The organism is Janthinobacterium sp. HH102, from assembly GCF_001758625.2.
Lineage (GTDB): Bacteria > Pseudomonadota > Gammaproteobacteria > Burkholderiales > Burkholderiaceae_D > Janthinobacterium.
Window position 1 is genome coordinate 5,650,660 of the sequence record NZ_CP062062.1, and the last position, 457,419, is coordinate 6,108,078.

General features: G+C 63.9%; 420 protein-coding genes, 4 tRNA genes and 1 pseudogene (2 of these 425 cut by a window edge). 181 read left to right on the top strand and 244 right to left on the bottom strand.

The window, feature by feature from the left end; all coding sequences use genetic code 11:
• Positions 1-443: the 3' portion of a response regulator gene (locus JAB4_RS25720; RefSeq protein ID WP_070223047.1), read on the top strand. It extends 142 nt beyond the left edge of the window; the window shows 443 of its 585 coding nt (coding positions 143-585); its start codon lies beyond the left edge, outside the window; its stop codon occupies positions 441-443.
• Positions 444-547: 104 nt separating this feature from the next.
• Here JAB4_RS25720 and JAB4_RS25725 read toward each other — a convergent pair whose 3' ends face one another.
• Complete coding sequence (locus tag JAB4_RS25725) at positions 548-1,375, bottom strand: siderophore-interacting protein (RefSeq protein ID WP_070223045.1); 828 nt, start codon at positions 1,373-1,375, stop codon at positions 548-550.
• Positions 1,376-1,397: 22 nt separating this feature from the next.
• Positions 1,398-2,045 carry a PadR family transcriptional regulator gene (locus tag JAB4_RS25730; RefSeq protein ID WP_070223043.1) on the bottom strand — a complete coding sequence of 216 codons (648 nt, stop codon included), beginning with the start codon at positions 2,043-2,045 and terminating at the stop codon, positions 1,398-1,400.
• A 146-nt stretch (positions 2,046-2,191) separates the two neighbouring features.
• Here JAB4_RS25730 and JAB4_RS25735 point away from each other — a divergent pair, with 146 nt between their 5' ends.
• The gene (locus JAB4_RS25735; RefSeq protein ID WP_175444797.1) at positions 2,192-2,536 is read left to right on the top strand and encodes a DUF3052 family protein; all 345 of its coding nucleotides are present in this window, start codon (positions 2,192-2,194) and stop codon (positions 2,534-2,536) included.
• Between the two features lie 7 nt (positions 2,537-2,543).
• Here JAB4_RS25735 and queG read toward each other — a convergent pair whose 3' ends face one another.
• Positions 2,544-3,635 carry a tRNA epoxyqueuosine(34) reductase QueG gene (gene queG, locus JAB4_RS25740; RefSeq protein WP_070223039.1) on the bottom strand — a complete coding sequence of 364 codons (1,092 nt, stop codon included), beginning with the start codon at positions 3,633-3,635 and terminating at the stop codon, positions 2,544-2,546.
• A 78-nt stretch (positions 3,636-3,713) separates the two neighbouring features.
• On the opposite strand from queG, the gene tsaE reads away from it, so the two are divergent.
• Genes tsaE through JAB4_RS25755 form a run of 3 tightly spaced genes read left to right on the top strand, consistent with a single transcriptional unit; the run spans position 3,714 to position 6,414 of the window.
• Positions 3,714-4,202: a tRNA (adenosine(37)-N6)-threonylcarbamoyltransferase complex ATPase subunit type 1 TsaE gene (tsaE, locus tag JAB4_RS25745; protein WP_070223037.1), complete on the top strand. Its 489-nt coding sequence runs from the start codon at positions 3,714-3,716 to the stop codon at positions 4,200-4,202.
• Positions 4,166-5,563, top strand: coding sequence for an N-acetylmuramoyl-L-alanine amidase (locus tag JAB4_RS25750; protein ID WP_070223035.1), 1,398 nt, complete (start codon positions 4,166-4,168; stop codon positions 5,561-5,563). Before tsaE ends, JAB4_RS25750 begins: the two co-directional genes overlap by 37 nt.
• 14 nt (positions 5,564-5,577) lie before the next feature.
• Positions 5,578-6,414 carry a D-hexose-6-phosphate mutarotase gene (locus JAB4_RS25755; RefSeq protein ID WP_070223033.1) on the top strand — a complete coding sequence of 279 codons (837 nt, stop codon included), beginning with the start codon at positions 5,578-5,580 and terminating at the stop codon, positions 6,412-6,414.
• Positions 6,415-6,512: 98 nt separating this feature from the next.
• On the opposite strand, the gene JAB4_RS25760 is transcribed toward JAB4_RS25755, so the two are convergent.
• Positions 6,513-7,544, bottom strand: a complete 1,032-nt coding sequence (locus JAB4_RS25760) for a carbonic anhydrase family protein (protein ID WP_070223031.1) — start codon at positions 7,542-7,544, stop codon at positions 6,513-6,515.
• A gap of 157 nt (positions 7,545-7,701) precedes the next feature.
• Positions 7,702-8,352, bottom strand: a complete 651-nt coding sequence (locus JAB4_RS25765) for a VTT domain-containing protein (protein WP_070223029.1) — start codon at positions 8,350-8,352, stop codon at positions 7,702-7,704.
• A gap of 248 nt (positions 8,353-8,600) precedes the next feature.
• Between JAB4_RS25765 and JAB4_RS25770 the strand changes: the two genes are divergently transcribed.
• The 12 genes from JAB4_RS25770 to JAB4_RS25825 all read left to right on the top strand — a co-directional run bounded on the left by JAB4_RS25770 (position 8,601) and on the right by JAB4_RS25825 (position 23,549).
• Positions 8,601-9,539: a peptidylprolyl isomerase gene (locus tag JAB4_RS25770; RefSeq protein ID WP_070223027.1), complete on the top strand. Its 939-nt coding sequence runs from the start codon at positions 8,601-8,603 to the stop codon at positions 9,537-9,539.
• A gap of 143 nt (positions 9,540-9,682) precedes the next feature.
• Positions 9,683-11,596 carry a DNA mismatch repair endonuclease MutL gene (gene mutL / locus JAB4_RS25775; protein WP_070223025.1) on the top strand — a complete coding sequence of 638 codons (1,914 nt, stop codon included), beginning with the start codon at positions 9,683-9,685 and terminating at the stop codon, positions 11,594-11,596.
• 99 nt (positions 11,597-11,695) lie between these two features.
• Positions 11,696-12,643: a tRNA (adenosine(37)-N6)-dimethylallyltransferase MiaA gene (gene miaA, locus JAB4_RS25780; RefSeq protein ID WP_070223023.1), complete on the top strand. Its 948-nt coding sequence runs from the start codon at positions 11,696-11,698 to the stop codon at positions 12,641-12,643.
• Between the two features lie 227 nt (positions 12,644-12,870).
• A tRNA-Met gene (locus JAB4_RS25785) sits at positions 12,871-12,947 on the top strand.
• Between the two features lie 59 nt (positions 12,948-13,006).
• A tRNA-Met gene (locus JAB4_RS25790) sits at positions 13,007-13,083 on the top strand.
• A 180-nt stretch (positions 13,084-13,263) separates the two neighbouring features.
• Positions 13,264-13,791, top strand: coding sequence for a sigma-70 family RNA polymerase sigma factor (locus JAB4_RS25795; RefSeq protein ID WP_070223020.1), 528 nt, complete (start codon positions 13,264-13,266; stop codon positions 13,789-13,791).
• Positions 13,788-14,792 (top strand): FecR domain-containing protein, encoded by a 1,005-nt coding sequence (locus JAB4_RS25800; RefSeq protein WP_070300266.1) that lies wholly within the window; start codon positions 13,788-13,790, stop codon positions 14,790-14,792. Before JAB4_RS25795 ends, JAB4_RS25800 begins: the two co-directional genes overlap by 4 nt.
• A gap of 73 nt (positions 14,793-14,865) precedes the next feature.
• Positions 14,866-17,340 (top strand): TonB-dependent receptor, encoded by a 2,475-nt coding sequence (locus tag JAB4_RS25805; protein WP_083287337.1) that lies wholly within the window; start codon positions 14,866-14,868, stop codon positions 17,338-17,340.
• A 162-nt stretch (positions 17,341-17,502) separates the two neighbouring features.
• A complete protein-coding gene (locus tag JAB4_RS25810) occupies positions 17,503-18,522 on the top strand; it encodes a LacI family DNA-binding transcriptional regulator (protein WP_070220789.1) in 1,020 nt (339 codons plus the stop codon).
• A gap of 240 nt (positions 18,523-18,762) precedes the next feature.
• Complete coding sequence (locus JAB4_RS25815; protein WP_070220788.1) at positions 18,763-20,163, top strand: alkaline phosphatase family protein; 1,401 nt, start codon at positions 18,763-18,765, stop codon at positions 20,161-20,163.
• Between the two features lie 80 nt (positions 20,164-20,243).
• Positions 20,244-21,866 carry a histidine-type phosphatase gene (locus JAB4_RS25820; RefSeq protein WP_070220787.1) on the top strand — a complete coding sequence of 541 codons (1,623 nt, stop codon included), beginning with the start codon at positions 20,244-20,246 and terminating at the stop codon, positions 21,864-21,866.
• Positions 21,867-21,962: 96 nt separating this feature from the next.
• Positions 21,963-23,549, top strand: coding sequence for a histidine-type phosphatase (locus JAB4_RS25825; RefSeq protein WP_070220786.1), 1,587 nt, complete (start codon positions 21,963-21,965; stop codon positions 23,547-23,549).
• A gap of 30 nt (positions 23,550-23,579) precedes the next feature.
• Here JAB4_RS25825 and JAB4_RS25830 read toward each other — a convergent pair whose 3' ends face one another.
• From JAB4_RS25830 to JAB4_RS25915, 18 genes are all read right to left on the bottom strand, one after another.
• Positions 23,580-25,079 carry a CoA-acylating methylmalonate-semialdehyde dehydrogenase gene (locus JAB4_RS25830; protein WP_070308501.1) on the bottom strand — a complete coding sequence of 500 codons (1,500 nt, stop codon included), beginning with the start codon at positions 25,077-25,079 and terminating at the stop codon, positions 23,580-23,582.
• A gap of 14 nt (positions 25,080-25,093) precedes the next feature.
• Entirely contained in the window at positions 25,094-25,891 is a 798-nt protein-coding gene (gene iolB / locus JAB4_RS25835) for a 5-deoxy-glucuronate isomerase (protein ID WP_070308503.1), read from the bottom strand.
• On the bottom strand, positions 25,888-26,802 hold the full coding sequence (gene iolE / locus JAB4_RS25840; protein WP_070220965.1) for a myo-inosose-2 dehydratase: 915 nt from the start codon (positions 26,800-26,802) through the stop codon (positions 25,888-25,890). Before iolE ends, iolB begins: the two co-directional genes overlap by 4 nt.
• Position 26,803: 1 nt before the next feature.
• Positions 26,804-28,645: a 3D-(3,5/4)-trihydroxycyclohexane-1,2-dione acylhydrolase (decyclizing) gene (gene iolD, locus JAB4_RS25845; protein ID WP_070220967.1), complete on the bottom strand. Its 1,842-nt coding sequence runs from the start codon at positions 28,643-28,645 to the stop codon at positions 26,804-26,806.
• The gene (iolC, locus tag JAB4_RS25850; protein WP_070220969.1) at positions 28,642-30,588 is read right to left on the bottom strand and encodes a 5-dehydro-2-deoxygluconokinase; all 1,947 of its coding nucleotides are present in this window, start codon (positions 30,586-30,588) and stop codon (positions 28,642-28,644) included. Before iolC ends, iolD begins: the two co-directional genes overlap by 4 nt.
• Positions 30,589-30,600: 12 nt before the next feature.
• Positions 30,601-31,590 (bottom strand): inositol 2-dehydrogenase, encoded by a 990-nt coding sequence (gene iolG / locus JAB4_RS25855; RefSeq protein WP_083287338.1) that lies wholly within the window; start codon positions 31,588-31,590, stop codon positions 30,601-30,603.
• A gap of 70 nt (positions 31,591-31,660) precedes the next feature.
• Positions 31,661-32,761, bottom strand: a complete 1,101-nt coding sequence (locus tag JAB4_RS25860) for a porin (protein ID WP_083287339.1) — start codon at positions 32,759-32,761, stop codon at positions 31,661-31,663.
• Between the two features lie 110 nt (positions 32,762-32,871).
• On the bottom strand, positions 32,872-33,702 hold the full coding sequence (locus tag JAB4_RS25865; protein WP_217494574.1) for an inositol monophosphatase: 831 nt from the start codon (positions 33,700-33,702) through the stop codon (positions 32,872-32,874).
• The gene (locus JAB4_RS25870) at positions 33,699-34,784 is read right to left on the bottom strand and encodes an ABC transporter ATP-binding protein (protein ID WP_070220974.1); all 1,086 of its coding nucleotides are present in this window, start codon (positions 34,782-34,784) and stop codon (positions 33,699-33,701) included. Before JAB4_RS25870 ends, JAB4_RS25865 begins: the two co-directional genes overlap by 4 nt.
• Entirely contained in the window at positions 34,781-36,955 is a 2,175-nt protein-coding gene (locus JAB4_RS25875; RefSeq protein WP_227742040.1) for an iron ABC transporter permease, read from the bottom strand. Before JAB4_RS25875 ends, JAB4_RS25870 begins: the two co-directional genes overlap by 4 nt.
• A 203-nt stretch (positions 36,956-37,158) precedes the next feature.
• Positions 37,159-38,178, bottom strand: coding sequence for an ABC transporter substrate-binding protein (locus JAB4_RS25880; protein ID WP_099410802.1), 1,020 nt, complete (start codon positions 38,176-38,178; stop codon positions 37,159-37,161).
• 247 nt (positions 38,179-38,425) lie between these two features.
• A complete protein-coding gene (locus tag JAB4_RS25885; RefSeq protein WP_070220976.1) occupies positions 38,426-39,712 on the bottom strand; it encodes an MFS transporter in 1,287 nt (428 codons plus the stop codon).
• A gap of 585 nt (positions 39,713-40,297) precedes the next feature.
• On the bottom strand, positions 40,298-40,621 hold the full coding sequence (locus tag JAB4_RS25890) for a thioredoxin family protein (protein ID WP_139143762.1): 324 nt from the start codon (positions 40,619-40,621) through the stop codon (positions 40,298-40,300).
• Positions 40,622-40,639: 18 nt separating this feature from the next.
• Entirely contained in the window at positions 40,640-41,335 is a 696-nt protein-coding gene (locus JAB4_RS25895) for a fumarylacetoacetate hydrolase family protein (protein WP_070220978.1), read from the bottom strand.
• A gap of 89 nt (positions 41,336-41,424) precedes the next feature.
• Complete coding sequence (locus JAB4_RS25900; protein ID WP_070221044.1) at positions 41,425-42,720, bottom strand: MFS family transporter; 1,296 nt, start codon at positions 42,718-42,720, stop codon at positions 41,425-41,427.
• Between the two features lie 153 nt (positions 42,721-42,873).
• Complete coding sequence (gene pcaF / locus JAB4_RS25905) at positions 42,874-44,076, bottom strand: 3-oxoadipyl-CoA thiolase (RefSeq protein WP_070220981.1); 1,203 nt, start codon at positions 44,074-44,076, stop codon at positions 42,874-42,876.
• Between the two features lie 67 nt (positions 44,077-44,143).
• Positions 44,144-44,785 carry a 3-oxoacid CoA-transferase subunit B gene (locus tag JAB4_RS25910; RefSeq protein WP_070220984.1) on the bottom strand — a complete coding sequence of 214 codons (642 nt, stop codon included), beginning with the start codon at positions 44,783-44,785 and terminating at the stop codon, positions 44,144-44,146.
• 11 nt (positions 44,786-44,796) lie between these two features.
• On the bottom strand, positions 44,797-45,495 hold the full coding sequence (locus JAB4_RS25915; RefSeq protein ID WP_070220986.1) for a 3-oxoacid CoA-transferase subunit A: 699 nt from the start codon (positions 45,493-45,495) through the stop codon (positions 44,797-44,799).
• A gap of 165 nt (positions 45,496-45,660) precedes the next feature.
• Between JAB4_RS25915 and JAB4_RS25920 the strand changes: the two genes are divergently transcribed.
• A complete protein-coding gene (locus tag JAB4_RS25920) occupies positions 45,661-46,488 on the top strand; it encodes an IclR family transcriptional regulator C-terminal domain-containing protein (RefSeq protein ID WP_083287340.1) in 828 nt (275 codons plus the stop codon).
• On the opposite strand, the gene JAB4_RS25925 is transcribed toward JAB4_RS25920, so the two are convergent.
• The 4 genes from JAB4_RS25925 to JAB4_RS25940 are packed head-to-tail and all read right to left on the bottom strand — an operon-like array spanning position 46,489 to position 48,615.
• Complete coding sequence (locus tag JAB4_RS25925) at positions 46,489-47,346, bottom strand: ChaN family lipoprotein (protein ID WP_070220988.1); 858 nt, start codon at positions 47,344-47,346, stop codon at positions 46,489-46,491. It lies immediately after the preceding gene.
• A 42-nt stretch (positions 47,347-47,388) separates the two neighbouring features.
• On the bottom strand, positions 47,389-47,820 hold the full coding sequence (locus JAB4_RS25930; protein WP_070220990.1) for a YeeE/YedE family protein: 432 nt from the start codon (positions 47,818-47,820) through the stop codon (positions 47,389-47,391).
• 8 nt (positions 47,821-47,828) lie between these two features.
• Positions 47,829-48,254 (bottom strand): YeeE/YedE family protein, encoded by a 426-nt coding sequence (locus JAB4_RS25935; RefSeq protein WP_070220992.1) that lies wholly within the window; start codon positions 48,252-48,254, stop codon positions 47,829-47,831.
• A gap of 7 nt (positions 48,255-48,261) precedes the next feature.
• Positions 48,262-48,615, bottom strand: coding sequence for a metalloregulator ArsR/SmtB family transcription factor (locus JAB4_RS25940; RefSeq protein ID WP_035822023.1), 354 nt, complete (start codon positions 48,613-48,615; stop codon positions 48,262-48,264).
• A gap of 333 nt (positions 48,616-48,948) precedes the next feature.
• On the opposite strand from JAB4_RS25940, the gene JAB4_RS25945 reads away from it, so the two are divergent.
• Positions 48,949-49,353: a PEP-CTERM sorting domain-containing protein gene (locus JAB4_RS25945; protein WP_139143763.1), complete on the top strand. Its 405-nt coding sequence runs from the start codon at positions 48,949-48,951 to the stop codon at positions 49,351-49,353.
• Positions 49,354-49,424: 71 nt separating this feature from the next.
• Here the strand turns inward: JAB4_RS25945 and JAB4_RS25950 are convergent, their stop codons facing one another.
• From JAB4_RS25950 to JAB4_RS25965, 4 genes are read right to left on the bottom strand one after another with little or no spacing between them, the layout of a single operon-like run.
• Positions 49,425-49,604 (bottom strand): hypothetical protein, encoded by a 180-nt coding sequence (locus tag JAB4_RS25950; protein WP_070220996.1) that lies wholly within the window; start codon positions 49,602-49,604, stop codon positions 49,425-49,427.
• Positions 49,601-50,002: a DUF3224 domain-containing protein gene (locus JAB4_RS25955; RefSeq protein WP_070220998.1), complete on the bottom strand. Its 402-nt coding sequence runs from the start codon at positions 50,000-50,002 to the stop codon at positions 49,601-49,603. Before JAB4_RS25955 ends, JAB4_RS25950 begins: the two co-directional genes overlap by 4 nt.
• Positions 50,002-50,589, bottom strand: coding sequence for a DUF1697 domain-containing protein (locus tag JAB4_RS25960; protein ID WP_070221000.1), 588 nt, complete (start codon positions 50,587-50,589; stop codon positions 50,002-50,004). Before JAB4_RS25960 ends, JAB4_RS25955 begins: the two co-directional genes overlap by 1 nt.
• Positions 50,590-50,602: 13 nt before the next feature.
• Positions 50,603-52,168, bottom strand: coding sequence for a HAMP domain-containing sensor histidine kinase (locus tag JAB4_RS25965; RefSeq protein ID WP_070221002.1), 1,566 nt, complete (start codon positions 52,166-52,168; stop codon positions 50,603-50,605).
• 207 nt (positions 52,169-52,375) lie between these two features.
• On the opposite strand from JAB4_RS25965, the gene JAB4_RS25970 reads away from it, so the two are divergent.
• Together JAB4_RS25970 and JAB4_RS25975 are read left to right on the top strand one after the other, a co-directional pair.
• Positions 52,376-52,714 (top strand): hypothetical protein, encoded by a 339-nt coding sequence (locus JAB4_RS25970; RefSeq protein ID WP_070221004.1) that lies wholly within the window; start codon positions 52,376-52,378, stop codon positions 52,712-52,714.
• Positions 52,711-53,556 carry an HDOD domain-containing protein gene (locus JAB4_RS25975; protein ID WP_070221006.1) on the top strand — a complete coding sequence of 282 codons (846 nt, stop codon included), beginning with the start codon at positions 52,711-52,713 and terminating at the stop codon, positions 53,554-53,556. The genes JAB4_RS25970 and JAB4_RS25975 overlap by 4 nt, the downstream gene beginning before the upstream one ends.
• Positions 53,557-53,722: 166 nt before the next feature.
• On the opposite strand, the gene JAB4_RS25980 is transcribed toward JAB4_RS25975, so the two are convergent.
• Positions 53,723-54,049, bottom strand: a complete 327-nt coding sequence (locus tag JAB4_RS25980; protein ID WP_034746769.1) for a hypothetical protein — start codon at positions 54,047-54,049, stop codon at positions 53,723-53,725.
• A 650-nt stretch (positions 54,050-54,699) separates the two neighbouring features.
• Between JAB4_RS25980 and miaB the strand changes: the two genes are divergently transcribed.
• From miaB to JAB4_RS26035, 11 genes are all read left to right on the top strand, one after another.
• Entirely contained in the window at positions 54,700-56,067 is a 1,368-nt protein-coding gene (gene miaB, locus JAB4_RS25985) for a tRNA (N6-isopentenyl adenosine(37)-C2)-methylthiotransferase MiaB (RefSeq protein ID WP_070221008.1), read from the top strand.
• Positions 56,064-57,128, top strand: a complete 1,065-nt coding sequence (locus JAB4_RS25990) for a PhoH family protein (protein WP_034746759.1) — start codon at positions 56,064-56,066, stop codon at positions 57,126-57,128. Before miaB ends, JAB4_RS25990 begins: the two co-directional genes overlap by 4 nt.
• A complete protein-coding gene (gene ybeY, locus JAB4_RS25995) occupies positions 57,112-57,582 on the top strand; it encodes an rRNA maturation RNase YbeY (protein ID WP_070221010.1) in 471 nt (156 codons plus the stop codon). Before JAB4_RS25990 ends, ybeY begins: the two co-directional genes overlap by 17 nt.
• A gap of 165 nt (positions 57,583-57,747) precedes the next feature.
• A complete protein-coding gene (locus tag JAB4_RS26000; protein WP_070221012.1) occupies positions 57,748-58,170 on the top strand; it encodes a DUF4259 domain-containing protein in 423 nt (140 codons plus the stop codon).
• A 117-nt stretch (positions 58,171-58,287) separates the two neighbouring features.
• Positions 58,288-59,166 carry a transporter associated domain-containing protein gene (locus JAB4_RS26005; protein WP_034746750.1) on the top strand — a complete coding sequence of 293 codons (879 nt, stop codon included), beginning with the start codon at positions 58,288-58,290 and terminating at the stop codon, positions 59,164-59,166.
• A gap of 79 nt (positions 59,167-59,245) precedes the next feature.
• On the top strand, positions 59,246-60,772 hold the full coding sequence (gene lnt, locus JAB4_RS26010) for an apolipoprotein N-acyltransferase (RefSeq protein ID WP_083287346.1): 1,527 nt from the start codon (positions 59,246-59,248) through the stop codon (positions 60,770-60,772).
• A 146-nt stretch (positions 60,773-60,918) separates the two neighbouring features.
• Entirely contained in the window at positions 60,919-61,833 is a 915-nt protein-coding gene (glyQ, locus tag JAB4_RS26015) for a glycine--tRNA ligase subunit alpha (protein ID WP_070221016.1), read from the top strand.
• A 37-nt stretch (positions 61,834-61,870) separates the two neighbouring features.
• Positions 61,871-63,973, top strand: a complete 2,103-nt coding sequence (glyS, locus tag JAB4_RS26020) for a glycine--tRNA ligase subunit beta (RefSeq protein WP_070221018.1) — start codon at positions 61,871-61,873, stop codon at positions 63,971-63,973.
• Positions 63,973-64,560, top strand: coding sequence for a D-glycero-beta-D-manno-heptose 1,7-bisphosphate 7-phosphatase (gene gmhB / locus JAB4_RS26025; protein WP_083287342.1), 588 nt, complete (start codon positions 63,973-63,975; stop codon positions 64,558-64,560). Before glyS ends, gmhB begins: the two co-directional genes overlap by 1 nt.
• Positions 64,561-64,576: 16 nt before the next feature.
• Complete coding sequence (locus JAB4_RS26030) at positions 64,577-65,317, top strand: lysophospholipid acyltransferase family protein (protein ID WP_034746739.1); 741 nt, start codon at positions 64,577-64,579, stop codon at positions 65,315-65,317.
• Positions 65,318-65,361: 44 nt separating this feature from the next.
• The gene (locus JAB4_RS26035) at positions 65,362-66,285 is read left to right on the top strand and encodes a SprT family zinc-dependent metalloprotease (protein ID WP_070221020.1); all 924 of its coding nucleotides are present in this window, start codon (positions 65,362-65,364) and stop codon (positions 66,283-66,285) included.
• Positions 66,286-66,416: 131 nt separating this feature from the next.
• Here JAB4_RS26035 and waaA read toward each other — a convergent pair whose 3' ends face one another.
• The 5 genes from waaA to JAB4_RS26060 form a co-directional block, all read right to left on the bottom strand.
• On the bottom strand, positions 66,417-67,691 hold the full coding sequence (waaA, locus tag JAB4_RS26040; RefSeq protein ID WP_070221022.1) for a lipid IV(A) 3-deoxy-D-manno-octulosonic acid transferase: 1,275 nt from the start codon (positions 67,689-67,691) through the stop codon (positions 66,417-66,419).
• A 32-nt stretch (positions 67,692-67,723) separates the two neighbouring features.
• Positions 67,724-68,746 (bottom strand): lipopolysaccharide heptosyltransferase I, encoded by a 1,023-nt coding sequence (gene waaC, locus JAB4_RS26045; RefSeq protein WP_070221024.1) that lies wholly within the window; start codon positions 68,744-68,746, stop codon positions 67,724-67,726.
• 4 nt (positions 68,747-68,750) lie between these two features.
• The gene (locus JAB4_RS26050) at positions 68,751-70,133 is read right to left on the bottom strand and encodes a phosphomannomutase/phosphoglucomutase (RefSeq protein ID WP_070221026.1); all 1,383 of its coding nucleotides are present in this window, start codon (positions 70,131-70,133) and stop codon (positions 68,751-68,753) included.
• Between the two features lie 90 nt (positions 70,134-70,223).
• Complete coding sequence (locus JAB4_RS26055; RefSeq protein WP_070221029.1) at positions 70,224-70,532, bottom strand: H-NS histone family protein; 309 nt, start codon at positions 70,530-70,532, stop codon at positions 70,224-70,226.
• A 228-nt stretch (positions 70,533-70,760) separates the two neighbouring features.
• Entirely contained in the window at positions 70,761-71,588 is an 828-nt protein-coding gene (locus tag JAB4_RS26060; protein WP_070308615.1) for an IS5 family transposase, read from the bottom strand.
• Between the two features lie 282 nt (positions 71,589-71,870).
• On the opposite strand from JAB4_RS26060, the gene JAB4_RS26065 reads away from it, so the two are divergent.
• The 7 genes from JAB4_RS26065 (at position 71,871) to JAB4_RS26095 (ending at position 78,306) form a co-directional block, all read left to right on the top strand.
• Positions 71,871-72,710: a symmetrical bis(5'-nucleosyl)-tetraphosphatase gene (locus JAB4_RS26065; RefSeq protein ID WP_070222106.1), complete on the top strand. Its 840-nt coding sequence runs from the start codon at positions 71,871-71,873 to the stop codon at positions 72,708-72,710.
• 93 nt (positions 72,711-72,803) lie between these two features.
• On the top strand, positions 72,804-73,724 hold the full coding sequence (locus JAB4_RS26070) for an AraC family transcriptional regulator (RefSeq protein WP_070222108.1): 921 nt from the start codon (positions 72,804-72,806) through the stop codon (positions 73,722-73,724).
• A gap of 129 nt (positions 73,725-73,853) precedes the next feature.
• The gene (locus JAB4_RS26075) at positions 73,854-74,408 is read left to right on the top strand and encodes a carboxymuconolactone decarboxylase family protein (protein WP_070222110.1); all 555 of its coding nucleotides are present in this window, start codon (positions 73,854-73,856) and stop codon (positions 74,406-74,408) included.
• A gap of 1 nt (position 74,409) precedes the next feature.
• On the top strand, positions 74,410-75,489 hold the full coding sequence (locus JAB4_RS26080; RefSeq protein ID WP_070222112.1) for an acyl-CoA dehydrogenase family protein: 1,080 nt from the start codon (positions 74,410-74,412) through the stop codon (positions 75,487-75,489).
• Positions 75,486-76,274: an ABC transporter ATP-binding protein gene (locus tag JAB4_RS26085; RefSeq protein WP_070222114.1), complete on the top strand. Its 789-nt coding sequence runs from the start codon at positions 75,486-75,488 to the stop codon at positions 76,272-76,274. Before JAB4_RS26080 ends, JAB4_RS26085 begins: the two co-directional genes overlap by 4 nt.
• 20 nt (positions 76,275-76,294) lie before the next feature.
• The gene (locus JAB4_RS26090; RefSeq protein WP_070222116.1) at positions 76,295-77,539 is read left to right on the top strand and encodes an ABC transporter substrate-binding protein; all 1,245 of its coding nucleotides are present in this window, start codon (positions 76,295-76,297) and stop codon (positions 77,537-77,539) included.
• A gap of 2 nt (positions 77,540-77,541) precedes the next feature.
• Complete coding sequence (locus JAB4_RS26095) at positions 77,542-78,306, top strand: ABC transporter permease (protein WP_070222119.1); 765 nt, start codon at positions 77,542-77,544, stop codon at positions 78,304-78,306.
• On the opposite strand, the gene JAB4_RS26100 is transcribed toward JAB4_RS26095, so the two are convergent.
• From JAB4_RS26100 to JAB4_RS26125, 6 genes are all read right to left on the bottom strand, one after another.
• Positions 78,303-79,049 carry a lysophospholipid acyltransferase family protein gene (locus JAB4_RS26100; RefSeq protein ID WP_070300501.1) on the bottom strand — a complete coding sequence of 249 codons (747 nt, stop codon included), beginning with the start codon at positions 79,047-79,049 and terminating at the stop codon, positions 78,303-78,305. The genes JAB4_RS26095 and JAB4_RS26100 overlap by 4 nt on opposite strands.
• A gap of 147 nt (positions 79,050-79,196) precedes the next feature.
• Entirely contained in the window at positions 79,197-80,498 is a 1,302-nt protein-coding gene (locus JAB4_RS26105) for a dihydroorotase (RefSeq protein WP_070222122.1), read from the bottom strand.
• A gap of 24 nt (positions 80,499-80,522) precedes the next feature.
• Complete coding sequence (locus tag JAB4_RS26110) at positions 80,523-81,488, bottom strand: aspartate carbamoyltransferase catalytic subunit (RefSeq protein ID WP_034746695.1); 966 nt, start codon at positions 81,486-81,488, stop codon at positions 80,523-80,525.
• The gene (gene pyrR / locus JAB4_RS26115) at positions 81,481-82,005 is read right to left on the bottom strand and encodes a bifunctional pyr operon transcriptional regulator/uracil phosphoribosyltransferase PyrR (RefSeq protein WP_070222125.1); all 525 of its coding nucleotides are present in this window, start codon (positions 82,003-82,005) and stop codon (positions 81,481-81,483) included. The genes JAB4_RS26110 and pyrR overlap by 8 nt, the downstream gene beginning before the upstream one ends.
• A 39-nt stretch (positions 82,006-82,044) precedes the next feature.
• On the bottom strand, positions 82,045-82,443 hold the full coding sequence (ruvX, locus tag JAB4_RS26120) for a Holliday junction resolvase RuvX (protein ID WP_227742041.1): 399 nt from the start codon (positions 82,441-82,443) through the stop codon (positions 82,045-82,047).
• The gene (locus JAB4_RS26125; RefSeq protein WP_070222127.1) at positions 82,440-83,042 is read right to left on the bottom strand and encodes a YqgE/AlgH family protein; all 603 of its coding nucleotides are present in this window, start codon (positions 83,040-83,042) and stop codon (positions 82,440-82,442) included. Before JAB4_RS26125 ends, ruvX begins: the two co-directional genes overlap by 4 nt.
• A 386-nt stretch (positions 83,043-83,428) precedes the next feature.
• Here JAB4_RS26125 and JAB4_RS26130 point away from each other — a divergent pair, with 386 nt between their 5' ends.
• Complete coding sequence (locus JAB4_RS26130; protein ID WP_070222129.1) at positions 83,429-84,892, top strand: deoxyribodipyrimidine photo-lyase; 1,464 nt, start codon at positions 83,429-83,431, stop codon at positions 84,890-84,892.
• A gap of 156 nt (positions 84,893-85,048) precedes the next feature.
• Here JAB4_RS26130 and JAB4_RS26135 read toward each other — a convergent pair whose 3' ends face one another.
• The 6 genes from JAB4_RS26135 to JAB4_RS26160 form a co-directional block, all read right to left on the bottom strand.
• Positions 85,049-90,241, bottom strand: a complete 5,193-nt coding sequence (locus tag JAB4_RS26135; RefSeq protein ID WP_070222131.1) for an Hpt domain-containing protein — start codon at positions 90,239-90,241, stop codon at positions 85,049-85,051.
• A 41-nt stretch (positions 90,242-90,282) separates the two neighbouring features.
• Entirely contained in the window at positions 90,283-92,520 is a 2,238-nt protein-coding gene (locus JAB4_RS26140) for a methyl-accepting chemotaxis protein (protein WP_070308405.1), read from the bottom strand.
• Positions 92,520-93,125, bottom strand: coding sequence for a chemotaxis protein CheW (locus tag JAB4_RS26145; protein WP_227742042.1), 606 nt, complete (start codon positions 93,123-93,125; stop codon positions 92,520-92,522). The genes JAB4_RS26140 and JAB4_RS26145 overlap by 1 nt, the downstream gene beginning before the upstream one ends.
• A gap of 26 nt (positions 93,126-93,151) precedes the next feature.
• On the bottom strand, positions 93,152-93,517 hold the full coding sequence (locus JAB4_RS26150; protein WP_070222135.1) for a response regulator: 366 nt from the start codon (positions 93,515-93,517) through the stop codon (positions 93,152-93,154).
• Between the two features lie 36 nt (positions 93,518-93,553).
• Positions 93,554-93,976, bottom strand: a complete 423-nt coding sequence (locus JAB4_RS26155; RefSeq protein ID WP_070222136.1) for a response regulator — start codon at positions 93,974-93,976, stop codon at positions 93,554-93,556.
• 84 nt (positions 93,977-94,060) lie between these two features.
• Positions 94,061-94,213 (bottom strand): rubredoxin, encoded by a 153-nt coding sequence (locus JAB4_RS26160; RefSeq protein WP_010401308.1) that lies wholly within the window; start codon positions 94,211-94,213, stop codon positions 94,061-94,063.
• A 135-nt stretch (positions 94,214-94,348) separates the two neighbouring features.
• On the opposite strand from JAB4_RS26160, the gene JAB4_RS26165 reads away from it, so the two are divergent.
• Positions 94,349-95,167, top strand: coding sequence for a hydroxymethylpyrimidine/phosphomethylpyrimidine kinase (locus JAB4_RS26165; protein WP_227742043.1), 819 nt, complete (start codon positions 94,349-94,351; stop codon positions 95,165-95,167).
• Between the two features lie 59 nt (positions 95,168-95,226).
• On the top strand, positions 95,227-96,516 hold the full coding sequence (gene hemL, locus JAB4_RS26170; RefSeq protein WP_070222138.1) for a glutamate-1-semialdehyde 2,1-aminomutase: 1,290 nt from the start codon (positions 95,227-95,229) through the stop codon (positions 96,514-96,516).
• Positions 96,517-96,522: 6 nt separating this feature from the next.
• Here the strand turns inward: hemL and JAB4_RS26175 are convergent, their stop codons facing one another.
• From JAB4_RS26175 to mpl, 9 genes are all read right to left on the bottom strand, one after another.
• Complete coding sequence (locus JAB4_RS26175) at positions 96,523-97,239, bottom strand: HAD-IA family hydrolase (protein ID WP_070222139.1); 717 nt, start codon at positions 97,237-97,239, stop codon at positions 96,523-96,525.
• 278 nt (positions 97,240-97,517) lie between these two features.
• Positions 97,518-98,483, bottom strand: a complete 966-nt coding sequence (corA, locus tag JAB4_RS26180) for a magnesium/cobalt transporter CorA (protein WP_034746658.1) — start codon at positions 98,481-98,483, stop codon at positions 97,518-97,520.
• Positions 98,484-98,704: 221 nt separating this feature from the next.
• Positions 98,705-99,430 carry a monofunctional biosynthetic peptidoglycan transglycosylase gene (gene mtgA / locus JAB4_RS26185; RefSeq protein WP_070222140.1) on the bottom strand — a complete coding sequence of 242 codons (726 nt, stop codon included), beginning with the start codon at positions 99,428-99,430 and terminating at the stop codon, positions 98,705-98,707.
• Positions 99,427-100,254 (bottom strand): shikimate dehydrogenase, encoded by an 828-nt coding sequence (aroE, locus tag JAB4_RS26190; RefSeq protein WP_070222169.1) that lies wholly within the window; start codon positions 100,252-100,254, stop codon positions 99,427-99,429. The genes mtgA and aroE overlap by 4 nt, the downstream gene beginning before the upstream one ends.
• An 11-nt stretch (positions 100,255-100,265) precedes the next feature.
• Complete coding sequence (locus tag JAB4_RS26195) at positions 100,266-101,123, bottom strand: energy transducer TonB (protein WP_070222141.1); 858 nt, start codon at positions 101,121-101,123, stop codon at positions 100,266-100,268.
• Positions 101,124-101,260: 137 nt separating this feature from the next.
• A complete protein-coding gene (locus JAB4_RS26200) occupies positions 101,261-103,348 on the bottom strand; it encodes an RNB domain-containing ribonuclease (protein ID WP_070222143.1) in 2,088 nt (695 codons plus the stop codon).
• A gap of 2 nt (positions 103,349-103,350) precedes the next feature.
• Entirely contained in the window at positions 103,351-103,965 is a 615-nt protein-coding gene (locus JAB4_RS26205; RefSeq protein WP_070222145.1) for a chorismate lyase, read from the bottom strand.
• Positions 103,962-104,546, bottom strand: coding sequence for a YqiA/YcfP family alpha/beta fold hydrolase (locus JAB4_RS26210; RefSeq protein ID WP_070222147.1), 585 nt, complete (start codon positions 104,544-104,546; stop codon positions 103,962-103,964). The genes JAB4_RS26205 and JAB4_RS26210 overlap by 4 nt, the downstream gene beginning before the upstream one ends.
• Positions 104,543-105,919 carry a UDP-N-acetylmuramate:L-alanyl-gamma-D-glutamyl-meso-diaminopimelate ligase gene (mpl, locus tag JAB4_RS26215; RefSeq protein WP_071650218.1) on the bottom strand — a complete coding sequence of 459 codons (1,377 nt, stop codon included), beginning with the start codon at positions 105,917-105,919 and terminating at the stop codon, positions 104,543-104,545. The genes JAB4_RS26210 and mpl overlap by 4 nt, the downstream gene beginning before the upstream one ends.
• Positions 105,920-106,034: 115 nt before the next feature.
• Between mpl and JAB4_RS26220 the strand changes: the two genes are divergently transcribed.
• The 8 genes from JAB4_RS26220 (at position 106,035) to JAB4_RS26255 (ending at position 112,999) form a co-directional block, all read left to right on the top strand.
• Entirely contained in the window at positions 106,035-106,673 is a 639-nt protein-coding gene (locus JAB4_RS26220; RefSeq protein WP_070222151.1) for a hypothetical protein, read from the top strand.
• Positions 106,674-106,692: 19 nt separating this feature from the next.
• Positions 106,693-107,247 carry a TlpA disulfide reductase family protein gene (locus tag JAB4_RS26225; RefSeq protein WP_070222153.1) on the top strand — a complete coding sequence of 185 codons (555 nt, stop codon included), beginning with the start codon at positions 106,693-106,695 and terminating at the stop codon, positions 107,245-107,247.
• 82 nt (positions 107,248-107,329) lie between these two features.
• Positions 107,330-107,767: a type II 3-dehydroquinate dehydratase gene (gene aroQ, locus JAB4_RS26230; RefSeq protein ID WP_034746628.1), complete on the top strand. Its 438-nt coding sequence runs from the start codon at positions 107,330-107,332 to the stop codon at positions 107,765-107,767.
• 91 nt (positions 107,768-107,858) lie between these two features.
• Positions 107,859-108,323 (top strand): acetyl-CoA carboxylase biotin carboxyl carrier protein, encoded by a 465-nt coding sequence (gene accB, locus JAB4_RS26235; RefSeq protein ID WP_070222155.1) that lies wholly within the window; start codon positions 107,859-107,861, stop codon positions 108,321-108,323.
• A 101-nt stretch (positions 108,324-108,424) separates the two neighbouring features.
• A complete protein-coding gene (gene accC, locus JAB4_RS26240) occupies positions 108,425-109,840 on the top strand; it encodes an acetyl-CoA carboxylase biotin carboxylase subunit (protein WP_070222157.1) in 1,416 nt (471 codons plus the stop codon).
• Positions 109,837-110,781 carry a 50S ribosomal protein L11 methyltransferase gene (gene prmA / locus JAB4_RS26245; protein WP_070222159.1) on the top strand — a complete coding sequence of 315 codons (945 nt, stop codon included), beginning with the start codon at positions 109,837-109,839 and terminating at the stop codon, positions 110,779-110,781. Before accC ends, prmA begins: the two co-directional genes overlap by 4 nt.
• 8 nt (positions 110,782-110,789) lie before the next feature.
• Positions 110,790-112,049 carry a DUF3426 domain-containing protein gene (locus tag JAB4_RS26250; RefSeq protein WP_070222161.1) on the top strand — a complete coding sequence of 420 codons (1,260 nt, stop codon included), beginning with the start codon at positions 110,790-110,792 and terminating at the stop codon, positions 112,047-112,049.
• An 11-nt stretch (positions 112,050-112,060) separates the two neighbouring features.
• Positions 112,061-112,999, top strand: coding sequence for a carbohydrate kinase family protein (locus JAB4_RS26255; protein ID WP_034780255.1), 939 nt, complete (start codon positions 112,061-112,063; stop codon positions 112,997-112,999).
• A gap of 70 nt (positions 113,000-113,069) precedes the next feature.
• On the opposite strand, the gene JAB4_RS26260 is transcribed toward JAB4_RS26255, so the two are convergent.
• Positions 113,070-113,603, bottom strand: a complete 534-nt coding sequence (locus JAB4_RS26260; protein ID WP_227742044.1) for a YggT family protein — start codon at positions 113,601-113,603, stop codon at positions 113,070-113,072.
• A 253-nt stretch (positions 113,604-113,856) separates the two neighbouring features.
• Here JAB4_RS26260 and JAB4_RS26265 point away from each other — a divergent pair, with 253 nt between their 5' ends.
• The gene (locus JAB4_RS26265) at positions 113,857-114,864 is read left to right on the top strand and encodes a hypothetical protein (RefSeq protein WP_070308406.1); all 1,008 of its coding nucleotides are present in this window, start codon (positions 113,857-113,859) and stop codon (positions 114,862-114,864) included.
• Between the two features lie 836 nt (positions 114,865-115,700).
• Here the strand turns inward: JAB4_RS26265 and JAB4_RS26270 are convergent.
• The 6 genes from JAB4_RS26270 to ccsA all read right to left on the bottom strand — a co-directional run bounded on the left by JAB4_RS26270 (position 115,701) and on the right by ccsA (position 123,156).
• Entirely contained in the window at positions 115,701-116,852 is a 1,152-nt protein-coding gene (locus JAB4_RS26270; protein WP_070218582.1) for a ribonucleotide-diphosphate reductase subunit beta, read from the bottom strand.
• A gap of 118 nt (positions 116,853-116,970) precedes the next feature.
• Positions 116,971-119,922: a ribonucleoside-diphosphate reductase subunit alpha gene (locus JAB4_RS26275; protein ID WP_070218583.1), complete on the bottom strand. Its 2,952-nt coding sequence runs from the start codon at positions 119,920-119,922 to the stop codon at positions 116,971-116,973.
• 391 nt (positions 119,923-120,313) lie between these two features.
• The gene (ampD, locus tag JAB4_RS26280) at positions 120,314-120,925 is read right to left on the bottom strand and encodes a 1,6-anhydro-N-acetylmuramyl-L-alanine amidase AmpD (RefSeq protein ID WP_070218584.1); all 612 of its coding nucleotides are present in this window, start codon (positions 120,923-120,925) and stop codon (positions 120,314-120,316) included.
• Positions 120,903-121,982: a sigma-54 dependent transcriptional regulator gene (locus JAB4_RS26285; RefSeq protein ID WP_070218585.1), complete on the bottom strand. Its 1,080-nt coding sequence runs from the start codon at positions 121,980-121,982 to the stop codon at positions 120,903-120,905. The genes ampD and JAB4_RS26285 overlap by 23 nt, the downstream gene beginning before the upstream one ends.
• Positions 121,983-122,101: 119 nt before the next feature.
• Positions 122,102-122,356, bottom strand: coding sequence for a PP0621 family protein (locus JAB4_RS26290; protein ID WP_070218586.1), 255 nt, complete (start codon positions 122,354-122,356; stop codon positions 122,102-122,104).
• Entirely contained in the window at positions 122,353-123,156 is an 804-nt protein-coding gene (ccsA, locus tag JAB4_RS26295) for a cytochrome c biogenesis protein CcsA (RefSeq protein WP_070218587.1), read from the bottom strand. The genes JAB4_RS26290 and ccsA overlap by 4 nt, the downstream gene beginning before the upstream one ends.
• Before the next feature lie 333 nt (positions 123,157-123,489).
• On the opposite strand from ccsA, the gene JAB4_RS26300 reads away from it, so the two are divergent.
• Positions 123,490-124,029 (top strand): hypothetical protein, encoded by a 540-nt coding sequence (locus JAB4_RS26300; RefSeq protein WP_139143568.1) that lies wholly within the window; start codon positions 123,490-123,492, stop codon positions 124,027-124,029.
• A 69-nt stretch (positions 124,030-124,098) separates the two neighbouring features.
• Here the strand turns inward: JAB4_RS26300 and JAB4_RS26305 are convergent, their stop codons facing one another.
• The 9 genes from JAB4_RS26305 to JAB4_RS26345 all read right to left on the bottom strand — a co-directional run bounded on the left by JAB4_RS26305 (position 124,099) and on the right by JAB4_RS26345 (position 134,801).
• Complete coding sequence (locus tag JAB4_RS26305) at positions 124,099-125,028, bottom strand: ABC transporter substrate-binding protein (protein ID WP_139143579.1); 930 nt, start codon at positions 125,026-125,028, stop codon at positions 124,099-124,101.
• A gap of 251 nt (positions 125,029-125,279) precedes the next feature.
• On the bottom strand, positions 125,280-127,274 hold the full coding sequence (locus JAB4_RS26310) for a MacB family efflux pump subunit (RefSeq protein WP_070218589.1): 1,995 nt from the start codon (positions 127,272-127,274) through the stop codon (positions 125,280-125,282).
• 5 nt (positions 127,275-127,279) lie between these two features.
• Entirely contained in the window at positions 127,280-128,467 is a 1,188-nt protein-coding gene (locus JAB4_RS26315) for an efflux RND transporter periplasmic adaptor subunit (protein ID WP_070218590.1), read from the bottom strand.
• 91 nt (positions 128,468-128,558) lie between these two features.
• Positions 128,559-128,900 carry a DUF3325 domain-containing protein gene (locus JAB4_RS26320; protein ID WP_070218591.1) on the bottom strand — a complete coding sequence of 114 codons (342 nt, stop codon included), beginning with the start codon at positions 128,898-128,900 and terminating at the stop codon, positions 128,559-128,561.
• The gene (locus JAB4_RS26325) at positions 128,897-130,594 is read right to left on the bottom strand and encodes a PepSY-associated TM helix domain-containing protein (RefSeq protein ID WP_070218592.1); all 1,698 of its coding nucleotides are present in this window, start codon (positions 130,592-130,594) and stop codon (positions 128,897-128,899) included. The genes JAB4_RS26320 and JAB4_RS26325 overlap by 4 nt, the downstream gene beginning before the upstream one ends.
• Positions 130,591-130,872, bottom strand: a complete 282-nt coding sequence (locus JAB4_RS26330) for a hypothetical protein (protein WP_083287002.1) — start codon at positions 130,870-130,872, stop codon at positions 130,591-130,593. Before JAB4_RS26330 ends, JAB4_RS26325 begins: the two co-directional genes overlap by 4 nt.
• A 116-nt stretch (positions 130,873-130,988) precedes the next feature.
• On the bottom strand, positions 130,989-133,187 hold the full coding sequence (locus JAB4_RS26335; RefSeq protein WP_217494199.1) for a TonB-dependent siderophore receptor: 2,199 nt from the start codon (positions 133,185-133,187) through the stop codon (positions 130,989-130,991).
• 115 nt (positions 133,188-133,302) lie between these two features.
• On the bottom strand, positions 133,303-134,295 hold the full coding sequence (locus JAB4_RS26340; protein ID WP_070218593.1) for a FecR domain-containing protein: 993 nt from the start codon (positions 134,293-134,295) through the stop codon (positions 133,303-133,305).
• Entirely contained in the window at positions 134,292-134,801 is a 510-nt protein-coding gene (locus JAB4_RS26345) for a sigma-70 family RNA polymerase sigma factor (RefSeq protein WP_070218594.1), read from the bottom strand. The genes JAB4_RS26340 and JAB4_RS26345 overlap by 4 nt, the downstream gene beginning before the upstream one ends.
• A 239-nt stretch (positions 134,802-135,040) precedes the next feature.
• On the opposite strand from JAB4_RS26345, the gene ffh reads away from it, so the two are divergent.
• Positions 135,041-136,408: a signal recognition particle protein gene (ffh, locus tag JAB4_RS26350; RefSeq protein WP_034746567.1), complete on the top strand. Its 1,368-nt coding sequence runs from the start codon at positions 135,041-135,043 to the stop codon at positions 136,406-136,408.
• Between the two features lie 143 nt (positions 136,409-136,551).
• Here ffh and JAB4_RS26355 read toward each other — a convergent pair whose 3' ends face one another.
• Entirely contained in the window at positions 136,552-136,761 is a 210-nt protein-coding gene (locus JAB4_RS26355; RefSeq protein WP_139142937.1) for a hypothetical protein, read from the bottom strand.
• Positions 136,762-136,838: 77 nt separating this feature from the next.
• Here JAB4_RS26355 and JAB4_RS26360 point away from each other — a divergent pair, with 77 nt between their 5' ends.
• On the top strand, positions 136,839-137,234 hold the full coding sequence (locus JAB4_RS26360; protein WP_071650146.1) for an SWIB/MDM2 domain-containing protein: 396 nt from the start codon (positions 136,839-136,841) through the stop codon (positions 137,232-137,234).
• A 212-nt stretch (positions 137,235-137,446) separates the two neighbouring features.
• Here JAB4_RS26360 and JAB4_RS26365 read toward each other — a convergent pair whose 3' ends face one another.
• Positions 137,447-138,064, bottom strand: coding sequence for a lytic transglycosylase domain-containing protein (locus JAB4_RS26365; RefSeq protein WP_070218595.1), 618 nt, complete (start codon positions 138,062-138,064; stop codon positions 137,447-137,449).
• Complete coding sequence (locus JAB4_RS26370; protein ID WP_070218596.1) at positions 138,061-139,800, bottom strand: proline--tRNA ligase; 1,740 nt, start codon at positions 139,798-139,800, stop codon at positions 138,061-138,063. The genes JAB4_RS26365 and JAB4_RS26370 overlap by 4 nt, the downstream gene beginning before the upstream one ends.
• 204 nt (positions 139,801-140,004) lie before the next feature.
• Between JAB4_RS26370 and JAB4_RS26375 the strand changes: the two genes are divergently transcribed.
• Positions 140,005-140,637, top strand: coding sequence for an RNA pyrophosphohydrolase (locus JAB4_RS26375; protein ID WP_070218597.1), 633 nt, complete (start codon positions 140,005-140,007; stop codon positions 140,635-140,637).
• A 100-nt stretch (positions 140,638-140,737) separates the two neighbouring features.
• On the opposite strand, the gene mqo is transcribed toward JAB4_RS26375, so the two are convergent.
• A complete protein-coding gene (gene mqo, locus JAB4_RS26380) occupies positions 140,738-142,336 on the bottom strand; it encodes a malate dehydrogenase (quinone) (protein WP_070218598.1) in 1,599 nt (532 codons plus the stop codon).
• Positions 142,329-142,562 (bottom strand): hypothetical protein, encoded by a 234-nt coding sequence (locus JAB4_RS26385; protein ID WP_139143993.1) that lies wholly within the window; start codon positions 142,560-142,562, stop codon positions 142,329-142,331. Before JAB4_RS26385 ends, mqo begins: the two co-directional genes overlap by 8 nt.
• A 217-nt stretch (positions 142,563-142,779) precedes the next feature.
• Here JAB4_RS26385 and JAB4_RS26390 point away from each other — a divergent pair, with 217 nt between their 5' ends.
• Positions 142,780-143,202 carry a DUF1841 family protein gene (locus tag JAB4_RS26390; protein WP_070218599.1) on the top strand — a complete coding sequence of 141 codons (423 nt, stop codon included), beginning with the start codon at positions 142,780-142,782 and terminating at the stop codon, positions 143,200-143,202.
• Between the two features lie 5 nt (positions 143,203-143,207).
• Here the strand turns inward: JAB4_RS26390 and JAB4_RS26395 are convergent, their stop codons facing one another.
• Genes JAB4_RS26395 through nirK form a run of 3 tightly spaced genes read right to left on the bottom strand, consistent with a single transcriptional unit; the run spans position 143,208 to position 147,699 of the window.
• Positions 143,208-145,478, bottom strand: coding sequence for a nitric-oxide reductase large subunit (locus JAB4_RS26395; protein ID WP_070218600.1), 2,271 nt, complete (start codon positions 145,476-145,478; stop codon positions 143,208-143,210).
• Positions 145,479-145,492: 14 nt separating this feature from the next.
• On the bottom strand, positions 145,493-146,170 hold the full coding sequence (gene ytfE, locus JAB4_RS26400; protein WP_070218601.1) for an iron-sulfur cluster repair protein YtfE: 678 nt from the start codon (positions 146,168-146,170) through the stop codon (positions 145,493-145,495).
• A 32-nt stretch (positions 146,171-146,202) separates the two neighbouring features.
• Positions 146,203-147,699 (bottom strand): copper-containing nitrite reductase, encoded by a 1,497-nt coding sequence (gene nirK, locus JAB4_RS26405; RefSeq protein WP_070218602.1) that lies wholly within the window; start codon positions 147,697-147,699, stop codon positions 146,203-146,205.
• 150 nt (positions 147,700-147,849) lie between these two features.
• Here nirK and norR point away from each other — a divergent pair, with 150 nt between their 5' ends.
• Complete coding sequence (norR, locus tag JAB4_RS26410) at positions 147,850-149,406, top strand: nitric oxide reductase transcriptional regulator NorR (protein WP_070218603.1); 1,557 nt, start codon at positions 147,850-147,852, stop codon at positions 149,404-149,406.
• A 25-nt stretch (positions 149,407-149,431) separates the two neighbouring features.
• On the opposite strand, the gene JAB4_RS26415 is transcribed toward norR, so the two are convergent.
• Entirely contained in the window at positions 149,432-149,773 is a 342-nt protein-coding gene (locus tag JAB4_RS26415) for a cytochrome c (RefSeq protein ID WP_070218614.1), read from the bottom strand.
• 14 nt (positions 149,774-149,787) lie between these two features.
• Positions 149,788-150,117 (bottom strand): cytochrome c, encoded by a 330-nt coding sequence (locus JAB4_RS26420; protein ID WP_046684254.1) that lies wholly within the window; start codon positions 150,115-150,117, stop codon positions 149,788-149,790.
• A gap of 233 nt (positions 150,118-150,350) precedes the next feature.
• On the opposite strand from JAB4_RS26420, the gene JAB4_RS26425 reads away from it, so the two are divergent.
• From JAB4_RS26425 to JAB4_RS26455, 8 genes and pseudogenes are all read left to right on the top strand, one after another.
• Entirely contained in the window at positions 150,351-151,220 is an 870-nt protein-coding gene (locus JAB4_RS26425) for a MoxR family ATPase (protein ID WP_070218604.1), read from the top strand.
• Positions 151,221-151,229: 9 nt separating this feature from the next.
• Positions 151,230-151,868, top strand: coding sequence for a GNAT family protein (locus tag JAB4_RS26430; RefSeq protein WP_070218605.1), 639 nt, complete (start codon positions 151,230-151,232; stop codon positions 151,866-151,868).
• A complete protein-coding gene (locus JAB4_RS26435) occupies positions 151,862-153,031 on the top strand; it encodes a VWA domain-containing protein (RefSeq protein WP_070218606.1) in 1,170 nt (389 codons plus the stop codon). Before JAB4_RS26430 ends, JAB4_RS26435 begins: the two co-directional genes overlap by 7 nt.
• Positions 153,032-153,344: 313 nt before the next feature.
• The gene (locus JAB4_RS26440) at positions 153,345-154,532 is read left to right on the top strand and encodes a cation:proton antiporter (protein ID WP_070218615.1); all 1,188 of its coding nucleotides are present in this window, start codon (positions 153,345-153,347) and stop codon (positions 154,530-154,532) included.
• Entirely contained in the window at positions 154,533-155,663 is a 1,131-nt protein-coding gene (locus JAB4_RS26445) for a YbdK family carboxylate-amine ligase (RefSeq protein WP_034780287.1), read from the top strand.
• A gap of 238 nt (positions 155,664-155,901) precedes the next feature.
• Positions 155,902-156,384 (top strand): annotated as a pseudogene (locus tag JAB4_RS30830) (sigma-70 family RNA polymerase sigma factor); the annotation flags it as partial.
• A gap of 81 nt (positions 156,385-156,465) precedes the next feature.
• Complete coding sequence (locus JAB4_RS30835) at positions 156,466-157,218, top strand: FecR domain-containing protein (protein WP_227742187.1); 753 nt, start codon at positions 156,466-156,468, stop codon at positions 157,216-157,218.
• Between the two features lie 95 nt (positions 157,219-157,313).
• Complete coding sequence (locus JAB4_RS26455) at positions 157,314-159,785, top strand: TonB-dependent receptor (RefSeq protein WP_070218607.1); 2,472 nt, start codon at positions 157,314-157,316, stop codon at positions 159,783-159,785.
• On the opposite strand, the gene JAB4_RS26460 is transcribed toward JAB4_RS26455, so the two are convergent.
• Together JAB4_RS26460 and JAB4_RS26465 are read right to left on the bottom strand one after the other, a co-directional pair.
• The gene (locus JAB4_RS26460) at positions 159,782-160,879 is read right to left on the bottom strand and encodes an alginate lyase family protein (RefSeq protein ID WP_070218608.1); all 1,098 of its coding nucleotides are present in this window, start codon (positions 160,877-160,879) and stop codon (positions 159,782-159,784) included. The two genes, JAB4_RS26455 and JAB4_RS26460, sit on opposite strands and share 4 nt — an antisense overlap.
• Positions 160,876-161,877: a type 1 glutamine amidotransferase gene (locus JAB4_RS26465; protein ID WP_070218609.1), complete on the bottom strand. Its 1,002-nt coding sequence runs from the start codon at positions 161,875-161,877 to the stop codon at positions 160,876-160,878. Before JAB4_RS26465 ends, JAB4_RS26460 begins: the two co-directional genes overlap by 4 nt.
• A gap of 218 nt (positions 161,878-162,095) precedes the next feature.
• Here JAB4_RS26465 and JAB4_RS26470 point away from each other — a divergent pair, with 218 nt between their 5' ends.
• From JAB4_RS26470 to JAB4_RS26480, 3 genes are read left to right on the top strand one after another with little or no spacing between them, the layout of a single operon-like run.
• The gene (locus tag JAB4_RS26470) at positions 162,096-162,395 is read left to right on the top strand and encodes a hypothetical protein (protein ID WP_227742045.1); all 300 of its coding nucleotides are present in this window, start codon (positions 162,096-162,098) and stop codon (positions 162,393-162,395) included.
• Positions 162,392-163,429 (top strand): 4-hydroxy-tetrahydrodipicolinate synthase, encoded by a 1,038-nt coding sequence (gene dapA / locus JAB4_RS26475; RefSeq protein ID WP_070224299.1) that lies wholly within the window; start codon positions 162,392-162,394, stop codon positions 163,427-163,429. The genes JAB4_RS26470 and dapA overlap by 4 nt, the downstream gene beginning before the upstream one ends.
• Positions 163,407-163,958: a ParA family protein gene (locus JAB4_RS26480; protein ID WP_070224298.1), complete on the top strand. Its 552-nt coding sequence runs from the start codon at positions 163,407-163,409 to the stop codon at positions 163,956-163,958. Before dapA ends, JAB4_RS26480 begins: the two co-directional genes overlap by 23 nt.
• Positions 163,959-164,053: 95 nt before the next feature.
• On the opposite strand, the gene JAB4_RS26485 is transcribed toward JAB4_RS26480, so the two are convergent.
• The 7 genes from JAB4_RS26485 to kdpF form a co-directional block, all read right to left on the bottom strand.
• On the bottom strand, positions 164,054-164,803 hold the full coding sequence (locus tag JAB4_RS26485; protein ID WP_070224312.1) for a TorF family putative porin: 750 nt from the start codon (positions 164,801-164,803) through the stop codon (positions 164,054-164,056).
• Positions 164,804-164,949: 146 nt separating this feature from the next.
• Positions 164,950-165,648, bottom strand: a complete 699-nt coding sequence (kdpE, locus tag JAB4_RS26490) for a two-component system response regulator KdpE (RefSeq protein WP_034746496.1) — start codon at positions 165,646-165,648, stop codon at positions 164,950-164,952.
• Positions 165,645-168,386, bottom strand: coding sequence for a DUF4118 domain-containing protein (locus JAB4_RS26495; RefSeq protein ID WP_070224297.1), 2,742 nt, complete (start codon positions 168,384-168,386; stop codon positions 165,645-165,647). The genes kdpE and JAB4_RS26495 overlap by 4 nt, the downstream gene beginning before the upstream one ends.
• A gap of 185 nt (positions 168,387-168,571) precedes the next feature.
• Positions 168,572-169,147 (bottom strand): potassium-transporting ATPase subunit KdpC, encoded by a 576-nt coding sequence (gene kdpC / locus JAB4_RS26500; RefSeq protein ID WP_070224296.1) that lies wholly within the window; start codon positions 169,145-169,147, stop codon positions 168,572-168,574.
• 10 nt (positions 169,148-169,157) lie between these two features.
• Entirely contained in the window at positions 169,158-171,242 is a 2,085-nt protein-coding gene (gene kdpB / locus JAB4_RS26505) for a potassium-transporting ATPase subunit KdpB (RefSeq protein WP_070224295.1), read from the bottom strand.
• Between the two features lie 9 nt (positions 171,243-171,251).
• Positions 171,252-173,057 carry a potassium-transporting ATPase subunit KdpA gene (gene kdpA, locus JAB4_RS26510; protein WP_070224294.1) on the bottom strand — a complete coding sequence of 602 codons (1,806 nt, stop codon included), beginning with the start codon at positions 173,055-173,057 and terminating at the stop codon, positions 171,252-171,254.
• A complete protein-coding gene (kdpF, locus tag JAB4_RS26515; RefSeq protein WP_034746483.1) occupies positions 173,057-173,146 on the bottom strand; it encodes a K(+)-transporting ATPase subunit F in 90 nt (29 codons plus the stop codon). The genes kdpA and kdpF overlap by 1 nt, the downstream gene beginning before the upstream one ends.
• Before the next feature lie 462 nt (positions 173,147-173,608).
• Here kdpF and JAB4_RS26520 point away from each other — a divergent pair, with 462 nt between their 5' ends.
• From JAB4_RS26520 to JAB4_RS26540, 5 genes are all read left to right on the top strand, one after another.
• Positions 173,609-175,606: a DNA topoisomerase IV subunit B gene (locus JAB4_RS26520; protein WP_070224293.1), complete on the top strand. Its 1,998-nt coding sequence runs from the start codon at positions 173,609-173,611 to the stop codon at positions 175,604-175,606.
• Positions 175,606-177,315: a molecular chaperone HscC gene (locus tag JAB4_RS26525; protein WP_070224292.1), complete on the top strand. Its 1,710-nt coding sequence runs from the start codon at positions 175,606-175,608 to the stop codon at positions 177,313-177,315. Before JAB4_RS26520 ends, JAB4_RS26525 begins: the two co-directional genes overlap by 1 nt.
• A 12-nt stretch (positions 177,316-177,327) precedes the next feature.
• Positions 177,328-179,139: a J domain-containing protein gene (locus JAB4_RS26530; protein ID WP_139143569.1), complete on the top strand. Its 1,812-nt coding sequence runs from the start codon at positions 177,328-177,330 to the stop codon at positions 179,137-179,139.
• Between the two features lie 48 nt (positions 179,140-179,187).
• Positions 179,188-181,542 (top strand): DNA topoisomerase IV subunit A, encoded by a 2,355-nt coding sequence (parC, locus tag JAB4_RS26535; protein WP_070224290.1) that lies wholly within the window; start codon positions 179,188-179,190, stop codon positions 181,540-181,542.
• Positions 181,543-181,726: 184 nt separating this feature from the next.
• Entirely contained in the window at positions 181,727-181,915 is a 189-nt protein-coding gene (locus tag JAB4_RS26540) for a helix-turn-helix transcriptional regulator (RefSeq protein WP_035822224.1), read from the top strand.
• Here the strand turns inward: JAB4_RS26540 and JAB4_RS26545 are convergent.
• The 13 genes from JAB4_RS26545 to JAB4_RS26605 form a co-directional block, all read right to left on the bottom strand.
• A complete protein-coding gene (locus JAB4_RS26545) occupies positions 181,912-182,259 on the bottom strand; it encodes a hypothetical protein (RefSeq protein ID WP_070224289.1) in 348 nt (115 codons plus the stop codon). The two genes, JAB4_RS26540 and JAB4_RS26545, sit on opposite strands and share 4 nt — an antisense overlap.
• Before the next feature lie 34 nt (positions 182,260-182,293).
• On the bottom strand, positions 182,294-184,624 hold the full coding sequence (locus tag JAB4_RS26550) for a M43 family zinc metalloprotease (RefSeq protein WP_217495079.1): 2,331 nt from the start codon (positions 184,622-184,624) through the stop codon (positions 182,294-182,296).
• Positions 184,625-184,787: 163 nt separating this feature from the next.
• The gene (locus JAB4_RS26555) at positions 184,788-185,264 is read right to left on the bottom strand and encodes a hypothetical protein (protein WP_070224288.1); all 477 of its coding nucleotides are present in this window, start codon (positions 185,262-185,264) and stop codon (positions 184,788-184,790) included.
• A 215-nt stretch (positions 185,265-185,479) separates the two neighbouring features.
• Complete coding sequence (locus JAB4_RS26560) at positions 185,480-186,697, bottom strand: acetate/propionate family kinase (RefSeq protein WP_070224287.1); 1,218 nt, start codon at positions 186,695-186,697, stop codon at positions 185,480-185,482.
• Positions 186,694-188,109 (bottom strand): bifunctional enoyl-CoA hydratase/phosphate acetyltransferase, encoded by a 1,416-nt coding sequence (locus JAB4_RS26565; protein WP_070224286.1) that lies wholly within the window; start codon positions 188,107-188,109, stop codon positions 186,694-186,696. Before JAB4_RS26565 ends, JAB4_RS26560 begins: the two co-directional genes overlap by 4 nt.
• A gap of 9 nt (positions 188,110-188,118) precedes the next feature.
• Complete coding sequence (locus tag JAB4_RS26570) at positions 188,119-190,335, bottom strand: DUF3141 domain-containing protein (RefSeq protein ID WP_227742188.1); 2,217 nt, start codon at positions 190,333-190,335, stop codon at positions 188,119-188,121.
• 101 nt (positions 190,336-190,436) lie between these two features.
• Positions 190,437-191,561 carry an ABC transporter permease gene (locus JAB4_RS26575; RefSeq protein WP_070224284.1) on the bottom strand — a complete coding sequence of 375 codons (1,125 nt, stop codon included), beginning with the start codon at positions 191,559-191,561 and terminating at the stop codon, positions 190,437-190,439.
• 1 nt (position 191,562) lies between these two features.
• The gene (rbbA, locus tag JAB4_RS26580; RefSeq protein ID WP_070224283.1) at positions 191,563-194,307 is read right to left on the bottom strand and encodes a ribosome-associated ATPase/putative transporter RbbA; all 2,745 of its coding nucleotides are present in this window, start codon (positions 194,305-194,307) and stop codon (positions 191,563-191,565) included.
• A gap of 2 nt (positions 194,308-194,309) precedes the next feature.
• On the bottom strand, positions 194,310-195,383 hold the full coding sequence (locus JAB4_RS26585) for an HlyD family efflux transporter periplasmic adaptor subunit (protein WP_070224282.1): 1,074 nt from the start codon (positions 195,381-195,383) through the stop codon (positions 194,310-194,312).
• 18 nt (positions 195,384-195,401) lie between these two features.
• Positions 195,402-196,841 carry an efflux transporter outer membrane subunit gene (locus JAB4_RS26590; RefSeq protein WP_175444710.1) on the bottom strand — a complete coding sequence of 480 codons (1,440 nt, stop codon included), beginning with the start codon at positions 196,839-196,841 and terminating at the stop codon, positions 195,402-195,404.
• Between the two features lie 16 nt (positions 196,842-196,857).
• The gene (gene fabI / locus JAB4_RS26595) at positions 196,858-197,643 is read right to left on the bottom strand and encodes an enoyl-ACP reductase FabI (RefSeq protein WP_070224280.1); all 786 of its coding nucleotides are present in this window, start codon (positions 197,641-197,643) and stop codon (positions 196,858-196,860) included.
• Positions 197,640-197,825, bottom strand: coding sequence for a hypothetical protein (locus JAB4_RS26600; RefSeq protein ID WP_070224279.1), 186 nt, complete (start codon positions 197,823-197,825; stop codon positions 197,640-197,642). The genes fabI and JAB4_RS26600 overlap by 4 nt, the downstream gene beginning before the upstream one ends.
• A gap of 428 nt (positions 197,826-198,253) precedes the next feature.
• Positions 198,254-199,696 carry an IgA Peptidase M64 gene (locus JAB4_RS26605; RefSeq protein WP_070224278.1) on the bottom strand — a complete coding sequence of 481 codons (1,443 nt, stop codon included), beginning with the start codon at positions 199,694-199,696 and terminating at the stop codon, positions 198,254-198,256.
• Positions 199,697-199,892: 196 nt separating this feature from the next.
• On the opposite strand from JAB4_RS26605, the gene JAB4_RS26610 reads away from it, so the two are divergent.
• On the top strand, positions 199,893-200,495 hold the full coding sequence (locus JAB4_RS26610) for a TetR/AcrR family transcriptional regulator (protein WP_070224277.1): 603 nt from the start codon (positions 199,893-199,895) through the stop codon (positions 200,493-200,495).
• 8 nt (positions 200,496-200,503) lie between these two features.
• On the top strand, positions 200,504-201,706 hold the full coding sequence (locus tag JAB4_RS26615; protein ID WP_227742046.1) for a DUF418 domain-containing protein: 1,203 nt from the start codon (positions 200,504-200,506) through the stop codon (positions 201,704-201,706).
• Here the strand turns inward: JAB4_RS26615 and JAB4_RS26620 are convergent.
• The 3 genes from JAB4_RS26620 to JAB4_RS26630 form a co-directional block, all read right to left on the bottom strand.
• Positions 201,697-202,950 carry a cyanophycinase gene (locus JAB4_RS26620; RefSeq protein ID WP_070224311.1) on the bottom strand — a complete coding sequence of 418 codons (1,254 nt, stop codon included), beginning with the start codon at positions 202,948-202,950 and terminating at the stop codon, positions 201,697-201,699. The two genes, JAB4_RS26615 and JAB4_RS26620, sit on opposite strands and share 10 nt — an antisense overlap.
• Positions 202,951-203,098: 148 nt before the next feature.
• Positions 203,099-205,858, bottom strand: coding sequence for a TonB-dependent receptor (locus JAB4_RS26625; RefSeq protein WP_070224275.1), 2,760 nt, complete (start codon positions 205,856-205,858; stop codon positions 203,099-203,101).
• Positions 205,859-205,890: 32 nt separating this feature from the next.
• Positions 205,891-206,892, bottom strand: a complete 1,002-nt coding sequence (locus tag JAB4_RS26630; protein ID WP_070224274.1) for a MurR/RpiR family transcriptional regulator — start codon at positions 206,890-206,892, stop codon at positions 205,891-205,893.
• Positions 206,893-207,067: 175 nt separating this feature from the next.
• Between JAB4_RS26630 and JAB4_RS26635 the strand changes: the two genes are divergently transcribed.
• Complete coding sequence (locus JAB4_RS26635) at positions 207,068-208,228, top strand: succinylglutamate desuccinylase/aspartoacylase family protein (protein ID WP_227742047.1); 1,161 nt, start codon at positions 207,068-207,070, stop codon at positions 208,226-208,228.
• Between the two features lie 18 nt (positions 208,229-208,246).
• Positions 208,247-209,635, top strand: coding sequence for a putative basic amino acid antiporter YfcC (locus JAB4_RS26640; protein ID WP_162995779.1), 1,389 nt, complete (start codon positions 208,247-208,249; stop codon positions 209,633-209,635).
• Between the two features lie 24 nt (positions 209,636-209,659).
• On the opposite strand, the gene JAB4_RS26645 is transcribed toward JAB4_RS26640, so the two are convergent.
• Both JAB4_RS26645 and JAB4_RS26650 read right to left on the bottom strand, forming a co-directional pair.
• Positions 209,660-210,085, bottom strand: coding sequence for a GNAT family N-acetyltransferase (locus JAB4_RS26645; protein WP_070224310.1), 426 nt, complete (start codon positions 210,083-210,085; stop codon positions 209,660-209,662).
• A 166-nt stretch (positions 210,086-210,251) separates the two neighbouring features.
• Positions 210,252-210,449, bottom strand: coding sequence for a hypothetical protein (locus JAB4_RS26650; RefSeq protein ID WP_070224271.1), 198 nt, complete (start codon positions 210,447-210,449; stop codon positions 210,252-210,254).
• Positions 210,450-210,714: 265 nt separating this feature from the next.
• On the opposite strand from JAB4_RS26650, the gene argH reads away from it, so the two are divergent.
• Positions 210,715-212,112, top strand: coding sequence for an argininosuccinate lyase (argH, locus tag JAB4_RS26655; RefSeq protein WP_070224270.1), 1,398 nt, complete (start codon positions 210,715-210,717; stop codon positions 212,110-212,112).
• Positions 212,113-212,171: 59 nt separating this feature from the next.
• Here the strand turns inward: argH and JAB4_RS26660 are convergent, their stop codons facing one another.
• Together JAB4_RS26660 and JAB4_RS26665 are read right to left on the bottom strand one after the other, a co-directional pair.
• The gene (locus JAB4_RS26660; protein ID WP_070308408.1) at positions 212,172-213,140 is read right to left on the bottom strand and encodes an IS1595 family transposase; all 969 of its coding nucleotides are present in this window, start codon (positions 213,138-213,140) and stop codon (positions 212,172-212,174) included.
• 92 nt (positions 213,141-213,232) lie between these two features.
• Positions 213,233-213,889: a hypothetical protein gene (locus JAB4_RS26665; protein ID WP_070224268.1), complete on the bottom strand. Its 657-nt coding sequence runs from the start codon at positions 213,887-213,889 to the stop codon at positions 213,233-213,235.
• 673 nt (positions 213,890-214,562) lie between these two features.
• Here JAB4_RS26665 and JAB4_RS26670 point away from each other — a divergent pair.
• The 12 genes from JAB4_RS26670 to JAB4_RS26725 all read left to right on the top strand — a co-directional run bounded on the left by JAB4_RS26670 (position 214,563) and on the right by JAB4_RS26725 (position 227,249).
• Positions 214,563-217,094: a M4 family metallopeptidase gene (locus JAB4_RS26670; RefSeq protein WP_070224267.1), complete on the top strand. Its 2,532-nt coding sequence runs from the start codon at positions 214,563-214,565 to the stop codon at positions 217,092-217,094.
• Between the two features lie 243 nt (positions 217,095-217,337).
• Complete coding sequence (locus tag JAB4_RS26675) at positions 217,338-218,531, top strand: type II secretion system F family protein (RefSeq protein WP_070224266.1); 1,194 nt, start codon at positions 217,338-217,340, stop codon at positions 218,529-218,531.
• Between the two features lie 22 nt (positions 218,532-218,553).
• On the top strand, positions 218,554-220,251 hold the full coding sequence (locus tag JAB4_RS26680) for a GspE/PulE family protein (protein WP_070224265.1): 1,698 nt from the start codon (positions 218,554-218,556) through the stop codon (positions 220,249-220,251).
• Entirely contained in the window at positions 220,238-221,026 is a 789-nt protein-coding gene (locus tag JAB4_RS26685; protein WP_139143570.1) for a hypothetical protein, read from the top strand. Before JAB4_RS26680 ends, JAB4_RS26685 begins: the two co-directional genes overlap by 14 nt.
• A complete protein-coding gene (locus JAB4_RS26690) occupies positions 221,017-221,565 on the top strand; it encodes a hypothetical protein (RefSeq protein ID WP_070224263.1) in 549 nt (182 codons plus the stop codon). The genes JAB4_RS26685 and JAB4_RS26690 overlap by 10 nt, the downstream gene beginning before the upstream one ends.
• Entirely contained in the window at positions 221,553-222,179 is a 627-nt protein-coding gene (locus tag JAB4_RS26695) for a hypothetical protein (protein ID WP_070224262.1), read from the top strand. Before JAB4_RS26690 ends, JAB4_RS26695 begins: the two co-directional genes overlap by 13 nt.
• Entirely contained in the window at positions 222,176-222,715 is a 540-nt protein-coding gene (locus JAB4_RS26700) for a hypothetical protein (protein WP_070224261.1), read from the top strand. Before JAB4_RS26695 ends, JAB4_RS26700 begins: the two co-directional genes overlap by 4 nt.
• A complete protein-coding gene (locus JAB4_RS26705) occupies positions 222,712-224,601 on the top strand; it encodes a secretin and TonB N-terminal domain-containing protein (RefSeq protein WP_227742048.1) in 1,890 nt (629 codons plus the stop codon). The genes JAB4_RS26700 and JAB4_RS26705 overlap by 4 nt, the downstream gene beginning before the upstream one ends.
• Entirely contained in the window at positions 224,598-225,068 is a 471-nt protein-coding gene (locus JAB4_RS26710) for a type II secretion system protein (RefSeq protein ID WP_071650276.1), read from the top strand. The genes JAB4_RS26705 and JAB4_RS26710 overlap by 4 nt, the downstream gene beginning before the upstream one ends.
• A gap of 5 nt (positions 225,069-225,073) precedes the next feature.
• Positions 225,074-225,457 carry a type II secretion system protein gene (locus JAB4_RS26715; RefSeq protein WP_217494543.1) on the top strand — a complete coding sequence of 128 codons (384 nt, stop codon included), beginning with the start codon at positions 225,074-225,076 and terminating at the stop codon, positions 225,455-225,457.
• Positions 225,444-225,980: a type II secretion system protein gene (locus JAB4_RS26720; protein WP_227742049.1), complete on the top strand. Its 537-nt coding sequence runs from the start codon at positions 225,444-225,446 to the stop codon at positions 225,978-225,980. The genes JAB4_RS26715 and JAB4_RS26720 overlap by 14 nt, the downstream gene beginning before the upstream one ends.
• Positions 225,981-226,025: 45 nt before the next feature.
• Positions 226,026-227,249, top strand: a complete 1,224-nt coding sequence (locus tag JAB4_RS26725) for a Xaa-Pro peptidase family protein (protein WP_070224258.1) — start codon at positions 226,026-226,028, stop codon at positions 227,247-227,249.
• Positions 227,250-227,289: 40 nt separating this feature from the next.
• On the opposite strand, the gene JAB4_RS26730 is transcribed toward JAB4_RS26725, so the two are convergent.
• From JAB4_RS26730 to paaA, 20 genes are all read right to left on the bottom strand, one after another.
• Positions 227,290-228,867 (bottom strand): methyl-accepting chemotaxis protein, encoded by a 1,578-nt coding sequence (locus JAB4_RS26730; protein ID WP_070224257.1) that lies wholly within the window; start codon positions 228,865-228,867, stop codon positions 227,290-227,292.
• Positions 228,868-228,928: 61 nt separating this feature from the next.
• The gene (locus JAB4_RS26735) at positions 228,929-229,336 is read right to left on the bottom strand and encodes a hypothetical protein (RefSeq protein WP_070224256.1); all 408 of its coding nucleotides are present in this window, start codon (positions 229,334-229,336) and stop codon (positions 228,929-228,931) included.
• A gap of 10 nt (positions 229,337-229,346) precedes the next feature.
• Positions 229,347-230,609, bottom strand: coding sequence for a hypothetical protein (locus JAB4_RS26740; RefSeq protein WP_070224255.1), 1,263 nt, complete (start codon positions 230,607-230,609; stop codon positions 229,347-229,349).
• 405 nt (positions 230,610-231,014) lie between these two features.
• The gene (paaZ, locus tag JAB4_RS26745) at positions 231,015-233,066 is read right to left on the bottom strand and encodes a phenylacetic acid degradation bifunctional protein PaaZ (RefSeq protein ID WP_070224254.1); all 2,052 of its coding nucleotides are present in this window, start codon (positions 233,064-233,066) and stop codon (positions 231,015-231,017) included.
• Positions 233,067-233,162: 96 nt separating this feature from the next.
• Positions 233,163-233,777, bottom strand: a complete 615-nt coding sequence (paaY, locus tag JAB4_RS26750; RefSeq protein ID WP_070224253.1) for a phenylacetic acid degradation protein PaaY — start codon at positions 233,775-233,777, stop codon at positions 233,163-233,165.
• Between the two features lie 102 nt (positions 233,778-233,879).
• On the bottom strand, positions 233,880-234,611 hold the full coding sequence (locus tag JAB4_RS26755; RefSeq protein ID WP_070224252.1) for an ABC transporter ATP-binding protein: 732 nt from the start codon (positions 234,609-234,611) through the stop codon (positions 233,880-233,882).
• Positions 234,611-235,366, bottom strand: a complete 756-nt coding sequence (locus JAB4_RS26760; RefSeq protein ID WP_070224251.1) for an ABC transporter ATP-binding protein — start codon at positions 235,364-235,366, stop codon at positions 234,611-234,613. Before JAB4_RS26760 ends, JAB4_RS26755 begins: the two co-directional genes overlap by 1 nt.
• Before the next feature lies 1 nt (position 235,367).
• On the bottom strand, positions 235,368-236,351 hold the full coding sequence (locus JAB4_RS26765) for a branched-chain amino acid ABC transporter permease (RefSeq protein ID WP_070224250.1): 984 nt from the start codon (positions 236,349-236,351) through the stop codon (positions 235,368-235,370).
• Positions 236,348-237,226: a branched-chain amino acid ABC transporter permease gene (locus JAB4_RS26770; protein WP_070224249.1), complete on the bottom strand. Its 879-nt coding sequence runs from the start codon at positions 237,224-237,226 to the stop codon at positions 236,348-236,350. Before JAB4_RS26770 ends, JAB4_RS26765 begins: the two co-directional genes overlap by 4 nt.
• Before the next feature lie 72 nt (positions 237,227-237,298).
• On the bottom strand, positions 237,299-238,450 hold the full coding sequence (locus JAB4_RS26775) for an ABC transporter substrate-binding protein (protein ID WP_070224248.1): 1,152 nt from the start codon (positions 238,448-238,450) through the stop codon (positions 237,299-237,301).
• Positions 238,451-238,535: 85 nt separating this feature from the next.
• Positions 238,536-239,741, bottom strand: a complete 1,206-nt coding sequence (gene pcaF, locus JAB4_RS26780; RefSeq protein WP_070224247.1) for a 3-oxoadipyl-CoA thiolase — start codon at positions 239,739-239,741, stop codon at positions 238,536-238,538.
• Between the two features lie 22 nt (positions 239,742-239,763).
• Positions 239,764-241,092, bottom strand: coding sequence for a phenylacetate--CoA ligase PaaK (gene paaK, locus JAB4_RS26785; protein WP_070308409.1), 1,329 nt, complete (start codon positions 241,090-241,092; stop codon positions 239,764-239,766).
• 174 nt (positions 241,093-241,266) lie between these two features.
• Positions 241,267-241,719: a hydroxyphenylacetyl-CoA thioesterase PaaI gene (paaI, locus tag JAB4_RS26790; protein WP_070224245.1), complete on the bottom strand. Its 453-nt coding sequence runs from the start codon at positions 241,717-241,719 to the stop codon at positions 241,267-241,269.
• On the bottom strand, positions 241,712-243,277 hold the full coding sequence (gene paaH, locus JAB4_RS26795) for a 3-hydroxyacyl-CoA dehydrogenase PaaH (RefSeq protein ID WP_070224244.1): 1,566 nt from the start codon (positions 243,275-243,277) through the stop codon (positions 241,712-241,714). Before paaH ends, paaI begins: the two co-directional genes overlap by 8 nt.
• 1 nt (position 243,278) lies before the next feature.
• Entirely contained in the window at positions 243,279-244,070 is a 792-nt protein-coding gene (paaG, locus tag JAB4_RS26800; RefSeq protein WP_070224243.1) for a 2-(1,2-epoxy-1,2-dihydrophenyl)acetyl-CoA isomerase PaaG, read from the bottom strand.
• Positions 244,071-244,144: 74 nt separating this feature from the next.
• A complete protein-coding gene (gene paaE / locus JAB4_RS26805; RefSeq protein ID WP_070224242.1) occupies positions 244,145-245,224 on the bottom strand; it encodes a 1,2-phenylacetyl-CoA epoxidase subunit PaaE in 1,080 nt (359 codons plus the stop codon).
• Between the two features lie 40 nt (positions 245,225-245,264).
• The gene (gene paaD, locus JAB4_RS26810) at positions 245,265-245,792 is read right to left on the bottom strand and encodes a 1,2-phenylacetyl-CoA epoxidase subunit PaaD (protein WP_070224241.1); all 528 of its coding nucleotides are present in this window, start codon (positions 245,790-245,792) and stop codon (positions 245,265-245,267) included.
• Positions 245,792-246,559, bottom strand: a complete 768-nt coding sequence (gene paaC / locus JAB4_RS26815; RefSeq protein WP_256267233.1) for a 1,2-phenylacetyl-CoA epoxidase subunit PaaC — start codon at positions 246,557-246,559, stop codon at positions 245,792-245,794. Before paaC ends, paaD begins: the two co-directional genes overlap by 1 nt.
• Positions 246,559-246,843, bottom strand: a complete 285-nt coding sequence (paaB, locus tag JAB4_RS26820) for a 1,2-phenylacetyl-CoA epoxidase subunit PaaB (RefSeq protein WP_070224239.1) — start codon at positions 246,841-246,843, stop codon at positions 246,559-246,561. The genes paaC and paaB overlap by 1 nt, the downstream gene beginning before the upstream one ends.
• Positions 246,844-246,871: 28 nt before the next feature.
• Positions 246,872-247,861 (bottom strand): 1,2-phenylacetyl-CoA epoxidase subunit PaaA, encoded by a 990-nt coding sequence (paaA, locus tag JAB4_RS26825; RefSeq protein WP_070224238.1) that lies wholly within the window; start codon positions 247,859-247,861, stop codon positions 246,872-246,874.
• Between the two features lie 267 nt (positions 247,862-248,128).
• Between paaA and paaX the strand changes: the two genes are divergently transcribed.
• Positions 248,129-249,058, top strand: a complete 930-nt coding sequence (paaX, locus tag JAB4_RS26830) for a phenylacetic acid degradation operon negative regulatory protein PaaX (protein ID WP_070224237.1) — start codon at positions 248,129-248,131, stop codon at positions 249,056-249,058.
• Between the two features lie 235 nt (positions 249,059-249,293).
• On the opposite strand, the gene JAB4_RS26835 is transcribed toward paaX, so the two are convergent.
• A complete protein-coding gene (locus JAB4_RS26835) occupies positions 249,294-249,548 on the bottom strand; it encodes a hypothetical protein (protein ID WP_070224236.1) in 255 nt (84 codons plus the stop codon).
• Positions 249,549-249,689: 141 nt separating this feature from the next.
• Here JAB4_RS26835 and JAB4_RS26840 point away from each other — a divergent pair, with 141 nt between their 5' ends.
• The 3 genes from JAB4_RS26840 (at position 249,690) to JAB4_RS26850 (ending at position 254,418) form a co-directional block, all read left to right on the top strand.
• Positions 249,690-250,814 (top strand): M14-type cytosolic carboxypeptidase, encoded by a 1,125-nt coding sequence (locus tag JAB4_RS26840; protein WP_034746346.1) that lies wholly within the window; start codon positions 249,690-249,692, stop codon positions 250,812-250,814.
• Positions 250,815-251,181: 367 nt separating this feature from the next.
• Complete coding sequence (locus JAB4_RS26845) at positions 251,182-252,891, top strand: methyl-accepting chemotaxis protein (RefSeq protein WP_070224235.1); 1,710 nt, start codon at positions 251,182-251,184, stop codon at positions 252,889-252,891.
• A 417-nt stretch (positions 252,892-253,308) separates the two neighbouring features.
• The gene (locus JAB4_RS26850) at positions 253,309-254,418 is read left to right on the top strand and encodes a cytochrome c peroxidase (protein ID WP_227742050.1); all 1,110 of its coding nucleotides are present in this window, start codon (positions 253,309-253,311) and stop codon (positions 254,416-254,418) included.
• Between the two features lie 46 nt (positions 254,419-254,464).
• On the opposite strand, the gene pmbA is transcribed toward JAB4_RS26850, so the two are convergent.
• Positions 254,465-255,817, bottom strand: a complete 1,353-nt coding sequence (gene pmbA / locus JAB4_RS26855) for a metalloprotease PmbA (RefSeq protein WP_070224234.1) — start codon at positions 255,815-255,817, stop codon at positions 254,465-254,467.
• 92 nt (positions 255,818-255,909) lie between these two features.
• On the opposite strand from pmbA, the gene yjgA reads away from it, so the two are divergent.
• The 3 genes from yjgA to JAB4_RS26870 all read left to right on the top strand — a co-directional run bounded on the left by yjgA (position 255,910) and on the right by JAB4_RS26870 (position 257,894).
• The gene (gene yjgA, locus JAB4_RS26860; protein WP_070224233.1) at positions 255,910-256,509 is read left to right on the top strand and encodes a ribosome biogenesis factor YjgA; all 600 of its coding nucleotides are present in this window, start codon (positions 255,910-255,912) and stop codon (positions 256,507-256,509) included.
• A 90-nt stretch (positions 256,510-256,599) separates the two neighbouring features.
• A complete protein-coding gene (gene mog, locus JAB4_RS26865; RefSeq protein WP_070224232.1) occupies positions 256,600-257,229 on the top strand; it encodes a molybdopterin adenylyltransferase in 630 nt (209 codons plus the stop codon).
• Positions 257,226-257,894: an alpha/beta hydrolase gene (locus JAB4_RS26870; RefSeq protein ID WP_070224231.1), complete on the top strand. Its 669-nt coding sequence runs from the start codon at positions 257,226-257,228 to the stop codon at positions 257,892-257,894. Before mog ends, JAB4_RS26870 begins: the two co-directional genes overlap by 4 nt.
• Before the next feature lie 71 nt (positions 257,895-257,965).
• Here the strand turns inward: JAB4_RS26870 and JAB4_RS26875 are convergent, their stop codons facing one another.
• The 5 genes from JAB4_RS26875 to JAB4_RS26895 all read right to left on the bottom strand — a co-directional run bounded on the left by JAB4_RS26875 (position 257,966) and on the right by JAB4_RS26895 (position 263,691).
• Positions 257,966-259,525 carry a S1C family serine protease gene (locus JAB4_RS26875; protein ID WP_227742051.1) on the bottom strand — a complete coding sequence of 520 codons (1,560 nt, stop codon included), beginning with the start codon at positions 259,523-259,525 and terminating at the stop codon, positions 257,966-257,968.
• 90 nt (positions 259,526-259,615) lie between these two features.
• Complete coding sequence (locus JAB4_RS26880) at positions 259,616-260,182, bottom strand: carboxymuconolactone decarboxylase (RefSeq protein WP_070224229.1); 567 nt, start codon at positions 260,180-260,182, stop codon at positions 259,616-259,618.
• Positions 260,182-261,030: a fumarylacetoacetate hydrolase family protein gene (locus JAB4_RS26885; protein ID WP_070224228.1), complete on the bottom strand. Its 849-nt coding sequence runs from the start codon at positions 261,028-261,030 to the stop codon at positions 260,182-260,184. Before JAB4_RS26885 ends, JAB4_RS26880 begins: the two co-directional genes overlap by 1 nt.
• Positions 260,975-262,324: an MFS transporter gene (locus JAB4_RS26890; RefSeq protein WP_175444711.1), complete on the bottom strand. Its 1,350-nt coding sequence runs from the start codon at positions 262,322-262,324 to the stop codon at positions 260,975-260,977. Before JAB4_RS26890 ends, JAB4_RS26885 begins: the two co-directional genes overlap by 56 nt.
• A 2-nt stretch (positions 262,325-262,326) precedes the next feature.
• Positions 262,327-263,691 carry a lysine 2,3-aminomutase gene (locus tag JAB4_RS26895; RefSeq protein ID WP_070224306.1) on the bottom strand — a complete coding sequence of 455 codons (1,365 nt, stop codon included), beginning with the start codon at positions 263,689-263,691 and terminating at the stop codon, positions 262,327-262,329.
• 281 nt (positions 263,692-263,972) lie between these two features.
• On the opposite strand from JAB4_RS26895, the gene JAB4_RS26900 reads away from it, so the two are divergent.
• Entirely contained in the window at positions 263,973-264,431 is a 459-nt protein-coding gene (locus JAB4_RS26900) for a cache domain-containing protein (protein WP_034780434.1), read from the top strand.
• A gap of 64 nt (positions 264,432-264,495) precedes the next feature.
• Entirely contained in the window at positions 264,496-266,193 is a 1,698-nt protein-coding gene (locus JAB4_RS26905) for a methyl-accepting chemotaxis protein (RefSeq protein ID WP_070224226.1), read from the top strand.
• Here JAB4_RS26905 and JAB4_RS26910 read toward each other — a convergent pair.
• Complete coding sequence (locus tag JAB4_RS26910) at positions 266,190-266,780, bottom strand: DNA-3-methyladenine glycosylase (RefSeq protein ID WP_070224225.1); 591 nt, start codon at positions 266,778-266,780, stop codon at positions 266,190-266,192. The two genes, JAB4_RS26905 and JAB4_RS26910, sit on opposite strands and share 4 nt — an antisense overlap.
• Positions 266,781-267,069: 289 nt before the next feature.
• Here JAB4_RS26910 and JAB4_RS26915 point away from each other — a divergent pair, with 289 nt between their 5' ends.
• On the top strand, positions 267,070-267,936 hold the full coding sequence (locus JAB4_RS26915; protein WP_070224224.1) for an HDOD domain-containing protein: 867 nt from the start codon (positions 267,070-267,072) through the stop codon (positions 267,934-267,936).
• A gap of 106 nt (positions 267,937-268,042) precedes the next feature.
• Positions 268,043-269,251 (top strand): hypothetical protein, encoded by a 1,209-nt coding sequence (locus JAB4_RS26920; RefSeq protein ID WP_070224305.1) that lies wholly within the window; start codon positions 268,043-268,045, stop codon positions 269,249-269,251.
• Between the two features lie 15 nt (positions 269,252-269,266).
• Here the strand turns inward: JAB4_RS26920 and JAB4_RS26925 are convergent, their stop codons facing one another.
• A complete protein-coding gene (locus JAB4_RS26925) occupies positions 269,267-269,779 on the bottom strand; it encodes a DNA-deoxyinosine glycosylase (RefSeq protein ID WP_070224223.1) in 513 nt (170 codons plus the stop codon).
• Positions 269,780-269,845: 66 nt separating this feature from the next.
• Positions 269,846-270,724, bottom strand: a complete 879-nt coding sequence (locus JAB4_RS26930) for a hypothetical protein (RefSeq protein WP_139143571.1) — start codon at positions 270,722-270,724, stop codon at positions 269,846-269,848.
• Positions 270,725-270,884: 160 nt separating this feature from the next.
• On the opposite strand from JAB4_RS26930, the gene JAB4_RS26935 reads away from it, so the two are divergent.
• The 4 genes from JAB4_RS26935 to JAB4_RS26950 all read left to right on the top strand — a co-directional run bounded on the left by JAB4_RS26935 (position 270,885) and on the right by JAB4_RS26950 (position 273,724).
• Positions 270,885-271,313, top strand: a complete 429-nt coding sequence (locus tag JAB4_RS26935) for an Mpo1-like protein (RefSeq protein ID WP_070224221.1) — start codon at positions 270,885-270,887, stop codon at positions 271,311-271,313.
• A gap of 153 nt (positions 271,314-271,466) precedes the next feature.
• The gene (locus tag JAB4_RS26940) at positions 271,467-271,916 is read left to right on the top strand and encodes a glycine zipper 2TM domain-containing protein (RefSeq protein ID WP_034780449.1); all 450 of its coding nucleotides are present in this window, start codon (positions 271,467-271,469) and stop codon (positions 271,914-271,916) included.
• 342 nt (positions 271,917-272,258) lie between these two features.
• Positions 272,259-273,203 carry an EamA family transporter gene (locus JAB4_RS26945; protein WP_070224220.1) on the top strand — a complete coding sequence of 315 codons (945 nt, stop codon included), beginning with the start codon at positions 272,259-272,261 and terminating at the stop codon, positions 273,201-273,203.
• Positions 273,200-273,724, top strand: coding sequence for a GNAT family N-acetyltransferase (locus JAB4_RS26950; RefSeq protein WP_070224219.1), 525 nt, complete (start codon positions 273,200-273,202; stop codon positions 273,722-273,724). The genes JAB4_RS26945 and JAB4_RS26950 overlap by 4 nt, the downstream gene beginning before the upstream one ends.
• A 203-nt stretch (positions 273,725-273,927) precedes the next feature.
• Here JAB4_RS26950 and JAB4_RS26955 read toward each other — a convergent pair whose 3' ends face one another.
• Entirely contained in the window at positions 273,928-274,266 is a 339-nt protein-coding gene (locus JAB4_RS26955; RefSeq protein WP_139143096.1) for a hypothetical protein, read from the bottom strand.
• A gap of 14 nt (positions 274,267-274,280) precedes the next feature.
• On the opposite strand from JAB4_RS26955, the gene JAB4_RS26960 reads away from it, so the two are divergent.
• The gene (locus tag JAB4_RS26960) at positions 274,281-274,460 is read left to right on the top strand and encodes a hypothetical protein (protein WP_034746290.1); all 180 of its coding nucleotides are present in this window, start codon (positions 274,281-274,283) and stop codon (positions 274,458-274,460) included.
• 11 nt (positions 274,461-274,471) lie between these two features.
• On the opposite strand, the gene JAB4_RS26965 is transcribed toward JAB4_RS26960, so the two are convergent.
• From JAB4_RS26965 to JAB4_RS27005, 9 genes are all read right to left on the bottom strand, one after another.
• Positions 274,472-275,917, bottom strand: a complete 1,446-nt coding sequence (locus tag JAB4_RS26965) for a glycine betaine ABC transporter substrate-binding protein (RefSeq protein ID WP_071650274.1) — start codon at positions 275,915-275,917, stop codon at positions 274,472-274,474.
• Positions 275,918-275,998: 81 nt separating this feature from the next.
• Complete coding sequence (hutI, locus tag JAB4_RS26970; protein WP_070224218.1) at positions 275,999-277,225, bottom strand: imidazolonepropionase; 1,227 nt, start codon at positions 277,223-277,225, stop codon at positions 275,999-276,001.
• A 12-nt stretch (positions 277,226-277,237) separates the two neighbouring features.
• Complete coding sequence (locus JAB4_RS26975) at positions 277,238-277,813, bottom strand: HutD family protein (RefSeq protein ID WP_070224217.1); 576 nt, start codon at positions 277,811-277,813, stop codon at positions 277,238-277,240.
• Positions 277,813-279,201, bottom strand: coding sequence for a formimidoylglutamate deiminase (locus tag JAB4_RS26980; protein ID WP_070224216.1), 1,389 nt, complete (start codon positions 279,199-279,201; stop codon positions 277,813-277,815). Before JAB4_RS26980 ends, JAB4_RS26975 begins: the two co-directional genes overlap by 1 nt.
• Positions 279,186-279,989 carry an N-formylglutamate deformylase gene (gene hutG, locus JAB4_RS26985; protein WP_070224215.1) on the bottom strand — a complete coding sequence of 268 codons (804 nt, stop codon included), beginning with the start codon at positions 279,987-279,989 and terminating at the stop codon, positions 279,186-279,188. Before hutG ends, JAB4_RS26980 begins: the two co-directional genes overlap by 16 nt.
• 20 nt (positions 279,990-280,009) lie before the next feature.
• A complete protein-coding gene (hutH, locus tag JAB4_RS26990) occupies positions 280,010-281,569 on the bottom strand; it encodes a histidine ammonia-lyase (protein WP_070224214.1) in 1,560 nt (519 codons plus the stop codon).
• Between the two features lie 8 nt (positions 281,570-281,577).
• Positions 281,578-283,281 (bottom strand): urocanate hydratase, encoded by a 1,704-nt coding sequence (gene hutU, locus JAB4_RS26995; protein ID WP_070224213.1) that lies wholly within the window; start codon positions 283,279-283,281, stop codon positions 281,578-281,580.
• A gap of 127 nt (positions 283,282-283,408) precedes the next feature.
• The gene (locus JAB4_RS27000; RefSeq protein ID WP_083287008.1) at positions 283,409-285,082 is read right to left on the bottom strand and encodes an amidohydrolase; all 1,674 of its coding nucleotides are present in this window, start codon (positions 285,080-285,082) and stop codon (positions 283,409-283,411) included.
• A 67-nt stretch (positions 285,083-285,149) separates the two neighbouring features.
• The gene (locus tag JAB4_RS27005; RefSeq protein WP_070224211.1) at positions 285,150-285,764 is read right to left on the bottom strand and encodes a GNAT family N-acetyltransferase; all 615 of its coding nucleotides are present in this window, start codon (positions 285,762-285,764) and stop codon (positions 285,150-285,152) included.
• A gap of 132 nt (positions 285,765-285,896) precedes the next feature.
• Between JAB4_RS27005 and JAB4_RS27010 the strand changes: the two genes are divergently transcribed.
• From JAB4_RS27010 to JAB4_RS27050, 9 genes are all read left to right on the top strand, one after another.
• Positions 285,897-286,967, top strand: coding sequence for a hypothetical protein (locus tag JAB4_RS27010; protein ID WP_139143572.1), 1,071 nt, complete (start codon positions 285,897-285,899; stop codon positions 286,965-286,967).
• On the top strand, positions 286,942-287,412 hold the full coding sequence (locus JAB4_RS27015) for a hypothetical protein (RefSeq protein ID WP_139143573.1): 471 nt from the start codon (positions 286,942-286,944) through the stop codon (positions 287,410-287,412). The genes JAB4_RS27010 and JAB4_RS27015 overlap by 26 nt, the downstream gene beginning before the upstream one ends.
• 64 nt (positions 287,413-287,476) lie before the next feature.
• Positions 287,477-287,911, top strand: a complete 435-nt coding sequence (locus JAB4_RS27020; protein ID WP_070224209.1) for a hypothetical protein — start codon at positions 287,477-287,479, stop codon at positions 287,909-287,911.
• A 13-nt stretch (positions 287,912-287,924) separates the two neighbouring features.
• Positions 287,925-288,440, top strand: a complete 516-nt coding sequence (locus JAB4_RS27025; protein WP_070224208.1) for a hypothetical protein — start codon at positions 287,925-287,927, stop codon at positions 288,438-288,440.
• A gap of 47 nt (positions 288,441-288,487) precedes the next feature.
• Positions 288,488-288,943, top strand: coding sequence for a hypothetical protein (locus JAB4_RS27030; protein ID WP_139143574.1), 456 nt, complete (start codon positions 288,488-288,490; stop codon positions 288,941-288,943).
• A 7-nt stretch (positions 288,944-288,950) separates the two neighbouring features.
• Positions 288,951-289,460: a hypothetical protein gene (locus tag JAB4_RS27035; RefSeq protein WP_070308411.1), complete on the top strand. Its 510-nt coding sequence runs from the start codon at positions 288,951-288,953 to the stop codon at positions 289,458-289,460.
• A gap of 13 nt (positions 289,461-289,473) precedes the next feature.
• A complete protein-coding gene (locus tag JAB4_RS27040; protein WP_139143575.1) occupies positions 289,474-289,971 on the top strand; it encodes a hypothetical protein in 498 nt (165 codons plus the stop codon).
• On the top strand, positions 289,946-290,470 hold the full coding sequence (locus tag JAB4_RS27045) for a hypothetical protein (protein WP_070224206.1): 525 nt from the start codon (positions 289,946-289,948) through the stop codon (positions 290,468-290,470). Before JAB4_RS27040 ends, JAB4_RS27045 begins: the two co-directional genes overlap by 26 nt.
• Before the next feature lie 13 nt (positions 290,471-290,483).
• Positions 290,484-290,987: a hypothetical protein gene (locus JAB4_RS27050; RefSeq protein ID WP_070224205.1), complete on the top strand. Its 504-nt coding sequence runs from the start codon at positions 290,484-290,486 to the stop codon at positions 290,985-290,987.
• Between the two features lie 42 nt (positions 290,988-291,029).
• Here the strand turns inward: JAB4_RS27050 and JAB4_RS27055 are convergent, their stop codons facing one another.
• The 3 genes from JAB4_RS27055 to ada form a co-directional block, all read right to left on the bottom strand.
• Positions 291,030-292,706 carry a mechanosensitive ion channel domain-containing protein gene (locus JAB4_RS27055; RefSeq protein WP_070224204.1) on the bottom strand — a complete coding sequence of 559 codons (1,677 nt, stop codon included), beginning with the start codon at positions 292,704-292,706 and terminating at the stop codon, positions 291,030-291,032.
• A gap of 74 nt (positions 292,707-292,780) precedes the next feature.
• Positions 292,781-293,518 carry a 2OG-Fe(II) oxygenase gene (locus JAB4_RS27060; RefSeq protein ID WP_343216264.1) on the bottom strand — a complete coding sequence of 246 codons (738 nt, stop codon included), beginning with the start codon at positions 293,516-293,518 and terminating at the stop codon, positions 292,781-292,783.
• On the bottom strand, positions 293,467-294,522 hold the full coding sequence (ada, locus tag JAB4_RS27065) for a bifunctional DNA-binding transcriptional regulator/O6-methylguanine-DNA methyltransferase Ada (protein WP_070224302.1): 1,056 nt from the start codon (positions 294,520-294,522) through the stop codon (positions 293,467-293,469). Before ada ends, JAB4_RS27060 begins: the two co-directional genes overlap by 52 nt.
• A gap of 181 nt (positions 294,523-294,703) precedes the next feature.
• Between ada and hutC the strand changes: the two genes are divergently transcribed.
• The 8 genes from hutC to JAB4_RS27105 all read left to right on the top strand — a co-directional run bounded on the left by hutC (position 294,704) and on the right by JAB4_RS27105 (position 305,421).
• On the top strand, positions 294,704-295,423 hold the full coding sequence (gene hutC / locus JAB4_RS27070) for a histidine utilization repressor (RefSeq protein ID WP_070224202.1): 720 nt from the start codon (positions 294,704-294,706) through the stop codon (positions 295,421-295,423).
• 451 nt (positions 295,424-295,874) lie between these two features.
• The gene (locus JAB4_RS27075) at positions 295,875-299,198 is read left to right on the top strand and encodes a PAS domain-containing hybrid sensor histidine kinase/response regulator (RefSeq protein ID WP_070224301.1); all 3,324 of its coding nucleotides are present in this window, start codon (positions 295,875-295,877) and stop codon (positions 299,196-299,198) included.
• A 73-nt stretch (positions 299,199-299,271) separates the two neighbouring features.
• Complete coding sequence (locus JAB4_RS27080) at positions 299,272-299,730, top strand: response regulator (RefSeq protein ID WP_070224201.1); 459 nt, start codon at positions 299,272-299,274, stop codon at positions 299,728-299,730.
• Between the two features lie 314 nt (positions 299,731-300,044).
• A complete protein-coding gene (gene trxA / locus JAB4_RS27085; RefSeq protein WP_070224200.1) occupies positions 300,045-300,371 on the top strand; it encodes a thioredoxin TrxA in 327 nt (108 codons plus the stop codon).
• A gap of 155 nt (positions 300,372-300,526) precedes the next feature.
• Entirely contained in the window at positions 300,527-301,789 is a 1,263-nt protein-coding gene (gene rho, locus JAB4_RS27090; RefSeq protein WP_034746249.1) for a transcription termination factor Rho, read from the top strand.
• Positions 301,790-302,094: 305 nt separating this feature from the next.
• Positions 302,095-302,364 carry a type B 50S ribosomal protein L31 gene (locus JAB4_RS27095; protein WP_034746247.1) on the top strand — a complete coding sequence of 90 codons (270 nt, stop codon included), beginning with the start codon at positions 302,095-302,097 and terminating at the stop codon, positions 302,362-302,364.
• A 152-nt stretch (positions 302,365-302,516) separates the two neighbouring features.
• On the top strand, positions 302,517-304,241 hold the full coding sequence (locus JAB4_RS27100; protein WP_070224199.1) for a glycosyltransferase: 1,725 nt from the start codon (positions 302,517-302,519) through the stop codon (positions 304,239-304,241).
• A gap of 199 nt (positions 304,242-304,440) precedes the next feature.
• Positions 304,441-305,421, top strand: a complete 981-nt coding sequence (locus JAB4_RS27105; protein ID WP_070224198.1) for a choice-of-anchor A family protein — start codon at positions 304,441-304,443, stop codon at positions 305,419-305,421.
• Between the two features lie 74 nt (positions 305,422-305,495).
• On the opposite strand, the gene JAB4_RS27110 is transcribed toward JAB4_RS27105, so the two are convergent.
• Positions 305,496-307,175 carry an AMP-binding protein gene (locus tag JAB4_RS27110; RefSeq protein ID WP_070224197.1) on the bottom strand — a complete coding sequence of 560 codons (1,680 nt, stop codon included), beginning with the start codon at positions 307,173-307,175 and terminating at the stop codon, positions 305,496-305,498.
• Positions 307,176-307,307: 132 nt separating this feature from the next.
• Between JAB4_RS27110 and JAB4_RS27115 the strand changes: the two genes are divergently transcribed.
• Positions 307,308-309,671, top strand: coding sequence for a DNA polymerase II (locus tag JAB4_RS27115; protein WP_070224196.1), 2,364 nt, complete (start codon positions 307,308-307,310; stop codon positions 309,669-309,671).
• 263 nt (positions 309,672-309,934) lie between these two features.
• A complete protein-coding gene (locus tag JAB4_RS27120; RefSeq protein ID WP_070224195.1) occupies positions 309,935-311,251 on the top strand; it encodes a hypothetical protein in 1,317 nt (438 codons plus the stop codon).
• Positions 311,252-311,318: 67 nt separating this feature from the next.
• Here the strand turns inward: JAB4_RS27120 and JAB4_RS27125 are convergent, their stop codons facing one another.
• Positions 311,319-312,083 (bottom strand): SDR family oxidoreductase, encoded by a 765-nt coding sequence (locus JAB4_RS27125; protein ID WP_070224194.1) that lies wholly within the window; start codon positions 312,081-312,083, stop codon positions 311,319-311,321.
• 174 nt (positions 312,084-312,257) lie between these two features.
• On the opposite strand from JAB4_RS27125, the gene JAB4_RS27130 reads away from it, so the two are divergent.
• Positions 312,258-312,344: transfer RNA gene (locus JAB4_RS27130), tRNA-Leu, on the top strand.
• 160 nt (positions 312,345-312,504) lie between these two features.
• Here JAB4_RS27130 and JAB4_RS27135 read toward each other — a convergent pair.
• Both JAB4_RS27135 and JAB4_RS27140 read right to left on the bottom strand, forming a co-directional pair.
• On the bottom strand, positions 312,505-313,083 hold the full coding sequence (locus tag JAB4_RS27135; RefSeq protein WP_070220292.1) for an NnrU family protein: 579 nt from the start codon (positions 313,081-313,083) through the stop codon (positions 312,505-312,507).
• A gap of 69 nt (positions 313,084-313,152) precedes the next feature.
• Positions 313,153-313,545 (bottom strand): Imm10 family immunity protein, encoded by a 393-nt coding sequence (locus JAB4_RS27140; RefSeq protein WP_070220294.1) that lies wholly within the window; start codon positions 313,543-313,545, stop codon positions 313,153-313,155.
• A 147-nt stretch (positions 313,546-313,692) separates the two neighbouring features.
• Here JAB4_RS27140 and JAB4_RS27145 point away from each other — a divergent pair, with 147 nt between their 5' ends.
• The 3 genes from JAB4_RS27145 (at position 313,693) to JAB4_RS27155 (ending at position 315,434) form a co-directional block, all read left to right on the top strand.
• On the top strand, positions 313,693-314,109 hold the full coding sequence (locus JAB4_RS27145; protein ID WP_070220730.1) for a GNAT family N-acetyltransferase: 417 nt from the start codon (positions 313,693-313,695) through the stop codon (positions 314,107-314,109).
• Between the two features lie 7 nt (positions 314,110-314,116).
• Entirely contained in the window at positions 314,117-314,869 is a 753-nt protein-coding gene (locus tag JAB4_RS27150) for a M56 family metallopeptidase (protein ID WP_070220296.1), read from the top strand.
• Between the two features lie 64 nt (positions 314,870-314,933).
• The gene (locus JAB4_RS27155) at positions 314,934-315,434 is read left to right on the top strand and encodes a hypothetical protein (protein ID WP_070220299.1); all 501 of its coding nucleotides are present in this window, start codon (positions 314,934-314,936) and stop codon (positions 315,432-315,434) included.
• Positions 315,435-315,440: 6 nt separating this feature from the next.
• Here the strand turns inward: JAB4_RS27155 and JAB4_RS27160 are convergent, their stop codons facing one another.
• Positions 315,441-316,256, bottom strand: a complete 816-nt coding sequence (locus tag JAB4_RS27160; RefSeq protein WP_070220301.1) for a class I SAM-dependent methyltransferase — start codon at positions 316,254-316,256, stop codon at positions 315,441-315,443.
• Between the two features lie 364 nt (positions 316,257-316,620).
• Between JAB4_RS27160 and JAB4_RS27165 the strand changes: the two genes are divergently transcribed.
• Together JAB4_RS27165 and JAB4_RS27170 are read left to right on the top strand one after the other, a co-directional pair.
• Positions 316,621-317,457, top strand: coding sequence for a universal stress protein (locus JAB4_RS27165; protein WP_070220303.1), 837 nt, complete (start codon positions 316,621-316,623; stop codon positions 317,455-317,457).
• Between the two features lie 69 nt (positions 317,458-317,526).
• Positions 317,527-318,396: a hypothetical protein gene (locus JAB4_RS27170; RefSeq protein WP_070220305.1), complete on the top strand. Its 870-nt coding sequence runs from the start codon at positions 317,527-317,529 to the stop codon at positions 318,394-318,396.
• Positions 318,397-318,447: 51 nt separating this feature from the next.
• On the opposite strand, the gene JAB4_RS27175 is transcribed toward JAB4_RS27170, so the two are convergent.
• The 4 genes from JAB4_RS27175 to JAB4_RS27190 all read right to left on the bottom strand — a co-directional run bounded on the left by JAB4_RS27175 (position 318,448) and on the right by JAB4_RS27190 (position 323,131).
• Positions 318,448-320,766 carry an NADP-dependent malic enzyme gene (locus tag JAB4_RS27175; RefSeq protein WP_070220307.1) on the bottom strand — a complete coding sequence of 773 codons (2,319 nt, stop codon included), beginning with the start codon at positions 320,764-320,766 and terminating at the stop codon, positions 318,448-318,450.
• Between the two features lie 198 nt (positions 320,767-320,964).
• Positions 320,965-321,327 carry a hypothetical protein gene (locus tag JAB4_RS27180; protein WP_217494577.1) on the bottom strand — a complete coding sequence of 121 codons (363 nt, stop codon included), beginning with the start codon at positions 321,325-321,327 and terminating at the stop codon, positions 320,965-320,967.
• The gene (locus tag JAB4_RS27185) at positions 321,311-321,904 is read right to left on the bottom strand and encodes an SMI1/KNR4 family protein (protein WP_070220309.1); all 594 of its coding nucleotides are present in this window, start codon (positions 321,902-321,904) and stop codon (positions 321,311-321,313) included. The genes JAB4_RS27180 and JAB4_RS27185 overlap by 17 nt, the downstream gene beginning before the upstream one ends.
• Before the next feature lie 39 nt (positions 321,905-321,943).
• On the bottom strand, positions 321,944-323,131 hold the full coding sequence (locus JAB4_RS27190) for an MFS transporter (protein WP_070220310.1): 1,188 nt from the start codon (positions 323,129-323,131) through the stop codon (positions 321,944-321,946).
• A gap of 122 nt (positions 323,132-323,253) precedes the next feature.
• On the opposite strand from JAB4_RS27190, the gene JAB4_RS27195 reads away from it, so the two are divergent.
• Positions 323,254-323,775, top strand: a complete 522-nt coding sequence (locus JAB4_RS27195) for a MarR family transcriptional regulator (protein ID WP_070220311.1) — start codon at positions 323,254-323,256, stop codon at positions 323,773-323,775.
• On the opposite strand, the gene JAB4_RS27200 is transcribed toward JAB4_RS27195, so the two are convergent.
• Positions 323,772-324,380, bottom strand: coding sequence for a hypothetical protein (locus JAB4_RS27200; protein ID WP_070220312.1), 609 nt, complete (start codon positions 324,378-324,380; stop codon positions 323,772-323,774). The genes JAB4_RS27195 and JAB4_RS27200 overlap by 4 nt on opposite strands.
• Positions 324,381-324,469: 89 nt before the next feature.
• Here JAB4_RS27200 and thiL point away from each other — a divergent pair, with 89 nt between their 5' ends.
• Positions 324,470-325,450 (top strand): thiamine-phosphate kinase, encoded by a 981-nt coding sequence (gene thiL / locus JAB4_RS27205; RefSeq protein WP_070220313.1) that lies wholly within the window; start codon positions 324,470-324,472, stop codon positions 325,448-325,450.
• Position 325,451: 1 nt separating this feature from the next.
• On the opposite strand, the gene JAB4_RS27210 is transcribed toward thiL, so the two are convergent.
• From JAB4_RS27210 to JAB4_RS27220, 3 genes are read right to left on the bottom strand one after another with little or no spacing between them, the layout of a single operon-like run.
• Positions 325,452-328,028 carry an EAL domain-containing protein gene (locus JAB4_RS27210; protein ID WP_070220314.1) on the bottom strand — a complete coding sequence of 859 codons (2,577 nt, stop codon included), beginning with the start codon at positions 328,026-328,028 and terminating at the stop codon, positions 325,452-325,454.
• Positions 328,025-330,055 (bottom strand): ATP-binding protein, encoded by a 2,031-nt coding sequence (locus JAB4_RS27215; RefSeq protein ID WP_070220315.1) that lies wholly within the window; start codon positions 330,053-330,055, stop codon positions 328,025-328,027. Before JAB4_RS27215 ends, JAB4_RS27210 begins: the two co-directional genes overlap by 4 nt.
• A complete protein-coding gene (locus tag JAB4_RS27220) occupies positions 330,056-330,673 on the bottom strand; it encodes a YfiR family protein (RefSeq protein WP_162995783.1) in 618 nt (205 codons plus the stop codon).
• Positions 330,674-330,896: 223 nt separating this feature from the next.
• On the opposite strand from JAB4_RS27220, the gene JAB4_RS27225 reads away from it, so the two are divergent.
• Complete coding sequence (locus tag JAB4_RS27225) at positions 330,897-331,379, top strand: CinA family protein (RefSeq protein WP_070220318.1); 483 nt, start codon at positions 330,897-330,899, stop codon at positions 331,377-331,379.
• Here the strand turns inward: JAB4_RS27225 and JAB4_RS27230 are convergent.
• Entirely contained in the window at positions 331,369-333,141 is a 1,773-nt protein-coding gene (locus tag JAB4_RS27230; RefSeq protein WP_070220735.1) for a GGDEF domain-containing protein, read from the bottom strand. The genes JAB4_RS27225 and JAB4_RS27230 overlap by 11 nt on opposite strands.
• A 212-nt stretch (positions 333,142-333,353) precedes the next feature.
• On the opposite strand from JAB4_RS27230, the gene JAB4_RS27235 reads away from it, so the two are divergent.
• From JAB4_RS27235 to JAB4_RS27245, 3 genes are all read left to right on the top strand, one after another.
• Positions 333,354-334,082, top strand: coding sequence for a hypothetical protein (locus JAB4_RS27235; RefSeq protein WP_070220320.1), 729 nt, complete (start codon positions 333,354-333,356; stop codon positions 334,080-334,082).
• On the top strand, positions 334,083-334,436 hold the full coding sequence (locus JAB4_RS27240) for a hypothetical protein (protein WP_070220322.1): 354 nt from the start codon (positions 334,083-334,085) through the stop codon (positions 334,434-334,436).
• A gap of 78 nt (positions 334,437-334,514) precedes the next feature.
• Complete coding sequence (locus tag JAB4_RS27245; RefSeq protein ID WP_070220324.1) at positions 334,515-337,328, top strand: pitrilysin family protein; 2,814 nt, start codon at positions 334,515-334,517, stop codon at positions 337,326-337,328.
• A 2-nt stretch (positions 337,329-337,330) separates the two neighbouring features.
• Here JAB4_RS27245 and JAB4_RS27250 read toward each other — a convergent pair whose 3' ends face one another.
• Together JAB4_RS27250 and JAB4_RS27255 are read right to left on the bottom strand one after the other, a co-directional pair.
• Positions 337,331-337,732 carry a DUF2809 domain-containing protein gene (locus JAB4_RS27250; protein WP_070220326.1) on the bottom strand — a complete coding sequence of 134 codons (402 nt, stop codon included), beginning with the start codon at positions 337,730-337,732 and terminating at the stop codon, positions 337,331-337,333.
• A gap of 89 nt (positions 337,733-337,821) precedes the next feature.
• On the bottom strand, positions 337,822-338,727 hold the full coding sequence (locus tag JAB4_RS27255; protein ID WP_070220329.1) for a LysR family transcriptional regulator: 906 nt from the start codon (positions 338,725-338,727) through the stop codon (positions 337,822-337,824).
• A gap of 99 nt (positions 338,728-338,826) precedes the next feature.
• On the opposite strand from JAB4_RS27255, the gene JAB4_RS27260 reads away from it, so the two are divergent.
• Complete coding sequence (locus JAB4_RS27260) at positions 338,827-340,140, top strand: SGNH/GDSL hydrolase family protein (protein WP_070220330.1); 1,314 nt, start codon at positions 338,827-338,829, stop codon at positions 340,138-340,140.
• On the opposite strand, the gene cysK is transcribed toward JAB4_RS27260, so the two are convergent.
• Positions 340,101-341,033 carry a cysteine synthase A gene (cysK, locus tag JAB4_RS27265; RefSeq protein ID WP_070220332.1) on the bottom strand — a complete coding sequence of 311 codons (933 nt, stop codon included), beginning with the start codon at positions 341,031-341,033 and terminating at the stop codon, positions 340,101-340,103. The two genes, JAB4_RS27260 and cysK, sit on opposite strands and share 40 nt — an antisense overlap.
• Positions 341,034-341,118: 85 nt before the next feature.
• Complete coding sequence (locus JAB4_RS27270) at positions 341,119-341,583, bottom strand: FKBP-type peptidyl-prolyl cis-trans isomerase (RefSeq protein WP_083287011.1); 465 nt, start codon at positions 341,581-341,583, stop codon at positions 341,119-341,121.
• A 95-nt stretch (positions 341,584-341,678) separates the two neighbouring features.
• Between JAB4_RS27270 and thpR the strand changes: the two genes are divergently transcribed.
• On the top strand, positions 341,679-342,197 hold the full coding sequence (gene thpR, locus JAB4_RS27275; protein WP_070300533.1) for an RNA 2',3'-cyclic phosphodiesterase: 519 nt from the start codon (positions 341,679-341,681) through the stop codon (positions 342,195-342,197).
• A 9-nt stretch (positions 342,198-342,206) separates the two neighbouring features.
• Here the strand turns inward: thpR and JAB4_RS27280 are convergent, their stop codons facing one another.
• Positions 342,207-343,070, bottom strand: coding sequence for a tRNA threonylcarbamoyladenosine dehydratase (locus tag JAB4_RS27280; protein ID WP_070220336.1), 864 nt, complete (start codon positions 343,068-343,070; stop codon positions 342,207-342,209).
• Positions 343,071-343,183: 113 nt separating this feature from the next.
• On the opposite strand from JAB4_RS27280, the gene pdxH reads away from it, so the two are divergent.
• Together pdxH and JAB4_RS27290 are read left to right on the top strand one after the other, a co-directional pair.
• A complete protein-coding gene (gene pdxH / locus JAB4_RS27285; protein ID WP_070220338.1) occupies positions 343,184-344,392 on the top strand; it encodes a pyridoxamine 5'-phosphate oxidase in 1,209 nt (402 codons plus the stop codon).
• 127 nt (positions 344,393-344,519) lie between these two features.
• The gene (locus JAB4_RS27290) at positions 344,520-345,755 is read left to right on the top strand and encodes a cyclopropane-fatty-acyl-phospholipid synthase family protein (protein ID WP_070220340.1); all 1,236 of its coding nucleotides are present in this window, start codon (positions 344,520-344,522) and stop codon (positions 345,753-345,755) included.
• Between the two features lie 22 nt (positions 345,756-345,777).
• Here the strand turns inward: JAB4_RS27290 and msrA are convergent, their stop codons facing one another.
• Positions 345,778-346,311, bottom strand: coding sequence for a peptide-methionine (S)-S-oxide reductase MsrA (msrA, locus tag JAB4_RS27295; protein ID WP_070220342.1), 534 nt, complete (start codon positions 346,309-346,311; stop codon positions 345,778-345,780).
• A gap of 177 nt (positions 346,312-346,488) precedes the next feature.
• On the opposite strand from msrA, the gene JAB4_RS27300 reads away from it, so the two are divergent.
• Positions 346,489-346,995, top strand: a complete 507-nt coding sequence (locus JAB4_RS27300) for a flavin reductase family protein (RefSeq protein WP_070220344.1) — start codon at positions 346,489-346,491, stop codon at positions 346,993-346,995.
• Positions 346,996-347,033: 38 nt separating this feature from the next.
• Here JAB4_RS27300 and JAB4_RS27305 read toward each other — a convergent pair whose 3' ends face one another.
• The 11 genes from JAB4_RS27305 to JAB4_RS27355 all read right to left on the bottom strand — a co-directional run bounded on the left by JAB4_RS27305 (position 347,034) and on the right by JAB4_RS27355 (position 358,266).
• Positions 347,034-347,720, bottom strand: coding sequence for an OmpW family outer membrane protein (locus JAB4_RS27305; RefSeq protein WP_070220346.1), 687 nt, complete (start codon positions 347,718-347,720; stop codon positions 347,034-347,036).
• A 98-nt stretch (positions 347,721-347,818) separates the two neighbouring features.
• Positions 347,819-349,210 carry an SGNH/GDSL hydrolase family protein gene (locus JAB4_RS27310; protein ID WP_070220348.1) on the bottom strand — a complete coding sequence of 464 codons (1,392 nt, stop codon included), beginning with the start codon at positions 349,208-349,210 and terminating at the stop codon, positions 347,819-347,821.
• Between the two features lie 241 nt (positions 349,211-349,451).
• Positions 349,452-350,471, bottom strand: a complete 1,020-nt coding sequence (locus tag JAB4_RS27315) for an L-threonylcarbamoyladenylate synthase (RefSeq protein ID WP_070220350.1) — start codon at positions 350,469-350,471, stop codon at positions 349,452-349,454.
• A complete protein-coding gene (locus JAB4_RS27320; protein WP_070220352.1) occupies positions 350,468-351,664 on the bottom strand; it encodes a 5-(carboxyamino)imidazole ribonucleotide synthase in 1,197 nt (398 codons plus the stop codon). Before JAB4_RS27320 ends, JAB4_RS27315 begins: the two co-directional genes overlap by 4 nt.
• Positions 351,665-351,679: 15 nt before the next feature.
• The gene (gene purE, locus JAB4_RS27325; protein WP_070220354.1) at positions 351,680-352,177 is read right to left on the bottom strand and encodes a 5-(carboxyamino)imidazole ribonucleotide mutase; all 498 of its coding nucleotides are present in this window, start codon (positions 352,175-352,177) and stop codon (positions 351,680-351,682) included.
• A gap of 1 nt (position 352,178) precedes the next feature.
• Positions 352,179-353,072: a phosphoribosylaminoimidazolesuccinocarboxamide synthase gene (locus tag JAB4_RS27330; protein ID WP_070220356.1), complete on the bottom strand. Its 894-nt coding sequence runs from the start codon at positions 353,070-353,072 to the stop codon at positions 352,179-352,181.
• A gap of 106 nt (positions 353,073-353,178) precedes the next feature.
• Entirely contained in the window at positions 353,179-354,243 is a 1,065-nt protein-coding gene (fba, locus tag JAB4_RS27335) for a class II fructose-bisphosphate aldolase (RefSeq protein ID WP_070220358.1), read from the bottom strand.
• 82 nt (positions 354,244-354,325) lie between these two features.
• On the bottom strand, positions 354,326-355,774 hold the full coding sequence (gene pyk, locus JAB4_RS27340) for a pyruvate kinase (protein ID WP_070220360.1): 1,449 nt from the start codon (positions 355,772-355,774) through the stop codon (positions 354,326-354,328).
• A gap of 113 nt (positions 355,775-355,887) precedes the next feature.
• The gene (locus JAB4_RS27345) at positions 355,888-357,099 is read right to left on the bottom strand and encodes a phosphoglycerate kinase (protein WP_070220362.1); all 1,212 of its coding nucleotides are present in this window, start codon (positions 357,097-357,099) and stop codon (positions 355,888-355,890) included.
• A gap of 77 nt (positions 357,100-357,176) precedes the next feature.
• A complete protein-coding gene (locus tag JAB4_RS27350) occupies positions 357,177-357,527 on the bottom strand; it encodes an AzlD domain-containing protein (protein WP_070220364.1) in 351 nt (116 codons plus the stop codon).
• Entirely contained in the window at positions 357,520-358,266 is a 747-nt protein-coding gene (locus JAB4_RS27355) for an AzlC family ABC transporter permease (RefSeq protein ID WP_070220366.1), read from the bottom strand. Before JAB4_RS27355 ends, JAB4_RS27350 begins: the two co-directional genes overlap by 8 nt.
• Before the next feature lie 258 nt (positions 358,267-358,524).
• Here JAB4_RS27355 and JAB4_RS27360 point away from each other — a divergent pair, with 258 nt between their 5' ends.
• From JAB4_RS27360 to JAB4_RS27375, 4 genes are all read left to right on the top strand, one after another.
• The gene (locus tag JAB4_RS27360) at positions 358,525-358,719 is read left to right on the top strand and encodes a zinc-finger domain-containing protein (RefSeq protein WP_070220739.1); all 195 of its coding nucleotides are present in this window, start codon (positions 358,525-358,527) and stop codon (positions 358,717-358,719) included.
• Between the two features lie 72 nt (positions 358,720-358,791).
• A complete protein-coding gene (locus tag JAB4_RS27365; protein WP_070220368.1) occupies positions 358,792-359,217 on the top strand; it encodes a nuclear transport factor 2 family protein in 426 nt (141 codons plus the stop codon).
• Positions 359,217-360,254 (top strand): alpha/beta fold hydrolase, encoded by a 1,038-nt coding sequence (locus JAB4_RS27370; protein WP_070220370.1) that lies wholly within the window; start codon positions 359,217-359,219, stop codon positions 360,252-360,254. Before JAB4_RS27365 ends, JAB4_RS27370 begins: the two co-directional genes overlap by 1 nt.
• Entirely contained in the window at positions 360,247-360,837 is a 591-nt protein-coding gene (locus JAB4_RS27375) for a DUF2946 family protein (protein WP_070220372.1), read from the top strand. Before JAB4_RS27370 ends, JAB4_RS27375 begins: the two co-directional genes overlap by 8 nt.
• Positions 360,838-360,840: 3 nt before the next feature.
• Here JAB4_RS27375 and JAB4_RS27380 read toward each other — a convergent pair whose 3' ends face one another.
• Positions 360,841-362,310: a M48 family metalloprotease gene (locus tag JAB4_RS27380; RefSeq protein WP_227742189.1), complete on the bottom strand. Its 1,470-nt coding sequence runs from the start codon at positions 362,308-362,310 to the stop codon at positions 360,841-360,843.
• A gap of 305 nt (positions 362,311-362,615) precedes the next feature.
• On the opposite strand from JAB4_RS27380, the gene moaC reads away from it, so the two are divergent.
• Positions 362,616-363,122, top strand: coding sequence for a cyclic pyranopterin monophosphate synthase MoaC (gene moaC, locus JAB4_RS27385; protein ID WP_070220374.1), 507 nt, complete (start codon positions 362,616-362,618; stop codon positions 363,120-363,122).
• Here the strand turns inward: moaC and JAB4_RS27390 are convergent, their stop codons facing one another.
• Complete coding sequence (locus tag JAB4_RS27390; RefSeq protein WP_070220376.1) at positions 363,123-363,503, bottom strand: DUF6713 family protein; 381 nt, start codon at positions 363,501-363,503, stop codon at positions 363,123-363,125.
• 163 nt (positions 363,504-363,666) lie between these two features.
• Between JAB4_RS27390 and JAB4_RS27395 the strand changes: the two genes are divergently transcribed.
• Complete coding sequence (locus JAB4_RS27395) at positions 363,667-364,389, top strand: flagellar brake protein (RefSeq protein WP_070220379.1); 723 nt, start codon at positions 363,667-363,669, stop codon at positions 364,387-364,389.
• A 21-nt stretch (positions 364,390-364,410) separates the two neighbouring features.
• Here JAB4_RS27395 and JAB4_RS27400 read toward each other — a convergent pair whose 3' ends face one another.
• From JAB4_RS27400 to recA, 7 genes are all read right to left on the bottom strand, one after another.
• Complete coding sequence (locus JAB4_RS27400) at positions 364,411-364,875, bottom strand: prepilin-type N-terminal cleavage/methylation domain-containing protein (RefSeq protein ID WP_070220381.1); 465 nt, start codon at positions 364,873-364,875, stop codon at positions 364,411-364,413.
• A gap of 214 nt (positions 364,876-365,089) precedes the next feature.
• Positions 365,090-365,971, bottom strand: a complete 882-nt coding sequence (gene sucD, locus JAB4_RS27405) for a succinate--CoA ligase subunit alpha (protein WP_034746085.1) — start codon at positions 365,969-365,971, stop codon at positions 365,090-365,092.
• A 13-nt stretch (positions 365,972-365,984) separates the two neighbouring features.
• Positions 365,985-367,154, bottom strand: a complete 1,170-nt coding sequence (sucC, locus tag JAB4_RS27410) for an ADP-forming succinate--CoA ligase subunit beta (protein ID WP_070220383.1) — start codon at positions 367,152-367,154, stop codon at positions 365,985-365,987.
• Between the two features lie 75 nt (positions 367,155-367,229).
• Positions 367,230-367,790: a DUF2889 domain-containing protein gene (locus JAB4_RS27415; protein WP_070220385.1), complete on the bottom strand. Its 561-nt coding sequence runs from the start codon at positions 367,788-367,790 to the stop codon at positions 367,230-367,232.
• Between the two features lie 278 nt (positions 367,791-368,068).
• Positions 368,069-369,607, bottom strand: a complete 1,539-nt coding sequence (locus JAB4_RS27420) for a class I SAM-dependent methyltransferase (RefSeq protein ID WP_070220387.1) — start codon at positions 369,605-369,607, stop codon at positions 368,069-368,071.
• Positions 369,608-369,762: 155 nt separating this feature from the next.
• Positions 369,763-370,218, bottom strand: coding sequence for a recombination regulator RecX (gene recX, locus JAB4_RS27425; RefSeq protein WP_034788658.1), 456 nt, complete (start codon positions 370,216-370,218; stop codon positions 369,763-369,765).
• A 227-nt stretch (positions 370,219-370,445) separates the two neighbouring features.
• Complete coding sequence (gene recA / locus JAB4_RS27430) at positions 370,446-371,549, bottom strand: recombinase RecA (RefSeq protein WP_070220389.1); 1,104 nt, start codon at positions 371,547-371,549, stop codon at positions 370,446-370,448.
• Between the two features lie 254 nt (positions 371,550-371,803).
• Here recA and JAB4_RS27435 point away from each other — a divergent pair, with 254 nt between their 5' ends.
• The 5 genes from JAB4_RS27435 to JAB4_RS27455 all read left to right on the top strand — a co-directional run bounded on the left by JAB4_RS27435 (position 371,804) and on the right by JAB4_RS27455 (position 377,761).
• On the top strand, positions 371,804-372,538 hold the full coding sequence (locus JAB4_RS27435; protein ID WP_070220391.1) for a response regulator transcription factor: 735 nt from the start codon (positions 371,804-371,806) through the stop codon (positions 372,536-372,538).
• Complete coding sequence (locus JAB4_RS27440) at positions 372,535-374,073, top strand: sensor histidine kinase (protein ID WP_070220393.1); 1,539 nt, start codon at positions 372,535-372,537, stop codon at positions 374,071-374,073. The genes JAB4_RS27435 and JAB4_RS27440 overlap by 4 nt, the downstream gene beginning before the upstream one ends.
• Positions 374,066-374,380, top strand: coding sequence for a DUF4212 domain-containing protein (locus JAB4_RS27445; protein WP_083287014.1), 315 nt, complete (start codon positions 374,066-374,068; stop codon positions 374,378-374,380). The genes JAB4_RS27440 and JAB4_RS27445 overlap by 8 nt, the downstream gene beginning before the upstream one ends.
• Positions 374,377-376,425, top strand: coding sequence for a sodium:solute symporter family protein (locus JAB4_RS27450; RefSeq protein WP_070220395.1), 2,049 nt, complete (start codon positions 374,377-374,379; stop codon positions 376,423-376,425). The genes JAB4_RS27445 and JAB4_RS27450 overlap by 4 nt, the downstream gene beginning before the upstream one ends.
• Positions 376,426-376,534: 109 nt before the next feature.
• Positions 376,535-377,761, top strand: coding sequence for a 6-phosphofructokinase (locus tag JAB4_RS27455; RefSeq protein ID WP_070220397.1), 1,227 nt, complete (start codon positions 376,535-376,537; stop codon positions 377,759-377,761).
• Positions 377,762-377,884: 123 nt separating this feature from the next.
• Here JAB4_RS27455 and JAB4_RS27460 read toward each other — a convergent pair whose 3' ends face one another.
• Entirely contained in the window at positions 377,885-378,742 is an 858-nt protein-coding gene (locus JAB4_RS27460; RefSeq protein ID WP_083287015.1) for an IclR family transcriptional regulator, read from the bottom strand.
• Positions 378,743-378,905: 163 nt separating this feature from the next.
• On the opposite strand from JAB4_RS27460, the gene JAB4_RS27465 reads away from it, so the two are divergent.
• Both JAB4_RS27465 and JAB4_RS27470 read left to right on the top strand, forming a co-directional pair.
• Positions 378,906-380,522 carry a choline dehydrogenase gene (locus tag JAB4_RS27465; protein WP_070220399.1) on the top strand — a complete coding sequence of 539 codons (1,617 nt, stop codon included), beginning with the start codon at positions 378,906-378,908 and terminating at the stop codon, positions 380,520-380,522.
• Positions 380,523-380,640: 118 nt separating this feature from the next.
• Positions 380,641-381,972: an MFS transporter gene (locus JAB4_RS27470; RefSeq protein ID WP_070220401.1), complete on the top strand. Its 1,332-nt coding sequence runs from the start codon at positions 380,641-380,643 to the stop codon at positions 381,970-381,972.
• Positions 381,973-382,036: 64 nt separating this feature from the next.
• Here JAB4_RS27470 and purM read toward each other — a convergent pair whose 3' ends face one another.
• The gene (purM, locus tag JAB4_RS27475; protein WP_070220403.1) at positions 382,037-383,080 is read right to left on the bottom strand and encodes a phosphoribosylformylglycinamidine cyclo-ligase; all 1,044 of its coding nucleotides are present in this window, start codon (positions 383,078-383,080) and stop codon (positions 382,037-382,039) included.
• Positions 383,081-383,268: 188 nt separating this feature from the next.
• On the opposite strand from purM, the gene JAB4_RS27480 reads away from it, so the two are divergent.
• From JAB4_RS27480 to panB, 6 genes are all read left to right on the top strand, one after another.
• Positions 383,269-384,351: an AI-2E family transporter gene (locus JAB4_RS27480; protein WP_070220405.1), complete on the top strand. Its 1,083-nt coding sequence runs from the start codon at positions 383,269-383,271 to the stop codon at positions 384,349-384,351.
• A gap of 208 nt (positions 384,352-384,559) precedes the next feature.
• Positions 384,560-385,228, top strand: a complete 669-nt coding sequence (gene hda / locus JAB4_RS27485; protein WP_058048421.1) for a DnaA regulatory inactivator Hda — start codon at positions 384,560-384,562, stop codon at positions 385,226-385,228.
• Positions 385,228-385,899, top strand: a complete 672-nt coding sequence (locus tag JAB4_RS27490; RefSeq protein ID WP_070220747.1) for an HAD family hydrolase — start codon at positions 385,228-385,230, stop codon at positions 385,897-385,899. Before hda ends, JAB4_RS27490 begins: the two co-directional genes overlap by 1 nt.
• Positions 385,892-387,262: a polynucleotide adenylyltransferase PcnB gene (pcnB, locus tag JAB4_RS27495; protein ID WP_070220407.1), complete on the top strand. Its 1,371-nt coding sequence runs from the start codon at positions 385,892-385,894 to the stop codon at positions 387,260-387,262. Before JAB4_RS27490 ends, pcnB begins: the two co-directional genes overlap by 8 nt.
• A complete protein-coding gene (gene folK, locus JAB4_RS27500) occupies positions 387,262-387,738 on the top strand; it encodes a 2-amino-4-hydroxy-6-hydroxymethyldihydropteridine diphosphokinase (RefSeq protein WP_070220409.1) in 477 nt (158 codons plus the stop codon). Before pcnB ends, folK begins: the two co-directional genes overlap by 1 nt.
• A gap of 108 nt (positions 387,739-387,846) precedes the next feature.
• Positions 387,847-388,722, top strand: coding sequence for a 3-methyl-2-oxobutanoate hydroxymethyltransferase (gene panB, locus JAB4_RS27505; RefSeq protein WP_175444712.1), 876 nt, complete (start codon positions 387,847-387,849; stop codon positions 388,720-388,722).
• Between the two features lie 6 nt (positions 388,723-388,728).
• Here the strand turns inward: panB and JAB4_RS27510 are convergent, their stop codons facing one another.
• The 9 genes from JAB4_RS27510 to JAB4_RS27550 form a co-directional block, all read right to left on the bottom strand.
• Positions 388,729-389,061, bottom strand: a complete 333-nt coding sequence (locus JAB4_RS27510) for a helix-turn-helix domain-containing protein (RefSeq protein WP_034746036.1) — start codon at positions 389,059-389,061, stop codon at positions 388,729-388,731.
• Position 389,062: 1 nt separating this feature from the next.
• Complete coding sequence (locus JAB4_RS27515; protein WP_227742052.1) at positions 389,063-390,355, bottom strand: HipA domain-containing protein; 1,293 nt, start codon at positions 390,353-390,355, stop codon at positions 389,063-389,065.
• A gap of 175 nt (positions 390,356-390,530) precedes the next feature.
• Positions 390,531-392,018 (bottom strand): aldehyde dehydrogenase, encoded by a 1,488-nt coding sequence (locus tag JAB4_RS27520; protein WP_070220413.1) that lies wholly within the window; start codon positions 392,016-392,018, stop codon positions 390,531-390,533.
• A 30-nt stretch (positions 392,019-392,048) separates the two neighbouring features.
• Positions 392,049-392,900, bottom strand: a complete 852-nt coding sequence (locus tag JAB4_RS27525) for an ABC transporter permease subunit (protein WP_070220415.1) — start codon at positions 392,898-392,900, stop codon at positions 392,049-392,051.
• Positions 392,897-393,826, bottom strand: coding sequence for an ABC transporter permease subunit (locus JAB4_RS27530; RefSeq protein ID WP_070220417.1), 930 nt, complete (start codon positions 393,824-393,826; stop codon positions 392,897-392,899). Before JAB4_RS27530 ends, JAB4_RS27525 begins: the two co-directional genes overlap by 4 nt.
• Positions 393,827-393,833: 7 nt before the next feature.
• On the bottom strand, positions 393,834-394,982 hold the full coding sequence (gene potA / locus JAB4_RS27535; RefSeq protein ID WP_070220419.1) for a polyamine ABC transporter ATP-binding protein: 1,149 nt from the start codon (positions 394,980-394,982) through the stop codon (positions 393,834-393,836).
• Positions 394,983-395,181: 199 nt separating this feature from the next.
• Positions 395,182-396,642 carry an aspartate aminotransferase family protein gene (locus tag JAB4_RS27540; RefSeq protein WP_070220421.1) on the bottom strand — a complete coding sequence of 487 codons (1,461 nt, stop codon included), beginning with the start codon at positions 396,640-396,642 and terminating at the stop codon, positions 395,182-395,184.
• Positions 396,643-396,653: 11 nt separating this feature from the next.
• Positions 396,654-398,024: a glutamine synthetase family protein gene (locus tag JAB4_RS27545; RefSeq protein WP_035822563.1), complete on the bottom strand. Its 1,371-nt coding sequence runs from the start codon at positions 398,022-398,024 to the stop codon at positions 396,654-396,656.
• A 54-nt stretch (positions 398,025-398,078) separates the two neighbouring features.
• On the bottom strand, positions 398,079-398,843 hold the full coding sequence (locus JAB4_RS27550; protein ID WP_070220423.1) for a gamma-glutamyl-gamma-aminobutyrate hydrolase family protein: 765 nt from the start codon (positions 398,841-398,843) through the stop codon (positions 398,079-398,081).
• Positions 398,844-399,125: 282 nt separating this feature from the next.
• Between JAB4_RS27550 and JAB4_RS27555 the strand changes: the two genes are divergently transcribed.
• Positions 399,126-400,271, top strand: a complete 1,146-nt coding sequence (locus JAB4_RS27555) for an MFS transporter (RefSeq protein ID WP_070220425.1) — start codon at positions 399,126-399,128, stop codon at positions 400,269-400,271.
• Between the two features lie 4 nt (positions 400,272-400,275).
• Here JAB4_RS27555 and JAB4_RS27560 read toward each other — a convergent pair whose 3' ends face one another.
• The 3 genes from JAB4_RS27560 to JAB4_RS27570 are packed head-to-tail and all read right to left on the bottom strand — an operon-like array spanning position 400,276 to position 403,593.
• A complete protein-coding gene (locus tag JAB4_RS27560) occupies positions 400,276-401,085 on the bottom strand; it encodes a hypothetical protein (protein WP_070220428.1) in 810 nt (269 codons plus the stop codon).
• A complete protein-coding gene (locus JAB4_RS27565) occupies positions 401,082-401,648 on the bottom strand; it encodes a sigma-70 family RNA polymerase sigma factor (RefSeq protein WP_070220430.1) in 567 nt (188 codons plus the stop codon). The genes JAB4_RS27560 and JAB4_RS27565 overlap by 4 nt, the downstream gene beginning before the upstream one ends.
• Positions 401,649-401,697: 49 nt before the next feature.
• Positions 401,698-403,593, bottom strand: coding sequence for a beta-propeller domain-containing protein (locus JAB4_RS27570; RefSeq protein WP_070220432.1), 1,896 nt, complete (start codon positions 403,591-403,593; stop codon positions 401,698-401,700).
• A gap of 172 nt (positions 403,594-403,765) precedes the next feature.
• Here JAB4_RS27570 and gabD point away from each other — a divergent pair, with 172 nt between their 5' ends.
• On the top strand, positions 403,766-405,220 hold the full coding sequence (gabD, locus tag JAB4_RS27575) for an NADP-dependent succinate-semialdehyde dehydrogenase (protein ID WP_070220434.1): 1,455 nt from the start codon (positions 403,766-403,768) through the stop codon (positions 405,218-405,220).
• A gap of 23 nt (positions 405,221-405,243) precedes the next feature.
• Here the strand turns inward: gabD and JAB4_RS27580 are convergent, their stop codons facing one another.
• Both JAB4_RS27580 and JAB4_RS27585 read right to left on the bottom strand, forming a co-directional pair.
• Positions 405,244-405,867 (bottom strand): trimeric intracellular cation channel family protein, encoded by a 624-nt coding sequence (locus JAB4_RS27580; RefSeq protein ID WP_070220436.1) that lies wholly within the window; start codon positions 405,865-405,867, stop codon positions 405,244-405,246.
• Between the two features lie 4 nt (positions 405,868-405,871).
• Complete coding sequence (locus JAB4_RS27585) at positions 405,872-408,310, bottom strand: PBP1A family penicillin-binding protein (protein ID WP_070220438.1); 2,439 nt, start codon at positions 408,308-408,310, stop codon at positions 405,872-405,874.
• Between the two features lie 149 nt (positions 408,311-408,459).
• Between JAB4_RS27585 and JAB4_RS27590 the strand changes: the two genes are divergently transcribed.
• Entirely contained in the window at positions 408,460-409,347 is an 888-nt protein-coding gene (locus JAB4_RS27590; protein WP_070220440.1) for an HTH-type transcriptional regulator ArgP, read from the top strand.
• Here the strand turns inward: JAB4_RS27590 and JAB4_RS27595 are convergent, their stop codons facing one another.
• Genes JAB4_RS27595 through JAB4_RS27610 form a run of 4 tightly spaced genes read right to left on the bottom strand, consistent with a single transcriptional unit; the run spans position 409,348 to position 413,004 of the window.
• The gene (locus tag JAB4_RS27595; protein WP_070220442.1) at positions 409,348-410,220 is read right to left on the bottom strand and encodes an ABC transporter permease; all 873 of its coding nucleotides are present in this window, start codon (positions 410,218-410,220) and stop codon (positions 409,348-409,350) included.
• The gene (locus JAB4_RS27600) at positions 410,217-411,062 is read right to left on the bottom strand and encodes an ABC transporter ATP-binding protein (RefSeq protein ID WP_070220444.1); all 846 of its coding nucleotides are present in this window, start codon (positions 411,060-411,062) and stop codon (positions 410,217-410,219) included. Before JAB4_RS27600 ends, JAB4_RS27595 begins: the two co-directional genes overlap by 4 nt.
• Before the next feature lies 1 nt (position 411,063).
• Positions 411,064-412,089 (bottom strand): ABC transporter substrate-binding protein, encoded by a 1,026-nt coding sequence (locus tag JAB4_RS27605; protein WP_070220446.1) that lies wholly within the window; start codon positions 412,087-412,089, stop codon positions 411,064-411,066.
• Positions 412,090-412,119: 30 nt separating this feature from the next.
• Positions 412,120-413,004, bottom strand: a complete 885-nt coding sequence (locus tag JAB4_RS27610; protein ID WP_070220448.1) for a TauD/TfdA family dioxygenase — start codon at positions 413,002-413,004, stop codon at positions 412,120-412,122.
• A gap of 210 nt (positions 413,005-413,214) precedes the next feature.
• On the opposite strand from JAB4_RS27610, the gene JAB4_RS27615 reads away from it, so the two are divergent.
• On the top strand, positions 413,215-413,700 hold the full coding sequence (locus JAB4_RS27615; RefSeq protein ID WP_070220450.1) for an SEL1-like repeat protein: 486 nt from the start codon (positions 413,215-413,217) through the stop codon (positions 413,698-413,700).
• Positions 413,701-413,718: 18 nt separating this feature from the next.
• Here the strand turns inward: JAB4_RS27615 and can are convergent, their stop codons facing one another.
• The 7 genes from can to JAB4_RS27650 form a co-directional block, all read right to left on the bottom strand.
• Positions 413,719-414,390, bottom strand: a complete 672-nt coding sequence (gene can, locus JAB4_RS27620; protein ID WP_034788731.1) for a carbonate dehydratase — start codon at positions 414,388-414,390, stop codon at positions 413,719-413,721.
• Between the two features lie 136 nt (positions 414,391-414,526).
• Entirely contained in the window at positions 414,527-415,660 is a 1,134-nt protein-coding gene (gene dnaJ, locus JAB4_RS27625) for a molecular chaperone DnaJ (protein WP_034745985.1), read from the bottom strand.
• Positions 415,661-415,821: 161 nt separating this feature from the next.
• A complete protein-coding gene (gene dnaK, locus JAB4_RS27630) occupies positions 415,822-417,765 on the bottom strand; it encodes a molecular chaperone DnaK (RefSeq protein ID WP_070220452.1) in 1,944 nt (647 codons plus the stop codon).
• A gap of 91 nt (positions 417,766-417,856) precedes the next feature.
• Positions 417,857-418,393, bottom strand: coding sequence for a nucleotide exchange factor GrpE (gene grpE, locus JAB4_RS27635; RefSeq protein ID WP_034788734.1), 537 nt, complete (start codon positions 418,391-418,393; stop codon positions 417,857-417,859).
• Positions 418,394-418,737: 344 nt separating this feature from the next.
• Positions 418,738-419,847: a ferrochelatase gene (gene hemH, locus JAB4_RS27640; RefSeq protein ID WP_070220454.1), complete on the bottom strand. Its 1,110-nt coding sequence runs from the start codon at positions 419,845-419,847 to the stop codon at positions 418,738-418,740.
• 143 nt (positions 419,848-419,990) lie between these two features.
• On the bottom strand, positions 419,991-421,658 hold the full coding sequence (gene recN, locus JAB4_RS27645) for a DNA repair protein RecN (RefSeq protein ID WP_070220456.1): 1,668 nt from the start codon (positions 421,656-421,658) through the stop codon (positions 419,991-419,993).
• Between the two features lie 47 nt (positions 421,659-421,705).
• On the bottom strand, positions 421,706-422,677 hold the full coding sequence (locus JAB4_RS27650; protein ID WP_227742053.1) for an NAD kinase: 972 nt from the start codon (positions 422,675-422,677) through the stop codon (positions 421,706-421,708).
• Positions 422,678-422,940: 263 nt separating this feature from the next.
• Between JAB4_RS27650 and JAB4_RS27655 the strand changes: the two genes are divergently transcribed.
• From JAB4_RS27655 to gloA, 4 genes are all read left to right on the top strand, one after another.
• Positions 422,941-423,207, top strand: a complete 267-nt coding sequence (locus tag JAB4_RS27655; RefSeq protein WP_070220458.1) for a hypothetical protein — start codon at positions 422,941-422,943, stop codon at positions 423,205-423,207.
• Positions 423,208-423,258: 51 nt separating this feature from the next.
• Positions 423,259-424,569 carry a sorbosone dehydrogenase family protein gene (locus JAB4_RS27660; RefSeq protein WP_070220460.1) on the top strand — a complete coding sequence of 437 codons (1,311 nt, stop codon included), beginning with the start codon at positions 423,259-423,261 and terminating at the stop codon, positions 424,567-424,569.
• 101 nt (positions 424,570-424,670) lie between these two features.
• Positions 424,671-425,093, top strand: coding sequence for an OsmC family protein (locus JAB4_RS27665; RefSeq protein ID WP_070220462.1), 423 nt, complete (start codon positions 424,671-424,673; stop codon positions 425,091-425,093).
• 114 nt (positions 425,094-425,207) lie between these two features.
• Entirely contained in the window at positions 425,208-425,615 is a 408-nt protein-coding gene (gloA, locus tag JAB4_RS27670; protein ID WP_070220464.1) for a lactoylglutathione lyase, read from the top strand.
• Between the two features lie 4 nt (positions 425,616-425,619).
• On the opposite strand, the gene JAB4_RS27675 is transcribed toward gloA, so the two are convergent.
• Positions 425,620-426,525, bottom strand: coding sequence for a LysR substrate-binding domain-containing protein (locus JAB4_RS27675; RefSeq protein ID WP_070220466.1), 906 nt, complete (start codon positions 426,523-426,525; stop codon positions 425,620-425,622).
• A 93-nt stretch (positions 426,526-426,618) separates the two neighbouring features.
• Between JAB4_RS27675 and JAB4_RS27680 the strand changes: the two genes are divergently transcribed.
• Positions 426,619-427,086, top strand: coding sequence for a DMT family transporter (locus tag JAB4_RS27680; protein ID WP_070220468.1), 468 nt, complete (start codon positions 426,619-426,621; stop codon positions 427,084-427,086).
• 69 nt (positions 427,087-427,155) lie between these two features.
• Here the strand turns inward: JAB4_RS27680 and JAB4_RS27685 are convergent, their stop codons facing one another.
• From JAB4_RS27685 to JAB4_RS27700, 4 genes are all read right to left on the bottom strand, one after another.
• On the bottom strand, positions 427,156-428,496 hold the full coding sequence (locus JAB4_RS27685) for a TolC family outer membrane protein (protein WP_070220470.1): 1,341 nt from the start codon (positions 428,494-428,496) through the stop codon (positions 427,156-427,158).
• 146 nt (positions 428,497-428,642) lie between these two features.
• Entirely contained in the window at positions 428,643-428,966 is a 324-nt protein-coding gene (locus JAB4_RS27690) for a rhodanese-like domain-containing protein (protein WP_034788759.1), read from the bottom strand.
• Positions 428,967-428,979: 13 nt separating this feature from the next.
• Positions 428,980-429,630, bottom strand: a complete 651-nt coding sequence (locus JAB4_RS27695) for a protein-L-isoaspartate O-methyltransferase (protein ID WP_070220472.1) — start codon at positions 429,628-429,630, stop codon at positions 428,980-428,982.
• Between the two features lie 170 nt (positions 429,631-429,800).
• Positions 429,801-430,451 (bottom strand): TetR/AcrR family transcriptional regulator, encoded by a 651-nt coding sequence (locus tag JAB4_RS27700; RefSeq protein WP_070220474.1) that lies wholly within the window; start codon positions 430,449-430,451, stop codon positions 429,801-429,803.
• A gap of 321 nt (positions 430,452-430,772) precedes the next feature.
• Here JAB4_RS27700 and JAB4_RS27705 point away from each other — a divergent pair, with 321 nt between their 5' ends.
• Together JAB4_RS27705 and JAB4_RS27710 are read left to right on the top strand one after the other, a co-directional pair.
• Positions 430,773-431,642 carry a head GIN domain-containing protein gene (locus JAB4_RS27705; protein WP_070220476.1) on the top strand — a complete coding sequence of 290 codons (870 nt, stop codon included), beginning with the start codon at positions 430,773-430,775 and terminating at the stop codon, positions 431,640-431,642.
• Between the two features lie 137 nt (positions 431,643-431,779).
• Positions 431,780-432,040, top strand: coding sequence for a YkgJ family cysteine cluster protein (locus JAB4_RS27710; RefSeq protein WP_070220477.1), 261 nt, complete (start codon positions 431,780-431,782; stop codon positions 432,038-432,040).
• Between the two features lie 9 nt (positions 432,041-432,049).
• Here the strand turns inward: JAB4_RS27710 and JAB4_RS27715 are convergent, their stop codons facing one another.
• From JAB4_RS27715 to JAB4_RS27740, 6 genes are read right to left on the bottom strand one after another with little or no spacing between them, the layout of a single operon-like run.
• The gene (locus JAB4_RS27715) at positions 432,050-433,078 is read right to left on the bottom strand and encodes an alcohol dehydrogenase (protein ID WP_070220753.1); all 1,029 of its coding nucleotides are present in this window, start codon (positions 433,076-433,078) and stop codon (positions 432,050-432,052) included.
• 26 nt (positions 433,079-433,104) lie between these two features.
• Positions 433,105-434,217 (bottom strand): FAD-dependent oxidoreductase, encoded by a 1,113-nt coding sequence (locus JAB4_RS27720; protein WP_175444713.1) that lies wholly within the window; start codon positions 434,215-434,217, stop codon positions 433,105-433,107.
• Positions 434,178-434,888: a cupin domain-containing protein gene (locus JAB4_RS27725; RefSeq protein WP_070220481.1), complete on the bottom strand. Its 711-nt coding sequence runs from the start codon at positions 434,886-434,888 to the stop codon at positions 434,178-434,180. Before JAB4_RS27725 ends, JAB4_RS27720 begins: the two co-directional genes overlap by 40 nt.
• 34 nt (positions 434,889-434,922) lie before the next feature.
• Complete coding sequence (locus tag JAB4_RS27730) at positions 434,923-435,267, bottom strand: carboxymuconolactone decarboxylase family protein (RefSeq protein WP_070220483.1); 345 nt, start codon at positions 435,265-435,267, stop codon at positions 434,923-434,925.
• A gap of 51 nt (positions 435,268-435,318) precedes the next feature.
• Complete coding sequence (locus JAB4_RS27735; RefSeq protein ID WP_070220486.1) at positions 435,319-435,600, bottom strand: hypothetical protein; 282 nt, start codon at positions 435,598-435,600, stop codon at positions 435,319-435,321.
• Positions 435,601-435,660: 60 nt separating this feature from the next.
• A complete protein-coding gene (locus JAB4_RS27740) occupies positions 435,661-436,434 on the bottom strand; it encodes an SDR family oxidoreductase (RefSeq protein ID WP_070220755.1) in 774 nt (257 codons plus the stop codon).
• Between the two features lie 224 nt (positions 436,435-436,658).
• Between JAB4_RS27740 and gcvA the strand changes: the two genes are divergently transcribed.
• From gcvA to JAB4_RS27780, 8 genes are all read left to right on the top strand, one after another.
• The gene (gene gcvA / locus JAB4_RS27745; RefSeq protein ID WP_070220488.1) at positions 436,659-437,591 is read left to right on the top strand and encodes a transcriptional regulator GcvA; all 933 of its coding nucleotides are present in this window, start codon (positions 436,659-436,661) and stop codon (positions 437,589-437,591) included.
• Between the two features lie 95 nt (positions 437,592-437,686).
• A complete protein-coding gene (locus JAB4_RS27750; protein WP_070220490.1) occupies positions 437,687-438,457 on the top strand; it encodes a DeoR/GlpR family DNA-binding transcription regulator in 771 nt (256 codons plus the stop codon).
• A gap of 31 nt (positions 438,458-438,488) precedes the next feature.
• Positions 438,489-439,637 (top strand): MFS transporter, encoded by a 1,149-nt coding sequence (locus JAB4_RS27755; RefSeq protein WP_070220492.1) that lies wholly within the window; start codon positions 438,489-438,491, stop codon positions 439,635-439,637.
• 155 nt (positions 439,638-439,792) lie between these two features.
• Positions 439,793-440,638 (top strand): undecaprenyl-diphosphate phosphatase, encoded by an 846-nt coding sequence (locus tag JAB4_RS27760; RefSeq protein WP_070220493.1) that lies wholly within the window; start codon positions 439,793-439,795, stop codon positions 440,636-440,638.
• A gap of 6 nt (positions 440,639-440,644) precedes the next feature.
• Entirely contained in the window at positions 440,645-442,468 is a 1,824-nt protein-coding gene (gene recQ, locus JAB4_RS27765) for a DNA helicase RecQ (protein WP_070220494.1), read from the top strand.
• Positions 442,468-442,950 carry a hypothetical protein gene (locus JAB4_RS27770; RefSeq protein WP_070220495.1) on the top strand — a complete coding sequence of 161 codons (483 nt, stop codon included), beginning with the start codon at positions 442,468-442,470 and terminating at the stop codon, positions 442,948-442,950. The genes recQ and JAB4_RS27770 overlap by 1 nt, the downstream gene beginning before the upstream one ends.
• Positions 442,951-442,994: 44 nt before the next feature.
• Positions 442,995-443,975: a LysR family transcriptional regulator gene (locus JAB4_RS27775; RefSeq protein WP_070220496.1), complete on the top strand. Its 981-nt coding sequence runs from the start codon at positions 442,995-442,997 to the stop codon at positions 443,973-443,975.
• A gap of 277 nt (positions 443,976-444,252) precedes the next feature.
• Positions 444,253-445,539: a Glu/Leu/Phe/Val dehydrogenase gene (locus JAB4_RS27780; RefSeq protein ID WP_070220497.1), complete on the top strand. Its 1,287-nt coding sequence runs from the start codon at positions 444,253-444,255 to the stop codon at positions 445,537-445,539.
• Between the two features lie 281 nt (positions 445,540-445,820).
• Here the strand turns inward: JAB4_RS27780 and galE are convergent, their stop codons facing one another.
• Positions 445,821-446,840 carry a UDP-glucose 4-epimerase GalE gene (galE, locus tag JAB4_RS27785; protein WP_070220498.1) on the bottom strand — a complete coding sequence of 340 codons (1,020 nt, stop codon included), beginning with the start codon at positions 446,838-446,840 and terminating at the stop codon, positions 445,821-445,823.
• Here galE and JAB4_RS27790 point away from each other — a divergent pair.
• The gene (locus JAB4_RS27790) at positions 446,800-446,991 is read left to right on the top strand and encodes a hypothetical protein (protein WP_175444709.1); all 192 of its coding nucleotides are present in this window, start codon (positions 446,800-446,802) and stop codon (positions 446,989-446,991) included. The genes galE and JAB4_RS27790 overlap by 41 nt on opposite strands.
• A gap of 5 nt (positions 446,992-446,996) precedes the next feature.
• Here JAB4_RS27790 and trmB read toward each other — a convergent pair whose 3' ends face one another.
• From trmB to JAB4_RS27835, 9 genes are all read right to left on the bottom strand, one after another.
• Complete coding sequence (gene trmB / locus JAB4_RS27795) at positions 446,997-447,677, bottom strand: tRNA (guanosine(46)-N7)-methyltransferase TrmB (RefSeq protein ID WP_070220500.1); 681 nt, start codon at positions 447,675-447,677, stop codon at positions 446,997-446,999.
• A 92-nt stretch (positions 447,678-447,769) separates the two neighbouring features.
• Positions 447,770-447,843 (bottom strand) — tRNA-Gly (locus JAB4_RS27800).
• Positions 447,844-448,089: 246 nt separating this feature from the next.
• Positions 448,090-448,962 carry a dTDP-4-dehydrorhamnose reductase gene (gene rfbD / locus JAB4_RS27805; protein ID WP_070220502.1) on the bottom strand — a complete coding sequence of 291 codons (873 nt, stop codon included), beginning with the start codon at positions 448,960-448,962 and terminating at the stop codon, positions 448,090-448,092.
• Positions 448,963-449,001: 39 nt separating this feature from the next.
• Positions 449,002-449,547 carry a dTDP-4-dehydrorhamnose 3,5-epimerase gene (gene rfbC, locus JAB4_RS27810; RefSeq protein WP_070220504.1) on the bottom strand — a complete coding sequence of 182 codons (546 nt, stop codon included), beginning with the start codon at positions 449,545-449,547 and terminating at the stop codon, positions 449,002-449,004.
• Between the two features lie 44 nt (positions 449,548-449,591).
• Positions 449,592-450,485: a glucose-1-phosphate thymidylyltransferase RfbA gene (rfbA, locus tag JAB4_RS27815; protein ID WP_070220506.1), complete on the bottom strand. Its 894-nt coding sequence runs from the start codon at positions 450,483-450,485 to the stop codon at positions 449,592-449,594.
• On the bottom strand, positions 450,485-451,564 hold the full coding sequence (rfbB, locus tag JAB4_RS27820; protein WP_070220508.1) for a dTDP-glucose 4,6-dehydratase: 1,080 nt from the start codon (positions 451,562-451,564) through the stop codon (positions 450,485-450,487). The genes rfbA and rfbB overlap by 1 nt, the downstream gene beginning before the upstream one ends.
• A 269-nt stretch (positions 451,565-451,833) precedes the next feature.
• Positions 451,834-453,408 (bottom strand): SEL1-like repeat protein, encoded by a 1,575-nt coding sequence (locus JAB4_RS27825; protein WP_227742054.1) that lies wholly within the window; start codon positions 453,406-453,408, stop codon positions 451,834-451,836.
• 2 nt (positions 453,409-453,410) lie between these two features.
• The gene (locus JAB4_RS27830) at positions 453,411-455,615 is read right to left on the bottom strand and encodes an EAL domain-containing protein (protein ID WP_070220512.1); all 2,205 of its coding nucleotides are present in this window, start codon (positions 455,613-455,615) and stop codon (positions 453,411-453,413) included.
• A gap of 5 nt (positions 455,616-455,620) precedes the next feature.
• On the bottom strand, positions 455,621-457,419 hold the 3' portion of the coding sequence (locus JAB4_RS27835) for an HDOD domain-containing protein (RefSeq protein WP_070220757.1). Its footprint extends 355 nt past the window's final position; the window shows 1,799 of its 2,154 coding nt (coding positions 356-2,154); the start codon falls outside the window, past its right edge; its stop codon occupies positions 455,621-455,623.

Genomic DNA, 457,419 nt, shown 5'->3' on the forward strand with positions numbered 1-457,419 from the left:
ACTGCGTGCTGCTCGACGTGCGCATGCCCGACATGAACGGCATCGCCCTGTTCGACCAGCTGGTCAAGCGCGACCTGACGGCGCGCCTGCCCGTGATTTTCCTCACCGGCCACGGCGACGTGCCGATGGCCGTCGACAGCCTGAAACGGGGGGCCTTCGATTTCTTTGAAAAGCCGTTCAACGACAACGACCTGATGGACCGCGTGCAGCAGGGCCTGGCCAACTCGCGCCAGGCGGGCGAACTGGCCGCCGTGCATGCGCGCCTGGCCACCCTGTCGTCACGCGAACGCGAAGTGCTGGACCTGATTTTGGCGGGCAAGATGAACAAGGTGGTGGCCGACAAGCTGGGCATCAGCATGCGCACCGTGGAAGTCCACCGCGCGCATATCTTCGACAAGATGCAGGTCAAGACGGCGGTGGAGCTGGCGGGGTTGTTGAAGTAATGGCGGTAACGTTGGATTACGCCGTATATTGCAACGCAGGTCGGCGTAGGTCGGGTTAGCGCAAAGCGCGTAACCCGACACCACCACCACCACCACCACCACCATCACGCATCGTGATGCTCATGGTGCTCCGCCGCCCCATGCTTCCAGTAACTGGCCACATGCAGATGCTGCTTCGGCACCCCGGCGTCGATAAAATGCCCGCGCAAGCCCTGCACCTGCGCGTGCTCGCACGCCACCCACACGTAGCCGTCGCCCTCTGACGGTAGCGCGATCTGGCGCAAGGCGTCGAGCAGCAGCGGGCCCTGGCGGCCATTGCGCGCCACCCAGCGCAGGTCCAGCTGCGCCGCGCACTCGAGCGCGATCTGCTCGCCGTCTTCGACGATCTCGATCACGGCGATGGCCCGTGCCGTGGCCGGCAGCTGCTCCAGGCGGCGGGCGATGGCCGGCAAGGCCGTCTGGTCGCCCACCAGCACATACCAGTCGAAGTCGAGCGGCACCAGCATCGAGCCGCGCGGCCCGCCCACGCCCAGGGTCTGGCCGGGCGCCGCTTGCGCCGCCCACAACGATGCAGGCCCGTCGCCATGCAGCACGAAGTCGATTTCCAGCTCGCGCCGTTCGGCGTCGTAGCGGCGCGGCGTGTAATTGCGGGCGATGGGGCGCGGCCCTTCCGCATACTCGATGGGATTGGCGCCATTGCCCAGCACGGGGAACACGGGCGTGGTCTGACCCGGGGCGGGGAAGAACAGTTTCACGTGGTCGTCGTGCGCGGGCGAGACAAAGCCATCCAGGTCGTCCCCCGCCAGCGTGATGCGGCGCATGTGCGGCGTCAGCTGTTCGGTACGCACGACGGTGAGCACGCGCAGTTTCAAGTCATGCCGCACGCGCTCGATGGCATGCGGACGTGGTGTTGCAGGTGAGGCAGTAGTCATTGCTTGTCCTTGTAAAGTGGGCTCAGTGGCCGTCGACGATGGCGTTCGCCGCCTGTTCCAGCACGGCGGACACGCGCTCGGCTTCCGCTTCGCTCCAGCTGGTCTTGTTCAGCAACAGCGCATGCTTGAGGGTGTGCATGGCCTGGCGCACGCGCTCGGGCAAGGCGTTGCGTGCCTGGACGCGGGCAAACATGTCGAGGCGGGCCAGGATGCCGTCCACCTGGGCGCGATTCTCGTCGAGATAGGCGCGCCCCAGCTCCGTGATCGTGTAGAGCTTCTTGCCGCTGGCGCTTTCGGAGGACGTCACATGATCCTGCTCTTCCAGCAAGGTCAAGGTCGGATACACGGCCCCTGGGCTGGGGGCATACGCGCCGCCGCAACGCTCTTCGATGGCCTTGATGATTTCGTAGCCGTGACGGGGGCTGATTTCGATCAGCGCCAGCACGATCAGTGGCAGATCGCCGCGGCCGAAGACGCGCTCGGCCCGTTCGCCGCGCCCGCCCCGGCCACCGGGGCCGCCATGGCCCATGCCGTCGCCGCGCTCGTCGAAGCCGCGCGGGCCGCGGCCGTGCATGAAGTATTCGTGACGGTCTTCGTGGCGATGCCCGCCTTGATGGTGATGGTGATGTTCGCCGCAATGGCCGTGTTCTGCGTGGTGTGAGTTTCTCATGTTTTCTCTTTAAAGATATATCGTTAGTAGGTATCGCTATTTTATAACGATATATCGATAAGTCAAGGAGAAATTTGTTATGCTCGTCTTTTCTCCCTCCACGCGTAAATGCCATGCCCGACAAAACCGTTGCTGAAAAAATGGTTGTGAAAAATGCCAGAGCCCTGGCCGTGCTCAATGACGGCGGCGAGCATGCCGCCCTGCTGGCGCAGTTGCCGGCCGAACGGCGGGTAAGCGAAGGAGAAAACGCCGACTGGCTACTGCTGTTCGCGCGCAGCCGCGCGGAACTGGAGCAGTTCCTGCCGGCGGCGCAGGCGCGCCTGGCGCCGGGCGGCGCGGTCTGGGTGGCGTACCGCAAGGGTGGCATCAAGGCGGGCAGCGATATCCACCGCGACGATATTCGCCTGTATGCGCAGGCAACAGGTCTCGACAGCGTGGCGATGATCGCCATCGACAGCGAGTGGTCGGCGCTGCGCCTGAAGCAGACTTAAACGCAGCTCAAGCGATGCCGTGCAAGGCCAGTGCCCATTCGACGTGTTCGCGCACGATGGCCGACGGATGCGCGCGGCGCGACAGCAGGGCCGCGACGATGTCGGCCTGGCCCCGGGCCTTGGCGGCCGCGTTGCCCATGCCGACGGCCAGGTTGCGCAGCCAGCGTTCGTGGCCGATGCGGCGGATCGCGCTGCCTTCCATGCGGCGGTTGAATTCCTCTTCCGTCCAGGCGAACAGTTCCACCATGCCGGCGCTGCCCAGGCTGTGGCGCTCGTCGAAGTCGGGCACGACGGCGCGCTGGGCGAACTTGTTCCACGGGCAGACGGTCTGGCAATCGTCGCAGCCGTACACCTTGTTGCCGATCAGGGGACGCATCTCGACGGGAATCGCGCCCTTCAGCTCAATCGTCAGGTAGGAGATACAGCGGCGCGCGTCAAGCTGGTACGGCCCCAGGATGGCTTGCGTCGGGCACACCGTGATGCACGCCGAGCACTGGCCGCAGCGCGGGGTCTCGGGCGGGTCGACGGGCAGCGGCACGTCGATGAGGATCTCGCCGAGGAAAAAGAAGGAACCGCCCTGTCGGTTGATCAGCAAGGTGTGCTTGCCGCGCCAGCCCAGGCCGCCCTTTTGCGCCAGCTCGACTTCCATCACGGGCGCCGAATCGCTGAAGACGCGGTAGCCGAAGTCGCCGATCTCGCCCTTGATGCGGTCGGCCAGCTGCTGCAGGCGCGAGCGCATCACCTTGTGATAGTCGCGGCCCCGCGCATACACGGAGATCACGGCCGCCGCGGGGTCGGCGTCGCGCGCCGCCTCGTGTGCGCGCCAGTCGGGGCCCAGCGCCGGCGGCAGGTAGTTCATGCGCGCGCTGATGGCACGCACCGTGCCCGGCACCAGTTCGGCCGGGCGCGCGCGCTTCATGCCGTGGCTGGCCATGTAATCCATTTCGCCGTGATACCCTGCATCGAGCCAGGCCTGCAACGGTGCTTCCATGTGCGACAGGTCCACGTCGGCGATGCGCACCTCGGCAAAACCCAGCTCGCGCCCCCATTCCTTGATGGTGCGCGCCAGGACGGCGAGATCGGTGGTGGTGGCGGACATAGGGGACTTTACGGAAAACGGCAGGCGCGCGGGCGGTTACAATGACAGCAGCCTCCATTTTATGCGATACGGAAGATCATGACCGAACACTTCACAGCCCACCTCCACGACGAAGCCGGCACCGCCGCGCTGGGCGCCGCGCTGGCGCGCGCGCTGGCGCCGGGCCTGGCGATCTACCTGCACGGCGACCTGGGCGCCGGCAAGACGGCCCTCACGCGCGCCCTGCTGCACGCGGCCGGCCACGCGGGCCACGTCAAAAGTCCCACCTACACCTTGTCCGAACCGTACACGGTGCAGCTCGACGGCCAGAGCGTCAACGTCATCCACTTCGACCTGTACCGCATGGGCAGTGCCGAAGAATTCCTCGACGCGGGCTTCCGCGAAGACTTCGACGGGCGCAATATCTGCATCGTCGAATGGCCGGAAAAAGCCGAACCGGTGCTGCCGCCGGCCGACCTGAATATTTATTTGAACGTTGCGGGTACAGGACGTGATGTAGAATTGCAAGCGTCTTCTGAATTGGGTCTGTCATGCCTTCACCGTCTCAAATTCGCCCCGAACCTTTGATCTCCTCGCCCATCACCCGGCGCACGGTGCTCAAGGCCGGCGGCACCCTGCTGTTGTCCGTGTTCGCGCCCATGTCGGCGATGGCGGCGCAAATTCTCGCCGTGCGCGTCTGGCCGGCCGAGGACTACACGCGCGTCACCCTGGAAAACGACAGCATCCTCAAGGCGACCCACTTCATCGTCAAGGACCCGGAACGGCTGGTGGTCGACATCGAAGGGCTGGAACTCAATCCCACCTTGAAGGGCCTGGTGGCGAAGATCCAGTCGAACGACCCGTACATCAAGCAGGTGCGCGTGGGCCAGAACCGGCCCAATGTGGTGCGCCTCGTGTTCGACCTGAAAGAGGAAGTCACGCCGCAGCTGTTTACCCTGCCGCCGGCCGGCTCCTACAATCACCGTTTGATCTTCGACCTGTATCCCGTGCGCGAGCCGGACCTGATCGCGCAAATGATCGAAAAGGGCGACTGGTCGAGCGACCCGGCCAAGCCGCCTATGGCCGACACGCATACGCCGCCGCCCGCGCTGCCGCTGCCCGAGAGCGGCAAGCCGCCCGTGGCCGCCGTGACGCCGCCGGCGCCCACCGTGCCGCCCGTGCCCGAACTGCGTCCGGAACAGCGCCCCGAAGCGCGCCCCCTGCCGGGCCAGAAAGTCGTGCGCATGATTACCATCGCGCTCGATCCCGGCCACGGCGGCGAAGACCCGGGCGCCATGGGCAGCCGGGGCAGCCGCGAAAAAGACGTGGTGCTGGCCATCGCCAAGCGCCTCAAGACCAAGCTGGAATTGCAGCCGAACATGCGCGTCATGCTCACGCGCGACGCCGACTTCTTCGTCCCGCTGGGCATGCGCGTGGAAAAGGCGCGCAAGGTGCAGGCCGACCTGTTCGTCTCGATCCACGCCGACGCCTTCATCCAGCCGACGGCGCGCGGCTCGTCCGTCTTCGTGCTGTCCGAAAAAGGCGCCACCTCGACGGCCGCGCGCTGGCTGGCCAACAAGGAAAACCAGGCCGACCTGATCGGCGGCGTGAACGTGAAGAACCACGACAAGCAGCTGGCCAGCGTGCTGCTCGACCTGTCGACGACGGCGCAGATCAATGACAGCATGAAGCTGGGCAAGGCCGTGCTGCGCGAAATCGGCGGCATCAACCGCCTGCACAAGGGTTCCGTCGAGCAGGCCGGCTTCGCCGTGCTCAAAGCGCCGGACATCCCGTCCATCCTGATCGAGACGGCCTTCATCTCGAATCCGGAGGAAGAAGCCAAGCTGACCGACAACGGCTACCAGGACCAGATGGCCGACGCCATCGTCACGGGCATCAAGAATTATTTTGCGAAGAATCCGCCGCTGGCGAAAAGCCGTTTGACCTGACATGAAAGCCTAGCATGAGCAACAGCACCTTTGGCCAGTTGCCGGCCGTGACCATCCGCGCCGCCGATGGCGCGCAGGCGACCGTCACCCTTTACGGCGGCCACCTGGTCTCGTGGCAAACCAGCGATGGCCAGGAGCGCCTGTTCTGCAGCCGCGATTCCGCCCTCGACGGCAGCCGCGCCATCCGGGGCGGCGTGCCCGTGATCTTCCCCCAGTTCGGCGCGCGCGGCACAGGCATGCGCCATGGCTTTGCGCGCGTGGCGACCTGGCAGCTGGAATCGACGGGCGACGCCGATGGCACCGCATGGGCGCAATTCATCCTGCAGCACACGGTCCTGCCGGAGGCGATCGCCGCCAGCTGGCCCTGGGCCTTCACCCTGCGCCTGCGCGTGGCGGTGCAAGGCCAATCGCTGGAACTGCACCTGTCCGTGCACAACACGGGCGAACAGGCGTTTCCGTTCTCGGCCGCCCTGCACAGCTATTTTGCGATCGATCGATTGAGCGAGGCCCGCGTTGGCGGCCTGCAGCGCGTGCGCTATTCGGATGAGACGCCGCAAGATGCCTTGCAGGCGGAAGAGGAGCTGCAATTTTCGGACAAACTGGACCGCATCTATTACCAGCTGCCGGGCGCCCTGACCCTGCAATCCGGCGGCCACACCTTGCGCCTGGAGCAGCAGGGCTTCACGGATGCCGTCGTGTGGAACCCCGGCGCGCAGGACGCGGCCGCCCTGCCCGACCTGGGCGACGACGAGTACCAGCGCTTCATCTGCATCGAGCCTGCCCTGATCCAGCCCGACCTGCTGGCCGCCGGCGCCGAATGGACCGGCCGCCAGCGCCTCGAATTTATGTAAGAGTGACTGAAAAAGTCCAGGGCTAGGCGCCTTGCCGAAGGCAGTACGCATGTACGACGAGGCATGGCAACAACGCCATGGGCTTTTTTCAGGCGCTCTTAGTTTGATTCCTTGATGATGCGTCCGTTACCGGCTTGCACCGGGCGCGCATTGAGCGGATACAAACGGCTGAACAGCGCCATCTGCGCCGGCGAAGCCTGCACCGGCTGCTTCATCACCAGCCACAGCACGCCCTCGCTGCACGGCGGCGAAGTCAGCGATCCCATATACGTGTAGTAGTCGCGCCGCGCCGGCAGCATCTCGGCCGGGTCGAGCAAAATGGTCGGCTGCATGGTGTCGAATTTTTCCAGCGGCAGGTTGTTCCATACGGTCTGGATGGTCGCTTGCGGCGCGCCCCGCTCCAGCAGCAGCGCCAGCACCGCCAGCCGGCCTTCCGCATCGCGATGCACCAGGTGCACCACCATTTCGAATGCCTTGCCATTGATGCGCTCTTCGGACGGACGGTGGAAATGGAATTGCTGCAGCTCGAACATGCGGTTCTGCACCGTGATGTAATTGCCGCCGCTCACGCCCACCTGCACCGTGTGGCCATTGTCGACCACATTGAACGACGACGGGTGGTAGTCAAAGCTGATCTGCTCGAGCTCGACCTTCATGCCATCGCGGATATCGATCGGCGACTGGCGGTTGCCATTGCCGCACTTGGCCCAGTCGACATTGATCTTGCTCCAGTTGGCCGGACCACTCTCCCCCTCGTACGACCAGTGCGTGCCGCGCGCCACGGGCGGCGGTGGCGGCGGCGCGGCCTTCACCACGGCGGCCCGCTTGGCGCGGGCGGCGGCGCGGGCCGCCTGGGTGGCGCGCATTTCCGCCAGGCGCGCCGCGATGCGTTCGGACAGGTCGACTTCGGCCGCTTCTTCCTTCTCGCGCGCCGTGGGCGCGACGACGACAGGCGCCTTGGCCTCCTTGCCCTTCACCGATTCGGTCAGGGTTTTCATGGCGGCCGCGCGCGCCGACGCCGACATCGGCGCGGAGGCGGCCGCGCGCGCCGAAGCGGGGGCATCTTTGGCGCTTGCCATGGCCGCCATCGCGGCAAGGCTGCAAGCTAACAGGGCGCTCAAATGTCGCATGGAAATCCAGAAAGTGAGAATACCTTCTGGTTTACGGCTGGAAAGCAACAAAACTTGAATCAGCGCAGGTGTAATACAGAAACAACGCGGAGAAAAACGGGATCCGGGGCCGGCTGCGGGCTGTGCCGCAGCGCGCTTGCCCCGGATCCATGCGGCCTTAGGCCGACTTGCCCACCATGCGCTTGTAGAGTTTCCACAAGCCGCCCAGTACCACCGGCACGACCGCGGCGCCGACACCGATCAGCACGATCAAGGTCAGGTGGTCGCGGATCCACGGAATATTGCCGAAGAAGTAGCCCGCCGTCACCAGACCGACCACCCACAACAGGGCGCCCGTCACGTTGTACATCTGGAAGCGCGCATGCGTCATGTCGGAAATGCCGGCCACGAACGGGGCGAAGGTGCGCACCACCGGCACGAAACGGGCCAGGATGATGGTCTTGCCGCCGTGCTTTTCAAAGAATTCATGCGTGCGGCGCATGGCATCCTTGTTGATCCAGCGGTAATCGTGGGTAAACACCCTTTGCCCGATGGCCTCGCCTATCCAGTAATTGAGCGTGTTGCCCGTGACGGCGGCCGTCACCAACAAGGCGATCAGCAAGCCCAGGTGCATCTGTCCCGTCGCGCAAAACGCGCCGGCGATAAACAATAAGGTATCCCCAGGGAAGAAAAACAGCACCACGAGGCCTGTCTCGCAAAAAATAATGGCAAACAGCACCGCATACACGAGGGTACCGTACTGCTCGATCAAGAGGCCCAGCGTCTTGTCGACATGCACGATCATGTCGAGGAATTGCACAAAATCCATATATTTTTCCCTAAAGGTAGCGGCGGAATCATACACCACCCGGCCAGCGCAACGGCAGTCCCCGGGCCGATATTTCGTGATTAATTCGGCAGCGCCCTTGGCGATGTGGCATTTTAAGTAAAGGTTAAGGAAACGCCATATCGGCAGGCAACTGTCAGGATTGCCATCTGCAATGTTTTTACAGCGAAATATTGCCATTCCGGTATACACTTTCTCCACGGCGCAACCCGCGCCCACCAGGAGAAAACATGTATCGACACCCATTGAGCGGCCTGACCATGGCCACCGTACTGGGCCTTGCACATCTGACGGCCCACGCGGCCCCTGTCCAGATCAAGGCGCCCGCCGAACTGCCCGCCAAGGCGACCTTGGCCGACGTGATCAAGGCCTCGAAGCCGTCCGACTGGCGTGCGCTGGACCCGGACAACACCCTGTACCTGGACATTCCCGCCGGCCGCGTGGTGATCGAACTGGCGCCCGACTTCGCACCGAAGCACGTGGCCAACATCAAGGCCCTGGTGGCGGAACAGTATTACGACGGCCTGGCCATCACGCGCGCGCAGGACAACTGGGTGGCCCAGTGGGGCGATCCGAACGAGAAAAATCCCAAGCCCATCCAGCACGCCCAGCGCACCCTGCCCGGCGAATTCACCGTGCCATTGAAAAACATCAAGAGCTTCACGCGCCTGCCGGACGTTGACGGCTATGCGCCGCAGGTCGGCCATTCGAACGGCTTCCCATCCGCGCGCGACCCGAAAACCGGCACGGCCTGGCTCACGCATTGCTATGCCACCGTGGGCGTGGGCCGCGACAGCGCCAGCGATAGCGGCGGCGGCACCGAGCTGTACGCCGTCATCGGCCAGTCGCCGCGCCACCTGGACCGCGACATCACGGTCGTCGGCCGGGTCGTCTCCGGCATGCCATTGCTGTCCACCCTGCCGCGCGGCACGGCGCCCATGGGCTTTTACGACAGCCCCGAGAAAAACGTGCCGATCAAGTCCATCCGCCTGGCCGCCAGCGTGCCACCGGAACAGCGCGTGAACCTGGAAGTGATGCGCACCGACAGCGCCGCCTACCAGGCCGTGCTGGAAGCCCAGCGCCACCGCGGCGGCCCGTGGAGCAAGGTCACGGCCGGCCACGTCGACCTGTGCAATGCGCCGATACCGGTGCGGGAGGTGGCGAAGTAAATATGGATCAAGGCTGGGGTCAGACCCCCGGGTACGTTAGCGCCAAATTTTGTGTTAACGGTGTTGAGGGTCTGACCCCAAGTACGTTGGCGCTACGCTTTGCGTAGGCGGCGTTGCGGGTCTGACCCCGGTATAATTAAGGCATGAACGCTCCCATCACGCCCCACCGCCCGATCCAGGCCCTGCCTGACCAGTTGATTTCGCAAATCGCCGCCGGCGAGGTGGTCGAGCGGCCGTCGGCCGTGGTCAAGGAGCTGCTGGAAAACGCGCTCGACTCGGGCGCCACGCAGATCACGGTGCGGCTGGAAGAAGGGGGCGTGAAACGCATCGCGATCACCGACAACGGGCGCGGCATCGACAAAGACCAGCTGCCGCTGGCCTTGGCGCGCCACGCCACCTCGAAGATCGCATCGCTGCACGACCTGGAAAACGTGGGCACCCTGGGCTTCCGGGGCGAGGCACTGGCCTCGATCGCCTCGGTGGCCGCCGTCACCGTGACCTCGCGCACGATGGATGCGGCCCATGCGTGGGAAATCGTCGGCTCGCACAACGGCAGCGTGTCGCCGTCGTCGGGCGCGCACGGCACCACGGTCGACGTGCAGGACCTGTATTTCAACACGCCCGCGCGGCGCAAATTCCTCAAATCCGAGCAGACGGAGTACGGCCACTGCGCCGAAGTCGTGCGCCGCATCGCGCTGGCGCGGCCCGACGTGTCGTTCTCGCTGTCGCACAACGGCCGCACCATCGACCAGTGGAATATCAGCGAACTGGCCAAGCGCAGCGCCCACATCCTGGGCAACGACTTCGCCGAAGCGCGCCTGGCGCTGGACGAGTCGGCCGGCAGCCTGCGCATTCACGGCTTTGCCGGCTTGCCGACGGCGTCGAAGGCGCGCGCCGACGGCCAGTTCTTTTACGTCAACGGGCGCTTCGTGCGCGACAAGCTGCTCGTGCACGCCGTGCGCATGGCCTACCAGGACGTGCTGCATGGCGACCGCTTCCCGTCGTACGTGCTGGCGCTCGACCTCGACCCGGCCCTGGTCGACGTCAACGTGCATCCGTCGAAGATCGAAGTACGCTTCCGCGACAGCCGCTCCGTGCACCAGTTCGTCTTCCACGCGGTGCAGCGCGCGCTGGCGCAGACATCGGCCACGGCGTTCGGCAGCGTGCCGGCACCGCTGCCGGCAGCCTCCACCCTGGGCGGCGGCGACGCCGGCTCAGCTAATGGCGGCCCCGGCATCTGGCGCCGCGAACAGACGCAGACCTCGTTCGGCGCGCAATTTACGAATACCTTCGCGCCCGCCTCGCCCGGCGCGGCCCGCCCCTTCTTTGCCGACGCGCCAGGCGTGGCCCAGGACACGGCGGCCTACGGCGCCCTGTTCGGCGGCGGCGCAGGTGCCGCCAACTCGCCGGTCACGCAGGCGGAGCCCTACATCGCCTCGCCCGAAGCGATGGCGCGCGAAGAATATCCGCTGGGCTTTGCCCTGGCCCAGCTGCACGGCATCTACATCCTGGCGCAGAACACCAAGGGCCTGGTGCTGGTCGACATGCACGCGGCGCACGAGCGCATCCTGTACGAACAGCTGAAAAACGCGCTGCAGGCGCAGGTCTCCGGCCAGGACATGCAGGTGCAATCCTTGCTGATCCCCGTGACGTTCTACGCGGACGCCATCGAAGTGTCGACGGCGAATGAAAACCAGGAGACGTTAAAAGCGCTGGGCTTCGATATCGCCGCCCTGTCGCCCACCACCCTGGCCGTGCGCTCCGTGCCGACCCTGCTCAAGAACGCGGACGCGCAAACCCTGGCGCGCGACGTGCTGCGCGACGTGCGCGAATACGGCGGCTCGCGCGTGCTGATCGAGCGCCAGAACGAATTGCTGGGCACCCTGGCCTGCCACACGGCCGTGCGCGCCAACCGGATCTTGTCGGTGCAAGAGATGAACGCCCTGCTGCGCCAGATGGAGAGCACGGAACGCGCCGACCAGTGCAACCATGGCCGACCCACCTGGGTGCAGGTCGAGATCAACGCGCTAGACAAGCTGTTCCTGCGCGGCCAGTAGGTCGGATTAGCGCAAGCGTAATCCGACACTGCAGCGGCGTCATCACGTCGGCTTACGCTTGCGCTAAGCCGACCTACGCATCACCTTACACGAGTCAACATGCAAAACACCCCACACCTCCCCCTGGCCGTCGCCATCATGGGCCCCACGGCCAGCGGCAAGACGGCCAGTGCGCTGGCCATCGCGCAAGCGATCCCGTCCGAGATCATTTCCGTCGATTCCGCCCTCGTCTACCGGGGCATGGATATCGGCACGGCCAAGCCGTCGCAAGAAGAACTGGCCCAGGTACCGCATCATCTGATCGACATCATCGACCCGCTCGATGCGTATTCCGTGGCCCAGTTCCGCAACGATACCCTGCGTCTGGTGGCGGACATCTCCGCGCGCGGCAAGCTGCCGCTGCTCGTCGGCGGCACCATGCTGTACTTCAAGGGCCTGGCCGATGGCCTCGACGACTTGCCCGGCGCCGATCCGGTGCTGCGCGCCCGGCTGGAAGAAGACGCGGCCGCCATCGGCTGGCCCGCCATGCATGCGCGCCTGGCCGAGCAGGACCCCGTCACGGCCGCGCGCCTGGCGCCGCAGGACGCGCAGCGCATCGGCCGCGCGCTGGAAATCATCGCCCTGTCCGGCCAGCCCATGTCGGCCCTGCTGGACCGCCGCGAAAAGACCGTGCTGCCATTTCAATTGCAATCGTTCGCGCTGGAGCCGTCCGACCGCGCCGTGCTGCACGCGCGCATCGCCACGCGCTTCGACCTGATGCTGAAAAACGACGCCCTGCTCGATGAAGTGGAGCAGCTGCGCCGGCGCGGCGACCTGCACCCGGGCCTGCCCTCGATGCGCTGCGTGGGCTACCGCCAGGCCTGGGAATACCTCGACGGCCGCATCGACCGCGCCGCGCTGCGCGAGACCGGCATCATCGCCACGCGCCAGCTGGCCAAGCGGCAGCTGACATGGCTGCGCTCGATGCCGGAGCGCATCGTCATCGATTGCCTGGGAGCTGATCCGGCCAATGCCATGCTGGCACAAATCGCCCCTTTGCTGACATAAGCGTCGCCACACAACAACTGGCCAAGCGCTAGGCTCGACTTAGGTTACGCTCGATGCCGGAACGCATCGTCATCGATTGCCTGGGACGTGACCCGGCCGCGGCCATGCTGGCGCAGATTCAAGCGTTGCTGAAATAGCCATACAACAATCCACCACGAAAAACCCGCACATTTTTTTGCGCCAGCATTGACAAGGAAATCGGAAGACTGGATAATGCTCGGCTGTTGGGTGATATAGCTCAGTTGGTTAGAGCACAGCATTCATAATGCTGGGGTCGGTGGTTCAAGTCCACCTATCACCACCAAAGAACATCGATCAGGTTTCACCTGGTCAAAACCAGCATCCGGTCTGACCGGTCTGTTTGGTGATATAGCTCAGTTGGTTAGAGCACAGCATTCATAATGCTGGGGTCGGTGGTTCAAGTCCACCTATCACCACCAAGAATTTGCAGCATTGATGAACCCGCCCTGCCCCGTGCAGCGGCGGGTTTTTTCATTTCCGGCCGCCGCGCATGCGGCCTGCGCGCAACACCCGCCCCCTCCGCATGCAATCGGGGATTGTGGCGAGACGCCGCTGGCGCTTACAATGAGAATAATTCTCATTTATATTATTCATTCCCCATGTCCGCCATCCAACCCAGCCTGCAACAGCAAGTGCAGTCGCTTTACAGCGAGCATCATGGCTGGCTGGTGGGCTGGCTGCGCAAAAAGCTCAGCTGTCCGCATGGCGCGGCCGATGTGGCACAAGACACGTTCGTGCGCATCATCGCCTCGCGCGACGCCCTGTTCGGCATGCGCGAGCCGCGCGCCTATCTGTCCACCACGGCGAAGCGCTTGCTGCTCGACCGCGCGCGCCGGCAGGTACTTGAACGCAGCTACCTGGCGGAACTGGCCCTGCTGGCCGACAGCCTGCCCGGCGCGCCGTCGCCGGACGAGATCCTGATGGCAGTGCAGGCGCTCGGGCAGATCGCCACGGCGCTGGCCGGCTTGTCCGCCAGGGCGCGCGACGCCTTCTTGCTGCACTACCTGGAAGAGCAGCCGCAGGCCGCCGTCGCCGCGCAGCTGAACGTCTCCACGCGCATGGTGCAAAAATACCTGGTGCAAGCCTTGCTGGCCTGCCGCCACGCCTGCCCGGCCATGGCGGCATGAAGGGCGCGCGCACCGACGCGACAGCCGAACAGGCCGCGCAGTGGATCGTGCGCCTGAGCGCCGACGACCCGGCCGAGCGCGAACAGGCACGCTCCGGCTTCGCCGCATGGAAGGCGGCCGACCCGCTGCACGCGAACGCAGCGGCCGGCATGGAAAACCTGCTGCGCCAGTTGCACGCCGTGCGCGAGCCGGCCGGCGGCGACCATCGCCCCGCCCGGGCCGCCCTGGCCGCCATCTCCCCCGATCGCCCCCGCCAGCGCCTGCGCCAGCTGGCCGCCGCCAGTGCCGTCGCCATGCTGGTGCTGGGCACGGCCATGGTCGCCAGCGAGCGCCCCGCCTACCTGCTGGCCGACCTGCGCAGCCCCACAGGGCAATGGCAGTCGCACATCCTGGCCGACGGCAGCCGGATCACCCTGGCCGGCGGCAGCGCCGTCAACGTGCGCTTTACTGCGGGCGAGCGGCACGTGGAACTGGTGCGTGGCGACATCCTCGTCGACGTCGCCAAGGATGTGCAGCGCCCCTTCATCGTCGACAGCAGGCAGGCGGCGATCCGCGCGCTGGGCACGCGCTTTAGCGTGCGCCGGGAAGACGGCGCCACCATCCTGAACATGCTGGAGTCGACAGTATCGGCGCAGGTGCCGCAACATCCTGCCGTCGTGGTGCGGGCGGGCCAGCGCACGCGCATCACGGGCGATGGCGTCGGACCGCTAACAACCATCGATGCGGTCAGCGTGCAGCAAGCGTGGCACGCGCACCAGCTGGTGGTCGACGACCAGCCATTGGCCGAGGTGCTCGACGAGCTGGCGCGCCACCGTCCCGGCCAGCTGCATTACGACCGCGCGCAGATCGCCGGCATCCGCGTGGCGGCCGTGCTGCCGCTGGACGACACGGACAAGGCGCTGCAGCTGTTGATCGACAATTTCCCGCAACTGCGCATCCGCATGCTGACGCGCTACCTGGTGATGGTCGACGCGCCAAGCACTGGCACCGCAAAAAAATAATTTGCCACGCAGGTTCGTGTTGGCGCATCTCGCGCGTCAAGGCAGCTGAGATCATTCAAAAAAGGCTGTCACCATGTACGCTCAAGTCGTTGCCGTTTCCTCCCCGAACACCCTGCGCACGCGTCTGCGCCCGCTGGCCCTGGCGGCCATGCTGCTCGCTGGCGCCGCCCTGCATGCCCAGGCAGCCGCCCAGGCCGTGCCGGCGGTCGCCAGCTACGCCATTCCCGCCGGCCCGCTGGCCGGCGCCCTGAACCGCTATGCACAGCAGGCGGGCGTGTCCATCGTCATCGACGCGGCCAAGGTGCAGGGGCTGCAGACGGCCGGCCTGCAAGGCAGCTACGCCATCGACGACGGCTTCGCCATGCTGCTGCGCGGCAGCGGCTATGCCATCGGCAAGACGTCCACCGGCTATGTGCTGGTGGCCGCACCGGCGTCCGCCCCCACGGCGGCGGCAAGCTCCGCTTCGGCGGGCGAGCGCACCATGCCCTCGATTACCATCGTCGGCCAGGCCGAACAAGGCGCCACCACGGAAGGCAGCGGTTCCTACACGGCGCGCAAGCTCACCATCGGCAAGGGTGAACAAGCGATGAAGGACATCCCGCAATCGGTCAGCGTGCTGACGCGCCAGCGCCTGGACGACCAGGGCATCACGGACTTGCGCGAAGCTGTCAACAACGTCACCGGCGTGGTGGGCGTGCATGGCGTGGGCCCGGGCGTGGTCATCACGGCGCGCGGCTTCCAGATCGACCAATGGCAATACGACGGCGTGCCGATCGACCGCAACACCTATGCGCTGGGTAACTGGGGCCAGGAAAACATGGTCATCTACGACCGCCTGGAAGTGCTGCGCGGCGCTTCCAGCATGCTCGTTGGCACGGGCAGCCCCGGCGGTTCCGTCAACCTGGTGCGCAAGCGCCCGCTGGCCACACGCGCGATCACGCTGACGGGGCGCGCCGGTTCCTGGGACCACTATGGCGCCCAGGTCGACATCAGCAGCCCCCTGAACGCGGAAGCTACCCTGCGCGGACGCGCCATCGTCGACGAGGACGACAGCCACTCCTTCATCGACCAGGTATGGAGCAAGAGCCGCACCCTGTACGCGGCAATCGACTACGACCTGGCGCCCGCCACCACGGTCGGCCTGGCCGCCAGCCACGTCAAGGCCCACGGCCGCCCCACGTTCATCGGCCTGCCCCGCTACGTCGACGGCAGCGCACTGCCGCTGCCGCGCTCCACCTTCACGGGCGCCGACTGGAACCGCAGCCTGGTGGAACAGAGCACCGTCTACCTGGACCTGGAACACCACTTCAATACGCAATGGAGCCTGAAGGCCTCGGCGCTGGGCATGAATGAAAGCACCAGCTCCACGCACCAACGCACGGCCTTCGCCATCAAACCCGATGGCAGCGGCGCGCGCTATGGCGACTTTTCCACCGATTTCGACAACCGCAAGCGCGGCATCGACGCTTTCGTGCGCGGCAAATTCGACGGCCTGGGCATCGCGCAGGAAGTCGTCGCCGGCGCCAGCTATGTCAGCATGACGTCGAACGACCGCTATGCGCGCGCGTGGGAAACAGGCGCGGATATCTTCAACATCAAGCACCATCGCCCGTGGCAGGACTTCGACAGCATCGCCGCGCGCGGCGTGAGCAGCTACAGCACCTACGACATGCGCCAGAAAGGGCTGTACGCCACCTGGAACGGCCAGCTGACGGGCAAGCTGAAAGCCCTGCTGGGCGGGCGCTTCAGCTGGTACGACTTCCTGTATGCCACACCGGACGGCTACCGCGACGCCACCCGCGCCACGGCCAAGTTCACGCCATCCGTGGGCCTGATCTATGCATTGACGCCGCAATGGTCGGCCTACGCCAGCTATGCGGACGTGTTCCAGCCGCAGACGAACCACGATGTGGCCGGCCGCACCCTCAAGCCGATCACGGGCAGCAGCTACGAAGGCGGCATCAAGGGTGAACTGCTGGACGGCAAGGTCAACACCTCGCTGGCCGTATTCCGCTATGACCACAAGGACCGCGCCGTCACCGACTACGCTGCCGGTTTCGCCTGCGACGGCTGGTACTGCTCGCGCGCCTCGGGCAAGGTGCGCAGCCAGGGCCTGGAAGCGGAGGTGTCGGGCGAAGTGGCGCGCGGCCTGCAGCTGTCGGCCGGCTATGCCTACACGACGACGACCTACCTCGACGATCCGGACAACAAGGGCCAGGTCTTTTCCACGTGGACGCCGAAGCACATGCTGCGCCTTTGGTCCAGCTATACCCTGCCCGGCGCGTGGGACAAGTTCAGCGTGGGCGCCGGCACCAGCCTGCAAAGCCATACGGTCGATACCGAACGCACGTTCAAGGTTGCCGGTTTCTCGATCTGGAATACACGCCTGGGCTGGCAAGCCACGCCGCAAGTGGCCCTGTCGGTCAACGTCAACAATCTGTTCGACAAGCGCTACATCATCCCGGCCTACAACACCACCGGGTCGAACAACTATTATGGCGACCCGCGCAACGTGCAGTTTACCCTGAAGTACACGCCGAAGTGGTAAGACGATTGAAAAGCTGAGGGCCGGCACGCCGGCCCGCGCCGCGTGACTGATAGTGCCACCGGCATTCAGTTCGCGCCGCGGCCGGGATTTTCGGCTAAGATGATGGCGCGGCGTTGCGCCGCACCGCATCGTGTATCGGCCTCTCAATCATCTACACCGTCAATGGAACAAAAAGACAAGTCCTGGGTCACTTCGATCGACGTCGCCAAACGGGCCGGCGTCTCGCGCTCCGCCGTCTCGCGCACATTCACGCCCGGCGCCAGCGTGGCACCCGAAACGCGGGCCCGCGTGATGGAAGCGGCGCAGTCGCTGGGCTACCAGGTCAACATCCTGGCGCGCAGCATGAACCAGGGGCAAAGCAATCTGGTGGGCGTCGTCATCACGGGCTTCACGGACCCGTTCCGCGTGGCCCTGCTGGGCGAAGTCACGCGCAGCCTGAGCGAACATGCGCTGGTGCCGCTGCTGATGAATGCGGAAGATCCCGAACGCCTCAGCGAACTGCTGCGCATCCTCCTCAGCTACAAGATTTCCGGCGTCATCATGACGTCCGGCTCGCCGCCGTCCGCCGTGGCGACGGAATACCTGCAGCGGCAAGTACCGGTGGCCATGATCAACCGCGCGCGCGACCTGAAGGGCGTGGACGTGGTCAACAGCGACAACCGCCATGGCGGCGAACTGGCGGCCAGCACCCTGCTCGACAGCGGCGCCAAACGGCTGGCCTTCGTCAACACGCGCGCCAGCAGTTTCAGCGGCATCGCGCGCGGCAAGGCCTTCCTCGACCACCTGGCGCCGGCCGTGGCGAAGAAGCGCTGCACGGCCGGCGAATACCTGGCCGACGCCATCGGCTACCAGGCGGGCCAGGAAGCGGCCGACGCCCTGCTCGCCTCGGGCAAGCTGCCCGACGGCGTCTTTTGCGCCACCGACCTGATCGCCTGCGGCTTCATCGACGCGGCGCGCAGCAAGTACGGCATCGACGTGCCCGCGCAATTGCAGGTGATCGGCTTCGACGACATTCCCATGGCGGCGCTCGACGCCTACCAGCTGACCACCATCCGCCAGGATGCGGGCGACTTGGCGCGTCGCGCCGTCAAGAGCCTGGTCGAGCGCATGGAAAAATTTGCCATGCCGGGCCGCCTGAAGGAAGTCCCCGTCACGCTGGTGCGGCGCGGCACGACGCGCTAAGCGACTCAATACGGCAGATGGCGCAACGCCGTCTGCCCGCCCCCACCGCCCCGCAGCGCCCGCCGTTCCCCGTTTTCCACACTTTTTCATCCTCCGCCTGTACTTGTTGACATCGAAAAAAATCCGGGTTACTGTTTGCACACGCGTGCTGCACACGTGTGCAATTTCTTCAAGAAGCCTGTTCTGGCCATACCACTAAAAAAAGCGCCCCGTCCACGGAGGCGTATCAAGGAGACCGTTATGTTGAACCACGTTCTAAGAATCGCCCTGTTCGGCGCCGGGGCCATCGGCCTGGCGGCCTGCACCACCCCCGCCGGCATGCAGCACAATACGGCTGCCAGTGCCGCCGCCGATCCGAAGCTGGCGAAGATCGGCCAGATCGTCGTCGTGTACATGGAAAACCGCAGCTTCGACCACCTGTTCGGTACCTTCCCCGGCGCCGACGGCATCGCCAATGGCCGCTCGCCGGACACCACCACGCAGACCGGTCCCGACGGCAAGCCCTATGCGATGCTGCCCGCCGTGGCGCTCGACAAGGGCGGCCTGGACCAGCGCTTCAAGGGCGACATCGCCAACGCGCCCTTCCACATGGAGCCGAGCGTGTCGCTGGGCGACAAGACGGCCAGTCCCGTGCACGCATTCTGGACGCACAAGCGCCAGATCAACGACGGCAAGAACGACCGCTTCGTCGTCGAGGGCAATACGGGCGCCCTGCCCATGGGCTATTTCGACGGCAGCAAGCTCAAACTGTGGGCCCTGGCGCAGCGCTACACCCTGGCCGACCGCTTCTTCCAGTCCGCCTACGGCGGTTCCTTCCTCAACCACATGTGGCTGACCTGCGCCTGCACGCCCGTGTTCCCGAACGCGCCCAAATCCATCGTCGCCCAGGATGAGCGCGGCACCGGCCACAAGAAGGGCGAGGAAGCAGAAGTGACGCAGGACGGCTACGCCGTCAACACCATGCAGGGCCCGCTGCTGTTCGATCCGACCAAGAAGCAGACCTTCCTGCCGCCGCAAACCATGCCCACCATCGGCGACCGCCTGACGGACAAGGGCATATCCTGGGTCTATTATGCGGACGGCTACGACATCGCCGTCGCCTCGACCAAGTCGGGCAAGAAGGCCGACGATTTCTCGTATCACCACCAGCCGTTCACCTACTTCAAGCGCTTCATCGACAGCCCGCAGCAGCGCGCCACGCACCTGAAGGACCGCTCCGACATGATCGCCGACGTCCAGGCGGGCAAGCTGCCGCCCGTCTCGTTCTACAAGCCCATGGGCAAGAAGAACATGCATCCGGGGATGGACAAATCGAGCGTGGCGGCCGGCGATGACGAGGGCGTGGCCATCATCAACGCCATCATGGAAGGCCCGCAATGGAAGGATACCGTCATCATCGTCACCACCGATGAAAACGGCGGCTTCTGGGACCACGTGGCGCCGCCCAAAGGCGACCGCTTCGGCCCGGCCACGCGCATCCCCGCCCTCGTCATCTCGCCGTTCAGCGAAGGCGGGCATATCGACCATACCGAGTATGAAACCGTGTCGATCCTGAAGTTCATCGAGGAACGCCATGGCCTGGCGCCATTGAGCGAGCGCGATGCGCGCGCCAACAGCCTGGCCAAGGCCCTCAAGCTCTAAATTCCACCATCCTGCCTGTCTGCCCTGGGTGCGCCGTCCTGCGCGGCGCGCCCGGGCAACTCACATCCAAAGGAAACGCCATGCTGCATGCACGCCATCTCCCCCTGTCCATCCTGATGCTCTCCCTGGCCGCCTGTGGCGGCGGCGAGACAACGCCTCCGGTGACGCCCCCTGTCACGCCGCCGGTGACACCCCCTGTGACGCCGCCGCCCGCCACCTATTACCAGACCAAGACGCCGTACACGCCGCAGCAGGAGGCGGCCACGTATGAAGCCGCGCCGGCCGGCTACGCGCCCGTGTTCACCGAACTGGTGGCGCGCCACGGTTCGCGCGGCCTGTCGAGCATGAAGTACGACGCCGCCTTCTACAACGTCTGGCAAAGGGCCGCCGCCGACGATGCGCTCACGCCGCTGGGGCAAAAGCTGGGCGCCGACATCCTGAAACTGATGAAGGCCAACGCGCTGCTCGGCTACGGCGTGGACGGCATCACGGCGCCCGGCTACGGCAACCTGTCGCAGACGGGCATCAATGAGCACAAGCAGCTGGCCGTGCGCATGCTGGCGCGCCTGCCCGCCCTGTTCACGCAACTGGGCGCGAACGCCGCCAGCGCGCCGCGCCAGATCGTCACCGTCAGTTCCGGCGTGGACCGCGCCAAGGACAGCGCCGCGTATTTTGCGCAGTCGCTGGCCGCCACGGCACCCAACGTCGCGCCGCTGATCACCCTGCCGCCCGCGCCCGCCGGCTACCCGGCCGGCAAGCCCGTGGCGCAGCCAGCTGGCACCAACCGCTTCCTGCTGTATGCGCACAAGCTGGTGCCCAAGACGGACCTCGTCACCGATGCCCTCGACGGCTACTACCAGACCTACCAGGACAGCCAGGCCTACCAGAACTACCTGAAAAGCCCCGACTTCCTGGCCAAGTACACGGCCATCGACACGGACGCCACGGCGCGCACCCTGGGCCGTGCAGTGCTGGAACGGCTGTTTAGCAAGGCGTTTGTCGACAAGATCGACAACGGCACCTACAGCTTCGCCAATACGGGTACTTACAGCTTCACCAGCGACGACGGCAAGTTCACCAACACTGTCACGGGCGACGGCGAGACCACCATCAAGGGCCTGGCCGATGCCGCGTCCGTGCTGTACAACCTGTACGCCATCATGGCCGGCATGACGAACGAGGTCAAAGCCGACTTCGTGCAGTACATGCCGTCGGACGCGGCCAAGTACCAGGCCTTCGTGCAGGATTACCAGGATTTCTACAACAAGGGTCCCGGCACCACGGAAAGCGCCGGCGTCACCTGGAACTACGTGCGCGCGCTGCGCGAGGACTTCTTCACGGAAGTGGACGCCATCGCGCGCGGCGACCTGTCGCACGGCGCCAAGCTGCGCTTCACGCATGCGGAAGCCATCATCCCGCTGGCCACGGCCATGGGCCTGAAGACCGTCGTCGGCGCGCTGCCGGCGGCGCAGACCTACAGTTATGACAACAGCAGCTGGCGCGGCCTGTACGTGGCGCCGATGGCGGCCAACATGCAGTGGGACGTGTACCGCGACGCCAGCGGCAATGTGCTGGTAAAAATGCTGTACAACGAAAAGGAAACCGACTTCCAGGCCGCCTGCGATGGCGCGCGCCATGCGGCCGGCAGCCATTTCTATGTATATGCGAAGCTGAAGACCTGCTACGGCCACGTGGCGCAGTAATCACGGAGTGCAGGCGGGCCGGCTCCCAGCCGTGCCCGCCAGTTTGGCGTTTGATGCTAGGCTTGCGCCCAGGAACTCATCACGTCACGGACTCCCATGCCTCCATCGCTTCCCCTGGCCAGCATCCCGCTGGCCCTGGCCCTCGCCATGTGCGCCGGTCCCACGCTGGCCGTCGAAGGCCATTACCAGACCAAGACGCCGTATGCGCCGCAGCAGGACCCGGCCACCTATGCCGCGCCGCCGGCCGGCTTCCAGCCCATCTTCACGCAACTGGTGGCGCGCCACGGTTCGCGCGGACTCACAAGCATGAAGAACGACGCGGCCCTGTATGCGATGTGGCAGCAGGCCGCCGCGCAGGATGCGCTCACGCCCCTGGGCCGCGAACTCGGCCCCGACATCCTGGCCCTGATGAAGGCCAATGCCTTGCTCGGTTATGGCGTGGCCGGCATCGAGCGGCCCGGCTACGGCAATCTGTCGCAGACGGGCATCGACGAGCACCGGCAGCTGGCCGTGCGCATGCTGGCGCGCCTGCCCACCCTGTTCGCGCAAGTGGGGCAAGACGCGGCGACGGCGCCGCGACAGCTCGTCACCATTCATTCCGGCGTGGACCGCGCGCGCGACAGTTCGCGCTTCTTCACGCAGTCGCTGCTCGAGCACGCGCCAGCGCTGACGCCCTTGCTGTACCTTCCGCCCGCGCCGGCGCCATATCCGCAAGGGCGCAAGCCCGCGGTACAGCCGATATTGCAGCCCGATGGCGTCAACCGCTTCCTGCTGTACGCGCACAAGCTGGCGCCGCAGACGGACCGTGTCACCGATCCGGCCAACCCGTATTACGCCACCTATGCCGCCAGCCAGGCCTACCAGTACTATGAACGAAGCAAGCAGCTGGATGCGCTGATGGGAACCCCGGCCAGGCTGCCTGCGGCGACCGCGCATGCGCGCCACGTGCTCGAACGGCTGTTTTCTCCCGCCTTCCTCGACCAGTTGGAAGGCGGCCGCGCCAGCTATGCGGACACGGGCAGCTACACCTTCACCAGCGCCGACGGCAAGTTCACGCGCACCATGACGGGCAGCGGCAAGACCGTGATCCGCAGCCTGAATGCGGCCGCGACAAAACTGTATGAGCTGTATGCGATCGCGGCCGGCATGCGGCATGAAGTGCCGGTCGATTTCAGCCGCTACATGCCTGCCGAGGATGCGCGCTACTACGCGTATATCGCCGACCACGAGGATTTTTACCAGAAGGGACCGGCCACCAAGGAAAGCAGCGGTGTGACGTGGCGCTTTGCGCTGGCCTTGCGCGACGATTTTTTCAATGAGGTCGATGCGCTGGCCAGGGGAGATGTGCGCCACGCGGCGAAGCTGCGCTTCACGCACGCCGAGATGATCATTCCGCTCGCTTCGGCCATGGGCTTGCAGCAGGCGCTGGCCCCCTTGCCGGCATCGGTCAGTTACAGTTATGAAAACAATCCATGGCGCGGCCAGAACGTCTCGCCGCTGGCGGCCAATATGCAGTGGGATGTGTACCGCAACGAGGCAGGGCAGCTCATCGTGCGCCTGCTGTACAACGAAAAGGAAACGGACTTCCAGGCCGCTTGCGACGGCGCCCGCATCGCGCCGGGCAGCGTCTTTTACGACTACGCAAAACTGAAAACCTGCTACGGACACGTGGCGGCGCGCTGACGCGCTGATACTGCGCGCCGCCAGCGCGCTTTACTTCAGGGTCGGCATGGCAAACTCGGCCCCGGCCGCCGTCGAGGCCGGCCAGCGCTGCGTCACCGCCTTCTGCTTCGTATAGAAACGTACCGATTCCGGGCCGTGCGCATGGTGGTCGCCGAACAGGCTGCGCTTCCAGCCGCCGAAGCTGTGGAAGGCCATCGGCACGGGAATCGGCACGTTCACCCCGACCATGCCCACCTGCACCCGGTGCGTGTATTCGCGCGCCGTGTTGCCGTCGCGCGTGTAGATGGCCGTGCCGTTGCCGTATTCATGCGCATTGACCAGGTCCAGCGCCGCCGTGAAATCGGGCACGCGCACGATGCACAGCACGGGGCCGAAGATTTCTTCCTTATAAATCGTCATGTCCGGCGTGACGTGGTCGAACAGGCTGCCGCCGAGGAAAAAGCCCTGCTCATGGCCGGGCAGGACAAAACCGCGCCCGTCGCAGATAAGCTTGGCGCCTTCCTTGACCCCCGTGGCGATATAGCCGGCGATCTTCTCCTTGTGCACCTGCGTGACGACCGGCCCCATTTCGGCCGACAGATCCATGCCCTGCGTGATCTTTAACGCCGCGATGCGCGGCACCAGGGCTTCCACCAACTGGTCCGCCACATTGCCGACCGCCACGACGACGGAAATGGCCATGCAGCGCTCGCCGGCCGAACCAAACGCGGCGCCCATCAGGGCATCGACCGTCTGGGGAATGTCCGCGTCGGGCATGACGACCATGTGGTTTTTCGCGCCACCGAGCGCCTGCACGCGCTTGCCCTGGGCGCAGCCCGTCGCATAGATATACTCGGCGATCGGCGTGGAACCGACGAAGCTGACGGCGCGCACGTCCGGGTGGTGCAATAAGCCATCGACGGCTTCCTTATCTCCCTGCACCACGTTGAAGACACCGTCGGGCAAGCCCGCGTCCGTCAGCAGCTGCGCCAGCAGCAGGCTGGCCGACGGGTCGCGTTCCGACGGTTTTAATACAAACGTGTTGCCGCAGGCAATGGCCATCGGGAACATCCACATCGGCACCATCACGGGAAAGTTGAACGGCGTGATGCCGACACAGACGCCGAGCGCCTGGCGGATCGACCAGGCGTCGATGCCGCCGGCCACCTGTTCCGAGTATTCTCCCTTCATCATCTGCGGGATGCCGCAGGCAAACTCCACCACTTCGATGCCGCGCGTCACTTCCCCTTTCGCATCCGTGAAAACTTTGCCGTGTTCACGCGTGATCAGCTCGGCCAGCTTGTCGGCGTTTTGCTCCAGCAATTCCTTGAATTTGAACATGACGCGGGCGCGGCGCAGGGGCGAGGTTTGCGACCAGGCGGGAAAGGCCGCATGGGCGGCAGCCACGGCCGCGTTCAGCTCGGCAGGCGTGGCCAGCGCCACCTTGGCCGTCACGGCGCCCGTGGCAGGATTAAACACATCGCTCGTGCGCTCGGTGCGCGAAGCCATCGGGTTGCCACCAATAAAGTGGCCGATCATCGGGGTCGTCATTGTCTTGTCCTTGGTTATTTCGTCATCAGCCAGTCATGGGCCGGGTCGTTTTTAAAATGCCACACGCGTTTCGGGCCGGCCATCACGTTCAGGTAATAGCCGTCGTAGCCATACGGCACGGTGACGGGGTGGTAGCCACGCGGCACCATCACCACGTCGTGGTTTTCCACGGCCATGGCTTCGTCAATGCTGCGGTCATCCGTGTAGACGCGCTGGTAGGCAAAGCCCTGCTCAGGATGGAGGCGGTGGTAATAGGTTTCTTCCAGCGAACTTTCGGTTGGAATATTGTCGCTGTCGTGCTTGTGCGGCGGATAGCTGGACGAATGGCCGGACGGCGTGACGACTTCCACCACCAGCAAGCCGTCCGCCTCGGCCGTCTGCGGCAGGATGTCGCACACATAGCGCGTGTTGGCGCCCTGGCCGCGCACGGAGCGCGTCATGGTGGAAGGTTCGATCAGGCGCGCCGGACGGTGGGTCGTGGCCGGGGCGCTGCACAAGGCCACCTCGGCGGCGCTCACGGCCGTGATACGCACCGTGGTTTCCAGCGGCACATACACGGCGTAGGGCGAGACGTCCTCGAAGACGCTGGCGCGCTTGCCGATGCCTTCCCATACGTGATCGCCCGCCTGCACCGTGACCGTGCCCGTCAGCACGACGAGGCACAGCTCGCGGTGGCCCGTCTCCAGGCTGATGTGTTCGCCGGCCTGCAACCTGTGCGCGGCAAAGCCCACGTGCGTCCAGCCGGCCGATTCCGGCGTGACTTCCACAATCTTGCCGCCGGCCTTGCCTGCTTTGACCAGCAGCGGGCTCATGCCGCCTCCCGACCCAGGCGCGGAATCGCATGGACCAGGCGCGCCAGGTAATCGTGGCCCATCTTCGCGTATGCGTAGCTGGGGGCGACGGCCGGGTCTTGCTCCGCCTCCACCACCAGCCAGCCCGCGTAGCCATGCAGATACAGCCGCGTCAGGATGGCCGGGAAGTCGATGCAGCCGTCGCCCGGCACGCTGAAGGCGCCATTGATGACGGCCTGCAAAAAACTCCAGTGGCCATTGCGGGCCAGTTTCACCACGTTCGGGCGCACATCCTTGCAATGCACGTGGCAAATCCTGTCGATATGTTTATTGAGCACCGCCAGCGCGTCGCCGCCGGCAAAGGTGATATGACCCGTATCAAACAACAAGCCCACTTCCGGCCCCGTCAAGGCCATCAGTTGATCCACGTCGGCCGGCGTTTCCACGTAGGCGCCCATGTGGTGGTGGTAGGCCAGGCGCACGCCGTGCGCCAGCAGGTGGGCGGCAAAGGCCGTGAGTTTATCGGCGTAGTCCTGCCATTGCTGGGCGGACTGGAAACGCGGGCGTTTATACAAGGGACGCGCTTCGCCCTGGATGGCGTCGGCCACTTCGCCGTAGACCATGACGGTGGCGCCGCTGTCGGCAAGTAAACGTAAATGCGGGCCAACAGAAGCGATCTCTTCTTCCACCGAGCGGTGCGCCAGGCGGCCCGAATACCAGCCCGAGACGCAGGCGAGATTGTATTTGCCCAGCACGGCGTTCAGCGCCGGGGCATCTTTCGGAAACTTGTTGCCCAGTTCAAAACCCACATAGCCGATCTCGGCGCCTTCCTTCAGCGCCGTTTCCAGGGGCGTCTCGCCGCCCAGGCTCGGTAAATCGTCGTTCATCCACGAGATCGGATTGATGCCGATGCGTACATTCCAGGTAGTCATTTCAATTCCTTTGTTTCAGGCGATCGTTTTCATAACGGGCACGCGCAGCTTGCACGCCGGGCTGGGTGGACACTTCCGGTACGGCCACTTCCCACCAGCAGCCGCCCTCCTGCGTCGTGCGCGTGTCGTCCGTGTCGATGCAGATCAGATACGTGCGGGAAGCTGCCCGGGCGCGCAGCATCGCCTGTTCGAGTTCGGCAATCGAACCCACATGTTCGGACAGCGCGCCCAAGGATTGCGCATGCAGGGCGAAGTCGATAGGCGGTGCGCTGTCGGGCAGCATATTGTTGAACGAGGCATTGCCGCAGGCCTGCTGCAATCGGTTGATGCAGCCATAGCCCCGGTTGTCGAGCACGACGATGATGAGTTTTTTGTCGAGCATGACGGAAGTGGCGATTTCCGAATTCATCATCAGATAGCTGCCGTCGCCCACCATGACGATGACTTCCGAGTCAGGCTTGGCCATCTTGACGCCGAGGCCGCCGGCGATCTCATAGCCCATGCACGAGTAGCCGTATTCCATGTGGTAGCCGCCCGGCGTTGACGTTCTCCACAGTTTATGCAACTCGGCCGGCAAGGTACCGGCCGCGCAGACGACGATGTCGCGCACAGTAGAATCCGGTGCGGAACGCTGCACGGCGCCGATGACTTCGCCGTCGTACGGCAAGCCGGCGACCTCGCGTTTGCCAGTAATGGACGCCACGGTGTCGCGCCAGGCATGCGCCGCCTGCTGCGCGCGGTCCAGCCACTGGCCCGCGCTATTCCAGCTGCCCAGCAGCCGCGACAGGCCCTGCAAGCCCAGGGTCGCGTCCGCTTGTACACCCAGGCCGCGGCGTTTCAGCGCATCAAAGTTGTTGACGTTCAGGCTGAGCAGTTGCGCCTGCGCAAACAGGGAGTTCGATCCTGTCGTGAAATCCTGCAGGCGCGTGCCGACGGCCAGCACCACGTCGGCCTGCGCCGCCAGCGCGTTGGCGGCGGGCGAACCGGTGACGCCGATGGCGCCCAGCTGCAAGGGGTGGTCCCACGGTAAAGAACTCTTGCCGGCCTGGGTTTCCGCCACGGGAATGCCGTGCCGTTCGGCAAACGCCTGCAAGGCGGCGCCGGCCTGGCCGTACAGCACGCCGCCGCCGGCGACGATCAGCGGCTGTTTTGCATTTTTCAACAGCAACGCGGCCTCTTCCAGTTCCTGCTCGACGGGCGGCACGGCGCGGAAACGCACGACTCTCGGTTCGAAAAAGTCGGCCGGATAGTCATACGCCATCGTCTGCACGTCTTGCGGCAGAGACAAGGTCACGGGGCCGCAAGCGGCCGGGTCCGTCAAGGCGGCGATCGCGCGCGGCAAGGCCGTGAGCAATTGTTCCGGATACACGATGCGGTCAAAGTAGCGCGACAGCGGTTTGAAGGCATCGTTGACCGACACGCTGCCATCCGTGCCATCTTCCAGCTGCTGCAAGACGGGATCCGGCGCGCGCGAGACGAACACGTCGCCTGGCAACAGCAACACAGGCAAACGGTTGACGTGGGCCAGCGCGGCGGCGGTGAGCAGATTCGTCGCACCCGGACCGATGGAACTGGTCACCGCCATCATGCGCCGGCGCATGTGGGCTTTCGCATAGGCGATGGCCGCATGCGCCATCGCCTGTTCATTGTGCGCGCGGAAAGTGGGGAACACATCCTTGTACTGGTACAGCGCCTCGCCCATGCCGGCGACGTTGCCGTGGCCAAAGATGGCGAAGGCGCCGCCGAACAGGGGCTGGCCATCCTCGGTGCGCAGGGCCGACAGGTAGCGCACCAGCGCCTGCGCCATGGTCAGGCGGATGGTTTTATGGATGGTCGCGCTCATGCCGCACGCTCCAGGCGGTTGCGCGTGCGCTGCCACAAGCTGATCAGCTGCTCGAAGTTGGCGCGCACGGCGGCGATCAGGCCCGCATCGTCGAGTTCGCCAGCCAGCCAGCGGCGGCTCGGTTCCTGGAAGATGGTGCGGCCCACCATGAAGCCGCGGCAGGTGGTGCTGGCACTGGCTTGCTCGAAACTGTCGGCCAGCGCGGCGATGGGGGCGTTCAAGCCCAGCAAGACGACGCCACGGCAATACGGATCGCGCTCATGCACGAGGGCATCGATGGCTTGCCATTGCTGGGCCGACATGCTTTCCAGCTTCCACCATTCGGGATAGATGCCGAGGTTGTACAGGCGTTTCACCGCGCGATACACGGTATCGTCGTGCTGGGGCAGTGACTTGGCAGGAATAATTTCCAGCAGCAATTCATGGCCCGTGATTTGCGCCGCGTCGTACAAGCCCTTGATTTGCGCTTCCTGTTCCAGCCGGTTTTCCGGCGTATCGTCGGGATGCAGCTGCACCAGGCACTTGATCACGTGCTCCTTCGGCCACTGCGTCAACCGCGACGCCAGCGAACGGCCCCAGTCGAACTGCAAGGGATTCGAACCCGGCATCTCGACGGGACGGCCGATCCACCAGCCGCGCCCCGTCGCATCGTTGAGCGCGTCGACACCATAGCGGTCATCGATCAGCACGCCCGTGCCGCCCTGCAAGCCGCGCGCCGCCTCCGTCTGGCCCACGGCTTGCACGAACAGTTGCTTGAGCCGCGCAATCTTTGCCTCGTCGGCACCGCCCTGCTGGGCCAGCTCAAAGAATTGCGTGCGGTGATCGAACGCGAATACGCACAGTTCATTCCACTGTTTGCGCGCCACCGTCGTGCGGTGCAGGCGCGCCAGCGTGGCATCCTGGTCAGGACGGGTCAGTTTGGCCGCATTGGCCAGGAAATAGTCGAGCTCGACGGGCGACGGCATGGCCGGCGCGCAGCCGTGGCGCGACACGACGAGGGCGCCGCAGCCATTCGCATAGCGGCAGCACGCCTCGTAATCCTCGCCGCGCAGCCAGCCTTTCAGGAAGCCCGACAGGAAAGCGTCGCCCGCGCCGAGCACGTTCAAGACTTCCACGCGCACGCCCTGATAGTTGAATGCCTGATCGAGACCGGCAGGGATGGCCGCCTCGATGACGGCGCAGCCCAGCGGTCCGCGCTTGACCACCAGGGTTGCACCGCTCACCTTGCGCACGGCGCGCAAGCTGGCCATGATGTCGGTGCCGCCGCCGGCGATCATGAATTCCTCTTCCGTGCCGACGATCAGGTCGAACTGCGGCAGGATGGCCTGCAAATGGCTGGTGACGCCGTCGTTCGAGACGAACCGCGTTTCGCCGTCCGCCTTGCCCGACAAGCCCCACAGCACGGGCCGGTAATCGATGTCGAGCACGGTGCGCACGTTGTTCGCGCGCGCCAATTTCAGAGCTTGCGTGCTGACGGCGTGCATGGCGCTAGTCGAGAAATGCGTGCCGGTGATTAATAACGCTTTGCTGGAAGCGACAAAGGCGGCGTCGACGCTGGACGCGTCGATGGCCATGTCGGCGCAATTTTCGCGATAAAAGATCAGCGGGAAGGTGTGCTTGTCCTTGATGCCGAGCATCACCAGGGCGGTGAGCCGTTCGCGGTCGATGCCGACATGGCTGACGTCGCAGCCCTCCTGCGCCAAGGTATCGGTGAGGAAACGGCCCATGTGGTCGTCGCCCACCTTCGACAGCATGGCCGATTTCAAGCCCAGCCGGGCCGTGCCGAAGGCGATGTTCGCCGACGAGCCACCCAGGTATTTGGCAAAGCTCGTCGCGTCTTCCAGGGTACTGCCGATCTGCTGCGCGTACAGGTCCACCGCCAGGCGGCCCAGGCAGATCACGTCGAGCGCGCGGCCCTGGGCAAATTCAGTCGTATTCTTCATGGCATTGTTTCCTTATGACAGTTGCACGATGCGCTGCTCGCGCCACGATACGGTGGCCGCCTCGGCCAGTTCCAGCGCCTTCAAGCCATCGTGGACGGTGGTGCGCAGCGCCGCGCCATGGGCAAAGGCGTCGAAAAAGTGCGCCATTTCGCTGGCGTAGGCGGCGCGGTAGCGTTCCAGGAAAAAGTCTTCCGGCTTGTCCACGCTGACGTTGACGGCACCATAGGCCGTCACTTCCGTTGGCTTGTGGTTGCCTGCCTGCAGCATGCCGGCGCTGCCCAGCACTTCGAAACGCTGGTCGTAGCCGTAGGCGGCGCGGCGCGTCGTATTGATCTGGCACAAGCGTCCCTTCGCCGTGCGGATGGTCACAGCCGTGCAGTCGAGATCGCCCGCCGCGCCGATGGCCGGATCGACCAGGCAGCTGCCCGTGGCATGCACGCTGACGGCTTCATCGTCGAGTATCCAGCGGAAGATGTCGAAATCGTGGATCAGCATATCCTTGAAGATGCCGCCCGACACCTGGATGTAGCTGACGGGCGGCGGGCCCGGATCGCGGCTGGTGACGATGAGCAACTCCGGCGTGCCGATTTCGCCCGCCGCGATGCGCTGCTTGACGGCGGCAAACGTGGGGTCGTAGCGGCGCTGGAAGCCGATCATGCACAGCACGCCCGCGTCCTTGACGGCAGCGGCGGCGGCGCGCGCGCGCTCCAGGGTCAGGTCGACGGGCTTTTCGCAAAAGATGGCCTTGCCGGCGGCGGCCGCGCGCACGATCAGGTCCGCATGCGTATCCGTGCTCGACGCGATCAGCACGGCCTTGACTGCCGGGTCGGCCAGCACAGCCTCCACGCTGGCGACGCTGGCGCCATGCAGGGCCGCCACTTCCGCCGCCGCGTCCGCATGCACGTCGACCACGTATTTCAGGCGCACGCCGGGCTGGCGTACCAGATTGCCGGCGTGAATGCGGCCGATGCGCCCGGCGCCGAACAATGCCACTTGAATCATTTCCATCTCCTTGATAGTCGGTATCGCTTGGCCCGGAAATGCACACGTGTGCAAATCCGGGCTAAAAAAGTTAAAACAGGTGGATGACGCCCAGCATTACGCCGCTGAGCTTGGCACCCTTCTTGGTGGCGGCGAAGGCATTGCCGCCAAACGTGTAGTTGGCGTTCTTGTCGTTATTGGTTTGCGTGTAGTAGGCGTAGACGGTGCTGCGCTTGGACAAGTAATACTCGTAGCCCAAAGTCGCCTGCTTGGCGCCGCTGTCGTCGCCGCGCACCAGGGTGGTGGCCTTGATGGTCACGCTGCTGCCGTTGGGCGCGCTGCCCGACACGTCGCCTGCCACGCCGAAACGGCCGATGAAGGCACCGCCGCCCGCCTTGTAGGCGCCCGTGATGGTGAAGTAGTCGCGCTGCAAGTCGCCGCCGGCCACGTCATACACCATGCGGTTCCAGGCCACGCCCACGTCGCCGCCGCCGAAGTTGTAATTGCCCACGGCGCGGAACATCTTTTCGCTGAAGCCGGGACGCAAGTCCTTGTGCTTTTCATAGCCGACGGCGCCCTTCACGGGACCGTTTGCGTATTGCACGATGCCCGAATAGATGCGGTCGCCGTTCGATGCCTCGTTTTCGCTGGCGCGGTAAATCGTGGCGCTGAATCCCTGTACCACGGGCGTGCGATAGCTGACGGCATTCGAACTGCGGCGGTTGAAGCCTTCGCCGCCCAGCTGCGAAATGTTGGCGTCATCCTGGATGCCTTCGCCCACGAAACGGTTGGTGTAGCCGTTGATCTGGCGGATCGGCGTGGCGAAGCGGCCCAGCGCGATGCGGCCATAGGCGGGGTTTTCCAGCCCGACAAAGGTATCCTTGCTATTGATGGCGCCCGTGCCATCGTCGAGCTTGGCGTTGCCTTCGATCTGGAAGAAGGCCGTGTTGCCATTGCCCAAATCTTCACGTCCACGGAAACCGATCTTCGAGGAATTGTCCGATACGCGCGACACCGACTCGCCATTCGGCGCCGTGGCCGAGCTCGACGTTTCGATACGGTCGAAGCCCGCGTGGATGCGGCCGTACACGACGACGCTCGATTCGGCCAGCACGCAGCCTGGCGCGACCAGCAACAATACGGCGGCGATCTTGTTCAACTGCATGGTGCTCTTTTTCATCCCGTTTTTCATTTTGTCTCCTGCTTGTTTTTATGGTGGTGGATTACTCATGATGCTCAACAGCGTGTTGCCACTACATGCGTCCCTCGCCGGACGCCTGTCCTCCCTTTCAGTCAATGTGTTCAGGTACAACGCGGCAAGGCCAGCGCCGCCAGTTGCGGATACAAGCGGGGGCCGCCCACCAGGATGGGGTTGCCCTTTTCCAGGCCGTTATCGGCCAGGAAATCATTGCAGCGCCCGCCCGCCTCGTTGACGAGCACGATGCCCGCCAGGCAATCCCAGGAATTGATGTGCGGCTCGAAATAGCCGATCAGGCGCCCGGCCGCCACGTAGGCGATCATCAGCGCGCCGGAACCGTTGCGGATGAACATGCCGCCCTCTTCCAGCACGTCGAGCAGGAAGGGCAAAAAGGTATCGGTGCCCACGCGGTGCGAAAAGCCCACGCCCAGCACGCCGCCCTGCAGGCTGGCCACGTCGTTGACGCGCAGCCGCGTTTCGCCCGCCTTCGCCGTCACATGCGCGCCCTGCCCCAGGCAGGCGTGGAACAGCTCGTCCGCATTCGGGTCGTACACGGCGCCGATGGCGGGCTGGCCGTCGACCAGCACGCCGATCGACACGCACCAGGCCAGCATGCCGTTGACGAAACAGGCCGTGCCGTCGATGGGATCGATGACCCACACGCAGCGCGCGTCGGACGCGCCGCCGCCCCGCTCCTCGCCCACCACGGCGTCTTCCGGGAAGCGCTCGGCGATCTGCGCACGCAGGAAATCCTCGACCATGCGGTCGGCGATGCTGACCATGTCCTGCAAGCCCTTTTCCTCGATCACCAGTTCCGTGCGGCGCTGGAACATGCCCAGCGCAATCTCGCCCGCCTGGCCGATGATGTGCCGGGCATAGGCATAGCGTTCCAGCGTGGCCGCATCGGCCAGTGCTGCCTGTGTCATATCTGTCATGCTTGTCCTCCAATGATGGCTGCGCCATGTTCGTGTACGGTCATGGCGACCGATGTGCCTTGCGTGAAAACCTGGCTCAAGTCGTGCGAGACGGCAAACAGTTCGCCGACCGGTGTCTCGAGCGTGTATTGCATTTCGCGTCCCAGGTAAGTGGCGCGCGCCACGCGCACCACCATGGCGCTGTCGGGCTGCGCGGGCGACAGCAGGATCGCTTCCGGACGCACGGCGAAACTCGCTTCGCCGCTGCGCTGGCTGCGACATGGCAGGCGCAGCCGCAGCTTGCCCATGACGCAGACGGCCTTGCCGTCGGCCACCGATTCGATCACGCCATCGACGATGTTCGCGTTGCAGATGAAGTCGGCGACGAACTTGTCGGCCGGCGACTCGAACAGCTCGTGCGGCGTGCCCTTTTGCGCGATCACCTGGCGGTTCATGACGATGATCTGGTCGGAAATGGCCAGCGCCTCTTCCTGGTCATGCGTGACGTACACGGCCGTCAAGCCCAGCTTGACCTGGATGTCGCGGATCTCGTCGCGCACGCGGCGGCGCAGTTTCGTGTCCAGATTCGACAGCGGCTCGTCCAGCAGCAAGACCTTGGGCTGCAGCACCAGCGAGCGGGCCACGGCCACCCTCTGCTGCTGGCCGCCCGACAACTCGTTGGGGAAGCGCGCGGCAAAATCGGCCAGGCCCACCAGGCGCAGGCTTTCCTGCGCCCGTTCGATGGCGCGCGGCTTGGTCTCGCCCGAGACGGTCAAGCCGTAGCACACGTTGTCGAGCACCGTCATGTGCGGAAACAGCGCATACGACTGGAACACCATGCTGACGTCGCGCTCGGCGGCGGAAGTCAAGGTGACGTCCTCGCCGGCCAGCAGGATGCGCCCGGCGCTGACGCGTTCCAGGCCCGCGATCAGGCGCAGGGTGGACGTCTTGCCGCAGCCGCTGGGGCCCAGCAGGGTGACCATGGTGCGCGGGGCGATCGTGAACGACACATCGTTCACGGCCAGGGCCTTGCCGTAGCGCTTGGTAACACCATCGAATTCCAGCGCGGCAAGCTCTGTTGCTTGGGTAGTAAAGTGGTTCATGCGTAGCTCTTTTCCAGGTTGGGAACGGCGGCCGGCAGCGTTTTTTCGGCGCTGACGCGGCGAAGGCGGCGCTTGCCGACCAGCAAATGGATCAATTGGATGCACAGCAGGATGATGACGATCAGCACCGTGGCGTAGGCGATGGCCGTGCCGTAGTTGCCGTTCGACACCAGGCCGATGATGTAGGACGTGGCCATGTCGTAATCGGCGCTGACGAGGAAGACGACGGCCGAGATCGACGTGATCGAACGCACGAAGCCATACACGAGGGCCGAGGCAATCGCCGGGCGCAGCAGCGGCAGGATGACCTTGCGCATGGTGGTCCAGCTGCTGGCGCCCAGGGTGATCGACGCCTCGTCCAGGCTGCCGTCGAGCTGGCGCATGGCGGCGATGCCCGTGCGCAAGCCCATCGGCATGTTGCGGAAGACAAAGCACAGGATCAGAATCGTCGCCGTGCCCGTCAATTCGATCGGCGCCGAGTTGAACGCCAGGATGTAGCTGATGCCGATGACGGTGCCGGGAATGGCAAAGCTGAGCATGGTGCCGAACTCGAACGCGCTTTTCAGGGCGAATTGCTGGCGCACCAGCAGCCAGGCCGACAGGATGCCGACAAAGGCCGTCAAGGGCGCGGCGATGGCCGAAATCGTCAAGGTGGTGAACAGCGACGGCCAGGCCTGGCCCGTCCAGTGCCAGCCGGCAGCGCCCGCCGTGATGCCGAAGGCGTCGATGTAATGGCGCAAGGTGAAGGCATTGTCCTGGCCCCAGTTGTTCACGAAGCCGCCCGCCACCACGGTGCCGTAGATCAGGGCCGTGAAGGCGAACCATGGCAGGGCGATGGTCCACAAGGTGGTTTTCAGGCGCGGATTGAGCGAGGCGTGGCCGCCGTGGTCGGCCTTGCCCGTCACCGTCACATACGATTTCTTGCCCAGCCACAGGTTCTGGATGAAGAAGGCACCCACGGCAAACGTCAGCAGCACGATGGCCAAAGTCGCCGCGCGGCCCTGGTCGTTCGAGGCACCCACCACGGAAAAGAAGATTTCCGTCGACAGCACGTGGAAGTTGCCGCCCAAGACCATCGGGTTGCCGAAGTCGGCCATGCTTTCGATAAAGCACAACAGGAAGGCATTGGCGATGCCGGGACGCATCAGCGGCAAGGAGACCTTGACGAAGGTTTGCCAGCTGCTGGCGCCCAGGGTGCCCGACGCTTCTTCCAGCGAGGGGCTGACGCCTTCGACCACGCCGATCAATGTCATGAAGGCGATCGGCGCAAAGGCCAGCATCTGCGACAGCCACACGCCCGTCATGCCGTACAGCCAGCGGCTTTGTTCGATGCCAAATAGTTCGCCGACGAGGCCCGTGATGGCGCCGTTGCGGCCGAACAGCAAGATCAGCGCCAGGCCCAGCACGAACGGCGGCGTGACGATGGGGAGAATCGTGATGGCGCGCATGGGGCGTACCCAGCGGCCATTCGTGCGTGTGACCAGCAGGGCGAACACGAGACCGAGGAAGGTGGCCGACACGCCCGTCAGCAAGGCCAGCGCCAGGGTGTTCCAGGCCACGCCGCAGCGGCCGGGACCGGCCACGCAATTGAGGCTCCAGATGCCAGGGTCCGCCAGACGGCGCGCCAGGGCGGCGGCGCCCGTGCCGCCATCGTCCAGGGGCTGGCCGGCGCTGACGAGGATCAGCGCGACGGGGAACAGCACGAACAGGGAAATGAGGCAGATGATGAGGCCGATGGCGCCGGCCACGAAGGCGTCGCCGCGGCACACGCCGCAGGCGGCGGCGCCCGAGGTGAGCAGGAACAGCAGGCACAGCGCCAGCAGCAGCGCGCCGAAACCGAGGCCGGTGCCGGCGGCCAGCGGCCCCCAGCCCAGCCATGCCAGCCACAGCAAGCCGGCGCCGCCGAGGGCGATCTGGCCCAGGCCCAGGGTCTTGCGGTGGGGATTGGCGGCCACCAGCGCGGCGCTGGCGGCGATCAGGGCAAAGAACACGCCCAGCGGCCAGGCGCCGAACGACAGCACGTGCAGCACGGCCGGCGCGCCACGTTCACTGAAGAACTGGCCGTCGCGCAGCCATTCGCCGGCGAACAGTCCCGCTTCCTGCTGCTGCCAGGGCAACAGGCACAACGCTGCCAAAGCGGCCAGCAGCCAGCCGTAAAATATCTTTTTCATGAGTTTCATCCAACTATGAACGTCTGAAATTCTGTTGCGCGGTGCGCCCTGTTTTCCAGACGTTTTGAACAATTGATATAGGTTTAACGCCTGCCAAAACTGTAGCGAGCGGCAGTGAGTTGCGGCCGAGACGCGCAGCTGTGCGCTAGCACAGTGAGCATCGCAGGCTGCAAATCGCGACGCGCAGTAAGTTTTGGCGCGCGTTAATTGCCGGCAGAATAAATCTGCGTGGTCCAGCGTTGCAGCAGGCGCTTGCGCGTGTCCGACGCGCCATACTTGGCGAAGTCGTAGTTGATGGTCTTGATGTTTTCCAGGCGCGGCGAGGCGGCGGGAATGGTGGCGGCCGCGTTGGACGGGATCTGGAAAGCCAGCGCCTTGACGGCTTCGCTCTGCACGTCGGGACGCAGGGCGAATTCATAGAATTTCTTTGCCTGTTCCATGTTTTTCGCGCCCTTGACGATGCTCATCGAGCCGATCTCGTAGCCCGTGCCTTCGCAGGGCGGCAAGACCTTCACGGGAAAGCCGGCCACGGTGAGTTTCATCAGGTCATGCATGAAGCCGATGGCCACGCCCGCTTCGCCGCGCCCCACGTCCTCGCCCGGCGCCACGCCCGCGTTCGGGTATTTGCTGACGTTCTGGCCCATTTTCGCCAGGAAATCGAAGGCTTCCTCTTCGCCGAACAGCTGCACCACGGTGGCCAGCGCGTTGTAGGCGGCGCCCGAGGAGTTCGGGTTGGCCATCTCGATCTCGCCCTTGTAGGCGGGCTTGACGAGGTCTTTCCAGCATTGAGGCGGCGGCAGGTTTTTCTTCTTCAGCACGTTTTCATTGTAGGCCAGGCCCAGGATGCCGATATAGATGCCGACGGTGCGGTACTTGGCCGTCTCGGCCTGCTTGAGCGCCCACGGCTGCAGCTTGGGCAGGGTGGGCGACTTGTATTCTTCCGTATAGCCTTCGGCGGCGGCCTGCAGGTGCGGGTCGCCCGTGCCGCCCCACCAGATGTCCGATTTCGGGTTCGACGCTTCGGCGCGGATCTTCGCGTAGGCTTCCCCGGCGCTCTTCCTGATCATCGATACCTTGATCTTGCTTTCCGCCTCGAAGCGGTTCTTCATCAACTGGCACCATTCCATGTCGGCCGAGCACAGCACGGACAGGCGTTCCTCGGCGGCCATGGCCGTCATCGGCAGGGCCAGGCTTATAGCAATCGCAACATTGCGCATCTTCATCGTCTCACTCCAAGTTCGTTGTCGTTGTGGTACTTCAGACCGCACCGCTATCTTGCGGTGTCACTGTCCCGGGATGTGCTTTGTAAGGCCTTGCACTGCATTGCACACGTGTGCACACCTTACCACCAGCCGATTTTGACTGTCAACAAGAATCTCGGCAGGCGTGCGGCGTGGCGTTTTACCGACAAAAAAAGCCGCCAGCTGGTTGCAGCTGGCGGCTTTCGGATGCTCCGGGATCAGAGGTGTGTTACTGCCAGGCTTCCTTGCCCGCGCGCGGCTTGCCCACCATCAGCAAGGCGCCCAGGGTCAGCACGGCCGCCAGCGACAGGTAATAGCCCACGTATTGCAGACCATAGTTGGTGGCCAGCCAGGTGGCGATGTACGGCGCCAGCGAGGCACCGAGGATGCCGGCCAGGTTGAACGTGAGCGAAGCGCCCGTGTAGCGCACTTCGGGCGGGAACAGCTCGGACAACATCGTGCCAAGCGGTCCGTAGGTCATGCCCATCAGGCCCAGGCCGACAGCCATGAAGACGGTCACTTCCCACGTCACGCCCGAGCCGAACATCGGCGCGAGCACCAGGCCGAAGATGGCGATGGCGACGGAGACCCAGATCAGGGTGGCGCGGCGGCCGCGGCGGTCGGCCAGCACGGCCGACAACGGTATCGTCAGGGCGAAGAACAGCACGGCAAACAGCTGCACGACGAGGAATTCCTTGCGCGTGAAGCCCAGCTTGGTCGTACCCCAGCTCAGCGCGAACACCGTCATCAGGTAGAACAGCACGAAGGTGGCCAGGGCGATGATGGTGCCCAGGAACAGCATGCGGCCATGCTGGCGGAACACGGTGGCCACGGGCAGCTTGACGACTTCGTTCTTGTCGATGACTTTCTGGAAGTCCGGCGTTTCCGTGATCTTCAGGCGCACGTACAGGCCGACGATGACCAGCAGCGCGCTGGCCAGGAACGGGATGCGCCAGCCGTAGCTGAAGAACTGCTCATCGGTCATGGTTTCGCTCAGCAGCAGGAAGATGCCGCCCGACAGGAAGAAGCCGATCGGCGCGCCCAGCTGCGGGAACATGCCGTACCAGGCGCGTTTGCCCGGTGGCGCGTTCTCGGTTGCCAGCAGCACCGCGCCGCCCCACTCGCCGCCCAGGCCCAGGCCCTGGCCGAAACGGCACAGCGCCAGCAGCAGCGGCGCCAGGGTGCCGATGGCGGCATACGTCGGCAGCAAGCCGATGATGACGGTGGAGATACCCATGGTCAGCAAGGCCGCCACGAGAGTGGCCTTGCGGCCGATGCGGTCGCCGAAGTGGCCGAACACGGCCGAACCGATGGGGCGGGCGAAGAAGGCGATGGCGAACGTGGCCAGCGACTGCAGCACGGCGGCCGACGGGTCGCCGGCGGGGAAGAACAGTTTCGGGAACACCAGCACGGCGGCGGTGGCGTAGATATAAAAGTCAAAGAACTCGATGGTGGTGCCGATCAGGCTGGCGAACAGCACCGTGCCGGGGGAATTTTTCTTGGGGGGGGTGCTCATTTACTGCGCTCCTTGGGGAGGGTGTCTAAAGGCCATTCTCTGGATGTTTTTTCAGGCAGCAGCACAGCACGTTGTCTAGGCGCGCGGTTCACATATCATAGCTGTGCGCGGGCGTATTTGCTGCGAAATTGCTATTAAATTCGCAAACAAATTCCACGCCACAACACGCCGTTGTTAACGGCAGACAACGGTGTACCAACGCGCGCTAACGCGCCGTGATCAGTGCTGATTTAGAGAAACAACGGTCGTGCGCCATCCGGTTACCCGGGGCACGGCAGGAAAGGCGTCAGGGGATGGGCGACGTGTATCAGGCCCGGCGTATCGCCAGGCATTCCGTACCAGACCCGCGCGTCGGCATCGCGGCATCGGTCATTTGTGGTGAATCCTTGCCTGCGGCCCCTCCGGGTGGAGCGGGCCGGCGATGATCGCGCTGCATCACGAAGGATGCGGTTGATCTTGCTGTAAGCGGCTTATCATACGCGCAGTGCTGCGGTGCGGCAAGAAGTTGTGATGGAGCATGTACGGTGGTGTCGGCTTACGCTGCGCTAAGCCGACCTACGCCGACCTACGCCCACCTATACTGACCTACGCATCGATCAATGCAAAAGTCTGCTCGATCTCGCGGCTGTCGAGCGGACGCACCAGGCGCGCCACTTCCTGGCCATCTTTCAGGAAAATCAGGGTCGGCCACAGTTTCACGCGGAATGAGCGCCCCAGCGCGCGGCCGGGGCCGTCTTCCACGCGAATATGCGCTACCCCGGGGTGCTGCGCCAACGCGGCGGCCAGCGGCGCCTCGGTGGCGCGGCAGTGGCCGCACCAGCCCGTGCCGAATTCCAGCAGGGCCGGCCCCGCCAGGGCGTCGATCTCGGCGCGCGTCGGTTGTGCTACGGAATATGTGTCGTTCATCATGCCGCCCTCCTTGTCCGCTCAGACCACTTTCACGCGCAGTTCGCCCAGGCCATCGATGGCGCCCACCAGCTCGTCGCCGCGCTGCACGGCCGCCACGCCGGCCGGCGTACCCGTGTAGATCAGGTCGCCCGGTTGCAAGGTGAAGTAGGTCGACAGGTCGGCGATGGTTTCGGCCACGTTCCAGATCAGCATATCGATGCTGCTGCTTTGACGCAGCTCGCCATTCACGTGCAGGGTGATGGCGGCATGCTGGACGTCACCTGCCTGCGCGGCCGGCGAGATGGGGCCGATGGGCGCCGAGTGTTCGAAGGCCTTGCCCGTGTCCCATGGACGGCCCAGTTTTTTCGCCGCGCCCTGCACGTCACGGCGCGTCATGTCCAGGCCGATCGCATAACCCCACACGTGGCTCAGCGCATCGGCCACGCCGATATCGCTGCCGCCCTTGCCGATGGCCACCACCAGCTCCATCTCGTGCTGGAAATCCTGCGTCTGCGCCGGATACGGCAGCTCGCCCGTCGTGCCGGCGGGCACGGGCAGCACGGCGTCAGCCGGCTTCATGAAGAAAAACGGCGCCTCGCGGCCCGTATGGCCCATTTCCTTGGCGTGCTCGACATAGTTGCGGCCTACGCAATAGATGCGGTGGACGGGGAAAGTATCAACGCTGCCCGTGACGGGAACGCTGGGCTGGATAGGTGCGGGAATGACATACGACATGAAAACTCCTGATCGGCACGATAAAAGGCGGCGATGAAAAAGGGACACCGCAGTGTCCCCCACGCAGTGCCACCCATTTTACGACAACGTTACTTCAGCAGTCCCGAGCGGCTCGGGTCCGGCATGCGGATGGCGACGATGAAGGAAATCAGGCACATGACGGTCACGTACCAATAGAAATACTCTTCCACGTGCCAGGCCTTGAACTGCAGCGCCACGTACTCGGCCGAACCGCCGAACATCGCGTTGGCGACCGCATACGACAGGCCCACGCCCAGCGCGCGCACTTCGACGGGGAACATTTCCGCCTTGATCAGGCCGCTGATCGACGTGTAGAAGCTGATGATGGCCAGCGCGATAATAATCAGGCCAAACGCCGCGTACGGGCTGGAAATATCCTTCAAGGCATGCATGATCGGCAACACGCACAGGGTGGCCAGGCCGCCGAAGAACAGCATCGAGGTGCGGCGGCCGATGCGGTCGGACAAGGCGCCGAACACCGGTTGCAGAATCATGTACACCAACAGCGCGCAGGTCATGACGGCGCTGGCCGTCTTGGTATCCATGCCGGCCGTGTTGACCAGGTATTTCTGCATGTAGGTGGTAAACGTGTAGAACACGAGCGAGCCGCCGGCCGTAAAGCCGAGTACCGTGATGAAGGCGCGCTTATGCTTGAGCAAACCGCGCAGGCTGCCCGCGTCCTTGTCCTTGCGCTCGCTGGCGGTGGTCGTTTCCGTCAGGGATTTACGCAGGTTCAGCGAGACGAGGGCCGCCAGGGCGCCAAACACGAACGGGATGCGCCAGCCCCAGGCGCGCAATTCTTCCAGGGTCAGCAGTTGCTGCAAGACCACCAGCACCAGCAAGGCCAGCAATTGGCCGCCGATCAGGGTCACGTACTGGAACGAGGCGAAGAAGCCGCGCTTGCCCGATTCCGACACTTCGCTCATGTAGGTGGCGCTGGTGCCGTATTCGCCGCCCACGGACAGGCCCTGGAACAGGCGCGCCACGAGCAGCAGGAACGGCGCGAAGGCGCCGATGGTGTCATACGTGGGCATGACGGCGATCATCAAGGAGCCGCCGCACATCATCAGCACGGAAATCATCATCGACTGGCGGCGGCCGTACTTGTCGGCGATGCGGCCGAACAGCCAGCCGCCCACGGGGCGCATCAGGAAGCCGGCGGCAAAGATGCCGGCCGTCTGCAGCAGCTGCGTGGTCGAGTTACCGGAAGGGAAGAAGGCGTGCGAGAAATACAGCGCGCAGAACGAGTAAATGTAGAAGTCGAACCATTCGACCAGGTTACCGGAAGAAGCGCCAATGATGGCCTTGATGCGCTGCTGGGAAGTCAGCTGCGCAACGTCATGCGGAGTATCGTGGGATGTCATATCAATCTTCTTGTTCGTGTGAAAAAGCCAACGCCAGCCGGGTTGCCCGGGCTGGTTTTGCATCATACGCCCTTGATCAGGGTCAAAAAGCCGTCCGGCATACGGGTTAATACGTATCGCCGGTAACTATTTTTCGCCTGCGGCCGCATGGAATCAGACCCGTTCCAGCACCAGCGCGATGCCCTGGCCCACGCCGATGCACATCGTACAGAGCGCATAGCGCCCGCCCGTGCGGTGCAGCTGGTTGACGGCCGTCATGGCCAGGCGCGCACCGGACGCGCCCAGCGGGTGACCGAGGGCGATGGCGCCGCCGTTCGGGTTGACGCGCGGATCGTCGTCGCGCAGACCCAGCTGGCGCAGCACGGCCAGGCCCTGGGCGGCAAATGCTTCGTTCAATTCGATGACGTCGAAATCGGCCAGGCTCAAGCCCGTCATGGCCAGCACTTTCAGGGTGGCGGGCGCGGGGCCGATGCCCATGATACGGGGCGCCACGCCGGCCGTCGCCATGGCCACCACGCGGGCGCGCGGCGTCAGGCCAAAGCGGGCCGCGTTCGCCTCGTCGGCCAGCAGCAGGGCCGCCGCGCCATCGTTGACGCCCGACGCGTTGCCGGCCGTGATCGTGCCGTCCGCGCGCACGACGGGTTTCAGCTTGGCCAAGGTATCGAGGGTGGTGGCGCGCGGATGCTCGTCGCGGGCGACGACGACGGGTTCGCCCTTCTTCTGCGCGATGCTGACGGGACAGATTTCGCTGTCGAACATGCCCGCCTGCTGCGCCGCCAGGGCTTTTACCTGGCTGGCCAGGGCAAACGCATCCTGGTCAGCGCGGCTGATGCCGAAGTCGGACGCCACGTTTTCCGCCGTCTCCGGCATCGAATCGACGCCGTACTGCGCCTTCATCAAGGGGTTGATGAAGCGCCAGCCGATGGTCGTGTCTTCCATTTTCATGCCGCGCGAAAAGGCGCTGTCCGCCTTGCCCATGACGAACGGCGCGCGGCTCATGCTTTCCACGCCGCCGGCGACCAGCAAGCCCGCTTCGCCGCTCTTGATGAAACGGGCGGCGCTGCCGATGGCATCCAGGCCCGAGCCGCACAGGCGGTTCAGGGTGGCGCCCGGTACGCTGTCGGGCAATCCCGCCAGCAAGGCGGCCATACGCGCCACGTTGCGATTGTCCTCGCCCGCCTGGTTGGCGCAGCCGTACAGCACGTCCGTGACGGCCGTCCAGTCCACGTTCGGGTTGCGCGCCATCAAGGCGCGGATGGGCACGGCGCCCAAGTCGTCGGTGCGCACGCCGGACAGGCCGCCGCCGTAGCGGCCGAATGGGGTGCGCTGGGCATCGCAGATAAACGCTGCAGTCATATTTTTTTCCTCCAAGAAATGTAGGTCGGGTTAGTGCGCAAGCGCGTAAGCCGACATTGCTGGCTTGCTAACGTCCGTCCAGCAGTGAAACCGGCGTCAACGCTTGCAGCTGCTCAAAACGCAGGCCATCGGCCAGTTCGACGACGGTGGCGCCGGCGGGTCCCAGGTCGAACACGGCCAGGTCGCTGTAGATGCGGCTCACGCACCCGATGCCCGTCAGCGGATAGCTGCAGGCCTGCACCAGCTTGCTTTCACCGCCCTTGGTCAGCAATTCCATCATGACCCAGGTTTTTTTCGCGCCGATGGCCAGGTCCATGGCTCCGCCCACGGCGGGAATGGCGTCGGGCGCGCCCGTGTGCCAGTTGGCCAGGTCGCCCGTGGCGGACACCTGGAAAGCGCCCAGCACGCAGATGTCCAGGTGGCCGCCGCGCATCATGGCGAAGCTGTCGGCGTGGTGGAAATAGCTGCCGCCGGCCAGCAAGGTGACGGGCTGCTTGCCCGCGTTGATCAGGTCGTAATCCTCCTCGCCCGGCGCGGGCGCGGGGCCCATGCCGATCACGCCGTTTTCGCTGTGCAGGATGATCTCCGCGCCAGCCGGCAAGTGGTTCGCCACCAGGGTCGGCAAGCCGATGCCCAGGTTCACGACGGCGCCTTCGTTGATATCGGCCGCCACACGGGCCGCCATCTGGTCTCGATTCCATTTATTCATGTTGATTTTCCTCAGGCTGCTTTGAAGCCGGCGGGGCCGGTGGCCGTGCGCGGCACTTGCACGATGCGCTGCACGAACAGGCCCGGCGTGATGACGTGTTCGGGGTCGATGCTGCCCAAGTCAAGCACCTCGTGCACGGAAGCAATGCTGACCTTGGCGGCCATGGCCATGATGGGGCCGAAGTTGCGCGCCGTCTTGCGGTAGGTCAGGTTGCCCCAGCGGTCGCCCTGCTCCGCCTTGATCAGCGCGAAGTCGGCGTGGATCGGCGACTCGAACACATACATGCGCCCGTCGATTTCGCGCGTTTCCTTGCCCTTGGCCAAGTCCGTGCCGTAGCCCGTGGGCGTAAAAAAGCCGCCGATGCCGGCGCCGGCGGCGCGGATGCGTTCGGCCAGGTTGCCCTGCGGCACCAATTCCAGCTCCAGCTTGCCCGCGCGGTACAGCCCATCGAAGACGTGGGAATCGGCCTGGCGCGGGAACGAGCAGATGATCTTGCGCACTTGCCCGTTTTTCAGCAGGGCGGCCAGGCCCGTGTCGCCATTGCCCGCATTGTTGTTGACGATGACGAGGTCGCGCGCGCCTTGGGCGATCAAGCCGTCGATCAGCTCGGCCGGCTGGCCCGCGCCGCCGAAGCCGCCAATCATGACGGTGGCGCCATCGTGGATATCGGCCAGCGCATCAAGCACGCTGGAACGCAGTTTGTCGATCATTGCGGTCTCCTCCCAATCAAACTCATTAGCCATTTGTTCGCATAACGAACAAATATTCGTATTTAGAACTTATTCGTGAGAATATGCCTGATCGGGGCGCTTGTCAATTTGCCGTTTTCGCCAGCGCCATGGCTATAATTGCCACCTTGCCCCATTGGAAATGCCATGACCGCACGCAGCAGCACCTCTCTTTCCACCGACGACACCGCCGATGCCGACGGCGCGCCGCGTCCCGGCGACAGCTATGTGCAATCGTTCGCGCGGGGCCTTGCCGTCTTGCGCAGCTTTGGCGCGGACGCGCCGCAGCAGACCTTGAGCGAAGTGGCGGAACGGGCGCAGCTGACGCGCGCGGGCGCGCGGCGCATCCTGCACACCTTGCTGCATCTCGGTTACGTGGAAGCGGATGGGCGGCTGTTCCGTTTGACGCCCAAGGTGCTCGACCTCGGTTACGCCTATCTGTCATCCTTGCCCGTGTGGACGCAGGCACAGCCGCTGCTGGAAGAATTGATGCAGACCTTGCGCCAGTCGTGCTCGGCCACCGTGCTCGACGGCGACGACATCGTGTATGTCGTGCGCCTGTCCGCGCACCGCACCATGTCGATCAACCTGGGCATCGGCAGCCGCCTGCCCGCCTACTGCACCTCGATGGGCAGAGTGTTGCTGTCGGGCCTGGCGCCCGACGCGTTGCGCGAACGGCTGTCGAAGATGGCGCTGCTGAAGATCACGCCGGCCACCAAGGTCGATATCGAGGTCCTGATGGAAGAGATTGCGCAAGTGCGGCGCCAGGGCTGGTGCCTGGTGCAGGAAGAGCTGGAACAGGGCTTGATCGCCCTGGCCGCGCCCGTGTTCGACCGGGCCGGCAAGGTGGTGGCGGCGATCAACGTCAGCGGCCAGACGGCGGGGCCGTCCGTGGCGCATCTGCTGGAACACAGCCTGCCGAAACTGCTCGACACGGCCAGCCGGGTCAGCGCCCTGGTGCGGGTGCAGCAGTGATTATTTCCTGAATTTGGCGCACAAGTCCGGGCGCGGCTGCGCCGGCATCGTTTGCGTCAAGTCGAACGTGCCCTGGTAGCCGGCGACGCCCTGTTCCAGGTAGCCGATGCTGCGCAGGTTCAGTTGCGGGTCGGCCAGCTTCAGCCAGCGGGGCACGCCGATATCCTTGCGCACATGCGCATTGCCGGCGATCAACACCACGTCGCGCGGCGCCTGGTCGCGGATCAGCTTGGCCATCCAGATATCGCGCGCCACCTGGGCGTTGACGACACCGTTGATCATCATGTCGGGCAGCATATTGCAGCGGGCCGCCTGGGCTTCCTTCTTTTGCCCTTCCAGAATATCGGCCGGCACGGGCGCGGCCAGGTACGTGGCGACCATCGCGGGCGGCATGGACCACTGGATACCGTCGCGCACGATGCGCGAGGCATCGGCCGGCGACAGGTTGCCGGCGACCAGGGTCAGCTGGTAGCTGATGACGAGGTCCAGCACGGGCCGGTACAAGCTCCAGTCCCAGCGCGGCTGTTCCATCACGCGGATGATGCAATCGGGGTCGGCGCAATCGCGCGCGGCGCGCGTCAGCAAGGCCTGGTTTTCGCGATCAAACTGCTCCATGACGATCACGGGACGCCAGCCGGCGGCCAGGCGGCGCTGCAATTCCGCGCCCCTCAGGCGATGGCCTTGCGCATTGTCATGCACTTCGCCGAGCAGCAGCACTTGCGGATTGGGCAAGGTGTCGGCCACGGGCGCGGGAGGGGGCGGCGCTTCCTTCTTCAGCAAGCCGCCGCAGGCGGACAGCGCCAGCACGCTGCACAGCAGGGCGGCGCGCGCGCCGGCGCGGAAAATCACGGTCTTCATGTAAGCAGTATCCAGAGTGGCGATGCGCCAGATTGTACCGTCTCAGGCCGGCGCGGGTGCCTTGCGGCGCTCCAGCACTTCAAAGAGAAGCATGCCGGCCAGCATGGCGCCGACAAACAACCACGCCTTCGGCTGACCGGCCAGCAACGACACGAGGGCGGGACCGGGACAGAAACCGGCGATGCCCCAGCCCGCGCCAAAGGCCAGGCTGCCCAGCAGCAAACGCCGGTCGATGCGCCGCGCCGCGGGCAATTGCATGGGGTCGCCCAGCAAAGACTTGCTGCGCCGCCGCGCCAGCCAGAAGGCGGGCAGGGCCACGCCGATGGCGCCGCCCATCACCAGCGCCAGCGATGGGTCCCAGGCGCCGGCCAGGTCGAGGAAACCGAGCACCTTGGCCGGGTTGGCCATGCCGGAGACGATCAGGCCCAGCCCAAAGACGAGGCCACTCAACAGGGAAAGGATGAGCTTGCTCATAAGCTTGCTCACAGATGGCGCAACAGATACACGGTGAGGAAACCGGCCGCCATGAAGGCACACGTGGCCGCCAATGAACGCGGTGACAGACGCGACAGGCCGCACACGCCGTGGCCGCTGGTGCAGCCGGCGCCGTAGCGCACGCCCACGCCCACCAGCAAGCCCGCCGCGATCAGGGCCGGCGTACCGGCGTCGATCTGCACGGGCGGCAAGGCTCGCCACAACTGCCACAGCAGGGGCGTGCCGATCAGGCCGGCGAGAAAGGCGATGCGCCAGCCCAGGTCGCCACTGCGCGGGCGCAGCAAGCCGCCGACGATGCCGCTGATGCCGGCGATGCGGCCATTGAACAAGATCAATAGTGCCGCCGCCAGGCCGATCAGCATGCCGCCGGCCAGCGCGGCCCATGGCGTGAAGTGTTGCCAGTCGATAGTCATGGCAGGATCAGTCGGCTTCGTCGTTGAACGTGGGGCGCGGCGCGCAAAATTGCGCGTACAGTACTTGCAGCACGGCCAGCACGGGCGCGCTGGCGACGCGGTAATAGATCTGCTTGCCGTCGCGCCGCGTGGCCACCAGCATCTCTTCGCGCAGCACGCCCAGCTGCTGCGACAGGGTCGGCTGGCCGATGCCCACTTTTTGCTCGAGGTCGCTGACGCAATGCTCGCCCTGCGATAGCTGGCACAGCAGCATCAACCGGTCGGCATTGCCCATGGCCTTGAGCAGCGAGCTGGCCTTGTAGGCCGAACCCCGCATGGCGTCGAGGTTGTATTCGGCGTGTTGTGTTGCGACTGTCTCCATCGTGCCCTCCCACAGGCGGTCATATTGAATAGCGTGCGATAAACAATATACTAATCAATATATTGTTTTCCTGCTGGCGATTCGCACAAAAAAACAACAGTGTTTTTCGGCGATAGCGTGCTTATGCAAAGTGTGCGGCAGCGATCATGCTTACGCTATCAAAATGACAAATATTCGTAATAAAGAGGAAATAAGCGTATCAAAAATGTCACGATCTATGCTGTAATGGGAGAACAGCAGAAAAATCATGATACGCCCCCTTACAGGCGAATTGTCCGTCCATGCGCTAGCCGGTTTCGGCTGCGCCGCGCGGTGAACAACAGGGAGAGCACGATGAGAATCTATCAGCCGTTATGCGTGGCCTTGCTGGCGCTGTCGGCCAGCACGGGGAGCATGGCGGCAGTCAGCGACACGACGGCCGGCAAGCAGGAAGCCGGCGAACGCGTGACGATCGATGAAAGCATCAGCTTGAATAACAATCCTGGCTGGGAAACGCCGGACTTGCCGTATGCACGCCTGCTGGCCAGCAGCACCGCGACGGCGACACCGCACTGGAGCAGCAGTGGCGCGCGCCATGCGGCCCTGGCGCCGCCCAGGCCCACGACGGCCGCGACCGCACAGCAAACCAGCGTACCGGCCGCCGTGCCGGAAGCGAGCATGTACTCGATGCTGCTGGTGGGATTGGGCCTGGTGGCCTTGAGCCTGCACGGCGAAAAACAGGAAAAATTCGACAACTGACGGCGCCTGCGCTGGCAAGTGCGCTGCTGCAAAACATTCCGCCTGGTGCGGAATGTTTTTTGATGGCGTCCTCATTTATCGAGCAGGCGGCAGACCCGTTCGATATTCCCCACCGGAATGCCGGACTTCAGGGCGCGCGCGATGCAGCCCGCCTTGTCCGGGCCCGAGGCGGAAATGAGCACGAAGGCCGTCACCACCGCGCTGATGGCGACGAGCACGATCAAGACGCCCTTGACGATATCCCAGTTCATGGCGTCTCAACAATGTCATACGTAAAATCATAATAATGCTTGCCCTCCTCGATGCGGATGGCCAGGCTGCCGGTGAGTCCTTGCAACTGGCCCGTGCCCGTATCGGGCACCACCGTCACGGACAAGGCGGGCGCGCCGCGCGTCATGCTGCCGCTGTGCTGCAAATAAAAACTGCCTTGGCGCCCGTCCAAAGTGCCTTCCACCCGTTCCAGCGCCACATAGCCTGCCGAACCGGTCACGCTGGCACGCGCGCTGAGCATCTCGCCCTGCGCGCTGGCGTCGAGGGCGCCGTGGTAGCGCTTGGCTAGCGACAAGCGTCCCAGCCCCGACTGCGTGGCCGTGTCAGACAAGGCTTCCGGACGGATGGTGACGTCGAATGTCCCTGAAATGGAAGGCATCAGTGCTCCTTGGTAAATGAGGATATGGCTGCCGCATCCGCTCCGTTCAGCAGCGCATGCAATTTCTGCATGGTGGCCCAGTTGCGCGAGGTGACGCCGTCGCCCAGCAGCACACCCAGCGCCGCCACCACCTTGCTGGCCAGCACGCCATCGGGACACCAGGCATACGCGGCCCAGCGGCCCAGCGCCAGCGCTTCGGGCTGCCACGACTGCTGCAAGAGCGGCGTCAGGCGCTGCACGTCGGCCGGATTGTTCAGCACCAAGGTCAGCAGGCGTGCCGCATCGGTCGCCGGCGCCAGGGTGTTTTGTTCGACCAGTTCGGCAAACTGGCTGGCCGACAGCACCGTCACCCTGGCCGCCACGCCCAGTTTCAGCACCAGCGCTTCCTCGATGCGGGCAGCGGCCTCGGCCGGCGCCACCGCTCCCCCGTCATACACGACGTTGCCGCTGTTGAGTACCGTACGCACCTGCGCAAAACCGAGGTCGCCCAGCAGCTTGCGCAGGTCGGCCATGGCCACGCGCTTGGCGCGCCCCACATTGATCCCGCGCAAAAGCGCCACTTGCTGACTGTTTTCTATCTGTGCCATGTCATCTCCTTGACTATGCCTGGCTGCTGGTGCTTTCCGGCAACGGCGTCACCGTGGGCAAGCGCAGCAGGAACGTCGCGCCCTGTCCCAAGGTGCTGCTGACCGTGATGGTGCCGCCAAACTGCTTGGCAATCAAGTTGAACACGATATTCAAGCCCAGTCCCGTGCCGCCCTGCCCGCGCCGCGTGGTGACAAACGGATCGAACACGCGGTCGAGCATGTCGGGCGCGATGCCGCGGCCGTTGTCGCGCACCTGCATGGCGATCGCGTCGCCGTCGCGGCGCACGCCGATATGGATATTGCCCGCCGTGTCCGCATCGAAGGCGTGCTCGACGCAGTTCAAGACCAGGTTGGTCAGCACCTGCGCCAGCGCACCCGGATAGCTGTCGAGCATGATGTCAGGCGGGCAATCGATATCGATGCTGATGCGCGTCTTTTTCAGGGTTGGCTGCAGGCTCGAGATCACTTCGCCGATATAGTCGCGCAATTCAAACAAACGGCGCGCCTCGCTGACCTGGTCGACGGCGATCTGCTTGAAGCTGTGGATCAGATGCGCGGCGCGGTAGGCATTGTTCATGATCAGCCGCGCGCTTTCGCCGGCCGTTTCCAGGTAGCGCACGATGTCGGTCTTCTTCACGCTGCCGCCAGCCACCGCCGCGCTGATGTCATCGGTGGCTTCCTTCAGCACCGAAGCGCTGGTCAGGGCGATGCCGACCGGGGTGTTGATTTCATGCGCCACACCGGCCACCAGGCTGCCCAGCGAGGCCAGGCGTTCCGACTGCAGCAACGATTCCTGCGCGCGGCGCAGCTCGTCCATGGCCTGCGCCGTTGCCTGCTGCGAACGGCGCGCCATGTCTTCCGCCTCGCGGCTGCCTTCGATGATGGACTTGAGCTTGCGCTGCACGGCATTGAAGCCGCGGATCACGTCGCCCAGTTCGTCGCGCCGGCTTTCCGGCAGCTCTTCGACCTCGTCGCTGCCGCGCGTGGCCAGGTCGAACAAGCCGTCGCGTAACTGCTTCAGGGGGTCGAAGACGATGCGCAGGCTCAGCGCCAGGGCGCCCACGAGGATGATGTCAAGCAGCAACACTTCCAGTACCTTGCGCCGCACTTCGCTGCGCAAGGCCGCATCGATCTGCGCGCGGCTGAAATTGACGATGACCTTGCCGACGATCACCGGCTTGCCGCCCGAGGCCGCCGCCACGGCGTCGCGGAACACCAGCGGCGCCTCGACGGGCGTGCCGCCCATGGCCACGTCCGCCTCAAGCGGCACCAGCGTGCCGGCCGCGTCGCGCACTTCGCCGGCGAACAAACCGACCGAGGCGTCATAGACGCGGATGCCGACCAGTTCCGGCGGCAGCATTTCGGCCGCCACGATGCTGTCGACCTTGGATTTGTCGAGGTCCCACAGGGCGGACGGCAAGCTGGTCTGCAAGCGCGTGAGCACGCCGCTGCGCAGGCGCGCGCTGCCCGATTCGAGTTCCTTGCTCAAGGTATATTGGGTATAGCTGCCGGAAATGCCCAGCACCAAGGTGACGATCACGACAAAAAGCAGGGTCAGCCGGACTTGGATACTCACCATCAATCAACACTCCCCGGGCCAGGCCAGCCGCCAGCCCGCGGCGCGGGCGCAGATACGTCAGCAATGCAAGGGCCTGATTCAAATGTACGGTATGACATGCTTATTGGCAAGATTTACAGCATTCCCAGTTTCGATAGAGACTTTGATGCAGGTTGAGACATTGCGTCATGGCAATGGTAATATCCCGCAATCATCTAAGGAGTCGTCATGGCGGTCACGCATCAACATCTACCCCTGGAACAAGTTCGTCCCGGCATGATCTTGTCGGATGTCTTGCTCGATGCGCATGGACAAGTGCTGTTGCCGCAAGGCGCGGTATTGACGGAAAACATGCTGGCTCTGATGCCCCGCCACAACATCGACATGCTGCCGATCCAGGCGCCGCCCCCGTCGCCGGAAGAAATCGCCGCGCAGCAGGCGGCCGACAGCGAACGGCTGGCCTACCTGTTCCGCAAGCATGACCCGGACGATCCCCTCGATGCGGCCACCACCTTGCTGCGCAACTATGTCACGGCTTACCGCCTGGGCACGGGAGAGGCCGCATGAGCACCCAGCTGACGCTCGACGATATCGTCGCCCACCTCGATGACCTGCCTTCGCTGCCCGCCGTCGTCATGGAACTGCTCAACAGCATAGACCAGGAAGACGTCGATATTTCCGTGCTGGCCAAAAAAGTGTCGTATGACCAGGCGCTGACGGCAAAAACCCTGCGCCTGGCCAACTCATCGCACTATGGCCTGCAAGTGAAGGCCACCACCATCCAGCAGGCGATCACTTACCTGGGCTTCCAGACCACGCGCAGCCTGATCACCTCGGCCGCCATCACGGGCTGCTTCCCGGAAGGCCGCTGCCCCGGTTTCGACGACAAGGCCTTCTGGCGCCATTCGGTGGCGACGGCCGCCTGCGCCAAAGTGCTGGCGCGGCAGATCCGTTTCAACCAGGATTACGCATTCACGGCTGGCTTGCTGCACAACATCGGACGGCTGGTGCTGGTCAGCAGCTTTCCCGCGCACTACGCGCAAGTCATCGCACACCAGGCCGCGCACGATTGCAGCCTGCTCGAAGCGGAGCAGGCCGTGCTGGGCGTGGACCACGTGCAGGCGGCCGTGGCCCTGGCCGAACACTGGAATTTTTCCGACACCATGCGCCTGGCGCTGGGCAACTACCTGCAGCCGGAAGCGCCGGGGGCAGGCTTTCTCGCGTCGCTGATCCACGTGGCCCATGCGATTGTCTGCGCGCTCGACCTGGCGCAGGCAGGCGACGACATGGTGCCGCGCGTCTCGCCGGTGGCCTGGGATGCGCTGGGCCTGGGCGAAGACGCGTATCTGCAACTGTTCCGCGAAACGGAACTGCGCTACGACGAAATCACCTCGGCACTGCTGAGCTAATCAAGATCCTCACAAGGCCACAAACGCAAACGGCTCTCGCTGCGAAGCGAAAGCCGTTATCGGTACTGCGATACATCCATGTTACCCGGTCCATGCTGCCCGGTCCACGCCAGCCTGTTGCCGCCAGCAGCTACGCAAGCGGCACAGTCAGCGCGCAACCGCCACATCAGTGCGCGTAATTCGATTCTTGCGCATCGCCGCGGTCTTCCGCTTTTGGACGGCCCTGGGCGTCGGACAGACGATACTTGGTGCGGCGGTCGCCCATCAAGTCGCGCAGGTCGCGGATGCTCATGCCCGTCACTTCGTGCATGCGGATCAGCAGCGAGGCGCCGACCGGCAAGCGGTGGTGGCGGATCTTGCTGATGACCGGTGGCGCCACTTCAAGCAGGCGCGACAGGGCTGCATCATTCTTCAGCTGCATCTTGCTCAGCAGAATATCCAGCAGGTGGTTCGGGTTGTAACTCTCTTGCGATGCTAATGCATGATGTGCCATGATTTTTCCTCGTCTGGTGAATGTAGAAAATAATGCCGATACGAACTTAAGGCTGGCTTAGAGTGTTTAAATAAACGTCTTTCCAACTGATTCAGCCTTCCCCCGCCTTTTTCCTTATCGCACTGCCCGCACAGGACTCGCACAGCCACGCCCGGCCAACGTACGCAACTTGCCGCGTGAGTAAAAGCACTGCAACCCACCAAAATGAATTGCATATAAGACAATATACTAGTCCAAACACGCAGCATCTGCGCCTCGCGCAAACTTCCTGATTGTTAAATATCAATCAATCTGCTGGTTGGCTTGGCAACGATGCTATTTCAACACATTAGGATGCCAGCGGGCGCACACAAGGCTTTGCAGCAACTTGTTACAAATCAATGGTGCCGTACAGCAATAAATGCTTTTCAGCATCGCCGTTCCGGGCGCCTTGTTCACATCGCAACCTTGCCGGCAAGATCAGCACGACATGGCCCGTGCCGGCGATTTACGCTAAACTATGGCCTGAACTTGCAGCGAGCCTGCCACCGGGCAGCCAGAGGCGCCCGGCCGGTCATCCACCGCGCCCAACCCTGAGCGGCCCCCTGCGCCGCAGCATCCTGCCCACCCATCTTGTTTGCCGCCACATTTACCGATAAGCGCCCGACTCCATGCAGAAAAAAGTATTCATTAAAACCTTCGGCTGCCAGATGAACGAGTATGACTCGGACAAGATGGCCGACGTGCTGGGCGCCTCCGATGGCCTGGTGCGCACCGACACGCCGGAAGACGCCGACGTCATCCTGCTCAACACCTGCTCCGTGCGCGAAAAGGCGCAGGAAAAAGTGTTTTCCGACCTGGGCCGTCTGCGCGAGCTGAAACTGGCCAAGCCGCACCTCCTGATCGGCGTGGGCGGCTGCGTGGCCTCGCAGGAAGGCGACGCCATCGTCAAGCGCGCGCCGTATGTCGACATGGTGTTCGGCCCGCAAACCCTGCACCGCCTGCCGCAGATGATCGAACTGCGCCGCGCCAGCGGCGATGCGCAAGTGGACATCAGCTTCCCGGAAATCGAAAAGTTCGACCACATGCCGCCGGCCAAGGTGGAAGGCGCTTCGGCGTTCGTCTCCATCATGGAAGGCTGCAGCAAATATTGCAGCTACTGCGTCGTGCCCTACACGCGCGGCGAGGAAGTGTCGCGCCGCTTCGAGGACGTGCTGACGGAGGTGGCGGGCCTGGCCGCCCAGGGCGTCAAGGAAATCACCCTGCTGGGGCAAAACGTGAATGCCTACCGGGGCGCGATGGAAGGCGGCGAGATCGCCGACTTCGCCCTGCTGCTCGAATACGTGGCCGACATTCCCGGCATCGAACGCATGCGCTTCGTCACCAGCCACCCGAAGGAATTCACGCAGCGCCTGATCGACGCCTACGCGAAGATCCCGCAGCTGGTCGACCATCTGTATCTGCCGGCGCAGCACGGTTCCGACAAGATCCTCGGCGCCATGAAGCGCGGCTACACGGGCCTCGAATACAAGTCCATCATCCGCCGCATCCGCGCCGTGCGCCCGAACATGGCCATTTCGTCCGACTTCATCGTGGGCTTTCCTGGCGAGACGCAGGCCGACTTCGACGCCATGATGAAGCTGATCGCGGACGTGGGCTTCGACAACAGCTACAGCTTCATCTTCAGCAAGCGCCCCGGCACGCCGGCCGCCAGCCTGGAAGACGACACGCCGCACGACGTGAAACTGGCCCGGCTGCAGCAGCTGCAGGCGGCCATCGACGCTAATACGCGCAAATACAGCCTGGCCATGGTGGGCACGGTGCAAACCATCGTCGTCGAAGGCCGCTCCAAAAAGGATACAGACGATAGCGAGCTGCAAGGCCGCACCGAGAACAACCGCGTGGTCAATTTCGACGCCGGCCCGGACGGTTTGCAATTGATCGGCCAGCTGGTCGACGTGCGCATCACCGAAAGCCATTCCTACACCCTGCGCGGCGAACTCGTCGCCAGCGCCCCCGCATTGAAAAGAGCCAGTTGAAAACCAAAGCCCCGATACAGCCGCATTACTTCATCCCCGAGCCGCTCGACAACACGCGCCTGGCGCATTTGTGCGGACCGCTCGATGAAAACCTGCGCCAGATTTCCGCCGCCCTCGACGTGACGATCTTCCGCCGCGGCGAGAAATTCATCGTCGGCGGCAGCAATGCCGAACGCGCCGTGGAAATCCTCGAACAGTTCTACGCCATCGCCAACAAGGTCGTGCCGCTGGAAGAAGTGCAACTGGCCCTGGTGGAACAGCGCGCGGGCCTGTCCGCCGCCTCGGAACACCACGCCAACGCGCCCGCCAGCACTTTTGTGGAACCGGACATCGCCAGCCCCGTCCTGAAAACGCGGCGCTCCGACCTGCGCGGACGCACGCCGCACCAGATCGCCTACCTGCGCGACATCCTCGAACACGACATCAGCTTCGGCGTGGGTCCGGCCGGCACGGGCAAGACCTATCTGGCCGTCGCCTGCGCCGTCGACGCGCTCGAGCGCGACGCCGTCAAGCGCATCATCCTGACGCGCCCCGCCGTCGAAGCGGGCGAGCGCCTGGGCTTTTTGCCGGGCGACCTGGCGCAAAAGGTCGACCCCTACCTGCGCCCCCTGTACGACGCGCTGTACGATTTGCTGGGCTTTGACCGCACGCAGAAGCTGTTTGAAAAACAGGTGATCGAGATCGCCCCGCTGGCCTACATGCGCGGGCGCACCCTGAACCACGCGTTTGTCATCCTCGACGAGGCGCAAAACACCACCGTCGAACAGATGAAGATGTTTTTGACGCGCATCGGCTTCGGCAGCAAGGCCGTGGTGACGGGCGACGTGACGCAAGTCGACCTGCACAAGAGCCAGACAAGCGGCCTGATCGACGCCGTGCACGTATTGAAAGACGTACGCGGTATCGGCTTCACGCAATTTAACAGCACCGACGTGGTACGCCATCCGCTTGTCGCGCGCATCGTCGACGCCTATGAAACGGCGCAGGCGGCCAATGCCGACGCCGCCCACCTGCCCTCCTTATTGAAACCAGCCGCCGCCAAAAATGTCCGAAAAAAATAAACTGTCCTTGTCCGTGCAATACCCGGATGCCCGTCTGGAAACCCTGATCACGCGCCCGAAAGTGCGCCGCTGGGTCAAGGCGGCCCTGTTCGCCCCGGCCGAATTCACCATCCGCTTCGTCGACGCGGAAGAAGGCCGCAGCCTGAACCGCGACTACCGCGAAAAGGACTACGCCACCAACGTGCTGACCTTCGCCTACAACGAAGGCGAAGAATTAAGCGACGACGAGCCAACGCGCGCCGACATCATCCTGTGCACGGACGTGCTGGAAAAGGAAGCGGCCGAGCAAAAGAAGAGCGTGGAAGAACACACGGCCCATCTGATCGTGCACGGCGTGCTGCATGCGCAGGGCTACGACCACATGGATGACGAGGAAGCGGCCGAGATGGAAGGGCTGGAGACGGAGATCCTGGCCAAACTCGGCATTGCCGATCCGTACGCGGACCCAAAATAAACCGCGCAGATTGGGGCGGTCGGTAGGTCGGGTAGGTCGGGTTAGCCCGCAGGGCGTAAGCCGACAACATCCGTCAATGTAACCGGAGCACCACAGTGTCAGATTACGCTGCGCTAATCTGACCTACGTACAAATAGCGCCAACGCGCGCACACAAGGACATACTATGGGCACTTGGGCCACTGACGCCTTCGGCAACGACTACGCCATGGATTGGGCGCAGGATTTGCACGAATATAAAACCCTGGAACTGGTCGAGACAACGCTCGACAACGTCATCGACAGCCAGGAAGCGGAACTGGAAGCGCCGTTCGCCGCCGAGGCGCTGGCCGCGCTGGAAGTGATCGCACGCCTGCTCGGCAAGCCGGGCGAGGACGACCCGGCCACGGCCGAGGTTGACGAATGGGTGGCCGCCTGCAAGAAGAAAGTCACGCCGCCGCTGCTGGAAAAGGCGCGCCTGGCCTTCGACAAGATCGCCGCCGAGACCTCGGAACTGCGCCAGCTGTGGCAGGACAGCGAACACTTTGCCGACTGGCAGGCCGACGTGGCGCACTTGCGCGCGCGCGTGCTGGGCCCGGAAGCGGCGTAAAAGATCGCGCAACGGCGCACTTCAACGTATTAAATTTGCATCAAAAGCGGGGAAATCCGGTATTCCCCCACTTTTGGTGTATCCTATATCCCTTCGCAACAACGGCTCACGCCTCCTATGCCCGAGCACCCTAGTGGCGTCAGAACTGACGTCAAGCCCCACCGGTCACTGTTTGAACGCCTGACCGCACTCATTTCCCCCGAGCCAGAGAACCGTGCAGAATTGCTCGAAGTTCTACACGATGCGCATGAACGCAAGCTGATCGACGCCGACGCCCTGTCGATGATCGAAGGCGTGTTCCAGGTGTCGGATCTCTGTGCGCGCGACATCATGATTCCCCGTTCGCAAATGGATGTCATCGACATCAGCAAGCCGATCGAGGAATGGATGCCGGAAGTCCTGTCCACCGCCCACTCGCGCTTCCCCGCGATCGAAGGCGAGCGCGACAAGGTCATCGGCATCCTGCTGGCGAAAGACTTGCTGCGTTATTACGCAGAAGAAACTTTCGACGTGCGTGACATGCTGCGCCCCGCCATCTTCATCCCCGAATCGAAACGCCTGAATGTGCTGCTGCGCGATTTCCGCGCCAACCACAATCACATGGCCATCGTCGTCGATGAATACAGCGGCGTCGCCGGCCTGATCACCATCGAAGACGTGCTGGAACAGATCGTCGGCGATATCGAGGACGAATACGACTTCGACGAAGCCGAGGACAATATCCTCTCGCTCAAGGAAGGCCAGTTCGGCCCCCGCTGGCGTGTCAAGGCATTGACCGAGATCGAACAGTTCAACGAAGAAGTGGGCAGCCACCTGGTCGACGACGACGTCGACACCATCGGCGGCCTCGTGTCGAAGTACCTGGGCCGCATGGCGCACAAGGGCGACATCTTCGACCTGGGCAATTTGCGCTTCGAGGTGCTGCGCGCCGATGCGCGCCAGGTGCACGTGCTGCTCGTCGAGCGCCTGCCCAATGTGCCGGAACTGGAACTCTGACATGCGCGTGCTGTAAATGCGTTTCAGACGCGCCGACCCCAACGCCCCCGCCAAACCGCCCCGCAGCACCTGGGCGCGCATGCTGACTGCCGCCATCGCCGGCGCCGTCGCCGTGCTGGCGTTCGCCCCTTTCGGCTACTGGCCGCTGCAAATCCTCAGCCTGGGCGTGCTGTTCTACCAGGTGCTGCGCGCGGCAAACGTCAAGGCCGGCGCGCTGATCGGCTGGGCCTACGGCTTCGGCTGGTGCGCGGCCGGCACGCACTGGCTGTATATCTCGATGCACCGCTATGGCGACATGGCCGCGCCGATCGCCGCCATCGCCGTGGCCTTGCTGGCCCTCTTGATGGCCATCTACGTGGCCCTGGCCATGGGCGTGGCCGCCTGGCTGCGCCAGCGCTGGGTGCTGTCCCTGCCCGCCATGACCTTGCTGGTGCTGCCCGCCACGTGGACCCTGTTCGAATGGACGCGCGGCTGGCTGTTTACGGGTTTTCCGTGGCTGGCCACCGGCTACGCCCACAATGCCAGCCCGCTGGGCGGCTTTGCCCCCATCGTCGGATCGTACGGCCTGGGCTGGCTGGCGGCGCTGTCCGCCGGCGCCCTGCTGCTACTGGTCCACCCCCTGCACCGCACGCGCTGGAGCGCGCTGGGCGGCGTCATCGCCCTGTACGCGGCCGGCGTTGGCTTGCAATACGTGAACTGGACCCACCCGGTCGGGCGCCCCATCACCGTGCGCCTGTTGCAGGGCAATGTGCCGCAGCAGCAGAAATTCGACCCCGGCTTCGTGCTGGGCGCCCTGCAGATGTACCAGAGCGCCATCACCAGCACGCCGGCCGACCTGATCGCCACGCCGGAAACGGCCGTCACCGTGCTGCCGCACCAGCTGCCGCCCGGCTATCTGGATAGCCTGGCGACGTATGCCCAGCAGACGGGCAGCACGATTTTGGTCGGCATGCCCGTGCTCGACGAGCAGCAGCGCTTCTACAATGCGGCCCTGGGGATTTCCCCCAACGGCGCGGGCGGTCCCTACTACCAGTACCGCAAGCACCATCTGGTGCCGTTCGGCGAATTCGTGCCGCCCGGCCTGCACTGGTTCGTCGCCATGATGGCCATCCCGCTGGGCGACATGGGCCGCGGCGCCGAGGTGCAGGCGCCGCTGCAGGTACGCGACCAGCTGGTGCTGCCGAATATCTGCTACGAAGACTTGTTTGGCGAGGAAATCGCCGGCCAGCTGGCCAGCGCCCACCGCCACGGCAAGCAGTCGGCGTCCGTGCTGCTCAATATCTCGAACCTGGCCTGGTTCGGTGACTCGATCGCCATCCCCCAGCATCTGCAGATTTCGCAGATGCGCAGCCTGGAAACGGGCCGCCCCATGCTGCGCTCGACGAACACGGGCGCCACCGCCGTCATCGACGGCAAGGGCAACGTGCAAAGCCTGCTGCCGCCGGAACAGCAAGCGACCTTGGCGGCCAAGGTGCAGGGCATGGGCGGCATGACGCCATACATTCTGTACGGCAACAAACTGGTGCTGGCCCTGGCCGCGCTGGCCCTGCTGACGGCCTTCCTGCTGTCGCGCGCCGCCCGCCGTGGCCGCGCCGCGCAGCAATAAGCGGCCGATATTGCCCGAAGAGTCACAGTGGGCCCGTAAAAACCGCTAAAATTAGCAAAACCCCGGCCCGGACGCGCTTGTTAGCGGCGTGCGGGCTTCAAGCAAACCTTAACAGCGCGCAGTCTCCCGCGCGGCGAACTCATACGATGCTCACATTTCAACAAATTATCCTGACCTTGCAAACCTATTGGGACAAGCAAGGTTGCGCCCTGCTCCAGCCATACGACATGGAAGTCGGCGCCGGCACCTTCCATACCGGTACCTTCCTGCGCGCGATCGGCCCGGAACCGTGGCGCGCCGCATATGTGCAGCCGTCGCGCCGCCCGAAAGATGGCCGCTATGGCGAAAACCCGAACCGCATGCAGCACTACTACCAGTACCAGGTGGTGTTGAAGCCGGCGCCGGAAAACATCCTCGACCTGTATCTGGGTTCGCTGGCCGCGCTGGGCCTGGACTTGAAGCAGAATGACGTGCGCTTCGTCGAAGACGACTGGGAAAGCCCGACCCTGGGCGCCTGGGGCCTGGGCTGGGAAGTCTGGCTGAACGGCATGGAAGTGACCCAATTTACCTACTTCCAGCAAGTGGGCGGCCTCGATTGCAAGCCCGTGCTGGGCGAGATTACCTACGGCATCGAACGCCTTGCCATGTATCTGCAGGGCGTGGAAAACGTGTATGACTTGGTGTGGACGGAGTGGGAAGAAAACGGTATTACGAAAAAACTGACGTACGGCGACGTCTTCCACCAGAACGAGGTGGAGCAATCGACCTACAACTTCGAGCACGCGAACACGGACCTGCTGTTCGAACAGTTCGGCAACTACGAAGCGGAAGCGAAGCGCCTGATCGAACTGCAACTGACCCTGCCCGCCTACGAGAAGATCATGAAGGCCTCGCACAGCTTCAATATGCTCGACGCGCGCGGCGCCATCTCGGTGACGGAACGCGCCGCCTACATCGGCCGCGTGCGCACCCTGTCGCGCCTGGTGGCGCAAGCGTATTACGACTCGCGCGAGCGCCTCGGTTTCCCGATGCTGCCCGCCGCAGACCAAACCGCCGCCTAATTCGAGCCTCTACACCGCCGTACCTGACAAGAACACCATGAACCAAACACTGCTCATCGAACTGCTGACCGAAGAACTGCCGCCGAAAGCGCTGACCAAACTGGGCGCCGCCTTCACGGCCGGCATCGTCAACGGCCTGAAAACGCGCGACTTCCTGGAAGCCGACAGCGTCGCCACCAGCTACGCCTCGCCGCGCCGCCTGGCCGTCTCCATCACCAACGTGCGCGAAGTCTCGCCCGATAAATCGATCCGCGAAAAAGTCCTGCCCGTCTCCGTGGCGCTGGACGCGAACGGCAACGGCACGCCACCGCTGGCCAAGAAACTGGCCGCGCTGGGCTTTCCCGATCTGACGGTGGCCGAGCTGGAACGCGCCGCCGACGGCAAGGCGGAAAGCTTCTTCTACACCTACACGGCGCCGGGCAGCCAGCTCGCCACAGGGGCGCAGGCCGCATTGACGGAATCGGCCGCCAAGCTGCCGATTCCAAAACTGATGAGCTATCAGCGCCCGGACGGCACCACCGTGCAATTCGTGCGCCCGGCCCACAGCCTGATCGCCCTGCACGGCATCAATATCCTGCCGTTGACCCTGCTGGGCTTGAGCGCCGGCCGCACCACTCTGGGCCACCGCTTCCTCACCGACGGCGAACCGATCACCATCGCGCACGCGGAAAACTATGCGCCGTCGCTGATTCTCAACGCCAGCGTCATCGCCAGCAACGAGGAACGCAAGGAGCGCATCCGCGCCCAGCTGCTGGACAAGGCCGGCGCCGACCAGGTGCTGATGCCCGAAGCGCTGCTCGATGAAGTTACGGCCCTGGTCGAATGGCCGGTCGTGTATGAGTGCCACTTCGAGGAAGAATTCCTGGCCGTGCCGCAGGAATGCCTGATCCTCACGATGCAGACGAACCAGAAATACTTCGCCCTGACGGACAGCGAAGGCAAGCTGCGCTCGCGCTTTTTGATCGTCTCGAACATCGAGACGGACACGCCCGAGCACATCATCGGCGGCAACGAGCGCGTCGTGCGCCCGCGCCTGTCCGACGCCAAGTTCTTCTTCGAGCAGGACAAGAAGAAGACCCTGGCATCGCGTCTGCCGCTGCTGGCCAACGTCGTCTACCACAACAAGCTGGGCACGCAAGCGGCCCGCACAGAGCGCGTCAAATCGCTGGCCGGCGCCATCGCCGCCAAGCTGGGCTACGACGTGGCGCTGGCCGAACGCGGCGCCCTGCTGGCCAAGGCCGATCTGCTGACCGACATGGTGGGCGAATTCCCCGAACTGCAAGGCATCATGGGCACGTACTACGCGCGCCATGACGGCGAACCGGAAGAAGTGGCGCTGGCCGCCTCCGAACACTACCAGCCGCGCTTTGCCGGCGACAGCCTGCCGTCCACCGCCACCGGCACCGCCGTGGCCCTGGCCGACAAGCTCGAAACCCTGGTCGGCATCTGGGCCATCGGCCTGGCGCCGACGGGCGACAAGGACCCGTTCGCGCTGCGCCGCCACGCCCTGGGCGTGCTGCGCATGCTGCTGGAAAAACGCCTGCCATTGTCGATCCAAGGCTTGCTGGCGGACGCCGCCGCGCAGTTCGCGTCGGTGCCCGGCTTCAAGGACCCCGTCGCGGATGTGACCACCTTCATGCTGGACCGCCTGCGCGGCATCCTGCGCGAGCGCGGTTTCTCGCCGAATGAAATCGAAGCCGTCGTGGCGCAGAACCCGGACCGCCTGGACGACATCGTGCAGCGCCTGGAAGCCGTGCAGGCGTTTGCCGCGCTGCCGGAAAGCGCCTCGCTGGCAGCGGCCAACAAGCGCATCACGAACATCCTGAAAAAGAACGAGGAAGCCGTGAGCCAGGTCGCCGCCGGTGGCGTCAACGTGGCGCTGCTGCAGGACGAGGCGGAGAAAAAACTGGCCGCCGCCGTCTCGCGCGTGCAGCCGGAAGTCGACGCGGCCTTTGCCAAGGGCGACTTCACCAGCACCCTGCAAACCCTGGCGCAGCTGCGCGATGACGTCGACGGCTTCTTCAACGACGTGATGGTGATGGCCGAGGATGTCGCCCTGCGCAACAACCGCCTGGCCTTGCTGTCTTCCTTGCACGGCATGATGAACCGCGTGGCCGACATTTCCAAGCTGGCGGCATAATGGGCACTCCGGCGCTGAAACTGATTATTCTCGACCGCGACGGCGTCATTAATCATGACTCGCCGGACTTCATCAAGTCGCCGGCCGAATGGCTGCCCATCCCCGGTTCGCTCGAAGCGATAGCCCGCCTGAACCAGGCCGGCTATCGCGTCGTCGTCGCCTCGAACCAGTCCGGCATCGCGCGCGAATACTTCGACATGACGGTGCTCAACGCGATCCACCAGAAGATGCACACCCTGGCGCAGCAGGTGGGCGCCGATATCGACGCCATCTTCTTTTGCCCGCATGCGGGCGCGGACAATTGCGACTGCCGCAAGCCGAAACCGGGCATGTTCCATGAAATCTCGCAGCGTTACAACACCAGCCTGCGAGGCGTGCCCACCGTTGGCGATTCGCTGCGCGACCTGCAGGCCGGCTTCATCAGCGGCTGCGTGCCCTACCTGGTCTTGACGGGCAAGGGCGAAAAAACCAACGAGACGGGTGGCCTGCCGCCCGGCACTCAGGTCTTCCCCGACCTGGCCGCCGTCGTGAACCACCTGCTCAAGGCGCCCGCCGCACCGGCGCCCACCGTGGCATTCAGTATCTAATCTTCGGAGAACCGCATTGCGTAATATTTCCCTGTTCCTGCGATCACTGCTGTTCATGATCATCATGATCGTGGCCACCATCGTCTGGGCCTGCGTGTGCTTTTTTGCCGCGCCATTGAGCTACAACAAGCGCTATTGGGTCACCTCGCGCTGGAATGTGTTTATCCTGTGGTGCGCCAAGGTCATTTGCGGCATCCGCTATGAAGTCAAGGGCGCCGAGAACTTCCCGGACGCGCCGGCCATCGTGCTGTCGAAGCACCAGTCGGCATGGGAAACCATCTTCTTGCTGCCAAGCCTGCCCCGTCCGCTCGTATATGTGTTCAAGAAGGAGATCCTGTACATCCCCTTCTTCGGCTGGGCCATGGCGCTGTTGCGCATGATCCCCATCGACCGCAAGCAGGGCAAGCATGCGTTCAAGAGCGTGGTCGCACATGGCAAGCGCCGGCTGGCCGATGGCCAATGGATTATCATGTTCCCTGAAGGTACCCGCATTCCCGTGGGCCAGGCGGGCAAGTACAAGAGCGGCGGCACGCGTCTGGCCATCGCCACGGGCGCCGTGGTGGTGCCGATTGCGCATAATTCAGGCGAGTGCTGGCCCAAGCAGTCATTCCTCAAACGCCCGGGACTGATCACCGTCTCGATAGGCAAACCGATTTCGCCGGAAGGGCAAACCCCGGACAGCATGATGCAACAGGTGGAAAATTGGATAGAATCAGAAATGCGCGTCATTTCGCCTCACGCCTACAACGCTGGCTAGACGGTATCAGCGCGGTCATCCAGGAGCCGACACTGCGCCAGCAGATGAAGACCATCAAGGTCGGCGACCAGCAACTGGATTTGTTCGCGCATGACGTCTCGACCAGCACGCCCCCGGCGGTGCGCCCCACGGCACCGCCAGCTCCGCCCGTGGCCCCACCGGTAGTGGCGCCCGCGCCGCCCATCGTTCGCCCTGCCCCGCCTCCCCTGCCTTCCCCGCCACGCTCCGCCGATGGCCCGCCGCTGCGCCAGCTGCAGCTGGGCAGCCACCTCGTCGAATTCGCCCTGCGCCGCTCCACGCGCCGTTCCATCGGCTTCATGATCGACGACAACGGCTTGCGCGTCACCGCGCCCAAGCGCGTCACCCTGGCCGAAATCGACAACGCCATCCGCGCCAAGCAAGGCTGGATCGTCTCGAAACTGCTGGAACGGGGCGAGCGCAAGGTGCAGCGCCAGCAGCGCCCGCCCGTGGCATGGGTCGATGGCGCCGTGCTGCCCTACCTCGGTGGCGAGATCACCTTGCGATTGCACCAGGCGCCGCGCCACCGCGCCAGCTTTCAGCGCGATACCAATGAGCTGCACGTGTGGGTCACGCCCACGGGCAGCGAACAGCAATTGAAGGAAAAAGTGAAGGGCTGGTTCCAGCACGAGGCGCGCCAGCTGTTCGAGGCGCGCCTGGACCTGTATGCGGACAAGCTGGGCGTGCGCTACGATTCGCTGTCGCTGTCGTCGGCCGGCACGCGCTGGGGCAGCTGCACCATCGAGCGCAAGATCCGCCTGAACTGGCGCCTGATCCACTTCGCCCTGCCGCTGATCGATTACGTCGTGGCGCACGAACTGTCGCACCTGCTGGAAATGAACCACAGCCCCCGCTTCTGGGCCACCGTGGAATCGATTTATCCCGATTACGATGGGGCCAAGCAGGCGCTCAGAAAACGCTCGCAGGAGTTGCCGGTGCTGTTCGCGTAAGCGATATTGTTGGCCACGACTGTCGGATTACGCGCCCTGCGCTAATCCGACCTACCTTCATCATGGCAGCAGTCGCGTAGGTTGGATTAGCGCTAGCGCGTAATCCGACAACATTATTGGCCGCGCCGCCGTCACCGCAGCAGCGGTTGAATCGCCGCGATGGTGCGCGGCGTGGCGCCCCGGTGCTGGCTGGCAAACGCCAGCGCCTTTTGACCCATCGACGATAAACGCGCCGGATCCTGCAGCAAGGCAGATGCCTGCGCCATCAGCGCGTCGGCATCCGCCACCAGCGCGGCGCCGCCGGCGGCGATCGCCTGCTCGGTGACCAGCGCGAAATTGAAGGTGTGCGGGCCGATCAGCACGGGCTTGCCCAGGGCCGCCGGCTCGATCAGGTTTTGTCCGCCCAGCGGCAGCAGGCTGCCGCCGACGAACGCGCAATCGCAGGCCGCGTAGTACGCAAACATCTCGCCCATCGAGTCGCCCAGCAGCACCTGCGTGCCCGCCGCCACCACATCCTCCTGCGCCAGGCCGGACCTGCGCTGCACGGCCAGGCCGTGCGCCGCGATCAATTTTTCCACCTCGTCGAAACGCTGCGGGTGGCGCGGCACGATCAGCAGCAGTGCATGCGCCGGCAAGCTGGCGCGGATATACGCATCGAGGATCAGCTGCTCTTCGCCTTCGCGCGTGCTGGCGCACAGCAGCACGGGGCGCGCACCGATGGCGGCGCGCAGCGCTGCCCCCGTCGCCAGGGCCGCCCCGGGCACGACGACGTCGAACTTGATGCTGCCCGTGACCACCACGTCCTGCACGCCCAGCTGGCGCACGCGATCGGCATCGTCCTGCGTCTGCGCCGCCACCATGGTGATGCCGCGCGCCGCATCGGCAATCAGCTTGCCCAGACGCTGCGCCTTGCCCAGCGAACGCTGCGACAAGCGCGCGTTGGCCAGCACCACGGGCACTTTGTAGCGAGTGCATTGGTGGATCAGATTCGGCCACACTTCCGTCTCCATCAGGATGCAGATGCGCGGGGCGAAATGGCGGATGAAACGGGCCGGCATGGCGCCCGTGTCGTAAGGCAGATAGCTTTGCACGAGGCGCGCGCCGTGTTTGGCGAACAGCGCCTTGCCCGTCGCGCGCCCCGTCGGCGTCATGTGCGTGAGGACGATGCGGCACCTGGGCCAGGCGGCCAGCAGCGCATCGATCAGCGGCTCGGCCGCGCGCGTCTCGCCGACGGAGACGGCGTGCAGCCAGATGGTGTCTGTAGCCGTTGTCGGCTGGCGGCCGTAAAAGCCCAGGCGCTCGCCCCAGTGCTGGCGGTAGCCGGGTTCCTGGCGTCCGCGCAGCCACAGCCGCGCCAGCACCAGGGGCAAGGCCAGCCACCAGGCAAGGGTATAAAGAAGTCGCATGATTGTTGAATGTTAAGGTCAGGCGGTTGAAGTCAGGCGGGAGGATGTTCGGTCAGCAGGCGTTGTGCCGCGGCCAGCACTTCCGGCACGCCGGGCGGCGCACCCTTGTCGCCCAGGTTGATGATGTTCGGCGACCAGTTGCCTTCCGTTTTCCACAGCGGAGAATCGGCATAGATTTCCACCGTCGGGCGCACGAAGGCGGCCGCGATATGCGTCAGGCCCGTGTCGACGCCGATCACCAGCGCCGCGTGGCGCGCCAGCAGGGTGGCGTCGTCCATCGACAGTTTCGGCAGCACGCGCGCGTTCGGCAGACCGGCCGCAAGTTGTTCGGCTTCCGCCTTTTCCCTGGGCGAACCCCATGGCAGCAAAATCGGCATCGGTGCCAAGGCACGGCCCAGGGCGATCCAGTTTTCCGGCGCCCATTTCTTGGCGTCGCGCGCCGTACCGTGGAAATACACGCAGTAGGGAGCTTCGCCCATCCAGTCCGGGCGCGGCTCGTTGCGCGAGACTTCCGGCAAGCCGAAATCGGCCGGCGTGTCGACCGTGTAGCCGAGTGCAGCGGCAGCGACCAGGCGGCCGCGCGCTACCGCATGCGTGCGCGGGTCGAGCGGAATGCTTTTGGTGTGGAACAGGCGCGAGATACCTTCATAGCCGGAACCTTCGCTGCCGTTGGCCAGGCCGACCTTCTGTCCGCCCGGCGCCAGGCGCGCGGCGCCCATGATGATGCCCGTCTTGAGCAAGCCCTGGGTATCGAACACATAATCGTAGCGCGTCTGGCGCAGGCTGCGGAAGAAGGCGGCGATTTCCGCACGCGTCTCTTTCTTGCCCAGGCTCTTGCGCCAGCGCCGCAGCGCGAACGGGAAAATGGTATTGACGCGCGCGTTCAGGCGCACCAGGCTGGTGTAGCCCTCTTCAACCACCCAGTCGATGGTCGCATTCGGGAAATGGCGGGCGATGTCCGCCACCATCGGCAGGTTATGCAGAACGTCGCCCAGCGAGGACACGCGCACCAGCAGGATTTTCAAGGGCGCCTGCGCGCCTGGTTGAGCGGCCATGCTGTCAGAACGGCAGCACGGCGTCAGGCTTGGCGGCCAGGATCACGCTCTTGAACTGTCCCTGGATGCGCGCCAGGGCTGCCGGCGTTTCCGCTTCGAAGCGCATGACGATCACTGGCGTGGTGTTCGACGAGCGGGCCAGGCCGAAGCCGTCCGCGTATTCCACGCGCAAGCCGTCGATGGTGATGATCTGTTCATTGCCGGGGAAGACGGCGTCGCGGCGCAGCATGTCCATCAGCGCGACGTTCTCGCCCTCCTTCAGCTCCAGGTGCAGTTCCGGCGTGCTGTCGGACTGCGGCAGGGAATTCAGCAAAGCCGACGGATCCGCTTCGCGCGTGAGGATTTCGAGCAGGCGCGCGGCCGAATACATGCCGTCGTCGAAACCGTACCAGCGGTCCTTGAAGAAGATATGGCCGCTCATTTCGCCGCCCAGCGGCGCACCCGTTTCGCGCAGCTTGGCTTTTACCAGCGAGTGGCCCGTCTTGTACATCAGCGGTACGCCGCCATGCTTGCTGATCCACAGCGCCAGGTGGCGCGTGCATTTCACATCGTACAAAATCTGCGCGCCAGGATGGCGGGTCAGCACGTCGGCCGCGAACAGCATCATCTGGCGGTCAGGGTAGATGATCTGGCCATCCTTGGTGACCACGCCCAGGCGGTCGCCGTCGCCGTCGAAGGCGATGCCGATTTCAGCATCCGTCTCGGCCAGGCAGCGGATCAGGTCCTGCAGGTTTTCCGGGTGCGCCGGGTCCGGATGGTGGTTCGGGAAGTGGCCATCGACTTCGCAGAACAGTTCGATGACTTCGCAGCCCATGCCGCGGAACAGGTCGCCCGCGAACGCGCCGGCCACGCCATTGCCGCAGTCGACAGCGATCTTGATCGGGCGCGCCAGTTTGACGTCGCCCAGGATGCGCGCCAGGTAGGCGGCGCGGATATCGTGCGTGGCATAGGTGCCCGGCTTGGCACTGGCGCTGCCGTCGTGCGCGACGATGCTGTGGTACAGCGCCTGGATCGCTTCGCCGTGGATCGCTTCACCGGCCAGCACCATCTTGAAGCCGTTGTAGTCGGGCGGATTGTGGCTGCCCGTGACCATGATGCCGGAGCGCGTGTCGAGCACATTCGTGCCGAAGTAGACCATCGGCGTGGCCACCACGCCCAGGTCGATCACGTCGACGCCCGCCGCTTGCAAGCCCTGCGCCAGCGCCGCCGTCAATTCCGGTCCCGACAGACGGCCGTCGCGGCCGATCACGACCCGCTGCTCGCCCTTGGCCAGGGCGGCCTGGCCAAATGCCTGACCGATCTTGTGGGCCACGCCGGCATCGAGGGTTTTAGCGATGATGCCGCGAATATCGTAGGCCTTGAAGATCGTTCTGGACAATGGGAGCATGGTGTGGCCGGTATAAGTAGGGTCAATAAGGTGCCTGGCAAGGTGCAGCGCGCGGCTGGCGGCTTGCCACTACGCCAAGAGTATACCGAATTATACGCGCAGCAGATCGATCGACTTGCCCGATTCCACCCACTGCCTGACCCACAGCGGCTGACGGCCACGGCCTGTCCATTGCTCGGTCGCATTCTCAGGATGGCGGTAACGCACCGCGACTTTGCCCGTGCGCGGGTGCAAGCCATCGAGTATCAGCTGTTTCAGCGGAATGCCGGCTTGCTGCGCGATGGCCATGATCTGTTCGCGCGCCTTGTTCAAGTCTTCGCGCTCGCGGCTGTTCAATTCCTGCTTGACATTATCTTCCAGTTTGCGCAATTCCAGCATCGTCATCGTAGACAGATCCATTGGTACATCCTTTATATTCATTTAAATAATAAAATCACGTGGAATATACTACATTGCATAAATATCTGTGCACCAACGCATAATCCATCATCAATTGAATCACGGCCCTCGATTTATTTGGCGGGCCAACATTAAGATTAAATGAAGAATATACCGGAAGCCCGCATGAAAAATGAATAAGCATGAATAAAATGGCATTCCCGCGTGCCTGAGGAACGGTTTAATAACTTAGCGGAAATTTAGTCGACGCAGCAGCAACGAACCCATGGCCAGGTAAATCATATTTTCCGAAACATCAAGGCGCTGCTCGTAGTCGCGCACCAAGCGCCGGTAACGCATCAGCCATGCAAACGTTCGCTCGACCACCCAGCGCCTGGGTTGAACAGCGAAACCTTGCTGCCCTTGCAGGCGCCGCACGACTTCCACCGTGAAGTCAAGAAACGCAGCCTTGTCCATCAACTGTTTGCGGTCATATGCCGCATCCCCAAACAGATGCTTCACCCATGGCCAGCGTTTAATCAGGCCGTCGAGCACCATCTGAGCACCAGTGGAGTCGGCAATATCGGCTGGGGTCAGGTTCATCGCCAGTAAGCGACCGTCCGTGTCGACCGCGATATGGCGTTTGCGCCCGCTGAGTTTCTTGTGGGCGTCATAGCCTCTTGTTCGTGCCCCTGGCGCTTTCACGCTCTGGCTATCGACAACACCGGCACTCGGCAGCACCTCCCGTTCATTGCACATACGATCGAGCATCAGCGCCAAGTCATGAATGGTACGAAACAGCATGCGCCGCATCAGCCGCCGAAACCAGTAATAAACCGTCTGATACGGCGGGAAATCATTTGGCAGCATGCGCCACTCGCATCCGGACCGTACCATGTAACGCAGCGCATTGATCACCGTGCGCAAATCCGTTTTGCGAGGTCTTCCCGTCTTCGCTTGCCTTGGCAGCAGCGGTGCGATCAGACGCCACTCTTCATCTTTCACATCTGTGGGATAGCCACGTTTAAGTGCCGTCCTCACCTGCTGATGCCGGCTTCGATTCTCTTGCGTCCACATCGTCAATCACTCCAAAACATCAAAGATGCTTTGACCTGAAAGTTGCTATAAAGTTTTTAAACCGTTACTGAACGGCATGCCGGCGGATTATTATTCCTATACGGCAGCGTGATACGGCAGCGTGACATACCGCTGAATCAAATTCCCATGCGGCATAATCGGCGCCCGCGTTTTTCTTCCCGCCGGCCATGCGCGCAATCGCGCACCTGCCAGAAATGCCCCAACGCCAAAGGGCGGGCATGCTTATAATGCAGGCGCGTAGTTCACTTCACCCCGGCACATATGAAAACTTACTTTATCGGCGATCTGCAAGGCTGTCATGCACAAACCGTCGAATTGATCGAACGGATCCAGGCGGCAGCGGGCGGTCCGTACCGCCTGCTGTTCGCGGGCGACTTGATCAATCGCGGCCCGGCCTCGCTGGCCACCCTGCGCCACGTGCACGCCCTGGCGCAGCAAGGCCTGGCCGACAGCGTCCTGGGCAACCATGACTTGCACTTGCTGGCCGTGGCCAACGGCATCCGGCCCGAGCATGCGTCCGACACCCTCGCCGACATCCTCGATGCACCCGACCGCGAGGAGTTGATCAACTGGCTGCGCCAGCGGCCACTGGCACTGGAACACGATGGCCATGTGCTCGTGCATGCGGGCTTGCTGCCGCAATGGAGCGCGGCCCAGGCCCTGTCCCTGAGCGGGGAGGTATCCGCCATGCTGCGCAGCGACGATTGGGTGGCGTTCCTGCGCACCATGTACGGCAACGAGCCGGCCGCCTGGCGCGACGACCTGCAGGGCGCCGACCGGCTGCGCTGCATCGTCAACGCCATGACGCGGCTGCGCTTTTGCACGCCGGACGGCGTGATGGATTTCAAGATGAAGGAAAGCGGCAGCCCGCCGCCAGGCTCCGGCCTGCTGCCCTGGTTCGACGTGCCGGGCCGGCGCAGCGCCGGCGACACCATCGTCTTCGGCCACTGGTCGGCGCTGGGACTGCTACTACGGCCGCACCTGATCGGGCTCGATAGCGGCTGCGTCTGGGGCGGGAAACTCTCGGCCGTGTGCCTGGAAGACCGCTCGCTGCTGCAAGTCGACTGCCCCGCGTTCCAGCAGCACAGCGGCAAGCAGTAAGCGCCAAGCTTGGCGCGCATATGCTTAGTCGAAATCGGTCGTTGGCCTTGCCGCGTCTGGCCCGTATGATGGAGCTTTTGCCTTTGCGATCCCATGCATCCTGATACCGACAGACTGGCGCGCTGGCTGCTCGGCAGCCTGGAACTCGACACCGCCGTCCTGCATGTGGGCCAGTACTGCGGCCGCTGGCGCGCTTCCACGGCGGGCCGGGAACTGGGCAGCTTTCACCTGGTGCTCGATGGCCATTGCTACTTGCACCTCGACGGCGCGGCGCCCATTGCGCTCGGCCCGCGCGACGGCGTCTTCCTGCTGCGCGACTTGCCGCACTTCCTCAGTCCCCACAGCGATCCGCTGCAGGCGGCGAGCGCGCAAGCGATGCTGCCGCTGCAAACGCCCACGCAGCAGCCGGCGACGGCGCTGGCCTGCGGCTTCTTTCAATTTCGCGGCGCCCTCTCCGCGCTGATCGTCGACTCGTTCCCGCCGTATCTGCTGATACGCGGCGACGCGCCCGCCTTCAGCGCCGCCGCCGCGCTGTTCGACCTGATCCTCGCCGAAGCAGGCGGCGATCCGGAACAGCCGTCGCCGCTCATCGCGCGCCTGGTCGAACTGCTGTTCTTTTACCTGATCCGCCATGTGGCGCAGGGCGAGCAGGTGGCGGCCGGCCTGCTGTCGCTGCTGCACCAGCCCGCATTTTCGCCACTGCTCGAACGCATGCTCGACGCCCCTGCCGACGACTGGTCGATCGAGAACATGGCCAAGGCAGCGTGCATGTCGCGCGCCAGCTTCTGCAAGCATTTCGCCAGCGCCAGCGGCCACTCGCCGGCCCAGTTCCTGCTCCTGCTGCGCATGAAGATCGCCGCGCGGCGCCTGCACGACGGCGTCTCCGTCGAACGCGCCGCCGAACTGGTGGGCTACCGCTCGCACGCCGCCTTTACGCGCGCCTTCAAGCGGGTCACGGGCGAGCAGCCGGGCGCCTACCGGCGCGACCAGCGATTGCGCCAGCTTGCCAGCTAAGAGCCTGCCGGAATCAAGGATCACACAATCGCAGACGAACGAGCACAAAAGGACGACGCTGACGTCTGTTGCGTGCACGGCATGGCCGATATAATGACCGGGTGACTTACTAACTTAGCAAGGTACCCCATGTCCCGTCTGACGCTGCACACTCTCGATACCGCCCCGGCCGACAGCCGCCCCTTCGTGGAAAAGGCCATCGCCAACAACGGCTTCCTGCCCAATCTGATCGGCGTGCTGGCCAATGCCCCGCTGGCACTGGAAACCTATCTGACCGTCTCCGGCATCAATGCGCGCGCCAGCCTGACCCTGATGGAGCGCGAAGTGGTGCAGATCACGGCCGCGCGCATCCATGGCTGCGATTTCTGCATCGCCGGCCATAGCGCCATCTCGCTGAAAAAAGCGGGCCAGACACCGGACACGGTGCGTGCCCTGCAGCACGGCCAGCCGACGGGCGATACGAAGCTCGACGCCGTCGCCGCCTTCGCCACGGCCGTCATCGCCACGCGCGGCGCCGTCAGCGACGCCGAATATCAAGCCTTCCTGGCCGCCGGCTACAACGAACAGCAGGCGCTCGAAGTCGTGCTGGGCATCAGCCTGGCCACCCTGTGCAATTTCTCCAACAGCCTGGCCGGCACGCCAGTCAATCCGCAATTGACGCCCTACCTGCCTGGCGCCGTCTGACATGGCGAACCTCACTCACTGGCTGCACATGCATGCCGACCAGCTCGACCAATCGCCGGAGCTGGCTGAAACCGTATTGCCGGCATTGGCCGGCGACAAGCTGCTGGCCATCGGCGTACCGCAGGAACACGGCGGCGCGGGCGGCGACGTGCGCGACGCCATCGACGCCATCGCCAAGGTGGCCGAGCAATCGGTGACGGCGGCCTTTGTCTTCTGGGGCCAGCGCTGCTTTATCGAATTCCTGCTGCAAAGCGAGAACCGCGCACTGGCCGAGCGCCGTTTGCCCGGCCTGCTGGCCGGCACGCAGGCAGGCGCCAGCGGTTTGTCGAACGCGATGAAATTCTTGTCCGGCATCGAACAGCTGCAAATCACGGGCGCGCGCCACGATGACGGCTTGCTCGTCGACGGCGGCCTGGCCTGGGTGACCAACCTGCGCAAGGCCGGCTTTGTCGCGGCAGCCGCCGTGGCGCCCGACGACGGCGCGCCGCCCGTCATCGTCGCCTTCGACAGCGGCACGGCGGGCGTCAAGCGCAGCGATGACCTGGACCTGATCGCCCTGCGAGGCAGCAATACGGCTTCCGTCAAGCTGGCGCAAGTGCACATCCCCGCCGCGGACATCATCAGCGACAACGCGCCGGCCTGGCTGCCGCAGGTGCGCCCATCGTTCCTCGGCATGCAATGCGGCCTGTCGATCGGCCTGGCGCGCGCCAGCCTGGCAAAGGCGGCGCAAATCTCGGCCGGCTCGCGCAACCAGCTCACGCCACGCATCGAAGCGCTGCAAGCGACACTGGAAAGCGCCGTCGCCACCCTGCTGGCCGGCGTGCACGACGGCCGCTTCAAGACGCAGGCGCCGGCCATGTTCCGCCTGCGCATACAACTGGCCGACGTGCTGCAGCAGGCGCTGATGCTGGAACTGCAAGCCATGGGCGGGCGCGCCTACCTGAACGCCGAGCAGCAGGGCTTTGCCCGCCGCTGGCGCGAATCGTCGTTCATCCCCATCGTCACCCCCAGCCTGACGCAGTTGCAATCGGCCTTGCAGCTGTTCGACAGCCAGCAGGCGGCAGCGGGAGCCCCGGCATGAGCGTTGCTGATTGGGCCTTGCAGGCGCAGGACCTGAGCTTTTCCTATGCGGGCAGCACGCCCGTGTTCCAGCACGTCTCGCTGGGCGTGCGCAAGCGCGAGATCGTCTGCCTGCTGGGCGGCAGCGGCTGCGGCAAATCGAGCCTGCTGCGCGTGCTGGCCGGCCTGCAGCCGCCATCGACGGGCGCCATTCAATTCCTCGATGCGCCCATGCGCGAACCGGACCCGCGCAGCGCCCTCGTGTTCCAGCAGGCGAGCCTTTTGCCCTGGCTGAACGTCACGGGCAACGCGGGTTTCGGTCTGGATTTCAAGCACCAGCCGCAGCTCACGCGCGCAGCGCACGAGGCGCGCGTGGCGCAAGCCATCGAAGCGGTGGGCCTGAAGGGCCGCGAAAAACTGTATCCGTCCGCGCTGTCGGGCGGCATGGCGCAGCGCGTGGCGCTGGCCCGCGCGCTGGCGCGCGAACCGGAACTGCTGTTCGCCGACGAACCGTTTTCCGCCCTCGACGCCATCACCCGCGCCGAGATGCAGTCGCTGCTGGTCGACGTAGTGCACCGCTGGCACACGGCCGTGCTGCTGGTCACGCACGATATCGACGAAGCCATCCTCGTCGCCGACCGCATCCTGCTCATGGGAGGCAAGCCGGGCAACATCGTGCGCGAATGGTCCGTCGCCATCGACCAGCCGCGCATCGGCCACAGCGCCGACGTCATCGCCCTCAAGATGGACATCCTCGACGCCCTGCAAGCGCTGCAACAGCAAGATCAGGCCCACGCCGCCCACTAATGCACTTTACTGGAACCTTCATGTCCCTCCCACACGATAACAAACCCCTGCATATCTGCGCCTCCTCCGATTGCGACTGCGGCCTGACGCGGCGCGACTTCCTGCGCATGTCGGCCCTGGCCACGGCCAGCGTCGCCTCTCCCCTGCTGTTCGCCGGCGACGCCATGGCCCAGCAAGGCCCGAAAGGCGATGACCAGCCCGTAAAAATCGGCTACCTGCCGATCACCGACGCCACCCCGCTGCTCGTCGCCCACGCCCGCAAGCTGTTCGAGGCGGAAGGCTTGCAGGCGGAAACGCCGCGCCTGTTCCGTAGCTGGGCGCAGATCATCGAAGCGTTCGTCGCCGGCCAGGTCAACGTCATCCACCTGCTGTCGCCGGCCACCCTGTGGGTGCGCTACGGCGCCAAGTTCCCCGCGAAAGTCGTCGCCTGGAACCACGTCAACGGCTCCGCGCTGACCGTGGCCAACGAGATCAACAAGGTCTCCGACCTGGGCGGACGCACGGTCGCGATTCCATTCTGGTACTCGATCCACAACATCCTGCTGCAGCAGATCCTGTCCTCGAATGGCCTGACGCCGGTCACGCGCGCGCGCAACGCGGCCATCAAGCCGAATGAAGTCAACCTGATCGTGCTGGCGCCGGCCGAAATGGTCTCGGCCCTGGCCAGCAAGTCGATTGCCGGCTACATCGTGGCCGAGCCTTTCAATGCGGCGGCGGAAAACGCCGGCATCGGCAAGATCCTTCGCTTCTCGGGCGACGTGTGGAAAAACCATGCGTGCTGCGTCACCTTCCTGTCCGAGCGCGACATCAACACGCGCCCGGAATGGGCGCAAAAGGTCACCAACGCCATCGTCAAGGCGCAGTTGTGGACGCGTTCGAACCAGGTCGATACGGCCAAGCTGCTGTCGAACGTGGGCGAGCACCGCTACACGCCCCATCCGCTGCAGGTGCTGACCAAGGTGCTGGCCACCACCGATTACGCCGGCTATGAAAAGCAGGGCCTGATCGTGCACAAGAACTGGCAGCAGCGCCGCATCGACTTCCAGCCCTATCCATTCGCCTCGTACACGGAAGAACTGGTGCGCGCCATCGGCCGCACCAAGGTGGAGGGCGATACGCGCTTCCTGGCGAATCTCGATCCGAAATTCGCCGCGCGCGACCTGGTCGATGACCGTTTCGTGCGCAAGGCCATCACGGCAGTCGGCGGACCGGCCGCCTTCGGCTTGCCGGCCAACCTGCTGCGCAGCGAAACCGTGGCGGTCTGACGATGGCAAGCAAGTTGTTCACGAAGTTCGGCCTGCCCCTGGTGGGGCTGGCCTGTGCCTTGCTGCTGTGGTCCATGGGTGTGACGGCACTGGAGAAATCCACGCCGATCGCCACCGCCTTCGCGCCCTTGCCCACGGCGCTGGCGTTCAGGGAAATGCTCGGTGGTTCGGATATCTGGCTGCACGTGGTCTTGAGCCTGCAAAGGGTCGCCGTGGGCCTGGGGCTGGCCATCGTCATCGGCGTGCCGCTGGGCGTGCTGGTGGCCATGTCGAAGAGCTTTTCCGGCGCGGCCATGCCGCTGTTCCAGCTGCTGCGCATGATTTCGCCGCTGTCGTGGATGCCGATCGCCGTGATGGTGCTCGGCGTCGGCGACGCGCCCGTGTACTTCCTGCTGGCGTTTGCGGCCGTCTGGCCGATTTTGCTCAATACGGCGGCCGGCGTGGCGCGGCTCGACCCGAACTGGCTGCTGCTGGCGCGCAGCCTGTCGGCCACGCGCAGCGAGATCGTCTTCAAGGTGATTTTGCCGGGCATCACGGCCGATATCCTGACGGGCGTGCGGCTGGCCATCGGCATCATCTGGATCGTGCTGGTGCCGGCGGAAATGCTGGGCGTATCGGCCGGCCTCGGCTACTTCATCCTCGACACGCGCGACCGCCTCGCGTATTCGGAGCTGATGGCCGCCATCGTGCTGATCGGGATGTTAGGCTTCATCCTCGACTACCTGGCCCGCGCCGCGCATGCGCGCTGGCTGCACGTCAAAAACTAGGCCGCCTTTTCCAGCGGCAGCGCAGCGGCCACGGCCGCCTGCGTTGCCGCCGCCAGTTCGCGCCGGTGCGCGTCGGACGTCGCCACTGGCGCCAGACAGGTCAGGCGCGCCGTGATCGGCGGGCCGCTCAGGATCGCCACCATGCTTTGCGCAAAGCTCATGTCGCCGATGAAGTCGACGGCGTGGTGCAGCGCCCCCTTGTCATCCACATACACGAGCGCGAACGGCTGCACCGGCACTTGCGCGTCGATGGCCGCCTCGAACAGGTTGGCGTGAAACGGCAGGATCTGCCCTTGCGCGGCGGTCGTGCCTTCGGGGAAAAACGCAATGCGTTCGCCCGCCGTCAATTTGTCCACCAGGCCCTGGAAGATCAGGCGCAGGTCGCGCTTGCTGCCGCGCGAAATGAAGATGGTGCCGGCGCGCCCCGCCAGCCAGCCGAGGATAGGCCAGGCGCGGATTTCCGCCTTGGCGACGAAACGGCAAGGGTGGACGGCATTGATGACGAAGATGTCGAGCCACGAGACGTGGTTCGCCACCATCATCGCATGGTCGAGTGCCGGCACGCTGTCCGCCGGCTGCGCCACGTGCACGCCGCAGATGTCGAGCAGCTGCGTCGACCAGCGGCGGATGCGCCGGTTGCGCCCTTCCAGGTCCAGCCAGGGAAAGAGCACGGCGCTCTTGGCCATGCCGCAGCTCAGGTGAATGGCGATGCGCGCGAGGCGGTAGGTAAGCAGAAGTTTCAAATGACACCAAGGTTGGAAGCAAAGCCATGCAGCTGCGTAGGTCGGCTTGGCAGCGCCCGCGAGGCGCTGCGTAAGCCGACAGGAGCCGCCATGGACTTGTCGGATTACGCGTACCGCTAATCCGACCTACGGCTCCGATACAAAAAATTAGCGCTGAAACGCCACCTGTCCGGCAACGATGGTCGCCTTGACGATGCCGCTCAGCTCATAGCCGAGGAAAGGCGTGTGCTTGCCCTGGCTGGCCAGCGACGCCGACGACACGGTCCAGCGCGCGGCGGGATCGAAGACGCAGATGTCGGCCGCTTCGCCCACGGCCAGGCTGCCGGCCGGGATGCCGGCGACACGCGCCGCATCGGACGTGACCTTGGCCACGGCGCGCGCCAGCGGACGCTCGCCCGCTTGCGGCTGGTTCAAGGCGTAGTCGTCGGCCCATTTCAGGGCCAGCGACAGCAGCAGTTCCAGGCCCGTGGCGCCGGGCGACGCTTCGCCGAACGGCAGCAGTTTTTCATCGTCATCGACAGGCGTGTGGTCCGAGCACATGGCGTCGACCGTGCCGTCGAGCAGGCCGGCGCGGATCGCATCGCGGTCGCGCTGGCTGCGGAACGGCGGCGTGACGCGCGCGTTCGGATCGAAGAAACCGATGTCGGCGTCCGTCAGGTGCACATGGTGCACGCCCACGTCGCAGGTGACGGGCAAGCCTTCGGCCTTGGCGGCGCGGATCAGTTCCAGGCCCGCCGCCGACGAGATGCGGCACAGGTGCACGCGCGCGCGGCTGGCGCGCATCAATTCGAAAATCGTGTGCAGGGCGATGGTTTCGGACATCACGGGCACGCCGGACAAGCCCAGGCGCGACGCCAGCGGGCCGCTGTGGGCGATGCCGCCACGGCCGATGTGCGGGTCTTGCGGGCGCAGCCAGACCGTGTAGCCGAAGGTGTTCGCGTATTGCATGGCGCGCAGCAACACGGTGGTGTCCTCGATCGGCTCTTCCGCCTGCGCGAAGCCGATGCAGCCCGCTTCCGTCAGTTCCGCCATTTCCGTCAGCGACTTGCCCTTCAAGCCCATGGTCAGCGCGCCCAGCGGGTGCACGTGGGCCTTGTTCTGCGTCTTGGCGCGGTATTTCAGCATCTCCACCAGGCCCGGCTCATCGAGCACGGGATCGGTGTCGGGCGGGCAGACCAGGCTCGTGACGCCGCCTTGCAGCGCCGCCTGCAGTTCCGATTCCAGGGTCGCCTTGTATTCGTAGCCCGGCTCGCGCAGGCGCGCGGACAGGTCGACCAGGCCGGGGGAAACCACCAGGCCGGCCGCGTCAAACGTGGTGTCGGCCTTGAAGCCGGCCGGGGCGCTGCCCACGGCCAGCACTTTGCCGTCGGCGATAAACAGGTCTTGCAAGCCATCGATGCCGTTGGCAGGGTCGATCAGGTGGCCGTTCTTGATATGTAGTGTCGTCATGCTCGCTTACTCGTCCTTGGGCTATCAGCCCTGATTACCAGCCAAAATACTCATCACCGCCATGCGCACGGCGATACCGAAGGTCACCTGCGGCAGGATCACCGCCTGCGGACCGTCGGCCACGGCCGAATCGATTTCCACGCCGCGGTTCATCGGGCCCGGATGCATGACGATGGCATCCGGTTTCGCCAGCGCCAGACGTTCGGGCGTGAGGCCATAGCTCTTGAAATATTCCTGCGCCGACGGCAGCAGCGCGCCGCTCATGCGTTCATTCTGCAGGCGCAGCATGATGATCACGTCCACGCCCTTGAGGCCTTCATCCATATTGGTGAAGGTGCGCACGCCCATCTGTTCCAGGCCGCCCGGCAGCAGGGTGTGCGGGCCGATGGCGCGCACTTCCGGCACGCCCAGCGTGGTCAGCGCATGGATGTCGGAACGGGCCACGCGGCTGTGCAAAATGTCGCCCACGATGGCCACCGTCAGGTTCGTGAAATCCTTCTTGTAATGGCGGATCGTGTACATGTCGAGCAAGCCCTGGGTCGGGTGCGCATGGCGTCCGTCGCCCGCGTTGACCACGTGGACGTGCGGCTGCTTGGTGTCGATCAGGTGCTTGGCGATCAGGTAGGGCGCGCCCGACTGCGCGTGGCGCACGACGAACATGTCGGCATGCATGGCCGACAGGTTGTCGATGGTGTCGAGCAGCGATTCGCCCTTGCTGGCCGACGAGGCCTGGATGTTCAGGTTGATGACGTCGGCCGACAGGCGCTTCGAGGCGATTTCGAAGGTGGTGCGGGTGCGCGTGGAGTTTTCAAAGAACAGGTTGAAAACGCTCTTGCCACGCATCAGCGGCACCTTTTTCACGTCGCGGTCGGAAATGCCGACAAACGAGGAAGCCGTGTCGAGGATATGGTTGACGATAGACTTCGGCAAGCCTTCGATCGTCAGCAGATGTTGCAGTTCGCCGTGTTTATTCAGTTGCGGATTAAGCATGGTTGTTATCTATGGTGAGCGTGAATTTTCCATCGTCGGCTTGCTTCAGGACCAGGGCCTGGCCCGGCGGCACGGCAGTGAAGGCGGCCACGAAATCGGCGGCCACCGGCAGCTGGCGTTCGCCGCGGTCGACCAGGGCCGCCAGCATGATCTTGGCCGGGCGGCCATAGTCGAACAATTCGTTGATGGCCGCGCGCGTGGTGCGGCCCGTGTACAGCACGTCGTCGACCAGCAGGATGGTGGCGCCGGCCACGTCGAAGCTGATTTGCGTCGGCTTGACGTCCGCATGCAAGCCCTTCTGGGCAAAGTCGTCGCGGTAGAAGGACACGTCGAGCACGCCCAGACGGTCGAGCAGATTCAGATCGCGCGCCAGGCGTTCAGCCAGCCAGGCGCCGCCCGAATGGATGCCGACGATGGCCACGTTGGGGATGCCCGCCAGGCCGCTCCGCACCTGCTGCAGCAAATCTGCATACAGGGCCTCGGCGTCGAGTTGGGAAGGATTCGCAGGATGCGGCATAGAGTTCTTAATCATTCAGGGAGGGAGTCTAGGGTCAGATTAATAATTCGCGTCGAAATACTGTTGCAGGATGATGGCGGCGGCGCGGTCATCGATCACTTCGCCGCGCTTGGCGGCGATCACGGCCGAGGAATAGCGCTCGTCGACCAGTTCCACGGGCAGGTTGAAGCGGCCATGCACCTGGTTGGCGAAACGGCGGCAGCGCGCGCTCATCTCGTGTTCCGTGCCATCGGGGTGGCTGGGCAAGCCCACCACGATGCGGCTGGCGCCCCACTCCTTGATCAGGTTATCGATGGCGGCAAACTTCGGCTCGTTCGCCGTGGCCGTGATCACGCTGAGCGGCTTGGCCTGGCAAATCATGGTATTGCCGATGGCCACGCCGATGCGTTTCAAGCCGAAATCGAAGGCAAGGATGGTGTCGATGGCGTCACCGCTCATGCGTGGCCAGCCTCGCTCGCCAGCATGAGGGGATCGATACCGAGCAACTTGATGGCCGCCACGTAGCGCTGTTCGATGGGGAAATCGAACAGGATATCGGCCGAGGCGCCTACCGTCAGCCAGCCGTTGCGGCCAATCTCGTCTTCCAGCTGGCCCGGGCTCCAGCCCGAGTAGCCGATCGAGACGAGCATGCGCTCGGGACCATCGCCCTTGGCGACGGCTTCGAGCACGTCGATCGAGGTGGTAAACGCCACTTCATCGGTCACCGTCAGCGACGAGGAATAGCGCGCGCCCGGCGTGTGCAGCACGAAGCCGCGGTCATCCTGCACGGGGCCGCCGAACATGATCGGCTCGTTGATGATGGGCGTGTCGCTGCCAGCCTCGAGTTTCAGGTCGATGCGGTCGAACAGCACTTCCATGGTCATGTCGGTGGGTTTGTTGATGACGACGCCCAGCACGCCGTTTTCATTGTGTTCACACACGTACACGACCGTGCCGCCGAAGATCGGATCTTGCATGGCCGGCATCGCAATCAGGAAATGGTTCGCCAGATTCAGGGTGGAGGAACCGGTCGCGGCCGGCTCTCCCACACCCTGCATCAGACGATGTCCTGGTAGAGTCTGGTCGATTTTACTCTTTTTCATACGCGATGCTCTCTCTGTGGGCTTGCTGGCAAGTCTCGCTTACCCCGCTATCGTACGCCCGGCGCAAGCGGCCGCATATCTTGGGCGGCGCGCACCGTGGTGCCAGGCGTTATTCTTGTTATGTTATAAATTAATGATCAATTCGCTATGCCTGCAGGCGCATTTCAATGCCAATTGTAAAATTGATTGCAAAATCGCTGTCGCACATAAAGTACCGCGAACATACCCGCTAGTTTACACTGAATTGCCGCCGCAGCGACGCCAAAGGCGCGACGCGAGCGGCCATAAAGCCCTGTTGACGGCAAAAAATCGCCTATCTTTGACCTTGAACACGCGAAATAATGACAATTAAGACTTCCCTGGTATGGTTCCGCCGCGATCTGCGCGCGTTTGACCATGCTGCACTGCATCACGCCCTGCGTCAAAGCCAGGCCGTGCATTGCGTCTTCGTATACGACACCGCCATCCTGGCAGCCCTGCCGCGCCGCGACCGGCGGGTCGACTTCATCCATGCCAGCGTGGCCGAGCTGGCCCATGAGCTGCGCCAGCTGGGCGGCGACCTGATCGTGCTGCACGCGGACGCGGCCGAGGCGATTCCGCGCCTGGCCGCCGAATTGAACGCCGACGCCGTCTTTGCCAACCACGACTACGAACCGCAGGCGATCGCCCGCGACGCCACGGTGGCCGCCGCGCTCACGCACGGCGCGCGTCTGTGGTTCAGCTTCAAGGACCAGGTCATCTTTGAAAAGGACGAGGTATTGACGCTCTCGGCCAAACCCTACACCGTCTATACGCCGTATAAAAATGCCTGGCTGAAGAAAATGCGCGCCGAACCCGCCTGCCTGGCGCCGTTCGCTATCGAGCCGCATGCGGCCAGCCTGGCGCCGCCCCGCGCCGGCACGCCGTCGCCCCTGCCCAGCTTGGGCGAACTGGGGTTCGAGGCCAGCAACCTGGCCGCACTGGCCATCCCCACCGGCATGTCGGGCGCCAGCGCGCTGTTCGAGGATTTTTTGCCGCGCGTGGCCCGCTATGACGTGGCGCGCGATTTTCCCGCCCTGAAGGGACCGTCCTACCTGTCCATGCATCTGCGCTTCGGCACCGTGTCGCTGCGCTATCTGGTGCGCACCGTGGTCGATCTGATGGACCGCGGCGGCGGCGGCGATGGCGCACCCGTGTGGCTGGCCGAACTGATCTGGCGCGATTTCTACGCCATGATTTTGTACCAGAACCCGCACGTGGAAGGCGGCGCCTTCAAACCGGCCTACGACGCCATCGCCTGGGAAACGGGAGCCGAGGCCGATGCCGCCTTTGCCGCCTGGTGCGAGGGGCGCACCGGCTATCCTCTGGTCGACGCGGCCATGGCACAGCTGAACCAGACGGGCTATATGCACAACCGCCTGCGCATGGTCACGGCCTGCTTTCTGATCAAGGATCTGGGCATCGACTGGCGCCGCGGCGAAGCGTATTTCGCGCGGCATCTGAACGACTTCGACCTGGCCTCGAACAACGGCGGCTGGCAATGGGCATCGTCGTCCGGCTGCGATGCGCAGCCTTACTTCCGCATCTTCAATCCCATCACGCAGTCGGAAAAATTCGACGCCGGCGGACGCTTCATCCGCCGCTACCTGCCGCAGCTGAAGGCGCTGGGCGACAAGGAAATCCACGCGCCCTGGCTGGTGCCGCGCATGCTGCTCGAGCAAAAAAACATCGTGCTGGGACGCGACTATCCGGAACCCATCGTGCAGCACGACGAGGCGCGCAAGGAGACCCTGGAGCGCTATGCCGTGGTGAAGGTGGTGGGGTAAGCAGGTAATTGATTGGCATTGCGGTGATGTCGGGTTACGCGCTGCGCGCTAACCCGACCTACCCGACCTACGCTGTGGTAAAGAGCGTAGGTCGGATTGGCGGGGCAAGGCCCCGCGTAATCCGACAACATCGTTGGCGCTTGTGACGGCGTCGTGTTACACCACGCCGTGGGCCAGCAAGCGTCCCACCTCGGCCAGCAATTCCTCTTCCTGGAACGGCTTGCCGAAATATGCATTCACGCCCAGTTCGAATGCATGCGCGCGGTGCTTGTCGGCGCTGCGCGAGGTGATCATGATGACGGGGATGGCGCGCGTCTTGTCGTCGCTGCGCACATTGCGCGTCAAATCAAAACCGTCCATGCGCGGCATTTCCACGTCGACCAGCAGCAGCGCCGGCATGGCGGCCGGTTCCAGCGCATGCAGCTGCTCCAGCGCATCGAGGCCATCCTTGGCCAGCAGCACCTGGTAGCCTTCGCGCTCGAACAGGCGCTGCATCACGCGGCGCACCGTCAGCGAATCGTCAACCACCATCACGCGCACGGCTGGCACGGCCAGCACGCTGGAAGCGGCGTGCTGCTCGCGGCTGGCCAGCGCATATTGCGACAGCAGTTCCGGATGGTGCTCGAGGTGCAGCGCCAGCGCCACCGGGTTGAGGATCAGCACGATGTCGCCCGTGCCCAGCACCGTGGCGCCGGCGATGCCCGGCATGCGCGCCAGTTGCGGCCCCACGTGCTTGACCACGACCTCGCGGTTGCCCACCACGTCATCGACCTGCAAGGCCAGCCTGTCATTGCCATTCCGGAGCAACAGCACCGGCGCATGGCGCTGCGTGGCCTGCTCCGCCGGCGTCTCGCCCAGCATGGCCGACAGGTGATGCAGCGCCAGCGACTGCCCGTGCGACTCGATGCGCCCGGCCGCCCGCACCTGCTCCAGCTGTTCCCCTTTCAGGTGCAGCACCTGCTCGACCAGCACCGACGGCAAGGCATACGTCTTGCCGTTCGCCGCCAGCAGCACCACCTGGGTGACGGCCAGGGTCAGCGGCAGGTGGATGGTGAAGCGCATGCCCAGGCCCGCCTGCGTCTGCGTTTCCACGCGCCCGCCCAGGGCCAGCGCTTCGGAGCGCACGATGTCCATGCCAAAACCGCGTCCTGCCAGTTCCGTCAGGCTGTCGGCGGTGGAAAATCCGGGCGTGAAAATCAGCTCGGCCGCCTGCGCGTCGCTCAAAGGCGCGTCCGTCGGCACCAGGCCGGCGCCGTGCGCCTTGGCGCGGATGCGTTCCAGGTCCAGCCCCGCGCCATCGTCGGAAAAAGCGATCGCCACTTCATTGCCCTGCTGGCTGACCTGCACCAGCAGCTCGCCCGTCTCGCTCTTGCCAGCAAGCAGGCGCGCATCGCGCGGCTCGACGCCGTGCACGATGGCGTTGCGCAGCAGGTGTTCGAAGGGCGCGGCCATGCGTTCGAGCACGCTGCGGTCGATTTCCACGCCGCCGCCGCGGATGTCGAGGTTGACGCGCTTGTCGACTTCCTTGGCGCTTTGCCGCGCCACGCGGAACAGGCGTTCGGCGATGCTGGCAAACGGCACCATGCGGATCTGCATCAGGTCGCGCTGCAGCTCGCGCGTCAGCCGCGCCTGCAGCACCAGGTCGTCCGTCACCGCATCGACACTGTGGCTGAGGTTTTCATGGAACGAGGCCACGTCGTTGACGCTTTCGGCCATCATGCGCGTGAGTTCCTGCAGGCGCGTAAAGCGGTCGAATTCGAGCGGGTCGAATTCGCGCTCGCTGCCGACCGCCATGCGCGAGGCGATCTGCGATTCGGCCTGCATTTCCACTTCGCGCAGCTGGCGCCGCAGGCGCGCCAGGTTATCGGAAAACTCGGACAGCGAAGCGCCCAGCACGCCCACTTCATTTTCCATCTTCGAGCGCGTGATCGACACTTCGCCGGCCTGGTTCACCAGGCGGTCGAGGATATCGGCGCGCACGCGCACCAGAGCCGCCTTCGGTTCGGCCACCGGGTTGTCTTCCATGCCCGGCAAGGGCAACAACGGTTGCTGCAGCTGCTCGAACAGGTGCAGCGCATGGTCGTAATGGGCCAGCAATTCCTCGAAGGCTTGCGGCGTGGCGGTACCGGCGTGCAGCATGTTTTCGATATGCGTCTCGATTTCATGCGCATGCTGGCCCAGGCGCATGGCGCCGGCCATGCGCGCGCTGCCCTTGACGGTGTGCAGGGTACGCAGCAGCATCTGCGCCTGGCCGCTGTCGTGCGGCTGCTGCTGCCAGCTGCGCAGCGCCTCGCCGATCTGCGGCAGCAGGTCGGCGCCCTCTTCCAGGAAGACGGACAATAAATCGAGGTCGAGTTCATCGCTGATACCGGCGCTCGCCGCCAGCAGCGCGGCCGCATCGGCCGGCATGATGGCCGGTGCCGGCGCTTCCGGCGCCGCATGCTCCAATGGCGGTGCGTGTTCGAAACCGGCATCGAACAGGTCGTCGCTGGCGCCGCTCTCCTGCGTCGGCGCCAGCGCCGGTGCCGGCACTTCGGCCAGCGGCTCGGCAGGCTGCGCCGGCGTACCGACGATGCTGGCGTAAGCGTCCGCAAACAGGGCGTCGAGGCGGTCTTCCTTGCTTTCGCCAGGCGGCGCCGTCAAGGCGCGCCACAGAGTGTTGAGCGCTTCGATCATGTCCGGCTGCGTTGGCGCCAGGTCGCCCAGCGCGAACGCCTGCAGCATTTGTCCGATGCGCTGCGTGGCCTGCTCCAGCACGTCGTGCTGTTCGGCGCGCAGGCCGGCCAGTGGCGGCACCACCGTTTCGATCACCGTTTCCAGCGCGTGCGCCAGGTCGCGCAGGGACTGGAAGCCCACCGTGCCGGACGTCCCCGCCAGCGTATGCACGGCTTGCAGCGCCTCGGCGCTGACGGCGCGCGGTTCATGGCGCCACTCGCCGAAATCGCGCGTGAGCACGCGCAGCAATTCATCCGTCTCGGCCAGGTAGATGTTGTACAAAGGCAGGCTGATGCGCAGTTCGCCCACGTGCTTGAGGTGATCGTCCGGCGCTTCGTGGAGCGCGGGCGCCGTGGCCAAAGGAAGTCCGATCACATTGCCATTGCCGGCCAACGGCGCGGCCGGGCGCGGCTTGCGCAGTTCGAACGGTCCCCCTTCGCGCACGCGCTCGGCCGCCGCCAGCAGCATGCCGGGCTCGCGCTCGCGCCCCGCGCCGCCTTCCAGTTCGGCCACCCATTCGCTGAGCTGGTACCAGCCGTAATTGAGCAAGGTAAACAAGTCGTCGCTGGCGGGACGCGCTTCGGCCAGCCAGGTATTCATGACGCGCTCGATGGCGCCGGCCGCTTCGGCAAACTGCACCAGGCCGATCATGCGGCTGCTGCCTTTCAGGGTATGGAACGAGCGGCGCAGCATGGCCAGGTGGTCGCCGCTGGCGGCCTGCTCGCGCGGCAAGGCCAGGGTGGTGTCGATGAAGGCCAGCACTTCGCGCGCTTCGGCGATGAAAATGTCGAGCATCTCCGCGTCGACATCGGTCACGGCCGGTGCGGCATCCATGCCGGCGGGTGCTGCGGGCGCCAGGGCCTGGTCGAGCAAAGGTACCGGTACAGCGCCGGCGGCGGCGACTTTTTCAAATGGCAGCGCGCGGAAAGTGCCGGCGGCCGCAGCGAAATGGAAACGCCCGCTGGCCGCCTGCGCGTTGCGGCCCAGCATATCGACAAAAAAGCCCAGCGCGCTGACATTTTGCGCGATCTCGTCGAGCGCTTCGGCGTGCGCATTGGCGTCGCCACCGGCCCGCTGCCGCACGGCGGCGTCAACCTGCAGCACGGCGGCGCGCGCGTCTTCCTGTCCCAGCCCGGCCAGCTGCCGCTGCAACTGCTCCAGCACGGGCGCGACGCCATCGAGTGCCCCCGCCGTCCCCGCACCCGCGGCATCCGCGTAGTAGGCGTTGAGCACCTTTTCCACCTGGCGCAGCCCCGTCTTCATGTCTTCGGCCAGCGCGGCCACGGTCTGGCCCTGCTCGATCTGGCGCGACAGCTCGCCCGCCGTGACGGGCGGCGGCGCTTCGCCGGCCAGCAGCGCCTGCAGGCGCGCGGCGATGGTTTCCGCATTGCCGGCGAAATCGTCGGGCAGGCGGCGCAGCTGCTCCAGTCCCGTGTCGGCAAACAGCAGCGCCATGCCGATTTCATTCTCCAGGGCCGCGCTGCGCCCGCTGGCCACGGCTTGCCGCGCCACGGCCGCGCATTCGCGCAGCAGGCTGGCCAGGGCGAGCTGCTTCAAGGTCTCCACATGTGCCGCCACCTGTTGCAGCGACGCTTCAAAATCCGGGCCCAGGGCAGGATCGAGGTCGGCTTGCGCCAGGCGGCTCCAGCTGGCGCGCGCCTGCGCCAGGGCCGCGCGGGCGCCTTGCAAGGCATCCTGGTCGACCTGGCCGTAGCGCCGCGTTTCCACGTCGGCGGGCAGCATGCCGTCCAGGGCGAAAGCGGCGCGCAGCTGGCGTGCCTCCGGCGTCGGCTCGGGCGCCGCGGCGATGAAGAACAGGGCGTCGCGCAGCATCGCTTCGGGCAGGCTGGCCGTGCCCTGCGCCAGGCGGCGCAACTGCAGGTTGATCAGGCCGAACAGCTGCTTGACGTTGAGCGTGCCCATGCCCTCGCCGCTGGCCGCCAGCCCCGCGAACGCCTGCATGGCGAACCAGAAGGTGCGCGCCGGCGCTTCCTGCTGCGCGTCGGCCACCAGGGTCAAGGTGGCGTGCAGCTCGCCCGCGTGCTGGCGCCGCGCCCCATCATCCTGCGCCTTCAGAAAGGGCAGCAGGGACTTTTCAAAGCGCCCGCGCCAGGCAGGATAGTCCGCCACGGGCGGCGTGTCGGCCAGCGCGATGGCCTGCCCTTCCAGCATGGCGGAGGGCGGAAAAAACAGGTCGGCCGGGTGGATGCGCTCGGCGCCCAGCAGGGTTTGCAGGTCGCGGTAGTAGGGGAACAAACGCGCCGGCTGCGGCGGCGTGCCGGCCACCAGGTCTTCCAGATATTCGGTCAGGGCCTGATACAGTGCGGCGATGATCTGCGCATGGTCCAGCGTGTATTCGAGGCTGCCGTCGCGAAAGCGCGCCAGCGCCCGTTCCGCGCCGTCCGTCAGCAGGCTGGCGCCGGCCACGTCCACCATCACCAGCGCGCCATGCGCCTGGTGCAGGTGCGAGCGCGCATGCTGCAGGGCCGTGGCGCGTTCCTCGCGTTCGCGGCCGCCCGCTTCGAACAGGGCCGTTTTCGAGCGGCCCAGCGCTTCGCGGATTTCCACCATCACCCAGGACAAAGGTTCGCTGTCGAACGGCTTGGACTGCTGTGGACTATCTGGTGTGCTCATGCATGCCTCGGTAAAGAAATCGCCCTGGCTTGGCGCGACGTTCAGGCGGCGACGCGGAAGCGCGACACCGAGTTTTTCAGTTCCTGCGCCAGCATCGACAGTTTATGGATCGACTGCGCCGTTTGCTGCGTGCCGTCCTGCGTCTGCTCCGTCACGCTCAGGATATGCTGGATATTCAAGGCCACGCCGCTGGCCGAACCGGCCTGCGTGCCGGTGGCGAACGAGATGCCCTGTATCAGTTCGGCCAGGTGTTTCGACACCTGGCTGATGTCGTTCAAGGCCGCGCCGGCCGCGTCGGACAGGCGCGCGCCCTCGACCACGCCCTGCGTGGACGTTTCCATCGCCCGCGTCGCATCCTGGGTATCGGCCTGGATGGTGCGCACCAGCGCGCCGATCTGCTTGGCGGCCGCGGCCGAGCGTTCGGCCAGGCGCTGCACTTCCTCGGCGACGACGGAAAAGCCGCGCCCCGCCTCGCCGGCCGATGCGGCCTGGATGGCGGCGTTCAGCGCCAGCACATTGGTCTGCTCGGTGATGTCGGAAATGAGCTCGGTGATTTCGCCGATTTCCTGCGACGATTCGCCCAGGCGCTTGATGCGCTTGGACGTATCCTGGATCTGCTCGCGGATTTCATGCATGCCCTTGATGGCGTTTTCCACCGCCGTCGAACCCTGCTGCGCCGCCGCCACCGACTGGCGCGCCACGTCGGCCGAGACGCTGGCCGACTTCGACACGTCGGTAATCGCATTGGCCATCTTGACCACGGTGGCGCTGACGCCCTGGATTTCGCGCGACTGCTGCTGCGACGCGATCAGCAGCTTGCTGGAGATGCTTTGCGCCTGCGTCGAGGCGCGGTTGACCTGTTCGGCCGTCGCCGTCACCCGTCCCACCAGGCCGCGCAATTCCTCGACCGTGTAGTTGACGGAATCGGCGATGGCGCCCGTGATGTCTTCCGACACGGTGGCCTGCACCGTCAGATCACCATCGGCGACCTTCTGCAATTCGTTCATCAGGCGCAGGATGGCTGCCTGGTTCTGGTCATTCCTGGCCTTCGCCGCTTCCTCTTTTCCCTGCGACTGGAGGCGCAGGATTTCCGCCTCCTGGCGCCGCCGCTCGGCGTCGCGCGTGCGGTTGACGGAGTCCTGCAGCAGCACCCTGCCGATGCCGGCCGCCGCGATCAGGGTCAGCAACACGCCGCCGACCATCATCCAGAAGGCCATGCCCAGGGTTTCCTGGTTCACGTGGTACATCTGCTGCAGCAGGGTCAAACGCTGGCGCAGATCTTCGTTCTCGTTGAAGATCAGCTGTTCGGCGCTTTTCGCCGAACTGAATTTATCGAGCCGGTCGAGTATCGACGACACCAGCTTCTGGTAAGTGTCGAAACTGGCTTTCAGCGCCACCAGCCGGTCGCGCAGTTCGGCGTCGCGCGTGGGCGCCAGTTGCAGCGGCACGCTGCCATTCAACAGCCCTTCGACGGCGGTGCGGAAATACGTCGTGTCGCGCCCCAGCGAAAACGCCGTTTCCGAGCTGATGCTGCCCGACGACAGGAACTCGCTGGCGCTACGGCTCATGCGCTGGCTCAGCATCATCAGGCGGCCGATGACGGCCAAGTCGCGCGCATTGCCGCCGCGCTGCACCTTCAGGGCCGCGACTTCCTCGGTCTGCGCCAGCAACGCCGGCGACAGTGCGTTCAATTGCTGCAAGGTCTTGTCGAATTCGCCCAGCTCAGGTTTCAGGCGCAGGATGGTGCTGGCCGCGCGGTCACTGCTGGCCCACTTCTTGCGCGCGTCGGCCACGGCCGCCAGCAGGGCGGAACGCGACTCGCCGATATCGCGGCCGTGATACGTCCCGCCGCGCAGCATCAGGCGGAAATCCTGGTTCAGTTCATTGCGGCTTTCCTCGAGCTGACGGAACGCTTCCGGATTGCCTTGCACGGCGTTCGGCGCGGCCTTGCCGATGCGCTGCGAATGCATCAGCGCATCACTGGCCAGCTGCGTCTGCGCCGAGGCGATATTGCCGCTGCGCGTGTTCAGTCCCACGAACAGCAGGCTGGCGGCCAGGCTCAGGGCCATCACCGTCGACAGGATGCTCAGCTGCTTTTGCAGCGGCAAATGGCCGATCAGCGGCAGCTTCAAGTCGCGCACCGGCGTGCTGGCCAGCGACTTGCGCCGTCCCAGCGCGTCGCGCAGGCGCAGCGGCAGGTCGGCCGCCGATGCCGGCTCGCCGGGCGCGTGCTCCGCTTCGGGCATGGCGGCCGCCAGGATGGGGGAATGGGCGCCCATCAGCAAATATCCTTGTAGTCGGCGAGGCCGCCAAAGCCGGCATCGAGGAAGCGTTCCGCTTGCGCCAGCTGCGCCAGGTCCAGGCGCAGCCACTGCTGCCCCTCGCTGTCGCGCAGCGCCTGCGCCGCCCATGACGGCGGTGCGTCCGGCACGGATACGGGCTGCATCGTGCGCAGCTGGCGCAAGCCCAGTACGCGCTCGACCAGCAGTGCGCAATTGAGGCCCAGGCGCGGAGAAAAAGTGATGATGCGGCAGTGATTGCCGGGCGCGCAAGCCGGTTCGCCCATGTAGCGGGCCAGGTCGACGACGCCCGTCAGGCGTCCGCGCATGGCCGCCAGGCCCAGGTACCAGTCCTGCGCCAGCGGCACGCCCTGGATCTGCACGCCGGCGGCAATGACGATTTCACCAAGCTGCGTCAGGTCGAGCAGGCAGGGCCGGCCACCGAGCATCACGCCCAGTTCCTTGCGCGCCGCCAGCGCGCCGCTGCGCGCAGCCTGTATCCGCTCGATCAATTGCAGCTGATACTGGCGCAAGCGCCCCTGCCGCGCGCCCGACTCGAAGGATGGCACGGCGGCAGCGGCAGGCGCAAAGGCCGCTGTAGGCACGCCGAGACCTGGCATCGTGTGCATGCTCAGGAAAGCGCGGCGATCTTGGCCAGCAGCTCGGCTTCGACCACCGGTTTGACCAGGTAATCGCGCGCGCCCTGGCGCAAGCCCCAGATGCGGTCCGTTTCCTGGCTCTTGCTGGAACAGATAATCACCGGCACGTCCTGCAGTTCGGGATCGCGCGCGATGGCGCGCGTGATCTGAAAGCCATTCGCACCGGGCATCACCACGTCCATCAGGATCAGGTCGGGCCTGGCCTCTTTGAGTTGCGCCAGCGCGTCGGCGCCGTCCTGCGCCGTGAGGACGGCATAACCGGCACGCACCAGCATCTCGCTCAGGTAGTAGCGTTCTGTCGGCGAGTCATCGACGATCAGAATTGTGTGTATGGCCATCTGCTTCCTTGCTGCGTTGTCAATCAATAAAAACACTTACTCAAAATGCCCGGCCAGGTGCAGCCGCACGGCCTCCAGCAGCGCCTCGCGCGCCAGCGGCTTGACCAGGCAGGCGCTGGCGCCCGCCATGGCGCCGCGCGCGCGGTCGAACAAGCCTTCCTTCGACGACAGCATCAGCACCGGCGTGGCGTGATACGCGGCGCTGGCCTTGATCAGCGCGCAGGTGCGGTAGCCGTCCAGGCGCGGCATCATAATGTCGCACACGATCAGCGCCGGCTGGCAGTCGGCGATCTTGGCCAGGGCCGCAAAGCCGTTTTCCGCCACCACCACGCGATAACCGGCCTCGCCCAGTATCTTCGCGGCCGCGCTGCGTATCGTCGCGCTGTCGTCGATGACGAGTACCGTGACGCCGGCACACACGGCATCGGACGGCGCCTCTGGCAAGGAAGATCGCGTCATGTGATTATTCGACAATTTTTCATACCATAGCACAGGCAGCCGCGACACCTGCGTGCGGCAGCGGCATCCCGTGGACCTGATTGATTACAGCGCTACCATCTCGAAATCATCCTTGCGCGCACCGCATTCAGGACAGGTCCAGTTCATCGGAACATCGGCCCAACGCGTGCCGGGAGCGATGTCTTCGTCGGGCAAGCCGGCCGCTTCATCATAAACCCAGCCGCAAATAAGACACATCCACGTTTGGAATTGCTGCGTTGTTTCGTTGCTACTCACGTTCTGCCACCCTTCAATCAAGTAAAATGCTGAATTAGGTATCTTAATCTACCCGCCGTGCAAAACCAAACTTCTCCCCTCATATTAAGCTTCGGCGTGTCCGATCCGGTCGGCGCGATCGGTATCCAGGCTGATCTGGCCACGTTTTCAGCCTTCGGCTGCCATGGCCTGTCGGTCACCACGGGCCTGCTGATCAGCGATACGGCGCGCGTGGAAGACGTGCAGGCGGTCGACCCGGACTGGGTTTCCGACCAGGCGCGCGTGCTGCTGGAAGACATGTCCGTGGCCGCCATCAAGATCGGCGCGCTGGGCAGCGTGGAAAACGTGACGGCCATCGCCGAAATCGTCTCCGACTATCCGAACGTGCCGCTGATCCTCGATCCCTTCATTTCGGCGCTGCCGGAACAGGGCATGGACGACGAGGACATCCTCACGGCCGTGCGCCAGCTGCTGATCCCGCAAACGACCCTGCTGGTGCTCTCGCCGGTGGAACTGGAGCGCCTGGCCGAGACCTGGCGCGACGCCGATCCGGACGACACCCTGCAAAACGACGTCGATTACCTGGTGGCGCTGGGCTGCGAGTACGTGCTTGTCACCGGCATGCCGGCCGACGCCAGCAAGTCCGGCATGGGCGAAGGCAAGCTGCGCGCCAATACCCTGTTCGGCGAGGACGGCGTGGTGCGCCACGACGAATGGCAGCACTTGCCCGGCATCTTCAACGGTGCCGGCAGCACCCTGTCGGCGGCGGCCACCGCCCTGCTGGCCCTGGCGGAAAACGAAGACGATGTGCCGCAAGTGGTCGTGGCGGCGCAGGAATTCACGGCCGGCGCGCTGGCGCACGCGCAGCGCCACGGCATGGGCAAGCTGGTGCCGAACCGGCTGTTCCGGCAGCAGCGCCAGCACGGCGCCCAATAATCCCGTCCAGACAAACACAGACGACACAGACAACGATCCACTCTCAAGGCACGATTATCATGACGACGACTTCACAGAACGACATCCTGTTTGCCCGCGCACAAAAAACCACGCCAGGCGGCGTCAACTCGCCCGTGCGCGCCTTCCGCTCCGTGGGCGGCACGCCGCGCTTCATCACGCGCGCCGAAGGCCCGTACTTCTGGGACGCGGACGGCAAGCGCTATATCGACTACATCGGCTCGTGGGGCCCGGCCATCGTCGGCCACGCCCACCCGGAAGTGGTAAAGGCGGTGCAGGATGCGGCCGCGCTGGGCCTGTCGTTCGGTGCGCCGACCGAAGGCGAAGTGCTGATGGCCGAGGAAATCACGCGTCTGGTGCCGTCGATCGAGCAGGTGCGCCTGGTGTCGTCGGGCACGGAAGCGACCATGAGCGCCCTGCGCCTGGCGCGCGGCGCCACGGGACGCGACAAGATCGTCAAGTTCGAAGGCTGCTACCACGGCCACGCCGATTCGCTGCTGGTCAAGGCGGGCAGCGGCCTGCTCACCTTCGGCAACCCGACGTCGGCCGGCGTGCCGGAAGATTTTGTCAAGCACACCCTGGTGCTCGACTATAACAACGTGGAACAGCTGAAGGACGCCTTCGACAGCTTCGGCGCGGAAATCGCCTGCGTCATCGTCGAACCGGTGGCCGGCAACATGAACCTGGTGAAAGCCACGCCGGCATTCCTGCAGGCGATGCGCGAGCTGTGCACGCAGCACGGCGCCCTGCTCATTTTCGATGAAGTCATGTGCGGCTTGCGCGTGGCCCTGGGCGGCGCGCAGGCGCTGTACGGCATCCAGCCCGACCTCACCGCGCTGGGCAAGGTGATCGGCGGCGGCATGCCGGTGGCGGCCTTCGGCGGCAGCGCGGCGCTGATGCACAACATGGCGCCGCTGGGCGCCGTCTACCAGGCCGGCACCTTGTCCGGCAACCCGGTCGCCGTGGCGGCCGGCATGGCCACCCTGAAACTGATCCAGCAGCCTGGCTTCTACGAGCAGCTGGGCGCCACGGCCAAGCGCCTGGCCGAAGGCCTGACCGCCGCCGCCAAGGAGGCAGGCGTGGTGTTCTGCGCCGACTACATCGGCGGCATGTTCGGCATCTACTTCAGCGAAACACCGCCGACCAGCTACGCGGAAATGATGGCGGGCGACCGCAGCAAGTTCAACGCCTTCTTCCACGCCATGCTGGACGAAGGCGTGTACTTCGCGCCCGCCGCCTTCGAGGCGGGCTTCGTCTCGGCGCAGCACGATGACGCCGTCATCGACGCCACCATCGCTGCCGCGCGCAAGGTCTTTGCTAAATTAGCATAAGCACAATCAGACGGTCGCGGTGTCCATCACCGCGGCCACCAGCGCCGGCAGCCTGGCCATGTCGTTGAACACGACATGCGCGCCGGCCGCTTTCAACCTATCTTCCTGGCCGGCGGCGATATGCCCGCCGCCGATGAATCCCAATACCGTCATGCCCGCCGCCACGGCGGCCGTCACGCCCGTGACGCTGTCTTCCAGCACCAGGCATTGGCTTGGCGGCACGCCAAACGCGGCAGCCGCTGCCAGGTAGACGCCCGGATGCGGCTTGGCATGGCCCACTAGGTCCGGCGTAAACACGCGCTTGTCGAACAGCGGCGCCATGCTGGTCCGCTCGAGCGCCGACAGCACGCGCGCGCTGACGCTGTTCGAGGCCACGGCCTTGGGCAGCGCAATGGCGGCCAGCGCCTGCGCCACGCCGGGCACGGCGCGCAATTGCGCGTCGCAAGCGGCATCGACGGCGTTGCCGATGGCCATGATCTCGTCGGCCGGCAATTGCGGCAAGCCCAGCTCCTTGTAGATATCCTGCATCAGCGGCACCAGGCGCTGGCCCAGGCGCGGCTCGATCAAGCCTTGCAGGGTGACGCCCTCGGGCAGGTTCGGCAGGCGCGGCCCCAGCAACTCCAGCAGCGCTTGCAGGGCCACGGCTTCGCTGTCGATCAGCACGCCATCGCAGTCGCTGATCAGATGGGTAAAGCGCGGTGGGGTGATGGCGGTATCAGGCATGGACTCTCCAGAAGACAACGGTGACGGGAAATGCGGCGGCCAGCCGGCCAAGGCTGGCATCGCAACGATCATAGGTGGAACAGGCGGACGCTGCCACGCAGAAAACGGCTCAATGACGATACTTTTCTGCAAAAGACAGACTACGGGGAAAAGACTGGCTCAACACAGGCAACGTAGATACCAATTCAATACCACGCGATACCAGTGATTATCGCTGATTTTTGAATTTGCTGCGCTCGCCTTGAAACCGGGACGCGGGAGCGTCCCGGCGATGCTGCTTATTTCAGCCAGCCGCGGTGGCGGAAGTACAGGAAGGGCGCGATGGCGCTGGTGATCATCAAGCCCCAGGCCCATGGATAGCCGAACGACCATTCCAGCTCCGGCATCAGCTTGAAGTTCATGCCGTACACGCTGGCGATCAGGGTAGGCGGCAGGAAGGCCACGCTGGCCACCGAGAAGATCTTGATGATCTTGTTCTGGTTGATGTTGATGAAACCGACGGTGGCGTCCATCAGGAAGTTGATCTTGTCGAACAGGAACGAGGTGTGGCCATCGAGCGATTCGATGTCGCGCAAAATCTGGCGCGCTTCCTCGAACTGCTCGGAATTGAGCAAACGGCCGCGCATCAGGAAGCTCACGGCACGGCGCGTATCCATCATGTTGCGGCGGATACGGCCATTCAAATCTTCCTCGTGGGCAATGGCATTCAGCGCTTCGGCCGCGTGCGCATCGGTAAATTCCTTTTGCAGTACGCGCGTGCTGACTTCTTCCAGATTCTGGTAGATGCCTTCGAGCACGTCGGCCGAATATTCGGCATCGGTGGCGTACAGGTCGAGCAGCACGTCCATGTAGTCGGCAATCGAGCCGGGCCGCGAACGGGCGCGCATGCGTACCAGGCGGAACACGGGCAAGTCGTCCGTATGCATGGAAAACAGGATCTTGCGGGCCAGAATGAAGGCCACGGTGATGACGCGCGACGGGCCGTCGTCCTCTTCGCGCAAGAAATCCGTGCGCAGGTGCAAGTCGCCGTTTTCCGCTTCGTAATAGCGGGCCGACGCTTCAATATCCTTGACTTCGTCTTCGCCCGGCAGGGTGACGTTGTAGATGGCTTTGACCCAGGCCCGTTCATCATCGGTAGGGTCGGTCAGGTCGACCCACACCGGTTCGGCATTTTCGAGGTCTGCGCGGCTGTCGATCGGCACCTGGTTGAGCCGGCCATTCTGTAATACAAAGACATTGATCATGCGCGCTCTCAGCCGGATGTGGGGTTATCGTGATGTGCTGGCGCTGGCGCCAAAAATGAAAACAGCGCAAGTGTACCCGCAAAGGCCTTTTCACGACCACCCCCGGCACGGCTTTTTCACGGAAAAAGTGCGGCGTTGCACCAAGGGAGGCGATTAAGATGCTGCGCCGCAATAGTGCCAATCAGGCAGCTTTAACTTTATGCAAAGGAATCGCCCCGCCATCAAGGCAATTCCGCCGCCCCCATGCGGCGCAGGATGACGCCCGTACGCCGGTTCAGATAGCCCGTGTCGCGGTGGCGGTCGTAAAAGCGGGGGTTCGGCAGCATCACGGCCAGTTTCGCCGCCTGCGCCGCGCTCAAGCCCGCCGCGCTGACCTTGTAATAGTGGCGCGCGGCCGCCTCGGCGCCGAAGGTGCCCGTGCCAAATTCCACCACGTTCAGATAAATCTCGAAAATGCGCTGCTTTTCCATCAGGTTTTCCAGCATATACGTGATGATCAGTTCCTGGCCCTTGCGCACATAGCTGCGCGAACCGGACAGGAACAGATTCTTCGCCAGCTGCTGCGTGATCGTGGAGCCGCCCGCCACGACTTTCTGCTTCTTGCTGTTCTTTTCATATGCCTTTTGCAAGGCTTCCCAGTCCACGCCTTCGTGCTCGGAAAAATTCGCGTCTTCCGAGGCGATGATGGCCCGTTTCAGATTGTTCGAAATGCGGTTGTACGGCACCCACGTCTGCTGGATCGTGGCATTCGGATTCTTTTCCTGCAAGACAGACAACTGTTCGCGCATGAAAGCCGTGCTGGACGGGTTATGGTCGACCCACCACCAGATTTGCAGGAAGAAATACAGTTGCACGACGATAAAGGCCAGCACGGGCACGATGAACAGCCACTTGATCCAGCCATAGCCACGGCCGCTCTTGCGCGCGCCCTTCTTGCCGGCGCTCACAGGCTGCCCCGCAATTGCGCCAGCAAATCCTGCGTCTGCGGCCGCACGCCACGCCACACGTAAAACGCTTCGGCCGCCTGCTCCACCAGCATGCCCAGGCCGTCGCGCACCTGCGCGCCATGCTGGGCGGCAAAATCCATGAAGACGGTGGGCTGGGCACCGTACATCATGTCCAGCGCCAGGGTGCGGCTGCCGAAGATACCGGGCGGCACGGGCGGCAAGTCGCCCGCCAGGCTGGCCGAGGTGGCATTGATGACGATGTCGAAGACGCCTTCAGGCTGCGTGAAGCCGCCGGCGCGCAGCTGGCCGGGGTGCGCCAGCGCATCGGCAAACTGCGCCACCAGCGCCTCGGCCGTGGCCACGGTGCGGTTGGCAATGAACATTTCCTGCGGCCCCTGTTCCAGCAAGGGCAGCACGACGCCGCGCGCCGCGCCGCCCGCCCCCAGCAGCAGGACGCGCTTGCCGGCGATGGCCACGCCCGCGTTGCGCACGATGTCGGCCACCAGGCCCGCGCCATCGGTATTGTCGCCAAGAATGATGTCGCCATCAAAACGCAGGGTATTGACGGCGCCGGCGGCCCTGGCCCGCGGCGTCAGCGCGGTGGCCAGCGCGCACGCGTCGAGCTTGAAGGGCACCGTCACGTTCGCGCCCTTACCGCCCTCGACCGCAAACGTGCGGGCGGCCAGCGCAAAGCCGTCGAGCGGCGCCAGCCGGCGTTCGTAGACCAACGCTTGTCCTGTCTGCTGGGCAAACGCGGCGTGGATCAGGGGGGACTTGCTGTGGGCGATGGGATTGCCGAAGACGCAATATTGATCGGGGTTCATCTCTTGCTTGTTCAATTGCTGCCGCCAGTCAGGTTAGCTTCCATTTTTTCTTCGCGGGTAAATTTGAAACGGGTGATGACGACCCACAGGTCATCTTTATCACTCGACAACATATTCGGTGGGAAACGGCCGAACGGCGCCGCGCGGCGCACGATGGCCAGGGCTGCCGCGTCCAGCGCGGGATTACCCGAGCTTTTTTCCACGCGGACGCCGCCCTCTTTCTGGTAAATCGTGCCATCCTGGAAGATGGGGATGTAGACGACCAGTTCGCCATACATCTTGCGGCCATTGTTTTGCGGGAAATTCAGGGTGCCGATTTCCTCGATACGCTTTTGCAGGGTCTTGTAATACATGGCATAGCCGACCTCCTGCGTACTGGGCGTAATAAAGGTCTTGCGCGGGCGCTTGTTCTGGTCTTCCACGGTCTGGCTGATCTCGGCCGCCATGCGGGCGATGGCCTTGCTGCTTTCCATCAAGTCCGAACCGGAGGCCAGGGGATTGGGCTTGTCTTTTTCCGTGACGGGCGCGGCGCTGTAGGGCGTCGCCTTGGCCGCCTGCGTCAGCAGTTCCTGCTGCTTCTGCTCGAGTTCGGCGATGCGCCGGGCGCTGGCCTTGACGCTGTCGCCCTCTTCCACCTTGCGCATGTCGGGCAAGGGCGACTTGGCGCGCCCCTTGTCCGCTTGTCCACCGCCGTCGAGGTTGGCTTGCGCCAGTGCATCGGCCTTCAGCGGCTTGTCCGCATGCTTGGCATTGACCAGTATCACTTCCAGGCCGGGATCGGTGGCGACGGCCCGCTGCGGGGCCGGGGCGACAAAATGCATCGCCAGCAAGGCGCCGTGCGCCAGCAGCGATACCGCCACGGCGATCATCAGGAAACGATTCTCTCGGAAAGACTTCACGCGCAACCCAGTTAGCAACAAGCACACCATACAAGATGGCTGAATTCTACGTCAAAGGGCGACGCGGGAAACAGTTTTAGTCCCGTTTTTCACGCCGCCCCGCAGCCTTACTTGACCTCGGGCTCGCTGACCACGTCTTCGCTGGCCAGTTCCGCCACTTCCGCGTCCGCGTCGCTGACCTGGTTCGCCGCTTCCGGCGAAGCTTCCGCCGCCGCGTCGCCCTCTTCCGCACCTTCGTCGCCCGATTCCTCTTCGTAGTCGAGCTCGGCATCGGCCGCCGTATCGGGCACGGCAGCGATTTCCAGCAGGCGCGCTTCGATGCTCAGGTCGACTTCATCCCAGCGCAAGAGATCCAGCTTGACCTGCGCACCGCGCGCCACCGATGGCATGCCCGGCAGCTTGATGACCAGCGGAATGTCGACCAGGCGCAGGATTTCATCTTTCAGCACGACGGCATCGACCTGGCGCGCGTTTTCCTGGTGCAGCCAGCGCAAGCACCAGTAGCGTTCCATATTCGACTGGAAATCGCCATACGCGGCATACGCGGCGTCGAAGGCCGAGACGATGGCGAACAGATTCGCATCGCGCGGCTTGAACGGGGCCACCAGCGGCGCCGTCACGCCATGCTCGGCGCAGGCGATGATTTGCCACTGGTTCACCAGGTCCGTGTAGCGGCGCAAGGGCGAGGTGCTCCACGCGTATTGATCCACGCCCAGGCCCTGATGCGGCGCCGCATGGGTGACCATGCGCACCTGCATCTTTGCCGCCCAGCTATTGCCGCTGCCGCCGCCCTGGCTGCGGTAGATGCCCGGTACGCCATGGTCGTGCAGCATCTTGCCCCAGGTACTGTTGGCAAAGATCATCAATTCGGCGACGATCTTGTCCAGCGGCGCGCCACGCTTGCGGCGCGCCACGGTGACGATGTCGTTTTCCACATAAAAGTTGAAATCGACGCGGTTATTCTGTTCCGGCTTCAGGCCAAACGCTTCGCGCTTCTTCATGCGGCCCTGTTCCAGCTGCTGCGCCCATTGCCACAGCACAGCGAAATCGGCCTTGTGCGGGTATTCTCCTTCGCCGCTGGCCAGGGTTTCCTCGTTGACCAGGTCGTCGAGCTGGTTGTGGCGCAAGTTGCTGGCAATCGGCACCAGCTCGGCGCGCGTCTGCGTGCTGACCACGGCCCAGTCGGCTTTCGGGTCCAGGGTCGCATACAGCGACAGGGCCGGGCACGTCGTGCCTTCCGCCAGGGTAAACGCATTGACGATTTCGTCCGGCAGCATGGTGATCTTGTCGCCCGGCATGTAGACGGTCGACATGCGCTGGCGCGCCATCTTGTCGATCACGTCTTCCGGACGGATGCCCAGGCCCGGCGCGGCGATGTGAATACCCACTTTCACGGTGCCGTCCGGCAAGGACTGCACGGAGAAAGCATCGTCGATCTCGGTCGTGGTCACGTCGTCGATCGAGAAGGCGGCCACGTCGGCCAGCGGCAGCTTGGCTGTCACGGACGGCACGGGCACGCTCGGGAAACCGGCGCCCTTGGGGAAATTTTCGAAGAGGAACTTCGACAGGTGCAAGTCTTTCGGCGAAGCGATACCACCGACAGCCAGCATCAGGCGCGGCGGCGTCGTGTGCAATTCCGTGCACGCCGCTTCCAGCGCCTTATATTCAATCGTGTTCTTGTCCGGCTTGAACAGCAATTGCAGCACCATGGGTTGCATCGAAGCGGGCAAACGGTTCTGTTTCAGCTCTTCCACATAGCCTGCCTGCACCAGGGCCTGCTGCTTTTTCTTTTCGATGCCGGCCAATGCCGCCTTCAAGGACGCTTCCGGCGCCGCCTTGTAACGGCCACGGCCCTTCTTGTAGAAATACACGGGTGCCGAATGCAGGGCGAGGATCAGGCCGGCCGCTTCCGGCGGCAAGGGGGCATGGCCGAAATACTCGGCGCCCAGCTCGGCAAAGCCGAACTCGTCTTCGCCCGCCACTTCCCACAGGAAATCGAGGTCGATCTCGGCGGCGACGGCCTTGGCCTGTTCCAGCAGCTCGGCCGGGGCCGGCTTTTCATACTGCAGCAGCACATCCTTGACCTTGACCTTGGTGCGCTTGCCGCTGGCCATTTCGACCTGGTACGCTTCACCCGCTTGCGACAGGACCGTGCCGACCTTGAAATCGCCGGATTCTTCAAAAAATAGATTCATTATTATGCTTTGTTTATTAGTGTGTCGGTTGCAGCGGTGCGAGCGACGGACGTCAACTCGAGCACCGCCGGCAAAAATACTTCGGTTACCAGCAGCAATCCCTGGTGACGCTGGTACAGGCAGCGGCGGGCAAAAAACAGCGACTTGGCATCAAAGCGCCTCCCTTCCAATGCCAGTGCCGCCTGCGCCCGCTGCACCAGCGGATGGCCGGCGCGCAAACGGGCAAATTCCAGTGCACCGCGGCGTACCATGCGGTCGCCAAACAGGGTCGTGCCCAGCGAACGCTCGCCCAGCGCGGAAAACAGGGGCCAGTCCGTGGCCGTCGCCTGCATGGGCACGACGGTATGGCCAAACACGGCCGGTCTGTTATCACAACGCAACAGCACTTCGCGCTCCCATACCCGGCCCGCGCGGTGCAAACCAATGATGGCGGCCTCGTCGCTCAAGCAGCGTGCCGTTTCCTGATGCAAACATTGCACGCGGAACGCCTGGCTATGCGCTTTTAGCTTGGCCGTCAGCGAACCGCCGCCCGTGAGCCAGTGGCGCAAGGCCGGCGGCGCATTGACGGCATTGACGTGCGCATGCCATTGCGCCTGCCGCAGCGAACCCGGCCTCACTGGGCAGAGTCCGCGTCGATGCCGCAAAAGGCCAGCACGGGCGCCAGGTATGCGGCAAATTCGCTGATGCCATGGTCGCTGCCGTCGATGACGCACTGCCGCGCACCCTGATAATGCGCCACCATGTCGCGGTAGTCGAGCACTTCATCGCCGGTGGCGGCGATCAGGAAGTAACGTTGCGACTCAGTAATTTTCTCTACAGCAAAGGTTCCAAGTTCGGCGATGTATTCGCGCTTGAACTCGAATGGCTTGTCCGAATGGAACTCCGTCGTCACGCCCACATGCTGCTCCAGGTCGATCAGGGGCACGATGGCAGGATTGAGCAGCACGGCGCGGCAACCGAGCCGCTCGGCCAGCCAGGTGGCGTAATAGCCGCCCAGCGAGGAGCCGATAATCGTCAGGTCGGCCGGCGCCACGTCTTTCACTAATGACAAGGCCAATTCAATGGCCAGCTTGGGCGAGGCCGGCAATTGCGGGCACAGCCACTGTGCTTCGCGGCCCAGCGCCTGCATCTGCGCGGCCAGCAGGCGCGACTTCATCGACAGGGGCGACGAGCGGAATCCATGCAGGTACAGAATCATCGACCCAGCGCCTCCAGCAATTTCTGGTGCACGCCGCCAAAGCCGCCGTTGCTCATGACGACGATCTGGTCGCCGGGACGGGCGCTGGCGGCCACGGCGGCCACGAGGGTATCGATGTCTTCATAGGCGCTGGCAATCTTGCCCAGCGGCGCCAGCGCGTCGCCCAGACTCCAGCCCAGCGCGGCATGACTGCCAAAACCGAAGACCAGGTCCGCATCCTTGAGGCTGCCCGGCAACGCCTCTTTCATGGCGCCCAGCTTCATGGTGTTCGAGCGCGGTTCCAGCACGGCCAGGATGCGGCCGCTGTCGCCTATCTTCTGGCGCAAGCCGCCCACGGTGGTGGCAATGGCCGTCGGATGGTGCGCGAAATCGTCGTACACGGTGATGTCGTTGACCACGCCGCGCACTTCCATGCGGCGCTTGACGCTCTCGAACGTGGCCAGCGAAGCGCACGCCTGGGCAATGGGCACGCCCACGTGGCGCGCGGCGGCGATGGCCGCCAGCGCATTGCTGCGGTTGTGCTTGCCCGTGAGCGCCCAGGCCACATGGCCTTCCTGCTGGCCATTGAAATACACATCGAAGCTGCCGTCGGCCTGCTCTTGCAGTTGCCAGTTAGCATCTTGACCAAAACTTTCCTGTTCGCTCCAGCAACCGCGTGCCAGCACGCGCTGCAGCGACACTTCGTCGCCGTTGTACACGAGGCGGCCGATGCCGGGCACGGTGCGCACCAGATGGTGAAATTGCGTCTCGATCGCGTGCAGATCGGGGAAGATGTCGGCGTGATCGTATTCCAGGTTATTCATGACGGCCGTCTTCGCGTGGTAATGCACGAATTTGCTGCGCTTGTCGAAGAAGGCCGTATCGTATTCGTCGGCTTCGATGACGAAGAAGTCCGACTCGGCGCTCTTGCCGTCGATCTTGCCGGACAGGCGGGCGGAAATGCCAAAGTTCATCGGCACGCCGCCGATCAAAAAGCCCGGCGCGTAGCCCGCGTCTTCGAGTATCCAGGCCAGCATGGCCGAAGTTGTCGTCTTGCCATGCGTGCCGGCCACGGCCAGCACCCACCGATTGCGCAGGATGTGTTCGCCGATCCATTGCGGGCCCGATACATACGGCAGGCTGCGGTTGAGGATTTCTTCCACCAGCGGGTTGCCGCGCGAGACCACATTGCCAATCACATACAAATCCGGGTTCAGCTTGGTCTGTTCCGGATCAAACCCCTGGATCAGTTCGATTCCTTGCGCTTCCAGCTGGGTGCTCATCGGCGGATAGACGTTGGCATCGCAACCGGTGACTTTATGGCCGGCTTCCTTGGCCAGGACAGCCAGGCCGCCCATGAAGGTACCGCAAATACCGAGAATATGAATATGCATGTGATCAGTGCGAAAGGTGCACGCTTAAGTAAGTAAGACGGTGAGATAAAAAACAGCAAGTGCAGGATTTTACCTGACGCCATGACTTTTTCCGCTTCGGAGTATCATCTCGCTCATGACGAACGATGCATTTGACGATAGCGCGCAGTTGCGCCTGGAAATCGCCGCCGCTGCCGCGCGCCTCGTGGCGCAGGATGGCGCCGACTATGGCAGCGCCAAGCGCAAGGCGGCGCGGCAAGTCCTCGGTGACGCGCCGAACCTGACCAATGTACTGCCTGACAACGACATGATCGAAGAACAGGTGCGGCAATACAATGCCCTGTTCCTGGCCGACAGCCAGCCGGCACGGCTGTTCCAGCTGCGCACGATTGCGCTGCAGGTCATGGAAGCGTTGCAACAATTTCATCCCCTGCTCAGCGGCCCCGTGCTCAATGGCACGGCCGGCCCCCATGACGAGATCTATCTGCAGCTGTTTGCCGAGAGCGCCAAGGAAATCCACATCTTCCTGCTGAATAAAAATGTCGTGCTCGACATGTCGGAAAGCCCGCATTTCAAGGGAGCGCGTTATGATGCGGTCGAGACAGCCAGTTTCTTGTGGAAAAACGAAGGCGTGCACGCCGCCATGTATGAGCTCGACGATATGCGCGGCGCGCTGAAAGCCAAGGCGGACGGCAAGGTGCTGCGCACCGATATCGCCGGGCTGCGCAGCCTGCTGGCCGCCAGCCTTGCCGATGGCGTGCCGGCTGCCGACTAACATTGATATAGATAAAGTTATGACAAAAAAGAATTGGATCGCCTGCGCCATCGTCGCGCTGATGTTTGGCGGCATGGGCGCCTACGTCGGTTTAAGCAAGGAAAAAGCGAAAGCAGCGGGACCGCTGACGACCACGATCGCGCCAGGCGCGACGGGCCCCGTCAATGAGCTGTATGCGCTGTCCTTGCCGGACGCGGCGGGCGCCACGCAAGCCTTGTCGCAATGGAAAGGCAAGAATTTGCTGGTCAATTTCTGGGCGCCGTGGTGCCCTCCTTGCGTGGAAGAAATGCCGGAGTTATCCGAAGTGCAAGGCCACTATGCGGCAAAAAACCTGCAGGTGATCGGCATCGGCATCGATTCGGCCAGCAATATTGCCACTTTTGCCAGCAAATTCAAGATTGCCTATCCCGTGTATGTCTCCGGCATGAGCGGCACCGACCTGTCGCGCCATTTTGGCAATGCCACGGGCGGTTTGCCCTTTACGGTGCTGATCGGCGCCGATGGCGAAGTCAAAAAGACCTATCTGGGCCGCTTGAAATTTGATCAGTTACGCGCCGATCTGGATAAATTGTAAATTCGGAGCGTGCTTTTTTCTCTTGCCAATGCGTATCTTTGGCGGCAAAATGCGGAACTTTCGCTAAAACGGTCTTCCATACATGGCAAAAAACCTCCTTCTGCTCAACGGTCCCAACCTGAATTTGCTGGGAACGCGCGAGCCTGAGGTCTACGGCGCCAGCACCTTGGCCGATATCGAACAGGCAGCAATGGCGCAAGCCATGGCGGCCGGTGCCGACCTGGTCTGCTTTCAAAGCAACCACGAAGGCGCGCTGATCGACCGCATCCATGCCGCGCGAGCGGAAGGGATCGATGCCATCGTCATCAATCCGGGCGGCCTGACCCATACCAGTGTTGCCTTGCGCGATGCGCTGGCCGGGGTCGCCATCCCGTTCGTGGAAGTCCATATCTCGAATATTTATCAACGCGAAACGTTTCGACATCACTCATTTCTCAGCGCGATCGCGCAGGGGACGATCTGCGGGCTAGGTATCGATGGATATCGGTTTGCCATCGACTTTGCGCTTAAAAAACGTTAATCTACGCGATCTGCACGCATTTAGCGCGGCGATAGGCTCTTGGACATCACCGCATCACTCATAAAACAAACTACATTCCTAGGGGTTTTACATGGATCTACGAAAACTCAAGACCTTGATCGACCTGGTCGCCGAATCGGATATCGCAGAGCTGGAAGTTACCGAAGGCGAAAGCAAGGTTCGCATCGTCAAATCGTCGGCCATGCCGCAAAACCAGATGGTCATGATGCAGCCGCAAGGCATGCAAGCCCAATACCAGCCAGCCGCGCCAGCCGCCGCTCCCGCTGCGGCACCTGCCGTCGTGGTCGCCGCCGAGCCAACGGGCTATGTGGTCAAGTCGCCGATGGTCGGTACCTTCTACCGTTCCTCCGCTCCTGGCAGCGCCGCCTATGTTGAAGTGGGCTCGACCGTCAAGGAAGGTGATACCCTGTGCATCATCGAAGCGATGAAGCTCCTGAATGAAATCGACTCCGATAAAGCCGGCGTCGTGACCCAGATCCTGGTCGAAAACGGCCAACCGGTCGAATTCGGTCAACCCTTGTTTGTGATCGGCTAAAACCCAGTCCACACGGCCGGCAACGGCCGTTTGCAGTTTTAGCCCCTCACACTTGTTGTTTCGCCGGCTCGCCGGCTCTCACAGACATACGCGAACCTACCATGTTTGAAAAAATCCTGATTGCCAACCGTGGTGAAATTGCCCTCCGTATTCAGCGCGCCTGCCGCGAAATGGGCATTAAAACGGTTGTAGTCCACTCCGAAGCCGACAAGGACGCGAAATACGTCAAGCTGGCCGACGAATCCGTTTGTATCGGCCCGGCACAGTCGACCCTGAGCTACCTGAACATGCCCGCCATCATCAGCGCCGCTGAAGTGACGGATGCGCAAGCGATTCACCCAGGCTATGGCTTCCTGTCGGAAAATGCCGACTTTGCCGAACGCGTCGAGAAATCGGGCTTCGTCTTCATCGGTCCCCGCTCCGAATCGATCCGCCTGATGGGCGATAAAGTATCGGCCAAGCAAACCATGATCAAGGCTGGCGTACCGTGCGTACCCGGCTCCGAAGGCGCGTTGCCGGACGATCCGAAAGCGATCGTGCAAATTGCCCGCAAGATCGGCTACCCGGTCATCATCAAGGCCGCCGGCGGCGGTGGCGGACGCGGCATGCGCGTGGTGCACACGGAAGCGGCCCTGATCAACGCCGTGGCGATGACCAAGACGGAAGCGGGCACCGCTTTCGGCAACCCTGAAGTGTATATGGAGAAGTACCTGGAAAATCCGCGCCACGTGGAAATCCAGATCCTCGCCGACGAACACAAGAACGCCGTCTGGCTGGGCGAGCGCGACTGCTCCATGCAGCGCCGCCACCAGAAAGTGATCGAAGAAGCACCGGCGCCGGGCATCCCGCGCAAACTGATCGAGAAAATTGGCGACCGTTGCGCCGAAGCATGCCGCAAGATCGGCTACCGCGGCGCCGGCACGTTTGAATTCCTGTACGAAAACGGCGAGTTCTATTTCATTGAAATGAATACCCGCGTGCAAGTGGAGCATCCCGTCACCGAGATGATCACCGGCATCGACATCGTGCAAGAACAGATCCGCATCGCCGCCGGCGAAAAACTGCGTTTCCGCCAGCGCGACGTCTTGCTGTCGGGCCACGCCATCGAGTGCCGCATCAATGCGGAAGACCCGTTCAAGTTCACGCCATCGCCAGGCAAGATCGTGTCCTGGCATGCGCCGGGCGGCCCTGGCATCCGCGTCGACTCACACGCCTACGCCGGCTACTATGTGCCGCCGCATTACGACTCGATGATCGGCAAAGTGATCGCTTACGGCGCCACGCGCGAACAAGCGATCCGCCGCATGCAGATCGCCCTGTCCGAAATGGTGGTCGAAGGCATCAACACGAATATCGCCCTGCACCGCGAACTGATGATCGACGCGCGCTTCATCGAAGGCGGCACCAACATTCACTATCTGGAACAGAAGCTGGCCGACATGCCGGACCTGGGCAAGAACCTGAATGGCGGCAGCCCCAGCATCGCCAAGAAGTCCGAAATCAAGGCGGGCGCATGAGCTGGACGGAAATCGTCATCGAAATCGCCCGTGACAACGCCGAGGCCATGTCCGACGCGTTGATGGAAGCCGGTGCCCTGTCGGTATCGGTGGAAGACGCCGATGAAGGCACGGATGCCGAGCAGCCGCTGTTTGGCGAGCCCGGCATGGAACCGAAGGAAGCGGCGTGGGAACGCAGCCGCGTGGTGGCGCTGACCGACGTCGACGCAGACCAGGCCGCCATCGTGGCCGCCGCTGCGCAAGCGGTCGGCATGACGGAAGTGCCCGCCTTTAGCATGCGCCCCGTGGAAGAGCAGGACTGGGTGCGGTTGACCCAGTCGCAATTCGCGCCGATTCACATCGGCAAGAACATCTGGGTCGTGCCCAGCTGGCACGAGGCACCGGACCCAAGCGGTCTGATCCTGGAACTGGATCCGGGCCTGGCCTTCGGCACGGGCAGCCACCCGACCACGCGTTTGTGCATGGAATGGCTGGAAGCCCATCCTGCCCCAGGCAAGACCGTGCTCGACTACGGTTGCGGTTCCGGCATCCTGGCCATGGTGGCCAAGAAACTCGGTGCGCAAACGGTGGCCGGCGTCGATATCGACCCGCAAGCGATCGAATCGGCGCGCGACAATGCCGAGCGCAACCAGTGCGAGATCGAATATTTCTTGCCAGACACGTTTGCCACGTCGGCACACGCCACGGCCAAGTTTGACATCGTCGTCGCCAATATCCTGTCGAGTCCATTGAAGCTGATGGCGCCGATGCTCTCGGGCCGTGTCGCCGACGGCGGCGCGCTGATCCTGTCCGGCGTGCTGGCGCGCCAGGCGGAAGAAGTGGCCGCTGCCTACGCACCATTCATCGAGCTGGGTGTATGGGCCGAGCAAGACGGCTGGGTGGCCCTGCATGGCCGCCTGGGTGCAACGCAAGCGCCTGCGCCCCGCGCGGAAGGTGCATAAGCACAGCAATGGCCCTCGCCACCAAATGCCCCCATTGCAACACGATATTTCGGGTCGCTGCTGACCAGTTGAAGTTACGTGGGGGCATCGTGCGCTGTGGCACGTGCAGGGAAGTGTTTGACGGCAATGCCGCGCTGGTCGATCCAGCTGCGGCATCGCCGTTTTTAACATCCGCTCCCGGTACTGCCGCCCCGTCGTCAAGCAGTTATCTGGCCGACAACAGCCTGCTGTCCGCCACGGACGACGAACCCATCTACTCCCTCGACTTCGACACCTCGTTCGACCCGTTTGGCATCCTGCCGGAAACGGCGAAGCTCAAGGACGACGCGGACGATGGCGAGCACATCGAGCTGGACCTCGACGTCAGCCTGCCTGAAGAGGCAGCAGCCGACGCACCGCCCGAACTCCCCGAAGAAACACCGGCAGAAACACCGGCCGAGCTGCCCGAAGCACCGTTGCCCCAGCCAATGGCGCCCTTCAAGCGCCGCCAGGTCGATGACGCGCCCGCCTTTGCCACGTATCTGCGCGACAGCCGCCGCGAACCGAATCTGGAAACTGGCGCCGCAGCGGCGCCGCCCGCGACCGAAAAAGTCAGCCTGGACAAGCCCATGCCGCCTGCGCCTGCCGCAGCCAGCCCCGCGCGCCGCGAACCCACGCTGGCCGACCATGCCTTCACGCCGCTGCCCGCCGCCGTTGCGCCGGCGCCAGCCGATGAGCAGGAAGAACCGGTCCTGCCGCCAGCCGACGACGAACCGGCTTTCGTCACCCAGGGCCGGCGCCGCGAACAGAGCAGCAAGGCCCTGCGCGTGGCCATGGCCGCCGGCTCGGTGGTACTGCTGCTTTTATTATTCCTGCAGGTAATGACCACCTTCCGCAATCCGCTGGCGGCGCAATTTCCGCAGTGGAAGCCGACCCTGGTCACGCTGTGCAAGCTCAGCGGCTGCCAGGTCGACTTGCCGGCGCAGATCGAGGCGCTGGCCATCGAGCAGGGCGAGCTGCAGACCCTGAAGGAACAGACGTTTTCCTACGTCTCGCTGCTGCGCAACCAGAGCCGCAGCGTGCAAGCCTGGCCCAGCATCGAACTGATTCTCAACGACGCGAACGACAAGCCCCTCTTGCGCCGCGTGATCGCGCCGCGCGACTATCTGCCGGCCACTATCGACGTGAACACGGGGTTTGCGCCGCGCTCGGAACAAACCATCAAACTGTATTTTGCATTAGACCAGCTCACGGCGTCTGGCTACCATATCGCCATCTTTTACCCTTAACAGGCACTATCATGACCAAAACATCGCTGATCTGCGGCTCGCTTGCCACCGACACCATCATGCAATTCCCTGGCCGCTTCGGCGAATCCCTGCTGGCCGACCAGCTGCACAAGGTGAACGTCTCCTTCCTCGTGCCCACCATGCGCACGGAGTTCGGCGGTTGCTCGGGCAACATCGCCTACAGCCTGAAAATGCTGGGCGGCGACCCGCGCATCGTCGGCGTGATGGGGCAAGACAGTGCCGCCTACCTGGAGCGCCTGCAAAAGCTGGGCATTTCCACCGCCAACATCCTGATCAAGGCCGACAGCTACAACGCGCAGTGCTTCGTCACGGCCGATGCGGACAATAATCAGATCAACGCCTTCCACCCGGGCGCCATGTCGTTCGCGCATGAAAACCCGATCGCCAATGCAGGCCCGGCCAAGGTCGCCATCATTTCACCGGACGGCGACCAGGGCATGCTCAAGCACGCCGCCGACCTGGCCGAGCTGGGCATTCCCTTCATGTTCGATCCGGGCCAGCAGTTGCCACGCTTCAATGGCGAACAGTTGATCGACTTCATCAACAAGGCCACGTATGTGTCGGCCAACGATTATGAGATGGAAATGTTGATGGAACGCACGGGCTTGACCCTGCCGGACATCGCCAGCCGCCTGGAAGCGCTGATCGTCACGCGTGGCGAAAAAGGTTCGGAGATCTATACGGACGGCAAGCGCATCGACATTCCTGTCGTGACCGCCAAGGAAGTGCTGGACCCGACCGGCTGCGGCGACGCCTACCGTGCCGGCTTGCTGTTCGGCATCACCAACGACCTGGGCTGGGAAACCAGCGGCCGCCTGGCCAGCTTGCTGGGCGCCATCAAGATCGCCACCCAGGGCGCGCAAAACCATGTGTTTACGCCGGAGAGCATCGCCGAGCAGTTCGAAGCGGCGTTTGGTTACCGCTATTAATATGTAGGTCGGGTTCGTGGGGGATGTCGGGTTACGCTACGCTAACCCGACCTACGCCCTCACATCACCATCATCGCAGCACAATAATCATCCCCACCAGCACTTGCGCAATCTGCAACAGGATCAGCGCCACCAGCAGCGACAAATCCAGACTGCCCACCAGCGGCACCACCTTGCGGATCGGACGCAGCAGCGGCTCGTTCAGGGCCCGTACGAACGGCGCCAGCGGCGCATGCGGGTTGACCCAGCTGAAGATGGCTTCGATGATCAGCAAGGCCATGAAACCGTAGAGTATCCATTGCAGGAAGCGTTGCAGCGACTTGAGCAGCACAACTTCGACGGGAGCGCCGGAAATAAACAGCACCGAGCTGGCCAGCAGCACGATCAGGAAGGCGCCGATCAGGCTGGCCCAGTCATACCCGCCCACGCCCGGCACCACGCGGCGCAGGGGGCGCACCAGCCAGTCGGACAATTGAAACGTGAATTGCGCCACCGACGAGGGCGGCCGCACGCGCACCGCCTGCATCCAGAAGCGCAGCAGCAACACGCCGCCCAGCAAGGTGGCGATGGTATCAACGATCAATGTAAGGATAACGATCAGCACGACTAATTCTCCAAAAAAAAACCGCTGTGTGATTGAGTCACACAGCGGCGTGTTGCCTCATCCAGGCACCCGAATCGTTGGAATTACGATGGGCGGGTGCTGGTTGGGAATGGCCAGGCTGCAGCCGGTGCCAACACGGTTTTTGCTACAGGTGCGATAGGTGCCGATGGCTTGGCGACAGGAGCTGCCTTCTTCGGTGCGGCCTTTTTAGGCGCGGCCTTCTTGGCGGCTGGCTTGGCGGCCACGGCGGCTGGTGCCGCTGGAGCTGCTGCCGGCGCTGCTGCTGGTGCGGCTGCCACGACTGGTGCTGCGGCTGGCTTGGCGGCAGGTTTCGCTGCTGCTTTTGCTGCCGGCTTGGCCGCTGGCTTGGCTGCAACTTTTGCTGCCGGCTTCGCTGCTACCTTGGCCGCTGGCTTCGCTGCTGGCTTGGCTGCTGGCTTCGCCGCTGCTTTGGCCGCTGGCTTGGCTGCAGGTTTCGCTGCTGCTTTTGCCGCAGGCTTGGCTGCAGGTTTCGCTGCGACCTTGGCCGCTGGCTTGGCTGCAGGCTTGGCTGCAGCTTTTGCTGCTGGCTTCGCTGCTACCTTGGCTGCTGGCTTGGCTGCCGCTTTTGCTGCTGGCTTGGCCGCTGGCTTCGCCGCAGCTTTTGCTGCTGGCTTGGCTGCTGCTTTGGCCGCTGGCTTGGCTGCCGCTTTGGCTGCTGGCTTCGCTGCTGCCTTGGCGACGACTTTTTTCGCTGCTGGCTTGGCTGCCGCTTTGGCGGCCGGTTTCGCTGCTGCCTTGGCTGCAGGTTTCGCTGCGGCTTTTTTCACTGCTGGCTTGGCTGCTGCCTTGGCCGCTGGCTTGGCTGCTGCCTTGGCTGCAGCTTTTGCTGCTGGCTTCGCTGCTGCCTTGGCGACGACTTTTTTCGCTGCTGGCTTGGCTGCTGCCTTGGCGGCCGGTTTCGCTGCCACCTTGGCTGCAGGTTTCGCTGCGGCTTTTTTCACTACTGGTTTGGCTGCTGCCTTGGCGGCCGGTTTTGCTGCGGCTTTTGCTGCTGGCTTGGCGGCCGGTTTGGCTGCGGCTTTTTTCGCGACAGGCTTGGCTGCCGGTTTCGCTGCGGCTTTCGCTGCTGGCTTGGCTGCCGGTTTTGCTGCTGCCTTGGCCGCAGGTTTCGCTGCGGCTTTCGCTACTGGCTTGGCAGCCACTTTTGCTGCAGGCTTGGCTGCGGCTTTGGCAGCCGGTTTTGCTGCTGGTTTCGCTGCGGCTTTGGCAGCTGGTTTAGCGGCAACCGTCTTCGCTGCGGCTGCCGGCTTCTTCGCGGCAGGAGCAGCCTTGGCGGCTGGTTTCTTTACTTCTGATTTCTTAGCGGCTGTTGCCATTTGTCTCTCCTTCATCTGAGATGAGAAATTTAAGCTACAAGATTTAAACCCGTCCGACCCACCACAGGGATAGGCCAGGCGAATTATTCATCGGCACAAACGGTCGTTTGCGCTAATGAATTCGGCACCAGCTGAACTGCTGCAACTCCTCACGTTTGCAGCACTTCAGCCATCGTCGGTGCCACCCTGCTTTATCTCGCAGCTGGTGGCAAAGTCTGAATTCGGTCATTCGTTTTCGATGCCGTGCGTTTTTTCGCTCCTCGCATCGCGCTCGCCACAACACCGATGCGTCAAATAAAAAACCGCCATGCCTGAAAAAATTCGGGCACGGCGGCAGACGAAAACGGTGTGGTTTTGTGCATATCCGTGTAAATCTGTATCCCTGTTTTGCGAGGTTTTTTCGCTACCGCGCTGGTTAAAAAACCCCGCATTCTAACGCTCGCATTTGCAATCTCATAAAGTACACGAAAACCTTGTCAATGCGCAACCGGCACGACACGTTTTCGCCCGCTTTTTTGCACGATACGCGTGCTATCGCACAATCGCGCGGCAAATGCCGCCGCCAGCGTCTCCGGAAATGCTTTTTCGGGTGTGCGATGCGGCCATGCGCGGCATCCGGAAATCCTGGCGCAGGCCTCGTCGCATGCACCGATGATGCGCGCATTTTTGCGCCGCCACGCACGCAAAAAAAAAAGCGCCGTCACGATGACGGCGCTTGTTGGCGTAGCCTGAAAAAGGATTACTCCCAGTTCAACGCACCACCCGTTTGATACTCGGTCACGCGGGTCTCGAAGAAGTTGCGTTCCTTCTTCATGTCGATCATTTCGCTCATCCACGGGAATGGATTTTCTTCCTGGGCGAACAGCGGCTCGATGCCGATCTGCTGCGCGCGGCGGTTGGCGATGAAGCGCAAATAGCCCTTGAACATCGGCGCGTTCAGACCCAGCACGCCGCGCGGCATGGTGTCTTCCGCGTACGCGTATTCCAGTTCCACGGCCTTCATGAACAGATCCTTGATCTCTTCGCGGAAGGCGGCCGTCCACAACTGCGGATTTTCCATCTTGATCGTGTTGATCAAGTCGATGCCGAAGTTACAGTGCATCGATTCGTCGCGCAGGATGTACTGGTACTGCTCGGCCGCGCCCATCATCTTGTTCTGGCGGCCCAGCGCCAGGATCTGCGTGAAGCCGACATAGAAGAACAGGCCTTCCATCAGGCAGGCAAACACGATCAGGGATTTCAGCAGCTTCTGGTCGTTTTCCACCGTGCCGGTGACGAAGGCCGGGTCGGTCAGGGTGTTGATGAACGGGATCAGGAATTCATCCTTGTCGCGGATCGACTTGACTTCGTTGTAGGCGTTGAAGATCTCGCCTTCGTCCAGGCCCAGCGATTCGACGATGTACTGGTAGGCGTGCGTGTGGATCGCTTCCTCGAACGCCTGGCGCAGCAGGTACTGGCGGCACTCGGGCGCCGTGATGTGGCGGTAGGTACCCAGCACGATGTTGTTGGCGGCCAGCGAGTCGGCCGTCACGAAGAAGCCCAGGTTGCGCTTGACCAGGCGGCGCTCGTCGTCCGTCAGGCCGTTCGGGTTTTTCCACAGCTCGATATCGCGCTGCATGTTCACTTCCTGCGGCATCCAGTGGTTGGCGCAGCCGGCCAGGTATTTGTCCCACGCCCACTTGTACTTGAACGGCACCAGCTGGTTGACGTCCGTCTTGCCGTTGATGATGCGCTTGTCGTCGGCATTCACGCGGCGCGCCACTTGCTCGGCGTTCGCTTCGGACGGCTCGGCGCCGGCCGGCAGGTTCAAATCGGTATTTCCCAACGGCGCTTGCTGCGCCGGACGCGGCACAGCTGCCGACGTGGTTTCATCATCCCAAGACAACGACATATTCTTCTTCCTTTCCATGCCGGCGAGCCGGCGATCCGCAACAGGCCCGTTGAATCGGACAATACGGACATTGACAACATTGAATCAGCCCGACCGTGCCGGGCTGACAACTAAAATCTTACTGGCAGGCTTCGCACTCTTCGAAACCGTCATCACCGGGACGCAGGTAGCAGGCTTCGCCATCGGCATCGTCCGCCGCCGCTGCCACTACCGGCGCCACGGCCACTGCTGCTGCCGCCACGACGGCTGCCTGGGCGCTCTGTGCGCTGGCCGACATGCCGCCATCGACTGCCACGGCGTTCAGCGCGCCCGTCTTGGAAGTCGATTTCTCCATGTGGGTGGCGGCGATGGTGCGCAGGTAGTAGGTGGTTTTCAGGCCACGCAGCCATGCCAGCTTGTAGGTCTCGTCCAGTTTCTTGCCCGAAGCGCCAGCCATGTAGATGTTCAGCGACTGGGCCTGGTCGATCCACTTCTGGCGACGCGAAGCCGCTTCCACCAGCCAGCTTGGCGACACTTCAAAGGCGGTGGCGTAGATGTCGCGCAGGTCTTGCGGGATGCGGTCGATCTTCACCAGCGAGCCGTCGAAGTACTTCAGGTCCGAGATCATGACTTCATCCCACAGGTCGCGCGCCTTCAGGTCGCGCACCAGGTAGCCGTTGATCTCGGTGAATTCGCCCGACAGGTTCGATTTCACGTACAGGTTCTGGAACGTCGGCTCGATACAGGCCGAGACGCCGATGATGTTCGAAATCGTCGCCGTCGGGGCGATCGCCACGCAGTTCGAGTTGCGCATGCCGAACTTGGCGATGCGCTCGCGCACCGGCGTCCAGTCCATGGCCGACGAGGAATCGACTTCCAGGTAACCGCCGCGCTCTTCGGCCAGCAATTTGACCGAGTCCTGTGGCAGGATGCCGCGGTCCCACAGCGAACCGGCGTACGATTCATAGCGGCCGCGCTCTTCGGCCAGTTCCGTCGACGCCAGGTAGGCGTAGTAGCAGACGGCTTCCATCGAGGTGTCGGCGAAGCTGACAGCCGCGTCCGAGGCGAACGGCACGCGCATCATGTGCAGGCAGTCCTGGAAGCCCATGATGCCCATGCCGACCGGACGGTGGCGCATGTTCGAGTTGCGCGCCTTGTCGACGGCGTAGTAGTTGATGTCGATGACGTTGTCGAGCATGCGCATGGCGGTGCGGATGGTCTTGGCCAGCTTGACGTGATCGAGCTTGCCTTCCTTCATGTGCGCCGGCATGTTCACGGAACCGAGGTTGCAGACGGCGATTTCGTCAGGGCCCGTGTTCAGCGTGATTTCCGTGCACAGGTTCGAGCTGTGGACGACGCCGACGTGCGACTGCGGGCTGCGGATGTTGCACGGATCCTTGAACGTGATCCATGGGTGGCCCGTTTCAAACAGCATCGACAGCATCTTGCGCCACAGGTCCAGCGCCGCGATCTTCTTGAAGACGCGGATTTCGCCGGCGGCGGCCTTGGCTTCGTAGCCCAGGTAAGCCTGTTCAAAAGCCTTGCCGACCTTGTCGTGCAAGTCAGGCGTGTCCGACGGCGAGAACAGGGTCCAATCGCCTTTTTCCATGACGCGCTTCATGAACATGTCGGGAATCCAGTTCGCCGTGTTCATGTCGTGCGTGCGGCGGCGGTCGTCGCCCGTGTTCTTGCGCAGGTCGAGGAATTCCTCGATGTCCATGTGCCAGGTTTCCAGGTAGGCGCAGACGGCGCCCTTGCGCTTGCCGCCCTGGTTGACTGCCACGGCCGTGTCGTTGACCACTTTCAGGAACGGCACCACGCCTTGCGACTTGCCGTTGGTGCCCTTGATGTGGGCGCCCAGGGCGCGCACTGGCGTCCAGTCGTTACCCAGGCCGCCGGCAAACTTGGCCAGCAGCGCGTTGTCCTTGATGGCGTCGTAGATGCCTTCCAGGTCATCGGAGACGGTGCTCAGGTAGCACGACGACAGCTGCGAGCGCAGGGTGCCCGAATTGAACAGGGTCGGGGTCGAACTCATGAAGTCGAACGAGGACAGCAGGCTGTAGAACTCGATGGCGCGCGCTTCGCGGTCCGCCTCGTTCAGCGCCAGGCCCATGGCCACGCGCATGTAGAACGCCTGCGGCATTTCGATGCGCACGTCCTGGATGTGCAGGAAGTAGCGGTCGTACAGGGTTTGCAGGCCGATGTAGCCGAATTGCAAGTCGCGGTCGGCGACGATGGCTTTGGCCAGGCGCTCCAGGTCGAAACTGGCGAGTACCGGGTTCAGCAGCTCGGCGGCGATGCCCTTGGCGATATATTGCGGGAAATACGTCAGATATTCGGCGGCGGCGGCCGCTTGCGGCACTTCCTTGCCGAACACTTCCTTGCGCACCGTGTGCAGCAGGATGCGGGCCGTGACCTGGCTGTAGGCCGGGTCTTTTTCCATCAGCGCGCGCGCCGCCAGGATGGCCGACTTGTGCAGCTCTTCGACGGGCACGCCGTCGTACAGGTTCTTCACCGTTTCAGCCAGGATGGCGTCGGCATCGACGTGCTTTTCCAGGCCGGCGCAGGCGGCGTTGATCAGGTCGCGCACTTCCTGCATGTCCAGCAGGCGGCGCACGCCGTTGTCGGTGACATTTAATTGTGGTGCGGAAACTTGTGCGGACGCGCCTTGCGCTTCCTTCTGCAGGCGGCGCTCTTCCATATGCTTGGCGCGGTACAGCACGTAGGCACGCGCCACGTCGTGCTCGCCCGAACGCATCAGCGACAGTTCCACCTGGTCTTGCACGTCTTCGATATGGAAGGTGCCGCCGCCCGGATGGCGACGCACCAGCGCGGCGACGACGCCGTCCGTCAGTTGCTCCACCAGTTCGCGGATGCGTGCCGAGGCGGCGCCCTGGCCGCCGTTAACGGCCAAAAACGCCTTAGTCATGGCGATGGCGATCTTCGAAGGCTCAAATGCCACCACCGCGCCGTTGCGGCGGATGATGCGATAGTCGCCCAGTGCCGCGCCCGTGCTCGCCACGCTGTTGGCCGCGCCTGGCGCTGGCGATACTGGCGTTGGATGGATGGAAATATCTTGTGGTGATTGCATTGAAGCTCCCGTTGTCAGCTAAAGTCAGCCTGCAGTTTTGCTGCCGCGTATGTTGTTGAATAGAACGCCCGATGGTCAGGGTTTCTTCAGGTGTTTGTTGCTAAATAGTAAATTTATAATGCATAAAACAGGTCAGTATCCATAGCGCCACACCGTACTGCCCGGCTGGCGCGAAACACGATCAAGGGTGATAAACCGCCAGTTCCAGTGCTTTATCAGCAATCCGGATAGCTTTGACAATAATTCTGAAAACGTCTGTGATGGCACTAGATATAGTCTTTACATCCAACTTCTGCACTAATTGTAGTGCCCATCGAAGGGCGATGCAATAGTTTTCCAGCATCCGCCGGCGTAATTTTTTGTATTTTCATATACGATTTCGGTTGACTTTTCAGGGCATGGATGGAAAGCCCAATCCCCGCGAAGTAAGCGCTAACGCAGCCTGCCCGCGCAGGGTTTCCAGCCAGCACTCTTGATAAAAATGCCAGTCAAAAAACGGCCCCGGATCCGTCTTCCTTCCCGGTGCGATATGCTCGTGGCCGCGCACATGGGACAGCCCGTGGCGCGCCACCAGCGCCGCCGTCAGCGCCGCCAGCACATGGTATTGCCGCCGCTGGAAAGGCACATCGTCCGCGCCCTCCATTTCGATACCGATGGAATAGCCATTGCACTGCGGGCGTCCTTCGAACACGGACGCGCCCGCATGCCAGGCACGTTGATCAGTAGAAACATATTGCAACAACGCACCATCGCGCCGCACAAAAAAGTGCGCCGACACCTGCAAGCCACGCAGGTCGGCGAAGGAAGGATCGGCATTATAATCTACCCGGCCCGTAAACAAGTCCGACACATGCGGCCCGCCAAAGCGGCCACCCGGCAAGCTGATGTTATGAATCACCAGCAAGTCGACTTGCGCACCGTCCGGACGCGCATCGCAGTACGGCGAGTCATAGCGCAGCGCGCCGTCGCACCAGCCGTCTTCATCTATCGTCCATCCGCTCATCAAGTAATGCTTCCTGTATCGTCAATTTCTGCATGCGGTAACGCAGCTGGCGCACGCTCAGGCCCAGCTGGCGCGCCGCCCGTGCGCGGTGATAACGCGCCTGGACCAGCGCCTGCATGATCATGTCGCGCTCGGCCTGACGCAAATACACGTCCAGCGGCAGGACCGAGCCCACGCCATATGCCGCCATGCCGGGCAGGCACAGTTGCCGTTCCGGCAAGTCCGGCAATGCCGGCGCCGCCCGCAACGGCATGCTGCCCGGCGCGGATGGCAAGGCCAGCCCGTCGAGCGCGATCACGCCGCCGTCGGCAAAGGCCAGTGCCCGCTCCAGCACGTTTTCCAGTTCGCGCACATTGCCGGGAAACGCATACCCGGCCAGGGCCGCCAGCACGGGCGGCGCCAAGCTCACGGCCCGGCGTGGCGACAGGCGCGCCAGGATCACCTCACATAATACCTGCAGATCGCCGCGCCGTTCGCGCAGCGGCGGCAGCGCCAGTTCGATCACATTGAGGCGGTAAAACAGATCCTGGCGAAAGGTGCCGGCGGCCACGCCGCGCGCCAGGCCATGCTGGCTGGCGCACAGGATGCGCACGTCGACGGCTTCGTCGGCACTGCCGCCCAGCTTGCGCACGCGGCGCTCCTGCAGCACGCGCAACAGTTTCACCTGCATGGCCAGCGGCAGATCGTCGACTTCGTCGAGCAGCAGGCTGCCGCCATGGGCCGCCTGGAACAAGCCCTGGCGCTCGTGCAGCGCGCCCGTGTAGGCGCCCGGGCGGCAGCCGAAGAATTCCGCTTCCATCAGCGCTTCGGGTATGGCGCCGCAGTTGACGGCGATAAACGGGAAGCCGGCGCGCGCGCCCTGCGCATGGATGGCGCGCGCCGCCAGTTCCTTGCCCGTGCCTGATTCGCCGCGGATGGCCACCGGCGCGCCGCAGCGGGCGATGCGGCTTATCTGCGCACGCAGCGCCTGCATGGGCAAGGAATTACCGCTCAGTTGCGGCGCCGGCGGCATGCCGGTGGTGGTCACGGTCTGCTGGCTGGTGCGGGGACTGGACATGGGAGCGCGCCTTTCTGCAATGGCGGTGGCGAACCGCCTGCTGCAGATGCTACGCCGGACGAATGCCGGAGGTCGTTACGATACGGATGAGCAACGCGCGCGAAGCTGCGCGCTTGCCCTTACACGGTGGCGTGCGCGTGGCTGCAGTAATCGTGCCCCTTGGCCTGCACGTTTTCCGAGGCCGGATAGTAGACGCCGCAATGGGCGCAGCACAGCATCAGCTCGGCATCGGGCAATTCCTGCGGCCGGCCCGGCGGCGCAAACGGATTCGGCGGCTGCTGCGCGCGGGCGCGCTGCTGCATGCCCCGGATCTTGCTGCGGATAGCAAACAGCACCAGGAACACCAGTGCCAGCCAGAATAAAACACGTGTCATGCGAATCCTCGGTGTAAAACCACTTCCAGTACAAAACGGCTGCCGACATAGGCCAGCAACAAGGTGGCGAAACCGGCCAGGGTGAAGCTCAGGGCCGTCTTGCCGCGCCAGCCGCGAAAGCGGCGCCCCGCCAGCAGGGCGGCAAACAATAACCACGACAGCATGGTAAACACGGATTTGTGATCCCAGTTGAGCGCCTTGCCAAATAATTGCTCGGAGAACACGATGCCCGACAGCACGGTCAAGCTGAGCAAAATAAAACCGAGGCCAATCATGCGGAATAGCAGCTTTTCCATCGTCAGCAGGGCGGGCAGCTGGTCCAGCGCGCTGCCGATAAAGCCGCGGCTTTCACTGCGCGTATGCAGCCGCGATTCCTGCAGCGCCATCAGCACGGCGTGAAAGGCGGCGATCGTCAAGGTGCTGTAGGCGAGCACGGCCACGGCGATATGCCAGCCGAAGACAGCCGACTTGCCTTCCATGCTGACCTGGCTGCCGGGAAAGGCCCAGGCCAGGCCGATGGCGATGACGGCGCTGGGCATGACCATGCGGCGCAGTCCGTCCAGGCTGAAATTGCGGTTCTCTATCCAGTAGGCGCCGACCGAAACCCATAGCGCGGCCGACAGCATGGCGGAAAAACCGAAGCGCAAGGTGCCCGGCGCCATCAGGTCGAACCACAGGGTGGCGGCGTGCGCCAGCCAGGCGACGCCGGTCAGGCCGGCAATGAGCCGGGCACGGGACGAGGGAAGCACCGCGCACGCCGCGTACAACAGGGCGGCGATGAAAAAGAAATAGATCTGCATAGTTTAAGTTTACACCATAGCCGGCAAGCGCGATTCAAGCGACAGTATGGGCTGCAGGCAATTCGCCGCCAGCCGATACCGCAAGCCTGCCATGATATCGTGCCTCGGGCGCGGCGGGGTGGCGCACCCTCAAGATTTCGGCAATCTTTCCTGCGGCGCACTGCCACCGCGTCACGGCCACGTTGCCATCTGGATGAGCCAGCCCTATAATTATGTCCATAGAGCAACAATCTTTCACTTTTCGCCACTCGCCCCCCCACCGCCATGTTTTCTTTCAAAAAAATTTCCTGGACCTGCCTGCTGCTGGCCGCCTGCACTGTATTAAGCGGTTGCATGAAAGATGCGCCGTCCCAGTCCACCTACGAAGAGTATTTCCGTACCTCGATCCAAAGCTATGACCTGTACAAGGAGTACTTCGACATCGCGAAGCTGGAAAAGCTCAATGGCTGGAAAGAGAACGAGCAATATGAAATCAAGGGCTCGGCCGTGCTGCGCGCCAAGGTGGGCTACCTGGAATTGCTGGCCGACGTGGCCGACAAGCTCGAAGCGCAGGCCAAGACGGACGGCTCCGTGGGCATGACCATGGGTTTGGGCCTGATGGCGCGCGGCATGGGCGGCGAAAACAAGGTGTTCCGCGAATTCTGGACGCAGCAGCAGGAAAAGAAGGCGATTCCCGCACCGCTGCTGGCGCGCCAGGCGGCGATGACGGCCGAGCGTTTCGAGAACCTGCTGCAATGGTCGGACCAGCTCGTGCAAGACAATTACGGCGCCATCATCAGCCGCCAGTTGAAGAAAGGCGATGAACTGACGCGCATCTACACCTTGAGCTTCCGGCAAACGGAAAAAGGCTGGATGGGTTTTAACGCCCGCTAAGGCCACGCCTCCACAAAAAAAACCTCCGCGCCATCGCTGGCACGGAGGTTTTTTTAATGGTTGCCTGATTTACTTCACGTTCAGGCTCTTTTTCGCCTGCTCCAGCAAGTCCGTCTTGACCCAGTCCTTGGCCACGGGCGGCTTCGTCATGCGGCCCACGCCCGTTTTCACCATCACGTCCGTGGTGACCTGGATATGCTCGGGCGAGATGTCATACGAATACGGCGAATTGCTGATCGCGTCGTCGAAGTCATCCTTCGTGATCTGACCGCGGAACACGACTTCGCGCACATACTTTTCCGCCGTCGCCTTGTTGTCGATAAAGGTTTTCGTCGCTTCGACGAAGCAGCGCATGAATTTTTCCGCCACAGGACGGCGTTCCTTGTAGAACTTTTCCGTCATCACCATGGTCCGCACAGGCTCGCCGATCGGCGTGTCGTACGGTTTGATGACTTCGGTGCCAAAACCCTTGTTGATCGCCTGCGACGATTGCGGTTCCGACTGCATCATGGCGTCGAGATTCTTGCCCATCAGCGCCTGGTTCAAGTCGGCGTAGGCGAGGAACACCAGCTGCACGTCCTTGCCCTTGGTTTCCGAATACGTCAGACCCGCCTGCGACAGCTCGGCCAGCAGCAGCACTTCCTGGATGCCGCCGCGCGTCACGCCCACGCGCTTGCCCTTGAGTTCCTTGACGCTGGCGATCTTTTGCCCGGCGCCCGCCACCAGGCGCGCGCCGCCCTTGGCAAAACCGGCCACCACATAGATCGGCGCGCCGCCGGCGCGGCCGGAAATGGCCGCTTCGGACGCCGTCGCACCCACGTCCAGCTCGCCCGCGATAATCGCCTGCATCACGTCGAGGCCCTTGGCGAAGACATGCTCTTCGACCTTGATGCCGCACTTGGGCGCGATTTCCTTGATGTACGACACGGCGCCGTAGTGGGCGAATTTCAAGTTACCCAGGCGCACGACTTCCTGCGCCTGCGCCTGCACGGCGCCCATGCCGAACGCCAGCACGAGGGCGGCGGCGATACCGGTCTTCAAGGTTGATTTTTTCTGCATCGGGTTCTCCTGTGGTGGTTGACGTGTGCCCGCCAGGGCACAGCTATGCGAAACACGGCTTCTTATTATGGGGAGATAGTACCGTGTGTTGAGTCAGGAGCAATCTTTTTTATGGAAAGCCTGCCTTGGCGCTGTTGCAGCAGCGCAAAGACAGGCGAATCCGGGAGCAGCAAGCCCGGCTGCATGAAGCGTTACTGTCCCGCCAGCGCCACCACCGGATCGAGTCCCGACGCCTTGCGCGCCGGCATGAAGCCGAACACCAGCCCCGTCACCACGGCGCAGGCAAAGGCCCCGGCGATGGCGCTCAGGGAAAAGATCACCGGCACGTCCCAGACCAGCAGCAGGCCTGCCACCGTCACGCCGACCACGATGCCGGCCACGCCGCCCACCACCGACACCAGCACGGCTTCGGTGAGGAACTGGCGCAGGATATCGCGCCGGCGCGCGCCCGTCGCCATGCGGATGCCGATTTCGCGCGTGCGCTCGCGCACCGTCATCAGCATCACGTTCATGACGCCGATGCCGCCCACCACCAGCGAGACGGCGGCGATCAGGCTGAGCATCATGGTCATGTTGTCCTGCGTCTTGGCTTCGGCGGCGATCGACGCGGCCGCATTGCTGATGCCGTAGTCGCGGATGCGGTGGCGCTCGAACATGGTGGCGTCGACCGCCGCCTCCACCTCCGTCACGCGCTTGACGTCGTCCACGGCCATCACCGTGTACGTCGGCTCGCGCTGGCCGAAGACGCGGATGCCGGCCGTGGAAAACGGCAGCAGCAGCACGTCGTCTTCATCCTTCTCGCCCGTCAGCGCGCCTTTCGCGCTCATCACGCCGATCACCTGGAACGGCACGTTGCCGATCAGGATGCTCTGCCCCACGGGGTTGGGCACGTCGGGCATCAGCTTTTCGGCCAGGTGCGCGCCCAGCACGGCCACGGTGGCCATCTCGCGCTCGTCTTCCTCGGTAAAGAAACCGCCCTTGGCCACGGGCCAGGTCTGGATCTGCGGCAGGGCCGGCCCCGTGCCGCGCACATAGGTCTGCACGTCGAGGTTACCGTGGCGTATCACCTTGTTGCCCGTGACATTCGGCAGCACGTGGGAAATGCCCGGCACGTCCTTGAGCGCATCGAGGTCGGCCAGGGTGATGCTGCGCCCGGGGATGCGCGAGCTTTCGCCGCGCGACGCCATGTACAGCAGGTTCGAGCCGAAGGCGCCCAGTTGCGCCATCACTTGCTGGCGCGTGCCCAGGCCGATGGCCAGCATGACGATCACGGAAGCGACGCCGATGACGATGCCCAGCAAGGTCAAGCCCGTGCGGAAACGGTTGATCCACAGCACGCGCCAGGCGGCGCGCGCCGCGTCGAGCAATTCCGTGCCCAGCGACGCGCCCGTGTCATGGGCGGCGCGCGACATGTCCAGCGGCGGCAGGGCCGTCGATGTGGCGGGAATGGCGATGGCGCCCGAGTCCGCGATGATTTCGCCGTCGCTGATCTCGATCACGCGGCGCGCCTGGGCCGCCACCTTGCGGTCATGCGTGATGAGGATGATGGTATGGCCCGCGTCGGCCAGTTCGCCCAAGAGGGCCATGACTTCGGCACCGCTGCTGCTATCTAACGCCCCCGTCGGTTCATCGGCGAGGATGATGCGCCCGCCATTCATCAGGGCACGCGCGATCGACACGCGCTGCTGCTGCCCGCCCGACAATTGATTCGGCCGGTGGTCGAGCCGCTCGCCCAGGCCCAGGCGCTTGAGCAGCGCTTCCGAGCGGGCGTGGCGGGCCGCGGCCGGCATGCCCGCGTACAGGGCCGGCACTTCCACGTTTTCGCGCGCCGATTCGGTGGCGATCAGGTGATACCCCTGGAAGACGAAACCGAACGCTTCGCGCCGCAGCCACGCCAGTTCATCGGGATTCAGGCTGGCCACGTCCTGGCCGGCGAAGCGGTAAGTGCCGTCGCTGGGCCTGTCCAGGCACCCGAGCAAGTGCATCAGGGTCGATTTGCCGGAACCGGACGCACCGACGATGGCGACGAATTCGCCGGCGCCAATCGACAAGGTCAGACCGCGCAGCACTTCCACGGCCGGCGCGCCATCGTGGCCGCCGTAGCGCTTGCGGATGCCTTGCAATTCAATCAACGGCGCCGCTTGGTCCGGCTGTCCCGCTTGTCCCAGCGACGCGGCCTCACTCATGGCACTCATAGCTGGAACCTGCTGCTGCCGCTGCCGGCCGGCTGTTCGCCCGTGACCAGCAATTCGCCTTCGCGCAAGCCTTGCAGCACTTCCGCGCTGAGGCGGTTGCGCACGCCCACGGTGACGGCGCGCGTATCGACCTTGCCGTCCGCATCCATCACGCGGGCCGTGAACTGCCCCGGCTTGGCGCCTTCTTCCGTCGATGGTTTCAGGGCCGGCAAGGGCACGGCCAGCACATTGTTCGCCGCGGCCGTGACAAACACCACTTGCGCCGTCATCTGCGGCATCAATTCGCCATCGGCGTTATCGACGTCGAACAGCACGGTATACAAGATCACCTTGCTGGTCGACGGCGCCAGGGCCGTGCCGGCGGCGGCACCACCGGGCACCGGCGGCGCGGGCAGCACTTGCCGCACCTTGCCGCTCCAGCGCCGCTGATCGCCGCCCAGGGTGGTGAAGTAGACGGGCATGTCCGGGCGCACGCGGCGCACGTCCGCTTCCGACACTTCCGTCCATACCGTCATGGCCGACAAATCGGCGATACGCAGAATGTTCGGCGTCTGGTAGGTGGCGTTCAGGGTTTGCCCTTCCTTCGCGTCCAGGCCCACGACCTTGCCGGCCATGGGCGCGTAGATGCGCGTATAGCCGAGGCGCGCCTCGTCCGCCTTCAGGCTGGCCTGCGTCTGGTCGATCTGCGCCTTCAGGTGGTCGATCTTGGCGCCGGCCGAGGCCAGGGTGGCTTCGGCCGTCTCCAGGTCGGCCAGCGGCGTCGAATCGAACTTGGCCATCTGCTTCTGGCGCACGTGCTGCTGGCCCGCCAGGCGATGCTGCGCCTGCTGGTCGGCCAGCTGCGCGCGCAAGCCCGCCAGCGCGGCACGGCCCGCGTCGACCGTGGCTTGCTGCACGCTGGGGTCGATCTCTGCCAGCAACTGGCCTTTTTCCACGGCGCTGCCGGGCTGCACGTGCAGGCGCGTGATCTGGCCCGACACCTGCGCACCCACGTCGACATAGGTTTGCGGCTGCAGGGTGCCGATGGCCGTGACGCTGGCCTCGATATTGCCGCGCTTGACGGGCGCCGTGTCGAACACGGTTTTCGGACCGCGCGTTGCCCATAGAAAGCCGGCGCCGAACAGCGCCAGCAAGACCACGCCGCCGAGGATGCGGGCGCGGCGCGAAGGCAGGCGGGCCGCCATCAGGAAGCCGCCTTGCGGTTACAAGTACAGTAAAACGGTGTCGCCAAACGTGAAAAATACATCGGTCTATCCTTGAAAATAGCGGTGGACATCACCGCAGGAACGTCACAAGACCTGCCAGCGCGGCGACGGCTGCCAGCAGGGAACTACGCAACAGCAATCGGGGCGCATATGGCAGCAGCAGGGCCACCAGCAGCGCGCCGGCCGAAATGAACCCCAGCCAGGCGACGACGCCGACGGTGGCGCTCCAGCCGGCCACGCAAGGCCAGATGGCCAGCGCCAGCAGGACGGCACCCGCCAGCTGCAGCGCGCGCCGCACGTTCGGCGCCGCGTCCCTGCCCCAGACCTGGCCATGGTGGCGGTCCATCGCCAGGGAGAGGCTGGCCATGCCCGCATACGACAGGCCCAGCGCGCACAGGATGGTGTTAATCATGACTGTCCTTCCGTAGTGACGTGCAGGCTGACCGATGGTGTTTCCTTGCTTGCCGTCTTTTTGAGCGGTTTTTCCTTGCGCTGGTGAACTTTCCACGCGCCCCAGGCGGCCAGCAGGCCGAAGGCCATGCTGGCCAGCTCCACGCCGGCGCTTTCCCAGTCGCCGCGCGCGATCTGCGCCGCCAGGTTGTCGCCCGTGCTCAGGACATTGAGCACCGGCAGCAGCAGGCACAGGGCGGCCAGCAAGCCCAGTTGCTCGATCCACGCGCGCTTTTCCGCGCGCACGCAGGCGTGCACGAGCATCAAAAACCACACGCCGAAGAAGGCGCGCACTTCCCAGCCGGCGCGGTGCTCGAGGCCGACGGGGATCAAACGGTTCGCCCACAGGAAGCCCACGCAGGCGATGGACAGGCCGGCAATCGCCGCCACGTTCAGGCATTCGATGACGCGGTAGACGCGCTGCGTGTAAGCGCCGAACTCGCCGCCCGACTTCTGGCGGCGCTTGACCATGAACATGATCGCGCCCGTGCCCATCATGGCCGTGCCGGCCAGGCCGCAGAAGAAGTACAGCCAGCGCATGGGCGTGCCGCCAAAACCCACCATGTGCAGATTCGACATGACGGAGCGCGTCAGGCCCGCGCCGCCCGTGTCGGACGCTCCGGGCAGGCGCAAGGCGGTCTGCTCGCCCGTGGCCAGCGCATAGCAAGCCCTGCCCGTGTTGGCGCTGATGCGTTCCATCGTGTCCGTCTCTTCATTCCAGCCGTACATGCACACGCGCATGGAGGCGTCGTTCGGATTGTCCAGCACCACGGCGCGGATTTCCTGGCCGATGGACTGTTCGGCGCGCAGCGCGAACGCTTCCAGCGCGGGAATGGCCAGCGGCTGGCCCGTCTTCACGGGTTTGCCCGCGTCGTTCCAGTCGCTCAAAAAGGCTTTCTTGGGATTGTCCATGCCGTATTGCGCGGCCACGGGGGCCGGCACATAGTCATCGCTGAAGAATGCCAGGCCCGTGTAGGCGATCATGAACTGGAACGGCAAGGTCAGCACGGCCACGGCGTTGTGCGCGTCGAGCCACGAGCGCTGGCCCTTGGCCGGGCGGAAGGTGAAGAAATCCTTGAAGATGCGCTTGTGCGTGATGACGCCGCTCACCAGCGCCACCAGCATGATCATGGTGGTGATGCCGACGATCCAGACGCCGATGCGCCCCGCGTGCAGCTCGTAGTGGAAATCGACGAAATGGTGGCCGCCGATGGTTTCCCGTTCCGTTGCCTCGCGCGCATGTTCGATGACGGCGCCCGTCAGCGGATCGAGCTCCGCCGAGCCATAGCCGCCGCTGGGCTGGAACCAGTAGGCGGACAGGCCGTGGCCGGGACGCTGCACGGGCCAGATTTCCCACATGTCCGCCTTCGGATGTTCCTTGGCCATGAAGTCGAGCGCCAGCTCCAGGCGGTGGCCACGGTCCGTGACCTTCGGCAACGGCGGATCGTTCGCATGCGCCGCTTCTTCCAACGCGTGTTCGGGCGTCATCCAGTGCCCGATCGGGTCGTCGAAGACGGCCAGGGTGCCGGTCAGGAAGATGGCGAACAGCAGCCAGGAAATCCACAGGCCGCTCCACGTATGCAGCCAGGCCATGGCCTGGCGCAGGCCGCCCTGCTGCGGCGTTTTCACCACTTTGTCTGCCTTGACGGCGTTCATGCGGCACCCCGCGACAGCAGCAGGCCGATGCCGCCGCACAGGATCGCTGGCAACAGCATGCCCAGCCAGGCGCGGCGCAGGTCCTGCACGGCAAAGACCCAGATCACGGCGCAGGTGTAGACGACAAAGGCGCTCAGGGTCGCCGTCAGCACGGCTTCGGCGCGCGACAGCGGCAGCACGGCCGCCAGCAGCACGGCCACGCCGGACGTGAGCGCATAGCCGCCAAAGACGGCGGCAAGCACGCGCGAAAACAACATCATGTTGGCCGACTTCATCATCGCGGCACTCCCCGTGGCATACGCCGGCTCACGCCATTACTGGCGTGGGCCAGATTCAACTGCACATCCATAAGCCATGCATCCTTCATCAAGATAGGTCATTCAAAAGTGATTGTTTACAGTTTGTAGTTCAATGTCAGCATCACGTTGCGCGGCGCCCCGACCAGGTTGCCGAAGACATCGGAATAGATGCTCTGGTAATAGTGCTTGTCCAGCGCATTGTTGACGTTCAGGCGCAGCTCGGCGCGGCTGTCGATCTGCCAGGCCGCGTTCAGGCCCACGATCGCGTAGCGGCCCTGGCGCAGATGGTAGGTGCCGTCGCTCGACTCGGTCGCGCCCTGCCCGTACACCGACGCGCCGACGCGCCAGCCCTGTGCGGCGCCGGACAGGCGGTAGCTGGTGGCCAGCTTGAGCTGCTGGCGCGGATAGCGGCTGTTGAAATCCTTGCCGATATTGGCCGGATCGCTGTCGCGCGTGAATTGCGCCTTCACATACGTAAAACCGGCCGACAGCTGCCAGTCCGGCGTCAGCGCGCCCGCCACGTCCAGCTCCACGCCTTCGCTGCGCACTTCGCCCGACGCGCGCTGGCAATAGCCCCAGGTACTGCCGGGGCAGGGATTCGGACCGGCCAGGTCGTCCACGCCGCGGTTCTGCTGGCGGATCTGGAACACGGCCGCGCTGGCATTGAGGGCGCCGCCGAAGTATTCGCCTTTCACGCCCGCTTCATAGTTGGTGCCGCTGATCGGTTTCAGGGGCCGCGCATTGGCATCGGTGGACGCCTGCGGCTGGAAGATCTCGGTCCAGCTGGCGTACACGGAATGCTGCTTGTCGAGGTCATACACGACACCGGCGTACGGCGTGAATTCGCGCGCCACCGAGTAGCCGGCATCGTCCTTGTACCAGCTCACGCGCCCGCCCAGCACCAGCGACAGCGGCTCGGTCAGGCGCAGGCGCGTGCCCGCATACACGCCGCTTTGCTCGGTAATGCTGGCCGTGCGCCACTGCGCGTAATTGATGACGGGGCGCGCCACGCTGCCCGCGTCCCAGTGGAACGGGTCGAGCACGGGCGCAGCCGCGCCCCAGCTGTACGGCGCCCAGCCGCCATAGCTGTTTTTCGACGAACGGCGGTGGCTGGCGCCGACGGTCAGCTCGTGCTCGCGGCCGAACAGGCTGTAGCTGCCGCTGGCATACGCGTCATAGCTGGTGTTGGCCAGTTCGGCGCGGTAGCTTTGCGAATTGAAGCGCAGGGTGTCGCCGCGGCGGTTGATGCCGGAAAACGTCGTGTCGATCTCGGGCGTCTTGCGCGTGGCCGCCAGCTTGGCCTTCCAGCCGTTGGCGAAGCGGTGTTCCAGTTCGGCGAAGATGGTTTTATCGGTCTGGCGCCAGCCGTCGAAATCGCTGCCCAGGTAGGTGGAGCGGGGCAAATTCAAAAAGCGGCCGTCGGCGGCCGTCACCACGCCCGTCGTCACGCCGTCGTTATCGGTCTTGCGGTAGTGGGCGCCCACGGTCAACGTGGTATCGGGACGCAGATCGGCCTCGATGATGCCGTACAGCTGGTGATTGCGTCCATGCAGCACGTCGACAAAATCCTTCTTGTCCTGCACCGTGACGACCATGCGCCCGCGCAGGGTCTTCGCTGCGTTGAGCGCGTTGGCCGCATCGGCTTCCAGACGGTAGTTGCTCCAGCTGCCGATGCTGGCCGAGAACGACGCTTGCGGCGTGGCCGTCGGGCGCTTGCGCACCATGTTGATGGCCGCGCTGGGCGTGCCGCTGCCCGTCATCAAGCCCGTGGCGCCGCGCACCACCTCGATGCGGTCATAGATGGCCAGGTCGTCATTGTCGCCATTGAACGTGCCGTTCGCGCCCAGGCTGGTAGGCAAGCCGTCGAACAGGATGTTGTCGATTGGAAAGCCCCGCGCGCTGAAACTGCCCGAATCGCCCGTAAAGTTGCCCTTTTGCATGACAAGACCCGTGATCGACTGCACGGCATCGTCCAGGGTCGTGATGCCGAGGTCGTCGATCTGCTGGCGCGTCAGCACGCTGACCGACTGCGGCGTTTCGCGCAGCGACAGGTTCAGCTTGGTTGCCGTGTTGCTCACGCCCGTCGTGTAGGAGCCGCTGCCTTCCGTCGTCGCATCGCGCCCCGCAGTGACGGACACGCCGAGCATGGTTTGCTCGGTCGCGGGAATGGCTGGCGCCTGCTGCGCCAGCGCCGGCAGGCTGGTGGCCAGGCACAGGGCCGCGGCGGCTTGCGCCAGCGGACGCAGTGAGGAGTGAGAGGATGGCAAACTGACAAAAGGCAAAGCGTGCGACATGAAAGTTCCTGATAGTAATGGCGTCATGAGACGGTAAAAAACAGGCGCCTACCTTGTAGGTGCCGCGAAAACGAAAAACGGGCAGCCGGATGGCTAAATATTTCTGCGCAGCGTGCTATGACGCCGGCTCGACGCTGACCCAATAGCGCGTGCGGCTGCGGACCTGCACCGGCAGCGAGTTGGGCAGCATGTTCAAAATGCGCTGCGTGTCGGCCAGCGGGAACACGCCCGACAGGCGCAGCTGGGCCACTGCCGGCGCGCAGTCGATCACGCCGGGGCGGTAGCGGGCCAGGTCGGCCAGGAAATCGCCCAGGGTCACGTCGTCGACGATCAGCTGCCCGCGCGACCAGGCATGCGCATACGCAGCGATGGCGTGCGGCGCGTCCAGCGTCTGGCGGGAAAATGCCACGCCGCGCCCGGCCGCCAGCAGCATTGGCGCGCCGGCACTGTCGCGGGGACGGATTTCCACGGCGCTTTCCAACACGTCCACCGTGCTGTAGTCATCCTGCTGGCGTACGGCAAAGCGCGTACCCAGCGCGCGCACCAGGCCTTCGCGCGTGGCTACCACCAAAGGCGCGGCGCTGCCGGCACCGTGGCCGCTAACGACGAGGATCTCGCCGGCCAGCAGCTCGATCAGGCGGCGGCTGGCGTCGAAACGCACGTTGACGGCCGATCCCGTATTCAGGCTGAGCACGCTGCCATCGTCCAATATCACCTCACGCCGCTCGCCCGTGGCCGTGCGGTAGTCGGCACGCAGGGCGCGCATATCATCCCAGGCGCCCGTCTGCGCGGCCAGCATGCCGCCGCCGGCCGCCACGCCCAGCCACGCCAGCACCTGGCGCCGCTTGCCGTTGACGGCTTTGCGCTGCGTGCCGGCCAGCGCCTGCGCGGCCGCGCCGCGGTGCAAGCCGTTGAAGCGCCGCGATACCGCTTCGATATGCCGCCAGGCCTGTTCATGTTCCGGGTCGGCGGCGCGCCAGCGCTGCCAGGCGGCCTGCTGCGCTTCGCTGGCCTCGCTCGACATCAGCACGGTCAGCCACTCGGCCGCCTGCTGCTGCACGTCCTCGCGAATGGCTGGCGGTGCCGCCGGTTCTGCCGCCGTGCTCATGCCGGCAGCGAGAAAAACACCTGGCGGTTGGCGCGCGTCAGGTATTGCTTGACCGAGCTGGCCGATACGTTCAGGCGCGCGGCGATCTCGGCATAGCTGAGGCCTTCGAGCTGCGCCAGCAAGAACGCCGTGCGCACGGGACCCGGCAAGCCGTCGAGGGCCTGGTCGATCTCCTGCAAGGCTTCCAGCGCCAGCAGCCGCGCTTCCGGCGCGGGCACCACCTCGGGCGGCAGGCAGGCGAGCGCCTCTAGGTAGGCGTCTTCCAGCACCTGCCGGCGGTAGCGGTGCGCCACCAGGCGGCGCGCGACGGTGGCGAGAAACGGCCGCGCTTCGCGGATCTGCGGCGCGGAAGCGGCCGTCAGCACGCTGATGAAGGTGTCTTGCGCCAGGTCCGCCGCGTCGCCCGCATTGCCCAGCTTATGCCGCAGCCAGCCCTGCAGCCAGCCGTGATGGCTGCTGTAGAGCGCGTGCAGGTCTTGTTGCTGTGCAAAATCGGCGGCCGACATGGCATTCCTTTCCGGTCTGGCGCGACGCGCCCACGAATGTAAATAAGAATTATTCTCATTTTAACCGTGTTTTTGACTTTCATGCAATCGCGGCATTGGCAGAAATACCAACTCATTCAAAAGCCGGCCAACCGCCAGGCGCTGCCGCGCGGGACCGCCAGCCACCCGCGATAAGGTAAAATGACGGCCATCGTCCGGCTTGCGCCGCCCACTCCCAAGCTTTTCATTGCAGGTTCATCATGCTAGATAATCTCACCCAACGGCTTGCCAAAGTCGTCAAGACCATGCGCGGCGAGGCGCGCCTGACCGAAGCGAACACCGCTGACATGCTGCGCGAAGTGCGCCTGGCGCTGCTCGAAGCCGACGTCGCCCTGCCCGCCGTGCGCGAATTCATCGCCAAAGTCAAAGAAAAAGCCATGGGCGAGGATGTCATTTCCTCGCTGACGCCAGGCCAGGCCCTCGTTGGCGTGGTGCAGCGCGAGCTGGCCGCCCTGATGGGCGCCGACCTGGGACCGGAAGCGTCGCAGATCAGCTTTGCGCAGCAGCCGCCCGCCATCATCCTGATGGCCGGTCTGCAGGGTGTGGGTAAAACCACCACCGTCGGCAAGCTGGCGAAGTACCTGAAGGAAGAAAAGAAGAAGAAAGTGCTGACCGTCTCGGCCGACGTGTACCGTCCCGCCGCGATCGCCCAGCTGCAATCGGTCACCGCCCAGGTCGGCGCCGACTTCTTCCCGTCCACCAGCACGGACAAGCCGGTTGATATCGCCCTGGCCGCGCTGGACTGGGCGAAAAAGCACTACCACGACGTGCTGATCATCGATACGGCGGGCCGTCTCGGTATCGACGAAGAGATGATGCGCGAAATCGCCGCCGTCCACGGCGCCGTGAAACCGATCGAAACCCTGTTCGTCGTCGACGCCATGCTGGGCCAGGACGCCATCAATACGGCCAAGGCCTTCAATGATGCGCTGCCGCTGACCGGTATCGTGCTGACCAAGCTCGATGGCGATGCGCGCGGCGGTGCCGCCCTGTCCGTGCGCCACATCACGGGCAAGCCGATCAAGTTTGCCGGTGTCTCGGAAAAACTCGACGGCCTGGAAGCGTTCGATCCGACCCGCATGGCCAACCGCATCCTCGGCATGGGCGACATCCTCGCCCTGGTCGAAGAAGCGCGCAAGGGCGTCGACAGCAAGGCAGCGGCCGATCTGGCGCAAAAGATCAAGGTCGGCGGCAAGTTCGACATGAACGACTTCAAGGCGCAATTGGGCCAGATGAAGAAAATGGGCGGCATGGCCAACCTGATGGACAAGCTGCCGGCCCAGTTCCAGCAGGCGGCAGGCGGCAAGAACATGGATCAGGCCGATAAGCAGGTGCGCCGCATGTGCGGCATCATCGATTCGATGACGCCGCAGGAACGCGCCAAGCCTGAACTGATCAAGGCCACGCGCAAGCGCCGCATCGCCGCCGGCGCCGGCGTGCAGGTGCAGGAAGTGAACCGCATGCTGACGCAATTCGAGCAGATGCAGACGATGATGAAGAAATTGTCGGGCGGCGGCATGATGAAGATGATGCGCAGTATGAAAGGCATGATGCCCGGGATGAGGTAAGGCTTCAAAATCCGCTGCGCGGTGGTTCTTGCGGCCGGCGATGCTCACCGTACTTTAGTACGGTTGCGCTTCTCGGCCACAAATACCATCCGCTCGCTGTGATTTTGAAGGCCTTTTTTACGCCGCGTGAGACGTAGTTCAAGTCAAAAAACACCGTTCCAAATAATGCCGGATTGCATTTTCATGTGTCCGGCATCACGCTTCCCGCCCTCCGCAGCGCCCCTCCCCGCATAGCCAGCAACCATGCCATTTACGGGTAAAAACGCCGTTCTGCGCTCCCAAGCGGTGCGCCCGGGCGACAGCATTGCCATTTCCCTGCTTTTTCCTCGTGAAAACGTGAAAAACACTTGCATACAAGGTAAATCCACACCAATATTAGCCGTGCGATTAATTGCGCAATTTCCCATGTGTTTGTTAAGGAGGCTCGAAGATGGCAACAGCCAAAAAAACCCCAGTAGCAGCGCCAGCCAAAGCAGCAGCAGCCAAGCCTGCAGCCGCCAAGAAAGCAGCACCCGCAGCCAAGGCAGCAGCTAAACCAGCAGCGGCGAAGAAAGCGGCAGCACCGGCAACACCACGCAAGCCAAACGCAGCATTCATGAAAGCAATGACGCCATCGAAAGATCTGGCCGCCGTTGTTGGCGCAGCACCACTGCCGCGCACGGAAGTGACCAAAAAGGTATGGGATTACATCAAAAAACTCGATCTGCAAGATCCGGCCAACCGCCGCATGATCAATGCGGACGACAAGCTGAAAGCTGTTTTCGGCGGCAAAGCCCAAGTCTCCATGTTTGAAATGACGAAACTGATCTCCGATCATTTGAAATAATCAGATACGCACAGGGCGTCTACGCCGTGTGAGTGCCCCGCCGCTTTACTGCGAGCGGGGCATTTTTTTGCTGCGGGGGTCAACCATGTTGTCGGATGACGGTCTTTCAGACCTAATCCGACCTACGTCCGCCCCATTCACCCGGGATCATTCCCTCAACACCGTTAATACAGAGCTCTGCGCCAACGCTGCCGGGGGTCTGACCCCAGCCTTTATTTGACTTCCCACTGCTTCCAAGCCGCCCTTACCGCATTCGGATACTCGGCCCTGCCCCGGCTGCCGTTGTAGCGCCCCAGCGCCAGGTATAAATCACCCTTTTCCATATCCAGGTACATGCGCAGGATCGCGCAGCCGTAGCGCAGGTTTGTCTGCATGTGGAACAGCTTGCTGCGGTCATGGTCGCCGATGACGCCCGTCCAGAATGGCATCACCTGCATGTAGCCGCGGGCGCCGGCCAGCGAAACGGCATATTTGCGGTAAGCCGATTCCACCTGGATCAGACCCAGCACCAGGGCCGGTTCCAGGCCCGCGCGGCGCGCTTCGTACCAGACGGTTTCCAGGAATTCCGTGCGCAGCTGGGCGTCCGGCAGCTTTCGCTGCAGGCGTTGCGACATCTGCGCCAGCCATTGCTGGTAGCGCTGCAGGTCGGCGGGCGTGGCAAATTTGGGCTGCGGCGGGCGTTCGTCGCGGATCGCATGCGACAGGGCCAGGCGGACGGAGTCGGCCAGCGCCTCCTCTTTCTGGTTGCCGGCCTGCGCCGGAGAGACGCAGGCCAGGCCGGCGGCCAGCGCGAGCGCGCCAGCCGTTTTACTTACCGATAGGCGCTTCACTGCGCCATTTTGCCCTGGATGAAGGCGACGATCTCGTCCGGCGCCACGCCGGTCGCTTCCGCATCGCGGCGGCCCTGGTATTCCAGCTTGCCTTCTTTCAGGCCGCGCTCGCCGATGACGATGCGGTGCGGCACGCCAATCAGTTCCCAGTCAGCAAACATGGCGCCAGGGCGCAAGCCGCGGTCGTCGACGATGACGTCCACGCCAGCGCCTTGCAGCGCCGCGTACAGCTTCTCCGTCTCTTCCTTGACCAGTTCGCTGCGGTCCATGCCCATCGGGCACAGCACGACTTCGAACGGCGCGATCGACGCAGGCCAGATGATGCCCTTGTCGTCGAAGTTCTGTTCGATGGCGGCGCCCAGGATGCGCGTCACGCCGATGCCGTAGCAGCCCATCTGCAGCGGCGCAGGCTTGCCGTTTTCGTCGAGGAAGGTGGCTTTCATGCTTTCCGAGTACGCCGTACCCAGCTGGAACACGTGACCCACTTCGATGCCGCGCTCGATGGCCAGGGCGCCCTGGCCGTCCGGCGACGCGTCGCCGGCGACGACGTTGCGCAAGTCGGCCACGATGGCAGGCTCGGCCACGTCACGGCCCCAGTTGGCGCCCGTGTAGTGGAAACCGGCCTCATTCGCGCCGCAGACGAAGTCGCTCATGTGGGCGACCGTGCGGTCCGCCACCACGGTGACCGGCGCCTTCGTGCCGATCGGGCCCAGGTAGCCGGGGATGGTGCCGTAGACTTCCAGGATTTCCGCTTCCGTCGAGAAACGGTGACCGGCCAGGCCGGCAACCTTGCCCACCTTGATCTCGTTCAATTCATGGTCGCCGCGCAGCAGCAGCATGAAGTGCTGTTTCGTGACTTTTTCATCCTTGCCCGTCGTCTCCACCGTCAGGGCGATGGTTTTCACGGTGCGCGACAGCTCGATGCCCAGCAAGGCGGCCACGGTTTCGCACTTGACGGTGTCCGGCGTGGCCGTTTTCGTCAGCGCCTGGCTGGCGGCCGGGCGCTCGCCCGCTGGCGGCAGCGCTTCGGCCGCTTCCATGTTGGCGGCGTAGTCGGAGGTCGGGCAGTACACGAGCGCGTCTTCACCCGTGTGGGCGATGACGTGGAATTCATGCGAACCGGAACCGCCGATGGCGCCGTTGTCGGCTGCCACGGCGCGGAATTTCAGGCCGAAACGCGTGAAGATGCGCGTGTAGGCATCAAACATGACCTTGTACGACGCCTGCATGCCGGCCAGGTCGCGGTCGAACGAATACGCGTCCTTCATCGTGAATTCGCGGCCGCGCATCAGGCCGAAGCGTGGGCGGCGCTCGTCGCGGAACTTGGTCTGGATATGATAAAAGTTCAACGGCAACTGGCGGTAGGACTTGATTTCCGTGCGCACGACGTCCGTGATGACTTCTTCCGACGTCGGCTGGATCGCGTATTCGCGGCCGTGGCGGTCTTTCACGCGCATCAGTTCGTCGCCCATCTTGGTCCAGCGGCCCGTTTCCTGCCACAGTTCGGCCGGCTGCACGAGCGGCATCAGCAGTTCGATGGCGGCGGCTTTGTTCATCTCGTCACGGATGATGGCTTCCACCTTGCGGATCACGCGCAAGCCCATCGGCATGTAGGTATAGATGCCGGAACCGAGGCGTTTGATCATGCCTGCACGCATCATCAATTGGTGGCTGACGATTTCCGCGTCAGAAGGTGCATCTTTAAGTGTGGAAATAAAAAAACGGGAGGCGCGCATAACGGTGAATTCTTTTTAAAAAGAGAGGGTTATAATCAACCTAATTTTAAAGGATTAGCTGGCTGATGCGTCCATACTTTACACAAATGCGCTCAATTGGTGCGATTCCGGCGCTTTTCGCACCCCGAAAAGGTCACCGGCTTGCGAAGTTGTGGGTAATTATGTAAAAAAGGACGCACTGTCGCAGAAAGTTTGAGGTGCATTATGCTCGACCGTGAAGGGTTTCGGCCCAACGTCGGCATCATCCTGCTAAACGCCCAGAACGAGGTGTGGTGGGGCAAGCGGGTGCGCGAGCACTCATGGCAGTTTCCGCAAGGCGGTATCAAATATGGCGAAACACCGGAACAAGCCATGTTTCGCGAACTTGAAGAGGAAATCGGACTCAGACAGGAACACGTCAAAATTGTCGGCCGCACCCGCGACTGGCTGCGCTATGAAGTGCCAGACCACTTCATCAAGCGCGAGATTCGTGGCCATTACCGTGGCCAGAAGCAGATTTGGTTTCTGCTGAGAATGTGCGCGCGCGATAACGACGTCAATCTGCGCCTGACCGACCATCCGGAGTTCGACGCCTGGCGCTGGCATGAATACTGGGTCCCGCTCGATGTCGTCATTGAATTTAAACGCGATGTGTACCAGCGCGCCTTGCAGGAGCTGTCCCGCTTCCTGACCTGGCCCGTGCATGGCAACGCACAGCAAGCGCACCGCCACACGTCGCGCTACCTGCGCCAGCCCCATGCGCCACGGGCACAGGACGGCGCGGCACTGGCCAAGCCTTGCGACGGCATCGCCGCCGAAGGGTGTACGCCGGAGCTGATCTTGCCGGGCAAGGAGTAGTCAGCCGCAATGAACGCACGCTCCCACGCAAAAGGGGCAGCCTGAACAGGCTGCCCCTTTTTTCATGCCGGCAGGAAACTCCCCTGCCGGTCAGGCTGGCTTAGTTTGCCGCCGGCGCTGGCGCAGCAGCGGGAACGTCGAGCGTGATGGCTTTCAAGCCCAGGATATTGCTGCTGTAATGGCGGATCTTGTTGGCCAGGGCCGGGTCGTTGTTCAGCTTTTGACCGTACGACGGCACCATTTCCACCATCTTCGCTTGCCATTCCGGCGTGGCCAGGCGGCTCTTGAAGGCCGTTTGCAGCACCTTGATCATGATCGGCGGCGCGGTCGAGGCGCCTGGCGAAGCACCCAGCAAGGCGACGATGCTGCCATCGGCGGCGCCGACGACTTCCGTGCCGAACTGCAGCAAGCCGCCTTTGACCGGGTCATCCTTGACGATCTGCACGCGCTGGCCGGCGTTTTGCAAGGTCCAGTCTTCCATCTTGGCGTTCGGCAAGTATTCGCGCAGGGTCTTCAGGCGGTCTTCCGGCGTATTCATGACCTGTTCGACCAGGTATTTCGTCAGTGGAATATTGTCGTAACCGGCTTGCAGCATCGGTTTCACATTGCCCGTGCCGATCGAGGCAGGCAAGTCGATCCACGAACCATTTTTCAGGAACTTCGTCGAGAAGGTGGCGAACGGGCCAAACAGCAAGGCTTTCTTGCCATCAATGATGCGCGTGTCCAGATGCGGCACGGACATCGGCGGCGAACCGACGGACGCCTTGCCGTACACCTTGGCCGCATGCGCCGCCACCAGTTCCGGATTGGTGGTCACCAGCCATTGGCCGCCGACCGGCACGCCGCCGTAGCCCTTGGCTTCAGGAATACCCGATTTTTCCAGCAGCGGCAGCGAACCGCCGCCGGCGCCGATGAAGACGAACTTGGCGCGCATGGTTTCTTCCTTGCCGGCAGCCAGGTCTTTCACCGTCACGTTCCATACGCCGTCGGCGCCGCGCCGGATGTCTTCCACCTGGTGGCGCAGGTGCAGCACCATGCCGTGGCTGTCCGTCAGGTATTTCACGAGACCGCGCGTGAGGTTGCCGAAATTGACGTCGGTACCGATGTCCATGCGCGTCGCGGCCACTTTCTGGCCCTTGTCGCGCCCTTGCATGACGAGCGGCGCCCATTGTTCGATCTGCGCCTGGTCTTCCGAGTATAGCATGCCCTTGAACAGGTTTTCCTTTTGCAGCGCGGCGTAGCGCTTCTTCAAAAAGGCAATATTGTCGTCGCCCCACACAAAGGCCATGTGCGGCACGTTGTTGATGAAGGTTTGCGGCGCACCCAGGTGCTTGTTGGCCACCTGATAGGCCCAGAATTGCTTGGAAATTTCGAATTGCTCGTTGATGGCAACGGCTTTCTTGGTCTCGATGCTGCCGTCGGCCGCTTCGGGCGTGTAGTTCAGTTCGGCAAATGCCGAGTGGCCCGTGCCTGCGTTGTTCATCGCATCCGAGCTTTCGGCGGCCACGGAATCGAGGCGCTCGACCATTTCCATCGTCAGCGAGGGATCGAGTTCCTTGAGCATGCTGCCCAGGGTGGCGCTCATGGTGCCGGCGCCGATCAGCAGCACGTCGACCGGTTTTTCGGACGAGGCCGGAGGGGTCTTGTTACATGCCGCCAGGATCAGGCACGACATCAAAAGTAATAGCGATTTACGCATACGTAACTCCGTTTATGAATACTGAAGGATGATTCTTGCGCGCCACCGTGGCGGCACCATCGCTGTGTTGAATGAAAAACAGCCGGCCAGCCGGAACGCCAGAGCGGCCGGACAGGTCAAGGTTGATGGTGATAGGCATGCTGCCGCGCTCCGGGATAAGCCAGGAGCAAGATCTGGTGGCAAAGGTGCGGGCAATGGAAGCACGCAATGGCAACAAAATCGCCATCGTGTCCAGAGCAAATATCAAGAGCGGCGATTTTATCACCGTTATTTGGCGCCGCCGGGCCGTGGCGGTAGTGGATAATACTTACTGCAGGGTATTAAATTGCGGTGACTATCGGGTCACGAAAGCGGACGCCGGACGGCAAAAAGGGCATCCCCGATGCCTTGAATTGATGTACGCGGTACAATGCCGGCTGCCCCTTAGCCATAGTCCTACAGCCATGTTCAACCCCTCTTCCGACGACGTGCGCCGCTTCTTTTGCGACACCTTGCGCAAGCACCGCGCCCACGAAATCCTCACGCCGATGGAAGCCATCGCGCTCGACTGGATCCTCGAACATCCCGAGTATGAAAACGAGCTCTCCGACGTCGAAGCGGCGCTGGCGCGCGATTACTCCGTCGAAGGGGGCCAGGCCAATCCTTTCCTGCACCTGTCCATGCATCTGTCGATCACGGAGCAGGTACAGGTGGACCAGCCGCGCGGCATCCGCCCGGCCGTCCAGCAGCTGACCCAGCGCCTCGATTCGGCCCATGCGGCCCAGCACGAAGTGATGGAATGCCTGGGCCAGATGATCTGGGCTTCGCAGCGCTCGGGCTTGCCGCCGGATACGGACGCGTATATCGACTGCGTCCGCAGGCGTTAACCGGGCTATGCCGCTGAAGGCTGCAGTACAGCTGCCTTCGGCGCCTTGTCCAGCAACCCCAGCACCACCTGCAGTGCCATGGCGACGGCGCCGACGATGAACACCACGTCACCGAAGGTGCGTATCCATCGCAGGTTCTGCAACAGCGGCTGCTGCATGAAGCCTTCGCTGCGCGCATACCACAGGCCTTCCGTCACGCTGGCATGGAACTGGATGATGCCAATCGGCAGCAAGCTGGTAAAGATCATCAGCGCCAGTCCCCCGTTCAAACCCCAGAACGCCGTCTTCATCAACGCAGGGCTGAAGCGGTAATCGGGCCGCAGGTAGCGCAGCACCAGCAAGGTAAAGCCCAGCGCGAGGAAGCCGTACACGCCGAACAGCGCCGCATGCGCATGCACGGGAGTCGTGTTCAGGCCCTGGATATAGTACAAGGCCACGGGCGGATTGATCATGAAGCCCAGCACCCCGGCGCCCAGCATGTTCCAGAAGGCGACGGCGACAAAGCACATCAGGGGCCAGCGCAGGTTTTCCATCCACGGCGCGCGTTCCTTCAGGCGCCAGTTTTCCCACGCTTCGTGGCCCAAGACGATCAGCGGCACCACTTCCAGCGCACTGAAGCTCGCGCCGATGGCCATCACGGGCGTGGTGGTGCCGGCAAAGTACAGGTGGTGGAAGGTGCCGGGTATGCCACCCAGCATGAACAGCGAGGCCGACGCCAGGCTGGCCGTCGTGGCCATGCGCACCGACACCAGGCCCAGGGTCGAGAAGATGAAGGCCAGCGCCGTCGTGGCGAACACTTCAAAGAAGCCTTCCACCCACAGGTGCACCACCCACCAGCGCCAGTACTCCATCACGGATAAATGCGTGCGTTCGCCGTAGAACAGGCCGGCCCCATAGAACAGGCCGATGGCGCCCACGGACGCGGTCAGCAGCGCCAGCAGGTTCCTGTCGCCGCCCGGCTGGCGCAGTGCCGGCACCACGCCGCGCAGCATCAGCACAAGCCACAGCAGGATGCCGGCGAATTTGCCGATCTGCCACAAACGTCCCAGGTCCACATATTCATAACCCTGATGGCCGAGCCAGAAATTCCACTCGGGCGGCATCACTTGCGCGATGGCCAGGTAATTGCCGATGAACGAGCCGACGACGACCGCGACGAGGGCCCAGAACAGCACGTCGACACCGAGGCGCTGCCACTTGGGGTCCTTGCCGCCATTGATCAGCGGGGCGAGGAACAGGCCGGCGGCCAGGAAGCCGGTGGCGATCCAGAACAGCGCGGCCTGGATATGCCAGGTGCGCGTGAGCGCATACGGGAACCAGCGCGACACGTCGATGCCGTAGAACTGCTGTCCTTCCACCGTGTAGTGCGCCGTAAAGCCGCCGATGAAGACCTGGAAGATGAACAGCGCCACCACCAGGAACAGGTACTTGCCCAGTCCCCGCTGCGAAGGCGTCAGCGCGAAAGTGGTGAGCGGATCGCGCGGACCGGCCGCCGGCAGCGCTTCGTCGTGGTCGCGCAAGAAGGCCCAGCCCCAGACGAGGAAGCCCACGCCGGCCAGCAGCACCACCACGCTGGCGACCGACCAGACGAGGTTTTCGCCACTGGGCTGGTTGCCGATCAGCGGTTCGTGCGGCCAGTTGTTCGTATAGGTCACTTTCTGGCCCGGACGTTCGGTGGCGGCGGCCCACGCCGTCCAGAAGAAGAACTGCGTCATCTGCGCGCGCCGCGCGGCACTGGGCAGGGTGTTTTCCTTCATGGCGAAATGCTCGCGGCTGGCGTGCAGCGCAGGCGCGTCCGAGAACAGCTGGTCGTAATAGTGCGCCGTGCTGGCGATGGCTTGCACGCGGCGCGCCGACAGGCGCAGCACTTGCGCATCATCGGTACGGTTGCCGCGGTATTCCAGCTTGAGCGCTTCGCGCAGCGCCGCCTGCGCGGGGCCGTCGAGCGCCGCGTACGCCTTGCCATGCTGCTCTTGCGCGGCCAGTTCCAGCCAGGCCGTCAGTTCGCGGTGCAGCCAGTCGGCCGTCCAGTCGGGCGCCTGGTAGGCGCCGTGGCCCCAGATGGAGCCCAGCTGCATGCCGCCGACCGATTGCCAGGCCGTCTGGCCGTCGAGGATGCCCTCGCGGTCGAACAGCTGCCGGCCATCCTGCGCCAGCACTTGCGCGGGGATGGGCGGCGCTTGCCGATACACTTCCGTGCCGTAGTAGCCGAGCAGCGAAAACGTCACGATCAGCACACCGATCAGGGTGAACCAGAGTTTTTTGTAGGGACCCATGGGTCTTTCCTTTGTCAGTGCACCACGGCCGGCGCAAAGCGCTCGAACAGGATATTGTTTTCAGTATGGATGTGCGCCATCAGGTCTTCGCGGAAGGTGCGCAGGCCCGTGTACAGCGCGCGCCAGGTGGTGCAGGCGCCGGTTGGTGCGGTGATATCGTTCGTCATCGCCTCCATGGCGCGCAAGGCCACGCCATGGTCGTCGTGCTCCATGCGCATCACGTTGATGGGCGCGCCGGCCCGGGGGCCCTGGCCGCGCACGATCATGGGGAACAGCACGTCTTCCTCCTTGCGCATATGGCTTTCCAGTTCCTGCGCCATGGCCGACAGGTGTTCCGCCAGCCCGTGCGGACAGTCGGCGCGGTCGCCATGCACCTGCTCGACCTTGCGCGCCAGGCGTATCAGCTCGGGCAGCTGCTCGCGATGCACGGCGTGGTAGCGCGCCAGGATGTGTTCCACCAGCTCGGCGGCCGGGGCATCCTGCCAGTCACGCGCGCCGCTGGCGTCAATCCGTCCGGCCAGCACTTGCAGTTCCTTGACGATGGGCGCCGCGTCCACGCCGGCCGCTTCGGCCGCCGCGCGCAGGGTCTTGTTGCCGCCGCAGCAGAAATCGAGGCGGTGCGCATCGAACAGGCGCGTGGCGCCGGGGATGCGGCGGGCCAGCTGGCCCAGGGATAGGTCGATCATTTCCATAGCAATTCCTTGATGATGAATGGGGGGTTGTTTTATTGGACGGCGCCCGCGTGGTAGACGCCGGGTACGGCTTCGCCCGTCACTTCCAGCACGCCCACGGCGCCCTTGCCGGCGCGCGACAGCGCATGGTCGACCAGCAGATAGCTGCCAGGATGCTGTACCTTCAGTTCGACGATGGTCGCGCCGCCCGGCGCCACCAGCGTGGTTTGCACGTCGTTTTTCGGGCTGCTGATCGAGCCTTCGCTGTACACCTTGTCGAAGATCTCGCCGATGATGTGGAACGACGAAATCTTGTTCGGGCCGCCGACACCGAAATAGATGCGCACGGTCTCGCCGACTTTCGCCTGCAGTTTGTGCGTCTTGCTCAGGGCGCCCACTTCGCCGTTGAAGACGTAGTAGTCGGGCAGCTCATTGGCCATTTTTTCCAGGTTCGGTTCCTGGTGCACGGGGGCGCCGTGCGGACGGCCCGTGTACATCTCGCCCTGCATCACGTAATACTCGCGGTCGACTTTTGACAGGCCACCTTCCGGTTCGACGAGGATCATGCCGTACATGCCGGCCGCGATATGCTGCGGCACCAGCGGCGTGGCGCAGTGGTAGACGAACAGGCCCGGATTGAGCGCCTTGAAGGTCACCGTCTTTTCCTGCCCCGGCGCCACCTGCGTGTGCTGTCCGCCGCCATGGCCGCCCGTCACCGCGTGCAGGTCGATCGAGTGGATCATCTTGCTGTCTTTCGCATTGAACAGGGTCAGTTCCACCGTGTCGCCCACCTTCGCGCGCAGCATCGGGCCCGGTACTTGCCGGTTGAAGGTCCAGTAGGTAAAGCTGGTGCCGTCATCGAGCTTGCCCGGCAGTTCCACCGTCTCCATCCGGTATTTCAGCGTTTGCGGCGCGCGCGCGCCGATGGCGGAAGGCACCTGCGCCGGATTGGCGGCCACGCTGACGGCCGAAGGATCGGGGCCGCGCATCGGCGACGGCGCAGGCGTGTACAGGGCCAGCGCCGCGGCCTGGCTCGATTCGCCGGCAGCGCTGCCGGCGCCAGCGGCCTTCTGTGCCCCGGCTTCGGCCAGCGAGATGCCGGCGACTTCCAGCTTGCCTTCCATGCCGATCTGGCGGTGGCCGGGAATCGAGCAGTAATAGGTGAACGTGCCCGCGCGCGTGACCTTGAAGCGCACGGTGGTGCTGCCGCTGTTGGCGCTGAACTTGTTTGATGCCACGTTCAGTTCCGGGATCAGCAGGTCGTGCTCGGCGCCTTCGCCGCTTTTCAGCACCAGTTCGACCGTGTCGCCCACCTTGGCCTTCAGCACGGGGTTGACCTGGCCCTTGGCATCGATGAACACCATCTTGCCGTCGACGATATTGGTTTGCAGTTCATAGCGCTTGAGCGCGGCGGCGGCAGAGGGTTGGCTGACAGCGGCCGCAGTGGCGGCGGCGCTGGCCGGCAGGCTCGCCTGGGCTTGCACGGACAGGGGCATGGCCAGTACGCAGACGGCGGCGGCAATGGCGCGGAGGGAGGGAGTCGTTTTCATCAGGCTTTCCTTGGTCTTGTATGCCGGTTCGGCACCCTTACCTAGGCAAACGGTGTGCCAGGAAAAACTTGTTTTAAATCAACGATTTGAAAAATGCAGGGTCGATATGACCCTGCTCAAGCGTGGTCCGTTGTACCCTGCATGGTAGTTATGACCACCACCGCCATCCACCTGCTGCTGCTCACCGACCTGGTCGCCGACTTGCCCGTGGCCGTGCGCCTGCAGCGCCTGGTCGGCAGCCTGCGCGCGCACTTCGGCTGCGAGGCCGTGGCCTTGCTGAAACTCGACGGCGAGCATCTGCGCCCCGTGGCGATGGCGGGCCTGGCCAGCGATGCGCTGGGACGCCGCTTTTCCGTCGCCGACCATCCGCGCCTGGCCGCCATCCTGCAGCGGCGCGGCGTGTTGTGCTTTCATCACGACAGTTCCCTGCCCGATCCCTATGATGGCTTGATCGCCGAGCGGGCCGGCGAGCCGCTGCCTGTGCATGACTGCATGGGCATGGCACTGGACCTCGAAGGCGAGCGCTGGGGCGTCATCACCCTCGACGCCCTGCGCGTCGGCACCTTCGATACCACTGCGCAGCGCGAACTCGCAGAACTGGCTTGCGCCATCGAGGCGGCCGTGCGCGTGACCCGGCTGGAGACGGAAATCCGCGCCCTGCGCCTGTCGGGCGGCGCCATGCTGGCCGATGCGCAGGCGCCGCGCGAAGAACACGATTTCGTCGGCCAGAGCAGCACCATCACGCACTTGCTGCACGAATTGCAGGTGGTCGCCGATGCCGAGCTGCCCGTGCTGCTGCTGGGCGAGACGGGCGTGGGCAAGGAATTGTGCGCGCACCGCCTGCACCGGCTGTCGCGCCGCGCCGGCAAACCATTGATCCACGTCAATTGCGCGGCCTTGCCGGAATCGCTGGCCGAGAGCGAATTGTTTGGCCATGTGCGCGGTGCGTTTTCCGGCGCCGTCAGCGACCGGCCCGGGCGTTTCGAGGCGGCCGAAGGGGGCACCCTGTTTCTCGATGAAGTGGGGGAATTGCCGCTGTCGATACAGGCCAAGCTGCTGCGCACCTTGCAAAATGGCGAAATCCAGCGCCTGGGCGCGGACCGGCCGCGCCGGGTCAACGTGCGCGTGATCGCCGCCACCAACCGCAGCCTGCGCGAACATGTGCGCGACGGCTCGTTCCGCGCCGATCTGTACCACCGTTTATCCGTCTATCCCGTGCCGATTCCGCCGCTGCGCGAGCGGGGCAACGACGTGCTGCTGCTGGCGGGCGGCTTCCTGGAACTGAACCGCGCGCGCCTGGGCTTGCGCAGCCTGCGCCTGTCGGCCGCGGCGGAAAACGCTCTGTGCCACTACCGCTGGCCCGGCAACGTGCGCGAACTGGAACATGTGATCAGCCGGGCCGCGCTGAAAGCCGTGATCCGCGGCGCGGACCGCAAAGAGATAGTAACGCTGGAAACGGATATGCTCGACCTCGATGCGCTGGAAGCGCCGGCCGGCACGGACGCGCTGCCGCTGGCGCCAGCCGCGTGCGGCACGCCGGCGGCGCCGCTGCTATCGATGCATCAGATCGTCGAAGCGAGCCAGCGCCAGGCCATCCGGCAAGCGCTGGTGCTGCATCAGGATAACTGGGCCGCTGCGGCGCGGCAACTGGGGCTCGACGCCAGCAATCTGCACAAGCTGGCGCGCCGGGTCGGACTGAAAGCCTGAACCGAACTCAAACGTAAATTCAAACTCAGCGGTGGGTCACCAGGCTGCTCGGCAAGCTGTGCAGGTAGGCGGCCAGGTCCTTGATGTCCTGGTTGCTCAGCGGTTTTACCTGGCCCGTCATGATGGCGTTGTTGCGGCCGTTGGCCTTGTCGCCCCGTTTATACGCCGTCAACGCGTGTTCCAGGTAATCCCTGTGCTGACCAGCCAGCTTCGGGTAGGACGGGTCGATGGGCGAACCGTAATCCTTGCCGTGGCAGGTGGCGCAGCTGTATTTTTCGGCCAGGGCCTTGCCCGTGTTGATATTGCCGGCGGCGCTGGCGGAAAACGAGACGGTGGCGCAAACGAGGGCGGCGAGTAGTGTTTTCATCATCTGGCTGGTCCTCAGTTCGGCTTGGCTTGTTGCGCATAGTACGCGGCGACATCGGCGATATCCTGGTCGGACAGGCTGCTGGCGATGCCCTTCATGCTGGGGTGCTTGCGGTCGCCCTTCTTGTAGGCTTGCAGCGCATTCTCGATATATTTTGCCGGCTGGCCGCCGATCATCGGCACCTGGAACACTTCGGGGAAGGTTGCCTTGTAACCGGGGATGCCGTGGCAGCCGATACACATTTCCACCTTGGCAGGGGCTGCCTTGGCGTTTCCTACAATGTCAGCCGCTGTGACGGCATTTGCTATGCCGGCAAGCACGAGAAGTGCAAATATTTTTTTCATAGTGGCAATGTGAACAAAGGTAATCGGAGAAACGCCAGTGCTGGTTTTTATTGATTTTATGTGTTGACAATTAAGGTTGACAATTAATCTGCTGCTTGCCGATTCTAGCCAAGATATTCTTGCAAGTCCACCTATAAAACCCGCATTGTCGGCAGGCAGGCACAGGCCGTCCGCGTGGCAGCGCGCCACAGTTCTGTTTATACTCACCATTTCCCTACTTTGGCAGACCGCTCATGCAAGCACAGCACACCCAGCAAGGCCAACGCTTCGAAGGTTCCGACAGCTATGTCGCCACCGCCGACCTGAAACTGGCCGTGAATGCGGCGCTGACCCTGCAACGCCCGCTGCTGATCAAGGGCGAACCGGGCACGGGCAAGACCATGCTGGCCGAGGAAGTGGCCGCCGCGCTGAACATGCCGCTGATGCAATGGCATATCAAATCGACCACCAAGGCGCAGCAGGGCCTGTACGAATACGACGCCGTATCGCGCCTGCGCGATTCGCAGCTGGGCGACGAGCGCGTGCGCGACATCCAGAACTATATCGTCAAGGGCGTGCTGTGGCAGGCGTTCACGGCGCCCGAACCGGTGGTGCTGCTGATCGACGAGATCGACAAGGCCGACATCGAATTCCCGAACGACCTGCTGCGCGAACTGGACCGCATGGAATTCTATGTGTATGAGACGCGCGAAATGGTCTCGGCGCGCCACCGACCGCTCGTCATCATCACCTCGAACAACGAGAAGGAATTGCCGGACGCCTTCCTGCGCCGCTGCTTCTTCCACTACATCAAATTCCCGGACAAGGACACGATGGAGCAGATCGTCGCCGTCCACTACCCGCACCTGAAACAGGAATTGCTGGCGCAGGCGCTGCAAACCTTCTATGAAGTGCGCGACGTGCCGGGCCTGAAGAAAAAGCCGTCGACGTCGGAATTCCTCGACTGGCTCAAGCTCCTGCTGGCCGAGGACATCCCAGCCGAAGCGCTGCGCAGCAAGGACAACAAGGCCGTCGTGCCGCCGCTGCACGGCGCGCTGCTGAAAAACGAGCAGGACGTGCACCTGTTCGAGCGCCTGATGTTCATGTCGCGCACCAACCGCTAAGGAGCGCCGGTGAACGATATCAGCCCGGACAAGGTCTTCGTCCCCCTGGAACTGCACGGCATCCGCCTCGAAGCGCTGGCGCCGCACCACGCGCCCGGCCTGCGCGCGGCAGCCATGGATGGGGAACTGTGGAATCTGCGCGTCACCTCCGTGCCCGAGCCGGACCAGGTGGACCAGTACATTTTCAAGGGCATCGAGATGCGCCCCACGCGCTTCGCCTTTGCCGTCATCGACGCGGCCAGCGGCGAGGTGCTCGGCACCACCAGCTATCACGACGTGGTGCCGGCCATCGGACGCCTGGAAATCGGCTACACCTGGTATGCGAAGCGCTGCCAGCGCAGCCACGTCAACACCACCTGCAAATTGCTGCTGCTGGCGCACGCCTTCGATAACCTCGGCTGCGCGCTGGTGGGCCTGCGCACCGACAATTTCAACCACGCCTCGCAGGCGGCCATCGAGCGCCTGGGCGCGAAAAAGGATGGCGTGCTGCGCCACCATGCGCTGCGCCGCGACGGCACCGTGCGCGACACCGTCATGTACAGCATCACGCGCGGAGAGTGGCCGGAAATTGCCGCCCACCTGCGCTACAAGCTGGCGCAGCGCCCCATCGCCGCTCTGCCCCGCGCGGGAGAGCGGGCGCCATGCTAATCGATTTCTTCTTCACGCTCAAGGATGCGAAGATTCCCGTCTCGATCAAGGAATTTCTGACCCTTCTTGAAGCGCTGCAAAAGAACGTCATCGACGCCTCGATGGACGATTTCTACTATCTGGCGCGTTTGACCCTGGTCAAGGATGAAGCCCATTTCGACAAGTTCGACCGCGCCTTTGGCCAGTACTTCAAGGGCGTCAGCGCGGCTTTCGACACGAACGCGGCGATTCCCCTCGACTGGCTGCTCAAACGCATGCAGCGCGAGCTTTCCGAGGAGCAGAAGGCGCAGCTGGAAAAATTCGGCTACGACAAGCTGATGGACCGCCTGAACGAGCTGCTGAAGGAACAGAAGGAGCGCCACGAGGGCGGCAGCAAGTGGATCGGCACGGGCGGCACCTCGCCGTTCGGCAATGGCGGCACGAATCCGGAAGGCATCCGCATCGGCGGCAAGGGCGGCAACCGCACGGCCGTGAAGGTGTGGGAAGCGCGCAGCTACAAGGATTATGACGGCGAGCGCGAACTGGGCACGCGCAACATCAAGGTGGCCTTGCGCCGCCTGCGCAAGTTCGCGCGCGAAGGCGCGGAAGATGAACTGGCGCTCGACGCCACCATCGCCGCCACGGCCAACAACGCGGGCTACCTCGACATCAGGATGCGGCCCGAGCGCAAGAACCGCATCAAGGTGCTGATGCTGCTCGACGTGGGCGGCAGCATGGACGACCATATCGAGCGCACCGAAGAACTGTTTTCGGCGGCGAAGACGGAATTCAAGAACATGGAATTCTTTTACTTCCATAACTGCGTCTACGACTATCTGTGGAAGAACAACCGGCGCCGCAATGCCGAGCGTTTTCCCACTTGGGACGTGCTGCGCAAATACCCGCCCGACACCAAGCTGATTTTCGTCGGCGACGCCACCATGAGCCCCTACGAAATCCTGCAGCCGGGCGGCAGCGTGGAATACAACAACGAGGAAGCGGGATCGGCGTGGCTGGCGCGCTTTACCCAGGCGTTCCCGAAATTCATCTGGCTCAACCCCGAAGCGGAAGGATTGTGGCAGTACCGCCAGTCGATCGGCGTGATGCGGCAGTTGATGAACAACCGCATGTTCCCCCTGTCGATCGATGGGCTGGAACGGGGCATGCGTCTGCTCAGTAAATAAAAGCACGCAACAAAAAGTCCATGGCGGCATGAGCCCGCCATGCCGTACACTGCGACACGGCACTACCGTGCGGAGCATCTCCGCCGCGGGCGGGTAGCATACGCCGGTACCAGCCCTGCCCCACCCTGCTGCATCCCGTGCGCGGCCGCCATGGTCGCGACACTGTTCGATTGCGCACATCGTGCGCGCCTTCTGCTCCGGTAGAATCGGCGCATCGCTCTGCGCAAACTATGCACCACCGCTGCACCAAGACCTTGCCGCGCCAGCCCCCGTGCTGCCGGCCGGTGCCAGCGCCAATTTCAAAGGAATGAGCATGCAAAGTCTGATCTCGATCGCCGCCGACCTGTCCTGGCCGTTCGCCATTACCCTGGCCTGGGTGGTGGGCGAATTCGGCCACCGCTGGACTGGCCTGCCGCGCATCAGTTTTTACGGCGTGATCGGTTTCGTCCTCGCGCAGACGCAGGTAGGCATCCTGCCGCAGACGGACGCCGGCCCCATGCTGGTGCTGGCCGACGTGGCTTTCGGCCTGATCCTGTTCGAGGTCGGCTACCGCATCAACCTGCGCTGGCTGAAGAACAATCCGTGGATCGCCGTCACGGGCCTGGTCGAATCCCTGCTGACCTTTGCCGTCGTCTACTTCATCGGCATCGAATTCGGCAGCACCTCGATGACGGCGCTGCTGCTCGCATCACTGGCCATGTCCACCTCGCCGGCCACCATCATGCGCGTCATCAACGAGGAACGCAGCTCGGGCCAGGTCACGGAACGCATCGTCCACCTCACTGCCCTGAACTGCGTGCTGGCCGTCTTCACGTTCAACATCATCGTCGGCTTCTGGATGTTCCAGAGTTCCACCGACCTGATCGAGGCGAGCAGCAGCAGCGCCGCCGTGCTGGCCGCCTCCGTGGCCGCCGGCACCGTCTTCGGCATCGTCGTGCCGGCCATGCTGCGCCGCTTGGGCAACATGGCGCAGGACGCCACCGTGGCGTTCGCGCTGTCGGTGATGCTGCTCGTCGCCCTGACCTACACCACCAGCCTGTCGCCGCTGCTGGCCACCCTCACCTTCGGCCTGGTGGCGCGCCACCGCAGGGTCGCCTTCAGCCAGGCGCAGCGCAATTTCGGCGCCATGGGCGAGCTGCTGACGGTGCTGCTGTTCGTATATGCCGCCTCGACCCTGGAATGGGCCAGCGTGACGGCCGGCGCGGGACTGGCCCTGGCCGTCGTCGGCGGACGATTGCTGACGAAGGTCGCCGGCGTGGCCGCGTTCTCGCATGTGAGCGGCATTTCCTGGCGCAAGGGCGTGCTGACGGGCGTGGCCCTGACGCCCGTCTCCGTCTTCATCATCCTGCTGCTCGAGCACGCGCGCCAGCACGGCGTGAACTTCGGCGACGAATTGAACGCCCTGGCCGCCATCACCCTGGGCCTGGAACTGATCGGCCCCGTGCTGGTGCAGCGCGTGCTGATGCTGGCCAAAGAAACCCACGAAATCAAGGAGCGCTAAATGCCGCTGGAACCTTTTGGCCAATCGGCCGCGCTGACCTTCGGCGTCGAACTCGAACTGCAACTGGTGAACCTGTCGGACTATGACTTGACGGCCGCCAGCCCAGACCTGCTGCATCTGCTGAACAAGAAACCGTTTCCCGGCAACGTCACGCCGGAAATCACCGAGAGCATGATCGAGATCAACTCGAGCGTGCACACGCATCACGGCCCCCTGCTGGAGCAGCTGCAGGAAATCCGCGACACCTTGATCACGGCCGGCGACAAGCTCAATATCGGCATCGCGGGCGGCGGCACGCACCCGTTCCAGCAATGGTCGTCGCAAAAGATCTTTTCCAAGCCCCGGTTCCAGGAGATTTCGGAACTGTACGGCTACCTGGCCAAGCAGTTCACCATCTTCGGCCAGCACGTGCACATCGGCTGCGCCTCGGGCGACGACGCCATGTTCCTGCTGCATTCGCTGAACCGCTACATCCCCCACTTCATCGCCCTGTCGGCTTCCTCGCCCTATGTGCAGGGCCGCGACACCCTGTTCGATTCCGCCCGTTTGAACTCCGTGTTCGCCTTCCCCATGAGCGGACGCGCGCCGTTCACCCTCAGCTGGGATCAGTTCTCCAACGAGTATTTCGCCAAGATGGAGAACACGGGCATCATCAAGAGCATGAAGGATTTTTACTGGGATATCCGTCCCAAGCCGGAATTCGGCACCATCGAACTGCGCGTGTGCGACACGCCGCTGACGGTGGAGCGGGCCGCCGCGCTGGCCGCCTACCTGCAGGCGCTGTGCCGCTACCTGCTCGAACGCCGCGAAACCCCGCCCGTGGAAGACGATTACCTCGTATATAACTACAACCGCTTCCAGGCCTGCCGCTTCGGCCTCGATGGCGCCATCACGCATCCGAAAACCTACGAAACGATGTCGCTGCGCGAAGACATCATGACCACCCTGCGCAAGATGGAACCGCACGCCGAGGCGCTGGGCAGCACGCCGGCCCTGAAACACCTGTCGGACGTGGCCAAGCAGTGGAGCGACGCGCAATACCTGCGCAAGCAGCACAGCCTGCAGGGCAGCGCCGAGGGCATGGTCGATTCGGCCATCCGCTGCTTCCGTGGCGAGCCCATGAACTACTGACGTTGCTGCCTGGTAACGTAGGTCGGATTAGCGGCGTAGCCGCGTAATCCGACAACATCGTTAGCGCCGGTGGTGGCGTCGGATTACGCGCTTGCGCGCCTCGGCGGCCCCGCTAATCCGACCTACCGTTCGTCAACCAAAAAACCACAGCGCGCCTGCCCGTCATTTACAGCCGCCGTCCCCGCTTGCTACAATGAGAATGATTCTTATTATTGTTTAAAAACGCAAGGGGAATGCGATGCCGCTGGCAAAGCCGCTACAACGCCAGGACATCGCGACACTGTATGCCGACCACCACGGCTGGCTGCAGGGCTGGCTGCGCAAAAAACTCGGCAGCACGGCGTGCGCGGCCGATGTGGCGCACGATACTTTCATGCGCCTGCTCGACCGCGAAGACGCCGTCGCCGCGCGCGAGCCGCGCGCCTTTCTCGCCACCGTCGCCCAGCGCGTGCTGTTCAACCATTACCGCCGCCAGAAACTGGAACAGGCGTACCTCGACGTGCTGGCCCAGCTGCCGCCCCTGCATGCCCCCTCGCCCGAGGAACGCGCGCTGCTGCTGGCCACCGTGTTTGAACTGGACAGCATGCTCGACGGCTTGCCGCCTCCCGTCAAACGGGCTTTTTTACTGCGCCAGCTCGACGAACTGCCGCAGGAAGACATCGCGCACCGGCTCGGCATCTCGCTGGCCACCGTGAAACGCCATCTGCAGCGGGCCGGCAGCGCCACGCAGGCGTGGCAGCAGCTGCAAATACAGCACGAGCATCTGCCGCCTGCGGCGCACGCGAGCCTGCTGCGCGCCTGCGTGCAGGCGAACGCGCCGCGCCGCCACGCCGTCAAGACGCTGGCCCTGCTGCTGGCTTGCGGCGCCTCGCTGTATGCATTCGAACGCCGTGGCCCATGGCGCAGCTGGACGGCTGACTACCGCACGGGCATCAATCAGCGCCGCGTCGTGACCCTGGCCGACGGCACGCGGCTCACCCTCAATACCAATAGCGCCGTGAATATCGCTTACGACGGCACACAGCGCCGCATCGACCTGCTGGCCGGCGAAATCTTCATCGCCACCGGCAAGGATGCGGCGCGGCGGCCGTTCTTCGTCGGCACGCCGCATGGCAGCCTGCAGGCGCTGGGCACGCGTTTCACCGTGCGCCTGCACGATGGCTATGCCAGCGCCGGCGTGCTCGAAGGGGCCGTCGCCGTGCTGGGCGGTGACGGCAGCCAGCGCCTGCTGCTGCGCCCCGGCGAAGGCGCCCATTTCGACAGTGACGGTTATCACCGCCAGGCGCTGGCGCCGTACGGCGGCGCCTGGCTCGATGGCATGCTGGTGGCGCGCGACATGCGCCTGGCCGATTTCCTCGCCGAGCTGTCGCGCTACAGCGAGCAGCCGCTGGACTGCACGCCCGCCGTCGCCGGTTTGCGCGTGTCCGGCTCCTACCCGCTGGCCGACGTCGATGCCATCGTCGACGCCGTCAGCGCCAGCCTGCAATTGCGGCGCAATACCGTCACGCGCTTCTGGGGCCATCAGGTGGTGCGCATCGAACTGGCGGCCCGCTGAAAAATATTTTCTGCAAAGTGAGCTGTTTTACCGTGCTCGCGTGACCTGGAAGATAGGCAGTCTCCATCTTGCGCATCCACGAAAGGCTTTATTCCATGCACCACGCTTCGCGTTCCCTCCTTACCCGTACCGTTCTGGCCTGCGCCCTGGCGCAGATCGGCATGGCCCTGGCCCTGCCGACGCCAGCCCAGGCGCAAAGCCGGCAAGTACGCGCCTACAGCATTCCGGCCGGCGCGCTGGGCGACGTGCTGACGCGCTTCGGCAGCGACAGCGCCATTTTGTTGTCCTTCTCCAGCGATACCACACAAGGCTTGCGCAGCGCCGGCCTGCAAGGCAGCTACAGCCTGCACGATGGCTTCCGCGTGCTGCTGGCCGGCAGCGGCTTGCAAGCCGTGCCGCAGGCGAATGGCGGCTACCTGCTGCAAAAGATCCCCGCCGGCGCGACTACTCCCACGGCGGACAGCCGCGGCATGGCCGTCATGAGCGGCGTCACCGTGGTGGCGTCGGCCGAGCGCAGCGCCGCCACCAGCGGCACGGGCAGCTATACAGGCGGCCCCGCCAGCGGCGCCACGGGCCTGGCCCTGACGCAGCGCGAAACGCCGCAGTCGCTGACCATCGTCACGCGCCAGCAGATGGATGACCAAAACAGCAACGCCGTCTCCGACGTCATGAAGAACGTCAATGGCGTGAGCGTGCAAAACTATGACAGCGACCGCTGGAGCTTTCAGGCGCGCGGCTTTGCCGTCACCAATTTCCAGTACGACGGCGTCTCGGCCATCTATGACGGCGTCTACGACTGGGGCACGACCAACAGCGACATGGCCATCTACGACCGCATCGAAGTGCTGAAGGGCGCGACGGGCCTGATGAGCGGCTCGGGCGACCCGTCGGCCACCGTCAACATGGTGCGCAAGCGCCCCACCGCCGACTTCGAAGGCGCGGCCACCCTGGGCGCGGGATCGTGGGACAATTACCGGGGCGAGGCAGATGTCTCCGGTCCCCTGAACGACAGCCGCACGGTGCGCGGCCGCCTGGTCGGCGCCTATCAGGACAAGCACTCCTACCTGGACCGCTACACGCAGCAAAAATCCGTCGCCTACGGCATCGTCGAGGCGGACCTGACACCCGTGACCCTGCTGACGGCCGGCTTTACGCACCAGGATTACAAGCCGCGCGGCTCGACCTGGACGGGCTTCCCCGTGCTGCTGGCCGACGGCTCGCGCACGGATTTCCCCACCGCGTGGAATCCGGCCACGGACTGGAGCCGCCGCGACATGCAGAACACCACGCTGTTCACCTCAGTCGAGCATAGCTTCGCCAACGCGTGGAAACTGACACTGAGCGCCAACCAGCTGCGCAGCAAGCATGACAGCGTGCTCGGTTCGGCCAGCGGCGGCAATCCCGATCCCGTCACGGGCGAAGGCGCCTATTTCTTCATGGGCAAATACAAGGGTGACCGCCGCCAGACCACCGTCAACGTCGACGCCAGCGGGCCGTTTACCGCCTTCGGCCGCCGCCATGAAGCGATGCTCGGCTATTCCCATTCGACGGCAAAGCAGGATGGCCCCGTCTACGAATCGGTCTATCCCCCCGTCGAAGGCAGCTATTTCGACTGGCGCGGCCAGTATGCGGAACCCGCATTTAGCCGTATGGGCAACGACAACGACAGCACGCGCCAGAGCGGCCTGTATGGCGCCGTGCGCCTGCATCCGGCCGACGCGCTGTCCGTCATCGTCGGCGCGCGCGTGAGCAACTACAAGCAGGAGCAGGACCGCAGCTTCTTCGACCCCAAGACCGCGCGCATCACCTCGCGCATCGAGGAAAGCAACGTCATCACCCCGTATGCGGGCGTCGTGTATGACCTCGACAAGACGTATTCCCTCTTCGGCAGCTATACCAGCATCTTCGCTCCGCAAAGCAACCGCGATGTGAACCGCAACTTCCTCGCCCCCGTGCGCGGCAAAGGTATCGAGGCGGGCGTGAAAGCCGAATACCTCGATGGCAAGGTCAATGCCAGCGCGTCCCTGTTCCAGATCCGCCAGAGCAATGTGGCCAGCTCCGTGGGTGAAGTCAACGGCGAGGAAGCGTATCGAGCCATCGACGGCGTCACCAGCCGCGGCGTGGAAATGGAAGTGACGGGCGAAGTGATGCAGGATGTGAAGCTGAGCGCCGGCTATACCTACACCCACGTGCGCGACGCGGATGGCAAGGATGTCTTTTCCACCATGCTGCAAACCACGCAGCCTGCCCATTTGGTGCGCGTGCAAGGCTCGTGGCGCCTGCCGGCCAGCCTGGACAAGCTGACCGTCGGTGGCGGCATCAACTGGCAAAGCAGCTACTACGGCAATATCTGGAATCCCGCCATCGAGGATTATTCACGCATCAAGCAGGGCGGCTACGCGCTGGTCAACCTGATGGCGCGCTACGAGATCAGCAAGAACGTCACGGCCAGCCTGAACGTGAACAACCTGCTGGACAAGAAGTACTTCACGGGCCTGGGCCTGTTCCAGACGGGCTTTTACGGCGAACCGCGCAACGTGATGTTCACCGTGCGCACGAAGTTTTAACCAGCAAGTTTTAACTCACTGCCGTACAGCGCCAGCGCCCAGGCGGGCGGGCGCAAGTCCAGCGCCAGGGACAGGTAAGCGGGATCGAAGCGCGCCGCCAGCAGATACACATTGGCGGCGCCCTTGGTCTCCCAGTTCCCCGTAAAGCCCTTTTCGCCGGCGGCCACGCGCTTGCGGTCGAAGGGCACGGCGCTTTTCGCGAACTCCTCGTGCGTCTTTTTGCCCTGCGCATACGGCGCCAGCCAGGCCAGCGCCTCGGCCAGGCGCCGCGCTTCCGGCGCGCCATACCAGTCGTCGCCATGCGCCTGCGCCATCAGGGCCGTCGTCAGCAGCGGCTCCAGGCTGTAGGTGGTGTAGTGCAGGGCGTCGCGCTGCTCGAAGTCGAAGGGCACGCCGCCGGCGCCGATATTGCGCGGCACGTGCGCCAGGAAGCGTTCCTTCGCCCGCGCGACCAGCAGGGCGTCGCCCGTGACATACGCGGCGGCCGTGCCGATCTTGATGCGGTGGCTGTGCCAGTTGTTGCGCGCCGTGGACGGGCCGCCCACCTTGACGGGATCGCTCAGATACCCGTGCGCCAGGGTGCGGCAAAACGCCTGCACCTGCTCGCGCTCGATACCGTTCAAGCGCTCCTGTACCAGGTCAAATCCCATCAGCAGGCTGGCCAGTTCCGTCTCGTCGACGGGGCTGAACGAGGGCTGATAGCTGCCGCTCCAGGCCAGCAGCAGCTGGCGCGCCGCCTCGAAATGCGGCATCTCGCCCGACAGCCGCCAGGCCAGCGCCTGCAAGCGCGCCTGGCGCCAGTCTTCCTGCGCCTGCTGGCTGGTCTCGCGCCCGCCCTCTCCCTTCAGCAAGCCGCCCGTGCGCACTTCCGCCATCAGGTGCACGGGCCGCGCCGCGTCCTTGCGCGCCGCCTTGACCACCTGTTCCGCGATGGCCGGCGCCACCCGCGCCTTGAGCGTGCGGGCGCGCGCGGCGGACGTCAGCGCAAACGTCAGCGCGCCCTCATGCGGGCGCGGCGCCGCGTGCAAGCCCGCCAGGGGCAGCGCCAGCAGGCCGGCCAGCACGGCGCGCCGGCGGATCAGATGCGTACTCAAAACCGCGTCTCCCGCGCCGCGCGCAAAAAGTTATCGAGGATGGGCGTGCAATCGAGCAGCTCGACGCCGCCCGCCGAATGGAATTCCGGGTGCCACTGCAAGCCCATGACGAAGCGGGCACGCTGGTAGCGGATGGCCTCGACGATGTTGTCCCCTTGCGAATAGGCTTCCACAGTGACGTCGCGCCCCAGGTCCTTGACCGACTGGTGGTGGATGGAATTGACGAGCGCCTCGCCCGTCTTCGGGAACATGCCCGCCAGGGACGAGCCTTTCGGGAAGACGATGGTGTGGCGGTGGCGGTCATACAGGTCGTTGACGTGGGAGGCCGCACCTTCCACGTCCGAGGCGATGTCCTGGTACAGGGTGCCGCCAAAGCCCACGTTGATCAGTTGGCAGCCGCGGCAAATGCCCAGCACGGGTTTGCCCGCGTCGACGAATTCATGCAGCAGTTCCAGCTCGTACAGGTCACGCGCGCGGTCGCCGTTCCATTCGGGCCGAGTGGCTGCCTCGGAATACGTCTGCGGCGAGACGTCGGCGCCGCCCTGCAGCACCAGACCGTCCAGATGGCGCGCATAGTGGCGCAGGGTGATGTTGCTCGGGTGTAGCTGGCCGCTGGTATTGACCGTCGGGATCATGAACACGAGCACGTCGCGCGACATGACCCACTGGGCGATCGACTCTTCCAGGTATTGCAGGTTCTTGCTGCGCAGGCCAGTGGCGCCCGGCTCGGGGTGGAAAATGCGCGCCGAGATGCCGATGCGCAGGGTGCGCCGCATGAAATCGCGGCTGGCCTTGTCGCGCATGGAACGGTAGCGCGACGAGATCACCCGCCAGGCCAGCGCCAGCGGCGTGTCGTTATCCTTCAAATAGCGGGGGGCGGCGTCGCGCGCGCGGTGCTCATCATCGGGCGCCCGGCGGCCTACCCGGTCGGGCCGGGACGGCGTTGGCGCTGCGGGATCGGTGGATGGGGGCTGCTGGGGATCTTTTTCGTCTGACATGGCGGGGCTGACTGAAAGCGGAGACGTTTTCAATATAAACCCCTGTCTCCGAAAGCACGATTCAATTTTGTAACAAAAGCCCACGCGCGGGGCCTCTGCGCAACACACTCACGCCGCCTGCATACAGCCCGTTTACGCCGGGGGCCCCGCTTTTTAGAGAATCTTTACGCCCCCGCTGCTAATCTTGAACGTACCTCAACCACCGCTGCAAAGCCACCATGGAACCCCATTCACGCATGCCATCGCATCAAGCACTGCCCCACCGCCACCCCCGCCTGCCCACCTTCCTCATGCACATCACAGTCGACAAAGCCTGCCTGGCCGAGCTGCGCCGGCTGGTCGTCAGGACCTGCGGCGGCATGCTGTCGTTCATGCGCGTCGAAGCGGTCGATCATGCCGAGCGCATGAAAGTCTGGCTGTGCGTCACGGAACCGGCCCTGCGCCTGACCATGGATGCCGTCATGCGCCTGCTGCCGGCGGCGGAATTTGGCCGTATCAGCCAGGGGAAATCGCTATGAACCAGTACTCCTGCGAGCAGGCGATGTCGTCATCGCGCATCACCGCGCACTTCCAGGGCATCTGGGTGCCGATGGTCACGCCATTTTGCGACGGCGATGGCGACATCGACTTCGATGCGGCCCAGCAGCTGGCGTGCGAACTGGCCGCCAGCGGCGTCGATGGCCTGGTGGTATGCGGCACCACGGGCGAAGCGGCCATGCTGAGCGCCGCGGAACAGACCATGCTGCTCGACAGCGTGCTCGAAGCCGTCGGCCCCCGCTTTCCCGTCGTGATGGGTATCGGCGGCAGCGATACGCGCAGCGTCGTCTCCGCCGTGCAGCGCTACAACGACCATCCGCTGGCCGGCCTGCTGGTCTCGGCGCCCGCGTATGTGCGCCCGTCGCAGGGCGGCATCGTGCGCCACTTCCAGGCCATCGCCGCCGCCACCGACCAGTCCATCGTGCTGTACAACGTGCCGGCCCGCACGGGCGTCAATATCGAACCGCAAACGGCGGCACTGCTGGCGCGCGACTCGCACTTCGTCGCCATCAAGGAAGCGGGCGGCAAGCTGCAGCAGCTGGGCGAACTGCTGCTCGACACGCGCCTGGACGTGCTGTGCGGCGACGACGCGCTGCTGCTGGCCAGCCTGTCCATGGGCGGCCACGGCGCCATGTCGGCCGCCGCCCAGGTACGCCCCGACCTGTATGCGCAGCTGTACCACCTCGTCAGGCAGGGCCGCCACGGCGCCGCCGGCGCCCTGTTCAAGACCATGCTGCCCGTCATCCGCCTGCTGTTTGCCGAACCGAATCCCGCTCCCGTGAAGGCGGCGCTGGCCATGCAGGGCAAGGTGCGCGACGCATTGCGACTGCCGATGACGCCGATGTCGGCCGCCGGCCAGGCCGCCCTGGCCGAAGCGCTGGAGCCCCTGATGGAACTGCCCGCATGGACCGCGGGCGACAGGGATGCGCCGCGCGAAGGCTGTCTGCTGCAGCTGGTTTCCCCTGCCAACATCATGCCAGCCGTGCGCCAAGATGATCATCGCCATCACGGATGACCGCGGAGGGATGGAGAAATCCATCCTGGCCGGGCGGCTGGCCGCCTCGCGCGCGCTGGCCGGCCGCAAGGTGCTGCTGCTCGATGCCGATCCGCGTCAGGGCGCCATGGCGCAGGCCAGGAACATGCACGACGGCGCCATGCACGGCAGCCTGACGCGGCCGCGCCTGATGGCGCGCGCCATCAGCGCCAAGGGCTTGCAGCCGGAGCTCGAGCACCTGGTGCACTGCTACCACGACATCGTCATCGACAGCGAAGGCCGCGACTCCATGGGCAGCCGCTCGGCCCTGATCGCCGCGCGCGTACTGGTGGTGCCGCTAGCCGGCGTCGCCGACGCCGGCGCGCAGGCGGGCCTGGCGCGCCGCATCGCGCACGCGCGCAGCGTCAATCCCGGCCTGCGCGTCCTGCTGGCAACGGACACGCAGGCGGCGCCCGCCCATGCCCTGGCCACGCAGATTCCAGCCGCCCGCGTGGTCGGCCTGGGGCAGCTGTATTGCGCCGTCTTCGACAACCATCACCGCGCAGCATAGCTCTCGACAGCTGGGGTCAGACCCGACGGGTCTGACCCCGTGGCGCAAAAAAAGGCGGCGCATGCGCCGCCTCTCCTTTCAGTCAACTCAGTCCATTAAAACGTCTTGCTGACCGTCAGCTGCAGCGCCGTCTTGCCCATGAATTTGCCATTCACGGGCGAGGCATACGCCGCCTTGCCCGCGTTCGTGCCGATCACGGCCAGCGCGCCCGAAACAAAACCGAAGTCGCGCGTAACGCCCACTTTCCAGTCCGTGTAGCTCGATGCATCATTGTTTTTCACTTTCTGGTGGCCCGCATGCAGGTTGCCGGTCCAGCCGTTCGTCAGGTCGATATTCGCGCCGATATCGAGGTAGCCGCTGTTCTTGCTGTTGACGATGCCGAACAGGTTCGAGACGGCGTGCGAATATTTGATATAGGCGGGGCCGTACGACAGCTGGCCGTAAACTTCCTGCGTGTCCGCGTCGGCCAGGCCGGCGACGTGCTTCAAGCCGTTGTCCGCGTACACATAGGCGAGCACGCCGACGTCATAGCCAACATCGCCGCCCAACTGGCCGCGCTTGCCCGCATACAGATCGACTTCCACGTCGCCGCTGCCGCCCGCATCCTTGGTCCACTTGATGGTGGAAGCCCAGGCGCCCGCATACAGGCCCGTCGGGTTGTTGATGTAATCCACGCCGCCCTGCAGCGCGGGCTTCAAGCGCGTCTGCGAGATGCCCCGGTAACGGTAATCGGACACGCCGGCCACGTTGAAACTGACTTCATTGTCGGGCTTGGCCTCTTCCGCGTGGGCAAGGCTGCCGGTAAAGGCGGTCGCGACGGCAAGTGCAAGTAGCATTTTATTCATGGTTTTTTCTTCTTCATGGGTGGTATGGGCCTTTGCCAACATGGCGCAGCTGGCCCGCCGCTGCAAAAATTCGCTGCAAAAATTTAAAGTAAAGCGTCCCCCCGGCGCGCGCGGCGCCTGTTTTCAAACAGGGGAAATAACAGGTGTTAGAGCGGCAGCAGCAAGCGGTAACCGACAGCCGTTTCCGTCAGCAGGTACTGCGGCTGGGCCGGATCGGCTTCCAGCTTCTGGCGCAGATGGCCCATGTAGATGCGCAGGTAATGGCCGTTTTCGCTGTTCGACGGTCCCCACACTTCGCGCAGCAGCTGCGGATTGGTGACCACCCTGCCCGCATTCTTCACGAGCACCGACAGCAGGCGGAACTCCGTCGGCGTCATGTGCACCAGCTGCTTGTTGCGCGTCACCAGCCGGTCCTTCAGGTCGACGCGCACGTCGCCGAACTGCACCACGCCATCATCGCTGGCGGCAGGCTGGCGCTGGCGGCGCAAGGTGGCGCGCACGCGGGCCAGCAGCTCGCCCACGCCGAACGGCTTGGTCAAGTAGTCATCGGCGCCGGCATCGAGCGCGCGGATCTTGTCCTGCTCGTCGACCCGCGCCGACAGCACGATGATGGGCACGGCCGACCATTTGCGGATGTCGGCGATGAAATCGATGCCGTCGCCGTCGGGCAGCCCCAGGTCCAGCACGATCAGGTCGGGCCGGCGCGTGCCCGCGTCGATCAGGCCCCGCTGCATGGTGGCGGATTCGAAAATCTGCCAGCCCTCGTCTTCCAGCGCGGCGCGCACGAAGCGGCGGATTTGCGGTTCATCCTCGACCAGCAAGGCGGTGGCGGAAGGTTCGTTCATGTTGGTTTTCCTGTTTCATGGTCGTTGGCGTCATCGAGCTCGATCTCCGGCGGCGCCGGCGGCGTGCCCAGCGGCAGGCTGAAGACGATGGCGGCGCCCTGCCCCGGCGTGTGGGGCTGCGCATGGATGGTGCCGCCATGAGCTTCGACGATGGCGCGGCAAATGGCCAGCCCCAGCCCGACGCCCGGCTTGTTCGATTCGCGCTCGCCGCGCGTGAATTTTTCAAAGATGGCTTCTTCGCGGCCGGGCGGCAGGCCCGGGCCATCGTCAAGCACCGTCACCTGCAGGAACTGGCCATGCACGCCGGCGGCGACCGTGATGGTGCTGCCGGGCGGCGTGTACTTGGCCGCGTTTTCCAGCAGGTTGCACAGCACGCGCTCGATCAGCACGGCATCGTAGCGCACCAGCGGCAGGTCCGGCGCCAACTGTGTCTGCACGGCGTGCTGCTGCAATTGCGGGCCGCTGGCGCGCAGCGCGCTGCCCACCACTTCTTCCAGCGCCTGCCATTGCAAATTCAGGCGCACCTGGCCGCTCTCGATGCGCGCCATGTCCAGCAGGTTCGCCACGAGGGCGCTCATGCGCACGGTTTCGGACTGCAGCGAGCGCGCCATGTCCAGCTGCGCGGGCGACAGCGCAGGCCGGGACAGCGCCAGCGATTCGGCCAGGCCCACCAGCGACGTCAAGGGCGTGCGCAAGTCGTGCGACAGGGCCGCCAGCAGCGAATTGCGCAGCCGCTCCGATTCCATCTGCAGCAGCGCGCCCTGCGCCACGTCGATGTAGTGCACGCGTTCGAGGGCGATGGCCGCCAGCGCGGCAAAGGTATCGAGGTGCTGGCGCTGTTCCGGCACCAGCAGCCAGCGACCGTGCGCTGGCGCCTCCAGGGGCAACAGCGCCAGCACGCCCCGCGTACGCATCGGCGCGATCAGCGGCAGGTAGAAAATGGGCGAAGCCGGCAAGGTATCGGTGCCCGTTCCCGCCGCCTGCGCATGGTCGAAGGCCCACTGCGCGATGCCGATATCGAGCGGTTCGCCGCCGTTCGCGGCCTGCAAGCTGCCCTCGTCATCGGGCAGCAGCAAGGTGGCGCGCGCGCGGAACGCCCGTTCGATGGCGCTTTTCGTGATGTCGAAAATCTGCTCCGTCTGCAGCACGCCGGACAATTCGCGCGAGAATTCGTATAAGGCGCGGGCGCGCGCTTCGCGGTGCGAGGCCACGCGCGCCTGGAAGCGCAGACCGGCCGTCAGGTGGCCCGTGATCAGGCCCACGGCCAGCATCACGCCAAACGTGATCACATACTGGAAATCGCCCACGGCAAACGAGAAACGGGGCGGCACGAAGATGAAATCGAAGCAGGCCACGCCCACCAGGCTGGCCAATGCCGCCGGCCCGCGCCCCAGGCGCACGGCCAGCAGCACCACCGTCAGCAAGGACAGCATGGCGATGTTGGCCAGGTCCAGGTAGGGCTGCAGCGGCACCGAGGCGAGGGCCGTGCCCAGGCTGGCGCCAGCGGCCAGGATATAACGCCAGTGACGCGCGGGCCGGCGCGGCGCGTCCGCGTCGTCGCCCGCCGCGCGCCGGGGCGCCGCATCGGCCGGCGGCAAGCCCACCTCGATCAAATCGATATCGGGCGCCAGGCTGGCCATGCGGGCGGCCGGCGGCGCCTGCCACAGGCGCGCCAGCGCACGGCCGCGGCCACGGCCCACGATGACTTTCGAGATATTCGCGCCGCGCGCATACTCGACCACGGCGCCGGCGATGTCGGCGGACGGCACAATGGCCGTGCGCGCGCCCAGGTCCTGCGCCAGTTTCAGGGTTTTCAGGATGCGTTCGCGCTGGCCCGCCGGCAAGCGCTGCAAGCGCGGCGTTTCCACGTACAGCGCGTGCCATTCCGCGTTCAGCTGGCTGGCCAGGCGCGCCGTGCTGCGGATCACGTGTTCGCCCCCCGCGTGCGGTCCCACGCAGGCCAGCAGCGCGGCGCCCGTCTTCCATACGGGGTTGATCGATTTTTCAACGCGGTAGGCCTGCACGTCATCCTGGATCCGGTCCGCCGTGCGGCGCAAGGCCAGCTCGCGCAGGGCGATCAGGTTACCCTTGCGGAAAAAATGCTGCGATGCGCGTTCGGCCTGCTGCGGCTGATACACCTTGCCCTGCTTCAGGCGGCGCAGCAGTTCATCGGCGGGGATATCGACCAGCACCACTTCATCGGCGCGGTCGAACACCGTGTCGGGCAGGGTCTCGGCCACGCGCACGCCCGTGATCCCGCCCACCACGTCGTTCAGGCTTTCCAGGTGCTGCACGTTCACGGTCGACAGCACGTCGATGCCAGCCGCCAGCAATTCCTCGACGTCCTGCCAGCGCTTCGGATGGCGCGAACCGGCCACGTTCGAATGGGCCAGTTCATCCATCAATATCAGCGGCGGCGCGCGGCGCAGGGCCTCGTCCAGGTCGAACTCGTACAGGGTCTTGCCCCGGTACTCGATGGCTTTGAGCGGAAGCACGGGCAAGCCGTCCAGCTGGGCCGCCGTATCCTGGCGCCCATGCGTCTCCACCACGCCCACCAGCAAGTCCTGGCCGTCGGCCAGCAATTTGCGCGCGGCCGCCAGCATCGCGTAAGTCTTGCCGACGCCGGCCGAGGCGCCGAAATAGATGCGCAGCCGGCCGCGCGCGGCTTTCTGTTCCTGCGCCTGCACTTGCGCCAGCAGGGCATCAGGGTCGGGGCGTTGGCTGTCGTTGGGGAGCATGTTGTATTTTAATCTTCTTGGGCATTGTAGGTCGGATTAGCGCGTCCGAAGGGCGCGCGTAATCCGACAACATCGTTGGCCTGGCTGGGGCTATGGGTGATGTCGGCTTACGCTGCGCTAAGCCGACCTACGCCGACCTACGCCGATCCAGGCCAACGTTTGCCGACCTACGCACCGTTGCCAGCTTACTTTGCCATGGCATCCAACGCCAGATTCAGTTCCAGCACATTTACGCGCGGTTCGCCGAAAAAGCCGATATACGCGGTTTTCTGCACCTTGGCGATGGCGTTTTCCACCTGCGCCAGCGGCACGGCGCGCACGCGGGCCACGCGGGGCGCCTGGTACAGGGCGCCCGCCAGGCTGATTTCCGGGTCCAGGCCGCTGCTCGACGCCGTCACCAGGTCAACGGGGATCGGCTTGCGGTTGCCGGGATCGGCTTCCTTCAGGGCGGCGATGCGCGCCTTGACGGCGTCCACCAGGGCCGGATTGGTCGGCCCCTGGTTCGAGCCGCCCGAACCGGCGCCGTTATTGGCCATCGGCGCGGTGGCCGACGGCCGGCCCCAGAAATACTTGGGCGAGGTAAAGGACTGGCCGATCAGCATCGAGCCGACGGGCTTGCCCCCACGCTCGACGATGCTGCCGTTGACTTCATCGTTGAAGGCCAGCTGGCCGATACCGGCCGTGGCAAACGGATAGACGACGCCGCAGATCACGGTCAGCGCGGCAAACAGGACCAGGGCGGGACGGACGATAGTGCTCATGATGGTTCCTTTAGACTAAATTGAGGGCGGACAGCAGCATGTCGATCAGCTTGATCCCGATGAAGGGCAAAATAATCCCGCCCAGGCCGTAGATCAGCAGGTTGCGGCGCAACAGGCTGGCCGCGCCGATGGCCCGGTACTGCACGCCTTTCAGCGCCAGCGGAATGAGCACGACGATGATCAGGGCATTGAAGATCACGGCCGACATGATGGCCGAGGCGGGGCTGGCCAAATGCATGATGTCGAGCGCCTTCAATTGCGGATAGGTGCCCACGAAGGCGGCCGGGATGATGGCGAAGTACTTGGCGATGTCGTTCGAGATCGAGAACGTCGTCAGCGAACCGCGCGTCATCAGCATCTGCTTGCCGATTTCAACGATTTCCAGCAGCTTGGTCGGGTTCGAATCGAGGTCGACCATGTTGCCCGCCTCCTTCGCCGCCTGCGTGCCCGAGTTCATGGCCACGGCCACGTCGGCCTGGGCCAGCGCGGGCGCATCGTTGGTGCCGTCGCCCGTCATCGCCACAAGGCGGCCTTCGGACTGGTAGCTGCGAATCAGTTTGAGCTTGTCTTCCGGCGTCGCTTCGGCGAGGAAATCGTCCACGCCCGCTTCGGCGGCAATCGCGGCCGCCGTCAGCTTGTTGTCGCCCGTGATCATGACGGTCTTGATGCCCATGCGGCGCAATTCCGCGAAGCGCTCCTTGATGCCGCCCTTGACGATATCCTTCAGTTCCACGGCGCCCATGACGCGGCCGTCGTCCACCACCACCAGCGGCGTGCTGCCGCGGCGCGCGATGTCGTCGACGGCGCGTCCCACCTCGGCCGGATACGGCTGGCCCAGCGCTTCCACATACTTTTTCATGGAATCGGCCGCGCCCTTGCGCAACTGGCGCACCTGCTGTTCGCCCGGGATATCCACGCCGCTCATGCGCGTCTGCGCCGTGAACGGGACGAAGGTGGCGTGCAGGCTGGCCATCTCGCGTTCGCGGATATTGAATTTCTGCTTGGCCAGCACGACGATGCTGCGCCCTTCCGGCGTTTCATCGGCCAGCGAAGCCAGCTGCGCCGCATCGGCCAGCTGCTGTTCCGTCACGCCGGGCGCCGGCACGAAGCTCGACGCCTGGCGGTTGCCCAGGGTGATGGTGCCCGTCTTATCGAGCAGCAGCACGTCCACGTCGCCGGCCGCTTCCACGGCGCGCCCCGACGTGGCGATCACATTGGCCTGCATCATGCGGCTCATGCCGGCCACGCCGATGGCCGACAGCAGGCCGCCGATGGTGGTCGGAATCAGACACACGAGCAGCGCGATCAGCACGGTGATCGTCACCGGCGTGCCGCTGCCAGCCGCCGCCACGGAAAACAGCGAGTACGGCAGCAGGGTCACGGTGACGATCAGGAACACGATCGACAGGGCGACGAGTAAAATCGTCAGGGCGATCTCGTTCGGCGTCTTCTGGCGCTTGGCGCCTTCGACCATGGCGATCATGCGGTCGATGAAGGCTTCGCCCGGGTTGACGGAAACGCGCACCAGCAGCCAGTCGGACAGCACGCGGGTGCCGCCCGTGACGGCGGAAAAGTCGCCGCCCGATTCGCGGATGACGGGCGCCGATTCGCCCGTGATGGCGCTCTCGTCGACGGAAGCCACGCCGGCCGTCACCTCGCCGTCGGCGGGAATCACGTCGCCCGCTTCGACCAGCACCGTCATGCCCTTGCGCAGGTCGGTCGCCGGCGTGGGCAGCCAGGAGGTGCCGTACTTCGGCGTCTGCATTTTCTTCGCCATCACCGTCTGCTTGAGCGCGCGCAGGGACGCTGCCTGCGCCTTGCTGCGGCCTTCGGCCAGCGCTTCGGCGAAGTTCGCGAACAGCACGGTAAACCACAGCCACACGGCGACGGCGACGATGAAGCCGAACGGCGCTTCACCCTGGCCACCGCTGATCCCGGCCTGGGTCGCCAGCAAGGTCGTGATGATGCTGCCGACATAGACGACGAACATCACGGGGCTGCGCCACTGCGTGCGGGGGTCGAGTTTTTTGAACGCATCGACGATGGCGGGGCCAATCAGTGCGGAATCGAACAGAGTCAGGCTTGTGCGTGACATGGTAGCCTCTTATTTGATGAAAAGTTGCAGGTGTTCGACGATCGGGCCCAGGGCCAGCGCGGGAACGTAATTGAGCACGCCGACGAGCACGACGACGCCGATCAGCAGGCCGATGAACATGGGGCCGTGCGTGGGCATGGTGCCCGCGTTGGCCGACAGGCGCTGCTTGGCCGCCAGCGAACCGGCCACCGCCAGCACGGGCACGATCACGCCGAAGCGGCCGAACCACATGGCGATCGCCAGCATCACGTTGTAGAACGGCGTGTTGGCGGACAGGCCCGCAAACGCGCTGCCGTTGTTGTTGGCCGCCGACGTGAAGGCGTACAGGATCTCGGAGAAACCGTGGGCGCCCGGATTGGCCACGCCGATCTTGCCCGGTTCGACCATCACGGCGATCGCCGTGCCCGTCAATACGAGGGCGGGCGTGATCAGGATGGCCAGCGACACCATCTTCATTTCATACGCCTGGATTTTCTTGCCCAGGTATTCAGGCGTGCGGCCTATCATCAGGCCGGCGATGAAGACGGCCAGGATGGCGAACATCAGCATGCCGTACAGGCCCGTGCCCACGCCGCCGAAGATCACTTCGCCGAACTGCATCAGCAGCAGCGGCACCATGCCGCCCAGGGGCATGTAGGAATCGTGCATGGAATTGACGGCGCCGCACGACGCGGCCGTCGTCACCGCCGCGAACAAGGTCGAGGAGCTGATGCCGAAGCGCGTTTCCTTGCCTTCCATATTACCTCCCGATTGCAGGCTGCTGGCCTGCTGGTCCACGCCCAGCGATTGCAAGGCCGGATTGGCTTGCTGCTCGGCGCTCATCACGCCGGCCGTCATGACGACAAAGATCAGGGTCATCGCGGCCAGCACGGCCCAGCCCTGGCGCATGTCGCCCACCATGCGGCCGAAGGTGAAGCACAGGCCGGCGGGAATGATGAAGATGGCCAGCATCTGCAGGAAGTTCGACAGCACGGTCGGGTTTTCGTACGGATGCGAGGAGTTGGCATTGAAGAAGCCGCCGCCATTCGTGCCCAGCAGCTTGATCGATTCCTGCGACGCGACGGGGCCCATGGCGATCGTCTGCGTGGCCGCCACTTGCGCTTCCATCACGGGTTTGCCGGCGGCGTCCAGCACGGGCTGGCCGTCGGCCGTCACCTTCGGCGTTTCATACGCCACGTGGTCGAGCAGGGTCACTTCCTTATAGGCGGAAAAATTCTGGATCATGCCTTCGCCCATGAAGACGACGGACAGGGCCAGGGACAGCGGCAGCAGGATGTACAGGGTCGAGCGCACCAGGTCGACCCAGAAATTGCCGATCGATTTGCCCGAGCGCGAGGCGAAGCCGCGCACCAGCGCGAAGATCACGGCGATGCCGGTGGCCGCCGAAAAGAAATTCTGGCAGGCCATGCCCAGCATCTGCGTCAGATAGCTCATGGTCTGTTCGCCGCCGTAGCCCTGCCAGTTGGTGTTGGCGACGAAGCTGACGGTGGTATTGAACGAGGAATCGGGGCTGACGGCGCCCAGGCCCTGGGGATTGAGGGGCAGGAAGCCCTGCAGGCGCTGCAGGCCGTAGACGAAGACGGCGCCCACCGTGTTAAACACGATCAGGGCGATGGCATAGCTTTTCCAGCCCATGGCCTTGTCGGCGGGAAGGCCGGACCAGCGGTACAGCAGGTTTTCCAGCTTTTGCAGCCAGCCCAGGCCGCGCACGGGGCCATCGCCGGCCACCTTGGCCATGTACAGGCCCAGCGGATAGCCGGCGGCCAGCAGCACGGCCAGGAAGGCCACCAACAACAATATCGATTGCGTCGTCATCACAGTTCCTCCGCCTTCAGCAGCGCCACCAGCAAATACACGAGCAGGCCGGCCGAGACGACGGCGCCCAGCACATAAAACGCGTTCATTTGACGCTCCCTAATTTGTCGCAGGCGACGGCAAAGCCGGCCGCCACGACGAAAAACACGGCAATCAAGCCGAGATACACGAGATCCATTCCCACCCTCATTCAGGTTTGTTTTGATAGTGAGCAGATTAGCCAAAAGGGTCTAAAAAATTCGTAAAGACTGGGAAGGCAGCTGTAAACAAGATGTAAAAAAGGCGGCTTTACCGCATAAAATCCATCACAATTGGCGCAAAACCACGCGCGCGGCGCACTGTTGTTGCCTTGGAGTAGCGCTATTGCTCGCCGGACAAGATAGAATGCGCGAGCGTCCGCACAAGGACGCCAAGCCTGCCGCACTGCCCTCTCCCAGTGACGCTGGACGGGATATACTGTATATTCATACAGTTATCGCCGCCGCTGTCATTGCGCCCGCAGTGCCCTGGCCTGGCGTTCCAACCACTGTCTTTACTTAGCTTGAACACGTATGGCCACTAAAAAACCAGCATCCGACTACAGCGAATCATCCATCCGTGTCCTGAAAGGACTGGAACCCGTCAAGCAGCGCCCGGGGATGTACACCCGCACTGAAAATCCGCTGCACATCATTCAGGAAGTGATCGACAATGCCTCCGACGAGGCGCTGGGCGGTCATTGCACGCATATCGCCGTGACGCAGAACACGGATGGCAGCATCACCGTCGAAGACAATGGCCGCGGCATTCCCGTCGGCCTGCACCCGGAAGAAGGCGTGCCGACGGTGGAAATCGTGTTTACACGGCTGCACGCGGGCGGCAAGTTCGACAAGGGTTCGGGCGGCGCCTACGCGTTCTCGGGCGGCTTGCACGGCGTCGGCGTGTCCGTCACCAATGCGCTGTCGACGCGCCTGGAAATCACCGTCTGGCGCAAGGAAAGCGATGGCAATGGCCTGCACCACATGGTGTTTGCCAACGGCGACGTGATCGAGCCCCTGAGTTCCCGCCCCGCCCCGCGCGACGGCAAAAAATCCGGCACGCGCGTCACCGCCTGGCCCGATGCGAAATACTTTGATTCGCCGAACATCTCGCAAACGGAGCTGCAACGCCTGCTGCGCTCGAAAGCCGTGCTGCTGCCGGGCGTGACCGTCACGCTGACCAACGCGAAGACGGGCGATACGCAGACCTGGCAGTACGCGGAAGGCTTGCGCGGCTACCTGACCGAAACGCTGGCGCAGGTATCGAACGGCGAAACCCTGATTCCCCTGTTCGAAGGCGCGCAATACGCGGGCCCGGACTCGGAAGGCTTTGCCGAAGGCGAAGGCGCGGCCTGGGTCGTGGCTTGGACGGAAGAAGGCGCCATCGTGCGCGAATCGTACGTCAACCTGATTCCCACCTCGAATGGCGGCACGCACGAATCGGGCTTGCGCGACGGCCTGTTCGGCGCCGTGAAAAACTTCGTCGAAATGCACTCGCTGCTGCCCAAAGGCGTGAAGCTGCTGCCGGAAGACGTGTTCGCGCGCGCATCGTTCGTGCTGTCGGCCAAGGTGCTGGACCCGCAATTCCAGGGCCAGATCAAGGAACGCCTCAATTCGCGCGACGCCGTGCGCCTCGTGTCGACCTTTACCAAGCCGCCGCTGGAACTGTGGCTGAACCAGCACGTCGACTATGGCAAGAAGCTGGCCGAGCTCGTGATCAAGCAGGCGCAGTCGCGCCAGCGCTCGCTGCAAAAAGTGGAAAAGAAAAAATCCTCGGGCGTGGCCGTGTTGCCGGGCAAGCTGACCGACTGCGAATCGTCGGACATCGCGCGCAATGAACTGTTCCTCGTCGAGGGCGACTCGGCGGGCGGTTCGGCCAAGATGGGCCGCGACAAGGAATTCCAGGCGATCCTGCCCCTGCGCGGCAAGGTCCTGAACTCGTGGGAGACGGACCGCGACCGCCTGTTCGCCAATAACGAGATCCATGACATTGCGGTGGCCATCGGCGTCGATCCGCACAGCGTGGGCGACTCTCCCGACCTGTCGGGCCTGCGCTACGGCAAGATCTGCATCCTGTCGGATGCGGACGTGGACGGCTCGCACATCCAGGTACTGCTGCTGACCCTGTTCTTCAAGCACTTCCCGGTCCTGATCAACAAGGGCCACATCTGCATCGCCCGTCCGCCGTTGTACCGCGTGGACGCGCCGGCGCGCGGCAAGAAGCCGATGCAGAAAATCTATGCGCTCGACGACGGCGAGCTGGTCGCCATCGAGGACAAGCTGCGCAAGGAAGGCGTGAAACAGGGCGCCTGGTCGATCTCGCGCTTCAAGGGCCTGGGCGAGATGAACGCCGAGCAGCTGTGGGAAACGACGATGAATCCGGACACGCGCCGTTTGCTGCCCGTCACGCTCGGTGAAATCGACCACATGGCCTCGGCGTCCCGCTTCAATATGTTGATGGGCAAGGGCGAGGCGGCAGGACGCCGCGCCTGGATCGAGGAACACGGCAATGAGGCGGAGGCGGATATCTGATGATCATCGGCATCGACCTGGGCACCACCAACAGCCTGGTCGCCATCTGGCGCGACGGCAAGGCATCCATCATCCCGAATGCGCTCGGTGAACACCTGACGCCGTCATGCGTGAGCATCGACGACGACGGCACCGTGCTGGTGGGCCGCGCCGCGCGCGAACGGCTGCAGACGCACCCGCAGCTGACGGCGGCCGTCTTCAAGCGCTACATGGGCAGCGAAAAGAAGATCACCCTCGGCACGCAGCAATTCCGCCCGGAAGAACTGTCGTCGATGGTGCTGCGCGCGCTGAAGGAAGATGCCGAAGCCTTCCTCGGCCACAAGGTCGAGGAAGCCATCATCACCGTGCCCGCGTATTTCAGCGATGCGCAGCGCAAGGCCACGCGCATCGCCGGCCAGCTGGCGGGCCTGCGCGTGGAGCGCCTGCTCAACGAGCCGACGGCAGCCGCGCTGGCCTACGGCATCCGCGACAAGGAACAGGAAAGCAAATTCCTCGTCTTCGACCTGGGCGGCGGCACGTTCGACGTGTCGATCCTGGAACTGTTCGAAGGCGTGATGGAAGTGCGCGCCTCGGCCGGCGACAATTTTTTGGGCGGTGAAGACTTCGTCACCGTGCTGGTCGACGCTTTCATGGAAGGCAGCGGCCTGCGCGACGCCGTCGGCAGCCGCCTGCTCGACCCGCGCCAGCAGCAGCTGCTGCGCGATGAAGCCGAGCGCGTCAAGCGATTGCTGTCGGACCAGCCGTCCGTGCGCATGGCCACGCGCTACCAGGACAAGGAATACAGCTGGGAGATCGGCGAAGACAAGCTGGCGCAGTTGTGCGAACCGCTGCTGGCCCGTTTGCGCCTGCCCGTGGAACGGGCGCTGCGCGACGCCACCATCCGCGCGGCGGAATTGAATGAAGTGGTGCTGGCCGGCGGCGCCACGCGTATGCCGCTGGTACGTAAACTGGTCTCGCGCATGTTCGGCCGCTTCCCCGCCATCCACCTGGACCCGGACGAAGCCGTGGCGCTGGGCGCCGCCGTGCAGGCGGGTCTGAAGATGCGCGACGCGGCCCTCGACGAAGTGGTCATGACGGACGTGGCGCCGTATTCGCTGGGCATTTCGATTTCGCGCCAGATCGGCGCGAACCAGTATGAGGGCGGGCATTACCTGCCCATCATCGAGCGCAACTCCGTGGTACCCGTCTCGCGCACGGAAAACATCACCACCATCCACGACAACCAGAAAGAAATCAACGTGGCGATCTTCCAGGGCGAGTCGCGCCTGGTGGCCGACAACGTCTTCCTCGGCAAGATCAGCTTCCCGATCCCCGCCAAAAAGGCGGGCGAGATCGGCATCGACGTGCGCTTCACCTATGACGTCAGCGGCGTGCTGGAAGCGGAAGTGACGGTGCTGGCCACGCAGGAAAAGCACAAGATGATCATCAGCGACAATGCGGGCGTGATGACGCCGGAACAGATCGAGCAGCGCTTTGCGGAACTGGCCGACCTGAAGATCCACCCGCGCGAGCAGATGGAAAACCGCACCCTCGTCACGCGCGCCGACCGCCTGTATGAACAGTCGCTGGGCGACGTGCGCCAGTACCTGGCGGCGCACACGGCGAATTTCCAGGCCGCGCTGGAAACGCAGGACCCGGCCACCATCCGCAAGGCGCGCCAGGCGCTCGACGAGGTGCTGCGCCAGGTCGAGAGCGAGAGCTTCCTGTAAATGGACGGCGGCATGCACAACGGCCAGCGCAGCCTGTGGGATATCCTCGGCACGGAGCCGACCGGCGACGAGCGCGCCCTCAAGCGCGCGTACGCGAAGCGCCTGAAGGTGACGCGGCCCGAGGACGATCCTGCCGCCTTCCAGGAGCTGCGCGAAGCGTATGAATACGCGCTGCGCCATGCGCATCTGTTTGCTGATGAACTGCCGGAAGCGCAAGCGGCCGAAGCCGAAACGGCAGCGGCGCAAGCGCCAGAAGCGCCGCCCATGGAACCGGCCGACCTGTGGGGCGTCATCGACGAGCCCGCACAAGAAGCACCTGCGGAACTGTGGGGCGTCATCGCCCAGGACCAGGCACCGCCGCCGGAACTATGGGGCGTGGTCGCCATCGATCCGGTGCAGGAAGCCATCAGCCTGTGGCATGCATTCCTGGAGCAGTCGCGGCGCCGCAACGCGGCCGCCCTGCTGCCCGGTTTCCTCGAGCGCGAAGAATTGCTCAACCTCGACGTGCGCGAGGAATTCGAGCTGTGCGCGCTGCGCTATTGCGCCAGCGCCGGCTATGACCTGGCGCTGCGTCAGGCCCTGTTCGAGCAGCTGGGCTGGGACCACGACTTTTCCTACCTGGCGCGCAGCCATGCGGACCTGGTGCGCAGTGCCGTGCAGCGCTACCGGGCCGACCGCTCGTTCGCCCATTTCAGCGACAACCGCGACAGCTACCCCGGCCTGGACTGCATCATGTCGCAGCAGGCACCAAGCGCCTATGCGCGCCAGCTGTTCGACCAAAAATTCACGCTGCAGCTGCGCGAACTGCTGCACGCGATACGCTGGCAGCATGGCGAGATGCTGGCCTACAAGCTCGATACGGACCTGTTCGAGCAGTGGGAACACGCCGTGCATGGCAAACGCTACTTCAAGCAGACGGCGCTCGCGTCGGGCGGCCTGGGCTTCGTGCTGCACTTCATGCTTGCGGGCGTGCTCGATGCGGCCGGCTTCAAGCTCGGCGACGCGGCCGCCTATGCCAGCCTGCTCGGTTTCCAGGCGCTGGCCTTTGCTCTGCTGGCCATGCATGCCTTGCGCTGGCCGGCGCCCCTGTTCGCGCGCCTGGATTCGCTGCAGGAAGCGCTGCAGGACCGCCTGCCCGTGCTGTGGCAGCGGCCCGGCTTGCGGCAACTGGGCTGGATCGCGCCCTATCTGCTGCTGACGCTGATGCTGTTCCTGCCCGAACGCAGCGACACCGTGCGCCTCGTCACTGCGGCCGGCTTGTGCGCGTCGGCCCTGCTCGCGTATGCGATGAACCGCCAGCTGCTGCATGGCATGCTGCTGCTCCTGGTTCTGGGCATGTCGCTGTTCGCCGCCATGTTCATGAGCGGCAAGGGCCAGTCGGCGCTGGCCATCGGCGACGCCATGCCGATGATGTTTTGCCTGGCTGCGCTGGCCCTGCGCAGCGCCACCGGCCTGTATGGCGATTGCGGCTGGCCGGAGGCGCTTTTGCCCCGCCTGCGCGCGGCATGGCTGATCGGCTGTGCGGGCTTGCTGTTGCAACTGTATTTGCAATTGCTGCCGGCCGCCCTCGTGGGCGCCGCGCTGTATGCCTGGTCGTGCGCCGGCCTGCTGTTTTCCCCCACCGATTTCAAATGGAAGACGATCTGGCCGGTGGTGCTGGTGCCGTCCCTCGCCAGCGTCGTGCTGGCCGGCCAGGCCCCGGCCATCCGCGCCATGCAGATGATGCACAACAGCGTGGAGCTGGCCCTGGCCGTGCTGTATTTCACCATGTGCTACATCTACAAGACCTACGGCAAATCCTTTTCCAAATCCGGGCTGTCATAATCGCCCCCATGAATTCAACCGCAACCACTTAACACCGAAACAAGCGCCATGTCCACACAAACCAATTTATTTGACGATGCCCAGCCTGAGCCGATCGAGCCGGATGAACCGGTATTCGACGGCGAAGCGCTGACCCTGTCCACCTTTGCCGAGCGCGCCTATCTCGATTACGCCATCTCCGTCGTCAAGGGCCGCGCCCTGCCCGACGTGTGCGACGGCCAGAAACCCGTGCAGCGCCGCATCCTGTATGCGATGAATGAGCTGGGCTTGAATTCCACGGCCAAGCCGCGCAAATCGGCGGCCGTGGTCGGCGACGTGCTGGGTAAATTGCATCCGCACGGCGACCAGTCCGTGTACGACGCGCTGGTGCGCATGGCGCAGGATTTCTCCCTGCGCTACCCGCTGATCGACGGCCAGGGCAACTTCGGCTCGCGCGACGGCGACGGCGCCGCGGCCATGCGTTACACGGAAGCGCGTCTGACGCCGATCGCCAAGCTGCTGATGGATGAAATCGGCATGGGCACGGTGGACTTCCAGCCCAACTACGACGGTTCGACGGAAGAACCGAAGCTGCTGCCGGCCCGTCTGCCGATGGTGCTGCTCAATGGCGCCTCCGGCATCGCCGTGGGCCTGGCGACGGAAATCCCGTCGCACAACCTGACCGAAGTGGCGAAAGCGGCCGTCGCCATGATCCGCGATCCGAAGATGACGCACGCCGAGCTGATGGCCATCATGCCCGGCCCCGACTTCCCCGGCGGCGGCCAGATCATCACGCCGCCCTCGCAGATCGCCGACATGTACGCGAGCGGCCGTGGCAGCATGAAGGTGCGCGCGCGCTGGAAGATCGAGGAACTGGCGCGCGGCCAGTGGCAAGCCGTCGTGACGGAACTGCCGCCGGGCACCTCCTCGCAAAAGGTGCTGGAAGAAATCGAGGAACTGACCAATCCGAAGATCAAGCTGGGCAAGAAGGCGCTGTCGCCGGACCAGGTGGCCCTGAAAGCGCTGATCCTCAATTCGCTCGACACCATCCGCGACGAATCGGGCCGCGCCGCGCCCGTGCGCCTCGTGTTCGAACCGAAGTCGAAGAACCAGGACCAGACGGAATTCATGCTGATGCTGCTGGCGCATACGTCGCTGGAATCGTCGACCTCGATCAACCTGGTGATGATAGGCGGCGACGGCCGTCCGCGCCAGAAAGGCCTGGGCGACATCCTGCGCGAGTGGATCGATTTCCGCTTCGAAACCGTCACGCGCCGCACCGGCTACAAACTGGGCAAGGTCAAGGACCGCATCCATATCCTGGAAGGACGCGAAGCGATCCTGCTCAATATCGACAAGGTGATCCAGATCATCCGCAATTCGGATGAGCCGAAAGCGGCCCTGATCGAGGCGTTCAAGCTGTCCGAGCGCCAGGCCGACGATATCCTGGAAATCCGTTTGCGCCAGCTGGCGCGCCTGGAAACGATCAAGATCCAGCAGGAACTGGCCGAGCTGCGCAAGGAAGAAAAGTCGCTGCAAGACCTGCTCGACAACCCGGGCTCGATGAAGCGCGCCATCATCCGCGAGATCGAAGCGGACGCCAAGCAGTTCGGCGACGCGCGCCGCACCCTGATCGAGGAAGCGCAGAAAGCCGTGGCCGAGCAAAAAGTGGTCGATGAACCGGTCACCGTCATCATCTCGGAAAAAGGCTGGGTGCGCGCGCGTACCGGCATCGGCCACGATGCGGCGCAGTTCACGTTCAAGGCGGGCGACAGCCTGCATGGCGCCTTCGAGTGCCGCACGGTCGACACCCTGCTGGGATTTGGCAACAACGGCAAGATCTACTCGGTGCCCGTCTCGGCGCTGCCCAACGCGCGCGGCGACGGCGTGCCGATCACGACCTTGTGCGACCTGAGCGGCGGCACGCCGGGCAACGCCGTGCGCATCCTCCATTACTTTGCGGGCAATGGCGCCACCAATTTGCTGCTGGCGTCGAGCGCCGGCTACGGCTTCATCGCCAAGGCGGGCGACATGACGAGCCGCCTGAAAGGCGGCAAGGCCTTCATCACCCTGGACGATGGCGACGTGCCTTTGGCGCCGAAAGTCATCCCCGAGGCGGCCAGCGCCCTGGCCTGTTTGACGGAAGGCGCGCGCCTGCTGGTGTTCGGCCTCGATGAAATGAAAACCCTGTCCAAGGGCGGCACCGGCGTCAAGCTGATCGACCTCGATGCCAAGGACAAGCTGCTGGCCGTGCAGCCGATCACGCAGCGCGGCGTGGTGGTCTCGGGCATCGGCCGGGCCTCGAAACCGCAGGATGCGTCGCTGGGCGCCACGGCCCTGGCCGAGCACTTCGGCAAGCGCGCCAAGAAGGGCAAGGCGCTGGCGGCCAAGCTGAAGCCTGTCTCGATGGCAGCCATCGGCTGAGCGCCACCCAGCCACACGAAAAGACAGGTACGCCTGTCTTTTTTTTCGCCCATCGCATCTGGCAGCAGAGAAAATAATTTTACAGATAGGCGCCGTGCTCCCGTTATCCCTGCAGGCATGCCACCGGCATGCCGCTTACGGACAGGAGAGCAGGGATGACACACAACGTTTCAGGCAGGCTGCCATGCAGCGCCTGACGCCGGCAGAACGGCTGGTGGCGGCCATGGCGGCGGAAGGCTTGCCGTATAAAAGCATCGCCAGGGAACTGGGCAAGTCGCCGGCCACCGTGCGCAACCAACTGCATGCGATTTACCAGAAACTGGGCGTGGGCAACCGCACGGCGCTCGCGCACAAGCTGCGCGGCCAGCCTTAACGCCGCGCCAGGCGCAGCACGTCGGGCGTCGCTTCGACGATGTCGATCACGTCCTGCGCCCCGCCAGCATCACTCAGGGCATAGCGGCCCATGCCCAGGGGCACCAGCTTGGCAACGGGGCCGGCGCGGGGACGGTCGTCGGGGCCGGGTGCCATGGACGTCAATGTCGCCGCCCCTTGCGCCATGGCGCCGGCGGACGGGCCAAACTCCAGCACCTTGCGCCCCTTGCGGCTGGGAGGAAAGACGAAGGTGGCCGTGGGCCGGTACACCTCGATACCGTCTGCATCCTCCTCGAAGGAATGCGTCCAGCTGCCGCTGGGCAAAGCCGTTGTCATGCCGTGCATGCCGCCTCCCGTTTCACGCATTGACGCATTGACGTCAGAAACACGATACCACGCCGCCCAGGCTTTCATAGCCGCTCACGGAAGGCGACCACGCCGTGCCGTTCCAGGCCTTGTGGAACAGGGCGCCATTCGTGCCCGTGACAAACACGTCGAGGCGGTTCGCCGCCCAGGCCGTGGCGCGCGGGCGCGAAGTGCACACGCCGCCCAGGCTTTCAAAGCCCGTCAGCGACGGCGTCCAGGCGCTGCCGTTCCACGCCTTGTGGTACAGGGCGCTATCGGTGCCGATGACGAACAGGTCGAGCCGGTTGGGCGCCCACGACACGGCTTCCACCTCGCCCACGCACATGCCGCCCAGCCGTTCGAAGCCGTCGTTGGAAGGCCCCCATTTCGCGCCATCCCACCACTTGTGGTACAGCGCGCCATCGGTGCCCGTGACAAAGACGTCGAGCCGGTTCGGTCCCCACGCCACCGCCTTCGGCGACGAGGTGCAAATGCCGCCCAGGCGCTCGTAGCCCGTCAGCGACGGTCCCCAGGCCGTGCCGTCCCACCACTTGTGGTACAGCGCCCGGTCCGTGCCGATGACGAAGACATCGAGGCGGTTCGGCCCCCAGGCCACGGCTTCCGGCTGACCCAGGCAGATGCCGCCCATGGCTTCGTAGCCCGTCAGCGACGGCCCCCAGGCGGACCCGTTCCACCACTTGTGATACAGGCCGCGGTCCGTGCCGACGACAAACACGTCGAGGCGGTTCGGCCCCCACGCCACGGCGCGCGGGTCGCCCACGCACAGCCCGCCCATCGCTTCATAGCCGGTCAGGGACGGCCCCCAGGCCGTGCCGTTCCACCATTTGTGGAACAAGCCGCTGTCGGTGCCCGTGACGAACACGTCGAGCCGGTTCGGCGCCCACGACACCACCTGCGGCGCACTGGTGCAAATGCCGCCCTGCCCTTCATAGCCGGTGACGGACGGCGCCCAGGCCGTGCCGTTCCAGGCCTTGTGGTACAGCGCGCGGTCCGTGCCCAGCACGAAGACGTCGAGGCGGTTCGCGCCCCAGGCCACGACGGGGGAGGAACTCTGGCGCGGCGTGGCGCCCGTGCCGCCCGTCCCCGTGCCGATGCTGGCGCGCGGACCGTCGAGACAGGCCTGCATGCGCGCCACCTGGCCCGCCGTGAACATGAACATGGCGGGATCGTCGACGTAATCCATGTAGTTCATGAACATGTCGCCATTCGGCCCGTTGCTGCAGGAAATGTGGGGGAACGAAGGCTGGCCCGTGTTCGGTCCGCCCTGGTTCGGCGTGTCGGCCACGTTGTCCGTGCCCGAGCAGCCGGTGCCGTCGTCGCCCCAGATATGGTTCAGGTTCAGCCAGTGGCCGATTTCATGCGTGGCCGTGCGCCCCAGGTGGAACGGCGGCGCCGCCGTGCCCGTCGTGCCGAAGGCCGATTGCAGGATCACCACGCCGTCGGTGGCGGCCGGGCCGCCGGGAAACTGCGCGTAGCCGAGCAAGCCGCCGCCCAGCTGGCAGACCCAGATATTCAGGTAGCTGTCGGCCGGCCAGGCATCCATGCCGCCCGTCGCCTGCGATTTGACGGCATCGTCGGCGCCAAACGAGGCCACGGTCGTCTGGCGCCGCTCGATGCCGCTGGTGGCCGCGCCATGCGGATCGATGGTGGCCAGCGCGAACTCCACGCGCGCATCGGCCGTCAGCGGCAGGAACGGCGCCGGCGTGCTGTTCACATCGGGATTGACGCGCCGGAAATCACGGTTCAGTACATCGATCTGGCTGGCGATCTGCGCATCCGAAATATTCTGCGCGGCCGTATTCCACACCACGTGCACGACCACCGGTATCTGCGTCACGCCGGAACGCCCGGCGCTGCTGCCGGCGCCCTCGTACATGCCAGCCTGGTTTTCAATATCGGCGCGGATGCTCGCATACGATGGATCTTCCGTCAGCAGGCGGCGATGCACGTCCATCGTGGCGCAGGTGCGCACCTGCGGCGTGCCGCCGCCCTGGCCGCCGCCGTCGCCGCCCATGCCGCCTCCACCGCCCCCGCCATCGCGGTCGCCCCCCATGCCGCCGCCATCGCCCACGTGCATGCAACTGGCGCCGGCCATGCCCTGCGATGCCTGCTGCATGCCGCCGCCCGGCATGTCGCCGCCGTTCGCCGCGGCCGCGCCCTGCGCGAGCGCCGCCTGGTCCGCGTACGACATGCCCAGGCGCGGCCCCGGCATGGCGTCGGCGCCCGCCGCATCAGTACCGGCATGCACGTCGCCCTCGACCGGCATGGACTGCATGGACTGCATGGCCGGCGCGCCTTCGGCCGAACCGGTGGCCGGTAATTTTTTCGTTTTAGCGGTGCTCATGGTGTCTCCTTCGTCTGTTTGCCAATTCACTATGGCACGGCGAAAAGAGGAGCATTTGTGCCAGATCAAGACTGACAAGCGGTGCCCGAAAAAAGTGGCAGACGAAAAAAAGACAGCCGAAGCTGTCTTTTTGGCTTGCGGGCCGTGGCCCGCAAACGGGGAATTACTTGGCGGCGGCGGCCTTGACTTCAGCGTCGGCTTTGGCCTTGGCTTCTTCCGTCTTGGTGGCGGCGAGGGCTTTGTCGGCATTCGCTTCCACTTTTTCCTTGGCGACCTTGGCGTTCGCTTTTACGGCAGCCTTGGTGGCTTTCGCATCGGCCTTGGCATCGGTTTTGTCTGCCTTGGCTTCCGCTTTCAGCTTGTCTTCCGCATCGGCGTTGACGACTTTGTCATGGGCCTTGGCTTTGGTTTTGTTCGCCTTGTGATGGGCGTCAGCTTTCTTTTCGTCAGCCTTCATCTCGGCCTTGGCGACATTGGCGTCAGCCTTGGCATCGACTTTGGCTTCCGAAGCGGCAGCCTTGTTGACGTCTTTTTGCGCGGAAGCCTGGGCTTTCACGACAGCTTCCGTGGCCGGCGCGGTTTGAGCGAAGGCGGCGGTAGCAAACAGGGTAGCGATCAGTGCGGCGAGTAATTTGTTCATGATGAGACCTTTCAATATGGTTTAATTTTATTCTTACTAAAGGCGGGCAAAATGTTCAAAATTTGCCAGGCATCGCGCTGTTTCTTGATGTAGCGCAATGGCATGACTTCATAGTAAAGATAACTGGCAAACCACACAGTGCGGTAGCGCACTCAACGAGAAATATATGCAAATCGGCAAATTTCCCATCGAGCGCGGCCTGACGCTTCAGATCCTCATGCGCCCACGGCCAGCGCTGCATGGCGCGCCGCCACCCACTCCTCGTTGGCCGGCTCCACGCCCACCACGATGCGGCTGGCATCGGTGGAAATACGGCTGGCGTTGCGCGCATTGGCCTGCGCATCGAGCACGGGGCCGATAAAACCGAGCTCGGCGCAGATGCGCTGGCGCAATTCGGCGCTGTGCTCGCCGATACCGGCCGTAAACACCAGCATGTCCAGTCCCCCCAGCACGGCCGTCAGGGCGCCGATCTCGCGCACGATGCGGCGGATATATAAAGCCAGCGCGGCGCGGATGCGTTCGCCCGTCGCATCCTGCCGGTCCTGCTGCGCCAGCAAGACCGGCGGGTCGGCCGACACGCCGGACACGCCCAGCAAGCCCGACTCGTGGTACAGCACATGCGCCACTTTTTCCAGCGACAGCTTTTCGATTTCCATCAGGTAGATCACGGCGCCAGGATCGAGCGAACCGCAGCGCGTGCCCATCATCAGGCCGTCGAGCGCGGAAAATCCCATGGTGGTGGCCACGCTGTGCAAATTGTCCATGGCGCACAGGCTGGCGCCGCTGCCCAGGTGGGCCACGATGACCTTGCCGCGCGCGACAGGGCCAAAACGCTGTTCCAGCACCAGCGACTGGTATTCGTACGACAGGCCGTGGAAACCATAGCGGCGCAAGCCCCGCTCCCACGCATCGTAAGGCAGGGCCAGCATCTGCTCGACCTGCGGCACCGTGTGGTGGAAGGCCGTGTCGAAGCACGCCACCTGGGCGATGTCGGGCCGCGATGTGAGCAGCACCTCGATCGCCTCGAGCGCGAACGGCTGGTGCAGGGGCGCCAGGGGCACATAGCTTTTCAGGTCGGCCAGCACGGTGAAATCGATGCGCACGGGAGCGAAGTACTTGCTGCCGCCATGCACCACGCGGTGCGCCACGGCGCGCAGCGCACGCCCGTCCAGCTGCGCCACCACTTGCGCGCGGATGTATTCGAGCGCCGCGTGATGCGGCTGCTCCGGGTCCAGCTGCAAGGCGACCGCCGGCAGGCCGCCGGCGCGGTAGGTGGCGCTTTCGCGGCCGATGCCTTCGACCTTGCCGCTCCATTGCGCCTGCTGCGGCAGCACGCCGCCCGCCTGCTCGAACAGGGCGAACTTGATGCTCGACGAGCCGCAATTGAGCACCAGGATCAAGGCACCGTCGGCGTGGGTGATTGGCGCGTTCATGGCGGCGTGCTCCGGTAATGGTTGGCCAGCATCACGGCGATGGCGCACGAGGCGATGCGGCTGGCGCGCGAATCGGCGCGGCTGGTGAGGATGACGGGGATCTTCGCGCCCAGCACGATGCCGGCGCTGTCCGCGTCGCCCATGTACTCGAGCTGCTTGGCGAGCATGTTGCCGCTTTCCAGGTCGGGCACCAGCAGGATGTCGGCGCGGCCCGCCACTTCCGAGACGATACCCTTGACGGTGGCGGCGGCGATCGACACGGCGTTATCAAAAGCCAGCGGGCCGTCGAGGATGGCCCCCGTGATCTGTCCGCGGTCGGCCATCTTGCACAGGGCGGCCGCGTCCAAAGTCGCCGGCATGTCCGCGTTCACCGTTTCCACGGCGGCCAGGATGGCCACGCGCGGGCAGGCCACGCCGATCACGTGCGCCAGGTCGATGGCGTTGCGCACGATGTCGGCCTTCATGGCCAGGTTGGGCGCGATATTGATGGCGGCATCCGTGATGATGAAAGGGCGCGGATAGGCGGGCGTCTGCATCAGGAAGCAGTGGCTGATGCGGCGCTTGGTGCGCAGGCCGGCGCTGGCCGACAGCACGGCCGACATCAGTTCGTCCGTATGCAGGCTGCCCTTCATCAGCGCCTCCACTTCGCCCTTGCCCGCCAGTTCGGCGCCGCGCGCGGCGGCAGCATGGCTATGCTCGACGTCCTCGATGGCGATGCCGGCCAGGCTCAGGCCCGCTTCGGCCGCCACCGCTTCCAGGCGCGCGCGCGGCGCCACCAGCACGGGCGTGATCAGGCCGGCCGCATGCGCGTCCAGCGCGCCCGACAGGCTCAGTTCATCGCAGGGGTGGATCACGGCGACCCGGATCGGCCCCAGCGTACGTGCGTGCTCGAGCAGGCGCCGCGTGCCGTCGCCGTTATGCAGGCGCACTTCGGGCAAGGTGGCGCGCGCCCGCTCGATCTGCTCGGCCGGCGCGATCACCTGCGCCTCGCCGTCGAGCACCACGGCGCCATGCTGGTTGACGCAGCGGCAAGCCAGGGTCACGTGGCGGCTGCGCGGCTCGCGCGCCGTGACGGTGACGCTGATGGCCAAGGTATCGCCCACGCGCACGGGTTGCAAAAAACGCAGGGTCTGGCCCGTGTAGACGGTGCCGGCGCCGGGCAGGCGCGTGCCCAGCACGGCGGATATGAGGGAAGCGCCCCACATGCCGTGCGCGATCACGCCCTGGTAGCGGGTGGCGGCGGCAAATTCCGTATCGAGGTGCTGCGGGTTGTCATCGCCCGACATCACCGCGAACAGGGCGATATCGTCCATGCTCAGGGTGCGCGTGATGCTGGCGGTATCGCCGATGGCGATCTGGTCGAAGGTGCGGTTACGCACGATATGCAGATCATCGTCTTGGGTAGTAGTCATCGTGGTCTTCTAGGCAGAGGTAATATGTTTGGCCGGTTTGGCTTTGGGTCCGGCATGGGATGCGCGCGCGTCCGGCGGCAGCGCCTGCGCCTGCGCCTGCTGCTTGACTGCGCGGTCGAAGACGTCCAGCATCTGCTGCAGGCTCGCTTCCTCGTCCGGCGTCGGCGCCTCGGGCACCTGCAGCACTTGCTGCAGCCATTCGGCCAGCGCGCCGATGTCGTCCGGATCGGCGCGCGACAGCAAGGCCGGCAAGGCGGCGATGGCGGCATCGAAATCATGCAGCATCAGGCGCGCCTGCTGGCGCACGATGCCGCGGAATTCCTCCATGCTGACCTCCTGCCGGTATTGCGGCTTGATCAATTTGAGGGCCAGGTTGACCCTGCGCTCGTCGGCGATCATGCGGAAGCGGTAGATGTAGAACAGCGCGCGCACGGCCGCTTCCACCAGGCCGCCCCGCTGCATGTCCTCGTCCATCTTGCGCGTTTCGCAGCGCACGTATTCGCAATGCTCGGGCGAGATGCCGGGATGGGGGCGCGGCGGCGTGGCATCGCCGATGGTCTGTCCCGTCAGCGCCTGCACCAGGGGCGAGCCGTACACCAGGTCGAAGGTGGTTTCCTGCACAGTATCGCGCCAGTCGCGCCAGCCGTTCAAACCGGCCGTGATGGCGCCGGAGACGGCTTCCTGCATGGCCAGCAGCGGGTTGTCGGGCGATACCGGCTGGCGGTGGGCGCGCACTTTTTCCGCCTCCCTGGCCACCAGCCTGGCCAGCGGATTGTGGTCGGTCCAGCGCTCGTACGACACGCGCAGCGGATGCGCAAGCTGCAGGAAGCGCGCGGTCTGCGGCGTGACCATGGCGCGCACCCACGGCTGCGCGAACGTGCGGTACAGGGCCAGGTTCACCTCGGACACGCGCGCGGCGGCGGCGAACTTGCGGTCGTTTTCCACGCTAGGCTGCACGATGGCGCGCACGTCCTCGATGCCGCGGTGCTCGACCTGCAGCACATAATCGCCGCTGGCCAGGTCGGCATTCGGCGTGTCGGGCGTCTTGTCGACGATCCGTGCTTCGTAGATACCGGCCGGCAGGAGGTTGATCAGGTCGATATTGCTGGCGAATTTCTGGTGTTCCTTGTGCCCCACCTTGGCCGAGACGAAGATGCCCAGGTGGCCGATGCTGTCATGCACGGCGTAGACGATGGTCTGATCGTGCATCAGCACGTCCTTGTCGTCGCGGTAAAGGTCCGTGATCCAGCCCAGCGCCTGCGGCGGCGGCGTGATGTTGTCGCCATTCGAGCAGAACACGACGATGGGCGAACGGATATTGCGCAAGTCCAGGCGCACGCCGTCGGAGGTGATCAATTCGGCCGTGGCCAGGCGGTTGCCGATGAACAGATTGTCGACGATGTACTGCATCTCGACGTCGTTGAGGAAGACGTGGCCGCCCCAGTATTTTTCAAATTCCAGGTAACGGGGCGCTTCCGTGTCGATGTTCGCGTACAGGTTGTACTGCTTGCTCCACAGGGTATTGGCCGGGTTGAGCTTCTCGAAATTTTGCACCAGGCTGGCGCCGTCGAAACGGCCGTTGCCCAGGTCGCCCGCCAGCGCCGTGGCCCAGCTGCCGCCCATCAGGCCGCCCGCGTAGCGCATCGGGTTGCGGCCATGCCAGCCGGCCCAGTAGGACACGGGCGCGCCGGCCACGATGATGGGACCGAACAATTCCGGGCGCATGGCCGCCGTCATGAGGATTTGCCAGCCCGCCTGGCAATTGCCGATGACGACGGGCTTGCCTTCGCTGCGCGGATGCAGGGCGATGACTTTTTCCAGGAAGGCCGCCTCCGCGTGCATCACGTCTTCCACCGTCTGTCCCGGCACGGGATCGGGCAGGAAGCCGATGAAGTAGCACGGGTGGCCGGCGCGCAGGGCCACGCCGATCTCGCTCTCGGCCTTGAAGCCGCCGATGCCGGGACCGTGGCCGGCGCGCGGGTCGACGACGACAAACGGCCGTTTCGATGGCTCAGGTTCGGGCGCATCGGGCGTCAAAATGCGCGCCAGGCCGTAGTTGACGGGGCGCGCCAGCTCCAGGCCCGACATCACCAGTTCGGCGGGGAAGTCGAGCACGTTCGGCACTTCCTCGGCCAGGTGCTCCTGGTACTGGTTGCCGCGCCGGCGCATCACGTCCGCGTACAGCACGATGCGCTGCCACGAGTCGCGCGCATAATCGCCCAGCATGCCCAGCGACGGCAAGCCGCCGGTGGAGAAAAATGGTGCAGCTTCGGTTGTCATGGCTATCCTTTTCATGCAAAAAACGCCGGACCATTCCGGCGTGGGGGCTACGCCATCTGGCTGATGGTCTTGCGAAAACGCGCCAGCGCGAAGGTAAACAGGGCCGTGCCGATGGCCAGCAGGGCCAGGAACGGTTTCCACACCACGTCGATGCCGGCGCCCCGGTACAGGATCGCCTGGCTCAATTCGACGAAATGCGTGGTCGGGGCGATCAGCATGATGTTCTGCACCAGCTCGGGCATGCTTTCGCGCGGCGTGCTGCCGCCCGACAGCATCTGCAGCGGCAGCAGCACGAGGATCAGGAGCATGCCGAACTGCGGCATGCTGCGCGCCACGGTGGCCAGAAAAATCCCCATCGAGGTGGTGGCAAACAGGTGCAGGGCCGCGCCGCACAGGAACAGCGCGATCGAGCCTTCGATCGGCACGTGCAGCATGCCGCGCACCACCAGGTTCAGCGACAGGGCGGCGGCCAGCAGCACCACCAGGCCCATCGACCAGACCTTGCCCAGCATGATCTCGGCCGGCGTCACGGGCATCACCAGCAAATGCTCGATGGTGCCATGTTCGCGCTCGCGTATCAGGGCCGCGCCCGTGAGGATGATCGACAGCATCGTCACCTGGTTGATCAGCTCCATCAGCGAGCCGAACCACGCCTGGCTCAGCGAGGGATTGAAGCGCGCGCGCATCACCAGCTCCACGGGCGAGACCGTCGCGCCCCGGTAGCGCTTGGCGAATTCCGATATCTCGCCAGCGACAATCTGCTGGATGTAGCCGCTGCCGCTGAAGGCCTGGCTCATGCGCGTGGCGTCGACGTTCAGCTGCAATTCCGCCTGGCGCCCGCCCAGCACGTCGGCCTGCAGCTTGGGCGGGATCGTCAGCACGAAGGTGTACCGGCCCGCATCGAGGCCCGCATCGACCTGGCTCTGGTTGATCATGGCCGGCGGCGTGAACTGGGGCGGGAAGAAGGCCGAGGCGATGCGCGCGGACAGCGGCGAGCCATCCTCGTCGACGATGGCGATCGAGGCCATGTGCAGGGTTTCCGGCTTGGCCGTGGCGGCCACGTAGATGGCCAGGGTGAACGTGTAGAGGATCAGGATCAGCATCATCGGGTCGCGGATCAGGCTCCAGATTTCCTTCACGCCCAGGCGGTAGATGTTTTCAAGGTGGCGCATGTCAGCTCTCCTGTTTCTTCAGCAGCGCCACCGTCACGCCGAGGATCACGGGAATGGCGACGAGCAGGGGCCAGAACGAGGCGTGCAGGTCGCCGAAGCCCAGCGCCTTGTTGAATACGCCGCGGCTGATATTGAGCATGTGCGTGGCCGGGTACATCAGGCCGATGGCCTTGCCCACGCCTTCCATCGACGAGACGGGATTGAGCAGGCCGGAAAACTGGATGGCCGGGATCATGGTACCGATCATGGTCACGAACAGGGCCGCGATCTGGCTGCGCGTAAAGGTCGAGGCGAACAGGCCGATGCCCGTGGCGCAGATATTGAAGATGAAGGTGGCGCCGATCAGGGTCGGCAAGCTGCCCTTGATCGGCACGCCGAAGGCCGTGACCGCCAGCAGGGCCATGAGGACGAAGTTGAACATGGCCAGCACGACGTAGGGCACCTGCTTGCCGAGCAAGAATTCCAGGCGCGTGACGGGCGTCACGTACAGGTTGATGATGGAGCCGAGTTCCTTTTCGCGCACCACGGACAGCGCCGCCAGCATGGCCGGCAGCATCAGCAGCAGCAGGGGAATCACGGCCGGCACCATGGCGGGCAGGCTTTTCACGTCCGGGTTGTAGCGGTAGCGCGTCTGGATGGCGACGGGATTGCTCATCGTGATGCCGTAGCGGTGCAAGGCCTGGTCGGCCAGCCACAGCTGATGCATGCCCTGCACGTAGCCCTGCACGGTTTCGGCGCGCATCGGCATGGCGCCGTCGATCCACGCGCCCACCTGCGCCGGCGCGCCGCGCTGCACGTCGCGCGCGAAGCCGGGCGGGATCTCGATGGCCAGCGACAGTTCGCCGCTGCGCATGCGCTTGTCGATATCGGCATAGTCGCGCAACGGCGGGCGCTCGACGAAGTAGCGCGAGCCGGCCAGGTTGTTCGTGTAATTCTGGCTCAGGGTCGTCTGGTCGTGGTCGAGCACCGCATAGCTCAAGTCTTCGACGTCCAGACTGATGCCGAAGCCGATGACGAACAGCAGCAGCACGGAGCCGCCCAGCGCCAGGGTCAGGCGCACGGGGTCGCGGCGCAATTCCAGCGCCTCGCGCCACATGTAGCTGAGCATGCGGCTCACGCTGAAACGGCTGCGGCGGTGCTGCGGTGCGGCCGCTTCAGCCTTCTGCACGGGCGCTTCGGCTTCGCTTTCCTGCGCCGCCGCTGCCGTACCGCCGCCCGCCTCTTCCAGGTAGGCGATGAAGGCCGCCTCCAGCGACGGCGCGCCCTTCTTGCGCACCAGTTCGGCCGGCGCATCGCTGACCAGCACTTTACCCGCGTGCATCAGCGAGATGCGGTCGCAGCGCTCGGCCTCGTTCATGAAGTGGGTGGAAATGAAGATGGTGACGCGGTCGCGCCGCGCCAGCTCGATCATCAGGCGCCAGAAATTGTCGCGTGCGATGGGGTCGACGCCGGACGTCGGTTCGTCGAGGATCAGCATTTCCGGCTTGTGCACCATGGCTACGGCCAGCGACAGCCGCTGGCGTATGCCCAGCGGCAGGCTGTCGGGCAAGTCGTCCATCACGGCGCGCAAGTCGAAGCGCTGCGCCATTTCGTCGATCCTCGCCGGGATCTCGCCCTCCGGCACGTGGAACAGGCGCGCGTGCAGCACCAGGTTCTGGCGCACCGTCAGTTCGCTGTACAGGGAAAACGCCTGCGACATGTAGCCGACCCTGCGGCGCGTGTCGATGTCGTTGGAATCGACTTCCTTGCCGAACAGCCAGGCCTTGCCTTCCGTGGCCGGCAGCAGACCCGTGAGCATCTTCATGGTGGTCGATTTGCCGCAGCCGTTCGAACCGAGAAAACCGAAGATCTCGCCGCGGCCGATGCGGAAATTCACATGGTCGACGGCGGTAAAATCGCCGAAGCGCATGGTCAGGTCTTTGGCCTCGATGGCGACGTCCTGCGCGCTGGCGGCGTCCAGCGGCGTGATCACGACGGGCTGGTGGCCGGCGCGCTTGGCCTCGGGCAGCAGCTTGATAAAGGCCGCTTCCAGATTGCCGCTTTCTGTGCGCGCCAGCAGTTCGGCCGGCGTGCCCGTATCGAGCACCTTGCCGTCATCCATGGCGACTAACCAGTCGAAACGCTGCGCCTCGTCCATGTAGGCGGTGGCCACCATCACGCTCATTTGCGGGCGCTGCACGCGGATGCCGGCGATCAGGTCCCAGAACTGGGCGCGCGCCAGCGGATCGACGCCGGTGGTCGGCTCATCGAGAATGAGCAGGTCGGGATCGTGGATCAGGGCGCAGCACAGGCCCAGCTTCTGCTTCATGCCGCCCGACAGCTTGCCCGCCGGGCGCGCGAGGAAGGGTTGCAAGCCCGTGCTGCGGGTCAGCTGGTCGATGCGGCGGCGGCGCTCGGCCGCGTCATGGCCGAACAGGCGCGCGAAAAACTGCAGGTTTTCCTCGACCGACAGGGTCGGATACAGATTCTTGCCCAGGCCTTGCGGCATGTAGGCGATGCGCGGGCAGACATCGTCGCGGTGGCGCGCATCGCGCATGTCGCCGCCCAGCGCCATCACGCTGCCCTGCTGCACGGCGCGCGCGCCGGCCACCAGCGACAGCAGGCTCGATTTGCCCACGCCATCGGGGCCGATCAGTCCCACCATGCGGCCGGCCGGCACGTCGAGGTCGATGCCGTCGAGCGCCACCGTCTTGCCGTAATGCTGGCTGACGCCCTGGATGCTGACGACAAAGGAAGTCACGTCCATGCTCACTGCGGAACCTTCGCCGTCAGTTCAGCGGGCCATGGCTGCTTCGCATCGAGGCGCACCCAGGCCACGCCCGGCAAACCCACTTTGACCAGGGCCAGGTGCTTTTGCAGCAGCTCGCGGCTGATCTGCGCCTTCACGCGGAACATCAGTTTTTGGCGCTCGCTGGCCGTTTCCACCGTCTTCGGCGTGAACTGCGCGCTGGCGGCGACAAACGAAATCGTCGCGGGAATCACGTAATTGGGCGCCGCGTCGAGGATGAGGCGCACCTCGCCGCCCATCGCCACCTTGCCGGCCGCCGTCTCGGGCAGGAAGAAGGTCATGTAGACGTCCGACAGGTCGACCAAGTTGAGCACCTTGCCGCCACCGGCCAATACTTCGCCCTGCTGCGCCACCAGGTATTGCACGCGGCCGTCGCGCGGCGCCGTCAGCTGGCCATCGGCCAGGTCGGAATCGATGCGCGCCGTGGTCGCCTCGGCGGCGACGACGGCGGAACGCGAACCGACCACCTGCGCTTTTGCCGCATCGATGGCCGCCTGCGCCGCCGTCACCTGCGCCTTGGCCGCATTCAGGGCGGCGGCGACGCTGCGCACGCGGGCGCGGTCGTCGTCGAGCTCCTGCACCGAGGAAGCGCCTTCCTTCGACAGGGTTTCGGAACGGGCCAGGCGGCGCCTGGCCGCATCGAGTTCGCTTTCGCGCTGCGCCACCATGGCCAGCGCGGCCGCCTTGTCGCTTTCGCGCACGGCCACCTGCGCCTGCGCGCCGACCACGGCATCGGACGCCTGCTGCTGGCGCGCGCGCGCCTCGTCGCGCTGGGCCGTCAGCGAGTCGACCTGCATGGTGGCCAGCGGCTGGCCCGCCTTGACGAAGTCGCCCTCGCGCACGAGGATCTCCTTGACCCGGCCGGCCAGCTTGGTGGCGACGTCGACTTCCGTCGCCTCGATGCGGCCATTGCCGCTGACAAAACCTTCGCCAGGGCCCGTGGGGCGCATTTTTTGCCAGGCCACGTAGCCCAGCACGAGCACGGCCACGACGAGCGCCGCGGGGATGAGTTTTTTCTTCAGTTGAGCATTCATGGTATCGGGGCGATCAAATTAGTGGGTGGAAGCGGCGGCGGGTGCGGGTGCGCCGCCGCCCAGGGCCGCGTACAGGCTGACCTGGCTGGACAGCAGCGCGCGGCGCGTCTGCACCAGCTGCTGCTCGACCGTCAGCAGGTCGCGCTGTGCATCGAGCACTTCCAGGTAGGGCGCGGCGCCATTGTCGTAGCGCAGCTTGGCCAGGCGCGCGCGTTCGCTCTGCGCGGCCAAGGTGGTCTTGCCGATATCGACCTGCAGCGCCAGCCAGCGCCGGTTCGACAGCGCGTCGGCCACTTCGCGGAAGGCGCCCTGCACGCTCTTTTCATAATTGGCCACGGCCACGTCGCGGCGCACCTCGGCCAGGTCCATATTGGCGCGGATGCGTCCCGCGTCAAAGATCGGCAGCACCAGGCGCGGCGCGAAATTCCAGGCGCCGCTGCCCGAGTCGAACAGGCCGCTCAATTCCGCGCTGGCCGTGCCATAAGCCGCCGTCAGCGAAATGGCGGGGAAGAAGGCGGCGCGCGCGGCGCCGATATTGGCTTGCGCGGCGCGCAGCTGGTGCTCGGCGGCGATCAGGTCGGGACGCTGCGTGAGCAAGGCCGAAGGCAGGCCCGCATGCAGCGGCTGCAGCACGCTGGCGTCGTCGAAGCGGCGCACCTCGCCAGCGACCGGCGTCAGGTCGACGGGGCCGCCCACCAGCTGGGCCAGCGCATGCGCCTGCACGGCGCGCGCCTGCTCCAGCTGGGCCGACAGCGACAGGGCCTGGCTGAGCAGGGTTTCCACCTGCGTCAGGTCCAGCTTGGAAATCGACCCCACCTCGAAGCGGCGCGTGAAGATGCGCAGCGATTCGGCGCGGCTGTCGACGGTGGCGCGCGCCAGTTCCACGCGCTCGTCGAGTTCGCGCAAGCCCAGGTAGCCATTGGCCACCTGCGCCACCAGGGCCACGCCGACGGCGCGGCGCGCCTCGTCGCTGGCCAGCAGGGTTTGCAGCGCGCTGTCCTTCAGGCTGCGCACCCTGCCCCAGAAATCGAGTTCCCAGGCGCTCACGTTCAAGCCCGCCTGGTACTGCGCGCTCGTCATGGCGCGGCCCGTCGGACTCAGGTCGTCTGGCACGCGCGCGCGGCTGCCGGAGGCGCCCAGCGCGATGGTGGGGAACTGCTCCGCGCGCTGGATGCCATACGCGGCGCGCGCCTCTTCCACGCGCAGGGCGGCGATGCGGATGTCGCGGTTGCCGGCCAGCGCCTGCGCAATGAGCGCCTGCAGGCGCGGGTCGGCAAAGTAGGCTTGCCAGGCGACGTCGGGCGCCTGCGCGCCGGCCGGATCGGCTTCCGGATACTGCGCCGCCACGGGCAGCGGCGGCGGCGCGTACGGCGGCGCCAGCGAGGCGCAGCCGGCCAGGGCCAGCGCGGTGGCCAGCGCGGCCATCCTGGCGCGGTTGGACAAAGTAGAAACAGCCATGGTCATCTTCTTCCAGTCAATTCAGAATGTTGTAGCCGCCATCGACATACAGGGTGCCGCCCGTGATCGCGCGCGCGCCGTCGCCGGCGAGGAAGGCGCACAGCGCGCCCACGTCCTCGATGGTGGCCAGGCGGCGCATGGGCGAGCGTTCGATGGCGTCGGCCATCAGGCGGTCGAAATGGGCGATGCCGGAAGCGGCCCGCGTCTCCAGTGGGCCCGGCGAAATGGCGTTGACGCGGATGCCTTGCGGCCCCAGTTCGGCGGCCAGGTAGCGCACCGACGCTTCCAGCGCCGCCTTCACGGGCCCCATCAGGCCGTAGTCGGCGATGACTTCCTCGGCGCCTAAATAACTCATGGTGGTCAAACTGCCGCCGTCCCGCATCAGGGGTTCGGCCAGCTTCGCCATGCGCATGAAGGAATGGCAGGAAATATCCATCGCCTGCGCGAAACCGTCGGCCGAACTGTCCGTGACCCTGCCATGCAAATCGTGTTTCGGCGCGTAGGCAATGGAATGGACGACGAAATCGATGGCGCCCCACTGCCGTCCGATCTGCGCGAACAGCGCCTCCAATTGACCCGGCACGGCCACGTCGAGCGGTGCCATGATGGCCGCCTGCACTTGCTGCGCCAGCGGCTCCACGTGCGCTCTGGCCTTGTCATTAAGCCAGGTCACGGCCAGTTCGGCACCGGCCGCGCGCAGCGCGCTGGCGCAGCCCCAGGCGATGCTTTGCGCATTGGCGATGCCCACCACCAGCCCACGCTTGCCCTGCAAAGGCAAGTGCGGGTGCAAGCCGGCCGTCATGCCTGGACCGGACGCAAGGCGGGCCACGGCGTGGCCGCCTGCACGCAGCGCACCGCGCCGGCACGCGTGGCGGCCGCGCTCATGGCCAGGGTCACGCCGCCGGCGCGCGCATACGGCAAGGCAATCGGTGTGTGGGGATGGAGGGTATTGCACGCGTCAGGCGCGGGGGTCTGCATCTTCATGAATCGGCTTCCGTCACTGAAATTCGAGGCCGGCACCAGTGCATTCTCGGGGAACTGGTACAGGGCGAAAATTACTCTACAGCATTTAGATACGTGATTCGCGATGAGTCCGGTCCGCATGCTTATCGTTTTTGAGCTAGGTCAACTATAAGTGCGATTGCGGCGATGCAACATTGATATACATCAAATTCTACATCAATATTATTTAAATGAACTAATTGACAAGCAATCGAATCGCGGTGCTTATTTAATAATATCGCGGGGCTGGCGCACAGAAAGGCGGCCGAGCAAAAGAAGGGGGAATTGCCTGAAAAACAAACTACGCGGCGCCGTGGCGGGCGGCGCAAGGCGGGGAACGGTGAAACGGGGGGCCATGCTATTGCGATGCAACATGGCCCGCCATGCTTACTCCAACGACATGAACGGCATTATTTTCCCGACACCGGGGCGGGACGCGAATACAGGTCGATGATGGTGCTGATCCCATCCTGGCATACGGAACAGAAGGTCTCGCTGCGGTCGAACATGATGCACTGCATCTCGGGACGGTAGTAGCCGGACGATTCATAGTTCGCGCCTTCGAAGGCGCCCACCGCATGGCGCTGCGGCGCCTTCGAGAACAGCTGCTGCGTGTATGCCAGGTCGGCCTTGAACAAATCGCTCATCTCGCTTTCCGGGCGGTTGGCCGCGCGCAGGGCCGCGCGCTGCTTCTGGTATTCGCGCGCATGGCTGTCGTACGCTTCCTTCGGCCAGGGCGTCGGCAGCGGCGTGCCGGCCTTGACGTGGCTCTTCCATTTCAGCTTGGCCGGATCGCGCAGCGCCGTGGCGTTCGGCTCCCACGGCTCCTGGCGCTCGCCGTTCGACTGGTAGGCCACGGGCGAAGTGTAGTACTCGTCGGCCAGGCCGGCGAAATGGTGGCCGAATTCATGCACGAACAGGTAGTTGGCCCAGTCGTTGTTCGCTGCCGCCGTGCTGAACTGGCCGAAGATGCCGCCGCCGCCGTAGGTATCGTTATTGACGAGGATTTCGATGAATTCGTACGGCGCGTACTGCGCCAGGTCGCGCAATGCGCGGTTGTCCGTCGTCAGCACATAGCGCTCGCTGCCGAAGATGTTGTAGCGCGTGCCCAGCGGCGAGGCGTGATGCACGCCCGTCGATGGGCGCGACACGCCCGATTCCGGCGTCGGCGCGGCCATGGCCCAGACATTGAAATCTTTGGCCCGCTCGCGAAATGGCGAGACGGTAAACAGGTGCTCGGCCAATTTGCGCGCCGTCGCTTCGAACTTGCCCATTTCGACAGCCGTGTAGCCATCGCCCATGATCAGGAGATCGACCTTCTCGGACGAGGGGCCTTCGACACGGATCGGGATCGGCTTGACGGGCGCCGGCGGCTGCTTGCGGATCACGTCCTGCGCGGCAGGATCGACATCGGTGCTCCACACAATGGAAAACAGGCCGCGTTCGTCGCGCTTGAGGATGCGCACGCGCACGGGGTGCTCGGGCTGCGGGAAGCGCACGGATTCCTGAAACGCGCGCGTGGTGGTTTTCGCTTCGTCGGTGCTGGCCCACTCGCCGAAGATGGTGGAAAAGCCGCGCGAGTACAGCACCTTGCCCGACTTGATGTCGACCACTTCCAGCATATTGTTGCCGCGGTTGCTGTCGTCGATGGGACGCGCCAGGTTACCGGCCCATGGCAGGGGCTCGACCAGCACGCGTTCGACCGCATAGTGCTCGCCCAGCGCATTGCCGCTGTGCTGGTAATCGAGGCGCATGGTGGCCGGCTGGGCAGCATTGGCCGCTTGCGCGGCAGGGACGATGCCGGCGGCCAGCGCCAGCGCGCACAGGAAGGATCGAATCGGGGTCTGCTGCATCTCATTCCTAACACGGTAGAAAAACGGGTAAAAGAAGCGGTTTTCCGAACAAACAGCGGCGCCAGCGGCGGGCATGGAAAAATCCGGTGCGGCACATTGTAGCGACAGGAATCGGCACTGCAAAGCATCCAGCTTGACCGCGCCGCGCAATCCATTTATATTAGACTGACTAGTCGATTAATTAAAGAGCAAAACCATGCGCACCATCGATCCCGATAAACACGCGGCCCGCCGCGACGCCATTCTCGCCGCCGCGCGCCACTGCTTCGCGCGCAAGGGCTTTCACCAGACCAGCACCGCCGCCATTTGCGCGCAGGCGGGCATGAGTCCCGGTAACCTGTTTCACTATTTCCCCACCAAGCAAGCCATCATCGCCGCCATCGTCGACCAGGAAGGCAGCGAGACGGCCGCCTATTTCGCCGGCGTGCAAGGCAGCGCCGATGCATACGGCGCCCTGCTCGACTTCATGGACCTGGTGCTGGCGCTGGCGGCCGACGAGGACTTTGCGGGACTGGCGCTGGACATTGCCGCCGAGGCGATGCGCGACACGGACATCGCGGCCAGGGTGGCGCGCAACGACGCCAGCCTGCGCGGCGGCCTGCAAACATTGCTGGCAGAGGCGGCGGCGGCAGGCCAGATCGACGCCGCGCTGGACGCCGCGCAAACGGCCGGCTGGATCGCCGCGCTGATCGACGGCATCTTCAACCGGGTCGCCGTCGATCCCGATTACGCGCCGCTGGCGCAGCGCGCCAGTTTGCACCTGCTGCTGGCGCGTTTCCTGCGCCCTGCCCTGGCATGAGCGCCGCCATGCCAACCCCGCCCGCGCGCATTGCCGATGTCGACGCCCTGCGCGGCTGCGCCCTGTTCGGCATTTTGGTGGTCAATATCGGCGCCTTCGCCACACCGTGGTTCGGTCTGGGCATGACCGATCCCGCCTTTCACGGCGGCGTCGACCGCGCCACGCATTTCCTCGTCGCGCTGCTGTTCGAGACCAAGTTCTACCTGCTGTTTTCCTTCCTGTTCGGCTACAGCTTCACATTGCAGATGCAGGCGGCCGCGCGCGCCGACGCGCCGTTCGTGCCGCGCATGCTGCGCCGGCAGGCGGGCCTGTGGCTGATCGGCGCCCTGCATGCCGTGTTCCTGTTTCATGGCGACATACTGACCACCTACGCCGTGCTGGGCATCGTGCTGCTGGCGCTGCACCGTTGCGGCGAACGCCAGGCACTGTGCCTGGCCCTGGTGCTCGTCACCGTCTGCGCCGCGTTCTGGGCAGGCATGGCCTGGCTGCAAAGCCTGCAGCCGGCGGGCGACGCGGCGGACAACGCCGTGGCGATGGCGCAAAAGGCGGCAACGGCGCTGGCCGCCTACCGCGCCACGCCGGCCGCCGTCGTCAATCAGCACTTGCGCGAACTGAGCGACATCTGGATCGTCCTGCTGCTGGTGCAGGCACCGTGCGCGCTGGCCATGTTCCTGTGCGGCCTGGCCGCCGGCAAGCGCGAGATGCTGCTGCACGCGGCCGACTATCTGCCGCTGCGCCGCCGCCTGCTGTGGGCCGGCGCGCTGGCAGGCCTGCCCGGCGCCGCCGTATATGCCTGGACCTCCGTGTATGGCGAGAGCCAGGCATGGCAGGTGGCGGGACTGGCCGTGGGCCTGGCAAGCGCGCCCCTGCTGGCGGGCGCCTACCTGGCATGCGCGCTGACCCTGTTCGAACGGCTGCGCGACGGCACGCTGTTTGCGCTGCTGGCCGATGCGGGCCGCATGGCCCTGTCGAACTACCTGCTGCAGTCGGCCGTCTGCGCCTGGCTGTTCCTCGCGTATGGCGCGCGCTTGATGGGCAGCGTCTCGCCGCTCGGCGCGCTGGCGCTGGCCGTCATCATCTTCAGCCTGCAGCTGCCCCTGAGCCGCTGGTGGCTGCGCGGCCACGCCTATGGCCCCGTCGAATGGCTGCTGCGGGCCCTGACGATCGCCGCGTGGCCGCGCTGGCGGCGCGCCAGTGCAAGCTACTTGTAGCGGTACAGCGGCTGGCGCAGCTGGATGGGGCGGATGTCGAGGCGCAGCTTGAGCACCGAATACGCTTCCGCCTCGGTCGAGCTGTAGCCGACGCTGTTGACCGTTTTACTGAAGCGGAACTCGAAGCCCAGCTCCGGGTACGGGTCGCGCGGGTTGCCGAAGGCGATGCCGATGGCTTCCTGCTGCGCGTTGTCGATCAGGTTGCCCATCAGGTCGAGCACGGCGTTGTTGCCGAGGATATCGTTGGTAAACACGGGCTCGCGCATGTCGGGCTGGTTCGGATCGAGCTTGTTGTCGGCCTTGTCCGGCGAGGGCGTAAACACGCGCGTGACGAGGTTGAATTTGTCGCCCCGGTCCAGATAGCTGATGGCAGCATTGCTGATATTGAAATTTTTCACGCCGCGGTCGCTGATGGCGCCCGACAGGTCGATCAGCAGGGCGCCGCTGTAGCCGATCACTTCCACGTCGCGCATGGCGTCGACCACCATGGCGCTGTTTTCATCGATACCCAGTCCCAGGTGATAGCCTTTTTTCAGCATCACGGGAATCATGCGCGCAAAGCGCCCGCGCACCAGCAGATGCTGGTCCACAAAAACGTCGCTGCCGATGAAGCCCAGTCCGGGCGCGATCTCGCGGCCATCCGTGACGCCCATCTTGAGCATGTCGAGCACGGGTTTGGCATCGTAGAACATGGTGGTGCTCATGATGGCCGCGCCGGCGCTGGAACCGGCGATCACGCCGCCGTTGCGGTAGACCGACCAGATGGCTTCCAGCGCGGCCGTGCGGCTGCCGTCCGGGCGCAGCAACGCTTGCGTGATGCGCCCCTGGTCGCCGCCGGCAAAATAGATGCCGGTGGCCGACTTGATCTGCGTGACGATGGCCGGATCTTCGGCCGCCTTGCGGTAATCGCGATTGGCCAGCTTGACGGCCAGCGGCACGAAAAAGGCGTCCGCACCATATTGATTGAGCTTCCTGATGATGCTTTCACCCGATTTTTCCGGGTTCATCGCGGCCGAGGCCAGCACGGCGATGCGCGCGCCCGGACCGCCCGACAACTTGACGATGCGCTGCCACACTTCGGCATTGTCGGCGCGCAGGCCGCCGCCGATGATGACGAGCGTACCCTGCGGCGCGCTGCCGATGGCGCTGCCGCCGGGCGCCGCCACGGCATGGAAGCTGCACAATGCCAGCGCGAACAGCAGCGCGGCGCAAAAGGTGTGGTACCGGATTGAGAATAATTTCATGATGCCTTTCGAATACAAGGAAAGGGGCGCGCACTTGTTGATACCGGCGCGCGCCCTTGCTGCCAAAACTGCTGCCTGCCACCCAACTGCATCGAACTACGATACTACTTGCCGCATATGACAGCGTTGTTGCGGTATCTCCAGTTTTTTACTTGAAGCTGTAATTGGCGCTGGCGTAGAAGCGCCGGCCGCGCGGGTCGGCGTAGCTGGGGTCATAGCCGGACAGGAAGAAAAATGCCTGGTTCGAGTATGGCGGACTGGTATTGAACAGATTCTGTATGCCGGCGCGCAGCTTGAACTGCTGGCTGACCGCATACGCGCCCGACATGTCCCACAGCGTGTAGGCCTTCACGCGGTTCGGCTTGACCACGCTGCCGTCGTCCGTGTTGATGGCCGAGTTCTGGTCATCGTAGCCGCTCGAATACGTGTTCGACAGGCTGGCCGAATACGGGCCATTGTCCCAGTCGAGGGTGATCGTATGGCGCCAGCGCTGCACCACGCCGTCCGTGACGAACTTGTTCAGATTGCTGATGAAGACATCGCCAGGGCTGGTCTGGATTTTTGAGCCGAGCACATAGGTGCCGCTCAGATGTCCGCCAAAGCGTCCCCACGCCGTTTTCACGCCATGCAGATCGGCCGTGATATCGATGCCCGAGGCTTTTTGCGCACCGCGGTTTTCCTTGCGCAGCTCGATGTAGCGGATTCCATTGTCTTCGTCGCGGTGTACGAGATTGCCGTACTTGGACAGGTTGGACAGGATGATGTCGTCGCCGATTTCGCTGATCAAATCCGTGCGCCTGATGTTCCAGTAGTCGGCACTGAAGGTCCAGTGCTGGCCGGGTTCGAGCACCACGCCGGCCGTGAACTGGCGGCTGCGCTCCGGTTTCAGCTTGTCGTTGCTGTAGCGGCGCGTACGCCAGTTGTCGGCGCAGACGGAGTAGTCGTTGTTCTCGGCTTCGCAGTACACGGGATCAGGCAGGGTCGCCGTCTGGCTGTAGACAGTGGGCCGATGCAGGTCCGACATCGACGGCGCGCGGAAGCCCTTGCCGGCCGAGGCGCGCAGCAGCACCTCCTTGCTGGGCATGTAGGTCAGGCCGATCTTCGGACTGAGGGCGCCGCCCACTTGCTGGTAATGGTCATAGCGGCCGGACAGCTGCGCCTGCCATTGCTTGCTAAACGGCAATAGCAATTCACTATAGATGGCCTGCACGTTGCGGCTGTCGCTGGTGGCCACGCCGCCTTCGGGCGCGTCATCGTTGGTGATGTTACCGCTCATTAGCAATGCGGATGGCCGGAAATCCGTGCGCTCGCGCCGCACTTCGCCGCCCACCGCCAACGCCATGTCGCCGCCGCCCATGGACATCAAGGCACGCGACACCTTGAAATCGAGCGCATCCATGACGCCGCGCGCGTGCCGCACTTCGTCGTTGACCTGGATGCTCTCGAGCAGCGCCTTGCCCGCCGCACTGGAGGGGCCGAAGGGATTGATGGTGCCATCCGTGATGCCCTTTTGTAGCTGGTCTGCCAGGAGGTAGCCGTGCGTGTCCTTGTCCCTGACCACATTGACACTGTGATTCAAGCCCACGTCGTAATCCCAGCCGCCCACGGTGCCGGTGGCGCCCACCACGTAACGCTGGCTTTCGCTGGTCAATTCGCTGGTGCGCATGCCCGCTTCGTTCAGGCGAATGCGCAGGGCCAGCGTGCCGGTCAACCCGACAGCGTTCAGCTGCGGCACCATGCTGGCGTCGATTTCGCCATCCGGCCGCGCTGTCGATCCCACGTAATAGCTGCGCGAGCGGCTCAGTGCCACTTCCGCATACAACTGGTGATCGTTATTCAGTTTCAGCACGCCGCGCGTGAGCAGGTTCTGCTTGTCCGTTTTCGGATACAGCTCTGTGTCGCCCATGTAGTTATAGGTACACGCATCGACGCCGCCCGTGCCGGCAGGCAGGTACACATTGGCCGGTCCGCTGCAGCCTGGAATCGACAGATTAATCAGGCGATTCGTGATCGGCTGGCCATTGAGCAGGAAGCCCTGCTCCTGCAGGTAGTCGCGCTGGTCGCTGGAGAGGCGGATATTTGCCGGACTGGTGTAACTGGACAGCAAATGGCCGAGGCGTTCCGGCACCTGCAGGTGCGGAATGAACTTGCGCTGCGAGGTGCTCAGACGGTCGGTTTTTTGCAGGTCGACCACGGCAAAGATATTGTAGCCATCCGTGGCCAGGTCGCCCGTGCCGGCCGTGATGCTGGCCGTGCGCTTGCCGGCGCCGCCTTCCTGCGTGCCGCTGCCGTAGGCGTTCAGCTCCACGCCCTGGTAATCCTTGCGCGTAATAAAATTGATGACGCCGCCGATGGCGTCCGTGCCGTACAGGGCCGAGGCGCCGTCGAGCAGCACTTCCACGCGCTGCAGGGCGGCGGCGGGAATGTTATTGAGGTCCACGCCCGCATCATCGCCAGGCGAGGCAAAGTTGGCCATGCGCCGGCCATTGAGCAGCACCAGGGTCGACGAGGTGCCCACGCCGCGCAGGTTGGCGCTGTTGAAGCCGCGCTGGTCGCCGCCCACGTTGATGCTAACGCCATCGGTCAGGCCGCCCACGTTGGCCGAGACGCGCGCCATCAGCTCGGCCGCCGTCGTCACGCCCGCCTTTTCGATCTCGGCCCGCGTGATGATCTGCACGGGCAGCGCCGTCTCCGACTCCAGCCGCTTGATGGCCGACCCCGTGATTTCCACGCGCTGCATTTTTTTCGGCGCCGGCTCCACATCCGGTCCCTGCTCTTGCGCCTGCGCGCCGCCGGCCAGCATGCCCAGCGCCGCCGACACGCTCAGGGCCCCCAGCGCCAGCCGCACGCCTTGCGCCAGCACTGATTCGCGTGGCAAGGAGCCGCCGTCCTGTTTTTTCATCTGCATTGTCATTCTCCCCGGATGTTGATGCCTGATTTTTATAATGATTTTGGGACTGCCTTGCGTTGCTTTGAAGCTGTTTTCCGCGCGCCTTGCACCCCATGTTCGCCGCCATACAGATAGGCGGAGATGACTTCGCTCAAGCGGGCCGCTTTTTCTACGTTCTTCCTGTTCGATACCATCAGCGCCACGGCCAGTGCCTCGATCATGGCCAGCGCCGTGCTGGCGCTGCTGGGCAGGACGGGATGCGCGCTTTGCGCATACAGCGCGTGGTCGGCCAGTTCGGCCAGGGGCGACGCGGGCGAGTCGGTAAGCGCCACGATGCAGGCGCCGCGGTCGCGCGCAAAGCTGGCCAGGCCGATGCAGTCGAGCGTGTAGCGGGGGAACGAGATCACCACGAGCACGTCCTGCGCCGTCAGGTTGACCAGGTGACCGGCCGCCACTTCCGAGCCGCCGATGCCCACCACTTCCACCACGTGCGGGCAAAACGGCTGCAGATGCTGCACCAGCATGCCCGCCAGGTTGGCCGACAGGCCGAAACCCATCACGTACACGACCTTGGCGCGCGTCAGGCGGCGCACAACGGCCAGCATGGCGGGCGGCGACAGGGCATCGGACGTGGCGGCGATGTTCGCGGCCGCATATTCCAGGCTTTCCGTGATGGGCGAGGTGGCGCGCGCGCGCCGTTCTATCGTGCGGCGCAGTTTGTCGACCGGCTGCAGCAGCGATTGCAGGGTTTCGGCCATGGCGCCGCGCATGGCCGAGTAATTCTTCTGACCGATATCGCGCGCGAAGCGACTGATGGTGGCCGTCGACACCTGGCAGCTGTCGGCCAGTTCCTCGATGCCCAGCGCCGTCACGCGCATCTGGTTGCGCAGCAGGTAATCGGCGATCTGCCGCTGCGAAGCCGAGCCGCCGGCCAGCACGTGCATCAGCGCCTGCCCCAGCGGCGATTGCGCGAAGGCGGCATCGGGCGACGCCAGCGTGGTGGCAAGTGGCGTGGGGGCGCTGCTTCTGGCAGGACTGGCGGATGCTCTCATATCACTGGCGGCCTGTATTCTTGGGCACTGCTGATCACTGGCGGAGGGGGAAATCGGGTCGCTGGAACTTACTGTACTCATATCAAAAAGAAAACTCAACAAATATTTGTAAAAGGATTTTCATTGATTTACTTCGTGAAAATATTGCTACATAATCGACCGGAATCCATCAACCATGCACCTTTTCGGGGCGCCCACCATGCAAGTACAGCAGCATTCCATCTCCACCGCGCACGCCAGCATGTCATGCCAATTGAGCAGCTTCCACTTCGGCACCGCGGCCGCCACCAGCTGCAGCGGCAAGAAGGTCTACATCCAGGCGGCCCTGCACGCGGACGAGGTACCGGGCATGCTGGTGTCGCAATTTTTGCGCCGCGAACTGCTGGCGCTGGAAGCGGCCGGCAAGGTGCACGGCGAAATCATCCTGGTACCGGCCGCCAACCCGATCGGCCTGGCGCAAGCCATCCATGGCGCGCCGTTCGGCCGTTTCGACCTGACCACCGGCATCAACTTCAACCGCGCCTACCGCCACGTGGCTAATGAACTGAAAACCACGCTCGATGGCCAGCTGGGGCAGGATGCGCAAGCCAACGTGGCGCTGATACGCGAGCACGCGCGCGCCGCCGTCGCCGCCTGGCGGCCGGGCACGGATGCGGAGACGCTGAAGAAAACACTGCTGGGCATGGCCATCGACGCCGACATCGTGCTCGACCTGCATTGCGATAACGAAGCGGCCCTGCACATCTATACGGGCACGCCGCTGGCGGCACAGATCGCGCCCCTGTCCGCGCTCCTGGGTGCGCGCGCCGTGCTGCTGGAACTGGCGGCAGGCGAAGAGCCGTTCGACGAAGCCTGCAGCCGCTTGTGGTGGGATCTTGACGCGCACTTCGGCGGCCGCTATCCGATTCCCGCCGCCTGCCTGTCGACCACCGTCGAACTGCGCGGCGAGGTGGAGGTGAGCTACGCCCTGGCCGAACGCGACGCCGCCGCCCTGCTGCGCTTTCTCGCCATCGAGGGCGTGCTGGACATCGCCGGCGCCGGCGACGACCTGCCCGTGCCGCAATGTACGCCAACGCCGCTGGCGGGCGTGGAACCGATTCTCGCGCCGCATCACGGCGTGCTGGTCTACCTGCGGGAAATGGGCGACGTGCTGGCCGCCGGCGACGCGGTGGCCGACCTGATCGACCCCGTCAGCGGCGAGACGACGACCTTGCGCTGCACGGTCGCCGGCGTCTTTTTTGCGCGCAGCGCCCACCGCCACGTCCTGCGCGGCATGAACGTCGGCAAGGTCGCAGGCAGCATCGCCTTCCGCGGCGGCAGCCTGCTGAGCCAATAAATGTCACAAAAAAGCGCCATGAGAACATTCAAGCTCCCCAATACCTTCGTCCTGCTGTGCGCCATCCTGGCCATGATCGCCCTGGCGACCTGGCTGGTGCCGGGCGGGAAATTCGACACCCAGCTGGTCAACGGCAAGCAGCTGATCATCCCCGGCACGTTTCATTACGTAGCCAACAAGCCGCAGGGCCTGGCCGCGCTGATGATGGCGCCCATCAAGGGCTTCGTCGACGCCAGCCTGATCATCGGCTTCGTGCTGATCGTCGGCGGCGCCTTCGCCGTGCTGCAAAAAACGGAAGCCTTCGATTCGCTGATCAAGGCCATCGCCAAGGCGCACACCAGTTCGCGCTTCGTGCGCGCCGCCATCATCCCCGTCTTCTTCACCATGTTTTCGCTGGGCGGCGCCACCTTCGGCATGAACGAGGAAGCGATTCCCTTCATCCTGATCTTCGTGCCGCTGGCCCTGGCCCTGGGCTACGACACCATCACGGGCGTGTCGATTCCCTTCATCGGCTCGCAGGTGGGCTTTTCCGCCGCCTTTTTAAATCCGTTCAACGTCGGCATCGCGCAGGGCATCGCCGGCGTGCCGATCTTTTCCGGCATCGGCTACCGCCTGATCGTGTGGGCCATCGCCACGGCGGTCAGCATCGTGTTTTTGATGTGGTACGCGGCGCGCATCAAGCGCCATCCGGAAAAAAGCCCGACCTACCTGCTCGATATCGAAAAGCGCAGCGAACATTCGATGGACCTGGACAGCTTTGCCGGCATGACGCGCACGCACCGCGCCGTGCTGTGGATCTTCATGGCAACCTTGCTGACGATGGTCGTCGGCGTCGTCAAGTACGACTGGTTCATCGATGAAATCGCCGCGTTGTTCCTGGTGATGGCCATCATCGTCGGCCTGGTCGGCCGGCTCGACATGGACAGCCTGGTCGCATCCTTCGTGCAGGGCGCGCGCGACATGGTCAGCGTAGCGCTGGTCATCGCGCTGGCGCGCGGCACCATGATCCTGGCGCGCGACGCGCAGATCATCGACACCATACTTCATGCATTGACGCCCCTGGTGGCCTCGTCGAGTCCCGTCTTCGCCGCGCAAAAGATGTTCTTCATGCAGTCGGTGATCAACTTCTTCATCCACTCGGGCAGCGGCCAGGCGGCGCTGACCATGCCCATCATGGCGCCGCTGGCCGACCTGGTCGGCGTGACGCGCCAGACGGCCATCCTGGCCTTCCAGTTCGGCGAATTCACCACGCCGATGATCCCCACGTCCGGCATCACCGTCGGCGTGCTGGCGCTGGCGCGCGTGCCCTGGATCACGTGGGCCAAGTGGATGATCCCGCTGCAGCTGATCTACCTGGTGCTGGCGCTGCTGCTCTTGATTCCGCCCTGCCTGATGCACTGGCAGTGAGCGCCGGTCCAGCTGCTCAGGCAATCAATGCTGGTAGATATCCGACACATACCGCTCCATCAGCGTCTCCGGCCTGAGCGGCGCCGTAAAGCCGTAGCGTGCATACAAATCATGCGCCGTGCTGGTGGCCAGCATGAAACGGCGCAAGCCCTGCAAACCGGGATGCGCCGTCACGGCCTCCATCAGGCGCTGGCTGTAGCCACGGCCGCGGTATTCTTCCAGCACATACACGTCGACCAGATAGGCAAACGTGGCGTAGTCGGTGACCACGCGGGCGAACGCCACCTGACGGCCGGCCAGCGTGCCGCCAAAGCAGAGCGAATGGTCGATCGCGCGCTGTACGGTAGCCAACGGGATGCCGATGGCCCATGTCGATTGCGTGCTGAGAAAATGGTGAATGGCTGGAACGTCGAGTTCCGCCTTGTCGGTGCTGATCATCAAATGTGACATCGCGCTGGCCCTGCTATCGTTGAAAAACACGATCATCGGCCTTTTTGCTGCGGCTGTCACCAGGGCTCGATAGAACCGGGGGCGCCGCCCGTTCTGCCTGTCCGTGATGCGGTGTTGCTGTTTGCTGCCAATGCTTCTTGTACTGCCTGCAATCCCATCGCCACGCTTACAGGGCAGCTTTTTCTTCGGCGCTCAAGTGCTTGGCGCTGACGTACACCGTGTGCATGGTGGCTTGATCGGCGCTGGCGGCGATGGGGGCCGGCGCGGCGCGGAACTTCGGCACGGCGGCGGTGGCCAGGCTGGTGGCGGCAGCGACGGCGATGATGGCAACGAAGATGGCTTCCATGTTTTTAGCGATGTTCATGATGGTGTCCTGTGAGTGGCTGGTTGTGTGCTGCGATGATTGAACTGTAGGCCGATCCCCCCTGAACCGCCATCGGATTGCGACCAAACGCACGATTCGCGGGACAGAATACAAAAAGCCCGGATGAAACGCACAACAGGCACCCGGCGTGGCATTTGAGGCTGGCCAGCCCCATTCCTGGCCATTTCAGCGCCCTGCAAACCCCTAAAAGCCCTACCGCCGGCCAACCTTGTTTATAATCGCCGTACACTAAAGGACTTCTTTCATGACTGATCAATTCTCCAAAAAGGGCGAAGCCTGGTCGGCCCGGTTTTCCGAACCGGTCTCGGACCTCGTCAAGCGCTACACAGCTTCTGTATTTTTTGACAAGCGCCTGGCGCTGTTCGACATCGAAGGTTCGCTGGCCCATGCGGAAATGCTGCATGCGCAAGCCATCATCAGCCCGGCCGACTACGCTGAAATCCAGCGCGGCATGGCGCAAATTTCGCAGGAAATCGCCGCCGGCCAGTTCGAATGGCTGCTGGACCTGGAAGATGTCCACCTGAATATCGAAAAACGCCTGACCGAACTGGTAGGCGATGCGGGCAAGCGCCTGCACACGGGCCGTTCGCGCAACGACCAGGTGGCCACCGACATCCGCCTGTACGTGCGTTCCGCCATCGACGACATCAGCGCCCTGCTGGCGACGTTGCGCAGCGCGCTGACGGACCTGGCCGAACAGCATGCCGACACCATCATGCCGGGCTTCACCCACATGCAGGTGGCCCAGCCGATCACTTTCGGCCACCACATGCTGGCGTACGTCGAAATGTTCGGCCGCGACGCCGAGCGCATGGCCGACTGCCGCAAGCGCGTCAACCGCCTGCCGCTGGGCGCCGCCGCCCTGGCCGGCACCACCTTCCCCATCGACCGCCTGCGCGTGGCAAAAACGCTGGGCTTTGACGACGTGTGCCACAACTCGCTCGACGCCGTCTCGGACCGCGACTTCGCCATCGAATTTTGCGCCGCCTCCGCCGTGCTGATGATGCACGTGTCGCGCATGGCCGAAGAGCTGGTGATCTGGATGAGCCCACGCATCGGCTTCATCGACATCGCCGACCGCTTCTGCACCGGCTCGTCGATCATGCCGCAAAAGAAAAACCCGGACGTGCCGGAACTGGCGCGTGGCAAGACGGGCCGCGTCTACGGCCACCTGATTGGCCTCTTGACCCTGATGAAAGGCCAGCCGCTGGCCTACAACAAGGACAACCAGGAAGACAAGGAACCGCTGTTCGACACCGTCGATACCGTCATCGACACACTGCGCATCTTCGCCGACATGGCCGGCGGCATCACGGTGAAACCGGAAGCGATGCGCGCGGCGGCCCTGCAAGGCTACGCCACGGCGACCGACCTGGCCGACTATCTGGTCAAGAAAGGCTTGCCATTCCGCGACGCCCATGAAGCGGTGGCCCTGGCCGTGCGCGCCTGCGTCGACGCCGGTTGCGACCTGGCCGACCTGTCTTTGGCCCAGCTGCGCGCGTTTTCGCCGCTGACCGGCGAAGACGTTTTCGAGGTGCTGACCCTGGAAGGCTCCGTTGCCGCGCGCGACCACGTGGGCGGCACCGCGCCACGCCAGGTACGCGAAGCGATCGCCCGCGTGCGCACGCAGCTGGAAAAATAAAACCGGTTCTTGCCGGCAAGCGCCCCGCTGCAGCGATGCAGCGGGGCGTTTTTCATTGGCTATGTCACCATCAGATGTGGGAATGCTCCCAGAGTTGCCTTCAATAATGTTTCCGGCGACCGGATACGCCCGGCGTCCAGTATCCAGCGCCAGCCCAGGTAATTCGGCAGATAGCGCGTCGCCACGCCGTGAAAGGGGCGTAGCCATGCCCGCAGGCGGCTGTGATATGCATTGACGTTCTGTACATGCGCGGCGCCCTGCACGCGGATGCCTGCGCGCAAATTGACGGCCTGGTGGCTGATCCCCGCTTCCTTGGCAAAGGCGCGATAGGCGGCATGGCCATCGGTGAGCAACAGGATATCCTTGTCGATCATGGGCAACAAATAATGGCGCACCTGCGCCTTCGTCAGCGCCCCTTTTCCGGTGACGAAATCGAGGGTTTGTCCCGTACGGTCGCGCGCCACCAAGATGCAGACCTGCTCATTGGAAATGCCACGCCGGCGGGCATGACCGCCACGGCGGCGCGCCGGACGGGTCAGATGCCGCGATCCCTTTTCCGACTCCAGCACATACAGCTCGTCCGCTTCGGCGATGCCATGCAGGCAATGGGGCCGGTCCGTCTTGGCCAGGCTTAAAAACCGGTGGCGCCAGCGAAAGGTGGTGTTGCGGTGCACGCCCAGCTGTAACGCCGCCTTGCGCACGGAATCTGATGCCAGCAGGCAATCGGCGTAATCAAGCCACAGTGATTTATGGCGCAAGCGCGCCAGCGGCGTGCCGGTGAGTGCATTGAAGGTGCGGCCGCACGGCACGCAACGGTAGCGCTGCAGTCCGTGCGCATGACCATGCAGGTGAGCATGACTGCTATTGCAGGCAGGACAGTGCAACCGCTGCCGGGCCACGCTTTCGATCAGTGCCGCAGCAGCGCCCTGCGGTGCGCTTCCTCGCAGCAGAGCGATGCCCGCCAGGCGCTGGCGACGGTTCAGTACGGCGAACTGGGCGATGAAGGTTTTCCATTGAGCTATCTGCATGAAAGGCTCCCGTTTGTCTGCGATGCACAGTCAGACAGCGGGGATACAGGAAGATTCCTGAACTTCCCCTACTTAACGGGGACAGAGCCTTTTCATTGTGCGACGATTTTCGACAATACGGAAAAGGCCGCGCCCGTCTGCGACGCTTCCAGCAGCAAGGTCAGTTCCGTATACGTGCAAATGATGTTGATCAGGTTGATGCGCTCCCAGGCCAGGCGCTTGAGGATGGCGTGATACACGCCCGGCGTATAGCAGGTTTCGGCCGCCAGGTGCAGGGTCACGGCCGTCACCCGCTCCAGGCGCGCCAGTTCCTGCTCTTCACCGAACACCTCCTCCACCAGCGCGTGCAGCGAACGGCTGCAGATCACCATCACCTCGTTGACGCCGCGCGTAATGGTGATGAATGTGCCCCGCTGGGGCGCTGCCAGCGCCAGCAACTGGCGCTGGCAGGCATACGTCTGGTCGGAATAGCGGTAGGTAACAACCATCAATTCGCTGCGCGTGGACAGTTCGCCCGCGCGGTGCGCCAGCACAATCTCGCCGTTTTTCTGCTGCGGCATCCGCTCGGCCAGGCGGCGCAGCGCCATCACCACGGCGGCCTGCCCCACCGGTTTCCATAAGTCGGTCTGCAATTGCGGCTGCAGCTGGCGCGCCAGCTCCGACAGGTTGAGCAAGCCACGGCCCAATCCCTCGCTGAGAAAGGCCGATTCCATCACGATCTGTTCCACTTTGGTCGCTATCGAAAGCATAGTTCGTCGGGCCGGTGATTCCGGTGCACGCACCAGGAGCCGGCAACCCTTCCTGAAAAAAAGATGCACTGCGCCAGCGGCCGCGCCGGGCGGCGCGGTCGGACTTACAGAAAAGAATCCCCTCGCGGGGGAAGAGCCGGCTGGCGGCCGCTAGGAAGGCGGATGCAGCATGAGTGCCGCTCCAGAGGGGAAATGGCTGAAACCAACAGCAGAAAACAGAACTGACGTCATGTGAAACTCCCGATTTTTTTCCCGATGCGCTGTATCTGGACGCGGTCATTGCCGCGTGCGCTTTTTTTGTCTTCGCGTGCTCCGCTGGGGGCAATGCGAAGAGCTAGTGTAGATCGCAACATTTAGAAAAGGCAACAGTGTTTTTCCAACAGAGCGCGCCAATAGGGGTAGTAGTCCAAAACAAAAGTTGCAGCTTGTGGTAGATCAAACTTTCCAACGATGCGACGCCGATAAATGTTCAATTCTTAACAAAAAATCGCCTGGTGACCCATTTCTTGAATTTTTTGACATGGCGATCTCGACAAGTTTAGTGTCCCCCTACCCGGCGTCATGCCATCACAAAACGGCAGGCTATCCGCCCGCCGCCAGGCGCGCCGGGGTGGCCATCAGGCATCGCGGCCAGCTCATTCACCATTTCCTTAACCGATACCATGGAGCAGAAATGAATTTACGTTTGACGATAGTTGCCGCATCCATCGCCGCCCTGCCGCTGATGGCCACCACGGCCGATGCCGCCACCCCGCTGCCACAGACCCTGATGGCCGCGCCGGTCGCCCTGGCTTCTCCACAAGAGACCGCCAGCCTGGTCAACAAGCTGGCCGCGCAGGCACGCAGCCGCGGTCTGAATACCGAGCATGGCTTTGCCGTCGGCGCCCAGCATCCGGGCGTCAGCGGCACGCGCGTGAGCCGCGTACAGCACACCTACAAGGGCTTGCCCGTCTTCGGTTCCGAGACGGTGGTGGTCAGCAACAGCGCCGGCGACATCGTCAGCGAATCCGTGTCGGACCGCGCGTCGGGCCTCGGCAGCGGCGGCGTCAATTCCGTCACCCGCAGCGCCACCACCGATATCGACACCACGCCGGCCGTCAGCGCCGCCGCCGCCATCGCCGCTGCCGTAAAAAGCATCGGCGTGCCGGCCGTCGACCATGTGCCGCCGCATGCGCAGCTGCTGATCTATCCCGTGATGAAAACCGTGCGCGTGGCCGGCGCCGAGAACAAATCGGAAGCCGCGCTGAACGCCCTCGACGTGCAGGACGTGGTCGACCACTACGAGCTGGCCTACCTGGTGCAGACGCGCATGATCAGCGGCAGCAAGCCCGTCTACTACGACACCATCGTCAGCGCCCGGGATGGCCGCATCCTGCGGCAGTGGAAAGCCCTGAAAACCGTCGCCGGCATCGGCAACAGCCAGTACAACGGCCAGGTGCCGCTCAACACCACGCTCACGGGCAGCACCTACACCATGAAGGATCCCAGCCGCGGCACGGGCGGCAGCTTCGGCGGCATGGCCATCACGAATGCCAACCACGGCACCACCTCGGGCAGCGTGTACAGCAACACCAGCAATACCTGGGGCGACGGCCAGCAATACATCAGCGGCGGCAGCACCACCAACGCCAACGGTCAGACGGCGGCCGTCAATGCGATGTGGGGCTTGATGAACACCTACGACACGCACAAGAACGTGCTGGGCTGGTCCAGCCTGGACGGCAACAACACGGCCACCCACATCGCCGCCCACGTCAACACGGCCTACGACAACGCCTATTACGACAGCAACTGCAAATGCATGTACATCGGCGACGGCGGCAGCGCGTTCAACAACCTCGGCTCCATTGACGTGATCGGCCATGAGATGGGTCACGGCATCACGGACGCCACCTCGGGCCTGATCTACTCGCAGGAGTCGGGCGGCTTGAACGAATCGAGCTCGGACATCGCCGGCGAGATGGTGGAAGCGTATGCGCGCGCCGGCGGCACGGGCACCACGATTCCGAACACGGGCAACGATTGGATGACGGGCAAGGAGATCGCCAAGAACGGCCAGCCGCTGCGCTGGCTGTACAAGCCGAGCAAGGATGGCAGCAGCCCGAATGCGTGGAGCAGCACCATCAAGAACCTCGACGTCCACTACAGCAGCGGCCCGAACAACCGCATGTTCTACTTCCTGTCGCAAGGCTCGAATTCCACGTCCAGCAGCGACTACTACAGCTCCTACCTGAACAAAAGCCCGCTGGCCATGACCGGTATCGGCAGCGACAAGGCTTACCGCATCTGGTTCAAGGCCGCCACCACCAAGTTCACCTCGTCGACCAACTATGCCGACGCGCGCAACAAGGTGCTGCAGGCAGCCGAGGAACTGTATGGCGTGGGCAGCGCGGAATCGATCGCCGTCAAGCGCGCGTATGCGGCCATCAACGTGGGTACCGACGTCGATGAATCGACGACGGGCGGCGCGGTGACCATCACCAGCCAGCCGGCCAGCATCACCGTCGCACCGGGCGCCACCGCCTCGTTCGCCGTGGGCGCGGGCGGCGGCACGGCGCCGTACACCTACAAGTGGTACCGCAACGGCGCCGTGATCAGCGGCGCCACGTCGCCGGCCTACAGCTTCACGGCCGTGGCGGCCGACAGCGGCGCCGTGTTCAAGGCCACGGTGACGGATTCCTCGTCGCCCGCCGTGACGGCCACGTCGAACAACGCCACCTTGACGGTGGGCACCAGCAGCGCCACCGAAAGAGTGACGAACGGCGGCTTCGAGGCCGGCGCCACGGGCTGGAGCGGCACCACCGGCGCCATCGGCACATTTACGGGGCAAACCGCGTACGAAGGCACGCAGTACGCCTGGCTGGGCGGCAATGGCGTCACGGCCAGCGAATCGCTGACGCAAAGCGTGGCCATTCCGGCCGCCGCCACGTCCGCCAGCTTGAGCTTCGCGCTGCATATCGACACGGCGGAAACGGGCAATACCGTGTACGACAAGCTGGTCGTCACCGTGAAGAACAGCGCCGGCACGGTGCTGGGCACCCTGGCCTCGTACTCGAACGTGAACAAGGCGGCCGGCTACCAGATCCGCACTTTCGACCTGATCGCCTACAAGGGCCAGACCGTGCAGATCTCGTTCGCCGCCACCGAGGACGCTTCGCTGCAAACCTCGTTCGTGATCGACAAGGTCAGCCTGGTTACCCAGTAAGCGGCTGAACATGCGGGCAAGCCATCGAAACGATGGCTTGCCCGCACAGCACGATTGATTTCCTGGCAATTCCAGTCTACCCTGAGGCAGTGATTGCATCTTGCCTGCTGCCGGTACCCGCGACGAATTGAACTTTTTTGGATGGTTCCTGACCGATGCCTACTTCGACCTTGTCCGCACGCGCTTTCCCCCATTCCAGCCTGTCCATTTTTACGCCTGCCACCATGCTCGCCTGAGCCGGCCATGCAGTTCCACCTCCAGGTGCAGGGCCCGGCGGGCAGCCAGGCGCTGGCCATCGACGCCGCCAGCGAGGCCGAGGCGATCCGCGCGGCCGTGCGCGGCGGCTGGCGCGTGCTGGCCGTCGACGACGGCGCCGCGCCGGACGCGGGCGCCGCGCTGCGCCCCGGCAAACAAGGCTTGCCCCTGCTGCAATTCAGCCAGGAGCTGCTGGCCCTTCTCGAAGCGGGCCTGAACCTGGGCGAGGCCATGGCCACCCTCCACAACAAGGAAACGCGCCCGGGCGCGAGGAGCACCCTGGCCGCCATCGTGCTCACCCTGCAGCAGGGGCAAAGCTTCTCCGACACCCTGGCCGGTTTCCCCGATATCTTCCCCGACATTTACATCGCCACCGTGCACGCGGCCGAACGCTCGGGCAACCTGCCCGAGGCGCTGGCGCGCTTCGTCGCCTACCAGCTGCAGTTCGACGCCATCCGCAAAAAACTCATTTCCGCCGCCATTTACCCGTGCATGCTGCTCGTCGTCGGCGGCCTGGTGACCCTGTTCCTGCTCGGCTATGTGGTGCCCAAATTCAGCGTCGTCTACGAAAGCTCGGGCCGCGAAATTCCCTGGATGTCGCAGATGCTGCTCGGTTTTGGTCAGACCCTGGCCGCGCATCCGCTGCTGTGCGCCGGCGCGCTGGCCGCGGCCGTCGGCGCCGTGGTCTTCGGCGTCGCCAACCGCGCCATGCGCATGGCGCTGGTGCTGCGCCTCTTGCGCCTGCCCGTACTGGCGGAGAAGGCGGCCGAATTCCGCCTGGCCCGCTTCTACCGCGCCCTGAGCCTGCTGCTGCACGCGGGCATCCCGCTGCACAAGGCGCTGGCCATGGTCGGCCCCATGCTGCTGCCGGCGCAGCAGGAGCAGCTGACGCAGGCGCGCCGCGCGGTGCAGGAAGGCATGCCGTTTTCCACCGCGCTGGAACAGGCCGGCATGGCAACGCCGGTGGCGCAATCGCTGCTGAAGGTGGGCGAGAACACGGGCCGCCTGGGCGACATGCTGGAACGCTCGGCCAAGTTCCACGACGAGGAATTCGCCCGCTGGGTGGACTGGGCTTCGCGCCTGCTTGAGCCGCTCTTGATGACCATCATCGGCGTGGTGATCGGCGGCGTGGTGGTGCTGATGTACATGCCGATCTTTGAACTGGCGGGGAGCTTGTCTTGAACCTTATCGTGAAGGTGCGGCCATGAACGCGCGCGACGAAGAACGGGCCGTGCTCGATGCGGCCATGCTGCGCCGCGCCCATGCCAGTGCGCTGGAACAGGGCCGCCCGCAGATGACCGTGCTGCAGGAAACGGCGGCCCTGCCGCCCGAGGTCTTCCTGCGCCAGCTGGCCGCCCTGTTCCGCTATCCGGCCTGGACGATGGCCGAACTGCAGGCCGCCCTGCCCGCCTTTGCCCTGCTGCCCTACACCGATTGCGCCCAGCGCGACTGCGTGCTGCTGCAACCTGGCGTTCCGGGCGCGCCGCCCGTGCTCGTCATCGGCAATCCCTTCAGCGAGGACCTGCTGCAATGGGCCGACTTCGCCCTGTCCACGCCCTTCACGGTGGCGCTGGCGCATCCGGACGACCTGGCCGCCTACCTGCAGCAGCAGGAAAGCGTGCAGCAGGCGATGCAGGAAATGCAGCACGGGGATGACGTGCCAGGACTCGACCAGAGCATCGAAGACATCTCGCTCATCCGCATCAGCGAAGACAGCAGCCCGGTCGTGAAACTGGTGAACTCCACCATCTACGATGCCCTGAAATTCCAGGCCAGCGACATCCACCTCGAATGCGACGTGGCCAGCCTGGTCATCAAATACCGCGTCGACGGCGTGCTGGTGCAGGCGGGCCAGGTGCAGGGGCTGCAGATGGCCGAGCAGATCATCTCGCGCATCAAGGTGATGGCCGACCTCGACATCGCCGAGCGCCGCATCCCGCAGGACGGCCGCTTCAAGGTGCGCGTAAAGGGGGCGGAGATCGACTTTCGCGTTTCCATCATGCCCAATATCTTTGGCGAGGATGCCGTGCTGCGCCTGCTCGACCGGCGCGCGCTGACGGAAGCGGCGCAGGCGCTGCGCCTGGAAAGCCTGGGCCTGAACGAGGATGCCATCGAACAGATCCGCCGCCTGGCCGCCAAGCCGCACGGCATGCTGCTGGTGACGGGCCCCACAGGCTCGGGCAAGACCACCACGCTGTACGCGGCCATCACGGAAATCAATACGGGCCGCGACAAGATCGTCACCATCGAAGACCCCGTCGAATACCGGCTGCCGCGCGTGCTGCAGATACCCGTCAACGAAAAGAAGGGGCTGACGTTCGCGCGCGGCCTGCGTTCCATCCTGCGCCACGATCCCGACAAGATCATGATCGGCGAAATCCGCGACGACGAAACGGCGCAGATCGCCGTGCAGGCGGCGCTCACGGGCCACCTGGTATTTACCACCGTGCACGCGAACAACGTGTTCGATGTGGTCGGCCGCTTCCTGCACATGGGCGTCGATGCCTACAGCTTTGCGGCCGCCCTGAACGGCATCGTGGCGCAGCGCCTGCTGCGCCTCAATTGCGCCCATTGCGCCATCGACGCCAGCGCCGAGGTGCTGGCCGACGCGCAGCAGCTGCGCGACAGCGGCCTGGCCCTGCATCAGGTGCAGGACTGGCAATTCATGGCCGGCAAGGGCTGCGGCCACTGCCGCGGCACCGGCTACAAGGGCCGCAAGGCCGTCGCCGAGGTCTTGATGCTCAGCGATACGATGCGCGAAATGATCTGCACGCGCGCGCCCCTGAGCCAGATGAAGGAAGAGGCGGCGCGCAACGGCTTCCGCCTGGCGCGCGAGGCGGGCCTGGACCTGGTGCGGCGCGGAGAAACCACTTTAGCGGAGCTCAATCGTGTCACTTATTGAACGCCTTACCCGCGCCACCGTGTGCCTGCACCTGGCCCCGCACGGGCTGCACGGCGTGCTGCGCCGCGCCGGCCGCCCCTTGCCCGACAGCGCCTTCCACCTGCCCATTGCGAATCCCGACGCCAGCTGGGAAGTCGCGCTGGCCGCCCTGCGCGGCTGGCTCGAACACGATGGCGGCAAAAAAATGCCGCTGGCCGTCAGCCTGGCCAGCCGCTGGTGCGCCATGCTGATGGTACCGTGGAGCGGTGCCTTGCTCGACCGGAGCAGCGCCCAGCGCTTCCTGCACAGCCAGTTCGGCGCCGTGTATGGCGAGGGGGCGCGCGCCTGGCGCCTGGTCGCCGACGACGCCCCATACGGCACGCCGCGCCTGGCCTGCGGCATCGATGCGGCCCTGCTGCAAGGCGTGCAGGACGCGGCCGCCGCACATGGCCGGCGCTGCCTGTCCATCGAACCGATCGCCGGGCCGGCCTGGCGCAGCATCGCCGGGGGAAAACCCGCCGCCTTCGCCCTGGTGGAAGCGGGACGGCTGCTGCTGGCAACGACGGGCGGCGGACGCATCACGGCCCTGCACAGCCAGTCCTGCGCCGCGGCCTGGGGCGACGAACTGGACCGGGCATGGCGGCGCTGGAACTTGCGCGCACCGCAGCTCGACGCCATCGAACACGTGACCCTGATCGACTTGAGCGGCGTGCCGCAGGCGAACGTGCCCGAACGCTTCGCGCCCATCGCCGTGGCCGGCCCCGCCCACCTGATGCGGGAGGCCGCATGGGCCTGAGCCGCCTGGAATTCCTGCCGCCCGGCGCCGCGCAGACGTTCAAGGGCTGGCGCCTGGCCCTGTGCCTGGCGGGCGGCTTGCTGTTGCTGCCGGCCGCCGTGTACTGGCTGGTGCAGGCGCAGGAAACGCGGCGCCTGGAGGCGCAGTTGGCGCAGCTGCAGCCCGCGCGTCCCGTGCGTGCTCCGCTCTCGGCAAGCCAGCAGCGCGAGCGCGACCTCGAACTGAAACAGGTGGCCGCCGCCGTGCGCCAGCTCAACCTGCCCGTCACGCGCCTGGTCAGGACGGTGCAGGCGCCGCGCGACGTGCGCGTGGCCCTGCTGGGGCTGGACCTGAATGCGCAGCAGGGACAGGATGGCGCCAGCGTGCTGAAAATCGCCGCCGAGGCGGAAACCCCGCAAGACATGCTCAACTACCTGGCCTTCCTGAACCAGCAGCCCATGTTCAGCTCCGTGTATCTGCTCAAGCACGAGATGAACAGTCACGCGAACGCGCCCGCACACCCTTACCGTTTTCAGCTGGAGGCGCAATGGCGGCAATAAAACCCCTGTTAAAAGCCGGCACGCCCGTGGCCCGGCCGCGCCTGCAACTGCGCCTGCCCCCGCGCCTGGCGTGGGAAACGGCGCGTCTGTGGCGTGCCCTGGGCTGGCCCAGCGCCATCGGCGCGGCAAGCCTGGCGCTGGCCGCCGTCGCCATGCAGCAGGGCGAGGCCCTGGCGGGACGCCAGCAGCCATTGCGCGCGCAACTGGCCGTGATGGCGAAACAGGCGGCGCTGCCGCCGGCGCCCGTCACGCTCGACGCCGATGCCGATGCCGACAGCCTGGCCGCCTTTCACGCCTACCTGCCCGCGCACGACAGCATTCCCGAGCAGCTGAAGGCCTTGCTGGAAGTGGCGCAGAAGAGCGGCGTTACCCTGGCCAAGGCCGACTACAAGCCGCAGGAAGACGGCAACACGGCCTTTTTGCGCTACCAGATCACCTTGCCCGTAAAGGCCGAATACGCGCAGCTGCAAACCTTTATCGTCGACGCCCTGCAAGCGTTGCCCACGCTGACGCTCGACTCCGTGCTGTTCAAACGCGAGCAGATCGAAGCGGGCGAGATCGATGCACGCATCCAGTTCATCCTGCTGGTCAAGAAGCCGGAGGCGCGCCGATGAAAAAAGCCGTACTGGGGGGTGCCGCCGTGGCGACCTTGCTGGCCGCCCTCTTCGCACCGGAGGACGAAGGCAGCATCGTGGGGCCGGCCACGGCCACGCCGCGCCAGGTGGAACGGGTGGCGGTCGCGCCCCTCGTCGTCGCCACTGCCGCTGCGCCAGCCAATCGCGCGCTGGCCATCGAACCGCGCCGGGGCCTCGACGACGAGGAAGCGGCCACCCTGTTCGCCAAGCAAAGCTGGCAGCCGGAGACGCCGAAAAAGATCATGCTCGACCAGCAGGCGGCGCAGGCCACGCGCACTGTCGCCGCCGTCGATGCGAACGCACCGCCACCTTTGCCCTTCCAGTTCCTGGGCCGTTTCGTCGACGAAGGCAAGGCCGCCTATTTCCTGCAGGCGGGCGAACGCAACGTGGTGGCGCGGCCCGGCGACACGCTCGAAGAGCGCTACCGCTTCGACGGCGTGGTGCAGGGCGCCCTGCAATTTACCTATCTGCCGCTCAACCTGAAACAGACACTCGCCGTAGGGGATATCAATTGAAACGACGCACACCACGTACTGGCATCACCCTGCTGCCGATGCTGTCCCTGCTGGCCGCCTGCGCCGGCAACCAGGCCTATACCGACGGCCAGGCCATGCTGGGCGCCGGCCGCACGGAACAGGGCCTGGCCCTGCTGGAACAGGCGGCGCAGGCCGAACCGACCAACGCCAAGTACCGCATCGCCGTCACCAACGGCAGGATGCGCGCGCTGAACAACCTCAATGGCCGCGCCGAGGCGCTGCGCCAGCAGGGCAAGCTGCCCGAAGCGCAAGCGCTGTACCAGCAGGCGCTGGCGCTGGACGCCAGCAACGACGTGGCGCAGCGGGGCCTGGCCGGCGTGGCGCAGGATGAACGGCACCGCAAGCTGGTGCAGGAGGCGCAGTCCAGCTACCAGCGCGGCGGCGAAGCGAATGTCGCGCAGGCGCAGGAAGCCTTGCGCCAGGTGCTGCAGGAACGTCCGGCGCAGCGCGAGGCGCTGGCCCTGAAAGGCCGCATCGGCGACGAGCTGGCCAAAAGCCGTCCGGCCGGCGGCAAGCTGGCGGCCGCCTACCGCAAACCCGTGACCCTGGAATTTCGCGACGCGCCCCTGCGCTCCGTGTTCGATCTTCTCAGCAAGGTGTCGGGCCTGAACTTCGTCTTCGACAAGGAGGTCGACCCGGCCCTGCGCGCCACCATTTCCGTGCGCGACACCAGCATCGAGGAAGCGATCGCCATGCTGCTGGGCGCCAACCAGCTCGAGCAAAGCGTCACCAGCGACAAGTCGATCACGATCTACCCGAACACGCCGCAAAAGGTAAAGGATTACCAGCAGCTGGTGGTACGCACTTTTTTCCTCGCCAATGCGGACGTCAAGACGGTGGCGTTTTCCATCAAGACCCTGCTCAAGGCCAAGGATGTCGTCACCGATGAACGGCTGGGCATCATCATGCTGCGCGATACGCCGGAAATGGTGCGCATGGCCGAGCGCATCATCAACGTGCAGGACCTGGCCGACCCGGAAGTGATGCTGGAAGTGGAGGTGCTGGAGGTCAAGCGCACGCGCCTGATGGAACTGGGCGTGCGCTGGCCCGACCAGGCCAGCCTGACCCTGGCCGGCGTCGCAGGCAGCACGGGTGGCCTGGGCGGCCTGAAGGTGGCGGACCTGCACCGCATCAATGGCGACAATATCAACCTGGGCATCGGCGGCGTCACCCTCAACGCCAACAAGACGGACAGCGACAGCAATATCCTGGCCAACCCGCGCATCCGCGTGCGCAACAAGGAAAAGGCGAAGATCCTCATCGGCGACCGCGTGCCGGTCATTACCGTCACGACGAATAACGGCGTCAGTTCCGACAGCGTCAACTACATCGACGTGGGTCTGAAACTCGACGTGGAACCGAACGTCTACCTGGACGATGAAGTGGCCATCAAGATCAACCTGGAAGTATCGAACGTCGTCAAGGAGGTGATCAGCAAAACGGGCACGCAGGCTTACCAGATCGGCACGCGCAGCGCCTCGACCGTGTTGCGTTTGAAAGATGGCGAGACGCAGGTGCTGGCGGGCCTGATCAGCGACGAAGACCGGGGCACGGCCAACAAGGTGCCCGGCGTGGGCGAGCTGCCCGTGCTGAACCGCCTGTTCGGCAGCCAGAAGGATGACGCCATGCGCAGCGAGATCGTGCTGTCGATCACGCCGCGCCTGCTGCGCAGCATCCGCCGCCCGGACCTGATGACGGCCGAATTCAACTCGGGCACCGAGGCGTCCGTGGGCGGGCGCGCCAGCGTGGGCGGCACGCCGGAAGCCATCGCCGCGCCCGAGCAGGCCGCGCCACGCGCCGGCTCGCCCATGACGGGCGGCGACGAGGCGCCCGCCGCCGACAAGACAAGCAAAGGTGGCCAGTGAAGCATAAAGGCTTTACCTTCATCGAACTGATGATCACCCTGGCCATCATGGCGACCCTGGCCACGGTGGCCGTGCCGATGGCGCAGGTGGCCTTGCAACGGGCCAAGGAGCAGCAATTGCGCAGCGCCCTGATCGAGATGCGCGAAGCGATCGACGCCTACAAGCGCGCGTCGGACAATGGCCGCATCAAGCTGTCGCTGGGCGCATCGGGCTATCCGAAAAAACTCGAGGAACTGGTCGAGGGCGTGCCTGACCAGCGCAGCCCGTCGAAGCAGAACATCTACTTTTTGCGCCGCCTGCCGCGCGACCCGTTCCAGCCAAGGGAAGCCGGCAGCGCGGCCGACAGCTGGAGCAAGCGCGCCTATGCCTCGCCGCCCGACAATCCCAGCGAAGGCGAAGACGTGTTCGACGTCGCCTCGCGCTCGACCAAGGTGGGCCTGAACGGCGTGCCGCTCAATCAATGGTGACCGCCATGCATACCCCGACCATACGCCGCGGCTTTACCCTGGTCGAACTGCTGGTGGTGCTGGCGATCATCTCGCTGCTGCTGACGATCGCCATCCCCCGCTATTTCGGCTCCGTGGAAAAGTCGAAGGAAGTCGCCCTGAAGGAAAACCTGCAGGTACTCAGGAGCGGCCTCGATAAATACTATGCCGACAAGGGAGAATACCCGGCCGCCCTGGCCGACCTGGTGACCCACCATTACTTCCGCAGCGTGCCGCTGGACCCCGTCACGGAATCCAGCGCCACCTGGCAGCTGATCCCTTCGCCCAATGGCGAGATCGGCGGCGTGGCCGACGTGCGCAGCGGCGCCAAGGGCAAGACGCGCGAGGGCATCCCGTTTGAACAGCTCTAGTTTCCAGCGCCGCACGCGGGGCTTCGCGTATATCTGGACCCTGATGCTGGTGGCCTTCATGGGCGTGGGCCTGGTGCTGGCCGGCGAACTGTTTGCCACGGCCGCGCGGCGCGACAAGGAACGCGAGCTGCTGTTCATCGGTCATGAATTCCGCAACGCGCTGGGCCGCTACTACGACAGCACGCCGGCCGACGGGCGGCCCCGCTATCCCTTGACCCTGCAGGAACTGCTGCGCGACCCGCGCTTTGCCAACGCCCGGCGCCATTTGCGCCGCCTGTATGCGGACCCCGTCACGGGCAAGGCGGAATGGGGCGTGCTGCGGCAGGAGGGACGCATCGTCGGCATCCATTCGCTGTCGCCGCAGCTGCCCATCAAGCAGGACAACTTTCTTGACGAAGACGCCAGCCTGCGCCGCAAGCAGCGCTACGCGGACTGGCACTTCACGTATCCGCACGACCTGGTGCTGGCTCCGCCCGATACGGCCGGCGGCGCGCCCGGCCTCAAGCCGAAAGGCGCGAACTGATATCATGCCCGCATTCCATATTCAGCATCGAGCAAAGGAGCAGGCATGAGCATAGGTGGCACTTCCATCGAACAGGCATTGGCATCGCTGTCGGACATGACGGGAGGCATGGTCGCCATCGGCAAGGAGGAACATGCGCAACGCATCGCCAGGGCGCAAGCGTTCATGCGCGAACAGGGCATCGCCGCCATCTACCTGAACGCGGGCGCCAACCTCACCTATTTCACGGGCACCAAATGGTATGCCAGCGAACGCATGGTGGGCGCCATCCTGCCGGCCAGCGGCGACATCGAATACATCGCTCCCGCCTTCGAGGAAAGCACCCTGCAAGGCTTCATGCTCATCGAGGGCAAGGTCAATTGCTGGGAAGAGCATGAAAGCCCGTACCAGCTGTTCGTCGACGTGCTGGCGCGCATGGGAATCGCCCAGGATGCGGCCGCGCCGCCGCGCGTGGGCATCTGCGAAAGCGCCGCCTTCTTCATCTACGACGGCATCAAGCCGCTGGCCCCCGGCTACGCGCTGGAAAACGCGCGCACCGTGACGGCTTACTGCCGCAGCAGAAAATCACAAGCGGAAATCGCCCTAATGCAGCGCGTGATGGACATGACCCTGGCCGTGCACGTGGCCACGGCCAGCATGCTGTACGAAGGCATCACGACGGTGGAAGTGGAGGAATTCATCCAGCGCGCGCACCGCAAGGTTGGCGCCCCCCGCTCGTACTTCTGCATCGTGCTGTTCGGCGAAGCGACCGCCTACCCGCATGGCGTCAACTACGTGCAAACCCTGAATGCGGGCGACACGGTGCTGATCGACACAGGCTGCCAGGTGATGAACTACATCTCCGACATCACGCGCACCTATGTTTTCGGACAGATCAGCGAGCGCCAGCGCAGCGTATGGAACAGCGAAAAGGCCGCGCAAGCCGCCGCATTCGCGGCCGCCCAACTGGGCGTGCCGTGCGGCGACGTGGACCGCGCCGCGCGCGTCTCGCTGGAAGCGGACGGCTACGGCCCCGGCTACAAGCTGCCCGGACTGCCGCACCGCACGGGCCACGGCATCGGACTCGATATCCACGAGTGGCCTTACCTGGTGGGCAACGACACGACGCCGCTCGACGTGGGCATGTGCTTCTCGAACGAGCCGATGATCTGCATCCCCGGCGAATTCGGCATCCGCCACGAGGACCATTTCTACATGACGGAAAACGGACCGCGCTGGTTCACGCAACCGGCGCACAGCATCGACGATCCGTTCGGCTTGCGCGCATAAGCCGGCGCTCCTGTGTTGGATTACGCTGCGCTAATCCAACCTACGCATACGCCAATACCTGGTAGGTCGGATTAGCGCGCAGCGCGTAATCCGACACAGCACCCTGCGCCAGCTTGAACACGGCCAGCGCCGTACCCAACTGCACGGCCTGTTCCTGCAGCGATTCAGCCGCCGCCGACGCTTCTTCCACCAGCGCGGAATTCTGCTGCGTCATCTGATCCATGCTGCCGATGGCCACGCCGATGTCGCCGATGCCGGCACTCTGCGCCTGGCTCGCGGCGCTGATCTCGGCCATGATGTCGGCCACCTTTTTCACGGAATCGACGATCTGGCCCATGGTCAGACCCGCCTCGTCCACCAGCTTCGAGCCGACATTCACCCTGGCCACCGAATCGCCGATCAGTTGCTTGATCTCGCGCGCCGCTGCCGCGCTGCGCTGCGCCAGATTGCGCACTTCGGACGCCACCACGGCAAAGCCACGCCCCTGTTCGCCGGCGCGCGCCGCTTCCACGGCCGCATTCAAGGCCAGGATGTTCGTCTGGAAGGCGATGCCGTCGATGACGCCGATGATGTCGACAATGCGTTTGGATGCATCGTTGATCTCGCCCATGGTGGTGACCACCTGGCTGACCACCTGCCCGCCCTTCACGGCAACCGACGATGCCGACACCACCAGCGCATGCGCCTGGCCCGCGTTGGCGGCGTTGTCGCGCACGGTGGAAGTCAGGCTGTCCATGCTGCGCGCCGTCTGGTCCAGGCTGCCCGCCTGCGATTCCGTGCGCGCGGCCAGGTCCGCATTGCCCTGGGCGATTTCCGCGCTCGCCACCTGGATGGTTTCGGCCGACGCCTTGATATCGGAGACCATGCCGCCAAGCTTGGCGCGCATGTCCTTCAGCGCCGCCAGCAGGCTGTCCTGGTCGCCCGCCTCGGTCACGATGTGCATCGACAGGTCGCCATCGGCCACGGCGCGCGCGATCTGGCGCGCATATTCGGGTTCGCCGCCCAGTTGCTGCCAGATGGCGCGCACGACGAAATGCGACACGGCCACCAGGCAAACGATGACGGCCAGCGCCACGGCGATGCTGGTATTGAGCGCATTGCGCACATTGGCCGCGCTGCGCTCGATGCCCTGCCTGAACTGCGCTTGCGCCTGTTCATTGGTCTTTGCCAGGTCGGCATTGAGCACCGCCAGCGCGCCCTGCATGCGCGCCACGGTCGCTTGCGGGTCGCCCTCTTCCATTTCCAGCATGATGCGCGCCGCGCTCAGGGCCGGCGCATAGTAGGCATCGAATTCCTTGGCCAGCCGCGCGCCGTGCTCGCGCTGGCCGGGGATCGCCGCAAAGTCGCCCAGCCTGGCGCGCAGCTTGGTAGCCTGGCCGCCGACTTGCCCGATACGTTCCTTGTCGCCTTCGCTGACGGCGTCGCGCAGGGCGTCGCCGACGGCGGCCACGTCCAGGGTCAGCGACTTGGCCATGTCAAGCACGGGATAGTCCGCGCTTTCCGTGGCGTGGATGGAATTGAGCGTGGCCGTGGACAGGTAGGCGCTGACGGCCAGTCCCAGTCCGAAAATCACGGCCGAGACGACAGGCAGCGCCCATATCTTGCGTTTGATGCTCATTGCTGTCTCCTGATTCTGATGAATTATCGGGCCGCCGCATGGCGTGCGGCCCGGGCCGGCTTTATGGCGCCGTCAGCACCACTTTGACGCTGGCGTCGACGGCACTCTTTTCGATATAGCCGATGGCTTTCGGATCGGCAGCCACGGCCTTCTTCACGTCGGCGCTGTTGGCCACTTCCTTCGGCAAGGTGGCCTTGCCCGTGAAGACCAGCTTGGACCACAGGGCCTTCGCTTGCGACGGTTCCTTGTCCGTCACCTTCTTGTAGAACTCGGCGCGCACGGGGGCGCTTTCCGGCTGGTCGATCGGCGTCATGGCCGTCGATTTGCCGAGGAAGAATTGCGCCACCTGTTCATTCGTCATGGCGCCAGCGGCGCTTTTCGGATTGACCACCACGACCACTTCGGCCATGGCGGGAACGGCGGTCGACAGCGCCAGCAAGGCAGCCACATTCAAGATCAATGGTTTCATGCGGCGCTCCTCAGAAAACGAAATCGATGGCGGCGGCAGCCACCGTGACGGGACCATGGAAGCCCGGCTTGGCTTGCACGAACAGGCCAGGGCCATTCTTCGGCTTGATGCGGTCGATCTGCACTTTCAGCGCGGCCGAACGGTGGAAGTCCCAGCGCACGCCGATGCTGTCCGTCGATTGCTCGAGCTGGTTGCGCATGGTGGCCAGGGTCTCGACGCCGGCCGACAGGGCGCGCAGGGTCGGCGTACAGGCGGCCGGATAGCCGGCAGGGCAGGATGCGGGCACGGTGTTGTTCACGCGGCCATCGGCCTTCAGGCTGGCGTGGCTGTAGTAGGGCAGGAAGGCACCGATGCGGTAGCCGCCCATCACATACCACGAGGTGCTGTCGCTGACATAGCTGTCCGTCTTGCGCTTCGCATATTCCGACTGCAGCAGCACATTGTTCCAGTCCAGGCCCAGGCCCACGGAGGTAAACGACGCCTTCTTGTCCTTGACTTCCAGCGCATCGGCCAGGGCGCCCAGCTGGGCGATCCGGTAGCCGCTGCCGGCCGCGCGCAAGCTGCCCATCAAGGTGTTCAGGCTCGGCGAATCGTTGATCGTCAACCTGGTCTCGGCCCGGCCGAAGCGCACGGTGACGGGGCCATGTTCAGCCACCACGTTGAGGGCGACGATGGACTTGCCCTCCACCTGCACGGTCGAAGCGGGACCCGTGGCCAGGGTGGCCTTGGTGCGACCCAGCGCCAGCTGCGTGGTGATGCTGGTATCGCCCGCGCTGAACTGGTAGGTGCCGTCGATGCCGTCGATGCTGTTCAGCGGTACCTGCGAATACATTTCGCCGGGCGGGCGCAGCATGGTGTTGGCATAGCCCACGTTGCGATAATCGGAAATCATGAAGACGGGCAGGCCCATGCGGCCGACGCGCACGCTGAAGCTGTCCGATACCTTGGCCTTGGCGAAGGCCCACGCCAGTTCGGCGCCGACATCATCCTCGCCATCCTTGCGCGCCAGGCCCTGCACGGTGGCCGACAGCCACGGGTTGACGGTGACATTGGCTTGCAAGCCCAGGTTGGAATCGACGCCCGTGCGGGCGGTGCGGCCGGCGCCGGCAGCCTGGTTCGGGCGCGCGAACTGCGCGTTGTCCGTATCGGCCATGGTCAGGGCGGCCGTGCCGTAACCGCTGATCTTGACGGCGGGGCCAACGGCCTCTTCGGCGTAGGCATGGCTGATGGCCAGGGGCATGGCCAACAGGAAAATCAGGACGTGTTTATTCATAGTAATTAAATACCCGTAGCGGTGAACGTTAATCGTGGAATGGAACTCGCGGTCGAGGGTTCACCAGCCGCAAAAGGCCGGGTCCGTTTTTTTTCGCGCCACCATCGCCTTGGGCGTGCATGGCGACGTGACCAGTGAGTAAATCCATGCTACATAGAAAAGGTTTTACGTTGGAAAGTTTTCTTGCGGCAATGAGCGAATTCGCCGCTTTTGATGAAAAAAGCACGCGTTCTAGAGGGGTTTATCTAAATAGCACGCTGTGCAAAACCACACTTAGCCTATATTTTTCATACACTTATGGATAATTCAAGACCAAAAGAACCCCCATAAAAAAAGCGCCACCCGCGCGAAGTTCGCGGGTGGCGCCATTCACACCGGTCCTGCCGGAGACGCTTACTCTCGGACTTACTCGCGCTTGGAGACCAGGGTCAGAATGTCATAGCTGGCCACCAGTTCCTCGTTCTGGTTGGTCACCTGCACGTCCCACGCGACCACGCCCTGGCCCACGCCAAACACGTCCTTGCGGTTGCGGTCGACCTTGCGCTTGCACGTCAGGCGGGCGCGGATGGTGTCGCCAATCGCCACCGGCGCGACGAAGCGCAGGTTGTCCAGACCGTAGTTGGCCAGCACGGGACCGACACCGGGCGAGACGAACAGGCCGGCGGCGGCGGACAGCACGAAGTAGCCGTGGGCGATGCGCTTGCCGAACTGCGATTCCTTCGCCGCGATTTCATCGAAGTGCATGTAGAAGAAATCGCCCGAGATGCCGCCGAAGGCGACGATGTCCGCTTCGCTGACCGTGCGGCGGTGCGTGAGCAGCGAGTCGCCCGTCTTCAAGTCCTCGAAGTGCTTGCGGAACGGGTGGATCGGACTTTCGTTGACGTCCGCGCCGCGCACGTATTCGCCCGTGATGGCCGCCAGCATGGTCGGCGAGCCTTGCACGGCCGCCCGTTGCAGATAGTGGCGCACGGCGCGCACGCCGCCCAGTTCCTCGCCGCCGCCCGCGCGGCCAGGTCCGCCATGCTTCAGCTGCGGCAGGGGCGAGCCATGGCCCGTCGAATCGACGGAAGCCACGCGCTCGAGCACGTGCACGCGGCCATGCGTAGCCGCCACCTGCGGCACCACGCGCGCGGCGATCTTCGGATCGCGCGTCACCAGGGTGCTCACCAGGCTGCCCTTGCCGCGCGCGGCCAGGGCCAGCGCTTCATCGATATCCTTGTAACCCATCATGGTGCTGACGGGGCCGAACGCTTCCACGTCATGCACGGCATCGTTGCCGAAGGCGTCGCGACACATCAGCAAGGTCGGCGAGAAGAAACTGCCGTCCTGCGCGCCATCGCCGAGCGGATTGAATCCGTCGGCCGCACCGAACACCACTTCATTACCCTGCGACAGGGTGGCGACACGCTCGGCCACGTCGTTCTGCTGCTCTTTCGACGCCAGCGCGCCCATGCGCACGCCTTCGATGGACGGGTCGCCCACCACCACCTTGGCCAGGCGCTCGCGCAGGCGCGAGCCGACGGCGTCCATCAGGTGCTCGGGTACGATGATGCGGCGGATCGCCGTGCACTTCTGGCCCGACTTGCCCGTCATTTCGCGCACGACTTCCTTGACGAACAGGTCGAATTCCACGTCGTCGGGCGTGACATCCGGCGCCAGGATGGCGCAATTGAGCGAATCGGCTTCGCCATTGAACGGTACGGACTGGGCGATCAGGTTGGAATTCGTGCGCAGCTTGGCGGCCGTGGCGGCCGACCCTGTAAACGTGACGAAATCCTGGCCATTCAGGCGGTCCAGCAAGTCGCCCGTGGAACCGATCACCAGCTGCAAGCTGCCGGCCGGCAGCAAGCCCGATTCATGCATCATGCGCACGACGGCCTGCGTCAGATAGCTGGTCGCCGTGGCCGGCTTGGCGATGCAGGGCATGGCCGCCAGGAAGCTGGGCGCGAATTTTTCCAGCAGACCCCAGATGGGGAAGTTGAAGGCGTTGATATGCACGGCCAGGCCGCCGCGCGGCACCAGGATGTGCGTGCCGGCGAAGCCGCCTTTTTTACCGAGCGCGATGGCCGGGCCTTCGTGCAGCACGTTCGACGACGGCAGCTCGTTGCTGCCCATGCTGGCATAGGCGAACAGGGTGCCCGTGCCGCCTTCGATGTCGACCCAGCTGTCGGCGCGCGTGGCGCCCGACAGGTGCGAGATCGCATACAGTTCTTCCTTGCGCTCGACCAGGTACAGGGCCAGCGCCTTCAGGCGCGCGGCGCGCTGCTGGAAATCGAGCGCCATCAGGCCCGGCACGCCCGTCTTGCGCGCATACGTGACGGCTTCGTCGAAGTCGATCTTTTCCGCATGCGTATGATAGATGACGCGGTTGTTCAAGGCACTGTGCAGGGGCACGGCGGCGCTTTCGCCCAGCCAGCGGCCGGCGATCAGGCTTTGCAGGGTGGATATGTGAGCCATGTGGTTTCTCCGTAAAACGAGGGTGTTGGTGACGTTGGTGGTGGTGTCGGATGACGCGGGGCGCTGCCCCGCTAATCCGACCTACGCTCATATGGTTTATTGCGCCGAGGCGTTCTTGTGCAAATGCAGCGGCAAGGCCGATTCGAAATTGAGGCGCTGGCGGTTCGCCTCGACTTGCGTCAGCGCTTCCACTTCGCGCATCGTCTGCATCGAGCGCACGGCCAGTTCGTGGTACTGGCCCGTGCCCGAGCTTTTCCATTTGATTTCATCGTCGGTCAGCGTGCGGATCACCTTGGCGGGCGTGCCCACGACCATGCTGCGCGGTGCGACGACCATGCCCGCCTTGACGAAACTCATGGCGGCGACGATGGATTCCTCGCCGATGACGGCGTTGTCCATCACCACGGCGTTCATGCCGACGAGCGCATTGCGGCCGATGCGGCAGCCGTGCAGCACGGCGCCATGGCCGATATGGCCATCGACTTCGACTACCGTGTCGCAGCCGGGGAAGCCGTGCATGACGCACGTGTCCTGCAGGTTCGCCCCCTCTTCCAGGATCAATCGGCCGAAGTCGCCGCGGATCGAAGCGAGCGGACCGATATAGCAGCGCGGACCGACGATCACGTCGCCGATCAGCACGGCCGACGGGTGCACATAGGCGCTGGGGTGGACGACGGGGGTGACGCCGTTGATTTCGTAGACTTTGACCATGCAAACTCCTATTCATCTGCGCGCCATGCACGCTATTACTAGACGCAGCGGAAAACTGGGGTCAGACCCGGCGGGTCTGACCCCGGCCCTCCGCTGCTGTCTTCACATACCCAGGTACGCGCTCTGTACCTGCTCGTTGTGCAGCAACTCGGGACCGGGACCGGACAGGGTAATCGCGCCCGTCTCGATCACATAGCCCACGTCCGCGATCGACAAGGCGGCGTGCGCGTTCTGCTCGACGAGGAAGATGGTGATGCCCTGGTCGCGCAGCTCGGCCACGATGCGGAAGATTTCCGCGATCAGGAGCGGCGCCAGGCCCATGCTCGGTTCATCGAGCACCAGCAGTTGCGGGCGGCCCATCAGCGCGCGCGCCATGGCCAGCATCTGCTGCTGTCCTCCGGAGAGCGTGCCGGCCAGCAGCAGGCGCTTTTCCTTCAGGATCGGGAACAGGCCGTACATGCGCTCCATGTCGCCCGCCACGTCCTGTGCGGGGCGTGTAAACGCGCCCAGGCGCAGATTGTCTTCCACCGTCATGGGGCCGAACACTTGCCGCCCTTCCGGCACCTGGCAGATGCCGGCGCGCACGCGCTTGTCGGCGCTCATGCGGCTCACGTCCTGGCCGGCGAAGGCGATGCTGCCGGCGCTGATCGGCTGCACGCCGGAGATCGCCCGCAGCAAGGTCGTCTTGCCGGCGCCATTGGCGCCCACCAGCGCCACCAGCTGGCCCTGGCGCACCTGCAGGTCGATGCCGTGCAGGGCCTGGATGCGGCCGTAATGGCTGGTCAGGCCGGCGATATCGAGCACCAGCGGTGTCTGGGGTTTTTCCATCTTCATCATGCCGCCACTCCCAGGTATGCCGCCACCACGTCGGGATTGGCGCGCACTTCGGCGGCGGTCCCTTCGGCCAGCTTCTTGCCATAGTCGAGCACCAGGATATGGTCCGACAGATTCATCACCAGTTTCATGTCATGCTCGACGAGCACCACCGTCACACCCGATTGCGCCACCTTGCGGATCAGGGCTTCGATCTCGCCCGTCTCCGTGTGGTTCAGACCCGCCGCCGGTTCGTCGAGCAGCAGCACTTTCGGCTTGGCCGCCAGCGCGCGGGCGATTTCCAGGCGTTTTAATGCGCCATACGACATCTGCCCCGCCTCGTCGCCGATGTGGCGGCCGACGCCGACAAACTCCATCAGGCCCGCCGCCTCGTCGCGGCAGGCCGCGTCCGCGCGGCGCACGGACGGCAGGCGCAGCATGGAGGCGAACAGGTTCTGGTTCAGGCGCAGGTGCGCGCCCACCATCACATTGTCGATGGCCGTCATGTTCATGCACACCTGCAGATTCTGGAAAGTGCGGCTCATGCCACGCCGCGCCAGCGCATCGGGCGACATGGCGGCCACGTTCTCGCCATTGAGCAGGATCTCGCCTTTGGTCGGCGTATAGACACCGGTGATCAGGTTGAACAGGGTCGTCTTGCCGGCGCCGTTCGGCCCGATCACGGAGTGGATATTGCCTTCCTTGACGGTAAAGCTCACGTCCTGCACCGCATGCACGCCGCCGAAGCTCTTGCTCAGGTTGTTAATCGTCAGCATCTCACACCTCCCGTGCAGATTGAGGCGGTGCTTTCGGCGTGGCAGAACGCTTGCGCGAACGGCTGGCCAGGCTCGGCACCAGGCCCTTGGGCATGAAGATCATGGTCGCCATCAGGATCACGCCGAACACCACCGTTTCCCAGCCTTCAAAACTGGACAGCAGTTGCGGCAAGACCGTCAGCAGCGCGGCGCCGATGATGGAACCGAAGATCGACGCCATGCCGCCCACCACCACCATCGTCACCAGCTCGATCGAGTGGAAGAAACCGGCCAGGTTGGGCGTGATGAAGCCGATGTAATGGGCGCTGATGCTGCCCGCGATGCTGGCAATCACCGCCGACAGCACGAACACGCGCACCTTGAAGCGCGTCGTATCGACGCCGACGACGCGGGCCGCCACTTCCGAACCGTGGATGGCCTGCAGCGCGCGGCCGACGGGCGAATCGATGAGGTTCAGGGCCAGCCACGTGACCAGCAACAGCAGCACGGCGCACACCAGGTACCATGATTTTTCGCCGGCGATTTCCAGGCCGGCGACACTGAAGGCGGAGACGCCGATGCCGTCCGGACCGCCCGTCCATTGCGTCTCGTTGTTGATGACAATGGAAATGATGATGCCCAGTCCCAGCGTCGCCATGGCCAGGGTATGGCCCTTGAGTTTCAGTACGGGACGGGCCAGCAGCAGCGCCAGCAGGCCCGTGGCAACGGCGCCGGCGGCCAGGGCGGCCAGCGGCGGCCAGCCATAGTGCGTGGTCAGCACGGCCGACGCATACGCGCCCAGGCCATAGAAGCCCGCGTGACCGAGGCTGATCTGGCCCGTATAGCCCATCAAGAGGTTCAGGCCGATGACGACGATGGCGTTCAGCGCGATGCGGATCGCCACGTCATAGTAGAACGCATTGCTGAGGAACAGCGGCAAGATGGCCAGCACGAGCGCCAGCAAGAGCAGGCCGCCATGGCGCGAGCGGGTAAGGAAATTCTTCATACACGCTCCGAATTTTTAGCGCCAAACAAGCCTTGCGGCAGGAAGAACAGGATCAATAGAATCAGCACGAACGGCACCGCATCCTTGTAGGCCGACGAGATGTAGCCGGCCGTCATGGCTTCGGCGATGCCGAGGATCAGGCCGCCGGCAATCGCGCCTGCGCCGCCACCGAGGCCACCCAATACGGCGGCGACAAAACCTTTCAGGCCCAGCATGATGCCCGCGTCATACGAGGTATACGTGATCGGTGCGACGAGGATGCCGCCCGCCGCGCCCAGCAGGGCCGACAGGCCGAACGAGAACAGCAGGACCTTGCGCGTGTTGATGCCCACCAGTTGCGCGGCCAGCTTGTTGTGCGAGGTGGCCAGCATGGCCTTGCCCATCAGCGTGCGGCCGAAGAACCAGCCCAGCACCAGCACGATGACGACCGTCACGCCCAGCACCCACAGGCTTTGCGGCAGCAGGCTCGCACCCAGAAATTCGATCGGCGCGTCGCCGGAAAAGGCCGGCAGCGAGTGCGTATCCTTGCCCAGCCAGATTTGCACGAGGCCGCGCAGCACCAGCGAGGCGCCGATGGTGATGATCAAGAGCGTGATGACCTGCGCGTTTTGCGCCGGTTCGATCACGGCTTTTTCCATCAACAGGCCAACGATGCCGGTGGCGATGACGGCCAGGATGATGGCCAGCGGCAGCGGCACGCCGGCGGCCGACATCACGGCGGCCAGCATCCCGCCCAGCATGATGAATTCGCCTTGCGCGAAATTGATCACGCCGCTGGTGTTGTAGATGATGGTAAAGCCCAGCGCCGCCAGCGCGTAGGCGGAACCGACCGTCATCCCGGAATACAGAAATTGTAGAAATTGTGCGACTTCCATGGTGTCTCCATTATGTTCGGCTATGCGCGGGCCGCCTTCGAGGGCGGCCTCGCGCAGGTACTCTGGCTTACATCACTTCGACAATTGCCATTCGCCGTTCTTCACTTCCACCATGCGGAAAGCCGACAGGTCCAGGCCCATGTGGTCTTTGGCCGACATGTTGAACACGCCGGTGGTGCCCACAAAACCCTTGGTCTGCTCCAGCGCCGTGCGCACTTTTTCGCGGTCCGTACCGCCGGCGCGCTTGATGGCGTCCACCGACAGGTTCAGGGCGTCGAGCGCATAGCCGCCAAAGGTCGACGGATCGATCTTGTAGCGCTCTTTATACGTCTTGTCGTAGCCGACGACGACGGCCTTCTGCGCGTCGCTGTCGGGCAGCATGGCGCCGATCAAGAGGGCCGGCGTCGGCAGCCGCACGCCTTCGGCAGCCTTGCCCGACAGCTTCAGGTATTCGTCCGACGCCACGCCATGCGACTGGTACAGCGGCAGCGCGGCCATGCCCAGCTGGCCGTAGTTCTTGGTCACGACCGCCGGGCCCTGGCCCAGGCCGAACACGAAGACGGCCTGCACACCGGCCGTATTCTTGATGCGCGTGAGCTGCGCCGTGATGTCCGTGTCTTTCGGGCCGTAGGTTTCATCGGCCACCAGGGTGATGCCATACTTCGAGGCGACGATCTGCGACTCCTTGCGGCCCGAGGCGCCGAAGCCGCTCGTTTCCGACAGCAGGCCCACCTTGCTGATGCCGCGCTTCTTCATGTCCTCGAACACCTTCTCGGCCGCCATGCGGTCCGTATGCGGCGTCTTGAAGACCCACTTCTTGACCGGATCGATGATGACCACGGCGCCCGCCAGCGAGATGAACGGCATGCTGGCGCGGTCCACCAGCGGCGCCATCGCCATCGTCGCGCCGGTGGTGGTGCCGCCGATCAGCACGTCGACCTTGTCCGACTCGATCAGGCGCTTGGTAAAACCGTTGGCCTTGGCCGCATCGCTGCCGTCGTCGTAATGCACGAGTTCCAGCTTGCGTCCCAGCACGCCGCCGGCCGCATTGATTTTCTCGATATACAGCTGCAGGGTTTTCAGTTCCGGGTCGCCCAGGAAGGCGGCAGGGCCCGTGACGGACAGCACGGAACCGATCTTGATGTTGTCGGCCGCGTACGCACCCGCGGCAGTCATTGCCAGCACGCCGGCGATCAGGGTTTTCTTGAAGATATTGGCAATCATTATGGTCTCCACCAGGTTGGCACTACGGTCAATTATGGTTGGCGCTTTTTTTGCAAGCCTGCGCCTTTTTTGTTGTTTTACTTTTTTATACGCGTTCAATGACGACAGCAATACCCTGCCCCACGCCAATGCACATGGTGCACAGCGCATAGCGCCCGCCCGTGCGTTCCAGCTGGTTCAGCGCGGCCATCACCAGGCGCGCGCCCGATGCGCCCAGCGGGTGGCCGATGGCAATCGCGCCGCCATTCGGGTTCACGTGGGCCGCATCGTCGGCCAGGCCCAGGTCGCGCGTGACGGCCAGGGCCTGCGCGGCAAACGCTTCATTGAGTTCGATCACGTCCATCTGCTCGATGGTGAGGCCGGTCTGCGCCAGCACCTTGCGCGACGCCGGCGAGGGACCAAAGCCCATGATGCGCGGTGCCAGGCCGGCCGTGGCCATGCCCAGCACCTTTGCGCGCGGCGTCAATTTGTATTTATCCACGGCGGCGGCGGACGCCAGCAAGATCGCGCAGGCGCCGTCGTTCAAGCCCGAGGCATTGCCGGCCGTGACCGTGCCATCCGCCTTCACCACGCCTTTCAGTTTCGCCAGCATTTCCAGCGAGGTGTCCGGACGCGGATGTTCATCCATCGTCACCATCTTCGGCTCGCCCTTTTTTTGCGGCACGGCGACGGGCACGATTTCGCGATCGAACACGCCGGCCGCGTTGGCGGCGGCCCAGCGCTGCTGGCTGCGCAAGGCCAGCGCGTCCTGGTCGGCGCGGCTGATGCCAAATTCCACGGCCACGTTTTCCGCCGTTTCCGGCATGGTATCGATGCCGTACTGCGCCTTCATTTTGCCGTTGACGAAGCGCCAGCCCAGGGTCGTGTCTTCGATTTTCGCCGCGCGCGAGAACGCGCTGTCGGCCTTGCCCATCACGAACGGTGCGCGCGTCATGCTTTCCACGCCGCCGGCGACGATCAGCTCCGCCTCGCCCGCCTTGATCGAGCGGGCGGCCATGCCCACGGCGTCCAGGCTGGAGCCGCACAGGCGGTTGATGGTATTGGCCGGCACTGCCGCCGGCAAGCCCGCCAGCAGCGCGGCCATGCGGCCCACGTTGCGGTTGTCTTCGCCCGCCTGGTTGGCGCAGCCATAGAACACGTCGTCGATGGCGGACCAGTCGACGGACGGGTTGCGGGCGATCAGCGCGGCGATCGGCAGCGCGCCCAGGTCGTCGGCGCGCACGCTGGACAAGGCACCGCCGTAGCGGCCGAAAGGTGTGCGCACGGCGTCACAGATAAAGGCTTCGTTCATGTTTGCTTCCTTGTTCGGGCTATCAGGAGAAAATCTTCGGGCGCTGGTCGACCACGCGGCGGGCCTTGCCCGTCAGCGTGCGTTCGATGCCGGCGGCGGCCACCAGGCGCACGCGCGTGCTCACGCCCACGTGCGTCTTGATGCGGTGTTCCAGCTCGCGCGCCAGGGCGTCCGTTTCGCTCGCCGAGAGGGTGGCCGTCAGGTCGATGCGCAGCTCGGCGATCACTTCGAGCTTGTCGAGGTGGCCGTCGCGCGTGACGACCAGCTGGTACTGCGGCGCCAGCTTCGGCATTTTGAGGATCAGCTCTTCGATCTGCGTGGGGAAAACGTTCACGCCGCGGATGATCAGCATGTCGTCGGAGCGGCCCGTGATCTTGCCGATGCGGCGCATGGCCCGCGAGGTCGGCGGCAGCAAGCGGGTCAGGTCGCGCGTGCGGTAGCGGATGATGGGCAGCGCCTCTTTCGACAAGGAGGTAAACACCAGTTCGCCCTCTTCGCCGTCCGGCAGCACTTCGCCCGTTTCCGGATCGATGATCTCGGGATAGAAATGGTCTTCCCAGATGACGGGACCGTCCTTGCTCTCGATGCATTCGGACGCCACGCCAGGTCCCATCACTTCGGACAGGCCGTAGATGTCGACGGCGTCGATGCCGGCGCGCGCTTCGATTTCCGAACGCATGGCGTCCGTCCACGGTTCGGCGCCGAAAATGCCCACCTTCAGCGACGATTCGGCCGGGTCCAGGCCCTGGCGCGTGAATTCCTCGATGATGTTGAGCATGTACGACGGCGTGACCATGATGATGGACGGCTTGAAATCCTGGATCAGCTGCACCTGCTTTTCCGTCTGCCCGCCGGACATCGGGATGACCGTGCAGCCTAGGCGCTCGGCGCCGTAGTGCGCGCCCAGGCCGCCCGTGAACAGGCCGTAGCCATACGAGATATGCACCATATCGCCCGCGCGGCCGCCGCCGGCGCGGATCGAGCGCGCCACCACGTTGGCCCAGGCGTCGATATCGTTCTGCGTGTAGCCGACCACCGTGGCCTTGCCCGTGGTGCCGCTCGAGGCGTGGATGCGCACCACCTGCTCGCGCGGCACGGCAAACAGGCCAAACGGGTAATTGTCGCGCAAGACTTTTTTGTCCGTGAACGGGAATTTGGAAAGATCGGACAAGGATTTGAGATCGTCCGGATGCACGCCCGCTTCGTCAAAAGCGGCACGGTAATGTGGCACGTTGTCATACGCGTGCTTGAGTGTCCATTTCATGCGTTCGAGCTGCAGCGCCTGCAGTTCATCCTTGCTGGCGCGCTCGATCGGCTCGAGGTCATTCGGGGAAGGCGTACGTTGGACCATCATTGTCTCCTCTAGTAACGCCTGACCAAACCTGCTGCGCGTCGTGATTTGCGGCCTGCGATGCTCACTGTGCCACAGCACAGTTGCGCTTCTCGGCCACAACTCACTTCCGCTCGCGACGGTTTTGTCGAGGCGTTTTTAATCTTAAAAAAAATCTAAAACAGTTCCGGCAGTTCAAGCCTGCTCTTGTATGACTTCGCCCGCCACGCGGATCGACTTGCCCCGGAAGAGCGCGACGGCGCGGCCTTCCTGGTTGCTGACCTTGACGTCATAGACGCCGCTCTTGCCCGCCAGCGCCTGTTCGACGGCGTGCGCCGTCAGCACGTCGCCTTCGCGGCCCGGCGCCAGGTAGTCGATGGTGCAGCCGGCACCCACGGTATTCATGTTGTAGCTGTTGCAGGCGAAGGCGAAGGCGCTGTCGGCCAGGGCAAAAATGAAACCGCCGTGGCAGGTCTGGTGGCCGTTGAGCATGTCGGCGCGCACCGTCATCGTCATGCGCGCATGGCCGGGACCCACGTCGGCCAGGGCGATGCCCATGGCGGCGGTGGCGTTATCGCGCGACAGCATGGAGGCGGCAGCCGCTTCGGCCAAAGCCTGGGCAGCGTGAATATGGTCTTCCTTATGCATGAAACGGTGCTCCATTGGCGAGTTTGCGGCGCAGCAGCGGCGAGACCCGGTAGCGGTCTTCGCCATAGCCTTGCGCCAGGTGGTGCAGCACGGTCACGATCTGTTGAACGCCGACCGCATCGGCCCAGGCCAGCGGTCCGCGCGGATAATTGACGCCCTTCTGCATGGCGATATCGACGGCATCCGCCGTGCACACGCCCTGGTTGACGGCGTCGGCCGCCTCGTTGGCCAGCATGGCGACGGTGCGCATGACGGCCAGGCCAGGCACGTCGTCCAGGCGCGTGACGGTGAAACCGGCCGCCTGGAACAGGCCGACGACGGCCGCGTAGGCGTCGTCGCTGCACTGGTCGGCACGGGCCACGGCGATGCGCTTTGCACTGGCGTAATCGAGCGCCAGGTCGAACAGCACCGTGTCCGGATGCTGGTTGTCGTGCGCGCGCTGGGTGGCGCTGCGCCCATCGGTCAGATAGATCGCGGCGCCATGGCAATGCAGGGCCGGCGCCTCGTCATGCGCCTGGCCTTCCTGCATGACGCGGCGGCTGACGGTGACGCCCGCCTGCTCCAGCCGCTGCACCAGGCTGCGGATGATGCCGCTGTGGCCACGGCCATCGCCGCCGATGGCGGCCGACAGGGCGACGAATTCCGGGGCCGCTTGCGCGCTTTCCGCCTGCGCCACGGGTGCAGCCGCGCCTTCGCCGTACAGATAAAAGCCTCGGCCCGATTTGCGGCCAAGGAATCCCGCGTTGACCATTTCCTGCTGCAGCACGGATGGCGTGAAGCGCGGGTCGTTGAAGTAGGCGCCGAACACGGATTGCGTGACGGAGAAATTCACGTCGTGGCCGATCAGGTCCATCAGCTCGAATGGCCCCATGCGGAAGCCGCCCGCTTCGCGCAGCACGGCGTCGATGGTGGCGGGGTCGCCCGCCTGCTCGTTCAACAGGCGCCAGCCTTCCGCATAAAACGGACGGGCGACACGGTTGACGATGAAGCCCGGTGTCGATTTCGCATGCACGGGCTTCTTGCCCCAGGCGATCGAGGTGTCGTAGACGGTGGCGGCAACTTGTTCACTGGTGGCCAGGCCACTGATCACTTCCACCAGCGCCATCAGGGGCACGGGATTAAAGAAGTGCATGCCGACCAGGCGTTCCGGCCGGCGCAGCTTGGCGGCGATGGCCGTGACGGAGATCGACGAGGTATTCGTCGCCAGGATGCAGTCGTCGCTGACCAACGCTTCGAGTTCGGCGAACAGGCCGCGCTTGACGTCGAGGTTTTCCACGATGGCTTCCACCACCAGGGCGCAATCACTCACATCGGCCAGGCTGCCGGCCGCCTGCAGGCGCGCGGTGGCGGCCGTGGCTTCGTCCAACGTCATGCGGCCCTTCTCGGCCAGCTTCGCATACATCTTGCCGATATCAAGCAAAGCCTTGCTCACCGCTTCCGCGCGCGTGTCGTACAGTTTGACTCTGTAGCCGGCGGCAGCGGCCACCTGCGCGATGCCGGCGCCCATGGCGCCGCTGCCGATGACGGCGACGATACTGTTGTTGTCCAAAGCTGCCATATCAGTGTCCCTTGAATTGCGGTGTGCGTTTTTCCATGAAGGCGGCCACGCCTTCGCGGTAATCGTCGCTGTTACCGAGATCGCTCATCATGCGCGCTTCCAGCGCAAGCTGCTGCGGCAGGGTATTGGCGCCACTGAGAGCCAGCGCCTGCTTGGTGTACGCCAGGCCCTTGGTCGGTGCGGTAGAAAAGTGCACGGCCAGCTTGCGCGTCTCTTCCGCCAGCTGCGCGTCATCCACGCATTTCCAGATCAAACCCCAGTCCTCGGCCTTTTCCGCCGTCAGTTTTTCGCCGAGCATGGCCAGTCCCATGGCGCGTGCCGAACCGATCAGCCGTGGCAGGAAAAAGGTACCGCCCGTGTCCGGAATCAGGCCCAGCTTGCAGAACACTTCGACGAAACTGGCCGACTTGCCGGCGATGACGATGTCGCAAGCCAGCGCCAGGTTGGCGCCCGCGCCGGCGGCCACGCCGTTGACGGCGCAGATCACGGGCATAGCCAGGGCTTTCAAGGCCAGCACCAGCGGCGCATAGTTTTTTTCCACCGATTCGCCCAGGTCCACGCCCTTCGAACCCGGTTCCACGGCGCGGTCGGACAAGTCCTGGCCCGCGCAAAAGCCGCGGCCCGCGCCCGTCAGCACGAAGACGCGCACGGTGCTGTCGGCGTTCACTTGCGCAATCGCGTCGCGCACTTCCTCGTGCATGGCTTGCGTAAAGCTATTGAGCTTGTCGGGACGGTTCAGGGTGAGCGTCGCGATACCCTGCTCGATGGTGAAGAGGATGTTTTGGTAGGTCATGGCATCTCGCTATTTTTATTTATTGGCCCGCAGCGGAAATCTGGGGTCAGACCCGGCGGGTCTGACCCCGGCTTTTATTCTGCCTGATCGAAGTCGACGACGACCTTGTCGGTCAGCGGGAAACTCTGGCAGCTGAGGACGAAGCCGCGCGCCACTTCATAGTCTTCCAGCGCGTAGTTGACGTCCATCTCGACCTTGCCGTCGAGTATCTTGCAGCGGCAGGTCGAGCATACGCCGCCCTTGCACGAGTAGCGCATGTCGATGCCCTGACGCAGTCCCGCGTCGAGGATGGACTCCTTGTCCTTGTCCATCATGAAGGTGGTATGGTTGCCGTCCATGATGACGGTCACTTCCGTTTCCTGCACAGCATCCGCAGCCAGCTGGGCGCGCGGCTTGTGGGCGTTTTTCGGGATGCTGGCGGCGAACAGTTCGATCTTGATATTCTGCTTGGGCATGCCGGCCGCCTGCAGGGCAGCGGACACGCCGAGCATCATGTCTTCCGGGCCGCAAATAAACGCGTTGTCGTAGTCTTCGACTTTGATCCAGTGCTGCAGGAACTGTTCGCATTTTTCTTGCGTGATGCGGCCGTTGAACAATTCGATGTCCTGCTGCTCGCGGCTCATCACGTAGACGAGGTTCAAACGCTCCAGGTACACATCCTTCAGGTCCGTCAATTCTTCCTTGAAGATGACGGAGGACGAGGCGCGGTTGCCGTAGAACAGGGTGAAGCGGCTCAGGGGTTCCGTCAGCAGGGTCGTCTTGATGATGGAGAGGATGGGCGTGATGCCGCTGCCGGCCGCGAATGCCAGGTAGTGCTTGCGGTTGACGCAGTCGAGCGGTACGTTGAAGTGTCCCATGGGCGGCATCACCTCGATGGTGGCGCCGGCTTTCAGGGTGTCGTTGGCCCAGGTGGAGAAAGCGCCGCCCGGCGTGCGCTTGATGGCCACGCGCAGGGTGCCGTCCTGCACCGCCGAACAGATGGAATACGAACGGCGCACGTCTTCCGCATTGATATTGGTGCGCAGGGTCAGGTGCTGGCCCTGCTGGAAGCGGAACTGCTGCTGCAGTTCAGACGGCACGTCGAACGTGACGGCGATGGTGTCGCGTGTTTCGTTGCGCACGTTCGCTACGCGCAGCGGATAAAATTTACTCATGCTTCATCTCCAGTTTCTTCGGAACGTGTGCCTGATTTTTTTAGTGGCACTTGAAGTAGTCAAACGGTTCGCGGCAAGCCAGGCATTTGTACAGGGCCTTGCACGGCGTGGAGCCGAACTGGCTGGTCAGCTGCGTATGCGTCGAGCCGCAGTTCGGGCAAATGACGTCCAGCTTGGGCATCGGTTGCCGTTTCACGCCACCACGCAAGCCGCTGATATCGATCACCTGCTGCTGCGGCGGGGCGATGCCGTAGCCTTTCAGCTTGGCCTTGCCCGCCTCGCTCATCCAGTCCGTGGTCCAGGCGGGCGCCAGCTGGTTCACCAGGGTCACCTTGGCCACGCCATGGCTGCGCAAGGCATCGGTGACGGCGTCGGCGATCACCTGCATCGCCGGACAACCCGAATACGTGGGCGTGATCGTCACGGTACACGCGTCGCCCGCCGTGACGTCGACGGCGCGCACGATGCCCAGGTCCACCACCGAAATGACGGGGATTTCCGGGTCAGGCACATCGCCGAGCCAGGCCCAGACCTGGGCCGCGTCCAGCGCTGCCATGGGCGTGTTCATTACCACTCCGCCCCGGGATAGGCGCGCTGCAGGAACTGCATCTCGGCCAGAATAAAACCCAGGTGCTCCGTGTGCGTGCCCTGCTTGCCGCCCTTTTGCATCCAGGCGTCAGGCGCCGGCATGGTCAATGTCGCTTCGGCGAAGATCTCGGCCACGTGCTCGAGGAAGGCCCGGCGCAGCACGTCCGATGGCGGCGCGATGCCGGCGGCGACCATGGCCTGGTCGACGGCGTCGTACTTGAACATCTCGCCCGTGTACATCCACAGCTTGTCGGCCGCGGCCTGCGTTTTCGCATGGCTGTCCGCCGTGCCGTCGCCGAGGCGCACGATCAGGTCACCGCTGCGGCGCAGGTGATACGTCACTTCCTTGATCGACTTTTGCGCCACATCGACGATGCGACCATCCGTCGATTTCGTCAGTTCCAGCAGCTGGAAGTAGTGCCAGCTGTCGAAGAAGAACTGGCGCATCATGGTGTCGGCGTAATTGCCGTTCGGCTGTTCGACCAGCAGGCAGTTCTTGAAATCGTGGGCGTCGCGCAAGAAGGCGATGTCGTCCTCGTCGCGGCCCGCGTTTTCCAGTTCCGCCGCATAGCTGAACCACAAGCGCGTCTGGCCCAACAGATCGAGCGCCACGTTGGTCAGCGCCATGTCTTCTTCCAGCGCCGGTCCCTTGCCGCACAGCTGCGACAGCTGCTGGCTGAGGATCAGGGCGTTGTCGCCCAGGCGCAAAAGGTAGTTGACCTTGTCATCCATTGCAGGCGCTCCCATCACAGGTTCTTGACTTCTTCCGGCATCGGGAAGAAGGTGGGATGGCGGTACACCTTGCTGTTCGACGGTTCGAACAGGGCGCCCTTGTCGCCGGGGCTGCTGGCGACGATATCGGCCGCGCGCACCACCCAGATGCTCACGCCTTCATTGCGGCGCGTGTAGACGTCGCGCGCATGGTTGACCGCCATCGCGGCGTCGGAGGCGTGCAGGCTGCCTACATGCTTGTGCGCCAGGCCGTGCTGGCTGCGGATGAACACTTCCCACAAAGGCCATTCTTTGCTCATGTTGCTATCCCCTATCTGTCTTATGTAATTACGCTGCTGCTTTGTTAGCGGCTTGCTTGTCGGCATAGGCGACCAAGGCATCGCGGAACCATGCGCCGTCTTCATACGCTTTCACGCGCGTTTGCAAACGTTCGCGGTTGCACGGGCCATTGCCCTTCAGGACATTGTTGAACTCGGACCAGTCGATCTCGCCAAATTCATAGTGGCCCGTCTCCGCATTGAACTTCAGGTCGGGATCGGGCACCGTCAAGCCCAGGTATTCGATTTGCGGCACGGTCTGGTCGACCATGCGCTGGCGCAATTCATCGTTCGAGAACAGCTTGATGCGCCATTGCGCCGATTGGGCGCTGTTGACGGAGGCGGCGTCGGACGGGCCGAACATCATCAGCGATGGCCACCACCAGCGGTTCAAGGCATCTTGCGCCATGGCTTTCTGTTCGGGCGTACCCTTGCACAGCGACATCATGATGTCGTAGCCCTGGCGCGCATGGAACGATTCTTCCTTGCAGACGCGGATCATGGCGCGCGCATACGGACCGTAGGAACAGCGGCACAGGGGAATCTGGTTGATGATGGCGGAACCGTCGACCAGCCAGCCGATGGCGCCCATGTCGGCCCACGACAGGGTGGGATAGTTGAAGATGCTGGAATACTTGGCTTTGCCCGAGTGCAAGGCAGCGAGCAAATCGTCGCGCGACACGCCCAGGGTTTCCGCGGCGCTGTACAGGTACAGGCCGTGGCCCGCTTCGTCCTGGATCTTCGCCAGCAGGATCGACTTGCGTTTCAGGGTCGGTGCGCGCGTGACCCAGTTACCTTCGGGCAATTGGCCGACGATTTCCGAGTGCGCGTGCTGCGAAATCTGGCGGATCAGGGTCTTGCGGTAGGCGTCCGGCATCCAGTCCTTGGCCTCGATCTTGATGCCTTCGTCGATGCGCGCCTGGAAAGCGCGCTCTTCCTGGCCCATGTCGTCGATGGAGCGGACGTTCTTGAGGCCGGTTTCAACCATTTGTGCGTACATGATGTGTCTCCCATGTCTTTGATTTTGCGCAGCAACGCGGTGCGATAAACAGATAATACGATACAAAAAACGATTTGCATACACTTGATGTGAATCATTTTAAAAAATCGTATCTTGTGCAGCTTTTTTGTGCGTATGATATTGCTTATGAGAAAACACCATGGGGCGCTACCCGCGCTTCCGGCAAATTATTGCCGCGCTACCCGCGCAGCCAAGTAAACTGCTGCTTTTATTGAACCGACCGCAACACGGCCAGACCGGAACCACATGAAGAACACCCGCTGCACGGCATGGATAGCCGATTTCCTGGAAAGCGACCCACCGCGCTCGAAGTCCCTGGTGATGACCATCTTCGGCGACGCCATCGTGCCGCGCGGCGGCGCCATCTGGCTGGGGAGCCTGATCGAACTGCTGGCGCCATTCGGCGTCAATGACCGGCTATTGCGCACCAGCGTGTTCCGCCTGGCGCAGGAAGGCTGGCTCAGCTCGCAGCGCGACGGCCGCCGCAGCGCCTATGCGATACGCCCGGAGGCGCTGGCCCGCTTCGAACGCGCCTACCGCCGCATCTACGCGCCGCTGGTCGTGCACTGGGATGGCAGCTGGACCCTGGTGATCGGTCCGGCCGGCAGCATCGGCGCCGCCGAACGGGGCGCGCTGCGCAAGGAATTATTGTGGGCGGGCTACGGCTTGATCTCTCCCGGCATCTTTGGCCATCCGGCCAGCAATGCGGAGGCGCTGGAAGATATCCTCGTGCGCAACGAGGTGCAGGGCAAGCTGTATGTCTGCCACACCACGGAATTGCCAGGCGTCAGCACGCGTCCCCTGCGCGACATGGTGGGCGACTGCTGGGACTTGTCGGAAGTGATGGCCGGCTACGAAAAATTCATCGCCAGTTTCCAGCCGCTGCTGACCCTGCTGCAGGAAGAACCCGTGTTCGATGCGGAGCAGGCGTTCGTCATCCGCTCGCTGCTGACGCACGCCTACCGCCGCGTGCAGTTGCACGACCCGCAACTGCCCGTCGAACTGCTGCCCGAACCGTGGCCTGGCACGCAAGCCTATGCGCTGGCGCGCGACCTGTACCGCATCACGTATGCACCTGCTGAGGAACACATCCTGGCCACCCTGCGTCGCGAGGATGAGCACGCGCCGGACGTGGAGCCGTGGTTTTACGAACGCTTCGGCGGACTGAACACCTGATAAAACGTCCATGGCGGCGTTGCAGGGCCTGGGCGTACGTTCGTACTGCCTGCGGCCCTGCGCCTTGCCCTGGCCATTTTTCAGGTGTTCAGGAATAAGAACACCTATCAAAACCTACTGCGCGTCGGTATTTGCGGCCTGCGATGCTCACTGTACCTTCGTACAGTTGCGCTTCTCAACCACAACTCCCTTCCGCTCGCTACGGTTTTGTTAGGTGTTGTAAGTCACCGCCTGCTCACTGTTTTGCCACCACCTGCTTGGCCCCCGCCAGCAAATCCTGCCCCAGCTTTTCCAGCGCATTGGCCTGCACCAGCATGGTGTCGAGGATGGCGACGTTGAAGGTGAATTCGGCCGGCGTCGTGTAGCCGGGGAAACGTATGATGCGCAGCAATTCCTGCAAGGTCGTGCCCTTGCCCAGGTGCGCCAGCGCGTCGCTGAGGGCGCTGATTTTCTTTTCCAGTTCGCGTATGTGGTTGCTATGGTCGTCCATGATGATCTCCCCATGTCGGAGCTTCCACGTTAGCAAAGCATGTCCGTCATCGTTTGCGCCAGCACAAAGGCCACCGCAAAACAGGTATCATCGCGCCATTGCACACGATGCAAAACCCATACGTTTTTATCAGGAACACTCATGACCATTAAAATCAGCCAGCAATTCGACGCCGGCGCGATCGAGGTGCTGCGCGCCGACGATGCCCAGTCCATCGAACTGAACATCCGCAAGGATTCCCACGCCGACATCACGCAGTGGTTTTACTTCCGCCTGCAAGGCGCGCAAGGCGAGGCGTGCACGATCCGCTTCATGAATGCCGGCAAGTCCGCCTACCCGGACGGCTGGAAAGACTACCAGGCCGTGGCCAGCTACGACCGCGAAACCTGGTTCCGCGTGCCGACCAGCTTTGACGGCACGGTGATGACCATCGAACACACCCCCGAGGAAGAAAGCGTCTACTACGCCTATTTCGAACCGTACCCATGGGACCGCCACCTGGCCCTGATCGACAGCGCGCAAGCGTCGCCGCTCGTGCGCCTGATCGACCTGGGCAGCACGGTGGAAGGCCGCGACATGAATCTGCTGGTCGTCGGCGACGCCGATGCCGAGAAAAAAGTCTGGGTCATCGCGCGCCAGCATCCGGGCGAGACGATGGCCGAGTGGTTTGTCGAAGGCATGCTTGAAGCCTTGCTGGACCAGGCCAATCCCTTTGCCCGCCAGTGCCTGCAGGACGCCGTTTTCTACGTGGTGCCGAACATGAACCCGGACGGTTCCGTGCACGGCAACCTGCGCACCAACGCGGCCGGCGCCAACCTGAACCGCGAATGGATGACGCCGACCATGGAGCGCAGCCCGGAAGTATTCCTGGTGAAACAGAAAATGCATGAAATCGGTTGCGACCTGTTCCTCGACGTGCATGGCGACGAAGGCTTGCCCTACGTCTTCGTGGCCGGCAGCGATGCGCTGGAAAATTTCACGCCAGCACAAAAGGCCGAGCAAGACCGCTTCATCGCCGACTTCAAGGTGGCCAGCCCCGACTTCCAGGATGAGCATGGCTATGAAGACGGCCCGTTCACGCCGGAAGTGCTGACCATGGGCTCGCCCCACATCACGCACGCCTTCGGCTGCCTGTCGCTGACCCTGGAATTGCCGTTCAAGGACAACGCCAACGATCCCGACCCGCAAACGGGCTGGAGCGGCGCCCGCAGCGCCGCACTGGGCGCGGCCGTGCTGCAACCTATCCTGTCCACCTTGCGCGCCTGAGCGCCTGGGCCGACACGGCCCGCTTGATCCCTTGCCCCGCTCGCCGGGGCATTTTTTTTGACCGCACGACAAGCGTTGCTGGCCGAGCGGATTTTTTTCCTAACATCTTGCCTGTCAGAAATTATCGTCCTACACTAAGCAACAGAATCGGGCCGCGCCACGCTGCGCTGCCCCGCAAGAATATCTCGCCGGGCGGGTCGCCATGACTTCCCGGCCACCGGCAATACGCATCCACGGCCCTGTCCCTGCCGAATTAGCTTTCTGTAACGCAAACTGACCGCATCAGCATCGTCTTGAATGGACACAGCCTGTCCGCAGGACGATTCCCTGCGCACGCTTTCCGCTTTTCGCCGAGGATGAATGACCTATGTATAAGCTTAAAATCAGTACCCGCCTGGCCGTCAGTTTTGGCTTGATCATTGTCCTGCTTGCCATGGTGGCATTTGTTTCCATTAGCCGCATTCGCAACATCAACACCTCGACGGAAAAAATTCTCAACGACCGCTATGTCAAGGTCATGTTGTCGAATACGATACAGTCCGAGGTCAATATCCAGGCCCGCCTGCTGAGCATCGCCATCATCGGCGCCAACGATGCCGACGAAGTCAGCAGTTCCGTGGCCAAGATTCAGGCCTCGATCAAAAAGAACGCGGAGCTGCTGGCGCGCCTGAAAACCATGATCAACACGCCCAAGGGCCAGGAACTGCTCCAGGCCGTGATGAGCAGCCGCGAAAGCTATGCCAGGACGCGCGATGCGAACATCAAACTATTACAAGAAGGCAAATCGGAAACGGCGGGCATCTTCCTGTTGACGCAGTTGCGCTATCCGCAAGAAAAATTCTTGACGGCCCTGGCGGCCATGACCAGCTTCCAGGAATCGCTGATGGAAAGCGAAGGCAAGCAAGCCGCCGCCGATGGGCGCATGGCCATCATCCTGACCTTGTCCCTGTCCATCGCGGCGACGGCCATTGCCATCGCGCTGGCCATCCTGATCAGCCGTTCTATCAGCCGGCCCATCGCCGAAGCCGTCAAGGTGGCGCAACGGGTGGCGGCCGGCGACTTGTCGGTCAGCATCGACGCGCGCGGCAACGATGAAACGGGCCAGCTGCTGCGCGCCTTGAAAGAGATGAATGACAATCTGCAAGGCATCGTGGCCCGCGTGCGCCATGGCACGGACGCCATCGCCCACGGCTCGCGTGAAATCGCCTCCGGCAATATGGACCTGTCTTCGCGCACGGAACAGCAAGCCAGCTCGCTGGAAGAAACGGCCTCGTCGATGGAAGAACTGACGTCCACCGTCAAGCAAAATGGCGAAAACGCGCGCCAGGCCAACCAGATGGCGCAATCGGCCTCCAGCGTGGCCAGCAAGGGCGGCAAGGTGGTGGCGGAAGTGATCACCACCATGGATTCCATCAATGCCTCGTCGAAGAAAATCGTCGACATCATCAGCGTTATCGACGGCATTGCCTTCCAGACCAATATCCTGGCGCTGAATGCGGCCGTGGAAGCAGCCAGGGCAGGCGAACAGGGACGGGGCTTTGCCGTGGTCGCCACGGAAGTGCGCAACCTGGCCCACCGCTCCGCCTCCGCCGCCAAGGAAATCAAGATCCTCATCGACGATTCCGTGCACCAGGTCAGTCTTGGCAGCACCCTCGTGAACCAGGCGGGCAGCACCATGGAGGAAATCGTCAATAGCGTGCGGCGCGTCACGGATATCATGGCCGAGATCACGTCCGCCAGCAACGAGCAGGAAGCGGGCATTGAACAGATCAACCAGGCCATCACGGAAATGGACGCCGTGACCCAGCAAAATGCAGCCCTCGTGGAAGAGGCGGCCGCCGCGTCCGAAGCGCTGCAGGATCAAGCGGGCATCCTGGCCGAAGCCGTCAGCGTGTTCAAACTCGACGGCACACAGGCGCTGGCGCCAGCCGCGCCAGCATCGCGGCCGGAGCCAAAGCCGGCGCCACGGCCCGCAGCCGCCACGGCGGCCCAGCCACGGCTCGTCGCCAACGCCCCCGCCAGCCGCAAGAGCGCCGCGCCCGCCATGGTGGCGGAAGGCGAGTGGGAACAATACTGACCTGACCGGGCAGCAGCCAGCCGCCCGTGCCGCCCTCCGGCACGGCGGGCGGCACCAAGAGCCTATCCCAGTAGATGAATACATCCCCTGCTGGCGGCCCTCAGAAGCGGGAACTGCGTTGATCGTCGTCGCGTGGCTCGCCACGCGTCCTCCTCATGCCTTGTCCGCGCTCCTGATGAACTGCCAGCAAAAGACGCTCCCTACTGGGATAGGCTCTAAACCATGGCGCAGCGCAGCATCGTAAATCGTTGCCACGCCGGCTATTGCTGCCTATACTGGGCGCAGCATTGTTCGTTCCTCCCCTTGCCGATAACCATCCCGCATATGACCATCAAAGACCAGCCACGCGCTGAGGCGCGATTTTCACCGACCCGATTTGCACACGTGTGCATATCTTTGTTGCTTGGCTTGCCCGGCATGCCAGGCGCAGCGGCCGAACTCAGCCCTGCCGCACAGCTGGGGCGGCGCATCTTCCACGATGCCAGCCTGTCCGCCTCGGGCAAGCAGTCGTGCGCCAGTTGCCATGACCCGGCCCATGCTTACGCGCCAGCCAACAAGCTGGCCGTGCAACTGGGGGGCGCCGACGGCCAGGCGCACGGCTACCGCGCCACGCCATCGCTGCGCTACCTGGAACACACTCCGCCCTTCCGCTTTGATGGGGAAGGCGCACCCAACGGCGGCATCAACTGGGACGGCCGCGCCGCCAGCCTCGCGGAACAGGCGGAACGGCCTTTCCTGGCACCGCACGAAATGGCCAATGCCAGCACGGATGAAGTGGTGGAACGGCTGCGCAACGGCAGTTACGCGGAAGCATTCCGGCACGTCTTTGGCGCTGCCATCTTTACGCAACCGCAACAAGCATTCCGCCGCATCACCTATGCCTTGCAGCAATTCCAGCAGGAAGAGCCGGACTTCCACCGCTACGATTCCAAATATGACCTCTACCTGGCCAACAAGGTTCCGCTGGAGCTGGCGGAATTGCGTGGCCTGGCCCTGTTCAACGATGAACGCAAGGGCAATTGCGCCGCTTGCCACCCCAGCGGGCGGGGCGAACATGGCGCGCCGCCCTTGTTTACGGACTTCAGTTTCGACAATCTGGGCGTGCCGCGCAATACGCGCATTCCCGCCACGGCCGACCCCGCGTATTTCGATCTGGGCTTGTGCGGTCCCGACCGCACGGACCTGGCGCTGAAAGGCGAGCTGTGCGGCGCCTTCAAGGTGCCCAGCCTGCGCAATGTGGCCACGCGCCAGGTGTTTTTCCACAACGGCGTGTTCGACAACCTGACGGATGCCCTGCGCTTCTATGTGCGGCGCGATACGCATCCGCAAGAATGGTATCCGCGCGACCAACGAGGGAAAGTGCAGAAATTCAATGACGTACCCGCGAGGTACCGCGCCAACGTCAACGTCAGCGAAGCGCCGTTCGACCGCAAGCGCGGCATGGCGCCGGCGCTGACGGCGGGCGAGATCGAGGATATGGTGAAATTTTTGGCCACCCTGACGGATGGCTATCAAGTCCAGCAGTAAAGCATGGGGCGCCTGCGCGGCGTTGCCGCGGCGGGCCCCCAAGCACTCAGCCGCCGGCCACCACCATGCTCTCGATGAGGATGGAACCCGTCTCTTTGGTGCCGCGACGCAAGACGTCGGCGCCTACGGCGACGATGTTGCGCAGCATGTCTTTCATGTTGCCGGCAATCGTGATTTCTTCCACCGGATACTGGATCACGCCATTTTCCACCCAGAAACCGGACGCGCCGCGCGAATAGTCGCCTGTCACGTAATTGGTTCCTTGTCCCATCAGTTCCGTCACCAGCAAGCCCGTGCCCAGCTTTTTCAGCATGGCACTAAAATCGTCGCTGGCGGCCGTCAGGCTAGAGGTCAGGTACAGATTGTGCGAACCGCCCGCGTTGCCCGTCGTCTGCATGCCCAGCTTGCGGGCCGTATAGGTCGACAGGAAATAGCCTTGCACCACGCCATCCCTGACGACGTCGCGGCTGACGGTTTTCACACCTTCTTCGTCGAACGGCGCCGAACCGACGCCGCCGATCACGTGCGGATCTTCAAAGATCTGCACGTGCGACGGCAGCACCTGCGTGCCCAGTGAATCGTTCAGGAATGTGGATTTGCGGTACAGGGCGCCGCCCGAGGTCGCTTGCACATAGGTACCGAGCAAACCGGCCGCCAGCGGCGCCTCGAACAGCACGGGGCAAGTGCGCGTGCCCAGCTTGCGCGCGTTCAGGCGCGACAGCGCGCGCTCGGCGGCATAGCGGCCGATGGCTTCCGGGCTCGACATCTTGGCGGCGTCGCGCACGGACGAATACCAGTCGTCGCGCTGCATCTTCGCGCCCTTGCCGGCGATGGGTGCCACGGACAGCGTGTGGCGCGAAAACGGGTAGCCGCCGATGAAGCCGCGCGAATTGGCGGACACAAAGTGCGATTGCTGCACGTGCACGCTGGCGCCCTCGCTGTTCGTGATGCGCGGATCGACGGCAAACGCGGCCGCTTCGGCACGTTGGGCCAGTGCGACGGCTTCCTCGGTCGAAATAAGCCAGGGATAGAACAGTTGCAAATCGCGGGGGAACATTTCCAGCATGTCGGCGTCGGCCAGGCCCGCGCAATCGTCCTCGGCCGTGAAGCGCGCAATATTGTAGGCGGCGTCCACCGTGGCGCGCAGGGCGGACGGCGAAAAGTCGGAGGTGCTGGCATTGCCGCGTTTCTTGCCGACAAACACGGTCACGCCCATGCCCTTGTCCTTGTTTTGCTCGATCGTCTCGATCTTGCCTTTTCGTACAGAAACGGACAGGCCGCCGCCTTCGCTGACCTCGACGGCAGCGTCGGTGCCGCCCGCTTCCCGCGCAAAAGACAACACATCACGGGCCAGTTGCTGCAATTGCTCTTGACTATGGGTAAATACGGAGTCGTTCATGCGCTGTTTTCTTCGGAAAGCCGCTAAAAAGGTTATCATAGCAGTCGTTTACAGTTTACAGGTGCGGCCTACGCGGCCAATCCCGCCTTATCATGCCAAATCCAAACCGGGGAGCTTGCGGCTTCCAATCCACCGAATTCGAACAGGAATATGAACGTCCGTCGAAATCGGAACTCAAGCGCCAGATGACCGTCCTGCAAAAGCTGGGCGAAGAACTCGTCAATGAGGCACGCGACCGCGTCAAGCGCGTCCCGATGCCGGAAGACGTGCGCGACGCCATTCTCGAATGCCAGCAAATCAAGGATCACGAAGGCCGCCGCCGCCAGCTGCAATACGTGGGCAAGAAAATGCGTACCCTGGATGAAGAAGAAGTTGCCGCCATCCAACGCACCATCGATAGCTGGAAAGGCTTGTCGAAAGCCGACACGGCCAATATGCACGCGATGGAACGCCGCCGCGACAAGCTGTTGACGGATGACAAGGCGCTGACCGTCTTGCTGTCGGAAAACCCGGAACTGGACGTGCAACACCTGCGCACCCTGATCCGCAATGCCCGCAAGGAGCAAGCCGAGAACAAGCCGCCGAAAGCCTACCGCGAAATCTTCCAGATCTTGAAAGAGATCGCCAAGAAGAACAACAGCGGCAAGAAAGATGCCGATGAAGATGGCGTTGAGCAAGAAGAAGACGAATAAGCAACTGGGGTCAGACCCGGCGGGTCTGACCCCGAAAGTAGCGAAAAACCGGGATCATCCCGGTTTTTTTACGACATAGACAGGTGCCCCATGACCACGATAGAAGACGAATTGATTATCGGCCTCGTGTCGATCTCGGACCGCGCCAGCGGCGGCGTGTATGAAGACCTGGGCATCCCCGCCCTGGAAAGCTGGCTGTCCGCCGCCATCCGCACGCCGTTCCGCCTGGAAAAGCGCCTGATCCCGGACGAGCGCTCGCAGATTGAAAACACCTTGATCGACATGGTCGACCTGAACCACTGCCATCTGATCCTGACGACGGGCGGCACGGGTCCTGCGCGGCGCGACGTCACGCCGGACGCCACGCTCAGCGTGGGCACCAAGGAAATGCCCGGTTTCGGCGAACAGATGCGCCAGATCAGCCTGCAATTCGTGCCGACGGCCATCCTGTCGCGCCAGGTGGCCGTGATCCGCGAAACGCCCGAGCGCGCTTGCCTGATCATGAACTTGCCGGGCCAGCCGAAAGCCATCAAGGAAACCCTGGAAGGCTTGAAAGACGCCGACGGCGTGCAACTGGTGAACGGCATCTTTGCCGCCGTGCCGTATTGCATCGACCTCATCGGAGGTCCCTACATGGAAACCGACCCGGCCATCTGCAAGGCCTTCCGTCCCAAATCGGCGCTGCGTCCGGCGCAACCATTACCTGAGGAAAATACATGAGCACCTTGCTGGAAACCATAGAACTCGACAGCGCACCGAATCCCACCGTTTCCATCATCTGGATGCACGGCCTGGGCGCCGACGGCAACGATTTCGTGCCACTGGTGAAAGAACTCGATTTGCGCGGCTGCCCCGCCATCCGCTTCATCTTTCCCAGCGCCGGCACCATGCCCGTCACCATCAACAACGGTTATGTGATGCGCGCCTGGTACGACATCCTCGTAAACGACCTCGTACGCCGCGAAGATGAGGGCGGCCTGCGCGCCTCGCAGGCGCAGATCGAAGCGCTGATCGCGCGCGAAAAGGCGCGCGGCATTCCCGCCAGCCGCATCATCCTGGCCGGCTTCTCGCAAGGCTGCGCCATGACCTTGCAAACGGGTTTGCGCCACGCGGAACCGCTGGCCGGCCTGATGTGCTTGTCCGGCTACCTGCCCCTGGCCGACAAGACGGCTCTTGAGCGCACGCCGGCCAGCCTGGAAACACCGATCTTCATGGCGCATGGCACGGCCGACCCCGTGGTGCCGATCGGCCGCGCGCAGCAGTCGCGCGACTTGCTCACCGGTATGGGTTACAAAGTGGAATGGCATGAATACATGATGCAGCACTCGCTGTGCCAGGAAGAAATCGACGCCATCGGCGCGTGGCTGAAAAAAGTGCTGGCATAAAATAAAACAGGCGCGGTGTGCGCCGCGCCTGTTGTTGTACCTGTACGTAAAGTACGAAGCGCCGGGAACGATCAGTTCGCCGGCGTTTTTTCGTTCCAGATTTTCAGCATGTCGGCCGACGCTTCCGAGCGGATACCGTTGTCCGTCAGCACCGATTCCGTCGCGGCCAGCATCTCCTTGCGGGGCACGACGACCATTTCCGCATCGCGCTGCTGAAAGCGGAATGTCAGCAATTCATCGGTCTGGTCGCGCAGCAAGGCCACCAGGTGCGCCAGGCTGCGCACGCGCACGCCATTGACGGAATCGACGACCGAGAAGAAACGGGTGCTGTAGCCATTCATCAGCTTGTGCGGGAAGAACGGCGCGGCGATCACCACCAGCTCTTCGCGCTCGGCATCGGGCGCATCGCCGCGCCGCGTGGCCAGCGGATTGCCGGCGAACGCCATGCCGCCCAAGATCGCCGGGTTGCCATTGGGCGCCGCCATGAATTCCGTCGTGGCGCGCGAAAACACCATGGGGCCGAAGATGAAATAGGAAGGATAACTGCCCTGCAGGCCGCTGATGAGCATCGGGTGCGCCGCCGAGACGGGCACCTTGATTTTCAGGGGCGCGCCCTGGCGCACCACCGTCAACGGCAATTCGCCGTCTTTCGCCAACTGCTGCACGCGGTACTGGAAGCGCACGCGGCTGTTGGCATTCAGCTTGACCATGCCTTGGTTATCGACCGGAAAATCGCCGATATGCGTGATGACATCCCACTCCTTGAGTGGATAGGCGGCATCCTTGCTGGCCGGCGTCATCACGACGGCGCCCTCGACACCCTTGGCCAGTTTCAGGTAGGTGCGCAACGCGGGGTTTTCCAGCGTTTGCGTCACGTCGCGCATGGCCGGCTTGCCCTTGGGTGCGCCGCCTTCCTGGTCGCGCAGGAACAGCTCGATTTCCTCGTTGGGGATGATGTAGCCGATGTTTTGCGCATTGAGCATGCCCGCAAAGGCCAGGCCGATCATCTTGTCACCGGCAATCACGGGGCCGCCGCTATTGCCCGGATTGATGGCCGCATCGATCTGGATGCGCAGGCCGGAGACGGGAAAGTTGTAGCGCACGAATTCGATGCGCGACACGATACCCTTGGTGATCGACAGCGAGGTGCCGCCCGTCGGATAACCATACGCCAGCACGGCATCGCGCACGTCGGGCAAGACATTGGCGCGCGGCACCGCCTTGTGGCTGGCGAAAAAACTGTCGTCGTCGATCTTCAGCAAGGCCAGGTCCATGCCGCGCGAAATGGCCAGCACGGTGGCCGGTATCTTGTCGCCCGCGCCATTGGCCTGGATCTGCACCTGGCTGGCATAGCCGACCACGTGCGCATTGGTGAGGATGCGGCGGCCTTCGATGACGACGCCCGAGCCCGTCACCTCCTGCGGCGCGGCCTTGCTCCACGGTTTATACGGGTCCGGCCCGCGCAGGGTGGAAAACACCTTGACGACGGAATTTTCCAGGGCGGAAGCGCTGGCGTTCGCCGTAGCGGCGGTCTCGGCGGCAAGCGCCCGCAGCGTCATCAAGGGGGAAACAGAAAGGGCCAGCGCCAGGAAGGCGCGGCCCATCAGGGTGATGCACGGACGAGTTTTCATTGAGCTAATTGGCAATGGAAGGGAAGCAAAATTATATATTGAATAATTGCAACTTCATTACACTTTGTCCATCTTTGCCGAAGAACTATTCTAATCGGGCAAAGGCGTGACGCCCAAGGCCGGCACGGCCGTCTGCGCGCCATTCATCACCATGGCCAGGAAGGTGTAATAGCCATTGATGCCCATCAAGTCGACCACGCCGTGCTCGCCAAACAACGCCAGCGCGCGCGCATACGTGGCGTCGCTGACGCGCTTGTTTTGCTGCAGCTCGATGCAGAAGTCGTGCACGGCTTGCTCGTCTTCCTTCAGGGCAAGCGGCGCGCGCCGCGCGGCGATGGCGTCCACGGCCGCTTGCGCGATACAGTTCTGCACGGCCAGCGGCGCGTGGATGGCCCACTCGACTTGCTGGTCCCACTGGCGCGCCGTCACCAGGATCGCCAGCTCCGACAGCCGCGTGCCGATGGCGCTGCGGTAGCGCAAGTATTCGCCCATGCGCTGCGCCGCTTCCATCAGCTCGGGGCTGCGGATCAGCGGCACGAAGGGGCCGTACAGGGCCCCGCGCGGACCATCGATGATGGCTTGCGCGGCGGCGCGCTGCTGCGGGTCCAGCTGCGCCAAAGGCAGCGCGGGCAAGCGGTCGATATCGCTACCGGCCATCAGGCAGTCCAGGCGACCACGTCCTGCTGCTGTTCACCCAGGCCGGCGATGCCCAGGCGCAGGCTGTCGCCTTTTTTGAGGAAGCGCTGCGGCTTGCGACCCTGGCCCACACCCGGCGGCGTGCCCGTGGCGATCACGTCGCCCGGTTCCAGGGTCATGAATTGCGACAGGTAGCTGACGATCTGCGCCACCGTGAAAATCATGGTTTGCGTATTGCCAGTCTGCATGCGCTTGCCGTTGACTTCCAGGTACAGGTCCAGGTCCTGCTCGTCGATGACTTCATCGCGCGTCACCAGCCACGGGCCGACAGGGCCGAAGGTATCGCAGCCCTTGCCTTTATCCCATTGGCCGCCCCGTTCCAGCTGGAACGAGCGCTCGGAAATATCGTTGACGACGCAATAGCCGGCCACGTATTTCAAGGCGTCCTCTTCGCTCACGTACTGCGCGCGCGTGCCGATGATCACGCCCAGCTCCACTTCCCAGTCCGTCTTTTTCGAGCCTTTCGGCAACACGACATTGTCGTCCGGGCCGTTCAGGCAAGTGATCGCCTTCATGAACACGATGGGTTCGGCCGGGATCGGCATGCCCGATTCGGCCGCGTGGTCCGCGTAGTTCAGGCCGATGCCGATGAACTTGCCGACATTGGCCAGCGGCACGCCGAAGCGCGGGTTGCCGCGCACGAGGGGCAAGGTCTTTTCGTCGAGCTTGGCCAGCTTGCGCAAGGCCTTGTCGGACAGTTGTGCGCCGTCAATATCGGCAATCACGCCGGACAGGTCGCGCAGTTTGCCTTCTTCATCGATCAGGCCCGGTTTTTCCTTGCCTGGACGTCCATAACGAACGAGTTTCATAGTCTTCCTTGGAGTTGATCATTGCCGCTGTGCAGGCTGCCATTTTACCGGATGGCCCGGCACGCCTGTAGCGGTTGATGAAAAACATCGCAAGTCCCGGCAGTTGCAAGGCTGCCAGCACGCCAAACGCCACCTGGTACGCCTGCGGCGGGTACTGCTGCTGGCTGTTCAGGGGCCAGCAGCCGAGGATCAGGCCAAAACCCGCCTGCACCAGGAAGGCGCCCGTAAAAATGAGCAAATTCAGACAGGTGGCCGCCCTGCCCGTCAGGCTGGCCGGCATGCTTTGCGCGACGATCGCATACTCGAGGCCCGTCACCGTGCCCAGCAAGGTAAATAGCACGGACAGCAACGGCAGGCCGGGCACGACATTGCACGCCATCGCCGCTTGCACGGCGACAAACAGGACGATACCGGCGGCCGCCACTTGCATGGGCGCAATGCCACGCCGCCCGGCCCATTCCGTCAGCATGCCCATGCCGATGGCGCCGAAGATGACGGCCGCCATGCCCAGGTACAACAAATACGCCACGCTGTCATCGGACAAGCCGCCCACGTCGGCCAGCCAGCGCCCCACCCACAAGCCCTGCACGCCAAAGAACACCGTGTGCGGCAACAGGATCAGCGCGATGGTGCAGCGAAAGCCGGGATCGCGGTACACGCTCCAGACGCTGACCTTGCTCACCTTGTGCATGCCTGCGGCAGGCGCGGGCATGGCCGGCGACAGCAGGCGGATCAGCAAGCCGACGGCCAGCGCCGCCAGCGCCAGCCCCAGGAACACGCCGCGCCAGTCCGTGTAATGCAGGGCCAGCTTGACGGGCATGGTGGCCGTGGCCGCGCCCAAGCCGCCCACGGCGATCAAATAGCCATGCACGGAAGGCAGGCGCGACGGCGCGATGGCGCACGAAATCGCTTTCACGGCAGCCATGAAACAGCCGCCCAGCCCGGCGCCCATGATGGCGCGCGCCCACATCAGCTCGGCAAAGCTGTGGCCCCGGCTGAACAGCCACACGCCCAGAGCCGCCAGCGCCAGCAGCCACAGTTGCACCGTGCGAGGGCCGTAGCGGTCCAGCGCCATGCCGACCGGTAATTGCACCAGCGCAAAGGCGAGAAAAAAGGCGCTGGTCAGCAGGCCCAGCTGCGCTGGCGTCAGGGCGATGGCGCCCAGCAATTCCGCCGTCAGCACGGCATTGACGCCGCGCAACAGGCACGACAGGTAATGCCCGAGCGCGAATGGCAGGAACACCAGGCAAAACACGGCCACGCCGGAACGGGCGGGCGCACCGGCCGCGTGCATGCTCAGGCAGCCTGTGCCAGGGGGATGATTTTATGCGGCAGCTGCGGCACAGGTTCATCCGTCTCGAAGAAGAATTTATCGTGGCCGAACGCGGGCTTCAAATCGTCCATCCACGTCGCTTCCGCATCGAATTTCGCAAAGAACGGCCGGCGCACCCAGTCCGGGTTGCGTGCCTGCAAGAATTGCAGGGCAAACAGTTTTTCGCCATTGATGGTGACGATGCCGTCGATGACGATCTTGCCGGGAAAGGCGCTCATGGACGGTCCCCGCACCGTGCGCGACAGGCCCGACACCATCTGGTAGGCGGCCTGGAAAATTGCGTGCGCCTTCGCCAGCGGCAACTCGAAATAGCCGCGCGGGCCCGTATCCCGTTCCACAAACATGTAATACGGAATCGCCCCCAGGCGCGTACCCGTCTGCCACAGCTCAGCCCAGCTTGCCGGGTCTTCGTTGATGTGGCGGATCAGCGGCCCCTGCATGCGCAAGGTGGCGCCCGTGGAAACGATGCGTTTCACGGCTTGCTGCGCGATGTCCTGGCGCAACTCGACGGCATGGCTGTAATGGCCCATCACGGCCAGGTTCTTGCCCGCCTTGACGATGCGCTCGAACAGGCGCATCAAGTCATCCGCATCGCGGTCCGAGACAAAGCGCTGCGGCCAATACGCCACCGCCTTGGTGCCGATGCGGATGTTCTGGATGTGTTCCAGGCCCGGCGCCAGCAGCGGCTCCAGGTAGGCCGCCAGTTGCCGCGTGTTCATGATCATCGGATCGCCGCCCGTGATCAGCACGTCCGTCACTTCCGGATGCAGTTTCAGGTAGGCGGCCAGCTCGTTCGATTCGCGCGCATCGAACTTCATGTCGTCCATGCCGACGAATTGGGGCCAGCGAAAACAGAAAGTGCAATACGCGTGGCAGGTCTGGCCCGCGCTGGGAAAAAACAGCACCGTCTGCGCATATTTATGCTGCAGGCCGCGCACGGGCGCATCGTTGACCCTCGGCACGTTATGCGTCATCTGCCCGGCAGGATGGGGATTCATTCCCAGGCGCAAGCCATGCACATAGGCGTCGATGGCCGCCTTGTCGCGCTGCACCAGCACCAGGTCGCGCAGGTGCGCGTACTGCTCCGGCGGCAGCATGTCGCGGTGGGGAAAGACGAGGCGGTAGATGGGATCGTCAGGGATGTTGTTCCAGTCGATCAATTGATCAAGCACATATTCATTGGTGCGAAACGGCAAGACGTGCGAGACCACCTGTACGGCTTCACGCTGCTCTTCCGGCAGCCATTCCCACTGCCGCGCCTGTTGAATGGTTTGCCGCGTGTACGGCTTGAACTTGGGTGCAAACGGCTCGGTAATGAGTGCGGACACGATCAGCTCCTTGCCTGTAAATGGCGACAACTTTCATGAAATCGGCCGTATATCGGCCAATTCCAGCTTTTTCCTCTCCATGCCAGTCCAGCTCGGCATGCTGTGAAAGTCATCATAGTTCTTGCCTATAAGAACCAAATTGCTACATATCAACAAGCAGTCGATACGTTGCATGCTGCCTACAAGCAACACCTAAGTTTGTTCCACCGCAATTTGATGGGACTGTCGGCGACGTAAATTACGGCTTGGCAACACATCCCTCGATATCACAAGGAGCTTTCATGAAACGCTTATTCACGGGTAGCCTGCTGTGCCTGGCATTTGCCGGCGGCAGCGTCAGTGCCGCGGTCGAACCAACGGAAAAAGACGCCATCGCCATGGCCGAACGGGGCGCCGCCTTCATGAAGGCGCATGGCAAGGAAGAAATGATGAAGAAAATCACGGCGAAAGACCCGGACTTCGTGCAGGGCTCGCTGTACGTGGACATGCGCGACATCAAGACGGGCATCGTGCTGGCCCACCCGATCAATCCTTCCATCGTGGGCAAGGATTTGACGGATGTGCCCGATGCGAATGGCAAGAAATATCGGCGTGAAATCATCGAGCTGGCGCAAAAACAGGGCAAGGGCTGGGTCGATTACCAGTACAAGAATCCCACCAGCGGCAAGATCGAGCCGAAAACCACGTACATCCTGCGCGTCAACGATGTGGTGCTGGAAGCGGGCATCTACAAAAAATAAGGCAGGGGCGGCGTGCACGCCGCGCGCCGCCTGCGGTTTGATCAGCCATAGCCAGGAGTCAAGCATGCTCAATCAATTACGCATCGGACCAAAATTATTGCTGGCGCCCACCCTGGTCTTGCTGTTGCTGATACTCAGCTCGAGCGGTGCCTGGTATGGCATGGTGCGGCAAAATGCCTCGCTGGAAAACATGGTGCGGGTACGCATCACGCATTTGAAGGCGGCCGCGGACGTACTAGGCGAGGCCAAGCACGTACATGGCAATATGTACCAGCTGCTGTCATGGACGAATGGCAGCTTCGCCAAGGCCCGCCTCGATGCGCTGGAGCAACAGATCAAGGCGCGCCACGCGGCCATCGGCGCCCAGCTGGGCACGCTGCGTTCCACGGCCACGGGTGCCGAGCGCACCCTGGTCGATGCGGCCATCACGGCCCTGGCCGGTTATCGCAAGGCCGTACTGGAAACCATGGAAATGGCGCAGATGGACCAGTCGATCGCCACCAACTCCATGCTCAAGGCGGAAACCCAATTCGTCCAGTTCAATACGCAGCTGGCGCAACTGTCTGCCCTGGAAACAACGCTCAGCAGCCAGGCCCACGCGACGGCCAGCGCCGAGTTCCGCAGCCTGGGCTGGAGCCTGCTGCTGACGGTGGCGCTATCGATCCTCGTCTCCATCGTGGTGACCATGCTGGTGCGCCGCGCCATGCTGGTGGAAATCCGCGGCATTGCCGACGCCGTGCAAGACCTGGCGGCGGGCAAGCTGATGGCCGGCGCCCCCAAGCCGGGCAATGACGAAATCGCCGCCACGTCGCGCGTGCTGGACCAGACCATCGCCCACCTGAACCAGACCTTGCGCACCATCGCGGGCGCCGTGCAATCGATCGACACGGCCTCGCGCGAAATTGCCACCGGCAACCTGGACCTGTCGGCGCGCACGGAAATGCAAGCCAGTTCGCTGGAAGAAACATCAAGCGCCATGGAAACCTTGACGGCAGCCGTCAACAACAATGCGGACAATGCCCAGCTGGCTTGCGAGCTGGCGGGACAAGCGTCGACCCTGGCCGTGCAAGGGGGAGCATCGATGCAGCAAGCGGTGGCGACAATGGCGACGATACGCGCCAATTCGCGCCAGATCGTGGATATTATCGGCGTGATCGATGGTATTTCCTTCCAGACCAATATCCTCGCGCTGAATGCGGCGGTGGAGGCGGCGCGCGCGGGCGAACAAGGCCGGGGCTTTGCCGTGGTGGCGTCGGAAGTGCGCACCCTGGCGCAGCGCTCGGCGCAGGCGGCCAAGGAAATCAAGACCCTGATCGCCACCTCCGTCACCACCATCGACGGCGGCAGCGTGGCCGTGCAGCAGGCGGGCGACAGCATGGGCGCCATCGTGGCCTCGGTGCAGCAAGTCAACGAGATCATCCAGCGCGTGAAAGAGGCCAGCGCCGAGCAGGCGTCGGGCATCACGGAAGTAAACCAGGCCGTCGCGCAAATGGATGACGTCACGCAGCAAAACGCGGCCCTGGTGGAGCAGGCGGCAGCGGCGGCGGCCAGTTTGCAGGACCAGGCCGTCAAACTGTCGGCGGCGGTCAGCGTCTTTACCCTGGATCCAGCCGCGCCGGCCACGCCCGCCGGCGCGGACGACGACGCCTTTCAAGACCCCGCCAGGACGCCGCCCCAGGACCGGCGCGCGCTGCACAGTCCGCTGCGCGGCAAGCCCGGCATGCGTAACGTCAAGGATGCGCCCCAGCGCCGGCGTGGCTAGCGAGGTAACTCGATGACAGGCGCGCGCATCGGCTTGCTCAGGTAGGGCGAGCCTGCCAGCACGAAACGCCACGGCGTCTCCATCGCCTTGGAAATGCCGATGCGCGGCCCCGCCTGTACCGCAACCTCATCCTCGCGGGCCAGCAGCATGAACGGCGGCGCATCGAGCGCCAGCCGGTTCTGCAGATGGCTCACACCGAGCGCCTGGCACACCTTGCCCGGCCCAGAACACAGCTGCCGGGAATCCTCGACGCCGCGCCGTTCGCGCATGGTATCGAGTCCCACGAGCGGTTCGATGGCGCGGATCAACACGCCCGCGCCATGGCCCGCTTCGCGGCACACAAAGTTCAGGCACCAGTGAATGCCGTACGAGCGGTAGACATAGGCGTGCGCGGGCGGGCCGAACATGGCCGCATTACGCGGCGTCATGCCGCCATACGTGTGCGAGGCCGGGTCCAGCCGGTCATACGCTTCCGTTTCCACGATGCGCCCGCCCACGCCGTCCACCAGCACGGTCACGCCGATCAGCTGGCGCGCCACGCTGCTGGAATTGTCCGCAAAATCGATACCCGCGAGGATTTTTTTCATCCGGCAATTGTATCGCCGCCCTGTTGCCGCACGCCTCACTCCCGCCTTAAAAACAAATAAAACTTGATCTTTTAATCATTATTTCCTGGATGAATAACGTCCTGACATGACGGAAATCGCAACGGGAGCAGGCCAAAACAGGGATTTTTGCGACAATATATTGCAGATGTGAACTATTGCCGCCCATAAACAGCGATAATCGTCGGGCACTGCGCCAGACGCTCATGAAGCGGGCAGCGGCAGCGCGCACAGAATAAGCACCGGGCACAAAAATGATGATGAAAGCGTGATGATGAGAGCGGCAGCGCAAAAGCAGGTAGTGCAGGAAGATCCGGTTGACGCCTTGATGCGTTCCATCCGTATCCCGCCGCGTCCCAGCCTGCTGGTCGACTTGCAGCGCGAACTGGCCGAACAAGACCCGTCGCCGCGCCGCATCGCGCGCATCATCGCCGACGATGTCGGCATGTCGGGCGCCCTGCTGAAACTGGCGAATTCGCCGTTCTATGGCGCCGCGCGCAAGGCCAAATCCGTCGAGCAAGGCATCAACTTTCTCGGCATCAACCAGTGCAGCGCCATGATGACGGGCTTGCTGGCGCGTCAGGCGCTGGAAGCGGAAGGCGTGGAACTGACCCACTTCTGGGATGTATCGGCCAAGCGCGCGCGCGCCCTGGTATTTACCTCGCGCAAGCTGCGCATCGCCCCGCCCGATATCGCGCATACCTTCGGCCTGTTCTGCGACATCGGCGTGCCCCTGCTGATGAACCGCTTCCCCGACTATGTCAACACGTACGCGGCGGCGGCCAACGATGCGCACAATTGTTTTACGGCCCTGGAAGACGCGCGCCACCAGACCAACCACGCAGCCATCGGCTGCTTGCTGGCACGCAACTGGGGCCTGTCCTCCGACGTTTCCTGGGCGATTTTGCACCACCACGACTACACGGTGCTGGCCGACCCGTCCACGGACGATGCCATCCGCTCGCTCGTCGCCCTGTCGCTGCTGGCCGAAAAGGGCATTCAGCGCTACCATGGGAACAGTACCTCGCTCGAGTGGGACAAGGGCGGTGAGCTTGCATGCCAGCATCTTGGCCTGTCGCAGGAAGAAGCCGCCGACCTGCTCGACGAGCTGCACGAGATGTTCGATACCGACCATTGAAGTATCAGGCGGCCGCGTCCGCCTGTATGATCCGTTCCGGCGCCAGGCAAAGCCTTGGCGCCCGTTTCCGTTTGCCTGACCCGTATTCCTTAACCTGTTGATCGCCATGCCCAAAAATAAGCGCCCTGTCCCCCGTAAATCCGCCAACACGCCTGAAGACAAGGACGAATCCGTCACGCGCATGCTGTGCACGATGGCCCTGAACCTGGCCGAGCAGGAAGACAGCGAATCGCAGGGCACGGTGCTGGCCGAGCAAGCCGTCGAATTCGGCCGCCTGATCCGCAAGGCCTTGAATCAAAAGAAGGATGAAATCCTGTACGACGCCATCGAGCGTTCCAAGTACGAAGACGTGGGCGCCTACCAGTATTTGCGCAGCCATATCGAGGAAGCGGCGTCCATTTCCGTGATCCGCCGCGAAAACGCCCCGGCCATGGAAATCAACGCCTTCGTCGTGCCCTTGCTGGTGCAAAGCACGGGCGGCCTGAAAGAAGCGGACAGTTTCCAGGACCAGGACGCGTTCGAAGCGCTGGTAAAAAGTTTCCAGCAAGCAGAACTGGAAAGCGCCAAGGCCAAGGTGGTCTTGATGAGCCATGCCTATGACCTCGATGAAATCGACCGCATTACCTATAGCCATCTGCATGAGATGGTGCGCGATGCCTATTCGTCGATGACGGACAAGAAGATCGTCGCCACGCCGGGCCTGGAAAGCAGCATCGTCGGCTGGAGCGAGACGGCTTTCGGCCCGCAGGACACGGCCGTCGAACTGCGCTTCCTGCTGGGCTTTGCCCTGAAGCGCGTGGACGACCCGTTCTATGCGGAACCGAAGGATGAAGCGGCGCTCGACGCCTGGTTTGACGCGCGCATGGCTCGCTACCAGCAGTGGACGACGGAAGTGGGCGACCTGGTGAAACGCTGCCTGGCGCCGGCCGGCAGCGCGCTGGAAGTGAGCTTCCTCTACCAGGACTTGTTCCACGGCGGCAAGGAACAAGGCATGAGCGAATATGCGATGCTGCAGATGATGTCCGGCATCAACCATGCCTTGGCGGAAAACAAGGTGGATGCGGGCGACGTCTCGGTGGTCGTCGGCCCGGCCGATGAACATGGCGAAATGCTGTTGCGCGTCAACGTCAGCACGGCGGACGGCGCACTGCTGCACAGCGCCGACAAGCCGCTGGACCTGGCCGCCGACCTGCAGGACGAAGTCGACGACATCTGCGACGCGCTGGCCACCATCGGCGTCACCAACTTGTCCGTGGCGCTGAGATTCGATGCCAAGGGGCAACCACTGGAAGCGCAGCCGTACGCGCCTGCGTAAAGGCCGGCAACACGATTAACGCGCGGCCGGCTCCGGTTGGCCACGCAGCGACAGCCACGCCTGCAATTTCTGCGCATACGCGAGCGTGTACGCCGGGCTGCTCGACGGCAAGCTGACGATGCGGTAACGCTGCGCGTGCTCACCCAGCACCTTGACGCCCAGCTTCGCGGCCGTGCCGCCGTTGAAGGCGATCGTGTGCAGCTGCGGCAGGCTGGCGGCCAGGGCCACCAGGTCATTGTCGTCGCGGGCGCGGATATTGCTGTCCAGGCTGCCCGTGCGCTGCGCCTGCGCCACCACGTCCCACAGGCCCACGCCGTGCGCCAGCAAGGTGCTCAAGCGTATCTCATAGGGCAGGCTGCTCAAGTCCACGCCCAGCACTTCTCCCAGCAGCATCCAGAACTTGTTTTGCGGGTGCGCATAGTACTGGCTATGCGCCAGCGATTTTTCGCCGGGCAAGCTGCCCAGTATCAGCAGGCGCGTGCCGGCATCGACGACAGGGGCGAAACAGCGCTTGCGCGGGTCCGGCATGGCCGGTTCAACAGACAATAAGCGGGTCAAAAGCGGCATCCTGCAGGATTGGGGACAGCGTCTATTTTACTGGGGCCATTGCACGGGCACAGACATGATGCCCTTGTCATCCCACACCAGTACCTGTGCCGTATGAAATCTGCCTTGCGGTGTGACGGCATTGCCGACGCCGTTGACATGGTATTGGTAGCCCGATCCATAGCGTTGCGCCACGATCGCACGCGCCTGCGTAGCCGTGTCTCCATGCGAGGCATGCAGCTGGAAAGCCACGCCAGCCATGCCGAGAATCAGGCCGCAGATGGCAGGGATGCGCATATCGCGTCGCTTGTAGCCCCTGGCATCGCAGGCGGCCATGACGGCAGGCATACCCAGCTGACGATACAGGTAATGAATGACCCACAATGACAGCACGGCTTCCAGCACCGACCAGATACGATAGCCGGGTGCGAGCTTGAATTGCATCACCGTCAGGGACATCGGCTGCAGAAACAGGAAATCGATCGCCAGCACGGCTGGCACGATCCAGAATATCGCCAGCCAGCGCAGCCATACTGCCGCGCGCAGCTTGCCGCGCACCAGGCAGGCACCAAAGATCAACAAACCGAGATTGCCAAACACATAGGTCCGGCTACCTGTCTGCAAGGTTTCCAGCAAGCCCGCAACTCGCAACACCACCCATGCGAACAGCAACACATAGCCCGCAGACCGCAGAAAGGGGCCGGCTGCTTCCTTGAGCGCGGCAGTGGCCGGATCGAGCGGCTTGTCCTGCGGCCGCGCGGCCCACTGGCGCTGTTCTGCCGCATGGTCATCCTGCTGGCGCTGGGCAATTTCCGCTTCGATGCGCTGGCGCCGTGCCGCATCGGCTCCGTCGGCGCCGGACAGGGCTTGTTGCAGGGACGCCATCGAATAGCGCTGGTAATCAGGGTGGCTGGCTTGCAATGTCACGGATACCTTTATTCCATCTGTGCAGTGAGTGAAAACATTTCCAATTGGAAATAATAGCCCAGAATTTCCAATACAACAATTCTGCGGGCGGTTCGCTGCGTTCGGTTGCCTGAGTTCCGGTGTAGAATTTCCAGCCAGAACACCACACAAGAGACCGCCCATGCGCACCATCGACACCCTGCTGGCCCAGTATGGCGAAAGCCACCGCAACCATGTCAATGAATGGGTGCACATCGTGTGCGTGCCGCTGATCGTTTTCAGCTTGCTGGGGCTGCTGTGGAGCGTGCATCCCAGCGTGGCGCTGCTCGGCAGTATCCTGGCCTTATACTATTACTACAAGCTGTCGCGCCCGTTTGCGGCGGGCATGCTGGCGATGCTGGCCGCCATGCTGGGCCTGTTGCTGCTCATGCCGCCGCTGACCATCCTGCCCGCGTCGCTGGCGCTGTTCGTGCTGGCCTGGATAGGCCAGTTCATCGGCCACCAGATCGAAGGCAAGAAGCCGTCGTTTCTCGACGACTTGCGCTTTTTGCTGGTGGGTCCGCTCTTCGTGCTGGGATTTTTGTACCGGCGCCTGCGGCTGGCGTATTGAGCGGCAGGCGGTCACGTGGCCACTCGGTCACGCGAGGCCAGTAACAGATTTTTACTATTCGCAACTAGTTATCTTAGGCAAGTGTCCTTATGATAAGTCATCATCTGCCGGTCGACGCAATCGGCAACCAACTTTTGTCCAAGGGAGTCCTACATGAAAGCACCAATTATTGCAGTGGCATTGCTCGCCACCCTGGCCGGCTGCGCCGTACAACCGAACTCGGCAAATGTCTACAACGCGCGCCAGGCGCAGAATGAACAATCGGTTCGCATGGGCACGGTTGAATCCGTGCGCCAGGTAACCATCGACAAGGGCGAAACGGGCACGGGCGTGCTGGCTGGCGCGGCGCTGGGCGGCGTGGCCGGCTCGACAGTCGGGGGCGGCAAGGGCGCCATTGCGGCCAGCATCCTCGGCGCCGTCGCCGGCGGCATGGCCGGCAAGAGCATAGAAGCGAACGCGTCCAACAAACCCGGCCTGGAAATCACCGTGCGCCTGGACAATGGCGACATGCGCGCCATCGTGCAAGACGCCGACGAGCTGTTCCGCCCCGGCGAGCGCGTGCGCCTGCTGTCGGACGGCCGCAAGACCCGCGTCACCCACTGATCTGCTTGCCGGCGCATGCGCTCAGCCGAATGCGCCGGCAGCGAGCAAGGCAGAAGGGTGCAGCCAGATGGCAATCACAGCAGTCACGACGACATACACAAGCACGCTCCATACTTTGATGTGCAGTGAGGCTGGCATGGCGGTCCCCTTCAAAGATGCAATCCGGAAAATATTTACTTGATATTAATGTAAATATTTTCATAAATTCAATATTTTTCAGAAGCACTGCGCTGGCTCAATGCCTGGTGTTTCTTGGCAACACATCGAGCAAGCTCGACCGCACTCGCCATCGCTGCACTATGCCCGCTCGCCATCGCTGCGCGATGCCCGTATACTTGCGCGATGTCCTCTCCTCTCCTGTTCATCATTGCCTGCCTGATCTGGGGCTCCACCTTCTGGGCCATCACCTTGCAGCTGGGCGACGTCGCCCCCGCCGTTTCCGTGGTCTACCGCTTTGGTCTCGCGTCCGCCACCCTGTTTGCCTGGTGCGCCGTGCGCGGCGACCGCCTGCGCCTGCCCTGGCGCGCGCAAAAATGGATGCTGCTGCAGGGCCTGGCCTCGTTTGCCCTCAGCTATGTGTGTACGTATAGTTCGGAGCAATACCTGGTGTCGGCCCTCGTCAGCGTGCTGTTCGCGCTAATGGTGTTCTGGACGCCCTTGCTCAACCGCATTGCCTTCGGCACACCGATCACCTGGAGCACCTGCTGCGCCGCGTTCGTTGCCATCTGCGGCATCGTGCTGCTGTTTTACCAGTCCATCGGCGCGGCGCTGCACGACATCCTCGGTGGCGGCAATGGTCATTTCCTGCTCGGATTCATGCTGGCCCTGGTGGCCACCGTCTCCAGCACGGCAGGCAACGCCCTCGTCATGAAAGTGCGCGAACAGTCAGGCAATGTGATGCTGACCATGGCCTGGACCATGCTGTGGGGCACCTTGATGGTGGCCTGCTGGGCCATCGCCACAGGCCAGTCCTGGCAGCTGCCCACGCGCCCCAGTTACTGGATGGGATTGTTGTACCTGGCCCTCTTCGGCTCGGTGATCGCCTTCAGCGCGTATTTCACCCTGATCGCCCGCATCGGCACGCAAAAGACCGTGTATATCGGCGTCGTCACGCCCGTCATTTCCGTGCTGCTGTCTGTGCAGTTCGAACATTACCGGCCCGCCCCCATCGAATGGGTGGGCATGGTGCTGTGCCTGTCCAGCGTGGCATGGGCCCTGACGTCGGGCGCGCGCAAGACGGCTGCCGTTTCCTCTCTTTCCACCACTTCATCCGCAAAGGCAACATGAGCACCTCTTCCTCCCTCGCCATCCGTCCCGCGACCGCATCCGACGTGGCGGCCATCTTCGGCATGATCCATGAACTGGCCGTGTTTGAAAAACTCGAACACATGATGATCGCCAAGGAATCCATGCTGCACGACAGCCTGTTCGGCAAGCACCCCGCGTGCGAAGCGCTGGTCGGTGAGGAACATGGTGAAGTAGTGACGTTCGCCCTGTTCTTCCACAACTTTTCCACCTTCCTGTGCCGCAAGGGCCTGTATCTGGAAGACCTGTACGTGAAGCAATCGGTGCGCGGCAAGGGCTATGGCAAGCAGATGCTCGTGGCGCTGGCGCAACTGGCCGTCGAACGCGATTGCGGCCGCTTCGAATGGTCGGTGCTGGACTGGAATGAAAACGCGATCAACTTCTACCAGGGCATGGGCGCGGACGTGATGCCGGACTGGCGCATCTGCCGCGTGGCTGGCGATGCCTTGACGCAATTGTCGGCGGGCACGCCGAAAGCCATTGCATTGGAACCGTCAGAGTAAGTTCCCCAAAAAAAATCCCCGCAGGCTAGCGGCACCGCGGGGTGAACCCATTGTCAAGTGGGAGGGGGAGAATGCAATCAACGGTTATCAATATAAACGCAGCCGCTTGCGATGGCGCAGACCTTTACATTTGCTTACCGGGCCTTACATTTGACTTAAATCTGCTAACCAAGTGTCACCAAGTGTCGCTCGGATGACACTGATTATTTCCGTGGTTCAATCAATGTGCCGTGCAAGCCGATATGTTGTTGCGCAACCCCACTGCCACCCTGCGAATTTTTATAGATTTGGTACACTGTCAGGCAGGCGATGCAGCCAGCAACCACGGCAAAAATGACCATGCGACGCTCCTTGAGTATGCTTGATGGGATCAGGGCTCGCGGCTGATGATGTCCAGGCGAGCAGGGAAGATTCAGTGTGGCATCTGCGACGTTGGGGGCATTGCGCAATGTCAAACGCGCCAATTTGACGGGGTCATGGCGTTTGATATGACGCAAAGTGGCGGCATTCCGCTCACACAAAATGAACGCATCATTTCGCATCCGGGAGCCACATCATGAATGTCTCTGCCAAACCGCTCGTCATGAAGATCTACCGCGCCTACCTGCGTTCCCGCCTGGAACGCTACACGCGCGACTTGCAAGCCATCGCCGAACAGCGCGAAAACGACTTCCAGGCCGAACGCATCCTGCACCAGGCCGTCGTCTCGGTGCGCTCGAAACTGCATTCGCTGTAACCGTGATGCCGTCAGCGCTGCCGGCCGGCCACGGCCCAACGCTCCACCAGTTCGAACAGGCCTTGCGTCAGCAGGGCCAGCACGGCTGCGGGGATCGCGCCGGCCAGCAGCATGTCGTTGTCATTCAGCGCCAGGCCGATGGTGATGCGTTCGCCATAGCCGCCCGCGCCGATGAAGGCGGCGATGGTGGCCGTGCCCACGCTCATCACGGCCGCCGTTTTCACGCCCGCCAGCATCACGGGCAAGGCCAGCGGCAAGTCCACATGCAGCAGGCGGTCGCGCCGGCTCAAGCCCAGCGCCAGCGCCGCCATGCGCAAGCCTTGCGGCACCTGCAAGATGCCCGTGCACGTGTTGCGCACGATGGGCAGCAAGGCGTACACGAATAACGCCACCAGCGCCGGCACCAATCCGATCATGCCCAGCACGGGAATCAATATCGCCAGCAGGGCCAGCGACGGCACCGTCTGCAGCACGCCGACGAAGGCCAGCACGGTTTGCCGCAGCGGCGCCGAAAACGCCGCCAGCACGCCCAGCGGAATGCCGATCATGCACGCCAGGGCCACCGACAGCAGCACCAGCGTCAAGTGCTGGCGCGTCAGGGTCCACAGATCGTCGCCGATGATTTTATCGAGCAAACCGCTGCGCGCGGCGGCCGGTGTGTTCGCCCGCGTGCCCGATGCCAGCCACTGCCGCGCCACGCCGGCAAAGCTCTTGCCGTCGATTTCCACGGCCGCATTCATGGCGATCATGTCGCCCTCGCTGATGCGCCCCTGCAACCCTTGCAAGGCTTGCCAGGCAGCAGGAAAACGCTGCGGCAGGTCGAGCCGGTACAGCAGCATGGCGTCGTAGCGGGGAAAATACTGCTGCGTGTCAGCCAGCACGCGCAAGCCGTACTGGCGGATCTTCGCGTCCGTCGAATAGATGTCGATCACATCCACCTGGCGCTGCGCCAGCGCTTCATAGGCGATGCCGTGATCGAGTCCGCGCGGGCGCTGCGGCAGTCCATAGCGCGCGGCCAGGCCAGGCCAGCCATCGATCCTGCCGATGAATTCATGCGACAGGCCGAATGTCAGGGCCGGGTGCTGCGCCAGCTGCGCCAGGCTCGTGATGGATGTTTCATCGCCGCGCATGGCCAGCGCATACGTATTGTTAAAGCCCAGCGGCACGGCCACGCCCAGCCCCAGCGCCGCCAGCTCGCGCCGCATCTGCGCCAGGTCGATGGCTTTGTCGTGCTTGAGAATTTCGCTGGCGATGGTGCCCATGTATTCGGCATATACGTCGATGCTGCCCGCCTGCAGCGCGGCGAGCACGATGGCCGTGTTGCCCAGGCCCTGGCGGTGCTGCGCCCTGACGTGCGGCGCGGCGCTCTGCTGGACGATTTCGCCGAGGATGTACGATTCCGTAAAGCGCTTCGAACCCACCTTCAGGGTGCCGCCGTCCATGGCAAGGGAGGACATGGGCGCGGCGGAGAAGACTAGTAACAACAGCAAGTAAAACGGCAAATAAGCAGCACGCACGCGGCGCTCCAGGACGGATGATCAATCCGGCAAGCTTACCACCGGCGCGCGCCAGACACCGCCGTGCACCACGCCCGCGCACGGGTTCAGGCCCAGCGCATACGCCAGGTCGGCCGGGCGCGCGATGCGCCACAGGGCGAAATCGGCGCGCTTGCCCACTGCCAGGCTGCCCGTTTCCTGCTGCAAGCCCAGCGCGCGCGCCGCATGGCACGTAACACCGGCCAGCGCTTCCTGCGGCGTCAAGCGCCACAAGGTGCACGCCATGTTCATCGCCAGCAGCAATGACGTCATCGGCGACGTGCCCGGGTTGCAATCGGTGGACACGGCCATCGGCACGCCGGCCGCGCGCAAATCTGAGATGGGAGGTTGCTGTACTTCGCGCAAAAAATAATACGCGCCCGGCAGCAGCACGGCCACCGTGCCATGCCGCGCCATGGCGGCGATGCCCTCGTCCGACAGGAATTCCAGGTGGTCGGCCGACAGGCCGCCGTAGCGGGCCACCAGCGCCGCGCCGCCCAAATCCGACAGCTGCTCCGCATGCAGTTTGACGGGCAGGCCCAGCGCCTGCGCCGCCTCGAACACCGTTTCGGTTTGCGCCAGCGTAAAGCCGATGCGCTCGCAAAAGGCGTCGACGGCGTCAACCAGTCCATCGCCGGCCAGCCGGGGCAGCATCTGCGCGCACAGCAGCTCGATATACGCATCGGCCTGTCCCGCGTATTCGGGCGGCAGCGCGTGCGCGCCAAGAAACGTGGTGCGCACGGTGACCGGCAGCTCTTGCCCGATGCGGCGCGCCACGCGCAGCATCTTCGCCTCGCTGTCCGCATCGAGGCCGTAGCCGGACTTGATCTCCAGCGTGGTCATGCCTTCGGCCAGCAGCGCCAGCACGCGGGGCAGGCTTTGCCGCAGCAATTCATCGTCGCTGGCCGCGCGCGTGGCGCGCACGGTGGACATGATGCCGCCGCCGGCGCGGCTGATGTCTTCATAGCTGGCGCCATTCAGGCGCGCCTCGAATTCGTCGCTGCGGTTGCCCGCGTGGACGATGTGCGTATGGCAGTCGATCAGGCCGGGCGTCAGCCAGCAGCCCTGGCCGTCGTGCAGCACCGCGCCGCTGGCCGGCAGCTCGTCGCCGGGACCGAACCAGGCGATGCGGCCATCCTTGACGGCGATGGCCGCGTCGAGCAGTTCGCCATAGCCATGTTCCATGGTGGCCAGGTGGACGTTGTGGATGACCATATCCCAGTCTTGCATCGCTTTTCTCTCCTAGATGAACAGGTCGACGCGGAACACGGCCGTGCGCTGCAAGGCGTCGAGCCGCCAGTCCGGCGCGTCGTCGGCGTCCAGCAGCAGCGCGTCATGGCGGGCCAGAGCGAACTGCTGCTCGCCACCGCGCGCCAGCACGTGGCCTTCGCCGGCGACGAACAGCAGGGTCGCCGCACTGCGCCGTACCAGCCTGCCCGGCGCCGTGATTTTTTCCAGCTGGTGGCGGCAGCGGTCGCGCCGCGTCATCACATTGAAATCCGTCGTCGGCCCCTTGACCTGCGCCTCCACGGCGGCCTCGCCGGGAAACCACAGCATCGGTTGCGCCGCGCTCAAAACCACCTTGCGCGTGCCGTCGAGCGTCAGCTGCACGCTGTCGCCATCGACCAGCATCAGGCTGCGGTCAATGCCGGGAAAGCTGGAAAACGGCCCGCTGGCCGTGATCGTCGCCAGGCTGATACGCCAGTCAAAATCGTCGAAACCGGCGTCCGGCGGAGAAATGGCGATTTCCGTCGTGCTGCCGCCGCCGTTTTTCCACGGCGCGGCGCGCAGGTATTCCTGTGGGATGAAGGTCGCCATCAGAGCGCCCTCAGTTGTGCCAGGGTGCGCTTGTAGGCGGTGGCGATGGCGTCCTGCGCCACGTGGCGCCCGTCGCGCACCTGCCACTGGCCGCCGCACAGCACGTCGCGCACCAGCTTGTCGTTGCCGCAGAAGATAAAACTGCCCAGCACGTCGGCGATGGCCACGCCGCACAGGTTCACATGCGCGTCGTCGAGCACCAGCACATCGGCGCGGCAGCCCGGTGCCAAAGCACCGAGCTTGCGTCCGGCCGCCTGCGCGCCGCCCCGCAAGGCTGCCTGCCACAGATAGTCGCCCACATGGCGCTGCTCCGGCGTGGCGGCCACATTGCGCTGCTGGCGCTGCAAGCGCTGGCCGTATTCGAGCCAGCGCAATTCTTCCACGGGCGACTGCGACACGTGGCTGTCGCTGCCGACGCCGAAACGCCCGCCGGCGGCGATGAATTCGGCCAGCGGGAACAGGCCATCGCCCAGGTTCGCTTCCGTCGTCGGGCACAGGCCCGCGACCGCGCCGCTGGCGGCCATCCGCGCCACCTCGTCGGGCTGCACATGCGTGGCATGCACTAGGCACCAGCGCGCATCGACGTCGACCTGGTCGTACAAATACTGCACCGGGCGCCGGCCGCTGTAGTCGAGGCACTGGCGCACCTCGCCCTGCTGCTCGGCGATGTGGATGTGGATAGGGCGATCTGCGGGCAGCGCTTGCGCCACTTCGCGGATCTGCGCCACGCCGGCGGCGCGCAGCGAATGCGGCGCAAAGCCCACTTCCACCTGCCCGCCGCGCTGCGGCGCCAGCGCCTCGATGATGCGCAAGACATCGTCCGCACCGGTGCGGAAGCGCGCCTGCTCGGGTTTGAGGGGCTGTGCGCCGAAGCCCGCATGGCTGTACAGCACGGGCAGCATGGTCATGCCGATGCCGCTGATGCGCGCCGCGGCCAGCACCCGTTCAGCCGTTTCGGCGGGACGCGCATACAGGTCGCCAGCCGCATCGCGCTGCAGGTAGTGAAATTCGCACACGGACGTGTAGCCATGGCGCAGGCATTCGGCAAACAGCTGCGCGGCGATGGCTTCCATCTGTTCCGGCGTGATGTGGCGCGCGAAGCGGTACATCAGCTCGCGCCAGGTCCAGAAGCTGTCCGCTACCTGATTAACCTCGTCACCCGCAACCTCCGTCATGCCGCCCAGCGCGCGCTGGAAGGCATGCGAATGCAGGTTGACCATGCCGGGCAAGACATACTCGGCCACTTCCGCGCCGGGCGGCGGCGCGACGCTCTCTGTAATCTGCGTCAAGTCGCCGGCCGCATCCCATTCCAGCAGCACGTCGCGGCGCCAGCCTTGCGGCAGCAGCGCGTGGCGCGCGAACAGACAGGTACTCAACGCGCCACCCATGCCACGGCCGCTTCCATCATCTGGCGCAGCAGCGGCTGCACCCGGGCCGCCAGGTCGGGCCGGTAGCCGAATGGCGCCGCCTCGTCCATGCCAGGTTCATTCATGTACAGGCACTGGCACATCTCGAGCTGGATCGCATGCACGCGCTTGTCCGGCTGGCCGTAATGGCGCGTGATATGCCCGCCCTTGAAGCGGCCATTCAAGGCCACGGTAAATGCATCCTGCGCGCGCGCGATATCGACCACGGCGGACGTCAGGCCCGCATCGCAGCTGGCGCCATCGGCCGTGCCGAAGTTCAGGTCGGGCAGCTTGCCGTCGAAGAAGCGCGGCACATGCGAGGCGATGGAATGGGCATCCCACAGCACCACGGCGCCATGCACGCGCAGCAGGCGGTCCAGTTCCGCGCGCAGCTGCGCATGATACGGCGCCCAGTAGCGCTGCAACCGGCGCTGCACGTCGGCCGCATCGGGCTCCTTGCCGGCCAGGTACAGCGGCTCGCGGTGGAAGGTATCGTTGGGCAGCAAGCCCGTCGTGTCCTGCCCCGGATACAGATTCGTGTCTTCCTGCGGGCGGTTCAAGTCGATGGTGTAGCGCGACCAGCGCGCCGACAGCACGGACGCGTCCATCTCCTGCAAAAAGCCGTACAGCTCGCGCAAATGCCAGTCCGTGTCGGCCTTGATGAGGGCCTGCGGCGTCATGCGCGCGGCGATATCGTCCGGTATGTCGGTGCCCACATGGGGCATCGACACGAGCAGCGGGATGCTGCCTTCGTTGAAGCGGAAATCCATGCTTGTCTCCTTGCTCCCGCTTAAGCGTACAGCGGGGCGAACAAATTCTTGCAGGTGCTGCTCAATTCACCCTGCAACACCATCTGCTTGGCCGCTTCGATATCGGGCGCAAAGAAGCGGTCGGCGTCGAAGAACGGCACTTTCTGGCGCAGCTGGTGGTGCACGTGCTCCAGGTGCGGCGAGGTTTTCAGCGGACGGTGGAAATCGATGCCCTGCGCGGCGGCCAGCAGTTCGATGCCGACGATGACGGCCGTGTTGTGCGCCATGTCGTCCAGGCGGCGCCCGGCGAACGTGGCCATGCTCACGTGGTCTTCCTGGTTGGCGGACGTGGGCAGGCTGTCGACGCTGGCCGGATGGGCCAGCGACTTGTTTTCCGACGCCAGCGCGGCGGCCGTCACGTGGGCGATCATGAAGCCGGAATTGACGCCCGGATCGCGCACGAGAAACGGCGGCAGGCCGGACAGCGTCGCGTCGATCAGCAGCGCGATGCGGCGCTCGGCCAGCGCGCCGATTTCGGCGATCGCCAGCGCCAGCGTGTCGGCGGCAAAGGCCACCGGCTCGGCATGGAAGTTCCCGCCCGAGACGATTTCCGCCTGCCCGTTGGGGCCATCCTGGAAGATCAGCGGATTGTCCGTGACGGCATTGGCTTCGATCAGCAGGGTACGGCCCACGTTGCCGATCAGATCGAGGCAGGCGCCCATGACTTGCGGCTGGCAGCGCAGGCTGTACGGGTCCTGCACGCGCTCGTCGCCTTCCAGGTGCGAGGCGCGGATCGCGCTGTTGGCTACCAGCTGGCGGTACATCTGCGCGGCCAGTATCTGCCCCGGCTGTCCCCGCACGGCGTGCACGCGCGTGTCGAACGGCGCATCGCTGCCCTTGGCCGCATCGAGCGACAGCGCGCCCGTGACCATGGCCGCTTCCAGCAGGCGCTCGGCCATGAACAGGCCATGCAGCGCCAGCGCGTTCGACACTTGCGTGCCGTTGATCAGCGCCAGGCCCTCTTTCGCCGCCAGCACGACGGGCGCGATGCCTGCCTGCGCCAGCGCCTCGGGCGCCGCCATCAATTCGCCGTTGACGCGCACCTCGCCCACGCCCAGCATGGCCAGGGTCATGTGCGACAGCGGTGCCAGGTCGCCCGAGGCGCCGACGGAGCCCTTGGCGGGAATGGCCGGCATGATGCCCGCGTTGTACAGAGCGATCAAGGTATCGACGATCAGCGGGCGCACGCCGGAAAAGCCGCGCGCCAGGCTGCCGATCTTCATCAGCATGATCAGGCGCACGACGGCGTCCGACAGCAGTTCTCCCGTGCCGACGGAATGCGACAGGATCAGGTTGCGCTGCAATTGCTCCAGTTTTTCATCGGGGATGCGCGTCTTGGCGAGCAGGCCGAAACCCGTGTTGATGCCGTAGGCCGCATCGCCCTTGGCAACGATGGCTTGCACGGCGGCGGCCGACGCCTCGATGACGGGATAGGCCTCGGCGGCGAGGATCAGTTTTGCGGGTGCGGCCCAGACGGCGCGCAGGTCGCCCAGGGTCATCGCGCCCGGCTTCAGGGTCCAACTTTTGGCGTGCTGTGTCATCTTCGCTTTCACTTCATCATGGGGAGAATCAGGCCGTTGCGCTTGGCGCAGGCGGCCGCGGTTTCATAGCCGGCATCGGCATGGCGCATCACGCCCGAGCCGCTGTCGTTGACCAGCACCCGGGCCAGGCGTTTCGCCGCCCCTTCCGTGCCGTCGGCCACGATGACCATGCCCGCATGCTGAGAATACCCCATTCCCACGCCGCCGCCATGGTGCAGCGAGACCCAGGTGGCGCCGCCGGCCGTGTTCAGCATGGCGTTCAGCAGCGGCCAGTCGGAGACGGCGTCCGTGCCGTCCTTCATGCTTTCCGTCTCGCGGTTCGGGCTGGCGACGGAACCCGTGTCCAGGTGGTCGCGGCCGATGACGATAGGCGCCTTCAGCTCGCCCGTGCGCACCATCTCGTTGAAGGCCAGGCCGGCGATGTGGCGCTCGCCCAGTCCCAGCCAGCAGATGCGCGCCGGCAGGCCCTGGAAAGCGATGCGCTCGCGCGCCATGTCCAGCCAGTGGTGCACCTGCTTGTGGTGCGGGAACAGCTCCTTGATCTTCGCATCCGTTTTATAGATGTCTTCCGGGTCGCCCGACAGGGCCACCCAGCGGAACGGGCCACGTCCTTCGCAGAACTGCGGGCGGATATACGCGGGCACGAAGCCGGGGAAGTCGAAGGCGTTCTGCACGCCCTGGTCGAACGCCACCTGGCGGATGTTGTTGCCGTAATCGACCGTATGCACGCCCATGGCGTGGAAATCGAGCATGGCTTGCACGTGGGCGGCGCAGGAATCGGCGGCGGCCACCGTCAGACGCGCGTGGCGCTGCGGGTCCTGCTGCGCCGCCTTCCAGTCCGACACGCTCCAGCCGCGCGGCAGGTAGCCGTTGACCAAATCATGCGCGGACGTCTGGTCCGTCACCAGGTCCGGCACCAGGCCGCCCGCCTTGGCGCGGCGCACCAGTTCCGGCAGCACTTCGGCCGCGTTGCCCAGCAGGCCAATCGAAATGGCTTCCTTGCGCTCCGTATGGTATTTGACCAGCGTCAAAGCTTCGTCCAGGCTGGCCGCCTGCTTGTCCAGATAGCGCGTGCGCAGGCGGAAATCGATGCTGCTTTGCTGGCATTCGATGTTGAGCGAAACGGCGCCGGCCATGGTGGCGGCCAGCGGCTGCGCGCCGCCCATGCCGCCCAGGCCCGCCGTCAGGATCCAGCGCCCGGCCCAGTCGCCGCCGAAATGCTGGCGGCCCGCCTCGGCGAAGGTTTCATACGTGCCCTGCACGATGCCCTGCGTACCGATGTAGATCCAGCTGCCGGCCGTCATCTGGCCGTACATGAACAGGCCCTGGCGATCGAGTTCGTTGAAGTGTTCCCAGTTCGCCCATTTCGGCACCAGGTTGGAGTTCGCGATCAGCACGCGCGGCGCATCCGCGTGGGTCCGGAACACGCCCACCGGCTTGCCGGACTGGATCAGGAGAGTCTGGTCGTCTTCCAGTTCGCGCAGCGAGGCGAGGATCTGGTCGAAACAGGCCCAGTTGCGGGCCGCGCGGCCGATGCCGCCGTAGACGACCAGGTGCTGCGGATTTTCCGCCACTTCCGGGTCCAGGTTGTTTTGCAACATGCGGTAGGCCGCCTCGGCCTGCCAACTCTTGCAAGCCATGACCGTGCCGCGCGGAGCGCGGATGGTACGGCTGGCATCAAAGCGTGGATCGGTGTCCATTGTGCTGTTCATGCTGTCTCCTCGTAGGGTGCGAGCGGGCGTACCTGGCCCGCTCTGGTACTCCCAGCATAGGTTGTCTATACAACCAAGTCAACAGATTTTCTTTTGGGGTCAGACCCGACGGGTCTGACCCCGGCCCTCATTTTTTCTCGAACACGCGCTTGCCCGCCACCCACGTCTGCAGCACCTGCGTCTTGCCGATGGCGGCTGGTGACACCTTGAACAGGTCCTGGTCGACGACGATGAAATCCGCCCATTTGCCCGTTTCCAGCGTGCCGATGACCTTTTCCTGGTGCGCCGCCCAGGCCGCGTCCAAGGTGAAGCAGCGCAGCGCTTCCGTCACCGTCATGGCTTGCTGCGGATACCAGCCGTCGGCAGGGAAACCTTCGCTGTTTTGCCGCGTGACGGCCGCGTGGATGCCCTCGAACGGATTCGGCGACTCGATGGGGAAGTCGGAGCCGCAGGCAATGCGCGAACCCTGCTGGAGGAAGGTGCGCCACGCATACGCGCCCTTGATGCGCTCGTGGCCCACGCGCTGCTCCGCCATGTTCTGGTCGGACGTGGCGTGCGTGGGCTGCATCGAAGGGACGATGCCCAGCACCTTGAAACGGGGGATGTCGGATAATTGCACCACCTGCGCATGCTCCATACGGTGGCGCAGGCCCACGCTATGGTATTGCGCGGTCAAGGCCTGGTAGCCGTCGAGGATTTGATGGTTGCCCGCGTCGCCGATGGCGTGCACGTTCACCTGGTAGCCGGCGCGCATGGCTTTTTCCATTTTCGCGCGCATGGCGGCGTCCTTGTAGAACAGCAGGCCGCGGGTGGAAGGATCGTCGCTGTACGGCGCCAGCAGGGCCGCGCCGCGGCTGCCCAGGGCGCCGTCGGACAGCAGTTTGACGGCGCGCAAGGCGTACATGTCGCGCGCATAGCTTTTTAATGGGCCGCTTTTCGACAGCGCGTCGAAATCTTCCGTGGTATCGGCAATCATGCCGTAGACGCGCACCGTCAGCTTGCCGTGGTCCGCGTAGTCGCGGAACAGCCGGTCCTGCATCTGGCCGATGCCCGCATCGTGCACGCTGGTCAGGCCCGCCTGCGACAGCTGCGCCAGCGCGCCATCGAGGGCGGCGCGGTTATCCACGTCGCCCGGCTTGGGTAGCACGGCGTCCATCAAGTCCATGGCGCTGTCGACCAGCACGCCGGTGGCGTTGCCGTCCGCATCGCGGACTATCTTGCCGCCGGCCGGGTCTTGCGTGGCGCGCGTGATGCCGGCCAGCGCCAGCGCGCGGCTGTTGGCCCAGCCCGCGTGGCCATCGACCCGGCGCAGCCACACTGGCCGCGCGCTTTCCACCGCATCGAGTTCTGCGGCCGTGGGAAAGCGGCCCAGCTTCCAGATTTCCTGGTTCCAGCCGCTGCCGACGACCCAGCTGCGCTCGGGATGCGCGCGGGCGAAGTCGCCCACGGCCTGCACGGCGGCCGGCAGCGACGACGAACCGTACAGCATCACGCCGCTGGCGATCGTCCCCAGGCCGAACACGTGGCCGTGCGCGTCGATCAGGCCGGGCAACACGGTTTTTCCCCGCACGTCGACGTGCAGGGCGCCCTTGGCCGCCTTGCGCTTCACCTGCGCGGCGCTGCCGACGGCAAGGAGTTTTCCAGCGTCGTCAAAGGCCAGCGCCGTGAAGCGCACCACCTTGCCATTCGCGTCGAGCGTGTAGCCATTCGCATTGTCGATGACCGTGTCGGCATGGGCCTGGCCCAAGGTGCCCAGGCAGGCGAGAACGAGCAGGGTACGGCGCAGTGGCAGGGTCGGCATTTCCATCTCCAGGTCTTTTAATAAATGAGTGAAAAGACGAGTGTATAGAAATTGGCAAAATGGTCAATCAGGCAGCAGTGGGTTGCCGCAGCATCAGCCAGTAATCGCAGCCCGTGACGGCTTCCGCATAACGCCCTGCCACCACGAAGCCCAGGCGGGCATAAAACGGCAGGCTGCGCTCGTTGTAGGTCTCCAGGAAGCACGCGGCGCCCGCCGCATCGACGGCCGCCAGGCCAGGCGCCAGCACGGACGCGCCCAATCCCCGCCCCTGCGCGTCCGGGGCGATGCCGGCGATCGACAGATACCACGCGTCCTGCAGGGCATGCGGCGCCAGCGCGTGCTCCATGTTCCCGACGATGGCCGTGAAATGGGTGTAGCCCTGCTCTCCCAGCAGCACTCGCAAGGCATCCTCGCGCTGCGCGTAGGCGGCCTGACGCTGGGCTGCCGGCGCATCCGTCGTCCAGATGGCGGCGCCATTGCCCCCGTCGTCAGCCAGGTCGACGCGCCCCGCCTGCTCGCCCTCGGCCAGCGCCAGCGCGAAGTAGGCTTCCAGCATGGCCAGCCGCGCCGCTTCGTCGTCGCCGCAGGCCACCGTGACGGCGCGGTAAAACGGGTCGCCGATCAGGGCGGCAGCCAGGCTGAGGGCGGCTTGCGATGCTTCAGTATGGGGGGTGCTGGACATGGGTTCTCTTTCTGTTCGTTGTATCTTTTCATTGCGACGCCCGGCATCTTAACGCAAGCGCCCAAGCATTGCGCCCAGTCAATACCTCCCCGCCGCCGCTGGCCTACGCTGGCGTTTTATCGAGGAGGTTCCATGGCCAGGCACCATGTCATCAGCACCACCGCGTGCGACGTGTTCTTCAAGCTCGTGGCCCACCAAAAGAAAAGCCTGGGCGCGCGCTTCGACAGCATGATCGTCACCTTCAGTGCCGACGGCCAGCCCGTGCTGGGCGCCACCCTGCGCAACGCGACTAGCGGCTGCGAACTGCACCGCCTGGCCGGCCAGCCCGACGAATGCTGGTGCTGCGGCTACGACGAACAGCTGGAATTCGTCTCGCAAAACAAGGTGCCGCTGGCGCACGCCGACTACCGGCTCACCTTGAGCAATGGCGAAACGTGGACGGGGACGACGGATGCGAAGGGACGCACGGGGCGCATCGCCAGCAAGCGGGAAGAGCAAATTACCCAGGCCGAATTCCTGCCGCACGCGGACAAATCGCCATGCTGCGCCGCCGCCCCGAAACACGCGGCGCCAGCCGTCAAGCTCGTCCCGCTGGAAGGCATCAAGACGACCGACAAGGACGTCGGTTCGTCCGTCAAGCAGGTGAAAGTGAAGGACAAGGTTCGCCCGCTGACCAGGGGCGAGATCGACATGGCGTGGATGCTGTTCCAGGATGCGATCGACTATGGCAAGGTCAAGGTGCATGGCGAACCGTATTTGTGGTTCGGTTTACAGCCGAAGAACGTGGCCATGACGCCGGATGGGGAGATATATTTTCATGAGTCGGAGTATCGGGAGGATTTCTCAAAGGAGGATGATCATCGGAAGCATTGGTTCATCCACGAAATGGTTCATATTTGGCAGTATCAACTCAACTATCCAGTAAAGATACGTGGTGCCATTCGTCTCGGCCTGGACTATACATACATTTTGCTAGCAAATCAAAAACTGGCCGATCACAATATGGAAGCTCAAGGAGATTTAATTGCAGACTACTTTGTGCTGAAATTTTTAGATTCTACTGAAGCAATGGTCCAACAGAAATATAAGAACTCTCAAAAAACTTTTGAAGAGGTACTCGGTGATTTCTTTAAAAATCGAAAAAGTCCAAAAAATCTTCCTGGCAATAATATCGACCATGAGCCTTTATTCGATATCCCCTGACGGATCCGCCTTTTCACGTATGGCATATGCTGTCGTCACTACTTCAAACGGAATACCGTGCTTTTCCATTACAAAAAAGGAGGAGGCACGCAATGGCACACCAATGCTCGGGGCATTAATCGTTTCCGATCTGTCCGTTCAACCCGTCAAGAAGGTATGGTCTTTCTCTGTACCTCCAGATTGGCCTATTCCAATCCATGCAGATTCGTGCATTCGTTATGGAGATTTGCCCCCTACTGCTACAGGAATTAAACCAAAAATTCTTATTCCAGGACATTTCTATAGCGTATTTCTGAATGGCCGCCCCAAAGATCCGTCCGATCCAACCTATGGCTACCAAGGAAAATTCTGCGTGAGAGCTACGGCGGATGGCGGCCAGCAAGTCATCCCCATCAACAGCGACATGCAGGCCTGGATCGATGAAGTCTGCCCGACGCCCCGCTAGCATCAATCCAACGCTGTTCATACTGCTCGCGCTCTCAAGTATGAACGGCTACGCGCGCTCACGCATGGCCGATGCCGAAGTTACCTCGATCAATGGCGTGCCCTGCTTTAGCATTTCCAAACAGGAAGAGAGGCGCAACGGCCAGCCCTTCCTCGGCGCCTTGAGCGTGTCCGACGTGACGGTCAAGCCAACGACGGAAATATGGGGGTTTCTCATGACGGACAGTAAGAAAGTTCCGCTGTCTTCAACAAATTGCATTCCCTATGGGAATATTCCGGCACATGCCGACGCCGTGCCCGCGCCTGAATTGAAGACCGGCAGGGTGTACGAGGTATTTCTGAATGGCAGGCCAGCCGATCCTGCCGATCCTACCTATGGATATGTGGCAAAGTTCTGTCTCGTACAGCAGGTCTCTGCCAAGCCACGCCTCGTCGTCATCAAAAGCGATACACAAGCCTGGATGGATGATACGTGCCCAGCCAGAAATTCTTCCCGATAGCGCAAGGCATGCCATGAATCATCGCCACCTTATTCTTTGTCTGCTGGCGACCTTGACGAGCATGGATGCCTCGGCGTGGTCGCGCATGGCCGAAGCCGAGATTAGCGCTTTCAAAGGCATACCATGCTTTACCATTTCAAAAAAAGAAGAACGCCGCAATGGAACGCCAATGCTGGGCGCACTCATGGTTTACGATATCTCCATAAAGCCGCCTGTAGAGGTCTGGTCCTTCATTCTCCTTGGAGCGACGCCCCTACCCATGCATGCAAAAACCTGCTATTTGTATGGCCAAGTACCAGCAGGAGCCGAATCGACTGCCGCGACGATGTTGAAAACAGGCAGGATGTACAGCGTCTTCTTGAATGGCAGGCCGGATGACCCGTCTGACTCGACCCGTGGTTACAAAGGGAAATTCTGTCTCATCGCGACAACTAACGGTGGTCAACAGGTCATTCCCATCAAACGCGATATGCAGGCCTGGATAGACGAAATTTGCCCGGCAAACACCCCAGCACAAAAAGGCCAATAATGCCCATCTGCCACAAGAGCCTATTGGTACTCGCCTTGATGACCTGCATGAGTGCCTCGGCCACCTCCCGCATGGCATACGCGGAAGTACAGCTAAAAAATGGCATTCCCTGTTTCACCATTTCGCAACAAGAAGAAGCACGCAACGGGCTTCCGCAGATTAGTGCGGTCGTACTGACAGATGTATCCGCCAAGCCCGCAGTCAAAGTATGGTCTTTTCTTTTACCGGGAACAGCAACTATTCCTGTGCATGCCAAGTCCTGCCTTTTGTATGGGCTTGCTCCAGCAAAGGCAGAGGTCAAGCCGCCCAAAGCGCCGCCGCTGAAAACGGGGCGCATGTATGACGTCTTCCTGAACGGTAGGCCAGCCGATCCTTCAGATCCTACTCGCGGCTACGTCGGGAAATTTTGCTTAATCACCGGCATCTCCGGGGAGCGCAAGATTCTTCGTATCGACAGAGATAGCCAAGCCTGGATAGATGAAATCTGCCCCGTTCAGAAATAGGAAAAACATGATGTCCTTGCAGCAGAATGCCCTGTTCATATTGCTCATGTTCCTCAGTCTGCATGCCTGTGCAACATCACGCATCGCCGATGCTGAAATCAGTTCAGTGAATGGCACCCCCTGCTTCACAATCTCGCAGACGGAAGAACAGCGTAACGGCCAGTCACTCCTGGGAGCACTCAGCATTTCAAACCTGTCAGAAAAGCCCGTCGTTGGTGTGTGGAGTTTTTATATGACTGGTGGAAAAAAAGTACCGCTCTCGTCAAAAAGCTGCCTTCGGTATGGTGACCTTCCCCAAGGAGCGAACGGCATGCCCGCCCCTGAACTGCACACAGAACGGGTCTACAGCATTTTCCTCAATGGAAGACCAAATGATCCTGCAGACCCTACCTATGGCTACATGGGAAAGTTTTGCATAGTAGCCACGGCCACTGGTGAACGAAAAATCATCGCCATTGGCAGCGACACGCCAGCGTGGAAACAGGATAGTTGCCCGGAGCATTCGCACATCAGATAGTGCAAGGATCGCCATGCCATATCGTCACACACTGCTATTCCTGCTTGCCACGCTGACGACTATCAATGCCTCGGCGTGGTCGCGCATCGCTGATGCCCTCATTCACTCTGGCAACGGCATGCCGTGCTTCTCCATTACAAAAAAGGAAGAGACGCGCAATGGCCTGCCATTTCTTGGCGCACTCATGGTTTCAGACATGTCCGTGCAACCAGTAAAAGAAGTATGGGGATTCTCCATGCCTCCAGAGATGCCGCTACCCATCCGCGCCAGCATATGCATCCGCTATGGAATCGTGCCTGCCGGTGCGACGGGCATGCGCGCTGAAAAACTGATGCCCGGGCATTTTTATCATGTGTTCCTGAATGGCAGCCCCAAAGATCCGTCCGATCCAACCTATGGCTATCAAGGCAAATTCTGCGTGAAAACTACGGCGACTGGCGGCCAGCAAATCATTCCCATCAACAGCGACATGCAGGCCTGGATCGATGAAGTCTGCCCAACGCCCCGCTAGCATCAATCCAACGCTGTTCATACTGCTCGCGCTCTCAAGTATGAACGGCTACGCGCGCTCACGCATGGCCGATGCCGAAGTTACCTCGGTCAATGGCGTGCCCTGCTTTAGCATTTCCAAACAGGAAGAGGGGCGCAACGGCCAGCCCTTCCTCGGCGCCTTGAGCGTGTCCGACGTGACGGTCAAGCCAACGACGGAAATATGGGGGTTTCTCATGACGGACGGTAAGAAAATTCCGCTGTCTTCAACAAATTGCATTCCCTATGGGAATATTCCGGCACATGCCGACGCCGTGCCCGCGCCTGAATTGAAGACCGGCAGGGTGTACGAGGTATTTCTGAATGGCAGGCCAGCCGATCCTGCCGATCCAACCTATGGATATGTGGCAAAGTTCTGTCTCGTACAGCAGGTCTCTGCCAAGCCACGCCTCGTCGTCATCAAAAGCGATACACAGGCCTGGATGGATGATACGTGCCCAGCCAGAAATTCTTCCCGATAACGCAAGGCATGCCATGAATCATCGCCACCTTATTCTTTGTCTGCTGGCGACCTTGACGAGCATGGATGCCTCGGCGTGGTCGCGCATGGGCACTGCCGCCGTCATGACGGAGGCGGGCCTTCCCTGCTTCAAAATTGCCAGCGAAGAGGAACGCTCAAGGGGGCCAGTCAGCCTGAAGATGCTGACGATCAGCACGGCTGGGCCGAATGGCTGGAAAGATGTATGGACGGTCATGTTTCCGAATGCCTCGTTTGGCGATCCCAGCTATCGTCTGCCAAACAAGGGATGCGTGCGCTATGGCAAGGCTCCCGAGGGGGCCGAGAGCAGCGCCGCCGCGCCGCTGGTGGCGGGAAAAGTGTATGGCGTATCCTTCCTGGGAAGGCCGCCATCCGCGTCCGATCCCACTTCGCGCTACTCGGCAGATTTCTGCCTGCTCGCGGCACCCGCCGGGGGATTCCAGGTGATTCAGCTGACAAATGGCAAGAATACCTGCGCTCCCGAGGAAAAACCAAGATAGCGCGTGCCATTGCATCCGTCACGTACAGACCACGCCTCGCGTTCAAGACTTGGGCGGAACCACCTCAATCGATTCCTCCACCCGCTTCGCCGGCGCCCTGAACCATTCACCGGGCGGCACCACCTGCGACTCTTTCGGGTCGTCGATGTAGTGCGGCGAGGTGATCTGCACGTCGAATTCGTTGAAGACGTCGATGATGTTCTGGTGCAAGCGGTTCAGCACTTCGGCGCGTTGGCGGGGGACTTCGGCGCTGGCGTAGGCGACGAGGCGGTATTGCACGTAGTAATCTTGCAAGGCCAGCTGCATCACGTACGGTTTCGGCGTGGTCGACAGTTCCGTCGTGCGCGACGCCGCCAGTTCCAGCATGGCGTGCACTTGCCGCCACGGCGTGGCGTAGCCGATGGTGACGGTGGAGTCGAGCACGAAGCCGCCGCCGGGCTGGGCGCGCGAATAATTCTTGGTCGTTTGCGACATCACCCAGGCGTTCGGCAAGGCCACCTCTTCGCCCAGGCCCGTGCGCAGGCGCGTCTCGAACATGCCCAACTCGACCACGGTGCCTTCGCAGTCACCCACGCGCACATATTCTCCCTTGCGCAGGGCGCGCGTGTACATCAGGATCAGGCCGCTGGCGCCCTGGCCCACGATGCTCGACGCGCCGATCGACACCATCAAGCCCACCAGCACGGACAGCCCCTGGAAAGCGGCCGTGTGCGAACCGGGCAAATACGGATACGCCATGGCCAGCGCGAACAGCCAGATCACCACGCTGGCGATGCGGCGCGTGGGCAGGGCCGTGTCCTTGTCGAGCCAGCCGATCTGCAATTCGCCGCTTTCCACGCGCTTGAACAGCGAAGCGGCCGTGGCGGCGATCAGGCGCGCGATGGCGAAGATCACGCACACCAGCACCAGCCCCGGCAAGGCACCGATGATGGCGTGGAAGACGTCGGCCGCCACGTCGAACAGGTAGCCGCTCAGGCTTTCGCCCCACGAGCGCGTGTACGGCAGGCGGCCCAGCACGAAGGCGGCCCACAGATACGTGGCCATCAGGCGCAAGCCCCACAGCACGGCGCTGAGCAGTTGATACGCGAAGGCGATGTAGTGTTCGGCGTCGAGCACGCGCACATTTTTCAGGCGCACGTCGCGCAGGCGCGAAGCGAGCAGGATGCCGCTGCGGCGCTTGGCCCAGCGGTACAAGCGCGTCAAGCCCATCCACACCAGCCAGAACACGAGCGTGGCGGCCGCGCACACGGCGGCGGCGATCGCCAGGTAGCGCCAGCTGCTCTGCTCGCGATAGTCGAGCACGGCCTTGCTCAACTCGCCGGCCGCCGTTTTCGCCACGCTTTCCGTCGTATCGCCGGCCAGCTGGTTGACGTCGCCAGGCACGACGACGAACAGCTGCACGCCGTCGAGCAGCACTTGCGTGCCTTCGGGAATCATGCGCGTGCTCGCCTGCAGCGGACCGTTTTTCGCCAGCACGCTTTCCAGGCGGCGCTGCGCGCCGATGGCCCGTTCATCGGGCGGATAGCCGGCCAGCGCGGCGCGGAAGACGAATACCTTGCGGTTGGCAAACATCAATGGCGCCGTCTTGACGGGGGCGGCCTGCGACGGCGCGATGGCGGTCGCGGCTTCCGCAACGAGCGAGGATGCGCCCTCGTCCGCATGGGCTGCGGGCAGCAGGAAGATGATCAACAGGCACAACAGGCGGAGCAACGCGGACATGGCAACAGTGAGAAGTGACAGGGAGTAACCATCATGCCATGTAATTGCGGAAACTCAAGCGCCGCACCTACCGTTCAGCTCGCATCATGAAAAATGATGCCCAGGGTGTGGCGCATGCCCGAGCGCAGGCGCGACACGCCATGGCGCATGTTGACGCGGTAACTGCCGCGCTTGCCGTTGACGGGGCGCTGCGCCACGGGAAAGATCACGGCGTCGCCCTGCATCAAGGGCACGACCTCCAAGCGCGACTGCATGCGCGGGCGCTGCTCCGTCAGCACGAACTCGCCGCCCGTGAAATCGTCCTGCGGGCGCGACAGCAGCACGGCCAGCTGCAGCGGAAACACGTGCTCGCCATACAGGTCCTGGTGCAGGCAGTTGTAATCGCCTTCGCGGTAGCGCAGCAGCAAGGGCGTGGGCCGCGTTTGCCCCGCCGCATGGCAGCGCGCGAGGAAATCGGCGTGGCTGGAGGGAAAGCGCGTCTCCAGACCCATGCTGGCGTGCCAGCGGTTGGCAATCGCCGCCAGCGGTCCGTACAGCTGTTCGCGCAGGCCGGCCACCACATCGGGCAGCGGATGCGCCCAATACTGGTACTCGCCCTGTCCAAAGCCATGGCGCTGCATCACCACACGGCTGCGAAAGCGCGACGCATCGTCATACTGCGCTGCCAGCGCCGCGCACTGCGCAGGATTGAGCAAGCCCGGCACGACGGCGCAGCCATATTGATTCAGCTCATCCTCGATCTGCCGCCAATCGAGCGCCCTCACCGTTCGCCCTCGCGTTCCAGCAGCGCCTGCTTGCGTTCCACGCCCCAGCGGTAACCGGACAAGGCGCCATCGTTGCGCACCACCCTGTGGCAGGGGATGGCGACGGCCAGGGCATTGGCGGCGCAGGCGCCCGCCACGGCGCGCGCGCCTTTCGGCGCACCGATGCGGCGGGCCAGCTCGGCATAGCTGACCGTGCTGCCGGCGGGAATTTCGCGCAAGGCTTGCCACACGCGCTGCTGGAACACGGTGCCGCGCACGTCCAGCGGCAAGTCCAGTCCGATCGCCGGCGCCTCGACCAGGCCCACCACCTGCGCCACCGTCTGTTCATAGTCAGGCTCGGCGCCGCGCAGCTCGGCTTGCGGAAAGCGGTCCTGCAAGTCGCGCAGCAGCAGTTCCGGGTCGTCGTCGATCAAAATGGCGCAGATGCCCTTGTCCGTGCTGGCCACGAGGATGGCGCCCAGCGAACAGGCGCCGATGGCAAAGCGGATCACGGCGCCGCTGCCGCCGGCACGGAATGCGCCCGGCGTCATGCCCAGCAAGCCGGGCGTGGCGGCATACAGACGGCCGCTGGAGTTGAAGCCGGCCGCATATAACGTTTCCGTGACGTTCGCCGCGCCTTGCAAGCCGGCCTTCAGGCGCTCGCCGCGCCGCGCCGCCGCGTAGGCTTTCGGCGTGATGCCCGTGTGCGCCTTGAAGACGCGGTGAAAGTGAAAGCGGCTCATGCCGGCCGCCTGCGCCAGCGCGTCCAGGTCGGGCAGCTCGTCGCTGGCATCGATCAAACGGCAGATGTCGGCCACGATGGCCGCCTGGCGCTGGGCCAGGGGCGGCAAGTTCGGCTTGCAGCGCAGGCAGGGGCGGAAACCGGCCGCCTCCGCCTGCTCGCACGTGGCGTGAAAAGCCACGTTGCGGCGCAAGGCGGGACGCGCCGCGCAGGAAGGGCGGCAATACACGCCCGTCGTGCGCACCGAGTAATAAAAGACGCCGTCGGCATCGGGCGCGCGCCGCTGCAGGGCGTCCCAGCGTTCATCGTCAGTCAGGTAAGCGTGTTCCATGGCGAACTCCGTGCAAATCAATAATAAGTCACCAGCATAGCCAGCACCCGCGCGCGCCACACTCCGGCGCTTGCTTTTGAATTCAAAAAAAGGCTGGCGGCAGGCATCGTGCTCGGTGCTAAAATCGGCCATCGCGCCTCCAGCCGGCGGCGCGCCCTGCCCGCGCCTCGGAGAAACCGCATTGGACGATCATACTACCCAGGAAAATACGCCCATTTTCCAGCGCATCAAGGATTTTCTGCTGGCCGGCATCGCCGCCGGACGCTGGAAGGAAGGCGACGTGATTCCCTCCGAGCAAGCCCTCGTGAAACAATTCGGCGTCTCGCGCATGACGGTCAACCGCGCCGTGCGCGAACTGACCAGCGAACAGGTGCTGACGCGGCGCCAGGGTTCCGGCACCTATGTGGCGCAGCAAAAATACCAGGCGACCTTGTTGGAAATCAAGAGTATCGCCGATGAAGTGCGGGCGCGCGGACATATCCACCGCAGCAGCCTGCAATTGCTGGAACGTACGAAAGCCTCGGATTTGCTGGCCAAGCAATTCGGCCTGCCGCCGGAACACCCGCTGTTCCACTCGCTGATCGTGCATTTTGAAAACGGCGTGCCGATCCAGGTGGAAGACCGCTGGGTCAACCCCGAGTGCGCACCAGACTACATGACGCAGGATTTTTCCAGCATCACGCCGAACGAATACCTGATGGCCGCCGCGCCCCTGCAAGGCGCCACCTACAGCATCGAAGCGCTGTCGGCACCGCGCGACATCGCGGAAATGCTGGCCATCGACACGAAACAGGCGTGCCTGGTCCTGCGCCGCCAGACGCGCTCGGGCGGCAAGATCGCCTCGATCGCCACCATGTGGCATCCCGGGCACCGATATCAGTTTGCCGGCAGTTTCACCTGAGAACACCTGAAAAAACCTACTGCGCGTCGCGCTTTGCGGCCTGTGATGCTCACCGTGCTCAAGCACGGTTGCGCTTCTCGGCCACAAATCGCTGCCGCTCGCTACGGTTTTATCAGGTGTTCTACAGATCGCTGATTCCGTAGCACGATTTCGCGCCGACTTTCTCTCAGATTCTCACCAAATCGCGAAAAAAACAGCCATTCCGGGGCAAAAAAAATCCCGTTTTGGCTGTTTCAGAACTTAAATACCCCGAGCAAATATTCGATGCTATAGTTGCCGCCAGAAAGCGCCGCAGGCGTTTATTTGAGCGCGCATCATGCACTGTCAGCCCAGTTCCATCATGCCCCAGAAAGGGATGCATTTGTCGTATTGCAGCCACACGAGTTTCAGCGCATCACGCCGACGGCGCCCTGCGCTGCATCGTCTCGCTCATACGATGCTGGCGGCAGGCATGACGCTTTCCTTGCCGGTGCAGGCGGCGGTACACGGCATGGCGCCGACACTGCTATGGCCTTACGCTGCCGCCAGCGCCACCGCCCTGGCGGGAGTGGCTTGCTGGCAAGCCTGGCGGCTGCGGCAACAGTTGCGCCGCCTGCTGCTGCCCGCGCATGCCCTGGCCGAACAGGACGCCGGGCAAGCCTTGCGCGGCGCGGCCATGGCTGGCTGGACCTGGCGGCGACAGGCCGACCGGCTGCAGTTCGCGCCCCAGTACCAGGACGTGCTGGGCGACAAAAGCGCCAGGCTCGACCATGCACTGGACGAGTGGCTGGCCGAAGTGCACCGCGACGACCGCGCGCGCCTGAGCCTGGCCTTTCGCCAGCATCTGGATGGCCAGGCGCCCGGCACCTTCAATTGCGAATTCCGCTTGCGCCACAGCGACGGCCACTGGCGCTGGCTGCTGGCGCGCGGCGCCGTGCTGACACGCGCCTCGGATGGCGCCGCCACGCAGGCCAGCGGCATCGTCTGCGATATCAGCGAACGCAAACAGGATGAGCAATCGCGCATGCGCTCGATGCTGGAAGCGGCACCCGAAGCCATGCTGGTGGCCGACGTCGAAGGCAAGGTGCACTACGCCAACCAGATCGGCGCGCGCTGCTTCGGCTATCCGCTGGCCGAATTGACGGGCATGTCGTTGGAGCAATTGGTACCGGAAAGCACGGCCAGCCACTCCGTGGGCGACCCGCAAGCGCGGCACAGCCTGCCGGGGCGGGTGATGATGGCGCGCCGCCGCGACGGCACGCACTTCCCGGCCAAGGTCAGCCTGTCGCCGCTGCGCATGGCCGGGCAAGTATTTTCCATCGTCTCGCTGCGCGACATGACGCAGCGGCAACGCGCCGAGGAAGCGCTGCACGCCAGTTCCGAACGCTACCGCCTGATCGTGCAGACGGCCGCCGAAGGCATCTGGATGACGGATGCGGATGGCAAGACCACCTTCGTCAACCCGAAGATGGCGCACATGCTCGGCTACACGGTGCAGGAAATGCTGGGCCGTCCCCTGCTCGACTTCATGGACCGCGACAGCCAGCTGCTGATGCAGCGCCGCCTGGCCAGCCACGGCAGCGCCGCCAGCCAGCCGGACCAGGTCGATTTCCGCTTCTTCCGCAAAGATCAGTCGAGCCTGTGGGGCTTGCTGTCGAGCACCAGCATCCAGTCGGACAACGGCGAGCCGGGCGGCACCCTGGCGATGATCACCGACATCACGGAGCGGCGCCAGGCGTCGATCGCCCTGTCGAACTCGAGCCAGCGCATGGCGTCCGTGTTCGGCGCCGTGACGAACGGGCTGGTGGTGCAGGACAGCCACGGCCACATACTGGAAAGCAATGCCGCTGCCGAGCGCATGCTGGCGGCCAGTCCAGCCGGCAACAGCCTGTGGCAAGCGATCCACGAAGACGGTTCTCCCTTCGACCAGCGCAGCCATCCCGTGCACATCACCCTGTCGACGGGTGTCGCCATGCGCGACGTGCTGATGGGCGTGCAACAGCCCGACGGCAGCCTGTCGTGGCTGTCCGTAAATACCGAGGCCATCCGCGATGAATACGGCAAGGTGGGCATGGTGGTGGCCAGCCTGACGGACATCACGTATCACAAGCGCAGCGAGAGCGCCTTGCGCGAACTCAATGAACATCTGGAAGAGCGCGTGGCGCAGCGCACGGAGCAGCTGGACCAGGCCAAGCAGGTGGCCGAAGAAGCGAGCCTGGCGAAGGGGCAATTCCTGGCCAACATGAGCCATGAAATCCGCACGCCGATGAATGGCGTGATCGGTATGGCCTATCTGGCCCTGAAAACGGACCTGGAACCGCGCCAGCGCGATTACCTGGAAAAAATCCGTTTTGCCGGCGAACATCTGCTGGGCATCATCGACGACATTCTCGACATTTCGAAAATCGAGGCGGGCAAGCTGGAAATCGAGCGCGTCAACTTCAGTTTCGACCACGTCGTGCAAACGCTGATGACGGTAGTGGCGCCGCGCGCCGCCGGCAAGAACCTGGAGTTGCTGTTTGAAATCGACCCGCAATTACCGGCCGTGCTCGTGGGCGACCCGCTGCGCCTGGGACAAGTGCTGATCAACTACGCCAATAACGCCATCAAGTTCAGCGAACAGGGCAGCATCACCGTGAAAGTGCGCAAGGTGGTGGCGGACGCCAGGCACTGCCTGGTGCGCTTTGAAGTATGCGACCACGGCATCGGCCTGTCGCAGGATGAAATGAGCAAGCTGTTCCAGTCCTTCCAGCAGGCCGACACGTCCACCACGCGCGAATATGGCGGCACGGGCCTGGGCCTGGCCATCTGCAAGCAGCTGGCGCAGCTGATGGGCGGCGACGTGGGCGTCGACAGCCGTCCCGGCGCCGGCAGCACCTTCTGGTTCACGGCCAACCTGGGCATTTCCGACCAGGCGGCACCCGCCATGCTCGACAGCATGGTGCAGACGGCGGCGGCCATGCGCGCCAGCGCCGACGCGGCCCTGGTGATGCGCACGCTCAAGCATGCGCGCATCCTGCTGGTGGAAGACAACACGTTTAATCAGCAGGTGGCGCTGGAATTGCTGGAAGAAGCGGGCGCCTCCGTCTGCCTGGCCAACAATGGCGAGGAAGCGCTCGACCTGCTGCGCCAGACCCAGTTCGACTGCGTGCTGATGGACGTGCAGATGCCGCTGATGGATGGCTTGCAGGCGACGCGCCACATCCGCGCCGACCCGCAGCTGGCGCACCTGCGCGTGCTGGCCATGACGGCCACGGCCACCAGCGAAGACCGCGTGCGTTGCCTGGACGCGGGCATGGACGATTTCATTTCCAAGCCCATCCAGCCGGCCATGATGTACCAGACCATCGCCAGCTGGCTGCCGGCGCGCGACACGCCGCCACCACCCGCACGCAGCCGCGCCGCGCCCGCCTTCAAGACGACGCTGGCGGGCGACCCGCAGGTGATCGACCTGTCGATCCTGGCCAAGTTGCTGGGCTATAACCCGGAAAAGGTGCGCAAATTCGCCTTCAAGTTCCTGCAGACGACGCAGGACGGCTTTGGCGACATCGATGCGGCCCTGGCGCGCGGCGACGTGCACCAGGTGCGCGAACTGGGACACCGCATCAAGTCGTCAGCGCGCACCGTGGGGGCCCTGGGACTGGCCGAGCTGTGCCACAACCTGGAAACCCTGGCGCCGGGCGAAGCGGCCGACGAGGCAGAACGGGCCCGGCACATCGTCGCGCGCCTGTGGCCCCTGCTGGAACAGATTACCGAACAAATTATGAATAACACCAGCTTTGCCAATGACGATTAGCTACCGCCAAATTCCGTTAAGGCAAGGTATCGGCATCGACAGCGATGCAGCATATCAATAGGAAGACAGGACGATGACTACTGTATCAAACCAAGCAAGCCGTGAACACAGCGAAGCAGGCCTGGCGCCATTGCGCGTATTGCTGCTGGACGACGACGTTTTCATGCTCGACGTGCTCAGCGACATGCTCGAACAAATGGGCCCGTTCGACATCCGCTGCGAGTCGCACAGCGAACAGGCGCTGGCCACCCTGAAGCAGCACCAGCCCGACCTGCTGATCTGCGACCTGTCCATGCCCGACATCGACGGCATCGAATTTTTGCGCATGGCGGCTGAAAACGGCTTTCGCGGCGGCGTAGTACTGCTGTCGGGACTGCATTCGGCCGTGCGCCTGGCGGCCGAACGCCTGGCCATGGCCAACGGCCTGCATATATTAGGCACCTTCCGCAAGCCGATGGAAAGCGCGGAATTGCAGCTCATGGTGAACTTGCAACTGCAGCACACGGCGCGTCAGGCCGGCGCGCAAGCCTGAGCGCGGAGCCAGGCCGGGAGGCGGGACACGGCGCCGCAAGCCAGCAGGCATGCGGCTTTGCCGCCCTGGCGGCACGCGCTGGAGCGATATGCTGGCGATATGCCTCAAGTTTTTCTGCAATAATCGCCACGCTTTGAAAAAATGGGTTATTATTTCAGCCATCCCCGCCTGCATACCTCTGGTCGCACCTTCCAAGAACATTGAATTTGTGCCCATTGCCCCCATCTTCTCACTGCATTCCAGGAAGCATGGATGGCGAACCAGCGTATGGTGAATTCCAGGCATTATTGATCCCACCCTCATTTGAGGAAAATATGAGCGAAAATATCAAACACATTAGCGATGCATCTTTTGAAGCAGACGTCCTGAAATCCGAGTTGCCAGTACTGGTCGACTTCTGGGCAGAATGGTGCGGTCCCTGCAAGGCCATCGCCCCGATCCTGGAAGAAGTGGCCAAGGAATACGCCGGCCGCATCGTGATCGCCAAGATGGACGTGGACGCCAACCAGGCGGTACCTGCCAAGTTCGGCATCCGCGGCATCCCGACCCTGATCCTGTTCAAGGATGGTGCTGCAGCTGCTCAAAAAGTGGGCGCCATGGCCAAGGGCCAGTTGACCGCTTTCGTCGACAGCAACATTTAATGTATGATGGGCAGCGCTGCGCCCGCAGCGCCGCCTGACTGGATAGACCGGGAAGCGGCTTTGCCTCATTCGTGCACAGCCTTCCCCAATAATTAATCAACGCCACGCAGTCCCCTCCCCTACCTTTACATCCCGTCTCGGGACACTCAACACATATGCATTTATCCGAACTAAAGGCCCTACACGTATCCGCCCTGCTTGAGATGGCGATCGGTCTTGACATTGACAACGCAGCCCGCTTGCGCAAACAGGAGCTGATGTTCGCTATCCTGAAAAAACGCGCCAAGTCCGGCGAACAGATTTTTGGCGACGGCGCCCTGGAAGTGCTGCCTGACGGCTTCGGCTTCCTGCGCTCGCCTGACGCCAGCTACATGGCGTCCACCGACGATATTTACATCTCCCCTTCGCAAATCCGCCGCTTCAATCTGCACACCGGCGATTCGATCGAAGGCGAGGTACGGACCCCGAAAGATGGCGAACGCTATTTCGCACTGGTCAAAGTCGACAAGGTCAACGGCGAATCGCCGGAGATGTCGAAACACCGCATCCTGTTTGAAAACCTGACGCCGCTGCACCCGAACGAGCCGCTGCGCCTGGAACGTGAAATGAATGGCCAGGAAAACATCACCGGCCGCATCATCGACCTGATCGCCCCGATCGGCAAAGGCCAGCGCGGCTTGCTGGTGGCGTCGCCGAAATCCGGCAAATCCGTAATCCTGCAGCACATCGCCCATGCGATCACGGCCAACCACCCGGATATCACCCTGATCGTGCTGCTGATCGACGAACGTCCGGAAGAAGTGACCGAAATGCAACGCTCGGTACGCGGCGAAGTCGTCGCCTCGACCTTCGACGAGCCGGCCACGCGCCACGTGCAAGTGGCCGAGATGGTGCTGGAAAAAGCCAAGCGCCTGGTCGAAATGAAAAAAGACGTGGTCATCCTGCTCGACTCGATCACCCGCCTGGCACGCGCCTACAATACCGTCATCCCTGCCTCGGGCAAGGTCCTGACCGGCGGTGTCGACGCGAACGCGCTGCAACGTCCAAAACGCTTCTTCGGCGCCGCGCGCAATATCGAAGAAGGCGGCTCGCTGACCATCATCGCCACGGCGCTGATCGAAACGGGTTCGCGCATGGATGACGTGATCTTTGAAGAATTCAAGGGTACCGGCAACATGGAAGTGCATCTGGAACGCCGTTTGGCCGAAAAACGCGTCTACCCGGCAATCAACCTGAACAAATCGGGTACCCGCCGCGAAGAACTGCTGATCAAGCCGAACGAGCTGCAAAAAATCTGGATCCTGCGTAAGTTGCTGTACTCGATGGACGAGATCGAGGCGATGGAGTTCATTCTCGACAAGATGAAGGCGACCAAAAACAACGCCGAATTCTTCGACATGATGCGCCGGGGCGGCTAAATTCCCCTGCCGTGTATCGTAGGTCGGATTAGGCCCGCAGGGCTGTAATCCGACAACATTGTTGGCGAAGACGGTGGTGGTGTCGGATTACGCGCTAGCGCGCTAATCCGACCTACGTTGCGCCCGGCGTAAGCACACGCGATCATGCAAAGCCGCTTTCGGGCGGCTTTTTTATTGCCTGCGCCCCGAAAGCGCTATATAATCGACGGTTGCATTATTTTAAACCTGGCAAGTGATCGGCAATCGGGTCAAGAAGCAGGACGACCGACGAAGTGCTGTTTGGCTACCAAACTAGAGAGAAGACCATGAAAGTCGATACCCATCCAGAATACCGCGAAGTTGTTTTCCACGATCTGTCGTGCGATTTCAAATTCGTTACCCGCTCGACCATCCAAACCCGCGAAAAAATCACCCACGACGGTAAAGAATACCCTCTGGTGAAGATCGAGGTTTCGGCTGAATCGCACCCATTCTTCACGGGCAAGCACAAAATCGTCGATACCGCCGGTCGCGTCGAGAAGTTCCGTCAGAAGTTCGGTTCGGTTGGTTCGAAAACCGCAGTCGCAGCAGGCTGATTTTTGCCGCTTTGCGGCAAAACAGGGCAGCTCCGGCTGCCAGAGAAAAGGCAGCCACGGCTGCCTTTTTTGTCTTTGGCCGCTTTACTTTATACTCGCGCATACCCGACGCCATTCGTCGCGTCTTGCCACTATTCTGATACCGATTATCGATGAAGCCAGTCCGCCTTCCCGCCGCTGCCACACTCGCGCTGCCACGATGGGCCTTGTTTGCGCTCGGCCTGCTGTACATCCTGCCTGGCCTGATCGGCCGCGAACCGTGGAAGAACGATGATGCCGCCAGTTTCGGCATCATGTGGACCATGGCGCATGGCGGCCTGAACGACTGGCTGTGGCCCAACATCGCCGGCCTGTCGCTGCTCGATGAAGGCCCGCTGGCCTTCTGGCTGGGCGCCATCTTCATCAAGCTGTTCAGCTGGATCGACGGCGACGTCTTTGGCGCGCGCATGTCGACCATCGGCATCTTCGTCGTCAGCACCCTGTCCGTCTGGTACACCGCCTTCAACCTGGGCCGGCGCAACGACGCCCAGCCGCTGCGCCTGGCCTTCGGCGGCCAACCCGAGCCGGACGATTTCGGCCGCACCCTGGCCGATGCCGCCGTGCTCATCTACCTGGGCTGCCTGGGCCTGCTGCAGCACAGCCACGACATCACGGCCGAAGCGCTGTACGTGTCCCTGATGGCCTATTTGCTGTACCGCGCCGTGCGCTACGTGGAAGGCCCGTCCGTGCGCAATGCGGCCCTGCTGGGCCTGGCGCTGGGCGGCCTGACCCTCGCGCGCGGCTGGATCACGCCGGCGGCGCTGAGCATCGCCTTGCTGCTGTGCACCGTCTTCCTGCGCCTGCCGCTGCTGCGCAGCGTGCGCCACCTGGCGCTGGCCATCCTGATTGGCATCGCGCTGACCCTGGTCTGGCTGCTGCCGGGCGAACTGCTGCAGCCATACGGCCATTCGCCGCTGCAAGCGTGGATGGAATGGAATTACCGCCAGTTCAGCGCCCCCAGCCTGAAGAGCCTGCAATACTTCTGGCGTGTCGGCATCTGGTTCTTCTGGCCCGCCTGGCCGTTCGCCGCCTGGGCCGTGTATGCCTGGCGCCGCCAGCACCACGTGCTGCACATCGTCGTGCCGCTGACCTTTGTCGCCATGCTGGCCATCCTGGGCCTGTGCCATCCCGATCCCGACCCGAGCCAGCTGCTGCCGCTGCTGCCGCCGCTGGCCGTGATGGCCGCGTTCGGCTTGCTGACCATGAAACGGGGCGCCATCAACGCCATCGACTGGTTCTCCGTGATGGTGCTGACCATCTGCGCCCTCGCGCTGTGGCTGTTCTGGTTCGCCATCCTGACCGGCTGGCCGCCGAAACTGTCGCATAACGCCCTGAAACTCATGCCAGGTTTCAAGCCCGCACTGGACTTGCTGGCCTTCTTCGTCGCCGCCTGCGCCAGCGCGGGCTGGGTGGCGCTGGTGCACTGGCGCATCTCGCGCCAGCCAGCCGTGCTGTGGCGCGCCGTGGTGCTGTCGTCCGGCGGCCTGATCCTGATCTGGGTGCTGATCATGACCCTGTTCCTGCCGCCGCTGAACTACAGCAAGAGCTACGCCAGCGTCGCGCACCAGATTTCCGTCCACCTGCCGCCGGGCACTACTTGCATCAACAGCAATGTCGGCGCCGCCCAGCGCGCCTCGTTCGCCTACTACGGCCACCTGCCGTTTGCCAATGTGGGCCAACAGCATTGCGACGTGTTCTTGTTGCAAGACAGCATTAAAGTTCCGGATAACAAGGAAAAGCTGCCGGAACACCACGGTGCGGACTGGATCAAGCTGTGGGAAGGACGCCGCCCCACGGATGACGTGGAACGCTTCCGCCTGTACCAGCGCGTCAGATAAACAGCAAAAAACCGGGCCAGCCCCGGTTTTTTTATGTCCGCCAGACAATTGCTGACTATAGGAAAAGTGTTGCCTTAAAATATAGTTAATTACCTAAATTGAACTAACATTGTTTTTTATATTATAATAGCCGGCTGCGCGATGGCGGTGTGTTGCTTTCCCGCCCGAATCGTCCCCTAATTTGACTATGAGATTGTCCATGAAATTATTTGCTACCCGTACCTTGCCGCTCATCAGCGCCGCCCTGTTCGCCTTCGCCTTCAGCGCTTCGGCCCAAGCCACCGTGGTCGACCTCGGCGTCGCCAATGGCTATTCGGCCTTTATCTTTGGCAACATCGGCAGCAGCGGCGCCAGCGGTTTTACCAGCGTCGGCGGCAGCATTGCCGCTGGCGGCAATATCTATCTGGACAACTACAATGTCGGCACGAATAAAAAGCCAGGCAGCGCCGTCAATTCGGTCGTTGCTGGCGGCAACCTGAACACGGGCTGGGGCACGCTCAGCGGTTCGGCCGTGTACGGCGTCAGCAACCCCAACGCCACCCTGACGGCGCCACAATGGTTTCCAAAAGACAACATCAGCAAAGGCAATGCCTCCACCCTGGACTTCGCGGGCGCCAAGCAGCAACTGACGACCCTGTCGGGCGACGTGGCCAAGCTGCAATCGAACGGCACCGTGATCTCGCAGTACGGCAACATGACCCTGGTCGGCAATGTCAACGCCGACGTGAATATTTTCAACATCGATGCGTCGAATCTGCATAACCTGACGCTGGACCTGTCCTCGCTGAAAAGTACGGCCAGCATCATCATCAACGGCACGGCCACCGACATCACCATGAGCGGCGGCTTCGACAATTTCGCCAGTTTCGCCAACCGCACGCTGTTCAACTTCGCCAACGCCACCACCACTAACCTGCAGAACGTCGGCATCAACGGCAGCATCCTGGCGCCGCACAGCGCGTTCTCCGGTTCGGGCGACATGAACGGCACCCTGATCGCCAATTCGGTCAGCTCGATCAATCGTGGCCACGTCGCGATGAACGGTTCCGGCTTCAACACGGTCAACGTGTCGGCCGTACCTGAGCCAGGCACCTACGCCATGCTGCTGGCCGGCCTGGGCTTGCTGGCCTTCATGCGCCGCCGCACGCCAGCGCGCGCACCGCAAGCCGCGATGGCCTGAGCTTGACGCCGCATCAATAAAAAACACCGGGCCGCGCGAGCATCCCGGTGTTTTTTTATGGGCGGGCGAAAAACTTATTCCGTGCTCAAGCCCAGATCCGTCGCCACCTGCTTGCGCAATACATATTTCTGGATCTTGCCCGTCACCGTCATGGGGAATTCCTCGACGAAGCGCACATAGCGGGGAATCTTGTAATAGGCGATTTGCCCGTCGCAAAAGGCGCGGATATCCTCGCTGGTGGCCTGCGTGCCCGGGCGCAGGATGATGCAGGCGCACAGTTCTTCACCATACTTGGCGTCCGGCACGCCCACGCATTGCACGTCGAGCACGCTCGGGTGGCGGTACAGGAATTCTTCGACTTCGCGCGGGTAGATGTTTTCGCCGCCGCGTATCACCATGTCCTTCGAACGGCCGACGATGCTGCAAAAGCCGTTTGCGTCGATAACGGCCAGGTCGCCCGTGTGCATCCAGCGCGCCGCGTCAATGGCTTCGCTGGTTTTTTCAGGATCGCCCCAGTAGCCCTGCATCACGGAATAGCCGCGCGTGAGCAATTCGCCCTTTTCGCCGCGCGGCACGATGCGGCCTTCCGCATCGATGATTTTCACTTCCAGGTGCGGGTGAACCCGGCCGATGGACGAGACGCGCATCTCGCGCGGGTCTTCGATCGACGTCTGGAAGCTGACGGGCGACGTTTCCGTCATGCCATACGCAATCGTGATTTCCGCCATGTGCATCAATTCGATAACACGCGTCATGACTTCCATCGGACAAGGCGAACCGGCCATGATGCCGGTGCGCAAATTCGACAGGTCGTATTGCTTGAAATCAGGATGGTCGAGGATGGCGATGAACATGGTCGGCACGCCATGCAAGCCCGTGCAGCGCTCGGCCTGCACCGTTTCCAGCACGGCTTTCGGGTCGAAGCCTTCACCGGGAAACACCATGGCCGCGCCATGCGTGACGCAGGCCAGGTTGCCCAGCACCATGCCGAAGCAGTGGTACAGGGGCACGGGAATGCACAAGCGGTCCTGCTGCGTCAGGCGCATGGCTTCGCCGATGAAGAAACCGTTGTTCAGGATATTGTGGTGCGTCAAGGTGGCGCCCTTCGGCGCGCCCGTGGTGCCGGACGTGAACTGAATGTTGACGGCGTCGTCAAACTGCAAGGTGGCGCTCACTTCTTCCAGGTGCGCCAGGTCGGCGTCGGCAATGCCGTCCATCACCGCGTCGAAATTGTGCATGCCGGGGGTGGCGGCCGCGCCCAGGCGGATGACGTGGCGCAATTGCGGCAAGCGCGGCGACTGCAGGGCGCCGGCGCGCGAACGGGCGATTTCCGGCACCACGTCTTGCACGATGGCCAGGTAATCGCTGGACTTGAAGCTGGGCGACAGGATCAGCGCGCTGCACTGCACCTTGTCGAGCACGTATTCGAGTTCCGAGCGCCGGTAGGCGGGGTTGATGTTGACCATGATCAAGCCGGCTTTCGCCGTGGCAAACTGGGTCAGCACCCATTCGGCGCAATTCTGCGACCAGATGCCGACCCGGTCGCCCGGCTGCAAGCCCAGTTTCAACAGGCCGGCGGCCAGGCGGTGCACGCGCTGCTGGAATTCCAGATACGTCCAGCGCACGTTCTGGTGCGCCACGATCAGGGCGTCGTGCTGGCCGTAGCGGGCGGCGATGCCGTCCAGGTAAGCGCCTATCGTTTCGCCGATCAACGGCGTCTCGTGGGCGCCATGTACATAACTCATTGCTTGCATGCTGTCTCCAGGGTAACGGCGCGACGCGCTCTTCTTATGGTCATCGACTACAAAAATTATAGCCGCAACCGCAACCGCCCTGCACCAGCTTGCTGTAATGTGCAGGCCAGCACACCCGACATTCACGGCACCATGACAGGCAACACGCAGCACCCGCCCGAACAGGGCTTCATCCTGACCCGCCACTGGCGCGACACGCCCGCCGGCACGGAGGTCGATTTCTGGCTGGCAACGGACGCCGGGCCCCGCCACGTGCGCCTGCCCGTGCAGACGGCCGTCGCCTTTATCCCCATGGAGCAGCAGGAGCAAGCGCAACAGCTGCTGCGCGGCGAGCGCCATGCCGAACTGCGGCCCCTGTCGCTGTGCGATTTTCACCACCGTCCCGTGCTGGGCCTGTACTGCAAGCAATACCGGCATTTGCTGAAGCTGGAAAAGCAGTTGCGCGCGCACGGCATCGACGTGTACGAAGCGGACATCCGCCCGCCCGAGCGCTACCTGATGGAGCGTTTCATTACGGCGCCGGTAACGTTCAGCGCGGAAACAGGGCAGGACGTGCAGCTGAAACCGGCGCCCGGCTACCGGCCAAGCTTGAAACTGGCCTCGCTCGATATCGAGACGACGGCCCATGGCGAGCTGTATTCGCTGGCCCTGGAAGGCTGCGGCCAGCGCCAGGTCTACATGCTGGGGCCGCAAAACGGCGGCGATGAGCTACTCGACTTCGACCTCGAATACTGCGACAGCCGCGCACAGATCCTCGAGCGCCTGAACACGTGGATGGAGCGGCACGATCCGGACGCCATCATCGGCTGGAACCTGGTGCAGTTCGACTTGCGCGTGCTGCGCGAACACGCTGAGCGTTATCAAGTGCCCTTGAAACTGGGGCGCGGCGGCGCCGTGATGGAATGGCGCGAGCATGGCGGCAAGCAAGAGCATTACTTTGCCGCCGCCGCAGGACGCCTGATCATCGACGGCATCGAAGCCCTGCGCTCGGCGACGTGGAATTTTTCCTCGTTCAGCCTGGAAAACGTGGCGCAGACCTTGCTGGGTGAAGGCAAATCCATCGACAATCCCTACCAGCGCATGGCCGAGATCGACCGGCGGTTCCGCGAAGACAAGCCCGCGCTGGCCCGCTACAACCTCAAGGATTGCGAGCTGGTCACGCGCATCTTCGCCAAGACCGAGTTGCTGACCTTCCTGCTGGAACGGGCCAGCGTGACGGGCCTGGCGGCCGACCGCAGCGGCGGCTCCGTGGCCGCTTTCGAACATTTGTATTTGCCGCTGATGCACCGGCAGGGTTACGTGGCGCCCAACCTGGGCGATGTCTCCGGCGAAAACAGCCCCGGCGGCTTCGTCATGGATTCCCAGTCGGGCCTGTACGATTCCGTACTGGTGCTCGACTATAAAAGCCTGTACCCGTCCATCATCCGCACTTTCCTGATCGACCCCGTGGGCCTGGTGGTGGGCACCAGCGGCGACGAGGCCGATACCGTGCCCGGCTACCGGGGTGCGCAGTTTTCACGCGTAAAACATTGCCTGCCTGCCATCGTGAAACAGGTGTGGCAAGGGCGCGAGGCGGCCAAGCGCGAGCGCAACGCGCCGCTGTCGCAAGCGTTAAAGATCATCATGAACGCGTTTTATGGCGTGCTGGGCTCGAGCGGCTGCCGCTTTTTCGACCCGCGCCTGGCCTCGTCGATCACCCTGCGCGGCCACGACATCATGCACCGCACGCGCGAGCTGATCACCGAGCAAGGTTATCAGGTGATCTATGGCGACACGGATTCCACGTTTGTGTGGCTCAAAACAGCGCATACGGATGAAGAGGCGGGCAAGATCGGCAGCGCCCTGGTGGCGCACGTGAACGCCTGGTGGGAGCGGCACTTGCGCGAGGAATTCGGCCTCGAAAATGCGCTGGAACTGGAATTCGAGACGCATTACCGGCGCTTCCTGATGCCCACCATCCGCGGCTCGGAAGAAGGCAGCAAGAAGCGCTACGCGGGCCTCGTGGGCAAGCCCGACGGCAGCGAACAGATGGTCTACAAGGGCCTGGAAACGGTGCGCAGCGACTGGACGCCGCTGGCACAGCAATTCCAGCAGGATTTGTACCGCCGCATCTTCCAGCGCGCCGCCTACCAGGACTATGTGCGCGACTACGTGGCGCGCACGGTGCGCGGCGAGTTTGACGCCTTATTGGTCTACCGCAAGAGATTGCGCCGCCCGCTCGACGATTACCAGCGCAACGTGCCGCCCCACGTGCGCGCGGCGCGCACGGCCGACGCCTACAACCTGGCGCAAGGACGGCCATTGCAATACCAGAACGGCGGCTGGATCAGCTATGTCATCACGGTGGCGGGGCCGGAACCGCTGGAAACGCAGCGCTCGCCCATCGACTACCAGCATTACCTGACGCGCCAGCTGCAGCCGGTGGCCGACGCGATACTGCCCTTCCTGGGCGACGATTTTTCGCGCCTCGTGTCGGGGCAGCAGGATTTGTTTTAGATCAATTTTACTGACCTGCGCGGCCAAGCTGAGGTAATATCGGCGCCTGCCGGGCCAGTCCGCGGGCGCTGTGCGCCGGGGCAGCGTAAAATACGCCTTGGCGAAAGAATAAGAGCTGCATGAAGAAGAAGATGCCATTCCAGACGAGAATCATTCGCAAGAAGATTTTCCCCGCTGAAATGGCGCATAATTTCACACTATGTTGAACCAGCGGGCAGCAGCACCAGCCGTCTGCCCTGCTAATTTTTGAATGAATTGACACCATGACCGAGATCACGTCCCTGAGAGACATCCCGCAAAAAAATATCTTCCGCAAGGGCGACACCTTTGTGCTGTTCGGCGAGCTGTTCGGCCGCGGCTATGTGAATGGTTTGCTGGACGAAGCGCGCAAGGCGGGCATGAATATCGTCGGCATGACGGTCGGCCGCCGCGATGAAAACATGGCGCTGCGCCCGCTGAACGCGGAAGAGCTGGCCGAAGCCGAAGCCAACCTGGGCGGCCGCATCATCAATGTGCCGCTGATGGCCGGTTTCGACCTCGACGCGCCCGCCGGCGAACCGACGCCGACGGCCCTGCTGGCCGACATGACCCTGAAAAGCTGGCAAGAAGACAAGCTGGACTGGGCGCAGATCGAACGCTGCCGCGAAGCCGGCATCGCCCGCTTCAGCGCGTCCGTGGCCAAAGCCATGGCCGAGCTGGATAGCCTGATTCCTGACGGCAGCAATGTGTATTTCGCCCACACCATGGCCGGCGGCATTCCAAAGGTCAAGGTCTTCCTGGCGATCGCCAACCGCATCTACAAAGGCCGCGGCGAGCGCTTCATGTCTTCGCGCGCCCTGCTCGACAGCGACCTGGGTAAATTGATCCTGATGAACTTCGACGAAGTCACGGCCAACACCCTGCAGCACCTGATCGACGGCAGCGCCGCCATCCGCGCCCGCATCGAGCAAACGGGCGGCCAGGTGCGCTACAGCGCCTACGGCTACCACGGCACCGAGATCTTGATCGACGGCAAATACCAGTGGCAAACCTACAGCAACTACACGCAAGGCCTGGCCAAGATGCGCCTGGAAAACGTGGCCAAGGCCGCGTGGGAAAAAGGCATCAAGGCGACCGTCTTCAATTGCCCGGAAATCCGCACGAATTCGTCCGACATTTTCGTCGGCGTGGAACTGTCCCTGTTCCCCCTGCTCGACGCGCTGAAAAAAGAAGGCGGCGCAGCCTGGGCCGAAGAGCAATGGAAAATCTGCCAGGGCTTGCTGGAAGACGGCGTGTCGCTGCAAGACTTGCTCGACCGTATCGCCGCCTACAATGGCGACGCCACGAGCGTGCAGTTCCGCAACTTCGCCGCCTGGCCGATGGACAACACGCCTGAGCTGGCCGACGTCATGATCGGTACCTCGGACGACATCACCAAGCTGCACAAGGACCGCAAGGAACTGATCACCGACCACCTGAGCTCGCTGGTGCTGGAAGGCACGGGCCCGCTGATGTTCCACACCATGTCGGAGCCGCCAGCGCCCGTCATCTGGCTCAACCACGACATCATCGCGCGTCAGCTGAACTCGGTTCACAACTGAGCTTGATGTAGCGCACACAACCGACGGCCCGGCTCATCCCCGGGCCGTCGGCGTTTCTGCGCGTGCTTTATGCGCGCACGATGGACACGCCGCCATCGGCCAGCAGCGCCGTGCCGGTGGTGAAGCTCGAGGCATCGGACGCCAGGTACAGCGCCGAGCGGGCGATCTCGTCCGGCGTAGCCAGACGTTTTAACGCATGCAAGCCCGCCACGAAGGCCAGCGCTTCGGGCGTATTCGCCACTGCGCGCCCCATGGGCGTATCGGTGCCGCCCGGCAGCAGGGCATTCACGCGGATACCCGCCGTGCCATACTCGGCCGCCAGGGCCTTGGTCAAGCCGATCACGCCTGCCTTGCTGGCCGCATACGCGGCCATGCCGGACATGCCCAGCGTATGACCGACAAAGGTCGAGGTAAAAATCAGCGAGCCGCCGCCGCGCGCCGCCATGGCGGGCAGCTGATATTTGGCCGCCAGGAAGGCACTGGTGAGATTGGTGTCGACCGCCGCCCGCCAGTCTTCCAGGGCAACTTCCTGCGTGGGCCCCATGGGTCCCAGGGTGCCCGCATTATTGAAGGCGATATCGAGGCCGCCAAAGCGTTGCAGCGCCAGCGCCACGGCCGCTTGCGCGCATGCCGCGTCGGCCACATCGCCGGCACAGGCCACGGCTTGCGCGCCCCCTTCCGCCAGCTGCGCCACCAGCGCATCGAGTTCCTTCCGCCGCCGCGCCACCAGCACCAGCCGCGCCCCCTCGCGCGCGAACAGGCGCGCCGCCGCATGGCCGATGCCCGAGCTGGCGCCCGTGATGATGGCGACCTTATTTTCCAGTTGTAACATTTGCTTCCCCTTCATGTGGTTGAAAGGGAAAAGATAGGCCGGCAAGCCGGGCGCGGCACTCCGCTTCTTGCGCTGGAATCGGCATCGTCACAGATTCTGCAGGCTTGGGCAAAACACACGCCAAGCATAAAACTTGCCAGATTGTGACAAATCAGTGATAATGCGTCTCGCGTTGCCGGGATGGCGGAATAGGTAGACGCACGGGACTCAAAATCCCGCGCTGGAAACAGCGTGCCGGTTCGATTCCGGCTCCCGGCACCACAGAACACTTTAGTTGCACCTGATCAAACCCGCCCATCGACAGATGCTGCGGGTTTTTTTATGGCGTTTATGTAAACGCCCTGGCCGCGCCCGGTTTGTCGCTCAGCTCGTCGCAGGCCACGGCACACGCAAGCCGATCCCCCTCGCTTGCTCGATCCCCTTATCCAAACGGCCGCACGCCAAACAGCACGCCATGCAGCCAGAACGCCAGCAGCAGCCACAGCGCACAGCCCGCGGCTATGGCGATCAGCGTGCCTTGGATGGTGCCGCCCTGGTAGGCGACGCCGGCCGCGCGGTCGCGCTGCACGGCGGAAACCATATCCACCGACGACCAGACGAGGAAGCCGCCGAACAGCAGCACGTCGGCCACGTTGCCGTTGGCCAGCAGATGCGCGACGGCCCAGAGTTGCGTGCCGAGCAGCATGGGGTGGTGCACCAGGGTCTTGATGCGGTTGCGCGGCACATTGGCCGCCGCCAGCAAAATCAGCGAGAACAGCATCAGCAGGCCGCTGGCGTGGCGCAAGCCCATAGGCGGCGTCCACAGCACCTGCGGCTGCTGGCGCGCCAGGGAGTAACCCCAGATGATCAGGCCCAGGCCGGCAAACGCCACGAGCGAGTACAGCCCCTTCCAGCGCTTTTCGCCCAGGCGCGCCAGCTGGGCGCTGCGCCAGCCGTCGGCGACGATGCGTACCGAGTGCAAGCCCAGGAACAGCAGCAAACCGAGTATCAGCACCGTCATCTTATTCTCCCCCAGTCAATGCCCGCTATCGAGCATACGCGACGCCGTGGCTGGCGCCGTCCGCGCAGATCAACGTTCTTCGCGATAGTAGTCGCAGCCCTCGAACGTGGTGCGCAGCGCCTGCTGCAGCTGGGCGTAGCGCTCGGACGTCAAGTTGAAACGCACGTCGATCTGGCCGTCGTCATCCATCTGCATGGCGGCCTCGGCATCCATCTGCACGGACAGGCGGTTCGGATGCAGGATCACGGCGTGCATGTGGCCATACCACGCAAATTCCTGGCCGCCATATTCAATATACGGTTCGTCCATGCCCGTGGCGACGTCCTGCTCGTCGTATTCATCGGCGCGCTGCAGCATCAGGTAGACGGGCTCGCCTTTGCCCGCTGGCGCGGCCAGGGTGGTGATCAGGGCGTCGTCTTCATGGATGACGGACAACTCGGTGGCGGTAAATCCTGCGGACATGGCATGCTTTCAACAAATAAATGAATGACGCCACCATAGCGCAAAAGCGCCGCGCACGACATAGGGCGCGGCGAATAAAGCGTGCCGCCGCCGGCCGCGCTCGCCGCCTATAATGGCCATTCCATCCATATTGCACAGGAGACCGTCTTGACTGCCGCATCGCCCTACACCACCCGCCTGGCCATTCCCTCCATCGCCACCTATCAGCAGCTGCGCGTCGCCGCCGGGCTGAGCGCAAAAACCGCGGAGGCGGCGGCCAAGGGCTTGCCGAATTCCCTGTTTGCCGTGCAAGTGCTGCATGGCGACGAGGTCGTCGGCATGGGCAGGGTCATCGGCGATGGCGGCTGTTTTTACCAGGTCGTCGATATCGCCGTGCTGCCGGCCCACCAGGGCAAGGGCTTGGGCAAGCTGATCATGCGCGAAATCCGCCAGTTCATCGACAGCGACGTGCCGGAAAGCGCGTACGTCAGCCTGATCGCCGATGGCCAGGCGCAAGACCTGTACGCGCAGTTCGGTTTCAAGCATACGGCGCCCGCCTCCGTCGGCATGGCGCTGAAGCGCTAGGCGCCCGATGCCGGTCTGGCTGCTGTGCTGCATGGCGCTGGCGCTGGCGCTGCTGTTGAGCGCTACCGCCTGGCGCGCCGAGCGCGCGCGGCAACGGCGCGGGCGCACGACACGCTGGCTGTGGCTGGCGGCCATCGCCGCGTCCGTCATCTTGCCCCTGGCGTGGCTGCCCGGCGTGCTGAAGGCCATGCCGGCGGAGCAGGCGCAGCTGAAACTGGGCTGGTTTGTCTTATCGAGCGGCATGCTCTTGCTGCTGGCGCTGCGCAGCATCTGGCTGCTGTCGCACCAGCGCCGCTGGCAGAAAACATCGCTGCTGGGCACGCCAGTGTACTTGAGCGGCGGCATCGGCCCCTGCGTGGCGGGGCTGCTGCGACCGCGCATCGTGATGCCCGTCTGGCTGCAACTGATTCCTCCCCAACAACAAGCGCTGCTGCTGGCGCATGCACAATGCCGGCTAGCCACGCGCGATCCGCAGTTGCTGGCCCTGGCCTACGGCTTGATCGTGATCATGCCGTGGAATGTGCCCCTGTGGTGGCAGCTGCACCGGCTGCGCTTTGCCATCGAGGTCGATTGCGATGCGCGCATGCTGGCGCACGGCCACGCGCTGCGCGACTATGCCTTCGTCCTGCGCCGGCACGGCCAGTATTATTCGGGCTTGACGGGCGCCTCGCCCATCGTGCTGAACGATCCGCTGGCGCTGCGCCGGCGGCGTCATCTGATGGCCAGATTTACCCGGGACCGGGCGGCGAACTTGCTATAGTAGCGGCAACGCCGCGCGGCATGCCCGCGATCCCGGCTTCCCCCTTCGAAATCAGAGAGATACCATGCTTTACCTGCTTGCCATCGTGATCGTCATCGCCCTGCTGTACTACGTCTTCAGCGGCCGCACGCCCGTCAAACCGCTGCACAAGCCGCTCGTCTCCGTGCGCCAGTACGTGCCGGCGATCCCTGCGGGCGCACCGGCGCACCACTGGAGCGATGAAGGGCGCTTTGCGTCGGAAGTGGAAAACGAAGCGATGTACCAACCCGCCATCGCCAGGCTGGCCGGCGAACACGGCCCCGGCAACGCGGAAGAAAAATGCCTGGCCCTGCTCGTCTGCGACGATGCCAACCCGTTCCAGGACAAGGCCATCGCCGTCTTCATCGACGGCCTGCTGGTGGGCTACCTGTCGCACAACGACGCCCTGCGCCTGCGCCGCAACCTGGGCCGCATGGATCTGGTAGGCCAGCTGACCTCGTGCGACGCCGTCATCCGCGGCGGCGGCCTGTGGAACGGTAAGCGCCTGTCGTACGCCGTCTGGCTGGACTTGCAGCCGTACAACTAATGATCGCTATACCGCGCGCGCCAGCCTGACGGCCCGCGTGGCAATAAAGCTGGGCAGGAATTTTTCAATTTCAAAGCGCGGGTGGGGATGCATTTCCTCGTGGTAACCGGCCAGCACGAAGCCCGCCGCCAGCTGGCCGCCGATCTGGCTGTCCAGGCTGTGGCCGAAGACCAGCGCCTCGCCCTTTTCCATGCGCGCCGCCAGCGCATCGGCATCCATATCCTCCACATCCGAATACGGCAGCACGAAACGTGGCCGTATCAAGCCCTGCTGTGCCCATTGCGGATCGCGGTCGCCGATGAAGACGGCTGGGTTGAAGAAACTGCTCAGCAGCACGCCGCCATCGGCCAGCACGCGCGCGCATTCGCGCCACACGGGAGCGATATCGGGCACGTACTGGTTCGACACGGGGTGGATGATGACATCGAAGCTGGCGTCGGAAAAGCAGGCCAGATCGCGCATATCGCCCTGGACGGTGGCCAGTTGCAAGCCGTCGCGTTCGGCCACCATGCGGTCTTGCGCCAGTTGCTGTTCAGACAGATCGAAGACGGTGACGTGCGCGCCGGCGGCAGCCAGCACGGGCGCCTGCTGCCCGCCGGCACCGGCCAGGCACAGGATGCGCTTGCCGCGCACCTCGCCCAGCCAGCCGGCTGGCAAGGGACCGGGCGTCAGATGGATTTGCCACTGCCCGGCACGGGCCGCGGCGATGGTGGCGCTATCGACGGGTTGCGACCACGGGCTGTTCCGTGCAGCCTGGGCATCCCAGGCTTGCTGATTGTGCTGCAAGAAGTTGTTACCGTTATTACCTAAAGGCATCGTCATCCTTTCAGAAAAACAGGACGCGAATGTAGCATGACTCCAGGCAAGGCGCCGAGAATTGAACTCCCGCCACGGCCAGCGTTGTTGCGTCACACAAGGAAGTGCCGGACAGATGGCGCCGGCGCCGATGCAGACCACTGGAAGGGCAAGGAGTTCAAGGCCATTATGGCTGGTGGCGGACCCCGCATTTTGATGCACATCAAACAGCTCGCAATCTCCTGGCTATCGCCTTGCGAAAGGCCCTCGCCCGTGTTTTTTTGACCCACGTCAAGCCCCGCATAAGAAAACCGCCCGCCGGCACGGCAATGCTGGACTTGCCCGTGTTGCCGTTCTAGCCTTGTTGCCACCCTGACTAGCGAATGACACCATGGCTTACAAATCCATCCTCGTCCACGCCGACCTGTCGCGCCATGCGCCGCAGCGCGTCGCCATCGCGGCGCGGCTGGCGCACACGCACCAGGCGCACCTGATCGGCGCCGCCATGACGGGCGTGTCGCGCTTTACCCTGGAAAACAACCGCGGCATGCGCGGCGGCGCCGTGGCGGCGCAAATTACCGCCCTGCACGGACAGGCGGAGCAGGCGCTGGACCAGTTTGAAACGCTGGCGCGCCAGGCGGGCGCCGTTTCGCTCGAGCGGCGCCTGATCGAAGACGACGAGGATGGCGGCCTGGCCGTCAGCGCCCGCTACAGCGACTTGACGGTGCTCAGCCAGCACGACGCCAGCGAAGCGCTGCCCGGCGCCATGAGCGACCTGGTGCCCTACGTCATGCTGAACGCGGCCCGTCCCGTGCTGATCGTGCCGCGCAGCGGTCAATTCGCGCAAGTGGACAACACCGTGGTGGTGGCCTGGGATGGCAGCATGGAAGCGACGCGCGCCATCGGCCACGCCCTGCCCCTGCTGCGCGCGGCGCGCCTGGTGGTGCTGGCCCTGCTGCACCCGCCGGCCGGCCACGCACAGCCGGCCCGCCATCCGGGCGCCGACATCGCCGCCTACCTGAGCCGCCATGGCGTACCCGTGGAGGTGCGCCCCGCCGTCACCACGGGCGACGTCGGCGCGGCGCTGCTGGCCATGACGGCCGAAGTGCATGCGGACCTGCTGGGCATGGGCGGCTACGGCCACGCCCGCTTCCGCGAAATCCTGCTGGGCGGCGTGACGGAAACGGTGCTGCGCCAGATGACCTTGCCCGTGCTGATGGCGCACTGAGGTCCCGCGCGCCACGTTCTGTTGCACAATGGCTATACTTGCCTGATTTTCCATATCAAGGCAATGTAGATGAAGCAACAAATGATCAATTGGGGCAGCAGCCTGGCGCCGTTCGGCAGTGAACTGCTGTGGACCGCCCTGCCATCGATGCTGCTGTATGGCATGCTCGGCTTTGTGCTGGCGCTCGGCATCTGCTACCAGCTGGCCAGAAAATGCCTGCTCGTGCGCCGTCCGCGCGCCTGGCATGTGGCCGCCAAGCTCAGCTATGTGTTGATCCTGCTCGCGCTGCCGCTCCTCGGCGGCGGGTTTGGCGCCGTGCACAGCGCACACCGCATGGTCAACCAGGCCCTCGAGCGCGACCTGCAGCCGGTGGTCGAAGCGCAGATGCCGGCGCTGCGCGTCTACCTGGAGCAGCAGGTCAAGCTGATCGCCCCGGGCCAGCCCATCAGCGTGCGCAGCCTGCTCGAACCCTACGTGCAAGGCATGTATTACCAGCCCACGTCCAGCAGCTACTGGGAACGCAGCAAGGCGCACTGGATCAATGAATTCATCCTGCGCCGCGGCAGCGTGCTGCTGACGCAAGTGCTGCAGGAACAGCTGATCGCCAGGGTCGGCCTGCTCGGCGAAGCGCTCAAGGGCGCCAACTTCCGTGGCCAGGCGACGGGCGAGCTGGCCGCGCTGGGCACCGACCTGGCCGTGCGCCTGACCACCGACGTGGCGCGCCAGGCCGACTTCAGCAAACTCGACAAGTCAGTGCCGATGATTTTCGTCGACGCCATCAAGCGCCAGGCCGGCGCGTATTTCAACTCGCTCAAGATCACGCTGGCCCTGTTCGCGCTGGTCGCGCTGCTGCTGGTATGGGGCGAGATCATGCTGTACCGCCACTATTACCTGCGCCGCCATCCGGCCGCCACGGCCCTGCCCGTGCCACCGACGTAAAAAAGCCGCCCCTCCTTGCGGATGGGGCGGCTTTTCATGTGCAGCTAACGCTTAGACCTTACGCTGGGCCACTGCGTCGACCACGCACAAGGCCGTCATGTTGACGATGCGGCGCACGGTGGCCGATGGCGTCAGAATGTGCACGGGCTTGGCGCAGCCGAGCAGGATCGGACCCACGGCGATGCCGTTGCCGGCCGCCGTCTTCACCAGGTTGTAGGCGATGTTGGCCGATTCGATGTTCGGCATGACGAGCAGGTTGGCGTCGTTCTTCAGTGCCGAATTCGGCATGATCTTTTGACGCAGCTTGCTGTCGAGGGCCGTATCGCCGTGCATTTCGCCGTCGATTTCCAGGTCCGGCGCACGTTCCTTGACGATGGCCAGGGCGGCGCGCATCTTTTGCGCCGAGGCGCTGTCGCTGGAACCGAAGTTCGAGTGCGACAGCAGGGCCGCGCGCGGCGACAGGCCGAAACGGGTCATCTCTTCGGCGGCCATGATGGTGATCTCGGCCAGCTGCTCGGCGTCCGGGTTTTCATTGACGTGCGTGTCGACCATCACCAGCTGGCGCTCCGGCATGATCAAGACGTTCATGGCGGCATACACGTTGCTGCCGGCGCGCTTGCCCAGCACCTGGTCGATGTATTTCAGGTGCAGCTGGGTGGTGCCGAAGGTGCCGCAGATCATGCCGTCCGCGTCGCCCTTGTGGATCATCATCGAGCCGATCAGGGTGTGGCGGCGGCGCATTTCCAGCTTCGCGTATTCCTCGGTAACGCCCTTGCGGCTGGTCATGGCGTAGTACGTGTTCCAGTAATCGCGATAGCGCTCGTCGAAGTCCGGGTTGATGACGTCGAAATCGACGCCTTGCTTGAGACGCAGGCCGAACTTCTGGATGCGCGCTTCGAGCACGGGCGGACGGCCCACCAGGATGGGACGCGCCAGTTTTTCATCGACCACCACTTGCACGGCGCGCAGCACGCGCTCTTCTTCGCCTTCGGCGTAGACGATGCGTTTCAGTTCGGCCGGCGTGGATTTGGCCATCAGGAACAGCGGCTTCATGAAGGTGCCGCTGCGGTAGACGAATTGCTGCAGGCTGTCCGCGTACGCCTGCAAGTCCTTGATCGGACGCGTGGCGACGCCGGAATCCTCGGCCGCCTTGGCCACGGCCGGCGCGATCTTGATCAGCAAACGCGGATCGAAGGGCATCGGGATCAGGTATTCAGGACCGAACGACAGGTTGCTGATGCCGTAGGTGGTGGCGACGATGTCGGACTGCTCGGCATGCGCCAGGTCGGCGATCGCGTGCACCACGGCGATTTCCATCTCGCGCGTGATGGTGGTGGCGCCGCAATCGAGGGCGCCGCGGAAGATGTACGGGAAGCACAGCACGTTGTTGACCTGGTTCGGATAGTCCGAACGGCCCGTGGCGATGATGGCGTCGCTGCGCACGGCCTTGACTTCTTCCGGCAGGATTTCCGGATTCGGGTTGGCCAGCGCCAGGATCAGCGGGTTCGGCGCCATCTTGCGCACCATGTCCTGTTTCAGCACGCCCGCGGCGGAAACGCCGAGGAAGATGTCGGCGTCCGGGATGACTTCGCCCAGGGTGCGCAGCGGCGTGTCTTGCGCGAAGCGTTCCTTGTCCGGATCCATCAGTTCCGCGCGGCCCTTGTAGACCACGCCGGCCAGATCGGTGACGTAGATGTTTTTCAACGGGAAGCCCAGGTCGACGATCAGGTCCAGGCAGGCCAGCGCCGCGGCGCCCGCGCCCGAGACCACCAGCTTGCAGTCCTCGATCTTCTTGCCGACGGCTTTCAGGCCGTTCAGGATGGCCGCGCCGACGATGATGGCGGTGCCGTGCTGGTCATCATGGAAGACGGGAATCTTCATGCGGTCGCGCAGCTGGCGCTCGATGTAGAAGCACTCGGGCGCCTTGATGTCTTCCAGGTTCACGCCGCCGAAGGTCGGTTCCAGCGACGCGATGATGTCGACCAGTTTATCGGGATCCGATTCGTTGATTTCGATGTCGAAGACGTCGATGCCGGCGAATTTCTTGAACAGCACGCCCTTGCCTTCCATCACCGGCTTGGCGGCCAGCGGGCCGATATTGCCCAGTCCCAGCACGGCCGTGCCGTTGGTGATGACGGCCACCAGGTTGCCGCGCGCCGTGTATTTATAGGCATTCGCCGGATCGATGACGATTTCTTCGCACGGTGCCGCCACGCCTGGCGAGTAGGCCAGTGCCAGGTCGCGCTGGTTGGTCAGTTGTTTGGTCGGCGTCACGCTGATTTTGCCGGGGCGCGGGCACTCGTGATACTCGAGTGCGGCCAAGCGCAATTGTTGACGCAATTCTTCTTTTTTATCAGATGACGAATCCATGCTGTGCTGCCTTCCTGTTTGGTCGATCGGGTGTTCCGGATTTTATCAGACCGATTCTTTCAATTAGCTAGGTATTTTCCGCTAGCCACAGTCTGATATCACGAAAACGCATAACCTAGCATTGTAAGGCCGTCCGGCGGCACAAACGTCCTGAACAGGAAAAACTATCAAATTTTAGATTTCAATTAGTTTTTATGATCAGTCACCGGGAGCACGCCACAGCGGCAGCGCGGCGACGGCGCGCTCGAGATCGTCCATGTCGTCGTGGCCCAGGCTGGTGTCGAAGGGGGCGGACAGGATGCGCCGCATCAGCGCCAGGCGCGTCGTCGCTTGCTCCTCGTCGATGAAGCGCGTCGTCTCCGCGCAATACCGGGCGCGGCGCAGGGCATCGGCGCCGTCATCGTCGCCGTCGGGATAATAATGGCGGCCGATGTGCTGCAGCGACTGCAGCAGGAATTCGATCTCGCGCAGGATGCGCAGCGCATCCTCGCCGGACAGCACGATGCGGCGGTTGGCAGGCAGCAGGGACGGCGGCGCGGCGCGCTTATTCGAAATTGTCATCGATCAGGAAGCCGTAGCCGTCATCGATCAGCATCTGCAGATACGCGTCGAAGCTGTCGGCGATGACCAGGTAGCTATCAGGATCGTGCAGGAAGCGCACGACCTGCCCCACCTTGCCCGACGCCGTGGGCGTGAAATCGACATACAGGCGCGACGAGCCGCCATTGTTCATGCAATGCGAAAAACACAGGCGCTGGCCCTGTTGGATGCCCGCGTCGATGCGGGTATCGACGATGCCGGGGTCGTCGTCCAGGTAATGGCCGTAGATATCGGCGATGCTGCGCTGGTTCGCTTGCCGGTCTTCCAGGATCTGTTCGACGGAACTCAGGTAATACGGGTACTCGAACACGTCCGAGCCCAGCATGTACACCAGTACCATGCCGCCCGCATACTCCTGATAATACGTGCCGTTGTACTGGCCCAGCAGGCGCAGCAGGCTGTCCGGGCACAGCGGATACGCCTGGCGCAAGCTGGCCAGTTGCGCCGCGCTGGCGCCGCTGGCCAGCGCCAGCTCCGCCAGCGGTTCCGGCGGCATGGCCTGGCGCAAGCCGGCTAAATAGTGGTCGACGATGTTCATAGCCGAAATATATCAGCTGGCCGATACGCCATGCGCACGCTAGCGCGCACCGGCCAGCCGCGCCCCCGGCGCGAAGCGCACGGCGATCAGCAGCAACAGCACCACGCCGCCCGCCATCACCATCCACGCCTGGGCCAGGCTGGACGAATGCTGGCGGATCAGGCCGGCGATGAAGGGCATGCTGCTGGCGATGATGTAGCCGCCGCCCTGGACGAAGCCGAGCAAGGCGCCGGCGCCGGCAGGGTCACGCACGTGGTCCATGCTGACGATCAGCGACAGGGGGAACAGCGCGCCGATGCCGCAGCCGAGCAGGATCACGGCGGGAATGGCCAGCTGCGCGGGCGCCACGATCAGACAAGCCAGGCCGGCCAGCACGGCCAGCAAGACCGACAATAACAGGATGCGGCGGTCGGGGAAGCGGTGGATGATGCTGGAAATCACCAGTCCCGCCAGCACTTCCACCAGGGTCAGGCCACCGAGCAGCAAGCCGCTGTCGGCCGCGCTCCAGCCCAGTTCCGTATAAAACGGCGGCAGCCAGGCCAGCACCAGCGTGTACGCCCCCGTGCCGATGCCAAAGAACACCATCAGCAGCCAGGCGCGGCGGCTGCCCACGGGCAGGCTGGCGCCCGCGCCGCCGGTCACCTCCACGCGCGAGGCGGCGGCGCGGCGCCACAGCAGCGCGGCGGCCACGGCGGGCAGCGCCCACAGGGCCAGCAGCGCTTGCCAGCCCCAGCTTTGCGCCAAGGGCGAAGCGGAGGCGGCCGCGATGGCCGCGCCGCCCATGATGCCCGTCGTATAAAAGCCCATCAACTGGCCCGCCCGTTCGGGGAAATGGCGCTTGATGAAGGCCGGCAGCAGCGCCTGCACCAGCGCGATGCCCAGGCCGCCCAGGGCCGCCGTGGCGATCAGGCCGCCGCTGCCGTGCAAGGGCCAGCGCAAGGCGCAGGCGGCAGCGATGATGGCGATGCCGAGGCTGATGCCGCGCGCCACGCCCAAGCGGCGCTGCAGCTGGGCGCCCGCCAGCGCGCACACGCCCATGGCGAACACGGGCACGGTGGTCAGCAAGCCCGCGTCGGCATTGCTGAGGCCCGTGCTGGCCTGGATGCTGTCGAGCAAGGGGCCGATGGCGGCCAGGATGGGGCGCAAATTCAGGCCCAGCAGGATGATGGCGGCCACCAGCAGGGTGGACGAGGGCAGCGGGGAAGAGACGGGGCGTTCAACAGGCATGGCAGAGTAGTCCTTGCCTCGCAGGGAGGCACATGGTTTAATGCGTGACATAATCACTTGATGAAAAGTATCTTAACATAAAGATAGAAATCTATCTTGATGTCGAGATAAATGCCTACACCATGACGGATACCCCGCAAGAACACACGCGCGCGCAATTTGCCGCCGCACAATGGCAGCGCGAGCTGCCGCAGATGGATACGCGCGCCATGCAGCTGGTGGGACAGTTGGGCACGGTGGCGCAGTTGATGGCGCGTGACTGGCTCAATCCCCTGTTCGCCGAACACGGCTTGCAGCCGGGCGAATTCGACGTGCTGGCGACATTGCGCCGCTCGGGCGCGCCCTACAGCCTGACGCCGACGGCCCTGTACGAGGCGGCCATGCTGTCTTCGGGCGGCATGACCAACCGCATCGACCGGCTGGAAGCGGCCGGCCTGATCGAACGCCAGAAGCACCCGACGGACCGGCGCGGCGTGCTGGTGGCCCTGACACCCCAGGGACTGGCCTTGATTGAAAAGCTGGTGCTGCTGCACGTGGAGAACGAGCGCGCCATGCTGTCGGCCTTGAGCGCGGACGAGCAGCGCCAGCTCGACCAGTTGCTGGCCAAGCTGCTGCAAGGCATGGCACAGGCGAAGAAGGGCTAAGCAGCGAGCAGCTGCGCCAGCTCGCGCAGCGCTGCATTGCCGCGCCGGGCCAGGCGCTGCAGGTCGGCAGGATCGCGGCTGTCGTACAGGGCCTGGACATGGCCCACGCTGGCCGCGCGCAAGTCGATATCGCTGTCGCGGTCCGCAAGCTCGGCGTCGGCCACGTGCCCTTCGACCAGGGTCAGATAGTAATGGCGGGGCTTGCCGCGCAAGTTGGCGGCAAACTGCAGCACCAGGCCGCTGTCGAACAGCAGGGCGCCGCTGCGGCCGCCCTGTTCCAGCAGCACGCGAAACGCGGGCAAGGGCTGCCGCGCGGCGCGCAGGAAACCGGCCAGGTGCACCTGATAACCGAGGTCCAGGCCATTCGCGCCCAGCTGGCCGCGCTGCAGATACGCCTTGAACGACGCCTGCACGGGCCGCTTGCCCCTGCGGAACATACGCTCGTCCTCGTACAGGCACAGCTGGCCACCGTCGCTGATGGCGTCGAAGCCATGCGCTACCAGCTCCTGCGCCTCGAAGGTGTTCAAGCCGACGGCTTGCGGGTCGCGCAGCCAGCCGTGGTCGAGCCAGGATTGCAGTAGAACGTGAATATCGGAAAGGGGCATGGCAAGTTGCTCGGCAGTGACAAAGGCCTGTATTGTAGGCCAGCCTATAATAGCCGGGCCACACCATCACTCAACGAACTGACCACGCCATGGCCCCACACGACGCGCTTTCCGAATTCGACCTGATCAAACACTATTTCGTGCGCCAGCGCCCCGGCCGCGCCACCCTGGGCATCGGCGACGATTGCGCGCTGATGACGCCAGCGGCCGGCAAGCAGATCGCCATCTCGTCGGACATGCTGGTCGAGGACCGGCACTTCTTTGCCGGCGCCGATGCGCGCATGCTCGGTCATAAAAGCCTGGCCGTGAACCTGTCCGACCTGGCCGCCATGGGCGCGCGTCCCGTGGCATTCACGTTGGCCCTGGCCCTGCCGCAAGCGGAACGCGCCTGGCTGGCCGGCTTTGCCGACGGCCTGTTCGCGCTGGCCGACGCGTTTGATTGCGAACTCATCGGCGGCGACACCACCAAGGGCTCCTTAAATATCTGCATCACCGTGTTTGGCGAACTGGCGCCGGGCCAGGCCCTGCGCCGCAGCGCGGCCGTGGCGGGCGACGACATCTGGGTCAGCGGCACCCTGGGCGACGCGCGCCTGGCGCTGGCCGGCTACCGCATGGAGCAGGAATTGTCGCCAGCCGACCTGGCCACTGCAGGCGCGCGCATGCACACACCGACGCCGCGCGTGGCGCTCGGTTGCGCGCTGGCCGAAGCGGGCCTCGCGCATGCCGCCATCGACATTTCGGACGGTCTGGTCGGCGACCTCGGTCACATCTTGAAAGCGTCGCGGGTGGGCGCCACGCTCGACGTCGACGCCCTGCCGGCCGGCCCCGTGCTGGCGCGGCAGGAAACAGGCCTGCGCCGCCGCTACACGGCCGCCGGCGGCGACGACTATGAACTGTGCTTCACGGCGCCCGCATCGTCGCGCGACGCCATCGCCGCACTGGCGATCAGCTGCGGCACGCCCGCCACGCGCGTGGGCCGCATCGAGACGCAAGCAGGCTTGCGGCTGGTGGATGCGGCCGGACAGCCGCTGGATTTACAACTAAGCTCGTTCGACCACTTCAGCGACTGAGCTAGCGTACCGCCACGCGCGCCAGCCCCGGCTGGTTCACCATCCAGTAGTGCTGGAAGGCCAGGCGGATGTTGTCGCGCAGCTGGGTGTCGTCCCACGGCTTCGTGTAAAAACGGTAGATGGCGCCCCGGTTGATCGAGTCGAGCACGGCTTCCAGGCCCGTGTAGCCGGACAGGATGATGCGGATGGTTTCCGGGTACAGCTCTTTTACTTTGCTGAGGAATTCCGTGCCGCTCATGCTCGGCATGCGCTGGTCGCAGACGATGACGTGCACCCGGTGCAGGGCCAGCATCTCGAATCCTTCGGCCGGCGTGCTGGCCGTGAGGATCTGGTAGCCCTCGGGACGGAACAGGCGGTGCAGCGACGACAGCACGTTGACGTCGTCGTCGACGATGAGCAGGGTTTGCGCCGGCTGGGCGGCCGGGTCGTGGCCAGGCGGCAGGCCGGCGCCCGCGGCGATCATCTGCCCCAGTTCCAGTGCCGGCAGGGCGCGGCTGAAATAAAAGCCCTGGATCTCGTCGCAGCGGTTGCGCCGCAGGTATTCGAGCTGCGGGCGCGATTCCACGCCCTCGGCCACCACGCTCAGTTTCAGGCTGTGCGCCATGCTGACGATGGCCAGCGCGATGGCCGCGTCGTTCGGGTTGCTGGTGATGTTGCGCACGAAGGCGATGTCGATTTTCAGCTTGTCGATGGGGAAGCGCTGCAGATACGCGAGGCTCGAGTAACCGGTGCCGAAATCGTCGATGGCCACCTTCACGCCGATTTTTTTCAGCTTGCCCAGCACGACGATGGTGCGCTCGGCGTTCGACATCAGCGCCGTTTCCGTCAGTTCCAATTCCAGCAGCTCGGGCGCCACGTTGTGCCGTGTCAGCGCGCGCGTCACTTCGCCTTCCAGGTCGCCTTCGGCAAACTGGCGGCTCGACACGTTCACGGCCACGTGCACGGGGCCCACTTCGCTGTCGCGCCACTCGGCGATCTGGCGGCAGGCGGCCTGGATCACCCAGGCGCCCACGCGCACGATCAGGCCCGTGTCTTCCAGCACGGGCACGAATTCGGCCGGCGCCACCAGGCCGTAGCCGGGGCGGCGCCAGCGCAGCAGCGCTTCCACGCCGCTGATGCGGCCCGTGCGCAAATCCACCTTCGGCTGGTAATACAGGATGAACTGCTCGTGTTCGAGCGCATGGCGCAGCGCCAGTTCCAGGTCCAGGCGCGCCAGCACCTGCACGTTCATGCCGGCCGTGAAAAAACGGTAGCCGTCGCGGCCCGCCTGCTTGGCGCCGCCCATGGCCGTATTCGCGTATTTGATCAGCGTTTCCGGGTCGGTGGCGTCGTCCGGATACATGGCGATGCCGATGCTGGCCGTCAGGGTGGCCGCGTGGCCGCGCAAGTCGAACGGCGCGCGCAGGGCTTCGCGCACCTGGTTGGCCACGGCCACGGCTTCCTGCTGGTTGCGGCTCATGGTCAGTATCAGCGCGAATTCGTCGTTGCCCAGGCGCCCCACCGTGTCGCGCAGGCGCACGCATTCGACCAGGCGGTTGCTGAACTGGCGCAACAGTTCGTCGCCCAGCGCCGCGCCCAGGGTGTCGTTGATGCTTTTGAAGCGGTCCAGCGCGATGAACAGCACCACGATGCGCCAGCTTTTTTCCTGCGCCAGTTCGACGGCCTGGGCCAGGGTCTGGTAGAACAGGCTGCGGTTCGGCAGGCCCGTCAAGCCATCGTAATGGGCCAGGTGCTTCAGGCGCTCCTGCGCCTGGCGCCGCTCGCTGATGTCGCGCGCCACGGCGATCAGCAGCAGGCCGCCCGCAGCCTGCCCGCCCATCACGGGCGCCTGCGCATACCAGTGCCAGCCCAGTTCCACGGGTATCAAGCTCAGGTCGCGCCGCACCAGTTCGCATTCCGTCACTTCCGTGGCCAGGTGGGCCTGGCCGCCCGGCAGCGCGGCCAGCGGCGGGGCCGGCGGCGACGGCAGCAGGCTGCCGGGCGCCAGCGCCAGCAGTTCGGCGCGCGCATAGCCGAGCAGGCGGCACGCGCCGTCGTTGACGTCGACCAGGGTCATGCCCAGCACGTCGACGAGGAAGATGGCGTCCGTGGTGGCGTCCATGGCGCCGCGAAAGCGCTGCAGTTCGGCCGTGCGCTGGCTCACCGTGCGTTCGAGCAAGGTGTTGTAGTGGCGCGCGGCGCGGTGCAGCAGCCGCACTTCAAGCATGTTGCGGATGCGCGTGAGCACTTCGAGCGCGTCGAAGGGCTTGCTGATAAAGTCGCGCGCGCCCGCTTCCAGCGCCGCCAGCTTGGCGTCCGGGTCGGCGGCGATCACCAGCACGGGCAGATAGCCTTCCCGCTCCAGCGGACGCAAGGCATCCATCACCTCATAGCCGCTCATGCCGGGCATCACGAGGTCGAGGATGATCAAGTCGAACTGGTGCCGCTGGTGCAGGCCGGCCACGGCGCGCGCGTCGAGGGTGCTGCTGATGGCCGTGTAGCCGCCGCTTTGCAGCAAATGCTCGAGCAGGCGCAAATTGACGTCCTGGTCGTCCACGATGAGAATTTTCGCCGCATAGATATCGGCCTGGCTGATCATGGCGCGCCTGTTCCCTTCTGCCGGCGCTGCTGCGCCACATAGGCCAGGGTGCTGTTGATCGCCTCGGTAAATTCATCGAGGTTGATCGGCTTGGTCAGGTAGCGGTAAAAGCCCAGCGCCATGCTGCGCTCGACGTCGCCCGGCATAGCGTTGGCCGTCAGGGCGATGACGGGAATGTGCGCCGTGCGGGGATCGGCGCGCAGCAGCTTCAGCGCTTCCGTGCCGTTCACGTGCGGCAGATTGATGTCCATCAGGATCAGCTGCGGCAGGTGCGTGCGCGCCATTTCCACGCCCAGGCGGCCATCCGTGGCCGTCAGCAGCTGCAATTGCGGGCAGTAGCGGACGATTTCCTCGACCAGGGTCAGGTTGGCGGGATTGTCTTCCACGTACAGCAAGGTCACGGGGGCGCTGTGATCGAGCAGCGCCCCGGCCAGGTCGGGCCGCGGCAAGGCCAGCAGGTCGGGTGCGGGCAAGGCGTCGACCACGCGCAGCTCGATCCAGAAGGTGCTGCCCTCGCCGGGCGCGCTGCTCACTCCGATGCTGCCATCCATCAGCTCCACCAGGCGCTTGGTGACCACCAGGCCGATGCCGCTGCCTTCTTCCGTGCCGCCCTCCTGCCCCAGCCGGTTGAAGGGCTGGAACAGCAGCGCCACCTGTTCGCCGTCCAGGCCCACGCCCGTATCGCGCACGCTGATGCGCACCCGTCCGTCCGCCTGCGGCGCGCAATCGATGGCCACCTGTCCCTGCTCGCGGTTGTACTTGAGCGCGTTCGACAGCAGGTTCAACAGAATCTGCTTGAGGCGCGTGCGGTCGGCCAGCACGTTCAGGGGGCAAGCGTCGGGAAAGGTCATGCCGATGCCGCGCTGGCTGGCCAGCGGCGCGATCATGTCGCGGCACTCCTGCAAGATGGCGTCCAGGCCCACCGGTTCGAGCGACAGGCTGACGGTGCCCGATTCCACCTTCGCCAGGTCGAGGATTTCATTGATCAAGGTCAGCAGGTGGCGCCCCGATTTCAGGATATGCCCGGCGAACTCCTTCTTTTGCTCCAGGGTCGACGGCAGGCGGTCGGAACTGAGGATTTGCGCGAAGCCCAGGATGGCGTTGAGCGGCGTGCGCAATTCATGGCTCATCGACGACAAAAACGCCGACTTGGCATAGTTGGCGCTGCGCGCCTCTTCCATCGCCATGGCCAGTTCGCCATTCGTCATTTCCAGCTGCATCGTGCGCTCGTGCACGCGTACTTCCAGCTCCTGGTTCAGGCGCATGACTTCCTGCTGCGCCTGGGTGCGCTGCTCGCCCTCGCGCGCCAGCTCGCCGTTCGAGCGCTCCAGCGCCTGCGTGCGCAGCTCGATCTCGGCCAGCATCTTGTTGAAGGAATCGACCAGCTGCGCCACCTCGTCGACGCTGAGCTTGCGCGCGCGGCGCGAGTAGTCGCCCGTCTCGATCACTTCGCGCGCCACGTCGGCGATGTCGAGGATGGGCTGCGTGATGACGAAATCGAGGCGGCGCAGCAGCAGCAAGGCCACCAGCAGCGCCAGCACCGTCACGCCCAGCGCGATGGCCAGGTAATCGGCCGTGCGGCCTGCCAGTTCGTAATCGGCGCGCAGATACACGGTGCCCAGCAGCTCGCCATTGTCGACGATGGGCTTGAACAATTCGACGGATTTGCCCGCGATGCTGACGCCTTCCTTGCCCGCCTTCGCCGGCAGCTCGCCCAAGCGTTCATTCGCGCGGTAGCTGGCAAACAGGCTGCCGTCGGCCTTGTACAGGGCGCCGGCCGTCACGCGCGGGCGGATGCGCATCAGATTGAGGTTTTCCAGCGCCAGGCGCTCGTCGTCGAAGGCCAGCGCGGCCGAACTCATGTGCCCGAGCAGTTCGGCCTGGGTACTGATGTCGGCCACCAGGTTGCGGTGGTAGGCGCGCAAGTCATAGGCGACGATGGTGCCCAGCGAAATGACGAGCGCCACCAGGGTGGTCAGCAAGACCACCGACATCAGCTTGTGGCGGATGGAACGCAGTCGTATCATCTAGGCGCCTCCCGTCTGCACGCGGTAGGCGGCCAGCAGCATGCGTGCGCTGATGCGGATATGCGCCTGCGCCACGGGTTTCAGCGCCACGTCGAAGCGCACCTTGTCTTCGGCCATCACAAAATTGATCATGCTGCCCATCGCGTAGACCTCATCCGAATCGGACACCGTCAGCAACGCCAGGCCACGGCTGGCGGCCAGCATTTCCTGCAGCGCCATTTTATCCAGCGCGCCCAGGTACAGCACGTGCAGCCCGGCCAGCGCGTCGCCGCGGCGCACTTTTTTCACCTGCACGGCGCGGCCGTTGACGCTGTGCCCGGCCACGCTCTGTTCGAGCTGCTCGGCCAGCGCATCGGCGCCCGCCACGCCGATCACCAGCGGGGAGTCGGGCCGGGCAAAGCTGCCGTCGGGCCACTCGACATAGCCGGCAAACTTGTACAGATATCCGGCCTTCACCTGGCGTTCCAGCTCCCCCGGCACCTGCGCCCGCGCATCGGCGCACAGCACGCCCAGGAGCAGCATTAGCCAGCCCCAGCGCAGGGAGCGGCGAGCAGCGCCGCGCACAGGGCGGCGCAGGGGGCCAGGATGACGCCACCAGGTCCAGTTCAGAATTGCCATGACAACCGAGTAAAGATAATGCATATGAAGGCGCGGCACCATGCCGCCTGCCTGTTCGAGCGATGCGCACCAGGGTGGCGCAGCGACAGAGCGCCTGCCGGCCCGAAGTGGTAGCAAATGTATAAAAGAGTGTACGCATTTTCGCTGTGACCGGGGAAAGTTTCTTTTACCGTCGGCCATGCTACAGTCTTGCCACCATTTTCACCGCACACAGGAGCCATCCATGAGCAAGGAACTCGTCCCCCTCTCCACCGCCGTCGGCCTGGCCTTGCAGGCGAAAGGCCTGCTGCTGGCCACGGCCGAATCGTGCACGGGCGGCGGCGTGGCGCAGGCCGTCACCGACATCTCGGGCTCGAGCGCCTGGTTCGAACGGGGCTTCGTCACCTATTCCAACGGGGCCAAGACCGGCATGCTGGGCGTGCCCGCCGAACTGATCGCCGCACACGGCGCCGTCAGCGAGGAAGTGGCGGCCGCCATGGCGCAAGGCACCCTGGCCCACAGCGAAGCCCAGGTGGCCGTCTCGACCACGGGCATCGCCGGCCCCACGGGCGGCGTGCCGGGCAAGCCCGTCGGCACCGTTTGCTTCGGCTGGGCCATGGACGGGCGCGTGCAGACGCAGCGGCTGGTGTTCGCGGGCGACCGGCAGGCCGTGCGCGAGCAGGCGGTGGCGCACGCCTTGCGGGAACTGCTGCGTTTTATTCAGTAGCGCCGGCGATGCAGGCGCGGTCGCGGCCCGCCTGCTTGGCCGCGTACAGGGCGCTGTCGGCGCGCATCAGCAATTCATGGCGGCCGGCGCCGTGGCGCGGATATTCGGCAATGCCGGCTGAAAAGGTGCAGCCCGTCAAGCTGTGCGGCGCCTGCTGGATCAGCAGCTGGCGGTAGCGCGCGGCGATATCGTCGATCTTGTGCGCGGCGATGAGGCTGTCGGCTTCGCGCAACAGCAGGCAGAATTCCTCGCCGCCATAGCGGCACACCATGTCGCTGCCGCGCAGCTGGCCTTCCACCAGGCGCGCGAACTGGATCAGCACTTCGTCGCCAAAATTATGCCCGTAAGTGTCGTTGACGCGCTTGAAAAAATCCAGGTCGATGATGGCGATGGCCACGGGCGCATCCGCGTCGGCCTCGTGCAGGATGGCATTGAGGCAGGTTTCGAAATGGCGGCGGTTGTACAAGCCCGTCAGGTGGTCGCGCATGGCCTGCTCCTTCAGGCTGTCCTGCAAAGAATTGACGTGCAGGATCTGGTGCGCCAGTTCGCGGTTCAGGTGCTCGAGCTTGACGTTTTCCGATTCGCGCGCCGCCTGCAGCTCCAGCGCCTTGTCGCGCTCGGCCTTCAGGCTGTGCATTTCCTTTTCCAGATTGCGCATCAGGCTGCGCGAGGCGCGCGCCGACTTGCTGCTGGCCTCGTACGCGGCCTGGTATTGCTGCAGGAAACCGTACGCGGTTTGCCATTCGCCCAGCTGGGCATTGATGTCGGCCAGGCCGCGCAGGATCTGTTGCTGGTGAAACGGATTGCGCGTCCAGCTCAGCAGGCTGTGCGCCTGCGTCAGGGATGCCAGCGCCTGCGCCGTCTGTCCCGCGTGCAGGTCCAGCTTGCCGCGCACCAGCCATGCATGCATCTGCTCCTCCAGGTCCTGGCCCCGGCGCGCATAGTCTTCGGCCCGCAGCAGCAATTGCAAGGCCTTCTCGGGCTGGCGCAGCAGGATGGCGGCATGGGCGGCGATGCAGAACAGGAAGGCGCGCACGGCCAGGTCCTCTTCCGGCCACTCGTAAAACGGCTCGACCAGCGCCAGCGCCTCGGCCGGCTTGCCGGTGGCTAATAAACACATGGCCAGGTTGGCCGAAACGATGGTTTGCTGGTATTTGAGCTTTTGCGTGCCGATGATGTCGAGCGCCTCGACCAGCAGGGGGATGGCGTCTTCATCGTTGCCCAGGTCATGCTGCGACGACGCCAGGTTCGACAGGCTGTTGACCCGGTGCGCGGGGCTGCCGAAACGCTCGGCGATGTCGAGCGCCAGCAGGAAATTGCGCGGGCCGTCCTGCGTATCGCCACGGTTCAGGGCATCGACACCCAGACGCGCGTACAGCATGAACTTATGCAGCGAGTCGGGGATCTGCGCGGCCTGGCTGCGCGCCTGCAGGAAATGCTGCTCGGCATCGGCAAAGTCGCCGCGCCGGCTCGCGTACGCGCCCTGCAGGGCGGCCACTTCCATGCCGCCTTCCAGGTCGCAGGTCTGCTTGAAATAGTCGCGCAGGCGCTCGCACGACGGCTCCGTTTCGCCCGCATAATAGGACAGCCAGCAATGATTGAGTTCCGCATACGCGCCGCCGCGCGCATACTGTTGCCGTTGCGCCGCCGCCAGCGCCATCTGCGCCAGCCGGCGTGCCTGGCGGCGGTTACCGATCAGACAGGACAGGGCTTGCTGATTCAGACGGTCAATGTCGGCTTTATCGAGACTGGAGATCGGCACTGCGTCCTCGTTCACACTCTGGGGTGCATTTTTCACACAAAACTTGCTTTGTATCAATGGTATCCTGATTAACATCATAACCAGATTCGCGCGCGCGCATGGCATCTTTGCAAAGGATTGTGGTAAAAATGCCAGTCGTGGCCTGGCCGGGCGCCATCGCCGCTGTCACGGATCTTTGATTGTCACTGACGCAACAACTTGGAGTAGTCGCAATGCAAAACACGGTACATTTCATCCTGCAGGGCAAGGGCGGCATCGGCAAGACCCTCGTCTCGACCCTGCTGGCCCAGTGGATAGGCGGCAAGGACGACACGCCGCTGCGCTGCTACGACACCGATCAGGAAAACGCCACGTTCTCGCGCTACAAGGCGATGAACGTCAAGCATGTGCCCGTGATGACGGATGCGCGCAACATCGATCCGAAACGCTTCGACGCGCTGATGATCGACATCCTCGACACGGACGGCAACTGCGTGATCGACAATGGCGCGAACACGTTTTCGCCGCTGATGGGCTACCTGCTGGAAAACGACTGTTTTTCGCTGCTGGAAGAATCGGGCCGCAAGGTGTACATCCACACCATCGTCGGCGGCGGCGACACCCTGCACGACACGGCTACGGGTTTTGTCGCGACGGCCCAAGCGACGAAGGTGCCGCTGGTGCTGTGGCAAAACGAACACTTCGGCCTGCTGCAATCGGCGTCCGGCAAGCAATTCGTCGAATCGCAGTCGTATGCCGACAACCGCGCGCGCGTAAAAGGCAGCATCACTTTGAGCCAGCGCAACCCCGACACCTTCGGCGCGGACGTCAAGAAAATGAACACGGCGCGCCTGACGATGCAGGAAGTGCTGCAGAACGACAAGTTCAACATCATGGAAAAGCAGCGCATCAAGGTCGTCTACCGCGACATCTTCGAACAGCTCGACAAGGTGCAGTGGTAGATGGACCGGCACACTCTGCGCAGCCACGTGTTCGACAAGACGGGCATCAAGGTCGACGTCGACGACCCGATATTCGCCCTCGTGGCGCTGAACGAAGCCGTGCTGGCGGACACCGTCGAGCGCCAGCTGGCCCTGCTGGACGCCGCCACGCAGGCGCTGGCGGCGCAGGCGCGCGCCACGGGCGGCTTGCCGCCCGAACCGGCCGCAGCCATGCCGCAGCCCATGCAGCAAGCGCCCGGGCCTGTCCCCCTTTTTACGCCGCGCGAATGGCGTTTGCTGGGCGCGGCGGCCATCGTCTCGCTCGCCTGCGCGCTGCTGGTGCTGGGCGGCGCGGCCCTGCTGTATCAACCGTAGCACCGACCGTAGCACCATCGCGCTGGGCCAGCCACGAGCGGGCCGCAGCGTCTTCCCCACCCTAGCCTGGAAGCATGCATGAAACCGATCAAATTGCTGGCCATTCCCGCCCTGATGCTGTCGCTGTACGGCGCCCCGCTCACGCTCGCCCACGCCGCCGGCGCCGCTGCCGCGACGGCAGCCACGGCCGTGCCCAATGTCGCCTACGAAAAATACACCTTGCCGAACGGCCTCGACGTGATCCTCGTGGAAGACCATAAATTGCCCGTCACGGCCGTCAACATCTGGTACCACGTGGGACCGGCGAATGAAGCGCCGGGCCTGACGGGCTTTGCCCATCTGTTCGAGCACATGATGTTTGCCGCCACCAAGCACGTGCCGCGCGGCATGGCCGACCAGTTGCTCGAAGGCGCGGGCGCCACCGATTCGAACGGCAGCACGGATTTTGACCGCACCAATTATTTCGACACGGTGCCGTCGAACCAGCTGGAACTGGCCCTGTGGGCCCATTCCGACCGCATGGGCTATCTGCTCGACGTGCTCGACCAGACGGCGCTGACGAACCAGCAGGACGTGGTGCGCAACGAACGCCGTCAGAGCGTGGAAAACGCGCCCTACGGCATCGTGCAGGAAGCCCTGTACCACCAGCTGTTCCCGAAGAGCCACCCGTATTACGCCAGCGTCATCGGTTCGCACGCGGATATCCAGAACGCGAAACTGGCCGACATCAAGGAATTCTTCACCAAATACTATGGTCCCAACAATGCCAGCCTGGTGATCGCGGGCGACATCGACAAGGCCAAGACCAAGGAACTGGTCAACAAGTACTTCGGCAGCTTCAAGAGCGGCCCCGCCGTGGCCAAGCCCGACGTCGTGACGCCGCCCATCACGCAGGAGCGCCGCATCGTCGTGCAGGACCGGGTCGAGCTGCCGCGCGTCTTCATGGCCTGGCTGACGCCGTCCGCCTATGCCAAGGACGATGCGGAACTGTCGATGGCCGCGCAGATACTGGCCGGCGGCAAGTCCAGCCGTTTATATAAATCGCTCGTGTACGACAAGCAGATCGCGCAGGACGTGGGCGCCAACCAGAGCTCGAACGCCCTCACCTCCGTGTTCACCCTCGACGTGACGGCCCGCCCCGGCCACCAGCCCGAGGAAATCGAGCAAGCCATGCAGGCGGAGCTGGAGCAATTACGCGCCCAGGGGCCCAGCGAGAAGGAAATCGAACGGGCCCGCAACAGCATTGAAACAGCCATGCTGAGCCAGGTGGAAAAAGTGGGTGGCAATGCCAACATGATGAACCAGTACAACCAGTACCTGGGCGACCCCGGCTACCTGGGCAAGGATATCGAGCGCTACCGCCAGGTGACGGCGGCCGGCGTGCAGCGCGCCGTCGACACCTACCTGAAAAACCAGGCGCGCGTGGTCGTCTACGGCGTGCCGGGCAAGCCGGACCTGGGTCCGGAAGTGGCGACGCCGGCGCCGGGCAAGGTCAAGCCGGCGCCAGGCACGGCCATCAATGCGGACGAGCCATGGCGCAACGCGGTGCCGAAGGCCGGTCCCGCGCCGAAGATCGTGCTGCCGCAAGCGACCTCCTTCACCTTGAGCAATGGCTTGACCGTGATCCACAACTACAACCCGGCCGTGCCGCTGATTTCCAGCCAGCTGGTCATCAAGAGCGGTTCGGGCGCCAATCCGCTGGCGCAGCCGGGCTTGTCGGGCTTTACGGCGCAATTGCTGCAGGAAGGGACCAGTACGCGCAGCGCGCCGCAGATAGCCGATGACGTGGCGCAACTCGGTGCTTTTCTGGGCACGGGTTCCGGCGCGGATGCCTCGTTCGCCCAGCTGACGTCGCTGAAAACCACCTTCCCGCAAGCGCTCGACGTGCTGGCCGACGTGGTCCAGCACCCGCAATTCCCGCAAGAAGAGGTGGAACGCCAGCGCGCCAGCCGCATCGGCGAACTGGCGCAGCAGCGCGAAAACGCGGCGGCCGTGGCGGCCCGCGTGGAAGCGGCCGCCCTGTACGGCCCGCAGCATCCGTACGGCACCATCCAGCTGGGCACGGAAGCGGCCCTGAAAGCCACCAGCCGCGCCGACCTGCAGGCGTTCTGGCAGCAGCATTACGTGCCCAACAATGCGGCGCTGATCGTCTCGGGCGACATCGGCGCGGTGGAATTGAAGGCGCTGGCCAAAGCCAAGTTCGGCAGCTGGAAGGCGGGCGCGGTGGCGCCGTCCGTGGCGGCGGCGCCGGCCACGACGAAAGCCAGGCTGATCCTCGTCGACAAGCCGGGCGCGCCGCAGACGGCCGTGCGCCTGTCGACCATCGCCGTGGCCCGCGCGACACCCGACTATGCGCCGCTGCAAGTAATGAACGCGGCGCTGGGCGGCTTGTTTACGAGTCGGCTAAGCAATAACCTGCGCGAAGAGAAGGGCTACACCTATGGCGTGCGCTCGCAATTCCAGTACCGCAGCCAGCCGGGACCGTTCTCGATTGCCGCCGGCGTGCGCACGGACGTGACGGGCGCGGCCGTGTCGGAAACCTTCAAGGAAATCCGCGCCATGATCGCCAAGCCACTGACGGCCAAGGAATTGTCGAATGCGCGCAATTCGCAGGTGCTGTCGCTGCCGGGCCAGTTCGAGACGAATGCCAGCATCAGCGCCAGCATGGCCAACACCTATATCTACGGCCTGGGCCTCGACTATTACGCGTCCTTGCCGCAGCGCTTTGCGGGTGTGACGGACAAGCAGGTGCAGCAGGTGGCGAAAAAATACCTGCAGCCGGAAAAGCTGATCGTCATCGGCGTGGGCGACCAGGCGAAGATCGCGCCGCAGTTGAGCAAGCTGAAACTGGCGCCCGTGGAATTGCGCGATGCGGAGGGTAACGTCAAATAAGACTAGCGGCGCTTGAACAGCGCCAGCTTGTCGATGAACGCCGCCACGGCCACCCCGGCCGTGTAGGCGATCAAATCGCCCCAGCCGAAGGTGGAACCGAGCACCAGGTGCCCCAGCGGATGCGCGCGCAGCGCGACGAGCCAGGGCGTCTGGACCAGCTGGCCGAATTCCACGGCAAAGCAGATCAGCAGCGCAGTCAGCGCCAGCTGCCACGTGCGCATGCGCGTGGCGAAGATGCCCAGCGCAAAGACGATCATCATGGCCCACAGGGCGTCGCCCGGATACTTGCCGAGCGCGGCGGGGAGGAATTGGGGATAGGCGCGCGAGGCCAGGCCCAGCGCGATGACAGCCACGGTTGCGCCCACCTGCAGCAGGCGGCGGCGTTCAGGTTTTACCAGGAACATATTTCCATTCAAAGGCACAATACGGGCCGAACCATTGCGGCCCGTCCGATATTGTACTGCGCGGCCGTGTCCGCCTGCAGCCTATCGCATCAAGCCAGGTCGACATGCTGCGCCAGAAAGTCGAGAAAAACGCGCACGCGCAGCGGCACGTGCCCGCCCTGCCCCACGAAGACGGCATGCACGTCTTCGCTGTCGCCGGGGTTGAACGCTTCCAGCACGGCCTGCAATCGGCCCGCCGCGATATCGGCGCGCACCTGGAACGCCGCCAGGCGCGCCAGTCCCAGTCCCGCCAGCGCCAGTTGCCGCAAGGCTTCGCCATCGCTGGCCTGCGCATTGCCAACGACGGGCACGACGATGTCGCCCTCGGGCAGGCGCAGCGGCCAGCCCGAGCGGGCGCGCGCGTAATTGGCGTCGAGCAGATTGTGCGACGCCAGCTCGGCCGCTGCCTGCGGCGTGCCGCGCCGCGCCAGGTAGCTTGGTGCCGCCACGATCGCCATGCGCGTCTGGCCCAGCTTGCGCGCCAGCAAATTGGAACTTTTCAGGGGACCGGCCCGCACGGCCACGTCCGTGCGTTGTTCGAGGATATCGACGACTTCATCGGTGAGCACGATGTCGAGCGTCACCTCGGGATAGCGCTCGAGAAACAGCGGCGCCAGCGGCAGCAAAAAATGCTGACCGAACGGCACGTTCGCATTCACCCTGATCTTGCCGCGCGGCACATCCTGCACGCCCGCGCAGCGCTCGGCCTCGTCCAGCGCCGCCAGCACCTGCATCCCCCGTTCATACAGGCCGCAGCCTTCGGCCGTCAGCTGCAGCTGGCGCGTGGAGCGGTTCAACAGGCGCGCGCCCAGGCGCTCTTCCAGCCGAGACACGAGCTTGCTGACGGCGGACGGCGTCATGCCGCAGGCGCGCGCGGCGGCGGAAAAGCCGCCCAGTTCGACCACGCGCACAAACACTTCCAGCTCGCCGGAACGGTTCACTTCCAGTCTGGCCATTGTGAATTCAACTCATAAATGTTCTTCGATGGGATAGTCTAGTACATAAATGGCTTTGCTTTCATCATGCGCACATTCCCCTTGATAAAGCGAGCCGCCATGCAACGATATTCCCTCCTCCCCGCCGCCCTGCTGAGCCTGGCCCTGAGCACAGTATCTGTCCAGGCCGCCAACGCCGAACCTGCACCAGCCCCCGTCTCCACTTGGCTGGCCAGCTGGACGGCCAGTCCGCAAGCCGTGTGGGGCAGCGACTTTGTGCTTCCTGCCAACGTGCCCGCCGTGCTGCACGAACAGACCGTGCGCCAGGTGGCGCGCCTCAGCGTGGGCGGCCCGCGCGTGCGCATCGTGCTGTCGAATGCCTACGGCAAGGTGCCGCTGCGCATCGGTGCGGCCACCGTGGCGCTGGCCGCTTCCGGTTCGGCCATCGCAGCGGGCAGCCTGCGCACGCTGACGTTTTCCGGCCAGCCGGCGGCCACCATGGCGCCGGGCGCGCCGCTCGTCAGCGACCCCATCGACCTGTCCGTGCCGGACCTGGCGCGCCTGACGGTGAGCGTGCACCTGCCGCAGCCCAGCGCGACTGCCACGTTTCACTGGGATGGCCGCGAGACGGCGTGGATTGCGCCGCAGGACCAGACGCGCTCCCTCCGCATCGATGACGCACCCGGCGTGCAGACCACCACGGCGCGCCTTTTACTGAGTGCCATCGACGTGGAGGCGGCGCCGGGGGCGCAAGCCGTGGCCATCCTCGGCGACTCGATCACCGATGGCACCAGCGCCAGCCTGGGGATCGATGCGCGCTGGCCCGATTTCCTGGCACGGCGCCTAGCGCCGCACGGCGTGGCCGTGATCAATGCGGGCATTTCCGGTGGACGGCTGTTGTCCGACGGCATGGGAGAGAACGCCCTGGCCCGCTTCGAGCGCGACGTGCTGGCGCAGCCCGGTGTGCGCACGGTGGTCGTCTTGTTGGGGATCAATGACATCAGCTGGCCCGGCACGGCGTTCGCGCCTCGGGCACAAAGACCGACACTGGAAGAATTAAGCAGCGGCTACGCGCAGCTGGTGGCCCAGGCGCGCAGCCGCGGCGTGCGCGTCATCGGCGCCACTGTGATGCCGTTCGCAGGCGCCCTGCCCGGCACGCCCTTGAGCGACTATTATCAAAAAGAAAAAGATGCGCTGCGCCAGCAACTGAACGCGTGGATACGCGCCAGCGGCCTGTTTGACGCCGTGCTCGACTTCGACGCACTGGCGCGCGATCCCGCCCATCCGCTGCGCCTGCTGCCCGCCTACGACTCGGGCGACCATCTGCACCCGGGCGATGCGGGCAACCGGGCGCTGGCGGAAGGGATAGACCTGCCGCTGCTGCTTAATAAAAATCAATCGCCGAGTCCAGCGTACAAGGCCGTGCTCAGGTAGCGTTCGCCGAACGACGGGATGATGGTGACGATGGTCTTGCCCGCGTTTTCCGGGCGGCGCGCCACTTGCAGGGCCGCCCACAGGGCGGCGCCCGACGAGATGCCGACCAGCAAGCCTTCATCGCTGGCGGCCAAGCGCGCCGTGGCGAAGGCGTCATCGTTCTTGACGCAAATGATTTCGTCGTAGATGGCCGTGTTGAGGATTTGCGGCACGAAACCGGCGCCGATGCCCTGGATCGGGTGCGGTCCCTTGGTACCCTTCGACAGCATCGGCGACGCTTCCGGTTCCACGGCAATCATTTGCAGGCCGGGCTTGCGTTCCTTCAGCACTTCGCCGATGCCGGTAATGGTGCCGCCCGTGCCCACGCCGGCGACGACGATGTCCACTTGCCCATCCGTGTCGCGCCAGATTTCCTCGGCCGTCGTGGCGCGGTGGATGGCGGGATTGGCGGGATTGTTAAATTGCTGCAACATCAAATAGCGCGGGTCGGCCGCCACCATTTCCTCGGCCTTGCGGATGGCGCCCAGCATGCCTTCGCTGCCGGGCGTGAGCACCAGCTCGGCGCCGTAGGCGCGCAGCAGGATGCGCCGTTCGCGGCTCATGGTGTCGGGCATGACGAGTGTACAGCGGTAGCCGCGCGCGGCGCAGACCATGGCCAGCGCAATGCCCGTGTTGCCGCTGGTGGGCTCGACGATGACGGTATCGGGATGGATCTTGCCTGCGGCTTCCGCGGCGACGATCATGGACAGGCCGATGCGGTCCTTGACGCTGTGCGCGGGATTGTAGAATTCGAGTTTGGCCAGGATGGTGGCCACACTGCCGGCGGCGATGCGGTTGATGCGCACCAGGGGGGTGTTGCCGATCAGTTCAGTGACGTCGTTGGCGATGTTCATGGGAGTCTCCACAGCAATTACAGAAGAATCCAGTCTACCGCGTTTTGGCGGCAGCGCGAGCATGCGCCGCCGCCAAACTGAACAATTACTTAACGTCCAGCAGTTCCACGTCGAAGATCAGTGCCGAGTTCGGCGGAATGTCGCCATTGCCGGCACCGCGCGGGCCGTAAGCCAGTTCGCCTGGAATGATCAGGGTGCGCTTGCCGCCCACTTTCATGCCGGCCACGCCCTGGTCCCAGCCCTTGATGACCATGCCCTTGCCCAGCGGAAAGTCGAACGGGCCACGGCCCACGGAGCTGTCGAACTTCTTGCCGCGCGAATCTTTCGCCAGGGGACGGTACAGCCAGCCCGTGTAGTGCACGGTGACGTTGCTGCCGGCGGACGCTTCCTTGCCCGTGCCGACCTTGTTGTCGATCAGAATCAATTTATCGGCGACAGGGCCAGGGCTCAGCGAGACGGCGGAGGCGGGAACAGGCGCTGGCGCCTGTGCCTGCGCCAGCGACACGGCGACGGAGCAGATCAGGGCAAACAAAACGGAGCTACGCGTCATGATGTATTCTTTCAGTGAGTTTCGGTGAGATCCCTGCCAATGCGAGTGGGCAGGGAACACCAATCATAGCAAACCGCCGCAACGATAGGAAAAACTTGTCGCCCGATACCCATTGCCCCCGCCTGTTTTACGCGCTGTGGCCCGACGCGGCCACGCGCGCGGCGCTGGCCGCCTGGCAGGCGCGCCTGCAAGGCAAACCCGTGCGCGTGGACAAGCTGCACCTGACCCTGGCCTTCCTGGGCCAACGCCCGGCCAGCGACCTGCCGGCCCTGCTGGCTATCCTGGCACAATTGCCGGCGCGCCCCATGCCCTTGCTGTTCGATCACGCCAGCCACTTCACGCAGCTGGCGCTGGCCTGGGCCGCCCTGGCGCAGCCCTCGCCGGCCCTGCTGGACTTGCGCGCGGCCTGCATGCGCAGCCTGGCGCAACAGGGCCTGGCGCCCCGCTTCGAGCACGACCGTTTTACGCCGCACGTGACCCTGGCGCGCCAGGCGCCGCCGCCGGCAAGCCAGGACTTCGCGCCCATCGCCTGGCAGGCGGATGAACTGGTGCTGGTGGAATCGCTGAAAAGCAGCGGCGACTACCGTATCGTGGCCAGCCGCAAACTGACTTAGGCGGTGAACTTAAGCAGCGTCCGGCACTGGCACTGGCACTGGCACTGAAGCAAGTTTGTCCTGGCGCAAGCTTTTCAGCGCATGGGCGGCCGCCACCATGCCGAAGCTGGCCGTCACCACCACGCTGGAACCGAAGCCGGCACAGTTCAGGCCCGTCACGCCGGCAGGCGCGCTGCCATCGATGGCGCACGCTTCCGCACTCTCTGGCGTGCTCAACGGCTCCATGGAAAACACGGCGTCGATATTGAATTTGTTTTTCACGCCACGAGGGAAACCATATTCGGTGCGCAACAGTTTGCGTACTCTCTTGAGCAGCGGTTCCTGCTCCGTCTTCGACAAATCGCGCACGGCGATCAGTGTCGGGTCCGTCTGCCCGCCCGCGCTGCCGATGGTCAGCATCGGAATGTTGCGCGCGCGGCAATACGCGATCACCGCTGCTTTCGCCTTGGCATTGTCGATGGCGTCGACCAGGTAGTCGAAATCGCGCCCGCCCAGCAACTGCTCCAGGTTATCGGGGGTGATGAAATCCTCGACCTGCGTGACCTGGCACAAGGGGTTGATCAGTTCGATGCGTTCGGCCAGGGCCGTGATCTTGGCCTTGCCGATGGTGTCGCTCATGGCCTGGATCTGGCGGTTGATGTTCGATTCGGCAACATTGTCGAGGTCGATCAGGGTCAGACGGCCGACGGCGCTGCGCGCCAGCGCTTCGACGATCCAGGAACCGACGCCGCCCACGCCGATCACACACACGTGGGCCGCGCGAAAACGCGCCAAAGCGGGGGCGCCGTACAGGCGGGCTATGCCGCCGAAACGCCGTTCAAAATCGATCTCGGTCAAGTCCATGGAAATTAGTTCATTGGTGGAGGTATGCATGGCGCCATTTTAACGGACACTGCGCTGGCGGATATTCTAAAATAGCCGAATTGACACAGCGACAAGCTCCGTTTGTCGCCGCGCCCCCACACCGTTCACCACGAGAACTCGCCATGACCGCTCCCCTGTTCGACTCCGTTCCCGGCTTTGACCAGCCCATCGCCGTGCTCAAGCATTGCCACGACAAGATCCGCAAGCAACTGACGACCCTGCAAAACCTGCTGGCCCACCTGGTGCAGCATGGCAACACGGCGGACGCGCAGCAGGCGGCCAAGGCGGTGTTGCAATATTTCAATAAAGCCGCCCATCTGCACCATGACGATGAAGAGCAGGACCTGATGCCCATGCTGCAGGCCACGGCCACGGGCGACGATGCGGCCCTGCTGGTGACCCTGGTGCCGGAAATCCTGGCCGACCACCAGCGCATGGACCAGGCCTGGCTGACCCTGCGCCCGGAACTGGACGCCATCGCGGCCGGCACGGGCGTGCAACTGTCCGCCCATGGCGTGCGCGACTATGTGGCCGCCTATCAGGCCCACATGAGCAAGGAAGAGGGCCAGCTGGCACCGATGGCCAAACGCCTGTTCAGTGCGCAACAGATGGAGCAGCTGGGCACGGCCATGCAGCGCCGCCGCGGCATCGCTCCCGAGGCGCCCGCAACGGCAGCCCAGCCGGACGCGGCCGCCGTGCTGGCGGCCATGCGCACCGATTACGTGCAATCGAGCCTGAGCGAGACGGATGTGCTGGCCGATCCCATCGCCCAGTTCCAGAAATGGTTTGCCGAGGCCGTCAAAGCCCAGGTGCTGGAGCCGAACGCCATGAGCTTGTCCACCGTCAGTGCCGACGGCAAGCCCAGCTCGCGCATCGTGCTGATCAAGCAGTTCGACGAGCGTGGCTTTACCTGGTACACGAATTACCAGAGCGACAAGGGCCAGCAGCTCGAACACAACCCGCACGCCGCCCTGCTGTTCTTCTGGGGCGAGCTGGAGCGGCAAGTGCGCATCGAGGGCACGGTGGTGAAAACCACGGCCGCCGAGAGCGACGAGTATTTCAATGTGCGCCCCGTGCAAAGCCGCTTGTCGGCGATTGCCTCGCAGCAAAGCGCCCCTATCGCCGACCGTGCCGCGCTGGAAAGCAATTACGAGGCCGTGGCGGCCGCCGTCGGCGACGCGCCACCGCCGCGCCCGGCCCACTGGGGCGGCTACCGCCTGCAGCCGGAACGCATCGAATTCTGGCAGGGGCGCCGTTCGCGCTTCCACGACCGCATCGTGTTTACACGCGGTGCTGACGGGCAATGGAGCATGCAACGCTTGCAACCATAAGCAGGACAGTCAAGGCGGCGCAAAGCAAGCTGGTCAATATCGGTGTAGGCTATGAGGGTAGAAGTTACTAAATGACATTGTTTCTCAATTTGCGGCCGCAACAGCGGCCGCTTCATTGGAGGCTATTTTGTTTGTACAAAACCAACTCAAGTCCTGGATTGCCGGTATCCGCAGCAAGACCGCCTTGCCGCTGCGCATAGAATTGTGGAACGGCCAGCATGTCGACCTGTCCAGCGAAGCGCCCACAGTCACCATCCGCCTGCCGACCGTCGCCTCGGCCCGCTATCTGCTGAACCCCTCGCTGGCCAACCTGGGTTCGGCCTATGTGGAAGGCAATATCGAAGTCAAGGGCACGGCCCAGGACATGATTGCCATCTGCAATGCCCTGGCCCGCAACACCTTGAAACCGGAAGGCAAGCTGGCCCGCATCGTGCGCAGCTTTACGCACGACAAGAGCAAGGACGCGGAAGCCATCCGCTACCACTACGACGTGTCGAATGCCTTCTACGAGCAATTCCTCGACCCCGCCCTCGTGTATTCCTGCGCCTATTTCGAACACGGCGATGAAACGCTGGCGCAGGCGCAAGTCAAGAAGATCGACCATATCCTGAAGAAAATCCAGCTGCAGCCGGGCCAGACCCTGCTCGACATCGGCTGCGGCTGGGGCGCGCTCGTCATGCGTGCCGCCCAACAATATGGCGCCCGCTGCGTGGGCGTCACCCTGTCGGAAAACCAGTACGCGCTGGCGCGCGAGCGCGTGGCGGCGGCCGGCCTGGCCCACCTGATCGACATCCGCCTGCAAGACTACCGCGACGTCACGGGCCAGTTCGACCGCATCACCAGCGTGGGCATGTTCGAGCACGTGGGCTTGAAACATTTGCCCGATTATTTTTCCATCATCAACAAGCTGCTGGCGCCGGACGGCATGGCGATGAACCACGGCATCACCTCGACCGACCCGGAGAATGGCGAAACGCCGTATGGCGGCGGCGAATTCATCGAAAAATATGTGTTTCCGCACGGCGAACTGGCCCATATCGGCAATGTCCTGAAAACCATGCAGCAAGGGGGGCTGGAAGTGCTGGACGTGGAAAACCTGCGGCGCCACTATGCGCGCACCTGCGCCCTGTGGACGGAAAATTTCGAAGCCCATGCCGAGCAGATCCGTCCGCTGGCGGGCGAACGGCGCTTCCGCATCTGGCACGTCTACCTGGCCGGCTGCGCCTATGCCTTCGAGCAAGATTTGATCAGCCTGTACCAGATCGTCTGCGTCAAGGCGGGCCGGCGCTCCTCCACCCTGCCCTGGTCGCGCAACTACATGTATGCGCAGGACGCCAGGCCGGCGCCCCTGCTGGCGACCTGATCCTGATGCCCACGCGGGGCGCTTACTTCAGGCGCTCGGCGTACATGGCGCGGAATTTTTCCACCTTGGGCACGACAACGAGGGCGCAGTAGCCCTGCAAGGGATGCTGCTCGACATAATTCTGGTGGTAATCCTCGGCCGGATAAAAGACCGATGCCGGCGCCAGCTGCGTGACGATCGGTGCATCCCACACGCCGGCCATCTCGGCCAGCACCTTGCGCGCCACAGTTTCCTGCTCCGCCGACTGATAATGGATAACGGAGCGAAATTGCGTGCCGACATCATTGCCCTGCCGGTTCAGGGTGGTAGGGTCGTGCAAGGTAAAAAAGATTTCCAGCAAGTCGTGGTAAGGGATGACGGCGGGATCGAATTCCAGCCGCACCACTTCCGCGTGGCCCGTCTCGCCCGAGCACACCTGATCATATGTGGGGTTGGGCACCGTGCCGCCCGTGTAGCCGGACTCGACGCGCGTCACGCCGCGCACTTCCGCGTACACGGCAGCGAGGCACCAGAAACAGCCACCGCCGAATACCGCCACTTCCGTCTGTTGGTTCATGATGTCCTCCCGCAACGCCTGTGCGACGTATCATTTCATTACTGTAACGCAAAGCGCCATGGCCTGCAGTGCCGCTTGAAACGGCGCGTGATGCACCGCACATAAGGGGCATGCCGGCCACGATTGCGCTGGCGTGGCCGATTTTTGGCATAATGTCAGCAAATAGACAGGTCACCCATGAACACACGCTCTCCCCGCGCGCCAGCGCAAGAATTCGATACGGCACATTTTCGGCAGGCATTGTCACAGTTTGCCACCGGCGTGACGGTCATCACGACGCGCCTGGCCGACGGCAGTTTCCGCGGTCTGACGGCCAGTTCCTTCAATTCCGTCTCGCTGTCGCCGCCCCTGGTGCTGTGGAGTCTGGGCACGGTGGCGAACAGCATGCCGATTTTCAGCGGCAACTCGCATTACGTCATCAATGTGCTGGGCGCCGAGCAGGCGGAACTGGCGCAGCGCTTTGCACGGCGCACGCCGAATCCCTTCGACAACGTCGAATACGAACTGTCGCGCACGGGCCAGCCCATCCTGAAAGGCGCGTCGGCCTGGTTCGAATGCCACAACCGCAGCCGCTATCCAGAAGGCGACCACGTCATTTTCGTGGGCGAAGTAGAACAATGCGCGTTTGCCGCGCAGCCGCCCTTGATCTTCCACAATGGTAAGTTCAATACACCGCCAGCCTGAGCGGGACAAAAAAAATCCGCCGAGGCGGATTTTTTGTTTTACAGGGTAAATTTATACCCGATGCTGACACTCACGGCGAGCGGATCGAGCTTGATATCCTGCGTCTGCCCCGTCGAGAATTTCGCCTTGGTCTTCAGGAAGGTCTTGACCACGGCCACGTCGGCAAACCAGCGCTCGTTGAAGGACAGGGTGCTGCCGACCACCAGGCTGCCTGCCAGCTTGTTGTCCATGCGGTAAGTGACGGGCGCTCCACCCGGAGCCAGCAAGGCCGTCATCTGGCCCGAGCCTTTTTCCTTCTGGAAATATGCATACGTCAAACCCGCGCCCACGTAAGGACGGATCATGGCATTGGGCTGGAAGAAACGGTACTGGATGAAGGCCGTCGGCGGCAAGGCTTCCGCCGTCCCCAGCTTGCCCGTGCCCTTGATGGAACCGTCGCCCATCAGGTCATGCTTGTACGGCACGCCCAGGATCATTTCAGCGGAAATATTGTCCGTGATCATGTAGGCAAAGGTCAGGATGGGCTTGGTATCCGCCTTGACGTCGGCCTTCGTGCCCGGCAGTGCCGGCGCGGAAATGTCGCCACTGTCGACGTGCGGCGTGATCTTGTTGAGGCCGACCTTGGCCATCCAGGTGCCTGCGCTTTGCGCCGAAGCGCCCGTCGCCATGGCCATCGCGGCGGCGGCGGCCAGCACGCGTACAGCGGTATTCAAACGATTTTTCATCTTGTCTCCTGATCATTATGTGCGGATAGCCGGGCTATCCAGTCTTGTCGCTGCCGGCGCCAGCCCCGTCCCCGGGACGCGGCTGGCGCGGCGATTCCTTACAGCCAGCCCCGCACGACCATGTCCTTGGCCACATAACGGGCCAGCAACAGGTTGTTGAACGGCGTAGGGTGCACATCGTCGGCATACGCGTAGTGGCTGACGTCGCCCGCTTTCAGGTTCGAGCCATTGCACACCAGCGAGCTGCCCAGGATATTGCCAGGTGCGGTCAGGTCGCACGCCGTCTCGCTGACATTGGTCAAGCCATACGGGCCAGGGTTGACGCCCTGGTCATGGCTGACGGCAAACACATCGACCAGCAAGACTTTCGCATTGCCGCTCAGGCCACCGCTCAGTTCGCCATTGAAGGCGCTGACCATGGCATTGATGAGCGTCTTGGTATTGGCATCCTTGCTCAAGCCCGATGGCGTACCGGCCACGTCCGGCAAGTTGTTGACGATGACATAGTTGGCGCCCTTGGCGATGATCTGATCCTTGACCAGCGCCACCAGTTCAGTACCCGCTTGTTTCATGGCGGCAATCAGCAACGGCCCCTGGGCCGCCGCATAATCGGCGCCGGCCTTGGCGCCGGCAGCATTGCCGGTGACCGTCGCATCGGCTTGCGCCTTGGTGACCAACGGACCATACACTTCCAGCGCGCCTACCGCCGTATTGCCGGCAATCACGGCCGCTTGCACGGCGGCACCGACGATGGTCGCCGAGGTGGCGCCAGGCGCCGCGCTGGCCGTCTGGATGGCGGCGCCGATGGAGGCGGCCGCCGTGGCGGGATTGGGCGCGCCGGCGGCCAGGGCCATGGTTAAATTGGTGGCAAAAGCCTTGGCGCCCGCATCGGCGCCCGCCGTCTTGCCGGCCGCCGTCGCACCGGCCTGCAATGCGCCGAGCTGGAACAGCACGTCATTGCCGCCCGCCATCACGAAGACGGCTTCTGTGCCGCTAAACTTGCCCCCGGAAGCAGCCAGGTGGTTCGCGATCTGCGTCACCACGGGCACGGTCAGGGCACCGAGCTCGCTGCCCGTCAACTTGTTGTTCGGACCGACGGGGTTGGTCACGCGCGAACCGCCCATGGCGTAGCCGTAGCAGCCCGGATGCTTGACGCGTGGAACAGACAAGCCTTTTGCCGCATTGCCTTCCAGGCCAGTCTCGGCGGCGCATGGGGCGGCCAGGCCGAATTGCGCGGCCAGGTGCTCGGTCCAGTTCTTGCCTGTCAGTTCAGGATTGATCTTGGTATTGTCGCCATTGATGGTGAACTTGCCGCCACCTTTCGCCAGCACTGTGCCCACGGCATACGAACCGACATCGGACAGGCTGTCGCCGAACGACACCTGCGCCGTGTACTTGACTTTCAAGGTTTGATCACCGCCACTGGCGCCGCCGCAACCTGCAAGGACAGCCGCAGCCAGCACGGCCAGCGCAAATTTTGTTTGATGCATTTTGTCTCCTCGGTCTTTTTTATGGTTTCTAAACGAACGGGCGTGCTATTCGTTACCCAACTAATATGCCATCGTTCATGAGGCTTGTATAGAAAATATGCTTTAAAAATCAACGAAATAACAACACCGCCTGCGCCCTGTGATGGCCGGGCGATCTGCTGAATTATGGAGGATTTACTATGTTTCGTGGCAAGCATTGCTATTGCGCTGCATCAAGAAAAAGCCCCTTGCGGGGCTTTTTTCAGACGGACAGGAATTGCTGCAAGATACCACTTGAGCCGAACGCGGCACGCCGCAAACGGTCGTTGACGCCGAGCCACGCGGGGCCGGTCGGTGGCGCTTCGACGAGGATCAGCTCGGCGCCGACCTGGTCCATCGTGCGCAGCGAGGCATACAGCGCATGTGCGTAGTTTTCCGGGCTGGCCGCCAGGCGCACGCTGGCGCTGGCCGGCGGCAGATCCGAGTAGTGGATCAGGGCCACGCGGCGCCCGTCATTGAGCAGGCGGTTCAAGGTGGCGCGCACGTCGTCGCTGTGCTGCATCGCAACAGGCGTGTGTGGCGCATAGTGCGATTCCAGGGTGCCCGAGGCACGCGGTGCGGCCGCGTCGGCCACGGCCGGTGCGCGGCCAATGACGGCGGCGATCTGCTCGCTGCTGATATGGCCGGGACGCAACAACACGGGACCGTGCGTGGCCAGGCGCGACAGGTCGACGATGGTCGACTCGATGCCCACGTCGCTCTGCCCGCCGTCGAGCACCAGGCCCAGCAAGCCGCTGTCGAGCTCCGCCGCGAATTCATCGCGCACGTGCTGCGCCGTGGTGGGGCTGACGTTGCCGAACTTGTTCGCCGACGGCGCCGCCAGGCCGCCGTTGCCGCCCTTGAAAGTGCGTAGCAGTTCGATAGCCACCGGATGCGAGGGGCAGCGCAAGCCCACCGTATCCTGGCCGCCGGAAACGGCATCGGGGATATGCGCGGCGCGCTTGACGATCAGGGTCAGCGGGCCGGGCCAGAAGGCGGCCACCAGCTGTTCCGCCTCGACTGGAATATCATCGGACCAGTGCGCCAGGTCGGCGCCCGGCGCCACGTGCACGATCACGGGATGGTCCGAGGGACGGCCCTTGGCTTCATAGATGCGCGCCACCGCGGCCGGGTTTTCCGCATCGGCGCCCAGGCCGTACACGGTTTCCGTCGGGAAAGCGACGAGGCCGCCCGCTTCCAGCACGGCGGCCGCCGCCGCCAGGTCGTGTGCGGGCACGCTCACGGCGCGATTCCCAGGATCAGGCACGCATCGCGCAGGCGCCGCTGCGCCTCCGGCAAGGTGGCCGCGATGAAGGTCAGGTGACCCATCTTGCGGCCACGGCGCGGATCGTCCTTGCCGTACAGGTGCAGACACGCGCCCGGCAGCGCCAGGATACGGTCCCAGGCCGGCTCGCTGGCGACATCGCTGCCGTCGGCAAACCAGGCGTCGCCGAGGAGGTTGAGCATCACGGCCGGCGAATGCTGGCGCACCTCGCCCAGCGGCAGGCGCGCCATGGCCCGCACCTGCTGCGCGAACTGGCTGGTGACGCAGGCATCCATCGTGTAGTGGCCGCTGTTATGCGGGCGCGGCGCCATTTCGTTGACCACCAGGCTGCCGTCGGTGAGCACGAAAAACTCGATGCACAGCACGCCGACATAGCCGAGTTCGGCAACCATCGCCTGCGCCGCCCGCTGCGCCCTGGCGGCGCTCTCGTCCGACACGTTCGGGCCCGGCACCGTGGTAGTAAACAGCACGCCGTCGCGGTGCACGTTTTCGGCGATCGGATACACGACCGATGCGCCGTCCACGCCGCGCGCCGTCAGCACGGACACTTCATAGGCCAGCGGCAGCATCTTTTCCAGCAGGCAAGTTACCTCGCCCATTTCCGCGAAGGCGGCGCGCACGTCGTCGCGCGTGCGCACGCGGAACTGGCCCTTGCCGTCATAGCCCATGCGCACGGTTTTCAAAATGCCTGGCAGCAAGTCGTCGGCGATGCCGTCGATGTCAAGCTGCGTGGCGATCACCGTATGCGGCGCCGGCAGCACGCCCGATTTCGCGGCGCAGGCGACAAAGAAACGCTTTTCCGCGATGCGATCTTGCGCCACCGACACGCCGTGGGCGTTGGGCGCCACAAACACGCGTTCGGCCAGGCGCGACAGGCTGTCGGCCGGCACGTTCTCGAATTCCGTGGTGACGGCCAGACACTGCGCGGCCAGGGCGTCGAGTCCGGCCGCATCGCTGTAGCCGGCATTGACCAGGCGCTGCGCCACCTGCCCCGCAGGGCAGGCGTCCGATGGTTCCAGCACGGCCACTTGGTAGCCCATGCTCTGGGCGGCCTGGGCAAACATGCGGCCGAGCTGGCCGCCGCCCATCACGCCCAGCCATGCCGGTGGGTTGGCCGCGGGCAGCAATGGGGAAGTCGATTTACTATTCATTATTTTTCAAGCACATTATTCAGGCAAGACCATGGCCTTGGCGGCGGCCGTTTGCGTGGCACGGAAGGCTTCCAGCTGCTCGGCCAGGGCGTCGTCGTTGGCGGCAAGCATCGCCACGGCCGTCAGCGCCGCATTCGCCGCGCCCGCTTCGCCGATGGCGAAGGTGGCCACGGGCACGCCCTTGGGCATTTGCAGGATCGACAGCATGGAATCTTCGCCGCGCAAATACTTCGACGGCACGGGCACGCCCAGCACGGGCACGATGGTCATCGCCGCCACCATGCCAGGCAGGTGGGCGGCGCCGCCGGCGCCGGCGATGATGGCGCGCAAGCCGCGCGCGCGTGCGCTTTTCGCATACGCATACATCTCATCGGGCATGCGGTGCGCGGAAATGACTTGCGCTTCGTACGGCACGCCAAACTGTTTCAGGATGGCGACCGCGTTCTGCATCACGTCCCAGTCCGAAGACGAACCCATGATGACGCCGACCAGCGGCTTATTCTGCTCGCTCATCTCAGGCCTTCAGCTTCTCGCCCGTCAGGCGTTCGATGGCTTCAAAGTACTTGGCCTGGGTTTTTTCGATGACGTCGGCCGGCAGCGCCGGCGCCGGTGCGGTCTTGCCCCAGGTCAACGTTTCCAGGTAGTCACGCACGAATTGCTTGTCGAACGACGGCGGCGAAATGCCAGGCTGATAGGAATCGGCGGGCCAGAAGCGCGACGAGTCGGCCGTCAGCACTTCATCCATCAGATGCATGACGCCATTGTCGTCCAGGCCGAATTCGAACTTGGTGTCGGCGATGATGATGCCGCGCGTGGCCGCATATTCGGCGGCCGTCTTGTACAGGGCGATGGCGACGTCGCGCATCTTGGCGGCCAGTTCCGCGCCGATGCGCTCTTCCATTTCCGCAAAGCTGATGTTTTCATCATGCTCGCCCAGCTCGGCCTTGGCCGCCGGGGTGAAGATCGGTTCCGGCAGCTTTTCCGCCTGTTGCAGGCCGGCTGGCAGCTTGATGCCGCAGATGCTGCCCGTGTCCTGGTAATCTTTCCAGCCCGAACCAATGATGTAGCCGCGCACGACTGCCTCGACCATGATGGGCTTCAGGCGCTTGGCCACGACGGCGCGGCCCTTGACTTGCTCCACTTCCTCGGGCGCCACCACGGACTCCGGCGCCACGCCGGTCAGGTGGTTCGGCACGATATGGCCCAGCTTCTCGAACCAGAAATCGCTCATCTGGTTGAGGACCTTGCCCTTGCCGGGGATAGGCTCGTTCATGACGACATCGAAGGCCGACAGGCGGTCCGTGGTGACGATCAGGATCTTGTCGTCGCCAACGGCGTAGTTGTCGCGGACCTTGCCGTGGCCCAGCAATGGCAGGGAGTGGATGGAAGTCTGATAGAGGCTGTTCATAGCGGGGGAATAGTTGGATGAAACGAAACCGGCAGGCAGGGAAGGCGCCCGCCGGTCGAGAAAATCGGGCACGGAGCATTGCTTCCGGCCCGTTCCAGACAGAATTTTACTTCACAATTTGCGCCAGCTCGCCGGCCTTGTAGCGCTCGGCCATTTTTTCCATCGTGATGACCTTGATTTTCGACGCCTGGCCTTCGCAGCCGAAAGCCTGCATGCGCGCGCGCACGATTTGCTCGGCGGCGGTGCGGGCTGGCTTCAGGAAGTCGCGCGGGTCGAATTTCGACGGGTTTTCGAACAGGTACTTGCGGATCGCGGCCGTCATCGCCAGGCGGATATCGGTGTCGATGTTGATCTTGCGCACGCCGTGACGGATGCCTTCCTGGATTTCTTCGACTGGCACGCCGTAGGTTTCCTTCATGTCGCCGCCAAATTCGCGGATGATGGCCAGCAATTCCTGCGGCACCGACGAGGAACCGTGCATCACCAGGTGGGTGTTCGGGATGCGCGCGTGGATTTCCTTGATGCGGTCGATGGCCAGGATGTCGCCCGTCGGCTTGCGCGTGAATTTATAGGCGCCGTGCGAGGTGCCGATGGCGATCGCCAGGGCGTCGCACTGGGTGCGCTGCACGAAATCGGCCGCTTGCGCCACATCCGTCAGCAGTTGCTCGCGCGTCATGGTGCCGTCGGCGCCGTGGCCGTCTTCCTTGTCGCCCTTCATGGTTTCCAGCGAACCGAGCACGCCCAGTTCCGCTTCCACCGTCACGCCGATGGCGTGCGAGAATTTCACCACTTCACGCGACACTTCCACGTTGTATTCGTACGACGCGACCGACTTGCCGTCCGCCTCCAGCGAACCGTCCATCATCACGGAAGTAAAACCCGAGCGGATGGCGGCCATGCAGACGGCCGGCGACTGGCCGTGATCCTGGTGCATGACGACCGGGATGTGCGGATACGCTTCGACGGCGGCGTCGATCAGGTGGCGCAGGAACGCTTCACCGGCGTACTTGCGCGCGCCGGCGGACGCCTGCATGATCACCGGGCTGTTGAGCGCATCGGCGGCAGCCATGATGGCTTGCACTTGTTCCAGGTTGTTGACGTTGAAAGCAGGAATGCCATAGCCGTTTTCGGCGGCATGGTCCAGCAGTTGACGCATGGATACGAGAGACATGGTAATACTCCAGATAACAATAGAAACCGTTGCGGCGCTTCGCGGTGGTCAACAACCGCGCCGGCGCCGGAATTCTTGGGCCTTATTCAAATTCGCCGACTGTCACAATCTTTAATGCATTCGTACCGCCCACCTGGCCCATCGGTTCGCCCCAGGTGACGACGATCATGTCGCCCTTTTTGACGATACCCTGCGCCACCAGCAGCTCTTCCGCCTGCTTCAGCACTTGCGCGCTGGGAGCGTTCTGCATCAGATGATACGCCCGAACATTACGGTACAGCGCGGCTTTGCGCAAAGTCGTGACGCTCGGCGTGAGCGCATAGATCGGCGTATCGATACTGTGGCGGCTCATCCACAAGGCGGTGGAACCCGATTCCGTCAGCGCCACGATGGCTTTCACGCGCAGGTGGTGGGCCGTAAACAGCGCGCCGTAGGCGATCGACTGGTCGATGCGGGTAAACGTGACGTTGAGGAAGTCGGCATCGAGCTTGTTGTATTCGGACTGCTCCGCTTCGACGCAGATGGCGGCCATCATTTCCACCGTCTCGATCGGGTACTTGCCCGAGGCCGTTTCGGCCGACGTCATGACGGCATCCGTGCCGTCCAACACGGCATTGGCCACGTCGGACACTTCCGCGCGCGTGGGCACGGCGTTGACGATCATCGATTCCATCATCTGCGTGGCCGTGATCGCCAGCTTGTTCGACGCGCGCGCCATCTTGATCATGCGCTTCTGCAGGGCCGGCACGGCCGCATTGCCCACCTCGACGGCCAGGTCGCCGCGCGCCACCATGATGCCGTCGGAGGCGTCGAGAATCTCTTGCAAAGCAGGAATGGCTTCCGCCCGTTCGATCTTGGCGATCATCATCGGCTTGTGGTGGTACGGTTCGCCGGCGATATTGGCCAGCTGGCGCGCCATTTCCATGTCGGTCGCGCATTTCGGGAAGGAAATGGCCAGATAATCGGCCTGGAAACTCATGGCCGTCTTGATATCTTCCATATCCTTGGCCGTCAGCGCGGGCGCGGACAGGCCGCCGCCCTGGCGGTTGATGCCCTTGTTATTCGACAACTCACCGCCGATCTTGACGGTGGTGTGGATTTCGCTGCCGTGGATGCGCTCGACGATCAGCACGATGAGGCCATCGTTTAGCAGCAGCACGTCGCCCTTGTGCAGGTCGCGCGGCAGGGCCTTGTAGTCGAGGCCGACCCGTTCCTGGTTGCCCAGCTCGCCGTTTTCTCCCCACTTGGCGTCGAGGATGAAGCGCTCGCCCGCTTCGAGCTGAATGCGCGTGTTTTCAAACTTGCCGACGCGAATCTTCGGCCCTTGCATGTCGGCCATGATGGCCACTTCGCGGCCACATTCAGCCGCCGCCAGGCGCACCAGCGCGGCGCGGTCGATATGGTCCTGCGCCTTGCCGTGGGAAAAATTCAAGCGCACCACGTCGACGCCCGCACGTATCATTTTGACCAGGATATCGAAGTCGGTGGAGGCGGGGCCGATTGTTGCTACGATTTTTGTACCACGTGGCATAGGAATCCTTGTGCGCGAGCGAAGGTGAGCAAGGCCGGTTTGAGACAGCCGCCGGCAAGGTAAAAGCGCAGCGGTCAGGCTGCGCTTGGTACTGAACTGCTGAACGCTCCGTCTTAGCCGGCGCGTTGCATCAGGATTTCCACTGCCGGGAGTGTCTTGCCCTCCAGGAACTCCAGGAAAGCGCCGCCGCCCGTCGAGATATAGCTGATTTTATCCGTAATATCGTATTTGGCAATCGCCGCCAGGGTGTCGCCACCGCCGGCGATCGAAAATGCTTTCGACTCGGCAATCGCCAGGGCCAGGGTCTTGGTGCCGTTGCCGAACTGGTCGAATTCGAACACGCCCACGGGGCCGTTCCACACGATGGTGCCGGCGGCGGCGATCTGCTGCGCCAGCAGGGCTGCCGTTTTCGGGCCGATATCGAGGATCATGTCGTCATCCGCCACGTCGGCCACGTCCTTGACGGTGGCGGCGGCTGTCGGCGAAAACTCCTTGGCGCACACGACGTCGACGGGAATCGGCACTTGCGCGCCGCGTTTGGCCATGATGTCGATGATGGCTTTCGCTTCGTCGACGAGTTCCGCTTCCACCAGCGACTTGCCGACGTTCAAGCCAACGGCTTTCATGAAGGTATTGGCGATGCCGCCGCCGACGATCAGGTTATCGACCTTGTCGGACAGGGCTTTCAAAATGGTCAGCTTGCTCGATACTTTCGAACCGGCAACGATGGCCAGCAGCGGGCGGGCGGGCGCGTGCAGCGCTTTGCCCAGCGCATCGAGTTCGGCGGCCAGCAGCGGGCCGGCGCAGGCGACGGGCGCGAACTTGGCGATGCCGTGCGTGGACGCCTCGGCGCGGTGGGCCGTGCCGAACGCGTCATTGACGTAGATATCGCACAATTTCGCCATTTTTTGCGCCAGCTCATCGCTGTTTTTCTTTTCGCCCTTGTTGACGCGCACGTTTTCCAGCAGGACGACCTGGCCGGCAGCCAGGGATTCCAGGCCGGCGCCGTCGACCCAGTTTTGTTTCAATGCAACTTCCTGGCCCAGCAGCTCGGACAAGCGGGCCGCCACGGGCGCCAGGCTGTCGGCCGGCTTGAACTCGCCTTCCGTCGGACGGCCCAGGTGCGACGTCACCATGACGGCGGCGCCAGCGTCGAGGGCGGCACGGATGGCCGGCACCGAAGCGCGGATGCGCGTATCTTCGGTGATCTTGCCACTGTCATCTTGCGGAACGTTCAGGTCGGCGCGGATGAATACGCGCTTGCCTTGCAGTGCATTTTGGGCGATCAAATCTTGCAGACGGATGAAGTTGAGAACAGCTGACATGGCGATCCAGATGACGAGTGGAAGGAAGTGCGCTATTTTACCGCAATGACCAGACCAAATCGCCGATTTGTCCTGCTTTACTGAAAAACATGCAACAGTCGCAAGCCCGTGAAAACCAGCATGCCGAACACGATGGTTTGCAGCATATTGCGGCGAATCACGAAAAAGAGCGTGGCGGCAATACCCGACAAGAGTTTCAGATTCGACAAGTCAAAGTGCACTTGCGGCCCTTCCATCAGCATGTCGGGCGCGATGATGGCCGCCAGCGCGCAGGCCGGCGCATAGCGCAGCATCTCGCCCACGCGGCGCGGAATGGTGATGTGGTGGCCGATCAGCCAGAAGGTGCTGCGCGTGGCGGCAGTCGCCACCACCAGCACGGCGATGGCGATCCACACGTCTGCTCTGCCCAAGGCTATGCCGTCAAACATGGCGTTTTGTCCATTTTTCTGTCAATTCTTCCACGGCCATGGCGCTGACCATGCCCACCACGACGGCCACAAGCAAGCCCAGCTTATACGGCAGGCTGAACGCCAGCACGGCGACCGTGCCCGCCACCAGCACGCCGCACAAGGCGGCGCGACTGAGGATGAGCGGCACCGTCACGCACAGGATCGCCAGCGTGCCCGCAAAACCCAGCCCCCATTCGGCCGGCACGACGGCGCCCAGCACGATGCCGATGAAGGAACCGATTTGCCAGGCCAGCCAGTTGGGGTAGATCAAGCCTTTCAGGAAAGGCAGCTTGGCCGGGTCCGGCGTTTCGTGCGGATAGCGCTGCAGGAACAGGCCCACCGTGATGTCGCCGGCCACATAGCCGAGCGCGAAGCGCTGGCGCCACGGCAGATGGGCGAAATGCGGGGCCAGCAGCACGGAAAAGATCACAAAACGCAAATTGACGACGAGGGCCGTGGCGAAGATCACCCACACGGGCGCTTGCGCGGCCAGCAGGGGCAAGGATGCAAGCTGGGCCGAGCCGGCAAAGACAAACAGGGTCATGGCGCCCGCCTGCGCCACGGTCAAGCCGCTTTTCACCATGGCCACGCCCACCACCATGCCCCAGGCGGCAATGCCCAGCAGGGTGGGCGCCCCCAGGTTCAGGCCGGCACGCCAGGCATCTTTCAGCAAGGCATCATCGCTGCTGGCCGGGACGGCGTTCACGCGGGTGTTCATGCGAGCCCCCGGCAGGCTGAGTGTGGTAACTGCACAACAATGGTGTAAGACGACAAGGGCGGCAACGGTGATACCGGCAAGGCAAATCCAGTCAGTGTGGCGCTGCAGCCGCCATATTTCCGCGAAAACCCGCGCCGCAGCCGAAGATGATCAAGCCGCCATTTTAGCCATGATTTTTGCTGTCTGCCTGAATCCGTTAAAATCGTACTTTTGGCAGCAGCCGACTTCCATCCATACAGCCTCACGGAGCATGACAAGATGACAAAAACCACCCAGCCAGCGGTCGAACTCGACGGTAAAGACTTGCCAGCCCACTGCCCTAACCCGGCCATGCCGCTGTGGTCATCGCATCCGCGCGTGTTTCTGGAATTCAACAAAGACGGCATCGCCAAGTGCCCGTACTGCGGCACGGCCTACACCCTGAAGGAAGGCGCCAGCGCCGGCCATCATTAAACTGCCCAGCGGCGCGCCCCCAGCGCGCCGTTTTTATGTGCATCAAGTTATACCGTTCAGCCCGGAGTCGTCATGAAACGTCTGAAAGAACTCAATGGCAGCGCCGCGGAAGTCGAAGCGGCGTTCTACGATGCCTTGCACCGCGCCGACCTCGAAGCGCTGATGGCGCTATGGGCCGACGATGAAGAAATCGTCTGCATCCACCCGGGCGGCGCGCGCCTGATCGGCCATGCCGCCATCCGCGCCTCGTGGGAAACCATCCTGGCCGGCGGCGGCCTGCACATCGTGCCCGCGCAGCTGCATGAAACGCACAATCTGATGAGTTCGGTGCACACGGTCATCGAAGGCGTCACCAATGAAGACGGCGCACCGGCGCATCTGCTGGCCACGAATGTGTATGTGAAAACGCCGCGCGGCTGGCGCATCGTGCTGCACCACGCGTCCATCGCCCCGGGCGGCGCGCCGGCCGACGCCACGGGAACGCAGATACTGCACTGATGTCTTTGCCGCTTATTGACAACGCCCCCTATACCGCCCCGCTCTGGCTGCCTGGCGGCCACGCGCAGACGATTTATCCTGCCGTGTGCCTCGCCAAGCCGGCCGTGGCCTTCCGCCGCGAACGCTGGCAAGCGCCCGATGGCGACTTCGTCGACGTCGACCTGGTCGACGGCCAGCCGGGCCAGCCCTTCGTGCTGCTGTTCCACGGCCTGGAAGGCTCGTCGAACAGCCATTACGCGCGCGCCCTGATGGCCGAGGTGGCCGCGCGCGGCTGGTCGGGCGCCGTGCCGCACTTTCGCGGCTGCTCGGGCGAAGCGAACCTGGCGCCCCGCTTTTACCATTCGGGCGATGCGCAGGAAGTGGACTGGATCGTGCAGCGCCTGCGCCCGCGCGCCACGGGGAAATTTTATGCGGCCGGCGTCTCGCTGGGCGGCAACGCCCTGCTGTGCTGGCTGGGCCAGTCGCAGCACCAGGCCGATTTCATCGATGCGGCGGCGGCCGTGTCGGCCCCGCTGGACCTGGCGCAAGGGGGCAAGGCCTTGTCTTCGGGCGCGAACCGGCTCTACACGCGCATGTTCCTGAACACGCTCAAACCGAAATGCCTGGCCAAGCTGGAACAGTTTCCCGGCCTGTTCGCGCGCGACGCCATGCTGGCCGCGCGCGACTTGCACGCCTTCGACAATGTCGTCACGGCGCCCCTGCACGGCTACCGCGACGCCGACGATTACTGGCACCGCGCCAGCGCCAAGCACGTCTTGCAGGACATCACCGTGCCGACCCTGGTGCTGAATGCGCAGAATGATCCCTTCCTGCCCGGGCGCTTCCTGCCGCGCAGCGCCGCGCCGACGGTCACGCTCGAGTATCCGCGCCACGGCGGCCACGTCGGCTTTGCGGCAGGCAAGTTGCCGGGCAGCACACGCTGGCTGCCACAGCGCCTGCTCCATTTTTTTGAGGGCGGCAACATGGCGCCGCCGGCCCCGCAAACCTGTCACGCTGGCAGTTCGCAAACGCACACGGAAAACGCTACACATGGATGAACTCGTCAAACAGGCCCTGGCCAAATGGCCGAACGTACCGCACTGCTACGGCTGGCTGGGCCTGGACGCGCGCGGCCACTGGCGCATGCGCGACCAGCATGCGCAACAGCGACAACTGCCTGGCGACAAGATCGCCCACGAAGCCCTACTGGGATTTATCAACCGCAATTACGGCCATGACGAACGAGGCTGCTGGTTCTTCCAGAACGGCCCGCAGCGCGTGTATGTAAATCTGGAAGCGACGCCCTACATCGCCCGCAGCGACCCGCAGCACGGTTTTGTCTTGCAGACGGGCGCGCCGCTGGAACAGATCGAGCAGGTGTATTGGTGCGACAACGGCGTCTTGATCTTGCGCCAGGGCGAGGTCGTGGCGCAGGTCGATGACCGCGACATGGCGCAAGTGCTGGACGCCCTGCACGTCGATGGTCAGGTGGCCAGCGACGAGGCCTTGCTGGCGTGGCTGGAAGAGCGCCGGGGCAAGCTGACCCTATTGCATAACGGCAAGGAGATCGCCGTGCAGCCGCTGCGCTACGACGCCGTGCCGCAAACCTTCGACTTCCAGCCGATGCCGCAAGCCGAATAGGAGTCAGCCCTTCTGGTCCTTGATCTGCTCGCGGCGCTTTTCCTGCAATTCGCGCTCGCGCGCATCGATCACGGCCTGGTCATAAAAGGTCGCGTCCGTCGATTTGCGGGCGATCGTCAGCTGGTCCAGCGCGGCCATGGTGGCGCCCTGCAGCACGTAGGATTCGGCCAGCGCCATATGCTGCAAGGTCATCTTGCCCTGATCCGCATAGGCTTTCGCCAGTAAATCGTACAGTTCCGGCTCTTCCTTGTAGAGCTGCACCTGCTCACGCAGGTACAAGGTGGCTTGCTCCAGCTTGCCGGCAGCCATCAGCGCTTCCGCATATTGGTGGGCAATGCCGCGCGAGAGGGGAAACTGCTGGCGCGCCGCATCGGCCGCCTTCAAAGCCTGTTGCGCCACTTCCTTCTTTTGCGCCGGCATCAACAGCACTTCCAGCCCCATCGCCGCCAGCAGCGAATTGGGGCCCTGCGTGCCGCCCGACGTCAGCACATTCGGCCCGGCCGGCTGGTGCAGGGCGGCATTGGCCGCATCGAGTTCCTTTTGCGCCTCCGCCGGCTTGCCCTGCTTGACGGCGACAAAGGACAAGCCGTAATGGGCGGCCGTCACCTGGAAGCGGCTTTGCTGTTCCAGCTGCGTCTTGAAGACGGCCTTGGCGTTCAGCAAGCCTTGCACGCTTTCATCCTGCAGCACGCGGGCGCGCGCGCGGGCCAGGTGGAAACTCAGGCTGTCCGCACGCTGTTTGTAGGGCTGCTCGCGGATGCGCGCCTGGATGTCGGCGATGCGTTCCGTCGTCAGCGGGTGGGTCTGCAGATAGGCGGGCATCAGGTCGCTGTACGAGCGGCTGGCCGCCTGCATGCGGCCGAAAAAGGCCACCATGCCGGTGGTGTCGAAACCGGCTTCGCCCATGATCTGGAAACCGATGCGGTCCGCCTCGCGTTCGGCGTCGCGGCCGAAATTGAGCTGGCGCTGGATGGCCAGGCCCTGGCCGGCGGCAAACACGCCCATGGCCACGTCGCCGCCCGCACGCGACGCGAGCGCCGCCAGCAGCATGGCGGCCAGCGGCATCAGGGCATCCTGGCGCTGCTGGCCCAGCATGCGCGCGATATGGCGCTGCGCCACGTGGCCGATCTCGTGCGACAGCACGGAAGCGAGTTCCGCCTCCGTTTGCGCCGCCAGCACCAGCGCCGAGTGCACGCCGATGAAACCGCCCGGCAAGGCAAACGCGTTCAATTGGGGATCGCGCACGGCAAAGAAGAAATAGTCGTAATTCGTTTCGCCGCGCACGCTGGGGCGCGCCGCCACGAGGGCGTTGCCGAAGGTATTCAGGTATTCGAGCAAGGGCGCGTCATCGAGATAGTCGCGGTCGCCGCGGATGCCGCGCATGATTTCCTCGCCGATCTTGCGCTCCATCGCCGGCGACAGGTCTTCGCGCGAGGTATCGCCCAGGTTCGGCAGGTTCGGCGCCGGCGGCACGGCCAGGGGCGTCCAGCCGCTTCCCGGCTTGGCCGCCGCGCCGGCAGATGGCGCCGCTGGCGCGGACGTATAGGTTTGCGCCAGCGCACAGGGCGCCGCCAGCGACAATGCAGCCAGCACGGATGCGCGCCGCAAGCGGCGCAGCCATGCCGCAGCGGCGTTTTCAAGTACGATCGGAAGGGGAGTTTTTGAATTCACGGGTGCTATCATACCTTGTTAGCGGCGCCCATTCCCACGCGCCATGCCAGTGGCATGGGGCCGTGATTCGGCCTGCCGCGCCCCCGTTCCTCACCTATTTTGACGCCATGACAACAGCAGACAAGCAAGCCCCCGCCGGGGAACTGACCCATTTCGATGCCACGGGCCAAGCCCATATGGTCGACGTGGGCAGCAAGGAAGACACGCGCCGCAGCGCCGTGGCTGCCGGCACCATCCGCATGCAGCCGGCCACCCTGGCCTTGATCATTTCGGGCAACGCCAAGAAAGGCGACGTGCTGGGCATTGCCCGCATCGCCGCCATCATGGGCGCCAAGCGCACCAGCGACCTGATTCCCCTGTGCCACCCGCTGGCCCTCACGCGCGTCACCGTCGATTTCGACGTGGATGAAGCAGCCAACAGCGTGCATTGCCGCGCCCAGGTCGACACCACGGGCAAGACGGGCGTGGAAATGGAAGCGCTGACGTCCGTGCAGATCGGCTTGCTGACGATCTACGACATGTGCAAGGCCGTCGACCGGGGCATGGTCATGACCAACGTGCGCGTGCTGGAAAAACATGGCGGCAAGTCGGGCGATTGGCACGCGGAAGTGTAACTATGCCGCCTGGCGCGCCAGCCGGCCCCGGATGCGGCGCAAGTCGCACAGCAGCCAGACGGCGCAGACCAGGCACAACGCGATGATGGCCATGGACAGGGGCAAGTGGAATTGTTCCAGTCCTGCCAGCGCAAAGCCGGCATGGATCAGGCATGTCCCCACACCCAGCGCGGCGCAGACACAAGCATACAGGGGCGCTCGCGGGGTGGCCAGCAGCACGTGCCGGTAACCGGCCAGCACCACGGCAATCGCCGCCAGGTTAAACACGAGAAAACCCTGCACGCCGCCCGGCACATGAAACATCTCCCACTCTTTCCAGTAGGCAGCGTCGATTTGATGCAGGATCAGGAACAACATGGTCCAGAAGTAGCTGCGTGGCATAAGATTTACATTCGTCAATATTGACGCAATTGTAAAGCCTGCACCGCGCACCGGCACGTGCCCATGGTATTTTTCGATGCGAAAGTGAATTTCATTGATAGGAATGCTTTTTCATCAAGAAATCATGCATACTGCGAGTCGACCATATACAGATGAGCATCGCATGACAAGCAACACGCCCGCCGCGGAAAGCAAGCTCCAGGACTTCGAATTCGAGGCCATGAATCTGCAGGTGGGGGGACGCATCCAGTTCATCACGCACCGCACCATCAAACCGATCCAGCATTTCTCGACCGTGATCGGCTATGTGAAAGACGAGTACCTGATCGTCAAGATTCCCATGGAAAACGGCGCCTCCATCGTGCTCAACGAAGGCGACAAGCTGACCATCCGCGTGTTTTCCGGCATCACCGTCTGTTCGTTTGCGTGCAGCGTGCTGCGCCTCTTCGGCCGTCCGCTCAACTATGTGCACCTGAGCTTTCCCGACGCCATCCAGGGCACCAGCCTGCGCACGGCCATGCGCGTCAAGGTGGAGATTCCCGCGCAGCTGAGCTACCGCGACGTGGCGGCCGTGCCCGTGTTCATCGTCAACCTCAGCGTGTCGGGCGCGCTGATCGAGGCACCCAGCATGCTCACGCCCGATGAAGAAGGCGTCGCACTGAGCTTTACCCTGCTGGTGCAGCCGAACAAGCATCAGATGCGCGTCAACACGCGCGCCCGCATCCAGAACGTCAGCGTGGGCAAGCCGTCCAATGGCCACGCCGCCGGAGTGGCCGAAATCTATACGTATGGCGTGCAATTCATCGACCTGGAACCGACCCACTACACCCTGCTGCAAAACCTCACCTATGAAGCGCTGATCGCGGACCGGCAAAAAATCGTCTGACACGGGCGCGGCAGGTGTCGCTTACTGCGTCGCCACCACCTTGGGAATATTCGTGCGGGTAATCGCTTCCTTGGCTGCCGCATTCGTCACGGTGGTGCTGTTAAACCAGCTCAGGCTGCTGGTGCCGAGCTGCAACTCCATGTTCACCTTCTGACCGCCCAAGCCGCTGCCCAGGTCGCCCGCCAGGGTCAGCTCGATATTGCCCTTGTCGACCTTGGCGCCTGCCACTTCGCGCGTCGGGCTGAACACGGGGATGGCGCTGGGCACGGCCTCGGTGGGGGTGCTGCAGGCGGCCGCCTCGCCGCCATTTTCCTGCACGCACAGGGCCACGGCCGTCTTCAGGGGCGCGGCAGCGGCCAGCACGTTGCTGACCTTGGCCCGCATCGTATAGTCGCCGTACTGGGGAATGGCCACGGCCGCCAGGATGCTGGCGATGGCCACAACGATCATCAGTTCTATCAGGGTAAATCCGCTTTGCGCGCGCATCGCATCCTCCCGGAGTGCAGTTGGTCACGCCGTGCATGGTGCAAGCGCCATGCCAGCGGCGCCCCGGGGCGGCGTTGGCAGGCATGGAAAGAAAAGCGACGCATTTGGGCGGATTCGGACCAGCGCCGTCGCCCCAGGGCGGGAATCGGCCTGTCTTGCGGACAAAAAAAAGGAGCCGAAGCTCCTTTTTTATACTGCATGAATCAGGCTGAAATTACAGCATGGCTTTCAGCAGACGCGCCATTTCCGACGGGTTTTTGGTCACGGTGATGCCGCAAGCTTCCATGATTTCCAGCTTGGCTTGCGCCGTATCGGCACCGCCCGAGATCAGCGCGCCGGCGTGGCCCATGCGCTTGCCTGGAGGAGCCGTTACGCCAGCGATGAAGCCGACGACAGGTTTTTTCATGTTGTCTTTGATCCAATAAGCCGCGTTGGCTTCGTCCGGACCGCCGATTTCGCCGATCATGATGACCGCGTCGGTATCTGGATCATCATTGAACATCTTCATGATGTCGATGTGCTTCAGACCGTTGATCGGGTCGCCGCCGATGCCGACTGCCGACGATTGGCCCAGGCCCAGTGCGGTCAGCTGACCCACTGCTTCATAGGTCAGGGTGCCCGAACGGGAAACGACGCCGATACGGCCCTTCTTGTGGATGTGACCTGGCATGATGCCGATCTTGATTTCGTCTGGCGTGATCAGGCCTGGGCAGTTAGGGCCCAGCAGCAAGGTTTTGCTGTTGGCTTTAGCCATGCGGTCTTTCAGGGCCATCATGTCGCGGACAGGAATGCCTTCGGTGATGCAAATGGCCAGATCCATTTCAGCTTCGACAGCTTCCCAGATCGCCGCTGCCGCGCCTGCTGGCGGCACGTAGATCACGGAAACGTTGGCGCCGGTTTCTTTTTTCGCTTCGGTAACGTTAGCGAAAATAGGAATGCCTTCGAAATCTTCGCCGGCTTTCTTCGGGTTCACGCCTGCCACGAAGGCAGCTTTGCCGTTCGCGTAGTCGCGGCATCCGCGGGTGTGGAACTGGCCGGTCTTGCCGGTGATCCCTTGGGTAACGACTTTGGTATCTTTATTGATCAGAATGGACATGTTGATTCCTTAATTAAGCTTGACCGGCAGCAGCGGCAACGACGCTCTTGGCTGCATCTTCCATGGTGTCGGCTGCGATGATAGGCAGACCGGAATCGGCCAGCATCTTTTTGCCCAGGTCTTCGTTGGTGCCCTTCATGCGCACGACCAGCGGTACGTTCAGCGAGACAGCTTTCACTGCGGCGATGACGCCTTCAGCGATCACGTCGCAACGCATGATGCCGCCGAAAATGTTCACCAGGATGGCTTTCAGGCCTGGGTTTTTCAGCATGATCTTGAACGCTTCGGTCACTTTTTCTGCCGTGGCGCCGCCGCCGACGTCCAGGAAGTTGGCTGGCTCGCCGCCGAACAGTTTAATCGTGTCCATGGTGGCCATGGCCAGGCCGGCGCCGTTCACCAGGCAACCGATGTTGCCGTCGAGCGAAATGTAAGCCAGGTCGAATTTCGACGCTTCGATTTCCGCTGGATCTTCTTCGTCCAGGTCGCGCAGGGCGACGATTTCCGGATGACGGAACAGGGCGTTCGGGTCAAAGTTGAACTTGGCGTCCAGGGCGATGACCTTGCCGCTGCCGGTAACGATCAGCGGGTTGATCTCGGCCAGCGAGCAGTCGGTTTCCCAGTAGGCTTTGTACAGGCCTTGCAGGTTGGCGCGCGCGTCGGCGATGGAACCGGCAGGCACGCCGATTTTGGCGGCGATGTCGTCTGCCTGGGCATCGGTCAGGCCAACGCCCGGATCGATGGTGACGTGGTGGATCTTCTCAGGGTGGCTCTCGGCCACTTCTTCGATGTCCATGCCGCCTTCGGACGATGCCATCAGGACGATTTTCTGGGTAACGCGGTCGGTGACCAGCGAAACGTACAGTTCTTGCTTGATGTCGGCGCCTTCTTCCACCAGCAGGCGGTTGACTTTCTGGCCTTCGGCGCTGGTCTGGTGCGTGATCAGCTGCATGCCCATGATCTGGTCAGCGTATTCCTTGACCTGTTCCATCGATTTTGCCACTTTCACGCCGCCGCCCTTGCCGCGGCCACCTGCGTGGATCTGCGCCTTGACAACCCATACCGGGCCGCCCAGGGTTTCCGCAGCCTTGACGGCTTCTTCGACGGACATGCACGGAATACCGCGTGGTACCGTCACTCCGTGCTGCCGGAGGATTTCTTTGGCTTGATACTCATGGATTTTCATGCTGGCTTCCCTTCTGATACTGATGTGTAAAAATACGGTTAGTGGTGCAAAAAAACAGGAAATACAGCGCCGGGGTCACGCTTTGGCTACCCAGCGCGGGTAATACTGTGCAACCGCCCCGCCATCGGTGCGCAGGGCGTGGCATTTGTCGAGTTGAAACGGCTTTTCATGCGATAAGTCAGCATTCGCACCGTCACGGGTCGACCAGACATCGCCGGCAAATGCCTGAACCGTCGCAGTCGGCAAGACTTGCGCCAGTTCGGTCAAATGGGTACAGCCGGCGATTCCCGCCAGGCGCTGTTTCAAGTCGCGGCGGAAATTCTTCAATAAATTCAATCCGATCAGCGCCCTGTAAGCGGGGCCGATGGTATCGCAAAAACCGGGATAGGGCACGGCATCGGAGGCAGCTTCGGCCTCGACAATGGTCAGTGCGCGATCGACGGTAATGCGTAAATGGAGGTCATGCAGAGGGGCGCCGGCGGGACGGGGGCCGGAGGCCAGGGTCGCGTCATAGCTTTTGATATCGGTGATATGGGCGTCAATATCCCACAGGCCGTCGTCGCGCATATACGCTTGGACGTCGATAACGCGGGAGTGCCGTAGGGCGCGCCGGGATACGGGAGTTGACAGGGGCATAAGACCGATGCCGCTTGCGCGGCCATAATTAGTAAGCAGCCATGTGCCTAAAGCACTCTGTTCGCAGCTTCTACGAACAGCAACCGCACCTGCGGCGCCGCAAAAACCCTAAAAGTGTAGCACACAGGGCGCTAGTTGCGCCGCAACATAATTTTTTATTGCTTGTGCCGCCCGCCGCAAATCATTAACGAAAATCGCAAAATCAATGACGATCATTCGCAATTCAAATAACTTGGCAGCAGGCTTGCCGGCACCGGCAGGCTGGCCGGCACCGTACCTCAGTCAGTCACACCCAGTGCGCGTAAAACAGGCAAGATGCGCGCGGAAAAATACTGTGCCTGCGCCAACAATTCGGCCAGGTTTTCCTCTTCCATCAACAAGGGCTGCCCATCCTTCGTCATCAGCTGCTTCAGGCGCAGCAGCACGGGCCACGTCGTGCGCGCCCAGTCTTGCGGCGTTGGACAACCTTGCAGTTTCGCCCACAGGAAGAGCTGTTGTAAATGCGATACAACCACGCCGCCGCCCGTCAGGGGGCTGGCGAGGATATGCAAATCGGTTCTTGCCAGCGCCTGCTCCAGCAAGTGTGCATTCAGGCGCGCCGTCTGCGGCCGCGCCGCGGCGATGCCGGCCTCGTCCTGGACGGCAGCCACGCTGCCCTTGCTGGCCAGTACCAGCATGATCTGCAGCAAGGCCGCCAGACTGGCTTCGCTGCCAGCCAGTTGCTGCTCCAGTTCGCCTATCGTGTACACGCGATGGTCAGCCATGGCGTCCAGCACGGGCGCATAGACGCTCTCGTCCATATCGGCGTCGCCCAGCACGCCATGCACGCTCAACACCACTTCGTCGCGGGGCACGGCCAGCATCACGCGCACGGCCCGCAAGGCACTGGCCTGGGCGAACGGCGTCAGCCTGCGTGCGCCCTTGACCCAGTAATCCCTGCGGAATTGCTCGTTGACGAGGAAGGAGCGCGTCGTCTCGCGAAAAATAGGATCGGGTATCTCGGCCAGGAACTGCTGGTGCTCAGCCGTCAGGTTCAGCATGTCGACCAGAGCGGTATAGTTGGCGGACGCGGCGAACTCGAGCTTGGCCTCGCCCAGCATGGCCGCGACGCTGGAAAAGGCCATAGGCTGCCAATCGGCATTGAAATACTCATGGGCAAGATAATGTCCATCCATCGCCTTGAGTTTTTCGAAGCGGTCCGCCAGTTGCGGGTTGGCGTCCAGGTAGCGCGGTTGCGTGGCGATCATCCTGTCGACGAAATCGATGGCGCCAGCGACTCTGGCCAGCACGCCCTGGCCCGGGGCGCTCATGACGCGGCTATGTTCGGCCAGCAAGTCGCGCATCGGCATCATTGCGGCCCAGCCTGGCTGCGTGTTGTAGCTGATGAAGACGACACCGCCCACCTTCAGCTTGCGCCGCAGGAAGTCGACGATGAGCGCGCGATTTTCCGCCGAAACCCAGCTCCAGATCCCATGCAGGCAGATAAAGTCAAAATCGGGCAAGTCGTCGCGGCAACAAAACTGCGCGAACGATTCATCCGTGAACTGCGCGCCAGCGTCAGCCGCGTTGGCCAGCTCCTGCGCAAAGGCGGCCTGGGACGGATTGAAATCATTGCCATGCCAGCGCGTGGCGGACGCCGCCGCATGGATATTGGCGCTGACGCCCTGGCCAAAGCCCAGCTCGCAAGCCGTGCCGCTGGCAGGCAAGGCCAGGCCGGCGGCCAGCAAGGGCAGGCGCAGGCGCAGAGGGTTCAATTCTTCGTAATAGCCATAGGTATAGGCGATTTCGGCCACATAGCCGGCATTCCAGTTGCTCATCTTGCATCCTGTCACGATCAGTGGTGCTGCGCGTATCGCACAGCGTTCGAGCGCCAGCATACCCGATCGCGCGGCGTCACCATACTGGAATCAGACGATGTTTGAAAGCGCAGTTCTTGGCGGCACGGCGTGGCGGCCGGGCAGCCTTGGATGAGCTATTCCTCGTCGGGATCCAGCCCCTTCAAGGCCACCTGCACGGCCCGCTGCGAAAAGCCGCGCTGCATCAAAAAACGCATCTGCTTGTTGCGCTGCTCGGCATCCTGCGCCACCTGACCAAACTTGCGGCGCCACACCTCGCAGGCGCGCGCCACTTCCCCTTCGGCCAGGCCCGCCTTGAGTTCCTGCAACGCTTCTCCCCCGATGCCATGGCTTTGCAGCTCCGCCATGATGCGGCTGTTGCCGAAACGGGCCGAGCGGCGGTGGATCAGCGACTCGGAAAAGCGCTCCTGCGACAGCCAGTTGGCTTGCTCCAGGCTGTCGAGCAAGGCTTCCACGTCGTCGCCTTCCTGCGCATGGCGCTGCAGCTTGCGCCGCAATTCCATGCGGCTGTGTTCGCGCATCGACAAAAAGCGTAGCGCCCTGCCCTTCAGGCTTAGTTGTACTGCGGCCATACACCCACCTTGTCTTTCATTCCACGATCACATCACCCAAACACAATCGCCGCCCGGCGCAACAGCGCGGGACGGCGATCATGGTCACACCTTGCAGCAAGCCATGCGTAGGTCGGATTAGGCCCCTTGGGCCGTAATCCGACAACATTGTTGACGTCTGATCCGACAACATTGTTGATGTCTGTGGTGCTGTCGGATTACGCGCGGCTTTGCCGCGCTAATCCGACCTACTCTGCCTTGGTTTCCGCAGCCTTGGCAGCCTTGTCGGCGGCCTTATCCGCTTTTTCCGGCTTTTCAGCGGCCAGCGGCGGCAGTTCGCGCACGCCCAGCGAAGCGCGGACCTTGTTTTCGATTTCGCGGGCCAGCGCCGGACGCTCTTGCAGGAAGGCACGGGCGTTGTCCTTGCCCTGGCCGATGCGTTCGCCGTTGTAGCTGTACCACGAACCGGATTTTTCCACGATCTTGGCATCCGAACCCAGGTCCAGGATTTCGCCTTCGCGCGAGGTGCCGGCGCCGTACAGAATGTCGAAGTGCGCTTCCTTGAACGGCGGCGCGATCTTGTTCTTGACGACCTTGACCTTGGTTTCGTTGCCGATCACTTCATCGCCGGACTTGATCGAGCCGGTGCGGCGGATGTCCAGGCGCACGGAAGCGTAGAATTTCAGCGCATTGCCGCCCGTGGTCGTTTCCGGGCTGCCGAACATCACGCCGATCTTCATGCGGATCTGGTTGATGAAGATGACCAGGGTATTCGTGCGGTTGATGGAGCCGGTCAGCTTGCGCAGCGCTTGCGACATCAGGCGCGCCTGCAAACCTGGCAGGGAATCGCCCATGTCGCCTTCGATCTCGGCGCGTGGCGTCAGTGCGGCCACGGAGTCGATGACGACGAGGTCAACGCTGCCCGAACGCACGAGGGCGTCGCAGATTTCCAGTGCCTGCTCGCCCGTGTCCGGTTGCGAGATCAGCAATTCATGCAGGTTCACGCCCAGCTTTTGCGCGTAACCGACGTCGAGCGCGTGCTCGGCATCGATAAAGGCGCAAGTGCCGCCCAGTTTTTGCATTTCGGCGATGGTTTGCAGGGTCAGCGTGGTTTTACCCGACGATTCCGGACCGTAGATTTCCACCACGCGGCCGCGCGGCAAGCCGCCCACGCCCAGCGCGATATCGAGGCCGAGCGAACCGGTCGACACGACTTGCACTTCTTCGATCGGTGCGCTGGCATCCATGCGCATGACCGAACCTTTGCCAAACTGCTTCTCGATCTGCGCCAGTGCGGCGGCGAGCGCCTTGGCTTTTTCCGATGCGGGTACTACAGCTTTTTTATCGTCCATATGTTCTTTCAGCCGTTCTACAGTTGCGGATTCACGTGACGCATCTACGTGAACCGTGCAGCCTGCGATAGCGCCAGTGGGTTAAATTCTTTACACAGACAGTACTGTATAAAAAAACAGTGATCAATGCAAGCGGAACGTGGATTTGTTTTGAAACAGATCAATACAAGCCTGGTTTTTCACAAAAACTCGCCACCTTGCGGGAAATGAAACACAATACAAGCTTCTATGCCGCAAGCCGAGGAAGTCTCACCATGCGTATTTTACTTGCCGAAGATGACAGCGTACTGGCCGATGGCCTGACCCGTTCGCTGCGCCAGTCGGGCTATGCCATCGACTGCGTCAAAAATGGGCAGGAAGCCGATACGGCCCTGTCCACCCAGGAATTCGACTTGCTGATCCTCGACCTGGGCCTGCCGAAGATGTCGGGCCTGGAAGTGCTGCGCCGCCTGCGCGCGCGCGCCTCGCTGCTGCCCGTGCTGATCCTGACGGCCGCCGATTCCATCGAGCAACGCGTGAATGGCCTCGACCTCGGTGCCGATGATTATATGGCCAAGCCGTTCGCCCTGTCGGAACTGGAGGCAAGAGTGCGCGCCCTGACGCGCCGCGGCGCCGGCGGCGGCGCCACCATCATCAAGCACGGTCCCCTCAGCTACGACCAGGTGGGGCGCAGCGCCTACATCAACGACCAGATGCTCGACCTGTCGGCGCGCGAACTGGGCTTGCTGGAAATCCTGCTGGGCCGCACCGGCCGCCTCGTCTCGAAAGAGCAGCTGGTCGACCACCTGTGCGAATGGGGCGAGGAAGTGTCGAACAACGCCATCGAAGTGTATGTGCACCGCCTGCGCAAGAAGATCGAGGTGGGCGGCGTGCGCATCGCCACCGTGCGCGGCCTCGGCTATTGCCTGGAAAAATACTCGGAAGCGGCGCGCCTGAACGCCGAAGCGGGCGAGTCGGCAGCCCCGGCCAGCGGGTCCGCCAGCAAGTGAAGGCACGCGAGGCGCCAGCGGACGAGCCGGGCGACGACGACTGGTTCGAGCCGCCCACAACGGAGCAGGACGACACCATCGAGCATTCGCTGTTCGGCGAAATCCTCGACTGGATGCTGGCGCCCCTGCTGCTGCTGTGGCCGATGAGCATCGCCATCACCTATCTGGTGGCCAAGGGCATCGCCAATCAGCCGTTCGACCATGCGCTGGAAGACAGCGTCACCGTGCTGACGCAACAGGTCAAGCAGGCCGACGGCGCGCCGCTGCGCCGCGTGCCGGACAAGAACAGCAATAACAAGGGCCGCGACTTCCTGCGCGGCGACGACGTCGATACCCTGTATTACCTGGTGGTGGGTCCGCGCGGCGAATACCTCGACGGCGACCGCGACTTGCCGCCGCCGCAGGACCCCGACAAATACCGCAGCGGCATGGTGCTGTTTCGCAACGACACCATCCACGGTACGCCCGTGCGCGTGGCGTTCAGCTATCTCGATATTCCCGCCGGCAACGACGATGAACCGCACCGCGCGCTGGTGCAAGTGGCCGAGACGCTGGAAAAGCGCGCCCAGCTGGCCAATGAAATCATCAAGGGCGTGATTTTGCCGCAGTTCATCATCCTGCCCGTGATCCTGGCCCTGGTCTGGTTCGCCCTGGCGCGCGGGCTGTCGCCGCTGGCGCAATTGCAGGAACGCATACGCGCCCGGCCGCCCGACGATTTATCTCCCATCGAATCGGGCCAGGTGCCCGAGGAAATCACGCCGCTGGTTGGTTCGCTCAACGAGATGCTGGCGCGCCTGTCGCTGTCGATCGACATGCAGAAACGCTTCATCGCCGATGCGGCGCACCAGATGAAGACGCCGCTGGCCGGCATGCGCATGCAATCGGAGCTGGCCCTGCGCCAGACCGACCACGACGAGATTCACCGCTCGCTGCTGCAGCTGGCGAAAAGCTCGGAAGCGGCCACGCGCCTGGTCAACCAGCTGCTGGCCCTGGCACGCGCGGAAAACCAGCCGCAGGCGGGCACGGCGTTCGAGCCGATCGAACTGAGCGAACTGGCGCGCGGCGTGGTGCAGGACTGGGTGCAAGCCTCGTTTGCCCAGCATATCGACCTGGGCTTCGAACAGCCCGCCTATTCGATCATGATTTCCGGCAATGCCATGATGCTGCGCGAGCTGCTGAGCAATCTGATCGACAATGCCTTGCGCTACACGCCAGCTGGCGGCAGCGTCACGGTGCGCGTGCGCAGCACCCTGGAACTGGCCATCCTGGAAGTGGAAGATACGGGGCCCGGCATTGCGCCGGCAGAACGGGCCCACGTGTTCGAGCGCTTTTACCGCATTCTTGGCAGCAATGTCGACGGCAGCGGCCTGGGCCTGGCCATCGTGCGCGAGATTGCGCAGCAGCATGGCGCCGAAGTCGATATTTTTAACAATCCGCGCGCCACTTCGCCGAAGCTGCCAGGCACCCTGCTGCGCCTGAGCATCGCCCTGCTGTTGCCGGAAGCGCCAGAAGAGGATGACATCACGTATGGATAAACCCAGCCTTTCCGCAACGCCGCCGCAGCCGGCGCGCACGCCTGGCCCCGAACTGCAGGCGCGCCGCGATGTGCACTGGAGCAAGACGCGGCGCCTGACGGCCATCCTGCTGCTGGTCTGGCTGCTGACGGGCTTCCTGACCGTGTTCTATGCGCGCGAGCTGTTGCACCTGAACCTGTTCGGCTGGCCCCTGCCCTTCTACATGGCGGCCCAGGGCGCCTCGCTCGTCTACCTGGCCATCATCGCCTTGTATGCCTGGCGCATGCGGCGCCTGGACCGGGCTTTCCATGCCGAGGAGCAAGCATGAGCGGCCAGCGCAGCTTCTTTGCGCGCCTGTGCCGTTACTACCTGCTGTTTACCGCCGGTTTCGCCGCTTTCCTGCTGGCCCTGTCGGTGCTGGAACAGGAAGGCATGCCGCGCGCGTGGATCGGCTACCTGTTCATGCTCGTCACCATCACCCTGTACGCCACCATCGGCGTCATCAGCCGCACCTCGAACGTCACCGAATACTATGTGGCGGGGCGCCGGGTGCCGGCCATGTTCAACGGCATGGCCACGGCCGCCGACTGGATTTCGGCCGCCAGCTTCATCAGCCTGGCGGGCGGCCTGTACCTGAACGGCTTCGACGGCCTGGCCTTCATCATGGGCTGGACGGGCGGCTATTGCCTGGTGGCGCTATTGATCGCCCCCTACCTGCGCAAGTTCAGCCAGTACACGATTCCCGACTTCCTCGCCGCGCGCTACGGCAGCGGCACCGACAAACGGGGCGCCAGCGTGCGCGTGGTGGCCGTGGCCGCCACCATCATCGTGTCGTTCACGTATGTCGTGGCGCAGATCTACGCCGTCGGCCTGATCGCCTCGCGCTTCACGGGTGTGGATTTTTCTGTCGGCATCTTCCTGGGCCTGGCCAGCATCCTCGTCTGCTCCTTTCTGGGCGGCATGCGCGCCATCACCTGGACGCAGGTGGCGCAGTACATCATCATCCTCGTTGCCTTTCTGATTCCCGCCATGTGGCTGTCGGTCAAGCATGCGGACAATCCCGTGCCGCAGATCGCCTATGGCAAGGTGTTGCCGCAACTGAGCGCGCGCGAACACGTGCTGGAAACGGACCCGAAAGAAAACGAAGTGCGCGCCATCTTCCGCGAGCGCGCGCACAGCTACCAGGCGCGCATCGACGGCTTGCCCGGTTCCTGGGAGCAAGGCCGTCTGGCGGCCCAGCGCCAGCTCGACAGTTTGCGCCAGCGCAATACCTCGCTGTTCGACATCCGCAACGCGGAGCGCTACCTGATCGCCTATCCGAAGAGCCCCGACGAGGCACGCGTGCTGTGGCAGGCGATGCAGGCGCAAAACCAGAAACGCGCCGAGCCGATCATTCCGCACGCGCAGCCGTTTCCCGCCGCCGACCGGGAGCAATCCGATATCAAGCGCAACAATTTCCTGGCCCTCGTGTTTTGCATGATGCTGGGCACGGCCGCCCTGCCCCACATCCTCATGCGATCGTACACCACGCCGTCCGTGCACGAAACGCGCGTGTCCGTGTTCTGGACCCTGTTCTTCATCCTGTTGATCTATCTCACGATTCCCGCGCTGGCCGTGCTGGTCAAGTACGACATTTACTCGGCCCTGGTCGGCACGCAATACGCGAACCTGCCCACCTGGGTATCGTACTGGGCCAACGTGGACAAGCTCAGTCCCCTGATCAGCATCGTCGATGTCAACCGCGACGGCATCGTGCAACTGGCGGAAATTTCCATCGACGCCGACGTGCTGGTGCTGGCCACGCCCGAGATCGCCGGCCTGCCCTACGTGATTTCCGGCCTGGTGGCGGCCGGCGGCCTGGCCGCCGCCCTGTCGACGGCCGACGGTTTGCTGCTGGCCATCTCCAACGCCCTGTCGCACGACGTCTATTACAAGGTGGTCGATCCCAGCGCCTCGACGCAAAAGCGCGTGACGATTTCCAAACTGCTGCTGCTGGCCGTGGCCTTCATCGCCGCCTATGCGGCCTCGCAAAAGCCGGCCGACATTTTGTCGCTGGTGGGCGTGGCCTTTTCACTGGCCGCCTCGACCCTGTTCCCGCCGCTGGTGCTCGGTGTCTTCTGGCAACGCGCCAATTACCAAGGCGCGCTGGCCGGCATGCTGGCGGGCTTTGGCGTCTGCCTGTACTACATGCTGCATACGAGCACCATGCTGGGCGGCAATGCCAGCGGCCAATGGTTTCACATTGCGCCTATTTCTGCCGGCATCTTCGGCGTGCCGGCCGGCCTGGCCGCCGCCATCCTCGTCAGCTGGCTGACGCCGGCACCGGGACGGCGCAGCAGGGGACTGGTCGAGCATATCCGGGCGCCGGAATGAATAGGCAGGCCGGCCCGCCAGATCAATTCCCCTTGCGGCATAGGGAAAAGACAGCGTCCCGCTAAAAAAGGAGTAGGCTGGAGGGCCGCTTTATTTACGAGGAGATCCCATGCCGTCTGGAAAAATTCTTGTTGCCCAGGGAGGCGGCCCCACCGCCGTCATCAACCAGTCGCTGGTGGGCGTGGTGCTCGAATCGCGGCGTTTTCAGCACGTCACGCGCGTGTATGGCGCCCTGCATGGCGTGCGCGGCATCATCAATGAAGAGTTCGTCGATCTGACGCAGGAAACCAGCCACAACCTGGAACTGGTGGCCGCCACGCCGTCCTCGGCGCTCGGTTCCACGCGCGACAAGCCCGACATCGCCTACTGCCAGCAAATCTTCGAAGTGCTGCGCGCGCACGAAATCGAGCACTTCTTTTACATCGGCGGCAACGACTCGTCCGACACGGTGCGCATCGTCAGCGAGGAAGCGCACAAGGCCGGCTATCCGCTGCGCTGCATCCACATCCCGAAAACCATCGACAACGACCTGGTGGGCAGCGACCACACGCCCGGCTTTCCCTCGGCCGCGCGCTTCGTCGCGCAAGCGTTCGCCGGTGCCAACCTCGACAACGCGGCCTTGCCCGGCGTGTACGTGGGCGTGGTGATGGGCCGCCATGCGGGCTTTCTGACGGCTGCCTCGGCGCTGGGCAAGAAGTTCCCCGACGATGGCCCGCACCTGATCTACCTGCCCGAGCGCGTCTTCGTGCTGGAAAATTTCCTTGCCGACGTGAAGGCCACCTATGAAAAGTATGGCCGTTGCGTGATCGCCGTGTCGGAAGGCATCCACGATGCATCGGGCGAGCCGATCGCCAGCCTGCTGGCCAGGCAGGTGGGCAATGAGGTGGAACGCGATGCGCACGGCAATGTGCAATTGTCGGGCACGGGCGCGCTGGCCGACCTGCTGTGCGACGAAATCAAGGCCAAGCTCGGCATCAAGCGCGTGCGCGGCGATACCTTCGGCTATCTGCAACGCTCCTTCATCGGCTGCGTTTCCGACGTCGACCAGCGCGAAGCCCGCGAAGTGGGCGAGAAGGCCGTGCAGTTCGCCATGTGGGGCGACCGCGACGGCTCCGTCGCCATCAAGCGCACGGGCTTTTATTCCGTCGACTACGAACTGCTGCCGCTGACCGAGGTCGCGGGCAAGACGCGCACCATGGAAGACGAGTTCATCAGCGCCAGCGGCACGGACGTGACCGATGCTTTCCGCCTGTATCTGCGCCCGCTGCTGGGTTCGGGCATGCCCGATGCATTCCGCCTGCGGGCGGCCAAGGTGGCGAAGGTCCTGAAACCTTAAACACCTGACCAAACCTACTGCGCGTCGCGCGTCGCGGCCTGCGATGCTCACTGCCTCGGCGGCCCCGTGCCCAGCACAGCTGCGCGTCTCGGTCACGACTCACATCCGCTCGCTACGGTTTTGTTAGGTGTTGTGAACCGTTTCTGCCAGCAGCAGCGGCCGCAGTTTCACGGCCGCTTCCTTGAGCTGCGGTACGTGTTGCATCAGCTGCTCCACGGACTTTCGCGCCACGGGCGCGTGGCAGGCGACGGCCGCCACGATGCGCCCGTCCGCCGCGCAGATGGGCACGGCCACGGCCACCATGCCGTGCACGAATTCCTCGTCGTCGATGCCGATGCCCAGCCGCGCGATGCGCACGATCTCGCGCTCGAGCAGCACGGGATCGGTGATGCTTTTCGGCGTGCGCGCCTCCAGAGTCAGCATGGCCAGCAATTCGCGCCGCTCCAGCAAACTCATGTGCGCCAAGAACAGCTTGCCGCTGGCCGTGCAATGCATGGGCGCGCGCGTGCCCAGCACCAGGTGCAGGCGCAGCGGTTCCTGCGTTTCCACGCGGTCCACGTAGACGACGGCATTGCCCTCGGGAATGGCCAGATTGCACGTCTCGCCCGTGGCCGCCACCAGGCTGCCCAGGATGCTGCGGCTCACGCGGATCAGGGCATTGTTGCGCAAGGTCGCCAGCGCCAGGTTGGTCGATGCGGCACCCGGTACATAGCCGCGTCCCACGGGCGTGCGCAGCACATAGCCATGTTGTTCCAGGGTATCGAGCAGGCGCATCATGCTGGCCTTGGGCACCTGCATGCGCGCCGCCAGCTGCGACAGGGTCAGGGGCTGGCTGGCGCTGGCCAGGTGCTCGATCAGGCGCAGCACGCGCAAGCCGCGCGCCTCGTCGCCATGGCTGGCCGCCGCGCCGGCCCCAACCGCTCCACCCGCCGGGCTGTCTTCTTCGGCCTCGGCCTGCCGTTTTTGAAACGCATCATGCATGTTCTGTTTCACCTCTCGCGTATGCGGCGGTTTCCGCTTGTCCCGGTGCTGCACGTCTTTTATAAATGGAACCAGACGTTCCAAAAATAATCAATAAAGACCAGTGTATCGCAAAAAACGCCCGCCGAGGCAAGCTGATACCGCAACGCAGGAGACAAGCACCATGTTGCAAACACACTACGATTACATCGTCGTCGGCGCCGGTTCCGCCGGCTGCGTGCTGGCCAACCGCCTGTCGCACGACAGCAACCACCGGGTATTGCTGCTGGAAGCGGGCGGCAAGGACAACAATCCCTGGATACACGTGCCGGTCGGCTATTTCAAGACCATGCACGACCCGAAGCTGGACTGGTGCTACCGCACGGAAGCGGACGCCGGCATCGCCGGGCGCCAGTTGCAATGGCCACGCGGCAAGGTCCTGGGCGGCTCCAGCTCGCTCAACGGCTTGCTGTATGTGCGCGGACAGAAAGAGGACTACGACCGCTGGGCCGAACTGGGCAACGCAGGCTGGAGCTATGCCGAGGTGCTGCCCTATTTTAAAAAATCGGAAGACCAGGAACGCGGCGCCAGCGATTACCACGGCGTGGGCGGCCCGTTAAAGGTGTCGGACCTGCGGCTGCGCCGCCCCATCGCCGAGCACTTCATCGCCGGCGCCACGGAAAGCGGTATCCCCTTCAATGCCGATTACAACGGCGCCACGCAGGAAGGCGTCGGCTACTTCCAGCAGACGGCCAGCAAGGGCTTGCGCTGGAGCACGGCCAAAGCCTTTTTGCGGCCTGCCCGCAAGCGCGCCAATCTGCGCGTGGAAGTGCGCGCGCAAATCACGCGCGTGCTGTTCGAGGGCAAGCGCGCCGTCGGCATCGAGTTCCGGCAGGATGGCCAGCTGCGCCAGGCGCGCGCCAGCGGCGAAGTGATTTTATGCGCGGGCGCCATCGGCTCGCCGCAAATCCTGCAATGCTCGGGCGTGGGTCCGCGCGCGCTGCTCGAGCAAGTGGGCGTGCCGCTCGTGCACGACTTGCCCGGCGTGGGACAGAACCTGCAAGACCATCTGCAAATCCGCCTCGTCTTCAAGACGCGCCTGAAAACCCTGAACGATGAAGTCAACAGCCTGTGGGGCAAGCTGTGGGTGGGCATGCAATATGTGTTTTCCCGCTCCGGCCCCCTCACTCTGGCAGCCAGCCAGGTGACGGTATTTACCCGATCCTCGCCCGAAGTGGAGCGGCCCGACATTCAGTTCCACATGCAGCCGCTGAGCGCCGACAAGCCGGGCGAAGGCGCCCATCCGTTTTCCGCGTTTACGTCGTCCGTGTGCCAGCTGCGTCCGCACAGCCGCGGCCACGTGTCGATCAAGTCCGCCGATCCCCTCGCCTATCCGGGCATCTACCCGAACTACCTGTCCGACCCGCGCGACCAGCGGACGGCGATTGCCGCCCTGCGCGTGGCCCGAAAAATCGCCGCCGCGCCGTCGCTGGCGCCGCACATCATTTCAGAGTTCGTGCCCGGCCCGCAGTTCGAGACGGATGCGCAGCTGCTGGATGCGGCGCGCCGCTTCAGCCAGTCGATCTACCACCCGAGCGGCACCTGCAAGATGGGCCACGACGACATGGCCGTCGTCGACGACCGCCTGCGCGTGCACGGCATGCAGAACCTGCGCGTGGTCGATGCGTCGATCATGCCGGAAATCGTCTCGGGCAATACGAATGCGCCCACCATCATGATCGCCGAAAAAGCGGCCGACATGATACTGGCGGACGCCGTGCGGCTGCCGCAGGCGGCCTGACCCACCCATTCCATTCCCGGCAAGGAGGATGTCAGCGGCGGGCAGGCGGCCCCGCCTCCAATGACCCGGCAACAAGCCAGGCATCAAACACATAATCGATATCGATTGGAGACTAGATATGGACAACAATCCCAGCAATCCGAAAAAAGCCCAAGAGCTGCGGAAAGTCGTGATGGCCAGCGTGATCGGCGCCACCATCGAATGGTACGACTTCTTTTTATACGGCGTCGTCGCCGGCATCGTATTCAGCAAACTGTATTTCCCGGGCGGCGATCCGCTCGTCTCGACCATGCTGGCCTACGGCACCTTCGCCGTGGGCTTTCTGTCGCGTCCCATCGGCGGCGTGATCTTCGGCCACTTCGGCGACAAGATCGGCCGCAAGAGCATGCTGGTCATGACCCTGATGATCATGGGCATTTCCACTTTCCTGATCGGCGTGCTGCCGACCTACGACCACATCGGCTACTGGGCGCCGGGCCTGCTGCTATTCCTGCGCGTGCTGCAAGGTATCGGCCTCGGTGGCGAGTGGGGCGGCGCCGTGCTGATGGCATACGAATATGCGCCCCCAAAAGAGCGCGGCTTCTACGCCAGCCTGCCGCAGATCGGCCTGGCCATCGGCCTGTGCCTCGCGTCGGGCGTGGTGGCGATCCTGTCCTACAGCCTGACGGACGCGCAATTCCTGTCCTGGGGCTGGCGCGTGGCCTTCATCCTGTCGGCCGCCCTCGTCTTCATCGGCATGTGGATACGCCTGAACGTGATGGAAACGCCCGAGTTCCAGGCCGTCAAGGAAAAGAACGCGGAGACGCAGATTCCATTTTTCGACCTGCTGAAGCGCTATCCGGGCAATGTATTAAAAGGCATGGGCGCGCGCTATATCGACGGCGTGTTCTTCAATATCTTCGGCGTGTTTTCCATCACCTATCTGACCAACATCATCAAGATAGACCGCACGGAAGCGCTGATGGGCGTGATGGCGTCGGCCGTCGTGATGTGCTTTTGCATCCCCTTCTTCGGCCGCCTGTCGGACCGCATCGGCCGCAGCAAGGTGTTTTTCTGGGGCTCCTTGATCACGGGCGTGTCGGCCATTCCCGCCTTCTGGATCATGCTGCACCACGCCGGCAATCCGCTGCTGCTGTGGTGTTCCGTGATCATCCCGCTGGGCGTGCTGTATTCGGCCGTGTACGGCCCGGAAGCGGCCTTGTTCTGCGACCTGTTCGACGCCAAGGTGCGCTACACGGGCATCTCCTTCGTGTACCAGTTCTCCGGCATCTTCGCCAGCGGCCTGACGCCCATCATCGCCACCTACCTGCTCAAGACGGGCAATGGCGAGCCGTGGCACATCGTCGGCTACATCCTGTTCGCCTCCCTCGTCTCGGCCGTCAGCGTGGCCATGATCGGCAGGGGCGGCTCCCAGCCGGATGGCCGCATGAAGCCGGCGCACGCGCGGTAAGACATCCGGGCGTAAAAAAGGCAGGCCTCTTCCGAGCGCCTGCCTTTTCCATGCGTGCTGAAACTTAGATCACGATCGTCTGGTGCTCGTCGCCTACGCGGGCGCGGATGGTGCCGATGCGCGAGACGGTTTCGCCGGCCGCTTGCAATTGCGCAATGGCGGCGTCCGCGTTTTCCTGCGCGACGATGACGGTCATGCCGATGCCGCAGTTGAAGACGCGGTGCATCTCGGCGTCAGCCACGCCGCCGTGCTGTTGCAGCCACGTGAACAGCGGCGGCATGGTCCATGCCTTCGAGTCCAGTTCGGCCACCAGGCCGGGCTGCAGCACGCGCGGGATGTTTTCCACCAGGCCGCCGCCGGTGATGTGCACCATGCCCTTCACTTCCATGGCGTCCATCAGCGCCAGCAACGGCTTGACGTAGATGCGCGTCGGCTGCATCAGCACGTCGGCGAGTTTACGGCCGTGGAAGTCGCCTTCCAGGTCCGGCTTCGCCACTTCGATGATCTTGCGCACCAGCGAGTAACCGTTCGAGTGCACGCCCGACGAGGCCAGGCCCAGCACCACGTCGCCCGGGGCGATCTTGGTGCCGTCGATGATTTTCGATTTTTCCACGGCGCCGACGGCAAAACCTGCCAGGTCGTATTCGCCGGCCGGGTACATGCTCGGCATTTCCGCCGTTTCGCCGCCGATCAGCGCGCAACCCGCTTGTTCGCAACCCTGGGCGATGCCCTTGATGACGTCGGTGGCGATGGCCACGTCCAGCTTGCCGCAAGCAAAATAATCGAGGAAGAACAGCGGTTCGGCGCCTTGCACGAGGATGTCGTTGACGCTCATGGCGACGAGGTCGATGCCGACCGTGTCGTGGCGGTTCAGTTCGAACGCCAGGCGCAATTTCGTGCCCACGCCGTCGGTGCCCGAGACCAGCACCGGTTCCTTGTACTTCTTGCTGATTTCAAACATGGCGCCAAAACCGCCCAGGCCGCCCATCACGCCTTCGCGCAGGGTGCGCTTGGCAAACGGCTTGATTGCTTCGACTAAAGCGTCGCCTGCGTCGATATCGACGCCAGCGTCACGGTAGGAAAGGGAAACATTAGAAGTCTGGTTCATGGTGTGGTGGCAGCGGAGGCGGTAAAATAGAAGGCGGATACCCGCCGACACGCGCGCGCAAGCATGTTTTTCAACATCGTGCGGCAGGGCGCCAGCGGGTGAATTCGGTCGATCAAGACGCTATTTTATCAAACTGCCCCGCCATTTCGTAATTAACTGCCTTTTTTTAACGCAACAGCACAAACTCCATGCCATTCGCCATCACCGCCGAACAGAAGCAAACAGCATTTTGGATCGCGGTCTGGCTGGCATTCTTGCTGCTGCTCGTCAGCCTGGGCCCCATCCTGACGCCCTTCCTGGCCGCCGCCATCCTCGCCTACGTGCTCAATCCCGGCGTGGACCGCTTGCAGCGCCTGCATTACCGGCGCTTTTACGTGCCCCGTCCGCTGGCCGTGCTGGTCGTCGTAGTGTTGTTTTTCCTCGCCATCACGGCGCTCGTGCTGATCGTCGTGCCTGTGCTGCAAAAGGAAATCCCGCTGCTGCAGGCGCAGATTCCGCAATTCCTCAGCAAGGCGAACGAGTTCCTGGCGCCGAAACTGCGCGACCTGGGCATCCGCGTGCGCCTGGACGGCACGGGCATCAAGCGCATGCTGAGCCAGCAGATGGCCACCAGCGGCGATGAAATCTGGAGCACCGTGCTGGCCTCGGCCCGCATCGGCGGCACGGCCGTGCTGGGCTGGCTGGCCACCGTCGTGCTCATTCCCGTGGTGCTGTTCTATCTGTTGCTGGACTGGCATCCGATGCTGGCGCGCATCGCCGGCGCCGTGCCGCGCCGCTGGGTCGGCCGCACGGTGGGCATGGCGCAGGAAGTCGATACCCTGCTGGCGCAATACCTGCGCGGCCAGTTGCTCGTCATGCTGGTGCTGGCCACGTATTACTCGGTGGCGCTGGCCATCGCCGGTTTTGAAGTCGCATTGCCTGTGGGCATCATCACGGGCTTGCTGGTGTTCATCCCCTACCTGGGCTTCGGCCTGGGCCTGATGCTGGCGCTGATCGCCGCCCTGCTGCAGTTTGCCGACTGGAGCGGCGTCATCGCCGTGGCTGTCATCTATGGCTGCGGCCAGGTCATCGAAGGCTTTTTCCTCACGCCGCGCCTGGTGGGCGAGCGCATCGGCCTGAACCCGCTGGCCGTGATCTTCGCTCTATTGGCTTTCGGACAATTGTTCGGTTTCGTCGGCGTTTTGCTCGCTTTACCCGCTTCTGCCGTCCTGATGGTCGCTTTTAAGCATCTAAGACGCCACTACCTGTCCAGCACCTTCTATAATGCGTGACAAGGTGACTGACATAAGCGACATAAGCGACTGCGCGTCGCACTTTGCGGCCGGCGATGCTCACCGTACTCAAGTACGGTTGCGCTTCTCGGCCACAAATCGCTGCCGCTCGCTACGCTTCTGTCAGGCACCCGACACAAAAATGTTAAACTAACAACAGCGACGACGACGCACAAGCAGTAATGAAAAACAGGACAAGGCGTACGCCATGAAACAACTGGTGCTCGATTTAGGCACAGACCAGGCGCACAGCCTCGATACCTTCGAGGTGGGACAGAATGCCGAAGTGGCGCAGCTGATGCGCCAGTTCGCCGCGCGCACGTCGCGCGAACATTTTGCCTACCTGTGGGGCGAACTGGCCGCCGGCAAGAGCCACCTGCTCAAGGCCCTGGCCAGCACCGAGCGCGCGCGCTACATTTCGCCGTTCTCGATCGAGTCCGAATTCGTGTATTCGCCCGACGTGGATCTGTACCTGCTCGACGACTGCGAAAAACTGTCGCCGCTGGCGCAGATCGACGCCTTTGCCCTGTTCAATGAGATCCGCGCCAACAAGGCGTTCATGGTGTGCAGCGGCGCCGTGCCGCCGGCCGTGCTGCCCGTGCGCGAAGACTTGCGCACGCGCATGGGCTGGGGCCTGATCTACCAGATCCACGGCTTGACGGACGATGAAAAAATCGCCGCCCTGACCCAGGCGGCCACCACCCGCGGCTTGACCTTGTCGCCGGGCGTGTTACCCTATCTGCTGTCCCATTTCCGGCGCGACATGCGTTCGCTGTCGACGATGCTGGACTCTCTCGACCTCTACTCCCTGGAAACCCAACGCCCGATCACCTTGCCATTGTTGCGCGAGTTGCTGCAGGCGGAAGCGAAAGAATGATGAATCTGGCCCTGTTTGACCTCGACCACACCCTGCTGCCCATCGACTCGGATCACGAGTGGGGCGAATTCCTGGTACGCATCGGTGCCGTGGACGCCGCCGAATTCACCCGCCGCAACGACGAATTTTTCGCGCAATACCAGGCCGGCACGCTCGATCCGGTGGAATACCTGGAATTTTCGCTCGGCACCCTGGCGCAATTCCCGCGCGAACGCCTCGAAGCGCTGCACCGCCAATTCATGGCCGAAGTGGTCTTGCCGGCCATCCGCCCGGAAGTCGTTGCCCTGCTGAAACAGCACCAGGACGCAGGCGATTTGCTGGCCATCGTCACGGCCACCAACCATTTCATCACCAAACCCATCGCCGATGCGCTCGGCGTCGAGCACCTGCTGGCTGCCATGCCCGAATATGACGACGCAGGCAATGTCACGGGCAAGCTGCTGGGCACGCCGACCTTGGGCGCGGGCAAGCTGACCCACACCCACGCCTGGCTGGAAAAGATGGGAAAGGAACTGGGGCAGTTCGAGCGCAGCTATTTTTACAGCGATTCGCACAACGATATTCCCTTGCTGTCGGTCGTGACCCACCCGGTCGCGACCAATCCCAACACCGCTTTGAGCGCACACGCATCCCTCCACGGCTGGCCATCACTCCACTTATTCAATGATTAAAAAATTCATCCGCAAGATCCTCGGCGTTAAAAAAGAGGCAGCGCGCGACACCACGGCACCCATCGTGCTCGGTCCTGCGCAACACGGAATCGATCCGAAACTGGTATCGTCGAATGCCATCCGCGTCACCAGCAGCCTGCAGGAAGCGGGCTTCGAGGCCTTTGTCGTCGGCGGCGCCGTGCGCGACCTGCTGCTGGGCGTCAAACCCAAAGACTTCGACATCGCCACCAACGCCACGCCGGAACAGGTCAAGCGCTTGTTCCGCCGCGCCTTCATCATCGGCAAGCGCTTCCAGATCGTGCACGTGATGTTCGGCCAGGATTTGCTGGAAGTGACGACCTTCCGCGGCGCCGGCGCCGATTCCGCGCCCAAGGATGAACATGGCCGCGTCCTGCGCGACAACACCTTCGGTTTGCAGCATGAAGACGCGCTGCGCCGCGACTTCACCATCAACGCCATGTACTACAACCCGGCCACGCAGGAAGTGCTCGATTACCACGGCGGCGTGGAAGACATCCGCGCCAAGACTTTGCGCATGATCGGCAAGCCGGAAGAGCGCTATCGCGAAGACCCCGTGCGCATGCTGCGCGTGGTGCGCTTCGCCGCCAAGCTGAAATTCACCATCGAGCCGCACACGGCCGCGCCGATTCCCGTCATGGCACCGCTGATCAACAACGTGCCGGCGCCGCGCGTATTTGACGAAATGCTGAAACTGCTGATGAGCGGCCACGCGCTGGCCTGCCTGCAGCAGCTGCGCAAGGAAGGCTTGCATCACGGCCTGCTGCCGCTGCTCGACGTGGTGCTGGAACAGCCGCTGGGCGCGAAATTCGTCACCCTGGCGCTGGACGCCACGGACCAGCGCATCGCCGCCGGCAAGACCGTCTCGCCGGGCTTCCTGTTTGCCTCGCTGCTGTGGCACCAGGTGCTGGAAAAATGGACGGCCTACCGCGCCGCCGGCGAGTCGACCATCCCCGCGCTGCACCTGGCGGCCGACGACGTGCTCGATTCGCAGACGGAAAAACTGGCCTTGCAGCGCAAGATCGGTTCCGACATGCGCGACATCTGGTCGATGCAGCCCCGCTTCGAGCGCCGGGTCGGCAAGGCGCCGTACAAACTGCTCGAGCACCTGCGCTTCCGCGCCGGCTACGACTTCCTGCTGCTGCGCTGCGCCTCGGGCGAGATCGACGCGGACATCGGCGAATGGTGGACGGCCTTTTATGAAGGCGACGAGGAAACGCGCGAAGCGCTGCTCGTCAGCGCCAATGCCGCGCCGGGCGCCGTCAAGAAGAAGCGCCCGCCGCGCCGCAGCACGCGCAGCAAAACGGGCGGCGGCACCACCACCGGCAGCAGCAGCGGCGAATAATGTCAGTGATCGCTTACATCGGCATCGGGGCCAACCTGGGCGACGCGCGCGCCAACGTGCAGGAGGCGATCGCGCGTCTGGCGCGCCTGCCCGGCGCCAGCTTGCTGGACGCCTCGGCAAGCTACCGCACGGCACCCATCGATTCCAGCGGCGACGACTACATCAACGCCGTGGCGCGCATCGCGACCACCCTGCCGGCGGAGGAACTGCTGCTGGCCCTGCACGCCATCGAGGCGGCGCACGGGCGCGAACGGCCCTACCGCAACGCCCCGCGCACCCTGGACCTCGACTTGCTGCTGTATGGCGATGCACAGATCGCCAGCACCACCCTGACGGTACCGCATCCGCGCCTCACCGAGCGCGCCTTCGTGCTGGTGCCGCTGCTGGCCCTGGCGCCGGCCATCGCCGTGCCCGGCCTCGGCCCGGCGCAAGGCTACCTGGCGGGCGTGGCGGACCAGGCCATCAGCCAACTCTGAGCGCCACGCGGCATTGCTCTACAATGCCGCCCCTGCACGCCGCCCTATAAAGTACTACACTAGCGGCGTCGCAATAGCATCACCCCCCTTTCACTCTAGAGAATACCTATGTCCGCTTATTTGCAAGGAACAGATCTGGCCGCAAAAGACAAGGCCGCCACACCGGCGCCGGCGCCATCCAAGCCTGTCGCCAACAAGGCCGTGACCATCCATACCCTGGCCACGTTGCGCGCCGCCGGCGAAAAGATCTCCATGCTGACCTGCTATGACGCCAGCTTCGCGTCGCTGATGGACCGCTGCGGCGTGGAGATCCTGCTGATCGGCGATTCGCTCGGCATGGTCTGCAACGGCCTGAACTCCACCCTGCCCGTCACCGTGGCCGAACTGGCTTACCACACGGCTTCCGTCGCGCGCGGCAGCAAGTCGGCCATGATCCTGTCCGACCTGCCGTTCGGCGCGTACGGCACGCCTGAAACGGCTTACGCCAACGCCGTCATCCTGATGCAGGCGGGCGCGCACATGATCAAGATCGAAGGCGGCGCCTGGCTGGCCGAGACCGTCCGTTTCCTCACCGAGCGCGGCATCCCCATCTGCGCCCACATCGGCCTGACGCCGCAATTCGTGCACCAGCTGGGCGGCTATAAGGTGCAGGGCAAGAGCACGGAAAGCGCCGCCGAGCTGAAAAACGACGCACTGGTGCTGCAAAACGCGGGCGCCGCCATCGTGCTGATGGAAGCCATGCCGTCGCAGCTGGGCAAGGAAGTGACCGCCATGCTGACGATTCCCACCATCGGCATCGGCGCCGGCCCAGACTGCTCGGGCCAGGTCCTCGTCATGCACGACATGCTGGGTGTCTTCCCAGGCCGCAAGGCGCGCTTCGTGCGCAACTTCATGGAAGGCGCGGCCAGCATCGACGACGCCGTCACCGGCTACGTCAAAGCCGTCAAGGATGGCAGCTTCCCGGCGCTGGAACACTGCTTCTGATGTAGTCTATTGAGGCGATATCGCCCCGGTACTCGCCGGGGCGATTTTTTTTTCGCGCAGCGTTTCTGTCCGTACAAAGGCCACCTCCAGGCCAAAGAATTGCCCGATACGGTTCAGCGTCTGGATGGTCGGGTTGCCCTTGCCGCTCTCGATCTCCTTGATAACCTTCGTGCTCACGCCCCGATGCGTCGCAAACTCTGCCTGCGTCATGCGCGAGATGGCGCGCATTTCCTTGACGGCATGCTGTAGCGTGACGGCTCCTGCTTCAATGGCTTCGTAAAGCACTGCCCTGCGCTGCCGCAACTCTTCCTTGTCAACGGTCTTCTTTGTACGCGCCATGTCAGTGCTCTCCCAATGCCTTGAGCTGTTCGATCTGCCCGGCGATATGTGGCCGGAGGAAAGCAATGATGTCATCATCCACGCCAGCCTCCTGCATATGCTGTTCCAGCGCAACCAGGTGCCGGGAAAATCCGTATAGCGCGAGGCGGATCTGCTGGCGCTCCACGTCCGGCATGCCGATCGTAGCCAGTATCGTCGTCCAGTCATGCAGCTCGTTTTTGGTATCCGGATGATACCAGCGCGCCGCGCGTGGTATGCCATCCGGGTCCAGGTACATCGGTGCAAAATCGAACAGCGGCGTGAGGCGCACCTCGGCACCAAGTTGCTGCACCGCCGTATTGCGTGCGTGATTATCGGTATTGCGCATGGCCAGGTTCAAGATATCGCGTTTGAGAAATTCGATGGTTTCCGCAGTCTTGTCGCTGACGACGGCGCGCAGCGCCTGCAATAGGTCGAACTGGCTGGGCGTGGCTTCAAAGCCAACGATACCTGCCAGCGAAGCGGCGCTTTCCTGATGCAGTCGCAGCACTTTTCCATCGAGGATGCGGCGGTCAAAACGGGGAATGAACAAAGTATCGTCCTGGTAGCGCAACTGGCCTTCGGTGCGCAAGCCCACCGCGCGCGCCACAGTCATGTATGCGGCCTCATTCCGCAATACCTTGGCGTCGCTGGCGGTCTTTCCGCGCGGACGCTTGACGATGAAATGGGCAGCCGCGTCCTGGTCCGCCAGGGCTCCATCGGCATGCCAGAGACCGGCATGGTCAGTGGTCAGCAGATATTTCGGCGCCGCTCCTTGCACCCCCAGACTGCCGGCGGCCAGCATGCCATGCATCAGCATGCGCTCATTGAACGCATCGCCGCGACCTATGATCTCATCCAGTGAAAAACCGGTCAGCGGCTTGCCCTTGTCATGGCGATTCATATGTTGTGCGTAGTACTGCACGGCCTCGGCAATGCGCACGCGCCCGACGGGATTGAACGCGCCGGCGCACATCAGCGGAAAATCGGCAGCCGGACCATCGGCCAGTTGCAGCTGCCCAAGCAGATATGTCCGTCCGCTTCCCTGGGGAATCAGGTCAAAGATAAAGGCTGGCCATTGCGCCAGCTTCTGCATCTCTGCCGTGACGGGAAAACGCAGCGAGACAGGCCCACTCTCAAGATTGAAGAAGGCATAATCGAGGTCATACTCGAACAGGGCAGCGGTACGTGGATTGCCGCCTGCAGGCTCAAGCAAAGTCAGCGATGCGCAATCGTGCCACGCATCATCATGAAAAATTTGAAAATGGCATTGCATGGCGGCTCCAATTGGATCTTATAGTAGCTAATTGTGTTCAGTTTATCCTTAAATTAGCACTTATACGATCCAAATTTTAGCAAGTGCAGCGCCATGAAAAATTTAATAGTACCTAAATGGACTATTTTAAGCCGAAAACACTCTTAATTAGCCCTTTTAAGTACCCTTATAGAAATTATCCCACCTGTATCCACGTCGTCTTCAGCTCCGTGTACTTGTCCAGCGCATGCAGCGACTTGTCGCGCCCGTTGCCCGACTGCTTGTAGCCGCCGAACGGCACGGTAATGTCGTCGCCATCGTACTGGTTGACGTGCACGGTGCCCGCGCGCAGGGCGCGCGACGTCTGGATGGCCTTGCTGATGTCCGAGGTCCACACGGCCGCCTGCAAGCCGTAGGGCGTGGCGTTGGCCTGTTGGATGGCTTCGGCGATATCCGTAAAGCCCAACACGGACAGGACGGGTCCGAAGATCTCTTCGCGCGCGATCGTCATGCCGGCGTCCACGCCGAAGATGGTCGGCTGCACGTAGTAGCCGCCCGTATCAAGGCGCACGGCCTCGCCGCCGCCCAGCAATTGCGCGCCTTCGTTCTTGCCGGACGCGATATAGCCCATCACTGTTTGCATCTGCGTGGCGTCGACGATGGCGCCCATGACGGTGGCTTCATCGAGCGGATCGCCCGGCTGGAAGCGGGGCAGCATGGCCAGCGCCTTGGCGAGGAATTCTTCCTTGATCGATTCTTCCACGAACAGGCGCGAAGGCGCATTGCAGCTTTCGCCCTGGTTGAAGAAGATGGAGCCGACGGCGGCCGCCACGGCCTTGTCCAGGTCCGGACAATCGGCGCACACGATGTTGGCGGACTTGCCGCCCAGTTCCGTCCACGCCCGTTTCAGGTTCGACTGGCCCGCCATCTGCACGATCAGTTTCCCCGTGCGCGTGGACCCCGTAAAGCCGATGCAATCGACATCCATGTGCAGCGCCAGCGCGGCACCGGCCTCGTTGCCGTAGCCGGGCAGCACGTTGAAGACGCCCGCCGGCACGCCCGCTTCCAGCGCGATGTCGGCCAGGCGCAGGGCCGTCAGCGGCGATTTTTCCGACGGCTTCAAGATCACGCTGTTGCCGGCCGCGAGGGCGGGCGCGATCTTCCAGGCAGCCATGATCATCGGGTAATTCCACGGCACGATGGCGGCGACGACGCCCACCGGTTCGCGCGTGATCAGGGCCAGGCTGTTGGCGGGCGTCGGGGCGATTTCATCGTAGACCTTGTCGATCGCCTCGCCATACCAGCGCAGGCAGTTGGCCGTGGCGCCCACATCCACGCTCTGGCTGTACTTGATCGGTTTACCCATGTCCAGGGTTTCCAGCAGGGCCAGTTCGGGACCGTATTTCTGCACCAGGTCGGCGAACTTGATCAATATCCGCTTGCGCTGCGCCGGCGATTTACCGGCCCAGCGGCGGTCGTCAAAGGCGGCGCGCGCGGCCTGCACGGCCGCCTCCACGTCGGCGTCGTCGCAGCGGGCCACTTGCCCCAGCTGACGCCCGTCGATGGGCGACAGATTGTCGAAAGTCCGGCCTGACCTGGCCGCGACCCGTTCGCCGTTGATGAAGGCGCGGCCATCGATCTTGATCTCTGCGGCCCGTGCATGCCAGCTGGTGTTTTCCGTCATGGTCGTCTCCTGTGTCAGTTTACAAGCAGCTTACTCCTGGTCCGCCGAATACGCCGCAGACATCTGCTTGCGGCGTCTGCGGTCGGCGCGCGCCAGCATCACGGCATACACGATCACGGCAATCGTCACGACGAGAATGGTCAGCGCGGCGATGGCATTGACGCGCGGGTCGAGCCCCAGGCGCGCGCGCGAGAAGATCACCAGCGGCATCGTCGTCGAACCGGGGCCGGACAGGAAAGCGGAGAGCACCACGTCGTCCAGCGACAAGGTAAACGTCAGCAGCCAGCTTGATGCCAGTGCCTGCGTGATGTTCGGCAGGGTCACGAGGAAGAATACCTGGTGCGCGCGGCAGCCGAGGTCCATGGCCGCTTCGGCCAGCGACTTGCTCATTTCCTGCAGGCGCGATTGCACCACCACGGCCGCATACGCCATGCCCAGCAGGGTGTGGCCGAGCCAGATGGTCAGCACGCCCCGCTCGGGGAAACCGAAGACCTTTTGCATGGACACCAGCATCAGCAGCAGGGACAGGCCGATGATCACTTCCGGCATCACCAAGGGCGCGCTGACCATGGCGGAAAACACCGTGCGGCCGCGGAAGCGCTGGTAACTGCTCAAGGCAAAGGCGGCAAAGGTGCCGAGGATGACGGACGACGTGGCCGACATGAAGGCGATCTTCAGGGATAAACCGAAGCCCGAGATGATTTCCGCATCGCTCATCAACTCGCTGTACCAGCGCAGCGAGAAGCCGCTCCACACCATGTCCTGGCGCGAGCTGTTGAACGAGAAGACGATCAGCACGATGATGGGCAGGTAGAGGAACAGGTAGCCCAGCGAGAGCCAGCCGCGCCCGAACCAGCGCTGCAGGAAGGTACGTCCGTTCATGTGCGCTCCTCCGCGTCCTGGTCGGTCTTGTATTTGTTAAAAATGGCCATCGGCACGAGGATCAGCAGGATCACCAGCACCGTCACCGACGAAGCCATGGCCCAGTCGTTATTCGTGAAATACTCATCCCACAGCACCCGGCCGATCATCAGGGTTTCCGGGCCGCCCAGCAGCTCGGGAATCACGTATTCACCCACGGACGGAATGAACACCAGCATGGCGCCGGCGATGATGCCCGACTTCGACAGGGGCACGGTGATGCGCCAGAACGCCTGCAAGGGCGTGGCGCCCAGGTCGGCCGCCGCTTCCAGATAACGCACGTCCATTTTCACCAGGTTCGCGTACAGGGGCAGGATCATGAACGGCAGATAGGCATACACCATGCCGACGACCAACGAAAACGAGGTGTTCATCATATGCAGCGGTTCCTGCACCACGCCCAGCGCGATCAAGAGATCGTTGAGCAAGCCGTGATTGGCCAGGATGCCCTTCCACGCATACACGCGCAGCAGGAACGAGGTCCAGAACGGCAGCATCACCAGCATCATCAGCACGGGGCGGATGGCCGGCCTGGCGCGCGCCATGAAGTAGGCGAACGGGTAGCCGATGAACAGGCAAATGGCCGTGGTGATGGCCGCGTACTTGATGGAACTGAGGTAGGTGAGCAGATACAGTTCATCGGCGGCGATGAACAGATAGTTGGCGATTTTGACCTTCAGCACGACGATGCCGTCGACGTACGACAGCAAGCCGCCGAACGGACTGCCCGCCGTGTCCATGTCGGACAGGCTGATGCGCAGCACGATCAGGAACGGTACCAAAAAGGCGGCCGTCAGGAACAGCGCGGGCACGGCGATGACGGCGTTGCGCCCAGTGACCCAACGCAGGGTGACGAGCTTGCGCAGCGATTGCAAAATGGACGTCATGGTGGCCTCAGCTGGTCAGCACGACGATGTCGGCGCCGTCCCACCACACCCACACGCGCTGTTCGCGCTCGAGGCGCGCGGCGTCGTGGCGGGCCGCGTTGGTGCGCGAGACTTTCACCACCGTGCCGCTGTCGAGGCGCACGTGGTAGCTCGTTTCATTGCCAAAATACGCCATGGCGACGATCACGCCCTGGGCGCAGTTGTAGCCGTGTTCCTTTGGTGAAGCCCGCTCTTCCAAGGCGGGCGGTTCGGTCTGGATGCCGATCTTTTCGGGGCGCACTGCCACCGACACATCCATGCCCAGGTTGCCCGTGATGCCATGCGCGACATAGTGCCGGCCGTCGGGCGTGTCGATGACCACGTGATCGGGTTCGTCTTCCGTGATGCGGCCGTCGAACAGATTGACGCTGCCGATGAAGTCGGCGACGAAGCGGCAATTCGGCGTCTCGTAGATTTCACCGGGCGCGCCCACCTGCAGGATGCGCCCTTCGCTCATGACGGCGATGCGCGTGGCCATGCTCATGGCCTCGTCCTGGTCGTGCGTGACCATCACGCACGTCACGCCCACCTGCTCGATGATGTTGACCAGTTCCATCTGCGTGCGTTCGCGCAGTTTCTTGTCGAGCGCGCCCAGCGGCTCGTCGAGCAGCAGCAATTGCGGACGCTTGGCCAGGCTGCGCGCCAGCGCCACGCGCTGCTGCTGGCCGCCCGACAGCTGGTGCGGCTTGCGCTTCGCGTATTGGCCCAGCTGCACCAGCGCCAGCATCTGTTCGACCCGCGCCGCCACTTCCGCTTTCGGCAAGCCGTCGCGGCGCAGGCCGAAAGCGATGTTGTCCCACACGGACAGGTGGGGAAACAGCGCGTACGACTGGAACATCATGTTGATGGGCCGCTGGTGCGGCGGCACGTCGACGATGCTGTTGCCCGCCAGGGCGATGCGCCCCGAGGTCGGCGTCTCGAAACCGGCCAGCATGCGCAGCAGGGTCGACTTGCCGCAACCTGAACTGCCCAGCAGGGCAAAGATCTCGCCCTTGTTGATCGTCACGGAAATGCCATCGACGGCGCGCACGCCATCGAATTCCTTGACCAGCTGATCAATCAGCAAGAAAGGCGCTTGGGCGTCGCTGGCCGACGCGGCAGGTGTTGCTATCGTCATGTGTGGGTAGCTTCTGGGTAAGAGGGTGTCAAAATGAAAAACTGGCCACTACAGGAGCGGCCAGGATGGAAGTTTAGCGGAACTGCCGCCTTTGCGGTCCAAAAAATGCATAGATGCTGCTTATTTGGGTAAAAACCCAACGGCAAAGACTGGGGTCAGACCCGGCGGGTCTGACCCCAGTATTTAAGCCAGCTCAGAGCTAAACCCAGCCCTTCGCTTTCACGTCCGCATACGTCTTGTCCAGGCACAGCCGTATCAGCGCCACCATCTCATCGATCTGCGCGCGCGTCATGACCAGGGGCGGGGCGACGATCATGCGCTCGCCCACGGCGCGCATGATGACGCCGTTGTCGAACATGTGGCCGCGGCAGATCATGCCCACGCCCTGGTCCTCGTCGAACAGCTCGTTGTCGTGCACGGTGGTGCCCTTTTTACGCACCAGGTTCAGGCCCGCGACGAGGCCGCAGCTGTCCGCATAGCCGACCAGCGGATGCTCGCCAAGGCTGGCGAAGCACTGCTTCAGGTACGGTCCCGTGTCGTCGGCCACCTTGGCCACCAGCTGCTCTTCCTCGATGATGCGGATGTTTTCCAGCGCGGCCGCGCAGGCCACGGGGTGGCCCGAATACGTGAAACCGTGCGTGAATTCGCCGCCCCGCTCGATCAATACCTTGGCCACCCTGTCGCCCACCAGCACGCCGCCCAGGGGCACGTAGCCCGAGGTGACGCCCTTGGCAAAGGTGATCAGGTCGGGCTTGATGCCGAACAGCTCGGAGCCGAACCAGCGCCCCAGGCGGCCGAAGCCGCAGATGACTTCATCGGCGATGAGCAAGATGCCGTACTTGTCACAGATGCGCTGGACCTCGGGCCAGTAGGTCGATGGCGGGATGATGACGCCGCCGGCGCCCTGCACCGGTTCGCCGATGAAGGCGGCAACCTTGTCGGCGCCGATTTCGAGGATCTTGTCTTCCAGCCAGCCAGCCGCCTTCAGGCCGAAGGCTTCCGGAGACAAGCCGTGGCCCGACTCCAGGTAATTGGGCTGGCCGATATGCGCGATGCCCGGTATCGGCAAGCCGCCTTGCGCATGCATGCCGTCCATGCCTCCCAGCGACGCCCCCGCCACCGTGCTGCCGTGATACGCGTTGTGGCGGCTGATGATGGTGTGCCGCTCCTTGTAGCCGAGGATATCCCAGTAGCGGCGCACCATGCGCAAATTCGTGTCGTTGCCTTCCGAGCCGGAACTGGTGAAGAACACGTGCTGGAACTGCGGCGGCGATATCTGCGCCAGCTTGGCGGCCAGCTGCGCGGCCGGCACGTTCGTCGTGCCAAAGAAGCTGTTATAGAAGGGCAGCGTCTCCATCTGTTTGTACACGGCTTGCGAAATCGACGTGCGGCCATAGCCCACGTTCACGCACCACAGGCCCGACATGCCGTCGACGATCTTCTTGCCCTGGCTATCCCACAGGTAGACGCCGTCGCCGCGCACCATCACCCTGGCGCCCTTGCTTGCGAGGTCCTGGAAATCGGTGAACGGATGCAGGTAGTGGGCCGAGTCTATTTTCTGGATAGCGGCCGTGTCGTACACCTGCGGCGCCGCGTTCTTTTGCGCCACGGACGATACAAAAGCGGCGCTCGGCGCCAGCGGATTGTTGGATGTGCTCATGCGTGTTCCTTTTAAACGTGTAATAACAGGTGTTCGCGCTCCCACGGACTGATGACGGTCATGAATTCCTGGTGCTCGAGGTCCTTGATGGCCGCATACACGTCGATGAAGCGCTCGCCCAGCACCGTGCGCAGCTTGTCTTCCGCGCGCAGCAGCTGCAGGGCCTCGGGCAAGCCTTGCGGCAGCTCGAATTTCATGTCGTAGGCGCTGCCCACCATCATCGGCGTCGCTTCCAGCTGCTCCGTCATGCCCAGGTAGCCGCAGGCCAGGGTGACGGCCAGGGCCAGGTAGGGATTCGCGTCGGCGCCGATGATGCGGTTTTCCACGCGGCGGTCCTGCACGCCCGACTCGGGCACGCGGAAGCCCACCGTGCGGTTGTCCAGGCCCCACTGGATGTTGATCGGCGCGGCCGTGTGGCGCACGATGCGGCGGTAGGAATTCACGTAGGGCGCGACGATGGCCATGGCCGACGGCATGTAGCGCTGCAGGCCCGCGATGTAATGCTTGAAGATGGGCGCGGCCGAACCGTCCTCGTTGCTGAAGATGTTCAGGCCCGTCTTCGCATCGACGACGCTCTGGTGCACGTGCATGGCGGAACCCGGCTCGCCCGCCATGGGCTTGGCCATGAAGGTGGCGTACATATCGTGTTTTAAGGCCGCTTCGCGCAAGGTGCGCTTGAAGAAGAAGACCTTGTCGGCCAACCCCAGCGGATCGCCATGCAGGAAGTTGATTTCCATCTGACCCGCGCCGATTTCGTGGATCAGAGTATCGACGTCAAGGTTCATCAGTTCGCAGTAATCGTAGATATCCTCGAACAGCGGATCGAATTCGTTGACGGCGTCGATGCTGTACACCTGGCGGCTCGTCTCGGCCCGGCCGCTGCGCCCGATGGGCGGCTTCAATGGCAAGTCGGGGTCCGTGTTTTTCGCCGTCAGGTAGAACTCCAGCTCCGGCGCCACCACGGGTTTCCAGCCCTTGTCCGCATACAGTTTCAGCACGCGCCGCAGCACGGAGCGGGGAGCAAAATCGACCAGCGCGCCATCGGCAAAATAGCAGTCGTGGATGACTTGCGCGGTGGGGTCCGTAGCCCACGGCACCATGGTGATGGTGGTGGGATCGGCCTTTAAAATCATGTCGCGGTCGGTGCTGGAAATGGCGCGGTCATAGCCGCCATCGTCGACCGGGTAATTGCCCGTCACCGTCATGCCCAGTACCGCCTCCGGAATGCGCATGCCGCGTTCCTGGGTGAATTTCCCGCGCGGCAGGATCTTCCCCCGCGCCACGCCCGTCAAGTCGGGGACCAGGCATTCGATTTCCGTGACGCGCTTTTCATTGAGCCACAAATCCATATCCGTATAGGTGAAATTTTCGCGTATTGCCATGTTTCCCTCTCGCTGGTCTTGATCAAACACCGCGTACTGCGGGCGGTGCACCTGTCATTCTGTCTTTCTGTGCTGCTCCTGGTAATCGCGGCAAGCCTGGCCGAAGGCGCCGAACAGCCGCATGGACTGCGGATTGTCCTCGACCTGCCATTCCGGGTGCCATTGCACGGCCAGCGCAAAGCCGGCGGCGCTGGCCACCGTGTACGCTTCCACCAGGCCATCGTCGGCCAGCGCTTCCACCAGCAAGCCATCGGCCAGCCGGGCGATGCCCTGGCCATGCAGGGAATTGACCATCATTTCGTTCTCGCCGCCCAGCAACCGTGACAGCACGCCGTCGGGCATCAGCTTGATGCGGTGCGCGGGCGCATACTGGCGCGCCAGCGGATCGAGCACGTTCTCGCGGTGATCCATCATGCCCGGCACCGCCTGCACGGCCTGGTGCAGGCTGCCGCCCAGGGCCACGTTGACTTCCTGGAAGCCGCGGCAGATGGCCAGCAGCGGCAACTGCAACGTCAGTGCGGCGCGGATCAGGGGCAAGGTGGTGGCGTCGCGCGCGGGGTCCTGCGGCAGGTCGGGATGCAGGATCTCTTCGCCATACAGGCGCGCATCGACGTTCGAGGCGGAACCGGTCAGCATGACGCCGTCGGCGATCCGCAGCACCGCTTCCAGGTCGGCTTCAGCGCCCAGGGCCGGCAGCAGCAGCGGCATGCAGCCGGCGCCGCGCAGCACGGCGTGCAGGTATTTGTCCTGCGCCATGTGCCAGGCATGGCTGCCCAGCTGGCGCTGGCAGGCGGGAACGAGAACGATGGGATGGCGCATGGTGCTACCTCGCTGGCGTGACGATCCAATGACAGCGCCATGACAGCGCTGCCGCTCGCTTCACTGTACAGCAGAGCCGGTAGAGTCGGCCACACCGATGGACGTGGCCACTGGCGGCGCACATCGCCTACACTACGGCTTTGCAATATTGCCTTTATTAAAAGCATCATATGCCCGTCCGGCGCCAAACACCAGCGCCGCAGGCACAGTTGCCTACTTTCCCATGCATCCACACCGTTTTCCCGCCATTCCGAATAACTTTTCCCCCTTGCGGGGGCAGCCATGAAGACCATGCCGTGGCGCGACTTCTTCGCCCTCGTGGTCAGCATCGGCGTGGTCGGCCTGGGCCTGGGCGCGACCATGCCGTTGACGGCGCTGACCCTGCACCAGCGCGGCGTGGGCACGGACATCATCGGCATGATCACGGCCGTCAGCGCCCTCGGCATCCTGGCCGCCTCGCCGTTCGTCTCGGGCTGGGTGGGGCGTTTCGGCGCGCGCGCCACCATGCTGGGCGCCGTCTGGGTGGCCTCGCTGGCGACGATCGCCATGCAGTTCAGCGACCACCTGCTGGCGTGGTGCGTGCTGCGCTTCCTGTTCGGCGGCGCCATGGGCGTGCTGTTTACCATCGGCGAAGCGTGGGTCAACCGCCTGGCGCCCGACAATTCGCGCGGCCGCGTAGTGGCCATGTACACCACCAGTTTTACCTTCTTCCAGCTGATCGGCCCCGCCCTCGTGGCCCTCTTCAACGACAAGATTGCGTGGAGCTTCGCCGCCTGCGGCCTGCTGTTTCTGCTGGCCGTGCCGGGCCTGATGCTGATCTCGAACAGCGGCCCGGAAAAGGAACCGCAAGAACACGGCGTGCAGTGGACCCTGATCCTGCCGCGCATGCCGATGATCGTGCTCGGTGCCGCCTTCTTCGCCCTGTTCGACACGCTGGCATTGAGTCTCCTGCCCCTGTATGCGATGGAGCACGGCATCGGCACGGACCTGGCCCTGCTGTCGGCCACCGTGGTGCTGGTGGGCGACACGGGCCTGCAATTCGCGCTGGGCTGGATGGCCGACCGCTTCGGCCGCGCCAGGGTGCACGCGGGCTGCGGCGTGGCCGTCTGCCTGCTGCTGCCGCTGCTGCCGTTTGCCGTCGGCACGCCATGGCTGTGGTGGACCTTGCTGCTGTTGCTGGGCGCGGCGGCGGGCGGCATCTACATGCTGGCGCTGGTGGCCTGCGGCGAGCGTTTCACGGGGCTGTCGCTGACCAGCGCCAGCGCCATCGTCAACGCCACCTGGGGTATCACGAGCGGCGGCGGTCCCCTGCTGACGGGCGTCCTGATGCAATCGGCGGGCGTAAACGCCCTGCCGGCCGTGATGTGGGTGTGCGCCGCCATTTTCGTCGGCAGCGCCGTGTGGGAGCGCAGGAAAGGGATCGTGTAACGCGCTATTTCTTTTCCAGCCGCTGCCGCAGCTCCTCGGCCACCGGGTAGTCGGGATACGCCTGCCGGAACGCCGTCCACTCCTCGTGCGCCAGGGCACCCTCGCCCGCCTTGAGCTGGGCGTCGATCTTCACCAGCCACACGCCAGCGTCGAGTTTTGCGGGCGGCGGCAGCGGCGCGGAGCGGGCCGCGACGGGAGCGGGCATGGCCAGCGCGCGCTGCACCGGCGCCTGACGCTGCAGGCCGGCCTCCGCCTGCATGGCGGCTTGCTGCTCGATTGCCGCAGCAGACGCCGGTGGTGGCGGCGGCGCAGGAGGAGCCACGGCTACGGTCGCCGCCAGCGGAGGTGCTGACGGCACGGCTGCTACCGGCTCGGCCTGCATCGGCGGCCTCGGTGCCGCCTTGGCCATGGCGCGCGGTGCCGGTGCCGGCGGCGGCGCGGACTCCGTCGCAGGTGCAGCGGCCGGTGCGGCTTCCCGCATCACCTCCTGCGTGACCGGTTCCCCGACCACGGGAAACTGCGCCGGCTTCGAGCCGAACCAGTCCACGCCGATCAGGTTTACCGTCAGCAGCACGGCAGCGGCCAGCCCCAGCGGAACGCGCCAGCGCTGCAGGTAGTCCGGTGATTTCTTGGCCGGCAGAGTGCGCAGCACGCCATCGGCGCTGTCATTGGCCGCTGCCGGCTGGTGCAAGGCTGTTTCCGCGTCGGCCAGGATGGCCGCATCGAGCGCGCTGGAAGGCGCCGGCTGCGGCAGGCTGGCCAGCAGCGCGGTCAATTCCTCGTCATTCGGTTCGTCGTGATTGTGCGTATTCATGCCTGTCCTCCCGCGCCAGCGGCGCTGTCCAAGCCCGCGCGCAATTTCTGCATGGCGTAGCGCAGCCGGCTCTTGACGGTTTCCGCTTCCGCCCCCGTCACCGCGGCGATCTCGAGGATGCTCATGCCGCTGAACTGCTGCAGCACCAGCGCTTCCTTCTGTTCCGCCGGCAGCGCAGCGATGGCCGCATGCAGCCGCGCGTGCTGCTGTTTCTGCTCCAGCGATTGCGGCGGCGATGCGCCCTCGTCCGCCAGTTCGCCCGTTTCCTCCTGTTCCTGCCCTTCCCGCTGGCGCAGGATGTCGATCAGGCGGTTGCGCGCGATCTGGTACAGATAGGTGCGGAACGCCGCCTGCGGCTGGTAGCCGGCGCGCGCCGCATGCAGGCTGGCCCACGCATCCTGCACGATCTCGTCCACCCACGCGCGGCGCGGCGAACGCCAGGCCACGAAGCGGTACAGGCCATGGCTGTGGCGCCGGTACAGCTCGCGAAACGACGGCAGGTCGCCGGCGCTGTAGCGCAGCATCAGGTCTTCATCCGTCGCGGTCAATAAAGTGTCGGGCATGCGGACCAGTGTAGCCGAACTACGCGGAAGCGACAATTTCCCCGCGCCTTCAGCGCAAAGAGGAGGCATTGGGCGCATAGCTGACGCGGCGCACTTCGCGGATCTGTCCCTCCTTGAGCGCCCCTTCCACCAGTTCATAGCCGAGCAAGGCGAAGACCCGGCCCTGCAGGAACAGCGGGCGCGCATTGCCGTACCAGTCCACGCACGATGCGCGGCAGCCATCGTCCGGTGCCGGACCGGGCCGCGCCGCCAGCGCGCCCAGTTCAGTCAACTGCAGGCTGCTGTTGCGCAGGTACAGGACGGAGGCGGCTGGCTTGTTGAGGCCAGGCCGCTCGTCCGCGCCCAGGATGGGCAGGCCGATCAGGCCCTCGCCGGCCGTTTGCGGCTTGTAGAAAAAGCCGTGGCTGCGCGACTCGCCCTGCGCCGCGTCGGCGCGGATGTAGCGCGTGGCGACCGCCGCCTGGCCCGCCAGGCCGATGGTGCTGAAGTGCAGATCCCTGCCCTGCGCGCCGATCACCAGGGCGTCATTGCCCAGCGCCTCGATGCGCTCCACGCCGTGCGGCAGGGACAAGGCTTGCACGCTGCCCGCATCGGCCCAGCGCACGGCATACAGGGGCTGGCGCGGCCAGGCCTGATCTGCCTTGCGGCGTCCGGGATTGCCCGGATTGCCGTACAACAGATACGGCCCCACGTAGCGGTTCTGCAGGCCGTAGCCGCCACCGCCGGGCAGCGGATGGTAGCTGCCGGCCGGCGCACTGTCACGGCCATCGGAAAACGTGGCCAATGGCACGCGCAGCAGGGCCATGTCGCCCCGACCCCGCGCGCCATCCCACATCGCGTCGCCCTGGCCCTCGGCGCGCAGCAGGACGTTCAGGTGGCCATCCATGCTTTCCAGGAACGAGAACTGGTCGACGGGCGCGCCAGCCACCTTCAGGGCGCTGGGCGCCGAGCCGTCAAGGGGAATGCGGAACACGCCCGAGTCGCTGCCCCGGCGCGTGGTCCACACGAAAACGGATTCGCCCGAGACATAAAAAACGCGCCCCTGCGGCCCCATCACGGCCGTCGCTTCGCAGCGCATGTCGCGCTGCGCCAGGTCGCACACGGTGACCGTATGCAGGGTCAGACCAAAGCCCGGTTCGGGTTCTTCATCGGTGCGGTAGATGCGCGTGGCCGGGGCGATGCGCTTGAAGTCGGACGGTACGGCGTCGGGACGCCAGCGGCGCAGCGCAGGAAAGCCGCCGAACGGGTCGCCCCGGCGCAGGTTCAGCGACAGGGGTGAATAGAACACCAGCTTGCTGCCGATCAGGCGGCTGGCGTAATTGCGCGACGAATAATAATCGTTGGAGCGCAAATGATACGTGGCGCGGTAGGCCAGCTTGCCGTCCGCCGCGATGTCGAACAGGCCGATCTCCGTGCCGCCACGGCTGTAGCTGTAGCCGATCACCACCACCGTGTCGCCATCGATCAGCATTTCGTCATACCAGCTGCCCGACGGGTCGCTGCCCGGCGCGAATGCATCGAGCGAGGCGACGGGCTGCAGGGCATTGCCGCCCACCTGCACGGTAAACAACTTGCCGCGCCGGAGCATCACCAGGTGCTTGCCGTGCAGCTTGACGATGCCGCCTTCGTCCACGCCCGCCGTCTGCACATTGGTGACGGATTCGGCCGCTTCTGCCGACGCCGCCGGCGCCGTTTTCGCCACCATCGGCGCTGGCGCTGGCGGCGGTGCGGGCGGCGCCGACATGGACTGCGCCGTGGCGCGCTGCAGTTTCTGCTGCTCCCGCAGCAAGGCCGCCTGGCGCGCCTGCAGTTGCTGCAGGTAGCTGCTCAAGGCCTGCTCGCTGGCGAACGGCGCCAGGGTCTTGCGCGGCGCCGTGCCGGCGGCATGGCTGCCTGCCGACAGCAGCAGGGACAGCATCAATATGATCTTGTGGGCGCTGGACATCGCTTCTGCTCCGGTTGATTGGGGTAATGACCATGAAACGGCATGCGCGGCGAAACGGGGTTAAAAAATGTCAACTATTTTTGAAGGCCAGACGCCGCACGTGGGACGCAATCGTGCGCCCGGCAAAAAGGACTACCATGGACGATCACGCAACCACTGCTGAAAGTCTGCCATGCTCACACTGAAAGATCCCACGCTGCTACGCCAGCAATGCTACCTGAACGGACTATGGCTCGATGCCGAAGGCGGCCAGCACGCCGACGTCCGCAATCCCGCCACGGGTGAAGTGATCGGCCATGTGCCCGTGATGGGCACGCAGGAGACAAGGAACGCCATCAGCGCGGCCAACGCCGCCTGGCCCGCCTGGCGCAAGAAGACAGCCAAGGAACGCGCAGCCGTGCTGCGCCGCTGGAATGACCTGATACTGGAAAACGCGGACGACCTGGCGCTGATCATGACGGCGGAACAGGGCAAGCCCTTGCTCGAAGCCAAAGGCGAAGTGCAATACGCCGCCTCCTTCATCGAATGGTTCGCCGAAGAAGGCAAGCGCGTCGCGGGCGATACCCTGCAGTCGCCGTGGCCGGACCGGCGCATCGTCGTGACGAAGGAGCCGATCGGCGTGTGCGCCGCCATCACCCCCTGGAACTTCCCCGCCGCGATGATCACGCGCAAGGCAGGACCGGCGCTGGCGGCCGGCTGCCCGATGCTCGTCAAGCCGGCCGGCATGACGCCGTTTTCCGCGCTGGCGCTGGCCGTGCTGGCCGAACGCGCGGGTGTGCCTGCGGGCGTGTTCAATGTCATCACGGGCTCGTCGCAGGAGATCGGCGATGAGATGACGTCCAATCCCCTCGTGCGCAAGCTCAGTTTCACGGGATCGACGGAAGTGGGCCGCATGCTGATGCGCCAGTGCGCGCCGACGATCAAAAAGCTGTCGCTGGAACTGGGCGGCAATGCGCCGTTCATCGTCTTCGACGACGCCGACCTGGATGCGGCAGTGGAAGGCGCCATCGCCTCGAAATACCGCAACGCGGGCCAGACCTGCGTGTGCGCCAACCGCCTATACGTGCAAGATGGCGTGTACGAGGCCTTCGCGCAAAAGCTGGTGGCGGCCGTGCAAAAACTCAAGGTGGGCAACGGCGCCGACGAAGGCGTCACGCAGGGGCCGCTGATCGAGGAAAAGGCCGTAAAAAAAGTGGAGCAGCACGTGGCCGACGCACTGGCCAAGGGCGGGCGCCTGCTACTTGGCGGCAAGCGCCATACGCTGGGCCACAACTTCTTCCAGCCCACCGTGATCGCCGACGTGACGAGCGACATGCTGGTGGCCAGCGAAGAGACGTTCGGGCCACTGGCGCCCCTGTTCCGCTTCAAGACGGACGAGGAAGTCATCGCCCTGGCCAACAACACGGAATTCGGCCTGGCGTCCTATTTCTATTCGCGCGACATCGGCCGCATCTGGAACGTCGCCGAAGGCCTGGAATCCGGCATGGTGGGCGTGAACACGGGGCTGATCTCGACGGAAGTGGCGCCGTTCGGCGGCGTCAAGCAGTCGGGCCTGGGCCGGGAGGGATCGTCGTACGGGATCGACGATTACCTGGTCATCAAATACATCTGCATGGGCGGTATTTAACGATATGCCCGACGGCGCCGCCGCTATTCGAATCCCCGGATCCGGTCGCCGTTGAAATTCGGCAGGCGCCACTCGAAGTGCAAGGCCAGGAAGCGGAACAAAAAGCCCGCGCCGATGGACGACAGCTGCGCCACGGAGCTGTCGACCTTGAAGTGCAACAGGCCGACATACAGGGCGCCCGTAAACAGGGCCACGGTGGCATACACTTCGCGCTGCAGCACGAGAGGAATCTGGTTGCACAGGATATCGCGCAGCAGGCCGCCGAAAACGCCCGTGATCATCCCCGCCAGCACGACGATGGCCGGGTGCATCTTGGCCGACATGGCGATGTCGCAGCCGATCACGCAAAACGCTACCAGGCCCAGGCCGTCGACCAGCAAAAAGATGGCGCGCAGATGGTGCAGATAGCGCGCGACAAAGGCCGTCACAATGGCCGCGCCGATGGTAAACAACAGGTATTCGGGATGCGCGATCCAGCCCAGCGGATAGTGCCCCAGCAGCACGTCGCGCACGGTGCCGCCACCGAGCGCCGTGACGGTGCCGATCATGCAGATGCCGAACAAATCCATGCCGCGCCGCATGCCCATGATGGCGCCGGACATCGCTTCGGCGACAATCGCCACCAGGTAGATCGTATATAACAGCATGGTCTTACTCTTCCGAAAATGATTTGAGAATTTGTTCGCGTTCGCGCGCTTCGCTCAGGGTGCGCGCCTCGCTCGTGCCCGTGCCGGAGCCGCCAGCGCCGCCGGCGCCAGCGTCACCGTGCGCCATGCGCGTATCGGCAGCGCCGCTGCCGCAGCCGACGCTGCTGTGGATAAAAGCGAAGTTATCCTTCAGGCAGTCGCCGGCCAGGTATTCGGCATACACATAGTCGCCGTCGAGCAGGGCCAGGCCAGGCGGTTCGGCCAGCACCTGCTCGCGGCGGCCCTGCACGGCTACCTGCATGTAATCGCGCCAGACGGGCAGCGCCAGCGTCCCCCCGGTGGCGTTGCCCAGGCTCTTGGGCTGGTCGTAGCCTAGCCAGACGACGGACACGAGGCCCGAGGAATAACCGGCGAACCAGGCGTCATACGCATTGTTCGAGGTTCCCGTCTTGCCGGCCGCGTCGCCGCGTCCCAGCGCCAGCGCGCCGCGTCCCGTGCCGCTCTTGACGACGTCGCGCAGCATGCTGTCCATGACGTAGGCATTGCGCGTGGAGATCACCTGCGTGCCCGGTGCCGGCTCGCCCTTGGCGCGCGGCGCCGCGTCGGAAAACAGCACCGCGCCGCTGCGGCTGCGCACTTCCTTGATCAGCTTTGGCGGCATCTGCACGCCGCCGTTGGCGAACACGGCATACGATTGCGCCAGCTGCAGCGGCGTGACGGCGCCCGCGCCCAGCGCCAGCGGCAGGGACACGGGATTGCGCGCGCCCTCAAAGCCGAAGCGCGTGGCGTAGTGCTGCACGTAGCCGGGCCCCGCCGCCTGCATCAGGCTGACGGCGACGAGGTTTTTCGAGCGCACCAGGCCGCGCCGCACGCTGATGAAGCCTTCATAGTTGTTTCCGTAATTGCGCGGACGCCACGGCTGCGCCCCCGTTTCCCGCGGCAGCAGCAGGCGCTGCGTATCATCCACGGCCGTGCCGGGAAAATAGCCCTTTTCCAGCGCCGCCGAATACACGAAGGGCTTGAAGCTGGAACCGGGCTGGCGGTAGGCTTGCATGGCGTGGTTGTAGTGGTTGCGGTAGAAATCGAAGCCGCCCGCCATGGCGACGATTTCGCCGCTGTGCGCCTCGACGGAAATGAGCGCGCCTTCCATCTCGGGCAGCTGGCTCACGAGCCAGCGCTTTTTCGCCGCGTCGTGCACCACGCGGATGACGCTGTTTTCAACGATGGCGCGCTTGCCGTCGAGCGGCAGCTTGCCGCCCAGGCGCGCGTCCGATGCCGTCAGCACGATCTCGTCGCCATTGCGCAGCTGCGCCGTCAGCTGGCGCTTGCCGCTCGTCTCGACCTTGCGCACCAGGGCGGCGCGCACCTCTCCGCTGTCGGGGTAGGCGGCCAGCTGGCGCGCCACGCTGTCTGCGGAGGCGGCCAGGCGCGCTTCCGGGCCGCGATAGCCGCGCCGCGCCTGCGCGTTCAATAGCCCATCGCGCAGCGACTTGTCGGCCGCCCGCTGCGGCGCCATGCGGATGGTGGTGGTCACGTCCAGGCCCATGCTGTAGGCGCCTTCGGGATAACTTTGCACGATCAGCTGACGCGCTTCCTCGACCGCATACGCGGCCGCGTGCACGGAGCTGTTGCGGTCCTTGTTCAGGGCCAGTTTTTCCGCCACGGCCGCGTCGTATTCGGCTGGCGTGATGTAGCCGAGTTCGCGCATGCGCTGCAGGATGTAATGCTGGCGCACGGTGGCGCGCTGCGGATTGGCGACGGGGTTATACGCCGACGGCGCTTTCGGCAGGCCGGCCAGCATGGCCGCTTCGGCGATGCTGACGTCGGCCAGCGGCTTGTCGAAATAGATGTTCGAGGCGGCGGAAAAGCCGTAGGAGCGCTCGCCCAGATAAATCTGGTTCATGTACAGTTCCAGCAGCTTGTCCTTGCCGTAGTGCTGTTCCAGCTTGTAGGCGAGCAGCATCTCCGTCAGCTTGCGCTGCACGGTCTTTTCGCGCGACAGGAAAAAGTCGCGCGCCACCTGCATGGTGATGGTGCTGGCGCCCTGCGCATGGTGTCCCGTGACGACGTTGGCCAGGGTCGCGCGCGTCAAGCCGTAAAAGTCGACGGCGCCATGCTCGTAGAAGCGCGCATCCTCGATGGCCAGCAAGGCCTGGCGCATGCGCAGCGGGATCTCCTTCAGGGGCAGGAACTCGCGGCGCTCTTCACCGTACTCGGCCAGCAGCTCGCCTTCGCTGGAAAAAATACGCAGCGGCAGCGCGGGCTTGTACTGGGCCAGGTGCTCGACGGGTGGCAAGTCCTGCCATGCCTGGCGCAGCCACCAGCCGCCCGCGAGGGCTGCGGACAAGCCCAGGCCCAGGGTCAATCCCAGGCCGAATTTCAGACTGCGCGCCAGTTTCGATGACGGCTTGCGGGGCTTTGTATCTTGCGCTTGTGCTTCCATGAGGTGATTCCCTTGCTGCCAGGAGGCCGCGCTGCATACGCGTACGCGGCACTCCATCAAAGAGGCATTGTGCACTGCAACACACCCATCCTTATGAAAAGTAAGTATTATTTAGTATTGATAAATTTTTCTTATGTAAGGCAGCGGTCATGGATCTCAATCCCAAGCACACGGAAGCGTTCCGCGCCGTCGTCGAAACGGGCAGTTTCGAACAGGCGGCGCTGCGGCTGCACCTGACGTCGCCGGCCATTTCGCAGCGGGTGCGGGCGCTGGAAAGCCAGCTCGGCAATGCGCTGATCGTGCGCAGCCGTCCCGCGCGCGCCACGCGCATGGGCCAGCGGCTGATGCAGTATCTGAAGCGGGCCAAGCTGCTGGAAGCGGACTTGCAGGCGGAACTGGCGGTGCAGCAGGATGCCCCGCTGACCCTGGTGCTGGCGCTGAACGCGGATTCGATGGGCACCTGGTTCTTTCCCGCCCTGTCCGAGGTGTTGATACGCGAACGCGTGCTGCTGGACCTGACCGTGGAAGACCAGGACCACACGTATACCTTGCTGGAGACGGGCATGGCCATCGGCTGCATCAGCACGGAAGCCAAACCCATGCGCGGCTGCACGGCCGAACCGCTGGGCGTGATGCGCTACTGGCTGGTGGCCACACAAGCGTTCCGCCAGCAGTGGTTTGCGCACGGGCTGACGCGCAAGGCGGCGCGCACGGCGCCCGTCGTCGCCTACACGCGCAAGGATACCCTGCAGTCGTCGTTCCTGCTAGAGGCGCTGGGCTTGCCCGAAGGCGCCTACCCCTGCCATTACGTGCCCGGCGCCACCTCGCACTTCAACGCCATCCGCTACGGCCTCGGCTACGGCATGGTGCCGGAATTGCTGCTGAAAGCGAACACGGACGGCGAACTCGTGGAAATGCTCACGCCCAAGACCCCGGCCGACGTGGCCCTGTACTGGCACACGTGGAAAGTGCAGTCGCCGCGCATGGAGCAGCTGTCGCGGCAAATCATCGCGGCGGCGCGCACCATGCTGAGATAATTATCGCTGCATGCCCCAGCGTTTCAAGGTGACGCGCTCCAGGGTGCGAAAACCGATGTTTTCCACGATTAAACCGATGACGATGACGGCCGCCAGGCCCGCAAACACCTTGTCCGTGTACAGCTCGTTGCGGTTCTGGAAGATGTACCAGCCCAGGCCGCCCTGCCCCGACGTGGTGCCGAATACCAGCTCGGCCGCGATCAGGGTGCGCCAGGCGAACGCCCAGCCTATCTTCAAACCCGAAACGATGGACGGCAAGGCGCCCGGCACGAGGATGTGCAGCACCAGCCGCAAGCCGTTCAAGCCGTAGTTGCGGCCCGCCATGCGCAGGGTCTCGGGCACGCCCTGGAAGCCCGCATACGTGTTCAGGGCCAGCGGCCACATCACGGAATGGACGATGACGAAGATCAAACTGGCGCGTCCCAGGCCGAACCACAGCAGGGCCAGCGGCAGCAGGGCGATCGCAGGCAAGGGATTGAGCATGGTCGTCAGGGTTTCCAGCACGTCACGCCCGATGCGGCTCGACACGGCCAGCAAGGTCAGCACGAAGGCGGCCAGCACGCCCACCGCATAGCCCTGCAGCAACACGACGAGGGACGCGGCCGTGCGCGTGAGCAATTCACCGCTGGCGATGCCGCCGATAAACGCCTGCGCCGTCTGGATAAAACTGGGCAACAATAAATCGTTGTGCGTCCAGCGCGCCGCCCCTTCCCACAGCAGGGCCAGGCTGAGCAAAATGAAAGCCTTGCGCCACAGCGCGTGCTGGCTCCAGCGCTGCCAGCGCGACAATGGCCGCTCGACGGTGACGCCGGCGGGCGGCGGTGCCGCATAGACGAATTCCTGGCGGATGGGCGGCTCCAGCAGCGCGCTCATACGGCCTCCCGCTGCGCAGTAACTGCTTGCGGAACAGGAGCCACTTCCTCATCGAACAGCAAGCCGTGGATGCGGCGGCTAGCAGCCTGGAATTCCGTACTGCCCGCGCTGTGCAGGCCGAACTGATGGCTGTTGAGTTCGGCGCGCACCCGGCCCGGATGGGGCGACAGCAGCAGGATGCGGTTGCCCACCACCAGCGCTTCTTCGATCGAATGCGTGACGAAGACGAGGGTAAAGCGCAGCTCTTCCCACAGGCGGCTCAGCTCTTCCTGCATCTTGCGCCGCGTCAAGGCATCGAGCGCGGCAAACGGCTCGTCCATCAGCAGCACTTCCGGCTGCATGGCCAGGGCGCGCGCGATGGCCACCCGCTGCTTCATGCCGCCCGACAAGGTATGCGGATGAGCATCTTCAAAGCCGGCCAGGCCCACCTTGGCGATCCAGTGATGGGCACGCTCGCGGGCCGCCTGCTTGTCCAGCCGCTTGCTGGCCAGCAAGGGGAACATGACATTTTCCAGCACGGTCTTCCATGGCGGCAACTGGTCGAATTCCTGGAACACGACGACGCGCTCCGGCCCCGGCTTGCTGATAGGAACGCCCTGCATGGCGATGCTGCCCGCGCGCGGCGCGATGAAGCCGGCCACGGCTTTCAGCAAGGATGACTTGCCGCATCCCGATGGCCCCAGCAACACGAAACGGTCGCCGCGGAACACGTCGAAACTGACGTCGTGCGTGGCGCGCACGGTGCGCTGTTCCGTGCGGTATTCCAGGCTGACATGTTTGACACTGAGCAAGGGCTCCAGCGCAAGCGGAGGACGTACGAGGTGAAAAGCAGGCGCGTTCATTTCAGCCTCCTTGCGTGATGGCAGGGTCGTCAAAGAAGTAATCGCGCCAGCTGTCGGGCAGGTTGCGGATGGCACTCACGCGGTGCAGGAATTGCGCCAGGCCATAGGTGTTTTGCGGCGCGATCTTGAATTGCACTTGCGGATTGGCAAAGATTTTCAGCAGCAGATTGCGGTCCACCTTGCTTTTATTGACCTTGATATAGATGTCGGCCGCGCCCTGCGGATTGCTGCTCGCGTACTGCGCCGCTTCCGCCAGCGCAGCGATGAAGGCGCGGTACGTCTTCGGATTGTCCTTGCGGTACTTTTCCGTCGCATACAGCAGGGTCGACGAGCTGGGTCCGCCCTGCACGTCATACGAATTCAGGATGATGTGGGCGTTCGGATTCTGCGCCAGTTCCTGTTCCTGGAACGGCGAATTGCCGAAATGGCCGCTCAATTCCGTGCCGCCGGCGATGATGGCCGCCGCCGCATCCGGATGCGGCAGGGTTTGCGTAATCCTGTCGAGGCGGGCAAATTCCTTGTCGCCCCACTGCTTCGCCACGGCCATCTGCAATATCCTCGCCTGGACGGACACGGAGACGGCCGGCAAGGCGATGCGGTCCTTGTCCGTCAAGTCGGACAGGGTTTTTACCTTCGGGTTGTTGCTGATCAAATAGTAGGGAAAATTACCGAGCGAAGCCACGCCGCGCACGTTCTGCCGTCCCTTGGTGCGGTCCCAGATGGTCAGCAGCGGCCCCAGGCCCGCCCCCGCGATATCGATATTGCCCGACAACAAAGCGTCATTGATGGCGGGGCCGCCGGACAGGGTAATCCACTCGACTTTCACGTCGACGCCCTGCTGCTTGCCATGCTTTTCGATCAGCTTTTGTTCCTGCGCAATATTGAGCAACAAGAAGGTGATGCCGTGCTGGCCCGCGATGCGGATCTGGCCTTCGGCCCGGGCCATGGGCATGGCCATGCACAGCATGGCGATGGCGATGGCGGCGAGAAAACGGCGCGGGCGGGAAAAGGTCAAGATCGGCAACATGGACACTCCTTGGTCAACTACGGTCAAAAATCAGTACGGCGCATCGCCTTCGATGGTGGTGCGGTAGAGTTTGCGGCGCTGGTCGGGCGGGCAGCCCGTCGCCAGGTGCATCAGCGAGCGGTTGTCCCAGAACACCAGGTCGTGCGGCTGCCAGCGGTGCACATACAGGTGTTCGGGGCGCACGCTGTGGGCGAACAGTTCGTCGAGCAGGGCGCGGCTTTCATCGGCGGGCAAGCCGACGATGCGCGTGGTGAAATGCTCGCTGACGAACAGGGCACGCCGTCCCGTTTCCGGATGCACGCGCACGACAGGGTGCGTTACGGGTTTGACTTCATCGATCTGCGCCTGCGTCAGCGCGGGCCGCCACGGGTTGCGGCGACGCAACTCCTCATACTGGCTCAGGTAGCTGTGCTCGGCGCGGGCGCTGCGTACGGCGTGGCGCAGCGCGGCCGGCAAGCTTTCCCAGGCCAGGTGCATGTTGGCAAACACGGTATCGCCGCCCTCGTCCGGCAACTCTTGCGCGTGCAGCATGGAGCCGAGGCTGGGCACTTCCTTGTACGACAGGTCCGAATGCCAGAAGTGACCCGCGTCACCCAGGCCGATGGGCTGGCCATCTTCGACGATGTTCGAGATGATCAGCACCTCCGGCTGCGTGGGCAGCTGGAACTGGCGCAGCACGTGGATTTGCAGGGGGCCGAAGCGGCGGCTGAAATCGACTTGCTGCTGCGGCGTGATGCGCTGGTCGCGGAACACCAGCACGTGATGGTCGAGGTGGGCGTGGTGCAGGCGCTGGAAGTCGCCCAGCGACAGCGGCTGCGCCAGGTCCAGCCCCAGCACTTGTGCGCCGAGCGGCGCGTCGAACGTTTCGATACGGAACTGGCTGGAAGAAAACGCGGATTTCAGGACGGCCGACATGGGAACTCGACTAGAGTCTGGGGAAGTCCACTGTATGCCGGCCTGCGTTCCTTGCAAACGAAGCATTTACTATATGGATATGCGCGGCGCGTTGCGCCATGCTGCAACAGGCGCTGTCACGCAATGGCGCAGCAGCAGGGACTTTGCCCGGGAATGGGGTGAGCATGCAACTTGCTTACCCACCAATCTTTACAATAGACCAGGAAAACCATGCGCACCTACGCCCTGATGCTCGCCGTTCTGTTCGCTGTTCCCGTCCACGCCCAGGACAGCCAGGATGAAAGTGATCTCAGCTACAAAGCCTATGTGCACAGCGACAAGCGCATCAAGTGTTTGTACGGCTATGCGGCCGACAAGACGGGCGACCATGCGGCGGCCGTCGCCATCTTTGAAGACTGTATACGGCGCTGGAACGATGTGTATTCGATGATTTGGCTGGCCCAGCTGTATGAAACGGGTATCGGCGTGACCAGGGACCTGGCGCAGGCGACGGCGCTGATGCGGCGCGGCGCCCATACCAACGATGACGCCGCCTATGCGCGGTTGGCGCGCTATCACTATGGCGTGGCGCTGGCCGAAGGCCGGGGCACGCCGCAGGACCTCCCCCAGGCCAGAACCTGGCTGCGCCAGGCGGCGCAGGAGGGCGTGCGAGAGGCGGCCGACTACCTGGGCCGCCTGGAAGGCGCCGCGCCATAGACGCGGCGCCAGCGCCGCTTACGCGATTGCTTCGTAGCGGGCCAGGCGGGTCGCCATGCGCGGCGCCAGCTCGTGGCCGGCCGTGACCGTCACTTCGAGGTCGTTCAGCAAGCCATCCTTCAAGCCGTAGACCCAGCCATGGACGCTGAGTTCCTGGCCCCGTTCCCACGCATCTTGCACGACGGTGGTCTGGCACACGTTCAAGACTTGCTCGACCACGTTCAGTTCGCACAGACGGTCGCCGCGCTGGCGGCTCGTCAATACGTCGCCCAGATAGCGCTCGTGCTTCTGGCCAACGTCCTGCACGTGGCGCAGCCAGTTGTCGACCAGGCCGATGCGCGTGCCCGTCATGGCCGCATGCACGCCCTTGCAGCCGTAATGGCCGACGATGATGATATGTTTGACTTTCAGCACGTCCACGGCAAATTGCAGGACGGACAGGCAATTGAGGTCGGAATGCACGACCACGTTGGCAATATTACGGTGTACAAACACGTCGCCAGGCGCCATGCCCAGCAATTCATTGGCGGGCACGCGGCTGTCGGAGCAGCCGATCCACAGGTATTCGGGCGATGTCTGCGCTTCCAGGTTCTTGAAGAAGTTCGGGTCCTTCGCCACCATCGAGTCGGCCCAGCGGCGGTTACGCTGCAGCAGTTCCGCCAGGGCCGGGCCATTTTTCTGTTCGGTCATATCGCTCCCATTGTGTGCGTACGACTGAATTGGCCGCAGATCGCGCCCATAGGCCGGCGATGCGCGCACATTGTTCAGTCGTGATGAAAAAAACGCCGGGATGTTGAAGCATCCCGGCGCATGGTGTTACGTGTGCTTATTCAAAAAAATCCTTGACCTTGTCTTTCCAGGTCTTGCTTTGCGGACTGTGCTTGGCACCGCCCTCGGTCGTCGACTTTTCAAAGTCGCGCAGCAGGTCTTTCTGTTTTTCCGTCAGTTTCACCGGTGTTTCGATGGCCACGTGGCAGAACAGGTCGCCCGCGTAACCGGAGCGCACGCCCTTGATGCCCTTGCCTTTCAGGCGGAAGGTCTTGCCCGACTGGGTGCCTTCCGGGATCGTGAACGACACCTTGCCGTTCAGGGTAGGCACTTCGATTTCGCCGCCCAAAGCTGCCTTGGTGAACGAGATCGGCATTTCGCAATGCAGGTCGTCGCCTTCGCGCTGGAATACGGCGTGCGGCTTGATGTGGATTTCCACATACAGGTCGCCCGACGGGCCCCCATTCGTGCCCGGTTCGCCGTTGCCGGACGAACGGATACGCATGCCGTTGTCGATACCGACTGGAATTTTGACTTCCAGCGTCTTGTTGCGCTTGATGCGACCGGCGCCGCCGCATGGCGTGCAGGGGTCGGTGATGACCTTGCCGCTGCCATGGCATTTCGGGCAGGTTTGCTGGATACTGAAGAAACCTTGCTGCATGCGCACCTGACCGTGACCACCGCAAGTACCGCAGGTGGTGGGCGACGTGCCCGGCTTGGCGCCGCTGCCATGACAAGTGTCGCACTTGTCCCAGCTCGGCACGCGGATGGTCGTGTCGAAGCCGTGCGCAGCTTGCTCCAGCGTAATTTCCAGGTTGTAGCGCAAGTCGGCGCCACGGTACACCTGTGGACCCGCATTGCGGCTGCGACCACCGCCACCGCCAAAGATGTCGCCGAAGATATCGCCGAAGCTGTCGGCAAAGCCGCCCGCACCGCCGCCGAAGCCGCCGCCACCGCCCATGTTCGGGTCCACGCCGGCGTGACCATAACGGTCATACGCATCGCGCTTTTCCGGATTGGTCAGCATCTCGTAGGCTTCTTTGACTTCCTTAAACTTTTCTTCCGATTCCTTGCTATCCGGATTGCGGTCCGGATGGTATTTCATCGCCAGTTTACGGTAAGACTTTTTGATCTCTTCTTCCGAAGCATTTTTTGCGACACCGAGTGTCTCGTAAAAATCACGCTTTGCCATGTTGTCGGCACCTTGCAGTCTATCTACTGATGTAAAAATTACACGAAAAAGCCGAGTCGAGTGCTGCACTGGGCAGCGACTCGGCTCGGCCGGTCTTCGCGGCTAATCCCGCGATGTAGCGTTCAGCCCGGCTGCCCCCGGTTCATGGGAGCGCAAGACAATTATTTGCTGTCTTTGACTTCCTTGAAGTCAGCGTCAACAACATCGTCCTGCTTGGCGCCTGCGTCCGATGCGCCAGCAGCTTGCTGTGCACCTTCCGCGCCGCCGGCAGCTTGCTGCGCTTGCATGTCGGCATACATTTTTTCGCCCAGTTTCTGCGATGCGCTCGACAGTGCTTCCACCTTGGCGTCGATCTCAGCCTTGTCGCCCGCCTTGATGCTTGCTTCCAGGTCGGTGATCGCCGCTTCGATCTTCTCTTTCTCGCCCGCATCCAGCTTGTCGCCGTATTCGGTCAAGGATTTCCGGGTCGAGTGTACCAGAGCATCGGCCTGGTTGCGCGACTCGGCCAATTCTTTGACCTTCTTGTCTTCTTCGGCGTTCAGCTCGGCGTCTTTCACCATCTTCTGGATTTCAGCCTCGGTCAAGCCGGAATTGGCCTTGATCGTGATCTTGTTTTCCTTGCCGGTGGCCTTGTCTTTCGCGCCGACGTGCAAGATGCCGTTGGCGTCGATGTCGAAGGTCACTTCGATCTGTGGCGTACCGCGCGATGCTGGCGGGATGCCTTCCAGATTGAATTCGCCCAGACCCTTGTTGCCGGCGGCGATTTCGCGCTCACCCTGGAAGACCTTGATGGTCACCGCAGGCTGGTTGTCGTCGGCCGTCGAGAACACTTGGCTGAACTTGGTCGGAATCGTCGTGTTTTTGTGGATCATCTTGGTCATCACGCCGCCCAGGGTTTCGATACCCAGGGACAGAGGGGTGACGTCCAGCAACAGCAAGTCCTTGCGTTCGCCCGACAGGACCGAACCTTGAATCGCTGCGCCCACGGCGACGGCTTCGTCCGGGTTCACGTCCTTGCGTGGATCCTTGCCGAAGAATTCCTTCACTTTTTCCTGCACCTTCGGCATACGGGTCATACCGCCGACCAGGATGATGTCATCGATGTCCGACACTTTCACGCCAGCATCTTTGATGGCGGTGCGGCATGGTTCCATCGTGGCCGTGATCAGCTCTTCCACCAGCGATTCCAGCTTGGCGCGGGTCATCTTCAGGTTCAAGTGGACCGGTGCGCCGTTCGCCATGGCGATGTACGGCTCGTTGATCTCGGTTTGCTGCGACGACGACAATTCGATCTTCGCGCGCTCGGCCGAAGCCTTGATGCGCTGCAGGGCGATCGGATCTTTTTTCAGGTCGATGCCGTTGATCTTCTTGAACTCGTCGATGATGTAATCGATGACGCGCTGGTCGAAGTCTTCGCCACCCAGGAAGGTGTCGCCGTTGGTCGACAGCACTTCAAATTGTTTCTCACCATCAACATCCGCGATTTCGATGATCGACACGTCGAACGTACCGCCACCCAAGTCATACACGGCAATTTTACGGTCGCCTTTTTCGGTCTTGTCCAGGCCGAACGCCAGCGCTGCCGCGGTTGGCTCGTTGATGATGCGCTTGACGTCCAGGCCAGCGATACGGCCGGCATCCTTGGTGGCTTGACGCTGCGAGTCGTTGAAGTACGCAGGCACGGTGATGACGGCTTCGGTGACTTCTTCACCGAGGTAGTCTTCTGCCGTTTTTTTCATCTTGCGCAGGACTTCAGCCGAAATTTGCGGCGGCGCCAGTTTTTTGTCGCGTACGCCGATCCATGCATCGCCGTTGTCGGCTTTCATGATTTGGTACGGCATCAGCGAGATGTCTTTTTGCACTTCTTTTTCGTCGAACTTGCGACCGATCAGACGCTTGACTGCGTACAGCGTGTTTTTCGGATTGGTCACGGCCTGGCGTTTCGCTGGCGCGCCGACGAGAATTTCGCCATCTTCTTGATAAGCAATAATCGACGGCGTCGTGCGTGCGCCTTCAGCGTTTTCGATTACCTTTGGTTGACCGTTTTCCATGATGGAAACGCAGGAATTCGTGGTTCCCAGATCGATACCGATAATTCTACCCATGATTTTTTTCCTTTTATTTGCTAGATTTCAGATGGTTCTTATATGTGGCAAAGCGGCATGGTTTCAAGGCTTGCTTGATGCCGCACTCTGATTATTTTGCTTGCGCGGTCGTGACAATGGCTGGACGCAGCAGGCGGTCCGCAATCATATAGCCCTTTTGCAAGACTGACACGATGGTATTGGCTTCCTGCTCCGCTGGCACCACGGCAACGGCCTGGTGTTTCATCGGATCGAGCTTTTCGCCCTGCACTGGCAAGACTTCTACCAGGCGGTTACGCTCGAACGCGGCGTTCAGTTGCTTCAAGGTCATCTCGACGCCTTCTTTCAGCGATTCGATGGTCGGTGCTTCCACCGTCAGCGCCGTTTCCAGGCTGTCTTTCACCGGCACCATGGCTTCGGCAAAGCTTTCCACTGCGAATTTATGCGCTTTAGCAACATCTTCCTGCGCACGGCGACGAATATTTTCGCCATCGGCCTTGGCGCGCATGAAGGCATCGTGCATCTCTGCAAGACGCGCTTCGGTACTCGCCAGCTGCTCTTCCAAAGTAGGCTCTGCGGGAGTCGATGGGGCAGTCGCCGCGGCGTCCGCTTGCGGATTAGGTACAGCTTGGTTTTCCTGATCTTGCATCTAGAAAGCTCCTACAATCAATGACTTAAATGAGTTAGTCTAACTATCTTTACAACACTAACGGGCAGATGGGGCTATATCCTATTGTTTCAAGGGGTATACACGGCAAAACCAGAATTACAGCGATTCATGTTACAGCTTATTACAAAAGGCGACCCATTTCGGCCAGTGAGCCGTGCGCGCCCCCTTGATTTTCCAGGCTTCCCCGGGCAAAGCGGGCATTCTACCAGCCCCGCCACGGCCATCGCCACTGGCGGCGTTGCTATCTGGATAGTACTTTTGTCGCGCCACACATGACAAAGCCGCGCAAGCGCGGCTTTTGATTGTGAAAAAATTAATTATCTTTAATTCGCCGCGCCCAGTGCCAGCGCCGCCGCGCGCGCCTGCTCGCCCGCCTTCTTGTCCGCGTCGCGCTGCGGTGCCGTCTTCATCGTCGGCCAGCCGATCATATGCTGCTCCGCAATTTCCGCCATGCCCGCGATCCAGGCCGGCGTTTCGTTCAGGCAGGCGATGTAATGGAAGTGCTGGCCGCCGGCCGTCTCGAAATCATGCTTGGCTTCCATGGCGATCTCTTCCAGCGTTTCCAGGCAATCGCTGGTAAAGCCCGGACACAGCAGGTCGACCCGCTTGACGCCCTGCTGCGCAAGCGCCACCAGGGTGGGCGCCGTGTACGGCTGCAGCCATTCGGCCTTGCCGAAGCGCGACTGGAAGGTCACCACGTATTGCTCTTTAGTTAATTTCAGCTTTTCTGCCAGCAATCGCGCCGTTTTCAGGCATTGGCAGTGGTAGGGGTCGCCCAGCAGCAAGGTACGCTTGGGCACGCCATGGAAACTCATCACCAGTTTTTCCGGACGGCCATGCGCTTCCCAGTGGTTCAGCACGGAATCGCGCAAGGCGTCGATATACGTGTCGTGCTCGTGATATTGCTTGATAAAACGCAATTCCGGCACATTGCGCACCGTGGCGTAATGGGCGAATACGGCGTCGTAGATGGAACCCGTCGTCGTGCCCGAGTATTGCGGATAGGCCGGCAGGATGGCGATGCGCTCGCAGCCTTCGCTTTTCAGCTGGGCCAGCACCTCGGGCAAGGAAGGCGAACCGTAGCGCATGGCCATGGCCACGGTCACACCATCGTGGCCACGTTCGGCCAGGGCACCGGCCAGCAGTTTCGCCTGCTTTTGCGTGTGCACTTTCAGGGGCGAGCCCTCGCGCGTCCAGATCGACGCGTATTTCTTGGCCGACTGGCCCGAGCGGAATGGCAAAATAATCAGGTTCAGGATGAACCACCAGACGAGGCGGGGAATCTCCACCACGCGCGGGTCCGACAAAAATTGCTTCAGGTAGCGCCGCACGGCCGACGAGGTCGGCGCATCGGGCGTGCCCAGGTTGACCAGCACCACGGCGCTGCGGTCGATGCTGCCATGCGTGTACGGTGGTTCAGTTTGAAATGACATGAAGGCTCTTCGAAGGCGTTGGATGGATTAGGCAGTTATTATAGTTACATTGCGTCAACATCGGGGGTCAGACCCTCAATGCCGCTAACGTCAAGCTCAGCGCTAACGCGTCCGGGGGTCTGACCCCGGATTTAAGCCTGCGTTCAAATCGCCAGCAATTCGCGCGCATGCTTGCGCGTGGTGGCCGTGATTTCCAGACCGCCCAGCATGCGCGCCACTTCTTCCACCCTGGCCTTGGCGTCGAGCATGTCGATGCGCGACGCCGTCTTGCCGTTGTCCAGGGTGCTTTTTGCCACTTGGAAATGCTGATTGGCCTGGCTGGCCACTTGCGGCAAGTGGGTCACGCACAGCACTTGGCGTCCCTGCCCCAGGCGTTTTAATAAGCGTCCGACCACTTCGGCGACGGCGCCGCCGATGCCGCTGTCGACCTCGTCGAAGATCAGGGTCGGCGTGGTGGTGGCGTGCGAAGTGATGACGGAAATGGCCAGCGCGATACGCGCCAGTTCGCCGCCGGACGCTACCTTGGCCAGCGAACGGGGCGCCGTGCCCGCATGGCCTGCAACGAGAAACTCGACTTGCTCGAGGCCGTGGGCGGCCGGATCGCACGGGTGCAGCGCGATTTCGAAGCTGCCGCCCGTCATGCTCAGTTCCTGCATGGCGCGCGTGACGGCTTGCCCCAGCTCCAGGGCGGCGGCGCGGCGCGTGGCGGACAATCGCTCGGCCACGGCGCGGTACTCGGCCTCGATCTTCGCTTCCTGGCGCAGCAAGCCTTCGATATCGGAAGCGTCGGCCAGGTGCTGCAGCTTTTCCGACAGCTTGGCGTGTTCCTCCGGCAATTCTTCTGGCGTGACGCGGAATTTGCGGGCCGTGCTGTGCATGGCTTCCATGCGGGCATCGAGCTGGTGCAGGCGCTCCGGGTCCAGTTCCACGCGGTCCAGGTAATTGTTCAGCGCGTACACGGATTCCTGCAGCTGGATGCGCGACGACTCGATCAGGTCGACGATCGGCTGCAATTCCGCATCGACGGACACGAGCTTGCCCAGCTTCTGGTTCAAGGCCGACAGTTGCGACACGATCGGATGATCTTCCTGTTCCGAAATGATCGCCAGGGCTTCCTGCGCCCCTTCCAGCAGGCTGGCCGCGTGCGACAGGCGGCTGTGCTCGTTCGTGATCTCCGTCCATTCGCCGGGCTTGGCGGCCAGTTTTTCCAGCTCGCCCACTTGCCATTCCAGCCGTTCGCGTTCGTACAGCACGTTGGCGGCATTCGTTTCGAATTCCTCGCGCTGGCGCACGAGGGCGCGCCAGCGCTTGTGCAGCGCCGCCACTTGCCGCGCATCCTGCTCCGCGCCCGCTTCGCGCGCCGTCGCCTGGCCGTCGAGCAAGGCACGCTGCGCTTCGCTTTTCAGCAAGGACTGGTGCGCGTGCTGGCCGTGGATATCGACCAGCATGTCGCCCAGTTCGCGCAGCTGGGCGGCCGTGGCGGGAATGCCGTTGATATACGCCTTCGAGCGGCCCGCATTGTCGATCACGCGGCGCAGCAGGGCGCCGCCATCGTCGTTGGCGAATTCATGCGCCACCAGCCAGGCCTGCGCCACTTCGCTGACGGAAAAATCGGCTGTGATGTCGGCCTTGGCCGCGCCTTCGCGCACCACGCTGGCGTCGCCGCGCCCGCCCAGCGCCAAAGTCAGCGCATCGATGAGGATGGACTTGCCGGCGCCCGTCTCGCCCGTCAGCACGCTGAAGCCGGCGGAAAATTCCAGTTCAATGGTATCGACAATGACAAAATCGCGAATGGACAGTGTATGGAGCATGGCTTCTGTGGTTAGGCGGCGCACCGCGGGTTGAGGTGGAGAAACTATTAGCTGAGCTTGCCCTCGCCCGACGGGTACTCATTCCAGTGCAGTTTTTCACGCAGGGTGTTGTAGTAGCTCCACCCTTCCGGATGCAGGAAAGTAATCGTATGGGGCGAACGGCGGATGAGGATGCGGTCTTGCTGCACCAGGCTGGCAAAGGTCTGCATGTCGAAATTGACGCTGATATCGCGCCCGCGCACGATTTCCACCACGATCTGGCTGGAATCGGGCAAGACGATGGGGCGGTTCGACAGCGCATGCGGGGCGATCGGCACGAGCACGATGCCGCCCAGGGTCGGATGCAGCAGCGGGCCGCCGGCCGACAGCGAATACGCGGTCGAGCCCGTGGGCGTGGAAATGATCAAGCCATCCGAACGCTGGTTGTACATGAAGTGACCGTCGACCTCGACGCGCAATTCGGCCATGCCGGCGCCGCCGCCGCGCGAGACGACGACATCGTTGACGGCCATGCCCACGTGAATCGACTCGCCGTCGCGCAGCACGCTGCCTTCGAGCAAAGTGCGGCGCTCGGCCTTGAAGCGGCCGCCGAGAATTTGCGCCAGCACGGGCAGCATGCGCTCAAGCGGAATATCGGTCATGAAACCCAGGCGCCCCTGATTGATACCGATCAAGGGGACGTCGAATGGCGCCAGCTGGCGCGCAATGCCGAGCATGGTGCCGTCGCCGCCCATGACGATGGCGCAATCGGCGGCGGCGCCGATCTCGGCCGGCGACATGGCGCGCACGCCTGGAAACGCCAGGTTCAGGTGCGCGGCCGTCTCCGCCTCGAAGACCACCGTGTGGCCCAGCACTTGCAGGAAATCGACGATGCTTTTCACGGGTTCGGCAATGCCATCCGTATTCTGGCGCACGACCAGGGCAATGGTCTTGGCGCCCAGGTTGAAGCGCTCGCCCGGGGCTGGCAAGGTCGCGGCTGGCTGTTCGGCTCGCTGGTCGGCGTAGTTATCGACGGGCATAAAAATCTCGGTAGTAAATTCGGTGGCAAGCCGCCCCAGGCTGTCGCGTCGCACGCCGCCATCGCATGATACTGTATATATCCACAGTATAGTGCGGCTGCCGTGTGCCCGCAAGGGGCGTTCTTGGTGTTGCACGCAGTGTAGCGCAGAAAAAGAATCATCCATGCGTGCGCCAGCGCTCCCTGGATGGACAAATCCGCTTGCAGGCAGCCTGGCTGCGGCAGGACACTGATCCCACGTCAATTCTTCTGTCAGGAGGCCATATGGTTACCCAGCATAGCGAACGCAAGATCAATACCGATGAAAAGGTCAAAAATGACGGCATCGACCGTCTGCCGCACGAGCGCGACGAATCGCCCGATGCGCAGAACGTGCGCCCACGCAAGATCATGCAGCAGGCGGCCAGCGACCTGGAGCAAGGGCTGGTCGATACGGACCTGCACGCCCAGCCGGGCGTGGAAAAGGTCAAGCCCGCCGCGCCGCAGCAAGCCCGTCCCGACGCGCAACTGGAACCAAAGAAGGCGCGCTGACTCCAACGGTCACGCTCTGCTACCCGCACTGTTCATGCTCCGGAGTACGCCATGCACCGTTACGCCTGTTCCTTCCTGCTGGCCGCTGCCTGCGGCGCCCATCTCGCCCACGCCCAAGCGCCCGCCATGCCCGTGGGCTTCGGCCCGCAGCCCACCCTGCCCGCACCGGACAAGCAGCTAATTCCCACCGTGAATGTGGCGCCCGTGCAGCGCTGGACGGCCGCGCAGCACCCCGCTGTCGCGGCGGGCCTGGCCATCCGTGCGTATGCGCGCGACCTCGACCATCCGCGCTGGCTGTACGTCTTGCCGAACGGCGACGTGCTCGTGGCGGAAACGAACGCCCCGTCGAAACCGGACGACAGCAAGGGCATCAAGGGCGCCATCATGCAGATGCAGATGAAAAAGGCGGGCGCGGCCACGCCCAGCGCCAACCGCATCACCCTGCTGCGCGGCGTCGACGCGAATGGCGTGGCGCAGACGCGCAGCGTGTTCCTGCAAGGACTGAACTCGCCATTCGGCATGGCCCTGGTGGGTAACGAGCTGTACATCGCCAATGCCGACGCCTTGATGCGTTTTCCTTACAAGGAAGGCCAGACAGCCATCACGGCGCCCGGCGTCAAGGTGATGGATTTGCCGGGCGGCCCCATCAATCACCACTGGACCAAGAACGTCGTCGCCAGTCCCGACGGCAAATTTCTCTATGTTGCCGTCGGTTCGAACAGCAACGTGGGCGAAAACGGCATGGCGGCCGAAGATGGCCGCGCCGCCATCTGGCAATTCACGCGCGCCACGGGCAAGGCCCGCGTGTATGCGACGGGCTTGCGCAATCCCGTCGGCCTGGCCTGGCAACCCAGGACGGGCGCCCTCTGGACGGCCGTCAATGAGCGCGACGAGCTGGGCAACGACCTGGTGCCCGACTACATGACGTCCGTCAAGGACGGCGCCTTTTATGGCTGGCCCTACAGTTATTTCGGCCAGCACGTCGACGCGCGGGTCAAGCCGCCTCGCCCAGAGCTGGTGGCCACCGCCATCGCGCCTGACTACGCGCTGGGCGCGCACACGGCCTCGTTGGGACTGGCGTTTTATGATGGCGCCTTGCTGCCGGAACGCTACCGGGGCGGCGCCTTCATCGGCCAGCACGGCTCGTGGAACCGCAAGCCCTTCAGCGGCTATAAAGTCATTTATGTGCCCTTCGCCAATGGCGTGCCCAGCGGGCCGCCGCAGGATGTCGTCAGCGGCTTCCTCGACGGCAATGGCAAGGCGCAGGGACGCCCCGTCGGCGTGGCCGTCGACAAGGCGGGCGCGCTGCTGGTGGCGGACGACGTGGGCAATGTCATCTGGCGCGTCACGCCGGCGCCGTGAACACATTGGCGCCGCGCATGCGCCCCCTGTGTGGCGCAACGAACGGAAGGGCAAGGATGCCACGCGCATGATGGACCTTCGAACCACGCAAGGAGTACATCATGAAAAAAACAGGATCAGCCGTCTGGAGTGGCGGCCTTAAGGATGGCAAAGGATTTATTTCCACCCAAAGCGGCGCACTCGACAATGTGGCCTATGGTTTCAACACGCGCTTCGAGGACGGTCCCGGCAGCAATCCGGAAGAACTGATCGGCGCGGCCCACGCGGCCTGCTTCACCATGGCCCTGTCCGGCCAACTGGGCGAGGCGGGCTTGCGCGCCACGGCCCTGAAAACCACGGCCGACGTCAGCCTGGAAAAAATCGATGGCAGCTATGCCATCACGGCCGTGCACCTGACCCTGGTGGCCACCATTCCCGGCGCCACCGACGAAGCATTCCAGGACGCGGCCCTGCGCGCCAAGCTCGGTTGCCCCGTATCGAAGTTGCTGGCCACGGAAATCACGCTGGACGCCCGTCTGGAGTAATTCCGGCAGACCGCCCGCTGCTGTCCAATCAGCGGACGGCAAGGGCGGTCTCGGCAAGAAAGCCGTAAAACGCATAAAATCCTGCCATTCCCCTATCACCCTCAAGGATTTACGATGCGTATTTTGCACACCATGTTACGGGTCGGCGACCTGCAGCGCTCCATCGATTTTTACACGAACGTCCAGGGCATGAAATTGCTGCGCACCAGCGACAACCCGGAATACCAGTACACGCTGGCCTTCGTCGGCTACGGTTCGAACCCCGACCACGCGGAACTGGAACTGACGTATAACTATGGCACCACCAGCTACGAGCTGGGCACGGCGTACGGCCACATCGCCATCTCGGCCGACGATATCGTCGCCGCTTGCGACGCGGCGCGGGCGAACGGCGGCAACGTCACGCGCGAACCGGGTCCCGTCAAGGGCGGCAACACCGTTATCGCCTTCATCACCGATCCGGATGGCTACAAGATCGAATTGATCGAACGCAAGTTCGACGGCCAGGGCGCCGGCCTGTAAGACGTCAGCCTGGCTCTGCCGCCGTTGCAATGGCCGCGCGCAGCCAGGCGATGCCCGCATCGCCGTCCGTGCGGCGGTGCCGTATCGCTTCAAACGCAAACGGTGCGATGGCAAACGGCGCGGAGCACAGCGCCAGCCCCTGCGCCTCAATGCCCTGCAAGGCACGCCGCGCCACCGTCAATATCAGATCCGTCCCCATCACGACATCCGGTGCGACCGTCCAGTACGGCACGCGCACGGCGATGCGGCGCGCCTGGCCCAGCTGCGCCAGCGCTGCATCGACTTCGGCCGCCATGCCGCCTTCGCCGGACGCCACCAGCACATGGGGGCGCGCCAGATAGGTCTGCAAGCTCAAGGATTCGCCCGACGCCAGGCTGGCCGGATCGAGTGCGCAAACGAACGTTTCCTCGAATAAAGTTTCTCTATGCAACTGCTCGGGCAGTTGCGGGAACACGCCCAGCGCCAGATCGATCTCGCCATCCTGCACGCCGGCCATCACGGCAGAACGGCTGGCATAGCTGACGGCCAGGTCGATGCCCGGTGCTTCCACGCGCAAACGCCGCAGCAAAGCGGGCAAGATCAATGCCGCGCCGTAATCCGACATGGCCAGGCGAAACACGCGCTGCGCCGTGGCCGCCTCGAAGACGGCGCCGCCCAGCACGGAGCGCACGCTCTGCAAGGCTTCGGCCAGCGGCCGCGCCAACTCCAGTGCGCGCGCCGTCGGCTGGAAGCCGCCCTTGCCGCGCAGCAGCAGCGGATCGTCGAGCAAGTGGCGCAAGCGTGCCAGCGCATGGCTGACGGCAGGCTGACTCATGTGCAAGCGTTCCGCCGCGCGCGACAGATGGCGTTCGCTCAGCAGCGCTTCCAGAATCACCAACAAGTTCAAATCGACGGCGCGCAGATTATTCATTTGGTGCATAGTTAGCTGACAAACTACGAATTGGATTTAATGATGACAGCATAATACGATGACTGCATCAACTCAACACGCAGGGAGTCGCACATGCACGGATGGATCACCTTGTTTGCCCCGCTGGCCATGCTGGCCGGCGCCGTCGTCCCTTTCCAGGCGGGCGCGAATGCGGCGCTGGGCCGCAATCTGGGCCACCCGCTATGGGCCACCATCGCCTCGCTGGCCGTCAGCGCCGTGCTCGCGTCGCTCGTGATGCTGGCCTGGCGGGTGCCGGCGCCCGATTTGCACCTCGCCGTGCGCGGGCCGGGCTGGTCCTGGCTCGGTGGCGCGGCCGGCGTGTTTTATATTACGGCCGCGCTGATGCTGGCGCCGCGCATGGGGTCCGGGCCCTTCATGGCGGCCGTCATCGGCGGACAGATGCTGGCCGCGCTGGCCATCGACCGCTACGGCTTGCTGGGTTTTGCCGTCAAACATATTTCTCCGCTGCACTGGGCCGGCGCGGGCCTGGTGGTGGCCGGTGTCGTGCTGACCCAGTTCGCCAACAGCCGCGCCGTCTGACAACACCGCCAGACGAAAAAAAACCAGCGCCGTTGCCGGGGCTGGTTTTCATGTAGAGCAAGAGCGCGCTTACTTGACGAGCAAGGCGTTGACGGGCATCAAGTCCGTTTCCTTCAAGGTGCCGGCCGCGGCCTTCAGGCGCAAGCCGTTCATGATGGTGTCGTAGCGGGCTTTCGACAGGTCTTTTTGCGTCGAGAACAATTGTTTCTGCGCATTCAAGACGTCGATATTGATGCGCACGCCCACTTGATAGCCGAGCTGGTTCGACTCCAGCGCCGACTTGCTCGACACTTCCGCCGCTTCCAGCGCCTTGACTTGCGCCAGGCCGCTGTTGACGCCCAGGAACGCCTGGCGCGCGCCTTGCGATGCCGTGCGGCGTGCCGTTTCCAGGTCGTTGCGGGCCTTGTTTTCCAGCGCGATCGATTCGCGCACCTTGCTCGTCACGGCAAAGCCGCTGAAAATGGGGATGCTCCACTGCACGCCGATGGCGTTGTTGTTATTGCCGCTGCCGGTCCCGCCACCCGAAGTGTAGGTATGGCCCGTGTTGGCGATCAGATCCAGGGTCGGATAGTGGCCGGCGCGGTTGCGGCCGATGTCACGCTTGGCCGATTCCACGTTGAACTGGGCCGTGACGACGCTGTAGTTCTGCTCTTCCGCCGAGCTCACCCACGGCTCGATGGCGGCCGGTTCCGGCGCGCTGATGACCACGCCCGCCCGCATCGGCGCCAGGCTCGTCGGCGCTTCGCCGATGATGGTTTGCAGGGCGCTGCGCTTGTTGGCCAGGTCATTGATGGCGGCAAATTCCTGCGCCACGACCAGGTCGTAGGCCGCTTGCGCTTCGTGCGTGTCGGTAATTGTTTGCGTACCGACTTCGAAGTTGCGCTTGGCAGAGGCCAACTGCTCCGTCGTGGCCACTTTTTGCGCCTGCGTGGCGCCCAGGTTGTCCTGCGCGCTGAGCACGTCGAAATACGCTTGCGCCACGCGCGTGATCAAGTCTTGCTGGACTTGCGCAAATTGCGCTTCGGCAATCGCCTGCGCCAGCTTGCTTTGCTGGTAGGTTTCCCAACGGTCCCAGCGGAACAGCGGCTGCGCCAGGGTCAGGTTGTAGCTGTTCGCGCGGACGTTGACGGACGGCGAAGTGATCTTGTTGCCGCCATTGTTCTGGATGATCTGTTCCTGATTGCCGCGCGTATTGCTGCCCGAGGCGGAGATTTGCGGCAGCAAGCCTGCCAGCCCCTGCGGAACCCGCTCCATCCCGGCAGACAGGGCCGCGCGCGCGCTGGCGTACTGCGCGTCATTGGCCAGCGCCTGCTGGTACACCTGGATGAGATCGGCCGCCTGCGCTTGCAGCGAGCATGTCATCGAGACAAAGGCGCTGGTCATCAGCACGGCGATAAGGGGTTTCCGCATTGCATTTCTCCGTTGGAGTCGTCAAAAGTTGATGGAATCAAAAATCGGTTACAGCCTGCCTGGCGGCCGCGCCGGCAGGAGCGGGGTACAGGCCTCCGCAGGCATGCAGGAAAACATGCCTGGAAGTGCATCTACTGCGAATTCACTTAGTATTTCGGCATGGCGCTGTCGACTTGCAGCGCCCAGGCATGCACGCCGCCCGTCAAATTACTGATCTTGCCAAAACCATTGCGCTCCAGGAAGGCCGCCACTTGCATGCTGCGCATGCCGTGATGGCAAATGCAGACGATTTCGGCGTCTTCATCGAGGTCATCGATGCGCGCGGGAATCGAGTTCATCTGCATCAAGGTGGCACCGTCGAGGTGGCACAGGTCAAACTCCCACTGTTCCCGCACGTCCAGCAAGAACGGACGCGGGCGGGAAGGGTCAGCCAGCCAGGCGGCCAGCTGCGGTGCACTCAAATGCTCCATCGAATCGGTCGCCTCAGAACTGGAAATGCGACGGTGCCACGGCTTGCAGCGGCGTGACATTGGTTTCAAACAGCTTGCGCGTGTCATAGGCCTTGTCCGAGCTGCGCGTGATCAGGTGCGCCGACATGATCGGCGCTTCGCCGATGATCGCCAGGATGCGGCCGCCGACTTTGACTTGTTGCAACAGCGCTTCCGGCAGCACGGCCAGGGCGCCGGACACGACGATCACGTCGTAGGGTGCACCCTTGCTCCAGCCCTGGGCGCCGTCGCCCAGTTCCACGGTCACGTTGGTCACGCCGTTGGCGGCCAGGTTCTGCTCGGCCAGGGTTTTCAATTGGGGAACGATTTCCACGCTCGTCACATGACGCGCCTTGTGCGCCAGCAACGCGGCCATGTAACCGCTGCCGGTGCCGATTTCCAGCACATTTTCATGCTTCTTGACGGCTACGTCTTGCAAAATACGCGCTTCCAGCTTTGGCGTGAACATGCATTCGCCGCCGCCCAGTGGAATTTCCGTATCGACGAAGGCCAGGTTTTTATAGGCGGCCGGCACGAAATTTTCACGCTTGACCACGTTCAACAGCTCCAGCACGTCGATATCCAGTACGTCCCATGGACGGATCTGCTGTTCGATCATATTGAAGCGGGCTTGTTCGATATTCATCTTTGGACTCGGTAAGTGAAGTAATAATCCGCCATTTTATCGTTGAACTGGCTGAAAGCACATGTTAACCATAAAGGCGGGGAATGGAGGAAATTTGCGACGATCTGCAGATTTGGGGGGGCGAACCTTGGAAAAGGGGTAACTGAACGGTAGTAGCCAGGCCCGGTGCATCAGCTTTTCCCGGGCGCCTCCGCCTGCAGGCTGCGCAAGCTCATGTCGATAAAGGCATCCATATAGGCGAGCGGATCGATATCCTTGACCTCGCACGGCACGAAGGAGTGCGTCCACATCATGAGCATGGTGACGGGTGCGCTGAGGATGGTGCTGACCAGCACGGGATCGATCTGGCGGAATTCGCCGCGCTGCATGCCCCGTTCCAGCAGACTGACGATCAGTCCATTGCCGCGCGCGACGACTTCTTCGTTGTAAAACTGCGCCAGTTCCGGGAAATTGTTCGCTTCGGCCAGCATCAGCTTGGTCAAACCGGCCAGTTTGGTGGCGCCGAATTCTTCCCACCACTGCATCATTACCTTGCGCAACAATTCGGCGCTGCTGCTGTCCGAAGCGGCCATGCTGTCTTCCGCCTCGCCGATCGACTGCACGATATTGTCGCGCACGACGGCCTTGAACAGCTCTTGTTTATTCTCAAAGTACAGGTACAGGGTGCCTTTCGACACGCCCGCCCGCTTGGCCACATCTTCCAGGCGCGTCGATGCAAAGCCCCGTTCGACAAACAGGTCGAGGGCGGCGGCGAGCAATTCCTGCGGGCGGGCATCCTTGCGCCGCTCCCAGCGGGGCTTGGTATCAATCGGGGCTTGCATGTATCTTTCCAAATAACTTACTTTTGAGTCATTAATAGTAGCCCTGTCTACGGGCTAGGTCAAGCACGGGCGACGCGGGGCACCGCCCAGCACGCCGAACACGGGTATTGTACGCTCCGTGTCAACGTTGGCGGCACCTCCTCTGGCGCAGGACATGTCGCGCCAAAAGAAGCAGAATGCGTTTCAGCCCCCATTTTGCGCAGTTCATCGCATTTCCACTGAGCAAGCGTGTCGGATTTGCTACCTTGTCATCGACGGCACGGCAGCCGCGGCGCGGCAGCCGGCTTTTTCCCACATTAAAACAATCATAAAGGAAACACCATGCGTACCTTGCTGGCCCTGTGCTGTGCCCTTGCCCTCGGCGGTTGCGCCATCGTCATCAACCCCAACGATGGCGAAGTGCGCCATGCGGACTCAGGCGGCAATGCCATCCAGGGCAATGAACAAGTGAGCCGCGACGTGCGCCAGGTCAGCAACATCAACACGCTCGACATCGACAGCATGAAGCGCATCGATATCAAGATCGACGTGCGCGTGGGGCCGGCAACATCGCTGGTGATCGAAGCGGACAGCAACCTGCAGCCGCGCATCCACAGCGAAGTGAGCGGCAATACCCTGCGCATCTGGAGCGATACGAACATTCGCAGCAGCAATGGCATCCACGTCATCTACACGACGCCGCAATTGAGAAAGATCAACATCTCCGGCTCGGGCCGCCTGGTGGCCAGCGGTTTCAATGGCGACGATTTCAGCCTGGAGCAGCGCGGTTCGATGAAGAGCGAATTGTCGGGCACCGTGGGACGCCTCGACGTGGCCAACCATGGCTCGGGCAGCATCAACGCGGCGGCCCTCGCCAGCGGCAACACGGACGCGGTGCAAAACGGTTCGGGCAACATCCAGCTGGGCAGCGCGCGCGGCGAACGCGTCAACGTGGCCGTCAACGGCTCGGGCAGCATCAGCGCCAGCGGCGCCGTGCAGCGTCTCGACGCCAACGTCAACGGCTCGGGCGACATCAACCTGGCCGCCCTGCGCAGCGACGTTGCCTATCTGGCGAGCAACGGTTCCGGCGACATCGACGTGACCGTCCAGAATGAAGTCAACACCCGCGCCAGCGGTTCCGGCCGCATCACCGTGCATGGCGATCCGGCCCGCCGCACTTTGTCGGGCAAGCGCGTCAGCATCGTGCGCTAGGCAAGCGGCGGGAAGCGGCAGGCCGCGCCGACTTGCTATACTGTCGGCCCCTGATCCCTTTCCAGCCATCGCCATGCCGTCCTGCGCCTGCTCCCTGGCAGCCGGATGGCAAGCTGGTCGTCCACTAAAGAATAACCATGAACTGCCGCGACCACTGCGGAGCGTGCTGCATCGCTCCCTCCATCACCAGTCCGATACCGGGCATGCCGAACGGGAAACCCGCTGGCGTCCGCTGCGTGCAGCTGGGAGACGATAGCCGCTGCCGCATTTTCGGACAGCCGGAACGGCCGGCGTTCTGCGCAGGATTGCAGCCGTCGGCAGAGATGTGCGGCGCCAGCCGCGAACAGGCGATACGCTGGCTCGACGACCTGGAGCAGGCAACGGCGCCGCAGACTTGAAGAGAATGCCTAGGCCTTCGGCAACATGGTCAGCACCATGCGGAACTTGACGTCCCCAGACTGCATGCGCTGACAGGCTTCGGCCGCACGTTCCAGCGGCATGGTTACGATACGCGGACGCACGCCGGCCAGCACGCTGAAAGCAAGCGTCTTTTCATTGTCATACGGCGTGCCGGTGATCGAGCCGAGCACGCCGCGTTCGCCCACCACCAATTTACCGGAAGACACGAGCAGCGGATCCTTGCCCGCGCCCAGCACGACCAGCCGTCCGGCTGGCGCCAGGCCATCCATCAGCGCCGTCACGGCGGCCGCGCTGGAGACGGTGGTGATGACCGCCTGCGCCCCGCCATGCGCTTGCAGCACGGCGGCCGCATCCTCGGCCAGGCTGTCGACATACACGTGCGCGCCCAGCTCCAGCGCGTCCTGCGCAATATCGCCGCCGCGCCCGATCGCCACCACCTTGAAGCCCATGCGGCGCGCATACTGCAAGGCCATATGCCCCAGGCCGCCGATGCCCAGGATGGCGACCGTATCGCCCGCCTGCGCCCCGCTCTTCTTGAGCGCATTGAAGGTGGCAAGGCCCGCGCACAGGATGGGCGCCGCCTCTTCCGCATCAAGCTGCCCGGGAATGGATACCAGGCCGGTGGCGCGCGCCAGCATCATCTCGGCATAGCCGCCGTCGCGGCTGGCGCCCACGAACGGCTGGTCCTGACATAACTGGAAACGGCCTTGGCGGCAGGGCGGGCAGGCGTTGCAGTGGCCGCCCAGACGGCCGACGCCGACGCGCTGGCCGATTTGCCAGATGCCCGGCGTGTGTTCGCCCAGCGCGACGATGCGCCCGACCACCTCGTGACCGGGCACGCGCGGCGGCTGCAGCGTCGGGTCGGCGCCGTCGATATCGGCGCTGTCGGCGCCACAGATGCCGCAGGCTTCGACGGCGATCAAGACTTCGCCCACGCCAGGTAGCGGCGTGGCGCGCTCGACCAGTTCCAGCACGCCGGGGCGGCTCACTTGCATGGCGCGGTAAGTGGCTTTCATCTTCATTTCTCCTTCGTTGAGTTAGGTCACGGAATCGCCGGGCGCTGCTGCGCCGCTTGCCAGGCTTGCACGCCCAGAGCGGCCGCCTCGACCGCGCCGGCCAGATAGCCGGGAAAGCGCGGCGACCATTCGCTGGCGATGGCCGTCAGGCGGCCCTGCCAGGGACCGGCCGCAGGCGCCGCTGCCGGGGCGTGACCGTGCTCGCCGCCGGCGTCGAGGTCGGCAGCGGTGGCGGTCAGCGCATCCTGCGACCAGTCCTTGATGGCATCGGTGCGCGGCGCGGCCGCTTGCGGGCCGAACAGCCGTACCAGCTGGGCCCGGCAATGCGCCAGCAAGACCCCATCGTCCAGGCGCTGGCGCGTGCGTGCCGGCATGGCCAGGAAACCAAACAGGGCAGCGCTGCCGCCCGGCATCGAGGCATCATGTATCTCGCCCAGCGGCCCGCTCTGGCTGCGCGCCGAACCGGACAAGCCCTGTTCGCGCCAGAACGGCCGCTCGTAGACGGCGACGTACTTCGCATGGGGCGCCATCCAGGTGGCGGTGGCGGTCCACTCGCGCGCCAGCGCCGCAGGCAGGGCCGGCTCGTACGCGATACCGGCGGCAGCCAGGCGCGGCGGCAATGCCAGCAGCACGTGGCCGGCGCGCCACGCGGTGACGGCGCCCGCCGCATCCGCGCTCGCCACTTCGACGTGCTCGGCCGCATGGCGCAGGCGCAGCACCTGTTGTCCGGTGACGATGCGCGTGCTGCGCAAGGTGCCGTGCAAGGCATCGGTCAGCGCATTCATGCCGCCAATCAGGCGCATCGATGGCGGCGCGCTCGCGTACGTGCGCATGCGCACCGGCGCCTCCCCTGCGGCGCGCTGGTACAGCATGTCGCCCTGGTCGTACTGGGCGAAGCGCTGCAGCCCCAGCCCGTCGACCAGCTGGTGCAGCGCGTACTGCTGCTCGGGCCAGAACCAGGCCGGGCCCAGGTCGAAGCGGTCGCTGCCGCCAGCTGCCTGCATGCCGGCGATACGCCCGCCGATGAAATCGCGCGCTTCGAGCACGACGACATTGGCCACGCCCAGCCGCTCCAGCAAGTGGGCCGCGTACAGGCCGCTCAGGCCGGCGCCGATAATGATGATGCGTGCGTGTTGCATGCTGATCCTTTCAAAGTCGCGTCCGCCACATGCCGGACTTTCAGGTAAACGGTGGCTCCCTGCGCACCGGCAACGATGGCGGGCAAGGTGCAGGCAGGCAGGCGCATCCAGCTGCGCGGCGCGCAGGCATGCTGGCGTGCGCGCACCTCGCCCTCGAGCACCAGCAGTTCCTGGCTGCCATCTGCCTCGGCCAGCAAGGCTTCATGCGGCATCAGCCGCTGCAGGCTGACCTGCTCGGCAGCATCGTCGAACAGCGGACAGACGGCCCGCCCCCGCTGCTCGCGCCAGTTGGCGGGGTCGCGGGTGTCGATGCGGACGTGCCGCTGTTCGCGCGGCTGCATCTGCTGCAACTTGACGAAGATCACCGCCCCCGCGCCGCTCGACGGCCGGTGGCTGGAGCCGGGCGGATTGCGCAAATACCAGCCGGCGGGATAATCCACGCCGTCTTCGGAAAACGTGCCGTCGAGGACCAGGATTTCCTCGCCGCCCGGATGCCGATGCGGCGGGAAGAAGGATTCGGGCGCATAGCGCACGATGCTCGTTGCGCGCGCTTGCTCGGCGCCGATGCGATCGAGCATGATGCGCTCGACGCCGCCCTGCGGCGACGCGACCCAGCGGTACTGGTGCGGCGCCAGGATGACGGGGCGCGAAAAATCGGCATTGATCAGCATGACAAACTTCCAAGTTGAAAAAAACGGCCAGCGCTTACTGCTTCGGCAGCTGTTGGTAGGCTTCCATCACGCGCGCCGAATAGGTCAGCGCGGCGCCCGTATTGAGCGCGATGGCCACGCCGAGCGCTTCGGAAATTTCTTCCAGGGTCGCACCGGCTTCCACCGCTTTCTTCGTGTGCACCGAGATGCAGCCGTCGCAACGCGTGGTGATGGCCACCGCCAGCGCGATCAGTTCGTGGATCTTCGGCGCCAGGTGGCCGGTCTTGGCGGCGGCGCCGTCGATGGCCATCACGCCGCGCATCACGTCGGGGCTCTGCGCGGCGTAATCGCCGACTTTTTCCAGCAGGGAGTCGCGGTAGGTGTTCCAGTCTTGCATCATGATTTTTGCTCCAAAAAAGGGAATAGTAGGTAGCAGCGGGCGGGTGCCCGCTTACGCCACGGTATAAATGCGCACGTCGGGCGCCGCGTCCAGCAGCGGCGTGAGCGCCACCACCACGTCGCTGTTGAACAGCGCGCTTTGCAGATAGGCATTGGCGTTGCCCACGCTGTCGAAGCCATGCAGCACTTGCACGTCTTCCTCGCGGATCAGCAATTGCTTCGACTGCGCGCCCGCGATGCCGGCCAGGAACGGCGCCTTGTACTGCTGATAGACGCCAGCCGCCGCGGCGCGGTTGGCGTTGGCGATCTTGAGGGTAATTTGCAGATAAGCCATGCGATGCTCCTTGATGATCAGGTGAAGAAAAGGCGGGCAAGGCGGGCTTGCCCCAGGTATTTAGTTGCGGCCGGCCATCACGCCGCCATCGACGTCCCACACCGCGCCGGTCACCCAGGCGGCCTTGTCGGACAGCAGAAACGCCACCACTTCCGCCACGTCCAGCGGCGTGCCCACGCGGCCGATCGGGTGGAAACCGTTGAAGCCCTGCAGCGCCTCATGGACCTCCGCCTTCGGAATAAAACCTTCGTAGATCGGCGTCTGCACGACGGCTGGCGAGACGGCGTTGACGCGAATCTGCTTCGATGCCAGTTCCATCGCCAGATGCTGGGTCAGCGAGTGCAGGCCGGCCTTGGCCATCGAATACGCTGACGATGGCGTGGCGGCGATCGCCTGCTTGCCCCACATCGAGCCGATGTTGACGATAGACCCAGGGCGTCCGCCGGCGACCAGGTGCGCGGCCACCTTTTGCGTGATGAAGAACAAGGCCTTGTTGAGATTCATATACTGGTCGTAGTCGGCGGCGCCGTGTTCGAGGAACGGTTTGGGGAAGAACACGCCTGCCGCGTTGACCAGCAGATCGATGTCCGCATGCTGTTCGTCCAGCGTTTTGAGCAGCGCGGCCAGGCCCGCGTCGCTCGACAGGTCGGCGGTCACCGCCCACACCGTGCCGAGCGCCGACAATGCCTTGCGCGCCTCTTCGGTTTTCTCTGCGCGGTGGCCGACGATCACGGCGCTGCCGCCTTGCTCCAGTACCACGCGTGCCGTCGCCAGACCCATGCCGCTGGTGCCACCCACGACCAGCAGTTTCTTGCCTTCGAATTGCTTGCTCATTTTCATTCCTTTCCTATGCCCGCCGTCCAGGCAGGCGCTGTTGAAGAAAAACTTCCGGGCAGTTGTGTACTGCCGCGATGCAATGCATTCTGCGCTTGGCGGCGAACGGGAACAAACCAGATTAAATGTCAGTCATTGAAAGAAAAACTTTAGTGGTACGGCTGCGGAGTGACTAAAATAGCCACGCAGAGACGCACAATCACGCGACACCATGGAAGAAAATCATGAAGACACCGATCCATCTGAACGCCTTGCGGGCATTCGAAGCCAGCGCCCGCCACCAGAGCTTTTCAGCCGCCGCCGCTGAACTCAACGTCAGCCCCGCTGCCGTGGGCCAGTTGGTGCGCGCCCTGGAAGACTGGCTGGGCGCGCCGCTGTTCCATCGGCACACGGCGGGCAAGACGCGGCTGGTGGCGACGCAGGCCGCGGAGCGCGCACTGCCGGATTTGCGCGCCGGCTTTGACCGCTTGCTGCTGGGTCTGGAAAGGCTCAAGGAAGGTTCGCTCAACGGGGTGCTGACGGTGACCGTCAGTCCCGCCTTCGCCGCCAAGTGGCTGTTGCCACGGATTGAACGCTTTCAATCGGTCTGCCCGGAAACCGACGTGCGGCTCGATACCAGTCTGAAGCCCGTCGATTTCGTCTCGCAACGCATCGATATCGGCGTGCGCTACGGCACCGGCAACTGGCCGGGACTGAGCGCCGACAAATTGATGGATGAAGAAGTCTATCCCGTGTGTTCGCCCGCGTTTCTGCAACAGCATGCGCCATTGCGGCAGCCGGCCGACCTGGCGCGGCAAACGCTGATTCACGACCTGTCGATGGATGGCCATGGCGATTTTCCAACGTGGGAAGCGTGGCTGCAGAAGGCGGGCGTGCGCGATAGCGCCGCCTCGCGCGGCATGAAGATCAACAATTCGGCGGCGGTGCTGCAGGCGGCGGCCGAGGGCCATGGCGTGGCGCTGGCGCGCAGCGTGATGGCGCATGACGATATCGCCTCCGGGCGGCTGGTACGCCTGTGCGGCGCGATGACTTTTCTTTCGCCGCTGGCCTACTACGTGGTCTACAGGCCGGAGTCCGCAGGCCTGCCGCGCCTGGCGACCTTTCGCGGCTGGCTGCTGGAAGAGGCAGGCAAGCAGGCCGCCGCGGTTGCACGGTAAGCCAGCCGTTGGCCGCCGTGACGCGCAGATAAGCATTGACCGCGTTTGCACGTTTGCGTATATTCATGCACATTCCTGCACGTTTATAAGTTCATATGTCCACCACTCTGCTCCTCAAACAACGCCACGCGCTGATCCAGCAACAATTACATGCCGACGGCAGGGTGCTGGCGCTGGACCTGGCGCGCCAGCTCGATGTGTCCGAAGACACGATACGGCGCGACTTGCGCGAGATGGCGGCGGCCGGCCTGTGCCAGCGCGTGTATGGCGGCGCCCTGCCGCTGGCGCCCGATGGCGGCACCTTGACGCAGCGCAAGCAGGAAGCGCCCGAGCGCAAGGCGCGCCTGGCGCAGGCGGCCGTGTCCCTCGTGCGCACGGGCCAGGTGCTGTTTCTCGATGCGGGCTCGACCAACCTGGCCATCGCCAGCGCCTTGCCGCAGTTGGCGCTCACTGTCATCACCAATGCGCCATCCATCGCCATGGTCCTGATGGAGCGTCCCGAAATCGAGCTGATCATGGCTGGCGGCCGGGTCGACCGCCGCGCCGGCGCCAGCCTGGGTCCGCAAGCGCTGCGCACGGTCGAGCGCATGCATCCCGACCTGTGCTTCCTCGGTGCCTGCGGTGCCGACGCGGACGCGGGCGTGACGGCGTTCAACTATGACGAGGCCGAGTTCAAGCGCAGCATCGCCGGCGCCAGCAAGGCGGTCGTCGTGGCCGTCACCAGCGACAAGCTGGGCACGGCCGCGCCTTTCGGCGTGCTGGCCACGGGCCTGCTGCAGCACCTGGTGCTCGAAGCCGATGCCGACGCTGCCCACGCGGCTGCCTTTGAACGGCTGGGCGTGCAAGTGTTGCGCGCCCGCGCCTGATTTTTCCACCCCGACCTTGAAAAGCGTACCCATGCACCTTACCGGCACCCTGCAACAACGCGCGACGCGCCTGGTCTTCTTCGCCGCCGGCCTCGGCATGGCCGCCTGGGCACCCCTGGTTCCCTACGCCAAGTCGCGCCTGAGCCTCGATGAAGCGACGCTGGGCATCTTGCTGCTGTGCCTGGGCGCCGGCTCGCTGTGCGCGATGCCGTTTACGGGCATGCTCACGGCCCGCTTCGGCTGCCGCAAGGTCATCGTCGGCGCCGGCCTGCTGCTGACCGCCATCCTGCCCGGCCTGGCGCTGGCCGCCACGCCGCTGCAACTGGGCCTGGTGCTGCTGGTGTTCGGCGCAGCCATGGGCACATTTGACGTGGCCATCAATATCCAGGCCGTGATCATCGAAAAAGCCAACGGCGGCGCCATGATGTCGGGTTTTCATGCGCTGTTCAGCGTGGGCGGCTTTGCCGGCGCGGCCTGCATGGCCCTGCTGTTGTGGCTGGGACTGACGCCGGCCTGGTCCTGCGCGGTGGTGATGCTGCTGCTGTGCGGCGTGCTGGGCGCGGCGCAAGGCCATCTGCTGCCGACGGCGTCCGCCTCCGGCGAAAAGACGCCGCTGTTCGTCATGCCGCATGGCGCCGTCATTTTCATCGGTCTGCTGTGCTTTATCGTCTTCCTGGCCGAAGGCGCGATTCTCGACTGGAGCGCCCTGTTCCTGACCACCACGCGCGGCGTGGAAGAAGCCAAGGGCGGTCTCGGCTACGCCGCCTTCGCCATCGCCATGACGGTGGGCCGCTTCACAGGCGACAAGGTGGTCACACGCTTTGGCGGCAAGCGGGTACTCACTATTGGCGGCTTGTGCGCGGCGGCAGGCTTCTTCCTGGCCGTGCTGGCGCCGCATGCCAGCCTGGCCATGGCCGGCTTCGTGCTGATCGGTCTGGGCGCGGCGAACATCGTGCCCATCCTGTTCACGGCGGCGGGCCAGCAACATGCCATGCCGGCCAGCCTGGCGGTGGCGGCCATCACCACCATCGGCTATGCGGGCATCCTGGCCGGTCCGGCCGTGATCGGCTTCGTGGCGCACGCCACCAGCCTGAATATCGCCTTCGCCATGCTGGGCGCCGCCCTGCTGCTGGTGGCAGCCAGCGCGCGCCTGGTGGCGCCGGCCAAACAACGTTCCTGATCCTCCTTCTGCCTGTCGGACGATGCTAAAAAAGCGCCGCCCGACAGCGCCCAAATCGGCTCGACGGGCCTGCGGCATGGTAAGCTTCGACCCCGCGCACATTGCGGGCGCCACGCACACACCCCATCCTGTCAATTACACCCTTGTATACATCTATGGATCTCATTCTTGCGCTAAAAGCCATCATCATGGGGCTGGTCGAAGGTTTTACCGAATTCTTGCCGATTTCGTCCACAGGACATCTGATCCTGGCCGGCAGCCTGCTCGACTTTACCAAGGATGTCTCGAAAGAAGTCATGGATGTCTTCGAGATCGCCATCCAGGCCGGCGCCATCCTTGCCGTGTGCTGGGAATACCGCCAGCGCATCGGCAGCGTGCTGTCTACCTTCGGCAGCGAAGCGAAGTCGCGCAAGTTCGTGCTGAACGTGGCCATCGCCTTCCTGCCACTGGCGGTCATCGGACTGGCTATCGGCAAGATGATCAAGCATGCGCTTTTCAAGCCCGTTCCGGTCGCCATGGCCTTCATCATCGGCGGCATCGTGATTTTGCTGGTGGAGCGTCGCGCGCGCACCAATCCCGTCACCGTGCGCGTCAACTCGGTCGACGAAATGACGCCGTTCGACGCATTGAAAGTGGGCTGCGCGCAGGCCTTCGCGCTGATTCCCGGCACCAGCCGTTCCGGCTCGACCATCATCGGCGGCATGCTGCTGGGACTGTCGCGCAAGACGGCTACCGAATTCTCGTTCTTCCTGGCCATCCCCACCCTGCTGGCGGCCACCGCCTATTCTCTGTATAAAGCGCGCGACATCCTGTCGGCCACCGACGTGCCCCTGTTCGGCCTGGGCACCGTGGCCGCCTTCATTTCCGCCTTCCTGTGCGTGCGCTGGCTGCTGCGCTATATCAGCTCGCACGACTTCACGTTTTTTGCCTGGTACCGCATTGTGTTCGGCTTGCTGGTGTTGGCCAGCGCCCACTACGGCTGGGTTGTTTGGGCAGAATAAGGCACTATGAATCAAGATCTTAACCAGCGCGCGCTGCACCTGCTGCAAACCGTTTTCGGCTACCCGGCCTTCCGCGGCCAGCAAGCCGACATCGTCGACCACGTCAGCCATGGCGGCGACGCGCTGGTGCTGATGCCCACGGGCGGCGGCAAGTCGCTGTGCTACCAGATTCCCGCACTGCTGCGCGATGGCGTCGGCGTCGTCGTCTCGCCGCTGATCGCACTGATGCAGGACCAGGTGGACGCGCTGGAAGAAGTCGGCGTGCGCGCCGCCTTCCTGAACTCCACCCAGACCTACGAAGAAGCGAGCCGCATCGAGCGCCTGGTGCGCACGGGCGGCATCGACGTCGTCTACGTGGCGCCCGAGCGCCTGATGACGCAGCGCTGCCTTGACCTGTTCCAGGCGTCGAAGATCTCCCTGTTCGCCATCGACGAGGCGCACTGCGTAGCCCAGTGGGGCCACGACTTCCGTCCCGAATACATCAAGCTGTCGGTGCTGCACGAGCAGTTCCCGGACGTGCCGCGCATCGCGCTCACGGCCACGGCCGACCCGCAGACGCGCGCCGAAATCGCGCTGCGCCTGCAGCTGGAAGACGCGCGCCAGTTCGTCTCGTCCTTCGACCGCCCGAACATCCGCTACCAGATCGTGGAAAAGGCGAATGGCCGCAAGCAGCTGCTCGACTTCATCAACACGGAACACGCGGGCGACTGCGGCATCGTGTACTGCCTGTCGCGCAAAAAGGTCGAAGAGACGGCGGAATTTCTGAACCAGAGCGGCATCCGCGCCCTGCCCTACCACGCCGGCATGGAGTACGCCAAGCGCAGCGCCAACCAGGCGCGCTTCCTGCGCGAGGAAAACATCGTCATGGTCGCCACCATCGCCTTCGGCATGGGCATCGACAAGCCCGACGTGCGCTTCGTCGCGCATCTGGATCTGCCGAAAAGCATCGAGGGCTATTACCAGGAAACGGGGCGCGCGGGCCGCGACGGCATGGCCGCCAACGCCTGGATGGCGTACGGCTTGCAGGACGTGGTGCTGCAGCGGCGCATGATTGACGAATCGGAAGCGGACGACACCTTCAAGCGCGTGCTGGGCGTGAAGCTCGACGCCATGCTGGGCCTGTGCGAAACGCTCAGCTGCCGCCGCATGCGATTGCTCGAATACTTCGGCGAACCGGCTTCGCCGTGCGGCAATTGCGACACCTGCCTGGTGCCGCCCGTGTCGTTCGACGGCACGGTGCCCGTGCAAAAACTGCTGTCGGCCATCTACCGCGTCGACCAGCGCTTCGCCGGCGGCCATGTGATCGACGTGCTGCGCGGCGTGGAATCGGAACGCATCAAGACCTGGCACCACGATTCGCTGTCGGTCTTCGGCATCGGCTCGGACCTGGGCGAAGCGGAATGGAAATCGATTTTGCGCCAGGCCATCGCGCTCGGTCTCGTCTCGGTCGACCATGAACAATACAGCTCGCTGAAACTGACGGACGCCTCGCGCCCCGTGCTCAAGGGCGGCCAGAAGGTGCAGCTGCGCCAGTACCAGAAACCGGTGAAAACCAGCAAGCGCAGCACCAGCGTGGCGAAGGGTTATGTCGAGACGGACTTGTCCACCAGCGAGCAGGCGATCTTCGACAAACTGCGCTGGTGGCGCGTAGAGACGGCGCGCACCCACAACGTGCCCGCCTACGTGATTTTCGTCGACGCCACCCTGCGCGAAATCGCCAAGGCCAAGCCCACCTCGCTCGAGCAGATGCGCGGCGTGAGCGGCGTGGGCGAGAAAAAACTGGCCTCGTACGGCGACGAAATCGTCGCCATGATCCTGGAGATGATTTGATGGAAGCACTCTCGCCCGACCTGATTTACCAGGCCGTGAAAATCCTCGGCGCCCAGCCTGACGCCGAAGACGCGGTGGAAGCGCAAGTACGTACCCTGGTCGGCGACGACCTGACGGTGCGTCGCCTGGCCGACGTGGTACCGGAAGCCTTCGGCCTGGTGCTGGCCTCGCACCTTCCCGGCGCCGAAAACATGACCTTGCCCGCCACCTTCCGCGCCCAGGACGAGGACGGCGAATGGGTGGAGTTCCCCTTGCGCCGCGAGCCGATCTTTGTCGTCGCCGCGGATATCGCCCAGCATACTTTCCACAACGGCCCGCGCGCCCTGATAAAAAATCTCGCCGACCGCAGCTCCTTGCTGTCGGCCATCAACAAGGCCTTGAACGCGGGCGGCTCGCTCGATGGCACGACCCTGGGTCCGCCCTCCTTCTTCGGCCTGCCGGCATCGCTGTACCGGCCGGCGGCATCGGCCGAGACGCCCTGACCACTCCACCTAGCCCCTGCCCTTGACAAGAGAACGCCGCCGCGATGGAAACCAAATGGCTGGAAGACTTCATCTCGCTCGCTGAAACGCATAATTTCAGCCGTTCCGCGGCCCTGCGCCACGTGACCCAGCCGGCCTTTTCGCGGCGCATCCAGTCGCTGGAAAACTGGCTCGGCATTGACCTGGTCGACCGCACCTCGTACCCGACGCGGCTGACGCCCGCTGGCGCCGTGTTCTACGAGCAGGCGCTGGAAATGCTGGGGCAGATCAACGGCGTGCGCGCCCTGTTGCGCGGCAAGCGCGCGGCCACGCAAACGAGCGTCGACTTCGCCGTGCCGCACACCCTGTCGCTGACCTTCATGCCGAAATGGCTGACGGCGCTGGAAGAAGGTTTTGCGCCGATCAACAGCCGTTTGATGGCGCTGAACGTGCACGACGCCGTACTGCAGCTGGTCGATGGCGGCTGCGACCTGCTGCTGTGCTATCACCATCCGCGCCAGCCGGTGCAGCTCGATCCGGGCCGCTACGACATGCTGGTGATGGGCCGCGAAACCCTGCGCGCATATGCGCGCTGCGGCCAGGACAAGGTGCCGGACTTCGTCCTGCCCGGCAGCGCCAGGGAGCCGCTGCCCTTCCTCTCCTACACCAACAATGCCTATCTGGGTCGCATGGTGGAACTGCTGCTGGCCGACGCCAAAGCGCCCCTGTTTTTGGAAACCTGCTACGAAACGGACATGGCCGAAGGCTTGAAAATGATGGCGCTGGAAGGCCGCGGCATCGCCTTCCTGCCCGAATCTGCCGTCATGCGCGACGTCAAATACAAGCACCTGGCACGCGCCGACGGCGGCGCGCCTGGCTGGGAAATCGAGCTGGAAATCCGCTTGTACCGCGAGCGCCCGTCCAGCCTGCGCCCCGGCAAGCAGATCGTCGAAAGCCTGTGGCAATACCTGGTGCAGGCGCAGGAAAGCGCCGCGCGCAGCGGAAAAAAACGCCGGCGCGCGGCTGTCACCACCATTCCATCCTGACCTCCTAACTATGCAATAAATGCATAACCGGATGCGCACAAAGCATTGGCCGGGGCATGAGGCTATCGCCTACGATGCGGTTCCGCTGCGCGCAACTCAATTGATTGCGCCTACCACAGCATTTTTGAATGCCAGCAAAAATCGTAGCGAGCGGCAGTGATTTGTGGCCGAGAAGCGCAGCTGTACGAAGGTACAGCGAGCATCGCCGGCCGCAAAGCACGACGCGCAGTAGATTTTTCGGCATTACACCACCGTTTTGTCCAGGAGCTTATCAAGCATGACCAGCAAGCACGCACTTCCTTCCTACCTCAATCCTGAAGACCTGGGCCCATGGGGCGTCTACCTCGAGCAGATCGACCGCGTTACGCCGTACCTGGGCAACCTGTCGCGCTGGGTGGAAACGCTGAAGCGTCCAAAGCGCATCCTGACGGTCGACGTGCCTATCGAGCGCGATGACGGCACCATTGCCCACTACGAAGGCTACCGCGTGCAGCACAATCTGTCGCGCGGCCCGGGTAAAGGCGGCGTACGCTTCCACCAGGACGTGACCCTGTCGGAAGTGATGGCGCTGTCGGCCTGGATGACGGTCAAGAATGCAGCGGTCAACGTGCCATACGGCGGCGCCAAGGGCGGTATCCGTGTCGATCCGAAGACCCTGTCGCGCAACGAACTGCAACGCCTGACGCGCCGCTACACGAGCGAGATCAGCATGATCATCGGACCGAACAAGGATATCCCGGCGCCGGATGTCAACACGAATGAACAAGTCATGGCGTGGATGATGGACAGCTACGCCATGATCGGCGGCAATATGTCGACCGGCGTGGTGACGGGCAAACCGATCTCGCTGGGCGGCAGCCTGGGTCGCCGCGATGCGACGGGCCGCGGCGTATTCGTCGTCGGTTGCGATGCGGCCGCCAAGGTCGGCATGTCGCTCGAAGGCGCGAAAGTCATCGTGCAAGGTTTCGGCAACGTGGGCGGCGTCGCTGCACGCATGTTCGCTGAAGCCGGCTCGAAAGTGGTCGCGGTACAGGATCACAAAACCACCGTCGTGCATTCCGGCGGCTTGAACATCCCGCAATTGCTGGCACACGTGGCCGAAGTGGGCAGCGTCGAAGGCTTCCCGGGCGCCGAGGCATTCGTGCCGCGCGAAGATTTCTGGGGCATCGATTGCGACATCCTGATTCCGGCCGCGCTGGAACAGCAGATCACGGCCGAACGCGCACAAGTCATCCGCGCCAAGATCATCCTGGAAGGCGCCAACGGCCCGACCCTGCCTGCAGCGGACGACATCCTGACCGACCGCGGCGTGCTGATCGTGCCGGACGTGCTGGCCAACGCCGGCGGCGTGACCGTCAGCTACTTCGAGTGGGCGCAGAACTTCTCGAGCTTCTTCTGGACGGAAGAAGAAATCAACAGCCGCCTGACCCGCATCATGCGCGAAGCGTTCGACGCGGTATGGCAAGTGTCGCAAGAGAAGAAAGTGTCGATGCGTACCGCCACCTTCATCCTGGCGTGCACGCGCGTGCTGCAGGCTCGCGAAGTACGCGGCCTGTATCCATAATGGCTGCCTGAGAAAATGCCTGGGGCGTTGTTGCCTGCCCCTCGCCGTACTGGCGTACTGTCTTCGGATTTGCGCCTGGCCCCAGACATTTTTCAGGCGCCAAATGGCTGCCTGAGAAAATGCCTGGGGCGTTGTTGCTTCGCCTCGCCGTACTAGCGTACTGTCTTCGGCTTTGCGCCTAGCCCCATACATTTTTCAGGCGCCATTGAGTTACTGGCGCTGTTAAAAAAATCCCGCCACACTTGCGTGTGAGCGGGATTTTTTGTATCTGACGGACTTTTTTACGCCGCGTAGCCTTGCGGATTCTGGTGCTGCCAGCGCCAGTGGTCGCGGCACATGTCGTCGATATTTTTCTGCGCTTGCCAGCCCAGCAATTGCTTCGCCTTGTCGGCCGAGGCGTAGCAGCTGGCGATGTCGCCGGGGCGGCGCGGCACGATGTCGTATGGCACCTTGCGGCCGCTGGCGGCCTCGAAGGCGCGCACGGTATCGAGCACGCTATAACCGTGACCCGTGCCCAGGTTGACGGTAAAGCCGCCCTCGGTGGAGAACAGGCGGTTCAACGCCGCCACATGGCCCAGCGCCAGGTCGACCACGTGGATGTAGTCGCGCACGCCCGTGCCGTCCGGCGTGTCGTAGTCGTTGCCGAAGACGGCCAGCCGCTCGCGGCGGCCGACGGCCACCTGGGCGATGAAAGGCATCAGATTGTTCGGGATGCCGGCCGGATCTTCGCCGATCAAGCCGCTGGCATGCGCGCCGACGGGATTAAAGTAGCGCAATACACCGACTTGCCATTGCGCATCGGCATGCACGAGATCGGCCAGGATCTCCTCGACCATCAGCTTCGAGCGGCCGTACGGATTGGTCACGGACAGGCGCGACGATTCCACGATCGGCAAGGCTTCCGGATCGCCATACACGGTGGCCGACGAGCTGAACACAAAACGCTTCACGTTCGCCGCCGCCAGCACTTCCAGCAGCGCCACGGTGCCCGACACATTGTTATCCATGTACATCAGTGGCTGCGCCACGGATTCGCCCACGGCTTTCAAGCCAGCGAAATGGATCACCGCATCGATGGCATGCTCGCGCAAGACGGCGGCCATGGCCGTGCGGTCGCGCACGTCCGCTTCATAGAAGGGCACGCTTTTGCCGGCAATGCGCTCCACGCGCGCCATCGCTTCGCGCGCGCTATTGCACAGATTATCCACCGCGACCACCTCAAAACCGGCAGCCAGCAATTCGATACAGGTATGCGAACCGATGAAACCGGATGCGCCGGTCACGAGTATTTTCTTGGACATAATATCAATCAATGCAAAAAAGATAAGACTAGCGGAATTTCCCCGCTTTGCCAAGCCCGCACAAGGCTGCGCAAGTAATAAAAAAGCCCGCCGCATTGCTGCGGCAGGCTTCATTTTTATGCAAATGGCAGGGGTGGGCAAGCCGCCATAATGCGTTTATTTCTTGATGAACACCAGATCCCACACCCCATGGCCCAGCTTCAAACCGCGGTTTTCAAACTTGGTCAGCGGACGATATGCCGGTTGCGGCGCATAAGCATCGGCGCTATTGCGCAGTTGCGGCTCGGCGCCCAGCACGTCCAGCATTTGCACCGCGTAATCTTCCCAATCGGTGGCGCAATGCAGATAGCCGCCCGGCGCCAGGCGGTCGGTCAATTGCTTGACGAATGGCGACTGGATCAAACGGCGCTTGTTGTGGCGCGCCTTGTGCCATGGATCGGGAAAAAACACATGGATGCCGGCCAGCGAATTGGCGGGAATCATGTGCGTGAGTACTTCCACCGCATCGTGCTGCAGCAGGCGCAGATTCGTCAGCGACTCTTCGCCGATCAGCTTCAGCAGGCTGCCGACGCCAGGCGTGTGCACTTCGACGCCGATGAAATCCTTCTCCGGCATGGCTTTGGCGATATGCGCCGTCGTCGCGCCCATGCCAAAACCGATTTCCAGGATCACGGGCGCCTTGCGGCCGAACACCTGCTCGAAGTCCATGGACTCCTTGGCGAATGGCAACAAGAACTGCGGCCCCAAGGTCTCAAGCGCGCGCGCCTGCGCGACAGACAGCCGTCCCGCGCGGGTGACAAAACTGCGGATGCGGTGTTCGGTCGGATCGTACATCATCGGCCGCGCCGGGCCGTTTGCTGGGGTATCAGAAGACATGGGAATGGAGAAATAAGTAGCCGCGCCGCATCAAGCCAGGCGCCAGCGAAAAATGGAGCGGGTGAAGGGAATCGAACCCTCGTCGTAAGCTTGGGAAGCTTCTGCTCTACCATTGAGCTACACCCGCGAAGCCTGCATTTTACGCGGGATGGCGAGTACTTGGCAAATTTGTGAAGTGCCGCGCATGGCTGCGACGTCCTCTTCAGGACCTGGACCATATGGCAAACATGGATATCGTTTTCAACGATCAGGTCTTTGGACTTCCGGTCGTTGGCCAGCATTCTGTCGGCTCCGCCTGAGCAGCCCGGGACCTGGCTTGCCCCGCTAGTTCAGCTTTACAACGGCAATTGTTTCTCTTACATGTTTTATATCCTCAGTCCTGGCATAGCTTCAACGCATCCTGCCACTGCGGCAATCCGCAGAAGGCCTTCTTCAACCGTTCCGAAGACAGCACCGAATTGGCAGGCCGCCGTGCGGGTACCGGGTAGGCTTGCGCGAGTATCGGTCTGAGACGCGGCTTCTTGGCAATCGAGGCATGTGCCATGATCGCCTCAGTGAAGCCGAACCAGCTGGTTTGTCCCTGTGCCGTCAAGTGATATAAACCAGAGCGTTTGTCCCACCATGCTTGGCGGTTCGTGGCAACGACGCTTTGCGCCACGATATGCGCGGTGGTGTCGGCGATGGTGCGGCTCCAGGTGGGTGCACCGACCTGGTCGGAAACGATACTGAGCTCGTCGCGCTCCTGCGCCAGGCGGAGCATGGTCAGCAGAAAGTTCTTTCCATGCATGCTGTAGACCCAACTGGTGCGCAGGATCAGATGCGGGATGCCGGCTGCCTGGATCGCCTGTTCGCCGGCCAGCTTGCTACTGCCGTACACATTGACAGGGCACGTCGGATCGGTCTCGACATAGGGACCGTTTTTCGATCCATCAAAGACATAATCAGTGCTGTAATGAATCATTGCAGCACCTAATTTTTTGGCTTCCTCGGCCATGACAGCCGGCGCCTCGCCATTGATGCGCATGGCCAACTCTGGCTCGCTTTCCGCTTTGTCGACGGCGGTGTAGGCGGCCGGGTTGACGATCAGCGTCGGCTTGATGCGGCGGATCATGTCGCGTACCTGGGTCAAATCGGCCAGATCCATCTGCCTGCGGTCGAGCGCGATGATTTCTCCCAGGCCTTGCAGGCTGCGTTCCAGTTCGTAGCCAACCTGGCCGGTTTTTCCTGTAATTAAGATACGGCTCATAATTGTTCCAGTGAATGCGGCACGGCTGTCTTGCCGTGCTCAGGCAAAGACGTCGGCATGGGCCAGCAACGTCGCGGCTTTGTCCTTGCCCGACAAGAGCGGTTCGCCGTCCAGCGGCCAGTCGATGCCGATTGCCGGATCATTCCACAAGATACTACGCTCAAATTCCGGCGCCCAGTAATCGGTGGTTTTGTACAAAAATTCAGCGTTGTCGCTGGTTACCAGGAAGCCGTGGGCGAAGCCTTCGGGAATCCATAGCTGGCGTTTGTTGGCAGCCGACAGCACCACGCCGACCCAGCGACCGAAGCTTGGCGAATTTTTACGCAGGTCGACGGTGACGTCGAATACTGCGCCGGCGGTGACGCGCACCAGTTTGCCTTGCGGCTGCTGGATCTGATAATGCAGGCCGCGCAACACCCCCTTGGCCGACTTGGAATGATTGTCTTGCACGAAAGAGCGCGTAACGCCGGTCAGTTCGGCAAAGCGCTTCTGGTTAAAGCTTTCATAGAAAAAGCCGCGGTCGTCACCGAATACCGTCGGTTCGAGTATCAATATGTCAGGTATGGCTGTGGTCTGGATTTGCATGGTATATCGGTATCGTATGAACTAGGTGGAAAGCGCGGCGCACCTCAGAATATTTTGTCGTCGAGCAAACGCAACAGATATTGACCGTAGGCGTTTTTCTTCAACGGCCGGGCTAGCTGCTCCAGTTTGGCGGCATCGATATATCCCTTGCGGTAAGCGATTTCCTCGGGGCAGGCAACTTTCAAGCCCTGGCGGTTTTCAATGGTAGCGATGAATTGGCCCGCTTCCAACAAGGATTCATGGGTGCCCGTATCAAGCCAGGCCATGCCGCGGCCCATCAATTCGACGTTCAATTGGCCGCGTTCCAAGTAGGCGCGGTTGACATCCGTGATTTCCAGCTCGCCACGCGCAGAAGGCACGATACTGGCGGCGATGTCGCAGACCTGGCTGTCGTAGAAATACAGGCCGGTGACGGCGTAATTCGATTTTGGCTTGAGCGGCTTTTCCTCGATGCTGACGGCGTGACGTTGCGCGTCGAAATCGATCACGCCATAGCGTTGCGGATCGGTGACATGGTAAGCGAACACGGTCGAGCCGCTGGTGCGTGCCGAGGCTACGCGCAACTGCGTTTCAAAGTCATGGCCATAATAGATGTTGTCGCCCAGAATCAGGGCCGATGGCGCATTGCCGACAAATTCTTTGCCAATGATGAACGCCTGTGCCAGGCCATCCGGCGTGGGTTGCACGGCGTAGCTGAGTTTGATGCCCCACTGGCTGCCGTCACCCAGCAACTCCTGGAAGCGCGGCGTATCTTGTGGTGTGGAAATGATCAGGATGTCGCGTATGCCAGCCAGCATCAGCGTGGTCAGCGGATAGTAGATCATCGGCTTGTCATACACGGGCAGCAGCTGCTTCGACACGGCCATGGTGACAGGGTACAGGCGCGTGCCGGAACCGCCTGCGAGGATGATGCCCTTGCGTTCGATGGCGTTTCCCATTATTGCTGCTCCTCGGCTGTGTCGCGTGCCGCGTAATTTTTCTCTACCCACTTCAGGTAATCGCCCGACTGCACATCACGTACCCAGACCTGGTTGTCCATATACCACTGGACGGTCTTGCGGATGCCAGTGGCGAAGGTTTCGGCCGGCTTCCAGCCCAGTTCGCGCTCGATCTTGCGCGCGTCGATGGCATAGCGACGGTCGTGGCCTGGGCGATCCAGTACGTAGGTGATTTGTTCGCGATAGCTGCCGGACGCCTTGGGATCGAGCGTATCGAGGATGTCGCACAAGATATGCACGACTTCCAGATTGGCCATTTCATTCCAGCCGCCCACGTTGTAGACCTCGCCCAGGCGTCCCGCTTCCAGGACGCGGCGGATCGCCGCGCAATGGTCGCCCACGTACAGCCAGTCGCGCACTTGCATACCATCGCCATAGATAGGCAAGGCCTTGCCGGCACGGGCATTGCTGATGATGAGCGGAATCAGTTTTTCCGGGAAATGGAAGGAACCATAGTTGTTAGAGCAGTTGGTGGTAAGCACCGGCATGCCATAGGTATGGAAATACGCGCGCACCAGATGATCGGACGCCGCTTTCGATGCCGAATAGGGACTGTTGGGCGCATACGGCGTCGTTTCCGTAAATGGCGGGTCGTTCGGTCCCAGGGTGCCGTACACCTCGTCGGTCGAGACGTGCAGGAAACGGAAGCCGTCCCTGGCGTCGCCTGTCAGGCCAGACCAGTAAGCACGTGCGGCCTCGAGCAGGCTGAAGGTGCCGTTGACGTTGGTGGTAATGAATTCGCCGGGGCTATGGATCGAGCGATCGACATGGCTCTCTGCGGCAAAATGCACGATGGCACGGGGCTGGTGTTCGGCCAGCAGGCGGGAGACGTGGGCAGTATCGCAAATATCGCCGCGTACGAAGATATGCCGCGGGTCTTGCTCCAGACTGGCCAGATTGCTGAGATTGCCAGCGTAGGTCAGTTTGTCAAAATTGATTACAGGCTCATCGTTGAGCGCCAGCCAGTCTCTTACAAAGTTGGAACCGATGAAGCCGGCGCCACCAGTCACTAAAATCATATTACTTTCCTTTGCTCACTTGAACGAATTCACAGGCGTTCCCGAGTGTGCAATCGTCGATGGACGACCTGACTGAACGTACTACTGCGACAGAATATTATGTGTTTGATATTTTTTTTGAATATTATGATACTCTCATTCGGGATTAATATGCGCAATCTTTCTTGAAGATGGCGTTAACCGTTTTCAGTAAAATAAAGACCCATTCTTGACATACCTGGCATCCTCAATGCCAGCGTGGCGCGCGACGATTTTAATGAGAGCGTGAATTAATCGGCCAGCGCTTCCAGGCGCTCGCGCACCTGGTTCAGATCCGTCTCGCGCATGCGCGCCGCCGTCTGGCGCAGGGATTTTTCCGCGCCGGCCACGCCGGCCGCCGCGGCCATCGACAGCCAGATATACGCCTGCTGCAAATCGAGCGGAGCGCCCTGGCCGCTTGCGGCCATCAGGCCCAGATTCATCTGCGCCCGCGCATGGCCCTGGCGCGCGGCCAGCGCATACCAGTCCCAGGCGGCGGCATAGTCCTGCGGCACGTCCTGGCCATTGTCGTGCCGCAGGCCCAGCGCAAACTGGGCCAGGCTGTGGCCCTGGGCGGCGGCGCGGCAGTAACAGGCGCAGGCCTGCTGGCTGTCGGGTGCAGGACCATCGTCGCGGTCGTGCAAGATGCCCTGCATGTATTGCGCCGGCGCGTAATCCTGCTCGGCGGCGCGGCGGTACCATTCCAGCGCCAGCGACAGATCCTGCGGCACACCCTGGCCATGTTCATAGCGCAGGCCCAGGTCGAACTGCGCGCGCACATGTCCCTGGTCGGCCGCCTTGCGGTACCAGAAGATGGCTTCCTGCGCATCGGCAGGCACGCCCTGTCCATGCTCATGCAGCAGTCCCAGCTGATACTGCGCGGCGGGAAAGCCCTGCTCGGCGGCCTGGCGGTAAAACGCTTGCGCCTGCGCGTAATCGTGGGCGCCATGTTCACGATGCAGGCCCAGGTTGTGCTGGGCCGCCGCATGACCCAGTCCCGCCGCCTTGACATACCATTCCAGCGCCGCCTGTTTATCGCAAGGCACGCCCTGGCCATTGTCGTAAATCAGGCCCAGGTTGAACTGCGAACTGGCGTGGCCCTGCTCGGCCGCGCGCCGGTACCAGCTGATCGCCTGCCGGCTGTCCTGCGGCAGCACGTCGCCATTTTCATAGCGCAGCGCCAGGTTGAACTGGGCCGGCGCATAACCCTGCTCGGCGGCCTTGCGCATCCAGGCCGTCGCCTGCTGGCGATCCTGGCGCACGCCCTGGCCATTGTCGTAGCGCAGACCCAGGTTGAACTGCGCACGCGCATAGCCCTGTTCGGCCGCCTTGCGGTACCAGGCGATGGCTTGCACGAAGTCCTGCGGCACGCCCTTGCCATTGTCATACATCATGCCCAGGTTGTTTTGCGCGCCCGCGTCGCCCTGTTCCGCCGCGCGGCTGAACCACAGCATGGCTTGCCCGCTATCTTGCGCGAGTCCCTGGCCCTTGGCATACAGCCAGCCCAGGTTGTACTGGGCCGCCGCGTAGCCCTGTTCGGCCGCCTGCTGGTACCAGTGCGCCGCCTGCGCAAAATCCTGCGGCACGCCCTGGCCCTTCTGGCACATCACGCCCAGGTTGTATTGCGCATGCTCGAGTCCCTGCGCGGCAGCCAGGCCGTACCAGTGCAGCGCCAGCGCATAGCTTTGCCCGATACCCTGGCCATTGAAATACATGAAGCCCAGGCTGTGCTGGGCGTTCGCATTGCCTTTCTCGGCCAGTCCTTTCAGGCGCAGGTAGTCAGCCGTGTAATGAGCAGCCGTGTAGCGGGGATCGGCAAGCGACACGGTCAAGCCTCGATGGTCAGCGTCGGGGACGGCGCGGGGGCGGCATCGGCGATCAGGCGGTTCTGCTCCTGCAGCACGCCGATAAAACTGCCCAGCGAAATGGGCCGGTGGTACAGATAGCCCTGCATCGTGGTGCAGCCCTTGTCCTGCAGGTAGCGCGCCTGCCCTTCCGTCTCCACACCCTCGGCGATCAGGTGCAGGCCCAGGCCGCGCGCAATCGAGATGATGGCCAGGATGACGGGATAGTGTCCGTGCTCGTCGTGGATTTCCTTCACAAACGACTGGTCGATCTTGATGGTGTGGATGGGGAAGCGGTGCAGGTACGACAGCGAGGAATAGCCGGTGCCGAAATCGTCGATGGCCACCGACACGCCCAGCTGGCACAGCTTGTTCAACTGCTCGATCGCGTACTGCGGGTTGCGGATGCAGATGTTTTCCGTGATCTCGACTTCGATCTTTTCCGGCGCGATGCCGTAGCGCGTCAGCGCGCCGCGCATCTTCTCGAAAAAGTCGCCCCGGTCCAGGTATTGCGGCGACAAATTGAGCGACAGGCGCACGGCTTCGCCGCCAGCCGCGTTCCACTGCACCAGGTCGCGGCACAGGGCGCCCAGCATCCAGTCCGAGATCGGCAGCATCAAGCCGTTTTCCTCGGCGAACGGCAGGAATTCGCCGGCCGTCAGCAAGCCCCGCTGCGGGTGGTTCCAGCGCATCAGGCCTTCGGCGCCAACGATGCGGCCCGTCATCACGTCCACCTGCGGCTGGTAATACATCTCCAGCTGATTCAGCTCCAGCGCCTTGCGCAGGCTCTGCTCGAGCGCGATCTTCTGGTGCGACACGTCGAGCATGGACTCGTGATAGAAACTGTGGCCGTTCTTGCCCAGCGCCTTGACCTGGTACATGGCGATGTCGGCGTGGCGCAGCAGCTCGTCGATGGTCTCGCCGTCGCCCGGATAGATGGCGATGCCGATGGACGCTGAAATATGCACCTGGTTGCCATCGAGGTCGAACGGCTGGTGCAGGCATTCGAGGAATTTGTCGGCGATCAGGCGCGCATCCTGGCGGTCGCGCAGTTCCGGCAGCACGATGGTGAATTCATCGCCGCCCTGGCGCGCCAGGGTATCGCCGCGGCGCAGGCAATCCTTCAGGCGCAGCGCCACTTGCTGCAGCAGCTCGTCGCCCTTCACGTGCCCCAGGGTGTCGTTGACCAGCTTGAAACGATCGAGGTCGATGAACATCACGGCCAGTTCCGTCAGCTTGCGCCGCGCCTGGATGACGGCCAGCCCCAGGCGGTCCTTGAACAGCATGCGGTTCGGCAGGTCCGTCAGGATGTCGTGATAGGCCTGGTAAGAGATGACTTCCTCGGCGCGCTTGCGGTCGGTGATGTCGCGCGCCACGCCGTAGGTGCCGAAGTACTCCTGCTTTTTCGCTTCCTGGTCGTGGCCGTGCATGCCGATCGAGTTGAGCGGAATCGTCATCAGGGTGTTGTTGAAGGTCCGGTCGCTGCCGCTGCCGCTATGGCACTTCAGGCGCAGTTCCACATTGCGCGAGGCGCGCTCGTCGAGGCGGCGCTCGTTGAAGGCATAGCGCGCCCGCTCCTGGTCTTCATCGTGTACGAGAATCGAGTAATGGCTGCCGATCAGCTCCTCGCGGCTAAAGCCCAGCAACTGGTGCACCCTGTCGTTGATGAAAGTGATGCGGCCTTCGTGGTTGAGCGTATAGATGATGTCGGGTGAGCTGTCGACCAGGTAGCGGTACATCTTTTCCGAGTTTTCCAGCTGCAGTGCGATGCGCTCGTTCTCCAGGGCCAGCTGGCTCTTTTGCAGCGCGTTCTCCACCGTCTTGAGCAGCTCCTCGCGGCTGTAGGGCTTGCGCAGATAATCGTAGGCCCCGCGTTTGAGGGCGCCGATGGCCGCCTCGATGCCGACGTCGCCGCTCATGACGATCACGTCGCCCTCGATGCCGCGCCGGTTGATGTGGTCCATGATTTCATGGCCGCTCATGTCGGGCAGGCGCAAGTCGAGCAGGATCAGGTCGAAGCGCAGTTTCGACAACTGCGCCAGCGCCTCGCTGCCGCAGGTGGCCGTGTGCAGCTGGTAGCCGCGGTCCTTCAGCAATTCGTGGAGAGAGGCGAGCAGGCGGGGCTCGTCGTCGACCAGCAAAATGCGCGGGCTGTTTTCCAGGTCAAACGGAATGGCGGAGGAGTTCATGGACGTTACGAAGACATGGCGGTATTGCCGGGCGAGGGCAGCGCGGCTGCAGCGCTTGCCGGCAAGGGAATGGGCAGTAAAATTTCAAACGAGGTGCCGGACTTGCTGCTGCGGCAGCCGATCACGCCATGCAGGCGCGTGACCAGGTCATGCACGATGGACAAGCCCAGGCCGTGATGCGCGCCTGCCTTGCTGCTGCGCACGGGGGAAAACAGATTGGCCAGCACGTCCGGCGCCAGGCCTGCGCCATTATCGCTGACGCACAGCTCCAGGTACAGGCGGCGGTCGCGGTTCACGTGGCCACGGTTCGCCACTTCGATGCGCCCGCCATCAGGCAGGGCTTCGACGGCGTTTTTCAGCAGGTTGAGCAGGATTTGCTTGAGCATGTCGGCATCGGCCTCCACCTCGCATGGCGCGTCCTGCATGCGCGTGACCACCTCGATCTTCGGCGGCAGGAAGTCGGTGGCGCGGAACAGGCGCAGCACATCGTCGACCACGCGCGCGCAATCGGTCACGCCGCTGGCCGCCGCCGGCTGCAGATCGGCCAGGCCACCGATCAGCTGGCCGACCCGGTCGATTTCCTCGTTCAGGATCGCCATTTCGCCCGACACCGGTTCCTGCTTCTCGAGCTTGTGATCGAGCACGCTCAGATAGTTCTTGATGATGGACAGCGGGTTATTCACTTCGTGCACGACGCGGCGCGACGCGGCGCGGTATTCCTCGGTCACGTGATCGAGCTGGCGCCGCGCCAGCCCGCGCGCGCTGATGGCCGTTTCCAGCGCCGTGGCGGCCTGGTTGGCATACGCGCGCAGAAAACCCTCGCGCTTCTGGCAAGCGGGAATCTGCCACGCCGCCACGCCGCCAATGAGCACGCCCAGGCTGCGCTGGCCCGACGCCAAGGGCACGCAGACCAGGCTATCGGTACCGAGAATGCGGAACAGCTGCTCCTCGACGATGCCCAGCGCCGGCATGTCGCGTTTCAGGAACGCCAGCTGACACTCCAGCGCCGAGGCGGCCAGAAGGCCGCCCTTGGCCAGCGGGATCGAGAAGCCGGCCAGGCGCTGCTGATGTTCGCCCGCCGCCACGCCGACGAGCGCATGGCCGGTGGGGTTTTGCAGCAGGATGACGGCGGTGTCGAAATCGAACAGAATGCGCGCCGAGCGCGTGATGGCTTCGAGCAGGCTGCTCTCGCCCTGCTGCCGGGCGAAGGTCTGGCCCACTTCGGACACCAGCACCATATTGCGCACTTCGTCGGACAGGCGCCGCTGCACCGGATCGACGGCGGGCGGCGCATAGGCGGGCGGCGTGGCGATATCGTCCGCGCCGGCCAGGTCGATGCCCAGGTGCTGCGCGGCCTGCTCCACCTGGCGCGCGACGCTGCCGGCCAGCTCGTCCAGTGTCTCGACGTCCAGCGCGCACAGGCTTGCCGCCTGCGTGATCGACTCCGCATCGTCGGCATGGCAGCACAGCAGGTGCGCCAGGCGCACGATGCGGATCAGGGGATGGCTCGCTTCCAGGCGCGCCAGCGGCTCATGGTGATACAGCACGCTGTCGGCCAGAAAGGAATCGAGATGCCAGCGCTCGATCAGCCAGGCGCCCGCTTCGGCATGCGTGATCTGCAAGGTACGCTGCTCCACCGCGCACAGGGCGGCATCGTCGCGCGCCGTGAAATTGAACGCGTATTCCTTCGGCGCCGTGGCCAGCAGGGCCAGGCGGCCCACGTTGTGCAGCAAGCCCGCCAGATATGCTTCCTCGACGTGCGGATAGGCCATGGCCTTGGCCAGCGCGCGCGCCATGACGGCGG

Coding starts and splice junctions, on each gene's coding strand:
- JAB4_RS27600 (WP_070220444.1), bottom strand. CDS start 411,062: ATGAACGCGCCTGCTTTTCACCTCGTACGTCCTCCGCTTGCGCTGGAG.
- JAB4_RS26480 (WP_070224298.1), top strand. CDS start 163,407: ATGATCATCGCCATCACGGATGACCGCGGAGGGATGGAGAAATCCATC.
- sucD (WP_034746085.1), bottom strand. CDS start 365,971: ATGTCCATTCTGATCAATAAAGATACCAAAGTCGTTACCCAAGGGATC.
- JAB4_RS26635 (WP_227742047.1), top strand. CDS start 207,068: ATGCACCTTTTCGGGGCGCCCACCATGCAAGTACAGCAGCATTCCATC.
- JAB4_RS26700 (WP_070224261.1), top strand. CDS start 222,176: ATGAAAAAAGCCGTACTGGGGGGTGCCGCCGTGGCGACCTTGCTGGCC.
- JAB4_RS26300 (WP_139143568.1), top strand. CDS start 123,490: ATGAAAGATGCGCCGTCCCAGTCCACCTACGAAGAGTATTTCCGTACC.
- JAB4_RS25910 (WP_070220984.1), bottom strand. CDS start 44,785: ATGAATAAATGGAATCGAGACCAGATGGCGGCCCGTGTGGCGGCCGAT.
- JAB4_RS26065 (WP_070222106.1), top strand. CDS start 71,871: ATGAAAACTTACTTTATCGGCGATCTGCAAGGCTGTCATGCACAAACC.
- JAB4_RS27360 (WP_070220739.1), top strand. CDS start 358,525: ATGACAAAAACCACCCAGCCAGCGGTCGAACTCGACGGTAAAGACTTG.
- JAB4_RS26625 (WP_070224275.1), bottom strand. CDS start 205,858: ATGCAGATGAAAAAACAGGACGGCGGCTCCTTGCCACGCGAATCAGTG.
- JAB4_RS27725 (WP_070220481.1), bottom strand. CDS start 434,888: ATGCTGATCAATGCCGATTTTTCGCGCCCCGTCATCCTGGCGCCGCAC.
- JAB4_RS27110 (WP_070224197.1), bottom strand. CDS start 307,175: ATGCAAGCAATGAGTTATGTACATGGCGCCCACGAGACGCCGTTGATC.
- JAB4_RS27010 (WP_139143572.1), top strand. CDS start 285,897: ATGGCCAGGCACCATGTCATCAGCACCACCGCGTGCGACGTGTTCTTC.
- JAB4_RS27520 (WP_070220413.1), bottom strand. CDS start 392,018: ATGACGGAAAACACCAGCTGGCATGCACGGGCCGCAGAGATCAAGATC.
- JAB4_RS26920 (WP_070224305.1), top strand. CDS start 268,043: ATGCCCAAAAATAAGCGCCCTGTCCCCCGTAAATCCGCCAACACGCCT.
- JAB4_RS26550 (WP_217495079.1), bottom strand. CDS start 184,624: ATGAGCACCGCTAAAACGAAAAAATTACCGGCCACCGGTTCGGCCGAA.
- JAB4_RS26330 (WP_083287002.1), bottom strand. CDS start 130,872: ATGATGAAGTCGGCCAACATGATGTTGTTTTCGCGCGTGCTTGCCGCC.
- JAB4_RS25900 (WP_070221044.1), bottom strand. CDS start 42,720: ATGACATCCCACGATACTCCGCATGACGTTGCGCAGCTGACTTCCCAG.
- JAB4_RS27740 (WP_070220755.1), bottom strand. CDS start 436,434: ATGAGCAAGCAATTCGAAGGCAAGAAACTGCTGGTCGTGGGTGGCACC.
- JAB4_RS27260 (WP_070220330.1), top strand. CDS start 338,827: ATGCAACGATATTCCCTCCTCCCCGCCGCCCTGCTGAGCCTGGCCCTG.
- JAB4_RS26755 (WP_070224252.1), bottom strand. CDS start 234,611: ATGAAGATGGAAAAACCCCAGACACCGCTGGTGCTCGATATCGCCGGC.
- JAB4_RS26610 (WP_070224277.1), top strand. CDS start 199,893: ATGCGCACCATCGATCCCGATAAACACGCGGCCCGCCGCGACGCCATT.
- JAB4_RS25915 (WP_070220986.1), bottom strand. CDS start 45,495: ATGATCGACAAACTGCGTTCCAGCGTGCTTGATGCGCTGGCCGATATC.
- hutH (WP_070224214.1), bottom strand. CDS start 281,569: ATGACACAGCACGCCAAAAGTTGGACCCTGAAGCCGGGCGCGATGACC.
- JAB4_RS26155 (WP_070222136.1), bottom strand. CDS start 93,976: ATGACGCGATCTTCCTTGCCAGAGGCGCCGTCCGATGCCGTGTGTGCC.
- JAB4_RS27605 (WP_070220446.1), bottom strand. CDS start 412,089: ATGTTGCCGATCTTGACCTTTTCCCGCCCGCGCCGTTTTCTCGCCGCC.
- JAB4_RS26835 (WP_070224236.1), bottom strand. CDS start 249,548: ATGGACGACCATAGCAACCACATACGCGAACTGGAAAAGAAAATCAGC.
- JAB4_RS26735 (WP_070224256.1), bottom strand. CDS start 229,336: ATGAAACCATTGATCTTGAATGTGGCTGCCTTGCTGGCGCTGTCGACC.
- JAB4_RS27695 (WP_070220472.1), bottom strand. CDS start 429,630: ATGAATATCGAACAAGCCCGCTTCAATATGATCGAACAGCAGATCCGT.
- JAB4_RS26555 (WP_070224288.1), bottom strand. CDS start 185,264: ATGAACAAATTACTCGCCGCACTGATCGCTACCCTGTTTGCTACCGCC.
- kdpB (WP_070224295.1), bottom strand. CDS start 171,242: ATGTCACGCACAAGCCTGACTCTGTTCGATTCCGCACTGATTGGCCCC.
- JAB4_RS26105 (WP_070222122.1), bottom strand. CDS start 80,498: ATGACGACACTACATATCAAGAACGGCCACCTGATCGACCCTGCCAAC.
- JAB4_RS26915 (WP_070224224.1), top strand. CDS start 267,070: ATGATGAGAGCGGCAGCGCAAAAGCAGGTAGTGCAGGAAGATCCGGTT.
- JAB4_RS27200 (WP_070220312.1), bottom strand. CDS start 324,380: ATGCCCCTTTCCGATATTCACGTTCTACTGCAATCCTGGCTCGACCAC.
- JAB4_RS25980 (WP_034746769.1), bottom strand. CDS start 54,049: ATGGCACATCATGCATTAGCATCGCAAGAGAGTTACAACCCGAACCAC.
- pcaF (WP_070224247.1), bottom strand. CDS start 239,741: ATGAACGAAGCCTTTATCTGTGACGCCGTGCGCACACCTTTCGGCCGC.
- corA (WP_034746658.1), bottom strand. CDS start 98,483: ATGATCAATGTCTTTGTATTACAGAATGGCCGGCTCAACCAGGTGCCG.
- JAB4_RS27525 (WP_070220415.1), bottom strand. CDS start 392,900: ATGAACGGACGTACCTTCCTGCAGCGCTGGTTCGGGCGCGGCTGGCTC.
- JAB4_RS25870 (WP_070220974.1), bottom strand. CDS start 34,784: ATGAACCACTTTACTACCCAAGCAACAGAGCTTGCCGCGCTGGAATTC.
- JAB4_RS26005 (WP_034746750.1), top strand. CDS start 58,288: ATGCCCGAGCACCCTAGTGGCGTCAGAACTGACGTCAAGCCCCACCGG.
- ffh (WP_034746567.1), top strand. CDS start 135,041: ATGCTAGATAATCTCACCCAACGGCTTGCCAAAGTCGTCAAGACCATG.
- JAB4_RS26660 (WP_070308408.1), bottom strand. CDS start 213,140: ATGCAGATAGCTCAATGGAAAACCTTCATCGCCCAGTTCGCCGTACTG.
- JAB4_RS26070 (WP_070222108.1), top strand. CDS start 72,804: ATGCATCCTGATACCGACAGACTGGCGCGCTGGCTGCTCGGCAGCCTG.
- JAB4_RS27195 (WP_070220311.1), top strand. CDS start 323,254: ATGACGGATACCCCGCAAGAACACACGCGCGCGCAATTTGCCGCCGCA.
- JAB4_RS26905 (WP_070224226.1), top strand. CDS start 264,496: ATGCTCAATCAATTACGCATCGGACCAAAATTATTGCTGGCGCCCACC.
- JAB4_RS26640 (WP_162995779.1), top strand. CDS start 208,247: ATGAGAACATTCAAGCTCCCCAATACCTTCGTCCTGCTGTGCGCCATC.
- paaI (WP_070224245.1), bottom strand. CDS start 241,719: ATGCATAAGGAAGACCATATTCACGCTGCCCAGGCTTTGGCCGAAGCG.
- JAB4_RS25760 (WP_070223031.1), bottom strand. CDS start 7,544: ATGCGACATTTGAGCGCCCTGTTAGCTTGCAGCCTTGCCGCGATGGCG.
- JAB4_RS25810 (WP_070220789.1), top strand. CDS start 17,503: ATGGAACAAAAAGACAAGTCCTGGGTCACTTCGATCGACGTCGCCAAA.
- JAB4_RS26670 (WP_070224267.1), top strand. CDS start 214,563: ATGAATTTACGTTTGACGATAGTTGCCGCATCCATCGCCGCCCTGCCG.
- ampD (WP_070218584.1), bottom strand. CDS start 120,925: ATGAGCGGATGGACGATAGATGAAGACGGCTGGTGCGACGGCGCGCTG.
- JAB4_RS25880 (WP_099410802.1), bottom strand. CDS start 38,178: ATGAAGATGCGCAATGTTGCGATTGCTATAAGCCTGGCCCTGCCGATG.
- JAB4_RS27210 (WP_070220314.1), bottom strand. CDS start 328,028: ATGATCAGCCAGGCCGATATCTATGCGGCGAAAATTCTCATCGTGGAC.
- JAB4_RS26290 (WP_070218586.1), bottom strand. CDS start 122,356: ATGACACGTGTTTTATTCTGGCTGGCACTGGTGTTCCTGGTGCTGTTT.
- iolD (WP_070220967.1), bottom strand. CDS start 28,645: ATGAGCGCGACCATCCATAAAACCATCCGCCTGACCATGGCGCAGGCG.
- JAB4_RS27420 (WP_070220387.1), bottom strand. CDS start 369,607: ATGAGCAACTGGAATGCCGGCTATGTGGCCGAAATCGCCTATACCTAT.
- purM (WP_070220403.1), bottom strand. CDS start 383,080: ATGAACCAGACTTCTAATGTTTCCCTTTCCTACCGTGACGCTGGCGTC.
- JAB4_RS26590 (WP_175444710.1), bottom strand. CDS start 196,841: ATGGCTGTTTCTACTTTGTCCAACCGCGCCAGGATGGCCGCGCTGGCC.
- paaC (WP_256267233.1), bottom strand. CDS start 246,559: ATGGGAGCGCCTGCAATGGATGACAAGGTCAACTACCTTTTGCGCCTG.
- JAB4_RS27480 (WP_070220405.1), top strand. CDS start 383,269: ATGCCATTCGCCATCACCGCCGAACAGAAGCAAACAGCATTTTGGATC.
- JAB4_RS26055 (WP_070221029.1), bottom strand. CDS start 70,532: ATGGATCTGTCTACGATGACGATGCTGGAATTGCGCAAACTGGAAGAT.
- gabD (WP_070220434.1), top strand. CDS start 403,766: ATGCTCACACTGAAAGATCCCACGCTGCTACGCCAGCAATGCTACCTG.
- JAB4_RS27025 (WP_070224208.1), top strand. CDS start 287,925: ATGAATCATCGCCACCTTATTCTTTGTCTGCTGGCGACCTTGACGAGC.
- JAB4_RS26220 (WP_070222151.1), top strand. CDS start 106,035: ATGACGAACGATGCATTTGACGATAGCGCGCAGTTGCGCCTGGAAATC.
- JAB4_RS27570 (WP_070220432.1), bottom strand. CDS start 403,593: ATGTCCAGCGCCCACAAGATCATATTGATGCTGTCCCTGCTGCTGTCG.
- JAB4_RS26485 (WP_070224312.1), bottom strand. CDS start 164,803: ATGAATAAAATGCTACTTGCACTTGCCGTCGCGACCGCCTTTACCGGC.
- accB (WP_070222155.1), top strand. CDS start 107,859: ATGGATCTACGAAAACTCAAGACCTTGATCGACCTGGTCGCCGAATCG.
- JAB4_RS26770 (WP_070224249.1), bottom strand. CDS start 237,226: ATGGAAGTCGCACAATTTCTACAATTTCTGTATTCCGGGATGACGGTC.
- sucC (WP_070220383.1), bottom strand. CDS start 367,154: ATGAAAATCCATGAGTATCAAGCCAAAGAAATCCTCCGGCAGCACGGA.
- JAB4_RS26950 (WP_070224219.1), top strand. CDS start 273,200: ATGAGCACCTCTTCCTCCCTCGCCATCCGTCCCGCGACCGCATCCGAC.
- JAB4_RS27395 (WP_070220379.1), top strand. CDS start 363,667: ATGACAAGCAACACGCCCGCCGCGGAAAGCAAGCTCCAGGACTTCGAA.
- JAB4_RS25725 (WP_070223045.1), bottom strand. CDS start 1,375: ATGACTACTGCCTCACCTGCAACACCACGTCCGCATGCCATCGAGCGC.
- JAB4_RS26530 (WP_139143569.1), top strand. CDS start 177,328: ATGCACAACGGCCAGCGCAGCCTGTGGGATATCCTCGGCACGGAGCCG.
- folK (WP_070220409.1), top strand. CDS start 387,262: ATGTCAGTGATCGCTTACATCGGCATCGGGGCCAACCTGGGCGACGCG.
- JAB4_RS27705 (WP_070220476.1), top strand. CDS start 430,773: ATGCGTACCTTGCTGGCCCTGTGCTGTGCCCTTGCCCTCGGCGGTTGC.
- JAB4_RS27125 (WP_070224194.1), bottom strand. CDS start 312,083: ATGTTACAACTGGAAAATAAGGTCGCCATCATCACGGGCGCCAGCTCG.
- JAB4_RS27000 (WP_083287008.1), bottom strand. CDS start 285,082: ATGCCGACCCTGCCACTGCGCCGTACCCTGCTCGTTCTCGCCTGCCTG.
- hda (WP_058048421.1), top strand. CDS start 384,560: ATGAAACAACTGGTGCTCGATTTAGGCACAGACCAGGCGCACAGCCTC.
- JAB4_RS25935 (WP_070220992.1), bottom strand. CDS start 48,254: ATGACTATCGACTGGCAACACTTCACGCCATGGGCCGCGCTGGCCGGC.
- parC (WP_070224290.1), top strand. CDS start 179,188: ATGTCCACACAAACCAATTTATTTGACGATGCCCAGCCTGAGCCGATC.
- JAB4_RS26725 (WP_070224258.1), top strand. CDS start 226,026: ATGAGCATAGGTGGCACTTCCATCGAACAGGCATTGGCATCGCTGTCG.
- JAB4_RS25885 (WP_070220976.1), bottom strand. CDS start 39,712: ATGAGCACCCCCCCCAAGAAAAATTCCCCCGGCACGGTGCTGTTCGCC.
- JAB4_RS27400 (WP_070220381.1), bottom strand. CDS start 364,875: ATGCGCGCGCAAAGCGGATTTACCCTGATAGAACTGATGATCGTTGTG.
- prmA (WP_070222159.1), top strand. CDS start 109,837: ATGAGCTGGACGGAAATCGTCATCGAAATCGCCCGTGACAACGCCGAG.
- JAB4_RS26980 (WP_070224216.1), bottom strand. CDS start 279,201: ATGGGTGGCGCGTTGAGTACCTGTCTGTTCGCGCGCCACGCGCTGCTG.
- JAB4_RS25925 (WP_070220988.1), bottom strand. CDS start 47,346: ATGAAGACCGTGATTTTCCGCGCCGGCGCGCGCGCCGCCCTGCTGTGC.
- mutL (WP_070223025.1), top strand. CDS start 9,683: ATGAACGCTCCCATCACGCCCCACCGCCCGATCCAGGCCCTGCCTGAC.
- JAB4_RS27435 (WP_070220391.1), top strand. CDS start 371,804: ATGCGTATTTTACTTGCCGAAGATGACAGCGTACTGGCCGATGGCCTG.
- JAB4_RS27590 (WP_070220440.1), top strand. CDS start 408,460: ATGGATCTCAATCCCAAGCACACGGAAGCGTTCCGCGCCGTCGTCGAA.
- JAB4_RS25945 (WP_139143763.1), top strand. CDS start 48,949: ATGAGAATCTATCAGCCGTTATGCGTGGCCTTGCTGGCGCTGTCGGCC.
- hutG (WP_070224215.1), bottom strand. CDS start 279,989: ATGGATTTCCGCTTCAACGAAGGCAGCATCCCGCTGCTCGTGTCGATG.
- JAB4_RS27615 (WP_070220450.1), top strand. CDS start 413,215: ATGCGCACCTACGCCCTGATGCTCGCCGTTCTGTTCGCTGTTCCCGTC.
- nirK (WP_070218602.1), bottom strand. CDS start 147,699: ATGAAAACGACTCCCTCCCTCCGCGCCATTGCCGCCGCCGTCTGCGTA.
- paaD (WP_070224241.1), bottom strand. CDS start 245,792: ATGAACACGCCCATGGCAGCGCTGGACGCGGCCCAGGTCTGGGCCTGG.
- JAB4_RS26370 (WP_070218596.1), bottom strand. CDS start 139,800: ATGCGCGCCTCCCGTTTTTTTATTTCCACACTTAAAGATGCACCTTCT.
- rfbD (WP_070220502.1), bottom strand. CDS start 448,962: ATGAGCCGTATCTTAATTACAGGAAAAACCGGCCAGGTTGGCTACGAA.
- JAB4_RS27720 (WP_175444713.1), bottom strand. CDS start 434,217: ATGCAACACGCACGCATCATCATTATCGGCGCCGGCCTGAGCGGCCTG.
- JAB4_RS26225 (WP_070222153.1), top strand. CDS start 106,693: ATGACAAAAAAGAATTGGATCGCCTGCGCCATCGTCGCGCTGATGTTT.
- JAB4_RS27460 (WP_083287015.1), bottom strand. CDS start 378,742: ATGCATGATGCGTTTCAAAAACGGCAGGCCGAGGCCGAAGAAGACAGC.
- paaE (WP_070224242.1), bottom strand. CDS start 245,224: ATGAGTAAATTTTATCCGCTGCGCGTAGCGAACGTGCGCAACGAAACA.
- JAB4_RS26875 (WP_227742051.1), bottom strand. CDS start 259,525: ATGAAAACTCGTCCGTGCATCACCCTGATGGGCCGCGCCTTCCTGGCG.
- JAB4_RS27310 (WP_070220348.1), bottom strand. CDS start 349,210: ATGCATCAAACAAAATTTGCGCTGGCCGTGCTGGCTGCGGCTGTCCTT.
- JAB4_RS27375 (WP_070220372.1), top strand. CDS start 360,247: ATGGATGAACTCGTCAAACAGGCCCTGGCCAAATGGCCGAACGTACCG.
- JAB4_RS25770 (WP_070223027.1), top strand. CDS start 8,601: ATGTATCGACACCCATTGAGCGGCCTGACCATGGCCACCGTACTGGGC.
- queG (WP_070223039.1), bottom strand. CDS start 3,635: ATGTCCGCCACCACCACCGATCTCGCCGTCCTGGCGCGCACCATCAAG.
- paaK (WP_070308409.1), bottom strand. CDS start 241,092: ATGGTCCAACGTACGCCTTCCCCGAATGACCTCGAGCCGATCGAGCGC.
- JAB4_RS26200 (WP_070222143.1), bottom strand. CDS start 103,348: ATGAATCTATTTTTTGAAGAATCCGGCGATTTCAAGGTCGGCACGGTC.
- JAB4_RS26130 (WP_070222129.1), top strand. CDS start 83,429: ATGACAATTAAGACTTCCCTGGTATGGTTCCGCCGCGATCTGCGCGCG.
- JAB4_RS26355 (WP_139142937.1), bottom strand. CDS start 136,761: ATGCAAGTGTTTTTCACGTTTTCACGAGGAAAAAGCAGGGAAATGGCA.
- JAB4_RS25750 (WP_070223035.1), top strand. CDS start 4,166: ATGCCTTCACCGTCTCAAATTCGCCCCGAACCTTTGATCTCCTCGCCC.
- moaC (WP_070220374.1), top strand. CDS start 362,616: ATGACAACAGCAGACAAGCAAGCCCCCGCCGGGGAACTGACCCATTTC.
- JAB4_RS26955 (WP_139143096.1), bottom strand. CDS start 274,266: ATGCGAAATGATGCGTTCATTTTGTGTGAGCGGAATGCCGCCACTTTG.
- paaX (WP_070224237.1), top strand. CDS start 248,129: ATGAAGAACACCCGCTGCACGGCATGGATAGCCGATTTCCTGGAAAGC.
- JAB4_RS26000 (WP_070221012.1), top strand. CDS start 57,748: ATGGGCACTTGGGCCACTGACGCCTTCGGCAACGACTACGCCATGGAT.
- mpl (WP_071650218.1), bottom strand. CDS start 105,919: ATGCATATTCATATTCTCGGTATTTGCGGTACCTTCATGGGCGGCCTG.
- JAB4_RS27330 (WP_070220356.1), bottom strand. CDS start 353,072: ATGAACAGCCTCTATCAGACTTCCATCCACTCCCTGCCATTGCTGGGC.
- JAB4_RS27565 (WP_070220430.1), bottom strand. CDS start 401,648: ATGCCCGACACTTTATTGACCGCGACGGATGAAGACCTGATGCTGCGC.
- JAB4_RS25755 (WP_070223033.1), top strand. CDS start 5,578: ATGAGCAACAGCACCTTTGGCCAGTTGCCGGCCGTGACCATCCGCGCC.
- JAB4_RS27390 (WP_070220376.1), bottom strand. CDS start 363,503: ATGCCACGCAGCTACTTCTGGACCATGTTGTTCCTGATCCTGCATCAA.
- JAB4_RS27100 (WP_070224199.1), top strand. CDS start 302,517: ATGAAGCCAGTCCGCCTTCCCGCCGCTGCCACACTCGCGCTGCCACGA.
- JAB4_RS27170 (WP_070220305.1), top strand. CDS start 317,527: ATGAAGCAACAAATGATCAATTGGGGCAGCAGCCTGGCGCCGTTCGGC.
- JAB4_RS26675 (WP_070224266.1), top strand. CDS start 217,338: ATGCAGTTCCACCTCCAGGTGCAGGGCCCGGCGGGCAGCCAGGCGCTG.
- waaC (WP_070221024.1), bottom strand. CDS start 68,746: ATGGCCGCTCAACCAGGCGCGCAGGCGCCCTTGAAAATCCTGCTGGTG.
- JAB4_RS26360 (WP_071650146.1), top strand. CDS start 136,839: ATGGCAACAGCCAAAAAAACCCCAGTAGCAGCGCCAGCCAAAGCAGCA.
- JAB4_RS26150 (WP_070222135.1), bottom strand. CDS start 93,517: ATGGCCATACACACAATTCTGATCGTCGATGACTCGCCGACAGAACGC.
- JAB4_RS26975 (WP_070224217.1), bottom strand. CDS start 277,813: ATGGCGACCTTCATCCCACAGGAATACCTGCGCGCCGCGCCGTGGAAA.
- recQ (WP_070220494.1), top strand. CDS start 440,645: ATGAATCAAGATCTTAACCAGCGCGCGCTGCACCTGCTGCAAACCGTT.
- JAB4_RS27165 (WP_070220303.1), top strand. CDS start 316,621: ATGGCTTACAAATCCATCCTCGTCCACGCCGACCTGTCGCGCCATGCG.
- pcaF (WP_070220981.1), bottom strand. CDS start 44,076: ATGACTGCAGCGTTTATCTGCGATGCCCAGCGCACCCCATTCGGCCGC.
- JAB4_RS26325 (WP_070218592.1), bottom strand. CDS start 130,594: ATGAACGCCGTCAAGGCAGACAAAGTGGTGAAAACGCCGCAGCAGGGC.
- rfbC (WP_070220504.1), bottom strand. CDS start 449,547: ATGCAAATCCAGACCACAGCCATACCTGACATATTGATACTCGAACCG.
- JAB4_RS27250 (WP_070220326.1), bottom strand. CDS start 337,732: ATGTTCCTGGTAAAACCTGAACGCCGCCGCCTGCTGCAGGTGGGCGCA.
- JAB4_RS26935 (WP_070224221.1), top strand. CDS start 270,885: ATGCGCACCATCGACACCCTGCTGGCCCAGTATGGCGAAAGCCACCGC.
- JAB4_RS27710 (WP_070220477.1), top strand. CDS start 431,780: ATGAACTGCCGCGACCACTGCGGAGCGTGCTGCATCGCTCCCTCCATC.
- JAB4_RS27370 (WP_070220370.1), top strand. CDS start 359,217: ATGTCTTTGCCGCTTATTGACAACGCCCCCTATACCGCCCCGCTCTGG.
- fabI (WP_070224280.1), bottom strand. CDS start 197,643: ATGACGGCCGGCTTGCACCCGCACTTGCCTTTGCAGGGCAAGCGTGGG.
- JAB4_RS27715 (WP_070220753.1), bottom strand. CDS start 433,078: ATGAAAGCCACTTACCGCGCCATGCAAGTGAGCCGCCCCGGCGTGCTG.
- JAB4_RS27780 (WP_070220497.1), top strand. CDS start 444,253: ATGACCAGCAAGCACGCACTTCCTTCCTACCTCAATCCTGAAGACCTG.
- JAB4_RS26395 (WP_070218600.1), bottom strand. CDS start 145,478: ATGGGTCCCTACAAAAAACTCTGGTTCACCCTGATCGGTGTGCTGATC.
- galE (WP_070220498.1), bottom strand. CDS start 446,840: ATGTCCAAGAAAATACTCGTGACCGGCGCATCCGGTTTCATCGGTTCG.
- JAB4_RS27550 (WP_070220423.1), bottom strand. CDS start 398,843: ATGCGCCATCCCATCGTTCTCGTTCCCGCCTGCCAGCGCCAGCTGGGC.
- JAB4_RS25805 (WP_083287337.1), top strand. CDS start 14,866: ATGTACGCTCAAGTCGTTGCCGTTTCCTCCCCGAACACCCTGCGCACG.
- JAB4_RS25940 (WP_035822023.1), bottom strand. CDS start 48,615: ATGGAGACAGTCGCAACACAACACGCCGAATACAACCTCGACGCCATG.
- JAB4_RS27490 (WP_070220747.1), top strand. CDS start 385,228: ATGAATCTGGCCCTGTTTGACCTCGACCACACCCTGCTGCCCATCGAC.
- JAB4_RS25895 (WP_070220978.1), bottom strand. CDS start 41,335: ATGTCGTATGTCATTCCCGCACCTATCCAGCCCAGCGTTCCCGTCACG.
- JAB4_RS27080 (WP_070224201.1), top strand. CDS start 299,272: ATGACTACTGTATCAAACCAAGCAAGCCGTGAACACAGCGAAGCAGGC.
- JAB4_RS25795 (WP_070223020.1), top strand. CDS start 13,264: ATGTCCGCCATCCAACCCAGCCTGCAACAGCAAGTGCAGTCGCTTTAC.
- JAB4_RS27240 (WP_070220322.1), top strand. CDS start 334,083: ATGGACCGGCACACTCTGCGCAGCCACGTGTTCGACAAGACGGGCATC.
- JAB4_RS26210 (WP_070222147.1), bottom strand. CDS start 104,546: ATGATTCTGTACCTGCATGGATTCCGCTCGTCGCCCCTGTCGATGAAG.
- JAB4_RS26270 (WP_070218582.1), bottom strand. CDS start 116,852: ATGTCGTTGTCTTGGGATGATGAAACCACGTCGGCAGCTGTGCCGCGT.
- JAB4_RS27700 (WP_070220474.1), bottom strand. CDS start 430,451: ATGCAAGCCCCGATTGATACCAAGCCCCGCTGGGAGCGGCGCAAGGAT.
- JAB4_RS26110 (WP_034746695.1), bottom strand. CDS start 81,488: ATGCTTAATCCGCAACTGAATAAACACGGCGAACTGCAACATCTGCTG.
- JAB4_RS27045 (WP_070224206.1), top strand. CDS start 289,946: ATGAAGTCTGCCCAACGCCCCGCTAGCATCAATCCAACGCTGTTCATA.
- miaB (WP_070221008.1), top strand. CDS start 54,700: ATGCAGAAAAAAGTATTCATTAAAACCTTCGGCTGCCAGATGAACGAG.
- JAB4_RS27755 (WP_070220492.1), top strand. CDS start 438,489: ATGCACCTTACCGGCACCCTGCAACAACGCGCGACGCGCCTGGTCTTC.
- JAB4_RS27115 (WP_070224196.1), top strand. CDS start 307,308: ATGACAGGCAACACGCAGCACCCGCCCGAACAGGGCTTCATCCTGACC.
- JAB4_RS27665 (WP_070220462.1), top strand. CDS start 424,671: ATGAAAAAAACAGGATCAGCCGTCTGGAGTGGCGGCCTTAAGGATGGC.
- JAB4_RS27730 (WP_070220483.1), bottom strand. CDS start 435,267: ATGATGCAAGACTGGAACACCTACCGCGACTCCCTGCTGGAAAAAGTC.
- JAB4_RS26385 (WP_139143993.1), bottom strand. CDS start 142,562: ATGGCGATTTTGTTGCCATTGCGTGCTTCCATTGCCCGCACCTTTGCC.
- JAB4_RS26420 (WP_046684254.1), bottom strand. CDS start 150,117: ATGAAAAAAATATTTGCACTTCTCGTGCTTGCCGGCATAGCAAATGCC.
- aroQ (WP_034746628.1), top strand. CDS start 107,330: ATGGCAAAAAACCTCCTTCTGCTCAACGGTCCCAACCTGAATTTGCTG.
- gmhB (WP_083287342.1), top strand. CDS start 63,973: ATGGGCACTCCGGCGCTGAAACTGATTATTCTCGACCGCGACGGCGTC.
- JAB4_RS26440 (WP_070218615.1), top strand. CDS start 153,345: ATGCAAAGTCTGATCTCGATCGCCGCCGACCTGTCCTGGCCGTTCGCC.
- JAB4_RS27350 (WP_070220364.1), bottom strand. CDS start 357,527: ATGTTTGACGGCATAGCCTTGGGCAGAGCAGACGTGTGGATCGCCATC.
- trmB (WP_070220500.1), bottom strand. CDS start 447,677: ATGATGTACGATCCGACCGAACACCGCATCCGCAGTTTTGTCACCCGC.
- yjgA (WP_070224233.1), top strand. CDS start 255,910: ATGCCAAATCCAAACCGGGGAGCTTGCGGCTTCCAATCCACCGAATTC.
- purE (WP_070220354.1), bottom strand. CDS start 352,177: ATGAGCGAGCAGAATAAGCCGCTGGTCGGCGTCATCATGGGTTCGTCT.
- dnaK (WP_070220452.1), bottom strand. CDS start 417,765: ATGGGTAGAATTATCGGTATCGATCTGGGAACCACGAATTCCTGCGTT.
- JAB4_RS26880 (WP_070224229.1), bottom strand. CDS start 260,182: ATGGCCGGTAGCGATATCGACCGCTTGCCCGCGCTGCCTTTGGCGCAG.
- JAB4_RS26310 (WP_070218589.1), bottom strand. CDS start 127,274: ATGAGTGAGGCCGCGTCGCTGGGACAAGCGGGACAGCCGGACCAAGCG.
- can (WP_034788731.1), bottom strand. CDS start 414,390: ATGACCGAACAGAAAAATGGCCCGGCCCTGGCGGAACTGCTGCAGCGT.
- pyk (WP_070220360.1), bottom strand. CDS start 355,774: ATGCCACGTGGTACAAAAATCGTAGCAACAATCGGCCCCGCCTCCACC.
- JAB4_RS27540 (WP_070220421.1), bottom strand. CDS start 396,642: ATGAGCACATCCAACAATCCGCTGGCGCCGAGCGCCGCTTTTGTATCG.
- ccsA (WP_070218587.1), bottom strand. CDS start 123,156: ATGCAGATCTATTTCTTTTTCATCGCCGCCCTGTTGTACGCGGCGTGC.
- waaA (WP_070221022.1), bottom strand. CDS start 67,691: ATGCGACTTCTTTATACCCTTGCCTGGTGGCTGGCCTTGCCCCTGGTG.
- JAB4_RS26345 (WP_070218594.1), bottom strand. CDS start 134,801: ATGTCGGCCGCCGATTTTGCACAGCAACAAGACCTGCACGCGCTCTAC.
- JAB4_RS27470 (WP_070220401.1), top strand. CDS start 380,641: ATGGACAACAATCCCAGCAATCCGAAAAAAGCCCAAGAGCTGCGGAAA.
- JAB4_RS25890 (WP_139143762.1), bottom strand. CDS start 40,621: ATGATGAACGACACATATTCCGTAGCACAACCGACGCGCGCCGAGATC.
- JAB4_RS27035 (WP_070308411.1), top strand. CDS start 288,951: ATGATGTCCTTGCAGCAGAATGCCCTGTTCATATTGCTCATGTTCCTC.
- JAB4_RS26775 (WP_070224248.1), bottom strand. CDS start 238,450: ATGATTGCCAATATCTTCAAGAAAACCCTGATCGCCGGCGTGCTGGCA.
- JAB4_RS26060 (WP_070308615.1), bottom strand. CDS start 71,588: ATGTGGACGCAAGAGAATCGAAGCCGGCATCAGCAGGTGAGGACGGCA.
- JAB4_RS26320 (WP_070218591.1), bottom strand. CDS start 128,900: ATGATTAACACCATCCTGTGCGCGCTGGGCCTGTCGTATGCGGGCATG.
- JAB4_RS27190 (WP_070220310.1), bottom strand. CDS start 323,131: ATGCCTGTTGAACGCCCCGTCTCTTCCCCGCTGCCCTCGTCCACCCTG.
- JAB4_RS27270 (WP_083287011.1), bottom strand. CDS start 341,583: ATGACGCGTAGCTCCGTTTTGTTTGCCCTGATCTGCTCCGTCGCCGTG.
- gloA (WP_070220464.1), top strand. CDS start 425,208: ATGCGTATTTTGCACACCATGTTACGGGTCGGCGACCTGCAGCGCTCC.
- JAB4_RS26390 (WP_070218599.1), top strand. CDS start 142,780: ATGTTCAACCCCTCTTCCGACGACGTGCGCCGCTTCTTTTGCGACACC.
- JAB4_RS26650 (WP_070224271.1), bottom strand. CDS start 210,449: ATGAACATCGCTAAAAACATGGAAGCCATCTTCGTTGCCATCATCGCC.
- gcvA (WP_070220488.1), top strand. CDS start 436,659: ATGAAGACACCGATCCATCTGAACGCCTTGCGGGCATTCGAAGCCAGC.
- ada (WP_070224302.1), bottom strand. CDS start 294,522: ATGGAACACGCTTACCTGACTGACGATGAACGCTGGGACGCCCTGCAG.
- JAB4_RS26445 (WP_034780287.1), top strand. CDS start 154,533: ATGCCGCTGGAACCTTTTGGCCAATCGGCCGCGCTGACCTTCGGCGTC.
- JAB4_RS26140 (WP_070308405.1), bottom strand. CDS start 92,520: ATGGGCGCCCATTCCCCCATCCTGGCGGCCGCCATGCCCGAAGCGGAG.
- JAB4_RS27235 (WP_070220320.1), top strand. CDS start 333,354: ATGCAAAACACGGTACATTTCATCCTGCAGGGCAAGGGCGGCATCGGC.
- JAB4_RS26075 (WP_070222110.1), top strand. CDS start 73,854: ATGTCCCGTCTGACGCTGCACACTCTCGATACCGCCCCGGCCGACAGC.
- JAB4_RS27690 (WP_034788759.1), bottom strand. CDS start 428,966: ATGGAGCATTTGAGTGCACCGCAGCTGGCCGCCTGGCTGGCTGACCCT.
- JAB4_RS26665 (WP_070224268.1), bottom strand. CDS start 213,889: ATGCTTTCGATAGCGACCAAAGTGGAACAGATCGTGATGGAATCGGCC.
- pdxH (WP_070220338.1), top strand. CDS start 343,184: ATGACCGCTCCCCTGTTCGACTCCGTTCCCGGCTTTGACCAGCCCATC.
- JAB4_RS27280 (WP_070220336.1), bottom strand. CDS start 343,070: ATGCATACCTCCACCAATGAACTAATTTCCATGGACTTGACCGAGATC.
- JAB4_RS27415 (WP_070220385.1), bottom strand. CDS start 367,790: ATGCCCCTGTCAACTCCCGTATCCCGGCGCGCCCTACGGCACTCCCGC.
- JAB4_RS25970 (WP_070221004.1), top strand. CDS start 52,376: ATGGCGGTCACGCATCAACATCTACCCCTGGAACAAGTTCGTCCCGGC.
- JAB4_RS27445 (WP_083287014.1), top strand. CDS start 374,066: ATGGATAAACCCAGCCTTTCCGCAACGCCGCCGCAGCCGGCGCGCACG.
- JAB4_RS25815 (WP_070220788.1), top strand. CDS start 18,763: ATGTTGAACCACGTTCTAAGAATCGCCCTGTTCGGCGCCGGGGCCATC.
- iolB (WP_070308503.1), bottom strand. CDS start 25,891: ATGAGCCCGCTGCTGGTCAAAGCAGGCAAGGCCGGCGGCAAGATTGTG.
- JAB4_RS25765 (WP_070223029.1), bottom strand. CDS start 8,352: ATGGATTTTGTGCAATTCCTCGACATGATCGTGCATGTCGACAAGACG.
- mqo (WP_070218598.1), bottom strand. CDS start 142,336: ATGCGTAAATCGCTATTACTTTTGATGTCGTGCCTGATCCTGGCGGCA.
- tsaE (WP_070223037.1), top strand. CDS start 3,714: ATGACCGAACACTTCACAGCCCACCTCCACGACGAAGCCGGCACCGCC.
- cysK (WP_070220332.1), bottom strand. CDS start 341,033: ATGAACATCGCCAACGACGTCACTGAACTGATCGGCAACACCCCCCTG.
- JAB4_RS27055 (WP_070224204.1), bottom strand. CDS start 292,706: ATGTCCGCGTTGCTCCGCCTGTTGTGCCTGTTGATCATCTTCCTGCTG.
- JAB4_RS26425 (WP_070218604.1), top strand. CDS start 150,351: ATGCAAGCACAGCACACCCAGCAAGGCCAACGCTTCGAAGGTTCCGAC.
- paaZ (WP_070224254.1), bottom strand. CDS start 233,066: ATGGCTCACATATCCACCCTGCAAAGCCTGATCGCCGGCCGCTGGCTG.
- JAB4_RS27300 (WP_070220344.1), top strand. CDS start 346,489: ATGAACACACGCTCTCCCCGCGCGCCAGCGCAAGAATTCGATACGGCA.
- JAB4_RS26520 (WP_070224293.1), top strand. CDS start 173,609: ATGGCCACTAAAAAACCAGCATCCGACTACAGCGAATCATCCATCCGT.
- JAB4_RS26630 (WP_070224274.1), bottom strand. CDS start 206,892: ATGAGAGCATCCGCCAGTCCTGCCAGAAGCAGCGCCCCCACGCCACTT.
- paaG (WP_070224243.1), bottom strand. CDS start 244,070: ATGACCTACCAAAACATCCTCTTCACCATCGAGCAGGGTATCGCGACG.
- JAB4_RS27160 (WP_070220301.1), bottom strand. CDS start 316,256: ATGACGATGCCTTTAGGTAATAACGGTAACAACTTCTTGCAGCACAAT.
- JAB4_RS25930 (WP_070220990.1), bottom strand. CDS start 47,820: ATGAGCAAGCTCATCCTTTCCCTGTTGAGTGGCCTCGTCTTTGGGCTG.
- JAB4_RS27595 (WP_070220442.1), bottom strand. CDS start 410,220: ATGAGCGCGCTGCTGGAGCCGCCCATCCGCCAGGAATTCGTCTATGCG.
- JAB4_RS26375 (WP_070218597.1), top strand. CDS start 140,005: ATGCTCGACCGTGAAGGGTTTCGGCCCAACGTCGGCATCATCCTGCTA.
- JAB4_RS26080 (WP_070222112.1), top strand. CDS start 74,410: ATGGCGAACCTCACTCACTGGCTGCACATGCATGCCGACCAGCTCGAC.
- JAB4_RS26495 (WP_070224297.1), bottom strand. CDS start 168,386: ATGCTCCCCAACGACAGCCAACGCCCCGACCCTGATGCCCTGCTGGCG.
- hutI (WP_070224218.1), bottom strand. CDS start 277,225: ATGCAAGACTGGGATATGGTCATCCACAACGTCCACCTGGCCACCATG.
- JAB4_RS25960 (WP_070221000.1), bottom strand. CDS start 50,589: ATGGCACAGATAGAAAACAGTCAGCAAGTGGCGCTTTTGCGCGGGATC.
- JAB4_RS27555 (WP_070220425.1), top strand. CDS start 399,126: ATGAAGACCATGCCGTGGCGCGACTTCTTCGCCCTCGTGGTCAGCATC.
- JAB4_RS26095 (WP_070222119.1), top strand. CDS start 77,542: ATGGCAAGCAAGTTGTTCACGAAGTTCGGCCTGCCCCTGGTGGGGCTG.
- paaY (WP_070224253.1), bottom strand. CDS start 233,777: ATGGTCAAAGTCTACGAAATCAACGGCGTCACCCCCGTCGTCCACCCC.
- JAB4_RS27245 (WP_070220324.1), top strand. CDS start 334,515: ATGAAACCGATCAAATTGCTGGCCATTCCCGCCCTGATGCTGTCGCTG.
- JAB4_RS26050 (WP_070221026.1), bottom strand. CDS start 70,133: ATGCTCCCATTGTCCAGAACGATCTTCAAGGCCTACGATATTCGCGGC.
- JAB4_RS26525 (WP_070224292.1), top strand. CDS start 175,606: ATGATCATCGGCATCGACCTGGGCACCACCAACAGCCTGGTCGCCATC.
- JAB4_RS27220 (WP_162995783.1), bottom strand. CDS start 330,673: ATGGCAATTCTGAACTGGACCTGGTGGCGTCATCCTGGCCCCCTGCGC.
- JAB4_RS27105 (WP_070224198.1), top strand. CDS start 304,441: ATGAAATTATTTGCTACCCGTACCTTGCCGCTCATCAGCGCCGCCCTG.
- JAB4_RS25820 (WP_070220787.1), top strand. CDS start 20,244: ATGCTGCATGCACGCCATCTCCCCCTGTCCATCCTGATGCTCTCCCTG.
- JAB4_RS27345 (WP_070220362.1), bottom strand. CDS start 357,099: ATGTCAGCTGTTCTCAACTTCATCCGTCTGCAAGATTTGATCGCCCAA.
- aroE (WP_070222169.1), bottom strand. CDS start 100,254: ATGAACCCCGATCAATATTGCGTCTTCGGCAATCCCATCGCCCACAGC.
- JAB4_RS26890 (WP_175444711.1), bottom strand. CDS start 262,324: ATGCACGCGGCCGGTGCGCCCGCCCGTTCCGGCGTGGCCGTGTTTTGC.
- JAB4_RS26910 (WP_070224225.1), bottom strand. CDS start 266,780: ATGAAAAAAATCCTCGCGGGTATCGATTTTGCGGACAATTCCAGCAGC.
- rfbA (WP_070220506.1), bottom strand. CDS start 450,485: ATGGGAAACGCCATCGAACGCAAGGGCATCATCCTCGCAGGCGGTTCC.
- JAB4_RS27030 (WP_139143574.1), top strand. CDS start 288,488: ATGAGTGCCTCGGCCACCTCCCGCATGGCATACGCGGAAGTACAGCTA.
- JAB4_RS25955 (WP_070220998.1), bottom strand. CDS start 50,002: ATGCCTTCCATTTCAGGGACATTCGACGTCACCATCCGTCCGGAAGCC.
- JAB4_RS26470 (WP_227742045.1), top strand. CDS start 162,096: ATGGAACCCCATTCACGCATGCCATCGCATCAAGCACTGCCCCACCGC.
- JAB4_RS26850 (WP_227742050.1), top strand. CDS start 253,309: ATGCCAGGCGCAGCGGCCGAACTCAGCCCTGCCGCACAGCTGGGGCGG.
- kdpF (WP_034746483.1), bottom strand. CDS start 173,146: ATGAACGCGTTTTATGTGCTGGGCGCCGTCGTCTCGGCCGGCCTGCTC.
- lnt (WP_083287346.1), top strand. CDS start 59,246: ATGCTGACTGCCGCCATCGCCGGCGCCGTCGCCGTGCTGGCGTTCGCC.
- JAB4_RS27185 (WP_070220309.1), bottom strand. CDS start 321,904: ATGAACATCGTCGACCACTATTTAGCCGGCTTGCGCCAGGCCATGCCG.
- argH (WP_070224270.1), top strand. CDS start 210,715: ATGACTGATCAATTCTCCAAAAAGGGCGAAGCCTGGTCGGCCCGGTTT.
- JAB4_RS25825 (WP_070220786.1), top strand. CDS start 21,963: ATGCCTCCATCGCTTCCCCTGGCCAGCATCCCGCTGGCCCTGGCCCTC.
- JAB4_RS26085 (WP_070222114.1), top strand. CDS start 75,486: ATGAGCGTTGCTGATTGGGCCTTGCAGGCGCAGGACCTGAGCTTTTCC.
- JAB4_RS26960 (WP_034746290.1), top strand. CDS start 274,281: ATGAATGTCTCTGCCAAACCGCTCGTCATGAAGATCTACCGCGCCTAC.
- paaA (WP_070224238.1), bottom strand. CDS start 247,861: ATGTACGCACAAATGGTTGAAACCGGCCTCAAGAACGTCCGCTCCATC.
- JAB4_RS25860 (WP_083287339.1), bottom strand. CDS start 32,761: ATGAAAAACGGGATGAAAAAGAGCACCATGCAGTTGAACAAGATCGCC.
- JAB4_RS26575 (WP_070224284.1), bottom strand. CDS start 191,561: ATGCGCCACCTTGAAAACATCTACCGCCTGGGCGTGAAGGAAATCTGG.
- JAB4_RS27215 (WP_070220315.1), bottom strand. CDS start 330,055: ATGATACGACTGCGTTCCATCCGCCACAAGCTGATGTCGGTGGTCTTG.
- JAB4_RS26455 (WP_070218607.1), top strand. CDS start 157,314: ATGCACCACGCTTCGCGTTCCCTCCTTACCCGTACCGTTCTGGCCTGC.
- pmbA (WP_070224234.1), bottom strand. CDS start 255,817: ATGAACGACTCCGTATTTACCCATAGTCAAGAGCAATTGCAGCAACTG.
- JAB4_RS26545 (WP_070224289.1), bottom strand. CDS start 182,259: ATGCACGGCATGACAACGGCTTTGCCCAGCGGCAGCTGGACGCATTCC.
- panB (WP_175444712.1), top strand. CDS start 387,847: ATGTCCGCTTATTTGCAAGGAACAGATCTGGCCGCAAAAGACAAGGCC.
- JAB4_RS27450 (WP_070220395.1), top strand. CDS start 374,377: ATGAGCGGCCAGCGCAGCTTCTTTGCGCGCCTGTGCCGTTACTACCTG.
- JAB4_RS27735 (WP_070220486.1), bottom strand. CDS start 435,600: ATGGCTTATCTGCAAATTACCCTCAAGATCGCCAACGCCAACCGCGCC.
- glyS (WP_070221018.1), top strand. CDS start 61,871: ATGAACCAAACACTGCTCATCGAACTGCTGACCGAAGAACTGCCGCCG.
- rbbA (WP_070224283.1), bottom strand. CDS start 194,307: ATGGACGTGACTTCCTTTGTCGTCAGCATCCAGGGCGTCAGCCAGCAT.
- JAB4_RS26690 (WP_070224263.1), top strand. CDS start 221,017: ATGGGCCTGAGCCGCCTGGAATTCCTGCCGCCCGGCGCCGCGCAGACG.
- JAB4_RS25975 (WP_070221006.1), top strand. CDS start 52,711: ATGAGCACCCAGCTGACGCTCGACGATATCGTCGCCCACCTCGATGAC.
- JAB4_RS26465 (WP_070218609.1), bottom strand. CDS start 161,877: ATGTCAGACGAAAAAGATCCCCAGCAGCCCCCATCCACCGATCCCGCA.
- iolG (WP_083287338.1), bottom strand. CDS start 31,590: ATGATTCAAGTGGCATTGTTCGGCGCCGGGCGCATCGGCCGCATTCAC.
- JAB4_RS27365 (WP_070220368.1), top strand. CDS start 358,792: ATGAAACGTCTGAAAGAACTCAATGGCAGCGCCGCGGAAGTCGAAGCG.
- potA (WP_070220419.1), bottom strand. CDS start 394,982: ATGACGATAGCAACACCTGCCGCGTCGGCCAGCGACGCCCAAGCGCCT.
- mog (WP_070224232.1), top strand. CDS start 256,600: ATGACCACGATAGAAGACGAATTGATTATCGGCCTCGTGTCGATCTCG.
- JAB4_RS27515 (WP_227742052.1), bottom strand. CDS start 390,355: ATGCAATGCCATTTTCAAATTTTTCATGATGATGCGTGGCACGATTGC.
- norR (WP_070218603.1), top strand. CDS start 147,850: ATGACCACCACCGCCATCCACCTGCTGCTGCTCACCGACCTGGTCGCC.
- JAB4_RS26340 (WP_070218593.1), bottom strand. CDS start 134,295: ATGAGCACGGCGGCAGAACCGGCGGCACCGCCAGCCATTCGCGAGGAC.
- JAB4_RS27225 (WP_070220318.1), top strand. CDS start 330,897: ATGAGCAAGGAACTCGTCCCCCTCTCCACCGCCGTCGGCCTGGCCTTG.
- JAB4_RS26760 (WP_070224251.1), bottom strand. CDS start 235,366: ATGCTGACGATTAACAACCTGAGCAAGAGCTTCGGCGGCGTGCATGCG.
- JAB4_RS26125 (WP_070222127.1), bottom strand. CDS start 83,042: ATGCAGGGTGTGGGAGAGCCGGCCGCGACCGGTTCCTCCACCCTGAAT.
- JAB4_RS26885 (WP_070224228.1), bottom strand. CDS start 261,030: ATGAAACTCGTTCGTTATGGACGTCCAGGCAAGGAAAAACCGGGCCTG.
- JAB4_RS26965 (WP_071650274.1), bottom strand. CDS start 275,917: ATGTCCTCCCTTGCCATGGACGGCGGCACCCTGAAGGTGGGTTCGAAG.
- JAB4_RS26620 (WP_070224311.1), bottom strand. CDS start 202,950: ATGAAATTATTCTCAATCCGGTACCACACCTTTTGCGCCGCGCTGCTG.
- miaA (WP_070223023.1), top strand. CDS start 11,696: ATGCAAAACACCCCACACCTCCCCCTGGCCGTCGCCATCATGGGCCCC.
- JAB4_RS26315 (WP_070218590.1), bottom strand. CDS start 128,467: ATGGCGGCCCGCCTGCCTTCGCGCCGCGCCCGCATCCTCGGCGGCGTG.
- JAB4_RS27465 (WP_070220399.1), top strand. CDS start 378,906: ATGTTGCAAACACACTACGATTACATCGTCGTCGGCGCCGGTTCCGCC.
- JAB4_RS27760 (WP_070220493.1), top strand. CDS start 439,793: ATGGATCTCATTCTTGCGCTAAAAGCCATCATCATGGGGCTGGTCGAA.
- msrA (WP_070220342.1), bottom strand. CDS start 346,311: ATGAACCAACAGACGGAAGTGGCGGTATTCGGCGGTGGCTGTTTCTGG.
- JAB4_RS26940 (WP_034780449.1), top strand. CDS start 271,467: ATGAAAGCACCAATTATTGCAGTGGCATTGCTCGCCACCCTGGCCGGC.
- iolC (WP_070220969.1), bottom strand. CDS start 30,588: ATGAAGAATACGACTGAATTTGCCCAGGGCCGCGCGCTCGACGTGATC.
- JAB4_RS27015 (WP_139143573.1), top strand. CDS start 286,942: ATGAGCCTTTATTCGATATCCCCTGACGGATCCGCCTTTTCACGTATG.
- JAB4_RS26695 (WP_070224262.1), top strand. CDS start 221,553: ATGGCGGCAATAAAACCCCTGTTAAAAGCCGGCACGCCCGTGGCCCGG.
- trxA (WP_070224200.1), top strand. CDS start 300,045: ATGAGCGAAAATATCAAACACATTAGCGATGCATCTTTTGAAGCAGAC.
- JAB4_RS27150 (WP_070220296.1), top strand. CDS start 314,117: ATGCCGGTCTGGCTGCTGTGCTGCATGGCGCTGGCGCTGGCGCTGCTG.
- recN (WP_070220456.1), bottom strand. CDS start 421,658: ATGCTCCATACACTGTCCATTCGCGATTTTGTCATTGTCGATACCATT.
- accC (WP_070222157.1), top strand. CDS start 108,425: ATGTTTGAAAAAATCCTGATTGCCAACCGTGGTGAAATTGCCCTCCGT.
- JAB4_RS27355 (WP_070220366.1), bottom strand. CDS start 358,266: ATGAACACCCGCGTGAACGCCGTCCCGGCCAGCAGCGATGATGCCTTG.
- JAB4_RS26565 (WP_070224286.1), bottom strand. CDS start 188,109: ATGACTACTACCCAAGACGATGATCTGCATATCGTGCGTAACCGCACC.
- JAB4_RS27005 (WP_070224211.1), bottom strand. CDS start 285,764: ATGTCCAGCACCCCCCATACTGAAGCATCGCAAGCCGCCCTCAGCCTG.
- JAB4_RS26090 (WP_070222116.1), top strand. CDS start 76,295: ATGTCCCTCCCACACGATAACAAACCCCTGCATATCTGCGCCTCCTCC.
- JAB4_RS27075 (WP_070224301.1), top strand. CDS start 295,875: ATGACGCTTTCCTTGCCGGTGCAGGCGGCGGTACACGGCATGGCGCCG.
- JAB4_RS26275 (WP_070218583.1), bottom strand. CDS start 119,922: ATGCAATCACCACAAGATATTTCCATCCATCCAACGCCAGTATCGCCA.
- JAB4_RS26945 (WP_070224220.1), top strand. CDS start 272,259: ATGTCCTCTCCTCTCCTGTTCATCATTGCCTGCCTGATCTGGGGCTCC.
- dapA (WP_070224299.1), top strand. CDS start 162,392: ATGAACCAGTACTCCTGCGAGCAGGCGATGTCGTCATCGCGCATCACC.
- paaH (WP_070224244.1), bottom strand. CDS start 243,277: ATGGCAGCTTTGGACAACAACAGTATCGTCGCCGTCATCGGCAGCGGC.
- JAB4_RS26435 (WP_070218606.1), top strand. CDS start 151,862: ATGCTAATCGATTTCTTCTTCACGCTCAAGGATGCGAAGATTCCCGTC.
- rho (WP_034746249.1), top strand. CDS start 300,527: ATGCATTTATCCGAACTAAAGGCCCTACACGTATCCGCCCTGCTTGAG.
- JAB4_RS26840 (WP_034746346.1), top strand. CDS start 249,690: ATGACCATTAAAATCAGCCAGCAATTCGACGCCGGCGCGATCGAGGTG.
- JAB4_RS26615 (WP_227742046.1), top strand. CDS start 200,504: ATGCCAACCCCGCCCGCGCGCATTGCCGATGTCGACGCCCTGCGCGGC.
- kdpE (WP_034746496.1), bottom strand. CDS start 165,648: ATGAACGAACCTTCCGCCACCGCCTTGCTGGTCGAGGATGAACCGCAA.
- JAB4_RS26740 (WP_070224255.1), bottom strand. CDS start 230,609: ATGAATAAACACGTCCTGATTTTCCTGTTGGCCATGCCCCTGGCCATC.
- JAB4_RS26035 (WP_070221020.1), top strand. CDS start 65,362: ATGAAGACCATCAAGGTCGGCGACCAGCAACTGGATTTGTTCGCGCAT.
- JAB4_RS25730 (WP_070223043.1), bottom strand. CDS start 2,045: ATGAGAAACTCACACCACGCAGAACACGGCCATTGCGGCGAACATCAC.
- JAB4_RS27830 (WP_070220512.1), bottom strand. CDS start 455,615: ATGAACTCCTCCGCCATTCCGTTTGACCTGGAAAACAGCCCGCGCATT.
- JAB4_RS27135 (WP_070220292.1), bottom strand. CDS start 313,083: ATGACGGTGCTGATACTCGGTTTGCTGCTGTTCCTGGGCTTGCACTCG.
- JAB4_RS27560 (WP_070220428.1), bottom strand. CDS start 401,085: ATGAATACGCACAATCACGACGAACCGAATGACGAGGAATTGACCGCG.
- JAB4_RS25830 (WP_070308501.1), bottom strand. CDS start 25,079: ATGACGACCCCGATGATCGGCCACTTTATTGGTGGCAACCCGATGGCT.
- JAB4_RS27320 (WP_070220352.1), bottom strand. CDS start 351,664: ATGAATAGTAAATCGACTTCCCCATTGCTGCCCGCGGCCAACCCACCG.
- JAB4_RS25800 (WP_070300266.1), top strand. CDS start 13,788: ATGAAGGGCGCGCGCACCGACGCGACAGCCGAACAGGCCGCGCAGTGG.
- JAB4_RS27675 (WP_070220466.1), bottom strand. CDS start 426,525: ATGAATAATCTGCGCGCCGTCGATTTGAACTTGTTGGTGATTCTGGAA.
- kdpA (WP_070224294.1), bottom strand. CDS start 173,057: ATGACGACGCAATCGATATTGTTGTTGGTGGCCTTCCTGGCCGTGCTG.
- JAB4_RS27545 (WP_035822563.1), bottom strand. CDS start 398,024: ATGGCAATACGCGAAAATTTCACCTATACGGATATGGATTTGTGGCTC.
- JAB4_RS26680 (WP_070224265.1), top strand. CDS start 218,554: ATGAACGCGCGCGACGAAGAACGGGCCGTGCTCGATGCGGCCATGCTG.
- JAB4_RS27530 (WP_070220417.1), bottom strand. CDS start 393,826: ATGACGTCCATTTTGCAATCGCTGCGCAAGCTCGTCACCCTGCGTTGG.
- recX (WP_034788658.1), bottom strand. CDS start 370,218: ATGGCCGCAGTACAACTAAGCCTGAAGGGCAGGGCGCTACGCTTTTTG.
- JAB4_RS26175 (WP_070222139.1), bottom strand. CDS start 97,239: ATGCCTGATACCGCCATCACCCCACCGCGCTTTACCCATCTGATCAGC.
- JAB4_RS25920 (WP_083287340.1), top strand. CDS start 45,661: ATGACCGCACGCAGCAGCACCTCTCTTTCCACCGACGACACCGCCGAT.
- glyQ (WP_070221016.1), top strand. CDS start 60,919: ATGCTCACATTTCAACAAATTATCCTGACCTTGCAAACCTATTGGGAC.
- JAB4_RS26255 (WP_034780255.1), top strand. CDS start 112,061: ATGACCAAAACATCGCTGATCTGCGGCTCGCTTGCCACCGACACCATC.
- JAB4_RS27050 (WP_070224205.1), top strand. CDS start 290,484: ATGAATCATCGCCACCTTATTCTTTGTCTGCTGGCGACCTTGACGAGC.
- JAB4_RS26645 (WP_070224310.1), bottom strand. CDS start 210,085: ATGTCACATTTGATGATCAGCACCGACAAGGCGGAACTCGACGTTCCA.
- JAB4_RS26335 (WP_217494199.1), bottom strand. CDS start 133,187: ATGTCGCACGCTTTGCCTTTTGTCAGTTTGCCATCCTCTCACTCCTCA.
- JAB4_RS27455 (WP_070220397.1), top strand. CDS start 376,535: ATGCCGTCTGGAAAAATTCTTGTTGCCCAGGGAGGCGGCCCCACCGCC.
- JAB4_RS25875 (WP_227742040.1), bottom strand. CDS start 36,955: ATGAAAAAGATATTTTACGGCTGGCTGCTGGCCGCTTTGGCAGCGTTG.
- hemH (WP_070220454.1), bottom strand. CDS start 419,847: ATGTCATTTCAAACTGAACCACCGTACACGCATGGCAGCATCGACCGC.
- JAB4_RS26600 (WP_070224279.1), bottom strand. CDS start 197,825: ATGAAGATGCAGACCCCCGCGCCTGACGCGTGCAATACCCTCCATCCC.
- JAB4_RS27510 (WP_034746036.1), bottom strand. CDS start 389,061: ATGGCGCGTACAAAGAAGACCGTTGACAAGGAAGAGTTGCGGCAGCGC.
- recA (WP_070220389.1), bottom strand. CDS start 371,549: ATGGACGATAAAAAAGCTGTAGTACCCGCATCGGAAAAAGCCAAGGCG.
- dnaJ (WP_034745985.1), bottom strand. CDS start 415,660: ATGGCAAAGCGTGATTTTTACGAGACACTCGGTGTCGCAAAAAATGCT.
- JAB4_RS26845 (WP_070224235.1), top strand. CDS start 251,182: ATGTATAAGCTTAAAATCAGTACCCGCCTGGCCGTCAGTTTTGGCTTG.
- JAB4_RS26900 (WP_034780434.1), top strand. CDS start 263,973: ATGAAACGCTTATTCACGGGTAGCCTGCTGTGCCTGGCATTTGCCGGC.
- JAB4_RS27255 (WP_070220329.1), bottom strand. CDS start 338,727: ATGGCCAGACTGGAAGTGAACCGTTCCGGCGAGCTGGAAGTGTTTGTG.
- JAB4_RS27305 (WP_070220346.1), bottom strand. CDS start 347,720: ATGAAAAATCGTTTGAATACCGCTGTACGCGTGCTGGCCGCCGCCGCC.
- JAB4_RS26250 (WP_070222161.1), top strand. CDS start 110,790: ATGGCCCTCGCCACCAAATGCCCCCATTGCAACACGATATTTCGGGTC.
- pyrR (WP_070222125.1), bottom strand. CDS start 82,005: ATGCCGCATCCTGCGAATCCTTCCCAACTCGACGCCGAGGCCCTGTAT.
- JAB4_RS26285 (WP_070218585.1), bottom strand. CDS start 121,982: ATGTCCAGTCCCCGCACCAGCCAGCAGACCGTGACCACCACCGGCATG.
- JAB4_RS27585 (WP_070220438.1), bottom strand. CDS start 408,310: ATGGAAGCACAAGCGCAAGATACAAAGCCCCGCAAGCCGTCATCGAAA.
- iolE (WP_070220965.1), bottom strand. CDS start 26,802: ATGACTACCTGGAATGTACGCATCGGCATCAATCCGATCTCGTGGATG.
- JAB4_RS25950 (WP_070220996.1), bottom strand. CDS start 49,604: ATGAACTGGGATATCGTCAAGGGCGTCTTGATCGTGCTCGTCGCCATC.
- JAB4_RS27660 (WP_070220460.1), top strand. CDS start 423,259: ATGCACCGTTACGCCTGTTCCTTCCTGCTGGCCGCTGCCTGCGGCGCC.
- JAB4_RS26540 (WP_035822224.1), top strand. CDS start 181,727: ATGCAGCGCCTGACGCCGGCAGAACGGCTGGTGGCGGCCATGGCGGCG.
- JAB4_RS26195 (WP_070222141.1), bottom strand. CDS start 101,123: ATGATCGCCGTGGCGGTATCGCTGCTGGCGCACGGCGCCTTGCTGGCG.
- ruvX (WP_227742041.1), bottom strand. CDS start 82,443: ATGAGCGGTGACGCCATCGACACCATCCTTGCCTTCGATTTCGGCTTG.
- pcnB (WP_070220407.1), top strand. CDS start 385,892: ATGATTAAAAAATTCATCCGCAAGATCCTCGGCGTTAAAAAAGAGGCA.
- JAB4_RS26135 (WP_070222131.1), bottom strand. CDS start 90,241: ATGAGCACACCAGATAGTCCACAGCAGTCCAAGCCGTTCGACAGCGAA.
- JAB4_RS25965 (WP_070221002.1), bottom strand. CDS start 52,168: ATGGTGAGTATCCAAGTCCGGCTGACCCTGCTTTTTGTCGTGATCGTC.
- thiL (WP_070220313.1), top strand. CDS start 324,470: ATGGCCCCACACGACGCGCTTTCCGAATTCGACCTGATCAAACACTAT.
- JAB4_RS27655 (WP_070220458.1), top strand. CDS start 422,941: ATGGTTACCCAGCATAGCGAACGCAAGATCAATACCGATGAAAAGGTC.
- JAB4_RS26415 (WP_070218614.1), bottom strand. CDS start 149,773: ATGAAAACACTACTCGCCGCCCTCGTTTGCGCCACCGTCTCGTTTTCC.
- JAB4_RS27770 (WP_070220495.1), top strand. CDS start 442,468: ATGGAAGCACTCTCGCCCGACCTGATTTACCAGGCCGTGAAAATCCTC.
- JAB4_RS27680 (WP_070220468.1), top strand. CDS start 426,619: ATGCACGGATGGATCACCTTGTTTGCCCCGCTGGCCATGCTGGCCGGC.
- JAB4_RS26605 (WP_070224278.1), bottom strand. CDS start 199,696: ATGCAGCAGACCCCGATTCGATCCTTCCTGTGCGCGCTGGCGCTGGCC.
- JAB4_RS27020 (WP_070224209.1), top strand. CDS start 287,477: ATGGCCGATGCCGAAGTTACCTCGATCAATGGCGTGCCCTGCTTTAGC.
- fba (WP_070220358.1), bottom strand. CDS start 354,243: ATGTCTCTCGTATCCATGCGTCAACTGCTGGACCATGCCGCCGAAAAC.
- JAB4_RS26585 (WP_070224282.1), bottom strand. CDS start 195,383: ATGAATGCTCAACTGAAGAAAAAACTCATCCCCGCGGCGCTCGTCGTG.
- JAB4_RS26870 (WP_070224231.1), top strand. CDS start 257,226: ATGAGCACCTTGCTGGAAACCATAGAACTCGACAGCGCACCGAATCCC.
- JAB4_RS27790 (WP_175444709.1), top strand. CDS start 446,800: ATGAAACCGGATGCGCCGGTCACGAGTATTTTCTTGGACATAATATCA.
- JAB4_RS26715 (WP_217494543.1), top strand. CDS start 225,074: ATGCATACCCCGACCATACGCCGCGGCTTTACCCTGGTCGAACTGCTG.
- JAB4_RS27040 (WP_139143575.1), top strand. CDS start 289,474: ATGCCATATCGTCACACACTGCTATTCCTGCTTGCCACGCTGACGACT.
- JAB4_RS25865 (WP_217494574.1), bottom strand. CDS start 33,702: ATGACAGATATGACACAGGCAGCACTGGCCGATGCGGCCACGCTGGAA.
- JAB4_RS27155 (WP_070220299.1), top strand. CDS start 314,934: ATGCTTTACCTGCTTGCCATCGTGATCGTCATCGCCCTGCTGTACTAC.
- JAB4_RS26925 (WP_070224223.1), bottom strand. CDS start 269,779: ATGCCGGACCCGCGCAAGCGCTGTTTCGCCCCTGTCGTCGATGCCGGC.
- JAB4_RS26560 (WP_070224287.1), bottom strand. CDS start 186,697: ATGAACGCGCCAATCACCCACGCCGACGGTGCCTTGATCCTGGTGCTC.
- JAB4_RS27750 (WP_070220490.1), top strand. CDS start 437,687: ATGTCCACCACTCTGCTCCTCAAACAACGCCACGCGCTGATCCAGCAA.
- JAB4_RS27180 (WP_217494577.1), bottom strand. CDS start 321,327: ATGACAATTTCGAATAAGCGCGCCGCGCCGCCGTCCCTGCTGCCTGCC.
- rfbB (WP_070220508.1), bottom strand. CDS start 451,564: ATGATTTTAGTGACTGGTGGCGCCGGCTTCATCGGTTCCAACTTTGTA.
- ybeY (WP_070221010.1), top strand. CDS start 57,112: ATGTCCGAAAAAAATAAACTGTCCTTGTCCGTGCAATACCCGGATGCC.
- JAB4_RS27650 (WP_227742053.1), bottom strand. CDS start 422,677: ATGCCCGTCGATAACTACGCCGACCAGCGAGCCGAACAGCCAGCCGCG.
- JAB4_RS27120 (WP_070224195.1), top strand. CDS start 309,935: ATGACCGAGATCACGTCCCTGAGAGACATCCCGCAAAAAAATATCTTC.
- JAB4_RS27580 (WP_070220436.1), bottom strand. CDS start 405,867: ATGCTGTTATATACGATCTACCTGGTGGCGATTGTCGCCGAAGCGATG.
- hemL (WP_070222138.1), top strand. CDS start 95,227: ATGACGACGACTTCACAGAACGACATCCTGTTTGCCCGCGCACAAAAA.
- JAB4_RS26765 (WP_070224250.1), bottom strand. CDS start 236,351: ATGAAGAATTTCCTTACCCGCTCGCGCCATGGCGGCCTGCTCTTGCTG.
- JAB4_RS27685 (WP_070220470.1), bottom strand. CDS start 428,496: ATGCGGAAACCCCTTATCGCCGTGCTGATGACCAGCGCCTTTGTCTCG.
- JAB4_RS27175 (WP_070220307.1), bottom strand. CDS start 320,766: ATGGATTCGTCATCTGATAAAAAAGAAGAATTGCGTCAACAATTGCGC.
- JAB4_RS27095 (WP_034746247.1), top strand. CDS start 302,095: ATGAAAGTCGATACCCATCCAGAATACCGCGAAGTTGTTTTCCACGAT.
- paaB (WP_070224239.1), bottom strand. CDS start 246,843: ATGAGCAAAGAATGGCCTTTGTGGGAAGTGTTCATCCGCAGCCAGCAC.
- JAB4_RS26305 (WP_139143579.1), bottom strand. CDS start 125,028: ATGGGCGCCGTGCAGGCGCAGGCGCAGGAAGTCGTGCGCCTGGGTAAC.
- JAB4_RS27610 (WP_070220448.1), bottom strand. CDS start 413,004: ATGTCGGCCGTCCTGAAATCCGCGTTTTCTTCCAGCCAGTTCCGTATC.
- kdpC (WP_070224296.1), bottom strand. CDS start 169,147: ATGAGCACTATCGTCCGTCCCGCCCTGGTCCTGTTTGCCGCGCTGACC.
- grpE (WP_034788734.1), bottom strand. CDS start 418,393: ATGCAAGATCAGGAAAACCAAGCTGTACCTAATCCGCAAGCGGACGCC.
- JAB4_RS26570 (WP_227742188.1), bottom strand. CDS start 190,335: ATGCTGGGCGATTATGCGCGCGACTCGTGGCAGCGCATCGTGCTGTAC.
- JAB4_RS27775 (WP_070220496.1), top strand. CDS start 442,995: ATGGAAACCAAATGGCTGGAAGACTTCATCTCGCTCGCTGAAACGCAT.
- JAB4_RS26160 (WP_010401308.1), bottom strand. CDS start 94,213: ATGTGTCTTATTTGCGGCTGGGTTTATGATGAAGCGGCCGGCTTGCCC.
- JAB4_RS27140 (WP_070220294.1), bottom strand. CDS start 313,545: ATGTCCGCAGGATTTACCGCCACCGAGTTGTCCGTCATCCATGAAGAC.
- ytfE (WP_070218601.1), bottom strand. CDS start 146,170: ATGGAAATGATCGACCTATCCCTGGGCCAGCTGGCCCGCCGCATCCCC.
- JAB4_RS26730 (WP_070224257.1), bottom strand. CDS start 228,867: ATGAGCATCAAACGCAAGATATGGGCGCTGCCTGTCGTCTCGGCCGTG.
- hutU (WP_070224213.1), bottom strand. CDS start 283,281: ATGAACAGCACAATGGACACCGATCCACGCTTTGATGCCAGCCGTACC.